Origin of the sequence: Streptomyces sp. HUAS CB01 (genome assembly GCF_030406905.1) — a bacterium.
Taxonomy (GTDB): Bacteria; Actinomycetota; Actinomycetes; order Streptomycetales; family Streptomycetaceae; genus Streptomyces; species Streptomyces chengbuensis.
In genome coordinates, this window is sequence record NZ_CP129137.1 from 2244187 (window position 1) to 2705559 (window position 461373).

The following is a 461373-nucleotide window of genomic DNA, read 5'->3' on the forward strand; positions in this document are numbered from 1 at the left end:
CTGGAGAGGTCCTTCGGCCTCCGCTCCACGACATCTGGTGCCGCCGCACGCCGAATGCGCCCTGGTCCGTGCAGCTCATGCTGGACGAGGCTGAGGGCACCCAGTGGGTCTCGCGGCGCACCCCGGAGATCCGGCTCCCGATCAACCGACTCGGGCGGACGAGTGAGACGGGCATCCCGTATCTCGCGCCGGAGGTGCAGCTCTTCTACAAGGCCAAGGCGACCCGGGACAAGGACGAGACCGACTTCGAAGCTGTGCTGCCGCTGCTCGACGCTCCGGCACGCGCTTGGCTGGCGAACGCGATCAACGTGATCGCGCCCAACCACCCCTGGCTTCGCCGGCTCCTTCCGGTCAGCCGAACGTGAGCAGCGGCACGTCGTAGAGGTCGGGGTTCCGAGGCCGGGTCATCGTGGGCGACGTGACCTCCACGATCAGCAGTTCGCTGAGGAACTGGACCTTGGCGCTGAGGAGGTGGCTCGTCCTGCCGTCGGCCGACTGGGCCTTCAGGCCGGCGGAGACGTGGATGTGCGGGAGTATCCCGCCGGTGGCCGGGTCGTGGGCGAGGGTGCCGGCGCCGAACGCCTCGACGTTGGTGACGTACGTCTTCGCCCAGACCGGTGCGTCCGGGTCGGCGAGCTTCTCGCAGGCACCCACGATCTCGGCCTCTGCGAAGGCGCCGATGAACGAGGGGATGTAGCCCTGCCGTACGCCGTTGTCCCGGCAGAAGCTGGACAGCGCCTCGAAGAAGTCCTCCCCGTGGTCGAAGGTGACGCCGAAGGTACGGCCGACGGTCAGCTCGTGAGCACGCATGCGCGGGTGTCTCCTGAAGAGGTGGGGTCAGCGGGTGGAGGCGGTGGTGAAGGTCTCTCGGACCGCGGCCCCGTCGGCGCCCTGGGCGAGCAGGGCCTGCAGCAGGAGCCGCGCCTGGTACGGGCCGAGGTCTCCGGCGCCGATGAGCCCTCGTCCGAGGAGGTCCCTCTCGGAGCCGGGGAAGCCGTACGTGTCCGAGAGGACGGGTCCGTTGCCGATGCGGGAGGCGAGGACCACGGGGATGCGGGACGCGAGCTTGGTGAGCCCTTCGACGAGGCGCTCCGGGACGTGGCCGACGCCGAAGGCCGCGACCACGAGTCCGTCGCAGTTGCCGTCCCACAGGTCGAGCAGGGTGCCGTCGTCGCCGAAGGTGACGGTGTAGAGCCCGACGCGCGCCTCACGGCCGGGGGCGCCCACCAGCGGTCCGCGGGACGGCAGGCCGCCCACCATCCGCACCCGGTTCTCCGCGATCCGCGCGATCGGGCCGCTTGCTGGTGAGGTGAAGGCGGCGGGGCTGGTGGTGTGGGACTTGCGGACGGTGCGTGCCGAGTGGACCTCGTCGCCGAGTACGACGAGGCAGCCGGCGCCGCTGAGTCCGGGAGCGGCGGCGGCCAGGACGGCGGCGTGGAGGTTGGCCGGACCGTCGGCACCAGGCAGGGTGGGGTTCCGCATCGCGCCGGTGACGACGACCGGCTGCTCGTGGCCGTGGTAGAGGTCGAGGAGGAAGGCGGTCTCCTCGATGGTGTCGGTGCCCTGGGTGATGACGACGCCGTCGACGTCTCCGGTCTCCAGCTCCGCCGTGATCGCGGCCGCCAGTGCGGTGAGGTCCTCGAAGGTCAGGGAGGCGCCGGGCAGACGTCGGAAGTCCCGCACCTTGAGGCCGATGCCGCTCGTGGCCAGGGCGGGTACCGCGGCAAGGAGTTCGTGGGCCGAGAGCGCGGGTACGACGCCTCCGGTGGTGGGATCCGTGGTCATGGCGATCGTGCCGCCGAGGGAGAAGACCGCCACGTTCCTGACCGACTCCGTCATATCCCCTGCTCCCCTGTCCGGACGCCGCCGAGCGCGGTCTCACGAGTGGTTCACGCAGGCTATCGGGTCGGCGCCGTCCGGGTACGCGGAATGATCACCAACTGCTCGGCCACGAACCGGCAGGCAGCTTCGAGCCCTTCGAGGCCGAGCAACCGGCTGCGCGGCCGGGCCAGCCGCTCCGTACCGGCCGCCGACAACTGTGCGCACCGTCGCCCGAGCCAGGAGGCGTCGAGGCCGAGGTACTCCGCGGTCGCCGCCAGGCGCTGTCCTGCCTGATCGGCCGCCGTGGCCGAGTGCTGGCTGACGTGGCTCGTCACATCGGCGAACGTCCGCAGGGCTCCCGGCCGCGCGATGACCGCGAGGTGGGACGCGCCCTCGGTCCGTACCCATGTGGCGATGACGGCCCGGCGCCCGTGGGAGAGCGCGAAGCCGTCGGTGTGGGCGAATCCTCCGTCGTCGGTCACCCAGGTGCGGATGCCGAAGGACTCCATGAGCGCGATGGCGAGGAAGAGCAGAACGCGCTCGTACGCGGGCGAGGAGGCGACCGCCGTCTCGGGGACGCAGAACCCCCGACCGCTGGTACCACCCGGACGCCTGGGCGCCATTCGTTCCAGGTACTGGTACTTGTGCCGGAAGAACAGCCAGGTAGCGGCCTCCTCACCGCGCTGTTCCCTGGTCCAGAAGACGGGCTCGTCGCCCAGGTGGTCACGGTGGCCCAGGATGTACCGGGCAGCGGTCTCCGAGCCGATCAGCATCCGAGAGACTTCGGTCAGGCCGAGGTCGGAGGCGAGCGGCGAGCCTGGGGAAGCGGTGAGCGAAGCCAGCGAGGTGTGCAGGGTCTGGTCGTCGCCGAGCAGTGCCGCCTCGAATCCCGACATGGCCCACAGGATGCCGTAGGTCAGGTCGTCCAGTTCGTACGCGGCGGGGATGTCGACCGGGTCCGAGGCGGTGCCGCGTACACCGCTCGGTCGGCCGTCGGTGACGAACTGCCGGACCGCCCCGTCCACCGTGCGGTTCGCGACGACGAGCGCGCGCATCGGCATGGTGCGCCAGGCGTCCAGCTCCGGGCGGGAGTCGAGTCGCAGGCTGTCCCCGAGGAAGGAGGCCGCGGGGAGGGTCAGCACGGGAATCGCCGTCGTCGAGACGGACCGGCCGGCGGGTAACAGAAGCTGGCCCGGACCTTCGGGCAACGCCGCGTACCCACGCGCTCCGGTGTCCGCCATCCCCGGTCGGCCCGTGGAGTCCGGGATGTGCGGATCGGCCGTGGGCAGGAGCCCGAGCAGCTCCTCCGGGACTCCCAGCGCATCGGTCCACTGGACGAACTGCCGTCGGTCCCGGATCTGTTTGAGCCCGCGCTCCAGTCTGCTGACCTCGGCCTGGTCGATGCTGACCATCCGCGCCACGCCCGCCTGGGAGAGGCCGGTGTGCTTCCTGAACAGCTTGACGACGGTGCCGAGTTCCCATGCGGCCACGGCTCGCCTGACCGTCGGATCACGCCAGAAGGCCGGGTCGGCCCGTCGGGCGGCCGGCCCGTCCTGGCACGAGGCGCATCGTGTACCGGCGTTGAAGCGACTGAGAAGGGCACCGCAGCGTGTGCACCGCCGCTGTCCGCTGTCGACCATGGTCGGCATTCTCCCTCGCTCTGCGACCGCCCGGACACGTTCCGCTGGTGGGGCTCATAAACACTCATAGGCGTGGGCCTTCGTGGCGGCCATCGTGGTGGAGCACCACCGACCGGAGCCGCGTGCCGCGACTCCCCGGACGTGAGGATCCGACCTGTGATCTCCTTGACCCTGCCGCCACGGCCCCCCGGTTCGCCGCCGCTGGCCCATGCCTGGCAGACGCTGGCGGACGGGCTGCTGACCCAGCGGCTCCATCTCCATCTCGACGAATGGCGGGCCTCCGTCACCGAGAGGAAGACGCTGCCGGACGTGCCGGGCGCCGATGTCTCCGTGCTGGCCCAGCGCCCGTCGCCGCTGCCGGCTGGCGACGAGTCCGCAATGACACTGCTGGAGGACGCCGAGCTCGGCTTCTGGTGGGAGCTGCCCCAGCGGCACGGAGCGGAGTCGCGGAACCGGCGCGGGGAGCTTCACCGCGCCGCCGACACCGCTGCCCAGAGCATCCTCGCGGAGCAGTCCGGGGCGGCATGGTCCGACGCCGTGACCGCCGTCAGCGCCGCCGCCGCGTGGTGGGTGGGCTTCTTCGCGGTGATCCGCCACCGCGGGGTGCACCACATCACGCTGGAGCCGCACCCGGGCTCGCTCCATGAGCAGGCCCTGGGCAACGCAGTGGGCGTCGTGGCCCACGGCATGGCCACGCGGGTGCTGGAGGCAGCGCTGCGTGACTCCGACGACGACCCGGCCCTCCGCGCCGCGTACTGCCGGGCCATCGAGGCCGGCATCTGCGTCGAGCCCGAGCTGCCCCGTCTCATCGACGAGTTGGCGGAGCTGCGGCTGGTGGACCTGGTGTCCACCACGGCCCGCTGGCGGGGCCGCTTCACCAAGTACGCCGGCGGCACGGGAGCGGGGCAGGTCGAATGAACCACCGCTATCCGTTCATCGTCATCGAGGGGCTCGACGGCACCGGCAAGACGACGCTGCGCAAGGGCCTGTTCCGGCTCTGGGAGGGGCTCTACAGCGTCCCCCCGCTGTGCATGCTCACGACCAACTTCCTCGCCGCCGACCAGGCCGCCGCCATCGTCACGGGCAAGTACCAGCCGAACGCCGGGAACCGTGACGCCTACCTGTCCGCGATCGCGACGGACAAGCGGGCCACGCTGGATCGTCTCGTGCTCCCCCAGCGGACGGCCCGGCCCGTGATCGCGGATCGCTGGCTCCTCAGCGAGCTGGCCTTCTTCGCCGTGAAGCACGATATGAGGGCGTCGGAGACGTACGAGACGCTGGCCGCGCAGCTCGCCGTGGCCCCCGATCTCACGCTCGTCCTGGACCTGGAGACCGACGCCTCGATGAGCCGGGCGCAGGCCCGCCAGGGTGACGCCGTCCGGGCCGACTGGGACGTGCACGACGTCCAGAGCCGGGTTCGCGAGACCTACGAGGCCGTGGTCACGAAGCCCGACGAGTTCCCGCTCCTCGGCGACGTGGTCCGCTTGGACGCCCGCCGGCCCCGGTCCGAGGTGCTGCTCACCGCCTGGGACGTACTGCGAGAACGGCAGCTGGTGCCGTCGCTCGCCGCCCCCACGGAAAGAGGAGAGACCCATGGCTGACGGCACGAAGGCGACGCGTCTGCGCGAGGCCCTCGGCGACAGCGAGCGGAAGCACCCGCTCCTGGCGATCGGTGCGGTGAACGCGCTCGCCGCGCACGTCGCGGCGGAAGCGGGCTTCGACGCCCTGTGGGTGAGCGGCCTGGAGGTTTCCGCGGCCTCCGGGCTGCCGGACGCCAACGTCCTGGGCCCCCGGGACCTGTCCGACGTGGTCGCCGCGCTCGGCCGTGTCACCGAACTGCCCGTCGTCGTGGACATCGACAACGCGGGCGGCTCGGGGCGCACAGCGGAGCGGTTCGCGTCCGACCTAATGCGTGCCGGAGCCGCGGCGGTGTGTGTCGAGGACAGCGCGTACCCGAAGTGCAACAGCTTCGCGGCCCACCGGGCTCAGAGTCTCGCCGACCGGGATCTGCTGTGCGAGCAGGTGGGGCGCATACGGAAGATCGCCGGTGACGGCCTCGTGGTCGTGGCCCGCACCGAGGCCCTGATCGCCGGTGAGGACATGGCCACGGCGATCGCCCGTGCCGAGGCGTACGCCGAGGCCGGAGCGGATGCGGTACTCATCCACTCCAAGGACGCGACCGGTGAGCAGGCGCGAGCCATCGGGCGAGCGTGGAATCACGGCGTGCCGCTGGTCAGCGTGCCCACGGCGTTCCCCGACCTGAGCGCCGCCGAACTCGGCGAGGCCGGCTTCCACCTCTGCATCTACGCGAACCAGCTCAGCCGTGCCGCCCTCGCGGGTATGCGCGCCGCCGCCCGTCAGTTCCGGCGCGGAGGGAGCTTCCGCTCCACCGTCGCGGGGTCTCTGGCGGAGGTCGGTGACCTGATGCGCGTCGGCGAGCCGGAGGCGCTGTCGTGCGTCTGACACCCGAGCTGCCTCGGATCAGTGTCTCCGTGAAGGCGGCGATCGTGCGCGACGGCGCCGTCCTGCTGCTGTCGTACGACGACGAGACTGGGTTCCACTACAACCTTCCCGGCGGCAAAGCCCAGGTCGGCGAGGATCTGCGCCAGGCCGTGAACCGCAAGGTCGCACAGGAGACCGGCCTCCAGGTCGTGGCCCGGCGTCTGCTGTGCGTCGTCGAGTACGTCCCCGAGTCGTGGCAGAGCGAGTTCGGGGACGTGCAGAAGGTTCAGTTCAACTTCCTCGCCGAGCAAGTGGACGACGCCGAGCCGTGCATGCCGGAACCGCCGGACCCCATCCAGGTGGGCTTCGAGTGGGTTCCGCTGGAACGTCTGGGCGACGTGTACCTGCTGCCCCGGATCAACAGCCCATTGTCGGCGGCGTTGAGCGGGGAGCTCGCCGACCCCTTCGTGGACAGGTGGTGACCTTCATGGATCCGATGCTGAAGGATCTGCGGGAGTGGCTGCTGCGGGAGCACGCTGGGACGGTCTGTGCCGACCGGCTCCGCGTGATCGCCGACGAGCTCGCCGACCTGACCGCCCGCGGTCTGCCCGGAGCCGTGGTGGAACTCGGCTGCTACAGGGGCGCGATGGCCATCTGGATCCGTAGCGTGCTCGACTCGCTGGGCGACCGCGACCGCGAGATCCATGTCTACGACTCCTTCCAGGGCATGCCCGCGCCCGGCTCCGAGGACTCGGACCATCTGGCGGCGGGCGAGCTCCGGTCGTCCCCGGACGACGTGCGCGCCACGCACGCGGCCTGGGGCAGGCCGGCGCCGGTCATCCATCCGGGATGGTTCGACGAGACCCTTCCCGAGGAGCTGCCCGGCGAGATCGCGTTCGCCTACCTGGACGGCGACTTCTACGACTCGACCCTCACGGGACTCACGCACTGCATCACCCGCCTGGTGCCGACGGGCGTGCTGCTCGTCGACGACTACGCGGACACGGCCGTCAATCCGCGGGCCTGGGACGGGCTCCCGGGGGTGAAGCGCGCCTGCGACGCGTACTTCGGCACGCCTTCGCCCGTGACCGTCGTCGTCGGCGAGGGCGATCTCGCCTTCGGCCGGTACGAGAAGCCGGAGTCCCTCGGATGAGCGCAGTCCTCGTGGTGCGCGGAGCGGCGGATGCGGGTGCGATCCGCCGCGCGCTGCCCGGCGTTCTTGTTCACGACTTACTGGACCTAAACTCGCCTCTGGCCTCCGACACGGCCGTGGTCGTCCTGCGTTCCGGCGTCCGACTCGGCGAGCGGGAGCTCGACGCGCTCCCCCGCCTACGGCACGTCGTACGGACCGGCTCCGGCATCGACCACATCGACGTGAACGCCCTCCGGCACCGTGGCATCACGCTGCACCGCAACGCCGAGGCCGGCGCGGACGCCGTGGGCGAGTGGGTCCTCGCCGCTGCCCTCGCCCTGGCCCGACGGATCCCCTTGGGGCAGCACGCGCTCCTGCTCGGCCGGCACGAGAAGCAGGCGTGCATGGGAGCGTCACTCGGCACCCTGGCCGCAGGTATCTGGGGCGCGGGCCCGGTGGGGCTGGCCGCCGACTGGGCCCTGGCCCCCTTCCTGGGTCGGACGGCCTTCGCCGCGTGGCCATCGAACCCTCCCGGTCTGCGGGAGCTGTCGCCGACAGCCCTCATGGAGCAGTCGCAGGTACACGTGATCGCTCTGCCGCTGCGTCCCACGACCGAACAGCTCATCGGCGAGGACTTCCTCGCACGCGTCGCTCCGCAGCGGCCTCTACTCATCTGCGCAGGGCGGCTGGAGACCCTCGACGTCGCCGCCTGCCTGCGGGCGCTGGCGGATGGGAGGCTCTCGGGCCTCGCCCTCGACCCAGTCGAGCGGGAGCACCTGCCGCTCCTCACTGACTCCACGACGCCGCTCAACCTCCTGGCCTCACCTCACATAGGTGCCCAGCGGTCCGACGTGCGCGGCGCGCTCGACATATGGGCCATAGATCTCCTCAGGGAGATCACCGCCGACGACAAAATCCTGATCGAAGGAGGCCCCCGGTGAACCCATCGGCACGACTGCGCCGGGAGATCGCCGACAGAGTCGCCCAGGCGCTGCTCGCGTCCGGCGAGGCTCGTGAGGTCTGGCTGGAGGGAGCCCTCGCCTGCGGATTCGCCCACGCGGCGAGCGATATCGATCTGCGTGGCATCGTGGACGGCGCCCTACCGGCATGGGAGTCACGCATCGTGGACGGCGTCCGTGTCGACCTCCAGGCGGAGGCGCCGCAGCGGGCGGAGGAACTCCGCCACCTGCTCCGCTCCTTCGACGTCCACCGCGACGACCTCGGATCGTTCCGCCGGGTACGCGCCTCGATGCGCGACCTCATGTGTCTGCGCACCGCTCTCTCGTACGACTCCGGACGCTGGGATCCGGTGCTCGATCCCGGGGAGCGCCACGGCTACCGACTCTGGGCGGTCGCCGACCAGGCCGAAGTCGCGGCGAGTCTCGCAGAGGACCTGACCGGCCTCGTCGAGGACGGCCTGGCCGAACCCGCCGGCGTCGTGTGCCGGAAGCTGGAGATCTGCCTCACCGCGCTCGAGTGCGCGGCGGCTGGTCATCCGGTCCTGGGCGACAAGTGGCTGCCGCTGCTTGCCGGCGCTCCGTTCCGTCCGTCGATCGACCCGGCCCGCGCGGAAACGTGGGAGTGGTTCCGTCCGGTTCAGCGACGCGTGACCAGAGCGCTCCTGGGCTGCTGGCCCGTCGACGACCCGCTGCAGAAGCCTCCCAACCTGGTTGCCCCTGATGCCGGCTGGCTGCCCCAGCGGTACGCCGACGGGTGGTTCCTTCGCCGCGGCGACGTCCACATCCCCATCACCGGCGGACAGCTTCTCGGGTGGCTGTCCACCGTCTCCACCGATGGCGCGTAGACCGCGCCTCTCCTCCTCGGGAGTCCTCTGATGTCCGTCACCCGCACCGCACCCACCGACCTGGAGAGTCTCTACGCCCCGCTGCTGAGCACCGGTCCGGACACCGCGGTCTCCGTCATCCTGAAGCTCCGGGGGGAGACCTGCGACATCGACTGCCTGTACTGCTTCGAGAAGCGCAAGGAGTCACCGGGCGGCACCCGGATCAGCGCGGCACAGGTCCACCGCCTCGGTTCGATCTTCTCCGGGCGTCCGCTCAGCGTCGAACTCCATGGCGGGGAGCCCCTGACCGCTGGCCGGGAACGGATCGCGGAGATCCTGGACGCGCTCTCCGCACAGCCGAACGTCATCCGCGTGAGCCTCCAGACCAACGGCCTTCAGCTCGACGACGCCTGGCTGGATCTCTTCGAGCGGCACTGCCCGGAGCTGGAGATCGGTGTCTCCCTCGACGGCGACGCGCTCGGGAACTCGTGGCGCGTCGGTTACGACGGCCGCCCCACGTATCCCCGAGTGGTCGAAGCCCTGGAACTCCTCGGCCGTCGCGAACGCGACGTCGGCATCATCTGCGCCGTCACCCCGTACGTCCTCGGCCGGGCCTCGGACGTCATGAAGCACCTCGCCTCCTTTCCCGCCGTGAAGACGGTCAGCCTGGTGCCGTGCTTCGACGCGGCGGTCACCCGGTCGACCACTGTGGCCGGAACCCGTGTGCCGACCAGCCGGGAACTCCAGCGAAGGGCCATCGGCCCCACCGGCCCGGCCTGGGCCGTCACGCCGCGTCAGTACGCCGACTTCGTGCTGGAGGCCGCCCACCACTGGGTCGCCGACGGCCTGTTCCGCCGCGTCAAGCTGGAGCCCGTCGTCTCAGTCATCCGCCGTCTGAAGGGTCTGCGGAGCCGCTCCTGTCACTTCTCCGACTTGAAGTGCGACCACGTCCTCACCCTCTATCCCGATGACCGCCTGGGAAGCTGTGACGAGTTGCCCTGGCCGCAGGCCGGCCTCGCCGCGCTCGGCGACGTACACGCCGAGGCGGACGTGGCCAGCGCCCAGGGCGGCTCTCCCTTGCTTCACCAGGCACGCTCCCTGGTCACGAAGTGCACGACCTGCGACTACCGCGACACCTGCGGCGCAGGCTGCCCGGCGGTCCGCCTCCGCTTCGCCGCCGCGGGCGACGAGGACGCGTACTGCGACCACCGCATACGCCTGATCGACGGCGTCGCCGCCCTCCTCGCCCAGCCAGACCTCCCGCCCGGTGCGTCATGTTCCCGGTTGCGCTGGCGTCCCGTCCGCCCCAACAACATGCACCACGTCTCCGCCTTCCTGGCCCGCTGGGACGACCCCACTGCTCCCCGCTCACCCGCGCGTCTGCAGGTCAGCGCCAACGGGAACATCAACACGGTCGGCCTCCCCGGCGTGCACGAGGCAGACGATCTCGACCCCCACCATCCTCAGTGGTACGAGGGCATCGAGCCCGGCATCCGCCCGATCGTCGACGCGCTCACCTCAGGCTGGAACACCGTCACCTATGACAGCTGCCAGGGCCACGCCTACGCCGACCTCCCCGGAGACGAGCCCCGGTTCCTCTCGGTCGGCATCCTGCCGCGCGACCGCGCCGAGTACGCGCGTACAGCGGTGCGCCTGTGCCGTGCCGCCAGCCGAGCCGAGTCCTCCCTGCCCGGGGCGTGTTCGCTGGTCCTCGGTCGCAGCGAACTCACGTGCCGCACCACCGGCCGGATCTATCCGACGCTCGACCTGCATCTCGTGCCCGCTGCCGGTACCACGTCGGCCGAGTACTTCGAGGACCTCGCCCAAGCGGTGCACGTACTCACGGTGGCCCTGGCCGAAGCCGCCTCTGCCCCGCCCTCCACCCCGTGCGCGTGCGGAGGCGAGCAGTGATCCACATCGCCGAGACTCTGTCCATCCGTACTGTGGAGGGCTTCCTCAAGCCGGACGAGATCGAGCGACTCAACCTCGTCATGGACGACACGCTCGGCTCCCTCGGGCGCGACCGGTACGGAACGGCCCGCCGCACCACCATCCACGAGATCCCTGGGCACTCCCCCGCCGAGGCGCAGGACGTCTACGAGCCGGCCGGCCGGATCGAGATGGCCGACATCCCGTACGAGGCCACCGACCTCCTCGACCAGGCCCTGAAGCTCCACATGGCCTCGATCACGCGCGCGCTGCCGTCGGTCACCGGCCACCGGCCGTGGATCTACCTCGAATACGGCGCCGACCAGTACATCACCGCACATGCCGACGGTATCGCCCCCGATCCCCTCACCCGTCCCCGCCAGATCGCCGCCGCGACGGTCACACTCACGGACGTCCACGACACGGGTGGCGCGTTCTACGTGGAGACCACGGGCAGCGACGCCGTCTGGACCGCCGACGAGGCGCCAATCGGATCGGGTTACGCCCCGGGAATGCGCTTCGCACACGAGGGGACGGACATGTCCTCCCCCTGGTTCCGCACAATGCCCCGCACCCGATGGAGCGTCGCACCCGCTCCCGGCACGCTCGTGGTCTTCGGCAGCCAGCTCGTCCACGGCACCGAACCTGTCCGCGCCGGCCGCGTTCGCAAGTTCCTCACGCTCTTCGTCTCCGAGTAGGAGGCTTCGCCACCATGACCGGCCCCCGCGGCCCGCCCCGCAACCATCCCTCCCCCAACCCACAGCCCCGACCAGAGGAGAGAGCAGTGGCAGAAGACAACACGTTCGACGAGTTCCTGGAGGCAGTCGCGTCCCTGCGCGACAGCGACCCCGTGCGCACCACCGCGCACACCTCCAACGCGGCCACCGAGACCTGGCTGGCCACCACGGTGCAGCACGACGCCGCTGAGCCCACCACCGAGTCCTGACCCGCCACGGGGCCGGGCCCGTCCCGGTCCGGCCCCGTCCACTCTCGGAGCCCCAGATGAGCGCTCTCTCCCCGGAAGCCCTGGTCGCCCTCGACGGTATCGCCGACCACCAGCGCCAACGGACCAACCGCATCGCCTCCGTGCTCGGCAACCGCCTCGGCTCGTCCGCTCTCGACTACTCCGTGACCCACCACCTACTCGAAGGCGCCGAACACGCGGCGCGCGCCCGGGACGCGGACCGCCTCGCCTGGTACCGCCGTACGACGGTGCGAGACCTGACCCACCTGTCGGCCGGCCCGCACATCGTGCTCACCCCGCGCCCCGCGGACCTGCTCCGCTCGGAGATCTCCGAAACCGCGTACTACCTCGTAGGCCCCGACACCAGCCCTGCCCCACCCGAGGCACTTGGCCTCGTTCGTGCCGCCCTCGCCGCCGCGACCGAGCACGGCTTCGGCTCCCTGCTCACCCAGCACGCCCCCGTCGTCTGCCTGCTCAACCGTCGCCGACTCGACGAGACGCTCCACAGCTGGGCCCTCACCCGCCTCCCCGGCACCGTCTTCACCGATTACACCGCCCACCCCGAGGTCCTGGCCCGCGACCTGATCCACGAGGCCGCCCACAACTGGCTCAACGACGCCTTGGCCGCGCACGACGTGAGCCTCCCCGCCGACGTCACCTTCTTCTCCCCCTGGCGGGAAACTCCTCGCCCCGTATACGGCTTCCTTCACGCCTGCTGGGCCTTCTCTCTCACCGTGCTGTACGCACGGCAGGCCCGCCGCAGCGCCACGGGCGCCGTGGTCTCCTTCCTTGAAGCCCACGTGCGCCAGCAGGAGAGCCAGTTCGCCTCCGCACTCGATTCGCTGGCCGAGGCACTCTCATACGTCTCCGCTGACGCACTCCGCGATCGCGTCAGCCGTGCCGTAGACAAGGCCGTCGGATCGGCGTAACCCCAGGGGTCATCCGAGCTCTCCCATCCCCGACGGCGCGCGCGATAACAAGGGTGCGAATCCATACCATCGGGCCAGTTGTCCGACGCAGGAGCGGATAGGCGCCATGAGCCGTTTGATCGAGGCGTACGCGCCTGCCCTGCTGCGTTGGTTCCGTCTCCTGTGGGCGGTTGAGCCCTGGAACCGGGCGACCAGTGGGGAGGCACGGGACTTCACGTTGTGGCTGCAGCAGAACAAGTTCCACCGTCGCAGACCTCGACCTGGCCGGGCGGGGACGGTGAACGCCCGGACCAGAAGGCGGTGCCCAGGAGTGGGCACCACACCGGCCACGATCAACCAGACGCTGTCGGTCGTAAGCGAGTTCTACCGGTCCACGGGATCGGCAGCAGCCATTCGACTCCGCACCACGCCCACGATGCTCGTCAGCCCAAGATGCGGATGCGGATGCGGACATGTTCATGAGAAGTTCCCCGCTGCCTGGCTATGCACATGTCCTCGGCGTGCGGCTCGGCCCAGACGGCTTGACGAGCAGAACATGCCTCCGCGGGCGATGCTGGAGGTACAGCTTGCGATGCACGACACGAAGGGCTACGGCCATGACCGTCGAGCTGTCCGAGTTCTATAGGCAAAGAAACCGCGAGGAATCCCCCGCTAAAGATCCCAGGGATCGGCGTGACGCCTTCGAGCGTGACCGCGATCGACTTCTCTACTCTTCGGCATTCCGACGGCTCGCAGGAGTGGCGCAAGTCGCGGCTGTTCGCGAGCAGCACCTGCTACACAATCGACTCACGCACAGTTTGAAAGTAGGCCAGATAGGTCGACGCCTGGCCCAGCGGCTACTCGATGAGAACGCCGAGTTTCACGGAGGGCTATCCCTGGATAGCAGACGATGCCTCCCCGACATCGTCGAGTCAGCAGGATTGGCTCACGACATCGGGCATCCTCCTTTCGGTCACGCCGTAGAAGAGGTGATGGAAAGGAGAATGTCTGCGTTTGGCGGATTCGAAGGAAACGCACAGTCGTTCCGCGTCGTCACTAAGCTCGCAGTCCGCGCCGAAGAATACGACGGACTCGATCTCACTCGGGCGACCCTTAACGCAATACTAAAGTATCCACGCTACGTGACCGCTGTCCACGAGGGGGATCCCCCGCAGTGGCATGATCGCACTCACGGAGAAAAGTGGGGAGTTTATCGCAGCGAGAAGTCTGATTTCGAATTCGCCCGGAGTCACCCAGAAGGCGGCGACGAGCCCCCGTGCGGCTGCGGCCAGGTACGGAGTGCCGCCGCTGTGCTCATGGACTGGGCGGACGACATCTCCTACGTCACCCACGATGTGTACGACTATTTCCGCGCCGGACTGATGCCGCTCGACGCCCTCAGCGATCGAGAGGAAAAGTTCTTCGAATACGCCGCATCGAACCTGAAATGGCCGGAAAGTCAGTGGCCAGACTTCCAGGCCGCATACGGCGCCATCAAGGATGACATGCCGAAAACGGCCTGGGGCGAGACAAGAGCGGATCGCGTCCAATTGTACAAAATACTGAACAAGCTGATCACGCGCTTCATGAACGCCGTCGAAGTCACCTCCCCCTCCACGGTAACCGTGGGGGATAAGGAGCAGCGTCAAGCAGAGGTCCTAAAGCAACTAACATTCTTTCATGTAATCGAAAGACCGAAGCTCGCCCTTGCCCAAGAAGGGCAGAAGAAGATCGTCGGGAAACTGTTTGACGGGCTGCTGAAGGTCTACGACCCAAAGGCTGGGCGCATGGGTTCAGGAAAGTGGCCAATATTGCTGCAGGAATTCCATGCGCGGCTGATGCGAGAGTGTGACTCAGGTGGATACCTGTGGGCCGACGAAGAAAGGGTCAGTCGTGCGGTGTGTGACTACATTTGCTTGCTAACCGAGGATCAGGCGGTGGACTTGTACTCCCGGATGACAGGACTGAGCGTCTCCCAGGGTTCCATTTTCGGTTCATGGTTCGACTGAACCCTACGCGCCGGGCGCTTCCGCACCCGACTCGCCGAGCCACGGGCTGTCCGTCGCCGAGTTCGTCTACTCCGTCGTCATGGCCTGGGGACTCGGTCGCCGCCGACGTCGAGCTCGGCGGCGTGGACCAGCTGCTGAACCTCCAGATGTGCCGCAAGGTCATGACGGTCTCGGAGCAGACCTCCGAGGTCGTCATCACCACCCCGATCGTCGAGGCCACCGCCGGCTCACGGGCACCAAGATGAGCAGGGGCAATTACGTGGACCTGACAGCCTCGCCGGGGCGAGGTCTACGGCTGGCTGATGTCCATCCCCGACCACCTGACCGAGCAGTACCTCAGCTGCTCACCGAGTTGACGGACGACGAGATCCGCGTGATCACAGTGTGGACGATCACGTAATTCCCGGGGGCTGGGATCACGGGGATCCCGAGCTCCCCGGGTGATGGTCCGCGTCAGAGGCGGGGTTCGAGTCGGACGAGCCGCACTGGCTCTGCGTCGAGCAGGGATTCGTCGATCACCTCAATGGCGACCTCGTCGTTCCCGCCCTTCGGCAGGTGAAGCGTGATCAGGTAGTCGCGGAGAGCCTCTCGGATCCGCTGCGGGAGCGTCGCGAAGTCAGGGATCTCCGCCGGGTCCGCCGACAGACGCAGGTGCGCCTCGCGGGGCGCATCGATGCCGGTGACCGACACGTCGACCACGCCGTGAAGACCGGCCTCCATGAGGGCCTTTCGGGCGGAGTCGCGCAGCGCGGTGGCGGCCAGGAACTGCAGGACCTGGTCGCGTCCGAAGGCGGGCGCGACGGCCCGGGCGATCTCCTTCGCGGAGACTCCCTTGCGGGACGCGCTCGTCATGGCGGCGACGAGGAGCCTGCGCTCGCCGAGGAAGTTGTCCCGGATAGCCGTCAGGTCGGTGATCGTGTCCTTGGTGTCCATGAACACCAGGATGTGGCCTGAATTCAGGACGGTCAAGTTCCAGGGCGTCCTGAATTCAGTCCATCGCTACTTTGCTGTGGGCTTCTTCTCGGGTCTGTCCGCTGGGGTGCGGGGCCGCTTGTTGGGCCGGTAGCTGGGCCCGTTCATGATGACTTGGTGGCTGGTGTTGATCAGCCGGTCCAGCAGAGACTCGGCGACGACCGGATTGGGGAACAGCGGATACCAGTCCGAGGGCGCTCGGTTGCTGGTGATGATCAGTGAGCGTCCCTGGCGTTCGGAGACGAGTTCGTAGAGGTCGTCCGCTTGCGGCGCGGTCATCTGCCTCATGGCGAAGTCGTCGAGGATGAGGACGTCGGGCCGGATCAGCTCGCGCAGGCGCTTCTCCCAGGTGCGGTCCGCGTGGCCGCCGGCGAGCTCAGCCAGGATCCGGCTGGTCTTGGCGAAGCGGACGTTGGCGCCCTGGCGGACCGCGAGGTGGCCGAGGGCCTGAGCGATATGCGTTTTTCCTACTCCGACCGGGCCAAACAAGATCACCGACTCGCCGGCATGGAGCCAGCGCAGGGCGGACAGGTCTCGGATCTGGGCCGCGGGCAGCTTGGAGGACGCCGAGAAGTCGAACTCCTCCAGCGTGACCTGCTGCTCGAACTTCGCGCGCTGGAGGCGCCGTTGGAAGGCGACGGTCTCGCGGCGGGTGATCTCGTCCTGACACAGCACCTGCAGGAAGTCCAGGTGGCCCAGTTCCCCGCCATGGGCCTGGGAGAGCCGGGCGTCCAGGGTCTCCAGCATCCCTGACAGCCGCAGGGCCTTCAGTGACTCGCGCAGAGCGTTGCTCGTGGGGTTCATCGGGCGTCCTCCCGCGCGTCGTGGACCTGGTCGTCGAGTTCGGCGTCGTTCGCGTCGGTCGTCGTGTCGGCGGCGAACAGCCGGGCCGGGCCGTGCAGGAAGGCGGCGGCACCCGCGTCGCCGGTCTCCGGCTCGGGATCGGTCTCAGTGCCGGCGACCAGGATGCCCTTGACCGTCCGATACGAAGGGTCGCCGACGGCGATCGCTTTCGCGCAGGCCGCCTCCAGTCTGTGGTCCCCGTACTTCTTCCGCAGGCCGAGGACCCCTTGGGCGGCCCGGAGCCGATAGAGCGCGTTGACCTCCAGGAGCCCGTCGATCAGCTCTCGGCAGGCGTCGCCGACCTCGGATGCCTGGGTGCGGCACCAGACCGGGGTCCGCATCTGGAACGCGATCTTCTCCGGCGGGTAGTCGTTCTTGTCGGTGCGTTTGCCCTGTTCGAGTGCGGCATGCGTCTTGACCAGTTCCCCGTCCAGGAACACCTGCACCATCGTCGCGGTCGAGCGGACGTCAACACGCCGGCCGATCAGCTTCCACGGCACCGAATACAAGGTGCGGCCGGCCTTGATGTGGATGTCGGGGCCGACCGTGGCGGTCGACCAGCGCGCGAGGGTGAACCGGGACTGCGGCAGCGGCAGCAGCATCTGGGCCTCGACCGCTTCGAACACCGAGACCGGCGAGGCACCGCCCAACGGCCGGCACTCGCGGCGGCCGGCCACGTTCCGGGCCCATTCCACAGCCTCGGCCTGCATGTGTTCGAGTGAGACGAACTCCCGCCCGGCCCACCAGGAGTCCCTGATGTAGGGCATCTGGCGCTCAACCCGCGGCTTGTCCTTCGGTTTGACAGCGCGAGCCGGGTCCACCAACGTCCCGTAGTGCGCGGCCAGTTCGGCGTAGGCACGATTGATCTTCGGGTCGTAGAGGTCGGGTTTGTCGACGCCGGTTTTCAAGTTGTCCGGCACCAGCCGCCGCGGGACACCGCCGAAGAAGTCGAACGCTGCGACGTGGGCCTCGGTCCAGGCGTGCTGGTCCATGCTCAGCACCGGGCGCACGAACATGTGCCGCGAGCAGGGCAGCACCATGACGAACGCCCAGACGCGGTGGCGTTTGCCCGTGCGGGGATTGATCCACTGCCCGAGGAACCCGTAGTCGATCTGGGCCTCGGAACCCGGCTCGACCTCCTCTCGCAGCACCGTGACGCGCGCCCGGTCGGCCTGTTCGGGCATCGTGGCCCGGACCCAGCGCCGGAAGGTGGCCACCGACACCGTCAGACCGCGCTCGTCGCGAAGCCGCTGGTGGATCGTGGACATGTTGACCGTGCCCAGCAGGTCCTTGACGAAGTCGCGGTGCGGATCGATCTCGCCCCAGGTGATCTGCCGCAGCCTGCGGTCGGTCATCTCCGGGAACCAGCCCTTGATGAGCTTGGACCAGTCCTCCTCGGCCATCGGCGGGCCGCCCGGCACGATTCCGGACCGCTCGGCCGGCCGCAGGTACTTCCTCACCGTCTTCGGGTCCACCCCCAGCGACGTCGCGACCTCGGTCTTGGACCGTCCCGCGTACCAGTGGACGAAGATCTCGGTGATGTCGACCACGACGAATGTCCTCCTTGCCATCCGGCTGCCCATCGGCCCGTCAGAAACCGCTGGAGGCGTCAGGGATGGTGATCGCCGTACTTCGCGACCCTGTCCCCGTTGACCCGAGGCCGTGCTACCCATCGGGATCAAGAACGTGCCGATGAAGACAAGAACCAGCCCCCAAACCACCCGCGAGAGCGCACTCAACCTCGGGAACCGGAGAACCCGTGTATGCCGCCCACTGCGGCGGGACGAACGACAAGGGGGTGGGGAATTATTTGATCGCGATCATGAAATCGGCGGGAAAAACTTGATCGCCGACACCAAGCGCATGGAGGAGGGAAACGCGCATCTGATGACGGTCGAGCGCATCCTGGCCGGCGAGTGCGCTCCACGGCGTGGACGCTGCTGCCGCCCGCGCGGAGTTCACGGCGCGCTTCTCAAGCGCTCCTTCGGGGACACTCAGAACCTCCGCGTCATCTTCCTGAAGGACCACGCCGAGGACACGCTCAGGGCGCTGGTCAGCCGCACGCTGGACTTCGCGCCAAGCATCTCCGCCGTGCGCCTCGTGGCTCAGCAGAACGGTCTCCGCCTCATCCGCGAATCAGACGGAGACCAGCAGACCACGCAGCTCTCAGAGCCTTCCGTTCAGCAGACGCTCGACGCGGTCGCGAGCGAGGTCGGGGTACTCGACGGCGCGGAGCTGTACCTCAAGGTCGGCCGCAAGGTCGCCCGCATCGACGTCTGAAACTGGGACCCGGTGCCTACCCACCTGTGTGGGGAGGCACCGTTCTGGTTGGGAGACCGAATCGCTGGGGGTCACGGCCATCACACCGGGGTTCCCATTACCCCCGCCCCCGTGGCGCCACACAGGTACGTTCGGTGAAGAACCAGACCCCTTTGGAGCAGGTGGCACCCAGAACCCGTCCCTTCTCCCGAAGCCAGGGATAGCGGCCTTGTAGCTCCGCGAAGTTGTCGTTCGTCACGATCGTCGCGCCGGATTCGTCCGCGATGACCGCCACAAGGGCATCGCCCTTGCCCTCGGTACCGGCTGGCGGCTGGATGATGTCCCCCTTGCTGAGGGCGGCCTCCACGGCCTCACGTTCTGCGTCCGCGACCTTGTGCCGAAAGCTGGCGTCGACCACGACATGAATGTCGGCCTCTGGGTACTTCTTGGCCAGCGCCACCCGCGCGACCTGAAGCTGAGAGAAACTCGGGTGATCGTCTTCTTCGTAGACCCCCGGGCGGACCGGTGAATGACCGATCCAGGCGAGATTGGAGCCGTCGACGACCAGAGTGTGCGGGCCGCCGTCGAGAGGCACCGGCCGCGCCTTCGGAGGCATGGGAACAGGGCGGGCGCCTGCCGCCGAGGCGGCCGTCCTGAGGGGGTCGGGATTCGAGTTGCCCTTCAGCAGGCGGTCCAGCTCTTCTCGGACCTCGGGCGTGGGGCCACCCGAACCGAAGCTCTCGACCTCTTGGTCAACCACGACCTCGCCTGTGTGCTCCAGGGTGGCCTTGACGTGGAGCAGGCCATTGGAGTCGTACGTGTACTCCAGGTCGAAGCGGGACTCGTCACGGACCCGCGGCGTGGGGTACGTGAGGGTGAGCTCCGTGAGCTGCACGTTGTCGCGGTGGGTGAGCTCCTTGTCCGGGTCGCCCTCCCAGATCTCAACGGACAGCTTCCGCGCGTGGTCCTTCTGCGGCGTGTAGCTCTTGCGTTCCTTCCAGGGCAACGGCGAGTTCCTGGGGATGATCTGGCTGAACCTCTTGCGTCCCGAGGAGTCCTTGACCATCGTGCCGAGCGCGTGGCTGGTGGCGACCTGGATGACTCCCTCGGTCTCACCGGCGAGCACCGCCGCCGCGATCGACGCGCCGCGCGCGACCGCTGTCATCGGGTCGCACAGTTCGGTGGGCACGGGCTCCATCTGGAGTGCTTCGGCTACCGCGGCCCGCACGCTGGGGATCTGGCTCGTACCGCCGATCATGAGGATGTCGTCCACGTCGAGCGGGGCCATGTGCAGATCCTTCAGGCACTGCTCCACAGGCCCCAGGGCGCGGTCGACGAGGTCGCCGATCGCCTCCTCCAGCTCACCCTGGTGGATCTCAACGCCGACGCCGTCGGGGGTGATCACCGTGACGGACGGCTGTGAGGAGAGCAGGATCTTGTTCCGCTCCACGTCCAGGCGGAACTGCCGCTCCTGCGCCGGAGTCCAGGCTCTGCGCGCGGGCGCTCGTTCGAGAACGAGTTCACGCAGCCGCCGGTCGATCTCCAGACCGCCAAGCTCCGTCACACCACGTGACGCGCGCTCCTCGAAGAACCCGTCCGAGTAGTCGAGCACGGTCACGTCGATGGTGCCGCCGCCCCAGTCGAAGACCAGGATCTGGGAGTCCTCGCGAAAGTCGTGGACGTACGAGATGGCGGCTGCTGTTGGTTCGTTCAGCAGGGCCTGGACCTCGATGCCAGCGAACCGCGCCGCTGCCCTGGTCCGGTACCGGGCGGCGCCCGTCGCGTTGGCGGGCACCGTGATGACGGCGCGATCGATGTCGGTGAGGTTGTGCTGGGCGCCGTCGCGCATGGCGGTGAAGACACCCGCCGCGACGGTGGTCGCCGCGAAACGCCTGCCCTGGATGGTCACGTACTCGTCGCTCTTGAGGAGCCTCTTGCAGGCTTCGGCCGCTTCCTCGGAGCGGAGCTTGGCCTCCCAGCCGAACAGAGGGCCGCGCCGAAGCGAGCTGACACCCACGACCGAGGGAAAAAGCTGCTCGAACCCTGGCCGCCGCCAGTCGGCGTCGATGTGGTGGGCATCGAGCGGCAACACCTCGGCATCGCTGCCCTGCCACTGGGCCACGACGGAGTTGGTCGTACCGAAGTCAATTCCCGTCGAGGTCACTTGGCATCGTCTCCCCGCACATCCACCGCACTGGCCCCGTCACGCCCCGGCAGGGTCCTCCGGGTTGGAATGCGGCGGAGCTGACCGGCCAGCAACAACTTGTCCGTCGCCTGGTCCACGTAGGCCGGCCGGACCAGCTCGAAGCCCTCGCCTTCGCCCTCGACGACGACGAAGAGCTCCTGCTCGTCGGCCTCCTCGACCACACGGACCCCCATGTCAATGAGGGAGGCGCGCACCGCCCGGCGGATGGCCTTCGCTCCCTGTTCGGGCGTGCTCGCGAGGACGTCGGTCTCGACCAGCCGCGCGATGTGCTCGTCCCGCGTCCGGAATGCCTCGAGCACGCCCTGACGCAGCGCCGCGTTGACAGTGGCAGGGGTGGGGCGGGCGTCCTGCGGAAGCTGCGCGATGAGCTCCGCAGCCCGTTCGGTGAAACGGGCGAGGAGCTGCGCCGGGTGGAGGAGTTCTTCCGGCCTGAGGGTGCGCAGCTTCATGTCCGCCGCGAACTCCCTTTTCTCCTTGCGTCGAATGTGCCCCGTGGGCTTCTTGGCCTGTCCGGCCGCGTTCGGGCTGCTGTTGCCGCGTGCGGACTTGCTGCTCATGAAGTCGTCCTGTGGTCGTGATCGGGGCGCCGGGGCGCGGTCAGCAGGGTGGGTAGAAGGTCGGCGATCGCGCGGTCGCGTACCGTCGCAAGGTCCGCGTCGGTCCGGTGCGTGGTCCGGCGTGGCATTGCGGCGGTCTGCGGCGTCAGGGACCTCGGTCTCACCGTAGGCAGTCGCAGGGACGCGGGATCCAGCGGCAGTACGAAGAAGTCCGACCAGTCCTCGGTCCGCTCGGCCTGCTCGATCCGGCGCATCGCCCAGTTGGCCTGTGCCGCCAGGTCGAGGTCATCCCGGTCGGCCTTTCTACGTTCGCGCCACTGGTGTTTCCAATGCTCACTCTTGTGCGGCAGTCCAAGCTCCAAATAGGGATTGGCGGGCTGATCCCGGTCGTTGCGCTTGGTCCCCCGCCGACGGTCCAGCAGAGCCAGGTTCTCCTCGACTCGCCGGTCGGTTCGGGCGACGCGCGCCAGCGAGACGTAGGCAAGGTCGAGATTGTCATCGAGCAGGGCGAGGTAGGCGAACATGTTCCACGCCTCGGCCGCGTGCTCGGCTGACGCGCCTTCATGATCGACGAGCTTGTCGACCTGCGCCTGAGCTTTCTTCCTCTCGCCCTGGCAGATGAGATCGTAGGCGTGCCGCAGCGCCACGAGGGCGTAGAAGGGCCCGCGCGCCGGATTCACCGCGGCCCTCGGCTCCCACAGTGCGCACATCAGCCGCCACAGCCCGCGGTCGGCGGGGATGTCCGGGTCCCAGGAGCCCGTCATAGCGCCATCCCGCACCTTGCGCAGGCGAAGTACCAGCTCGCGAGGCAGCAGCCCGTCGAGTTCCTTGAGGACGTCCGTCTCACCATCCGCGACACGCAGGAGCAGGTCGTAGAGGCTGCCCGGCGCCGGCTGGACCGGCTCGCCCGCCAGGAACGCCTCCCGCTCGCCGGGCTCGTCCCAGCCGAGCGAGCGGGCCAGGGCGGCATCCACCTTCTCTGGTGCGAGCCTGGCGAGCAGGTAGCTCTGTTCGGCGGAGTCCACCCGCAGGGTCCACGGCTTGTGACCGCGATCCAATACACCTGTCTCGATCAGGTCGTCGATGACGCCGAGGGGTGCCCAGGGGACGATTGCCCCCAAGTGGTGCGCGGTCAGCTCGCCAAGGCTCCTCCGGGCAAGGGCCTGCTGAAGCGCGAAGGCCCCAGAAGGGTCTTCCCCGGGGCGGGGAAGGTCGTCCGATCCTAGGTCGGCCGTCGGGACCGCTCCCATGATGACCGCTAGGCGGCGCTCACCGGCCAGGGAGAGCCAAGGCAGGCCTACTTCGTGGACGGCGGAGAGCACGGCTGCGGTCCGCGCGACGCCCCTGCCCGGATCGGTGACTTCGAGCAGGGCCTTGACCGCGGGTAGGAGTTGAGGCGTCGGCTGTCCGTCCAGACATGCACGAATGGTGTCGGCGCCCCACCGCAGGTTTTCGTCCTCGGCGTCCATGGACTCCAACAGCCCGCGCAACACATCCTCGACACGCGCCACCGCCTCCGCACCGAAGACCCCGGCCTTACGCCACTTGCGCAACGCGAATCCGTCGACCACGCCCCCGGGACCGGTGATCCCCGCGGAGCGGCGGGCAGACCGCCGCTCCCGCCACGCCTCGACCATCTCAGCCCGCGTCATCGATCCCGTGATCGGCGGTACCCCCGCTCCGAATCCGCCGCCGAGCCGATCGGCCGAAGCGTCCTCGTTCCCCATGCGCCCCGCTCGTCTCCCGCGTTCGAAACTTGCGTCGTATTTTGACAGGTCTGCTTGCGCTGGCGGCAGGGCCCTCGCTAGGACACGATGTGCCGCGCTCCCGGCCCCGCCCAGGTCCCGTCGGCGCGCCAGGCGAGGAGCACACTGAAAGCGCCATCGACCGCGTCGGCCACCCATGCCTCCGCCGGTTCGCCGCCCAACACGACGACGAGGAACTCCGCCTGACCCTCCGTACGCAGGTGGGACACCTCCATAAGGTGGAGCACTGACTCCCGTATGGACGGGTACGTACTGTCCTCACTGCCCAGCACGTCGAAGAGCACGGTGCCGTCAGCCCGCGTGCACCAGGCGTCCACAAGGGTGCTCTCCCCGACCTCCGACGCGCTGTCGTAGAGGTCGGCGAGCAGGCGGTGCCGGAGCGCTTCGTGAGATCGGTCAGACCGCGCCGCCAACGCACGGGCGGCCACCAGGCGTTCCAAGCCGCTGCCTGCCTCGGCTGGCTGCTCTTCCTCCGCCCGCTCCTCTTCGCCAAGTTGGGGTGTCGGGTCGGTTGTAGACATGGTCGCCCTTCGGGGCTCGGGAAGGGAGTTGGGGAAGGCCGGCAGTCCGCGGTAGTCCGTACCGGGTTCGCGCACGGTGAGCAGGGAGCGGCCATCGGGCGAGAGCCGCCACTGGAAGCGGCTGCCTCCGACGATGACACAGGTCTCGAACAGCTCGATATCCGCGGTCCGCAGATCATCGGCAAGCGCTCCACGCATCGCACGTACGAAGGCTTCATCGGCCATACCGCGAATCTGCCCCACCCGCTCGTATCCGGCGCAGGCCGAGGCGGTGGCGTGCAACGCTCCTGCGTCGAGCAGGCGGACCGGTTCCTCGGCACCGAGCGGTGGTCCGCTCTCCCGCACCGGCGCGGTCAGCGCCGATCTCCGCGCGGCCCGGGCGTCCTTGCCCGCCCGGGACGCGACGCCCACCTCGAACTGCGCGAAGCTCCGTTCCGCGTGCACCGCGTCGTAGCCCGTGATCGTGTCGGCCTCGGGACTGAGCACGATGCGGAATCCCGCGAGGTCTAGCACCCAGGTGCCGTCCGCGGCGCGCAGGTGCCGGGCCCGCTCGACGAACGAGGCCAGCATGGCGTGCAATTCCACCGCCGCTTCGCGTAGGCCGCCCCGGTGCCGTACGACAAAGGCCCCGCACGCCCCCGAGCTGACCCGCACGGCGGCACGCTGCCGCGCATCGAGGTTGAGACGGCCCTGGTCCTGCGCACCGACGATTGGAGCAAGCCGCCGGGGCTGGGCCACGACCACCGGTTCAGCCGTGCGGAAGCCTCCGCAGGGGGCCGTCCTGCACCACTTGTCTGGGTGGTGAGTGGAATGGGTGCACGGAGTCCCGTCAGCGAAGTACCGGCTGCACAGGCTCGCCGCAGGATCCGCGACCGAGCCCTCCGCGTCACGAGGGGACGGCGAAGGAACGGATGCGGCAGTGGGCGCGGGAAGGCGGTCCGGGCCTCCGATCTGCGGGGGCAGGGGCAGGGCGTGGACGACGGTCAGCGACTGGGTACACCGCGTCAGCGCGACATACAAATGCCTCAGGCCTACAGCCTCGTCTGTGACGATCCCGGCAGGCTCCACCACGACGACGTGGTCGAACTCGAGTCCCTTCGCCTCAGCCGGGGTGAGGACGGCAAGGTTCCCGAGACTCTCCGAACCGAGGGCGCGCGCGATGTCGCTGGCCCACTCACCGCCCGGCGGCACGATCACGCCGATCGAGCGTTCATCCGCTCCGGCAGGCGCGCTCGCCCGTAGCCGTGCCACGGCCTCGGCGGCCAGAGTGCCTACCTCCACCCCCTGGATCACGGCGACGTCCGTGCCCGTGTCGCGCACCGAGTCGGGCACTGTCACGCCGGGCGCGCAGTGCTCGCCCAGCTGGGCCACGAAGGCCATGACCTCTCCCGGTACGCGGAACCCCGTGAGCAGCTGGGTGACCCGCCATCCGCCCTGGCCCGCGAGCACCTTCCCGAGCCCGTCCCAGTCCTGGTGGAGGTAGGGCCCGGTCGACTGCGCGAGGTCGCCGAGCACCGTCATCGAACCGCTGGGGCAGCGCCGTGCCAGGGCCCTGGCCTCCATCCGCGTGACGTCCTGTGCTTCGTCGATGACCAGGTGCCCGTACACCTTCTGGGGGCGTCCACCCAGTACGTACTCCAGCTCATCAAGAAGGACCAGGTCTTCGCGGCTCAGTTCCGTCCGCGAGCGCGCCGTACGGCTCCTTGGCCCGGCTCCCGGGCGGGGTGCAGTGAGCAGATCCTGTTCGGCGGCCGACAGAATGCCCTCAGCGGCCCGGCTGAGGGTGGCCCCGCCGGAGAACAGGCCCCGCAGAATGTCCTGGGCCGCAAGGCTGGGGCAGATCCGCTTGAGGAGGCGTACGACGGGGCGGGCCCTGGCCGTCTCGGCCAGGTAGTCGATGTCGGCAGGGCCTGGCAGAAGCCCGACGTAGACATCGGTCAGGTGCTGCGTGATCCGCTGTGTGCAGCGCTCCCGGCGCACCTGGTACGGACTGTCGCCGGCCAGTGCCGCAGCAGCGATCTCCGCTATCTCCTCAACAGGGACAACGACTTCGCGGCGGTTCAGCTCGAAGGTGAAGACCGGTCCGCCCACGAGTGCGGTCAGCCGTTCCACCGAGCTCGTCGTCTCGCAGTCGACGGCCCTGCGCAGCACCGCAGCCATCCTCGGATCGGTCTTCACCACGGCGATCCGACGGGGATCTCGGGGCGACGCTGCCGCCGACCAGAGCGCGGGAAGTTCGAGCATCGACACGTCGTCGCTGCCGAGTTCGGACAGGGTGACGCCCACGTAGTCGAGGAATCCCCGATTGGGGCCGATGACGAGGATTTCCTTGGCGTTCCGGTGCTTGTTGTCCAGCAGCCAGGTCACGCGGTGCAGGCCGACCGCCGTCTTGCCCGTGCCCGGACCGCCCTGGATCACGAGCACGCCCGCAGGCTCCTCCGCCACGAGCCGGAGCTGTTCCCGCTGGATGGTCTCGACGATGTCGTGCATCGAGCCGTCGCGCGCACGGTCCATCTCGTCGAGGAGCGGATCACGCCACGCCGGTTCCTCGGTGGCTGTGGCCGGCACGTCGGTGGCAAGCGGTGCCGCCGGTATCTCTGGTACCGCCGGTGGTCCCGCTTCCGATCCATGGAGATCGAGATAGCGCTTGACCACCTGCTGATCACAGATGATCTGGCGCAACAGCCGCACCTGTCCCGGATCCCGTTCGCTGGTCAGCCGCCAGTTCACCGCGGCCTGCGAACTCCAGGAGACCACGACAGGATTCCGCTGCTCGTCGCGCACCACGCGCCGCCCAACGTAGAACGTCTCGCGGCCCTCACCCTCGTCGACATCGGCCCTCATGAAGACGAGGGACTTGCCTCCGATGTCGAGGGACGCCAGCTCCCGCTCCCAGGTCCGCCGGGCGTCGATGGAGTCCTTGCCGCTGGCCGCGACGTCGAGGCCGCTCAGCTCCGACGCTTCCTGCCGGGCCCGTTCCAGGCAGGAATACGCGTAGTCGACCGCACGCTGTTCAGCAGCAAGCACGGCTGCGCGTCGGGTGCGCTTCGACATCCTCGCTCTTCCCCCTCCTTCCGCATGCAACGCAACGGGCCAGCGAGCACGGCGGATGTTCCTACTGTAAGTGCGCGTTGATCGTTGCTCGGCGCTGCTGCAGGAGAATTAGCCCTCTGGGCGCATCTCCACGACAGCGGGCTCCCCCCGTACGGTGCGCAGCGGTCACCCTGCCGAGGAGCGTCAGAGGCTGGACGCTCTCCTCCTGAACGTCGAGGGTGAAGTCCCCGGCTCCGGTATCGAAGCGCATGAACGTTCACGACCGGGCCCCTTCCGGCCCCTTCCCTGTCCACCGCAGACCACGTTCCACCTCGCGGCAGTTTCAAAAGCCGCGGGGGTCGAGCAACAGCGTCACGCTCCATCGATCCGAACCAGCTCAGAGGCTTCGCCCGCGCCTCCGCGCCAGGGACTTTTCAGGGACTTTCAGTGCTGTCCGAGGGACTTCCGAGGGACTTTCCGCCGCCTAACGCGGCAAGCTCCTGAAAGATCGGAAAGGACCTCCGATGCAGGTCAGAGGCCCTTTCCGAGGCAAAGCCGCAGGTGGCGGCAGACGAGCCGGGCTGTACGCCGGGTTCTGTCGCCCGGTGACCTCGCGGTCGCCGGGGAGACGGCCATCCATCTAGGACCGGTGTTGCCACCGGCCTCCTGCGGTCTACCCGCGGACTCGGGCGGGCAGCCCTCGATCGTCCGCGCAGGGCCACCGTTCCTTTCGGGCGGCGGCCCCTCTTGACCTTGCTCCAGGTGGGGTTTACCGAGCCGCCTGAGTCACCTCAGGCGCTGGTGGTCTCTTACACCACCGTTTCACCCTTACCGGGGACCGAGGTCCCCGGCGGTCTGTTCTCTGTGGCACTGTCCCGCGGGTCACCCCGGGTGGGCGTTACCCACCACCTTGCCCTGTGGAGCCCGGACGTTCCTCGGGAGGCCCCCTGAGGGTCCTCACGCGGCCGTCCGCCCGGCTCGTCTGCCGTGACGACCATGCTACCCGGCGCGTCCGGGCCCCTGGGCCACCCGTCCCCGCCGCCGGCCGGGACAAGCCCCGGCTGGCACCGGCCGGCCCCGCTCGACGCCGGCCGGCCCCGCCCGACGCCACGGGTCCGACGCCTCGGGGCGGCCCCGAGAGCCCGGCGTCCGGTGTCCCGCGTCCGGCCTCCTGCATCCGCTTGACCTTGCCGCAGCGTCAGGGTTTCTACTGAAGCCATGCGGATCGGAGAGATCGCCGCACTCGTCGGGGTCACCCCGCGTGCCGTGCGGCACTACCACCATCAGGGCCTGCTGCCCGAGCCCACCCGGCGGGCCAACGGCTACCGGGACTACTCGGTGCGCGACGCCGTGCTGCTCGCGCGCATCCGGCGGCTGACCGAGCTCGGGCTCGGCCTCAACGAGGTCGGGGACGTGCTCGCCGACGACGCGGGCCGGGAGCTCGTGGAGGTCCTGGAGGAGCTGGACGACGATCTCGCCAGGCAGCAGGAGCTGCTCTCCGAGCGGCGCGAACGGCTCGGCGTCCTGCTGGAGCAGGCGCGCTCCGGGCGGCTGCCCGCCGAGGGTCCGGTGTCGCCCGAGCTGACGGCGCTGTTCGGCAGTCTCGCCGAGGAGACCGCGGGGCGCCCCGAGTCCGCGACCGCCGCGAAGGACCGCGAGGTGCTCGCCCTGCTGGACACCGTCGTCCCGGCCGGGGAGCGGGACCGCCTGCTCGGCGCGATGCGGAGGATGACCGAGGCTCCGGGCGCGGTGGAGCGCGCGTACGAGGTCTACGGGCTGCTCGACGCGCTCACGGACGCCGACGCCGGCGATCCTCGCGTCGAGGAGGCGGCCCGGGCGCTGGCCGACTGCATGCCCGACGAGGTCGTGGAAGGGCTCACGGAGGACGGCGCACCGGCTGGCGGGGGCGGGAGCACGTTCATGGACGCCTTCTTCGCCGAGTTCCCGCCGGCCCAGGCCGAGGCCGTACGCCGCGCGCTGCGCCTGGTCGCGGAGCGGGCCCGGTGACGCGGGTGAAGCGCCTCCTCAGAGGCGTCGCCTGGCTCGTCCTGCCCGCTGAACTGGCGCTCGTGGTCTGTCTGATGGCGGGGCTCCGGCCGCCCGCGCCGGTGATGGCCGCCGCCGAGGCGGCCGTCCTGCTCCTGCTGCTGGCCGAGGCCGCCGTGTTCCTCAGGCTGTGGCGCGGGGAGGGGCTGACACCGCGCGAGGCCGTCGGCGAACTGGTGCCGGAGCCGGTGCTCCGGCTGGCCGGGCACGAACTGCGGCTCATGTGGAGCCTGTTGCTCTGGGCGGCCCGGCGACGCGCCGGGGTCGGGCCGGGCGACCAGGTCTTCGGGCACGCCCGTGACCAGGCCGCGCTCCTCTTCGGCTTCGGCTTCGTCTGCGTCGTCGAGACCGTCGGGATGTCGTACCTGCTCGGTCCCTGGCCGGTGCTGCACGCCGTGGTGCTGGTCCTCGACGTCTACACCGTCCTGTTCGTCGTCGGTCTGCACGCGGCGTCGGTGACCCGGCCGCACACGCTGTCCGAGGACGCGCTGCGGCTGCGCCAGGCCGCCCACGTCGATCTGCGGATCCCCCTGGAGCGGATCGCGTCCGCCTCCTACGAGCTGATGTTCACGCACGACAAGAAGGAGGACGGCGTGCTCGACCTGCCCGTCGGTTCGCAGACGTCGCTCACCCTCACGCTGACGGAACCCGTCGTGTCGGTGGGACTGCTGGGCAGGACGCGCGAGGTGCACACGGTGCGCTGCCACGCCGACGACGCCCGTTCGATGCTGCGGGCGGTCACGCGGGCGCGAACCGCACTTTCGCCGCCCCCGGGTCGGCCAGCGTGAGCCGTACCCGCAGTGCCTCGCCGAGCGGGAGTTCCGACCCGTCGCCGTCGACCGGGGCGACGACCGCGGGCTCGTCCAACTGGACCGTGCCGACGTCCGGTTCGCGCTCCCGCACGTCGACCACGAACCCGTCGAAGACATCGCCGATCCGGCCCGTCAGCAGCGCCGCCTCGACGGTGTCGACGCTTTGGCGCTCGACGTTGTTCGCGCGACGCGTCCCCTCGGCCATCTCCTTCGGTACGACGTCCAGGGACTCCCGTACCCACTCCGGGGGCTCCCGGCCCTCCACGGCGGCCAGGCACAGCTCGCCCGTGTACCGGTCGACGAGCCTGCGCAGCGGTGCGGTGCAGTGCGTGTACACGTCGGCGACGGCGGCGTGCACGGACGGTTCGGGCAGCTGCCCGCCGCTGAACGCGCTGTAGCCCGCGCCGCGCAGCAGCGTCGTGCACTCCTGGAGGAACGCGGCGTGGCGGCGGTTCGACGGGTCGAGCGACCGGACGACCCGGGCGTAGGGGACATGGTGCGGCCAGGGGATGCGCAGGGCCCGGGCCGTCCTGCGCAGCCGGGCGACGGCTCCGCCCGGCGCGGTCGGCAGGGTCCGCAGGATGCCGGTCCCCGCGGTCACCATCAGCCCGGCCGCTGCCATGCCGGTGAGCAGGGAGATCTGGGCGTTCCAGCGCTCCACGGGGTACGGGGCGCGGAACTCCAGTGCGTACGAGTGGTCCTGGGCGACGATCTCCTGCTCGGGCAGGTTGAGCGAGATCCCGCCCCGCTCCACTTCCAGCTCCTCGCGCAGCAGCCCGATCTCCTTGAGCAGGGCCACCGGCTCCTCCGCCGCGCCCGAGTCGATCTGCCGCTGTACCCCTGCGTAGTCCAGCTTGGCGCGGCTGCGGACCAGGGCCCGCCGTACGCCGGTGGCGACGGTCCGGCCGTCCGCGTCCAGGTCGATGGTCCACAGCAGCGCGGGCGCGGTCTGCCCGGGCAGCAGACTCGCCGCACCCTCGGAGAGCACCAGCGGGTGCAGCGGCACCTTCTCGTCCGGGAAGTACAGCGTCTGCGTCCGCCGGTGCGCCTCGGCGTCGAGCGCGCCGCCCGGCGGTACGAACGCGGCCATGTCGGCGATGGCGTAGCGCACCCGGTAGCCGCCGCCCGGCCGCCGTTCGAGATGCATCGCCTGGTCCAGGTCGGCGGAGGCCGGCGGGTCGACGGTGAAGAACGGGACGCCGGTCTCGTCCCGTTCCGGAAGCCGCGGGTCGCGGGCCGTCCGCTCCGCCTCGACCAGCACCTTGACGGGGAACCTCACGGGTACGCCGAGCCGGAGGCGCAGCGCGCACAGGCAGGCCAGCAGCGGGTCGTCGGCCGCGCAGGTCACATGCATACGACGGCGTGGCATGTGCCGAGCGTATGGCGGCGGCGACGGGGGTGCGACCGGGGCGCGGAGCGCTGCCCGGTCCCGCCCGTGTCTGCCTGCCCGCCCGTCTCGCCCGTCCGCCTGCCCGCCCGTCTCGCCCGTCCGCCTGCCGCGGGCCCCGGGCGGTGGGGCGGGCCACGCCCGGGTGCCGCAGGATCGGCCCGGGCGGCGGGTCGTTGCGGCCGACTACGCTGGCGACGCGGGGCCGCACCCCCCATTTCCGTACGTACGCAGAGGAGAACGTCGTGCTCGTGCTGTTGCCGCCGTCCGAGGGCAAGGCCGCTTCGGGGCGCGGGGCGCCGCTCAAGCCGGAGACGCTGTCGCTGCCCGCCCTGGCCGCGGCGCGCACAGCGGTGCTCGACGAGCTCGTGGAACTGTGCCGGGGCGACGAGGAGAAGGCCCGCGACGTACTGGGGCTCAGCGAGGGCCTGCGCGACGAGGTCGCGAAGAACGCGGGGCTGCGCACGGCCGGGGCGCGTCCGGCGGGCGAGATCTACACCGGGGTGCTGTACGACGCGCTCGGGCTGGCCACCCTCGACGCCTCCGCGCGGCGGCGGGCGCGCAAGTCGTTGCTGGTGTTCTCCGGGCTCTGGGGTGCGGTCCGCGTCGACGACCGGATCCCCTCGTACCGCTGCTCGATGGGGGTGAAGCTCCCCGGGCTCGGGGCGCTGGGCGCGCACTGGCGGGCGCCGATGGCGTCCGCGCTGCCCGAGGCGGCGGGGGACGGGCTGGTCCTGGACCTGCGGTCGTCGGCCTACGCGGCGGCGTGGCGCCCCAAGGGCGAGGTCGCGGGCCGGACGGCGACCGTGCGGGTGCTGCATTCGCAGCTCGTCGACGGCGTCGAGAAGCGTTCCGTGGTCTCCCACTTCAACAAGGCGACCAAGGGCCGCATCGTACGCAGTCTGCTGGAGGCCGGTACCGCGCCGAAGGACCCGGGCGAGCTGGTGGAAGCGCTGCGAGACATCGGGTACACGGTCGAGGCGGAGGCTCCGGGCAGGCCGGGGAAGGCATGGGCGCTCGACGTGGTGGTGACCGAGATCCACTGACGAGTCGGGGCGCATTGCACTGAGTGCAACGCTCGTTGCACGGGGCGTTGGGCGCGGGCAGGATGACGGCATGACCTCCGTGCTCGACCTGGCCCCCGTCGTCCCCGTCGTCGTCCTGGACGACGCCGCCGACGCCGTACCGCTCGCCCGCGCGCTCGTGTCGGGCGGACTGCCCGCGATCGAGGTGACCCTGCGGACGCCGGCCGCGCTCGACGCGATCCGCGCGATCGCGGAGGAGGTGCCGGGGGCGGTCGTCGGCGCGGGCACGGTCATCACGCCGGGGGCCGTGGCCGACGCGGCCGCGGCCGGGGCGCGCTTCCTGGTCAGCCCCGGCTGGACGGACGCGCTGCTGGACGCGATGGTGTCGTCGGGCCTGCCGTACCTGCCGGGCGTCTCGACGGCGTCGGAGGTCGTGGGGCTGCTCGAGCGCGGCGTGCACGAGATGAAGTTCTTCCCCGCGGAGGCCTCCGGCGGCACGCCCTACCTCACGTCCCTCGCGGGCCCGCTCCCCCAGGCCCGCTTCTGCCCCACGGGCGGCATCACGCGCGCGTCCGCCGGCTCGTACCTGACGCTGCCCAACGTGGGCTGCGTCGGGGGAACGTGGATGCTGCCGCCGGACGCGGTCGCCACACGTGACTGGCACCGCGTCGAGACCCTGGCCCGCGAGGCGTCGGCGCTGCGCCCGCGGAAGGCGTGACCCCTTCCCGAGGCGCGGTACGCCGGCGGGCGCGGGCTGCGTGATCACCTCCGCCTTCCCGCCGCGCGGGCCTGCGTTCGCACCGCGCCTGCCGGCGCCGGGCCTGCGTTCGCACCGCCCGCGCGTTCGCCGTCGCGCGCGCCTTCCCGCCGCGCGGGCTGCGTGATCACCTCCGCCTTTTCCCGCCGCGCGGGCCTGAGTTCGCACCGCGCCGGCCGGCGCCGGGCCTACGTTCGCACCGCCCGCGCGTTCGCCGTCGCGCGCGCCTTCGCGCCGCGCGGGCGCTCCCGCCGCGCCTGCCGGTGTCGGGCCTGCGTTCGCACCGCGCTGGCCGCCGCCGGGCCTGTCCGCCAGGCCGGCCGGCGCCGGACTTGCCCGCGTTGCACGGACGGGCGCGTCTCGCGGGCGTGAGCGGGGCGCGTTCGGGCGCCGCGCATCTCGTGTGAGTGTCCCGGTCTCGCCCCGGTGAGTGCGCCGGCACCTCCCGCACCCCGCGGCACCAGGGGCGCCCGACGCCGAACCCCCGCAGGGTCAGCGCAGGTGGGCCGTGTCGTTCAGCAGGCGCAGTGACGCGTTGCCGTCCGCGTAGTACGCCACCGCCGACACCGACGCCGCCGAGAGCTCCATCCGGAACAGGGATTCCGGGGGCGCGCCGATGGCCAGCCGGACCAGGGTCTTGATCGGGGTGACGTGGGTGACGACGAGCACCGTGCGCCCCTGGTACTCCCGCACCAGCCGGTCCCGCGTCGCCGCGACCCGACGCGCCACCGTCGCGAAGCTCTCGCCGCCGCCCGTGGGCGCCGCCTTCGGGGAGGCGAGCCAGGCGTCGAGGTCGTCGCCGTACCGCTCCCGGACCTCGGCGAACGTCAGGCCCTCCCAGGCACCGAAGTCCGTCTCGCGCAGCCCCTCGTCGACGTGGACGTCGAGCCCGAGGCGGGCGGCGACCGCCTCCGCGGTCTGCCGGCAGCGCTTGAGCGGGGAGGAGACGATCGCCTGGATCGTGCCGCGGGCGGCCAGTGCCGCGGCCACGGCCTCGGCCTGGCGGCGGCCGACCTCGGACAGTTCGTGGTCGCCGCTGCCGGAGAACCGCTTCTCCGGGGTCAGCGCCGTCTCGCCGTGCCGCAGCAGGACGAACGTCGCGGGCGGCCCGAGGTCCGGGCCCCAGCCGGCGCCCTCCACCTCGGTGGTCTTGGGCAGCGTCGCCTGTGCGGCCGCCGCACCGTCCGACGCACGGGAACCGCCTGCCTCGGACAGGCCCGCGTTCCCTGCCCGTGAGGCCAGCGCCGCCCGTGCCTTCGCCGCGCCCGCCGCCGCGTCGCCGACGACCCGGGCGGCCCGGACGTCCTCGGCGGAGGACGCGAGCGCCGCCGAAGAGGCCGAGGGCTCCCACTGCGCGCCACGGCGTCCCGCGTCCATGGCCTCGTTGGCCAGCCGGTCCGCGTGCTTGTTGCGCTCGCGCGGGATCCACTCGTACGTGACCTGACCGGGCGGGAGGATCCGCGCGGCCTCCGCCGCCAGCGGCTTCATGTCCGGGTGCTTGATCTTCCAGCGGCCCGACATCTGCTCGACGACGAGCTTGGAGTCCATGCGGGCGCGGACCCGGGCCTCGGGGTCGAGTTCCCTCGCCGCCTTCAGACCGGCGATGAGCCCCCGGTACTCGGCGACGTTGTTCGTGGCGACGCCGATGTACTCGGCCCGTTCCACGAGCGGTTCCCCGCTCGCCGCGTCGCGGACGACCGCCCCGTACCCCGCCGGGCCCGGGTTGCCCCGGGAACCCCCGTCGGCCTCGACGACCAGCTCGCGCATCAGAGACCGGACTCCGAGGTGCGGACCAGGATGCGGCGGCAGTTCTCGCAGCGCACGACCGTGTCGGGGGCGGCGGCGCGGACCTCGTTCACCTCGGTGATGTTGAGCTCGATGTGGCAGCCCTCGCAGCGGCGCTGGTACAGCCGGGCCGCGCCGACGCCGCCCTGCTGCTCGCGGAGCTTCTCGTACAGCTTCATCAGGTCCGCGGGTACCGAGCCGGCGACGACCTCGCGCTCCTTGCCGACCGACGCGGACTCGCCGTCGAGCTGCTCGTACGCCGCGTCCCGGCGGGCCGTGGCGTCGTCGACCTTGGCCTGGACGGAGGAGACGCGCTCGGTGAGTTCGGCGACGCGTTCCTGCGCCGACTCGCGGCGCTCCATGACCTCGAGGACGACGTCCTCCAGGTCGCCCTGGCGCTTGGCGAGCGAGACGATCTCCTTCTGGAGGTTCTCGAGGTCCTTGGGCGAGGTGATGGCGCCGGAGTCGAGGCGCTGCTGGTCCCGCACGGAGCGCTGGCGGACCTGGTCGACGTCCTGCTCGGCCTTGGTCTGCTCGCGGGCGCAGTCGCTCTCCTCCGTCTGCGCGGCGACGAGCAGGTCGCGCAGCTGCGCGAGGTCCTTGTTGAGCGACTCCAGTTCGGCGTGCTCGGGCAGCGACTTGCGCTTGTGCGCGATCTGCGACAGACGGACGTCGAGTGCCTGGACGTCGAGGAGTCGGATCTGGTCGGCGGGCGCGGCGTTCAGTTGGGGGCTCCAGAGGTGTGGTGGGAGGACCAGGGGTCGGTGACCGTCTTCGAGACATGGACCCGCAGGTTCCAGCCGTGGCGGTCGGAGATCTCGTCGAGCTGGGCGGCGGCCTGTTCGCACCAGGGCCATTCGGTGGCCCAGTGGGCGGCGTCGACCAGACCGAGGGGTGCCTGCTGAACGGCCTCGGAGACGGGGTGGTGCCGCAGGTCGGCGGTGAGGAACGCGTCGACGCCGGCGGCCCGGGCGGCACCGAAGAGACTGTCTCCGGAGCCGCCGCTGACGGCGACGCGGCGGACGGTCGCCTCCGGGTCTCCCGCGACGCGGATGCCCTGGGCGGTGGCGGGCAGCCGCGCGGCTGCCCGGGCCGCGAACTCGCGCAGCGTCTCGGGGCGGTCGAGTTCGCAGATCCGGCCCAGGCCGTTCTCGGGCACGAGCGGACCGGTGACGCGGAGGTCGAGTGCGCCGGCGAGGGCGTCGGAGACGCCGGGGTCGGCGGTGTCGGCGTTGGTGTGCGCGACGTGCAGGGCGATGTCGTGCTTGATGAGGGTGTGGACGACCCGCCCCTTGAAGTGGGAGGCGGCGACGGTCGTGGTCCCCCGCAGATAGAGCGGGTGGTGGGTGACGATCAGGTCCGCGCCGAGTGCGACGGCCTCCTCGGCGATCTCCAGGACGGGATCGACGGCGAAGAGGACGCGGGTGATCCCGGCGTCGGGCTCACCGCAGACCGTGCCGACGGCGTCCCATTCCTCGGCCCGCTCGGGGGGCCAGAGGGCGTCGAGCTCGGCGATGACTTCAGACAGACGGGGCACGGAGGCAAGGCTACCTGCCCTCCGTGCCCCGCCGTCCGGCGCCGGGTGCCCCGGGGACCTACTTGACCAGGTAGCCCCTGAGGTCGGCGAGGACCTCCTCGGCGGCGGTGACGCCGAGCCCGAGGTACCAGGTCTCGTCCGGGACGTCCTGGGCCTGCCCGCCCTTGACCGCCTTCAGGTTCTTCCAGAGCGGGTTGGACCGGGCGGTCTCGCGCTTGGTCTTCGCCGGGTCGCCGTAGACGCCGGTGAAGATCCAGTCGGCGTCGGCCTCGTCGATCTTCTCCGGGCTGATCTCCGTGGCCAGATCGTCGATCTGCTGGTTCGCGGGCCGCGGCAGCCCGGCGTCCTCGAGGATGGTGCCGATGAAGGAGGCCTTGGCGTACAGACGGATCCGGTCCGGCATGTAGCGGACCATCGAGACGGTCGGCTTGTCCGCGCCGATGTCGGTGCCGAGCCGTGCGGCGTTCTTCTCGTACGCGCCGAGCTTGGCCTCGGCGACCGCCGTGCGGTCCAGGGCGGCGGCGTTGAGGCGGTAGTTCTCCTTCCAGGTGAAGCCCGGGCGGATGGAGAAGACGGTCGGAGCGATCTGCGAGAGCTCCTTGTACTTGTCGGCGGCGCGGAGCCGGCTGCCGAGGATCAGGTCGGGCTTGAGCTGCGCGATGGCCTCGAGGTTGAGGTTGTTGATGGTGCCGACGCTCGTGGGGCTGCCGGCGTCCTTCCTCAGGTACGAGGGGATGCCGTCGTCACCCTCGGCCGGGGCGTAGCCGACGGGCTCGACGCCGAGCGAAACAACGTTGTCAAGCTCACCGACGTCGAGGACGACGACGCGCTTGGGGGCGGCCTTCAGTTCGGTGGTGCCCATGGCGTGGGTGAGCGTGCGCGGGAACTCGCCGGCCTTGGCGTCCGTGCCCATCGCCGCGGTCTTCGCCGCCGCGTCGCCGAAGTCCTTGCCGCCCTGCGCGACGGACTTCTTGCCGCCGTCGTCGGCCTTGGTCCTGTCGGCGCCGTCGCCGCTGCCGTTTCCGCAGGCCGCGAGGGTGAGCGCGGCGACGAGGGAGACGGCGGCGACGGTGCCGCGGCGGCGTGGGGACATCGGTGCTCCTGCGGTGGCGAGTAGGCGCGAAAGGGGGACACAAGCGGACCGGGACGGTCCGACTTAGGCGGGCCTTACCTTAACCGCCGGCCTCGGCAGCACAACGGCCACCCCTCCCTCAGGCAAATCCGGATTCGGCCATCCATATGTGTGAAGTGAACCGGCTCGCGGGGTTCGGCTGGAAGTACGAAAACTAGCTTCGATGGCCGGAGGTGACCATCCGATGACAGCGTGTGCCATCGAGGAAGCCGCGGAGCACGAGGCCGTACGGCCCGCCCCGCGGGCGGCGCTCACGGTCGGCGCGGGCGGCAGCTACGCCGCGCGCCTCGCGGGGCGCGGAGACGCCCTGTTCGCCGAGCGGTGGACGCTCGACGGTCCGGAGCCGTACGCGGTGCCGCTGCCGCTCGGCCAGCCCGAGGAGCAGGACACGGAGGTGGCCCCGCTCGCCGACGGCCGGGTGCTGGTCCACCGGCGGGTGGCGGGGCTCCGCTCGTTCTCGCTGCTCTATCCCACGGGTCCGGGCACGGGCGAACTGCCGCTGGGTTCCGTGGAGTCGGCGGAGCTGCGACTGCTCCCGCCCGCGCCGGACGGCACCTGCGCCTTTGCGCTGGCGCCCGGCGAGAGTTCCACGGCCGTGTGGCTGGTGGCGGGCGGGGCGTTCGGGCCCGAGCGGGTGGCGGAGGTGCCCGGCCGCTGTTCGGGAGGGGTGTGGCTGGACCGCACGGGCCGGATGCTGGCACTGGACCGCGAGCAGGACGGAATCACCAAGGCCGTGGTGGTCGACCTGGAGCGGGGCGGCGAGGTGACGCCGCTGCTGCAGATCACGGAGGACAGCAACGACCGGCTCCTGCTCGCCGACGCGGAGAGCGGGCTGCTGATGATCCGCTCGGACGCGGCGGGCCACGACCGGCTGGGCTGGGGGGTGCTCGGGAGCCTGCGGCCGGTTCGGTTCCCGGAGTGCCTGCGGCTGCCCGACGCGGCGGTGACGCCGTTCGCGATCCAGCCGGGGCGCGTGCTGATACCGGAGAGCTGCGCGGTGGCGCTGCGGATCGACGCCGCGGCCGGCACCTGGGTGGGGATCTGGCGACCCGCCGGCCGACGGCTGCATCAACTCCGGGCTCCGGAGGGATGGTTGGCCGGTTCGGGACTGTGGACCCGGGAAGGGGTGCTGCAACTGCCGTGCACGACGAAGGCGGTGGCGTGCGCGGTGGCCCGGCTCGAGCCGCCCGAGGACCCGCTTCCACCACCGCCCACCACAGAACCGGCACAACCGGAACGCGCAGGTGGGGAACCGTACGGGGACGCGGGAAGTCCTGCCATGTGCAGACCCGTGCCCTTGCAGCAGGCGCCTCTCATGGGGCGTGCGGCACGTGGTTAGACTCTGCGGCCGGGGGCTACGCAGCCGCACCGTCCGGATGCCGACGGTGACGGCTCCCCCGGTGACACCACATCAGCGATGGAACAACGGGGTGACTTTCCCACATGTCTGAGGCCCGAACCGACACGACCCAGGCGCGTCCGCAGGGAGCGGCCGCGAACCAGGCCGAGCCCGTCGGCGCCGGCAAGCACCGGGGCGGCGCCGCTGCTGCGGAGGACACGACGTCTCCGGCGCACGGCCGCCACCGCCGCCCGTCGAAGGACGAGGCGGCATAGCAGGTGCCGCGAGGCGCATCGGGAGTGTGAGGGCCGCCACGGAAGCTCCGCGGCGGCCCTCACGCGCGTCCGCGTCTTCGGCCAGGGGGCGGCCGGTCGGGCCCGACGCGGCGGCCGTTCGAGCCATGCCGGCCGGGGCGGCCGCGCCTGCCGCGTCGGCGGCTCCAGCGGTTGCAGCGGTTGCAGCGGCTTCCAGCCGTTTCCGGCGGCGGCTTCGGCGGCGGCGGCTCCGACAGGTTGGGCGACCTCCGCGGCGGCTCCCACGAGATGGGCGACTTCCGCAGCGCCGGTGAACGGCGCCCGCGCGGGCCTACGCCCGCTTCAGCGACAGCACCTCCGTCGCCGCGAACGTCTCGTCCGGCGCCCGGTCCGCGTAGTACGGGCCGAGGACGCCGTCCAACTCCTCGTACGAGAAAGTCTCCTTGGCCGAGTCGAACTGCGCCGCGACCCTCGGGCGGTCGACCACCGCGACCATCCCGCCGTGGACGACGAGGAGCTGACCGGTGATGCGGGACGCGGCCGGTGAGGCGAGGTAGCCGACGAGCGGGGCGACGTGCTCCGGGGCGAGCGGGTCGAGTTCACCGGGCGTCGGTTCGCCGAACCCGGCGAAGACGTCCTCGGTCATGCGTGTACGGGCGCGGGGGCAGATCGCGTTCGCGGTGACCCCGTACTTCCGCATCGCCAGTGCCGTCGAGGTGGTCAGACCGACGATGCCGCCCTTGGCCGCGGCGTAGTTGGGCTGGCCCGCCGAGCCGGCGAGGAACGCCTCGGAGGAGGTGTTGACGATCCGGCCGTACACCGGTCCGCCCGACGCCTTGGAGCGTTCGCGCCAGTGCGCCGAGGCGAAGTGGGTGGTGTTGAAGTGGCCCTTGAGATGGACCCGGATCACCGAGTCCCACTCGGCCTCGCTCATGGAGAAGACCATCCGGTCCCGCAGGATGCCCGCGTTGTTCACCAGGATGTCGAGCGTGCCGTACGTGCCCGTGGCGAGCGCGACGAGGTCCCGGGCGGCCTCGAAGTCCGCGACGTCGCCCGTGTGGGCGACCGCCCGGCCGCCCGCCGCCCGGATCTCCTCCGCGACCTGCTCGGCGGGCGCGGCGGACGCCTCGCCCGAGCCGTCGCGGCCCGGCTGCCCGTAGTCGTTGACGACGACCGCCGCGCCGAGCCGGGCGAGTTCGAGCGCCTCGGCCCGGCCGAGGCCGCGGCCCGCCCCGGTGACGATCGCGGACAGGCCCTGGAGTGGGAGTGACATCAGATCCCCTCAGATCTCGATGCAGGTGCGCAGCGCCTCGCCCGTACGCATCTGGTCCAGGGCCTCGTTGATCTCCGCGAGCTGCACCCGGTGGGTGATGAGCGATTCCAGGTCGATCCGGCCGGCGCGCCAGAGCGCGATGGCCCGTTCGTAGGAGCGGAGCACGTCGCCGCCGCCGTACATCGACGGCAGGATGCGCTTCTCGTCGAAGAACAGCTCGAACATGTTGAGCTGGAGGAAGTCGTCCATCGCGCCGGCGCCGACGACGCACAGCGTCCCGCCGCGCCGGGTCGCCTCGTAGGCCGTCCTCGCGGTCGCCGACTTGCCGACGACCTCGAAGACGTAGTCGAAGCCCTCGCCGCCGGTGATCCGCTGCTTGGCGTCGCCGAGCGCGTCCGGCGCGACGGCCTCGGTGGCGCCGAAGGCCAGCGCCGCCTCGCGCCGTGAGGCCACCGGGTCGACGGCGACGATCTGCGCCGCGCCCTGCACCCGGGCGCCCTGGATCGTGGAGATGCCGACGCCGCCGCAGCCGATCACGGCGACCGACGAGCCGGCCTCCACCCGGGCGGTGTTGATGGCCGCGCCGAGGCCGGTGGTGACACCGCAGCCGATGAGCGCCGCGATCTCGTACGGGACGTCGTCGGGGATCGGCACGGCGCAGCCGGCGTCGACGACGACCTCCTCCACGAAGGTGCCGGTCCCGGCGAAGCCGAAGACGTCGCCGCCGGGGCGCCTGAAGTTGGGCGTGCCGGCGTTCATGAACCCGGCGAGGCAGAGCTGGGTCTGACCGCGCCGGCAGGCCGGGCAGCTCCCGCAGGCGGGCAGCCAGCACATCAGCACCCGGTCGCCCTGCTTGACGGCGGTCACGCCGTCGCCGGCGTCGAGCACCTCCCCCGCGCCCTCGTGGCCGGGGATGAACGGCGCCGGCTGCGGCAGCACGCCGCTCATCGCGGAGACGTCCGAGTGGCACAGGCCGGTCGCCCTGACCCGGATCCTCACCTTGCCGGGGCCGAAGCCCACCGCCTCGACGTCGTCGAGGACGTCGAGCTTGTCCTGGCCGATCTCGTGCAGTACGGCAGCGCGCATGGTGCGCCCCCTTCGGGAGTCGGGCTTCGGGTTCGGGCTTCGCTGTTCACGGGCTCGGGGTGCGCGGAGGGTCGGGCGTGGTCGACGGATCAGGAACGGCCGACCACGGTCAGGGGTGGTCGACGGGTCGAGACGGGCGCGACGGGTCGGGTGCGGTCGCCGGATCAGGTGTGGTCGACGACGGTGTCCGAGAGCACGGGTGCGTCGTCCCGCTCCACGGCCGTCACCGTTGCCCCGACGCGCCCCTCCCCGGCCCACATGCGGATGCGCAGGGTCTCCCCGGGGAACACCACCCCGGCGAAGCGCGTGCCGTACGAGCGGACCCGCGTGACGTCCCCGCCGAGAACCGTGTCGACGATCGCCTTGAGCGTCATGCCGTAGGTGCACAGGCCGTGCAGGATGGGCCGGTCGAAGCCGGCGAGCTTCGCGAACTCCGGGTCGGCGTGCAGCGGGTTCCAGTCGCCGGAGAGCCGGTAGAGCAGCGCCTGGTCCTCGCGTACGGGCCGTTCGACGGTCCGGTCCGGTCCGCGGTCCGGCTGCCCGCCGCCGGCGGAGGGGCCGCGCTCACCGCCGAAGCCGCCCTCTCCCCGGACGAAGATCTGCGCGTCGCTCGTCCACAGGGGCCCGTCCCCGTCGGCGGCTTCGGTGCGCAGGACGAGGACCGCGGCCTTGCCCTTGTCGTGGACGGCCGCGACGCGAGAGGTGCTGGTGGCCCGGCCCCGGACGGGAAGGGGGCGGTGGAGGGTGATCGACTGGCCGCCGTGCAGCACGGCGGCGAGGTCGACGTCGATGCCGGGGGCGGAGAGCCCGCCGACGACCCCCATGCCCGCTCCCGCGACGGTGGCGAAGCTGGGCAGCACGTGCAGGCGGGACTCGAGGGTGTAGCGCAGTTCGTCGGGATCGGTTGCGGGGACGCCGGCGCCGAGCCCGAGGTGGTAGAGCTGGATGTCCTTGTGGTCCCAGCTGATCTCGGTGCTGCGGGGCTCCGCGGCGATCGCCTTGGCGGCATCGATGGGCATGGGGATGCTGCTCCTTGGTTCCTTGGCTCCCGGGGGAGTGGAAGACCTCGGTGCGGCCGTCCGCACCGTCGGCCGCACCGAGGCCGTACGGGGCCGGCCGCTCCACGAGGCTGTTCTAGAACGCGTTCTAGGCCGGTTGGCCCCTATGTATAACGCACGCCCCATCACTTGTGAAGGCTACTGACGCAACGTCAGATAGGTGTGTCCGGCCGCTCGCAGGGGCCTGCGGGCCGCCGTCCGGGGACCTCGGGCGACCCCTTCGGCGTACCCGCGGAGCCCCTCCGGGCCCCGTCCGCGCGGAGCCCGCGCCGGATCGCCATCGGAACCCGAATGACCACGCCCGGCGCTCGGCGGGCACTTCGGCCATATCCTGATGCGATGGACGAAATGCCCCACGAACGACGGTCCGGCACATCCATGAGGGTTCTGCTCGCGGAGGACCAGGGAATGAGCGGCGGCCTCGCGCTGCTGCTCGGCATGGAAACGGACATCGAGGTCGTGGCGCAGGTGGCCGCGGGTGACGCGATCGTCGACTCGGCGCTCGTCACCCGGCCCGACGTGGCGCTGCTGGACATCGAACTGCCCGGCCTCAGCGGGCTGGACGCGGCGGCGCTCCTCCGGGACGAGGTGCCGGACTGCCGGGTGCTGATCCTGACGACGTTCGCGCGCCCCGGCGCGCTGCGGCGGGCGATGGAGGCCGGGGCGGCGGGATTCCTCGTCAAGGACGGCCCGGTGGAGGAACTGGCGGACGCGATCCGCCGGGTGCTGCGCGGGGAGACGGTCGTCGACCCGGCACTGGCGGCGGCCGAGGCGGGTGCGACGGGCAGGTCAGGCGCGCCCGGCGAAGCCGGCGCGTCGGGCGCCGAGCCGGGTCCGCCGGCCCCGCGGGAGCGGGGTGTGCGCGGCTGGCCCTGAGGGCCCGCGCCAAGCCTGAACCGTGCCGGGGCTGGTTCCGCAACGGGCCCGAACCGGCGAACGGCCCGTGCGGCGTGCGCCTCGCGCCCGCCGCGCGCCGCCCGTGTTCAGGCCCGGCGCACACGGTCCTTCGGCAGCCACAGCAGCATCATCAGCACACCGCCCAGCAGGATGCCCGTCCCGGTCCGGAAGGCCAGGGCGTACCCGGCCGTCAGCGCCTCGGGGGTCGTCGACCCGCCGGTACGTGCCGCCGCCACCGTGGCGAGCACGGAGAGACCGAGCGCCCCGCCCATCACCCGTGAGGTGTTGATCAGGCCGGAGACGAGGCCCGCGTCACCCGGCGCGGCGCCCGAGGTGGCCAGGGAGGCCAGCGGTGTGCCCGCCAGGCCCCCGCCCGCCATCATCACGATGCCCGGGAGCATGATCGCGGTCACGTACGAGCCGTGTGCGTCCATCGTGGACTGCCATCCGAACCCGGCCGCGGACACCAGCACCCCGAGCACGGCGACGTGGCGCGCACCCGCGACGCGCATCAGCCGCGGGGCGAGCTTGGAGCCGAGGACGACCGCGAGCGAGCTGGGCATGAGGGCGAGCCCGGCGGCCAGGGGGCTGTAGTGCAGCACGTTCTGGGCGTAGAGCGTCATGAAGTACCACATGCAGAACATCGCCGCGCCACAGCTGAACATCGCGGCGTTCGCCGCCGACACCGCCCGCATCCGGAACACCTTCAGGGGCATCAGGGGCGTCCTCGTCCGGGCCTCGACCGCGACGAACACACCGAGCAGCACCAGTCCGGCACTCAGCGGCAGCAGGGTCGCGGGAGCGGTCCAGCCGTCCTGCTCGGTCTGCACGATGCCGTACGCGAGCGTGGCGAGCCCCGCCGTGACGAGCACGGCGCCCGGCAGGTCCAGCCGGCGCCGCTCCCCCGCGCGGCTCTCGGTGAGCCACCACGCGCCGAGGGCGACGACGGCCGCCCCGATGGGCACGTTGATCAGCAGCGTCCAGCGCCACGACAGGGTCTCGGTGAGCACCCCGCCGACGAGCCCGCCCGCCGCCCCGCCGCCCGCGCCGACGGCGGTCCAGGTGGCGATGGCCCGGGCACGGGCGGGGCCCTCCGGGACGGCCGAGGTGAGCAGCGTCAGTGTCGAGGGGGCGAGGACGGCCGCGCCCAGGCCCTGGCCGGCGCGCGCGGCGAGCAGCTGCCAGCCCTCCTGCGCGAACCCGCCCGCCAGCGACGCGACGGTGAACACCCCGAGCCCCAGCAGGAACATCCGCTTGCGGCCGTAGAGATCCCCGGCACGTCCGCCGAGCAGCATGAAGCCGGCGAGGACGATCGAGTACGCGTTGACGACCCACTGCAGCCCGGCGCTGCTCAGTCCCAGATCGGCCCGCATCGACGGCAGCGCGGTGTTGACGACGGACACGTCCAGCACGACGAGGAACTGCCCTGCGCAGGCCGCCAGCACCACGGCCCACATGCGCTGCCCGGTACGGTCGGTGCGCCCCGCGGTCGCTATGGCGGGGTCGGAGGTGCCGGACGGAGCTCGGTGGGCGTGGGTCATGAGCGTCATGCTCCCAGGCACCTGTTCATCCGTACATCCTGATTTCGACGGACGAGACCAGGGACTCCGGTCCTAGGACGTGGTGAAGTCCCTTCCGCCCTGCGGGCGGACGGAGCTGCTTGCGCGACACACCCCGGGCCGTGGCTGCCCGAGGGCGCCATCGGGGGCGTACGACGAGGGCCGGGGTGCCGTCGCGGGAGCGCTCAGGCGAGCCGGGCCAGGTCGATGCTCGCGCCGGGCGCGGGAGCCTTCGCGGACACGGGCCGGTTCCAGTCGGTGAAGGTCGTCGTGACGGTGTTGCGGTCCGTGTTCCTCTGCACGAACCTGACCGGGCCGGACGTGCCCGGGCCGGACGTGCCCCCGCCGCCGGCCGTACTGATCACCACCGACCCGGCCCTGCCGCTGACCGTCTCGGCCCGCTCGCCTTCGAGAGTGACCGGCTCGGCCCAGACGAAGGGGCCCTTGCCCACTTCCTCCGCGAGCGCCCGGTGAATGCCGTCGAGGTCGCACAGGGCGGCCATGTCGCGCAGCTGCGCGTGCTCGGTGCCGCCGCGCAGATAGCGGTTCTCGAAGGCCGGGGGCAGCTCGGCACCGTCGCCGAGCTGCGTCCTCCAGAAGCGGTCGTCCGGCTTGAGCCAGAGGGTCTTCCCGATCTTGATGATGTCGGCGGTGCCGTCCACGGAGGTGATCCGGCCCGCGCACCGGCCACCGCGGTCCATGGTGAGGTCGATGTCCGTCGCCTCGGGGCCGGTCTGCTCCATCCGCACGCGTACGGACGACGCCTTCCGCACGCCGTCCACGGCTTCGGAGGAGATCTCGTCGGGACGCGTGTCCCGTTGCGGCTCACCGGCGCAGGCCGACGTGCCGAGGAGGAGCACCGCGAGGATCGCCGCGGCCGCGCCGCCGTACCTGAGTGGGTGCGTTCGTGACATGACCCCGAGCTTCGTCTCCCCGTTCATGTCCACCCATCCTGCTGGGACGTGCGGAGGAGCGGCAACAGGCGCCGGACGAATGACACGATGCTGCACCCCTGCTTCCGCTTGCGGACGTTGTCGCAGGCCGAGGGCGTTCTCCGTGGTGCCATCGATTCCGTACCAACACCCAGGAGCACGGGGGAGAGTGTGGCGAGCGACCCGGACGTGGTGATTGTCGGCACCGGGCCCAACGGTCTGGCGGCCGGGGTGACGATGGCCCGGGCGGGGCTGCGGGTCGATCTGTACGAGCAGGCGCGGAGCATCGGCGGCGGACTGCGCGGCGAAGCGCTGTTCGACTCGGACATCACCCACGACATCTGCGCGGCCGTGCATCCCATGGCCGTCGCCTCCCCCTTCCTGCGCGCCTTCGATCTGGCCGCGCGCGGCGTCGAGGCACTGGTGCCCGACGTCAGCTACGCCCATCCGCTGGACGGCGGAAGGGCCGCGCTGGCCCATCGCGGCCTGGAGGCGACGTGCGCCGGGCTCGGGCCCGACGGCCCGCGCTGGCGGCGGTTGATGGAGCCGCTGCTGGAGCACAGCGCCGGGGTGGTCGACATGGTCCTGTCGCCGCAACGGGCGGTGCCCGGTGACCTCGCGGCCGCTTCCGCCTTCGCGCGGCGCGCGCTCGTGCACGGAACCCGGCTGGCCGCGGCCGGCTTTCGCACCGAGGAGGCCCGCGCCCTGCTGACCGGGGTGGCGGCGCACGCGGTGGGGCCGCTGCCGAGCCTGGCGTCGGGCGCGGTGGCGCTGCTGCTCGGGCACCTGGCCCACAGTGGCGGGTGGCCCGTGCTCCGCGGCGGCAGTGCCCGCATGGCCGAGGCACTGGCCGATGACATCCGGGCGCACGGCGGGGTGTTCCACACCGGTCGGTGCATCACCGACCTGCGCGAACTCGGCAGCCCCAAGGCCGTGTTGCTGGACCTGGCGCCCAGGGGCCTCGCGCGTGTCGCACCGGGGCTGCCGGCCGGGTACCGGCGCCGCCTGGCCCGATTCCGGTACGGTCCCGGCGCCGCCAAGGCCGACTTCCTCGTCAGCGGCCCCGTCCCGTGGGCCGATCCCGCCGTCGGCAGGGCCGGTACCGTGCATCTGGGCGGCACCCAGGCGGAGATGTGGCGCCAGGAGACCCGTACCGCCCGGGGCACGGCCACGGACGAGCCGTTCGTGCTGGTCGTCGACCCGGCGGTCGCCGACCCCGGGCGGGCCGTACCGGGCAAGCGGCCGGTGTGGGCGTACGCCCACGTGCCGAACGGGGACCGCCGCGACGCCGTCGAGCTGGTCCGCGCGCGCATCGAGCGGTACGCGCCCGGCTTCTCCGACACCGTCCTCGCGCAGCGCGGTATCAGCGCTCACGAGTACGAGGACCACAACCCGAACTACGTGGGCGGCGACATCGGCGCCGGAGCGATGACGCTGGTCCAGAGCGTGCTGCGCCCCACCGCGCGCCTCGACCCTTACACCACCCCGCTGCGTGGCGTGTATCTGTGCTCGGCGTCCACTCCGCCCGGCCCCGGGGTGCACGGGATGTCCGGCTATCTGGCGGCCCGTTCGGCGCTGCGCCGGGAATTCGGCATCCGTAAGGCACCGCCACTGGGACCGGAATCGGCCCCGCCGGCGGCACCAAAAGGAAGGGCCGCCACCTGAGCGGCTGCCGCCTGACGAAAGGTGACATGAAGCTGCCAGTCACTTCCACTTGCTGAAGCGCTCGCACCTGGAACGAGGACCGCAGCGATGGAATGATTTCTCATGTCGGTGGTTCCCGGCCGGTTCCGGAGACACGAGTAATCGAGGATCCTGCGCCGGCGGGAATTCACCCGTTCCAAGAAAGTGAAACAGGGGAGAGAAATGAAGAAGGGCATCGCGGCGGCCGCGCTCGTACTGGGCGGGGCTGCCATGGTGGTGACCACCCAGGCCTCGGCCCAGGCCCAGCCGGCCGTGCCGTCCACCCCGGTGGTGCAGCAGGCCGCCGCCGTCAACGCCGAACCGGCCATGAAGCCGGCCGCCATCGGCGGTCTGGTGAAGGTGGCGGGCAAGGCCGTGGGCAAGGCCGCCACCAAGGCCGGCAAGGCCGCGAAGAGCGCTGCCGAGAAGGGCTACGTCCACGCCAAGGCCGCGGGCAGCACCAAGGCCATCCGCAACTCGGTCGGCAACATGGTCCGCATCGCCAGCCTCGGCGCGTCTCCGGCCAAGACCGGCGCCGCGCAGGTCGAGTCCGTCGAATCGATCTTCGACAAGTGACGGACCACTCTGTGGCCAGGAGGGCGGCGCTGCTGGTCGGCGCTGCCCTTCTGGGCGTGTACTTCGCACTGGCCGCCTTTTCCCAGGCACCGCTCAGCCCGGCCAAGATCCGATACGGTGACAAGGCCAACACCGTGCTCAGCCCCTATTTCACGCAGGACTGGTTGCTCTTCGCCCCCGAACCGCTGGCCGACGACCGCGGCATTCTCGCCCGGGCCTCCTGTCCCGACGGAACTCGAACTCCTTTCTACGACGTGACGAATCCCTATATCGAGCGCACACAGAAGGACAGGTTCTTTCCCTCGCGCATGTCCCGGCTGGTCTCCGGCGGAATGCAGTCCATGGAGAACACGGACCCGTTCCTGAACCGGGTGCGCCAGCAGGAGGCGGAGCGCGACAAGCCCGTCCTGCCTCCCCTCCCCTTCGAGGAGCGCAGCCGGGAGAGTGCCGTGCGGTTCCTGGCCCGCTACTCCCTCACGCAGATGCCGGGCGCGTGCGACGGCAAGCCCGAGAAGGTCCAGGTGCGGTTGTACGTGCACGAGTTCCGCCCGTGGTCCAAGCGCAACGACCCCGAGGCGAAGGAACCGGTCCACGCCGAGGACCTGAACTGGCTCAAGGTGGGTGACCTGCGATGAAGGGGACGAAGGACCGGCTCGCCGGCTTCACCGCGCGGCTGGACCGCCTGAGCGGCTCCCCCGCCGCCGTTGCGGGGGTGTCCGGGACACGGGCCCTGATCGGGTTCATCGGCTTCATGTTCTACGCCAGCAACTACGGCGAGCGCGACTACCTGTTCGGCCCGGACGGCGTGTACCTGTGGCAGGACTTCATCGACGGCGTGCAGGAGAACGGCACGTTCAGCCTGTATGCGCTCAGCACGTCGGGGGCGTGGTTCGAACTCGTCTTCCACCTGGGCATGATCGCCGCGCTGGCGGTCACCTTCGGGGTCGGCGGCCGACTGGTCCTCGCCGTGCACTGGGTGTTCCTGTGGTCGGTGTACCAGCGCATACCGCTGATCCTCGACGGGGGCGACAACCTCGCCTACATCGTGCTGCCCATGCTGCTGCTGACCAACTGCTACGACCGGTTCTCCTTCTCCACCGGTCTGGTGCGGCGCTGGGCCGGCCGCGTACCGGGCGTGGTGCGCGCGCTGTCGCCCGCGCTGCACAACCTGGGCGTCGCCGCCGTCGCCGGCCAGATCTGCCTGGTCTACGTCGTCAGCGGCCTCTACAAGGTCCAGGGCAGGATGTGGCAGGACGGCACGGCCCTCTTCTACGTGCTGCGCATCCCCGAGTTCGAGTGGCCGGGGGTCTCCCGGCTGCTCTACGAGAACGACATGCTGGTCATGGCGGGCACCTACGGTGCCACCCTCTTCATGGTCTACTTCCCGCTCGGCGTCCTGGTGCCCAGCCTGCGGCCCTGGGCCGCGCTGGGTTCCATCGGTCTGCACCTGTCCATCGCGCTCCTGATGGGGCTGACCAGTTTCGCGCTGACCATGGTGGCCTGCGACCTGATCTTCCTCAACAAGGGGGTCGAGGCAGGTCTGCGGCGCGCCCGGGCAACCGGCCGGCGGCTGGACCGCGTCCTACGGGACCGGAAGATGTGGCCGGAAAGGGACGCCCCACCCGTCGCGGCCGAACACACCGGCAACACTGGGGTCTTGACGCGTACCGCCGAGAAGATGGGTTCGATCAGTGGCAGCACAGAGCAGGCCGACCACAACGCCGCACGGACAGCCTGACGAGTCACCGGACGAGGGCAGGATGGTCGGGCTCTTCTGGATGGACCGGGACGGGTGCTGGCTCGGCGCCCCGGCCGGTGCGGAGGGAGCCGGCGTACGCCTGACCGACGAAGGGCTGACGCCCGTCGGCGCACCGGCGGCCGGCACGCTGGGCTGGGCCGGGATCGAGCGCGTCAGCGTGCCGGACGCCCCCGCCCGCTCGGGCCTCCGGCGGGGCCTGCGCACCGCGATCGACGTGGCGACGAGCATGGCGGGCTTCGGCGGCCCGGACAGCGGGCACCAGATGACGGTGTGCGTGACCCACGCCGACGGGCAGAGCGAGTTCGCCGTTCTCTCGGCCGCCGCACCGGCCTACACCGAGCGTGAGGTCGAGCTCTCCCACCGGGTTCTGGCCCGGTTCGTCGCCGGCGAGCTGCGCCCGTCGGTGCTCATGGACTGGTGGCGGTCCGCCGGTTCCCGCTCCGGCCCGAAGCCGCAGGAGCGGGAGGCCGTCCTGGAGCGGCTGCTGACCCCGGCGGGACCGTGAGTCCGCTGCTGCCCCGGCGCGCCGTACCGGAATGCGTGCTGCGCCCGGGACGTGAGCCCGTCACGTCGCACGGCCACGCCGCGGACGTGTTCGTCGAGATCGGCTCGCTCACGAAGGTGCTCACCGGAACGGCCCTGACGCGCATGGCCGCTGCCGGGCTCCTGGACGTGGACGACCCGGTGGAGCGGTGGCTGCCGGCAACGCCGGCGTCCGGCATCACCCTGCGGCACCTGATGGAACACACCTCCGGACTGCCCCGCACGCCCCCGGGGGTGAAGGGCCTCAGCCGCGACCCGTACGCCGCTTTCACCCCACAGGCGCTCGGCGAGACGCTCCCCCGGCTCGACCGCCTCGCGACGAGCCCCGCCGGCCGGCGGCAGGAGTACTCGAACTTCGGGTACGCCGTCCTGGGAGCGGCTCTCGCCGCCGCCGCGCAGCGGCCGTACCCGGAACTGCTGCGGCAGCACGTCCTGGAGCCGCTGGGCGTCGCCGACGAGGTGGCCGTCGCCCCGCCGGCCGACCGCGCCCTGCGGGCGAAGGGCCGCTTCGGCGGCCACCGGGCCGCCTGGACGATGAGCGGCGCCATCCTGCCGGCCGGTGGTCTGTGGGCCACCCCCCGCTCCCTGGGCGCAGTGGTGAGCGGTCTGCTGGTGGAGCAGAGGCTCGGCGGTCCCTCTCCCGCGTGGCAGACGGCGGGCCGACTGCTGTGGCACAACGGGGCCACGCGGGACGCTTCCGTCTTCGCCGGGGCGTTCCCCGACACCGGGGACTGGGTGCTCGTGCACCGCCTCGGCGGCTCACCGGACGAGACCGACCGGCTCGGCGTCGAACTCCTCGCCGAGGCGCGGCCGGAGGAGCCGGCGACGGAGCGGAGTACGCCCTGAAGCGTGTCGCGCAAGCCCCCTCCTGACCCGCCCCGCGGGCGGACGGAGCTACTTCCGCAACACGCTGTGGGCGGGCGGCCCCGGGGAGCCGGCCGGCCCCGGAGCGCACAGGTGCTCTCCGGGGCCGGTCCGCATCAGATCCAGCCGCGCTCGCGCGCGATCAGGGCCGCCTGTGCCCGGTTGCCCGCGTCGAGGACAGCCAGCAGATCGGCGATGCGCCGACGGTAGGTCCGCACCGAGACGCCCATGGCCCGTGCTCCGATCTCGTCCTTGCTGACCTGGCACATCAGCGTGAGGATCTGCCGCTCGCCGTCCGTGGGAGCCGAGGGCACGGCCGGGCGTTCGAGGTCGGCGGGCTTCCGGGCGCCGTCCCAGATCCGGTCGAACAGGGCGCAGACGCTCTTGACCACACCGCCTTCCTGGACCACCAGGACGTCGTGCGCGGCGTCCGCGGCGTCCTCGGGCACCACCGCGATCCGTCCGTCGTACACGAGCATGTGCTCGTCGAGCCGGTCCACCACCCCGACCACCGCCCCGTGCCGGGCGAGGCTCCTGATCCGGGACAACGCCGGTCCCTGGCGCAACGCCTCGCTCGCCACGACGGTGCGCACGCGCACCCCGCGCCGCAGGGCGCGCAGGAGCGCCGGATGCCCCTGGTCGGCGTACGGCTGGACGGACAGGATCTCCCTGCGGGCGAGCAGGGTCAGACGGTCGACCCGCTCGCGCACGGCCACGGTGTCCCGCAACCGCTCGATGCTCTGCGCCGGGAAGGCGCCCGGCTCCTGTGCGGCCCGCAGTTCCCCCACCAGCCGGCGGGACTGGGTGATGCCCCGCAGTTCCTGGTGCAGTTGCTGGAGACGCAGATCGGTCAGCCGGTCGATGGCGGCCTCCGGGGCGATCGCGAAGACCTCGTTCCCCTCGGTGACCTCCAGCAGGCCCAACTGGCACAGCCGCTCCACCGCGCCGTCCACCGCCGAGCGGGACATGCCCCCGATCTCCGCCTGGGCCACTGCCTCGCCGGGGTGATGCAGGAAGTACTGATAGAGGTCACCTTCTTGCGCCGAGAGCCCAAGAATTGACATATCGACTTTGTACAAGGATTCCCCCATGTTGAAAAACTTCAGTCGAGGAGCGCTCGCGCCCGACGCGCGGTGGTCAACCCGCGCAAGATGTGTCGGTGCCGCGCAGCGCCCACCGAAGAATCTACCGATGGTTCTGCTTCTGTCAGCACGCGGTGACGATGATCACTGGCCTCTTCGCCCATTGCACACCCCGGCGCCACGAACACCGTGCGATCTTTTCGGAAACCCCTCAACTGGCTTCGCCGGGCCATGACTTGGAAGAGGGCGAGGCAACGGGACGAAGATCGCGCTCGTGGGCGCCACCACGGGCCTCGCGCTCGCGCCGTGCCGGTGGGACCGGTCCCGGTCCGGCACGCCGGTGCCCCTCTCCTCAGCCCTTCCGCAGCACCGTCACCACCGCGGCCCCGCCCAGCCCGATGTTGTGCGCGAGCCCCGTGCGCGCGCCCTGGACCTGGCGCGGCCCCGCCTCGCCACGCAGCTGCCAGGTGAGTTCCGCGACCTGGGCGAGGCCCGTCGCGCCCAGGGGGTGGCCCTTGGAGATGAGGCCGCCCGAGGGGTTGACCACCCAGCGGCCCCCGTACGTCGTCGCCCCGGACTCGGCGAGCTTGCCCGCCTCGCCCTCGGGGCACATGCCCAGCGCCTCGTACGTCAGCAGCTCGTTGATCGAGAAGCAGTCGTGGAGCTCGATGACGTCGACGTCCTCGATCCCGAGGCCGGACGCCTGGAACGCCCCGTGCGCCGCGGCCCGGGACATGGGCGTGCCGACGACGTCGACGCAGGAACCCGAGGCGAAGGAGTCCGCGGTGTCGGTGGCCATCGCCTGCCCGGCGATCTCGACGGCCTTGTCGTGGAGGCCGTGTTCGACGAGGAACCGCTCGGAGACGACGACGGCCGCGGCGGCCCCGTCGGAGGTGGGCGAGCACTGGAGTCGGGTGAGCGGAGGATGGACCGGCTTGTCGGCGAGGATCTCGTCCACCTCGTACACCTCGCGGAACTGGGCGTACGGGTTGGCCGCCGAGTGCCGGTGGTTCTTGGCGGCGACCGCCGCGAGCTGCCGCTCGGTGGTGCCGTGGCGCTCCATGTGCTCGCGGGCCGCGTTGCCGAAGATCTGGGCGGTGGGCGGTGTCCGGTCGAAGCCGTGGGCGGCGGCCATGATCCCGTAGTGCCGGGCCACGGGTGAAGTGGCGAAGTCCCCGCCGTCCGCTCCCCCGCCGAGCGCTCCCTTCTTCATCTGCTCGAAGCCCAGCGCCAGTACGCAGTCGCTCAGCCCGCCCGAGACGAACTGCCGCGCCATCATCAGGGCGGTGGAGCCGGTGGCGCAGTTGTTGTTGACGTTGTAGACGGGGACGCCGGTGAGGCCGAGTTCGTACACCGCGCACTGCCCGGCCGTGGAGGGCTGGAAGCAGAACCCCACCGGGACCTGCTGGACGAGCTCGTACGGGATGCCGGCGTCGGCGAGGGCCGCGGTGGCGGCCTCCTTCGCCATGTCCGGGTACCGCCAGTCCTTCGACTCGGGCTTCTCGAACTTCGTCATGCCGACGCCGACGATGTAGCTCTTCACCGGGAGGACTCCTTCGGTCTCGGGGCGATCAGGGGCGGGGCGATCAAGGGCAGGACGACCACGGGCGGGGGGATCGAGGGGGCGGTCGGGGGCGGGGCGACAGTCCCCGGGCTGTCGGTCCCCCGCCTGTCGGTCCCCGGGCTGTCAGTCCCGGGCTGTCAGTCCCGGGGCAGTCCGAGCAGGCGCTCGGCGACGACGTTGAGCTGGACCTGGGTGGTGCCGCCCGCGATCGTCAGACAGCGGGACATCAGCACTTCGTGCACGGCCCGTTCGCCCGGCCCCTCGCGCACCGCGCCTTCCGGGCCCAGCAGTTCGAGAGCCAGTTCGGCGACCTTCTGCCGGTGCACGGTCTGGACGAGTTTGCGCACCGAAGCGCCCGGCCCCGGCTCCATGCCGTCGACCTGCAGGAGGGTGGTCCGCAGCCCGATGCAGCCGAGCGCCTGGGCCTCGGCGGCAAGGGCGCCGATCCGGACGCGGCAGGCGTCGTCGAGGCCGTCGCTCCGTGCGATGAGCTCCTCGAGCCCCGTGCCGAAGGTCAACTGGTCTGCCATGTGCACGCGTTCGTTGCCGAGGGTGTTGCGGGCGACGCGCCAGCCGTCGTTCACCTCGCCGACGACGGCGTCGGCGGGCAGCACAGCGCCGTCGAACCAGACCTCGTTGAACAGCGCCTCGCCGGTGATCTCCCGCAGCGGCCTGATGTCGATGCCGGCGGTGGCCTTCATGTCGACGAGGAAGTACGTGAGGCCCTTGTGCCTCGGCGCCTCGGGGTCGGTACGGGCGAGGAGGATGCCGTGGTCGGCGCTCTGCGCGGCGCTGGTCCACACCTTCTGGCCGGTGATCCGCCAGCGGCCGTCGGGCAGGCGCTCGGCGCGGGTGCGCAGGCTCGCCAGGTCGGAGCCGGCCGCGGGCTCGCTGAAGAGCTGGCACCAGCGGAGATCGCCGCGCAGGGTCGGCAGCACATAGCGGGCCCGCTGCTCGTCGGTGCCGTGGGCGATGAGGGACGGCACCACCCAGGTGGCGATGCCCAGGTCCCCGATGCCGACCCCGGCGGCCCGCAGCTCCTCCTGGACGGCGAGTTGCCGCAGCGGACCGGCGCCGAGGCCGTACGGGGGAGGGAGGTGCGGAGCGGCGTGGCCGGTGGGGGCGAGTACGCGGCGGGCGGCGGGCGGCTCCAGTCCTCGGGCGGGGGCGATGGCCTCCCGGGCCTGCGCCTTGAACGACGCCGCCTCCGGCGGGAGTTCGAGGCGCAGTTCGCGGCGTGCGCCGTCGGCGGCGAACCGTACCGCGCGCAGCCGGTGTGCGTCGCCCGGCCCGAGGAGCTGCCGGGCGACGAGGGCCCGGCGCAGATGGAGGTGGGCGTCGTGTTCCCAGGTGAACCCGATGCCGCCGAGGATCTGGATGCAGTCCTTGGCACAGCTGTACGCGGCGTCGAGGGCGGTCGCCGCGGCGAGCGCGGCGGCGAGGCCGGCTCCGGCGCTGGCGCTGGCGCCGGAGCCTCCGCGGGGGCTCACCTCGAGCCCTCCGCCGACGCCTCGCTCGGCGGCGCGGGCGGCGTCCCAGGTGAGGGCGCGGGCCTGCTCGACGCGGACGAGCATGTCCGCGCACAGGTGCTTGACGGCCTGGAAGCGCCCGATGGGCCGCCCGAACTGCTCGCGGACCTTCGCGTACTCGGTGGCGGTGTGCAGCGCCCACCCGGCCGTTCCGCAGGCCTCGGCGGCGAAGAGCACGGCCGCGAGGTCCGCCACGAGCCCGGGTGGGGCGTCGAGGACGCGGTCCGCGGGGACGGTGACCCCGTGCGCGGCGACCTCGGCGATGGGCCGGGTCGGGTCGGCGCTCTCCTGTACCCGTACGGCGAGGTCCCCGGCGTCCACGGCGAGCAGGACCGGGCCGGGGCTCGCGGCGAGGACGAGCAGATCCGCATCGGCACCGCCGAGCACCGGCGGCGCGGTGCCGTCGAGGAGGCGGTCTCCCCCGGCGGCGGCCGACACGGTGAGGCCACCGGCGCCGAGCGCCACGGCGCCGATGCGGCGGCCGTCGGCGAGCGCGGCGGCCAGGTCCGGACGCCCCGCGCGTTCCAGTACGGCGGAGGCGAGCACGTTCGGCAGGTACGGACCCGGCAGCGCGGCCCGGCCGGCCTCCTCCAGCACGACCGCGAGATCGAGCAGGGTGCCGCCCCCGCCGCCGCACTCCTCCGGCAGATGCACGCCGTGCAGGCCCTGTTGGGCGGCCCCGTCCCAGTAGCCGGGCCTGCCCCGGTCCGCGGACCCGGGCGCGTCGAGCAGCTTGCGCACGGCCTCGGGCGGTACGGCGCGCGCGAGCCAGCGGCGCACGGACTCCGCGAGGGCACGCTGTTCGTGAGTGATCGCGATGCTTCCGCTCCCCATGGAGCCGGAGAGTAGAACACGTTCCAATCTGACGGAAGGTCAGGTGCCGGACGGAATCGGCGCGCGGCCGGAGGACGTCACGCGGCGGCCGGTGCGGATTCCGCCGGACCGGGACGTGGTCGGCAGGGTTGAGCTGGGTCATCTGCCGGTCCGTGAGGCCCCGGTACCGCTCGCACAGCCGGCGTGACCGCTTCCCGGCCCTGTCACCGGAGTACTGCGGCGAGAGCCGCGGTCACGACGGCGATGAGCGTCAGGGAGGAGGCGAACGCGGTCGCAGCCCGCAGGATCGCGGCCGGATGCGCAGCCCCGTCCAGGCGGGCGAGCTTGCCCGCTCCGACGGCGACCAGAACGGCGAGGAGGAGGGCCACGGCGGCGGCGAGCAGGACGGTGGCGGGACCCGACACGACGGCTCCTGATGCGTTGGGGTTTCAGGCTGATGCGTCGAAGATCCCGGAAGCGGTGTTCAGCGGGGTTCGGGCGGTCGAAGAAGAACACCGGCGAACAGGCGCCAAAACCGACGGCGCCCAAGGAGCGGCAGGGGTCAGAGGTACGGCGGGAAGTGGTCGGACAGCCGGCTCTCGAACTCCGGGCCGCGTCGCGTCCAGCACGGCCGGTGCGTTGCCGCCCGGGCGGGCGAGGGCCCGGAGCCGGAGGAGCGGGTCCGCCGGCGCCCTCAGAGCATGCGCCAAGGAGACGAGCGTGGCTTCGCTCGGTACGGTCGCCCCGTTGAGTGCCTGGCTCGTCGTGGTGCGACCGAGCCGGGCGCGCCGGGCAAGTCCTCCTACGCTGAAGCCCCGTTCCACCCGCAGTCGCCGCAGCAGGCGCTTCAGGTCCTCCAGCTCCTCTCCGGAAGCCGGTTGCCGCCCTCCCCCCGTCGAAGGGGCCACACCGGCCGGTTCCGCGGTCCCGGCCTCGCCGGAGAGCACGGCCTGGTCCGTCTCCATGTCCGTCCGTCCGTCCACACCGACAGCCTGCACGACGGAGCCCGCCGCCGGGGGCCGATGCGCACGCCCGGCGGAGAATCGCGCGGAGCCGGACGCGGACCCGACAGCCCACCGGCCGGGCGGCAACGCGGTCGCGTTCCCGGTGGGCGGAGCAGCGCGGGCGGGCCCGGAGCCGTCCCGGCGGGGCCCACGGGCGCGCCGGTGCGAGCGGCGCCACCGGCACGGCGGCCCCACCGCTGCCGAGAGGGCCGGAGACGGCCGGAGAGGGCACGCGGGTTTCAGACGGGGAACGAGAACGCCCGGCCGCCACCCTCCTTGACCGCCTCCACCGCCGCCTGGTGCACGGCCCGGCCCGCGTCCTCGTCGTCGGCGGGTACGGGGCTGCCCTGCACCGCGTACCAGTCGGTCGCCCCGGTGTGCTGCACGGTCACCTGCGCCAGGCCGTCGATCCACGTGGTGTGCACGGTCACGTCTCCCGTGATCGGACCACCCTCCGTGGTCATGACCCCGCCGGTGCCGGCGATGATCCCCTGAGTGGTCCACGTCGCCCAGGTGTCCATGGCGCCTCCGCAGCAGTCGTCGTCCCGGGCGATCGCCGGGCAGCTCTCGTGCGTCTGTCCATCGTGTCCCCAATCCGGCCGGAGCACCCGTCGGCGCCCGGTCGCCGTCCGCGGGGCCCGTTCAGCCGGCCGGGGCGCCGCCCGTGGCGCGGAGCGGCGCGCGCCCTCCCGTACGCAGGAAGCGCGCCACGATCACGACCGGTCCGCCCACGAACTCGGCCGCGGTGAACTGCCGGCCCAGGAGCAGCGCCAGGATCACACCGAGCTCCACGACGAGATTGGTCGAGGCGATCTCGAAGGCCATGGCGGCGGTGAGGTTCGCGCCCTTGCGGAACAGCGACCGCGCCAGCGCGACGGCGGCGTACGAGCACGACGACGAGGCCGCGCCGAGTCCGGCCGCCACCGACAGGCTGCGGGGGCCGTCGTCGCCCGGCAGCGAGACCGCGGTGGCCCTCCGGACGACCGCCTGCACGACGGCGGACAGCGCGAAGCCCGGGATCACGGCCCACAGGATCTCCCAGGCCGTGGATCCGGCGAGGGACAGGGCGTGCAGTACGGCGTGGAGCACGGCATCCATGCCGGTCAGCCTGGCGGCACGGGCGGTCGGTGCGGCGCGCTGACCCGTCGGCGGGGCGCGCCCCGCCCGGACGGCGGCCCGCCCGGGCCCCCTACGATGTGACCGCCGAGTAGCCCCGTGCCGCCCGCGCCGCCCCGCCCGCCCCGCCCAGCCCCGCCGCCGGAGGAACCCATGGCCCCCGCCGCCCCCAAGCCGGAGATCCTCGCCGCGTTCGAGGCCGCCAAGGGCTTCATGCCCGCCGGGGAGGGCCTCGCCCTGTACGCGGCCGCCGTGGCGGCAGGGGAGCTCGGGCTGCCGCTGCTGGAGGTCGGGACGTACTGCGGGCGGTCGACGATCCTGCTCGCGGACGCCGCCCGCGAGGCGGGCACCGTCGCGGTCACCGTCGACCACCACCGGGGCAGCGAGGAGCAGCAGCCGGGCTGGGACTACCACGACCCGGAGCTGGTGGATCCCGAGGTGGGGCGGATGGACACCCTCCCCGCCTTCCGCCGCACCCTGCACGCGGCCGGACTGGAGGACCACGTGATCGCCGTCGTGGGGCGGTCGCCGCAGGTGGCCAAGGTGTGGGGCCGCGAGGTGGGTCTGGTCTTCATCGACGGCGGGCACACCGACGAGCACGCCACGAACGACTACGAGGGCTGGGCGCCGCACGTGGCCGAGGGCGGTCTGCTGGTCGTCCACGACGTGTTCCCGGACCCGGTGGACGAGTGGACGGGCCAGGCGCCCTACCGGATCTACCTCAGGGCGCTCGCCTCCGGCGCCTTCACCGAGGTGTCGGCGACCGGCTCGCTGCGGGTACTGCGGCGCACTGGCGACGGAATCTGAGGTACCGCACCCGTCATCCCCTAGCATCGCGACGTGCCGTACGACCTGAACCAGCCGCCATCCGGCCAGCACCGGCCCCGCCGTCTCCCGCCCCTGGCCCGGGGCGGGGCGTTCCTCACGATCGCCGCGCTGACGGCGGTGACGCTCTCCGGGTGCGGCGGTTCGAGCGGCCCCGGCGCCGCCCCCGTACCCGGCGGGCCGGAGGCGACGGGAGCCACGGCGTCCGCGGCTCCGTCCGCTTCCGCCCCCACGGCCGGCGGCCCCAGGACACCCGGGGAGTCGGGCACTCCGGGGACACCGTCGGACGCCAAGCCCTCCACTCCCGCCAGGGGCCCGCTCGCCGGGAAGGTCGTCGTGATCGACCCGGGGCACAACCCGGGGAACTTCCGCCACGCCCGCGAGATCAACCGGCTCGTGGACATCGGGACGAACCGTAAGGAGTGCGACACCACGGGCACGGCCACCAACGACGGTTACACCGAGGCCGCATTCACCCTCGATGTTTCACACCGTCTTCGCACCCTGCTGGAGAAGCAGGGCGCAACGGTGCGATTCACCCAGGACGACGACCGGCCGTTCGGTCCCTGCGTGGACGAGCGGGCCCGGATCGGCAACGAGGCCGCCGCCGACGCCGCGGTCTCGATCCACGCCGACGGCTCGGGCAGCGGCAACCGCGGCTTCCATGTGATCCACCCCGCCCTGGTCGAGCGCGGCGCCGCCGACACCAAGGCAATCGTCGGCCCGTCCCGGGAACTGGCCGAGCGCATCGCCGGGAAGTTCGTGCGGGCCACGGGCAGCGCACCCTCCAACTACGTGGGCGGCGGCACCGGGTTGGACGAGCGCGGGGACCTCGGGGGACTGAATCTGTCGACCGTTCCCAAGGTGTTCATCGAATGCGGGAACATGCGTGACGCGAAGGACGCGGCCCTGCTGACGAGTTCGCAGTGGCGTCAGAAGGCGGCGCAGGGGATCGCCGAAGGCATCGGCAGCTACCTGCTGGGGTAGACCGGGCATCGGACCTACCGGCCGGGGCGGACGGGACGGGCGATAGATTCGTCTCCGCCGGGGACGGGGGCCGCACACCGGCTTCCACCGGCACCCGTACGATGGGGCCACCCCCGAGCTTCCGCGCCGTGCACCGCCGACCGGCGGCACCGACGACCGCCACGACGAGACGCAACCGACTAAGGACTACACGTGAACATCCGCTCCCTCACTCGAGGCGATGGCGTGGTGATCGGAGCAGCGGTGGTGCTGTTCATCGCCTCGTTCCTCGACTTCGTCAGCGTCGACTGCCCGCGCGGCATCGACTGCTCCTCGGCGGACCTGCCGAACGCCTGGGACTCGCTGGGCACGGTGATGTCCATCTACCTCGCCGGGATCATCGCCGCGGGGCTGATCATCGTCGGCCGCGCCATGCCGGGGCGCAAGGTCCTCGGCCTGGACATCGCGCAGTTCGGCGTCGCCCTGAGCGTCTTCGCCCTCTGGACCATGTTCTGGACGATCATCGACATCACGGGCGACGCGGGCGCCGGCGCGATCCTCGGCCTGCTCGGCACCCTGCTGCTGGCCGCGGGCGCGATCGCCACTCCGCTCGTCCCCGCCCTCAAGGCCCCCCTGGTCGGCGCGCCCAAGCCGCAGACCCCGCAGCCCTACGGCGCCCAGCCGCAGGGCGGTTACGGCTACCCCGGCGCCCAGCAGCAGCCCTACGGCGGCCAGCCCGGGCAGCAGCAGCCGTACGGGGGCCAGCAGCCCGGCCCCGCGCAGGGGCAGCCGCAGGGCGGCCCGGCCCCGGAGTTCTCGCCGTTCTGGTTCGCGGTGCCGGTGGCCCGGCCGCTGTACGCGGAGGACGGCTCCCCGACGCCGATCGCCGAACTGGCGCCCGGCACCTGGTACCTCGCGGTCGACCAGCGCGGCCCCGCCCTGGTGGCGCAGACGCAGGACGGCCGGCGCGGCGTCCTGCAGGACACCACGGGCATCCAGCGCGGCTGACCCCGTCCCGCCCGGCGCACAGCGCGGCCCCTCGCCCTTCCGGGCGGGGGGCTGTTGCCGTACAGTCGCCCCTGCACAGCGAACTGACGGAGCGTCAGAACGCCGGAGAGGGGGCTGGGGTCATGCGGCTCGGACTCGCACTCGGCTACTGGGGGCGCGGTCCTGACCCCGCGCAGACCGAACTCGCCGTGGAGGCGGAGCGACTCGGCTACGACTCCGTGTGGACGGCGGAGGCATGGGGCTCGGACGCGTTCACGCCGCTCACCTGGATCGCCGCGCGCACGAAGCGGATCCGGCTCGGCACGGCGGTGGCGCAGATGGCGGCCCGTACGCCCACCGCCACCGCCATGCACGCGCTCACGCTCGACCATCTCTCGGGCGGGCGGATGCTCCTGGGCCTCGGCCTGTCGGGGCCGCAGGTCGTCGAGGGCTGGTACGGGCGCCCGTTCCCGAGGAGCCCGCTGACGGCGACGCGGGAGTACGTGGACGTCATCCGTCAGGTCCTGCGCCGCGAGGGGCCCGTGGAACTCGACGGCCGCTTCCATATGCTCCCGTACACCGGGGAGGACGGCACCGGCCTCGGCAAGGCGCTCAAGCCCATCACCCACCCTCTGCGCGCCGGACTGCCGGTGCTGCTGGGCGCCGAGGGGCCGAAGAACATCGCCCAGACGACCCGGATCGCGGACGGCTGGCTGCCGCTGTACTGGTCGCCGCTGCGGACGGACGTCCACGAGGCGTCGCTCACGGGCCTTCCGCCGGGATTCATGATCGCGCCGATGGCCCGCGCCCACGTCTGCGACGACGTCGCCGAGGGGCTGCTTCCGGTCAAGGCGATGCTGGGCTTCTACATCGGCGGCATGGGCCACGCCGCGCGCAACTTCCACGCCGATCTGATGGCGCGCATGGGCTACGAGCCGGAGGCCCGGCACATCCAGCGGCTGTTCGCCGAGGGCCGTCGCGAGGAGGCGGTGCTCGCCGTCCCCGACTCCTTCGCCGACGAGATCTCGCTCGTCGGGCCGCGGGAACGCATCGCCGAACGGCTGGAGTCATGGCGCAAGGGCCCGGTCACCGACCTGCTCGTGACCGCGCCGGACCCCCGCACCCTGAGGGTCCTGGCGGAGCTGAACGGCTAGCCGGGCCCTGTCCGCACGACGGCGCCGGCGGACCCCGACCGGGCCCTGACGGCCCCCTCGGGCAGCCGCATGGCCAGGCCGTGGCCGGAAGGGTCCACCGGCCCGGCACGGCACCTCGCCGCGTCGTCGCCACACCCGAGAAATCCGGTACGAGGGCGATCCTCCGCCGTGCGAGGCACCGCACCGGACGCCGGGAAGCTCCCGGCCGACCCTTCCGGCGACGGCACGTGGCCGTGTCTGACAAGTCGCGCCCGGCTCGCGACGCCTGGCACGCGCACTCGCTACGTCGTCGGAGTCGTCCGAGTACGCCCCGTACGAGGACGACCCTCCGCCTTGCGATTGCACGCACCAGACGCCGCGAGCCCCGCCCTGCGGGCTGGACCGGCGCTATGTGCCAGACACGGCCTAGAGGCGCCCACCGGTCATCCGGGTCACCGGGCCGTGGCCGCTGCGCTCGGAGCGCCGGCCCGCGAGGTAGGAGACCGCGCCCAGGGCCGTGGCGCCGGCCGTGGCGCCCGCCGCGATGAGCTTGCGGGCCTTCAGGACCGTCCACGCGGTCGTGGCCACGGACGCCACCTGCCCGGCGGCCGAACCGGCCCCCTTGAGGGCGGTGGTGGCCACGGAGCCCGCCGCGGTCGCGGCGCGTCCGACGCCGCTGCCCGCCGACTTGGCGGCGCGTGCCGCACCGCTCCCCGCGTCCTCGGCGGCACGGCCGGTGGCCCTGCCCGCCGATTCCGCCTTCGCCGCGGTGCTCTCCGCGGCCTTCGCCGAGGACTCCTTGGCCTTGGCGGCGGTCGCCTTGGTCGCCTTGGTGGCACGGGTCGTCGTGCCGCTTCCGTTGTTGTTCGCGCTTGAGTTGGTCATGGCGTTCGAATTGCCGCTTCTGCCGGACACAAACGGGCCGGTGTCCCGCGGCCCGTGAGCCGGGCCGTGTTCGGGCGCGGAGCGCGGCCGGCCCACGAACGGGCGCGGCCCGCGGAACCGTGCCGGTCAGCCGCCGCTCAGCTGGGTGGCCGACGGTACCTTCTCCTTCACCACCGCGCCGGCGCTCCGGCCCGCGTCCTTGACCTGGTTGATGACGTTCTCGAAGGCGCCGACGTCGGCGTCGCCCACCTGTCCCTTGCGGATCTTGGAGCCGAGGCCCTTCAGGGACTCGATGCCCGCCGTGACCGGCGCGATCGCCTTCGAGAGCAACGGGTCGCCCTTGGCGTTGTCCGCCGCCGCCTTGAGCCTGTTGTACGCGAACGCGCCCGCCAGGCCGGCCTTCACGAGCGTGACCTTCCGGCCCTCCGCACCGTTCTGGAACTTCCCGGCCCGGTACGGCTTGACGATCCACTGGTAGATCGCGCCCGCCGCGAGTCCGGCGTTCGCCACGAACCGGGTCTTGGCGAACTTCTGCGCCTCCACCGTGTCCGTCGGCGTGGCCGCCGCGTCCGCCTCGTCCTCCCCGCCGCACGCCGCGGTGGCGCCGAGCAGCGCGCAGCACAGCAGCAGGGCGACGGCCGCCCGGCGCAGCCGCCGGCCCGTCCTGGTGCGTGCCCGGCGGGCGGTCGTTGCCGGAGTCGGCATGGCAGTCCTCCTGGCCTCCCCGAGCTCCTGACCTCCCCGGGTCCGGCCTCCCGGGTCCGGGCCTCCCCGGACCGCCGCTCCCCGAGGCCTCTCGCGCCAGCGTCACCCAGCATCGGCCGTTGCGCCACTCGGGCGATTCCGTCCCGGGTTTGGTTCAACGAAGAACGGCAATCCGGTTGCCATGTCTCCCCGCAGAAGTGGTAGCAACCAGGCGGCGACGATCATCATGGTGGTCGCCGATGTGATGGCCGTCATCATCGGCCTGTGGATCCTGATGTACCTGCTGGACGCGAACCGCGCCAACGACCTGGTCATCCTGATCCGGGACGTGGCCGGCTGGCTCGCCGGCTGGTCGCACGATCTGTTCACGTTCGACGAGGCGTGGGCGCGGGTCGTGGCGGGCTACGGCCTCGCCGCGGTCGTGTACCTCTTCGTCGGACACGCCGTGGCGGGCCGGCTGCGCCGCCACAGCTGACCCCCTCCCCCGCGCGGTCGTCGCACCGACGCACCTGGGCCGGGTCCGACAGACAGCCACGCCCTCCGGGCGGACGGCGCCATCTGTCGGACACCGCCTACCGGCAGCACTCCGGTTCGAGGCCGCGCGGAAGCCGCTCCCCGCCGAACACCGCGGTGGTCGCCTCGTCGCCCCCCAGGGCGGCCACCGCGAGCAGCAGCGAACCCGCCGTCCAGGTGGTGAGTTCCTCCGGCCACACGGCGCGGTTGCCCTCGAAGACGTAACCCGTCCAGTACATGCCGCCGTCGGCGCGCAGGTGCTTGATGGACTGCAGGATCTCCAGCGCCCGGTCGGACTCCCCCACCGCCCAGAGCGCCAGGGCCAGTTCGCAGCTCTCGCCGCCCGTCACCCACGGGTTGGGCAGTACGCACCGCACCCCGAGCCCGGGGACCACGAACGCGTCCCAGCGCGCGTCGATCCTGGCCTTCGCCTCGTCGCCGGTGAGGGCGCCGCCGAGGACCGGGTAGTACCAGTCCATCGAGTACTGCGACTTGTCGAGGAAGCGGTCCTGGTGCCGGCGGATCGCGTGCCCGAGGGCTCCGGTCGCCAACTCCCAGTCCGGCTGCGGCTCCTCGCGCTCCTCGGCGATGGCGAGGGCGCAGCGCAGCGCGTGGAAGATCGACGAACTCCCGGTCAGCAGCGCGTCGTCGACCGCCGCGCCGCCGTCCTCGGGTGCCTCGCGCTTCCAGCCGATCTGGCCGCCGGGCTGCTGGAGCCGGAGCACGAACTCGATCGCCGCGTGGACGGACGGCCACATCCGGTCCAGGAACACGTCGTCCCCGGTCGCCAGGTAGTGGTGCCAGACGCCGACGGCCAGGTAGGCGCAGAAGTTGGTCTCGCGGCTCCGGTCGGTGGGCCGGTCGGCCTCGCCGTCGTGGTACGCGGCGTACCAGGAGCCGTCGTCGTTCTGATGGCGTGCCAGCCACTCGTAGGCGCGGGCCGCCGCGGTGTGCTCGCCCGCCGCGTCCAGGGCCATCGCGGCCTCGGTGTGGTCCCACGGGTCGAGGTGGTGTCCCCGGAACCAGGGGATCGCCCCGTCCTCGCGCTGGACGGCGAGGATGCCGGCGACGGTCTCGGCGGCCTGTTCGGCGGTGAGGACCCCGGGCAGGACGAGATGCTCGGTACGCCCTTGGCGGCGCCAGGGCACGGTCACGCGTCGGCCTTCGGGAGGTGCGGCTTGGTCGCGTACACCACGAAGCTCTTGCCGACGAGCGGGTTCAGCGCCTGCTCGGCGACCCTGGTGAGCAGGGGCTTCTTCATGATGTCCCAGACCAGGAGCTTGTGGTAGGCGCGCACCGGCAGCGCCTTGTCGTTGTCGACGCCGAACGCGCACTTCAGCCACCAGTACGGCGAGTGCAGGGCGTGCGCGTGGTGGGTGCCGTACGGCTTGAGGCCCGCCTCGCGGATCCTGCCGACGAGTTCGTCGGCCTTGTAGATGCGGATGTGGCCGCCCTCGACCTCGTGGTACTCGTCGGACAGCGCCCAGCAGATCTTCTCGGGACCGTAGCGGGGCACGGTGACGGTGATCCGGCCGCCGGGCCTGAGCACGCGGACCATCTCGGCGAGGACGCCCTTGTCGTCCGGGATGTGCTCCATCACCTCGGAGATGATGACGACGTCGAACGACTCGTCGGGGAAGGGCAGGTTGAGCGCGTCGCCCTCCATCGCGGTGGCGCTCGCGCCCTCGGGCGCCTCGCCGGCCTCCTTCATCGCCGCGAACCACTTGGCGACCTCGCGGATCTCCTCGCGGTTCCGGTCGAGGGCCACGACCCTGGCTCCGCGCCGGTAGCACTCGAACGCGTGCCGGCCGGCACCGCAGCCGAGGTCCAGCACGCGGTCGCCCGGGGCGAGCGGAAAGCGGGAGAAGTCGACGGTCAGCACGAGGTCTGCCCTTCCGGGTGGGTCACGGCGCCCTCGCTGGGGGCGCGCTTTGCAGATGGTGCGGGCCCGCCGTCCGCACCCGCGGAGCGGGTCCTCGCCCGCGGTGCGGAACGCCGGGTGTTCATCGGGCACCGGCCGGGGCCGGACGTGCCGCGATGGCCTCGCGGTAGAGCTGCGCCGTGCCCTGGGCCGCGCGGGCCCAGGTGAAGCGGGACAGGACGCGGGCCCGCCCGGCCGTGCCGATACGGCGGCGCAGGTCGGCGTCCCCGAGGAGCCGGCCGAGCGCGCCGGCGAGGGCGTGGGCGTCGCCGGGCGGCACGGCGAGGCAGGTCTCGCCGTCGGGACCGGTGACCTCCGGGATGGCGCCGCCGGTCGTGGCGACCAGCGGGGTGCCGGTGGCCATCGCCTCGGCGGCCGGCAGCGAGAAACCCTCGTACAGCGACGGCACACAGGCCACCTGGGCGCCGCGCACGAGGTCCACCAGCTCCTGGTCGGAGATGCCCTTCACGAACCGCACGGCGTCCCCGAGCCCGTACCGCTCGATCATCCGGGCCACGGGTCCGTCCTCGGCGCGCTTGCCGACGACGACGAGATGGGCGTCCGGCTGCTCGGTACGGAGCTTGGCGAGCGCCTCCACGAGGTACACCAGGCCCTTGAGGGGCACGTCGGCGCTCGACGTCGTCACGATCCGGCCGGGCACCTCGGCCACCGACGGGTCCGGCGAGAAGAGATCGGTGTCGGCGCCGATGTGCACGACCCGGACCCGCTCCGGGCGGACGCCGAGGTGCTCGACGATCTCCTGCTCGGAGGAGCCGGAGACGGTGAGGACGTTCGGCAGCCGGCGCGCGACCCTCTTCTGCATCCGGGTGAAGCCGTACCAGCGGCGCACCGACGCCCGGCGGCGCCAGTCCTGCGCGGCGTCGAGCTCCAACTGCCGGTCGACGGTGATGGGGTGGTGGATGGTGGTGACGAGCGGCGCGCCGAGGTCGCCGAGCAGCCCGTACCCGAGGGTCTGGTTGTCGTGGACGACGTCGAACTCGCCCCGGCGCGCCAGCAGATGGCGCCGTGCGCGCAGCGAGAACGTCAGCGGCTCCGGGAAGCCCCCGGTCCACATCGTGGCGACCTCGACCCCGTCGATCCAGTCGCGGTACTCGTCGCGCCCGGGCGTGCGGAAGGGGTCGGGCTGCCGGTACAGGTCGAGGCTGGGCAGCTCGGTGAGCGGCACGCCCTCGTCGAGGACGGGGAAGGGCTGGGCGCCGATCACCTCGACGCGGTGACCGAGGCGGGCGAGCTCCCGCGACAGATGGCGTACGTAGACGCCCTGGCCCCCGCAGAACGGGTTGCCCTTGTAGGTGAGGAGCGCGATGCGCAGTGGTCGGTCACCGGCACCGGACGCACCCCCACGGGGCCCGGCCGCTATGGCCTCAGCGGTCACCTACGGCCCCCTTCTCACTCCACTTTCGCCGGAGCGTAACCGCTCGCGCTAATCTAGAACAAGTTCCACACTTGATCGTTCTTGATCGCTCAAGGAGCATCGAATCTACCGGCAGGTAGCGCTGCTGTGAGGCCCGGAGCAGGTGATTCGCGCCACGGCGCGGAGCCCTGCCATGCTGGGCCCTCCGCGGCTCCCGAGGCGGGAATGCAGCACGGATCCGGACAGCGGGCCGGGAAGGGCCCCTGGAGCGGGGACGGGGACGGGGACGGAAGAGATGAGCGCGGAAGCCAGGCCGGCGGTTCCGGCGGCCCCACCCCTGACGGAGCGCCAGGAGGCCAGGCGCCGTCGCATCCTGCACGCCACCGCGCAGCTGGCGAGCCGCGGCGGTTTCGACGCCGTGCAGATGCGCGAGGTCGCCGAGGCCGCCGGGGTCGCGCTCGGCACGCTGTACCGCTACTTCCCCTCCAAGGTGCACCTGCTCGTGGCCACGATGCAGGACCAGCTCCAGCATCTGCACACCACCCTGCGCAAGCGCCCGCCGGTCGCGGACAGCGCGGCGCAGCGGGTGGCCGAGACCCTGATGCGGGCGTTCCGCGCACTGCAGCGCGAACCGCATCTGGCGGACGCGATGGTGCGGGCGCTGACGTTCGCCGACCGCAGCGTCAGCCCCGAGGTCGACACGGTCTCGCGCCAGACCACGGCGATCATCCTGGACGCGATGGGCCTGGAGAACCCGACACCCGAACAGCTCTCCGCCGTCCGGGTCATCGAGCACACCTGGCACTCGGCCCTGATCACCTGGCTGTCGGGCCGCGCCTCGATCGCCCAGGTGAAGATCGACATCGAGACGGTCTGCCGTCTGATCGACCTCACGGACCCGGAACGGCCGCCCGGCGGACGGACCGGCCGGAGCACGGACCCGCGGACCGGCCGGAGCGGGCGTCAGGAGACCGGCCGGAGCGGGCGTCAGGAGACCGGCTGAAGCGCGCTCCAGCCGCGCCCGCCGGCGACCTGCCCCGACCACACGTCGAGGATCCGTCCGGCCTCTTCCGGCGGCGCCGCGAGCGCGATCTCCTGCTCCCCCGCGTGGACGCTGTCTCCCCCGTACTCGACGGTCCCCTCGCTGCAGCATCTGCAGTGCAGGACGAAGCCCCTCTTGGGCTCGGCGCCGAAGCCCTCCTCCGCGAAAAGCCCCACCAGGGCGTGGACGTCCGCCGCCTCGGCCGCGTGCACGGTCACCACCAGGGTGGGCAGGGGTGAGGGCTCGAAGAGGACCAGTTCGTCGAAGACGGCGATCCGCTGCCCGTCGACCACCCGCTCCCCCTTCGGCTCCCCGTCGTGCACGACGACCTCGCCGAACCGCCGGCCGCCGGTGAAGGGCACGCTGACCACCTGCGCCCTGGTGGGGCAGAGCCGCCGCGCCCACACGACCTCCTGCCCGCCGTCCGTCTCCAGCCGCACACAGGCCATGCCGAAGGCGCCGTCGACGTCGATCGGTCCCTCCCCCTCCGGTACCGGGACGCCGAAACCCTCCCAGGCGTCGCGGGCCACCTCCCACTCGCGCAGGATCGTCGCCGCGATGCCGAGGTTCCAGAACGCCGGATCGCCCTCGCCCCGCGGGGCCCGGGCCGCCGCCTCGCGGCCGAGCGCGTAGGCCTTCGGCCAGTCCCGCAGGAACTTGTACGCGAGGGCCGCGTCGTACCACCACGCGCCGCCGGCCTTCTCGTCCGGGAAGTGGGCGAGCACCTGCTCGTACGTCTCCGCGCACCGCCGCCACTCCTCGGCCCCGAAGGCCTCCCTGGCGCGTTCGAGCAGCCGCCTGGCCTCTGCTTTCTCCATGTTCCCCACCCTGATCGCGGTACCGGACCGCTGGAGGCTACTCCTCGGGCGGGAACACCGCCTCACCACTCCCCGGCAGCCGGATCGAGATCGCCTCGACCGGGCAGCCCTCCGCCGCCGCGAGGATGTCCTCGTTCGCGTCGGTCTCCGGCTCGGTGGGGTGCGACTGGCGCGCCGCGTCCAGCTTGAAGCCGTCCGGCGCGCTGCTGACACACATCCCCGAACCGATGCACACACCCCGGTCGACCTCGACCTGCCAGCGGTCACCCATCAGCTCTCGCTCCCGTATCCGGACGGCAAATGCACCATTTTGTGCTCAAAGTACTCACCGTATCCCTCGGGACCGAACTCCCGCCCCAGCCCGGAGTTCTTGTATCCGCCGAACGGGCCAAGCATGTCGAGGCTGAACGTGTTGACGTTGTACGTGCCGGTCCTGACGCGTCCCGCGAAGTCGATGCCGTGTTCGACGTCGGCCGTCCAGACGCTGCCGCTGAGGCCGTACTCGGAGTCGTTCGCGATCGCGGCGGCCTCGTTCTCGTCGCCGTACGGCAGCAGGCAGACGACGGGGCCGAAGATCTCCTCGCGCGCGATCCGCATCGCGTTGTCGACGCCGCCGAAGAGCGTCGGCTCGACGTACCAGCCGCGGTCGAGGCCGGCCGGACGGCCGCCGCCGGCGAGGACCTTGGCACCTTCCTCCTGGCCGATCGCGATGTAGTCGAGCGACCTCTGCTGCTGGCGGCGGGCGACGAGCGGGCCCACCTGGGTCGCCGGGTCCAGCGGGTCGCCGGTCACCAGCGCCCCGGCCGCCGCGGCGAAGGCGTCGGCGTACTCGTCGTAGCGGGCGCGCGGGACGAGGATGCGGGTCTGGGCCACACAGGCCTGGCCGTTGTTCATCCAGGCCGCCGGGACGATGCCCTGGACGGCCGCGTCCGGGTCCGCGTCCGGCAGGATCACCGCGGCGGACTTGCCGCCGAGTTCCAGGGTGACGCGGGTGAGGTTGCGGGCGGCGACCTCCATCACCCGCCTGCCGGCCGCGACCGAACCGGTGAAGGAGACCTTGTCGACGCCGGGGTGCCCGACGAGGTACTCGCTGACCTCGCGGTCGGCGGGGAGGATCGACAGCACGCCCTCGGGCAGACCCGCCTCACGCACGATGTCGGCCAGGATGTAGGCGTCGAGCGGGGATTCGGGCGAGGGCTTCAGGACCACGGCGCAGCCGGCGAGCAGGGCGGGCGCGAGCTTGGCCGCGGCGACGAACTGCGGGACGTTCCACGGGGCGACGGCCGCGACCACGCCGACCGGTTCGCGCCGGACGAGGAGCGGGCCGAGGACCCCGCCGCGCCGCTCCTCGTAGGTGAAGTCGCGGGCGACGGTGATGGCCGCGTCCCAGACCATCATGGCGCCGAGCGCCTGGGCCAGGACGCTCCAGGAGTAGGGCGACCCGTTCTGCGAGCTGATCGAGCGGGCGATCTCCTCGTGCCGTACGGCGATCGCGTCCTTGATCCTGCCGACGACCTCGATGCGCTCCTCGAGCGGCGTCCTCGGCCAGGGACCGCGGTCGAAGGCGGCCCGTGCGGCTGCCACGGCACGGTCCACGTCGGCCTGCGAGGCGTGCGGGACGCGCCCGATGACCTGCTCGGTGTGCGGCGAGACGACCTCGATGGTGTCCGTGCCGAGGGGATCGACCAGCTCCCCGCCGATGAAGAGTTTTCCGTGCTCGACCAGTTCGGTCATGACGACTGCCTCCCGCGACCCCGGCTCTCCGAGCCCTCCAACTTTCCTGACGGTGTTTCAGAAATGCCAACCGAATGAACAGATACCAGTTCCCGCCGGAGGAGTCCACGGCCGGAACCCGCCCCCGGGAAGGAGGCGCGCGGACACGGATCCGATCCCGGAGGCGACCTCGGACGCGGACCGACACCACCGGCCGCGACCCCGCACACCGCCGAACCCTTTGCAATAAGGTCGACTTGGGCGACCATTGGAACGGGTTCTCGTTCCTGGGCCCGGCCGCGAGGATGGGGAGCCGATGACGCGGGTGACGGAGCACGGCGGCGGTGTGTGGTCCCTCAAGGTCCCCATCCCGGACAACCCCCTGGGCCACACCCTGGTCCACGTCCTCGACACCGGCCGCGGGCCCGTCCTCGTCGACACCGGATGGGACGACCCCGCGTCCTGGACGGAGCTCTCGGACGGCCTCGCCGAGCTCGGCCTCGCGCCGGCCGACGTCCACGGCGTACTCGTCACCCACCACCACCCCGACCACCACGGGCTGTCCGGCAGGGTCCGCGAGGCGTCCGGCGCGTGGATCGCGATGCACGCGGCGGACATCGCCGTCGTCCGCCGCACGCGGGAGGCCCGGCCCGGGGCCTGGCTCGACTACCTGGCCGGGAAGCTCGCCGCCGTCGGCGCACCGGAGGAGCACCTCGCCCCGCTGCTCGCGGCCCGCGAGAGCGGCCGGGCGCGGACCCTTCCCGGGCTGCGGGCGGCCCTCCCCGACCGCGAGATCGCACCCGGCGAGCTGCTGGACCTCGCCGGGCGGCGACTGCGGGCCGTCTGGACTCCCGGCCACACGCCCGGCCATGTGTGCCTGCACCTGGAGGAGGACCATCCGGCGAACCTCCCCGGCCGGGGCCGCCTGTTCTCCGGCGACCATCTGCTCCCCGGCATCAGCCCCCACATCGGCCTGTACGAGGATCCCGACGACTCCACGGTCACCGACCCCCTCGGCGACTACCTGGACTCCCTGGAACGCGTGGGCCGTCTCGGCGCCGCCGAGGTGCTCCCGGCGCACCAGCACCCCTTCACCGACGCCACGGCCCGGGTCCGGGAGCTCCTCGCCCACCACGAGGAGCGGCTGACCGGGCTGCTGTCCCTCCTCGCCGCACCGCTCACCCCCTGGCGGCTGGCCGAGCGCATGGAGTGGAACCGGCCGTGGGACGAGATCCCCTACGGCTCCCGCACCATCGCCGTCTCGGAGGCCGAGGCCCATCTGCGGCGCCTGGTGAAGCTGGGCCGCGTGGAGGCGGTGCCGGGCAGCGACCCGGTGGCGTACGTCGCGGTGGGCTGAGCCGGCGGGGTGCGGGCGACGGCGGGCCCGGACCGCACCGGGGCCCAGGTGAACCGGACTCTCACGCCGGGGATGACGGACCCGCCGGGATCCGCACGGACCGGACCCGTCGCGGAAGCCGCCGGGCTGAACCGAGCCACGCCCGAGCCGGAGCGCCACCCCGGTACCGCCGGGTCCCGCCAAGATCCACCGCGAGGCACGGTGGGCACGGCCGCCGGGGCTCATGCCGCACCCGGCCGCCCGTCCCGAGGGACGGGGATTACGGGCCGGTAGAGTGTGCGAGTCGTCATCACACCCGTACGGGGGGAAGCCGGTGCGAATCCGGCGCTGACCCGCAGCCGTGAGCCGCCGTCGCAGGCGGTGAGTCGGAATGCCCCGTACCGGCCGTGACCGGCTCGTGCCATCGGGACCGGCCCGCTGGCAGGCACCGTCGAGGAATACGGGGCCGGAGCCTGGTACCTCAGCGTGCCTGTGCCCGGCTCCCCGCAGGAGAGGCCCAGCCCGCCATGTCCGTTCGCCGCAGCGCAGCAGCGCTCGCCGCCGCTTCCGCCGTGCTCTGCGCGGCCGCTGCCCCCGCGGCGACGGCCGCCCCCACGCCCTCCCCCTCGGCCGCGCTCCCGGCCGGGCTGTACGGCACGAAGGACCCGACCTACGACGGTGTGTGGCGGCAGTCGCTGGCGCTGCTCGCCCAGGACGTCGTCAAGACCGTGCCCGCCGAGCAGGCCGTCGACTGGCTCACCGGGCAGCAGTGCGACAACGGCGGCTTCGCCTCCTACCGTGCCGACGCGTCCCGGCCGTGCGACGCGAAGACGATGCTGGACACCAACGCCACCGCCGCCGCGGTGCAGGCCCTGCGTGCCCTCGGCGGCCACGGGGACGCCGTGGACAAGGGCCTCGAGTGGCTGAAGTCGGTGCAGAACGAGGACGGCGGCTGGAGCTACAACCCCGGCATGCCCTCCGACGCGAACTCCACGTCCGTCGTGATCGGCGCCTTCGCCGCGGCGAAGGCGCGGCCCGGCGAGGTGAAGTCGAAGAGCGGCAGGAGCCCGTTCGACGCGCTGGTCACGTTCGCCGTGCCGTGCGCGGACAAGACCGGCGGCGGCGCGTTCGCCTACCAGCCCGACAAGACCGGCAAGCTGCTCGCCAACGGCGACGCCACCGCGGCCGCCGTGCTCGCCGGGCTGGGCCGCGGACTGGTCGTCTCCGGCCCGGAGCCGGACGGTTCCCCCGCCGCCTGCGACTCCCCGGCGAAGGCCACCCCCGAGCAGTCGGCCCGCAACGGCGCCGCGTACCTGGCCAGGACGCTGGCGAAGACCGGCCACCTGGACTCGCCGCCGATGCCCGGCGCCACCGACCCGGCGCCGCTGCCCGACTTCGGCAACACCGCGGACGCGGTCCTCGCGCTCTCCGCCGCCGGGCACGGCGACAAGGCGGACAAGTCGGTCCAGTGGCTGGAGAAGAACTCCGCCGCCTGGGCGAAGGACGGCGGCCCGGCCGCGTACGCGCAGCTGATCCTCGCCGCGCACGCCCACGGCGACGACCCGCGGGACTTCGGCGGCGCCGACCTCGTCCGGCAGCTGAACGCGACCGGTCCCGCGCCGGTCTCCACCACCGCGCCGCCCGCCCCGAGGGCGCAGGGCGAGGCCGGCGAGGAGCACAAGGGCGGCGACAGCGCCGGCATCTGGTGGATCGTCGGGGCCGGTCTCGCCGCCGGAGCCGGCATCGGCATCCTGATCAGCGGCCGCAGGAAGAACAAGCAGCAGTGATACGCAGGCGGCTGACCGCGCTCCTCCTCGTGCTCGGCGCCGTGCTGACGGTGCCGGGCACGGCGGGACAGGCCCACGCGGCCGGTTACCGGTACTGGTCGTTCTGGCAGTCCGGCGGCGCGGCCTGGGCCTACGCCACCCAGGGGCCGGCGACGGCGAGGCCCGCCGACGGCACGGTGGACGGATACCGCTTCTCCGTCAGTTCCGACTCGCAGGACTCGGCGAAGCCGCGTACCGCTCCCTCCTTCTCGGAGCTGTGCGCGGACACGCCCGCGAAGCCCGGCACCAAGCGGGTCGGCGTCGTGGTCGACTTCGGCACCGGGGCGGACGCCCCGTCCGGTGAACGGCCCCCGTCCACGCCGGCGTCCGGCTGTGCCGTGGTCCCCTCGGACGCGACCAGCGCGGAGGCCCTGGCGGCGGTGGCCAAGCCCCTCCGCTACAACGCGGACGCGCTGCTGTGCGCGATCTCCGGATATCCGAGGACGGGCTGCGGCGAGCAGGTCTCGGCCGGGGACCCGGCGCCCGACGAGCCCGGCGCGTCCTCGCCGTCGGCCGGGAAGACCGCCGGGACGGCCGGGCGGGCGGGCGACGAGGGCCCCTCTCTCGGGCTCTTCGCCGGTATCGCCGCCGTCCTCGCGCTGGGCGGGGCGGCTTTCCGGCAGTCGCGTCGCCGCGGATGACCGGTCCGCCTGTGCCCGCGCCGCCGGACGGTCCCGAGCAGCCGGCCGGACTCCGGCTGCTCGGCGGCGTCCCGCGCCCCCGGCCGGCCGGCCCGGAGCCGGGCACGCACCCGGGCCCCGGAAGCGGGCGGAGCGACGGGAGCGGTGCCGTGCGCGAACGCGGTGGGAACGGACGCGCGGAAGGCGAACGCGGTGCGCGCGAAATCGGTGCGGGCCGTCCCGGGGAGACCGAACGCGGTGCGGGCCGGCCCGGGGAGGGCCGGCTCGGTGAGAGCGGGCGCCGTGGGTTCGGCCGTGCCCCGCGGCAGCGCCGGCCGCTCGGCGGGGCCCTGCGCGCTCCGCGCGCCGCCCGGAGCAACGCGCTGCACGCCGGCGCCTGGTGGGTCTGGGCGCTCGGCCTCGCCACCGCCGCCTCACGGACGACCAACCCCCTCCTCCTCGGGATGCTGGTGGGCGTCGCCGGGTACGTCGTGGCGGCCCGGCGCACCGACGCGCCCTGGGCCCGTTCGTACGGCGCCTTCGTCAAGCTGGGCCTCGCCGTGATCGCCGTCCGGCTGGTGTTCTCCGTCGCCCTCGGTTCACCCGTCCCGGGCACCCACGTCCTGGTCACGCTGCCCGAGGTGCCCCTGCCGGACTGGGCGCAGGGCGTCAGGATCGGCGGCCGGGTGACGGCGGAGCAGGTGGTGTTCGCGCTGTACGACGGGGCGAAGCTGGCGACCCTGCTGATCTGCCTCGGCGCGGCGAACGCGCTCGCGAACCCGGCCCGGCTGCTGAAGTCGCTACCGGGTGCGCTGTACGAGGCGGGGGTCGCGGTCGTCGTCGCCATGACGTTCGCACCGAACATGGTCGCCGACGTGTTCCGGCTCCGTACCGCGCGGAGGCTGCGGGGGCGGCCGACCGGCGGGGTGAAGGCCGTCCTGCAGATCGGGTTGCCGGTCCTGGAGGGGGCGCTGGAGCGGTCGGTCGCGGTCGCCGCGTCCATGGACGCGCGCGGCTACGGCCGTACCGCGCGGGTGCCGCCCGCCGTGCGGCACACCACCACCGCGCTCACCCTCGGCGGGCTGCTCGGTGTGTGCGCCGGTTCGTACGGGCTGCTCGCCGCGGAGGGCGCGGGGTACGGACTCCCCGTGCTGCTGGGCGGGTTCACGGCGGCGCTCGGCGGGCTGTGGCTCGGTGGCCGGCGCCAGGTCCGCACCCGCTACCGCCCGGACCGGTGGGGTCCGCGGGCCTGGCTGGTGGCGGGTTCCGGCGTCGTCGTGGCGGCGCTGATGATCCGCGCGGGTGCGTACGAGCCCGCCGCGCTGCATCCCGGTGTCGTACCCCTGACCGCGCCGGCCCTGCCGCTGTGGCCCGCCGCGGCCGTCCTGGTGGGCCTGCTGCCCGCGTTCGTCGCCCCCGTGCCGCCGAAGGAGCCCTCGTCATGATCCGCTTCGAGAACGTCTCGGTGACGTACGGCGACGCCGGGGGGCCGCCGACGGTCTCCGGGGTGGACCTCACCGTCCCTGAGGGCGAGCTCGTCCTGCTGGTCGGGCCCTCGGGAGTCGGCAAGTCGACACTGCTGGGGGCGGTCTCCGGGCTGGTGCCGCACTTCACGGGCGGCACGCTGCGCGGCCGGGTGACGGTCGACGGGCGCGACACCCGCACCCACAGGCCGCGCGAACTCGCCGACGTCGTCGGCACGGTGGGTCAGGATCCGCTCGCGCACTTCGTCACCGACACCGTCGAGGACGAGCTGGCGTACGGCATGGAGTCGCTGGGGCTGGCGCCCGACGTGATGCGCCGCCGGGTCGAGGAGACGCTGGACCTGCTGGGGCTGGCGGAGCTGCGCGACCGTCCCCTCTCGACCCTCTCGGGCGGGCAGCGGCAGCGGGTCGCGATCGGGTCCGTGCTGACCCCGCACCCGAAGGTGCTGGTCCTCGACGAGCCGACGTCTGCGCTCGACCCGGCCGCGGCGGAGGAGGTGCTGGCGGTGCTGCAGCGGCTCGTCCACGACCTGGGGACGACGGTCCTGATGGCCGAGCACCGGCTGGAGCGGGTGGTGCAGTACGCGGACCGGGTCGTCCTGATGCCCGCGCCCGGCGAGCCCCCGGTGGCCGGCGCCCCGGCCGACGTCATGTCGTTCTCGCCCGTCCGCCCCCCGGTCGTCACCCTCGGCCGTCTCGCGGGCTGGTCCCCCCTCCCCCTCTCCGTCCGCGACGCCCGCCGCCGCGCGGGCGCACTGCGCGAACGACTGGCGGGCGCGAGCGCGCCCGGCTCGCGCCCGCCGGGCGGTTCGGCGGGCGGGCCCGGTCACCCGCCGACGACCCGGACGTCCGCGCCGGCCGGCGCGGACGCGGCCGGGGCCGCCCCCGAACCGAGCGGCACCTCGGCACCGCAGGCACCCCCAGCCGCGGGGCCGGGCACCACAGGAGCCCGCGCGGCCGCCGGGGGCCCCGCCGAGCGGGCTCCCGGCGCGGCGGAATCGGCGCGTGACGCTGCCGGCGCCGGTCGCGTTCGCCGGGCCGCCGGGGGACGCCGAGGGCTGGGCGCCCTCTTCCCGTGGGCCGGGCGACGGCGGTCGGCGCGGGGCGGGGAGCCCGCCGCGGAGGCCCATGACCCGGCCGTGCTCGCGGAGGTCACGCGCCTCGGGGTGCGGCGCGGACGGGTCGAGGCGCTGCGGCGGGTCGATCTGGTGGTCGCGCCCGGGGAGACCGTCGCGCTCATGGGCCGTAACGGCGCCGGGAAGTCGACGCTGCTGGGCAGCCTCGTCGGCATGGTCGAACCGGCGTCGGGGACGGTCCGGGTCGGTGGGCGCACGCCGCACCGCACCCCGCCGGCCCAGCTGGTACGACGGGTCGCGCTCGTCCCCCAGGAACCCCGGGACCTGCTGTACGCCGACACGGTCGGGGCCGAGTGCGCCGCCGCGGACGCGGACGCCGGGGCCGTGCCGGGAACCTGCCGGGACCTGGTCTCCACGCTGCTCCCGGGAGTGGCGGACGACACCCATCCGCGCGATCTGTCCGAAGGGCAGCGGCTGGCGCTCGCCCTCGCGATCGTGCTGGCCGCCCGCCCTCCGCTGCTCCTGCTCGACGAGCCGACCCGCGGTCTCGACTACGCGGCGAAGTCGCGGCTCGTCACCGTGCTGCGCGGTCTCACGGCCGAGGGCCACGGCATCGTGATGGCCACCCACGACGTGGAGCTCGCCGCCGAGATCGCGGACCGTGTGGTGATCCTCGCGGGCGGCGAGGTCGTGGCGGACGGCCCGACGGCCGACGTGGTCGTCTCGTCCCCCGCCTTCGCCCCCCAGGTCGCCAAGATCCTCGCCCCCCAGCCGTGGCTCACCGTCGCCCAGGTGGAGGCCGCCCTGTGAACACCGGCGACGCACCCGGCCGCCACGACCCGCGCGAACACCCCGGCCGAACCGACCACCACGACTCACACGCGCACCCCGGCCGGCTCACGATCGCGTCCCGGAGCGCCCGGCCCGTCCGCCTCGGCCCCCGCGCCGTCACCGCCCTCGCCCTCATCAGCGCGATCGGGGTCGTCGCCTTCGGCTGGCCGCTGCTCGCCGACGGGGACGCCGCCGTCGCCGGCCACGCCCAGGACGCTCCCTGGCTGTTCGCCGCCCTGCTCCCCCTCCTCGTCGGTGTGGTGGTCGCCACCATCGCCGACGGCGGCATGGACGCGAAGGCCGTCGCCATGCTCGGGGTGCTCGCCGCGGTCGGTGCGGCGCTGCGGCCGCTCGGCGCGGGCACGGCGGGGCTGGAGCCGATGTTCTTCCTGATGGTGCTGAGCGGCCGGGTCCTGGGGCCGGGCTTCGGCTTCGTCCTCGGCTCGGTGACGATGTTCGCGTCCGCGCTGCTCACGGGCGGGGTCGGCCCGTGGATGCCGTTCCAGATGCTCTCCATGGGCTGGTTCACGATGGGCGCGGGCCTGCTGCCGGGCGCGGACCGGCTCAGGGGCCGTGCGGAGCTGCTGATGCTCGCGGGGTACGGTTTCGCCGCGGCGTTCGCGTACGGCACGGTCATGAACCTCTACGGCTGGACGCTCGTGACGGGCCTCGCCTCCGGCATCTCGTTCCGGGAGGGTGCGCCGGTGGCCGAGAACCTGGTCCGCTTCGGCGCGTACGTCCTCGCCACCTCCCTCGGCTGGGACCTGGGCCGGGCGGTCCTCACCGTCGTCCTGACCCTCGCGGTGGGCCCGACGCTGCTGAAGGCGCTCCGCCGGGCGACCCGGCGGGCCGCGTTCGAGGCCCAGGTCACATTCGACCCGGCCAAAACCTCCCCGGAGGGGTGAGGCGGCCCACAGGACTTTGGTCCCGGAACTATCGGCCTTCGTAGCCGTCGTCCGAGGACGCGGGTTCCCGGCCCACCACTCCCCACCTGCCCATAAACCGCATATGTCCGGTTTGGGACCTTCGGCCCTCGATGCCCCCTCTACGTCGTAACTACGGCGTGAGCCCGGTCACGGCACGGGGTCCCCGGGGCTGGCTACAACTGTTCCCGTCGCAAGGTGCAGCAGGGCCTGGAAGCCCGGCACACGAGCCCCGCTCGGCCCGCCCCTCGCGACCCGGTGTCCCCGAACGTTAGGTAAGCCCTTGTCCCGCTCGCTGATCACCCGCATCTCCACCCGCAGCAAGTCCCTCGCCGCCGGTACCGCCGTGCTTCTGGGTGCGGCCGGCGCGGTCATGGGGACGACGTCGACGGCCTCGGCCGCGACGCCGCAGGAGATCGCGAAGCAGATGATGCCCGCCGCGCAGTTCCAGTGCTTCGACAAGATCGTCTCGCACGAGTCGAACTGGGACCACACGGCCACCAACGCCTCCTCCGGCGCCTACGGCCTGGTCCAGGCCCTGCCGGGCGGCAAGATGTCCTCCGCCGGCGCCGACTGGAAGACCAACCCGAAGACCCAGATCAAGTGGGGTCTGGACTACATGAACGAGCGCTACGGCAGCCCGTGCGGCGCCTGGAACTTCTGGCAGGCCAACCACTGGTACTGAGCCGACCGGACGGCGGACGACGGACTGCCGCGCACAGCGGACCCGGGCCCCGGGCCGACGCACCACGCGTCGGCCCGGGGTCTTCGCCGTCCCCGTGGGACCCGGCCGTCCCGCCGGCCCACGACGCCCGGAGCGCTCAGAGCCGCTGCAGGATCGTCCCCGTGGCCAGCGCCCCACCCGCGCACATCGTCACCAGCGCGAACTCCCTGTCCGTCCGCTCCAGTTCGTGCAGCGCGGTCGTGATCAGCCGCGCACCCGTCGCCCCCACGGGGTGTCCCAGCGCGATGGCCCCGCCGTTGACGTTGACCTTCTCCAGGTCCTGGTCGAAGACCTGCGCCCAGCTCAGCACCACCGAGGCGAACGCCTCGTTGATCTCCACGAGGTCGATGTCCCTGAGCGACATGCCCGCCTTCCCCAGCACCGCCCGTGTCGCGTCGACCGGCCCGTCGAGATGGAAGTGCGGGTCCGCCCCGACGAGGGCCTGTGCGACGATCCGGGCGCGTGGCTTCAGCTTCAGCGCCCGCGCCATGCGCTTGGACGCCCACATGATCGCGGCCGCGCCGTCGGAGATCTGCGAGGAGTTCCCGGCGGTGTGGACCGCCGTCGGCATCACGGGCTTCAGCCCGCCCAGCGCCTCCATCGAGGTGTCCCGCAGGCCCTCGTCCCGGTCGACGAGCCGCCACATGCCCTGTCCGGCGTGCTGCTCCTCCTCGGTCGTGGGCACCTGGACGGCGAACGTCTCGCGCTTGAAGCGCTCCTCGGCCCAGGCGACGGCCGCCCGCTCCTGGGAGATCAGACCGAGGGAGTCGACGTTCTCGCGGGTGAGGCCGCGGTGGCGCGCGATGCGCTCGGCGGCCTCGAACTGGTTGGGCAGGTCGACGTTCCACTCGTCCGGCCAGGGCTTGCCCGGGCCGTGCTTGGAGCCGCTGCCCAGCGGTACGCGCGACATGGCCTCGACGCCGCAGCTGATGCCGACGTCGATGACCCCGGCGGCGATCATGTTGGCGGTCATGTGGGCGGCCTGCTGCGAGGAGCCGCACTGGCAGTCGACCGTCGTCGCGGCGGTCTCGTAGGGCAGCCCCATGGCGAGCCAGGCGTTGCGCGCCGGGTTCATGGACTGCTCGCCGGCGTGCGTGACGGTGCCGCCGACGATCTGCTCGACGCAGTCGGCGTGGATGCCGGTGCGGCCGAGCAGTTCCCGGTAGGTCTCGCCCAGCAGATAGGCGGGATGCAGATTGGCGAGCGCGCCACCGCGCTTGCCTATGGGTGTGCGTACGGCTTCGACGATGACGGGTTCCGCGGCCATGAGCTCGTCCTCTCCTCAGCACCGGCGCGGGGTGTCCCGGTACCCCGCACGCAAGAACCGCAAGAAGAACTAGTACGCGTTCTAGTTCTCTAGCAGTCTTATGAGGGTTACCCCAGGTACGCAAGGCTCCTGCACGCAACAGTTCCCGCCACGAGTCTTGCCAGTTGTAGAACCCGTTACTACCTTGCGGGCAATTCTGATGGGTCGTCAGAACCTTGCAGCCGCCGCACAGCTGTCCAGCCGCGAGACCTGGAGTTGCCGATGCCGTGCCCCCATCTCCCCGAAGGGTTCGACGCCACCGACCCCGACCTGCTGCAGAGCCGTGTCCCCCTCCCCGAGTTCGCCCGGTTGCGGCAGACGGCTCCCGTCTGGTGGTGCCCGCAGCCACGCGGCGTCACCGGCTTCGACGACGAGGGCTACTGGGTGGTCACCCGGCACACGGACGTCAAGTACGTGTCCACCCGCCCCGAGTTGTACTCGTCCAGCGAGAACACCGCTGTCATCCGCTTCAACGAGCACATCAGCCGCGACCAGATCGAGGCGCAGCGGCTGATCATGCTCAACATGGACCCGCCCGAGCACACGCGGGTCCGGCAGATAGTCCAGCGCGGCTTCACCCCGCGCGCCGTACGCGGACTGGAGTCGGCGCTGCGGGACCGCGCCCGGCGGATCGTCGAGGAGGCGAGGGAGGCCGCCGGGGGCAGCGCGGACGGCAGCTTCGACTTCGTCACCCGGATCGCCGTCGAACTCCCGCTGCAGGCCATCGCCGAACTCATCGGCGTACCGCAGGAGGACCGGGCGCGGATCTTCGACTGGTCGAACAAGATGGTGGCGTACGACGACCCGGAGTACGCGATCACGGAGGAGATCGGCGCCGAGGCCGCCATGGAGCTGATCGGCTACTCCATGAACCTGGCGGCCGCGCGCAAGGAGTGCCCGGCGAAGGACATCGTCACCCAGCTCGTCGCCGCCGAGGGCGAAGGCAACCTCTCCTCCGACGAGTTCGGCTTCTTCGTGCTGCTGCTCGCGGTGGCGGGCAACGAGACGACCCGCAACGCGATCAGCCACGGCATGCACGCCTTCCTCACCCACCCCGGCCAGTGGGAGCTCTACAAGCGGGAGCGGCCGGCGACCGCGGCCGAGGAGATCGTCCGCTGGGCCACGCCCGTGGTCTCCTTCCAGCGGACGGCGACCCAGGACACCGAACTCGGCGGCCAGAAGATCAGGAAGGGCGACCGGGTGGGCCTCTTCTACTCCTCCGCGAACAACGACCCCGAGGTCTTCGAGAACCCGGGGACGTTCGACATCACCCGCGACCCCAACCCGCACCTCGGTTTCGGCGGCGGAGGCCCTCACTTCTGCCTCGGCAAGTCCCTGGCCATCCAGGAGATCGACCTCATCTTCAACGCCGTCGCCGACACCCTGCCGGACCTGCGCCTGGCCGGCGACCCGCGCAGGCTGCGCGCCGCGTGGCTGAACGGGATCAAGGAACTCCGGGTGGGCGTCGGCGGCTGACGCGCGAGGCCACCGGCCGGCGCAGGCGCGCGACGCACGCGGTGAGCCCCACAGCCGCGAGGCGCGCAGACCGGTCGTCCTCCAGCCGGGGACGCACGCAGCCGTGGGAGGCGGGGTCCATCCCCTGCGCCCGCCCCCGCCTCCCACCCGGACCGCACGCCGGACACGGCCGGCCCGGCCCGGCCGGGTCCGGCCGGGTCCGCCCGAGTCGCCCTCCGGTTGCGGCGATCTTATGATGGATGATCCCTGTATCAACCACTTCACCAAAGGGGCCGTTTCACCTCGTTCGCCGAGAAATCAGAGGTGGCTGCGGATGATCCGTCTCAGAGTCGTGTCGGCGATCCTCGCCGCCCTGCTGCTCGTCGCCACGGGCCTCTCCGGCGCACAGGCGCAGACCGTGCGCCCGGAATTCGATCCCGCCGTGACGGAGGCCCTCGACAAGGCCGTCACCGACACCATGGCGAGAGCCGGGATCCCGGGTGTGATCGTCGGCGTCCGGGTCCCCGGCCGCGGCACGTACGAGAAGTCGTTCGGCGTGGCCGACAAGTCCTCCGGCACACCGATGAAGACCGATCTGCACATGCGGATCGGCAGCGTCACCAAGACCTTCACGGTCACGGGCCTGCTGCAACTCGTCGACCAGGGCAGGGTCGGGCTGGACGATCCCGTCGGCAAGTACGTCGAGGGCGTCCCCGGCGGCAACCGGATCACCCTGCGCCAGCTCGCCGACATGCGCAGCGGCCTGTTCAACTACACCGAGGACGACAAGTGGGAGAAGACCCTCGAGGCCGACCCCCAGCAGACGTTCACACCTCGGCAGTTGCTCGCGTACGCGTTCGCGCACCCGCCGAACTTCCCGCCCGGCACCAAGTGGGAGTACAGCAACACGAACACGGTGCTGCTCGGGCTGGTGATCCAGGAGGTCACCGGACAGCAGCTGGAGGACTACCTCCGGCAGCGCGTCTTCGCGCCACTGCGGCTCGACCGGACCTCGTTCCCGACGGACGACGCGATGCCAGAGCCCTACGCCCACGGCTACACCGACTACACGAAGTCCGGCGCCACCACGGCCACTCCGTCCGGCGGCACGGTCGACGCCACCCACTGGAACCCGTCCTGGGCCTGGGCGGCCGGCGCCGTGATCTCCGACCTCGACGACCTGCACACCTGGTTGCCGGCCCTGGCCGACGGCCGGCTGCTCGACCCCGGCACGCAGAAGGAACGTCTGCGGTTCGGGCCGACGACGATCCCTCAAGTCCAGTACGGACTGGGCATCATGCGGGTGGGTGGCTGGATCGGTCACAACGGGGAGCTCCCCGGCTACGAGACGCTCGCCCTGCAACTGCCGTCCCAGCGGGCCACACTCGTGATCCTGGTCAACTCCGACACCGACCACCGCGGCCAGTCGCTGAGCACGATGCTCGGGCGCGCCGTCACCGAGGTGGTGACACCGCGCAACGTGTTCGACCTGCCGACCGCGCCCCAGTCCGAGAAGAGCAGCCCGCCCCCGTCACGGACACCGTCACCGACGTCCTAGCGTGCGCGCGCGTCGCGCACGCAGGGCGACGACCGTCCCGGCGGCACCGGCCAGCAGCAGCCCGCCGGCCACCAGCGGGGCCGCGGGCGGGCCGGACGCGGACGGCCGGGCGCTCGCGGACGGCCCGGCACTTGTGGCGGCGGCCCTGGAGGGTGCCGGGCTCGTGGCAGCCGTGGTGGGCTCGACGGCGCCGGGTGCGGCGGAGACGCCGGGCCCGGCGCCGGCCGGCGGGGTGGACGGCGACGCCGGGGTCCCCGGGGAGACGGTGACCTCCTCCTCGTCACGGCCGAGCCCGGGATGTCCGGCCTCCACGGTGATCCTCCAGCGGCCGGGCGGCAGTGCCTCGGCGGTGTTCCAGCCGGTCCTCGTGGCGGGGTCGCGGACCAGCCTCCAGGGGCCGGCGGTCCGCCCGTCGGCGGCGACCGCGTTCACGGTCGCGGCCACCCGACCGTCGACGGGGTCGTTGTCGTTCTCCCAGACGACGGTCGTCCGCACCCGGCCGAAGTCGTGTCCGGTGATCTCCACCTTCAGCGTGTCCCCATGGGCCCGGGCGTCGGTGGCGGCGGTCAGGGCGAAGGCGGGTCCGGCCAGGGCGGCGGCGATGACGGCACGAACGGTTCGGTGCATGGCGATGGGCTCCAGGGTGCGGGCGGCGGGGCGGGACGAGGGCGGCCGGCGGGCACACGTGCCCACCGGCCGCAACTCGGTCGTGCGGGACGGCCGGGAAGGCTCAGGACGCCTTCTGGACCGTCCACACCTGCGCCGGCGCACCGGTGGCGTGCTGGAGCTCGATCAGCCACGACCCGTAGTACGGGCGGTTGCTGACACCGAGGACGTAGCCGCTGTCGCCGGCGGAGACGGTCACCCCGCCGCCGCTGCCCGTGATCCGCCACCGCTGGGCCGCGATGTCCCGGCAGGGCTGCTGCGCGACCCACATCCCCGGGCCGGGAGTGCCGCCGGCCTGGAGGCACTTGCCCGAGACGGCGGACCGGATGCGGCTGTGGCCGGCGCCGGCGGTGTCGAAGTACCACTGCTGCTGGGCGTACCCGGTGCGCTGCGAACCGACGAGGACCGTGTTGTCCGCGCTGTGCCCGCCCCAGATCTCGGCGGCCGTTCCGGTGGCGCCGTTGGTGAGCAGCCGGCGCGTGCCGGGCGTCGGGGTCGTCCCCCCGCCACCGCCGCCGGTGGTGGTGCGGAACGCGGTCGCCCTGCCGCGCCCGCTGTCCCGGCCGGAGGCGTCCCGCACCGACACGGACACGGTGTAGTCGGTGCCGGGCCTCAGGTTGTAGAGCCGGGCGCTGGTCGTCTGCACCCAGCCGAGCGGCTGGTCGCCGAGGAAGATCTGGTACCAGGCCGCCCCGTTCACCGCCGGCCAGCTCGCGACGGCGGAGTCGGGCGCGATCTGTCCGACGGTGACGGCCGGTCCGGTGCCGGAGCCGTTCGTGGGAGCCGGGGTCGGTGTCGGCCGGGGCGTGGGGGTGGTCGGGCCCGGGTTCGGGGTGGTGCCGGTGGCGGCGCGCATCAGGAACTGGCTGTCCGCGATGTTCCAGTGCGTGGCCAGATAGCTGCCCGGCCGGGGGTTGGTGTGGAAGTAGTCGTCGTGGTTGCAGTCCAGCCGGTTCTCGTACTTCCCGTCCTGGCAGATGCTGCGCATCTTCGGGTAGTACGGGCTGTCCGAGTAGCACATGACGTCCCACTCGTCGGTGCAGTGCGCGCCGCGGGAGGTGTTGGGGGCGCTGTTGTTCACGGCGCCCAGGTTGTGGCCGAGTTCGTGCGCGGCCGTGTGGCCGCCCCAGCAGCCGGTGTCGGTACGGCCGTAGGAGGGGCCGAAGTTGCTGAGGTTGTTCTGGCCGGGACGCTCGTCCCCGGCGAAGGTGCCGATGCCGCAGTAGACCTGCGCGTCCGCGAAGATCATGTACTTGCGGTCACGGCGGTCGAGGCCCTTCGCGGCGAGCGCCCTGTTGGTGGCGCTGAACTCGGCGAGCGCGGAGGCCGGGAGCTCGATGTTGAGCACGGTCGGGGTGCAGTCGGCGGCCGTCACGTACCGGATGTGCCGGACGCCACCGGTGTCCTTGGCGCTCTCCGAGTAGATGAGGTCGGCGTCGGCGGCCCACTTGCGGAACGACGCGAAGTACTGCGCGTACCGGTCGTTCCCGGGGGCGTGGACGTACACGACCTGGACCCGGTTGCCGCTGCTGCCGTCACCCTCGCACTGCACGGCCTGCCCGGCGGGCCCGTTCGCCGCGCCGGCCGTGGTCCCGGAACCCCCGGCGGCGGGCGGGCCGCCGGCCTTGCGGGCGGACGCGTCCAGCGCGGGGGTGGAGGTACGCGGCAGCTCGCCGCCGGAGGGCCTGGCGCCGCCGGTCCGTGTCGGGTCCTGGGCGGGGGCGGCCGTCCTCACCGCGGGCGGGGTGTCCTTCTTGATGTCGACGCCCTTCGGAGGGGCGTCGGGGCCGTGGGTGCAGTGACCGCTCGTCGTGCGGTACACCCCCGCGCACGGATCCCCCTCGGGCGCGGGCTTCAGCCCTTCGTAGACCAGACCCCGCTCCGGGTCGCTCCGGGGAACGTCCTCGATGGGCTCGGGTTCCTTCTCCCGGGCCGGCTCCTTGGCCGGTTCCGTGGCCACGGCCGCGTCGGCGCCGTTCTCCCCCTGGGCGAGCGGAAGCGGTCGTTCCGCGTTCGCGCCCTGCAGCGACTCGTAGGCCACTCCCCCGATGACCGCCATCACGGCGACGGCGGCCGTGCCGAATATGAGCCGGCGGGATCTGTGGCGCTGGGGCTTCTCGAGTCTTCGACGTCCGGGCAATTCGTTCGCACCTCTTCCTTGGTCAGGGAACGGTGCGCGGATCTTGCCAGACGCAAAACGGGAACATTCATGGGCAAAGAGGGCCGGGAGTCCCGTCACTGGCCGTACGAAATTGATGAACCATCAAAAGACTTACGCTGTAAGTCAGTTACACGCGTCAACCGCATGTGGTCCAGTCCTGTTCAGGAATTTCGTGACCCAATCGAGATCCGCGTTGGGGTTTGCCTTGAGTGGGTTTCAATCCGCCGCTACACGAGGCGAGTTGGAGTGATCACGAACAGTGCGCCCCGGCCCCGGCGACGGGATGGGGATGCATCGGCGGACCGAGTGTCCGGTGGGCCGGCTCAAAGCCTCGTCAGGAACGCGGGTCGGTGCCCGACGGCAGGCGCCGCCGGGTCGTCATGGCTCAGACCGGAGCCCCGCGGACCGCCTTCCCCGGGGCGGGACGGACGGAAGCCCCCGAAGACCCTTGCCGGGTCTTCGGGGGCTTCCTCGTGTCGACTACACGCCGCAGGCGCCTACTTGGCCGCGTAGCCGAAGCGGCCGCCGGTCGGCGGGAGACCGCCCGCACCGGGCTTGTGGGTGGTCACGGCTGCCTTCGTGCCGCCGCTCACGTTCGGCCAGGGCAGGACGTGGACCGCGCCGAGGGCGGGGCCGTACGGCATGCCGACGTACAGGTTCGTGCCGGTGAAGGTGAGGCTCCTGCCGACGTGCTGGCCGGCGCCGGGGGTGCCGGGCAGGCCCGCGGGGTTGCCCGCCTCGATCCAGACGTCGGAGTCGCCCGCCGTGCCGAGGAGCGGGAACGTCTGGACCGCTCCCGCGCCCGCCGCCGTGCCGACGGTCTCGCCGGGGATGCCGACCGCGACCCGCAGCGTCGAGACGGTGCTCGTCGCCCGCGGTGCGGTGTTGACTGCGGTGACCTTCTCGCCGAAGCGGTCGCCGGTCTCGGCGGTGCCGGACAGGGTGTCGTCCGCGGTTCCCTGCCAGAGCGCGTCGACCTCGCTGAAGGCGCCCGCGGCGGTGATGCGGAAGGTGACGACGCGGCCCGCGTCGGTCTTCTCGGCGCCGTCCACGTCCAGGGCCTCACCGGGCGAGCCGACGGCGAGGAACGAGTCCGTGGCGGTCGCGGCGCCCGACGGACGGTACTCGACCAGGGACAGCGAGGCGCCGAACTCGTCGCCCGCCTCGGCGGCGCCGGAGACGGTGTCGAGGTCCTGGTCGAGACCGAACAGCGGGGTGGGAACGCCGTCCGCGCCACCGTGCTTGAAGACCGCCACGCCACCGGAGTCCGCCAGGGTGCCGATCGCCTCGTCGGGGTTGCCGATGGCGATGTGGTGGGCATTGCCCGCGACGCTGGTGCCGAAGCGGTCGTTCGCCTCCGCGTTGCCCGGGACATCCGGCTTGTCCTGGTGTACGGCGACGTTGGTGGCGCCGCGCACGTAGAACGCGCTGCCCGCCTTGGCGACGGACCCGAGGGTCTCGCCGGGAACGCCGATCACCAGGTACGGCTCGCCCGCGGCGGTCCGCCCGGCGGCGACGGCGTGGCCCATACGGTCGCCGTTCTCGCCGGCCGAGGCCGCCATGGCGCCCGTGCCGGTGCCCTGCTCGAAGTGGACGCCCTTCGTGGCACCCGTGCCGATGCCGCCGGCGGCGCCGTAGAAGACGTCGACCATGCCCGCGTCGGGCGCCGTGCCGAGGTCCTCGGAGGGGGTGCCGACGACCAGGTCGGTGTAGCCGTCCTCGTTGTGGTCGACGGTGGCGAGGGCCTCACCGAACCAGTCGCCCTCCTCGGCGCCGCCCGGCACCCAGTCGAGGTCCTGGTTGATCTCGGCGGTGCCCTTGCCGCCGCCGTACACGATCCGGACCACACCGGCCCCGTCGTCGGCGCCGACGACGGCCTTGGGATCGGAGATCGCGATGTCCTCGATGCCGTCACCGTTGAAGTCGGTGATGCGCGTGGCACCGGCCTTGGAGTTCACCCAGGAGGCCAGGTCGTCGACACGGGCGGCGACGCCGCCGGTACGGGTCTCGGTCGCCTCCGCACCGAAACAACCGCTCTGCCAGGACTGGCTGGTGAGGGCCGCCAGGGTGGCCGTACCGCCCGTCACGCGGACCACGGGACCGCCGGAGTCGCCGCTGCACGCGGCCGCGCCGTTCTTGCCGGTGACGCCGGCCGTGGTGGCGGCCGCAGAGTCCACCGTGTACGTGCCGGTGTGCAGCTTCAGCGGCGCCCACTCGTCCTTGGTTCGGCCGTAGCCCGCGAACGTCAGCTCCTCGCCCGCGGACGGAGCTGTGGTGGCCAGGGCGACGGGCGTGACGTTGGTGACCGGGCGGTTGAGGCGGGCCAGGACCACATCGCGGTCGGTGCGCGGGACCAGCTCCACGACGCGGCGCTCGGCACCCTGGGTGCCGGTCAGGTCGGTGCGGCCGATGACGGCGGTGGTCTTCTGCTTCGGGGCACCGGCGGACACGGCGAGGCCCGCGACCGGGTCGTCGGCGAAACAACTGGCCGCGGTGAGCAGCCACTCGGCGTCGACCAGCACGGCGGAGCAGCCCCGGGCCGTGTCGCCGATGTCGAGGCGCGCCGTGAAGGCGAAGGCACTGCCGGTGGGGACGGTGCCGCCGGTGACGGCGGAAGCGGGTACGGCGCTCAGAGCGAGGGGGACCGCGGTCAGAGCGGTGGCCAGCGCGGTGAAGCGCAGGGGTCTGGAGTACGGCATGTGTTCGTGTCCTGAGTTCGGGGTGTGACGTCCGGCAGCGGCCGGACGTCGGTTCGTTCGTGGAGATGTCGAGGAGGCCGGTGTCGCCGGCACGACCGGCGACAGGGCCGGCCGGCGGGGTCTCACATGTACTGGAAGTAGCGGTCGAACCAGACCGGGGGCAGGTCCTCGTCGTCGCCGTCGTCCCAGCCGTGTTCGGCCGCCAGGGCCTCCAGGAGCGGCTCGGCGGACATCTGCTCGAGGACGGAGCGGCCGTCGTACGGCTCCAGGAGGAGCTCGACGGGGACGAGGACGCAGCCCGACGCGGTGCAGACGCCGTCGAGCCAGGTCAGGAACTCCTCGGTGAGGCCCTGTTCGGATCCGGGCATGCCCGTCCCGCCCGTCCCGGCCGTGACGAAGCCGCCGAAGTTGCTCAGCAGGACCCACAGCGGCCGCTCGAGACCGGTCGCCTCCGCGGGAACCGTGATTCCGCCGTAGTGACTGGTGTCCTGGGTGAGGCCGCCGGAGCAGGCCGGCCCGAAGCGCTCCTCAAGGGCGCGCACGAGCCCGGCGAAACGGTTGCCCGCCGTGACCAGGTCGAAGTGGGGTGGGCGTTCCAGGTGGTCCGGATCGTCGTACTCCCTCAGGAGCGCCCGGATTTCGTCCGTGGCCGGCATGGTCGGATCCTTCGTGTGGTGCCCGCGTATGGATCGGGCGTCAGCCGGTGACGCGGAGTTCGACGAGGACGGACTGGGGTCCGCCGACGGTGCCTTCGCCGACGGATTCGAAGCCGTCTTCGGGGATGGTGACGGTGGTGGTCTGGCCGTTGGCGGTGAGGTCGGCTTTGACGGGGTGGTCGCCGGTGCCGATGGCGAAGACGCGGGGGAGTTCGAGGGTGAGGTAGCCGCTGGTGGAGTTGGCCTGGAAGCAGTACATCTCGTCGCGTCCGGCGGCGGGGTCCTTGACGGTCATGACCTGGATCTGGTTGGCGCTCTGGCCGCATTCGGCGAGGACGATGTGTCCGTCGCCCTTCTTCAGGAGGATGCCCTTGTCGGCGAGGATCTTCGCGGCGTTGGGGTAGGTGAAGTCCTCGACCGCGAAGGGCGGTGTGTCGCCGGCGGTGCCGGCGGTGGCCGGGGAGGCGGGGGTCGAGGCGAAGGCGAGGGTGGTCACCCCCGCGAGAGCGGTGAACGTGCCGATGAGGCCGGCGATCAGACGCCGGCGAACACGAGATATCACCCGGGAATTCCTTTCGGGACAGTGCGCGCGGCGACGCCAAAGCCCCGAAGTCCCAGTATCCCCCTGGACTTCGCTTCCCCCCGCACAGCTGACTGGTCATCAAACTGAGTGCCGACGAAGGATAACCCACCACCACACCAACCAAACTGTGGCGGGGGTCACAGGCAGGCCGTGCATGTCCGAGGATGAATCCGAAGTGCCGACCGGTGAGTTGATGCACGCTTCTTCATCGCGCGCAGGTGACGGTGAGGCACCGGCCGCGACGACGACAGGCAAAGCGGCCCCAGGCGGACAGACTTCGCCTGGGGCCGATTCACATCAGGGGGAGCGTGTCGGCCCTACTCTTCTCCGGAGTCACCGACTCCCGCATGGAGGGAGTGATACTGCGCATACATGCGCGCCAGCGCCGGCACGTCGTCCCGCACTGCCAGAAAATCGAGCAGCAGAGAGAGCAGGCGGTCTACCGCCTCACGCTCCTGTTCCGAGGTCGAACCATCGAGCTTGTTCCAGCCCCAGGAACCGATACCGGGCAGCGCTTCGTCGAGGACGAGCGCCTGCCACCCGAAGCCGGAGCATTCACCCCTGCGCACGACCAGCCACTCGGTGAATCCGCGCAGCAGCCCGCCCAAGCGGGCCTCATCGAATCCGATGAGGAACATCACCGCGCTCTTGTACGAGCCGTCGAGCCCGTAGAGCCCCGGCCGAGCGCCAACCCCTTCGAAGTACTTCCTGTCGTTGCCAGAGTTCCTCCTTTCCGACGACGCCCTTCCAGCTGGTGTGGCCACGCTCGGTCCGCGTTACCGTCCGATCTGCAGAGACTGGTACTTCGCGTACATGCGGGCCAGCGAATCACTGTCGTCGCGTACGTCCAGGAATTCCAGGACGAGCGAGAAGAGGTGATCCACAGCCCGCTGGTCCTGCTCCGGTTCCAGACGTCCCCAGTTCCGGAGACTGACACCGGGCAACGACTCCTGGAACACGAGCGCATACCACACGGCGCTGGAGGGTTCGCCCTTGCGCACGACCAGCCACTCCCTGAAACCCCGCAGCAGGCCACCGTCCCGAGCCAAGTCGAATCCGAGAAGGAGCATGGCGGTGGGGTGGTACGTACCGTTCAGACCGTAGATCCCCGGCCTGGCCCGGAGATGTTCGATGAGCTGCTTGTCAGCCACGCGGCTCCTGAATTCGAGGGTGTTGACGTCGAACCCGTCCCACTGGCCCTGCACTTGGCATCCTCATACTTCACATCTTCCACGCGGAGTTCCGCCCTGTGCGGGCTCGCTGGACCGGAGTCCGGCGAGCCCGCACTTTCCGGGTCGGTCCCTACACCGCCATGGAATGCGCCAGCAAGGCCTTCTCTTCGAGGAGGGTTGCCACGTGCGGAGGTGTCAGGGCGACGGTCCCGCCCGCGCGCTCCAGCAGGACGAGCGAGGTGGCCAGCAGACCGTGGGCCAGCCCGTGCAGCACCTCGTTCCGGGTCGAGGCGTACAGCTCGTGCAGGCCCTCGACGAAGACCCGGAACTGCTCCGGGTCCACGTCACATCCACCCTGATCGTTCGGGGTCAGTCCCGACGGCAACTCCAGGAACTCGGCCGCGCCATGGGCCAGGGAGGCGTAGAGCCGGCCACTGTGGTAGCCGGCGTCCCAGAGCGTCTCGCCGTCGAGTTCGAAGGGGTAACTCAATCTGCGATCTCCAGTCTTAGGTCCAGATCGGGGTGGTCCTGCCTGAGCTGCGCGAAGCGCTGCTCCAGCGCGGCCCGGAAGCGGCTGTCCATGCCGGACTTGGTGAACCTGAAGCCAATGGGAGCATTCTCATACCCAGGAAGAAGCTTCCGGCACTTGAGGTAGTTGGCGAGCTTCGTGTCCACGTGCTTCTTGAGCCAGTCGGACTCACCGTAGATCGCGGTCCTCAGCTCCCACATCACACCCTTTTCGAACAGATCGATGTCGGTGATGATATTCCCCGTGTCGGGGTCGTAGACCTTGTGGTCGGTCAGGCCTTCAAGGCACTCGTAGTCATCACTGCTCGACCGTGCGAACGAGAAGGACGATGTGAAACTCGACCTGCTGACGTTGCCGGCCCTGCTGGCCTTGCTGACCACCCTGCAGCCGCGCTTCAGCAGCTTGAGGCCGTCGTAGGCCTTCTCCAGTGCCTTCAGCTTGGCGCCAATGAGGACGTCCGCGGCGAGGCTTGAGCAGTGCTCGAAGTCCTTGTTGTCGAGGCAGGCTTCGAGTTCGGTGAGGCCGGTGAGTTCGGACGTGACTCCCCAGAGCTGTTCCATGGCGTCGCCGAATTCGTCGCCCATGGAGAGGATGTCGCAGCCGATTTCGTTGTGCTGGCACCAGCGGGCGAATTCCTGCGGATCACAGGGGACGATGGCCTGGCCGCAGCGGTACATCTTCCGGGCGCGGTAGCCGGGGTCGTTCATCGCCTTCTGCTTGGCGGCGATGGCCGCCTTACGGCGGGCTTCCTCCTCCTCGCGGTGCTTCTTGACGGCGATGGTGAACGCCTCGGTGGCCGCCTTGAGAGCGGCCTTGGCGTCCTCGCCCGCGGCGATCGAGGACTGGCGTGCCTGCTCGGCGGCGATCCAGGCGCTGGAGGCCGATGCCTGGGCCATCTCCGAGGAGAGCGTGGCGTCCGTGGCGGAACGGGCGGCGTCCTCGGCAGCGATGTTGGCCTGGTTGGCGGCGTTGCGGGCGGTGGTGGCGGAAGCGGCGGCGCTGGCCGCCGACGCCTCGGCGTCCTTGGCATGCTCCGCGGCCTCCTCCGCGTGGTCCTTGGCCTCGGCGGCCGAGGCGTCGGCCTTCTTCGCCCACTGGTTGGCCTCCGCGGACGCCTTGCGGGCGAGGGCGGCGACCTTCTGAGCGGTGGCGGCGTTCTGCTGCGCGGTGGCCGCGATCTTCGCCGCCTCCGCGATCAGCTTCTGGACCCCGGCCACATGCGTGGCGGACAGATGGTCCTTACGGGCCGCCTTGTACTGACCGGAGCCGATGAAGGCGTGCAGGGTCTGCGGGGAGCCCTCCAGAGCGATCCGGGCGGCGGACCTGACCTCCGGCCCGCCGGAAGCATTCAGCTGGGCCGCCTTGACCCGCTCGTCCTGGGTCCGCGCCGTGAACTGCGTCTTGATCAGGAACTCGCTGTACTTCTTCGGGTCCCCGCTGTTCAGCGCCGTACGGCCGGCGTCGGTGAGGACGGGGCCGGCACCGGAGATGGCCTGCGCGATCGCCACCCGCATGTTCTGGGCCGCGGCCTGGTACTGCCCACTGGTGGTGAACGCCGTGACCGCGGCGGCGTCGCCGTCGAGCGCGGTCTCGGCAGCCGCCCGCACCCCCGCGACCTCACTCTCCTCGGCCAGCCGCTCGACGTAGGAGCGCTCGTCCTGCTCCTTCGCCGTCGTCCAGCCGGTGCGCAGGTAGTCGATGACGACCTCGTCGGGGCCGGCCAGTGCGGCTTCGGCCGCGCCCCGTCCCCAGGCCGTGCCGTTCTTCATCGCCAGCACGGCGAGGGCGCGGCCCTGGTCCGCCACGGCCGCCGGATCGGCGCCGGGCTCGGCCGCCTCGGCGACCAGCCGGGCCCGCTCCGCGTCCCGGTCCTTGACCGCCTGCTCGAACGCCGCACGGGCCGCCGTCTTCGTGGCGTCCGCCGCCTTCTGGTCCCTGGCTCGCTCGATACCGGCGTTCGTACGGCCCAGCAGTTCCTCGGCCTCCACCTCTCGCGCGAGGGTGTAGACCTGCTGTGCCTTGACCACCGCGGCCGTCGCCGCGTTCGCCGCGTCGGTCGCCGCATTCGCGTGCGCCGTCGACTTCGCCGCCGCGGTGGCCGCGTCACCCGCGTGCTCGGCCGCGTCGTCGGCCGCCGCGGCCGCGTTGTTCGCGTGCTTGGCGGCCGACCGGGTCGCGTCACGTGCCTCACCGGCGGCCTTCGCCGCCTTGCGCGCCAGCGCCTCGGCGGCAGCAGCCGCGCGATTCGCCTCGGCGGCGTGCCGCTTGGTTGCCGCTGCCGCGGCCCGCGCCTGGGCAGCCGCCGCGCTGGACTCGCCGGCATAGTTGCTCGCCTCGACCGCCGCGTTGGCCGCGAGGTTCGCGTTGGCACCCGCACCCGCGGCGGACGCCGCCGCATCCCCGGCGGCGGTGGCCGCCTTCGACGCCTGGTCGGCCGCGTCAGCGGCGAGGTCGGCACCCTTGGCAGCGGTACGTGCGTTCTCGGCGGCCACCCGCGCCGCATCCGCGTTCCGCTCGTCCACCGCGGCATCCGCCGCCGCACCACGCGCGCGCGACGCGGCCTGCGAGGCACCCGCCGCCGCGGCGGCCGCCTGGGACGCCGCGTTCGCTGCGACCCGCGCCGAGTTGTTCGCCGCACGCGAGGCGTCGATCGCCTGCTGTGCGGACGCCGCCGCCTGCGAGGCCGCCTTCGCCGCACGACCGGCCGCGCGCGCCGCCTTCGCCGTGTCGTCCTTCGCGGCCTCGGCCTCGGCCGCGGCCTTCAGCGCGGCTTCCTTGGCGAGCTTCGCCGCCTCGATCGCCTTCGCCGACTCGGTCTTCGCCGAAGCGGTCTCCTTCGCGGCCTGCCGGCCGGCCTCCTTCGCCTGCTCGGCGAGCTGGGCGACGGTGGCGTGCTCCTGGTCCTTGTCACGCGCGACGAACTGGCCGACCTCCAGGAACTCCCGGATGTCCGCAGGGGTACCGGCCAGGGCGAGCTGCCCCGCCGCACGGACGTTGGTCCCGCCCACGCTGATGACCTGCACCAACTGCACCCGCTCGTCCTGCTCGCGCTGGGTGTACTGCCCTTCGCGCAGGAACGTGCGGACGTCGTCCGGCGAACCGTTCAGCGCGGCCCGCCCCGCGTCCGCGACGATCGGGCCACTGGTACTGATGATCCGTGCGACATGAACACGCTGGTCCTGCTCCCACGGGTCTTCCCAGCCGTCGTCCAGGAAGTCCTTCAACTCGTCGGGAGTGCCGGACAGCGCTGCTCGCGCGGCGGCCATCAGCTCCGTACCGCCGACGCTGGCAAGCTGCGCGGCGGACACCCGCTCGTCCTGGAGCGAGAGCCCGTCCGCGGCCGCCAGGAACGCCTGCACCTCGGCATCGCTGCCGGTCAAGGCCGCCTCAGCAGCCGCCTTGACCCCCGGCCCGCCCGCCTTCCAGTGGTCGACCACCAGACCACGGTCGGTCGGGGTCGCCTCCGCCAGAGCGGCGACCTGCCCGGGGCCCGCAGCCGGTGCCGCGACCGCGGCCGGTGCGGAACCGAGCAATCCGACTATGAGCGCCAGTGGGAGTAAACCGAGGGCGACGGCACGCATTCCGCGCAATGCCCCTCCCGTAACGCCCGCTACCGGTCCATGAAGTCTTCGTTTCAAGAATCGCTCGTCTCATACGGCCGGCAACTCTATTGAGGCTGCCGGACATTGATGAATCGAGATCATAAGCGGAGGGGGGACAGCCCACAGGAGAAGCACAGTCGAGGCAAAGCACCCGTCAACTCGACTATCCGCAGGGCGGTTTGGTTGTGGCCTTCGTAATCGCCATCCTTGTGATGCCTGCCACAGTTCGGTCGCTCTGGTGGTGGGTTATCCTTCGTCGGCACTCAGTTTGATGACCAGTCAGCTGTGCGGGGGGAAGCGAAGTCCAGGGGGATACTGGGACTTCGGGGCTTTGGCGTCGCCGCGCGCACTGTCCCGAAAGGAATTCCCGGGTGATATCTCGTGTTCGCCGGCGTCTGATCGCCGGCCTCATCGGCACGTTCACCGCTCTCGCGGGGGTGACCACCCTCGCCTTCGCCTCGACCCCCGCCTCCCCGGCCACCGCCGGCACCGCCGGCGACACACCGCCCTTCGCGGTCGAGGACTTCACCTACCCCAACGCCGCGAAGATCCTCGCCGACAAGGGCATCCTCCTGAAGAAGGGCGACGGACACATCGTCCTCGCCGAATGCGGCCAGAGCGCCAACCAGATCCAGGTCATGACCGTCAAGGACCCCGCCGCCGGACGCGACGAGATGTACTGCTTCCAGGCCAACTCCACCAGCGGCTACCTCACCCTCGAACTCCCCCGCGTCTTCGCCATCGGCACCGGCGACCACCCCGTCAAAGCCGACCTCACCGCCAACGGCCAGACCACCACCGTCACCATCCCCGAAGACGGCTTCGAATCCGTCGGCGAAGGCACCGTCGGCGGACCCCAGTCCGTCCTCGTCGAACTCCGCGTCACCGGCTGACCCCCGATCCACGTGCTGAAGGATTCCATCGTGTCTGCAAGACGCACCCGCGCCGCCGTCGTGGCGAGCGCCGTTACGGCCCTGGCAGTCGGCAGCGTCTTCACTGCCGCCCCCGTCCACGCCGTCACCGGCACCCCTGTCGCGGCCAACGCCCACGCGTTCACCGCGAAGATCGAGTTCGGCGACAGCGAGGACACCGAGCGTGCTTGCTCCGGTGTACTGGTGGACCCCCGCTGGGTCGTCACCGCCGCCTCCTGCTTCACCGGCGGCCTCACCCATCTCACCCCCGGCAAGCCCGCCGAGAAGACGACCGTCACCGTCGGCCGCACCGACCTGACCCAGACCACGGTCGGGGCCACCCGGAACGCGGTCGCACTCGTGCCGCACCCCGACCGGGACCTGGTCATGGTGAAGCTGGCCACCGGTGTCGCCGGCGTGAAGCCGGTCGCCCTGGCCGCCAAGCCGGTCACGGCCGGCGAAAGCGTCCAGGCGGCCGGGTTCGGCCGTACGAAGACGACCTGGGTCCCCGACAAGCTGCACACCGCGCCGTTCACCGCGGCGGGCGACAGCTCGGCGGACGTCGCCCTGACCGCCACGGGCGACGCCGCCATCTGCCAGGGAGACGCCGGCGGCCCCGTCCTGCGGCAAGCGGGCGCCACCCAGGAGCTGGTCGCCGTCACCAGCAGGTCGTGGCAGGGCGGCTGCCTCGGTACGCCGTCGACGGAGACCCGCACGGGAGCCGTCGCGACCCGTGTGGACGACGTGCGTCCGTGGATCACGAGCACGGCATTCGCCGCCCCGGGCGACATGAACGGCGACAACAAGCCCGACCTCGTGGCGGTCGACGACCTCGGCAAGCTGCGCCTCTACCCCGGGACGGGCACCGGCGCCCTCGGCTCGCCCACCTACATCGGTTCCGGTGGTTGGTCGGGGGCCGCTGTGACGCACCGCGGTGACTGGACCGGGGACGCCATGGAGGACATCGTCGCCATCGTCGGTGGCGAGCTGCGCGTCTACCCCAACCGCGGCGACGGCTCCCTCGCCGCTCCGATCAAGATCGGCAGCGGCCTGCCCGCCACCTCCAAGCTCGTCGGCGTCGGCGACGTCACCCGCGACGGGCAGCCCGACCTCGTCATCTCGTACAACGACAAGCTGTACCGGTACGACGGCGTCAGCGGCCCCACCCCGTCCGTCGCCGCACCCGTCCTCATCGGCAACAGCGGCTGGAACGTCATGACCCTGACGGCACCGGGCGACGCCGACAAGGACGGCCGGGTCGATCTGCTCGCCCGGGACACCCGTGACGGCGTCCTGTACCACTACCTCGGGCTGTCCAACGGAACGTTCGGCTCGCGGACCGAGTACGGGCGCGCGTACACCGTCACCAACCGGCCCCTGATCGCCGGCGCCTCCGACGCCAACCTCGACGGTGTCGCCGACATGTGGACCAGCGCGGGTGACGGCACCCTGTGGTTCTACAAGGGCGGTACCTCGATCCACGGCCCGGTCGACGGTCCGAGCACCAAGGTCGGCACCGGCGCGTGGGACACCATCCGCTCCATCAGCTGACCTGCCGCCTCTCTCTTGCGGCTCCAACCGGTCGCGACGGCCAGGAGCACGGCATCGGGCCCGGGGAACACCGGCCCCCGCCAATGGCTCCTGGCCGTTCGCCGACGTCCGGTCACAGGCCGACCAGCCGTAGCGACTTCCTGCATGAACACAATGAACGAGAAGAGACACGTGTCTGAGAGACCTCCGCACGCGACCGTGATGACGGGCCTCATGGCCGTCACCGTGGCCGCCGGTACGCTCGCCACCGCGATCGCACCCGCCCACGCCGTCACCGGCACCCCTGTCGCGGGCAGCGCCTACGCGTTCACCGCGAAGATCGAGATCGGTGACAGCGAGGACACCGAGCGCGCCTGCACGGGCGCCCTGGTCGACGCCCAGTGGGTACTGACCGCCGCCTCCTGCTTCACCGGCGGTCTCAGCGAACTCGCCCCCGGCAAGCCCGCCGAGAAGACCGTCGCCACCATCGGCCGCACCGACCTGGCCACCACCGGCGGCCACGTCGCCGAGATCATCGACCTCGTCCCGCGTGCGGGCCGCGACCTGGTCATGGCGCGGCTCGCCCAGCCCGCCACCGGCATCACCCCGGTCAGGATGTCGGCGACCCCGGCGGCACCTGGCGACACGCTCACGGTCGCCGGATACGGACGTACCAAGGCCGAGTGGGTGCCCAACAAGCTCCACACGGGCTCGTTCGCCGTCAACTCGGTCACCGACACGGACGTGAACGTCGCGGGCAAGACTGCGGGCGACGCCATCTGCAAGGGCGACACCGGAGCCCCGCTCCTGCGCGACAACAACGGCACACCCGAACTCGTCGCCGTCAGCAGCCGTTCCTGGCAAGGCGGATGCCTCGGCACCGACACCGCAGAAACCCGCACCGACGCCATCGCCTCCCGCGCCGACAACATCACCCTCGGCAACCGCCTCACGGCCGGTCAGCGGCTGCTCCCCGGCGACAGCCTCGCCTCGACCGGCGCCCGCCTGACCATGCAGACCGACGGCAACCTGGTCATCACCCACCTCGGCGGCAGGACCCTTTGGTCCACCGGCACCACGGGCAACCCCGGGGCGACCGCCCGTCTCGAAGCAGGAGGCAACCTCGTCGTACGCAACGCCGCCGACACCACGACCCTGTGGGAGTCCAGGACCACCGCCACAGGTGGGTACGTCCTGCTGCGCGAGGGCGGCGACCTCACCGTCTACTCCGCACAGAACCAGTCGCAGTGGTCGAGCAACAGTGCTCCGCGCCACGATTACAACAGCGACGGCCGCAGCGACATGGCCGCCTGGTACGACTTCGCGGGCGGCAACGACAACATCTACACCTTCCTCGCCGCTGCCGACGGCGCCGTCCCCGCTCCCAAGCGCGGCTACACGTCCCCCGTCGGCGCCTGGGAGGCGAAGAATCACAAGCTCGTCACCGGCGACTTCAACGGCGACGGCACCGGCGACATCGCCGCTCTCCTCGGCTACAGCGACACCAGCGTCAAGCTGTGGACCTTCCTCGGCAAGCCCGACGGCACCTTCGCCGACCCGGTCCAGGGGTGGAGCAGCCCGGCCGGCGGCCCCTTCCACAAGTCCTACATGACTCCGCAGTCCGGTGACTTCAACGGTGACGGCCGCGACGACGTCGCCGTCTGGTACGCCTACCCCGACGGCACCACCAAGATCTGGACGTACCTCTCCACCACGACCGGTACCTTCAGCGCCCCGACCAGCTCCTGGTCCGCCCCCACCGGCACCTGGGCACGCGCCCGCGCCAAGTTCGTCACCGGCGACTTCAACGGCGACGGCCGCGACGACCTCAGCGCCTTCTACGGCCAGGGCGACGACAGCATCAAGACGTACGTCTTCAATGCCCAGCCGGGCGGCGGCTTCGCAGCCCCCGTCGCGTGGTGGCAGACCACCGCTCTGGACTGGAGCCGCACCTACCCGCACTCCGGCGACTTCAACGGCGACGGCCGAGACGACGCCACCGTCTGGTACGACTACGCCGACGGCAGTGACAAGACCTCGACCGTCCTCTCGGAGAACGTCGCCGGCGCCGACCGTTTCGGCGCGGCCAAGGTCACCCTCAACAGCGCCGGCGGCCTGGACATCACCCGCTCACAGCTCGTCGTCGGGGACTACAACGGCGACGGCCGTGACGACCTGTCGATCATGCACAACCTGGCCGACAACAGCGTGAAGATGTGGACCTGGACCGCCCGTCCGGACACCCTCTTCAACGCCGGCCTGGCCGGCTACACCGTCCCGCTCAGCAGCTGGGACTACTCCCTCTCCCGCTTCACCAACACCTACAACCACTAGAAGCGGCTGACGATCGAGGACCCCGGCGGCGCCCCGGCCGCCGGTGTCCTGTCGTCTCAGGCGGAGCCGAGGAGGCCGTCGCTCGCGGCGGCCTTGACGAAGGCCGTGAAGGCGGCCGGGGTGAGGGTGAGACGGGGGCCGTCGGGGACCTTGGAGTCGCGGACGGCGACGAGGTGGGGGGCTTCGGCGATCTCGACGCAGTCGCCGCCCTGGTCGCCGCTGTAGCTGGACTTGCGCCAGGTGGCGCCGCCCAGGGGGGCGCACTCGACGCATTCGCCGCCCTGGTCGCTGCTGTAGCTGGACTTACGCCAACGAGCGCCCGTCAGACGAGAGTTGCGACTCTCCATAGTGCTCCTCCATCGTGCGCCGGATCAGCGCGGCCGAGTCCTTGATGGACAGGGCGGCGGCTTGGAGGTGATCGTAACGGAGCGAGCAGTCCTTGACCGTGTCCGGATTGGCTGTCGGATGCCCCGTACCATAGCCCTCGGTGTAGACGATGGCCGGATCGTCCGCGAAGCGGTAGAGGGTGAACGAGCCTGTGAGGCCTGCGTGGGCTCCTGCCGAGAACGGCAACACCTGAACGTTCACCAACGGGGCGTCCTCGAACGACAACAGCCGGGCCAGTTGCCCCCACATCGCCTCGGGGCCGCCGATCTCCTGGCGCAGCGCCGTCTCCCCGAGGATCACCCAGAGCACCGGCGGCTGCTCCTTCTCCAGGATGCGCTGCCGCGCGAGCCTGACCGTCGTGCGATCGTCGAGCTTGCGGCGGTCCATCGCCCCGAGCACGGCGCGTGCGTAGGCGTCGGTCTGCAACAGGCCGTGCACCATGTGCGTCTGGAAAGTGGCGATCTCGGTCGCGCGCGCCTCCAACTCCGCCACCTGTTGGAACCAAGCGGGCAGCTGGCTGCGCAGCACCAGCCCCACCAGCCTGGACAGCAGCCCACCCGTCCCCAGCGCCGCGTCCACCCGTTCGCTGAAGGCCTCCGTCGGCAGCTTCCGCGCCGTTTCGATCTGGCCGACGAGAGAGCCCGTGTAGTTGATGACGTCGCCCAGTTGCCTCTGCGTGAGTCCGGCCGCTTCGCGGTGGCGGCGCAGCTCGTAGCCGTAGTAGTCGAGCGGCGAGGCGCTCGGGTCGAGGATGCTGATGTGGGCCACGCCGTACCCCCTCGTGCGCGGACAACTCCGTCCACCACAGGACTGGTTGTATTCGGTCGCTAGCCGAGCGTAGCTGTCGGCCTCCACGCTCGTGGCGTGAACGAACACATCACCCCCACGTCCACCCCCACCCCCGCCTCCCAGTACGGCATGCGGTTCACCGTCGGAGCGCACTCCGCCCGCCATGTGCGCCGGATCCTCCGCAGCTACCTCGGCCTGTGGGGCATGCCGGGCCTCGCCGACGACGCCTCTCTCGCTCTCACCGAGCTGCTGGCCAACGTCGCACGCCATGTCCCCGACCGGCGCTGCGCGCTGCTGATCGAGCGCGGCCCGGAGGGCGTGCGCGTGGAGGTGCGCGACGAGTCCCCCGTACTCCCCCGGCTGCTGAGCGCGTCATCGGAGGACGAGTCCGGACGCGGGCTGGCGCTGCTGGACGCGGTGGTGCACACGTGGGGCGTCTCGCAGACGGGCGCGCCGGGGAAGACGGTCTGGTTCGAGTGCCGTCGTCACGTGCCGTGACGGTCCCGGTGGACGCACACGCCGGGCGTGCCGGTTCGGATGAGCGGCGATGAGTTCCGGTCGCGGCGGTAGTCCTACCTCCGAACACACTCTGCGGAAGGGGACCGATGAGCGGCCTGCGCGAGACCCTCATGAGACATGTCGGCGACGGATCGGTGCCGGGCGCCGTGGGGCTGGTGGCGCGCGGCGACCGGGTGGAGGTGGCTGCCGTCGGGAACGTCGATGTCGACGGCAGCGCCCCGATGGCCAGGGATTCGATCTTCCGGATCGCTTCGGTCACCAAGCCGGTCGTCGCCGCGGCGGTCATGCTGCTGGTCGACGAGGGCCGGCTCGCACTGGACGACGCGGTCGCTCCGTGGCTGCCGGAGCTTGCGTCGCCCGTGGTCGTCCGTACGCCGTCCGGTCCCGTCGACGACGTCGTCCCGGCGGCCAGGCTCATCACCGTGTTCGACCTGCTCAACTCCTGCGCCGGATACGGGTTCCCGTCCGACTTCTCGCTGCCGGCGCTCGCACCGCTGTTCAGCGAGCTGAAACAGGGACCGCCGCAGCCGCAGGGCGTTCCGGCGCCGGACGCCTGGATGGCGGCGCTGGCCCGGATCCCGCTGCTGCACCAGCCCGGCGAGACATGGCTGTACAACACCTGCTCCGACATCCAGGGCGTACTGGTCTCCCGGGTCACAGGGCGCCCGCTGCCCGAGTTCCTGGCCGAGCGGCTGTTCGAGCCGCTCGGAATGGCCGACACGGGATTCGCCGTACCGGCGGGCAAGCTGGACCGCTTCACCAGCCACTACCGGCCCGACGACCCCGGCGGGCTCGTACTCGTCGACGGAGCCGACGCGGACGGGCAGTGGAGCAGTTTGCCCGCGTTCCCGTCCGGCGCCGGCGGCCTGGTCTCGACGGTCGACGACTGGTGTGCCTTCGGCCGGATGCTGCTCGCCGAAGGCACCTTCGGAAGACGCCGGCTGCTGTCCCCCGAGTCCGTACGCCTGATGACCGGCGACCGGCTGACCAAGGCCCAGCGCGAGGGAAGCGATCTGTTCCTGGAGGGCCAGAGCTGGGGCTTCGGCGGGGCGGTCGACATCGAGACCACCCGGCCGTGGAACGTACCCGGCCGCTACGGCTGGGTCGGCGGCACCGGCACCACCGCGCACATCGTCCCGGCCACCGGGACCGTGAGCGTCATGTTCAGCCAGGTGGCGATGACCGGGCCGACGCCGCCCGTGCTGATGAGGGACTTCTGGCGGTACGCGGCCGCTTACTGAAGGTCACGGCCGAATGGCGCGCCGGCCTCGGTCGGGGGATGCTGGCTGAACGCGACGATCCACCCGGGGAGGCGCCGCATCGGCGTCTCCCCGGGCCCGAGCCGGGCGTGCGGCGCCGGGCAGGGGCCGTGCGCGCCGAGAAGCTCGCCGTGGGCGGTGGGAGCCGGCCCGGGATGCGTATCCCCGCCCGGGAGTTCGGACTTGGGATACGTTTCCCGTATGTCTGAACAGCAATGGAACGCCGTTGACGCCTACTTGACCGACCTGCTGGTTCCCGAGGACGACGCCCTGAGGTCCGCCGTGGCCGCGAGCGACGCGGCCGGTCTGCCGCAGATCGCCGTCGCGCCCAACCAGGGCAAGCTGCTGCACCTGCTGGCCCTCACCCAGGGCGCGACGAGGATCCTGGAGATCGGCACGCTCGGGGGCTACAGCACCATCTGGCTCGGCCGGGCACTGCCGGCCGACGGACAGCTCGTCTCGCTCGAGTACAGCGACGCGCACGCGGACGTGGCCCGCGCCAACCTCGCCCGCGCGGGGCTGGACAAGAACGTCGAGGTGCGGGTCGGTCCCGCGCTCGACAGCCTCGCCGCACTGGAGGCCGAGGGCACCGCCCCGTTCGACTTCTTCTTCATCGACGCCGACAAGGCCAACAACCCCCACTACGTGGAGGGGGCGCTGAAGCTGTCCCACCCGGGCAGCGTCATCGTCGTCGACAACGTCGTCCGCGACGGCTCGGTCCTCGACGCGGAGAGCGAGGACCCCGCGATCGTGGGGACCCGCCGGATGTTCGAGCTGGTCTCGGAGCACCCGCGGCTCACGGCTACCGCCGTCCAGACGGTGGGCGCGCGCGGGTACGACGGCCTCCTGCTGGCCCGCGTCACGGGCTGAGCCCGGGCGGGGCCCCGCCGGTCGGGGCGGCGGGCGCCGGGTGCGCCGTCCGCCGCCCCCGCCGGGTCGGGGCGCCGGGCGGCCCGCGCCCGCCCTATCCTGCACCTCATGAGCGTCGTGAAGATCAATGTGCTGACCGTCCCGGCCGACCAGCGTGAGGCCCTGGAGCAGCGGTTCGCCGCTCGTGCGGGGGCCGTGGAGTCCTCGGACGGCTTCGAGTGGTTCGAGCTTCTCCGCCCGCTGGAGGGCACCGACGACTACCTCGTCTACACCCGCTGGCGCAGCGAGGAGGACTTCCAGAACTGGATGTCCGGCCCGATGCAGGCCGCCCACCGCGGCGAGGGCGGCGGGGGCGAACGCCCGAAGCCGGCCGCGACGGGTTCGACCCTGTGGTCCTTCGAGGTGGTCCAGCAGGCGGCACCGAAGCAGGGCTGAACAGACACCGGCAGCCCGCCCGCCGAAACCCTCCAGGGCCGGCCCTCGCGCCGGCCCTGACGATGCGTCCGGCGGGTCCACCGGGCGTCGGGGCAGACGGTGCCCACGGCGACGCGTTCCGCCGGTCACATCCATGTCCGCACGTCGTGATCATGCAGTTAAGCTCCTCAAGCCGACAGTCGGCGCCCGGGAGTTGACCACTCCCGGTTCAGGGGGGGTGAGCTCTCTCTTGCAGCAACTCGGAATACGTTCCAGACGGGGGACACGGAGAGCTGGGCACGCGAGACGCGGGCTGCTCACAGGCCTGTTGTCGGTCGCGTGCCTCGTGGGACTCATCGGTCCGGCGCCCGTACGGGCCTCCGCCGCGGACACCGGTACGACCAGCGCCGTACAGGCCGTCACGACAGACCGGATGCGCGTACTGCGCTACTGGAAGATCGGCGGTCCGGGGGTCAAGGCCGCCGCTGAAGTGGCCTTGGCGGGCAGTGACCAGGACGTACAGCGGTTCCTGACGGAACTGAGCACCACCTCGCTCCAGGACGACCGCGTAGCGGCGGCCCAAGTGGCCAGTGTGGGCGGCGGGAACACGATCGAAGCCGCCCGGAAGGCGCTGAGCGGTTCCCCCGAGGCTCTTCGGAGCTTCCTCGACTTCGGCTGGCGGACGCCCCTGGAGCAGGACGAGCGCGTCCGCGTCGCCCAGATCATGGACAGCGGCGGCCCCGGCGTGGTCGAGGCCGGACGGGCGGCCCTCAACGGCACGCCCGAAGACGTCAGGAAGTTCCTGACCGAGGGGCAGTACGCGCAGCGCGAGCAGGACGAGCGGGTCCAGGTGGCCCAGATCCTCAGCACGGGAGGCTCCGCGGTCCGCGCGGCCGGTCAGCTCGCCCTGAAGGGGACGCCTGCCGACATCCGGGAGTTCCTGGATGTCGGCCAGCACGTGGCCCGGTCACGTGACCAGGAGTACCTGACGGTCACGCAGCTCGCGGCGCTGGCCAAGGAGGCCGGGCGCCAGGCGGCGGCCGAGACGGCTGCCGCCAAGGAGACCTCGAAGCGTGCCGTCGAGGCCTCGAAGCTCGCCAAGGAGGCCGCCCTGAGGGCCGCCGACGAGGCGGAGAAGACCAAGAACGACGCCAACAAGGCCGCCGGAGCGGCGGCCCGGGCGGCAACCGCCGCCGGGCAGGCCGCGGCTGCCGCGCAGAAGGCCATCGACTCCGCCCGCGCCGCCAACAACTCCGCACGTGTGGCCGCGAACGCCGCCGCCCAGGCAGCCGCTGCGGCGGCGGGTGCGGCTCGGGCAGCGTCCCGCGCCCGCGGCGCCGCAGCCGCGGCAGCCACCGACGCCGGAAACGCCGCCGCGGCGCGCAAGGCCGCCGACGAGGCCGACGCGGCCGCCAAGGGAGCCGAGGACGGCGCCGCCGCGGCCGCGCAGGCCGAGATCGCCGCGAACGCCGCCGGTGATGCCGCGCTCGCCGCCGCCGGAGCGGGTCTCAACTCCGCCGCCGCCGCCGACGCGGCCGTCCAGGCCAGCAGCTACGCGAACCAGAGCGACGCACGCGCCGCCCAGGCCCGTGCCGCGGCGGCGCAGGCGCGCCGTCACGCCAACGAGGCTTCCCGCGCCGCCAATGCCGCCGTGGCGCTGGCGCAGAAGGCGGCCAAGGCGGCGGGCGAGTCGAGGGCAGCCGCGACATCGGCTGCCAAGCACGCCCGGGAGGCAGCGAAGGCCGCTCGCGAGGCGGCCGTGAACGCCGGGCAGGCCGCCACCGCCGCGGCCAAGTCCACGGCCCATGCCAAGGCCGCCCAGCAGGCCGCCGACGAGGCCTCCGCGTACGTGGAGAAGGCCAGGGCCACCTTCGCGATCGCACGCGAGGTCGAGGCTGCGGAGATCCTCGCCCGTACCAACGCCGGGATCGAGCGGGCCCGCGACCTCAAGGAGCGCCGGCAGGCGAGCAAGGCCGAGCAGTCCGAGGTCGCGGAGAAGGCGCAGGAGCGCGCCGCCGAGGCGCAGCGACTCGCCGCGGAGGCGGGCGTGCCGGGCGCCGACACGCAGGCAGTGGTCGGCAAGGGCCGCAGGCTCGCCGTGCTCACCATGCAGGACGGCGGTCCGTGGAGCCGGGCCGCGGCACAGGCCGCGGTCGCCGGGGCCGACGAGCACGTTCTCGACTACGTCCGTACCCGATGGAAGGAGGCCGCGGAACAGGACGCCCGGGACCGGGTCGCCCTGCTCTCCACCGACAGTCCGCTGAAGGCGGTCCGCGACGCCGCGGACGAGGCCCTCAAGGGCGACGCGGCCACGGTGACCGCGTTCCTCGCTTCGGGTCAGTACGAGGCGGGACGCCAGGACTACCGCATTCGCACGGCACAGATCATCTCCGGCGGCGGTCCGGTCCTGCAGGAGGCCGGGCGGGCAGCTCTCGCCAAGAACACCCTGGAGGGGTTCCGCGAGTTCCTCGGTGAGGGCCAGTACACGGCCCGGAGCCAGGACGAGCGGGTACGCGCCGCACAGCTGATCTCCGTGGGAGGCGACGAGGTCAAGTCGGGGGCGCGGGTCGCCCTCGAGGGCCCGGCCGACCTGCTGCACGAGTTCATCCAGTCCGGGCAGTACACCGCCCAGCGCAAGGACATGCTGACGGCCACCCATGTCGCGCAGGTCCAGAAGCTGATCGCGGAGTCGGCCAGGACGGCGGCCCTCGCCCAGCAGGAGGCTGCCGAGGCCAACCGGGTCGCCGCAGTGGCCCGTAAGGCCGCGGACGATGCCAAGCGGTACGCCGATGCCGCGAAGGCCTCGGCGGAGTCGGCGAAGAACCACGCGGCGGACGCCGACAGGTCGGCCGACGCTGCGGAGGCGTCGGCCGCACAGGCCGCCGCGTCGGCGAAGACCGCGCGGGACGCCGCCGCCTCGGCACAGCGTTCGGCGACCGAGGCGGCCGCTTCGGCCGCTGACGCCACCCTCTCGTCGGAAATGGCGCACGCGTCCGCGGCCACCGCATGGGCCGAGGCTGACAAGGCCCGTGCCTCCGCCACCGCAGCGGGCAAGGACGCCAAGGCGGCCCTCGAAGCCAGCAAGAGCGCCTTCGCGACCGCTGCCGCCAAGCTGAAGGCCGAGGCGGAGCAGCAGCGCACCGAGCTCCGGCGACAGAACGAGACCGGGTTCCAGCGCATGCAGCGCTGCGGGCTGCTGGACTGCCCGCCGGAGAACGACCCGTTCCACTGCGACAAGAAGCCCCCGAGCGACCCCTTCTGTCTCTCGCTCGCCATGTCGAAGAAGGTGGCGCCTTACGCGGAGGCGATGTTCGAGCTGGGCAAGGCCATCATCGGCCTCGACCAGCTCGAGGAGTGCATGGACTACGACCTGTGGGCCTGCACGGAGTTGATGCGTGACGTCACCATCTCCAGCAAGCTGCGCCTGCTCAAGGGCGCGTACGAGACCCTGCGCGCGGTCGAGCGGATCATCGTCTGCGAGACCTGCTTCCTCGCCGGCACGAAGGTGCTCATGGCGGATGGCGGGAGGCGGAGCATCGAGCGGATCCGGCTCGGGGACAAGGTCCTCGCGAAGGACCCGGTCTCCGGGAAGTCGGGCCCTCGCAAGGTCACGCGGCTGATCGTCACCGAGCACGACAAGCACTTCAACACGCTGACGATCCGGACCCGGCAGGGGGCCGCGAAGCTCACCGCCACCTTCGAGCACCCGTTCTGGAGCCCGTCGAAGAAGCAGTGGGTCAGGGCTGTCGACCTGCGTCCAGGCATGACCCTGCTCAGCAGTGACGGCACCACCGTGGCCGTAACGGCGAACCGCGCCTACTCCCGAGAGGCCAGGACGTACAACCTCACGGTCGACGACCTGCACACGTACTACGTGCTGGCCGGCACCACGCCGGTGCTGGTGCACAACGCCGGATGCAAGCACGTCGCACTCGGCCGAACGGAGACCCCAGACAACCCGTTCTCCCTCGAGGAATTCGCGATGGAGCACGGTGCCGACATGTACAAGCACTGGCCCGACGGCAAGCAGTGGTACAACCACGTGAAGGACTTCCTGGCCAAGGACTCGACGGCCCGCATCTCCTTCAACCTGGACGGAATCGACGATCCGGTGGAAGCCGCGGCGCGGGGGAAGTCCGTCAATCCCGCCAACGACTTCGAAGGCCTCACGGACTGGGAGCTGCACGAGATCAGCCAGTCCCCCGACGCATGGGCCAGGATCACTTGGTACAAGGGAGGAAAGAAGGTTGACAACCCGTTCAAGAAGTGACGATGCCAGCTCCTCCGTACTGTTCAGCTCCGACCGCGTTTTCAGGGTCTGGCGTTACGGATCCGGACATTCGCAGCTGCTGCTCCGTGCGGCTCCGGACTCCGCGCACCCGATGCGTCTGGACCTCCTCTTCGAGGGTGTGGACGCCATGCAGCTGGTGACCCGCTACGAAGCCCTGGAACTCCATACGTTCGATGAGGAGGAGACCGGGCGCATCTTCGAGTTGTCCGGTGTGCCCGCCCGGTGGAGATCGGACCGGCTCGTCCTCGGTCTCCGGTCCAGGAGCGGTGCGGGCTATGTGCAGTGTCTGAAGGTGTCCGCTCTCCTCGGCGGCACGAACGTCCTCGGGCCCGACGATCCGTCCGAGTCGGTCGACGTCGTCTGGAGTCTGCGCGGCTGACACCACGTGAGCACAGACCGAGGGGCCCCGCCGGAACGTCGTTCCGGCGGGGCTCCGCGCTGTTCGGCGAGGGTGGAACGCGTCAGGACCCCGCGCCCGGGGCCACCGGCCGACGCGGTGCCGGTGGGAGCGGCGGTGGAGGCGGGAAGCCGCCCCGCGGGCCGCCGCCGGGTGCCGGGTCACCCGCTGGGGCGGTCGACTGCCAGGCGGCGAAGAGGGGAAGCCGGCCGGAGGCGTCGAGCACGACGATGCCGAACGGGCGGTCGTAGGCGAGCCGGAGGGTCCGAACGGGGCGGGGCGCGCCGCCCGCGCGGGCGAGGACCGCCGTCACGGCCGCCGCCTCCACGCCGAGTTCCGCAATCGTGAGGACGGCCTCCTGGACGACCGTCGAGATCGCGAGCGGCTCGGGCGACAGTCCGGAGAAGTCGGCGAGCGGTGTGGTCGCCTGCCGTACGCCCAGCGCCGGCAGTTGGGGTGTGACGTCCGTCGTCGTCCGCAGGGCGAGGCGGGGCACGGCGAGGCTGACGGCCTCCGCGTCGACGGGTGCGCACGCCTCGCGCGGGGCCCAGGCCGCGGGCAGTACCTCCGCCGGTCCGGCGCCCGGTGCGCCCAGGACGAGCCGGACGACCGCCCCCGCGGCACCCTCGCAGCGCAGTTGGGCGACCTGGGCCGGGCCCGTGGTCCACGCGTCGCCGGGGGCCAGCCGCCGGTGCATCGTCGGCACCTGGTGCGGGGTTCCCGTGGCGTCCGTGAAGGGGGCGGGCCTGGTCGCGTGGGCGGGAAAGGGCGTCTTCCAACGGGCCTTCAGCGCCAGGACGTTGACCAGCGCGAGCAGCGTCTCCGCGGGGATCGGGACGGGCAGCTTCTCGATCTGCCCGCCCGTCGTCTCCTTCACCCAGGCGTCGATCTCGTCCTGGCCGTCGCCGAGTCGGCCGAATCCGATGCCGGGCAGCGCCTCCCGGTAGGCCCGGTACAGGGGGATTCTGCTCCACACCCGGGTCGCGACGGCCAGCGCGTCCGTCCCGGCGAGCTCACCGGCCGCGCAGGTGACGGCCTCGGCCGCGTCGTGGCCGGCCACGCCGAGCAGCGCCCGCAGTTCCTCCGCGGTGCCGCCGCCCGCGCCCGCCGCCACCGCGCCGAGCGCGAGCCACAGCCCGGCGGGCGAGCAGACGAAGTCGCCCTGCCCGTCGAACTCCCGCAGCCAACGCTCCCCGACGGCCTGGACCGCCCTCGCGTTCCCGGGGCGGGTCGCGTTCCCCGGGTGGGTCGCCTTCCCGGGGTGGGTCGCCCTCCCGGGGTACGGGCCCGTCGGGACCGGCGGCCCGGGTGTCTCGTCCTGCCGTTCCGTTCCCGCCGCGTCGTCCACCGCAACCGCCCCCTGTCGCCCGCGTACTCCCGCTTCCGGGGTGCAGTGTGCCAGGGGGCGGCCGGGGCGTGGCGGATCAGGCCCGTGCGCGCACGGCGGCCGGGGTGCCTCAGATGAGGCCCTGGGCGAGCATCGCGTCCGCGACACGTTCGAAGCCGGCGATGTTCGCCCCCGTCACGTAGTCGCCGGGCCTGCCGTAGCGGGCCGCCGTCTCGTACGCCGTGTCGTGGATGCCTCGCATGACCTGGGCCAGTTCCTCCTCGACGCGGGGCGCGGACCAGGTGTCGCGGGCCGCGTTCTGGCGCATCTCGAGCGCGCTGGTCGCCACGCCGCCCGCGTTCGCGGCCTTCCCGGGGCCGAAGGCGACACCGGCCTCGCGGAGGAGGCGCACCGCCGCCGGGGTGGTGGGCATGTTCGCGCCCTCGGAGACGGCCTTGACGCCGTTGCGCACGAGGGCCGCCGCGTCGTCGGCCGTCAGCTCGTTCTGGGTCGCGGAGGGAAGAGCCACATCGGTGGGCACCTCCCAGACGTTTCCGCCGGGCACGTACCGCGCCGACGCGCCGCGGCGGCTCGCGTAGTCGCTCACCCGGCCGCGCTCGACCTCCTTGATCTGCTTGAGGAGGGGCAGGTCGATGCCCTTGTCGTCGACGACGTACCCGGCCGAGTCGGAGACGGTGCGCACATGCGCCCCCAGTTCCTGCGCCTTCTCGACCGTGTAGAGGGCCACGTTGCCGGAACCGGAGACGCTTACCTGCTGGCCGGCGAGCTGTTCCCCGCGGACCTTGAGCATCTCGGCGGTGAAGAGCACGTTGCCGTAACCGGTGGCCTCGGGGCGCACGTGGGAGCCGCCCCAGGCGGTGCCCTTGCCGGTCAGCACGCCCGCCTCCCAGCGGTTGGTGATGCGCCGGTACTGGCCGAAGAGGTAGCCGATCTCCCGGCCGCCGACGCCGATGTCACCGGCGGGAACGTCGGTGTGCTCGCCGAGGTGCCGATGCAGTTCGGTCATGAACGACTGGCAGAAGCGCATCACTTCGTCGTCGGAGCGGCCGCGCGGGTCGAAGTCGCTGCCGCCCTTGCCGGCGCCGATACCCAGGCCGGTCAGGGCGTTCTTGAAGATCTGCTCGAAGGCGAGGAACTTCACGATGCCCAGGTTGACGGACGGGTGGAAGCGCAGGCCGCCCTTGTAGGGGCCGAGGGCGCTGTTGGACTCCACCCGGAAGCCGCGGTTGACGTGGATCCTGCCGCGGTCGTCCTGCCAGGGCACCCGGAAGATGAGCTGCCGCTCCGGCTCCGTCATCCGCTCGATCATCCTGACCTCGCGGAGTTCGGGCCTTCTGTCGAGGACGGGGCCCAGTGTCTCCAGCACTTCGTGGACGGCCTGGTGGAACTCGGGTTCGCCGGGGTTGCGGCGCCGGATGTCCGCTTCGAGGTCGTCGAGGGAGGCGGTGGTGCTGGAGGAGATGGAGGGCATCGATCGGGTTCCTTCTCGTCGGCGGGACTGGTGCTGTGCGGTGCCGTGACGGTGTGCCGCGGGGCTCACGAGCGGGTCCTGTGCACCCCCGGGCCGTGCGGTGCAGACGGTCAACGGCGCGGAGGGGATCGGGGACACGTGCCGGGCGGTCCCGGGCGGGGACCGGGGACGCGCACGGGGCGGTCGCGGGCGAGGGCCGGGACCGGGGACGCGCACGGAACGGACCTGGGCGAGGGCCGGGACCGGGCGAGGGCCGGGACCGGGTGGGCCGGCGTCTTCTCCGCCGGTGGGTGGGCGTCTGTCGTGCACGGGACGGACCTGGGCGAGGGCCGGGACCGGGCGAGGGCCGGGACCGGGTGGGCCGGCGTCTTCTCCGCCGGTGGGTGGGCGTCTGTCGTGCACGGGTACTCATACGCACGCGGGGCCCCATATCGTCGATCATGGTGCCCCGCTGGTGTCCCGCCCTCCGCCGGGCCGCTTCGTCAGGCCGCGTCCCCGGAGCCTGCCGCACCCCTGGAGCCTGCCGCGCGGCGCCGGAGCCCGGGGTTCGCGAGCGCGGGCGGGGTCCAGACTCCGTCCGGCGGGTAGACGTCGGTCCCGGGAGGCACGATGTCGTCGATCCGGTCGAGGACGGCGTCGTCCAGCTCCACCGAGAGGCCCTGGAGCGTGCTCCTCAGCTGCTCCATCGTGCGCGGGCCGATGATCACCGAGGTGACGGCCGGGTGCGCGAGCGGGAAGGCGACGGCCAGCTGCGGCAGCGTGCATCCCACTTCCCCGGCCAGCGCCACGAGCCGTTCGACGGCGTCCAGCTTCGCGGCGGTCCGCGGCGCCGACGGGTCGAAGCGGTCCGGGTGCAGGGTCGGACGGCCGCTGCTCAGATCGAGGGCCCGGCCTTTCCGGTATCGGCCGGTCAGGAAGCCGGAGGCCAGCGGACTCCAGGTCAGCACCCCCATGCCCAGGCGCTGGGCCACCGGCAGCACATGCCTCTCGACGCCCCGGGCCAGCAGCGAGTAGGGCGGCTGCTCGGTGCGGAACCGCTGGAGCCCGCGCTCGCGCGCGACGTGGTGCGCCTCGACGATCTCGTCCGCGGGGAACGTGGAGCAGCCGAACGCCCTGACCTTGCCCTGGCGGACGAGATCGGTCAGCGCGGACAGCGTCTCCTCCACGTCGGTCGTGTGGTCGGGGCGGTGCACCTGGTAGAGGTCGATCCGGTCCGTGCCCAGCCGGCGCAGGCTGTCCTCCACCTCCCGCACGATCCAGCGCCGTGAGTTGCCGCCCCGGTTGGGGCCTTCGCCCATGGGGAAGTGGACCTTGGTCGCGAGCACGACGTCGTCGCGGCGGCCCCGCAGCGCCTTGCCGACGATGGTCTCCGACTCCCCTGCCGAGTACATGTCGGCCGTGTCGACGAAGTTGATCCCCTCGTCGAGCGCCGCGTGGATGATCCGGACGCACTCGTCGTGGTCCGCGTTGCCGACGGAGCCGAACATCATGGTGCCGAGGCAGTAGGGACTGACCTGGATGCCGGTTCCGCCCAGAATCCGGTGACGCATACAACGCTCCTTGCCGGTGGGCCTGTTGGGGACGGCGCGAACGCTATGCGTTGGAGCGCGCTCCAACGCAAGCGCTGCCGACGCCCGTCCCGCGCCCGCCGGCCCGTAAATGGTTCGCGGCGCGGCCGGACGATCGGGTACAGAGGTCGGCATGACGCGATGGACCGTGCTCCCCGAGCGCTTCGACACCCCCGACGCCACCGCCCTGCGGCGCGACTACTACGCCGATGTGGCGAGCAGCTACTGGGGACGGCCCGCCACGGAAGCGGAGGTCGACGAGGGTCTCGCGGACGACGGCGTGGCGCGGCTCGCCTCCCCCACCGGTGAGTTCGTCGTCGGACGCCATGACGGGGCGGCGGCGGGCTGCGGCGGGGTGCTGCTGCTGGACGCCGAACGGGCCGAGCTGACACGGGTGTTCGTCCGCCCTGCGTTCCGCGGGACGGGCGGCGGCGCGGCCCTGCTCACGGCCCTGGAGGACGCGGCCCGGCGGCTCGGGGCGCGGCGGATGGTGCTCAACACACGGCTGGACCTGCTCGGGGCCCGCGCCCTCTACGCACGGCAGGGCTACCGGGAGATCCCCGCGTACTGCGAGGGGCCGTACATGGACGTCTGGTACGGCAAGGAGCTGGTGGACCGGGACGGGGCCGCGGCCGAAGGGAACGCGGCCGCCTGAGCGGGCCGTCCCGGCGGGAACGGTGCGCGACCACCCGCACCGGGGCCGCCACCGGGGAAGGTGGTGCGCGACCACCCGCACCGGGGCCGCCACCGGGGAAGGTGGTGCGCGACCACCCGCACCGGGGCCGCCACCGGGGGAAGGTGGTACGCGGCCGCCCGCACCGGGGCCGCCACGGAGGAGGGCGAGGCGGCCGCCTGCCGATCTGGGCCGAGCCGCCGACCTGGGCCAGCCCCTTCCGGCGCCCCCTGCGGCCCGCTCAGTGCGTGGGGAAGTTCCAGGCCTGGTGGTCCCGGTGCGGTTCACTGCCGGAGGGGCGCTCACCGTCGGAGCCGCACAGCTCGGCCGTCAGTTCCTTCACCAGCTGCGCGAGGTCGGTGGGCCGGTCCGGTCCCCACCAGTCGCCCAGCAACTCCGCCATCGACTCCTCCCGCGCCGCCGACAGCTTCGCGGTCGCGTCCACACCCTTGTCTGTGAGCATCAGCGACAGGCCCTCCCGCCGGGCCAGCCCGCGCTCCTCCACCTCGCGTGACGCGTCGGTGACGGCCCTGATCGGTACGTCGGTGGCCTCGGCGAGCCGGGCCGGCTCCACCAGCCCGTGACGCTTGATGCGCAGCAGGAGCCAGCTCGCCGCCGGGCTGATGTCGAGCCCCGAGCCGGCGGTGATCTTGACGTAGACCGCCTTGCGGCCCTCGCGTGAACCGAGGAGGGACAGCGCGCGGGCGCACTCGTCGTACGACGACCGCTGGACGGGGTTCGGGGCGATGGTCTCGCTGACCTCGGGTGCGGTGACGGAGCCGCGCAGCTTGTCCTCGCGGAGGAAGAAGGCGAGGACGAAGCCGACGACGACGACCGGCGCCGCGTAGAGGAAGACGTCGGTGATGGAGGTCGAGAACGCCTGGATGACCGCCCGGCGCAGTCCGGGGGGCAGCAGGGTGATGGTGTGCGAGTCGGCGGCGAGCCGTTCGGGGCTGGCCCCGGGCGGCAGCGTGCGGCCGGCGAGCGCCTCGGCGAGGAGTTCGCGCAGCCGGCCGGTGAAGAGGGTGCCGAAGAGCGCGACGCCGAACGAGGCGCCGATGGAGCGGAAGAAGGTGGCGCCGGAGGTGGCGACCCCGAGGTCCTCGTACCCGACCGCGTTCTGCACCGCCAGCACCAGCACCTGCATGACCAGGCCGAGTCCGGAGCCGAAGACGAAGAAGTAGCCGCTCACCTCCCAGGTCGGGGTGTCCGGCTCCAGCTGGTGGAGCAGGAGGAGGCCGACGGCGGTCACGGCGGTGCCGGCGATCGGGAAGACCTTCCACCGGCCCGTCCGGCTGACGATCTGCCCGGACACGGTGGAGGTGATGAGCAGTCCGATCACCATCGGCAGCATGTGGACGCCGGACATGGTGGGGGTGATGCCCTGGACGATCTGCAGGAACGTGGGCAGGTACGTCAGCGCGCCGAACATCGCGAACCCGACGATGAAGCTGATGGCGGAGACGAGCGTGAACGTGCGGTTCCGGAACAGCTTCAGCGGCAGTACGGGCTCGGCGGCGCGGCGCTCGGTCCGGACGAAGGCGAGGAGGAACAGCACTCCGAGCGCGGCCAGGACGATGATCTGCGGCGAGTCCCAGGCCCAGGTGGTGCCGCCGAGCGAGGCGACCAGGACCAGGCAGGTCGCGACGGCCGCGATCAGGACCGTCCCCAGGTAGTCGATGGTGTGGTGGGTCCGGCGGACGGGGATGCGCAGGACGGCGGCGATGACGAAGAGTGCGACCACACCGATGGGCAGGTTGATGTAGAACACCCAGCGCCAGCTGAGGTGCTGGGTGAACAGGCCGCCGAGCAGCGGCCCGAGCACGCTGGTCGCCCCGAAGACGGCACCGAACAACCCCTGGTAGCGGCCGCGTTCGCGCGGGGAGACGATGTCGCCGACGATCGCCATCGACAGCACGATGAGACCGCCGCCGCCGAGGCCCTGGACAGCGCGGTAGGCGATGAGCTGCGGCATGTTCTGGGCGATGCCGCACAGCGCGGAGCCGATCAGGAAGATGACGATCGCCGTCTGGAAGAGCTTCTTGCGGCCGTACTGGTCACCGAGCTTGCCCCAGAGCGGGGTCGCGGCGGTGGAGGCGAGGATGTACGCGGTGACCACCCAGGACAGGTGCTCCAGGCCGCCGAGGTCGCTGACGATCGTCGGCAGCGCGGTGGCCACGATGGTCTGGTCGAGCGCGGCGAGCAGCAGACCCAGCAGCAGTGCGCCGATCGCCACGAGAACGGTCCGGCGGTTCGTACCCTCTCCGGGCGGGGGTGTCGGTCCGGGGCCGGCGGCCGGCGTGCTCACTTCCTGCGCCATGGAGTAGTCCTCCGGTCCGCAGTACGCTCGTCTGCTCCTCCCATCCTGGGCGTTTCGCCCACGTATGGCCTGCCGAGCGGAGGCTCCCCGTCCGGGCACTGGACAGGGGCTGCATAATCGCTGGCAGCGCAAGGGGAGGGAACCCACGATGACGGGACACGTCTGTCCTGAATGCGGCAGGCAGGACGACGCTGCCGCCAGACCCGGCGGGGTCCGGAGCTGCGGCTGCGGGCAGGGCGCGACGGCGGAGGGATTCGACCCGCTGCGGGTCCGGCCGTACGTGGCGTTCCCGGACCCGGCGGACGGGCGGGACGCGACCCCGGCCGGGCCGCCGCCCGAGCTGACGCAGGTACTCGCGCCCGGCGCGCACGGCGCCGGCCAGGTCGGCGCGCCGGAGGCGCCGCAGGGGGCGGCCGGCCACGGGGGCACGTACGACTACCGGTACGAGGACGGCCACGCGTACGACGTGACCGGGGCGGAACCGGACCCCGCGGCAGGAGGGCGACGGCGCGGCCGGGGCGGGCGGCGCGTGTTCGTGGCGGTCGCCGCCGTGGTGGCGGTGCTCGGGACCGCGGCCTACGCGAGCGGGCTGCTCACGAAGGACGCCGGCGGGGAGGACCGGGCACTGCCCGACAGCGAGACGACGGCGCCGTTCGTCTCGGCCGCGCCCGAGGCGCCCGAGGCGTCGGTGTCCGCCTCGTCGCCGGCGACGCGGAGCGCGTCGGCCTCCGCGTCGCCGGCGCCCTCGGAGACGGCCTCGGCCTCCCCGTCGGCCGACGGGGGCCCGTCGTCCCCGGCCCCGCTCGCCGCGGGCGCGACGTCCCCGTCCGCGACGGCGACCCCGACGGGCGGGACCTCGCCCCGCCCCTCCTCCCCCGCCCCCGGAGTCACCCTCCAGCGCGGCGACAGCGGAGAGGAGGTCGTCGAACTGCAGGAACGGCTGGAACAGGTCGGCGTCTACGGCGGCAGGTCCCACGGCCGCTACGACGGCCGCGTCGAGGACGCCGTGGCGGCGTACCAGTACTACCGCGGCATCGAGGAAGACCCGCAGGGGGTCTACGGCCCGGCGACCCGCCGCGCCCTGGAGGCCGAGACGCGCTACCCGTACGACGGCGGCAACGGCGGCTGGGACGGCGACGGCCGCGACTGAGCGCCTCGCGAGCGGTGGGCGGCGGGGCGGTGCGCCGGGGGACCCGGCGGGAGCGGTGAGCGTCCGACGCCACGCGAGCGGTGGGCGGTGCGGGCCCGACACCGCCGGAGACACCGCGCGAGCGGTGAGCGGTGCGCGCCCGGCACGCCCGAGACGCCGCGCGAGCGGTGAGCGGTACGCGCCCGGCACCGCCGGAGACACCGCGCGAGCGGTGAGCGGTACGCGCCCGGCACCGCCGGAGACACCGCGCGAGCGGTGAGCGGTACGCGCCCGGCACCGCCGGAGACACCGCGCGAGCGGTGAGCGGTACGCGCCCGGCACCGCCGGAGACACCGCGCGAGCGGTGAGCGGTACGCGCCCGGCACCGCCGGAGACACCGCGCGAGCGGTGAGCGGTACGCGCCCGGCACGCCCGAGACACCGCGCGAGCGGTGAGCGGTACGCGCCCGGCACCGCCGGAGACACCGCGCGAGCGGTGAGCGGTACGCGCCCGGCACCGCCGGAGACACCGCGCGAGCGGTGAGCGGTACGCGCCCGGCACCGCCGGAGACACCGCGCGAGCGGTGAGCGGTACGCGCCCGGCACGCCCGAGACGCCGCGCGAGCGGTGAGCGGTACGCGCCGGGGACCCGGCGTGCCCGGAACACCGCCGGAGCGGTGAGCGGCACGCGTGGGCAGTCGGGCACTGCACGCCCGAGACACCGCGCGAGCAGTCAGCGCCGCGCGCCCGGCACCGCCGGAGCGGTGAGCGTCCGAGACGCCGCGGGAGCGGTGAGCGTCCGAGACGCCGCGGGAGCGGGTGGGTGTCGGCGAAGACGCCGCAGGGCGGTGAGCGTCGCGGGAGCGGTGGGCGGTGAGCGTCCGAGAGGCCACGCAAGCAGTCGGCGTCGCGCGCGGAACACCGCCGGAGCGGCCAGCGGTACACGCCGGAGGACCCGGCCGGAGCGGCGAGCGGTACACGCCGGAGGACCCGGCCGGAGCGGCGAGCGTCCGAGACGCCGCGGGAGCGGTGGGCGGTGCGGGTATGCACGCCCGGGACGGCGCGCGAGCGGTCGGCGTCGCGTGCCCGGAATCTCCGGAGCGGAGCAATGGTGTTCGCGCCGAACGCACGACGCCCGGAAGCCCGCCGCCGATCAGGCCGAACGCACGGCGCCCGGCAGCCCGCCGCCGATCAGGCCAAACGCACGGGCGCGAACGTCAGCGCGCCCGAGGCGTCGGCCGTGACGTGGACGTCGGTGAGGTCGGGGGCGTGGGCGTCAGGGGCGAAGGCGGCCGCGCGCGGACCGATGCCGAGGACCCGCATGCCCGCTGCGCGCCCGGCCGCGATGCCGGCCTCGGAGTCCTCGAGGACCACGCAGTCCGCCGGTGCGAAGCCGAGCTCCGCCGCGCCCTTGAGGAAGCCCTCCGGGTCCGGCTTGCTGGCACCGACGCACTCCGCGGTGACCCGGGTCTCCGGCATGCGCAGCCCGGCGGCCTGCATCCGGGCGGTGGCGAGTGCCTCGTCCGCGGACGTGACCAGCGCGTGCGGCAGCGCGGCGATGGTGTCCATGAAGGCGGGCGCCCCGGCGATCGGCACGACGCCGTCCAGGTCCGCCGTCTCCTGTGCGAGCAGCTGCCGGTTCTCGGCGTGGTTCTCCGCCATGGGCCGGTCCGGGAGCAGCGCGGCCATCGTGGCGTACCCCTGGCGTCCGTGGACGACCTTGAGCGCCTCGTCCGGGTCCAGGCCGTGCCCGGTCGCCCAGGAGCGCCAGACGCGCTCCACGACGGCGTCCGAGTTGACGAGCGTGCCGTCCATGTCGAGCAGCAGCGCCCTGAAGGCGCCGATGGCCTCCGGGCGAGGGCCCGGGCCGGTGGTCTCTGCGGGCGTCTCTGAGCTGGACACGGGGCCGTCCTAGGAATCCGGTGCGGATTGCGGGAGGGGCTCCGACGACGGGAGGCCGCGGGGCCCGGGTGCAGAGCGGCCTCCACCCGCCGGTCAGGGAGTGCGGGCGGAGGCCACTTTGTTCCTCCACGATACAAACCAAAGCGCCTCAGCGCCACTCCGGGGCCCCGGACACCGCCCCGAGGGCCCGTCAGGGGGTGCGGGCGGGAGGCGAAACGGGCAGGTGGGAGGCCACGGGAAGGCGGCGGCAAGGCAGCGGCGGCCGCGACCGGGCGCCTGCCCGGCCGGCCGGGATCCCGACGGTCACCGACGGGCCCGGCGACCGCCCTGCGGCGCGTACACGGCGCGCACACGATGCCCCCGTCCGGCCCGACCCGGCTCAGCCCGCGATCGCCTCGTACAGGCTCAGCCCGGCCAGCACCAGCATCAGCCCCGCCGCGATCTTCGTGATCAGCTTCAGCGGCACGTACTTCAGCAGGGTCCGGCCGCCCAGGATGCCCAGAGCGGCCACCGCCCACAGCGCCAGCACCGCACCCAGGCCGACGGAGAGCGGGTCGTCGTAGCGGGCCGCGAGGTTCGCGGTCATGATCTGGGTCAGATCACCGAACTCCGCGACCAGGATCAGCATGAATCCGGCACCGGAGACCTTCCAGAAGGACTGGTCGGCCGGGGCCTTGACGCCCTCGTCGTCGTCATCGGACCTCTTCAGCAGCAGCATCGCCGCGCCCGCGAGGAAGAGCACGCCCACGACCGCCTGCACCAGCCGCTGCGGCAGCAGCGTCAGCACACTGCCCGCCGCGATCGCCAGCGCGACGTGCACAGCGAAGGCGGCGGCGACACCGGCGAAGACGTACGAGGCGCGGTAGCGGGTGCCGAGCATCAGTCCGGCCAGGGCCGTCTTGTCGGGGAGTTCGGCGAGGAAGACGACGCCGAAAGTGATCGCCAGGATCGTGAAACTGAGCACGGGAAGAGGTTCCTCAATCGGTCGGGCCCTGCCGCACCGAGAGACCTGAGCGAGAACGTTCCGGGGGTCGCTTCGGCGCGGCAGCGGCCATGAATGGTCATGGTCACTGCTGGCCGAAGGTCTCGCTGGCGGGCCGCTGGGCGGCCGCCTCCGGGCGCCGGCCGGGCGAGCCCGGCAGTATGTCGACGTTCCGGCGAAGAGCTACTCCCCTTCTGCTCCGTACAGAGTACGGGACGCCGGCGGGCGGCCGTCAGGGACCTTGGTCCCCGCCCCGCGCCGGCGCCACCGGGAGATCCCGGTGCAGCCGTCCCCGCGACACCAGCTCCAGCACCACGGCGACCGCGACGGCCTGCACCGCCATCAGCGCGACCAGGACGAACAGCTGGACCGCGCCGGCCTGGAACGGTGACGCCCCGCCCAGCAGCATCCCGACGAACGCGCCGGGGAGCGTGACCAGTCCCACCGTCCTGGTCTGGTCGAGGCCCGGCAGCAGCGCGTCGGCGGCCGCGTCCCGGGCCACCTCGAGCCGGGCGTCACGCTCGGGCAGCCCGATCGCCATCCCGGCCTCGACCTCACCGCGCCGGGTGGCGAGCTCGTCGAGCGCGCGCCGTCCGGCGAGGACCGTCGCGGTCAGCGCCCCGCCGATGAGGATGCCGGTCACCGGGACGAGCGCGACGCCCTTCACCGGGACGAGACCGGTCAGCAGCAGGGCGGCGACGACCGGCGCGACACCCGCGCCGATCGGCAGGGCCGTGAGCCACCAGGTGCCGTTCGGGGTGACGCGGCGGCCCGCGGTGCGCACGGCCACCGCGTACATCACCAGCAGGAAGGCGAGCAGCAGCGGGACGGAGCGGACCGCCCAGCCGATGACGAGCGAGACCGCGCCCAGCTGGACGGCCGCGCGCAGTCCCGCCACCGCCATCTCGCGGGCACGGCCGGGCCCGAGATGGGCGACTGCCGCGACACAGGCGGCGGCCGCCAGGAGCACGGCGAGGACGATCCCGAACGTCACGTTGACCGGCAGCAGCACGCGCCAACCCTAAGTCGCCCGAAGTGAATTGCCGGGGCGTCAAACCCCTTGAAGTGACGTGTGCATGTCGCCACCCTGTTACCCGGCGCCCATCCCCAGGAAATCCGGCGCCGCAACGATGGCGCGGGCCCTGCCGATCGGGGTCCGCTCCGGCCAACCCCCCCACTCCAAAGGGAGTTCGCATGTCAGGTGTCTACGCGCGTCGAGTGTCCCGCACCGCCGTGTTCGCCGCGTCCGTCGCCCTCGCGTCCGTCGCCCTCGCGTCCGCCACCGCGCTGCTCACCGCGCCCGCCGCCCAGGCCGCGCCGCCCACCCCGGTCAGCGCCTCCACGGCCCGTACGTACCTGGGCCAGCTCACGGTCAAGGCGGAAGGTTCCTCCACCGGATACAGCCGCGACAAGTTCCCCCACTGGATCACCCAGTCGGGCGCCTGCAACACGCGCGAGGTCGTCCTCAAGCGCGACGGTTCCGGCGTCGTCCAGGACTCCAGCTGCGCGGCGGTCAGCGGAAGCTGGTACTCCCCGTACGACGGCGCCACCTGGACCGCCGCCGCGGACGTCGACATCGACCACGTCGTGCCGCTCGCGGAGGCCTGGCGCTCCGGCGCCAGTTCGTGGTCCACCTCCTCGCGCCAGGCGTTCGCCAACGACCTGACCCGCCCGCAGCTGATAGCCGTCACCGACAACGTGAACCAGGCCAAGGGCGACCAGGACCCGGCCGAGTGGATGCCGCCGAGCAGCTCCTACCGCTGCATGTACGCCCGTATGTGGGTGCACACCAAGCACTACTGGAACATGTCCGTCGACTCCGCCGAGAAGTCCGCCCTGCAGTCCGTCCTGAACGGCTGCTGACCCACGTCCGGCCTGGCGGGTGACGCCCGCCGGCCGGGCACCGGGGCCGTCCGGCGAGGGCCTCGCGACCGCGCCGCCGGGGCACGGCACGGGCCCGCAGGCGGACACGGTCCGAACAGGGCCCGTCCGGGCCGGAACCGCGCTACCCTCCCCCGTCGTTCCGTACGGTACGGGGGCGACGGAGGAGGGCACATGGCAGCGGGGCTGCGCCTGGGACCGCTACTGCGGTACGTGGACTGGGAGACCGGTGAGCACGCGACCGTCTGGATCGAGGCCGACCGGCCGTGCACCGCCGAGGTGCGCTGCCTCGGCGCACCCCCCGGGGAGGGCGCCGTGCCCGGGGGAGGGGACACCGCCGCGAGCGGCGTCCCCGGCACCGAAGGCTCCCCGGACGGCTCCCGGGCGGGTTCGCCGAAGGGCGCGGGCGGCTCCTCCCGCACCTTCCAGATCGAGGGCCACCACTACGCGCTGATCCCGGTCTCGGGCCTCGCCCCCGCCTCGTCGACCGCGTACGAGGTGCTGCTCGACGGCCGCCGTGTCTGGCCGCCCGCCGAGTGGCCGTACCCGCCGAGCGTGATCCGCACGCCCGCCATCCCCGCTGAGGGGGTCCGGGTCTCCTTCGGCTCCTGCCGCTGGGCCTCGCCGCCGGCCCGCGAGCACGACCCCATCGGCCCGGACGCGCTGGACACCCTGGCCGCCCGGATGGCGGCCGAGCCGGAGGGAGAGCGCCCCGACGTACTCGTGCTGCTGGGCGACCAGGTGTACGCGGACGCCACCTCCCGCGAGACCCAGCAGTGGCTCGCGACCCGGCGCGATCTGAGCGAGCCGCCCGGCGCGGAGGTCGCGGACTACGAGGAGTACACCCGGCTGTACGAGGAGTCCTGGCTGGACCCCGTGGTCCGCTGGCTGCTCTCGACCGTCCCCAGCTGCATGATCTTCGACGACCACGACGTCATCGACGACTGGAACACCAGCGCCTCCTGGGTCGCCGAGATGCGGGCGACGCCGTGGTGGCGGGAGCGCATCCTCAGCGGTCTGATGTCGTACTGGGTCCACCAGCACCTCGGCAATCTCTCCCCGGCCGAACTGGCCGGCGACCCCGTCTACGCGGCCGTGCGGGCCACCCCGGACGGCACCGACGCCCTGAGGTCGTTCGCGGCCCGGGCCGACGCCGACCCCGCTTCCGTCCGCTGGAGCTACCGGCGCGACTTCGGCAGGACCCGGCTGCTGATGATCGACACCCGCGCCGCCCGCGTGCTCGACGAGCGGCACCGGGCGATGCTCGACGACGTGGAGATGCGCTGGCTCCGAGAGCAGGCACTGGAGGCTCCGGGCTCGTACGACCATCTGCTGCTGGGGACCTCGCTGCCCTGGCTGCTGCCCCCGGCCATCCACGACGTGGAGAGCTGGAACGCGGCGCTGTGCCGCGGGGAGCGGGGCGAGCGCTGGGCGCGCGTCGGGGAGGACCTGCGCCGACGCGCGGACCTGGAGCACTGGGCCGCGTTCCCGGCCTCCTTCGAGGAACTGGCCTCCCTGATCAGGGAGGTGGGCAGCGGGCCGCTGGCGCCCTCGACGGTCTGCGTGCTCTCCGGGGACGTGCACCACGCCTATGTCGCGGAGCCCCACTGGCCCGACCCGGAACCGTCCGCCCGGGTGCTCCAGCTCACCTGCTCCCCCGTGCACAACGCGATCCACGCCTCGATGCGGGTCGGCTTCCGCTTCGGATGGAGCCGCCTGGGGCGGCGGTTCGGACACGCCATGGCCCGGCACGGCCGGGCCGGGCGGCCGGTCATCCGCTGGGACAAGACGGGAGGACCCTGGTTCGGGAACCAGCTGATGACCCTGACTCTGAACGGGCGCTCGGCCGACCTCCGGCTGGACCAGGCCGTCACGGATCGTACGGGTACGCGGCTCCTGACCGTGGACGAGCGGAACCTGACGAACGGTCCGTGACACTTCACACGGCGGGGGACGATCCTCACCCCCGCCCCTCGGACTCCTCACACGACAACGGCATGATGAGGCGGACGATCCACTTCCGCGCCGCCCCACGCCCCCACATCGCCCCGGGAGTCAGTGTCTTGTCCGCGTTCCCCCCAGCTCCCCCCGCCATAGCCCTCGTGGGCGCAGGCCCCCGCGGCACCTCGGTCCTCGAAAGGCTCTGCGCCTCCGTCCCTGAGCTGGCCCCGGACATCCCCCTGATCGTGCATGTGATCGACCCCGCCCCGGCCGGCCCGGGACAGGTGTGGCGCACGGACCAGCCCGGCGAACTGCTGATGAACACGGTCGCCTCGCAGGTGACGCTGTTCACCGACGAGAGCGTCGCCTGCGAGGGGCCGATACGGCAGGGCCCCAGCCTGTACGCCTGGGCGGCGGCCGGCGGCGCCCCGGCGCTGGGCCCCGACGACTATCCGACCCGCGCCTGCTACGGACGCTATCTGGACTGGGCGTTCCGCACCGTCGTCGCGAACGCCCCGGCAACGGTGCGGGTGGAGACACACCGCGCGCGTGCGGTGCGCCTCGACGACGCCGAGGACGGCACGCAGCACCTCGTACTGGACGACGGTACTGCCCTGTCCGGACTGAGCGCGGTGGTCCTGGCGCAGGGCCATCTGCCGGTGGCGCCGGGTGCGGGGCCGACCCGGCTCGCCGCGTACGCGCAGCGGCACGGCCTGCGCCACTTCGCCCCCGCCAACCCGGCCGATCTGGACCTCTCCGGGATCGCACCCGGCGAAGCGGTGCTGCTGCGCGGCCTCGGCCTCAACTTCTTCGACCACATGGCGCTGCTGACGACGGGCCGCGGCGGCTCGTACGCACGGGAGCGGACGGCTGAGCACGGGGAGCGGCTGGCGTACCGGCCCTCGGGCCGCGAGCCGCGGCTCCACGCGGGCTCCCGGCGCGGCGTTCCCCACCAGGCGCGCGGGGACAACGCGAAGGGCGCCTCCGGCCGGCAGCACCCGCTGGTCCTCACCCCCGATGTGATCACGCTCTTCCGCAGGCGCGCGGACGCGGGCGATCCGCCGGACTTCCTGGGCGAGATATGGCCGAGGATCGCCAAGGAGGTGGAGACGGTCTACTACGAGACGCTGCTCGGACCGTCCGCCGCCCCGGACTCCGGCTTCCGGGCCGCCTTCCTCGCCACCGCGCACGGCAGCGCGGAGGAGGCGGCGGTCCTGGACGCGCACGGCTGCCCGGAGGCCGCGCGCTGGTCCTGGGAGCGGATCTCACGGCCCTACGCGGGGCGGACCTTCGACGGTCCGGACGCCTTCCGCGACTGGCTGCTCGGCCATCTGCGGCGGGACGCGGGACACGCCGCGCTCGGCAATGTGGACGGCCCGGTCAAGGCGGCCCTCGACGTTCTGCGGGACGTCCGCAACGAGGTGCGGCAGATCGTGGACCACCGCGGGCTCTCCGGCATGTCGCGGCGGGACCATCTGGACCGCTGGTACACGCCGTTGAACGCCTTCCTCTCCATCGGCCCGCCGCGCCGCCGGATCGAGGAGATGACGGCGCTGATCGAGGCCGGGGTGCTGCGGGTGGTCGGCCCGAGGACGACCGTGCGGGCGGAGGGCGGGGTCTTCGTGGCCGAGTCGCCCGATGTGCCGGGCTCCGCGGTGACGGCGACGACGCTGATCGAGGCCCGGCTGCCGGAGCCCGATCTGCGCCGCGGCCGGGACGAGTTGCTGTCACGGATGCTGCGGACCGGCCAGTGCCGGCCGCATACGATCGACGGTTACGAAACGGGCGGCCTCGACGTGTCCGGTCGCCCCTACCACCTGATCGACCGTCAGGGACGGGTGCACCCGGGAAGGTTCGCCGTCGGGGTCCCCACCGAGGGAGTGCACTGGGTGACGGCCGCGGGGGCGCGGCCGGGCGTGGACTCGGTGACGCTCTCCGACGCGGACGCGGTGGCCCGGGCCGCACTGCGCGTGAGCGCACGGCGTGAACTTCTCATGAAGGGCGGTCGCCGACCGAATATTGAACTTGCAAGTATTGATTAGGTCTGCCTTACTTACGTCTCATCGGTTTCACGTCCCCAGACCGAAGGAGACCCCCCACATGGCCACTCGTCAGCTGACCTCCCGACTGGATCAGGCCCGGCCGTACGCGCTCGGCGTGTTCCGCATCGTCGTCGGCCTGCTGTTCACCTGCCACGGGGCGCGCTCGCTCTTCGGCGTGCTGGGCGCGGAGAACGCGGGCGGCACGGTGGCGGCGGGCACCTGGCCGGGCTGGTACGCGGCCGTGATCGAACTCGTCGGCGGCGCACTGGTGCTGGTCGGCCTGGGCACCCGCGCCGCCGCGTTCATAGCGTCGGGAGCGATGGCGTACGCGTACTTCACGGTGCACCAGCCCGAGGGCCTGTTCCCGATCCAGAACAGCGGCGAGGGCGCCGCGCTCTACAGCTGGGCGTTCCTGCTCCTGGTCTTCACCGGTCCCGGGGCGCTCGCGCTGGACGGCCTGTTCGCGTCGCGGAGCGCGAACGAGGAGCCCGAGCACAAGGGTTCGGCGCCGGTCGCGGCCTGACGCTCACGACACCGGCACGTCACCGACGGGGAGTTCGACCCACCGGGGCACGCCTCCGGCCGAGGCGCACCGCCCACCGGAGCACGTCACCGACGGGGAGTTCGACCCACCGGGGCACGTTGCCGACCGAGGCGCTCCGCCCACCGGAGCACGTCACCGACGGGGAGTTCGACCCACCGGGGCACGCCTCCGGCCGAGGCGCACCGCCCACCGGAGCACGTCACCCGCCGCGTTCGCCGCGACTCCGCGGTGACCCCACGCGGTGCTGCTTGGTCCGCGCCGCTTCACCCGCGGCGTCCGCGGACGGGAGCCGGGTCCGGGGTTCCGGACCCGGCTCGTCGCTCAACGGGCCTCCCCGGACCCGCAGTCGGGGCTCACGGAGCGCCGTAACCGCCGAACGGGACCGTGAAGCAGGCCACTCGGGTGCCCGCGCCGCCCTGCTCGGCGTGCAGGACGACCGACTGCGCCCCACCGCGCCGAAGGCCCCAGTCGTGCCGCGTCTCGGCGTTGCCCTCCCCGGCGGCGTCGGTGGTGAAGTCCAGCCACAGTTCGTTCGCCGGCTCTGCGCCCGGCGCGGGCCGGTGCTGGTAGTGGGGCCCGGCCCCGGCGGGGTCCGCGTCACAAGGCGCGGTGTGCACATGGGCGCCGAAGGCGTGCCCCGCCTTCACCCCGCCCACGCGCGCCCGAACGACGGTCCCCGAGCGCTCGGTCGACTGCTCCACCACGATCCACGCACCCGCCGGCACGAGCGTCCGGTCGTACGTGAGCGCCGTCGACGGAACGAAAGAACCGGGCGGAGCGAACCGCCCGTACGCCCGCAGCGCCACCCCTTCGCCGTCGGCGGGCTCGCCGTCGGCGCCGGACGGGCGGGCCCCGTCGGACCGGTGCGTCAGTTCGGAGAGGAGGCCGCCGTCGCCTCGGGCCCCGGCGGGCAGGAGGACGCTGCCGGACAGGGCCCCCGCGGCGGCTCCTCCGGACCGGTCGCCGCCCCCGGGCCCGTCACCGGCTCCGTGGGCCGCGCCCACCGCCCCCACCGCCAGCGTCACCAGTGCCGCCGCCCCAGCCAGTGCGCCTGCCGCTGCCGCCATCTGCCACTCCTCGTGTCCGGGTGCTCGCCTTCCGCGTACACGCCCTGCGGGCGTACGCACCAGCCCTCGTACCGCGAACGATGCGGCCCGGTGCCGAGCCTCGCCCGGAGCGTGGCGAGGGCGCGGCGGACTGCACTCGTACGGCCGTGTCCGACTTCACCCCGACCCTGACGATCTCCCCGTTCTGCACAGGCGTACGCTCTGTGGCTGTCATGCCGCCCCTGCCGCTCCCCTGCGACGTCGCGGCGTTGTCACCCGTGGGGAGTCGTGGTGTTCGAGGCTGTGGGGCTGCTGACCGGCAGCCCGTGGATCTACGCGATCGTGGCGCTGTCCGTCCTCCTCGACGTGTTCCTGCCCGTACTGCCGAGCGGTGTGCTGGTGATCACCGCGGCGACCGCGGCGGCGGCCGGATCGACGGCCGCGACGGGACAGATCGCCGGGTCGACGACCGTCGCTTCGGCCGCCGGCCAGGTGTCCGGCGAGGTGCCCTCGCTGCCGGCGCTGCTGCTGTGCGCGGCGACCGCGTCCGTGCTCGGCGACCTGGCCGCCTACCGGCTGGCCCGGCGCGGCGGGGAGCGACTGGACCGGGCGATCGCCCGCTCCCGCAGGCTGGTCACGGCGCAGGAACGTCTCGGCACGGCACTGAGCCGTGGCGGCGGACTGCTCGTCGTCATCGCCCGGTTCGCACCCGCGGGACGCTCCGTCGTCTCCCTGGGCGCGGGCGCGGCGCACCGCAGGGTGCGGGAGTTCCTGCCCTGGTCGGCGCTGGCCGCCGTGGCCTGGGCGGGCTACAGCGTCGGCCTCGGCTGGTTCGGCGGGCAGTGGCTGGGCGCGACCTGGGTGGGCGTGGGGGTGTCCGTCGTCGCCCTCTTCGCCGCGGGTTCCGTCGCGGCCTATGTCATGCGGCGTCCGGCGCCGAAACCGGCGTAGCCCTGCTGCCCGCGCCTCCGCCGCCGCGCACCTCCAGCCCGTCGAGGAGCTTGCGCGTCGCCTCCGTCACCTCGTCCACGGCGCGGTCGAACACCTCCCGGTTGTGCGCGGCGGGCGCCCGGAAACCGGACACCTTCCGCACGAACTGCAGGGCGGCGGCCCTGATGTCCTCCTCGGTGGCTTCCTCGGGGAGGACCGGCGGTCGAAGGGTCTTGATGCTGCGGCACATGAGTCCAGTGTGGGACACGCCACCGACAAACGGGACTCTCCCCGGCAGCGGCCCGTCAGGCAGCGGTCCGCCGTGCGGTCCCGGCGGAGGACGACCTGCTGCGGCCCCCGGCGGCACGACCCGCGCCCTGGAGGCTCCCGCGTGTCCGGCAGTCGGGCCGCGGTCCGCTCGGAGTCACGGTCGTCCCGGGCCGGGAACGGCGTGCCCGGCTCCGCCGGCCGGTCCCGATCCGCCCTCGGCCGGAAGGGCTCAGGCGGCGCGGGTCAGCCGAAGAACCACACCCGCGTGCGGGTCCCGGGGAGCGGTCCCGACCGCGCCGGCCTCCTCGTCGCGCTCGGCTTCCCCGTCGCGCTCGGCTTCCCCGTCGCGCTCGGCGGCCACGGCCGCGGCCCACTCCACCAGCAGCTGCTGGTACTTCGCCTCGGCAGCGGCGGACAGCCGGCTCCCGGACTTCGCCCACAACGCACGAATCTCCGCATTCACCTCGGCAGCGGACCGCACGGAACCAAGCTCGCGAAGGGTTGGGGACATGGGCACAAGGTTACGCGGCGGGACTGACAACCGTGACCCGTCGAACCGCCGCGGTGACGCACGGCACGGGCGCGCTCACCGCTGTTGTGGCAGGTGGGGACGGACTGCACCCGAGTTCGACGTGTCCTCTCTCACACCTCCCAATGCCCCGTCAGGCGCCCGGAGTTTACGAAAACATTGATCCGGCGTCCACGAGGATCGATGGCCCGTTCCCGGGAGGGGCCTCCCCTGCCGGACCTGGGCCGCGTCGCCCGGTGGCACGGTGCGCGGCGGGGAACCGCGGCCCCGGCCCGACTCGTGTCCTGGTACGGGCGCAAGGGAACGGAAGGACAACCGGGCGAGGTTCACGGGGGTGGGGAGCCATGCAGATCGTCGAGGTGACCGGTTACGCCGTCAGATCCGCCGTGATCACCGTGCGGCGACGGGGGACGCCACTCGAATTCGTGATCTTCCCGATGCTGCACGTGGCCTCACCGGCGTTCTACTCCCAGGTCCGCCTCCGGCTCAGGGAGTGCGACCTCGTGGTGGTCGAGGGAATCCGGGGAAAGTCGGCGCGGGTGAGCGCCCTCACGCTCGCCTACCGGTTCGCCCCGCGCCGGCGGCGCAACGGGCTGCAGGAACAGCGCGAGGAACTGCTGCTTCCCGGCGACGCGACGGTGATCCGCCCGGACGTGACCGCGGCGGAGGCGATCGAGGACCTGCGGACACTGCCGCGCGCGACGTACCTGCTGCTCCTCGTCGCGGCTCCCGTGATGGGCCTGGTGTTCGCGCTGCGCGGGCCGCGCGCCTTCCTCGACGAGGACCTGGCGGTCGAGGACCTGCCGTCGACGCCGCGGGCGGAAATGCTGGCCGACGACCCCGTCGGGCGCGCGCTGACCGTCCGGCGCGACCGGCGTCTGCTCGACGCCCTCGGCGAGATCCACGCGGCACGCGGTGCCGAGCCGATCCGGGTGGCCGTCGTCTACGGAGCGGGCCACGTCCCGGCGATCGTGTCGGGGCTGTGGAACCGTCTCGGCTACCGGCCGTACGAGGCGGAATGGCTCACGGTCCTCGTGCCGGCGTAGACCACCGGGCGAAGCCCGTTCCGCGGGGGGCCGGCGGACGTCGGCGGCACAGCGAGGCGGGCCGGCTCCGGGACCACCGCCGGCGGCACCGGGCTCTCGTGGGAGCGGCCGGTGCTGTGGTCTGCTGGGCTCATGACCGAGCCCTGGCCCGCGACCGCACCCGGTGTCCTCCGTCTGCCCTCGGGGCGGCTCGTACGGGGGCGCGGTCTGCGGCATCCGCTGCCCGACGGCCCCGTACCCACGTACGCGGTGCATCTGCTGGGCAGGCGTCCCCCCGAGGTCCCGTGGGAGGCCGAGTGGCTGCGCTGGCCGGACTTCCGGCTGCCGAGCGACCGGGACCGCGCCCGCGCGGCGCTGAGCGGGGTCTGGGCGCGAGCCGCCACGGAGCGGGTCGAGGTCGCCTGCGGGGGCGGACGTGGCCGTACCGGCACGGCGCTGGCGTGCCTCGCCGTCCTCGACGGCGTACCGGCCGACGAGGCGGTGGCCTACGTACGACGGCACTACGACCGCCACGCCGTCGAAACCCCCTGGCAGCGCCGGTACGTTCGCCGTTTCCCGGCTTCCGTGAGCCCGCCGTACGGAGGATGATGCGGTAACAGCAGCACCCGCACCGGACTTTGGGGGGAGCATGCGCTTCCGGGCCGCCGCCGCCGCACTCGCCGTCGCCTCGTTGATCGCCCTCACCGCCGCCTGCGAGGACACCGCCGGGCCTTCCGGCAAGCCCGCGCCGTCCCCCGCGACCGACGAACCGGGCACCGCGACGTCCGGTGCCGGGGCCGCGCACCTCCCGGACCTGGTCGGCATGGGGCTCCAGTCCGCCCAGGACAGGGCGCAGTCGCTCGGCTTCCGCGCCCTCACCTCCCATGACGCCCTCGGCCGCGGACGCAACCAGGTCCTGGACCGGAACTGGAAGGTCTGCTCCCAGCAGCCCCGCCCCGGCGATCACCCCACCGGGACGAGGATCGACCTCGGCGCGGTGAAGCTCGAGGAGACCTGCCCCGCACGGGACGAGGGCGGCACGCCCACCACCGCCGGCGCCACCATGCCGGACTTCCGGGGGAAGTCCGTGAGGGTCGCGCGCCGCTCCCTCGACACCTCCACCGGTCTGAGGGCCGAGGACGCGTCACCGGAGGGCCGGGTCGTCCTCGTCGAGTCCAACTGGCGGGTCTGCACACAGGATCCGGCGCCGGGCGCGCCGCTGAACGGGCGGCCGGTCATGCTGACGGCGGTGAAGTTCGACGAGTCGTGCCCCTAGACCGGCACCGGGCCGTGCTCCGGCACCGGGCCGGTCGGCATGCGGGGCGGCACCGGGCCGTGGTCCGGCGCCGGGCCGGTCGTGCGGCATCCGGGGCGGCACCGCACCCGGCCATGAACCGGCCCCGTGCCCTGACGCCGTACGGCCCCGCGCCAGGTCGCGTTTCCGACGCCGACCGGCCCCGCGCCCTGCCCTGAATCGGTCCCGCACCCGGCCATGAACCGGCCCCGCGCCCTGCCCTGAACCGGTCCCACGCCCCCGACGCGGGTCGCACCCCCGGCGCGGGCCACCGCGCACCGGCCGGTCCCCCATCCGGGTGGCGGCATCCGGTCCGTCTCCCCGACGGGACGCCGAAGCACCACGCTGGACCGGACCTGAAGGAGAGTCCGTATGGTGCCGAAACCTCCGTCGTGCCCGCAGTGCCCCTCGCGCCCGCCGCTGTGGAAGGACACCACCCGCACCGCCCCCGGTTTCGAGGACCGGTGGCGCTGGTACTGCACGCACTGCACACGGCGCTGGGCACCCACGCCGGAGCACCGGCTCAGGTTCACGGTCTTCCCGCGCGTACCGCAACGCCCCCTGCGATGAACGCTCTCCGGCGGAGTCACGGGACCACCGGGGCGGTCGGGCCCGTGCCACCGGCGGCCGGGGCCGCCCTCGGAGTAGCGCCTGTCCTCGGAGCAGGTCCTCGATCGTGATCGGCAGCGTGCGCACCCTCCTGCCGACGGCGTGGTGAACGGCGTTGGCGATCGCGGCCGCCGCGCCGACCTGGCCGGTCCGGCTGTTCGCGGCGCGGGAGGACACGTTCGCTCCCGCGGGGAGAGCGAACGCACACCCGTGATCGGCCGGCGCCCCGGACGGCCCCGCGGGCCCCGTTCCCCGAAGGCGCGAGGAGCGGCGGCCGACGGGCCCGGCGACGCGATCGGGCGGGCTAGGCGGCCTCGTCCACCGGCGACAGGGTCACCTCGATCTCTCCGACCGACGCCGACCACCGCTCGCCGCGCTCCACCGCCGCGCGTCCGTCGTCGAGTATGAGGGATCGCATCAGGCGCGCCGATTCGCCCAGGTCCCGGCCCTCGGGACCGGTGAGGACCCGTTCCCGGATGCGCCGTACGGAACGGTCCAGTGCCGCCACGGCGCCCTCCACGTCGGGCACTTCCTCACCCGCCGACGCCACCGGTGACACTTGCCACGACATGCGCAGGGCCATGGGAGAAGTCTAGGTGGGGCGACCGTTCAGTGCTTCAGGATGACCTTGAACGCCACGATGAGCAGCCCGAGGACGAGGTTGACCGCCCCGGCCGCGAGCACGATGCGCCGCGACGCCCCCGCCCTGAGGGCCGCGACAGCTGCCCAGCCGACCTGACCCGCCACCGCGACGCCGAGTGCCAGCCACACCGTCCCCTCCGGACCGAGCCCCAGCAGAGGACTGACGGCGACCGCGACGGCCGGCGGGACGGCCGCCTCGAGGATCGGCCGCTCGGCGAGGCACACCCGCCGGATCTCGTGCCCGTTCGGTGACACATAGGCGATGCGCTCCCCGAAGAGCCGGGCGAAGACGTGCGCGGCCCAGAAGACGACGCCCGTGCAGAGCAGCAGCAGTACGAGTTCCAGCCGCGGGAACGAACCGAGCGAGCCGGCACCGACCACCACGGAAGCGGCGAGCAGCGAACCGTACACGGCACCGGTGTAGTCGCCCCGTCCGGCGGCCGCCGGTTCGGCCCCGGGGGACTCGGCAGGGGTCTGGCCTGTCATCCCTCCAGTCTCGCGGGGCACCCCGGACCCCGCGCGGCCACACGGGGCCGGGGCGGACGCCCCCTCCCGACCGGGACGCGTTCCCGCCCGCCCGACACCGCGTCGCCACGGCCGGGAAGCACCGGGTGAGCCGGCCGCCGGTGGCCGACCGGGCCCGGCGTGCGTCCGGGCGGGCCCGCACCGCGTCGGCGCATCCGCCCCGCCGCACCACCGCACCGCAGCACTCAGCCCGGCGTACCGCACCGGCACAACCGCCCCGCCGAACCACCGCACCGCCCGGCACAACCGCCCCGCCGAACCGCGGCGCTCAGGCCGACGTCAGGCCTCGTCCTCCGCAACCGCCCAACGCGGCCGGATCGTCGACGCAGCCGGTCGGCGACCACCCGTGCGTGTCATGCCTCCGGCCGTGCGGGGCGAACCGCCCGATCGGCTTTCGGCCGGACGCTGGTGCTCGTGCCCGTGCGGTTCCTGCCGGGTGTCACCCTCGCCGACCGCCCCGCCGAAGCCGCCGATGCCGACCCGGCCGCCACCGTCGAAACCGCCGCTGCCCAGTCCGACGCCTCCGCCACCGGCACTTCCGCCGATGCCTCCACCGCCGGTACCGCCCCCGTTGCCGAACCCCCGCGGCCCCGGCGCAGGCTGACCGTCGACGTGCCACGGCCGCGAGTCGGCGGAGCCGCGGGCCGGAGCCAGCCGGGCCACCGTCTGGTGGGACATCCCCAGCAGCCGGCACGCGTCGCCCTGGCTCATGCGCAGGTCCTCGACCAGGGTTCGTACGGCCTCGGACAGCGTCTGCCGCTCGGCCGAGTCGGCCGCCGCCCGCCGCCTCCGTGCCTCCGTCACGGTGTGCAGCAGGGGCGCGAACTCGGGAACGACCAGGTCGACGGCGACCGCGTCCGGAAACGTCCCGAGTGCCTCGGCGATGGCCTCGCGGGCCATGTCCTCGGCCTCGTCGAGGGTGCGGCACTGCGTGTGGATCGCGAGTTCCGGGATGTCGACGGCCCACCACCGGCCGATTCTGTGCAGTCGTGCCTGGTAGCCAGTGCTCATGGGGACTCGGCCTCCTTGCGGTCCTCGGCGGCGGGATCCGGTTGTTCCACGGCCTACGGGTGCGTGCCCACGGCCTACGGGTGCGTGCCCTGGTTCCGTCCGGCCCGGCCCGGGGCAGGCGGAGTCCGTCCGTGCTCTGACCGGGCCTGACGGGGTTGGGTCGCGGCGCCTCCACGCGTGACGCGAGCCGCGTACGGCGGTCGGGGCGCGGCGCTCGTGCGGCCGCGCAGGGGGAGGGATGGGCACGTACCGGCGCCGCCGAGATCAGCGCCGGCAGTCGCCCGCCCACGGGTACGACGCGCCGATCAGCCGATGCACAGCCCGACCAGGCAGACCTGGACCGGCGACCCGCCGGGCGTGGTCGGCAGCAGGCTCGCGGGCGGTGTGGCCGGACCGGGGGTCTCGGCGGCGGGGGGCGGCGCGGTGGTCCCGGGGGCCGGTGTCGCGGGGGCGTCGCCGCCGGGCGGCTGTTCGGGTGTCCGGGGCGCGGCGGGCGGGGCCGTGTGCCGGTCGACGGAGGACCGCTGCGCGGACGACTCGTCCGGGGCGGTTTCGGGCTGCCCGGCCGTCCTGGACCTCGTCGACCTCTCCGTGTCGGCGCGTGGCGTGGTGGCCTCGGCGCCGCCCTGGTGCCCGCTGGTCGCCGCGGGGCGGCCGGTGCCGGGCCGCTGCGCGGTCGCGGTGTCCGGCGCCTCGGCCGACGGGCCGTCCGGCGACACCGATCCGGACGGTGTGGCCCCGCTCGTCGGCTCCGGCGGCGCGGAGGCGTGTGCGTGACCGGTGGAAGGCTTGCCGGTGGGCAGGGCCGCGATCGTCAGGCCGCCGCCGACCAGGGCCACGGCCGTCGCCGCCGCGGCCCGGCGCCGGTGCTTCTTCCACCGTGCGAGCTGCCGCCGTCGCGCCGCACGGCCCTGACCGGTGGCAGAGCCGCCGGAGATGCCGGCGTCCGCGGCGGCCTCGCCCTCGGCCGTACCGGTGTGCCGGGACGGGATACCGCCGGACGAATCGGAGCCCGACGCTTCCGTCGTGGACGTGGTGACCGCGTCCGTCGCGTGGCCGGCAGGGCCGTCCACCGGCCGGGTGCCGTTCGCAGCCGCGTCGAAGTACGCGGCCGCTTCGGGGTAGGACCCCCGATCGCTGACGCCCTGCCCGCCCGTCGCCAGGCGCGCGGTCACGGTCGAGGCTCCGCCGCCGTGGTGGCGCTGTGAAGGCGGGGCGATGTCCGGAGCGTATGCACCACAACCCGGGCACACGAGTGCGCCGTTGAGGTCTCTGCGGCACGAGGAGCAGTAGTCCATCTGCGGTCTTTCTGTGCTGACTGCGCCGCCAGGGACGCCGGCGAACTGTTCACGCACGCGGGATCGAGCGGCCAGTAACGCTAACGGCCCGAGCCGGACGGAACGCGCAGCCCGTGTGATGCTGCTGCGAAGATTTACCGACGGCCGTCTCGGGTATTCCCGGCGCGGTCACCACGAACCGGACGACCCGGTCACCACAAATGGGCGCTCCGGGTCACCACGAATGGGTCGGCCGGTCCCCACGAATGGACGGTCCGACACCGCTTCGTGAGGTCCGCGACTTCCCACATGATTCCGTTCATGCCTCATGGATCGGGTCGCGGACCTCACCGTCATACGCGGCCCGGTCGACGGGGAACCCGTCAGAGCCGGCGTGCCCTCGCGGCGATTCCATGGCCGAGCAGCAGGTAGACCAGGGCCGGAAGACCGTAATTGAGGATGACTCGCAGACCTTCGCCGTCCATGGTGAAGATGTCCTGCGACCAGCCCGCCAGCCAGTCGGCCACATCGCGCACGAAGCCGACGAAGACGTTGCCCTGGTTGGCGCCGAGCAGATACAGCAGGATCCAGAGGATCAGAAATCCTGCGGCTATGTCCGCGATCGTGTGGATGACCAAGGCCGCCCGGTTTGCTCCGGCACCTTCCCGGTTGGGGCGATAAGCCTCCCGCTGGGGCGGATAGGGGTTGTAGGGATCATTTACCGGCATGGGTTCATGGGGGTTGCTCATGCCCTGCCTGCTTGCCTCACGCGAATACGCGAAACCCTTTTCAAACCTGCGATTGGATATCGATTCCACCGGTGGACGGAATGCACCTCGACACCGACGGAAAGTGCCGAGACGGCGGTGGAATGGGCTTGGGACGCCGACGGAATGGGCCGCAGCCGGAGGTGGCCGGGAGCCGGTGCACACCCGGCTCCCGGCCGCCGGGCTCCCGGGCCGGCGCCCCGGGCACTCAGCGCCGGAAGACGTCCGCATCGCCGGGCTCGCTCTCCAGCGCCTCGCGGTCGAGGACCCGCATGCCCAGGCACGCCAAGTCGCCTCCGGCACGCCTGCGGCAGGCCGCCCCGGCAGAGTGACCTGGTGGGCAGATGTGCGGCGTGGCGTCCGGCTCGTACCCCGGGCGCCCGCGCGTACCGTCGGCGGCGGAAGAGGCGGCGCCGGCTCCCGGCCGCCCGCCCGAGTGCCTGGCGACTGTGCGGTGGAAGGAAGCGAGAAGCCGTGGGTGCGAGCCGCCGCTGCGATGTGGTCCGCAGCACCTTCTCGACACCGGACGTGGAACGCGGCCTGGAATCCCTGGCCACCGCGTACGGGACACGGATCCGGATGACGCGGCCGGCGGTGGACGGCGCGCCCTGCAGATACGAACGGCGAGCGGTGGGCCCGCTCGCCCTGGACTCGATCGCGTTCCCCACGGACGTGTCCTACGACGTGGAACCGGTGGGCCCGCTCATGGTCCTGGAGGTCCTGTCGGGGGGTGTGACGGTGGACTGCGACAGCGTCAGCAGCGACTCGGCCGTCGGGGACGTGATGGCCCCCGCCCAGCCGGGCATCCCCTTCCACTCGCATCTGGACCACGCCCGCACCCGGGTGGCGGTCATCGAACCCGCCCTGCTCCGCGAGGTCGCGGGGCTGGGCCGGGAGGAGTCCCGTACCCCGCTGCGCCTGCTGCGGCTCCAGGCATCGGCCGAACCCGCGCACGCGGCCGTGTGGCGGTCGGCCACGCGCTACGTCTGGGACCTCTTCGGCGCGGAGGGCGTGGCGGGCACCCCGCTGGTCCTGGACGCGGCGGTCCGCATGCTGGCCGGGGCCGCGCTGGCCTTCTTCCCCAACACCTACACGGCGCAGGACCCGCTGCTGCGCGGCCCCGGCCACGTCGGCGAGGTCACCATGCGCCGGGCCGTCGCGTACATCGACGCCCACGCCGACGGCCCGCTCGCGCTGTCCGACATCGCCGCGGCGGCGGGCGTGTCCGCCAGGGCGCTCCAGTACGGATTCCGCCGCCACCACGGGATCTCCCCCATGGGCTATCTCCGCCGGGTGCGCCTCGAACGCGCCCATCTCGAACTCCAGGCGGCCGACCGGGCGGACGGCGAGACGGTCGCCCTGATCGCCGCGCGCTGGGGCTGGGGCAAGCCGGGGAACTTCTCGGTCGCCTACCGGCAGGCGTACGGGATCTCCCCCTCGACGACTCTGCGGAACGACGGCGGCCTGCCGACAGCCCGGTCATGACGGGCGCCGGCGGCATGGTGCGCACGCAACCGCGCACCCCGGTGCCCCCGACAACCGGCGGCGCGGTACACACGCTCGCCGGACCGTCCGCCACCACCGGAGCCGGCGGCGCGGTACACACGCAGCCGCGCACCCAGGCACCACCGACACCCGGCGGCGGCGTGGTGCGCACGGAGTTCCGCACCCGCAGCGCGGAGGAAGCCGGACGGTTCCTCGGCGACGCCTACGGACTGAGCCTGCGGCTGCGGGCCGCGGCGGACGGGCCCGAGTACAGCCTGCTCCGTACGGACGCGGGAGCCTTCGCCGGCGGCGCGGTCTCCCTGCCCGCCCGCATGGAGTTCACCACGCACGAGGTCACCGCCCTGACCGTCGTCACGATGTCCGCCGGGCTCTTCGAGCGCAGCGCGGCCGGAGTGGACGAGCGGTTCACGGCGGGCGACGTCCTCCTCGTACGCCCCGGCGGTCGGCCCTGCTTCGCCCGCCACACCGAGACCCGCTGCACGACGGTGAACCTGTCGGCCGCGCTGCTCACCGAGGCGGCCGCCACCGCCGACCCCCGGCATCCGGGACTCCCCCGCTTCCTCCGCTCGATCCCCTCGGACGCCCCGCTCGCCCGCCTGTGGACGCGCACCCAGGACTTCGTCGCGGAGACGCTCGCCTCCGGGCTCACCTCGAACCTGGTGCTCGGTCAGGCGGGCCGGCTGCTGGCCGCCACGGCTCTGACGGTCTTCCCCAACACCGCGACCGCCGGCGGTCCGTCGCCGGAGAACGGCACCCGGGACGCCTCACCCGGCACTTTGCGCCGGGCGATCGCCTTCATCGACGCCAACGCCCACACCGACATCTCCCTGGCCGACATCGCCGCCGCCGTGTACGTCACCCCCCGTGCCCTGCAGTACGCCTTCCGTGGCCACGCCGAGACCACTCCGCTGACCTATCTGCGGCGGGTCCGGCTGGCCCACGCACACGCCGACCTCAAGGCCGCCGATCCGGGGGCCGGTGCCACCGTCGCCGCCATCGCCACCCGGTGGGGCTTCGCGCACCAGGGCCGATTCGCCGCCGCCTACCGCCGGATGTACGGGAGGAGCCCCGGCGCCACCCTCCGCGGCTGACGGCGCAGCCCGCCCGCGGCCCGCCAGGTCGGTGTCGAGCGGGGCCGAAGAGGCCTCCGGCCGACGGGAGTTCATCCACTGGTCGTGGCGCAAAGACTGTGCAGGACGCGCGTCACACGGCACTCTGGACTCGCCCGTGGACAGGCCACGTGGCGCGCACCAACTCCCGTCCTTGGTACGGAGGTTCTGCATGCGTCGCCGTTCTGCCCTTCCGCTCGCCGCACTCGCCCTGGCGCTCCCCGCCGTTCTGATTCCGGCCGGGACCGCCTCAGCCGCCCCCGCAGACAAGCCCCAGGTGCTCAGCTCCTGGACCCAGACCAGCGCGTCCAGCTACAACGCCTGGGCGGCCGCCCGGGCCAATCAGGGCGCCTGGAGCGCCTACGGCTTCGACTGGACCACGGACTACTGCTCCTCCTCGCCCGACAATCCGTTCGGCTTCCCTTTTCGGATGTCATGTGCACGACATGACTTCGGATACCGGAACTACAAGGCCGCAGGAACGTTCAGCGCCCACAAGGCCCGACTCGACTCGGCCTTCTACGAGGACCTGAAGCGCGTGTGCGCCCGCTACTCGGGCGCCACCCGCACCTCGTGCAACGGCACGGCCTGGACCTACTACCAGGCCGTGTCGGTCTTCGGGTACAAGGCGCCGGAGAAGGCCCCGGCCGCGTAAGCCCCCCGCGAGACCGTGGGGCCCCTCACCTCGGCGAGGGGCCCCACGGAAATCCCCGCACGCCGCACCCCACGCCTACGGGATCTCGGCGGTCCTTCCCTTCCTGCGGGCGCCTCGGTGGAGCACCCAGAGGTTCACCAGAACCAGCAGTCCCCCGCCGGCCGGCCAGAGCACGGACCCGTTGTCCTGGTACTCCCCGATGCCGATCGCGAGGACGAGTCCGGCCGGGATCAGCCCGGCCCAGTCGAGAGCCCTGCTCAGTCGCTCGCCCGCCGAAGTCCGACTCACGCGCGTGATTCTGGCAGACGCCCCTTCCGTCCACCGGACAGGGGCCCCTCGCCACCTCGCCCCTTCCGCCCCGTCCGCCGCCCCGCACCGATCCGGAAGGCCCCGGAGCCTCGCTGCCGGCCCGGGAGTGCCCCGCCGCCCGTCAGGCGGCTCCAGGTACGCCGCGGGATAGTGGACGAGGGGGCCGCTGACCGTCCGCCGTGAGCCGTCACTCCAAGGAGCCGACCATGTCGTACCCCGAGTATCCGGAACCGCGGTACCTCGGGAAGGAAGGAGAGATCAACGCCGTCTTCAGACCGGCCGACACCCCTCCCGACATCTCCTCGGAATCGGGCAACCGGACGAGCTATCTCGCGACGCACGCCAAGACGGGCGGGGAGTACGGGCTGTACCGCGTCGACCTGGCTCCGCGTTCACCGGGGCCGAGCACCCACTTCCACCGGGCGATCTCGGAGTCGTTCTTCGTCCTGGACGGGGAGTTGAGCCTGTTCAACGGCGAGCGCTGGACGTCGGGTCACCCCGGCGACTTCCTCTACGTACCGGTCGGCGGGCTGCACGCGTTCCGGAACGACTCGGACGCGCCCGTGTCCATGCTGCTGTTGTTCGTGCCGGGTGCCCCACGCGAGGAGTACTTCGAGCGGGTCGGCGAGATGGCGCGCAAGGGCGGCAGGGAGTTCGCGGACTTCCTCGTGCGCCACGACTCGTTCTTCGTCGACACGGAGGACGGGCCGGGCAAGACCTGACACCGGCCCACCTGAATGCCCCACCGGACCATTCCCGGTGACAGGTTGACCGCGTCAGGCTTAGGGTGCCGCGATGATCAAAGAAGCAGGGACACGGCTGGGGTCGGATGCGGCGGACCGTCTGGCCCGAACGGGGCTCTACCGGTTCGAGCCAGGGCTGACGGATGCGGAGTTCGCTCACATCGAGGGCGAATACGGCTTCGAGTTCGCAGACGATCACCGAGCGTTCCTTGCGGCGGGCCTGCCGGTCAATACCCCACCTGAGGAGGGGCAGACGTGGGCCAGGCCGTGGCCTGAATGGCGCGGGGGCGACCCGGACAAGCTGCGCGCCCGGCTTCGCCGGCCGATCGAAGGCGTGCTCTTCGACGTCAAGAACGGCTTCTGGCACGAGGCATGGGGTGAGCGCCCGGCCGACGAGACGGCGGCGCTGGCAGAAGCACGGCTGCACCTGGCGGAGGCGCCGGTCATGGTGCCGGTGTACGGGCACCGATACCTTCCCGCCGGCCGAGGCGCCTTCGGACATCCGGTGCTCTCGATGTGGCAGACGGACATCATTTACTACGGAACCGACCTCGCGGATTACATCCATCAGGAGTTCGAGGAAGGACGTGGCCGGGTGAACGAGGAGTGGAGCCCGAAGGCAACGGCACCGTTCTGGCGCGATCTCGTCTCCTGACCTCCACAGTGGCGGTCGCACGGCACCGTGGGTTCGCATCCGCTGCCAGGAAATGACCCAACGCGGGGCGCAGTTCGCGAGCCGGTTCTCCGGCATCGCCCCCTCGGTCCCATGTCTCCCCGCACGCGACTCGTAGCGGCTTGACGTGCAAGCTTCAATGGTGACGCTGCTGGCTCTCAGCGCCGCCGACCGGTACGGCCACGAGGGAGCCACGGGCGGCGCACGGTCTGGTCCGAGGCACACAAAAGGCCCCGACCGGGCTCGGTCGGGGCCTCTTCGCTGGTGGGCGCGGACGGTTTCGAACCGCCGACATCTGCTTTGTAAGCCTGGCGCCGCGCGTGGATACGTCCTCGCTGTTTGTCGTGCGTGCCACGGTGCCGAGTCTGTCGACGGGCGTTCGCGCCGCTACGGGCTCCGAGTGTCCGTGATTGACCGCTCGATCTGGCACGGATCTGGCCGCGGGCCGTCGTCGGCACCTGCCTTCTAAGTTCGGGCGGACGGGCCGTCTTGAGCCCATGTCCGCTGTCGTTACTCGGTTCTGGCACAGATCTTGGGGAGCGGTCGCGGAGCGTTACCTGGATGTTCGATTGCGAGGAGTCTGGCTCGTGCGAGACGGCGTACGCCTTGGCGTCTGACAGCCGAAGGTGACGCTCCCTCAGGTAGAACCCGATCGCTGAGGTTGATCCCCGGGAGTGGACACCGAGTTTCATGCGACGAGTGACAGCGTACGTGACGTGATCAGTTGCTGTTCGAACTCGACCGGTGTGAGGTAGCCGAGGGCGGAATGCCGACGGCGCCGATTGTAGTACGACAGCCAGCGGAACAGCTCCAGCCGAGTCTGAGTCTTCGAAGTCCAGCGCCTGCCGTGGAGCAATTCGCGCTTGAGGCCCTGGAAGAACGACTCGGCGAGGGCATTGTCGTAGCTCGAGCCGACCCGGCCCATGCTGCGCCGGATGCCGTGGCGGCGGCATACCTCGGCGAAGGCGGCCGCGCTGTATTGGGCGCCCTTGTCGGTGTGGAAAACGACGCCGTGCACCCGACCTCCGCGGGCGGCCACAGCCATCTCGATCGCGTCGGTGACCAGCAAGGTGCGCATGTGGTCGGCGATTGACCAGCCCACCACCTTCCTCGAGCAGATGTCGATCACCGTAGCGAGATAAAGCCACGTCGCGCCGACGGCTATGTAAGTGATGTCGCCGCACCACCTGGTGTTCAGCGTGTCCGCGGTGAAGTCGCGCATCACCAGGTCAGGCGCGGGCGGCGCGGTCCTGTCCGCGATCGTCGTCCGCTTCTTCCTCCGCAGGTGACGGCCGACGATGTGGTTGATCCGCATCAGCCGGGTGACGCGCTTGCGGTTGATCCTGCGTCCCCTCGCACGCAGTTCAGCATGGACGCGCGGAGCCCCATACGCCCCTGGTGTTCGGCATGGATGGCGCGGATCTCGCTCACGGTCCGCTTCTCCTCGGCCCGGCGCTCGGCTCGGGCCTGCTCGGTGGCCAGGTGCCGGTAGTAGCCGGCGCGGGACACCCCGAGCACCCGGCAGATCCGCTTGACGCCGAAGTCGGCGCGGTTGTTGGAGATGAAGTCCCAGCGGCGGGGGCTCACTTCACCTCCCGAGCGAAATAGGCCGCTGCTCGGCGCAGGATCTCGCGCTCCAGCTGCCACTCCTGCTCGGCCTTGAGCAGCCGGGCGTTCTCGGCCCGTAGGCGGGCCAGCTCCTCCTCCGCGCTCACGCTGCCGTCACGGCCCACGGTTACGGCCTGGGCCTCGTCCTTGCGCACCCACGTCCGTAGCGACTCCGCGGTGATGCCGAGATCCGCCGCCACCGCCGCATACGTCCGCTTCCCGGCCGCGGCCCGGTAGAGCGCGACCGCGTCCTTCCTGAACTCCTCCGGATACGGAGACTTGCGTCCCACCTGAACATCCCTCCCTGGACCATCAAGATCCATTGTCAGGGTGTCCACTCCAAAGGATCATCCTCAAACCGGCGCCGACCCAGCAGGCTGGACCCCTACAAGCCCTACCTGGAACGGCGATTTGCTGAGGGATGCACCAGCGTCACCCGACTGCACGGCGAGCTGATCGCCGAGCACGCCCCGGTCACCTACGGCATGGTCCGGGCCCACATCGCCACCTTGCGCGAGGCCCCATCCGCAGCACCGCCGCGGCCGCCCACGGTACGGCAGGTGACCGGCTGGCTCACCCGGCACCCCACGGCTCTGGCCGAGGAGGAACGGGCCGGTCTGAAGGATGTCCTGGCCCGCTGCCCCGAACTGGACACGGCTGCCGGACATGTCCGCGACTTCGGCGAAGTACTCACCAACCGGCTAGGCTCCACACTCCCCACCTGGATCGACGCAGTCGACGCCAGCCAGCTGCCCGGGCTTACCGGCTTCGCACTCCACCTGCGCCGAGACCTCGACGCCGTGACCGCCGGCCTCACCCTGAACTGGAGCTCGGGCAGCATCGAAGGCGCTGTGAACCGCATCAAAAAGATCAAGAGACAGCTCTACGGCCGAGCCGGCTTCCACCTGCTCCGGAAGATGATCCTGCTGCAATAGCCCAGAGGCAGGCATCTTGCTGATGCGGGTTCGGCGAGCTAGAACTTCATGTGATCACTTTTGTGTGTGCCGCATGCGCCCGCCCTCTGACCAGGGCTGTGCGGCTGTCCGAGACCCTGGTCAGGCCAGATTTCGACGGGCGAATTGGACCTGACGGGTATCGCCGGGCCTCGGCCACGATGCATGCGGGGCGCTACGCCCTGGAGCCCGAGCCATGGGGAGCCCCGTTCCTGCCGACCGACGAACCCGTCGCAGTGTTTCCCGGCGGGCCTTGTGTCGGCGATCCGGACGGAGAGGGGTTCCTGACTTCCGCAGGCCCCCGAAACACGATCGTCCTCCATCCCGACGACGCACCCAACTTGCTGCCCGACCTTGAGGGAGACCACACAGGCTGCTGCGGCTGGCATGGGCAGAGCGGTCTGAACCGGCTGTGCCCATGTGGTGCTGCGGTAGGAACTGAGATCAGCGAGTGTTACACCGCGTACGAACTCCACCTCGACCCAGCACAGGTTCATGGGGTGGACGCCAGCATCGTCGGAGCACCGCCAAAGTTCGGTGGGGCAGAACAGTAGGCGTGGAGCTCAGGCTCAACCTCCCACATGGGACTGCTGCAAGGTTGGGTGACACCTGACCTGGCTTGCTGAGAGGCGGCCTGGAAGGATGTTGCAGTGCCCAAGCCGTATCCGAGGGAGTTCCGCGAGGACGTCGTGCGGGTCGCGCGCAACCGCGAGCCCGGCGTCACGCTGGAACAGATCGCCGCTGACTTCGGGGTCCACCCGATCACGTTGTCGAAGTGGCTGCGCCGTGCCGACGTCGACGAGGGCGCCGGGCCCGCGACGACGTCGGGTGAGTCCGCCGAGCTGCGCGAGGCCCGCAAGCGGATCCGGTTGCTGGAGCAGGAGAACGAAGTGCTCAGGAGGGCGGCGGCGTATCTGTCGCAGGCGAACCTGCCGGCAAAATGATGTACCCGCTCGTCCGCGAGCTGGCCGCCGCCGATGCCCGTGTGCGGGTGCCGGTGGCGGTGACGTGCCGGGTGCTCGGGCTGGCCCGCCAGCCCTACTACCGGTGGCTGGCCTGCCCGGTCTCCGACGCCGAGCTGACCGAGGCATACCGGGCCGACGCGCTGTTCGACGCGCACCGCGACGATCCCGAGTTCGGACACCGGTTCCTGGCCGACGAGGCCCGTGCCGCGGGTGAGGTGATGGCCGAGCGGACCGCCTGGCGGATCTGCCGGGACCACGGCTGGTGGAGCGCGTTCGGCAAGCGAAAGGGCCGCGGCAAGAACACCAAGGCCGGGCCACCGGTGCACGACGACAAGGTGCGGCGCAACTTCACCGCCGACGCCCCGAACCGGCTGTGGCTCACCGACATCACCGAGCACCACACCGGCGAGGGCAAGCTGTATCTGTGCGCCGTCAAGGACGTGTATTCCGGCCGCATCGTGGGCTATTCCATCGACGCCCGGATGAAGTCCCGCCTCGCGGTGGCCGCACTGGAGTCCGCCGTCGCCCGCCGCGGCCCGGCCGCCGGATGCGTGGTGCATTCGGATCGCGGATCGCAATTCCGGTCCCGGAAGGTCTCCGCCGTGCTCTCCCGGCACGACCTGGTCGGCTCGATGGGCCGGGTCGGGGCGGCCGGCGACAACGCCGCGATGGAGGGGCCTTGACCCCGGATGTTGAACACGTCTATGCGGCTCGGGTCAGGGTAGTTGATGTTGGGTGGAAGGCGTTCTCGTAGGCGATCGGGGATCGTTGTCCGAGGCGGGAGTGACGGCGTCGGGTGTTGTATCGGTGGAGCCATCGGAAGGCGTCGAGGCGGGCCTCGCGCTCGTCCGACCAGCTCTTTCGCCCCTTGAGCGTCTCTCTTTTGAAGGTCGTGTTGAACGACTCGGCGGCGGCGTTGTCCGCGCTGGACCCGACCGCGCTCATGCTCTGTCGGACCCCTGCTGACCTGCAGGCTTCGGCGAATGCCCGGCTCGCGTACTGGGCTCCGTGATCGGTGTGCATCACGGCTCCGGCGAGAGTGCCGCGGGTGCGGATCGCCGCAGCGAGGGCGTCGGTGACGAGATCGGTGCGCATGTGGTCGGCGATCGCCCACCCGGCCAGACGGCGTGAGCACAGATCGATGACGGTCGCGAGGTAGCAGAACTTCCCGGCGCCGATGGGCAGGTAAGTGATGTCGCCGACGTACTTCGTGTTCGGGACCACGGCGGTGAAGTCCCGGCCGATCAGGTCCGGTGCTTTCGCGGCGGCCGGGTCCGGGACGGTGGTGCGGTGCCGGCGCCGCAGGCGGACGCCTTCAAGGCCGATGGTCCGCATGATCCTCGCGACGCGCTTGTGGTTGACCACCAGGCCGTCCTCGTCGCGGAGCTCGGCGGTGATCCTCGGGGCGCCGTAGGTGCCGTCGGAGTCTTTGTGGACCTGGCGTATCCGGGCCGCGACTTTGGCCTCGGCGGCCTGGCGGGCCGCCCGGTCCGGGGCGGTGCGGCGCCAGTAGTAGAAGCTCGAGCGGGCGATCCCGAGGATGTCGCAGAGCCGCTTGACGCCGTATCGGCGCTGGTGGTCGTCAACGAACTGGCAGCGGTTCACCAGCGCGTCTCCCCGGCGAAATACCGGGCCGCCTTGCGGAGGATGTCTCGTTCTTCCTCCAGCTCGCGAATCCTCTTCCTTGCCGCGGCCAGCTCCGCCTGGACGGCGTTACCACCAGACTGCGCAGTGGCCGGCGGCGCGGAGTGGGCACCGGAGCGGCGGCCGTCGGCAGCCCGTATCCAGTTCCGCAGCGTCTCGGTGTTCACCCCGAGATCAGCGGCGACCGACTTGATCGTCGCTCCCGGACGTGATCGGTACAGCGCGACCGCGTCCGCCTTGAACTCGGCGGGGTAGTGCTTCATCCCCACGGGGACTCCGTTCTCCTGGACCATCAAGATCCAAGTCTCTCCGGTGTCCAAGATCCGGGGTCAAGGCCCGAGAGCTTCTTCGCGCTGCTGCAAAAGAACGTCCTCGACCGCCGTGTCTGGGCGACCCGGCAGGAGTTGCGGATCGCGATCGTGACCTGGATCGAACGCACCTACCACCGGCGCCGGCGCCAAAGACGCCTGGGCCGATTGACCCCCGTCGAGTACGAGACCATCATGGCCCCCGCAGCTCTGGCTGCATAAACCACGCTGTCACCCGATCATGCAGCAGTCCCCCCACGACCTCTTCGTCCCGAAGCAACTTGGGATGCCCCCTGTCCTTGAGCTGCTGTTCCTGTCACCTGCGTTGATGGTCCGCTGACGTCCACGGTTGTTCGCGGGCATCTGTCGCCGTTGTCACGCAGTTAGACACTCAGGGGCTTCTCCATGGCTAGCAAGGTTGTTGGGTTGATCCCTGGTCTCGGCCTCGTGCAGTGCGACGAGTTCTCCCAGGTCGTTACCCACCATTACGCGAGCGAGTCGTCCAGCGACGGCCACGACCTCGGGCCAAGAGGCTGCCTGGAGGTACTCCGCATCGGTGTCGTTGGGCGCCTCCTCTGCGGCCGCGTTGAGCGCTGCGCCAAGCTCCCGCATGAGGGCGACCTCCGCCTCTGTTCGCAGACTTGTGCCGAGGTAGCGCTCGGGCTCGTCGGCGTCGCAGAAGTCGTCGAAGAGCGTATGGAAGATATGGGTCACGTTCTCGAACGTCGACGGGTCGAGCCACACATCCTGCTGCCAGGGGGGATTGGCCAGAGCCAGGATCGCCGGCACCACGTGGACTCGGAAGTTCGCCAAGCGTTGCGGATCCTCGTTCATGGCACGAGCCTAGACAACCTGGTCATGGGGAGAGCACCGCTTTAGGAGCGAGGTGGGGCGATTTGTGGTCTGACCTGCGGCACGCCGACATCGATGGACATGGGCGCGGAGCACCGTTGGCGACCGCAGTTCCCCGTGGCTCCCCGCTCCATCTGGCGCGGTTGTGGCACGGGGAGCGTCTGATCCGTAGCTCTAGCCGGATCGGTCAGTAACGTCCGTACCGGCTGCTTCGCGTCTCCTTTGGGACACCTGCGGACATGATCGGTCGCTGTGGTTGCGGTACCTCCCTGCTGTACAGCACCGAGCTGCACGAGCAGCTGGAGTGCAGCCTGATGCGGATCGGTTCATAGGGCGGGGCAGTTCCTGGCGGACAACTCGCGATGCGGGTAGGACCCATCGGGCATGCTGCCGTGCAACCAGTCGGTCAGCCACCCGGCCAGTGACTGCCCCAGCGGGGCCAGAGCGTGCTCCTTGCAGCAGAGGTTGGGGTCCCAGTCCCACATCTGCCCGTCCGCCGTCTTGAAGTCGATGAGTGCCCACATGGCGCAGCCTCGGTCCATGAGCGGCACGATCCCTGGTGGGATCCCGCGCTCGGGATCGGCGAGCTCACGGTATGCCATCGCGATGTCCTCGCAGTCACTGAACCAGTCACCCGTGTCCGTGAGGGACACGACCTCTGCTGGTCCGAAGCCGCCATTGGAGACTTCGAGGTAGATCCTTCTCAGCAGTTGGGGCATCGGGTGCCCCACTATCCGTTCGAACGCGGTGACGTCCTCCGAAGAGGCTGGGCCAGGTAGTTCCTGGTCAGCCGCGTACGCGCGGACGGCCGCTACGAGATCGTCATCAGTCACATGCAGATACTCTGCGGCGCTACGTCATTTGTCGACGGCCCCGGAGTTTTGAGATCTGGCCTCATCCTTATCAGGTCGATCACCGAAACCCCGGGGCCACGCGTAACCCCTTCATGGCCCCTACCGACCAGCCGCTGAGGTTCAACGCTGTCCGGTGCCGTTCGCACTCGTTGGTGTCAGCTGGTGATGTCAGGAAGCGGGGTTCCCTTGACACTGCTCGCGCTGGCACTCGTCGTCTCGCAGGTGCAGCCGACGGAGGTCTTGCAGAGCGGCAACGGGGAAGGGGTGCTGCACCCACTTCTTTCGGTAGCCTTCCTCGCCATGAAGTCGTAGCACTGTCTGCGCGGCGTCCATGACCGCGTGGCCGAGGGTGCGGCGGGGTTGTGTGGAGCTCCAGGAGAGCGTGCCCTCCTCGTCAGGCGAGTCCCAGCTCGTGTGCATGTCCGGGAACCGGTAGATGGCGATGTCTACGTTCGCCCCTCGACCGCGGAGCACCCACCTCACTTCGGCGGGTTCGAGGTCGAAGGAGAGTCGCTGGACGGTCGAGGGGCCATAGAGACCCGCCACCCCATGCAACAGGTCGGCTAGTGCGTCTGTGCAGTAGCTGACGAATTCCTTCTGCTGCGAAGAGCTGTCAGCAATACGGCACGTGGCCCAGCCAGAGCCGCTGAGCTCCCAGCTGAACTGGAGATCACCCGTCATCCTGCCCCTCCCCCGTCATCCTCTGCGGAGACGGTACCCGGAGGTCGGTGGAGCGGCTTTGGGCGGGAGCTGCCATGGGGCGAGAGATCGGGGCCCGTACGCTGGTCAGCGAAATCGGGCAGTCTGTGGACCTGCCCGTTAAGGCCCGATGTGGGCCCCGATCTTCGAGGCTCGCCCCATGGTGGCTGCCTAAAGCCGTGGAGCCGACCGGGCCCAGCCACAGCGGGCTACCGCCCACTGCATCAGGTGTGCTCGCTCCAGCCGCGCGGCCGGCGGAGCCGGGGCCCGGAGCGGGGCGGAGACAGGAGCGTCGGGACCCGGCGCTGGAGCCGGGGCCGCGCGCGGCGAGCGGAGCGAGCCGCCTTGATGAAGTAGAGAAACTTCTACCGCACCGGCTCTGTGGCCTGTGGTTCGGCCTGTCGGGCTGTCCGTGAGCTGGGCTACCGTGCTGCTCATGCCTTCTGCGCTGGATACGCCCCAGGGAGCGGCCGAGCTGGCCGAGTCGTTGCTGCCACCGCTCGGGAACCGCTGGTTGCACACGCAGGCAGTTGCTGCACGGGCCGTCGAAGTGTCGAAGGCCGTGCCCGAAGACGAACGGGACCTCCTCGTTGCCGCGGCCTGGCTGCATGACATCGGATACGCACCCGAGCTGCGTGACACCGGGTTCCATCCGCTCGACGGTGCGCGGCATCTGGCAACCCTCGATGCGCCCGATCGCCTCGTCGCTCACCACTCCGGCGCCGTGTACGAGGCCGAGCAGCGTGGACTCTCGGCTGAACTCGCCGTGTACGAGCGCGAGGACTCGCCGGTCCTGGACGCTTTGATCTTTGCCGACATGACCACCGGCCCGGCCGGGCAACGCTTCGACTTCGATCAGCGTATGGGCGAGACCCTGGTTCGCTACGAGCCCGGCAGCGAGGTGCACACCGCGATTACTAAGGCCCGGCCGTACCTCGGAGCCGCTGTCGACCGGACGTCTGCCCGCCTCGCCGGACGTGTGGCTGGCTCGCGATGAGCAGAAGCCCCTACTGCCGAGTGGAGAGCGAGAACGGGGAGACGTACGAAGACGCCTCCGAGGACCTGCTCTACGAGCTCATGCGGGCCTTCGAGCTGCCGGACAACGGCCATCTGATCGTTGAGGGTGTCGGCGACTCCGACTGGTACATAGTTGCCGCGCTGCTCGAAGAAGGCGTCTACGAGATCGAGTTCCGCGATCCCGTACGAGGCGTGCACCGGATCGAGACCGGGTCACGACTGTCTGAGATCGCGAACGACATGATCGTCTGGGTGTCGGACACGGTGCGCTTTCACCAGGCACGAGCTGCTCATACTCAGCCGATGTAAGGCTCCGCCCGATCAGTCAAAGCGTGGTCGATCCGCATCCGCATCGACGGGTGAATGTTCAGCTCGTCCAGCTGGTCGCGGGAAACGAAGGCGACTTCCTTGCTCTCGCTGCTGGTGCGCAGCTCCCCTCCGATGATCTTCGCTATGAAGCAGATCGAGAACTGCTGCCGCACCTCCCCGTCGTCGTACGCCATGACGTGCGCTGGGTTGGTGTACAGGCCGACTAGTCCGGTGACCTCGATGTCGAACCCAGTCTCTTCCTTCGTCTCACGTACCGCGGCGTCTGCAACAGACTCACCGACGTCAACACCACCGCCTGGGAGAGCCCACAGATCGTTGTCGGTCTTGTGGATCAGCAACACTTCGCCCGCCTCGTTGCGTGCCACGGCGGTGACGGACGGGACAATGCTGTTCGCCTTGGGAGCGTTCGGGTCGTTGAAGTAGTCGATACGGGCCATGACTCCAGCCTCGCACGACGCTGCCCGATGCCGGTTACGACGAGGTGCCCTGTCCCCACGCAAAGTCGAAGCTCTTCATGTAGTGCCGGAACGTGCGGGCCCCGGGGATGTAGCGGAAGTGCAGGACCGGGTTCTGGCCGGCCGGAGCTCCGAGGACGTGCGGGTTCACCAAGACGTCGTCGTCGAACCGGTAGATCGAGTTGTACGGGATCGTGTCGTGGAGTCGAACCTCAACGCCTGGCGACTTGGTGGCTGGCTCGAGGTACCGGCGCGTGATCCGCGCCCGGGCCGCAAGGTCACTGCCGATGCCCTCCTCCTCGCCACGCTGGCGGACCATGTCGGAGTCGGGGTCACCGAGGAGTATCCGGACCTGTGCGCCGGCCTTCGCCTTGTCGGCAAGCTGGTCCGGCAGGTCGGGGTGGCTGTCGAACAGGAACAGGCCCGCGTAAACCAGGATCTCGATGTGACTGGTGGCCTGGTCGATCAATGACGACCAGAGTGCCGCCGGCACTGCCCCTCGGTGCGGGTAGTACGTGACCAGTTCCGAGGCACTCGCGGTTTCTGCCTGCTTGGAGACGGCCGGCCACAGATAGACCTCATCGATGCCCAGAAAGCTTGACGTCTTCCAGCGGTGCCCGCGGTGCGGGGTGCGGTCCGTAGTGATCCATCGCTCGACACTCTTCGGGTCCACTCCGACGTGTAGCGCGACCGACTGAATGGTCTCGCCCTTCGCCGAAATCGCCGCGCGCAGACGCTCGTTCGCCATCTCGTGCCGCCCTCCCCAAGGGACGCTAGGGACGTTTTGTCGATAGCTCAGACGTCCCCAAACGTCCATACGGGCCGTGACGCGTCCATCACCTCCTGCGGTCTCCTGGTCTCACCGCCCAAGCAGGCGGCCCGAACTCCCCTCGATCACAGGAGACAAGACGATGCGTCAGATCCCCGTCGACACCACCGGCGCTGTCCTGATGGTGGCCCAGCCCCCGCAGCCGAAGATTGCCAACCGTCAGACCGGTGAAGTCGCGACCGACCGGGACACCGGTGCACCGCTGATGACGATCGACGTCATGTTCGTCATGAACGGCAACGCCGAGATCCTGAGCCTGACCGTTCCCGAGACCGGGTTCACCGGTGACCTGGCCACCGGCACCCCGGTCGCGCTTACCGGCGTCGTGGCCCGGCCGTGGGAGAACGAGTTCGGCGGCCAGAAGCGCCACGGCATCAGCTTCCGCGCTGTGGCCGTCACCTCGCTGGCCGAGAACACGGCCAAGCCGAAGGCGGCCTGATCATGACCGGGACTGCGATCGGCCTGCTGGCCGTCGTCGGGCTGGCGCTGCTGCTCAAGTGGCGCCGTCCCGCCTGGTACTGGCTCGCCTTCGGCATCGGTCTCGCAGTGGTGCGGGTCCTGGTCCGGTACGCCTCGGTGATGGACGCCTGTGGACTCACGGTCCCGCCGTCCAGGCTCCGGCTGGCCTGGGCTCGTATCGCACACCGGCCCATCCCGGACCCTCGGCCGCCCCGCATCCTGACTCTTCGCCCGACCCGTACCGGCCTGGTGCTCCGGCTCAAGCTGCGGCCCGGTCAGGATGCCTTCGACTTCGCGGCCTCCACCGACCGACTTCGACACTCGTTCACCATGCAGGGCGTCACGTCTCGCGAGATCAAGTCCGGTGTGGTCGAACTCCGGATGACCGGTTACGACGTGCTGAAGCGGGTGCAGATGCCCGCAAAGATCGACCGCGAAGGCATGCGCATCCCCGTCGCCTTGCGCGAGGACGGAGAGGTCCACTACCGCGACTACCGACAGGTTCCTCACGCCCTCAACCTCGGCGCGACCGAGTCCGGCAAGTCCGTCTACCAGCGACAGCTGGTCAAGGAACTCGCCGCTCTCGACGTCGCCCTGGTCGGCATCGACTGCAAGGAAGGAGTGGAGCTCTACCCTCTCGCCCGTCGCTTCTCGGCGCTCGCAGACAACCCCGATGACGCCGCCGACCTGCTCGACGTCCTCGTAGACCGCATGGCCGCGACGTACCGGATCGTCCGGTGCGAACAACGGATCAGCTCGGACGTCCCGGATGCTGAGATCACCGCCGACATATGGGGACTGCCCAATCACCTGCGCCCGACCCCAATCGTGCTCCTGGTCGACGAGGTAGCCGAACTGTCGCTGTTCGCCAATGCGGCGGAGAAGAAGCGTCGCGAGCGGATCATCACCGCACTGGTCCGGCTCGTCCAGCTCGGCCGTGCCGCCGGCATCTACGTGGAGATCTGCGGTCAGCGCTTCGGCTCCGAACTCGGTGATGGGATCACCATGCTCCGCGCCCAGCTCACCGGCCGTACCTCGCACCGAGTGAATGACGAAGCCTCCGCCAAGATGGCGTTCGGCGACATCTCCCCGGACGCCGTGATCGCCGCCACGCAGATTCCTGCGAACCGCCCCGGCACCGCAATCGCCGGTGACTCGACCGGCGGTTGGGTCCGCATCCGCACCCCGTTCACCACGCTTCGCCGAGGCACACCCGGACCTGCCCGGCGCCTACATCACCGCCAGCGACATCACGCCCGCTGAAGCCCACGTCCTGCTCGACGGCCCGAGCGACCTCGAAGCCTGGCGCCACGCCCTCTACGCGGAACCCGCCGACGTGCAGATCACCGAACGCGCTGAGGGTACGAAACTGCTCTTCACGGCATCGCTCGGCCGCATCTCTCTGCGCGTCTACACGATCTTCGACCCCGTCACCGTGGCGGTGAGCGCGTGACCGACACCGCGACCATCGCGGGCCTGGACCCGGCCACCCTCGGCGACCTGCTGCGGGTGGCCGGGTCCCCCGGCTTCGACCGCTGGCGCGACCAGATCCGCCGCACCGGCGGCTGCGCCAACCCCATCCACCTGTCCGGCTGGACCCTCACCAAGGACAAGACCACCGGCGACACGCTGCACCGCTACTCCACCGACACCGAGCCCGACGGTCGGCTCCGCGTCGCCTGCGGCAACCGCCGTGCGTCCCGCTGCCCTGCCTGCGCCTGGATGTACGCCGCCGACACCTACCACCTGATCCGCGCCGGGCTCACGGGCGACCAGGACAAGGACGTCCCCGCGACCGTCCGCGACCACCCCCGGGTCTTCGCGACGCTCACCGCACCGTCGTTCGGCCGCGTTCACAACCGCCCCGACTCCGGCCGCTGCCGCTGCGGCCTCCAGCACCCGGCGGACGACGACGCACTCGGCACACCACTCGACCCGACCACCTACGACTACGCCGCGGCGGTCCTCTTCAACAGCCACGCCGGGGAGCTCTGGCAGCGCTTCACCAACCGGCTCCGCCGCGAGATCGCCGCCCGCGCCGGCATCACACAGCGCGAACTAAAGGAATGCGCCCGCCTCTCCTACGGCAAGGTCGCCGAGTTCCAGAAGCACGGCGCCATCCACTTCCACGCCGTCATACGCCTCGACGGACCGGACGGCCCCGAATCCCCGCCCCCGTCCTGGGCCACCGTGCAGCTGCTCACCGACGCCATCCACGCCGCCGCCGCGCACTCCTACACGACCATCACCGTCCCGGCCGCCGACGGCCACCCCGCCCGCACACTGCGCTGGGGCACCCAGCTCGACATCCGGCCCATCCGCGCCTTCGAGGCCGGCACCGCCATCACCGAACAGGCCGTCGCCTCCTACGTCGCCAAATACGCCACCAAGGCTGCCGAGACGACCGGCACCGTGGACCGCCGCATCGGCAACCGTGAGGTCCTGGTCCTCCTCGAGGTTCCCGACCACCCGCGCCGCCTCATCGAAGCGTGCTTCGAACTCGACGCCGCCTATCCCGAACGGCGGCTGAGGGCCTGGGCCCACATGCTCGGCTTCCGCGGCCACTTCTCCAGCAAGTCCCGCCGCTACTCGACCACCCTCGGCGCCCTCCGCCAGGTCCGCGCCGACTACCGCGCCGCCCAGCAACGCAACGAACTCGGCCTGCCAGACCCGGACCAGGACCCGACCGTCCTCGTCCTGGCCGACTGGCGATTCGCCGGACAGGGCCACAGCCCCGGCGAATCCGTACTCGCCGCATCCATCGCCAGAGACATCCAACTCAACCGCCAAACCGCCCGCGAAGCCCTGCAAGACCAACTCGCCCTGGAAGGAGCCGCAGCATGACCACCGCAACCGCCGAACTCCTGACCGTGCCCGAGGTCATGGCACGGCTCAAGCTCGGACGCTCCAAGGTCTACGACCTGATCCGCTCGCGCCGCCTGACCTCGATCAAGATCGACGGCTGCCGCCGCATCCCCGCTGATGCCGTGCGGGACTTCGTCCTCGTCCAGATCGAGGAGGCGGCCTGATGGCGACGCAGCGCAAGCGCAACCCCAACGGCGCCAGCACCATCACCAAGCGGAAGGACGGCCGCTATCAGGCAGCCGTCTACGTTCTCCAGCCGGATGGCACCCGTGCCCGCAAGTTCGCCTACGGCAAGACCTGGGCCGAGTGCGACGCCAAGCGCCGGGAGCTCCTCGACAAGGTGGACCAGGGCGTGCCCGTGCCCACCAAGTCGGCGAAGCTCTCGGAGTGGTTGCCGTACTGGCTGGAGAACATCATCAAGCCGCGCCGGAAGCGCACCACGTTCGCCAAGTACGAGGTGCATGTCCGTCTCTACCTCGTGCCAGTGCTCGGCTCCAAGCGGCTCGAATCTCTTAGCGTCGCCGACGTCCGGCGGTTGCTCGTCCAGCTGGAGAAGAAGACCACCGCCGCGACGGCCAAAGAAGCGCATCGGGTGCTACGCACCGCGCTGACCGCGGCCTGCCGTGAGGAGCTGGTCACGCGGAACGTGGCAACGCTCGTCGAGCCGCCCTCGGTCGACACCCGCGAAATGTCGCCGTGGTCTCTGGACGAGACGCTCGACTTCCTCGGCGCCGCTCGCAAGGACCCGCTCTATGCCGCCTTCGTCCTCGCCATCGCGCTCGGCTTCCGCCGTGGTGAGATCGTCGGTCTCCGCTGGGAGAACCTCGACCTCGACAAGCGGGAGATCCGGGTTCGCACTCAGCGTCAGCGCGTCCGCGGCGAGGCGTACGAGGACGACCCCAAGGGGCGCCGGCGGAAGCAGACCCTGCCGCTCCCCGCGATCTGCGTCGCGCCCCTGCGCTGGCAGCGCATGCGGCAGGCTGCTCAGCGTGATCGGGCCGGGGCCGACTGGAAGGAGACCGGCTACGTCTTCACCACACGCACCGGCCAACCGATCGAGCCGCGCAACCTGTACCGCTCGTTCACCCGGGTCGCCGACTCCGCCGGCCTCCGCGTCATCCGGCTGCACGACGCTCGGCACGGCTGCGCCACCCTGCTCACTGCGGCCGGGGTTGCTCCCCGCGTCGTCATGGAGATCCTCGGGCACAGCCAGATCGCCGTCACGATGAACGTCTACGCACACGTCGTCCAGGACACCCAGCGTGAGGCTGTCAGCCACATGGACCGGCTGCTCAAGCGGCGGCCCGGCCGTGAGTGAACGCCCGCGTTGATGTCAGAAGTAGATGTCAAAGGCCCCCAACCATGATCGGTTGGGGGCCTTCGTGCTGGTGGGCGCGGACGGTTTCGAACCGCCGACATCTGCTTTGTAAGAGCAGCGCTCTACCCCTGAGCTACGCACCCGAGAAGGAGGCAACAGCCTACATGGACCCGGGGTGGGTGCCGCAAACCAGATCACATGGGGATCCTCCGTGGTGAGCGGGGCCCCGAGGCCGGTCGGGCGGGAGCCGGCAGGTGAGCTCTGCCCCAAGCGAGCAGGGTCTTCTTCGATGGGGTGCGCCCCCATACCCATACCGGCCCGTTCCGAGGAACCTGGAGGCCGGTACCCCACCACACGGCTCCCCGACCGCCCCGCCCCGCGCCCCTCTCCGCAGGATCGTCACGCGAAGCGCGAACTGACAGCCCCGTGTGTTCGTCCTTACCCAGTGGGAGAATGAACCGGCAGGGCGGACACGGCACGGGAGAGGGATGTGACGGCGACACACGCACGGCCACGCGCAGGAGCGAAGGCGAGAGCGGGTGTCGTGCGGGACCTGGTCGCCCTGGTGCTGCTGCCGTTGCCGTTGGTGGTCGCGGCGTTGACGGCCGCGTTCGCCGGAGGCGGGACGCGGCGATGGTTCGGCGGCCGTGGCGAGAGCCAGCGGGCCGATGCCCAGGCCGCGAAGGACGCCGCCGCCGCCGCGTTCTACGAGCTGGACACCGCCCAGCGTGACCTGCGGATCTCCATCGAGACGATCACGGCCGTCGACAGCTCTCCCGGCGCCCGGCGCGCGGCGGAGGAGTTCGCCGCGCTCGGGCGGCGGATCGACGAGGTCAGCCACGCGTACATCACCGCCGTCGACGCGCACGACCTCGACCGGGACGGCCTGGACCCGTCGGTGGCGGTGCGCGCCCGTACGGAGCTGACCCGGGCGAAGGACGAGCTGGTCCGGGTCAAGGGGGAGCTGGACCGGTTCGGGCAGGGCCTCGGGCCGCTGCTGGACACGGCGGAGACCCAGCTGGCACGGCTCGCTCCCGCGGTGGAGCGGGCCCGCCAGGCGCTGCTCGCCGCCAGCAACGCCCTCGACTCGGTACGCGCCTCGGGTATGCGAGCGGACGACCTCGCCGCCCGGCTCGCCGCCCTCGCCCCCGAGCTGACCAGGCTCAACGAGGGCGCAGGCCGGCACGGCGTGCCCGAGACCCTGCAGCGTGCCGACCGGGTCGTACGGGAGGCCGAGGCGATACGGGCCGAGGCCGAGCGGCTCCCCGAGCGCGCCGCCGAGATCGACAGGCGCCTGGTGTCGCTGCGTACCCGCGCACAGGCCCTCACCACCCGCGCGGAGGGTGTCGAGCCGGTCCTCAGCGAGCTGCGCCGGCGCTTCACGGCCGCCTGCTGGCAGGATCTGCAGCCCGTTCCCGCGCAGGCAGGCGAGAACGTGCGCAGTGCCGAGGAGAAGCTCAAGGAAGCCGCCAAGGCGCGCGACGAACAGCGCTGGCCCGATGCCACGGCCCTCCTCGGCACGGTCCGGGCCCTGCTGAACAGCGCCGAAGAGGCCGTCTCGGCCGCGGGTGACCGACTGCGGCGTCTCGACGCGGTCGCCAAGGACCCGGAGCAGGAGATCCAGCGCACACGGTTCGCCATCCGCGACGCCCAGCGCCTGGCCATGGCGGGCCGCAACACGCCCGATCCGCGTCACGCCCGTCCGCTGGACGACTCCGTCGCCCGGCTCGACCGCGCGATCGCCGGTCTCGAGGGCCGCCACCCCGACTACTGGCACTTCCTGACCGAGCTGGAAGCGGTGCGGCAGAGCGTGGCCCGCGTCGTGGAGCAGATCCGCAGCGAGCGCGGCCCGGCGGCCTGACGGGCACGGCCCCGGCCACGCCTACAGCCCGTACGACCGCGTCGCCGCCGTGACCAGCCGGGCGCGGCCCAGCCGCCCGAGCAGCACCCCGCCGGACGGTCGCGGCACCGTGCGCCGGGCACGCGGTTCCGGCGCCCCGAGCGAGCCGGCGACCGCACCACCCCACCCACCCCGCGTCCCGTTTGTCCGTGTGCCGGAGCGGGCGGATCCTGTATGGAGGTACGCACGGCCAAAGGAGGCCGCAATGGCATCCATGCACACGCCGCAGGCCACGCAGCAGTCCAGCGGACTGCACGTCGCCCTGGACGAGCATCTGCCCGTGGACCACAAGCTCAGCCAGGTCTACCGCTACGGCGCCGGGCTCATGGGCCTGATCCTGCTGGCCTTCGGGATCCTCGGGCTGACGCACAACATCGGCTTCTTCGACACGGGGAACGAGACCGTGGGCGGTCTCAACGTGAACGGCGCGCTGAGCGTGCTGTCCATCTGCGTGGGGCTGCTGCTGTTCGTCGGCATGGTCATCGGCGGGAACTTCGCCTCCACGCTGAACATGGTGCTCGGCATCCTCTTCATCTTCAGCGGCTTCGTGAACCTCGGTCTGCTGGACTCCGGTGCGAACTTCCTCAACTTCCGCATCCAGAACGTCCTCTTCAGCTTCGTCGTGGGCGTCATGCTGATGTGGTTCGGGATGTACGGGCGGATCAGCAGCACGCTTCCCCACGACAACCCCTACTGGAAGGCCCGCCACCCCGACGAGGCGGCGAAGGAGGAGCAGGCGCGTGCGGAGCGGATGCGTTCGCGCGGGCTCCCGGAGGCCGGTCGTCAGGGCTGACGGCCGGGCTAGTCTGTCCCCATGCCCCGTTACGAGTACCGCTGCCGCACCTGCGACGACACCTTCGAGCTGAGCCGGCCCATGGCCGAGTCCTCCGCTCCCGCGTCCTGCCCCGCGGGGCACGACGACACCGTGAAGCTGCTGTCGGCGGTCGCCGTGGGCGGGACGAGCACGGGCCCGGCCCCCGCGCCCGCCGGCGGTGGCGGTGGCTGCTGCGGCGGCGGCTGCTGCGGCTGACGACCGGCCGCTCTGTGCCCCGGCGCCGTGGGGCGGCCCCCCGGCCGCCGGCGCGGGCCCTTTGCCGCACGCCTCAGGTGTCCAGGGAGCGCAGCGCGGCCCGCAGGCCCTCGTCGGTGTGGGTGGGCGGCATGCGGACGTCGGCGACGAGGACGTCCGGGCGCTCGGCGGCGACGGCCGCCAGAGTCCGTTCCGCGTCGGCGACCGCCGCGAGCACCTCGTGGCCCTCCTCGGCGAGCAGCCGCACGAGCCCTTCCCTGTGCAGGGTCGAGTCCTCGGCAGGGATCACGCGCACGGCAGCTCCGCGGTGACGAGGGTGGGTCCGCCGGGCGGGCTGTGCACCGCGAGCCGCCCGTCGAGGGTTCCTGCAGTTCGGTGGCGGCGGTGGCGGCATCGGCGCGAGTCCGGCCGCGTGCCCCGCACCGCGAGCCGCCCGTCGAGGGTTCCTGCAGTTCGGTGACGGCGGTGGCGGCACAGGGCGCGAGTCCGGGCGCGAGTACGGCCGCGTGCCCCGCCCCGCGTACGGCGATGTCCTTCGTCACCGCCCACCCGTGGTCATCCATGGCGACACGTCCCCCTCGTCCCCTGGGCCTCCCAGGCGACGCGTCGTTCCCTGGTCCTCCCAGGCCAGGCGTCGCGCCCCGCGGCCGACCCTGCGGCCGTCACGCTACGGGCCGTCACTCCCGCGCGCGCCGCGGAGACCCGCAGTTCTGCCCGCCGGTTCACCGCAGGCGGGTGTGCGGCCGTCTTCAGGGTCCCTTCAGCTCCGGTTCCCTAGCGTGGCGGCCATGGACCCGATGATCGTGCGCGCCGCCGCGGACCAGACGGCCGAGAGCGGCGCACCGGGCTGGATCAACAGCCTCATGGACAGCCTCGGCGCGCCCGGTGCGGGCATCGCCGTGGCCCTGGAGAACCTCTTTCCGCCGATACCCAGCGAGGTGATCCTGCCGTTGGCGGGCTTCGCCTCGGCGACCGGGCGGATGGACCTGTTCGCCGCGCTGCTGTGGACGACGCTCGGGTCCGTCGTGGGCGCGCTGGCGCTCTACGGTGTCGGGGCGCTCCTCGGCCGGGACCGTACGGTGGCGATCGCGGCACGGCTGCCCCTGGTGAAGGTGACGGACATCGAGCGCACCGAGGCGTGGTTCGCCCGCCACGGCACGAAGGCCGTGTTCTTCGGCCGGATGGTCCCGGTGTTCCGCAGTCTGGTCTCCGTGCCGGCGGGCATCGAACGCATGCCGCTGCCCGTGTTCCTCACGCTGACGACGCTGGGCAGCGCCCTGTGGAACACGGCGTTCGTCCTCGCGGGATACGCGCTGGGCGACAACTGGACCCAGGTGACCGGGTACGTCGACGCCTACTCGAAGGTGGTGCTGGTGGGCGCGCTGGGGGCGGTGGTGCTGTTCGTGACCGTACGGCTGCTGCGGCCTGGGAAGGGGACGCGCCGCGCCTGACCGTGGCCGGTTCCGGCACCGGCCGTGGCGCCGGAAGCCGCACCCGCCACCGCTCCCGAGGCCGCGCGCGGCGTCGCCACCCCCGCACGGCCTCCGTCCGCGACCGTCGCCGTGAACCGGCGGAGGATCTCCTCGCCCGCCTCGACCCCCCGCTCGGCGAGCGCTGTCACATGCCGCGGCGCCCAGTCGGTGTCGGCGAGTTCGCCGTGGCCCGGGCGCCAGGCGTGGTCCGCGGCCAGCAGGAGATCGGCGTCGAGGAGGGAGTCGCCCGCGGCGAGCACGCGCTCGGCCCCGGTGCGCCGCACCAGTTCCCGCACGGCCGCGCTCTTGGTGAGCGGCTTGGGCACCGCGTAGATCTTGCGGCCCTGCAGGGAGACCGTCCAGCCCTTCGTCTCCGCCCAGGCGGAGAGCTCCCGGGTCCAGCCGTCCGGGAGCAGCGAACGCTCCACGACGAGATAGGCGAAGAGGTCCTCGGCGACCCGTTCCTTCAGCAGCCACGCCGGGTCCGCGGCCGCGAGCAGATGGGCGCGGACCTCGGCGAGCGAGGCGCACTCGTCCGCGAGCCGGGCGGCGACCACGCGCTGCCAGTGGCGGTCGGACTCGCCGTCGACCAGCAGATGACCGCCGTTCGCACAGATCGCGTAGCGGGGGGCGGGGCCGGGGAGCCGGATCCTGCCGTACTGCTCGCGGGTGCGGGTCGTCGTCGGTACGAAGACGGCGTTGTCCGCGAGTTCGGTGAGCAGCGCGGCGGCGGCCTCCGTCATGTACGACAACGGCTTGCGCTGGTACACCTCGACGCACAGCAGCCGGGGCGCGAGGGCGTCGGGGACGGTCAGCTGCAGGGCGGCGGCCGAGTAGATGAGCGTCCGGTCGAGATCGCTGGTGATCAGGGAGGTCACTGCGCCGCCACCGCCTTGCCGTCGGCGCCGGTCGCCCCCCGGGTGAACCGGGGGTGGATCAGTCCGACGCAGCTGTAGGGCAGGTCGTCGATCTCCTCGACGGGGACGCCGCGCTGTTCGGCGAGCAGACGTACGTGGTCCAGGTCGGCGCCCGCGCCGCGGCCGGCGAGGATCTTCCACGGGACGCGGCGCAGCAGGACGCGGGTGGTCTCGCCGACCCCGGGCTTGACGAGGTTGACGTCGTGGATGCCGTACTCCTCGCTGATCCGCTCCACCGCCGCCCAGCCGGCCCACGTGGGCGCGCGGTCCGCGGAGAGCAGTTCCTTCACGTCGGCGTCGACGGCGTCGGCCACCTCGTCGAAGCGTGCCTCGACGGTGTCGAGGAAGTGCCCGGACACATCGGCGGCGGCCAGTTCGCGGTAGTACTTCGCGCCGTGGAAGTCGTGCGGTCCGACCAGGTCGGTGCGCAGGACGGTACGCGAGACCAGCCCGGACACCGTGGAGTTGAGGCAGGCGGAGGGGATGAGGAAGTCCTCGCGGGTGCCGTACGTGCGGACGCAGCCGCCGGGGTCGGCGAGCACCGCGATCTCCGGGACGAAGCCGTCGAACTCGCCGAGCGCGGCCGCCAGTTCGCGGGTGATGGCGCCCTTGCCGGTCCAGCCGTCGACGAACACCACGTCGGCCGGGTCGTGGTGGGCGGCGAGCCAGCGCAGCGCGTTGGCGTCGATGCCTCGGCCGCGGACGATGGAGACGGCGTAGTGGGGCAGGTCCAGGCCGTGGCGGTGCCGGGCCCAGCGGCGCATCAGCACCCCGACGGGTGTGCCGGCGCGGGCCAGCGAGACGAGGACGGGGCGCCGCTCGTGGGAGGGAGTGCCGGGGCGGTGGCGCTGCGGGTGCTCGGCGAGGACGGTGTCGGTGACGGCGCCGACGGCGCGGGCGATCCGGGCGGCGGAGGTCTCCAGGGCGGCGTGGAAGAGCGCCTGGTACGCGTCGCTGGGCTGGTACTCCACGGGCAGCGATTCGGCGTAGTGCGCGCCACCGCTCTGTATCGCCTCCTCGCGCTCCTCGGTGGGCGCCTCGAGTTCGACGTCCGAGAGGTCCTGGAGCAGCCAGCCGACCTCGTCGGGCGCGTAGGAGGAGAACTCGGGTCCGCGGAGCGGTTCGGGCAGCATGGGTTCCCTCTCGGGAGCGGGGACGTAACTGGGGACGACGGCGAGCACGACGTGCGGTATGTGCGCGGCGAGCTGCGCGAGCAGTCCGTCCGGGGCGTGGAGGGCGGCCGTGTCGGCGGCCGAGTCCACGACGGCGACGACCGCGTCGAAGCCTCCGCCGGCGACGTTGTAGGCGTACCGCTCGCCCGGGCCGTCGGCCGGTTCGTCGTGGGCGGGGAAGACCAGCCGGGTCCGTATCGCGTAGCCGGGGTCGTCGACGGCGAGGACGGGGGACCGGGTGGTCGTCGAGTAGCGCACCTCGCGCGCGGCGCCGGTCCGCTCCAGTTCGAGCGCGAGCCGCAGCGGCGCGTACATCAGCTCCTCGAAGCCGAGGACGAGGACCCGGGGGCCGTCCGCTTCCGGCGGCGCGGCGGTGCCGGCCGTCGGCGTCCTGCTCCCGGCGGGCGCCGGGAGGCCGCCTGGGCCCAGGGCCTCGGCGAGGCGGTGCGCCATGGCGGGAAGGGCCGCCTCCAGCCCGACGCGGTGCGCGGGCGTGAAACCGTGCCGGCCGCCGTCGGGGACGTCCGCCGGCCAGTCCAGGTCCACGCGTACGGCGTACGGGCTGTCCACCTCGTGCGGCGTGTGAGGGGCGTGCGGTGTGTGCGGCCTGTGAGGGGCGTGCGGCCCGCGCCCGGCGGAGCCGTGCGTACCGTGCGGACCCCGCGTGCCGCCCGTGACGTCAGCGCCGTCCGGGCGCTGCGAGCGGTCCGGGCACTGCGAGCCGTCCGGGCCACCGGTGCCGTGCGGATCCAGCCCGTCGTCCGTACCGTCCGGGCCCCGCCCCCGGTCCGTACCGTCGGCGCCGGGCTCACCGTCGGCGCCGTGCGGCGTGTGCCGCGTGCCGGAGGGGCGGTCCCCCACGGCGGAGGGTGCTCCGGAGGCCACGTCCGCCGTGGCGGACGGGCCGGCGGGTGCGGGGGCCGTGCTCCCGGTCTCGTGGGCCGCGACCAGGGCCTGGCCCTTCTCGAGGACGTCCTCCGGGAGGCGGACCGTGCCGCCGGCGTGCGCCACCAGGTCGATACGGGCGCCGATCTCCTCCGCGAAGGCGTCCAGCCGGCCCAGGTCGTCCGCCGAGCGCATGTCGACGAGGGCGACGATCACGTACCGGCCGCGAGGGTGGCGGGCGTGGAGGTCCCGGATGGTGTTCAGGACGGTGTTGCCGGTGGAGAACTCGTCGTCCACGAGGACCAGCGGCCCCTCGCCGGCGAGCAGCTTCGGGTCCTCCGGCAGCAGCAGGTGCGAGGTGGCGTGGGAGTGGGACTCCTCGAAGCCGCCGGCCCGGGCGACGCCGTCGACGGGACGGCGCGTGGAGTGGAGGTAGGGCGCGAGGGCCAGGCCGTCGGCCACCGAGTGGCCGAGGCCCGTCGCCGTCTCCGCGTAGCCGAGGACGACGGCCCGCGCGGCCTCCTCGCTCCCCAGCAGCTCACGGACGCGCAGGCCCAGCTCGTACCCGTGGCCGTACACGACGGACGGCCTCTGCGGCACGTGCTTGCCGAGCACGTGCGACACCAGGAGGTGCGCACGTTTCGGGTTGCGCCGCAGAGCCAGGCCGAGCAGCTCCTTCAGCCCGTCGTCGCCGACGAGCTCCACGCCCAGTCGCTGGGAGACCCAGCTGCCCGACCACTCCACTGATTCGTCTTCCTCCTTCATCAGCCTGCCAGACCCGCGGTCAGCAGCTCCACGAAGCCGACGTCCTCCCGGGCGACGCCGAAGGCCTCGGCACGCCGGAGGGTGCGCTCCGCCCAGGCGCGGTGCGGCTTCACCTCGTTCATTTTGTTCGTATAGGCCGAACGCATCACTCCGCCCCCTCCCCGCTCCGGGCGAAGGATGTCCTGCGCGTCGCTGAACTCCTCGTGACTGACGACCGACAGAGCGTGGACGGGCAGCACGTGGGAGGGGTGGATGCAGGTCTTGCCGAGGAGACCGTTGGCCCGGTCCAGCTCGATCTCGCGGAGCAGTCCGTCGAGGTCGTGCTCGATCAGCGCCGTGCGCAGCTTCTCGGCCCGCAGCTCCATGAAGGGGCTGTGGCGCAGCTGCGGCTTGAACATGCGCTCCTGGAGGCGGAAGTACTCCCAGACCGGGCCGGTGATGGTGAAACCGGTGCCGTCGGAGCGGCCCAGGACGTTGACGACGTCCGCGATGACGTTGGCGACGATCTGGACGTCGTACGCCGTCATGTCGGGCGGTCGGCGCAGTCCGTAGGCGGAGCAGAAGTCGGTGACACCGAGACGGAGGGCGAGGATCCGGTCCCGGTGGCGGCCGACGGATCGGGCGATGCCGGCCAGGGTCTCGTACCGGGTCTCGAGGTGGAGGAGCTCGGGCGATTCGAGCACCGGCATCACGTAGAGCATGCGGCCGATCACGGATTCGGCTGCGGCGACGGCCTCCAGGAAGGGCCCGCCGCGCTCCTCGGTGAACTTGGGAAGTACAAAACCGGACAGCAGTCGGCTCGACGCGCCGAGCCGCCGGACGAGGTCCTCGATCTGGCCGGGCTCGCGGACCCGGACGAACAGCAGCGGGGGCTCGGTCCCGCGCTCGTCGAGGTCGGCGAACTGGCGGACGAGGTTCTCCTCGGCGGTGGAGACGTCGGCGTCGTCGATGGAATCCTCCAGGCAGAGGACCATCGAGACCACTCCGCGGGCGGCCTGCTTGAGCACGTCGCCGGCGAGGCCCGGCCGGGTGGCGGGGCTGTAGAGCGTGGCTCCGAGAGCCACGGAGAGCATGGCCGCGGGAGAGCCGGCGTCGAATTCCGCCGGCTCCTGATGGAACAGTTCCTTCCGGGCAGTGGCCGGGATTTGCCCGAAATGACGCATCTGAATCCCCCGTACTGCCTGTGCGGCCCTGTGGTTTGGGTGGCCGGTAATAGTACGTAGGGACAGGTGTCGCGAGTTCCCCAGTCGGATGAAATCCAGGTAACTCGTGCACTTCGGTCCCCGACACAGACTGCCCCCCACCGGTGCGGGGCATGCCGGGCCGGACCCTCCGGGTCCGTACGGCTGTACGGGGCGCCCTGAGGCGGTCCCGGTACGGGCCGGCACCGGCCGCCCGACCGCGTACGGTGCCCGGCAGCGAACCCCGCGTTGTCCGCACGGGGCGCGGGAGGGCAGGATGACGGGCATGACGCACGCGATGCTGAAGGGTTCCAACGTTCCGCTCGGAGCGGCCTCGATCCGGGCAGTGCTGCGCTGGACCCCCGGCGCCGGAGTGCCGGACGTGGACGCCTCCGCCCTGCTGCTGGGCGCCGACGGCCGTGTGCGCGCCGACGAGGACTTCGTCTTCTACAACCAGCCCCGGCACCCCTCCGGGTTCGTACGGCTGCTGCCCAAGAAGCGCACCGCCGAGGGACTCACCGACACGGTCCAGGCGGACGTCGGCTCACTGGACGCCTCCGTGGACCAGGTGGTGCTCGCGGCGTCGTCCGACGGCGGCACGTTCAGCGGTGTCGCGGACCTGCGGATCATGCTGTACGACGCCGCGGTGCCGGACGGTGAGCCGCTGGCCGTCTTCGACGTCCGTGCGGAGACGGGCGAGGAGACCGCGGTCATCTGCGGCGAGCTGTACCGGCGCGGCGACGGCTGGAAGTTCCGCGCGGTGGGTCAGGGCTACCCGACCGGGCTGATCGGTCTGGCCACGGCGTTCGGCATCTCGGTGGACGACAGCGAGCCGTCCGCCGCGGCTTCCGCACCGGAGCACGAGACGCAGGCCCAGCCCCCGTCCCCGCCGGAGGCGCAGCCTCAGCCGCAGCCCGAACCGTCGTACGGGTACCCCCAGCCGGTGTCCCCGGCGACGCAGCCCGCGTACGGCTACCCCCAGCCCGCGTCCCCGGCGACGCAGCCCGCGTACGGCTACCCCCAGCCCGCGTCCCCGGCGACGCAGCCGGCCTACGGCTATCCGCAGCCCGCCGCCGCGGCCGGTCCCGCGCCCGATCCGGACTTCCGGCTGCCGCCGATGGGGCCGCAGTTCATCCGTCAGTAGCCCCGCGCCGGCGGAACCCACGGACGACCGGAAGGCTCCGCACGACCCCTTCCTCCGTGCCGGCGGCGTTCGCCCGGCGGCACCCGGCAGCCGCTGCGCCCCGCCGCGGGCGCCCAGACGGTACGGAGCCCCCGCCGTCGGGCGCCCAGCACGGTACGGAGCCCCCGCCGTCAGGGGCTCAGGCCTTGGTCTTGTAGCCGCGGCCCCACTGCAGACCCCAGCCGTAGAGCCGGTCCAGCTCGGCCTGGAAGCCGTACACGAACTTCACCTCGCGGCGCACGACCAGCTCGCCCTTGACGTTCTCGACCATGAACACGGCGCACGAGCGGGCCTGCGGGGCGCGCTCGTCCAGTTCGATCTCCACCCGCGGCCCGTTGCTGGGATAGAGCGTGACCTTCGCGTGCGTGCGGTCGAACGCGGGCGTCCGGTCGTAGATGTAGACGAAGAACAGCAGGCGCCGGATCGCGTCCCGGTGGTCCAGATTGACGAACAGCGTCTCCCCGGACGGAGCGCCGAAGCGGTCGTCGCCGCTGAGGCGGACGTACGGCGGCTCGTTCAGACTGCCGAAGAAGCTGCCGAGCGGCTGCACCACGCCCTTGCTGCCGTCCGTCATCTCGTACAGGCAGCCGAGGTCGAGGTCCACGTTGACGACGCCCTGCGTGTGGGCCTGGACCACCTCGGGCCGGAAGAGCTTCGACGGATTGCGCAGCAGCCGCCCGCTCTGCCGCGACCGGCCCTCGATGTCGGAGGTCCGCATCCGCCAGGAGAGGTTGACCCGCAGATTGCCCGTGGCGGCGCTCTGCTTGGAGAGCGAGACCTGAGGGCGCCGCCTGGTCAGCTGGATGGAGTTGGTCGAGGCACTGCCCGAGTCGAACTGCGCTGCCCTGCCACGCCACAAACCGTCCCAGAAGGCCATGTCCCACCCCTGACTGCGCCGGCCCCCTCCCGGAGCCGGTCCCGGTACACCGCGCGGCCCCGTGACCCGGGGGCCCGGCAGCCGCGCGGGGCGGCCCGGAGACCATGTGCCTCCCGGCCGCCCCGCTGAGAGCGTTCCTCGAACCCCGCGGTGTCACACTTCCTTTGCCGCGAGTGCCTCTTCCTTCTCCTCGTGCGCCCTCAGGCGCCGGTTGCGCCGCACGGAGGACCAGAAGGACCAGGCGATCAGGGCCACACCGATGAGGCCGGTGACGACCTCGGGGACCTCGTACTGGATGGTGATCAGCAGGATCACGGCCAGCGCGCCGATCGCGTAGTGGGCGCCGTGCTCCAGGTAGACGTAGTCGTCGAGGGTGCCCTGGCGGACCAGGTAGACCGTGAGGGACCGGACGTACATGGCGCCGATGCCGAGGCCGAGCGCGATGACGACCGGGTCGTTGCTGACCGCGAAGGCGCCGATGACGCCGTCGAACGAGAAGGACGCGTCCAGCACTTCGAGGTACATGAACATGAAGAAGGCTGCCTTGCCGACGAGCTTGGCGGCGGAGACCGGCTTCCCGGCCCGCTTGGCCTCCTCCTCTGCCTCGTGCTCGCGCTCCTCCTCCTCTTCGAGCTTTTCCTCGAAGAAGCCGGAGAGACCGCCGACGACCATGTACGTGACGAGGCCGGCGACACCGGCGAGCAGCACCGTCGACGACTTGTCGACGTGCACCCCGCCGTACTGGTGGGCGTGGACGGCGAAGGTGGTCGCGGTGATCAGCAGGATGATGAGCGCGACACAGGCCGCCAGCATGTCGATCTTGCCCAGCTTGGCCAGGGGCCGCTCCAGCCAGGCGAGCCACTTGATCTCCCGGTCCTCGAAGATGAAGTCGAGGAAGATCATGAGGAGGAACATGCCTCCGAACGCCGCGATGGCGGGGTGGGCGTCGGTGACCAGTTCCTCGTAGCGCTCGTGGTCGTTCAGGGCGAGGTCGACCGCCTCGATGGGACCGAGCTGCGCCGTGATCGAGACGATGACGACGGGGAACACCAGCCGCATGCCGAAGACGGCGATCAGGATGCCGATGGTGAGGAAGATCTTCTGCCAGAACTCGCTCATCTTCTTCAGCACGCCGGCGTTGACCACCGCGTTGTCGAAGGAGAGCGAGACCTCCAGGATGGACAGGATCGCGACGAGCCCGAAGGCCGTCCATCCCCCGTAGAACACCGCAGCGACCAGGCCGAGCGCAGTGACTGCGAACGACCAGCCGAAGGTTTTCAGTACCACTGGCTACCCAATCGTTGTGTACGGAGCTCCCCCGCCGAGAGCGGGATTCCCCCCGCGCCGCACGCGGCTTTGCGCTGCCTTGTCGCCGGGGCGGACCCCCGGACCCCGACAGGGGTCCAGGACCTCCGGTCCCCGTTTTTGACCAAGCCGGAGCAGTGCTTTAGGAAACGTTGACCCCGAAGTCTAGAGCGATGCCGCGGAGCCCCGACGCGTACCCCTGGCCCACCGCCCGGAACTTCCATTCGCCGCCGTACCGGTACAGCTCTCCGAAGATCATCGCCGTTTCGGTGGAGGCGTCCTCGCTCAGGTCGTACCGGGCGAGCTCCTGGCCGTCGGCCTGGTTCACCACCCGGATGAAGGCATTGCTGACCTGGCCGAACGTCTGGCCCCGATTGTCCGCCTCATGGATCGAGACGGGGAAGATGATCTTGTCGCAGTGCAGCGGCACCTTCGTGAGGTCCACGATCAGGGACTCGTCGTCCCCGTCGCCCTCGCCCGTGAGGTTGTCCCCGGTGTGCGTGACCGAACCCTCGGGGCTCGTCAGATTGTTGTAGAAGACGAAGAACTCGTCCCCCAGCACCCGGCCCGACTGGCAGAGCAGTGCGCTGGCGTCGAGGTCGAAGGGCGCTCCGGTGGTGGAGCGCGCGTCCCAGCCGAGCCCGACGAGGACCTGGGTGAGGTTCGGTGCGGCCTTGGAGAGGGAGACATTGCCTCCCTTGGCGAGCGTGACGCCCATGTCGGTGTCCTCCCCTGAACGTACGGAACTGCAGGCGCGTCCGGCGCCGCACGGATGTGTGCGGCGCCGGACACTTCAGGTGATGTCGGCTCAGACGTTGACGCCGAAGTCCTGCGCGATGCCGCGCAGGCCCGAGGCGTAGCCCTGGCCGATGGCACGGAACTTCCACTCCGCGCCGTTGCGGTACAGCTCACCGAAGACCATGGCGGTCTCGGTCGAGGCGTCCTCGCTCAGGTCGTACCGGGCGAGCTCCTCGCCGTTGGCCTGGTTCACCACGCGGATGAACGCGTTGCGGACCTGGCCGAAGGACTGCTGACGGGTCTCGGCGTCATAGATCGACACCGGGAAAACGATCTTCTGGACGTCGGCGGGGACCCCGGCCAGATTGACCTTGATCTGCTCGTCGTCGCCCTCGCCCTCACCGGTGAGGTTGTCACCGGTGTGCTCCACCGAGCCGTCGGCGCTCTTCAGGTTGTTGAAGAAGACGAAGTTGCCGTCGACCGCGACCTTGCCCTCGGCGTTCGTCAGCAGTGCGCTGGCGTCGAGGTCGAAGTCGGTGCCGGTGGTGGTGCGGACGTCCCAGCCCAGACCGACGGTGACCGCGGTCAGGTTGGGGGCGGCCTTGGTCAGCGAGACGTTGCCGCCCTTGCTGAGGCTGACTCCCACGAGTCCTCCCATGTGGTTTCAGGGGCAGCGCCCCCGTCGTGCGTTGGCATTCGGATCAACGACTGGATCCTAGTGACCGGTTCCCGGGCGAAACAGGTAGTTGGCCCGAAGGATCACAGGGTGTCGATCGCCGTCACAGGGTGTCCAGTGCCTTGACGTAGTCGTTCAGGTCGCGGGCGTCGGGCAGGCCGTTGACGACGGTCCAGCGCACCACGCCCTCCTTGTCGATGATGAAGGTGCCGCGCACGGCGCAGCCCTTGTCCTCGTCGAAGACGCCGTACGCGCGCGAGGTCTCGCCGTGCGGCCAGAAGTCCGACAGCAGCGGATACTCGAGGCCCTCCTGCTCGGCGAAGACGCGCAGGGTGTGGATGGAGTCGTTGGAGACGGCGAGCAGCTGGGTGTCGTCGTTGACGAACGTCGGCAGCTCGTCGCGGAGCGCGCAGAGCTCGCCCGTGCACACCCCGGTGAAGGCGAAGGGGTAGAAGAGCAGCACCACGTTCTTCTCACCGCGGAACTCGGCGAGGGTCACGGTCCGCCCGTGGTTGTCCTTGAGCTCGAAGTCCGGGGCCTTGGTGCCGACCTCGATCGCCATGACTGGTGCATCCCTTCGTTGGCCGCTCCGGCACCGGAGCGCCGCATCGGCCGTGGGCCGCCGCCGCGGCTCCGGGCCGCTGATGCGCCCAGCCTACGCACAGGGCCCCCGCCGGCGGTCCGCCGGCGGGGGCCCGGAGTCAGCTGTGGATCAGCGCTTGGCCTTGGGCGTGGCCAGCCTGCTGCCGGTCCAGTCCTTGCCCGCGTTGATGCTCTTGGTCTGCGAGAGGCCCGCCGTCTGCGAGGCCTCGTTGATGTCACTGGGCTCGACGTAGCCGTCACGGCCGGTCTTCGGCGTCATGAGCCAGACGAGTCCGCCCTCGTCGACGAGGCCGATGGCATCCACGAGCGCGTCCGTGAGGTCGCCGTCCTCGTCGCGGAACCACAGCAGGACGACGTCCGCGACGTCGTCGTACTCCTCGTCGACGATTTCCTGGCCGATGGCGGCTTCGATGCCCTCACGGAGCTCGTGCTCGACGTCGTCGTCGTAGCCGATCTCCTGGACCACCTGTCCGGGCTCGAACCCCAGCCTTGCGGCCGGGTTGGTCCGCTCCTCCGCGTGGTCCGCGGTCGCGCTCACGGCTTGCCTCCTGATCTTGTTTCGGAAAATGCTTCAGCCGCGCGCGTACGCGAGGCATTGGCCGTAGTCCACACGGGCGGGACGGATCGCGCAAGTACCCGGCCGCCGAGACCGCCGAAACGGTGACGTTTACGGCCGTGTCGCCCCAACTCAGGGACGGGCGTCCGTCCGCCCTGGTGAGTCGGACTCACCCCTTCGCACCCTTTGTACGCTTCCGTGCCCACGGTTCGCCAATCGGGGACGGTTGGTTACCGTTCGGTAGAGATGACGTTTTGCTCCCCGGGGGTACACGATGGGGAGCGCGTAACGACATACCAACCGACCAGCGAAGGAACAGCGTGGCTTCCGGATCAGATCGCAACCCGATCATCATTGGCGGCCTTCCGAGCCAGGTCCCGGACTTCGATCCGGAGGAGACCCAGGAGTGGCTCGACTCGCTCGACGCCGCCGTCGACGAGCGCGGCCGTGAACGGGCCCGCTACCTCATGCTGCGACTGATCGAGCGGGCCCGCGAGAAGCGCGTGGCCGTGCCCGAGATGCGCAGCACGGACTACGTGAACACCATCGCGACCAAGGACGAGCCGTTCTTCCCGGGCAACGAGGAGATCGAGCGGAAGATCCTCAACGCCACCCGCTGGAACGCCGCGGTGATGGTGTCCCGCGCCCAGCGCCCCGGGATCGGCGTCGGCGGACACATCGCCACCTTCGCCTCCTCCGCCTCCCTCTACGACGTGGGCTTCAACCACTTCTTCCGCGGCAAGGACGAGGGCGACGGCGGCGACCAGATCTTCTTCCAGGGCCACGCCTCGCCCGGCGTGTACGCCCGCGCGTTCCTGCTGGACCGGCTGAACGAGACCCAGCTCGACGCCTTCCGCCAGGAGAAGTCGAAGTTCCCGAACGGGCTGTCGTCGTACCCGCACCCGCGGCTGATGCCGGACTTCTGGGAGTTCCCGACCGTCTCGATGGGCCTCGGCCCGATCGGCGCGATCTACCAGGCGCGGATGAACCGCTACATGGAGGCGCGCGGCATCGCCGACACCTCGCGCTCGCACGTGTGGGCGTTCCTCGGCGACGGCGAGATGGACGAGCCGGAGTCGCTCGGCCAGCTGTCGATCGCCGCCCGCGAGGGCCTGGACAACCTGACGTTCGTGGTCAACTGCAATCTGCAGCGGCTCGACGGCCCGGTGCGCGGCAACGGCAAGATCATCCAGGAGCTGGAGTCGATCTTCCGCGGCGCCGGCTGGAACGTGATCAAGCTGATCTGGGACCGCACGTGGGACCCGCTGCTCGCCCGCGACCGCGACGGCATCCTCGTCAACCGGCTGAACACGACGCCGGACGGCCAGTTCCAGACGTACGCCACGGAGACGGGCGACTACATCCGCCGGCACTTCTTCGGCGACGACCAGCGGCTGCGCGCCATGGTCGAGAACATGACCGACGACCAGATCCTCCACCTGGGCCGCGGCGGCCACGACCACCGGAAGATCTTCGCGGCCTACTCCGCGGCCCGCGCCCACAAGGGCCAGCCGACGGTGATCCTGGCCCAGACGGTCAAGGGCTGGACGCTGGGCCCGAACTTCGAGGGCCGCAACGCGACCCACCAGATGAAGAAGCTGACGGTCGACGACCTCAAGGGCTTCCGCGACCGGCTGCACCTCCCGATCAGCGACGGCGAGCTGGAGTCCGGCCTGCCGCCGTACTACCACCCGGGCCGCGACTCGGAGGAGATCCAGTACATGCACGACCGCCGCAAGTCGCTGGGCGGGTACGTCCCGACCCGCGTCGTGCGGTCGCAGCCGCTGGCCCTGCCGGACGAGAAGACGTACGCGGCCGTGAAGAAGGGTTCCGGTCAGCAGTCGATCGCCACCACCATGGCGTTCGTCCGGCTGCTCAAGGACCTCATGCGGGACAAGGAGATCGGCAAGCGGTTCGTGCTGATCGCACCGGACGAGTACCGCACGTTCGGCATGGACTCGTTCTTCCCGAGCGCGAAGATCTACAACCCGCTCGGCCAGCAGTACGAGGCCGTGGACCGTGAGCTGCTCCTGGCGTACAAGGAGTCGCCGACCGGGCAGATGCTGCACGACGGCATCTCGGAGGCGGGCTGCACGGCCTCGCTGATCGCGGCCGGCTCGGCCTACGCCACCCACGGCGAGCCGCTGATCCCGGTCTACGTCTTCTACTCGATGTTCGGTTTCCAGCGGACGGGCGACCAGTTCTGGCAGATGGCCGACCAGCTCTCGCGCGGATTCGTCCTCGGTGCGACCGCCGGGCGCACGACGCTGACCGGTGAGGGTCTGCAGCACGCGGACGGCCACTCCCAGCTGCTGGCCTCCACGAACCCCGGCTGTGTCGCCTACGACCCGGCGTTCGGCTTCGAGATCGCGCACATCGTCGAGGACGGCCTGCGCCGGATGTACGGCGGCGACGCCGAGCACCCGCACGGCGAGGACGTCTTCTACTACCTGACCGTCTACAACGAGCCCATCCAGCACCCGGCCGAGCCCGAGAACGTCGACGTGGAGGGCATCCTCAAGGGCATCCACCGCTTCAGGGAGGGCGAGGCGGGCCAGATCCCGGCGCAGATCATGGCGTCCGGTGTGGCCGTCCCGTGGGCCCTGGAGGCGCAGCGGATCCTCGCCGAGGAGTGGAACGTCAGGGCCGGCGTCTGGTCGGCGACCTCCTGGAACGAGCTGCGGCGCGAGGCCGTGGCGACCGAGGAGTACAACCTGCTCCACCCCGAGGAGGAGCAGCGCGTGCCGTACGTGACGCAGAAGCTCACCGGCGCCGAGGGCCCGTTCGTGGCCGTGTCCGACTGGATGCGATCCGTTCCGGACCAGATCTCGCGCTGGGTGCCCGGCCGCTACACCTCGCTGGGTGCGGACGGCTTCGGCTTCGCCGACACCCGGGGCGCGGCCCGCCGGTACTTCCACATCGACGCGCAGTCGATCGTGCTGGCGGTCCTCACCGAGCTCGCCCGGGAGGGCAAGGTCGACCGCTCGGTGCTGAAGCAGGCCGTGGACCGCTACCAGCTGCTGGACGTGGCGGCGGCCGACCCGGGTCCCGCGGGCGGCGACGCGTAGGCGTGCCGGAACTGCGGTCGTAGGCGGGTGCGGAGGGAGGGCTCCTTCCGCACCCGCCTACGATCCCGGGCATGAAGGAACGTACGGCGCAGATGCGCTGGGAGGCCCGCACCCAGGGGCCGCTGCTGGTGCTCGCCGTGGTGTTCGGGCTCGCGTACGCGGTGCCGATCGTGCTGCCGGACGCATCCGCGGTGGTCCACCAGAGCTGTCTGTTCGTCGAATGGACGGTCTGGGGCGCCTTCGCGGTCGACTACCTGGTACGGCTGTGGCTGGCGCCGTACCGGTGGCTCTTCGTGCGGAAGCATCCGCTGGACCTGCTCGCGGTGCTCCTGCCGCTGGTGCAGCCGCTGCGGCTGCTGCGGGTGGTCTCCACCCTCCTCCTGGTCGGCCGGCGGGCCCGGATGGCCCCGCAGATCACGCTCACCACGTACGTGGCCGGCGCGGTCGTCGGGCTGATGATGTTCGGCTCGCTCGCGGTGCTGGCCGTCGAGCGGGACGCGCCCGAGGGGAACATCCGGACGCTGGGTGACGCCGTCTGGTGGTCGTTCACCACGATGACGACCGTCGGCTACGGCGACCACGCGCCGACGACCGGCCTGGGGCGGGTCCTCGCGGTCGGGCTCATGCTGTCCGGGATCGCGCTGCTCGGTGTCGTGACCGCCAACATCGCGGCCTGGTTCATCTCGCGCTTCGAGCGCGACGACGCCGAGGAGCGCCGCCAGACGGCGCTCCTGGAGGCCCTGACCCGGGAGGTCGGGGAACTGCGGGCGGAGGTGGCGCGGCTGTCGGCGGTGCCGGCGACCGCGCCCGACGAGCCCGCCGTACCGCGGCCTAGTTCTCCCACACCTTGAACGCCCGGACCCGGTACGGGGTCTGCGGCACCCATGTCCCGCCGCCCGGGTACGTCTCGAACTCACCGGTCTCCGCGCACTCCGCCGACTGGTAGGCGGTGACGGGGCGGCCGGTGCGGTTGGCGAGGGCCTGGGCGCCGGCGCCCGCCGGGAGCGGGACACAGGACTCGATGTCGATGCCGGACAGCTCGTGGACGTGGCGCGCCCCGGTGAAGCCCGGTTTCGCCCAGAGGCAGAGCTCGCCGGGGGCGCAGCTGCCGAGCCGCGGCTGCGGTGCGGCCCGGACGGCCTGCGCGGTCCGGGTCGCCGGGGCCGGGTCGGCGGGCGAGGCCGGTGAGGCCGGTGAGGCCGGTGAGGCCGGTGAGGCCGGTGAGGCCGGAGCGAGCAGGCACAGGGCGGCCAGGGCCGCGGTGGTGAGGACGGTCGTACGCATGAGGATCAACCCCCGTGTCGGTGTGTCGGCAGGTGCCCGTACCGGAATCCGGGACCGTCCGTGCGCGTCGCGCCGTCCGTCCGGACCTCCGTGGCGGATCACCTGTCCGCACCCTGACCGGTGGCGCGGGCGGCCCGGAAGACCTGCCGGACCGGTTCATCCTGATGGGCGACAGCCCCGCCGGGACCTCCCCCGGGGGCCTTCGCGGCACGGGAGGGGCCCCTCGGCGGGGCTGTCGTACGCGGGGAGTCGGCGCCGCGCGAGACGCGCGGGCCCGGGGTCAGATGTGGGCCGCGCCCGCACCCGCCTCGGCGTTCTCGCCGCGCTTGGTGAAGAGGGCCACCGCGGCCGCCACCACGGCGACGATGCCGGCGACGGTGAAGGCCATGCCCATGCCCGAGATGAAGGTGTCGTGGGTGACCTGGGTGATCTGCGCCGCGACCGGCTGCGGGGTGCCGGGCGCCAGCGGGGCCATCCCGACCTCGACGGCCTGCTCGGCCAGGCCGAGCTGCTCGGGGGGCAGCGGGGGCAGTTCGGCGTCCGCCCAGTTCTCCGCGAAGTCGGAGCTGACCTTGGCCGACATCACCGCGCCCAGCACGGCCGTGCCGAGGCTGCCGCCGACCTGCATGGCCGCCTGCTGGAGACCACCCGCGACACCGGAGAGCTCCAGCGGGGCGTTGCCGACGATGACCTCGGTGGCGCCGACCATGACCGGGGCCAGGCCGAGGCCGAGGAGCGCCAGCCACACGGACATGGGCAGGGTCCCGGTGTCCGCCGAAAGAGTGGTCATGCCGAACATCGCGACGGCGGTGCACACCATGCCGCCGACGAGCGGAACGCGCGGGCCGAACCTGGTGATGAGCGCACCGGCGAGCGGCGAGGAGACGATCATCATCGCGGTGAGCGGCAGCAGGTGGAGTCCGCTGTCCACCGCGCTCATCCCGTGCACGTTCGCCAGGTAGAAGGTGACGAAGAACAGGCCGCCCATGAAGGCGAAGGCCATGAGGACCATCAGCACCGTGCCCGCGGAGACCGGGACGGAGCGGAACAGCCGCAGCGGGATGAGGGGCTCCGCCACCCGGGTCTCCCAGACCGCGAACAGCACGAAGAGGACCAGGGCGCCGGCCAGCCAGCCCAGCGTGCTCGCCGAACCCCAGCCCCACTCACCGGCCTTGATCAGCGGCCAGATGAGGGCGAACATCGCGCCGGACAGCAGCACGATGCCGGGGATGTCGAAGGACCGCGGGGCGTTCTCGGCGCGGTGGTCCTTGAGGATGACCAGGCCGAGGGCGAGCGCGACGACGCCGACGGGCACGTTGATGAAGAAGACGGACTGCCAGCTGACGTGCTCCACGAGCACACCGCCGAGGATCGGACCGCCGGCGGTGGAGGCGCCGATGACCATGCCCCAGATACCGATGGCCATGTTGAGCTTCTCGGCGGGGAAGGTGGCCCGCAGCAGGCCGAGCGCCGCGGGCATCAGCAGCGCACCGAAGAGTCCCTGGAGCACGCGGAAACCGACGACGAGGGCGATGGAGTCGGAGAGCCCGATCGCGGCGGAGGCCGCGCCGAACCCCGCGACCCCGATCAGGAAGGTCTGGCGGTGGCCGAAGCGGTCACCGAGCTTGCCGGCGGTGATCAGCGCGACAGCGAGCGCCAGCAGATATCCGTTGGTGATCCACTGGACATCGGCGAGGGTCGCGCCCAGATCCCGCTGGATGGCCGGGTTGGCGATAGCGACGATCGTGCCGTCCAGGGCGACCATCATCACGCCGATGGCCACGGCGAAGAGCGTCAGCCAGGGGTGTCCGCGGAGCCCCTTGGCCGGTGCCGGCGCGGGACCGTGGTCCACGGGCACCTTGTCGACGGTGGTCTGACTAGTCATACCGGAGACATTATGTCAGTCACTGACAGTTGACAAAAGAATTCATCCGTCGGTAACTGTCACCTGGCTCACAAGTACGCTGAGCTGGGAAAAGCGACACATGGACGACGGAGAGCGGGCTCATAGGTGACGGGAACCGGACTGCGTGCGCTGAAGAAGCAACGCACCCGCGACGCCCTGCTGCGCGCGGCGCTGGAGCTCTTCACGACGCAGGGGTACGAGCACACGACGGTCGACGAGATCGCCGACGCCGTCGAGGTCTCCCAGCGCACCTTCTTCCGCTACTTCGCCAACAAGGAAGAGGTCGTCTTCGCCGTCCAGGACATGGTCGAGTCCCACTTCGTCGACGCGCTGCGCCGACGCCCGCCGGAGGAGGGGCCGTTCGAGGCGATGCGGCATGCGGTGCGGTCGGCGTGGGACACCATAGGAGAGGCCATCGGGGAGGTCGTCCCGGTCGAACTCCACATGCGGGCCTACCAGATGATCGAGTCGACCCCGTCCCTGCTCGCCGTCCATCTGCGCCGCTCCGCCGAACTGGACGAGCAGGTCGCCCGGCTGATCGCCGAGCGCGAGGGCCTCGACGTCGACACCGACCCCCGGCCGCGCGTGGCCGTCGCCGCCTTCGCCGCCGTGATGCGGGTCACCGGCCGGCTCTGGGGGCAGGGCGAGGATCCCAGCGTCGAGGCCATCCGGGAGCTGACCGAGGACTACCTCGACCATCTGGAACCCGCCCTCGCCACGGACTGGCGCGCACCCGCCGCGCGTCCCGCCCGCGGCCGGACGGACCGCACGCCGCCGGCGGCACCGGATCAGGCGGACCGCGGCTCCCGGACCTCCCCGGACCGGACGGAACCTGCGCCGCCGGCTGCCGCGGACGCACCGGAACGTGAGGCCGGCGCACACACGGAGTAGCCGCACGCCGGTCATGTGCCCCCAGACGCGTGATCTCCCTCACGGTCGCCGTGAGCGCCCCCGGGCTCCCCCTAGGCTGTTCCCCCAGTGACTGCTTTCGACTCCTCCCCCACACTGAACGTCTGGCGCGCCCTCCTTGCTCTCGCCGTGGTGTTCGTCCTGCTCGCGACCACCGGTTGGACCGCTGTACGGCACCAACGCGGCCCGGTCGACGCCCGGGCGGCCGCGACGACGGCGTGGGAGCAGGCCCGAATCGGGCACCGCGCGCTGCCGGACCTGGAGTCGTCCCCCGGCGTCCTGGCCGGTTTCTTCTCCTCCCTCGGCGGCAGGCAGGCGGCCTCGCTGGCGGAACGTCATCCGCTCGTCGTGGGCAATCTCAACGGCGCGCCGGTGACGCTGCGCTACCGCGCCAACCGCGTCGCGCTGGCCGAGGCACGCCGGGTCGAGCAACGGCGGATGCGCGACGGCAGACTCTCCGCCGAGGGGCGCCACGAGGCGAGCCGGCGCATGCACCGCTACGAGTCGCTGCTGCGCCCCGGCCGCCAGATCCTCGCCTTCGACCCGACCGGGAAGGGCCGGGTCGCCGAGGTGTTCGGCGACCTCGACCGGGCCCAGCGGGTCTCCGTGATCGTCCCGGGGGTCGACACCGACGTCCTGACCTTCGAGCGGAGCAAGCGCAGGTACTCGGCCCCTGTGGGCATGGCGCAGTCGCTCTACTCGGCGGAGCGCGCCGCCGCCCCCTCCGTGCGTACGGCCGTCATCGCCTGGGCCGACTACACCTCGCCGACGGGCGTCGGTCTGGACGCCTCCACCGGCCGCCTGGCCGCGAACGGCGCGAACCGACTGGTCGCCCTGACGGGGGCGCTGCCCGGCCGGGCCGAGGTGTCGCTGTTCTGCCACAGCTACGGTTCGGTGGTCTGCGGGGTCGCCGCGCGTGAACTGCCCGGGCGCGTACGCGACATGGCGGTCGCCGGCAGCCCCGGCATGCGCGCCGAGACCGCGGCCCAGCTGGGGACGGACGCCCGGGTGTGGGCGATGCGGGACAGCGACGACTGGATCGAGGACGTGCCGTACCTGGAGGTCGGCGGGCTCGGCCACGGTGCCGACCCGGTGACGCCGGACTTCGGGGCACGCGTGCTGTCGGCGGCGGGAGCGGTCGGCCACACCGGCTATTTCGAGCCGGGCACGGAGAGCCTCAGCAACTTCGCCGAGATAGGCGTCGGTTCGTACCGGACGGTCAGCTGTGAAGACGGCAACTCCGCGTGCCGCAGTGGAATTTACGGTGCGGAAGTGATCTGACGCGCGTAGAGCACGGTGGCGAGGGGCATATGACCGCCTTGTTCACGGGGGCGACGCGCGGGCGCCCGCCGCATACGATGAGGCGCATGGGTGATGTGCTGGCCGGAATTCATGCCACCTGGGAGTTCGAACCGGACTCCGTGCTCATCCGCTTCACTCGGGGGAACCGCGGCACGCCGAAGCTGTTCCAGGTGCTGGAAGAACGGCACGTCCCCCTCGAAGCGCTCGAGTCGGTGACCCTCTCCCCGGGCAAACGCGGCACCGTGGTGCTGCACGCGGTGCCGAGACCGGGCGCCGATCCGCTGATGGACGCGGCAGCGGGCCAGCTCAAGGAGGGCGCGGACCCGTACCGGCTGGTGCTGCCCGCGGAGCGCGAGACGCTGGCCGAGTACTACGCCGACGAACTCCGCGCCGTCCTGCCCGGCCCGGACACCGGCCCGGCCGCCCGGTACCTGGTCTCGTCCGTCGGAGCGCCGCTGCAGTTCAAGGCGTACGACGGCAAAGCCGTGTTCGACGGGGACAAGGTGTCCTTCCGCTGGTCGTGGACGGGGGCCTCGTCCGCGAAATGGAAGGCAGGCGACCAGAACTACGCCGTCTCCGAGCTGGCCGGGGTCGAGTGGCGCTCCCCCGAGGTCTTCGACGGCCATCTGCGGCTGCTGCTCCGCGGCGGCGTCCCGGGCGGTGCCGGGGACCGGCCGGCGCAGGCCGACCAGGACCCGGCCGCGGTGGTCTTCGGCCTCGGCTACGGACCGGTGCACGAGTCGCTGCCGTTCGCGGCGGCGGTCCTGGAGGCGGTCCGCGAGTGCGCGCCCGCGCCGCCGGCCGCGGCGGCGCCCCCGCGCGACCCGGCGGGCGTCGCGGAGCGGATACGGCACCTCGGCGAACTGCACAGCGCGGGGCTGGTCACGGACGAGGAGTTCCGCACCAAGAAGGCCGAACTGCTCGCCGAGTTGTAGGACCGGGTACCGGCGAACGCCCCGGACCGCGGCACCGTCGGCACCACCCGAGGTCGTACCAGGACCGCGGGTACCACGGCCCGGGACGTCATACCGGGGTATGGCATCCCGGCCGGCCCCGAGGTATGACGCGGTGGCCTCTCCGGGATGCCTACGCTGAGGCCACTATGACCACCACGCCCCCCTCCGCCGAGAACGACCACCCGGAGCCGGCGCCGGCACGGATCCCCCGGGTGCGGCACCGGCTGCGGGACGTCTCCCTCCCCGAAGCCGGTGCAGCAGGTCCGTTCCGCCGCGCGGGAGTCGCTGACGTCCCTCGGCACCGCGCTGACCTCGCCCGCCCCGTCGTCCGGCCCACCGCTGCCGATGACGTCCTCGCGCGTCCGCCAGTGGCTGCCGTACGTGCTCGCGCTGGCCGCCGTGAGTGCGCTGCTGCCCGTCACGATCAACGTCCTCACCCAGGACTACCGGCTCGGCGGCGCCCTCGCCGGAGCCCTGGCCACGGCACAGACCGCGCCGCTGCTGCCGGCCGTGACCCGTCCGCTGCAGGCCTGGTGGATCGTCTTCGCCGCCGATGTGCTCGGCGCGATGGCCCTGCTGGGCGCGGCGGGCACACAGGGCCGGAGCTGGCCCTGGACGCCGATGGCCGTCGTCGGCTACCTGCTGCTGATGCTCTGCCTGGGGCTGCGCGAACGGCGGCGCACCCTGGTGGCCGTCTGGCTGGTGACGGGCGCGGCCGGCTTCCTCTTCGATCGAGCTGGTCTCGCAGAACAGCAGCGACGGCATCCACGTGCTGCTGTTCGTGCTCAGCGGCATCGTCCTGCTGGTCGCCGACACCCTGCGCAGCCGCGGCGAGGTGCAGCGGCGGCTCGCCGAGCAGGAGACCATCAGCGAGCACAGGACGGTCCCGGCGCACCCTGCTGGAGGAGCGGGCCCGCATCGCCCGCGAGCTGCACGACGTGGTCGCCCACCACATGTCGGTGATCACCGTGCAGGCCGACTCGGCCCCGTACCGCGTCGACGGGCTTCCGGCGGCCGCCCGGGAGGAGTTCGCCACGATCGCGGCCGGCGCGCGCGAGTCCCTGACCGAGATGCGGCGGCTGCTCGCGGTGCTGCGCAGCGAGGGCTCGGAGGGCGAACGCGCCCCCCAGCCGGGACTCGACCGGCTGCAGCAGCTGGTGGAGGCGACGGTGCGGGCCGGGGTACCGGCCGAGTTGTCGCTCCCACCGCCGGCTCGTCCTCGCCCTCCGCCTCCGGGAGCGCGCCGACCGCGCCGAGGCCGGTCTGAGCGCTACTCACGGGAGTCCGACGTCGAGGACATGTCCGGGTACCGCTCCCCCACGACGCGCTCCGCGATCGGCTCCAGCAGCGCCAGTTCGTCCGGGGTGAGCGTGATCCGCGTCGCCGCGGCGTTCTCCTCCAGGCGCCCGCGCCTGCGGGTGCCCGGGATGGGGACGACCGGGAGGCCGTGGACGTCGGCCCGCTGCTGGACCCAGGCGAGGGCGATCTGCGCCGGTGTCGCCCCGTGCGCTGCGGCGATCGTGCGGACGGGCGCCAGCAGTGCCGCGTTCGCCGCGGCCGCGTCGCCGGTGAACCGCGGCTGCATGCGCCGGAAGTCGTCCTCGGAGAGCTCCGCCGCGTTCACGAACGATCCGGTGAGGAAGCCCCTGCCGAGGGGCGAGTACGGCACCAGCGCCACCCCGAGATCCGCGGCCGCGCCCACCGCGCTCCGCTCGACGGAGCGGCTGAAGAGGGACCACTCCGACTGCAGCGCGGCGATGGGGTGCACGGCGTGGGCCTCGCGCAGTTCCGCGCCGGTCACCTCGCTGAGGCCGAGATGGCGCACCTTGCCCGCCCGCACGAGTTCCGCCATCGCGCCGACGGATTCGGCGAGCGGCACGCCGGGGTCGCGGCGGTGCATGTAGTAGAGGTCGATCACGTCGACGCCGAGCCGGCGGAGGCTGGCCTCGACGGCCTCGCGGATGTACGCGGGCTCGTTGCTGATGCCCCGGAAGGTCGGGTCGTCGGCGCGGCGGACGATGGAGAACTTGGTGGCGAGGGTGATCTCGTCCCGGTGAGCCGTCACGAACGGCCTGAGGAACTCCTCGTTGGCGCCGCTCCCGTATATGTCCGCCGTGTCGAAGAGCGTGACGCCGGCCTCCAGCGCCGCGTCCAGGGTGTCGCGTGCCGCGGCCCCGTCGGTGTCGCCGTAGAACTCGCTCATGCCCATGCAGCCGAGCCCCTGCACCCCGACCTCGGGACCCGCCGTGCCGAGCCGTACCTTCTCGATCGTGCCGTCCGTCATGGGGCTCAGGCCCTCTCCGGCGCCCGCTGGGCGCCCGCATAGAAGTTGATCTTGTAGTCGAGCACGGCGAGGGTGTCCTGGAGCTCGGTGATCCGGGCGCGGACGTCGCGCCGCGTCGACTCCAGCAGCTCCTGGCGCTGCTCGTAGGTGTGGTCGCCCTCGCGCGCCAGTTCGGCGTAGCGGACCATGTCGGCCACCGGCATCCCGGTCCGCCGGAGCTTGCCGACGAAGGTCAGCCAGTCCAGGTCGCGGTTCCTGAAGCGCCGCTGTCCGGTGTGCGAGCGGTCGATGTGCGGCATCAGGCCGATCCGCTCGTACCAGCGCAGCGTGTGCGCGCTCAGGCCGGTCCAGTCGGCGACCTCGCTGATGGTGTAGTGGTCCTGCCCTTCGGGGCGGGGGTGGGCGGGTGGCGCCGATGCGCAGATGTCGGTCGTCGCGGATGTGGTCTCCAGCACCGTCATGACCTCCACGCTAGAAGGTTCGAGTGCACTCGAAGCAAGCGAAATCCTGTCGGTTCCGCGCCGGGGGCGGCCGCCGCAGCGGTAGCCTCCCCCTTCCGTGAGCCTCGCACGACCCGCACTCCCCGACGACGCCGAGGAGCTGGTCCGCCTCCGTGCCGTCATGCTCGCGTCGACGGCGCGGCACCCGGCGTCGGAGACGGGCTGGCAGGCCGCCGCCGTCGAGACCTTCCGCAGGCGTCTCGCCGATCCCGAGGGGGACATGGCCGCGTTCGTGGTGGCACGGCCCGGAGGGCTCGCCGCCAGCGCCGTCGGCACGATCGAGCACCGCGTCGGGGGCCCTGCCGATCCCAGCGGGCGGACCGGCTACGTCTTCAGCGTCGCCACCGACCCCGACCTGCGCCGCCGGGGCCACTCACGCGCGTGCGTGGAGGGGCTGCTCGGCTGGTTCCGGGCGCGCGGGGTCCGCAGGATCGACCTGCGGGCGAGCGCCGAGGCCGAGCCCCTGTACGCCTCCCTCGGCTTCGTACGGACCACCGATCCCGCGATGCGGCTGACCCTTTAGGCTCGTAGCCATGCAGAGCCTGGCGCTGATCGAGAACTGGCCCGTCCCCACCGCGGCCGCCGCCGTCGTGCGCGCGGACGGCACCGTCGCCGGTGCCCACGGCCCCACGGGACACCGCTTCCCGCTGGCCTCGGTCACCAAGCCGCTCGCGGCGTACGCCGCACTCGTCGCGTACGAGGAGGGCGCGGTGGAGCTGGACGAACCCGCCGGGCCCGACGGCTCCACCGTGCGGCACCTGCTGGCGCACACCAGCGGCCTCGCGTTCGACGAGCACCGGGTGACGGCCCCGCCCGGGAACCGCCGGCTGTACTCGAACGCCGGTTTCGAGGTGCTCGGCGACCACATCGCGAAGGCCACCGACATCCCGTTCGCCGAGTATCTGCGTCAGGCCGTGCTGGAGCCGCTGGGCATGACGTCGACGACGCTCGACGGCTCGCCCGCGAAGGACGGCGTCTCGACGGTCGACGACCTCGTGCGTTTCGCCGCCGAGGTGCAGGCCCCGCGGCTGCTCGACCCCAGGACGGTCCTGGAGGCGATGTCGGTGGTGCATCCTGGCCTGTCGGGCGTGCTGCCCGGCTACGGCCACCAGAAGCCGAACGACTGGGGACTCGGCTTCGAGATCCGCGACGGCAAGTCCCCGCACTGGACCGGCGCGGCGTCCTCGCCCCGCACCTTCGGCCACTTCGGCCAGTCCGGCACGTTCCTGTGGATCGACCCGGACGCCGGCGCCGCGTGCGTGGCGCTGACCGACCGCGCCTTCGGGCCCTGGGCGGTCGAGGCCTGGCCGCCGTTCACCGACGCGGTCCTCGCGGAACTGCGCGGCCGGGCGCACTGAGCACCAGGGCCGTTCACACGACCGGCCCGGGTGCGCCGGAGGTGTCCGGGTCCGCGCCGCACGGAGGACTCCGTCTCCCGTCGTCACACTCGTCCGGGCCGCCCGCAGTCCCCGTCGCAACCCCGCGCGCCGGTCGGGCGGCCTCCGACGGCCACGGCCTCCGCCCAGCCCAACCGGTCCTTTCCCAGGGCGTCCTGACGAGCCGCCGCACGTCCACGCCGAGCCCGCCGTTCGGACTCCGCGTCCGCGCGCGGGACCTGGCGGCTGCCGGAGCACGGGCGGGTCAGCTCCGGCGCCGCCGCGCCGGGCACCGGGCCCGGCCGGTCAGCCGGACAGCTCCCACATCAGCACCTCCGCGGGTGCGGCGGCGGTGAGTTCGAGCCCGCGGGCGTCCGTGATCCGGGCCGCGTCCCCGGGACCGAGGGCGTCGCCGTCGATCCTCACGACCCCACGCACGACGTGCACGTACACGAAGGGCGCATCCGGTACGGCGGTCCGCTCCTCGCCTCCGAGGCGCCGCACGTGCAGCATCGCCCCGGCCTGCGGGAGGGCGTACGGCGTCGAGTCGGCGATACCGCGGACGATCTCGTACGACGGCTCCCCGCCCGGGTCCCTCGGTGCGAGCCACATCTGCACGAACGTCAGCGGTACGCCGGCGTCGTTGCGCTCGACGTGCCGCACCCCTCCGGCCGAGCTGAGCCGCTGGACGTCTCCGGGCCGTACGACGGTGGCGTGGCCCGCGGAGTCCCGGTGGGTCAGCTCCCCGTCCACCACCCACGTCACGATCTCGGTGTGGCTGTGCGGGTGCTCGTCGAACCCGGCGCCGGGGGCGAGCCGCTCCTCGTTGCAGGCGAGGACCGCGCCGAAGCGGAGGTTGTCCGGGTCGTAGAAACGACCGAACGAGAAGGAGTGGAGGGACTCGATGCCGGCGGACGCGTCCCCACCGCGGTAGCGCTCACCGGCGCGCCGTATGGACATCACGCCTCCACCGTAGACGCCGGACCGGCGGGGCGGGGCCCTCGCGCCCGCACCCGCGCACCGGTCCCGCACGAGGACCGGCCGACCGCACCCTCGCGACCGCACCCGCGCACCGGCTCCGCACGAGGACCGGCCGGGCACCCACCGGACCGGGGCGCCGCGGCCGTCCCGCGCGGGTCCGGGAGCCTGTCCGGGACCCGCGTCACCGCCGCGGCGTCCGGATAAGGCACTCTTGTCCCCGTGCCCCATCCCGAACCGGCTCTGCCCCCGAACGCCGCCCATCCGCACACCGCGACCCTGAAGCGCCTGGAGCAGTCGTCCGGGCGCCTCGCCGCGAACGCGATCGCCCGCATGGACGAGACGCTGCCGTGGTACCGGGCGATGCCCCCGGAGAACCGGTCGTGGATCGGCCTGGTCGCCCAGGCCGGTATCGCCGCGTTCACGGAGTGGTTCCGGCACCCCGAGACCCCGCAGGCGATCTCCACGGACGTCTTCGGCACGGCCCCCCGCGAGCTGACCCGTGCCATCACCCTGCGCCAGACCGTGGAGATGGTGCGGACGACCATCGAGGTCATGGAGTCCGCGATCGAGGAGGTCGCCGCACCGGGCGACGAGTCCGTGCTGCGCGAGGCGCTGCTCGTCTATGCGCGGGAGATCGCCTTCGCCACCGCCCAGGTCTACGCGCAGGCCGCCGAGGCCCGCGGCGCCTGGGACGCCCGGCTGGAGTCGCTCGTCGTCAACGCCGTGCTGTCGGGCGAGGCCGACGAGGGCGCCGTCAGCCGCGCCGCGGCGCTCGGCTGGAACGCCCCGGAGCATGTGTGCGTCGTGCTCGGCACCGCGCCCGACGGGGACAGCGAACTGACGGTGGAGGCGATCCGGCGCGCCGCCCGGCACGCCAAACTCCAGGTGCTGACCGGTGTGCTCGGCGACCGGCTCGTCGTGATCGCGGGAGGCAGCGACAACCCGCTGCACGTCGCCAAGGCGCTGATCGGCCCGTACGCGGCCGGGCCGGTGGTGGCGGGCCCCGTCGTTCCGGATCTGCTCGCGGCGACCAGGTCGGCGCAGGCCGCGGCCGCCGGACTGAAGGCGTGCTCCGCGTGGCAGGACGCGCCGCGCCCGGTACTGGCGGATGATCTCCTTCCGGAGCGCGCGATCGCGGGAGATCCGTCCGCGCGCGAACAACTGGTGGAGGAGATCTACAGACCGCTCGAGGAGGCGGGCTCGGCCCTCCTGGAGACCCTGAGTGTGTATCTGGAGCAGGCAAGCAGTCTGGAGGGGGCGGCACGGATGCTGTTCGTGCACCCCAACACCGTCCGCTACCGGCTCCGACGTGTGACTGACGTCACCGGCTGGTCACCCTCCGATGTGCGTTCCGCGTTCACTCTGCGGATCGCGCTCATCCTCGGGCGTCTGGTAGACGGCGATCAGCAACTCTAGGATTTTGTCGGACACCAACAATTCCCCTGACGGTTCTTGGTCCCTGTCCCCACGGGCGGCCGGGACCATCCACAAGAGAGAGTGTGAGGGTGCTCGTACTCGTCGCTCCCGGCCAAGGCGCTCAGACGCCCGGCTTCCTGACCCCCTGGCTCGAACTCCCCGGCGCCTCCGACCGCATTGCGGCATGGTCCGACGCCATCGGGCTCGACCTCGCCCACTACGGCACGAAGGCCGACGCGGACGAGATCCGCGACACGGCCGTGGCGCAGCCGCTTCTCGTCGCGGCCGGACTGCTGTCGGCGTCCGCGCTCGGTGACGTCGCGCCGGGTGCCGTGGCCGGTCACAGCGTCGGCGAGATCACGGCCGCCGCGTTCGCGGGCGTGCTCGACGACATTGCGGCGCTGCGTCTCGTACGGACCCGCGGGCTGGCGATGGCCGAGGCCGCCGCCGTCACGGAGACCGGTATGTCGGCCCTGCTCGGGGGCGACCCCGAGGTGAGCGTCGCGCACCTGGAGAAGCTGGGTCTGACCGCCGCGAACGTCAACGGCGCCGGGCAGATCGTCGCCGCCGGCACCAAGGAGCAGCTCGCCGCGCTGGAGGCGGACAAGCCCGAGGGTGTGCGGAAGGTCGTCGCGCTCAAGGTCGCCGGGGCGTTCCACACCCACCACATGGCCCCCGCGGTCGCGAAGCTGGAGGAGGCCGCCAAGGCCCTCACCCCGGCCGACCCGAAGGTGCCGTACGTCTCCAACAAGGACGGGCGCACGGTGGCCGGCGGTGACGAGGTCGTGGCCCGGCTGGTCGGCCAGGTCGCCAACCCGGTCCGCTGGGACCTGTGCATGGAGACCTTCAAGGAACTCGGCGTGACCGCCCTCGTCGAGGTGTGCCCCGGCGGCACCCTCACCGGTCTCGCCAAGCGCGCGCTGCCGGGCGTCACGACGCTCGCGCTGAAGACCCCCGACGACCTCGACGCGGCCCGCACGCTGCTCGCCGAGACCGGTTCACCTGCCGCTGACGCGGCAGGCGCCTGACAAGGAGCCGAGACAGCATGTCGAAGATCAAGCCCAGCAAGGGCTCCCCGTACGCACGCATCATGGGTGTCGGCGGCTACCGCCCCACCCGGGTCGTGCCCAACGAGGTGATCCTCGAGACGATCGACTCCTCCGACGAGTGGATCCGCTCCCGCTCGGGCATCTCCACCCGTCACTGGGCGAACGACGAGGAGACCGTGACGGCGATGTCGGTCGAGGCGGCGGGCAAGGCCATCGCCGACGCCGGGCTCACCCCGGAGCAGATCGGCGGCGTGATCGTCTCGACCGTCTCCCACTTCAAGCAGACCCCGGCCGTCGCCACGGAGATCGCGGACAAGATCGGCGCGGTGAAGCCCGCCGCGTTCGACATCTCCGCCGGCTGCGCGGGCTTCGGCTACGGCCTGACCCTCGCCAAGGGCATGGTCGTCGAGGGCTCCGCGGAGTACGTGCTGGTCATCGGCGTGGAGCGGCTCAGCGATCTGACCGATCTGGAGGACCGCGCCACCGCGTTCCTCTTCGGTGACGGCGCGGGCGCCGTCGTCGTCGGTCCGGCGAAGGAGCCCCGGATCGGACCCACCGTGTGGGGTTCCGAGGGCGACAAGTCGGAGACCATCAAGCAGACCGTGCCGTGGACGGACTACCGCGACGGCGCCGTCGAGCGGTTCCCCGCCATCACCCAGGAAGGCCAGGCGGTGTTCCGCTGGGCCGTGTTCGAGATGGCGAAGGTCGCCCAGCAGGCGCTGGACGCGGCCGGGATCACCGCGGACGACCTGGACGTCTTCATCCCGCACCAGGCGAACATGCGGATCATCGACTCGATGGTGAAGACTCTGAAACTGCCGGAGCACGTCACGGTCGCCCGTGACGTGGAGACCACCGGCAACACCTCGGCCGCCTCGATTCCGCTCGCGATGGAGCGGCTTCTGGCGACCGGGCAGGCGAAGAGCGGCGACACCGCGCTCGTCATCGGCTTCGGGGCGGGTCTCGTCTACGCCGCGACGGTCGTTACCCTCCCCTAGGCAAGCATCCGGATCTTCCGGATATCCGGTCCTCCGGGCAAGCCCGTTCAACCCTCTGCTACACATCGAAGGAGCGCCACATGGCCGCCACTCAGGAAGAGATCGTCGAAGGTCTCGCCGAGATCGTCAACGAGATCGCCGGTATCCCGGCGGAGGACGTCCAGCTGGACAAGTCCTTCACCGACGACCTGGACGTCGACTCGCTGTCCATGGTCGAGGTCGTCGTCGCCGCCGAGGAGCGCTTCGACGTCAAGATCCCGGACGAGGACGTCAAGAACCTCAAGACCGTCGGCGACGCAGCCGAGTACATCCTGAAGCACCAGGCCTGATCCAGGCCGATCAGGTACGCCACCCAGCGGTGGCGCCGCTGATTCACGAACCCTCATAGACCGTGGAGAAAGAATTCCTGTGAACTCGACCAATCGCACTGTGGTCGTCACCGGTATCGGCGCAACCACACCGCTGGGTGGCGACTCCGCATCGACCTGGGAAGGTCTGATGGCGGGACGCTCCGGCGTCAAGCCCCTCGAAGGAGAGCGCTTCGAGGAACTGCCCGTCCGTATCGCCGCCCCTGCGGCGGTCGACCCGGGCGAGGTCCTGCCCCGGCCGCAGGCGCGCAAGCTGGACCGCTCGGCCCAGTTCGCGCTGATCGCCGCGCGTGAGGCGTGGGCCGACGCCGGGTTCACCGCCCCCGCCGGCGAGGACGAGACCATCCTTCCCGACCGCCTCGGCGCGGTCATCGCCTCCGGCATCGGCGGTGTCACCACCCTGCTCGACCAGTACGACGTGCTGAAGGAGAAGGGCGTACGCCGGGTCTCCCCGCACACCGTGCCGATGCTGATGCCCAACGGCCCCTCCGCCAACGTCGGTCTGGAGGTGAACGCCCAGGCGGGCGTGCACACTCCGGTCTCCGCCTGTGCGTCGGGCGCCGAGGCGATCGGCTACGCCATCGAGATGATCCGCAGCGGCCGCGCCGACGTCGTGGTCGCCGGCGGCACCGAGGCCGCGATCCACCCGCTGCCGATCGCCGCGTTCGCCAACATGATGGCGATGTCCAAGAACAACGACGAGCCCGAGCGGGCCTCGCGCCCGTACGACAAGGCCCGCGACGGCTTCGTGCTGGGCGAGGGCGCGGGTGTCGTCGTCCTGGAGTCCGCGGAGCACGCGGCCGCGCGCGGCGCCCGCGTCTACTGCGAGGCGCTGGGCCAGGGCCTGTCCGCGGACAGCCACCACATCGCGCAGCCCGAGCCGACCGGCCGCGGTGTCGCGGCGGCGGTGCAGAACCTGCTGGACAACACCGGTCTGAAGCCGTCCGAGGTGGTCCACCTCAACGCGCACGCCACATCCACGCCCCAGGGCGACATCGCCGAGATCAAGGCGCTGCGCAAGGTGCTGGGCGACGACCTCGACCATGTCGCGATCTCCGCGACGAAGTCGATGACGGGCCATCTGCTGGGCGGCGCCGGCGGTATCGAGACCGTCGCGACGGTCCTGGCGCTGCACCACCGGCAGGCCCCGCCGACCGTGAACGTCGACGACATGGACGACGAGATCGAGGCGGACATCGTCCGCGGTGAGCCGCGTGCGCTGCCCGAGGGCACGATCGCCGCGATCAACAACTCGTTCGGCTTCGGCGGCCACAACGTGGTGCTGGCCTTCCGTACCGTCTGACGCCCGTCCGACACACGACGACGCGCAGCGGGCCCCGTCTCCCCTCCCGGGAGGCGGGGCCCGCTTGTTCCCCGGTACGGACGCATCGGCGGGCCCAACTCCGGTACGGGATCGCGGCTCGGCCCGCTTCCGGTACGGGGGACCGACGGCCCCGGAACGGCCGGCCGGCGGTCGTCCGTCAGCGCAGGGCCCACGCCTCCGGGACACCGAGGTCCGCGCAGAGGCGGACCCGCTGTTCCGGTGCGAGCGTGCCGGAGAGGGCGTCGAGGCTGCGGCCCGCCTCGCTCCCGGGTACGGACTCGACGGTCGCACGGGCGACGGACGCGCGGACCGCGGGCGGCAGGGCCGGAAGCATCCGGTGCAGGTCGCTGAGCCCCTCCTGCGCGGTCCGCGAGGCGCGGAACGCCCCGAGGACGGCGGCGAGTTCGTCGTCGCCGCAGTGCCGCCACAGCGCGGGCATGGCGACGGTCTCCTCGGCGTGCAGATGTGCCAGGTAGGCGCTGATCAGCTCGTTCAGCGCCAGGTGGAGCGCGTGCTGCGCCTCGGGGCGGGCGTCGGGGGCGCTGCCGGGAACGCGCGTGCCCGGTCGTCGAGGGCCGCGATCGCCGCGCCGAGCCTGAGGTGCTCGGCGTCCAGCGCGTCGGCCGCCACCGGATCCCGCTCGCGCAGCAGCGGATGGATGAAGGTGTCCTCGTGCTCGGCGTGCTCCCGCAGCTCCCCGGTCATGGCCGGACAACGCTCGGCGGCCCGCTTCCCGGCCGCCGCGTCCGCGCTGTCCCCCGCGCCGACCTCGACGGCGAGCGCGAGGAGGCGCGCTCGCCGGCCCATGTGGACGTGGAGCAGGGGTTCGCCGCCCACGCCGACAACCCCGACCACCGGGGCTCCCCCGTCCTGACGCTCGCCGCCGGCGGCCGCGACGCACTGGGCAAGGTCACCGGGCGGGCGACGGAACGGCATCGCGAACTGTTCGCGGACGTGCCGGACGAGGAGGTCGCCGCGGCGCGGTCGCTGCTGCGCCGGCTGCTCACTGAGCCGGACCGGCAGGAACGGGCGACGGGGGAAGCGCTGAACCGGCCGGGGAACCCGGACGGCTCACGGGCGGCGGGACGGGCACGAGCGCCCGGGCGTGCGGGGCACAGTGGCCCGGGCAGAACACAGGACCGGGCGGCGCGACGGCCGCCCGGGATGGTGCCGGTGGGTCAGACCACCTGGTGGAGCCAGCGGACCGGGGCACCCTCGCCCGCGTACCGGAACGGTTCGAGCTCGTCGTCCCAGGGCTTGCCCAGCAGCTTGGAGATCTCCGCCTCGAGCTCGGTCTCACCCTGGGTCGAGCGCGCGAGGGCCGCGCGGAGGCGGTCCTCGGGGATGAGGATGTCGCCGTGGATGCCGGTGACGGCGTGGAAGATGCCGAGGTCGGGCGTGGCGCTGTAGCGCTCCCCCTCGGCGGTGGCGCAGGGCTCCGCGGTCACCTCGAAGCGGAGCAACTGCCAGCCGCGCAGTGCCGACGCCAGCTTGGAAGCCGTCCCGCTCTCGCCCTGCCAGGAGAACTCGGCTCTCCAGGTGCCGGGGGACGCGGGCTGGCGGATCCAGTCGAGCTGGACCCGTACGCCGAGCACGCCCGCGACCGCCCATTCGACGTGCGGGCACAGGGCGCGTGGTGCGGAGTGGACATAGAGAACGCCGCGTGTCGTCACCGGGACCTCCAGTGTGGGACGAGGATCACCTTCCCAGCGGCCTCAGTAAACAACATCAAGTACGAATCCCCGCAAACGGCAAAAAGCGGACAGCATATGACGTGATGTAATTTACTGGAGCCGGCGAGCCAAGTGCCTCTGGTTCGACGTGGGCAAAGCTACCGTGCGTCGGGGGCCCAGGTGTGTCGTACCGCCCCTCCCGGGCCCCGTACGCACCAAGCATTCACCCGCCAGGACGCCTTGGGGGAGGGCAGATGCGTGAAATCCGGCGTAGCCGGCGGCGCGCCGTCGCCGGTGCCGTCGCGGCGGCCCTGGCGATCACGGCCGGACCGGTCGGATGCGACGCGCCCCCCGGAGCCGACCGCGGGCCCGTGAAGCGCCCGCAGCCCTCCCCGACGCGCGTCTGGGACCGCGCCCCCGGCTCGCTGGCCGCCGTCGGCGACTCCATCACCCGCGGCTTCGACGCCTGCTCGCTGTTCGCGGACTGCCCCGAGGTGTCCTGGGCGACCGGTACCGACACCGCCGTGCGCAGTCTCGCCCTGCGGCTGCTGGGGACGGCGGCCGCCCCCCGGCGCGCCTGGAACCATGCGCGGTCCGGGGCGCGGATGGCCGATCTGCCCGCGCAGATGACGGCGGCGGCGGACCGCAGGCCCGAGTTGGTGACGGTGATGGTGGGGGCCAACGACGCCTGCCGGGACACACCCGCGCAGATGACACCGGTCGCGGAGTTCACCGAGTCGTTCACGGCCGCGATGCGCTCGCTGCGCAGCACGGCGCCCAGGGCGCACGTGTACGTGTCGAGCGTGCCCGACCTGAAGCGGCTGTGGTCGACCGGGCGCGGCAATCCGCTCGGCAAGCAGATCTGGAAGCTCGGCATCTGCGCCTCGATGCTGGGGGACGCGGACGACCTGGGGCCGGCGGCCCAGGAGCGCAGGGCGCTCGTGCACGACCGTGTCGTCGCCTACAACCGGGCGCTGCGGGACGTCTGTGCGAAGGATCTGCGCTGCCGGTACGACGGTGACGCCGTCTTCGACTACCGCTTCACCGGCGAGCAGCTGAGCCCCTGGGACTGGTTCCACCCGAGCAGGAACGGCCAGAGCCGGCTGGCGGAGATCGCCTACCGGAACATCACCGCGGCGCGGCCGCCGGAGTAGACCGCGACCCGGGGGCGGACCCCGGGGCGGCTGTCAGGGACCGCCCCGGGGGGACCGGGGCCCCGGAGGGTCACCGATCGCGGTGCGCGCACCCTTCGGGCGGCCGGCGCACCGGACCGCGTGGGCACCGGGGACGAACCTCCAGGATGCTGCTTCCCCGTCATGAGTCGCGCAGGCGCGCCGAACCGCCCCGGTCCACGTGACATGTGTCGCGGTCGGGCGGAGCCCCTGCGCGTGCGGCTCCCGCCCGTGGCCCGGCCCTCACCGGCTTCCCCTCTGGTCACGGCACCAACTCCTTTTCCATACTGGCCACTTCGGAAGAACGGTTTCGGCGGAGGGATGCGGTGTGCGGCGGACACTCGGGTTGCTGGTCGTGACGGCGGTGGTGGGCACGATGGCCGGTGGAGCCCCGGCGAACGCGGGCGAACCGGCGACGGGCGCGGCTCCCGCCGCGGCCGCGGCGACCGTGGAGGAGCAGCGGCTGGACCGGGCCGTACCGCAGGAGATCCTGCGGCGCAGTGGATTCGACTCCGTGGCGGGCGGTTTCGCCAGGGCGTTGCGGTCGGCGGACTCCCACGCCGAGGCCCGCCGGGTCGTGGACCGGCAGGGTTCGGCGCTGTGGCGGCGGGCCGTGGACCGGGCGCAGGGCCGGGGTCCCGTACGCGGGGACCTCAGCCGCGACGACGACCGCCCGCTGTACTGGGCGCGGCTCGCCATGACCCGGGAACTGCGCTCCTGGGAACCGGGGTTCGCCCTGGCCCCCGAGGCTCGGGAGCGGCTGCTCGCTGAGCTGGAGCGGACCTCCCGCGGCCAGGACACCATGGACTTCCCGGGAGGGGGGAGGACCGGCGGCAAGGGCTTCAAGCGGATCGTGCTGACCGGCTTCGACCCGTTCACCCTGGACCGCGACATCAGGATCAGCAACCCGAGCGGGGCGACGGCGCTCGCCCTCGACGGCACCTGGCTGCGGACCCCGGACGGCGGCCTGGCCCGGATCGAGACGGCGGTCTTCCCGGTGCGCTGGGCGGACTTCGCCGCCGGCACCGTCGAGGAGACCCTGCGCCGGCGGCTGCCCGAGGCGGACCTGTTCACGACCGTGAGCCAGGGCCGGGTCGGGCGCTTCGACATCGAACGCACCAACGGCGCCTGGCGCGGCGGCTTCCCGGACAACGAGAACGTCTCGCGCACGGAGACCGTGCCGGTGGCCGAGAGCTCCGCACAGCCGCAGTGGACGTCGACGACCCTGCCGTATGCGGCCGTCGTCTCCGCGGAGACCGGACGCTTCCCGGTGTACGACAACACGTCCGTCACCGAGATACCCGCGGGCGGTACCGACCAGGTGGTCCGCCCCGACGGCCCCACCCCCGGGTCCACGGCCCGCGCGGGAGGCGGCGGGAACTACCTGTCCAACGAGATCGCCTACCGGGCCACGCTGCTGCGCGACCGCCTCGGGCTGCGCGACACCCTGCCGGGCGGCCATGTGCACACCCCGGTGCTCGAGTTCGGGGCGGGCAACACGGATCCGGCGACGGGCAGCGTGACCGACCCCGGGTTCGTACGGAACCGGCTGGACATCATCGCCCAGGTACGGGCCATCGTGGCGGTGGCGGCGGCGGCCCGCCGCTGAGCCGCACCGGCGACGAAGGACGCCTGATCGTCTTCAGCGGCCCCGTTCGTCGCGGCACCGGGTGACGTCCCGGCCGAGTCCCTGCCATGCCCGGCTGGTCCACGGGGCTGCCTCGCGCGGGGCGCGGCCGACCGTCGCCGGAGGGCCGGCGGTCACCGGGTACGAACCGGGCTGCTCGCCGCCGGCCCCGGCTGTGGGACGCGCCGGGCGGCACGCGGCCGGCGCCGGGCCGGGACGCGTGCCGGGCAACCGGCACCGCCGCGGCAGTCAACCGCGCCGCGCTCGCGGCACCGGCGGCCTGCCGCCGCTTCGCCCGCTCGTCCGGACGGCCGCCTCGCCCGTGACGACCGTGAGGGGACGGGTGGGTGCCGTCTCGGGTGGCGGTGGGCCCGTGCAGGACACGCCTCGGCACCCGCGCTCCGGGGCTGGTCTTCGCGACTTCGGGGCAGCCGCGACGTCGGCCCCGAACCGGCGATCGCGCCCGCAACACGCCCTAGGAGCGGGCCTCGTCCTTGCCGAAGCCGTAGGGCGCCGAGGGCCGGCCCTGGTCGCGGCTCGCGTGCGGGTCCTGCCCCGGCTGCGGGTGGGCGTGCGGGTCCGGCGCGGCGTACGGGTGCCGGTCCGGGGTCCGGTCGCCGGACTCCTCCGCCTCCCCGTCCTCCGTCAGGTCGCGCACCAGCAGCGTGGCGCCCGCGACGGCGCCCGGCATCAGCAGCACCGCGACGAACGGGACGAGGAAGGCCAGCGCCAGCGGAACGCCGAAGCCGAGGGTCAGCATGCGGCGGCCGCGCAGCAGCGCGAGGCGCTCCCTGAACTCGACGCGCCGCCGCTGGAGGGCCACGGCGGTGAGCTCCTCGGCGAGGAAGAAGCCGGTGACGCAGAAGCCGAGCACGGGGACGACGGTCTGGCCGACGACGGGAACGAACCCGAGCGCGAAGAGCAGCACCCCGTAGAGCGCGACACGGATCACGATCCGCAGGCTGTCCCGTGCGGAGATCCACAGCTCGCGCCAGAGCGGCAGCCCGGACCGCGGGACCTCACCGCCCTCGGCGCGGTCGACGGCCTCGGAGAGCGACTCGTAGAACGGCTGCCCCACCAGCAGCGTCACGGCGGTGAACGTGATCACGGCGAGGAAGAGGCCGAAGACCCACACCAGCGCCGTGAGGAAGCCGCGGAACAGCCCCTGCCACGGCGACGACCAGTCCGACGCGAAGGGGGTGGCCCAGCCCACGAGGTCGTCGGCGCCGTAGGCGAGCCCGACGAGGGCTCCGGCGTACAGCACCAGGGTGATCAGCCCGGGCAGCAGCCCGAAGCCGAACCACCGGCCGTGGCGGCCGACCCACTGCTGCCCCTTCACCAAGTAGCCGAAGCCCGCACCCAGATCACGCATGCGCCACACCCTATACGGGGTGCGGAACCGCCGGTCACGGGCCTGTGGACGAAGGCCGGGACCCTGTGGACGGCAGTCCGCCGAGGCGGCGCCCGCCGCGGGCGCCGCCTCGGCAGGCGTCCACCGTCCGGCGGCGGGCATGCCCCGTCCGACGCGGCAGGCGTCCCCCGTTCGCCACTCAAGTCCCTCTTGTCCTTCCGGAGTTGAACAGGTAGACCCTGCGTACCGAACGCTTCCGACCCACCGGAGGTCCGTACGCATGGGCATGCCCAGATCCCTTCTGGCCGCCACCGCGGGAGCCGCCGCCGTCGCCGTGACGGGCGCGCTGCTCCTCGCCCCCGGCCCGGCGGCCGCCGCCCCGGGGCCCGACGGCCCGCACCATGTACGCGAAGGCGCGGGCCGGGACACCGGACGGGACGCCACCCCGGTCGGAACGGGTGCGCTGCGGGCCCTCGAGGTCGCGGAGCCGGGCCTGCGCAAGGACGGCGGCTATCCCCGGCGGACGGTGCTCGCTCCCCCGCCGGTGAACCCCGCGGACAAGTCGGTCAAGCTGGGGCTGGCCCCGTACCACGCGCTGGCGCCCCGGCTGAACGCCCTGCAGGGGCTGGGCGACCGGGTCAGCGTGGAGATCGCGGGGCGCTCGGCGGGCGGCCACGAGCTGTACCTGGTGACCGTCACCGCTCCGGAGACCGCCAAGCAGGCGCGTGACCAGGAGCGGATGCGCGAGCTCATCGAGAACCGGCCCGCCGTGGCCGCGCGGGACCGCCGCATCAGGACCGCGTACAAGACCCCGGTCTTCTTCAACAACAACATCCACGGCAACGAGTGGGAGGGCACCGACGCCGCGCTGGAGCTCGTCGAGGAACTGGCGCGGGCGAAGGACGCGCGGACCGCCTCCCTGCTCGCGAGGAACCGGATCCACATCAACGTCACCGCCAACCCGGACGGCCGGATCGCCGGCACGCGCGCCAACGGCAACGGCTTCGACCTCAACCGGGACTTCATCACCGCCTCCCAGCCGGAGACCCGCGCGATGCGCCGGATCGCCGTCGACAAGCAGCCCGCGGTGATGCTCGACCTCCACGGCTACGTCAACGGCACGCTGATCGAGCCGACGACCCCGCCGCACGGGGAGAACTACGAGTACGACCTGTTCCTGAAGAACGCCTACGCCAATGCGCTGGGCATGGAGAAGGCCGTCAACGGCCTCGGCCGCACCCCGGAGAAGGACGGTGTCGAACCGGCCGTCATCCCCTTCCGCGACCAGCAGGAGGGGTGGGACGACTGGCCGCCGATCTTCACCCCGCAGTACATGCCCTTCCACGGCGCCGTGGCCGCGCACACCATCGAGTTCCCGCTGGCGGTCAACAACCGGGCGTACGACACCCTGCCCGTCGCCGAGCTGCGCCGCCGGGCCGCGATCAACACGGACATCGCGGGTGCGGCGATGCGCGCCGCACTCGACTGGACGCACACCCACCGGGCGTCCGTGATCGCCGACCAGATCGAGACGTTCCGGCGCGGCGCGGCGGGTGAGGCGCAGCGGCCGGTGTCGGAGGCGACCGTGCCGGGCGTGCCGGGGATCGGCCCGGAGGACGTCTACACGACGACGTTCCCCCGGGCGTACGTCATTCCGGCGGGTGCCCGGCAGCGCAGCGCGACGGCGGCGGCGCGGCTCGTGGACCACCTGGTCGCCAACGACGTGCGGGTGGAGCGGGCGCGCTCGCCGTTCCGGGCGGCGGGCCGCACGTACCCGGCCGGTACGTACCTGGTCGACATGCACCAGCCCAAGCGGGGCCTCGCGAACGTGATCCTCGCCGACGGCCGGGACATCAGCGCCGACGTCTCCACGATGTACGACATCTCGGGCTGGAGTCTCGGGCTGCTGTGGGGCGCGAGCGTGGTCGAGGTGACCGGGGGCGCCCTCAGGGTGGACAGCCGGCCGGTGCGGGCCGCCGCGCCGACGGGTTCCGTGGCGCACCGCGGCGATCTGCGGCTGCGGCTCGACGACCCGAGGGAGCTGGCGGCGGTCAACTCCCTGCTGGCCCGGGGCGTCCCGGTACGCCGGGCGGCCGACGGTGCGGCGCTGGTGCCGGGCTCGGCCCGGACGGAGGCGAGGTCACTGGCGACGCGGTACGGGGTGGAGTTCCTGGCGACCGCCGAGCGGAGTTCCGTGCCGCTGAGGCGTACGAGGGTGGCCGCGGCGGTGAGCGCCGGGGAGCTGTTCGCACTGCGCGAGATGGGCTTCGACGTGGTGCCGGTGTCGAACGCGGTGCTCGACGCGGGCTTCGACTGGTCGTCGGCGGACGCGCTGTTCGTGTCCTCGGGCCTGGACCGCGCGAAGCTGACCCCGGCGGCGCGGGACGCCCTCGACGGCTTCCTCGCCCGGCGGGGTACGGCGGTGGTCGCGTCCGGCGCGGCGGGTGCCGCCTTCAACGCCTCCGCCGGTCTGCTGCCGGTCCGTGCGGTGGAGGGCAACGGGGACGCCAACGGTGTCGTACGGGTGGCCAACGCGGGCCGGATCACCGCGGGCACCCCGCGGCACACGTTCGTCTACTCGCCGCTGTGGTTCGCCGACCTCGGCCGGGGCGTGCGCGCCGAGCAGTTCTTCGCCTCCGGCGACCCGCTGGTGTCGGGCCACTGGCGGGCGGGGGCGGACGGTGGGGGCGGCCCGCGGGACGCGGCCGGCAGGGCGTCGGTCGTCAGCGGGGCGTCGGCGCACGGCGGTCCGGTGGTGCTGTTCGGCACCGAGCCGCTGTTCCGCGACCACCCGAAGGGCGTGTTCGCACAGGTCGGCCGGGCGCTGCTGCTGCGCTGAGCGGATCGGATCGGATCGGATCGCGTGCGGGCCGGTGGGGCGCCGGGTGCCGTCGGGGTCCGTGGCGGGCAGCGGAGACACGGCGGGGCGACGCCGGACCGGCGACGGGCGCCGGCGCGGCCCGCGCTCACGGCCCTGGAGTACCCGGCCGGGCGGCTCGGGGCGCGGCGGATCGCGCTCGACACACGGCCGGCCCCGGGCCGGCACGGGGGACGTGGGCGGGCGCCGCGGGCCCGTCACGGGCGGCGGGAGGCGCGGGCCGGTGACGCGGGCCGTGATGCGACGAGGGCCGCACCCCAGGGGTGCGGCCCTCGTCGCGTGCTCGGTCGCGCCACGGGCGGACCCGGCGCGGGTGGGTCAGACCGCGAGCTCGACCGTGATGTTGCCCCGGGTGGCCTTGGAGTACGGGCACACCTGGTGGGCCTTCTCGACCAGCTCGCGGGCGGTCGCGGCGTCCACGTTCGGGATGGCCGCGGAGATCTTCACGACGATGCCGAAGCCCTCGTCGTTCCTGCCGATGCCGACCTCGGCGGTGACCGTCGAGCCGGAGATGTCGGCGTTCCCCTGGCGGGCGACGACGCCGAGCGCGCCCTGGAAGCAGGCGCTGTAGCCGGCGGCGAAGAGCTGCTCCGGGTTCGTACCGGCGCCGGAACCGCCCATCTCCTTGGGCGGGTTGACGACGACGTCGAGGTTGCCGTCGTCGGTGGCGACACGGCCGTCACGGCCGTTCTCCGCCGTGGCGACGGCGGTGTACAGGACGTCGGACTGCTGGATCGACATGGGTCTGGTTCCTTCTGTCGTTCGCCGCGGCTCGCGCCCACGACCGCGACGGCTGGGCCGAGCCTAGCGGGTCAGCGAGACGATCATCTTGCCGGTGTTCTGGCCGCGCAGCAGGCCGAGGAACGCGTCGAAGCCGTTCTCGATGCCCTCGACGACCGTCTCGTCGTACTTCAGCTCGCCCGAGCCCAGCCAGCCGGCGACCTCCTGGACGAACTGGCCCTGGAGCCCGCGGTGGTCGTTGACGAGCATGCCCTGCAGGCGCAGGCGCTTGCCGATGACCAGGGCGAGGTTGCGCGGGCCGGGGGTGGGCTCGGTCGCGTTGTACTGGGCGATCATTCCGCAGATGGTGACGCGGCCGTGGACGTTGAGCGAGGAGATCGCGGCCTCCAGGTGCTCCCCGCCGACGTTGTCGAAGTAGACGTCGATGCCGTCGGGGGCCGCCTCCTTCAGCTGCTCGGCGACGGGGCCCTTCTTGTAGTTGAAGGCGGCGTCGAAGCCGTACTCCTCGACGAGGAGCTTGACCTTCTCGTCGGAACCGGCCGAGCCGATGACGCGCGACGCGCCCTTCAGCTTCGCCATCTGGCCCACCAGGCTGCCGACCGCACCGGCGGCACCCGAGACGAAGACCGCGTCGCCCTCCTTGAACGAGGCGACCTCGAACAGGCCGGCGTAGGCGGTGAGCCCCGGCATGCCGAGCACGCCGAGGTAGGCGGAGAGCGGGGCGACGGAGGCGTCGACCTTGACGGCGTGCCTGGCCTCCACGTCCGCGTACTCGCGCCAGCCGAGGCCGTGCAGGACGTGGTCACCGACCGCGAAGCCGTCCGCGTTCGACGCGACGACCTCGCCGACAGCGCCGCCCTCCATGGGCTGGTCGAGCTGGAACGGCGGTACGTACGACTTCACGTCGTTCATGCGGCCGCGCATGTACGGGTCGACGGAGAAGTGGAGGTTGCGGACGAGGATCCGCCCCTCGCCCGGTTCGGTCACCGGGGCCTCACGCAGGGCGACGTTCTCCGGCTCGGGCCAGCCGTGGGGGCGGGAGACGAGGTGCCATTCGCGGCTGGTCGCGGGAAGTGCGGGCATGGTGCGGGCCTCCTAGAAATGCTTCATGTTCTGAAACAACCATGCGACTGAATATTTCATGTTGTCAAGTATCTGGGTATGCTGACGGCATGGCCACCACGCGCACAGACCCGCTGACCCTCGAGGTCGTCGATCTCATCGGCACCGTCGTGGCGCGGTACCACGACGAGTACGAGGAGGTCGCGGCCCGCTACCACCTCACCGGCGCGCAGGCCAGGGTCCTCGGGCTGCTGTCCATGGAGCCCACCGCCATGCGCCGGATCGCCCGGAAGCTGAAGTGCGAGCCGTCGAACGTCACGGGGATCATCGACCGGCTGGAGGCGCGCGGCCTGGTGGAACGGCGGCCGGACCCGGCCGACCGCCGGGTGAAGATAGCCGCGGCCACGGAGGAGGGCCGCCGGACGGCCCGCGAACTCCGTGACGCCCTGCACTTCGCCCGTGAGCCGCTGGCGGAGTTGTCGGCGGAGGAGCGCGGAACGCTGCGGGATCTGCTGAAGCGGATGCTGGGCGACGGCGGCGCGGGCGCGTAGGCGCGCCCCTGAGCGGCGCGGTACCGGACGGACTCAGCGGGCTACGAGCACCAGAAGATGAGCCAGCAGGTCTCCGTCGGCGACGGAGAGGGCGTCGGCTCCGCGGGGGGCGGGGGCGGCGCCTGCGGGGGCGAGGACGACTGCGAGGGCTGCGTCGACGGGTCGCCGGTCGGGGACGGGGCGCCGTCGTCACGCGGATCGGACACGGCCGGATCCGACTCCGCCGGATCCTCCTGCGGCGCGGACGCCCCCACCGTCGGCCTGGGGCTCCCGCGCCCCACCGACCCGGTCGGCCTGGCCGTGGCGGACGACGTCGTGGGCGGCTCGCTCACCGCGCTCGGCCCCGGCGGCGGCTCCGCGCTGCCGGTCGGCTCGGGTATGTCGTCGACCTCCAGGGACTCCTGCTCACGCACCTCGACGGCCGTGTCGTCACCGCCGCGCGAGGACTCCCGGGCCAGTTCCGCCAGGCTCAGCGCGCCCGCGGCGAGTGCCAGCCCGAGCGCCCCTATGAGCACCTTCCGCCCGCGCTTGCGGCGCGCCCTGCGGGTGCCGGCGGCCTTGCGGGCGCGGCGGCCCTGACCACCGGAACGCCGACGGCCGGCGGTCGCCCGGTCCTCGCCACCGTGCGCGCCACCCAGTTCGACGACGACGTCGCTCTCCGTCGCGGCGGAGGCGGGTCGGAAGTGGCGCAGCTCCTCGGCGGGGGTACCGCATCCGGCGCACGCCAAGGCCCCGTTGAGGTGTCGGCGGCACTGGTGGCAGTAGTCCATGGCCCCCGGAGCGTATGCAGCGATGTGACGCCTGAGGTAGGCGTGACTGTGAGGATCCTGTGTGGAATCCGCAGTTCCTCGGTACGTCGGCTGGCCAGACCCCCTTCACGGACCGGTCCATACGGGCACGATGAGGGCATGAACACCTTCGGGCCCCGCGCGTTCCAGCTCGTCCTGCTCCGCCGGATGGCCGACCACCAGCCGGAGCTCGTCGAGGAGGCGCGCCGTGAGCTGGGCGCCTCGGCCGCCGAGATGCGGGAGGCGAACCGCCGCTGGCAGGCGATCGTCCGCTCCCCGCGCGCCCGCGGGGCTCTCTCCCGGTACCGTTCCGTGCTCGGTGAGCCCGAGGCGACGGCCCGCCGCAGGATGGGCGACCTGGAGTGCGACGCGCTGGCGTGGCGCGTGCCCCTGTGGCCGGACCTGCGGTTCGAGGTGCTGGCCGGGCCGGACGGGGCGGTCTGGAACGAATGGCTCGTACGGGCGCCGGGTGCCCCCGGGCCCGAGCTGCGCACGGCGGACGACCTGCGCCCGTGGAGCTGCACGGTCGACGAGGTCGCCGCGGCCTTCGCCCCGGTACGGCCGATGGAGGGCACGGCCCCCACCCGCTGGCGGCTCGCGTTCGGCGTGCCCGACGGGCGGTCGTGCGTGGCGGAATTCACCTGGGGCCTGCTGCAACGCGTCGCGTACGACTCCTGATGCGACGTCACGCCCCGGGCCCGTCCGGCCCCGGCGCCCTCCGCGGAGCGCACCCCCCGACCGGCTCAGCCCAGCGCGCGTCCCACGCCGGGCGATCGCAGGATGCGAGGAGGGAAACGTCTCGGGAGGACCTGCCATGACCGTCAGTCTTGAGCAGTTGCGCCGCTGCCATGTCGCCGTCGACCTGGGTGCCGCGCGGACCCGGGTCTATGTGAAGGGCGCCGGACTGGTCGTCGACCAGCCCAGCGTCGCCGCCGTCAACATCCGCAACGGCGCTCTCATCGCCGTCGGCGAGTTCGCCGAGCAGATGACCGGCCGCACCCCGGACTACATCCGGGTGATGCGTCCCGTCTCCGGCGGCACCGTCGTCGACATCGACATGGCCCAGCGCATGCTGCGCCATCTGCTCGGCGAGAAGCTGCGCAGGCAGCTGCGCCGCAAGCCGCGGCTGCGCGCCGCCGCCTGCACCCCGCACGAGGCCGATCCGCTCGCCCAGCGGGCCACCGTGGAGACGCTCGTCGGACTGGGTGCGCGGCGGGTCGAGCTGGTCGACACGCTGATCGCCGCGGCCGTCGGCTGCGGTCTCCCGGTGGAGCAGCCGACCGCCACGATGATCATGATGTGCGGCGCGGCCACCACCCAGGTCGCCGTCCTCTCCCTCGGTTCCATCGTCACCGCGGCCCGGATCCCGATCGGCGGCGAGGCCGTCGACCACGCCGTCATCCAGCACCTGCGCCACCAGCACGAACTGATGCTGCCCAGCCAGTCCGTACGTCCCCTCCAGATCGCCCTCAGCGAGAACGGCCTCACCCTCCAGGGCCCCTCCACCACCGAGATCCACGGGCGGGACGTGGCGACCGGGCTGGCGCGGTCCGTGCGGGTCGACACCGCCGCGGTGCGGGACGCGATCCACACCCCGTTGACCGCGGTGCTGGACGGCATCGGAAGGATCCTGCGCGACTGCCCGCCGGACCTCGTCGCCGATCTCGCCGACCGCGGGATCATGATGGTCGGCGGCAGCGCGCTGCTGCCCGGGTTCGACCAGATGCTGCGCGACGCGACCGGGATGCCGGTCCTCATCGCCGAACGGCCCGACGTGTGCGCGGTGCTGGGGCTCGGGGAGATGCTGGAGGGCAACATCACCTCGATGGTCCTCTCCCCGCTCACCGCCTGAACCGGGCCCGGGACCGCGGATGCCGCCTGCCGGTACGTCATCGGAGGGCCCCGCGCCGGACGACTCGGAACGGGACGGCCCCCCGTCGGACGGCCCCGTACCGGACGGCTCCGTACCGGACGGCTCCGGGTCGGACGGCCCCGTACCGGACGGCACCACGCCGGTCGGCCCCGGGGCCCCGGAGCCGCACGGCCCCGTGTCCGCGCGGCTGCCGGCGCTGCTGGAGGCGGTGCTCGGCGTCGGCACGGACCTCGATCTGCGGGCCACGCTCCAGCATCTCGTCGACTCCGCCGCGGAGTTGACCGGGGCCCGCTACGGGGCACTCGGCGTCGTGGACCCGGAACGCGACACGATCACCGAGCTGTACACCTCGGGGCTGGGCGATGCCGAACGGGAGCGGATCGGGCGCCTCCCCGGCGGCCACGCCGGTCTCGTCCGCGCCCTCCTCGAGAACCCCCGGCCCCTCCGCGTCGACGACGTCGGCGCCGACCCGCGCTCGACCGGGGTGCCGGAGGGACATCCGGCGACGGCGTCCTTCCTGGGCGTACCGATCCGCGTGCACACGGAGGTGTTCGGGAACCTCTATCTCGCGGAGAAGCACACGGGCGCCTTCACCGACGAGGACCTGGCGCTCCTGCGGGTCCTCGGCGCACAGGCCGGCATCGCCATCGGCAACGCCCGGCTGTACGAGACGGCCCGTCAGCGGGAGCGCTGGATCGAGGGGGCCGCGGCCGTGACCAACGCGCTGCTCACGGGCGAGGCCACGGCGGACGCGCTCATGACCGTCGCCGAGCGGGCCCGGGTGCTCGCGGACGCCGATGCCGGAGTCGTCCTCCAGCCCACCTCCGCGGGCGGCATGGAGATCGTCGCGGCCTCGACGCCCGACGACCCCGGCGACCTGATCGGCACCACCATCGAGCCCGGTTCGGAGGTGCTCGTCCAACTCCTCGGCGGGGAACCGGTCTTCATCGAGGACTCCGCCACGGACCCGCGCATGACGACGCCCGTACGGCACCGGTTCGGTCCGTCGATGATGCTGCCGCTGCAGAGCTGCGGCCGGCTGATCGGCACGCTCGCCCTGCCGCGGCGGCGCGGCGGGCGTCCGTACACGGCGGTCGACCGGCTGCTGGCCTCGCAGTTCGCCTCCCAGGCCGCGATGGCGCTGGTCCTCGCTGACACCCGGCACAACCGGGAGCAGCTGGCCGTGTACGAGGACCGCGACCGGATCGCCCGGGATCTGCACGACCTCGTCGTCCAGCGGCTGTTCGCCACCGAGATGATGCTGGAGTCCACGCGGCGGCGGGCGGCCGACCCGTCCTCGCCGGAGGGAGAGTTGCTCGGGCGGGCCATCGACGAACTGGACTCCACCATCCAGGAGGTCCGCACCGCGATCTTCGCCCTCCAGCAGCCCCCGGCCGACGCCTCGGCGTCCTTCCGGGGCCGGGTGCTGCGGGAGACGGACGGAGCGGCGGGCCCGCTCGGCTTCCGGCCCTCGGTGCACTTCGCCGGGCCGGTGGACGCGCTCGTGGACGAGGAGCGCGGTGACGCGCTCCTCACGGCGCTGCGCGCCGCGCTCGCCGCGGCGCGCCGGCGGCAGGGGCTCACGGCGGTGGACGTCGAGGTCGACGCCACGGCGACCCTCCCGGACGGCCGCCGCGCCCTGCGCCTCACGGTCACGGACGACGCGCTCCCCGACGCCACCGCCCCGGGCGACGCGGCCGCGAACGGCAGGGCTCCGGACGACTCGGCCGCCGACGCCACCGCCCCGGACGACTCGGCCCCGCGCGGTGCCGCCGGGGGCGAGGGTTCCGTCGCCGGGAGCGGTACGACGGTGGTGTGGGAGACGCCCCTCTGACCTGGCACCCGGGCGCGCCGCACCGCCGCCGGCCCGGGCGTTCGTACCGCACGAGTACGTCAGGGCGGGGAGAATGGTGGGGCCCGCGCACGCCCACGACGCGCCCCGTGCGGAAGCGACTTGAGGAGGACGACCCGTGAGTGCTCTCTTCCCGGCCCTGGCGGCCGCCGCGGACGGCACCTCCGCCGGCGTACGGCACCGGCCCGCGCTCCGCTTCGGCGACCGGGCACTGACGTACGGCGCGCTGGCCTCCGCCGCCGGGGCGGCCGCGGAGCGGATCGCGGGGGCGGGCCGGGTCGCCGTCTGGGCCACGCCCACGCCGGAGACGGCCGTCGGCGTGGTGGCCGCGCTGCTCGCCGGGGTGCCCGCCGTACCGCTCAACCCGCGTACGGGCGGGCGGGAGCTGGCCCATGTCGTCGGGGACAGCGCGCCGCGGCTCGTGCTGGCCGGCCCGGACGACGAACTGCCGCCCGTGCTGGCCGGTGTGGAGCGGATCGACGTCCCGGTGCCGGAGTCCGGGAGCGGGCCGGCGGCCGGCGTCCGCCCCCTGCCCCCCGAGCCGGACCGGGAGACACCGGCGCTGATCGTCTACACCTCGGGGACCACCGGCCCGCCGAAGGGCGCGGTGCTGCCCCGCCGGGCCATCGCGGCCACGCTGGACGCGCTGGCGGACGCATGGGCGTGGACCGGCGACGACGTCCTCGTCCACGCGCTGCCGCTGTTCCATGTGCACGGGCTGGTCCTGGGCGTCCTCGGTCCGCTGCGGCGGGGCGGCGCGATGCGGCACCTGGGGAGGTTCTCGGCCGAGGGCGTGCGTCGGGAGCTCGGCGCCGGAGGGACGATGCTGTTCGGGGTGCCGACGATGTACCACCGGCTGGCGGAGGCGGTGGGGGACGACCCGGAGCTGACGAAGTCCCTCGCGGGCGCGCGGCTGCTGGTGTCCGGCTCGGCGGCGCTGCCCGTCCACGACCACGAGCGGCTCTTCGCGGCGACGGGACGGCGGGTGGTCGAGCGCTACGGGATGACCGAGACGCTGATGAACACGAGCGTCCGCGCGGACGGCGAGCCGTGCCCCGGATCGGTGGGCCTTCCGCTGCCGGGCGTGGGGCTGCGTCTGGTGGAGGAGGACGGGACGGAGATCACCGACCCGGACGGTGAGACGGTCGGCGAGATCCAGGTCCGGGGCCCGAACCTGTTCACCGGCTATCTGAACCGGCCGGACGCGACCGCGGCCGCGTTCGACGGCGACTGGTTCCGCACGGGCGACATGGCGGTCCGGTCCCCGGACGGGCAGGTCCGGATCGTGGGCCGCAGGGCGACGGACCTGATCAAGAGCGGCGGGTACAAGATCGGCGCCGGCGAGATCGAGAACGCGCTGCTGGAGCACCCGCAGGTGCGGGAGGCCGCGGTGACCGGCGAACCGGACGACGACCTGGGCGAGCGGGTGGTGGCGTGGGTGGTGCCCGCCGATCCGGCCAGCCCGCCGTCCGGGGAGGAGCTGGCGGACCACGTCGCGTCCCAGCTCGCCCCGCACAAGCGCCCGCGCACGGTCCGTTTCCTCGACGTGCTCCCCCGCAACGACATGGGCAAGATCATGAAGCGGGCTCTCACCCGTGGCTGACCGTCTGACGGCGCGCGAGGCGGCGGCCCTGGTCACCGACGTCCTCGAGGTGCGGCCGCCGACGGCCACCGAGGACCCGTCCGGCGACGGGCCGCTCGGGTGGGCCGGCTACGCGGAGTCGCGGGCGCGGGCCGCGGCGCGGACCGGTGAGAGGGAGTCCGTGGTCTGGGGGACGGCGGACATCGGGGGCCGGCGCGCGGTACTCGTGTCGTTCGAGTTCCGGTTCCTCGGCGGATCGCTGGGCCGGCGGACCGGGGACCTGCTGGAGGAGGCGTACTCCCACGCCCGCGCCGAGCGACTGCCCCTGGTGTCGCTGATCGCGACGGGCGGCAGCAGGATGCAGGAGGGCATGATCGCCCTCACCCAGCTCCAGCGGGTGGCGCGGGCCTCGGCACTGACGCGCGCGGCCGGGCTGCCGCAGCTCGCGGTGGTGCGCGACCCCACCACCGGCGGCGGCTGGGCCACGCTCGGCGCGGGCGCGGACGTGGTCCTCGCGCTCCCGGGGGCGCAGGTCGGGTTCGCAGGGTCCAGGGTCAGGCCGCCGGACGCGGACCCCTCGGCCTACACCGCCGAGGGCCAGCTGGCCGCGGGGCAGATCGACGCGATCGTCCCCGCCGACCGGCTGCGTCCGGCACTGTCCCGGTGGCTGCGGCTGCTGACGGGCGGCACCGAGGATCCCGCACCGGGCGGCACCCCCGTCCCCCCGCCGCTGGCGCTGGACGGCGCGTACGGCACGGCGGCCACCGGCTGGGAGGCCGTACGGCGGGCACGGGCCCCGCACCGGCCCCGTGCGGGGGCGTACCTCGACGCCTGGTTCGACGAGCGGGCGGATCTCCACGGCGACCGGTGCGGCGGTACGGACCCCGGGATGATCTGCGGCTTCGGGCTGCGGGACGGAAGGGTCGTGGCCTATGCCGCCCAGGCCGGGACGGCGACCCGGCCCGCCGGGTACCGCACGGCGGCCCGGCTGATCCGGCTCGCCGACCGGCTGGGGATCCCGGTGCTCACGCTCGTGGACACGCCCGGTGCCGCGAACGACGCCGAGGCCGAGCGGACCGGTGCGGGAGCGGCCATCGCCGAGGTCTTCGCGGCGGTGGCGTCGGTGCGCGTCCCGGTGACGACGCTGGTGATCGGCGAGGGGGGTTCCGGCGGGGCGCTGGCGCTGGCCGCCCCGGGCAACACCTGGGTCACCCCCGACAGCTACTTCTCGGTGATCGCGCCCGAACTCGCGGCGGCGATCCTCAAGCGCGCCCCCTCCGAGACACCGGCGACGGCGGACCAGCTCAGGCTGCGGCCGCGGGACCTCGTGGAGCTCGGGCTGGTACGGGGGATCGTGGCCCGAGCCGAGTGACCGGGCGACGTCGTCACCACCTGCAACGCGTGCGGTGCACCGGGTGGGCGGGGCCCATGAGGTGCATCACAGCAACTTAGGCAAACCTTCCCTCGCACGCCGGCCCTCTGGTAGACGTGGCAGTCCGCCCGCACGGGCCACCGCACCGCAGCACCACCGGAAGTGTCGCTCATGGACCAGGACCGTTCGCCCGACCTCATACCGTTCGAGATCGACCTGACCTTCGAGGAGGCCCGCCGCCGGGCCGAGGTGGTGGCCGCGCTGGGGCCGGACTGGGACCCAGTGGCCGCCCTGGAGGGCGAGGAGGCGGCGTACGCGCTGCTCTACTCCGGTCTCGACGCGGAGCAGCAGCGGACGTACGACATGCTCGTCGCCGCCGGTGTCCTTCCGGAAGGGGGCCCGGGCCGTGCGCCTTCCCATTGATCCGCAGGCCGACATCGCGCGCCGGGCCTGGCTGCCCTGCCCCGCCTGCGACGACGCCCGGGACTGCGCCACCTGCGCCGACCGGCGCAACTGTGCGGACCACTGGCGCTATCTGATCTCCAACAAGGGCCCGGTGGTCCATCTGCAGTGCCCCGGCTGCACCCACATGTGGTCGGTCGACACCCGCCGCCGCGCGAGCCGCCCCGCGGGGGACCCGCCGCCCTGCTGAACCGCGGCCCCTCCCGGCCAGCCGCTCACAGCCCTCCCGGGCCGGACGCGGTCGGTCCCTGCCGCGGCGGGGACCCGGCGGCGCGGGGACGGCCCCGTAGCCCTCAGCGCCCACGCGAACCACGCGAACCACGCGAAAGGGCCCCCACGAAGGCGGCCCGACGGAGTGCCCCACGAGCGGCGCGCCCACCAGGACCGCCCACCGGGTTCGCCGCCCGCCGCCGGACCCGCGCCGGGTGCCGCACCGGTTCCGCGGGCAACGGGCCCCTCACGCACGTACGGCCCGGTACGGCGCCGCTTCGCCGTACCGGGCCTGCCTACCCGTGCCGTCGGCGCGTCATCCCACGCCGACCGCCCGGATGATCTCCTGTTCCACCGAGCCGCCCCGGTCGTCCGTCGCGGAGGCCCGCAGCGAGACGAACTCCGCGTCCCTCGGCACCGACAGCGCCCCCTCCCACGCGGCGGCGGCCCCGCGTTCACGGTCGAGCCGCACCGTGCGCCAGGTCGCGCCGTCGTCGTACGACACCTCCAGCGTCGCGCCGGTGATCCTGCCCGTGCCGACGGCGCCCTTGACGTACTCGGAGAAGATCCCGACGTCGAGCGTGCGCCCGGCCCTGACGTTGCCGGTCAGGTCGGTGTCCACGTCGAAGCCGAGGTTGAGCATCGGCAGGAAGGTCTCGCGGTCGGCCGGGGTCTCCTTCGAGCGGAAGGTCCACTCGGAGTGCCCGCGGGTCGACAGCCGCCACCGCTCCGGATCCAGCGTGGTGTCCGTGACGACCCGGAACTCCTGCTCGGTCGGCTTGACGTCCCAGGCGTACGCGCCCGAGCTCATCCGGCGGTCGACCCGCACCCCGTCCACGTACACCTCGGTGAACTGGGTCATCGAGTCGTCGCCCCAGACGTTGCCGAAGCCGGTGTGGTCGGGGCCCGAGTCGCCCCAGCCGGGCGTGTTGAACCTCAGGTCGTTGCCGGTGCGCTGCTGGCCCCAGCCGAGACCGGTGCCGAGCCACGGGTGCCACACCGGCCGGAACCAGTTCAGCGTCGTGCGCGTGCCGCCGCGGTGGGCGGGGGTGCCGCTGCGCTGCTCGATGGCGTCGGGGCCGTTGGTGACCGACTCGTGCCAGCGCTGGCCGGGGCCGGTGCTGACGTGGTCGGTGCGCTCGGCCGGGAAGGCGATCCGTTCCGGGAAGCCGAACCCGATCGGGAACGTGTCGGTGATCGAGTAGCGGAACTCCCCGCCGTCCGCCGGCCGGGTGCCGTGGAAGCGGCTGTCCAGGACGGCGAGATCGCGCTTGCCGGGCCGGAAGACGAGGTCCTCCGGGACGGCACCCGGGTGCCCCTCCGACAGGTCGTACACATACGGCGTGTACCGGGTGCCGGTGAGCTCCAGCCGCTGGTGGCGGGCGGCCGCCGTGCGCAGGCGCGCCCCGTCGGCGGAGCCCACGGTCGCCACGTGCAGCGGCCGGGTCCCGTAGTCGGCGGTGCCGAACCAGGCCATCAGCCGGCCGGGCGCGTCGTCGGAGACGAACAGAGCCCTGGCGCCGGCGTCCTGGGCGTTCTGGGCGAGCTCCACCGGCCCGACGGCTTCCGTGCGCCGTACGACGACGGCCTTTCCGCGCACGTCCTTGCCCCGGTAGGCGGCCGTGTCGCCGGTGCCCGCGTCCACGACCGGGACCTTGAGCCGGCCGTCGAGGACGGTGGTGCCGGACTGCACGGTCGCGTCCGCGAGCCGCGTCCCGCCGGCCTCGGCCTCCAGCAGCGGCTTGCCGAGCCGCCAGACTGTCCGGTACTCGAACGTGCCGGTGGCGGGCTTGCGGGTGGGCGCGGCGAAGACCGAGTCGTACGTCAGGGGCACCTGCACGGCCCCGCCGTACGACACCCCGTTCGCGTCGCGGTCGAACTCCATGAGGAGCTGGCGGGTCTCGGTGCGCCTGTCGACCTCGGCGCGGATCTCACGCAGCCGGCGGCCGTCGAGGGTGATCTCGCGGTCGCGGTCGAGGGTGATCTCGGGCTCGGTGAGGAAGCCGAGGCCGAGCGAGTCGGCGCCCTTGCTGCCGCGTACGTCGAGGAAGGTCGACACGGTGTACGTGCCGGGCTTCAGGCGCAGTTCGAGGGTGCCGGAGGCGCCGACGTCCGCGGGGAACGGGTCCTCGCCGGCGGCGAGCCGCTGCACGCCGAGACGGGTGGCGGCCGGGGTTCCGTCGCGGTCCTTGACCCGGACCGTGAGGGTGTACCGCTCCTCCTCCTTGACCAGGCCGAAGGCGGTACGGGCGACGACCGTGCCGTCGGCGGCGGTGGCCGTGATCCGGCCGCCGTTGGTGCCCACGGCGGCCTTGGTCCCGTCGCCGGTGACGGTGGTCCGCGCGGTCCCGTGCGCAGGAACGGTGAGGGTGGAGTCTGCGAGGGTGGCGACCCCGGCCGGAGCGCCCTCGACGGCCAGGTCCAGGGTGACGGGCGTGTCACCGGAGTTGGTGTAGGCGAGGGTCCTGGTGACCGGCTCGTTGCCGTCGTACGGCCAGCCGAAGAAGCCCAGGTCGGCCGAGCCGGTGGCGGTGATCCGGGCGCCTATCGCGGCCGGTACGTCCACCCGGCCGGCGCCGAGCGCGTACGGGGACGCGTCGAGCGGCTTCGAGGAGGACATCAGGGCGTCCTTGAGCTGCGCCCCCGTCCAGTCGGGGTGCCGCTCGGCGAGGAGCGCCGCCACGCCCGCGACGTGCGGGGTGGCCATGGACGTGCCGTCCATGGAGGTGTAGGGGCCGCTGCCGGGGGCCAGTTGGGAGCGGGCGGCGAGGATGCCGACGCCGGGCGCGGAGAGGTCGGGCTTGAGACCGTTGTCGCCGTGGCGCGGTCCCTGGCTGGTGAACCAGGCGGCCCGGTCCTCGGAGTCGACGGCGCCGACGGTCAGCGCGGAGTCCGCGGCGCCCGGCGAGCCGATGGTGCCCGGGGCACCGGAGTTGCCGGCCGCGATGACGAACAGGGCGCCGGTCTCGGCGGAGAGGGTGTCGACCGCCTCGGCCATCGGGTCGGTGCCGTCGCTCCCCTCCCGGGAACCGAGGCTCATCGACACGATCGCGGCGTCGATGTCCTTGGCGGCCCACTCCATGCCCGCGATGATCTGCGACTCGCTGCCGAAGCCCTCGTCGGAGAGGACCTTGCCGACGGCGAGGTCGGCGCCGGGCGCGACGCCCTTCTCACGGCCGTCGGACGCGGCACCGCTGCCGCCGACGGTGGAGGTGACGTGGGTCCCGTGGCCGTCCTTGTCGGCGACCTCCTGGCCCTCGATGAACGACCTGCTCGCCGAGATCCTGCCCTGGAGGTCGGGGTGTCCCGCGTCGACGCCCGTGTCCAGGACGGCGACCCTGACGCCCTTTCCGGTGAGCCCGGCCTGCCAGGCCTCGGGGGTGCCGATCTGGGCGTTGGACTCGGCCATGTCGGCGCGCACCCGGCCGTCCAGCCAGATCTTCTCGATGCCGCCGGAGAAGGCGCGCCGCGCCGCGGTGCCGGGGCCGGTCACGGCGCTCCAGAGGACGCCCGGTTCGGCGGTCATCGCGACACCGCCGACACTGGGCAGGGCCCGGGTGACGTCCCCGCCGCGCGGGGCGGCCGCGCGGGCACCCCCGGCGTAGGTGACGATCAGCGGGAGGTCGCCGTCGACGCCCTGCGCGACGAGACCGGTGACGTCGAAGAGCCGCTCGTCGAGGACGCCCGCGTCCAGGTAGGGGCGGGCCTCGTCGGGTACGACGGTGATCCGGCCGTCCACGATCTCGCTGCGCACGGCGCCGGTGGCGCCCTCCCGCCGCTCGACGGCGACGGCCTTGCGGCCGGCGCCGAGGTCGGTGACGGTGACCGTGTCCCCGGTGATCAGCGTGACGGTGTGCCGTGCGGTGGCCGGGGACGGGGTGTGCGTCCCGGTGCCGGGCTGCGGTGACTCGGCGGCGAGGGCCTGTCCCGCCGGGAGCAGGGCGAGGGAGAGGCCGGCGGCGATCAGCCGGGCTCTCCTCCTCGCGGGCGCTCTGGTCATGGATGTCTCTCCTCGTACGCCCGGTGACGGGGGGTTACGGGCGTTGGCGAAGAGTGTGGGGGCTGGGAAGTCGGTTGGGGCGGCGCAGGGTTGGCGGTTACCTGCCATGGCGGCTACTTGCCACGGCCGGGGCGGGGTCGGACGGCCACGCGGCGGACCCGGTCGGTCAGGCGGCCGGGGGACGGCGGGACGGCCCGCGGCAACGGCGGCCGCCCGGCGGGGCGCACGGCCCGAACACCCCAAGGCATATGACGCAGCTATATGGATGACGAGCACTCAGCAATCCGGTGACCCCCCGGATGTCGGACCGTCCCGCCACCCGTGAGCTGCTAGCTGTAAGCGCCAAACACATTGACGTTCCGGAAAGAGACCGACGAAAGCCGGTCCGCTTCCGTCGACTTCCTCAAGAAAGGTCTGGGATGCCCAAGATCTTCGGCGCTGCGCTGCTCGCCCTCGCACTCGCCGCCGCTCCCGCGGCCGCCGCGGTGACCGGCACGGCCGCCCAGCCCGGCCAGATCCCCGGTGAGACCACCGGCCGGTACATCGTGACGCTCCAGGACGCCCCCGAGGCCGGCAGCGCCGACGCGGCGGTGAACGCGGCCGTCGGGCGGGCCTCGTCCATGGGCGCCGTGGTGCTGCACGTCTACCGGCACGCCCTGCAGGGCTACGCGGCGTCGATGTCCGCTGCCACGGCGGCCGCGCTCGCCGACGAGCCGGGGGTCCGGTCCGTGGAACCCGACCGTCCGGTGCGGATCGCCGCCCAGTCGGTGCCGACCGGGGTGGACCGGGCGGAGGCCGACCTCAGCGCGACCGCCGCGATCGACGGCAAGGACACCAGGGTCAACGCCGACGTGGCGGTCATCGACACCGGTGTCGACGCGGACCACCCGGATCTCAACGTGTACGAGGCCGGGGGCAAGAACTGCTGGCTCCCGATGCTGCCGCCCATGGACATGCACGGGCACGGCACGCACGTGGCCGGCACGATCGGCGCCCTCGACAACAACACGGGCGTGGTCGGCGTGGCACCGGGCGCACGGATCTGGCCGGTGCAGGTGCTCAGCCCGTTCGGCTCCGGGAGCACCTCGAACGTCATCTGCGGCATCGACTACGTCACGGAGCACGCCGACGAGATCGAGGTCGCCAACATGAGCCTGGGCGGCTCGGGCAAGGACGACGGCAACTGCGGCAAGACCAACAACGACGCCATGCACCAGGCGATCTGCAACTCGGTGGCCAAGGGCGTCACCTACGCGGTCGCGGCCGGCAACGACCACACCGACGCGTCCGGCTTCGTCCCGGCCGCCTACGACGAGGTGATCACGGTCAGTGCCCTGGCCGACTTCGACGGCAAGTCGGGCGGCCTCGGCAGCGCCACGTGCCGCTCGGACCGGGACGACACCTTCGCGAACTTCTCCAACTACGGCCGCGACGTGGACCTGATCGCCCCCGGCGTGTGCATCCGCTCCACCTTCATGAACGGCGGTTACTCCACCCTGTCCGGCACCTCGATGGCCGCCCCGCACGTCGCGGGCGGCGCGGCCCTCTACCGGGCGACCCACGCCGGCGCCTCCCCCGCCGAGGTCAAGACGGCGCTGGTGAAGGCGGGCGGCACGGACTGGATCTGGCCGTCGGAGGACGGTGACGGCATCAAGGAGCCGCTGCTGAGGCTCCGTTCCTTCTGATCCCGCCGAGCGGGACCTTCCGAACCCGCGGGGCGGGGTCTCCCTCCGGTCCCGCGGGGCGGAACGCACCACCAGGTCCCGACTTCCGGGACTCCCGGGTCGGGACGGCACCGCGACGGAGCGGGGATCGGGACCCGTCCAGGGCCCGGCCAGGCTCCGGGGGCCGGTCCGGGGGCCGGTTTCGGAAACCCGTCCGGGGCCGGTCCGAGCGCCGTACGGTCCAGGGTCCGTGCCGGGGGCGACCCTCGGCACGGACCAACGGCCCCGCCGCGTCACGGCGTCACGGCGTCACGGCGTCACGGCGTCACGGCGTCACGGCGTCACGGCGTCACGGCATGACGGCATGACGGCATGACGGCATGACGCGTCGCGGCACCACGCAACCGCGCGTCGCGCGTCTCGACATCACAGCGTCTCGACATCACTGCGTCTCGACGTCACCACGACGTCACGCGTCACGGCGTCGGCCGGCGGGCGTCGTAGCGCAGGAAACCGCGGCCGCGCAGGGCGAGCAGGCAGACGGCGAGGACGCAGGCGAGTCCGCCGCCGGTGACGGCGACGGTGGGCGAGGTGAGGTCGGCGACCGAGCCGGCGAGGAAGTCGCCGAGGCGGGGGCCGCCCGCCACGACGACGATGAACACCCCCTGCAGGCGGCCGCGCATCTCGTCCGGCGCGGCCGCCTGCAGCATGGTGTTGCGGAAGACCATGGAGACCGTGTCGGCGCATCCCGCGAGAGCGAGGAAGAGCAGCCCGAGCCAGAGGTTCCTGGTCAGGCCGAACACGGCGATCGCGGTGCCCCACGCGGCCACGGCGAGCAGGATCGCCACCCCGTGCCGCCGGATGCGCCCCTGCCAGCCGGAGAACACCCCGCCGAGCAGTGCGCCCACGGCGGGCGCCGCGACGAGGAGACCTGTCGTACGGGCGTCACCGCCGTACCAGAGCCCGGCCACCGCCGGGAACAGCGCGCGCGGATGGGCGAGGATCATCGCGCAGAAGTCGGAGAAGAAGGTCATACGGATGTTCGGCCGGGTGGCGAGGAAGCGCAGCCCGTCGAGCACGGACGCGCGCCCGCCCTTCGTCCCGTCGCGGTCGGGCAGCATCGACGGCAGCCGCCACATCGCGTACAGCGCGGCCCCGAAGGCGACGAAGTCGATGGCGTACGCGGACTGGTAGCCGCCGTAGCCGACGATCAGTCCGCCCAGCATCGGGCCGAGGAGCATGCCGGACGTCATCGTCATGGAGGACAGGGCGTTGGCGGCCGGTAGCTGCTCGGGCGGCAGCAGCCTCGGGATCATGGCGCTGCGGGCGGGCGAGTTGAGCGCGGCGCACACGGCCTGGAGCGCGACGACGCCGTACAGGAACCAGACGCGGTGGAAGTCCGCGAAGGCGGCCGCGGCGAGCGCGGCGGACAGCCCGGCCAGACCGGCCGCGCTCCAGAGCCCGAGCGCGCGCCGGTCCACGGTGTCGGCGACGGCGCCGCCGTAGAGGCCGAAGACGACCAGCGGGACGAGGGTGAAGAGACCGACCAGCCCGACCGAGAACGTCGAGTGCGTGATGTCGTACACCTGGAGCGAGATGGCCAGGGTGGTCATGCCCTGGCCGATCCAGGAGACCGTGTTGCCGAACCAGAGCCGCCGGTAGTGGGCGGAGACGCGCAACGGGGTGAGGTCGGCGAGGATGCGGGGTTTGCGGGCGGGGGAGCCGGTGGCGGTCATGCGAGGAACGTCGTACGGCGGCGGGCGGCTATGAGCGGCATGGCGGAAGTATAAGGACGCACTTGAGCGAGCCCCTTACACCACCGGACCGGTCTCCCGGGCCCCTCCGAGGCCGTCAGCGCGGGGCGCGCGTGCTCCGGTGAGGTCGTCCGCCGACGGCCGTCACCGCGGCGAGGAGTTCAGCGGCCGCCGGAGACCCGCAGGACCGTGCCCGTCGTGAAGGAGGCGTCGTCCGAGAGCAGCCAGGAGACGGCACCGGCGATCTCGGCCGGTTCTCCCGGTCGGCCGAGCGGCGTCACGGCGGCCACCTTCGCGGGCCGGTGGGGATCGCCCATGGCGGCGTGCATGTCGGTGTTGACGGTGCCGGGGGCGACGGCGTTGACGCGGATGCCCTGCGGGCCGAGTTCCTTGGCCAGACCGACGGTCAGGGCGTCGGTCGCCGCCTTCGTCGCCGCGTAGTGGACGTACTCCCCGGGTGAGCCGAGCGTCGCGGCGGCCGAGGAGATGTTGACGATCGCGCCGGAACCGCGTGCGGCCATGTCGCGGGCCGCGCGCCGGCAGCACAGCAGATAGCCCAGCAGGTTCACGTCGATGACCCGGCGCAGGTCCTCGGTGCGGGCGTCGGCGAGCCGGCCGAGCGGGCCGGTGACGCCGGCGTTGTTCACCAGACCGGTCACGGGGCCGAGTTCCGCCGCCGCAGTGTCGAACAGGCGTTCCACGGCCGTCTCGTGGGAGGTGTCCCCCCGTACCGTGACACAGCGCGCGCCGGCGGCGCGCACGCTCCGGGCGACCTCCTCCGCGGCGGCCGCGTTGCTGACGTAACCGAGGACCAGGTCGTGGCCGTCGGCGGCCAGCCGGACGCAGGTCGCCGCGCCGATGCCACGGCTCCCGCCCGTGACGACGGTGACCGGACGTGCCATGGGGCGCCTCCCGAGCTCGCTCCTGCCCGCGCCGGGTGCCGTGCGGGCGTTCCGGGGCCCACTCCATCACAGCCGGGGGCGGGGCCGGTGGTGAGGGCGCACGGGCGTGAAGGTGTGCAGGTTGCGGGGCAACCCGGGTAGGCGCAGGGTGAACAGGCGCAGGGTTAACCGGTGCGTGGACGCACCACGGACCCGAGAGGACACCGATCCTGATGAGCAAGCACAACGCCAAGGCGCGGCAGATCAAGGGCAAGCTGAAGGAAACCCTCGGGAAGACCATGGGCGACAAGTCCATGCAGCGCGCCGGCCGGAGCGACATGCTGCGCGGCAAGGCGCAGGAGATGGCGGAGAAGGCGGCCGACCAGGTACGCAGGCACACCCGGCACCACTGAGGCGACCGGCCGGCCCCCGGACCCCGCGGTTCGGTCGTCCCGCAGGGCCGGGCGGTTCAGTGGATCCGCAGGGCCGGCAGGCACGCGTCGTCCTCCAGGCCGGCCACGGCATGGCGGAGACCAGGCGTCGATCGTCTCCTCCGGTGCCGGCGGCCCTTCGCGCGCGAGGCTGCGGACGAGGCCGTCGAGCGAGTCCTCGACGTCCTCGTCGCGCCGTTCGATCAGGCCGTCGGCGCAGAGGGGCAGCAGGCCGTCCGGCTCCGGCGGCACGGTCGACGTCTCGTACGCGTACCCGGGGACCAGCCCCGAGCAGGGGCCCGGCGTGGTCGCCCGGCAGGAGCGAGGCACCGCCGCCCCGGCGCAGCACGGGCGGCGGACGCCCAGCGCAGGACGTGGTGGTCGATGCACCCGACCACGCGGTCGCGGTGAGCGCGGTGGGATCGCCGCACATCAGCTGGTTCGGCCAGTGTCGCCATGGCGCCCGGAACCGCCCCGGTCCGGGCCCAGGCCGGCCGGCGCGTGGCGCTGCCGGGCCATGCGCGCCACGGCGTTGAGACCGTGACCGCCGGCGGTCCCGAGCTGGCGAGGAGTTCCCGGCCGGCCGGCAGCAACCGGCACGCGGCGCGGCGGCCGCGGTGTCCCTCGCCGGCACGGCGTCGGGGAACGGCCGGGCCGCCCGGGCCGGGGTGGAGCCACCCACGTCGGCGCGGAGGGCGTCGATCTCCTGCGCGATGGCGTGCCGGAGCGAGGCCACGTCATCGGGCGGGGCGGACGCGTGGTCCGCGGCTTACTCGGCACCGATCGGAGGTGCGTCGTCGGTGCGCGGCACGGGACCTTCCTGGATCCCACGATTCCAGGCGTATCAGCACGCACCCGAGCGTTCCTGCCCGTCTGCACCACCGGCCCGGACCGGATGTCCCGGAGGGCCTGGTCACACGGCCCGGCGCGACCGGGCCCGGGCGCGGTGTCAGCGCAGGGCCAGGACCTCCCGGGCGGCACGCTCACCGGAGCGCACCGCGCCCTCCATCAGCCCGTGCATCTGTGTCGCGGTCTCCGTACCGGCCCAGTGGATCCGGCCGACCGGCTCGCGCAGCGCACGGCCGTAGCTCGTGAGGGCGCCCGGCGGGAAGTGGCCGATCATCCCGCCCGCGGACCAGGCCTCGGCGGACCAGTCGGTCTCCAGGTATCCGAGGGGGTGCAGAGCCTCCGGCCCGAACCGCTCCGCCAGCGCGTGCAGCCACACGTCCCTGCGCTCCTTGGGGTCCAGCCGGCCGAGCCGTACGGCCCCGGGACCGAAGGCGTAGCTGCTCAGCACGCCGGGCCGGCCCCCGGGCGGGGTCTGGTCGATGGTGACGGGGACGGCCGACAGGGGGGCGAGCGTCTGCCCGGAGAGCCCCTGGCCGCGCCAGAACGGCTCGGGGTACGAGGCGTGGACCCGGATGATCGACCCGGGCGTCATCCGCTGCCGCAGATGGCCGGCGGCGGGCGGCAGCGCGGGTTCGAACAGGATGCGCCCGGTCAGGACCGGCGGAACGGCCACGATCACCCGGCGCGCCCGCACCGTCAGCGCGTCCGTGCTCACCTCGACGTCGTTCCCGTTCTGGACGATCCGCCGGACCGGACTGGCCAGGCGTACGGCGTCGCCCAGCCGCTCGGCCATCCGCCGGGCCAGCTCCGGGGTCCCGCCGTCGAGGAGATGGGTCTCTGTCCTGTCGCTGTCGGTGTAGTAGTCGAACCCTCCGCCGCCCCGGGCCAGGACGAGCGCGCCCAGGAGGGAGACCTCGGCGGGATCGGTGCAGAACAGCAGGCTCATCGTCGCCTTGAGGACGGTGTGCGCCGTCCCGGAGGGCACGTTGACCGGATCGGCGAGCCACTGGCCGAGGGTGCGGGCGTCGAGCGCCCGCGCGTTCCGGGCCAGCCAGGGGGCGTCGACGGGGAGCCGCCGCGCGATCGCGTTCAGCCGTGCGAGGGCCAGCCCCAGGGAGGCCAGCGTGCCGGGTCCGGCCTTGGGGATGCTCCCCCGGTAGCGGTGTTCGACGCCGTCGAGGCGCAGGACGTGGTCGCCGTCGTGGTACTGCGGATACGCGCGGAGCCCGTGCTCGCGGGCGAGCCGGAACATCCGCGCCTGGCCGTCACCGAGCCAGGTGCCGCCCGCCGAGACGACGGTGCCGTCGGGCAGCTCCCGGTTCCACACCCGCCCGCCCACGCGGTCGCGGGCCTCGAGCACGATCACCTCCCGGCCCGCGTGCGCCAGGTTCCGCGCGGCCGCCAGACCCGCGAATCCGGCACCCACCACGCACACGTCCACCGTCGCCTGCTCCATGACGCACCTCCACCGTGCAGCCTCGCCCGCCGGGGGCCTCGGCGCTCGGTGGGTGCACCGCCCGTGCTGCCGTTGGGGCCGTCCGGGCGACCGCGACACGCCGACGCCCGGCGCCCGGCGCCCCGGCTCAGGTGGCCCGCGCCCGTCCCCGCCGCCGCCTGCGCCTCCGTCCCCGCCTCCGGGTGCGCCCTCGGCCCTGTCTCCGACCTGACTCCGGGTGCGCTGCCGCTGCCGGACGCGAGGTGCGGGTGGGGCGCGCCGGGCCGGGAGCCGCGGCCGGGTCGTCAACGGCCCCTATCGGGCGGGAAGTTACCTGTGCCACGTTTCCGCCGCCGTTTGAACAGGCGCTCGCGGCCCCTCGTTGACCCCGGTAACCGGTGACCCACCCAGACCGGTGAGTGAGCGAGGTCCGCACATGCCCAGGTCCCTTCCGCACCGCACCCGGCTCCGCCCCGCGTCCGCGGTCCGCCGTCCGGCGTGCCCGGCGAGCCGCGGTGCCGGCCCGCGGCTCCCGTACTGAGCGGCCCGCCCATGGACTACTGCGCACCCTGCCACCGCACCCTCAACGGCGCCGTGACGTGCCCCGAATGCGGTGCCTACGACCCGGCGATGACACCCACGGGTGAGATCCCGGCGGTCACGACGGCGATGACGGAGACCGGCCCCGGCGGGGAATCGGCGCCCGACGGGCCGCCGGACGCCTTCCCCGCCACACCCCCGGCCCCGGCCCACACGGCCACGGCGCCCGCCCCTGCCCCTCCGGCCACGGACCTCCCGGCCCCGGCCCATACGGCCACGGATGATGTGGCAACAAGTCGTGTGGCAACAGGTCATGTGACGACGGGGCGTGTGGCCGCCGCACATGTGGCTTCCGACCACCGCCCCCGTCCACGGCGGTGGAAGAGGTACGGGGGCCGGACTCTCGCCGCTGCCGCCTTCGCGGTACTGGGCGGCCTGGGCACGTCCTCTCTGCTGGCGGACGGTTCCGCCGGCCTCCCGCAGGCCGCGCCGAGCCCGGATCTGGCGTCCTCCGACGAGCCGACGGAACGCGGCACGGCCCGGCCGGGCGCGTCGGCTCCTCCGGAACGTCCGGCGACGCACCCCGCCAGGGGAGGCTCCCGGGAACGCAAGGGCCGTGTGCCCGGGACACCCCGGGCCACGCCCACTCCCCCGGAGTCCCCTCCCGCCCGCACCCCGGATCCCGTCCCCGACTCGACTCCCCCGCCCGAGACCGCCGGCCCGAGCGCCCGCCCCTCCACCGGCCGCCCGGGCTCGTCGACCTCGCCGACGGCTCCCACTTCGCCGAGCCCCAGCGGCAGTACGGGCGCCGCCTCGCCCACGGGCAGCCCCACGCCCAGCACCACGGAGGTGCCGGTGACCGAGGCACTGAGGGAACGGGCGCCGCTCCCGGCGGGCGCGCGCCGGAGCATCGTCGGCGGTGCCGCGCTCACGGGGAGGTGACGGGCCCACGGAGCCGCCTGGTAGAGGAAGTCCGCCTGGTAGAGGAAGTCCGACGGAATCGGTGCCCTCGGCGCGCCTCGCCCACTCGGCGAGGCCCGGGGGGCACCCTTGTCTCGGCAGGTCGCATCGTTTCTGCTACCTGCGGCGCTCGGTGGGGCGGGTGGGACTCGAACCCACGGCCGACGGATTATGAGTCCGCTGCTCTAACCGGCTGAGCTACCGCCCCCAACGGCGCGTCGCGCACATTTGTGCGCGCCGTCTGCCGCAGCATAGCCGCTCATACGATCTCCTGCTTCGGATGGTCGGCAACGCCACGATCATGAGGACTGCCCTGCCGGCCGCCCGGTTCCCCACCGGCACGAGGACATGAAAAAGGACCCCGAAGGGTCCTCTTCCGCTTCTGCTCCCCCGGCTGGACTCGAACCAGCAACCCTCCGGTTAACAGCCGAATGCTCTGCCAATTGAGCTACAGGGGATCGCGCTCCCCCGACTGGACTCGAACCAGTAACCTGCCGGTTAACAGCCGGCTGCTCTGCCAATTGAGCTACAGGGGATTGTCGCGTGTGCACCGAACGTACCTACCCCGGGCGTTCCCGGGCGGCGCGCGCTCGCTGCGACACATACATTAGCGCAAGCAGGGGGGTGCTCCGCCAATCGGTTCCCCCCGGTGACCACGCGGTGAGCCCCGGGCAGGTGCGCGGGGGTGATCGCAGGGTGATCTCGGGGCCGTGCGGGTAGGCGAGCACCACAACCTCACGGTCCGTATCGAAACGGCGTCGGCGACGACGCCTGCGAAGGGTGGCAGCCATGCGCTACCGGCTCACATTCATGGCCGGACTCGGTGTGGGATACGTGCTCGGCGCCCGGGCCGGGCAGGAGCGGTACGAGCAGATGAAGAAGGCGGCACGGGAGTTCGCGCGGAACCCGGCCGTGCGGAACGCGGCGGAGTCCGCCGCGCAGACGAGCCGCGAGGTGGCGGGCAAGGCGCTGCACGTGGTGAGCGACAAGGTCGGGGACCGCATTCCCGACACGGTGGCCGAGCGGGTGCGGTCGCTCCGGGAACGGAGTCGGAGCGGCGAGGACGACTGGGGCACGAGCAACACGTAGCCACCGGGCGGTCCCGGCCCCCGGCCGCACACGAGCCCCGCGTCTTCCGGCGCGGGGCTCGTGCCGTCACCACGGGGCGGGCCTGTCCCGGTCCCCGCCCACCGGCGCACGGCACGCCCGGCGGTACCGAACCGGCCCGCCGGTGCGAGGGCCACCGGTCGGCACCCCCGGTCGCCGCGAGGGGCCACCCGGCGAGGCCCGCCCGCCGCATGAAAGGCGCCCGGCGGCACGAACGCCGCCCGGCGGAGCCCGCCGGCCGCCGCGAACCGCCCGGCCGAGCCCCCGGCGAACACGAAGGTCACCGGGTGGCGCTCCGCGCGGCCTCCCGGAGCCTCCCCGCCGACACGAGTCCCGCGCGCGTCCGGCCGGCGCGCGGGGCCCGGCACGCTCCGCCGTGCCCCGTTCGCCGGCCCTCGGCCGTGGGAGTGGCGCGAGTGCGGCAGAATCTGAGGGCATGGGGATAGTCGCCGGGCTGGACAGTTCGTCCGCGTTCACTCGCATCGTCGTCTGTGACGCGGACACGGGCGCCGTGCTGCGCCAGGGATACGCACCGCATCCCGTCGAGGCCAAGGCCACCGACGTCGATCCGCAGGCATGGCTGCTGTCGCTGGGGGAGGCCGCGGCCGGCGGGCTCCTCGAAGGCGTGCAGGCCATCGGCGTGTCCGCCCAGCAGCACGGGCTGATACCGCTGGACACGTCCGGCACTCCGGTGCGGCCCGCGATGGTCGGGAACGACAAGCGGGCCCAGGCGGCGGCGGCCGATCTGGTCGAGGGGTTCGGCGGGCGGCAGGCGTGGGCCGAGGCCGTGGGCTGCGTACCCCAGTCCGGGCTGCCCGTCTCGAAGCTGCGCTGGCTGGCGCGGACCGAACCGGAGGCGGCCCGGCGCACCGCACTGGTCCTCCAGCCGCACGACTGGCTGGTGTGGCAGCTGCTCGGCCGGCCGGCGCGGCGGACGACGGACCGCGGTGCGGCGTCCGCGACCGGCTACTGGTCCGCGGGCACCGGCTCGTACCGACCCGATCTCGTCGAGCTCGCGCTCGGCCACCAGGCGGCCCTGCCCGAGGTGCTGGGCCCGTCCGACGCCGCCGGGACGACCCCGGAGGGCCTGCTGATCTCGGCCGGCACCGGCGAGACCATGGCGGCCGCGTTCGGGCTGGGCCTCGGGACCGGCGACGCGGTCGTGTCCCTCGGAGCCACCGGTTCCGTGATGGCGATCCACCACGAGGCGCTCGCGGACCCGTCCGGGATGATCACGTCGTTCGCCGACGCGACCGGGATGCATCTGCCGGTGGTGCACACGCTCAATGCCGTGCGCGCACTGCGCGGCACCGCCGAGATGCTCGGGGTCGAGAACCTGTCCGAACTGTCCGCGCTGGCCGTGAAGTCCACCCCGGGCTCCTCCGGTCTGGTGCTGCTGCCCTATCTGGAGGGCGAGCGCACCCCGCACCTGCCGCACACCGCGGGCACCCTGACGGGACTGCGGCGCGAGTCGATGAAGCCCGAGCACCTGGCTCGTGCCGCGTTCGAGGGCATGCTGTGCTCGCTGGCCGACGCGCTGGACGTCCTGCGCGGGCGCGGCGTGGTGGTGCGCCGGGTGTTCCTGCTGGGGCAGGCCGCGGAACTGCCGGCGGTCCAGGCGGCCGCACCGGCGATCTTCGCCGCACAGGTCGTCGTACCGCAGCCCGCCGACTACGCGGCGCTGGGCGCGGCCCGGCAGGCGGCGTGGGCGCTCGGTGCGGCCCAGGGGACACTCGCCCCGCACGCCCCGCCGTCCTGGCAGGGCGCGGCCGCGCAGGTCTTCGAGGCGGGTGACGAACTCGCCGTCGGCCAGGCGGTGCGCCAGCAGTACGCGGCCACGCGCGAGCAGATCCACCCGGGTGCGTTCAACCCCTGATCGAGGGGCGACGCCTCGTCACGGGCCGGCCGGCGGGCCGTCCGGGAACGGGCCCCGGCCGGGCGGCGGTCCGCCCCGGAAGGTGCCCGGCCGGGCACCGGGGCCGTGCCGGCGGGACCGGGCCCGCGGGCGTCCCACCCGCCGTCCACGGGGGCGTTCTTGACCGGGCCTTGGCCAAAACCCTTGGGCGAGCGGTGGCCCGGTGGCGGAGTATGGGGGCGACCCCCCGAATGCCGCCGAACCGAGAGACAGCCGCGCGTGCTCATACGACTCCTCCGGACGTTCCTGCGTCCCCACCGGCAGGCGATCACCCTGCTGGTGACGCTGCAACTGCTCCAGACCAGCGCCACGCTCTATCTGCCCACACTGAACGCGGACATCATTGACAACGGTGTCGTCCAGGGTGACACGGGATACATCCTGACGTTCGGCGCGCTGATGATCGGCGTCAGCGTCGTCCAGGTCGTGTGCAACATCGGGGCCGTCTACTACGGCGCGCGGACCGCCGCCGCGCTCGGACGCGACGTGCGCGCCGCCGTGTTCGACCGCGTCCAGTCGTTCTCGGCGCGTGAGGTGGGGCACTTCGGCGCCCCGTCCCTCATCACCCGTACGACCAACGACGTCCAACAGGTCCAGATGCTGGTGCTGATGGCGTTCACGCTGATGGTGTCCGCGCCGATCATGTGCGTCGGCGGCATCGTGCTCGCCCTCTCCCTGGACGTCCCGCTGTCGGCGGTGCTGCTCGCGGTCGTACCGGTACTCGGCATCTCCGTGTCACTGATCGTCAAGCGGATGCGGCCGCTGTTCCGGACCATGCAGGAGCGGCTCGACACGGTCAACCGGGTCCTGCGGGAGCAGATCACCGGCAACCGCGTGATCAGGGCCTTCGTGAAGGACGACTACGAGGAGCAGCGCTTCCGCGGGTCGAACACCGAGTTGACGGACGTGTCGATGGCGACGGGCCGGCTGATGGCGCTGATGTTCCCCATCGTGATGACCGTCGTGAACGTGTCGAGCATCGCGGTCGTCTGGTTCGGCGCCCACCGCATCGACAGCGGCGGGATGCAGATCGGCGCGCTCACCGCGTTCCTCGCGTATCTGATGCAGATCGTCATGGCCGTGATGATGGCCACGTTCATGTTCATGATGGTGCCCCGCGCCGAGGTGTGCGCCGAGCGCATCGAGGAGGTCCTGGCCACCGAGTCCAGTGTCGTGCCCCCGGCCGCGCCGGTGCGGGAGACGGCGCGCCACGGCCATCTCGAGGTCCGCGGCGCCGACTTCCGCTACCCGGGCGCGGAGGAACCCGTGCTGCGCGGGGTGGACCTGGTGGCCCGGCCCGGTGAGACGACCGCGGTCATCGGCTCGACGGGCAGCGGCAAGTCGACGCTGCTGGGGCTGGTTCCGCGGCTGTTCGACGTCACGGGCGGCGAGGTCCTCGTCGACGGGGTGGACGTACGGGAACTGGACCCGGTGCTGATGGCGCGCACCGTCGGACTCGTGCCGCAGAAGCCGTACCTCTTCTCGGGAACGGTCGCGACGAACCTCCGCTACGGGAACCCCGACGCGACCGACGAGGAGCTGTGGCGGGCGCTGGAGGTCGCGCAGGCCGCCGACTTCGTGCGCGAACTCGACGGCGGGCTCGACGCGCCCGTCGCCCAGGGCGGTACCAACGTGTCGGGCGGCCAGCGGCAGCGGCTCGCGATCGCGCGCACGCTGGTGCAGCGGCCGGAGATCTATCTGTTCGACGACTCCTTCTCGGCGCTGGACTACGCGACCGACGCGGCGCTGCGCGGTGCGCTGGCGCTGGAGACGGCCGAGTCGACGGTGGTGATCGTCGCGCAGCGGGTGTCGACCATCCGCGACGCCGACCGGATCGTGGTCCTCGACGAGGGCCGGGTCGTCGGCACGGGCCGCCATCACGAACTGATGGCGGGGAACGACACGTACCGGGAGATCGTCCTCTCCCAGCTGACCGAGGCGGAGGCTGCCTGATGGCCGGTCCTGGCGGACGCATGATGATGGGCCAGTCCGGCGAGCGGTCCATGGACTTCAAGGGCTCGGGGCAGCGTCTGCTGCGGCAGCTGCTGCCGGAGCGGCGGGCCCTGTGGGTGATGGTCGCGTCCGGTGTGCTGAGCGTCGGGCTTTCGGTGGTCGGGCCGTGGATCCTCGGCAAGGCGACCGACCTCGTCTTCGCGGGTGTGGTGGGCCGGGAGATGCCGGCCGGGCCGTCCCGGGACCAGGCCGTCGAGGCGCTGCGCGAGCGCGGTGACGGCGGGCTCGCGGACATGCTGTCCGGGGTGGACTTCACGCCCGGCCGGGGCATCGACTTCACGGCCGTCGGCGAGGTGCTGCTCGTGGCCCTCGCCGTGTTCGCGGCCGCCGGTCTGCTGATGCTGGTGTCGACGCGGGCGTCGATCCTGGTGATCAACCGGACCGTGTACCGGATGCGCGAGGACGTGCAGGCGAAGCTGGCGCGGCTGCCGCTGTCGTACTTCGACAAGGCCAGGCGCGGTGAGGTGCTGAGCCGGGCGACGAACGACATCGACAACATCTCGCAGACCATGCAGCAGTCGATGGGCCAGCTCATCAACTCCCTGCTGACGATCGTCGGCGTGCTGGTGATGATGTTCTGGATCTCGCCGCTGCTGGCCCTGGTCGCGCTGGTGACGGTGCCGCTGTCGGTGGTGGTGGCCGCGAAGGTCGGCAAGCGGTCCCAGCCGCAGTTCGTCCGGCAGTGGCAGTCCACCGGCCGGCTCAACGCGCACATCGAGGAGATGTACACCGGCCACACGCTGGTGAAGGTCTTCGGGCGCCAGGGGGAGTCGGCGGAGGACTTCGCCGAACAGAACGAGGCGCTGTACGAGGCCGGGTTCCGGGCGCAGTTCAACAGCGGGGTCATGCAGCCGCTCATGTTCTTCGTCTCCAATCTCAACTACGTGCTGGTGGCGGTCGTCGGCGGGCTGCGGGTCGCCTCCGGCACGCTGTCGATCGGCGACGTCCAGGCGTTCATCCAGTACTCGCGCCAGTTCTCGATGCCGCTGACGCAGGTGGCGTCGATGGCGAACCTGGTGCAGTCCGGGGTGGCCTCGGCCGAGCGGATCTTCGAGCTGCTGGACGCCGAGGAGCAGGCTCCCGACCCGATCCGCGGGGCCCGTCCCGACGAACGGCGGGGCGCGGTCGAGCTGGAGAAGGTGTCCTTCCGCTACGACCCGCAGAAGCCGCTCATCGAGGATCTGTCACTGGCGGTCGAGCCCGGTCAGACGGTCGCGATCGTCGGCCCGACGGGGGCGGGCAAGACCACGCTCGTCAATCTGCTGATGCGCTTCTACGAGGTGACGGGCGGCCGGATCGCCCTGGACGGGATCGACGCGGCCACGATGTCCCGGGACGACCTGCGGGCCGGGATCGGGATGGTGCTGCAGGACACCTGGCTGTTCGGCGGCACGATCGCGGAGAACATCGCGTACGGCACCTCGCGCGAGGTCACCCGGGAGCAGATCGAGGAGGCGGCGCGGGCGGCGCACGCCGACCGGTTCATCCGGACCCTTCCGGACGGCTACGACACCGTCATCGACGACGAGGGGGCCGGCGTCAGCGCCGGCGAGAAGCAACTGATCACCATCGCGCGGGCGTTCCTGTCCGACCCGGTGATCCTGGTGCTGGACGAGGCCACGAGCTCGGTCGACACCCGCACCGAGGTGCTGATCCAGAAGGCGATGGCCCGGCTCGCCCACGGGCGTACGTCGTTCGTGATCGCGCACCGGCTCTCCACCATCAGGGACGCGGACGTGATCCTGGTGATGGAGAACGGCTCGATCGTCGAACAGGGCACGCACGACGAGCTGTTGTCGGCGGACGGCGCGTACGCGCGGCTGTACGCGGCGCAGTTCGCGCAGGCCGTCGCCGAGGTCGACTGAGCCGGAGCGGTGCCGGGCCCCGTCGGACCCTTCTCGCAGGGGGCTCGGCGGGGCTCAGTCCAGGTAGCCGCGCAGCTGGTCGGCGTAGGCGTGGTCACGCAGCCTGCCGAGCGTCTTGGACTCGATCTGGCGGATGCGTTCGCGGGTGACACCGAAGATCCGGCCGATCTCCTCCAGGGTGCGGGGCCGGCCGTCGGCCAGTCCGTAGCGCAGCTGGACGACCTTGCGCTCGCGCTCGCCGAGTGTGGAGAGGACGGCTTCGAGGTGTTCCCGGAGCAGCAGGAACGCGGCGGACTCCACCGGTGACGCGGCGTCGCCGTCCTCGATGAGGTCGCCGAGGGCGACGTCGTCCTCCTCGCCGACGGGCGCGTGGAGCGACACCGGTTCCTGGGCGAGCCGCAGGACCTCGCCGACGCGTTCGGGGGCGAGATCCAGCTGGGCGGCGACCTCTTCGGCGGTCGGCTCGTAGCCGCGCTCCTGGAGCATGCGGCGCTGGACCCGCACGACGCGGTTGATGAGTTCCACGACGTGGACGGGCACCCGGATGGTCCGGGCCTGGTCGGCGAGGGCCCGGGACATGGCCTGGCGGATCCACCAGGTCGCGTACGTCGAGAACTTGTAGCCGCGCGCGTAGTCGAACTTCTCCACCGCGCGGATCAGTCCGAGGTTTCCCTCCTGGACGAGGTCGAGCATGGTCAGTCCGCGGCCGACGTACCGCTTGGCGACGGACACGACGAGCCGCAGATTGGCCTCGATCAGCCGGCGCTTGGCCATCCGGCCCATGACGACGAGCTTGTCGAGGTCGAGGGCGAGCTGGGAGTCCAGGTCGGGGGTGCTGCCCAGCTTCTCCTCGGCGAAGAGGCCCGCCTCGACCCGGCGGGCGAGCTCCACCTCCTCGGCGGCGGTGAGCAGCGGGATGCGCCCGATCTCCCGCAGGTACTGCCGGAACAGGTCGGACGAGGGGCCGGTGCCGCCGGAGTCCGTGCGGGCGGGCGGCTCGGGGGGATCGGGCTGCTCGGACAGTTCCGCCGGCCCGGGGCCGTCCTCCGCCGCTGCCGTGCCGTCCGGCACCGGCGGCTGCTCGTTCTCGGGGTGGTGCGCTGCCCGGCTCTGCGGCGGGACCGCCGCGACCGGTTCGGCTTCGGTCAGGGTCCGGGTCTGCACGGGAGCGACCTCCAGGGTGGGGGCTGCCGGTCGGGGGGCAGGCGGCAGCGGGACGGGGACGGCGGCCGGGCCGCTGTCCGTCCCGTACACGATGAGCGGATCCGCGGGATTGGATGGCCCACCTGCCGTGGGCCGGCCGCGCTCCGGGGACTCAGGCACCGCACCCCAGTGTGGGGTACGACACATCACTGCCACGAGGGGCGTGCGGTGACTTTTTGCGTCCGGTCCGTGACCGCGCGGTTACCGGCGGGCGGTCGGGTACGGGGGCGGGGTGCGGGGGCGGTCCCGGCGGCGTACGTGCAGCGCGGGTCCGGGCCACGCGTCCGGGCGCCGCGCGTCCCGCCTGTGCGCGGCCGGCCTGCGGCGCGTGCGGACCACGGCACGTCCCGGCGCAAAGCGCGTCCGGGCACGGCGCGTCCCGCCTGTGCGCGACCGGGCTACAGCGCGTCCGCGCCGCGGTTGCGGAGCGACTGGGCGTACTGCTGGAGCACCCACAGCTCGTTCTGCACGGCGGCGATCTGTTCGGGGTCCGCGTGGGCGCCGAGGCGGGCGAGGGTGCCCTGGACGTCGCGGATGCGGCGGTCGACGGCGCGCAGCCGGACCTGGACGAGCTGGACGCCCGCGTAGCTCTCGTCGACGGTCCTGGAGTGGACGGCCTCCACGGCGAGTTCGGTGACCATCGCGCGGACGGAGTCGTCCGGCGCGGCCTCCCGGACGCGGGCCAGATAGCCGGGCGGATCGGGGACGCCGAACTCGGCGCCGCCCGCGTCGGCGATCGCCTGGCGCACCGCGGCGTACGGGGGCGCCGTGAACTCGTCCGCCCCGTAGGCGTCGAACGCCGGCGAGACCAGCTCCGGGTGCTGGAGCGCGAGCTTCAGCAGCTCGCGCTCGGTCCGGTGGGCGGGGCTGCGCAGATTGAGCGCCGGCCCGCCGGGCCGCGGCGAGGGGGGTGCCGCGTCGTACGTCCGGGTGTGGCGCGCGGGGGCCGGTCCCTGGCCGCCGCCGCTCCCCCGCTCCCGTGCCCACCGGGCGAGCTGGCCGACCCGGCGGACCACGAACTGGGTGTCGAGGATGCCGAGCAGACCGGCGAGCTGGACGGCCATCTCGTGCTGGGAGGCGCTGTTCTTGATCCGCGCGACGATGGGCGCCGCCTCGTCGAGGGCGGCGGCGCGGCCGACCGGGGTCTCCAGGTCGTACGTCTTGACGATCTGGCGGATCGCGAACTCGAACAGCTGGTTGCGCGGCTCGGCCAGCTCCCGCACGGCCTCGTCGCCCTTGGCGAGCCGCAGGTCGCACGGGTCCATGCCGTCCGGGGCGACGGCGATGAAGGTCTCCGCGGCGAACTTCTGGTCGTCCTCGAAGGCCCGGAGCGCGGCCTTCTGGCCGGCCGCGTCACCGTCGAAGGTGAAGATCACCTTGGCGCTGCCGTTGTCCATCAGCAGCCGGCGGAGGATCTTGATGTGGTCGCCGCCGAAGGCCGTGCCGCAGGTCGCGATCGCCGTGGTGACACCCGCGAGATGGCAGGCCATCACGTCCGTGTACCCCTCGACGACCACGGCGCGGCTGGACTTGGCGATCTCCTTCTTCGCCAGGTCGATGCCGTAGAGCACCTGGGACTTCCGGTAGAGCGCGGTCTCCGGGGTGTTCAGGTACTTCGGGCCGTTGTCGTCGTCGCGGAGTTTGCGCGCGCCGAATCCGACGACATCGCCGGAGATGTCCCGGATGGGCCACATCAGCCGGCCGCGGAAGCGGTCGATGGGACCGCGGCGGCCCTCCTGGGACAGTCCGGAGAGCAGCAGCTCCTTGTCGGAGAAGCCCTTGCCGCGCAGGAAGCGGGTGAGGTGGTCCCAGCCGGCCGGGCTGTAGCCCACGCCGAAGTGCTGCGCGGCCGCCTGGTCGAAGCCGCGCTCCGCGAGGAACTTCCGGCCGATCTCGGCCTCCGCGCCGTCGAGCTGCTCCTCGTAGTACCGGGCCGCGATCCGGTGGGCCTCGACCAGCCGGATGCGCTCGCCGCGCTGGTGGGCCGGGTTGTACCCGCCCTCCTCGTAGCGCAGGGTGATGCCGGCCTGGGCCGCGAGGCGCTCGACCGCCTCGGAGAAGGACAGGTGGTCGACCTTCATCACGAAGGTGATGGTGTCCCCGCCCTCCTGGCAGCCGAAGCAGTGGAAGAGGCCCTTGCTCGGACTGACCTGGAAGGAGGGGGACTTCTCGTCGTGGAAGGGGCACAGGCCCTTGAGGTTGCCGCCGCCCGCGTTGCGCAGCTGGAGGTACTCGGACACGACGGAGTCGATGGGGACCGCGTCCCGCACCGCCTTCACGTCGTCGTCATTGATCCTTCCCGCCACGCGTCAAGCTTAAGGGGCGGGTGGGACAGCTCCGAGCGGAGTGCCCGGGTCGGCGAGGGCGTCCGTGTCCACGGCGCTGCCGGAGCGGATCAGGTTCTGCATGTCCTCCGTGACGTCCCACACGTTCACGTTCATCCCGGCGAGGACCTTCCGGTCCTTCAGCCAGAAGGCGATGAACTCGCGCTTCCCCGCGTCGCCGCGCAGCACGACCTGGTCGTAGGTGCCGGGCGGGGCCCAGCCGGAGTACTCCATGCCGAGGTCGTACTGGTCGGAGAAGAAGTACGGGATCCGGTCGTAGGAGACCTCGCGGCCGAGCATGGCGCGGGCGGCGGCGGGGCCGCCGTTCAGCGCGTTGGCCCAGTGCTCCACCCGCAGCCGGACGCCGAGCAGCGGGTGGTGCACGGCCGCGATGTCGCCGGCGGCGTAGATGTCCGGGTCGGAGGTGCGCAGGGAGGCGTCCACGGCGACGCCGCCGCCGTGCGCCCGGTCGACGAGCGCCAGTCCGGCGGCCTCGGCGAGGCCGGTGCGCGGGGCGGCGCCGATCGCGGCGAGGACGCTGTGGGCGGGGTGCTCGTCGCCGTCCTCGGTACGGGCGGCCAGCACCATGCCGTCCTGCCCGACGATCTCGGTGAGCCGGCTGCCGAAGTGGAAGCGGACGCCGCGCTCCCGGTGCAGATCGGCGAAGAGCTGCCCCAGTTCGGGGCCGATGACCTGGTGCAGCGGGGTGGGCTCGGGCTCGACGACGGTGACCTCGGCACCGTAGCCGCGGGCGGCGGCCGCCGCCTCCAGGCCGATCCAGCCGGCCCCGGCGATCACCAGATGGCCGTTGTCACGGCCCAGAGTGGCCAGAACCTGACGCAGCCGGTCGGCGTGGGCGAGCCGGCGCAGATGGTGGACGCCGGCCAGATCCGTGCCCGGCACCTCGAGCCGGCGGGGCTCGGCGCCGGTGGCGAGCAGCAGTTTGTCGTAGTGGACGGTGGTGCCGTCGCCGAGCAGTACGGACCGGCCCTGCCGGTCGACGGCGGTGACGGACTGGCCGAGATGCAGCTCGACGTCGTGCCGGGCGTACCAGGCGGGCTCGTGGACGAAGACGACGTCGCGCTCCTCCTTGCCGGTCAGATATCCCTTGGAGAGAGGCGGCCGCTCGTACGGGTGGTCGCGTTCGTCACCGATGATGATCACCCGGCCGGTGAAACCCTCGGCACGGAGGGTCTCCGCGGCCTTGGCCCCGGCGAGTCCCCCGCCCACGATGACGAATGTCCGATGTGCGTCGACCACTTGTTGCCTCCCTGTTCACGGCCGGAGGTCCCGGAGGTGTCCTCCGGGATGACACAGCACGCTACGCCGCCTTTCTGCGAGCGTCCCGCACGGAGCGTGGTGGCGGAAGAGGGGGCGCCTCGGCGGGCGTAGCGGAACGGCTGGATCCGACCCCCGTGATCGCCGGGAGTACGCATGACCCGGCGCCGGTCCGCGGCGCTGCGGGGGGCGGGACACGGGCCGGACGGTCGGTGGGCCCGGGGCCGAACGCGGGTCCGGCGGGCAGGCCGGGGCGGCGGGGCCGGACCGGGCAGCGGGGCCGGGCCCGGGCCGCACCCGGCCCGGGCGGGCCGGGCGGGGACACGGGCGGTCGGCCGCCCCTCGGATCCCCGGGCCCGCGGTCGTGGCCGGGGCCTCCCCGCTCACCGCCCGTGCGGGCGCAGCCGGCTGTGCAGGGCCCGGGCGGAGGCGTCGGTGAGGGAGGCGATCTGGTCCACGATGACGCGCTTGCGGGCCCGGTCGTCGGGGGCGTCGTCGAACATCGCGCGGAACTGCGGGTCCAGGCCCTCCGGCGCCCGGGCGGCCAGGGCCTCGGCCAGCTCGGCGACGACGACGCGCTGGTCGGCGCGCAACGCCTCCTGCTCCGCGCGCTGCATCACATAGCGGTCGGCGATCGCCTTGAGGACCGCGCACTCCAGGCGGGCCTCCTCCGGGACGACCAGCTCGGCGGCGTACCGGGTGAGCCTGCCGGTGCCGTACGCCTGCCGGGTGGCGCCCTCGGCGGCCAGGCAGAACCGGCCGATGAGCTGGCTCGTGGCGTCCTTCAGCCGGGCCTGGGCGACGGCCGAACCGTCGTAGCCGTGCGGCCACCACTCCTGGTCGACGAGGCGGTCGAGGGCGGCCGCGAGGGCCTGCGGGTCGGTCTCCTTGGGGACGTAGCGGCCGACGGCGACCGCCCAGATCTCGCCGCGCTCGGTCTCGGACAGCAGCACGTTCGGGTCGATGTGGCCGGCGTGCAGACCGTCCTCGAAGTCGTGGACGGAGTACGCCACGTCGTCGGACCAGTCCATGACCTGGGCCTCGAAGCACTTGCGGTGTCCCGGGGCACCCTCCCGGACCCACGCGAAGACCGGCAGGTCGTCCTCGTACACGCCGAACTTCGGCGAGCCGGGTTCGGTGGGGTGGCCGCCGCGGGACCAGGGGTACTTGGTGGCCGCGTCGAGCGCCGCCCGGGTGAGGTTCAGCCCGACGCTGATCAGCTCGCCGCCCGCGCCGGGGGCGGCGGAGGTGACGGTGCCGGAGCGGACGAACCGTTTCGGCTCGATCCGGGTGAGCAGCCGCAGCGACTGGGCGTTGCCCTCGAAGCCGCCGCAGTCCTCCGCGACGTCGTTGAGTGCCTGCTCGCCGTTGTGCCCGAAGGGCGGATGCCCCAGGTCGTGGGCGAGGCAGGCGGCCTCCACCAGGTCCGGGTCGCAACCGAGGGCCGCGCCCAGCTCCCGGCCGACCTGGGCGCACTCCAGGGAGTGGGTCAGGCGGGTACGGGGGCTGGGGTCCCAGGCCGCGCTGCGCGAGCCGGGCGTGACCACCTGGGTCTTGCCCGCGAGCCGGCGCAGAGCCGCGGAGTGCAGCACCCGCGCGCGGTCGCGCTGGAAGGCCGTGCGGCCAGGGCGCTTGTCGGGCTCGGGGGCCCAGCGCGCGGTGGCCGCGTCGTCGTACTCGCAGGGGTCGCAGGGGTTCGCGCAGTGATCGGTGCCGGTGTCCGTGGTGCCTTCCATGCACCCGACGGTAACGGCAGTCGCCTGGAGCGTGACTCAGGCGGTGACCAGCCGGCGCGGGTCGGACGCCGCGTGCGGGGCGTTCCGGGCGTCGTCGTAGCGCTGCAGCACGAGCCGGGCGAGCGCGGGGTGGGCGCCGAGCGGCGCGGCCGCGATCCACGGCGCCGCGCTCCGGGCGGCCGTGGCGAACCGGCCGGGCGCGGTGAAGTACGAGGCGAGCGCAACCCGGTGCCGGCCGCGCGCGGCCAGGGCGCGCAGCGCCTCGGGAACGGTGGGCGAGACGGCGGAGGCGTAGGCGGGGAGGACGGGCACCCCGCCGAGGCGTTCGGTGAGCATCGCCGCGGTACGGCGGGCGTCGTCGGCCGACGCGGGGTCGCGCGACCCGGCGGCGGCGAGAACCACCCCGGCGCCGCGGCCGCCGACCTCCGTACCGCCCCAGCCGGCCTCGACGAGCCGGTCGTGGAGCGCCTCGACGAGCAGGGGGTGCGGGCCGAGCGGCGGGGCGAACCGGGCCCGCAGCCGGGGCGCGGCGGCGACGGCGGCGGGGATGTCGTGCCGCACGTGGTGACCCCGGCCGAGCAGCAGCGGTACGAGCACCGCCTCACGGTCACCCAGCGCGGCGAGGGTGTCCGGCAGCAGCGGTTCGTCGAGCTCGATGTGCCCGAGCCGCACGTCCGTACCGGGGCGCAGCTCCCGCACCCGGTCCAGCAGCCGGTTCACGGTCCGCAGGGCACGGGGGTCCCGGCTGCCGTGCGCGACGGCGACGAGCACGGGGGCGGAGGGGCTGCCGGTGTGCCCGGCGGCCACGGGGTCCGTGAACGGGTTGCCCGCGGCGGCGGACGTGAGGCGGGGAGAACTCATGGGCCTGCGCACTCCGTTGAGCTGGACGTGACTGAGCTGTGCCCCGAGCTGCGCGGTGATGCGGGTGAGCAGCTGCGCGGTGGTGTCGAGGGGCAGCGGGATCGGGGCCAGTGACTCACGAGGGTGTGCCGACTCCGTCATGGACCGATCCTGACGGGCGCAGGTTGCCGCGTCGTTGCGCCGGGATGACGGGTGTTTACCGCGGCCTCACGGGGGCGCGCGGAGCGATGTCAGGAGCGGGACGCGCCTCCGTCGCGTGCACACGGGCGGACGGGGGCGCGGGGAGGGGTACCGGGAGCAGGACACCCCCCGGCCGCGGTCACCACACCCACCAGCAACACGCACACCGGCGCCGGGAGCGGGACGTGCCCCGGCCGTGCGTCAGCTCGCCAGCCACACCCGCAGTTCGGGACCCGGCACACAGCCCTGCCTGGCCGCCGCCGCCAGGTCCTCGCCGTGTTCGTAGCCGACGACCGGCATGCCCGGCCAGAGGCGGGCGACGGCGGCGAGACAGCCGGACCAGGCGCGGTCGAGGTCGCCGTCCGCGGCGAAGACGTTCGAGAGCCCGACGACCGACTCGCTGCGGCTGACGACCGCTCCGGCGACCGTGCGGCTGCCTCCGTCGGCGGTGCCGGCGAGGACGGTGACGGTGCGGTCGGACAGGAGCCCCGGGCGGAAGAGTCCGGTCAGTTCCGCGTCGCCGCCTGACCAGGCGACCTCCCAGCGGTCGAGGCTCGCAGCGGTCCGTACGGGGCGCCAGACGACGTCGTGGGGCGCGACCGGTGCGGCGAGCACGGCGGGGCGGTGGATCCAGCGCGCCTGGAAGGCCACCTCGAATCCGTCGGCCGTGAGGTCCAGCCGTCCGAAGCTGTCCTTGACCGAACAGCCCGCCCCCGTACGGTCGATGGGCCCCAGCACCTCCCGCGCCGTGGCGTCCGGGGCGAGGGTGACGGCGTCCGGGTACAGCGGCGGGGTGCGCCGCTCGCTGGTCCAGGCGCGATCGCCGAACACCCCGGGGATCCCGTGTGCGCGGCACATCGCATGGCACCATTCGGCATTGTTCCGGGCGGAGACAGCGATCATGGCTCGATCATGCCGTACTCCCCGGCGAACCGGCACCGTCTCCCGGAGCGGGGCCGTTGTTCCGCTCCTGTTTACGGCGTATGCAGGCGGCGCCCCCACCCCGAAGTGGTGAGCCGGCGAGTTCCCCCGCTCACATCGACCGGACGCGGCGAACCTTTGTGCCCCGCCGAACGTCGGAGGAAGTGAGCCGACGAACCAGGGGGTCATCGATGCGGAAGCTCTCGTCACGGGGGTCACGGGGGTCACGGGGGTCACGGGCGCTCCGGGCGCTCCGGGCGCTCCGGCTGCGCGGACTTCCGCCGCGCGGGGCCGCTCGGCGTGGGCTCGTCCGGCGTGGACCTGTGCCGGGCGGGAGCGGGCGGGCGCGCGGGCTCCTGCCGCGCGCGAGGGTGCCGGGCCGGCTGGTACCGGGCCGGGTCGTACCCAGGACCCGGCGCGGCCGGCGGCGGACCGTACAGGCGCTGATGCTCGCCGCGGTGTTCGCGCTCGCCCCGGCGACCTGGATGCACGCCGTGGCCGACAGCCGCACCGGCACGGTCGCCGACGCCCCCGAGCGCGAGGTCGCGGTGGTGTTCGGCGCCGGGCTGTGGAAGGGCCGGCCGACCCCGTACCTGGCGCACCGGCTGGACACCGCCGCGGAGCTGTACCGCGCGGGCAAGGTCAAGGTCGTCCTCGTCACCGGCGACAACAGCCGGGCGGAGTACGACGAGCCGGACGCGATGCGGGCGTACCTCGTCCGGCAGGGTGTGCCGGACGGCCGGATCGTCAGCGACTACGCCGGCTTCGACACCTGGGACTCCTGTGTCCGCGCCAAGAAGATCTTCGGCGTGGACCGGGCCGTGCTCGTGACCCAGGGTTTCCACATCAAGCGCGCGATCGCGCTGTGCGACGCCGCCGGGATCGAGTCGTACGGCGTCGGAGTCGGCGAGCCCCACGACTCGGTCTGGTACTACGGCGGCGCGCGCGAGCTGTTCGCGGCCGGCAAGGCGGCGCTGGACGTCGCGCTCCGGCCGGACCCGCACTTCCTCGGGCCCGAGGAGACGGGCGTGACCGAGGCCCTGGCCTCGGCGGGCACCGTGCCCTGAGCCGCTCACCGCCGCGCACCCGGCCCGGGGAGGGCCGCGTACCGAGGCCGTAATGCGGCGGGCCCGCCGCCGTAACACGAACGACGCACGCTGGTCGCATGTCCCACGCACCGGCCCCGGCCCCCGCCCCCGCCCTCGTCCCCACCCACTGCCCCTACTGCTCCCTGCAGTGCGGGATGAACCTGCGCGGGTCCGGGGAGACGGTCGAGGTCGTGGAGCGGGACGACTTCCCGGTCAACCGGGGCGCCCTGTGCGGCAAGGGACGTACGGCACCCGCGGTGCTCTCCTCCCGGGTCAGGCTGACCGGGCCCCTGGTCCGACGCCCCGCCACAGGCAGGCTCGAGCCGGCCACCTGGGAGGAGGCCCTCCGCGTCACCGCCGACGGGCTGCGCCGCACCCGCGCACGGCACGGGGCGGACGCGGTCGGCGTGTTCGGCGGCGGGGGCCTGACCAACGAGAAGGCGTACGCGCTGGGCAAGTTCGCGCGGGTGGTGCTCGGCACCTCACAGATCGACTACAACGGCCGGTTCTGCATGTCCTCGGCGGCGGCCGCGCACAACAAGGCGTTCGGGCTGGACCGGGGACTGCCGTTCCCGCTGGAGGACATCCCGCGCACCGGCTGTGTCGTCCTCGTCGGCTCGAACCTCGCCGAGACCATGCCGCCCGCGCTGCGCTACCTCACGGAACTGAAGGACAACGGCGGTTCGCTGATCGTCATCGACCCGCGCCGTACGAAGACCGCCGAGCAGGCCGATCTGCATCTCGCACCGCGCCCCGGCACCGACCTCGCCCTGGCGCTCGGCCTGCTGCACCTGGTGGTGGCACAGGGCCGCACGGACGAGGAGTTCATCCGGGAGCGCACGACCGGGTGGGAGGACGCCAGGGCGGCCGCGATGGCGCACTGGCCCGAACTCGTCGAACGGATCACCGGCGTGGGCGTGCCCCAACTGCGGGCGGCGGTGGCGCTGTTCTGCGACGCTCCCAACGCGATGGTCCTCACCGCGCGCGGACCGGAACAGCAGTCGAAGGGCACGGACACGGTCGGCGCCTGGATCAACCTCGCCCTCGCCACCGGGAACGCGGGCCGGCCACTGGCCGGTTACGGCTGTCTCACGGGCCAGGGCAACGGCCAGGGCGGTCGTGAGCACGGCCAGAAGGCGGACCAGTTGCCCGGGTACCGCAGGCTCGACGACCCGGCGGCGCGGGCGCACGTGGCCGGGGTGTGGGGCGTCGACCCCGACTCGCTGCCCGGCCCCGGCCGAAGCGCGTACGAGCTTCTCGACGCCCTCGGCCGGGACGTTCGGGCGCTGCTGCTGATGGGGTCCAACCCGGTGGTGTCCGCGCCCCGGGCCGCGCACGTGGAGGAACGGATCCGCTCCCTGGACTTCCTCGCCGTCGCGGACGTGGTGCTGTCGGAGACGGCGGAACTGGCGGACGTGGTCCTGCCGGTGACGCAGTGGGCCGAGGAGACGGGGACGACGACGAACCTGGAGGGCAGGGTGCTGCTGCGCCGCCGGGCGCTGACACCGCCGCCGGGGGTGCGCAGCGACCTGGAGGTCATGCACGGGCTCGCCGGGCTGCTGGGGCACGAGAAGGGGTTCCCCACCGACCCGGAGGAGGTCTTCGGGGAGCTGCGACGCGCCTCCTCCGGGGGACCCGCCGACTACGCGGGCATCAGCTACCGGCGGCTGGAGGAGGAGCAGGGCGTCTTCTGGCCCTGCCCGGAGACGGGCGGAGCCGCGGTGACAGCAAAAGGGCCTGCCGAGGAGCCGGACGGGCCCGCCGCGGACCCGGACGGGCACACCCGGCGGGCCGGCCGGCCCGCCGGGGGCCCGCATCCGGGAACGCCCCGGCTGTTCCTCGAGCGGTTCGCGACGCCGGACGGGCGGGCGAGGTTCGTACCCGTGGTGCACCGGGAGGCCGCCGAGCCGACCGACGCCGAGTACCCCGTCGTGCTGACGACGGGGCGGGTCGTGGCCCAGTACCAGTCGGGGGCGCAGACCCGCAGGGTCGACGAGCTGAACGCGGCGGCCCCGGGACCGTTCGTCGAGCTGCATCCGCAGCTGGCGGCACGGGTGGGGGTCGCGGACGGCGAGCCCGTGGCGGTGGTCTCGCGCCGCGGCCGCGCGGTCGCTCCGGCGCGGGTGAGCGAGGCGATCCGCCCCGACACCGTCTTCATGCCCTTCCACTGGCCGGGCGCGGGCCGCGCCAACACGCTGACCAACCCGGCCCTCGACCCGACCTCCCGCATGCCGGAGTTCAAGGTCTGCGCGGTACGCCTGGAGCGGGTGACGGCGTGACGGCGTGACGGGCTGAGACGACGTGCCGGGGTCACGGGGCTGCCTGGGGGACGCGGGCGGGAGCCCCGTGACCCCGGCGCGGCCCACCGGCGCGGCGCGCCGCGCCGGCCGGGGCGTCAGCCCCGTGCGGACCAGTCGCCTCCGGGGATCGGGGTGCCCTGCGCGCGCAGTTCGCGCGCCACCGGGCCCGCCGCCACGTACACCCAGGCCGGTACGGTGCCCGACGCCGTGTGGACGCGGCGCTCGACCCGTACGTAGAGATTGCGCGGGTCGCCGGGGCCGAAGTACTCCTCCAGGTGGTCCAGCACGGCTATCAGCTCGCCGTACCGCTCGGGCGCCGCGGTGACGAGTTCGCCGGTGACGACGCCGTCGCCCTCGATCGCGTACGGATAGCCAGGCCCCTCGTACAGGAGCGCGCCGCGCAACCGGGCGGGTTCCTCGGCCGAGGTGCGCCCGCGCAGGAAGAGGTCGTGGTTGTGCTCGCCCGCGCGCAGGGTGCCGTAGACGAAGAACGGCAGGCGCGGCTCCCGGTACCGGCCCGTCACGCCTGCTCCGCGGTCTCCGCCGCGATCCACGCCAGGTACCCCGCGCTGCCCCGCACGACCGGGGTCGCGATGATCTCGGGGGTGTCGTAGTCGTGGTGGGCGAGCAGATGGGTCTCCAGCGCCTCGTAGCGGTCCTCGGTGGTCTTGAGCAGGACCTGCCACTCCTCGCTGGTCTCGATGGCGTTCCGCCAGTGGTACACGGAGGTGACGGGCGCCGAGATCTGCGCGCAGGCGGCCAGCCTCGCCTCCACCGCGCCGCGCGCCAGTTCCTCGGCCTTCGCGGCGCTGTCGGTGGTGGTCAGAACGGTCAGGGCCCGGATCACGAACACTCCTCCCACGGCACGGACGGGTGGGTCCGCGCGGCCTGCGCCCCGGCGGGGGCCGGGCTCACGGCGGTACGTCTACCACTGACCGCGTCCGGTGATCCAGTGCCGGCCCCGGCCGGTGGTCCCGTGCCGCTCCCGGCCCCGGCGCATCGTGCCCGGCCGGGCCCGGCCGGGCGGCTGGGTGGCGCGCGGCCGGACCGGCGGGGCGCACCCGGGTCGTCCTCAGCCGCCGTACGGCCGCAGCGCCTTGGCCTCGCGCAGCGCGGAGCCCCACCAGGCGAGCTGGTCGAGCATCGTCTTGACGGCGGCCTCGGGCGCGGCCGGATCCCGGTGCCGGCCCTCGGAGTCGAACTGCTCACCGGCGTTCCGGAAGGAGACGGTGTCCCGGACGGTGACGGCGTGCATCTCGGCGAAGACCTGACGCAGCTGTTCCACCGCGCGCAGCCCACCGGACACGCCGCCGTAGGAGAGGAACCCGACGGGCTTGGCCTGCCACTCGGTGTAGTGCCAGTCGATGAGGGCCTTCAGCGCGGCCGGGAACGAGTGGTTGTACTCGGGGGTGAGGACGACGAAGGCGTCGGCGGCGGCGAGCCGGGGCGAGACCTTGGCGAGTTCGGCGCGCACGGCGGGGCGGGGGCTGCCCGACAGCGCGGTGGGGAGATCCACCTCGGCGAGGTCGACGACGTCGACGGTGAAGTCCTCGCGGGCGCCTGCCCGGACGAGGAACCAGTCGGCGACGACCGGGGCGAAGCGGCCCTCGCGGTTGCTGCCCACGACCAGGGCGAGCCGCAGCGGGGCGGCGGGGCCGGAGGCGGGGGCGTGCGACTCGGCCGCGGCGGACGGCGGCGCGGCGAGGGATGACGGGGCGGCGAGGGATGACGGGGCGGCGAGGGACGCCTGCGGGGTGATGTCCATGCCGATCAGCGTGATACGTAAACCTTTGTTGAGGTCAAGCGCCGGCCCGGGCGCCATGTCGCATCTCGACTGGGACGCCAAGGAAGCCACGGTGAGCCGGCGGAGCGCAGCGGTGTCGCCCCCTCGGCACTGCGCCTCTCCGGGCGCGAGGGGCTCATCACCAGCCGCACCCCCGGGAATCAGCGGTGCCACACCGGGGACACGCTGCGCAGGGTCGCGTTCATCCGGACGTCGCAGCGGCTCGGCATCCCCTCGGCCACCATCCGCGAGGTGCTGGGGCTGCCGCCGGACGACCGCACGCCCACCCGGGAGGACTGGGCCCCGGATCTCCGGGTGCCGGCGCGAGGACCTGGACGTGCGGATCCGTACGCTCCAGCGGCTCCGGGACGACGTCACGGACTGCATCGGCTGCGGCTGTCTGTCGCTCGACCGGTGTGTGCTGCCCAACCCCGGTGACGAGCTGGGCGCGCACGGCCCCGGCCCCCGCCGTCTGCTCGAGGACCGCAGCGGGCCCGGGCCCGCAGCGGTCCCGGCGGACGGCGCCGTTCGTCGGACACGGCCTGTCAGAGACGGCCTAGGGTGGGACGGATGACGAACCCGCCGAACGTGCACATCGAGATCGACGGCCGGCCCGCGACCGGGCTGGACCCCGCCGTGATCCCGGTGCTCCAGGGCGCGTACGGCCACTTCACGGCGATGCAGGTGCGCGACGGCCGGGTCCGGGGCCTGGCGCTGCACCTGGAGCGGCTGGGGCACGGGACGCGCGAGCTGTTCGGCACGGACCTCGACGGGGACCGGGTGCGGACGCTGGTGCGCCGGGCCCTCGACGGATCCGGCCGGAGCGACGCGGGCGTGCGCGTGTACGTGTACGGGGCGGCGACCGGGGGCGGGGCGCCGACGGTGGTGGTGGCGGTGCGGGAGCCCCGGACCATGCCGGGCGCGCCCCGGAGCATGATGCCGGTGCCGTTCCTGCGGCCGGTCCCGCACATCAAGCACGCGGGCGGGGTGGGTCAGCCGTACTACGGGCGGGCCGCCGCCCTGGCGGGCTTCGACGACGCGCTGCTGACCGGCCCCGGCGGGGAGATCGCGGAGGGCCACGTCACCAACGTCGCGTTCTGGGACGGCACCTCGCTGGTGTGGCCGGACGCGCCGGCGCTGCGCGGGATCACGATGGCGCTGCTGGAGCGGCTGCTGCCGTCCGTGCGGCGCGAGGTGCGGCTCGCGGACCTCGGCGCGTACCCGGCGGTGGTCCAGATGAACTCGCAGGGCCTCGCGCCCGTCCACCGGATCGGCACGACGGAGTTCGCGGTGGACGGGGAGCTGGTGCGGCGGCTGGACGAGGCGTACGGGACGGTCCCGTGGGACGCGATCTGACGACGCCCGGCCGCCTTCGCGCGAGGGGCGTCACTCGTTCGGCGCGGCCGCTCGAACCGCCCGGCCAATGGCGCAATCGCACCCCTGTGACCTGCGACGACGCCGCCGGTCCAAGGGGACACGCCGTACGGTTCGAGCGAATCTGATCGCCCATCAGCAGGCGTGGGGGCGGACTCCGCCTTACCTCTTGAGGTGTAGGGAACGGCCGCCGGCACCACGGTCCGGCGGCACCGGCCATCGCCCCGGAGGACGTCATGCGCACCACCGCCCGCCTGCTGGTCGGCCCCGCGCTCGCGGCCGCCTGCATCGGTGCGACGGCCGTCCCCGCCGCGTCCGCGGCGGACCCCGGGACGCTGACGCTGTCCCCCTCGAGCACCACCGCCGGCGCTTCCGTGACGGTGAGCACCACCGCGTGCGGCGCGCGCGGTCACGGCACGGGTGACGCCGAGTCGCTCGGCGCGGACGGGTTCGACCTGGCACCCGGCGCCCGCAAGGGCGCCGCGGTCGGCAAGTTCACGGTGCCCGAGGACACCGAGCCGGGGACCTACACGGTCGCCGTGCTCTGTGACAACGGAAACAAGGCCTCCGGGGATCTCGTGGTGCGGGCCCACGGGCACGAACCGAGTGGCCATGTGAAGACGGGAGTCGGCGGCAGCGTCGGCCCCGACATCACCCAGATCACGGCGGGGGTGGCCGTCCTGGCCGCGGCCGCCGTCGGCGGGACCTGGCTCCTGCGCCGTCGGGCGAGCGGCGCGCAGGGCTGACGGAGAGCGTTCGCGCTCGGCCTCCACCGTCCCTCGTACCGCCGTCCCCGCCCCCGTCATGCTTCGTCCGGCTGACGGGGGCGGGGAGTTTTCCCCTCCCGGAGCGGGCGTCTCCCAGAGCGCGCCTCCCGGAGCGGGCGCCCGAGGAGTCCCCGGAGGAGTCCATGAAGTCGAAGGGCTTTCTGCTGGCCGTGGCCGTCTGCGCCGGGGTGTGGCTCGTGCAGAACGGCGCGCGGCCCGTCACCCCGCCCACCCCCTCCGCCGCCGAGGCCTTCGCCACCGGCCGGCACACGGACGCCGCCGCCCCTCCGCTGCCCCCGTCGCCGCCGGTCCGGCTGCGCATCCCGCGCATCGCCGTGGACGCCCCCGTGACCCGGCTCGGGCTGGCCCCCGACAACAGCCTGGAGGTGCCGCCCGCCGACCAGGGCGAGGTGGCCGGCTGGTACGCCGGCGGCACCGCCCCGGGCGCCCGGGGCACCGCGATCGTCGCCGGTCACGTCGACAACGCCGACGGGCCCGCCGTCTTCTACAAGCTGGGCACCCTGAAGAAGGGCAACCACGTGGAGGTCCTCCGCGAGGACGGCCGCACGGCGGTCTTCACGGTCGACGCGGTCGAGGTGTACGAGAACGACGCCTTCCCCGACCGGAAGGTGTACGGGGCCGCGCGCAGGGCCGAACTGCGGGTGATCACCTGCGGCGGCCCGTTCGACGAGCGGACCGGTTACCGGGGCAACGTGGTCGCCTTCGCGCACCTGGTCGGGGTGCGTGGGCCCGCGTCACGGGGCTGAGGCGCGCCGCCCGTCCGCCCGGCGCCGCCGCGCGCACCCCTCCCCCACCGATGCCCCTACCCCGACCACTGGTCGAACGCCAGCTTCGCCACCAGCGAGAACACGACCACGAGCAGCACCCCGCGCACGAACTCCGCGCCCTTGCGGAGCGCCATCCGCGCCCCGAACATGCCGCCCGCCAGGTTGAACACCGCCATCAGCGCGGCCAGCTGCCACAGCACCGTCCCCTGGTGGGCGAACATCGCGAGCGCGCCGGCGTTGGTGCACACGTTGACGATCTTGGCGGTGGCGGAGGCGGTGACCAGGTCGAGGTGGAGCACGGCGGTCAGGGCCAGCACCAGGAAGGTGCCGGTACCGGGCCCGAACAGGCCGTCGTAGAAGCCGATCCCGCCGCCGACGAGGACGATCGCGGTGGCGATGCGGGCGCGGGTGACCGGGCCCCGGTCCCCGTGGGTGCCGAAGGAGGGGCGCAGCATCACGAACGCCGCGACGGCCAGCAGCACCACCATGATCACGGGCCGGAGGACGTCGCTGCTGATGCCCGCGGCGAAGAACGCCCCGCCCATGGAGCCGGCGAGCGCGGCGAGCCCGATCCGCACCGCCGTCCCCACCTGCACCGGGGCCTTGCGGACGTAGGTGACCGCCGCTCCGGTGGTGCCGACGATCGCGACCGCCTTGTTGGTGCCGAGGATCTGCGCGGCGGGCACCTGCGGCATACCGAGCAGCAGCGCCGGCAGGAGCAGCAGCCCCCCGCCGCCGACCACCGCGTCGATCCAGCCGGCCGCCGCCGCGGCGGCACAGAGGAGGACGAGGGTGGTCAGCGATATGTCGGGCATGGCGCGACCCTACGAACAAGATGCATGTGCCGTCCATCGATCCCGTGAGTTCTGAGCTGCCTCTGAGGTTCGCGTCGCGGGCGGACCCAGGCCGGGGGCCCTGCCCTCACACGGCGGCGGGACGGACGCTGAGGGCAGTGTTCCGCACGGGAAACAACCGGGATGCGGACGGGTAACACCCGCATCGCACGCTGCGTACATGAATTCGAGGATCGTGGTGATCGGCGCCGGGATGGCGGGAACGCGGCTGGCGCGGCAGCTCGCCCCGGCGCACGACGTCACGCTGCTCGGCGAGGAGCCGCACGCCCCCTACAACCGGGTGCTGCTGGCCGACGTCCTGGCCGGCCGGTACGGGCCCGAGGTGATCGCGCTGCCCCCGGTCCCCCAGGGCGCCGCCGAGGTGCGGCGCGGGGTGCGGGCGGTACGCATCGACCGGGCCGCGCGGACCGTGCACTGCGCCGACGGCTCGACGGCGGAGTACGACCGGCTGGTGCTGGCGACCGGGTCGAACCCGGTGCTGCCGCCGCTGCGCGGACTCGACGGCGGGCTCCCGGACGGCGTCCACCCCTTCCGCACCCTCGACGACTGCCTGGCGCTCGCGGCCGTGGCCCGGCCCGGCAGCCGCGCGGTCGTCGTCGGCGGCGGACTGCTCGGCGTCTCCGCCGCCCGGGCGCTCGCCGAACGCGGAGCGGAGGTCGTCGTCGCCCACCAGGGCCCCACCCTGATGGACCGCCACCTCGACCCGGAGGCCGGCGGCCTGGTGCGCCGCCACCTCGAAGGACTCGGCGTGGAGGTCCACACCGAGTGCCACGCCCGTGGGCTGCGCCACCGCGAAGGGGCCGTCACCGGCGTCGAACTCGCCGACGGCTTCGTCCTGGACGCCGACCACGTCGTCCTCGCCTGCGGCGTCCGCCCCCGCACCGGCCTCGCCGCGGACGCGGGCCTCACGGTCCGCCAGGGCGTCGTCGTCGACGACACCCTCACCACCTCCGACCCCCACGTCCACGCCGTCGGCGACTGCGCCGAACACGGCGGCACCGTCTACGGACTGGCGACCCCCGCCCTGGAACAGGCCGACGTGCTGGCGGCGGTCCTGACGGCCGCGACCGTACCGGGCCGGGGGCCGGGCGCCCCCCGCTACACCGGCACCCGGTCCCTCACCCGGCTCACCCTCGGCTCCGCCGGCGCGTTCGACGTCGCCGCGTTCGGTGAGCCGTCGCCGCGGCCCGGGGACGACGTCGTGCGCCTCGCGGACGCCACCCGCGGCGCCTACCGCAAGGTCGTCGTCCGCGGCGACCGGCTCGTCGGCGGCGTACTCCTCGGGGACCTCGCCTCCGTCGGCGCGCTCGCCCGGGCCTGGGAGGGCGACGACCCTCTCCCCGACGCACCCCTGCTCCACCTGCTCACCACCGATGGAGGACTCTGAGATGACCACCCCCACGATCGTGCTCGTCGGCCACGGGATGGTCGGCCAGCACTTCCTGGAGGCCCTCGCGGAGCGCGGCGTCACCGGTCGCGCGCGGGTCGTCGTGCTGTGCGAGGAACCGCGCCCCGCCTACGACCGGGTCCAGCTCACCTCGTACTTCTCCGGCCGGACACCCGACGACCTCTCCCTCGTCGAGGACGGGTTCATGGCGCGGCACGGCATCGAACTCCACCTCGACGACCCGGCGGAGCACATCGACCGCGACGCCCGCACGGTCACCTCCCGCAGCGGGCGGACGTTCGCGTACGACACGCTCGTCCTGGCCACCGGCTCCTACCCGTTCGTACCGCCCGTACCCGGCCGCGACGCCGAGGGCTGCTTCGTCTACCGCACCATCGAGGACCTCCTCGCGATCGAGGAGTACGCCAAGACCTGCCGCACCGGCGTCGTCGTCGGCGGCGGGCTCCTCGGCCTGGAGGCGGCGGGCGCGCTCAAGGGCCTGGGCCTGGACACCCACGTCGTGGAGTTCGCGCCGCGGCTGATGCCGGTGCAGGTCGACGACGGCGGCGGCGCCGCGCTGCTGCGCACCATCGAGGGCATGGGCCTGAGCGTCCACACCGGGGTCGGCACCCAGGAGATCGTCGCCGACGGCTCCGTCGTCACCGGCATGAACCTCTCCGACGGCTCGTCTCTCGCCACCGACCTGGTGGTCTTCTCCGCGGGCGTGCGCCCCCGCGACCAGCTGGCCCGCGACACGGGCCTCGCGGTCGGCGACCGCGGAGGCATCGTCGTCGACGAGCGGTGCCGCACCTCCGACCCGGACGTGTACGCGATCGGCGAGTGCGCCCTCGCCTCGGACGGGCGGGTCTACGGGCTCGTCGCACCCGGCTACGACATGGCGAAGACCGTCGCGGACGTCCTCGCCGACCGCACCTCCGACAGCTCCTTCACCGGCGCCGACACCTCCACCAAGCTGAAGCTCCTCGGCGTGGACGTGGCCTCGTTCGGCGACGCGCACGGCACGGCCGAGGGCAGTCTGGACGTCGTCTACGCCGACTCCCGCTCCGGCGTCTACAAGAAGCTGGTCGTCGGCGCGGACGGCGCCCTGCTCGGCGGCGTCCTCGTCGGCGACGCCGACTCGTACGGCATGCTCCGCCCGCTCACCGGCACCGTGCCCCCCGTACCGGCCGAGCAGTTGGTGCTGCCCGCCGGCGCCGGGGCACCCGTCGCCCTCGGCCCGTCCGCGCTGCCCGACGAGGCCGTGATCTGCTCCTGCCACAACGTCACCAAGGGCGAGATCTGCGCCCACACCACCCTGCCCGAGGTGAAGAAGTGCACCAAGGCGGGCACGGGCTGCGGAAGCTGCGTCAAGATCATCGGCCGGTTGCTGCCACAGGCCGCCGACCAGGGCCTGTGCGCCTGCTTCTCCCACACCCGCAGCGAGCTGTACGAGATCGTCCGCACACTCGGCCTCACCTCGTACACCGAACTCCTCGACTCCCACGGGCGGGAGGAGGCCCGCGGCGGCGACGGATGCGAGATCTGCAAGCCCGCCGTCGGCTCGATCCTCGCCAGCCTCGGCAACGGCTACATCCTCGACGGCGAGCAGGGCGCGCTCCAGGACACCAACGACCACTTCCTCGCCAACCTGCAGCGCAACGGCTCGTACTCGATCGTGCCGCGCATCCCCGGCGGGGAGATCACCCCCGAGAAGCTCATCGTGATCGGCGAGGTCGCCCGGGACTTCGGCCTCTACACCAAGATCACCGGCGGCCAGCGGATCGACCTGTTCGGCGCCCGCGTGGACCAGCTGCCCTCCATCTGGACCCGCCTGGTGGACGCCGGCTTCGAATCGGGCCACGCCTACGGAAAGTCGCTGCGCACCGTCAAGTCCTGCGTGGGACAGACCTGGTGCCGCTACGGGGTCCAGGACAGCGTCCGCATGGCGATCGACCTCGAACTGCGCTACCGCGGTCTGCGCGCCCCCCACAAGCTGAAGTCGGCGGTCTCCGGCTGCGCCCGCGAGTGCGCCGAGGCGCAGTCGAAGGACTTCGGCGTCATCGCCACCGCCGGCGGCTGGAACCTGTACGTCGGCGGCAACGGCGGGGCCACCCCGCGCCACGCGGACCTGCTCGCCCAGGACCTCTCCGACGCCGAACTCGTCCGGCTCATCGACCGGTTCCTCATGTTCTACATCCGCACCGCGGACCGCCTGGAGCGCACGTCGGTGTGGCTGGAACGCCTGGAGGGCGGACTCGACCACCTGCGCGACGTCGTGGTCCACGACTCCCTCGGACTGTGCGACGAACTCGAGGCGATGATGGCCCGGCACGTGGCCGGCTACCGCGACGAGTGGGCCGAGACCCTCGACGACCCGGACCGGCTGCGCCGCTTCGTGTCGTTCGTGAACGCGCCGGACGCACCGGACCCGTCGGTGAAGTTCGTCCCCGAGCGCGACCAGATCAAGCCGGACCTCACCGTACTCACCCTGGAAGGGACGACCGCCCGATGACGATCCAGGACGCACCCGCGATCACGCTCCAGCTCGAACTGGGCGGCAGCTGGCTGCCCGTCTGCGAGATCACCCGGCTCACCCCGGGCCGGGGCATGGCAGCCCTGCTCCCCGACGGCCGGCAGGCCGCGGTCTTCCTGGACCGCTCCGGGACGCCGTACGCGATCGACAACCGCGACCCGTTCACCGGCGCCCAGGTCCTGTCCCGGGGCCTGCTGGGCTCCGCCGACGGGCGGGCCTTCGTCGCCTCCCCGCTGCTGAAGCAGCGCTTCGACCTGGCCACGGGCCGCTGCCTGGACGACGACGAGGTGTCGGTGCGGGCGTACGCCGTGCGCTGGACCTGACGGGACCCGGGCCGGCGGCGCGACGGGGGGCGCCGGCCCGGATCCCCGAGGGCGCCCGCCGGGAGAACCCGTCGCCGCCGGACGGGACCGCGCGCCGGGGGCAGGGCCGGCGTCGGGCGGGAGGGGCCCGCTCCTGCGGGGCGGGCACGCGCGAACCGGCGATCGCCGGGGGAGCCGGAGGAGCCGGAGGAGCCCTGGGGGCCGGAGGAGCCCGGGGGGGAACGCGCCCCCGGCGGACGGTAATCCGCGTGCGGCCCGGAGCGGGCCTCCACTACGGTCGGCGCCCATGACCCTTCCCCGCATACGTCCCCCCTTCGTGGCGGACGAACGGACCCAGCTCGTCGGCTGGCTCGACATGCAGCGCGCGATCGTCGCCTACAAGTGCGAAGGCCTCGCGGAAGCGGACGCCCACCGGCCGGTCCTGCCGACCTCGCCCCTGATGACCGTGGCGGGCATCGTCTCCCATCTCCGCTGGACCGAGAACGCCTGGTTCGAGGTCCTCTTCCTCGGCCGGCCCGCCGACGGCCCGCAGTTCGCCGAGTCGCCCGAGGACGCCGACATGCGGGTCGAGGGCGTCCCGCTGGCGCGCCTGCTGGAGGAGTACGAGCGGCAGTGCGCGATCTCCAACGAGATCGTCGCGGCCCACTCGCTCGACGAGACCGGCCGCCACCCCGACTACACGTCGTCCGCCGCGTCCCTGCGCTGGATGCTGATCCACATGGTGGAGGAGACCGCCCGGCACGCCGGTCACCTGGACACCGTCCGGGAACTGCTCGACGGGGAGAAGGGCTACTACTGACCGGGCACGCCGGGACGCACCCGCCGGCCGGCCCCGGCACACCCGCCTGACGGGCACTCGGACCTGCTCCTTACCCGCCCGCACGGCCGGCCCTACTCTGGCGGCACGGCTCGCCCCCACCGGCGCACCGGGCGCCCGCCGGCGCACCGGCCAGGCGCGCACCGCGCAGGCACGCGCGCCGGCGAGACCCGCCGAGTGACCGGAACCGGAGGAGCACCGCATGCCGTCGACGACCGGCTGGACGACGCACGACATCCCCGACCAGAGCGGCCGCACCGCCGTGGTCACCGGGGCCAACAGCGGCATCGGGCTCGTCACGGCCCGGGAACTGGCGAGGCGCGGGGCGCGGGTGCTGCTCGCCTGCCGCAGCGAGGAGCGCGGCAGGTACGCCGAGGAGCTCGTACGGCGCCAGGTGCCCGGCGCGGACGTGGAGTTCAGGCCGCTCGACCTCGCCGACCTGGCGTCCGTGAGGGCGTTCGCGGAGTCGTACACCCCCGGGACGCTGGACCTGCTCGTCAACAACGCCGGCGTCATGGCCCTGCCGTACGGCCGGACCGCCGATGGCTTCGAGGCCCAGTTCGGGATCAACCACCTGGGGCACTTCGCCCTGACCGGGCTGCTCGTCCGGAAGCTGCTGAACACCTCCGGCGCCCGGGTCGTGACCGTGTCCAGCGCGATGCACGCGGTGGCCGACATCGACATGGGCGACCTCAACAGCGAACGCCGATACCGCCGCTGGATCGCCTACGGCCGCTCCAAGACGGCCAATCTGCTGTTCACGCACGAGCTCGCGCGGCGGCTCCGGGCCGCCGGCTCGGACGTCGTCGCGGCGGCCGCGCACCCCGGCTACGCGGCGACCAACCTCCAGACGGCCGGGGCGAGGATGGAGGGCCGCCGGACCGCCGAACGGCTCGCGGAGCTCGGCAACCGGGTCTTCGCCCGGTCCGCGGAGGCGGGGGCGCTGCCCACGCTGTACGCGGCGACGGCTCCCGGCGTGCGCCCCGATTCGTTCACCGGACCGCCCCCGCTGGGCCGGCGGGGCGCGCCCACCGGGGCCCGGCGGGCCGGGTGGACGGTGGACGACGTCGCCGGCGAGCGGCTCTGGGTGGCCTCCGAGCAGCTCACCGGCGTGACGTACGACGATCTCGAGGGCTGACGCCCGGGCCGGGACTACCGGCCTTCGGCGGCCTTCTCGTCCATCCAGACGACCTCCCAGATGTGGTGGTCCGGGTCCTGGAACGAACGGCCGTACATGAAGCCGTGGTCCTGCGGCTCGTTCGCCGGCGAGCCGCCGGCCGCGAGGGCCGCGTCGGTCAGCTGGTCGACCTTCTCGCGGCTCTCGGCGCTCAGTGCGACGATCACCTCGGTGCTGGTGGCCGCGTCGGCGACGTCCTTCTTGGTGAAGTCCTTGAACCGGGCCTCGGTCAGGAGCATCGCGAAGATCGTGTCGCTGATGACCATGCAGGCGGCGGTCTCGTCGGTGAACTGGGGGTTGAAGGTGTAGCCGACCGCCTCCCAGAAGGCCTTCGACGCGTCGAGGTCCTTCACCGGCAGGTTCACGAAGATCATCTGGGACATGGCGGGTGCCTCTCTCGTGGTGTTCGCTCGTCGTCGCGCCCTCGGGCGTCGCTTGTCGTGGGGGTAGACCCGGGGCGTGTGCCGAACTCATCGCCCGCGGCGGGGACACTTTCCGGAGGATCCGCGTCCGCGGCCCGGGCGGACGCGGTCGCCCTCGCTCTCGCTCTCGCTCTCGCTCTCGCCCGTACGGTCATCCTTCCGGGCCGTCGGCCGCGAACACCGCTTCCACGCCGTTTCCCAGGCCGTCCCGCCCGACGCGATCGGCGAACGCGCGCGGGCCTCCGTGGCGCCCGCGGTGCGCGGGTGCGCGGTACCGTCGGCCCCATGAGCACCGCGGGCAGGAAGATCACCGAGAAGCTGTCGGGGCAGGCCCTGCGCGAGGCCACCGGCAAGGACTGGGACGGCTGGTTCGCCGTCCTCGACGCCTGGGGCGGCACCGGTCACGGCCACACCGCCATCGCCCGCCACCTCGTCGACACCCACGGGGTCCCCGGCTGGTACGCGCAGTCGATCACCGTGGGCTACGAGCAGGAGCGGGGCATGCGCGCCGTCGGGCAGGGTTCCGGCGGCGACTGGCAGGCCTCGAGCAGCAAGACGGTCGACGTGCCGGCACGCCTCGTCACCCCGTGGTTCGTCGACGACACCCTGCGCGCCCGCTGGCTCCCCGAGGGGGAGTTCACCCTGCGCACCCACCGGCCCGGGAAGTCCGTGACCGCGGACTGGGACGGCGGCACCAGCCGCGTCTCGGTCCATCTGACCGTGAAGGGCGAGGGAAAGACCCAGATCGGCCTCGGCCACACGAAGCTCCCGGACGCCGACGCGGTGGCGGCGTACAAGGCGTTCTGGAAGGAGCGCCTGGCGGACCTCAAGGAACAGCTGGAGAGCTGAGCCCCGTCCCGGCCGGTGGCACGGGGGCTCCCGGCGCGCGGTGGCACGCGGCACGACGCGGGGCCCGCCCGCCCAGCCCCGTGCGGTACGTCTCCACGTCACCCTTCGTTGACTCGGTGTCAATTCCGTACTCCTAGGGTCCGTTGGCGCGCGACCCTGTCCCGCCGTCCGGCGGGGCAGGGCGGTCACGACCCCCCTGGAGTGACAGTGGAACGACGCAGCTTCCTGCGCGGAGCGGTCATCGGCACGTCCGCGGCCGCCTTCGGAGGCACGCTGTGGCAGGGCGCCGCCTCCGCGGCCCCGGCGCAGCCCGGCCCCGGACCGTACGGGGCGCTCGGCGCGGCCGACGCCAACGGCATCCAGCTGCCGGCCGGATTCACCAGCAGAGTGATCGCCCGGTCCGGGCAGAAGGTCGCCTCCACCTCGTACACCTGGCACAGCGCGCCCGACGGCGGTGCCTGTTTCGCCGACGGCACCGGCTGGATCTACGTGTCCAACTCCGAGATCAACCCGTCCGGCGGGGCGGGCGCGGTCCGCTTCTCCTCGTCGGGCGCGATCACCGGGGCGTACCGGATCCTGTCGGGCACCCGCACCAACTGCGCGGGCGGGAAGACCCCGTGGAACACCTGGCTGTCGTGCGAGGAGGTCAGCCTCGGCTACGTCTACGAGACCGACCCGTGGGGCGTGAACGCAGCCGTCCGCCGGGACGCCATGGGGCGGTTCAAGCACGAGGCCGCGGCGGCCGACCCGGTCCGCAGGGTCGTGTACCTGACCGAGGACGAGAGCAACGGCTGCCTCTACCGCTTCATCCCCACGACCTGGGGCGACCTGTCCTCCGGCACCCTCCAGGTACTCGTCGCGGGGACGGCCTCCTCCGGCTCCTTCAGCTGGGCGAACGTGCCCGACCCGGACGGCTCCCCCACCGCCACCCGCAGCCAGGTGTCGGGCGCGAAGCGGTTCAACGGCGGCGAGGGCTGCCACTACGCCAACGACACCCTGTGGTTCACCACCAAGGGCGACAACCGTCTCTGGCAGCTCAACCTCACCAGCGGCACCTACGAACTCGCCTACGACGACTCGCTGGTGACGGGCGGCTCGGCTCCGCTCACCGGCGTGGACAACGTCACCGGCTCGTCCTCCGGCGATCTGTTCGTCGCGGAGGACGGCGGCAACATGGAGATCTGCGTCATCACCCCGGACGACGTCGTCGCGTCGTTCCTGCGGATCAACGGCCAGTCCGGCTCGGAGATCACCGGACCGGCCTTCTCCCCGGACGGGCGCCGGCTGTACTTCTCCAGCCAGCGCGGCACCAGCGGCAGCTCCTCCGGCGGCATCACCTACGAGGTGACGGGACCGTTCCGGGCGTAAGCACCCCCGGCGGCTCCGGCTCACGCTGGGCGCGGCCCCTCAGCAGGGCCGTGCCCAGCGGCGTCATCGTGTGCAGCACCGCGTTCCCGTTCCGCAGCGTGACCACGAGCCCGGCCTCCCGCAGCACGCAGGCGTGCTGGCTGGCGGACGCGAGCGACACCCCCGCCCTGCGGGCGAGTTCGCTCGTCGTGCAGCCGCTGCCGATGGACTGCAGCACCGCCGAGCGGGTGTGGCCGACCAGCCGGCCCAGCGACAGCCCGTCCCGCTCCCACGTCACCGGCGACCCGGTGTGGGTCACGGGATAGACCAGCACCGGCGGCAGCGCGGGGTCCCGGCGGACGACGGGCGTGCCGCGGCAGAAGTAGGACGGCTGCAGCAGCAGCCCGCGCCCCTCCAGCCGCAGCTCCCGGTCCACCGGGTAGTCCGCCTCCAGCACCGGCGCCCGCCAGCGCAGCATCGGCGGCAGCGAGGCCAGCAGTTCGTCCGCGCCCCCGTCGAGCAGCGCCCTGCCGCGCACGGCCCGGTCGGCCTCCACCGCCGCCTGGATGTGCTGCCAGTACGGCTCGATCGCCGACCGGTGGTAGCTGCGCAGCGCCCCGACGAGCCGGTCCATCGGCCCTTCCTCGCCCTCGGCGAGCCCGGCGAGCCGGCCCGTCAGCACGGAGTGCGGCCGCTCGGCGGCGAGCAGCGCGAGCTCGGTGCCGAGCCGGCGCACGGGGGTGGCGCGCAGCGCCTCCAGCCCCTCCTCCAGGCCCTCCAGCGCCTCGGGAGGCGTCAGGAAGTCCGGGAAATAGCCGCGCTGCGGGACGAGCGCCGCGAGGAGCCGTGTTTCACCGTTCAGCCGGGCGCGGGTTTCCGTCCGCCATTCCCCGAAGACGGTGGCGCCGCGCCGGTCCCGTAAACGGTGGAAACTCAGAATCACTTCCCACAAAACGTCCGGTCTGGCCGCCATCCGCACCCTGGCGAGGTCTTCACCGGTGAAGTGGATTCGCAGCACGGAACCCCCACTGTTGCATCCGCAATCGCCCCCGTCACTGAGTATGCATGCAATCACAGGACGTTACCACGGTGTTTCAGCCACAGTTGAAACGCATCGCGTAACAGGGCAGTGAACCGAAAAGCTGTACGACGTCGGACGCGAAACCTTCGAGTACCGAGGGGCGAGGCAAAGACCGTGGGGGGCTTTCCGCGCCTGGCGGCGGTCGGCGGAGGTTGCGGCTCCGTGTCCGACATCGGTAATGGGGCGCGGCCGGCGGGTGGGGATCCGTCGACCGCGCCCCGCCTGTTCTTTGCTCAACGAATGGCGAAAATCAAGCTTCCGTTAAAGCGCGCTACTGGTCCGTCATTCAACAGGACTCGTCGGCGGCACCCGCCACGACAGGACCCGCCGACAACAGGAATCGCCAAAAGGAAACGAGCGGGACAGACACCTCCGCACAAGGTGCCCGTCCCGCTCGTCCCTTGGTGCACCGGGGCCGCCGGCCGGTCGGTGAGGGTCGGGGACCACCGACGGCCCCGGGGTCGGGAGCCGGCCGCGAGCGCGGCCGGCGGCCGGATCAGCGGCTGTCGCTGCCGGAGGACTGCGCCGCGGCGCGGCCGGCCTCCAGCCGGGCCACGGGGATCCGGAACGGCGAGCAGGAGACGTAGTCCAGGCCCACCTCGTGGAAGAAGTGCACCGACTCCGGGTCACCGCCGTGCTCGCCGCAGACACCGAGCTTCAGGTCCGGCCGGGTCGCCCGACCGGCCGCCGCCGCGCTGCGCACCAGCGAGCCCACACCGTCCTTGTCGATCGTCTCGAACGGGCTGACGCCGAAGATGCCCTTCTCCAGGTACGCCGTGAAGAAGCTGGCCTCCACGTCGTCCCGGCTGAAGCCCCACACCGTCTGGGTCAGGTCGTTGGTGCCGAACGAGAAGAACTCGGCGGCCTCCGCGATCTGAGCGGCGGTCAGCGCGGCCCGCGGCAGCTCGATCATCGTGCCGAGCGCCAGCTTCAGCTCCACGCCCGTCCTCGCCTCGACCTCCGCGATGACCTCCTCGGCCTCCTCGCGGACGATCTCCAGCTCCTGGACGGTGCCGACCAGCGGGATCATGATCTCGGCACGCGGGTCGCCCTTGGCGTTCCTCCGCTCCGCCGCGGCCTCCGCGATGGCCCGCACCTGCATGGTGAACAGCCCCGGGATGACCAGACCGAGACGCACGCCGCGCAGGCCCAGCATCGGGTTCTGCTCGTGCAGACGGTGCACCGCCTGCAGCAGACGCAGATCGTTCTCGTTGGCGTCCTTGCGGGCCTCCGCCAGCGCCACCCGCACCGACAGCTCGGTGATGTCCGGCAGGAACTCGTGCAGCGGCGGGTCCAGCAGGCGCACCGTCACCGGCAGCCCGTCCATCGCCTCGAACAGCTCGACGAAGTCCTTCTTCTGCAGCGGCAGCAGCGCCTTCAGCGCGGCCTCGCGCTCGTCGTCGGTGTCCGCGAGGATCAGCTTCTCGACCATCTCGCGGCGCTCACCGAGGAACATGTGCTCGGTGCGGCACAGCCCGATGCCCTGGGCCCCGAAACGGCGCGCCCGCAGCGCGTCCTCGGCGTTGTCGGCGTTGGCGCGCACGCGCAGCCGCCGTACCCGGTCCGCGTAGGCCATGATCCGGTGCACGGCCTGGACCAGCTCGTCGGCGTCGTCGGCGCCCGCGTGCATCCGGCCCTCGAAGTACTCCACCACCGGCGAGGGCACGACCGGAACCTCACCGAGGTACACCTTGCCGGTGGAGCCGTCGATGGAGACGACGTCGCCCTCCTCCACGACGGTGCCGTTCACCGTCATCCGGCGGCGCTTGGTGTCGACCTCCAGCTCCTCCGCACCGCAGACACAGGTCTTGCCCATGCCGCGGGCGACGACGGCCGCGTGGGACGTCTTGCCGCCGCGGGAGGTCAGGATGCCCTCGGCCGCGATCATGCCGTCGAGGTCGTCCGGGTTGGTCTCCCGGCGGATCAGGATGACCTTCTCACCGGAACGGGACCACTTGACCGCCGTGTACGAGTCGAAGACCGCCTTGCCGACCGCCGCGCCCGGGGAGGCGGCGATGCCCCGGCCGAGCTTCTCCACCCGGGCGGCCTCGTCGAAGCGCGGGAACATCAGCTGCGCCAGCTGGGCGCCCGTGACGCGCTGGAGCGCCTCGGCCTCGTCGATGAGCCCCTGGTCCACGAGCTGGGTGGCGATCCGGAAGGCGGCACCCGCGGTGCGCTTGCCGACGCGCGTCTGCAGCATCCACAGCCGGCCGCGCTCGATGGTGAACTCGATGTCGCACAGGTCCTTGTAGTGCGTCTCGAGCGTCTCCATGATCTGCATCAGCTGGTCGTACGACTTCTTGTCGATCGACTCCAGATCCGCGAGCGGCACGGTGTTGCGGATACCCGCGACGACGTCCTCGCCCTGCGCGTTCTGCAGGTAGTCGCCGTACACGCCCTGGTGGCCGGAGGCGGGGTCGCGGGTGAAGGCGACACCGGTGCCGGAGTCCGGGCCGAGGTTGCCGAAGACCATGGAGCAGACGTTGACCGCGGTGCCGAGGTCGCCGGGGATGCGCTCCTGGCGGCGGTAGAGCTTCGCCCGGTCGCCGTTCCAGGAGTCGAAGACCGCCTTGATGGCCAGGTCCATCTGCTCGCGCGGGTCCTGCGGGAAGTCGCGCCCGGTCCCGGACTTGACGATCTTCTTGAACTGCTTGACCAGCTTCTTCAGGTCGGAGGCGTCGAGGTCGGTGTCCACCGTGACCTTCTTGGCCGCCTTGGCCTCGTCCAGGGCCTCCTCGAACAGCTCGCCGTCGACGCCGAGGACCGTCTTGCCGAACATCTGGATGAGGCGGCGGTACGAGTCCCACGCGAAGCGCTCGTCGCCGGCCTGCTTGGCCAGTCCCTCGACGGACTTGTCGGAGAGCCCGATGTTGAGGACGGTGTCCATCATGCCCGGCATCGAGAACTTGGCGCCGGAGCGTACGGAGACCAGCAGCGGGTCGTCGGTCTGGCCGAGCTTCTTGCCCATGCGCTGCTCCAGCGCGTCGAGGTGCGCACTCACCTCGTCACGCAGTGCCGCGGGCTCCTCGCCACTGTCGAGGTAGACCTTGCACGCCTCGGTGGTGATGGTGAAGCCCGGGGGGACGGGCAGACCGAGGTTGGTCATCTCGGCGAGGTTCGCGCCCTTGCCACCGAGGAGGTCCTTGAGGTCCTTGTTGCCCTCGGTGAAGTCGTAGACGAACTTCTGATCTTTGTTTTCCGACACGGGTCTCGACTCCTCGAGGACTCGGTGGCTGCCCTGACGGCGAGGAACATACCCAGATCGAAGGCGCCTGGGTACGTCCACTTGTCCGTCATTCGGCCGTAACCACCCGTCCGCCAGCAGATCGCAGGTTACCGATGCGTAAAGCCGAAGCCCCTCGCATCTTCATCCCTCGAAGAGCGCTTGACCGAAAGCGGGAAATTGCCGCTCACATGAGCGCCCTTCCAGGCATCTGAGTTCAATTATTGAACACAGAAAGGGTGGCACTGAGTGCCACCCTTTCTGAAGTCACAACCACCCCGAGAGTGCTCATCTGAGCGCAACCCTTATCAGGGGTGGCGAGAATCACGCCGCCGACGACGACCGGATCCCACCATCCGGACCCGGTCGCACCCGGATCCGGACCGGCCGCTTCCCCGCTCGCCGCCCGGTCAGCCCCCGGACGTGTCCAGCTCCGCATCCTCGCCCACACCTGCACAGTCGTACGGGTCCTTCAGCCAGCCGTCCGGCAGCACGACCCGGTTGTTCCCCGACGTACGCCCCCGGGGACCGTCCGCGCCCGACGGCCACGGCTGGTCCAGCTCCAGCATGCTCAGCTGAGCGCGCAACTCCTCCAGCGACGACGTCACCGCCAACCGCTTGCGCATCTCCGAACCGACCGCGAACCCCTTCAGGTACCACGCCACGTGCTTACGGAAGTCGATCACGCCACGGGACTCGTCCCCGATCCACTCCCCCAGCAGCCGCGCATGGCGCACCATCACGTCCGCCACCTCACGCAGCGACGGCCGCGCATACGCACCCGACCCCTCGAAGGCACGCACCAGGTCCCCGAACAGCCACGGCCGGCCCAGACAGCCGCGCCCCACGACCACACCGTCGCAGCCCGTCTCCCGCATCATCCGCAGCGCGTCGTCCGCCGACCAGATGTCACCGTTCCCGAGCACCGGGATCTCCGGCACATGCTCCTTCAGCCGCGCGATCGCGTCCCAGTCCGCCGTACCGCCGTAGTGCTGGGCCGCCGTACGCCCGTGCAGCGCGATAGCCGTCACACCCTCGTCGACCGCGATCCGCCCCGCGTCCAGATACGTGATGTGGTCGTCGTCGATGCCCTTGCGCATCTTCATCGTCACCGGCAGGGCACCGGCGTTGCCGACCGCCTCGGCCAGGATCGCCCGCAGCAGATTCCGCTTGTACGGCAGCGCCGAGCCACCCCCCTTGCGGGTCACCTTAGGCACCGGGCAGCCGAAGTTCAGATCGATGTGATCGGCCAGGTCCTCGTCCACGATCATGCGGACCGCCTTTCCGACCGTGACCGGATCCACCCCGTACAGCTGGATCGAGCGCGGCGTCTCCGACGCGTCGAAGTGGATGAGCTGCATCGTCTTCTCATTGCGCTCGACCAGCGCACGCGTCGTGATCATCTCGCTGACGAACAACCCCTTGCCCCCGCTGAACCCCCGACACAGGGTGCGGAACGGCGCGTTCGTGATGCCGGCCATGGGCGCGAGCACCACCGGGGGCTGCACGGCATGCGGGCCGATGGACAGCGTCGAGGGCTGGGCGAGCGTCGTCATTGCACCATTGTCGCGCACTCCCGGATTCATTAGTTAGACGTACTATGTACGCATGTCCGCGTCCGACACCGACGCACCTCCGACCCGGCCGAGCCAACGCCGACGGCTCCTCGTCCTGGCCATCTGCTGCATGAGCCTGCTGATCGTCAGCCTCGACACCACCGTCCTCAACGTGGCCCTCCCCTCCCTGCGCACGGAGTTCCACGCCGGCGTCGCCGGAATGCAGTGGACCATCGACGCCTACACCCTCGTCCTCGCCTCCCTGCTCATCCTCGCCGGATCCACCGCCGACCGGATCGGCCGCCGCAAGGTCTTCACGACCGGACTCGTCCTCTTCACCCTCGGCTCCGTCCTCTGCTCCCTCGCCCCCAACCTCGAATCGCTCGTCGCCTTCCGCATGATCCAGGCCGTCGGCGGCTCCATGCTCAACCCCGTCGCGATGTCGATCATCACCAACACCTTCACCGACCCCCGCGAACGCGCCCGCGCCATCGGCGCCTGGGGCGCCGTCGTCGGCATATCCATGGCCGCCGGACCCCTCGTCGGCGGACTCCTCGTCGAAACCGTCGGCTGGCGCTCCATCTTCTGGATCAACGTCCCCGTCGGCCTCACCGCCCTCCTCCTCACCCGGCGCTACGTCCCCGAGTCACGCGCCCCCAAGCCCCGACGCGCCGACCCCGTCGGCCAACTCCTCGTCATCACCCTCCTCGGCTCCCTCACCTACGCCATCATCGAAGCGCCCACCGAGGGCCCCGGCACCGTCCTGCCCTTCGCCGCCCTCGCCGCAGCCGCCCTCACCGCACTCATCGCCTACGAACCCCGCCGCCACGAACCCCTCATCGACCTGCGCTTCTTCCGCTCCGCCCCCTTCAGCGGCGCCACCGTCATCGCCATCAGCGCCTTCGCCGCACTCAGCGGCTTCCTCTTCCTCAACACCCTCTACCTGCAGGACGTCCGCGGCCTCACCGCCCTCCAGGCCGGCATCCACATGCTCCCCATGGCCGCCCTCACCTTCCTCTGCTCCCCGCTCTCCGGCCGCCTCGTCGCCGGGCGCGGACCACGGCTGCCCCTCGTCGTCGCCGGCACCTCCATGGCCACCTGCGGGCTCCTCTTCGCCGCCTTCGAAGCCGAGACGTCCACCCCCCTGCTCTTCACCGGATACGTCCTCTTCGGCCTCGGCTTCGGCTTCGTCAACGCACCCATCACCAACACCGCCGTCTCCGGCATGCCCCGCTCCCAGGCCGGTGTCGCCGCCGCCGTCGCCTCCACCAGCCGCCAGACCGGCGCCACCCTCGGTGTCGCCGTCATCGGCTCCGTGCTCGCGGCGGGCACCGGCGCCGCCGGGCACGTCACCGGCTTCGTCGAGGCCGGCCGCCCGGCCTGGTGGATCATCACGGGCTGCGGGCTGTCCGTCCTCGCCGTCGGCCTCACCACCAGCGGCCGCTGGGCCCGCGAAACCGCCCGCCGCACGGCGCAGCGCCTCGAATCGGCGAACGCCCGCCCCACCGCCGACAGCAGGACCTGAGCCACGGCCCCGCCCGCCGCCCCACGCGCCGATCCGCCCCCTCGGGGTTCGGCTGCGCGCTCGGCACCGCCACGTTCGAGGTACCCGCCGACGTCACGGACGGCTGACCTCAGGCGTCGTCACACGTACGGGCCCGCGCGCCCTCCCGGGTCCTCGACCTCGACGCGGCCCGCTGGGGATGGCGGCGGACGTACTCCGCCTCCAGGGCGGACATCCGGGAAGTGTGCGTCCGCAGAGCGTCGTCGGAGCCGTACAGCAGGGTCTCGTGGCGGGTGCGATGGATGGCCTCCAGCTCCTTGAGCAGCTGCATGTCCTCCAGACGCTCCGGCGGCACTCCGCGGTCCTGCTCGGCCATGACACACACCTCCGGTAGGTACACCCCTTCCCATCATGGCCCCGGATCGGACGACCGCATCCGAAGTCGAAGGGCCCGGATCACCAAGGGGTGATCCGGGCCCTTCGACGTGAGATGGCGTCAGCTCTGCGTACCGCTCGCATCCTGGGACGCCTCGCCGTGCGCTTCCTCGGCGCCCTGAGTGCGCTCACGCATCCTGCGCAGGAGCTCCTGCTTCTGGTCGGCGGCCGTTCGGCGGTCTGCCTGGCTCGCCGGACCGTTGCCCTGCTGGTCGGCGCGGGACAGCTTTCTGCGCTGCCCGCCCACGCCGAGGAGGTTGTTACGACCCTTGGCCACGGGGTTCTCCCATCGTGGTGAGAAGTGATCCGGATGTCAGCTGGTGGGGGCGGGACGTGGCCGCCGCACTCTCACTCGTAGATCTGGAAGAAGGAGGACATGCGGGCGACGGTACCGGTCGGGGGCTGGGCGGACACCCGATTTTCCGGCCCTGATCATGCGCGTCCTCATCTCGACCATCGATGACGACTGACAAATATTGAAATCTGTCAGTCGTCATGCCATAGTTGTCAGCGTCATTCCCCCTCCCCCTCTCGCCCGAGGAGCCTCGTTCATGACCTCCCCCAGCTCCCCCACCCCCGCATCCCGCCGCCCCCTCCCCACCCGCCCCCTCGGCGCCACCGGCCCCCGCGTCTCCGCGATCGGGCTGGGCGCCATGGGCATGTCGGCGCTCTACGGCGATGCCGACCGCCGGGAGTCGATCGCGACCATCCACGCGGCTCTCGACGCCGGCGTCACGCTGATCGACACCGGCGACTTCTACGGCATGGGCCACAACGAGATGCTGATCGGCGAGGCACTGCGTGCCGCGCCGACGGCGGACCGTGAGAAGGCGCTGATCAGCGTGAAGTTCGGGGCGCTGCGCGACCCGGACGGAGGGTGGTCCGGCTACGACGGCCGCCCGGCGGCGGTGAAGAACTTCGCGGCGTACTCGCTCCAGCGGCTGGGCACCGACCACATCGACGTCTACCGGATCGCCCGCGTCGACCCGGATGTGCCGGTGGAGGAGACGGTCGGCGCGATCGCGGAGCTCGTCGAGGCGGGCCATGTCCGGCACATCGGCCTGTCCGAGGTCGGTGCCGACACGCTGCGCCGCGCGGCTTCGGTCGCCCCGATCACCGATCTGCAGATCGAGTACTCGCTGATCTCCCGGGGGATCGAGGACGCGATCCTGCCCACGGCGCGGGAGCTGGGCATCGGCGTCACGGCCTACGGTGTGCTGTCCCGCGGGCTGATCTCCGGGCACTTCAGCGGTGACCGGAAGCTGGCGGCCAATGACTTCCGGGGCATGAGCCCGCGCTTCCAGGGCGACAACCTGCGGCACAACCTGGGCCTCGTCGAGCAGTTGCGCGAGATCGGTGAGCAGAAGGGCGTCTCGGTCGCCCAGCTGGCGATCGCCTGGGTGCTGTCGCGCGGCGAGGACGTCGTTCCGCTGGTGGGTGCCCGGCGCAGGGACCGGCTGGCCGAGGCGCTGGGGGCCCTGGACGTGACGTTCGACGGGGACGAGCTCGCGGCGATCGAGCGGGCCGTTCCGCGGGGCGCCGCGGCGGGTGAGCGTTACCCGGCGGCGCAGATGGCGCATCTCGACAGCGAGCACTGACGTGTCGCGGCGAGTGGCCGGAGCCGGGGGCGGCGGGGTGCGGCCGGCGGGGTTCCCGTCGGCCGCACCCGGCCGTCCTGGTCGTGTCGGTGGGGAAGGGTAACGTCGGTGCCATGTCCACCACGGAGACCCTGACCGCCGACCGCATCCTCGAGGCGACCGAGGAGGTGCTGCGGCGTTTCGGCCCGTCCAAGGCGACGGTCGTCGATGTGGCGCGCGCGCTCGGGGTGAGTCACGGCAGTGTGTACCGACATTTCCGTACGAAGGCGGCGCTGCGTGAGGCCGTGACGGCTCGCTGGCTGGGCCGTACCGAGGAGTTGCTGTCGGAGATCACGGAGGGGCCCGCGGGTTCGGCGGAGGAGAAGCTGCGGTCGTGGTTGTCGCGGCTGTTCGAGGCGAAGCGTCACAAGGCGGGTGACGATCCTGAGCTGTTCGCCACGTATGCGGTGCTGATCACGGAGGCCAGTGATGTGGTGGACGAGCATCTGGTGGTGCTGGTCAGTCAGGTGACGCGGATCGTCGAAGAGGGTGTGGGGGCCGGGGAGTTCGTGGCTGCGGACCCGGTGTCGGTGGCGCAGGCGGTGTTCGACGCGACGGCGCGTTTCCACGATCCGGTGTTTGCTCCGGAGTGGCGGAGGCCGTCGATCGACGACGAGTTCCGTGCGGTGTGCGAGTTGTTGCTGCGTGGTCTGCGGTCGTGATGGTTCCGTCCGGGCCGGGCTGAGGGGTGGCGTCCCGGGCGGGGTGTCAGTCGTTCCGGGTGCGGTTGCCGGGGTCGACGGTGGCCTGGTGGGCGTCGGTGAGGTGTTCCTCCGCCTTGAGCCAGGGCAGGAACTGGGCGGCTTTGCGCCAGCCGCAGGTATCGCAGGTGAGTGCCTTCTGCACGCCTGCTTTCCGTATGCGGACGGTGTGTTCGCGTCCGTGCTGGTCCCATCTGCTGACCTTGCTGCTGGTGATGGACGGCATGGTGTGCCTCCTCTGCCGGCGGTCGACGAGTGGGCCCAGTGTGCATGAAGGCCCCCGGTTCCGTACCCGGAACCGGGGGCCTTCATGGCGTCGTGCCGGTGAGCGTCAGCAGCCGAGGAGGCGGGTGGCGAGGTAGCCCTGGATCTGGTCCAGGGAGACGCGCTCCTGCTTCATGGTGTCGCGTTCGCGGACGGTGACCGCGTTGTCGTCGAGGGTGTCGAAGTCGACGGTGACGCAGTACGGGGTGCCGATCTCGTCCTGGCGGCGGTAGCGGCGGCCGATGGCGCCGGCGTCGTCGAACTCGATGTTCCAGTTCTGCCGGAGGTCGGCGGCGAGGCCCTTGGCCTTCGGGGAGAGCTGGGGGTTGCGGGACAGCGGCAGGACCGCGGCCTTCACCGGGGCGAGGCGGTGGTCGAGGCGCAGGACGGTGCGCTTCTCCATGACGCCCTTGGCGTTGGGGGCTTCGTCCTCGTTGTAGCCGTCGAGGAGGAAGGCGAGCATGGTGCGGCCGACGCCGGCGGCGGGTTCGATGACGTAGGGGGTCCAGCGCTCGCCGGCTTCCTGGTCGAAGTACGACAGGTCGGTGCCGGAGGCCTTGGAGTGGGCGCCGAGGTCGTAGTCGGTGCGGTTGGCGACGCCTTCGAGCTCGCCCCATTCGCTGCCGCCGAACTGGAAGCGGTACTCGATGTCGGCGGTGCGCTTGGAGTAGTGGGAGAGCTTCTCCTTGGGGTGCTCGTACCAGCGCATGTTCTCCTCACGGAGACCCAGGCCGGTGTACCAGTTCCAGCGCTGCTCCATCCAGTACTCGTGCCACTTCTCGTCCTCGCCGGGCTTGACGAAGAACTCCATCTCCATCTGCTCGAACTCGCGGGTGCGGAAGATGAAGTTGCCGGGGGTGATCTCGTTGCGGAAGGACTTGCCGACCTGGGCGATGCCGAAGGGCGGCTTCTTGCGCGAGGTCTGCTGGACCTGGGCGAAGTTGGTGAAGATGCCCTGGGCGGTCTCGGGGCGCAGGTAGGCGATGGAGCCGGAGTCCTGGGTGGGGCCGAGGTGGGTGGCGAGGAGGCCGGAGAACTGCTTGGGCTCGGTGAACTGGCCCTTGGTGCCGCAGTGGGGGCAGTTGATGTCGGCCAGGCCGTTGGCGGGGGCGTGGCCGTGCTTCTCCTCGTAGGCCTCTTCGAGGTGGTCGGCGCGGTAGCGCTTGTGGCAGGAGGTGCACTCGGTGAGCGGGTCGGTGAAGGTGGCGACGTGGCCGGAGGCCTCCCAGACCTCGGTCGCCAGGATCACCGACGAGTCGATTCCGACGACGTCCTCGCGCGAGGTGACCATGTAGCGCCACCACTGGCGCTTGATGTTCTCCTTGAGCTCGGTACCCAGCGGCCCGTAGTCCCAGGCGGCGCGCTGGCCACCGTAGATCTCGCTGCTGGGGTAGACGAACCCACGGCGCTTGCTCAGGTTGACGATCGTGTCGATCTTGTCGGCGGCCACGGTGCTCTCTTCATTACGACGACGAAGTGCGAATGCTTCAGATTACCGGCGCTCGTACCCCCTGTATCAAATCGGTTCGCCTCCTCGTTCGCGGAAGTGGAGGCGTGGGGGGACGTGCCATCGGATGCGGTCGTGGATGCCGTCGCCGGACCTGTACCAGTCCGGGTGATAGGTGATGCACGCTCCGTTCTCTCCGTAGAGGGTTGCTGTGCCTGTTTCGTCGGTGGAGAGGCCGGCGACGCCGTACCAGGGGATGGTGACGGCCCCGTCGGGCCACCACTGGGTGATGCCTTCGTCGCCGATGTAGAGGCGGGTGCGCCGCGACAGGGGGCTGCGGAGTCGGGGCCGGTATTCGTCGGCTGTGGTGAGGGTTCCGGCGGGGAGTGGGGGGAGGGGGGTGAGGGGGGTGTCGGGGGTGGGGGCGGTGTGGCGGGGCATGCCGAGCAGGGCGGTGCGGGGGTAGTCGGCGAGGGTGGCGCGGACGGTGTCGGGGGTGAGGGCGTGGAGGAATGCCCGCAGGGAGGGGAGGTCGAGGTGGTCGTGTCCGGCGGTGTGGTCGTCGGCGGTGAAGTCGACGAGGGCGCGGGTGCAGGCGGGGTTGTCGAGGTCTTCGAGGCCGGTGGTGCGGTAGGTGTCGATCTCCTGGGGGGTGGGGCCGTGCTGGGCGAGGGTGCGCAGGGTGGTGTCGAGGGTGGTGGCGGCTGCGGCGGCGCCGTGTTCGTCGGTGGTGGCGGTGATGAGGGCGAGGGTGCGGCCGTCTCCGGTGAGGTCGGCTCGGAGGTCGAGGTCGCCGAGGCTGCCGTCGCCGGTGTGTTGTTCGCGTGCGATGCGGTCGAGGGCGATGGTGAGGGCGGGGCGGTGGTGTGTGGTGGGCATGACGAAGGAGAGGGAGAGGGTGTGGCCGGCCTCGTGGCCGTGTTCGTACCAGTGGCCGCCGACGTGGGGGGTGGGCCGCTGGGGCGGGCGGGTGTGGCGCGGGCCGTCGGGGAGGGGGAGGTGGAGGCCGGGCGGTGGGGGGCCGGTGAGGGAGAGGGCGGCGTTGCCGCGGACGAAGTGGCGGGTGGCCCAGGTGCGGATGTCGTCGGGGGTGTGCTGGGCGAGGTGGGGTCGGTCGAAGGCTGTTCTGCCGTAGCCGCGGTAGCCGTGGCGGATGTGGTGGTGTTCGGCGGCGGGGTCGGGGGCGGCGCAGTCGAGGGTGGCTTGGAGGCGGCGGGTGACGCGGGGCAGGGCGTCGGCGGGCGGGGCGGCGAGGGTGCGGCACACGCGGGTGAGGAGTGCGGCGACGCGGTCGGGTTCGCCTTCGGCCCAGAAGGCGGTGTCGGTGAGTTCGACGGCGGAGCCCCAGTGGACGCGTGGTGCGGTGTCGGGCGAGGTGAGGGCGTCGGCGACGAGGCTGTGGACGAGTTCGGTGAGGCCGCGTTGCGGGAGGGTCTCGTCGGCGGTGCCGATGTGGAAGGTGATGCGGCCGGCGAAGGGTTTCGGTCCTTCGGCCCAGAAGGCGGCTATGCCGTCGATCTCGGTGCGCTGCATGGCGGCACTGTACGGGGGGTGATCGTGGGTCGCGGTGGGTCGCGGCGGTGGGGCGGGCGGGCATAAGCGGAGGGCCTGCGTTGTTGGTGGGCCGTCGGGTGATCGGAAGCGATGATTCAATTGACAATCGTTTCCATCTTTGTTGAAAATGAGTGTCATGAACGTACGACGCCTCATATCGACCACCGCTGTCGCGGGAGCGACCGCGCTGGGCCTTGTCAGCCTCTCGGCCTGCTCGGGCACGTCCGCGGCCGGCGGTGACAAGGGCGGCGGCAAGCTGGACGTGGTGGCGTCGTTCTACCCGATGCAGTATCTGGCCGAGCAGATCGGCGGTGACCGTGTCGAGGTCACGACGCTGACGAAGCCGGGCGTGGAGCCGCATGACCTGGAGCTGAAGCCCAGGCAGGCGTCCGAGCTCCGCGGGGCCGACTACATCCTGTACCTCAAGGGCGTCCAGCCCGCCGTGGACGAGGCGATCGCGCAGTCCGGTGTCGAGCACACCGTCGACGCCGGGACCCTCACCACGATGGAGAGCCACGGCACCGACGTCGGGCACGACCACGGCCACGAGGGTGAGGAGCACGAGGGCGGCCACGAGGGCGGGGAGCACGGCGCCGAGGGCGGTGCCGATCCGCACGTCTGGCTGGACCCGGTGAAGTACGCCGAGGTCGCGAAGGGTGTCGGGGACTCGCTGGCGAAGGCCGACCCGGCCCATGCCGCGGACTACCGGAAGAACACCGAGACGCTGGTCGGCAAGCTGAAGTCGCTGGACGCGCGGTTCGCCGCCGGGCTGAAGAACGGCACCACCAAGACCTTCATCACCACCCACTCCGCCTTCGGCTACCTCGCCGAGCGCTACGGCCTGGACCAGCACGGCATCGCGGGGATCGACCCGGAGTCGGAGCCGAGTCCGGCCCGGATCAAGGAGCTCCAGGCGGTGGCGAAGCAGGAGAAGGTGTCCACGGTCTTCTTCGAGACGCTGGCCAGTGACCGTACGGCGAGGACGCTCGCGAAGGACACGGGGCTGCGGACGGACGTGCTGGACCCGCTGGAGGGCATCACGGAGCGGTCCAGGGGTGACGACTACCTGTCGGTGATGGAGTCGAACCTCGCCGCGCTGCAGAAGGCGCTCGGCGCGAAGTGACAGACGTTTCAGCAGCCGTTTCGGCAGGAGCAGCATCGGAGGCGAACCTCATGGAGCCCGTCGCAGAGCCCGTCATATCCCTCCGCGGGGCCCGGGCCACGTTGGGCTCCCGGCCCGTGCTGCGTGGTGTCGACCTCACCGTGGGGCGCGGTGAGGTCGTCGCGCTGCTCGGGGCGAACGGCTCGGGGAAGTCGACGGCCGTGCGGTCGGTGATCGGCCAGGTGCCGCTCACGGGCGGTTCGGTGTCCTTGTTCGGTACGGAGCTGCGCCGTTTCCGTGCGTGGTCGCGGGTGGGTTATGTGCCGCAGCGCACGACCGCGACGAGCGGGGTGCCGGCGACGGTCCGCGAGGTGGTGGCGTCGGGGCGGCTGTCGCGTACGCGGCTGGGGTGGCCGTCGCGGGGCGACCGTGCGGCGGTGCGGCGGGCGATCGAGCTGGTCGGGCTCGCCGACCGGTCGAGGGATTCGGTGAGCGCGCTGTCGGGCGGGCAGCATCAGCGGGTGCTGATCGCCCGTGCGCTGGCGGCCGAGCCCGAACTGCTCATCATGGACGAGCCGATGGCGGGTGTGGACCTCGCCAGTCAGGAGATCCTCGCCGGGACGCTGCGGGAGCAGGTGGCGGCGGGGACGACGGTGCTGCTGGTGCTCCATGAGCTGGGCCCGCTGGAGCCGTTGATCGACCGCGCGGTGGTGCTGCGGGACGGCTGCGTCGTCCATGACGGGCCGCCTCCGCGTGCCGTGGGCCAGCATGCGCTGCCCGGCCATGACCATGTACATCCGCATGCGGCCGACGAGCCGCTCCGCACGGGACTGCTGAGCTGATCATGGAATTCCTCCAGGACCCCTTCATGCAGCGGGCGCTGCTGGCCGCCGTGCTGGTGGGCGTGACGGCACCTGCCGTGGGCATCCATCTGGTGCAGCGCCGGCAGGCGCTGATGGGCGACGGCATCGGCCATGTGGCGTTGACCGGTGTCGGTCTCGGCTTCCTGCTCTCCACGAATCCGGTGTGGATGGCGACGCTGGTCGCGGTGGTCGGGTCGGTGGCGATGGAGCTGATCCGGGCCTACGGGCGGACCCGTGGTGACATCGCGCTGGCGATGCTGTTCTACGGCGGTATGGCGGGCGGGGTGATGCTGATGAACCTCAGCGGCACCGGGTCGAACGCCAACCTCACGTCGTACCTGTTCGGTTCGCTGTCCACCGTGTCGGACGAGGACGTCGTCGCGATCTGTCTGCTGGCGGGCTTCGTGCTGCTGGTGACGGTGGGGCTGCGGCGTCAGCTGTTCGCGATCAGCCAGGACGAGGAGTTCGCCCGGGTCACGGGTCTGCCGGTGCGGGCCCTGAACCTGCTGGTGGCGGTGACGGCCGCGGTGACGGTGACGGTCGCGATGCGGGTCGTCGGGCTGCTGCTGGTGAGCGCGCTGATGGTGGTGCCGGTGGCGGCGGCGCAGCAGGTCACGCGCTCGTTCGCGGTGACGTTCGTGGTGGCGGTGGCGATCGGGGTGGCGGTGACGCTGGCCGGTACGGTCACCACGTACTACCAGGACGTGCCGCCGGGCGCGACGATCGTGCTGCTGGCGATCGCGGTGTTCGTGCTGTTCACAGCGCTGGCGACGCCGTTGGCGCGGCGGCGGTCGAGGGCGGTCGAGGCGGCGGCCGGGGCCGCGGGGACGGAGTGCGACGTGGACGTTCCGGCGACCCGCCGTCCGGCGGGTGACGCCGCGGTCTGACCGGCGCTCGTGGCGGGCCTGGCAGAATGGGCCGTCGAGGAGCGGCGGAACGTAAGGAGGCACCTGTGGCGACGGCTGGACCCCCCGTGCGCGGCCGGTCGACCCGTCAGCGGGCCGCGGTCGCGGCGGCGCTGGACGAGGTGGACGAGTTCCGCAGTGCGCAGGAGCTGCACGACATGCTCAAGCACCGCGGCGATTCGGTCGGCCTGACGACGGTCTACCGGACGCTGCAGTCGCTCGCCGATGCCGGCGAGGTCGATGTGCTGCGCACGAGTGACGGTGAGTCGGTGTACCGGCGTTGTGCGTCGGGTGAGCACCACCACCATCTGGTGTGCCGGGTGTGCGGCAAGGCGGTCGAGGTCGAGGGACCCGCGGTGGAGCAGTGGGCGGAGACGATCGCGGCGCAGCACGGCTATGTGAACGTGGCGCACACGGTGGAGATCTTCGGTACGTGCGCGGAGTGCGCGAAGAAGTGACCCCGTGACCCCGTGACCAAGGGGTTGTGTCGGGGTGTGAGGGGCCCGCACCGGTTGCTGCCGGTGCGGGCCCTTTCGTCGTGGGGTGCCGTCGGGTGCGGGCCCGGGCCGGCTACGCCTTGTCGAGTTCCTTCTCGATCCTGGCGAGTTCCTCGTTCGGGACGGCTCCGCCGAAGCGGCGGTCGCGCTGGGCGTACTCCAGGCAGGCGCGCCACAGGTCGCGGCGGTCGAAGTCGGGCCAGAGCACGTCCTGGAAGACCATTTCGGCGTAACTGCTCTGCCAGATGAGGTAGTTGGAGGTGCGCTGCTCGCCGCTGGGGCGGAGGAAGAGGTCGACGTCCGGCATGTCCGGGTAGTAGAGGTACTTCTGGAACGTCTTCTCGTTGACCTTGGAGGGGTCGAGCCGGCCGGCGGCGACGTCCTCGGCGATCTTCTTCGCGGCGTCGGCGATCTCGGCGCGCCCGCCGTAGTTGACGCAGAAGTACAGCGTCATGGCGTCGTTGGTCTTGGTCTGTTCCTGGGCGACCTGGAGTTCCTGGACGACGGACTTCCACATCTTGGGCATGCGGCCGACCCAGCGGATGCGGATGCCGAGTTCGTCCATCTCGTCGCGGCGGCGGCGGATCACGTCGCGGTTGAAGTTCATCAGGAAGCGCACCTCCTCCGGGGAGCGCTTCCAGTTCTCGGTGGAGAAGGCGTAGAGGGACAGGTTCTTGACGCCCATCTCCAGGCAGCCCTTGAGCACGTCGAGGACGACGCCCTCGCCGACCTTGTGGCCCTCGGTGCGCGGCAGTCCGCGTTCCTTGGCCCAGCGCCCGTTTCCGTCCATGACGACGGCGACGTGGTTCGGCACGAGTTCGCCGGGGATCCTCGGCGGTCGCGCTCCGGACGGGTGCGGCTCGGGGACCTTGTACTCGCGGCGGGAACGTCCCAGGATTCCGCGTCGTGCCATGGGGGTCACACTCACTTCTTCTCGACGTGCTTCTCTACGTACCGCAGCGAGCGCAGGCCTCGCTCCAGGTGCCAGTGCAGGTAGGCGGACACCAGTCCGCTGCCCTCCCTGACGTGGCGTTCCTCGCACGCCTCCGCCGTGTCCCAGTCTCCGGTCAGCAGCGCGCTGAGCAGGCCGATCGCCTCAGCAGAGGGTACGACGCTGCCGGGGACCCGGCAGTCGGCGCATATGATCCCGCCGGCGGCGGCGGAGAAGAACCGGTTGGGCCCTGGCATGCCGCATCTCGCGCAGTCGGAGAACGACGGTGCGTAGCCGTTGACGGCGAGGGAGCGGAGCAGGAACGCGTCGAGGACGAGGTGCGGGGGGTGCTCGCCGCGGGAGAGGGCGCGGAGCCCGCCGACCAGCAGCAGGTACTGCTGGACGGACGGCTCGCCCTCGTGGTCGGTGAACCGTTCCGCGGTCTCCAGCATGGCGGTGCCGGAGGTGTAGCGGGCGTAGTCGGTGACGATGCCGCTGCCGTACGGGGCGATCGTCTCGCTCTGGGTGAACAGCGGCAGGCCGCGGCCGACGAGGTCGCTGCCGCGGGCGAAGAACTGCACGTCGACGTGTGAGAAGGGTTCGAGGCGGGCGCCGAACTTCGATTTGGTGCGGCGCACTCCGCGGGCGACGGCCCGGACCCGTCCGTGGCCGCGGGTGAGGATCGTGATGATGCGGTCCGCTTCGCCCAGCTTCTGGGTGCGCAGCACGATGCCGTCGTCGCGGAACAGGGTCATGGGGTCATTCTCTCGCACCGGCTCCGGGGGCGGCCGGGTGGCACCGGGGCGGGTCGGGTGGGGTCCGTCTCACACGTCGGCCTGGCGGAGTTCCTCGAGGAGTTCGTTCTGTCCGACGAGGAGTTCGGTGAGGATGCGGCGGGCGGCGCGCAGCAGTTCCGCGACGTCGCCGCCGGCGAGGGCGTAGCTGACGGTGGAGCCGTCGCGTATCGAGACGACGATTCCGGACCGGCGCAGGACCGCCAGCTGCTGGGAGAGGTTGGAGGGTTCGATCTCGATCGCCGTGAGCAGGTCGCGCACCGGCACCGGACCGTTCTGCAGGAGCTCCAGCACCCGGATGCGGACGGGGTGCCCGAGCATGCGGAAGAACTCCGCCTTGGCCTGGTACAGCGGTACCTGCATGTGATCGCTCCCGGTGACTCGACGATTACGGATCGATCCTCCCGTCTCCGGGTGCCCCCCTCCCAGAGGGTTGATCCCATCGGGATCTGGCGAATTGAAGAAATTTTCAACTCGTGGGCAGCCGGAGACGAGGGACCGTCACGGCGCTACAGCTCGAGGTCCGCCTCGATGCGCTTCAGCTGGTGGCGGGCCATGGCCAGGTTGGCGTTGGCCTTGTCGAGGACGAGGTAGAGGAAGAGGCCGTTGCCACCGCGGCCCTTGAGGAGCCGGATGAGGTGGTACTGGGTGCCGAGGGTGATCAGGATGTCGTCGATGTCGTCGGTGAGTCCGAGGTGTTCCATCGTGCGGGTCTTGGCGCGGATCACGTCCGTGTTGCCGGCCGCCGCAACCGCCAGGTCGAGGTCCTTGCCGCCGCCCAGGGTGCCCAGAGCCATCCCGCTGGTGTAGTCCACGAGGGCCACCCCCAGCGCCCCCTCGATCGACGTCATGGACTCTTTCAGGGAGGTCTCCACATTGGCCATCGCTGCGCTCACTCCTCATCAGTGCGTGCTGTCGGATGCCGGGTCCGCGCGGACGGGGCCGCCGCGGCCGACATGTGACGAGGAGGCTACCCACGGTGAAGGTCTCGTGGAGGAGTAACGGCGGAATATGCCAACAGCAGTCCGGAAACGAACCGTTGCCCCTGGGATGCTCGCGCCGCCGGTGGGGGCTTTCCCGGGGCCCGCGAGGGCTACGGCACCTCGCCGCGGCTGCGGGCGTTCGCGTAGGCGGTCGCCGCGCTGAGGCGTTCCGCGGCGGTGGCGGGGCGCAGTTCCGCGACGCCGCAGTCCCATTCGCGTCCGCCGCCGACCGGCCCGAGGCGGACGCACGTCTCCGTGAGGGCGAGCACCCGTCCGACGCGGCCGGTGCCCGTGTCGACGACGTACGCCCCCAGGGGCGGCGGGGCCGTCACCGGCCCGTCCCCTCCGCCGGCAGGGCCGCGGTCATCCGTCGCACGGTCTCGACGCTGCAGCGGCCCAGTTCGACGAGGACCCCGTGCTCGTCCTCCGCGTACGACAGGGGGTCGATGCCCAGGGACGGCAGCGTCACTCCGGCGCGGGCGAGCGCGCCGCGCAGTTCCGCGATCGCCGCTTCGGCGTCGCCGAGACGGTCCATTTCTGTCACGGTTGTCCTCTCCTCGTGCATCCCGATGCCTTTCCTCTTTCCCCTCTCGAGTGTGAGGACACGGACGGGGAATCGGCAGACAAACGCGCGCCGCAACTGGGCGTAAGTACAGAGGAGTTAATTCATGGTCCATACAGGTACGGGGTGACGGGCCGGAGCGCGGCAGGACGTGGCGGTTCTCCGGTCCGGAATCGAGTGGAGAATCGCGGGGAGAGGACGCGTGGCGGGGCCGGGGCGTGGTGAAAGCGGGCGCCCGACATTCGCGGCGGGCGTCGGGCGCCGCGCCATTCGAACAGGCTATTCGGAAGCCCTCGGAGAATGTCGCGGGGCGGGTGCGGCGGTGCCTCATGAACGGCCGGTTCTCGGGGGCGGGTGCGGCGGGGCGGGGCCGATGCGCGGACCACCCTGGACGCCATGTCCACGGGACCTGCCCGACGCCGGGGTGCCCCGGGCGGTCGGGTCCGGGCCCGGCGGTCAGGTCTCGGGCCGGGCGGCCCGGGACCGTGCGTCCGGTGCGGTCAGGCCGCGAGGGTGCCCTTGCCGCTCGCGAGCGGCCATTCGCGGTGGAGGCTGCCCAGCGGGATCCGGTGCTGGAGGATCGGTGTACCGAAGATCGCCAGCTGGAGCTGGAGGTTCCCGCTGAGGTCGAAGCCGCCGTGGACGGCCCAGGTGCCGGTGACCGACGCGGTGCCGTCCGTGGCGGCGTCGGCGCGCGCCTGGGCCTCGGCGCGCAGGTAGGGGGCGAAGTCGGCGGTGAGGCCGACCATGCCGTACAGGCCGACGGAAGCCTCGGCGCCGAGGGTGGCCCTGGCCTGGCCCGCGGCGGTGACGGTGGTGCGGACCGGGGTGCTCTTGACGTCGGAGGTGCTCACCGGTGTCCAGCCGTCCCCGGGGGCGTAGGCGCCGCCGACGCGGAAGTCGCCGCGTACGTCCTGCTGGACGTCGAGGGTGATGCGGCCGTCGGCCTCGACCTGGAGGTAGCAGGTGAGGTCGAGGTTGACGACGACGGGGACGGGGCCGACCTGGATCACCGGGTCGGCGTGGAGCTTGGCGAACGGGATGCGCTGGGTGGCCTTCGCGGAGGCGCGGCCCTTGAGGGCCCACTGGGCGGTCCAGTCGCCGGTCATGCCGAGGAACGCGGAGCCGGGTGCGGGGCGGCCGGCCTGTCCGTTGGCGCTGCCGTCGTAGGAGAACTCGACCTGGGGGGCGAGCTGGACGAAGCCGGAGAGGGAGGCGGCGGCGGAGACGGGGGCGTCGTCCGCGGTGGCCACGGCGGCGCCGACGTCGAGGCGGAGGCTGCCGAGGGGCAGTTTGCTGCCGTTGGGGCCGAAGGTGGCGCCTCCGGTGCGGGCCCAGGAGACCTTGACGCCCTTGACGAGGGGCTCGACGTCGACGGTGGACGGGTCGACGGGGACCTGTCCGTCGGCCTTGTCGTCGGCGAGGAGGGTGCTGAGGGTGGTGGGTGCGGTGCGGACCTCGGTGCCCCGGCCGGTGGTGCCGAGCACCTCGGTGACCTCGGCGAGGAGGCCGTCGGGGGCGCCGGGGGCGGGGGCGCTGGCGATGACGTCGCCGGTCTTGACGGGGGCGGCCGCGGTCGGGGCCGAGGTGGGTCCGGCGGTCGGGCTGCCGGAGCCGGGCGGGTTCGGGTCGCGGGGCGGGGTGGCTATGACGGCGCGTCGGGTGCGCTTGTCGTAGGCGGCGACCTTGAGCGCGCTCTCGGCCGCGCGGGTGGTGCCCTCGGTGGTGCGGCGGGCGACGGCGGTCGGGGTGGCTTCGCCGCGGGGGGCGGCTTCGACGTCGAGCTGCTCGGTTCCGTCACCCGCCGCGGCGGTCGCGGCGGGGGTGGGCCCGGCCTGGGGCCGGTCGGAGCTGTCGGGGCCGGCCGAGCATCCGCTCGCGGCGAGCGCGAGGGCGGTCAGGGCGGGGACCAGGATTCTCCTGGTGGCATGGCGCACGGGGGTGTCCTCCGGCGGTGGAACGGTGAGGGGGGTGGGTGCCGCCACCCGCACTTACCGGCGAGTAACAGCGGGGGAATCATGGCATGCGCACCCCCCGCTCTCACAATCCCGATGCATCCAACACCCGTGCCCCGCAAGGTGGTTGAGCGTTCGACCAAAGCGGCGGTGTTTCCGCACGTCGCAACCGTCGTGCTCAGGTGCCGAGTTTGCGCCGGACCTCGGCCGCGCGGGCGTCGTCACCCAGCAGCCGGTGGGCGGCCGCGGCCCTGCGGTACTGCTCGTCGGCGCCCCACTGGTCGCCGTGCACGAGGAGGTTGTCGCCCACGGCCTCCGCGGCCGCCGCGATCCCCGCACCGAGACCCGCGCGTTCGAACGCCGCCAGCGCGGCCCGGTGCAGCTCCCCACCCGTGCCGTACGCACCGCGCAGCTCCTCCAGGCGCCCCAGCTCACGCAGGGTCCAGCCCTCCCCCACCGTGAGGCCTTCGCGGCGGTAGAGGGCGAGAGCGGAACGCAGATGGCGCTCGGCGGGCACCAACCCGCCGGCCTGGGCGTAGGCCGTGCCGAGATCCCGCCGGGCGTCTGCGAGTTGCGCCGTGTCGCCGATGTGCCGGGCGTCGGCGGGTCCGGCCCGGTCGCCGGTGTGCCGGGCGTCGGCGGGTCCGGCCCGGTCGCCGGTGTGCCGGGCGAGCACGGGGAGCGCCCGCTCGAGGCAGTCGATCGCCTCGTCGGGGCGGCGCCGGTCCAGGTGGAGGGCTCCGAGGCTGCGCAGGACCTCCGCCTCGCCCACGATGTCGTCCGCCTCCCGGCAGCCCTCCAGCGCGGTGCGCAGCTCCCGCAGCGCCTCCTCGTACCGGCCGGCGCCGCGCAGGACGTCGCCCAGCAGCCGGCGGGTGGCGGTCTGTTCGGGCCGGGCGGCGGCGTGCCGCTGGAGGGCGGCCGCCATGCCCAGATGGTCCACGGCCCGGTCGAGCAGCCCTTCGTGCGCGTACGCGGAACCGAGGCCGCGCATGGCGTGCGCCGTCCAGCCCTGTTCGCCGGAGCGGCGGGCCGCGTCGAGGACGGCCGCCCACATGGCGATCCGGGGGGACTGCCCGGGCCGGCCCTCCAGCCAGGGGTCGGCGGCGAGGGCGAGTTCGTGGGCGTGGCGGTGGAGTCCTTCGCGTACGGCGGCACGGACGAGGTGGGGGACGGCGTGCTGTTCGGCGACGTCCCAGTCCCGGCCGCCGTGGGCGGAGGCGTCCGCGGCACAGGCGGCCAGGACCCGTTCGAGGACCGCCCGGCGGTCGGCGGGCGCCGTCTCGTGGTCGAGGCGCTCGGCGGCGAGCAGCCGGACCAGGTCGTGCAGCAGGTACGTGTCGGGACCCGCGGGCCGGGCGAGCTGGGCGTCCGCGAGCCGGTCGAGGCCGCTTCGGGTGCGGGTCATGTCGAGCGCCGCCGCGGCGGCGGCGATCCGCACGGTGACCGGGGCCGCCGGGCAGGCGCCGAGACCGCGCAGCAGCGCCCGGTCGTCGGCGCCGAGCGCTGCGTAGGCGGCTTCGAACGCGGCGCGGACGGCGACGCCGTCCGTGCGCAGATGGTGGAGACGGTCGCGTTCGGCGGCGAGTCGGCCCGCGAGGACCGATATCTGCCCGGTGGGCCGGGAGCGCGACGCGCCGGCCGCGATACGGACGGCGAGCGGCAGCAGTCCGCAGGCGTGGACGGCGGCCCGCGCCTGGTCGGGCTCGGCGGTGACGCGGTCGGGCCCGGCGACGGCGGTGAGAAGGGCGAGCGCGTCGGGCTCGGTGAGCGGGGCGAGCGGAACGGCGGCTGCCTCGGGCAGGTCCCGCAGGGCGGCCCGGCTGGTGATCAGGGTCAGGCAGTGCTCGCCGGCCGGCAGCAGGGCACGCGCCTGGTCGGCGTCCGCGGCGTCGTCGAGGAGCAGCAGGATCCGCCGGCCGGCGGTGCGGCCGCGGAAACGGGCGGCCAAAGCGGCGGCCGTGCCCGACTGTTCCTCGGCGGGAGCGCCGAGGGCGGCGAGGAGTCCGGCCAGGACGGCCGCGGGGGACGACGGTTCGCCGCGTCCGCCGCCGAGGTCGGCGTAGAGCCGTCCTCCGGGGAAGAGGGGCCGCAGTTCATGGGCGAGACGGACGGCGAGCGCCGACTTGCCGGTGCCGGGGGCGCCGGTCACGGCGATGGCGCGATGGCCGATGCGGACCAGGCGCAGGACCGCGTCCGTCTCGATGACGCGGCCGCTGAAGTGGTCGACGGGGGCGGGGAGTCCGGTCGGGTCCGGCGGGGCCGGGGCGGGGGCCGCGGGCGGCGGTGCGGTGGGGCGCCGCCGGGTTCGCACGCGGCGGACGGCGGTGTACGCGGCGCCCGCCGCCACGGCGGCCACGAGCGGCCAGACGAAGGGGGCGAGCGGGGCGAGCGGGCCGAGGACCGGAGGGAGGGTGCCGCAGGCCGCCGTGTGCAGGGCCAGGGCGAGCGGCACCGCCAGCAGTGCCGATCCCGTGACCAGCACGGCAGTCGTCTGGGTACGCAGCACTGTCCCCCCGTCCCGGTCCCGGTTTCCCGTCCCGTCCTGCCCTGCCCGGCGCCCTGGTCCGTGCCCACGCCGTGCGCGTTCGTCACATTCTGGCCCCGTCCGCGTCCGATGCGCCTGATCGTGACGGGGTTTTCGGGGATCCGTGCGGCGGACGGGGCGTCAGCCGAGGACGTCCGCGAGCAGTTCGGCGGTCCGGGCGACGAGGGCGTTGTCACCGGCGGCTTCGGGGTGCTGCCTGGTCGTCAGGACCGCCAGGACGACGGGGGTGCCGTCGGGGGCCCAGGCGACGCCGACGTCGTTGTTGGTGCCGTACTCGCCGGCGCCGGTCTTGTCCGCGAGGGTCCAGTCGTCGGGGAGCCCGGCGCGAAAGCGCTCCGTGCTGGTGGTGTTGTTCAGCATCCAGCCGGTCAGCCGCTGCCGGTCGGGGCGGGAGAGCGCGTCGCCGAGGACGAGTCGGGTGTAGGTGTGTGCGATGTGGCGCGGGTCGGTGGTGTCCTCTGCGCGCCAGGGCTCTGCCGAGTTCAGCCGGGGTTCCCACCGGTCCAGCCGGGTGACGCCGTCGCCGACGGAGCGGCAGAAGCGGGTGACGGCGGTCGGGCCGCCGAGTTCGCGCAGGAGGAGGTTGGCCGCGGCGTTGTCGCTGTAGCGGATGGTGGCATCGCAGAGTTCGGCCACCGTCATACCGTTGGCGAGGTTCTCCTCGCGGCCGGTGATGACGGCGTATCCCGACTCCTCCGTGTCCTTCTCGGTGTAGTGGATCCGCTGGGCGAGGAACTCGCCCTTGCGGTCGAGGTCCCTGAGGACGGCCGCGACGGCGAGGGTCTTGAACACCGAGCACATGGGGAAGAGTTCGCCGGCACGGTGCGAAACGGTCCGGCCCGTCCTCATGTTGCGGGCGAACACGCCGAGTCGGGCGGAGTGCGTCCGCTCGAGCTCGCGCAGGCTGCGGGAGATGCCGTGCTCCGGACGGGTGGTGCCTCCGGGGCCGCCGTCGCCGTGCGCACCTGCGCCCGGTGCCCCGGCGGGTGGCCCGTCGCCGCGCCGCGCCGGGGTCGCCACCGCGCTCGACGACATGCCCGCGGCCAGCGCGGCCCCCGCTCCGGCGGCCAGCAGTGTGCGACGGGTCCGGTGTGCTCGTGACGATTCCAAGGCCGTGCTTCCCTTCGTCTGCGGCGCTCCGGCCCGCGTGCGGCCGAGGCGCCTCTCGCGGTGACGCGGAGTCCGCGGTGCCCCGCGCGGGCCGTGGCCGCTGTGCCGTCCGCGGTCCTTTGCGCGTTCGGTCCTTTGCGCGTTCGGTCCTGTGCGCCTGCGGTCCTGTGCGCCTGCCGGTGCGCGTGCTGTCTGTGCCGCGCTGTCTGTGTCTGCGTCTGCGCTGTCTGCGCCTGTCCGTGCCTGTCCGTGTCCGCGGAGTCCGTCTGCCGTACCCGGCGACCTCGCCTGTCCCTGCCGCGACTTCGCGTGGCCGTACCCGGCGACCTCGCCTGTCCCTGCCCGGGGGTCCCCGCCCGCCCTCGGCCGGGGTGCGGTGTCTCCCCTCCGCCGTCGCTCCTCTCCGCCTCTGCGATCACTGTTCAGGATGCCGCGGCGGCCCGATCGGTTCCGTGCGTGAGCCGCCGTGGCGGCCCATCCGTTCCCTGGGCCCACTGCCGCGGCGGGCCGATCGGTTCCCTGCAGCGGCGTTGCCCGCGGCGGTCAACCGCCCGGTACGACCAGGCCCGACTCGTAGGCCACGATGACGAGTTGGGCCCGGTCGCGGGCGCCCAGCTTCCCCATGATCCGGCTGACGTGGGTCTTCGCGGTGAGCGGGCTGAGGCCCAGGGTCTCGGCGATCCCGGCGTTGTTGAGACCGCGCGCGACGAGGGCGAGGACCTGGCGTTCACGCTCGGAGAGTCCGTCCGGGCCCGCCTCGGACAGGGGCGCGGGGGCGGCGGCCGGGGCGGCGAGGACCCGGGCGATGAGTCGGGCCGTGGGCCCGGGGGACAGCAGGGACTCACCCGCCGCGACGGTCCGGATCGCGGTGAGCAGATCGGCCGGCCTGATGTCCTTCACGAGGAAGCCGGACGCACCCGCGCGGAGGGCCTCCACGATGTGGTCGTCGGTGTCGTACGTGGTGAGGACGAGCACCCTGACCCCGGCGAGGTCGTCGTCGGCGGCGATGAGGCGGGTGGCCTCGATTCCGTCGAGGTCGGGCATGCGGATGTCCATCACGACGACGTCGGCCCGTGCCGCGCGGGCGAGTTCGACGGCCTCACGGCCCGTACCGGCCTGGCCGACGACCTCCATGCCCGGCGCCGAGTCGACGAGCATGGCGAAGGAGGCGCGGACGAGGGTCTGGTCGTCGGCGAGCAGGACGCGGATCGTCTCGGTCACGCCGGGGTCTCCTTCGCGGTGAGCGGCAGCACGGCCGCGACTTCGAACCCGCCTCCGTCACGCGGTCCGGCGGACAGTGTGCCGCCCGCGCTCCGGGCGCGCTCGCGCATACCGGAGAGGCCGTATCCCGAACCGGCCCTGCCGGCAGGCGCGTCGGCGCGGGGGCCGGCGGAGCCGCCCGCGCCGGTGCCGGACGGGCCGCCCGCGCTGCCCCGGGGACCGGGCGGGCGGCCGTCGTCGGTGACGCTGACGCGGAGCCGGTCGAGGGCGGTGTCGGCGACGACGGTGACCGTCACCTTCGCGTCGGGGCCGGCGTGGCGCACGGCGTTCGTCAGCGACTCCTGGACGATGCGGTAGACCGCGGCCCCGGTCGCCGGAGGGACGGTGGACTCGGGCCCCGGCATGTCGAGTCGCGCGCCCGCGGCCCGTACGAGCGCGGGGAGCGCGTCGAGTCCGGGCAGCGGGCCGTCGTGCCGGTCGCCGGCGCCCCGGAGCACCCGGAGCGTGGCGCGCAGTTCGCCGCGGGCGGTCCGGCAGGTGTCCGCGATCTCGTCCAGCGCGGCGGCGACGGCGCCGCGGTCGAGCCGCTCCGGGTCGACCGCGAGGACGTGCGCGGCGACGGACGTGCGCACACCGATGACGGTGATGCTGTGCGCGAGGAGGTCGTGCAGGTCGCGGGCGATACGGAGCCGTTCCTCGGCGACGCGCCTGGCTGCCTCCTCCTCGCGGGTGCGTTCGGCGCGCTCGACGACCGAGGCGATGTAGCGGCGGTAGATGCGGACGTCCACGCCGAGGAACAGGACCGCGACGATCCAGCCGGAGACGCGCAGGACCTCGACGGCCTCCTTGGGGGCGGCCGTCAGACTCACCGTCACCGACAGGCCGACCACCGCGGTGCCCACGAGAAGGGTGCGCAGCGCGGATCCGGTGGCGGCGACGGTGTAGAGCGCGACACAGGACGCCGGGACCGCCGCGACGTGCGGGTTGTCGAGGGCGTGGTACGGGACGGCGCAGACGGCCACGGCGACGAGCACGAACACGGGGCGGCGACGGCGCCACGCGAGGGGGACGTGGAGCGCGAGCAGCAGGGCCCACCCGAGCGCGTCGGGCCGGCGTCCCACCGGGACGAACAGCGCCGACGCGACGGCGGCGGCCGCCAGCACGCCCGCGAGCACGGCGTCGTTGCGCACGGCGTGCGGCACGTCGCGTGGGTCCCGGGCCAGGGCCTCCAGCGCGCGTTCGCCGAACTTCCCTTGCGGGGTGCGGGTACGGGTACGGGTGCGTTCCACGCGGCTCATCCTCCAGCAGTGCGAACTGTCACCGCCCGTCGCCCAGGGCGTCGAGGGCTGCGGACCCAGGCGCCGGCCGTTCCCCGGGCCGGGCGGGTGGGAAGGGGCGGCGAACGGGACGGCCGGGCGGGGCGGCGGCGGGCGGGAACCGGCGGCCGGATCGGGGCCCCGGGCGGCGGCCGGAGCAGGAAGCCGGGGCGGGAAGCCGGGGCGGGAGCCCGGCCCGCGCCCCGCACGGTGTCGGAGCCTGCCGGGTCGGAGCCCCGGCACGCGGTGGGGCGACGCCGGATCAGCGGTCGGGTCGGGGCGCGGCTCGGGTACCGGCTCGTGCCAGGCGACCCGGCCACCACACCGTCCTGCCCAGCAGCACGCTCGCGCTCGTCACCAGACAGGTTCGTACCAGGAAGGTGTCCAGGAGCACGCCGACGGCGACGACGAAGCCCATCTCGACCATGGTCACCAGGGGCAGGTTCATCAGTACCGCGAACGTGGCCGCGAGGACGACGCCCGCGGAGGCGATGACCCCTCCCGTGGTGCGCAGGGCGGTCAGGGCCGCGCCGGTGGGGTCGGCCCCGGCGAGGGACTCCTCGCGCATGCGGTGCATGAGGAATATGCCGTAGTCGACGCCGAGTGCGACGAGGAACACGAACGACAGCAGCGGCAGCCCGGGGTCGACGCCCGCGAAGCGGAACAGCGGGCCGAAGACCAGTCCGCCGAGACCGAGCGCCGCGCCCCATACGGCGACGACGGCGGCGACGAGGACCAGCGGGGCGACGATGCTCCGCAGCAGGACGACCAGGATCAGCAGCACGGCGGCGAGCACCAGCGGGACGACGATCACGCGGTCGCGCCTGTGGGTGTCCTCGAGGTCCAGTTGCCGGGCGCTGGACCCGCCGACGTACGCGTCCTCCAGTCCGGCCCGCAGGGCCTCGATGGTCGCGGTCTCGCCGGGCGTCTCCGGTGCGTCGTCGGCGAGGACGGTGATCTCCGTCCAGCCGTCGGCGCTGCGTCCGCGCTCCGCTGCGGCCACCCCGTCGGTCGCGCGGGCACGGGCCAGCGTCCGGTCGGCGCCCGCGGTGGGCGCGATGACGCTGATGGGCTGGCTGCCGCGGTCGGGGAACGCGTCGGCGAGGGCCCGCATCGCGGACACGGACTCGGGGCGCTCGGTGAAGCCGTCCTCGCTCTTGAGGGTGCCGGGCAGGGCGAACGCTCCGAGCGCCAGCGCACCGAGGAGGGCCGCTCCCGAGGCGAGGACGGCGACCGGACGGCGTCCGGCGGATCGGCCCACCGCCGCGAACAGGCCGCCCCGCCGCGCGGCCCCGCCCCCGCTGCCGCGGCGGGGGACCAGCGGCCAGAAGACGCCGCGGCCGAGGACGACGAGGACGGCGGGGAGCAGCGTCAGCATGGCCGCCAGTGCGCACGCCACGCCGACCGCGCCGACGGGCCCGAGACCGCGGGCGCTGTTGAGGTCCGCCGCGAGCAGGCACAGCAGGCCGGCGGCGACCGTTCCGGAGGAGGCGAGCACGGCCGGACCGCAGCCGCGCAGGGCCGCGGCCATCGCGTCGCGGGGATGGGGGACGCGCCGCAGTTCCTCGCGGTACCGGGCGACCAGCAGCAGCGCGTAGTCGGTGCCCGCGCCGAAGACGAGGACGGTCATGATGCCCGAGCTCTCGCTGGTGACGGTCAGACCGAAGCCCTGGACGAGGCCGTGGATCACCGCTCTGCTGGTGACGGCGGCCGCGCCGACGACGAGCAGCGGGACGAGCCACAGGAACGGGCTGCGGTAGGTGACGATCAGCAGGACCGCGACGACCACGACGGTCGCGATCATCAGGGTGGAGTCGATCGTCTCGAAGACGTCCTCCATGTCGGCCTGGAGGGCGCTGGGGCCGCCGACCTCGACGGTCAGCCCGTCGCCGCCGCTCACCCGGGCCCGTACGTCCTCGACGAGTGCGGTCCGGGCCTTCTCGTCGTTGCCGGGCTCCGTCGACGACACCGGGAACATGAGGGTGGTGCCGTCCGCTGCGGGTACTCCCGCGGGTTCGGCGGTGAGCCGGTGGGCCTCGGCGATCCGGGCGATCTGGCGCTGCGCCGTCGCCCGGTCGGCGGCGGTGAGCCCGTCGTCCCGCCGGTAGACGACGACGAGTTCGGCGGCCTCGCCGCCGGGCAGCTCCTGCTGGATGCGGGCGGCCTGCGTGGAGTCCGCGTCCGCCGGCAGATAGTCGACGATGTTGTCGCGCTGTACGTCGTCGAGCCTGCCCGCGAAGGGCGCGGCGACGGCGAGGACCGCGATCCACAGGGCGAGGACGGCCCAGGGCAGCAGGGCGCGCGCCCGGCGCCGCCGGCTGGGGCCCGGCGGCCGGGCCACGGCCGGGGCCGCGGGTTTCGTGGTGAACGGGGCCCCCATCTCGGGCCTCCCTCCGGCGAGGTGGTCTGGACGGATCCAGACTCCCGGCGGGAGGGGGGCGTTTCGTCGGGCTGAAGAGCGAGCCCGGCGTTACTGCCCGGGTGGGCCCGGGCGGGCCGCTACTCCCCGGGGAGTACGGCGGTGCCGCGTCCCTTCGGCGCTTGGGGCGGCGCCGTGGCCGCCCGTGCTCGGGGACGGACTGCGTCGTGGGGGCGCGGCGGGCTGCGGTGGGCGACGCGCATGCTTCAAGGCCGGGCCCGCGACGTGCGACGCGCACACCTCAAGGACGGGCCGCGACGCGTGAGACGCGCCGGGGAGCGAGTCGCGACGCGTACGACGGCACTCCTTGCTGCGCGTTGCGCCGCACCGCGTGACGCCTTGGTGCGCGTCGCACCGTGCCCGTGCGATGCGCGCGCCGCACAGCGCGGCGGGCCCGGCCCACCGGCGAGCGTGGCGCATGGCGTGCGCCGCCCAGCCCTGTTCGCCGGAGCGGCGGGCCCGGCCCACCGGCGCGCGCGGCGCCTGCCGCGGCAGACCGACACGGGAACGACGCGCGTGCCGCCTGCCGTGAACGGCCGCCTACGGGGACGGCGTGCGTGCCGCCGCGAGCAGACGGGCCGTGTCCTCGGCGCACAGTTGCAGCGCGTTCCCGACCGTGGTCAGCACGTCGCGTTCCGCGGGGGTGTAGGGCCCGTCGGCGAGGGCGATCCCGGCGCCCTCCAGCAGGATCGATTCGCGCCCGGCCGGGGCGAGATGGGGGGTGAGCGGTTCCAGCGCCTCGTGGAGCTCGATGGCGAGGGCGGCTCCGCAGGGTCCGGCGTCGGTGATGAAGCGGCCGGTGTCGGCGGCGAGCGCCTCCACCATGGCCGTCAGCTGGTCCTCGGTGCAGTCGCTGATCCCGGCGGCGCGGACCGTGGCGACCGCGGTCTGCCGGACCGTGCGGGAGGAGGTTCCGCCGGCGGCGAGGACGGCGAGCGCGACCGTGTGCACGGCGTCGCGGAGCATCGCGGAGAAGCGGCCGGTGGTGGGGTGGTCCAGGGCGTCGGTGCCGAAGTGGCCGTGGCAGGCGGCGCATTCGACGATCGGTCCGGCCTGGCCTCGCGGGAGGACGGGTACGCCGAGGACGGTGAGGCGGCGACGGCCGGTGCGGCGGCGGTAGTTGCGGTCGCCTCCGCATGCGGGGCAGAAGAACTCGCCGTCGCCGACGGTGCTCCACGACGTGCGCACTCCGAAGACACGAAGACCACGATGACCGTGGATGTGCGGTTTTCGGCCGCTCTGTCCGCGGGTTGGCAGCACGTCGCACCTCCGTGACCCTTCGGCAACATTGCCGCGTTGACGTGATGTTAGCCACATCGCGGAGGTGGCGTCAGTACCCGGGCGTCACATCGCCCGGACATGGCCGAACCCCGCCCCTGTGCCGGGGCGGGGTTCGCGGCCGCGGGTGGCGGCGGACGTCAGCGGGAGGCGCGGTTGACGGCCGAGACGACCGCCTTCAGTGACGCGCGGGTGGTGTTGGCGTCGATGCCGATGCCCCACAAGACCTTTCCGTCGATGGCGCATTCGATGTAGGACGCGGCCTGCGCGGAAGCGCCCTCGCTCATCGTGTGCTCCTGGTAGTCCAGGACGCGCGCGTCGACGCCGATCGCGTTCAGGGCGTCGACGAACGCGGAGATGGGGCCGTTGCCGCTGCCGGTCAGCACGGTGTCGGCGCCGTCCACGACCGCCTCGACGGTGAGGGTGTCGGTGCCGTCGGTGTCCGAGGTGGACTGGCCGGAACGCAGCTGGACGCGGCCCCACGGGTCGACGGGGTTGGGCAGGTACTCGTCCTGGAAGACGGACCAGATCTCCTTCGGTGTGATCTCGCCGCCCTCGGCATCGGTCTTGGCCTGAATGATGCGGGAGAACTCGATCTGCATCCGGCGCGGCAGGTCCAGTTTGTGGTCGTTCTTCAGGACGTAGGCGATACCGCCCTTGCCGGACTGCGAGTTGACGCGGATGACCGCCTCGTAGGAGCGGCCCACGTCCTTCGGGTCGATCGGCAGGTACGGGACGGCCCACTCGATGTCGTCGGTCGTCACACCGCGGGCGGCCGCGTCGGCCTCCATGGCGTCGAAGCCCTTCTTGATGGCGTCCTGGTGGGAGCCGGAGAAGGAGGTGTAGACGAGATCGCCCGCGTAGGGGTGGCGCGGGTGGATCTCCATCTGGTTGCAGTACTCGCTGGTGCGACGGATCTCGTCGATCTGCGAGAAGTCGATCTGGGGGTCGACGCCCTGGGAGAACAGGTTCATGCCCAGGGTGACCAGGTCGACGTTGCCGGTGCGCTCGCCCTGACCGAACAGGCAGCCCTCGATACGGTCCGCGCCGGCCATGATCGCCAGCTCGGCGGCGGCGACGGCCGTGCCGCGGTCGTTGTGCGGGTGCACGGACAGGCAGACGTACTCGCGTCGGGTCAGGTGGCGGGACATCCACTCGAAGCGGTCCGCGTGCGTGGAGGGCGTCGAACGCTCCACGGTGGCGGGCAGGTTCAGGATGATCTCGCGGCCGGGGCCGGGCTGCCAGACGTCGCAGACGGCCTCGCAGACCTCCAGGGCGAAGTCCAGCTCGGTGTCGGTGAAGATCTCCGGGCTGTACTGGTAGCCGAAGTCGGTCTCGTCGCCCAGCAGCTTCTCGGCGTACTCCATGACCAGCCGGGTGCCGTCGACGGCGATCTGCTTGATATCGTCCTTGGAGCCGCGGAAGACGACGCGGCGGAACGTCGGTGCCGTCGCGTTGTACAGGTGGACGGTGGCGCGCTTGGCGCCGACGAGCGACTCGACGGTGCGCTCGATCAGGTCCTCGCGGGCCTGGGTCAGGACGGAGATCGTCACGTCGTCCGGGATCGCGCCCTCTTCGATGATCGAGCGCACGAAGGCGAAGTCCGTCTCGCCGGAGGAGGGGAAGCCGACCTCGATCTCCTTGTAGCCGAGGCGGACCAGCAGGTCGAACATCTCGCGCTTGCGGGCCGGCGACATCGGGTCGATCAGGGCCTGGTTGCCGTCCCGCAGGTCGGTGGACAGCCAGCGCGGGGCCTTGGTGATCCGCTTCTCGGGCCAGGTGCGGTCCGGGATGTCCACGGCCTCGTACCGGCCGTACTTGTGGATCGGCATCCCGGAGGGCTTCTGGGTGTGCGTGGCGTTGGTGATCGGCGTGGGTCGGCCGTTCCACTGCGACTGTGACATTGCGTCGGGCTCCTCGGGGTCCTGCGGGCTGGGGTCCTCCCCCGCCCTCGGGCGGTGGGAGGGGCCGACTGTCAACGCAGCACCAGACTCCGCGGGGAGGGGGTCGGCCTACGACTACAGGCCCTCGCCGCGGCAGCTAAGAAGAAGCAGCCCGAAACGCATGATGCGGACGAGCCTAGCCGAGCTTCGGCGCGGGCGCCGGTCCCGTTTCAGTATGCGGGACGACCGATCAGTAACGGGCAAATGTGACAGATCACTCCATTTCACTAATCATCGTCGCATCCAGTGACAGTCGGGTGGCGCAGTGCCACATTGCCAGACATGGACTCCTTCACGCCTGTCTTCTGCGGCATCGTGCCGCCGCACCTCCTCGACAAGCTCGCGCGTGCCGGTGATCCGGCCGTGGCCGCCGCGGCCCGCCGCACCCTGGTGGCGGACGCCGCGCACCGCACGGGCCGTCGGCTGACCACCGTCACCGGCGCCCCGGCACCCTCCCAGGAGGTCGTCCCGGGCCCGCAGCGCACGCTGTACGACGCCGGGAACACGACCGCACTGCCCGGCACGAAGGTGCGCTCCGAGGGCGACGAGCCCGTCCAGGACGCCACCGTCAACCGCGCCTACGCCGGGCTGGGCGCGACGTTCGACCTGCTGATGACGGCGTACGGACACGACTCGATCGACGGCGCCGGCCTGCCCCTGGACGCGACCGTCCACTACGACGAGAAGTACGGGAACGCCTTCTGGAACGGCGAGCAGATGGTGTTCGGCGACGGTGACGGCGAGATCTTCCTCGACTTCACCGGCCCGGTCGACGTCATCGCCCACGAGCTGGCGCACGGCTTCACCCAGTACTCGGCCAACTTCACCTATTTCGGCCAGCCGGGCGCGCTGAACGAGTCGGTGTCGGACGTCTTCGGCTCGCTGGTGAAGCAGTACACGCTGGACCAGAGCGCGGACCGGGCCGACTGGCTCATCGGCGCGGGCCTGCTCGCGCCCGGGGTCAGCGGGGTGGCGCTGCGGTCGATGAAGGCGCCGGGCACGGCGTACGACGACGATGTGCTCGGCAAGGACCCGCAGCCGGCGACGATGGCCGACTACGTCCGCACGGGCCGGGACAACGGCGGCGTCCACATCAACTCGGGCATCCCCAACCACGCCTTCTACCTGCTCGCCACCCAGCTGGGCGGCAAGGCGTGGGAGCGGGCGGGACAGATCTGGTACGACACGATGACGTCGGGAAAGCTGCAGGTCGACGCGTCGTTCGCCGACTTCGCCCGGGAGACCGTCGAGGCGGCCACCGCGCGCTACGGGAGCGGCGAGGAGCGCGAGGCCGTGGTGAAGTCGTGGTCCCGGGTCGGTGTGCCTGCCAACTGAACGGGATCCGTACTAGACAGGAGCCATGCGCATCCACGTACGACGCACGGGCGGCTTCGCCGGCATCGAGCGGGTCTCCGAGGTCGACACCGCGGGGCGGCCCGACGCCCGGGAATGGCACGCCCTGGCCGAGGAGGCGGTGGGCGGGGGCCGGGACACTCCGCCGGTGGGGGTACCGGACGGCTTCCAGTACCAGCTCACGGTCGACGGAAGGACGGTGTACTGCGCCGACCCGCGGCTGACCGAGGCACAACGGAAGCTGATCACCCGGGTGCTGAAGGAAGGCTCCTGACGGGCGGAGCGGTACCCGCGGCCCCGGCCGTGCACGCGTGCCCACCGGGGGCCCGGCGCCGGAACCGGTCGGGTACCGGGCAGGGCGGGGCCGGGGCCTGGTGCCCCGAGGCACCGGGCACGGGCCTGCGGCGGGCCGGCCGGTGCTGTCGGCCCGCCACCGGTCGGCCGGCGGTCAGAAGCCGAGTTTGCGCAGCTGCTTCGGGTCCCGCTGCCAGTCCTTGGCGACCTTCACATGCAGATCGAGGAAGACGGGGGTGCCGAGCAACGCCTCGATTTGCTTGCGGGACTTGGTGCCGACCTCCTTGAGGCGGCTGCCCTTCGGGCCGATGATGATGCCCTTCTGGCTGGGGCGCTCGATGTAGACGTTGGCGTGGATGTCGAGGAGCGGTCTGTCCGCCGGCCGTCCCTCGCGCGGCAGCATCTCCTCGACCACGACGGCGATCGAGTGCGGCAGCTCGTCCCGCACGCCTTCCAGCGCCGCCTCGCGGATCAGCTCGGCGACCATGACCTGCTCCGGCTCGTCCGTGAGATCGCCCTCCGGGTAGAGCGGGGGGCTCTCCGGGAGCAGCGGGACGAGGAGGTCGCCGAGGAGGGTGACCTGCTTGCCGCCGACGGCCGACACCGGGACGATCTCCGCCCACTCGAGTCCGAGCTCGCTGCCGAGGCGGTCGACGGCGACGAGCTGCTCGGCCAGCGTCTTGGAGTCGACGAGGTCGGTCTTGGTCACGATGGCGACCTTGGGGGTCTTCTTGATCCCGGCGAGCTCCTTGGCGATGTAGCGGTCGCCGGGGCCGAGCTTCTGGTCGGCCGGCAGGCAGAAGCCGATCACGTCGACCTCGGCCCAGGTGGTGCGGACGACGTCGTTGAGCCGTTCGCCGAGCAGGGTCCGCGGCTTGTGCAGGCCGGGGGTGTCCACGAGCACGAGCTGGGCGTTCAGGTCGGGCCGGTGGACGATGCCGCGTACGGTGTGGCGGGTGGTCTGGGGCCGGTTGGAGGTGATGGCCACCTTCTGGCCCACCAGAGCGTTCGTGAGGGTGGACTTGCCCGCGTTGGGGCGGCCGACGAAGCAGGCGAAGCCGGCGCGGTGCGGCGCCTCGGAACGGGGGGTGTGAACGCTCATGCGGGCCATTCTCCCCGATTCGCGGGGCGGTCAGGTACCAGGTGCCCGGCCGGGCGCGCACGGGCGCCGACCGCGGGGGTGGCGTCCGGGCCCGGTGCGGCGGGCCGGACCGGATCCCGGGCCGGGTGCGACCCGCCAGACCGGGTCCGCGCCGCCGCCGGCGGACCGGTCGGGCCCCCTTCCGAGCGGGTGCGCGGCCCGGGCGCCGCTGCCGTGCGGTGGTCCCACCCGTGCCGCACCGCCGTGGCGGGACCGGCGAGCGCGGCCGACCGGCCGGCCGGCGCCTCAGCTTCCGCGCACCGTCCGGCGCCGGGCCCGCAGCCACACCGGCGTTCCGGCCCCGGCCACGGCCAGGACGGCCGCGACCAGCCAGGGCACGGCGTGCGCGGCCGAACAGCCGGCCGGGGCGCGTCAGCTTCCGCGCACCGTCCGGCGCCGGGCCCGCAGCCACACCGGCGTTCCGACCCCGGCCACGCCCAGGACGGCCGCGACCAGCCAGGGCACGGCGAGGAAGGACACCCCGCCGGAGCCGCGGGCGTCGTGGGCGCTCGCCGTGAGGGTCACCTCGCCCCAGTCGAGCTGCGGGGCTCCGGCCCAGTCCGCGGTGAGCCTGATCCTCTGCCGTGGCAGCAGCTCGCCCGGGACGCCGGTCAGGTCCCGGGCAAGCAGGGTGCGGCCGAAGAGGCCCTCGGCGCGGAGGGCGACCTTCGGGTTGAGGGTGACGTTGCCGCGGTTGTGGAGGGTGAACGAGACGCGGGCGCTGCTGTCGCCGGTGCCCGGCACGAGAGGCTTGTCCGGGGTGTAGCGGACGTCCTCGACGGAGAGCGCGGGCATCGCCGGGCCGTTCACGCGGAGGTACACACGGGCGCCGACCGCCCGCTGGATGCCGACGGCCACGGCTTCCCCTGCCCTGGCCGCGACCCGTTCGTCGAGGGCGACGAGCGCGCCGGGGTGGTCACCGGGCTCCGCGTCCTCGGGGACGGTCAGGGTGTACGGCACGGTGACGGCGGAACGGGCGGGCACGGTGACCCGGGCCAGGTCCGGCTTCGCCCAGGCGCCGACGCCGCGCTGCCTCTCCTCGCGGGTGCGGACGGCGAAGCCCCCGTCCCGTTCGGTGTTGTGGGCGTCCGCCGCGTACAGCAGGAACGTCAGCGGGGCGGCGGTCTTGTTGGTCACGGTGACGCTGTCGGTGAGCTTCGTGCCGGGGTCCGCGGAGAGGTAGAAGTACGGGCGGCGGCCCAGGCCGGAGGCGGTGGGTTCGACGGACCACTCGCCGTTGTCGGCGGCGTGCGCGGCGGGGACGGCGCACAGCAGCGCGGCCAGCGCGAGCAGGGGAACGAGAAGGGGCGTGAGCAGGGGAGCGAGGCGCCGCGCACGGGGTGCGGGCAGCGGTGTGAGGGGTGCGGGCAGTCTTCGCACGGTGCGGATCCCCGGGTCGGGGCGGGCCGACCGGGTGCGCGCCCGGCCCGCCGTGGGTGTCAGGTGAGGGTGAGGGTCAGCACGCCGGAGTAGGCGCCGGGAGCGGTGAACGCCGGCACGTCCAGCGACACCTTCGCGCCCGCGGTGAACTCGCCGCCGGTGACCGCCCCGTTGGGGGTGGAGGCCAGGGTGGCGCCGGCGGTGCCGACGGCGCCCGCGGAGCCCGCCGCGCAGGTGCTGGGGCTGCCGGCCTTGGTGGTGCAGGCCGGGGTCCAGCTCAGCCGGCCGGCGTCGATCTTCCCGCCGGGGCCGGTGAAGTCGGTGACCTTGCCGGTCAGGGACCAGCCCGCGGGGCCGCCGCGGAAGTCCTTGACGGTCACCGTGTGGAGGTCACCGGTGGCGGCGCCGCCCTTGCCGAAGTCGACGGACGTCAGCTGGACGGTGTCACCGGACTGGGTCATGGACAGGGTGCCGGCCGCCACGGCCGTGGTGAGCTTCTGGCTGTTCGCGGGCACGGGGGTGTCGTCGACGACGGTGTAGGCCGCCGGGCCCGCGCCCTTGTCGTCGCTCCAGGCGGGGCCCTCGTAGGCGACGACTCCGGTGGTGGCCTTGTCCGTGACCGTGAGCCGGGCGCTGATGGTGCCCGTCGCGCTCGCCTTCACGGTCGTCCTGTCCGCGGTCTCGGCCGCGCCGGCGCGGCCGGCGACGGTGACGTCCGCGAGGGGGGTGAACTTCGCGCCGGTGACGGTCACCTGGTCGCCCGGTCTGCCGGAGGCGGTGCCGAGCGTGACGGACCGTTCGTTGGCGCCGGGCTGGGCGGTGGCGACGATCGTCTCCGAGACGGGTGCGGGCGGGTTCGTCACCGTGCAGGGGGTGTCGAGCTCCATGATGTAGCTGGTGTGGATGTTGTAGTCGCCCGGGGAGAGGGTGATCGAGCCGGGCGCGGTGACCGTGAAGGTGCCGGTCATGGAGAACGCCGGGAAGGGTGCCTTGCCGGGGACGGGCGGGTTCTTCTTGGGCCCGGCGACGGTGACGCTGCCGGGCTGGGCGCCGCCGAGGGTCACCTTGCCGGTCGGGGTCATGATGTCGGCGGGCAGTGCCAGGTCGACGGGGTTGCCCGCGGCGGGCTTGGTCACCGTGTAGGTGACGGTGACCGTGTCGCCGACTCTGGGTGCGGCGTTGTCGACGGTGATCTCGGCGCTGGTCGTGCCGTCGATGGGCGGGATGCCGGAGATCGGCGGCGGTACGCAGCGCGTCGGGAAGTCGACCGCCTGGGCCGCCTTCACCTGGGCCGCGGCGGAGGGGGCGAGGAACCCGCCGCCGGTGGCCACGAGCGCGCTCACCCCCAGCAGCGCCGCCCAGCGGCGTCTTCGTGGTGTGGATGGCAGGGATGCCATGTGCTTCCCCCTTCACTCGGCCTTCACTCGGTGGCCGTCATTGACGGGGTGGGGGAAAGAGAAGTCAATGGAATCGAAATGCACCGACTGATGACCCATCAGATCGTGTCAAGGTCGAGGCCGCCGGGGGCTCAAGATCAGCGTTTGGGCAGGTCAGTCCCTCATGACGCCTGGGGATTCCCGATACGGCATCCGGCCCGGCGGACCAGGGCACGGCCGGATACGGTCGAACAGGTACGCCCCTGCGGTCGGGCCTTCGCGTACGGGGCCGGCCTCCGTGCGCGGCCGCTCCACGGCGGGCCGGACCCGTACGCAACCGCGCCGGACCCGTACGCAACCGTTCCAGGGCCGGCCCCGTACGCAACCGCCCGCACCGTCCTGCGCGGGGCGTCGCGGCGGGTCGCGGAAGGCCCCGTCGTCAGACCGGTGCCGAGCGGTTCGCTCGGCGGCGGGCGAGCAGGGCGGCCGTGCCGACGACGGCGTAGAGCGCGGTGAGGACACCGAGCGTCAGGTCCAGCCAGTCGACGGGCGCACCCGCGACCAGGTCGGCTGCCGCGGGGACACCGACGGCGAAGCCGACGGTCAGCAGGATGACGGCCGCGGCCGTGCGCAGGGCCCGGCGGCGCGGGCCCATGCTCAGCTCGGCGCCCGCCACCGCGGTGAGGAACAGCGGGAACGCGTCGGACCACGAGACGCTGCCGGAGACGGCCCAGTCGACACCGTTGATGACGACGCCGACGAGGCCGACCGCCAGGACGACCCGGCCCCAGGTGCGGGACACGTCAGCCCGCCGTCACGGTCGCCCGGAGCAGGCCGTCGGGGCCGGCGAGAAGCACCGGCGTGGCCGGGCCGCCGAGGTCCCGGACCGCTGCGCGGTCGGCGTCGGCGACCGCGTCGGTGTCGGCGACGACCGCCGCGGCCTCCAGGGACTTGGCGCCGCTGGCCACGGCCATGGCGACGGCGGTCTGCAGGGCGCTCAGCCGCAGCGATTCGAGCGCCACCGTGCCCGCGACGTACGTCCGTCCGGTCTCGTCCCGCACCGCCGCGCCCTCGGCCACGCCGTTGCGCGCGCGGGCACTGCGCGCCAGCGAGATGATCTTGCGGTCTTCGGGGTCGAGTCCGGTGCTCTCAGTCATGGGACGAGCATAGTTCGCGGCACGGACACGCCCGGCAGGCGGCGTCGACGGCCCGTATCGGCCGCCCGGGTGCCGGGCCCGCCGGCGGGTGGGTGGACCCGGCACCGAGGGCGCGGCCGATCGGAGCAGGCGCGATCGCGGCGCAGTCCGAACGGGCTCAGGGCGGGTCCACGCATGGTCCGACCGGGCTCAGCGCAGTCGCAGGCTTCACCGCCACCGACGCACGACCCCACCGAGCTCAGCGCCGGTCACCGCGCCGTCCCAGCAGGCTTCACCGCCACCGAGGCGCAGTCCGCGCTGGTCCAGCGCCGGTCAAGGCACAGCCCGAGTGGCTCAGCGCCGGTCCACGCGCCGTCCCAGCAGGCTTCACCGCCGCCGACGCACAACACCAGCCGACTTCGCCGCCGCCGACGCACAACACCAGCCGACTTCGCCGCCGGCGACGCACGACCCCACCGGGCCCAGCGCCGGTCACCGCGCAGTCCGAGCGATCTCAGGGCCGGTCAAGGCACGGCCCCGGCGGCCTCAGGGCCGGTCGAGGCGCAGTCGCTCCGCCTTCGGCAGGCCGGCGACCACGAGGTCGTAGGAGTCCTCGACGAGCTCCCGGACCATACGGGCCGGGAGCTCCCCCACCGTGACCGTGTTCCAGTGGCGCTTGTTCAGGTGGTAGCCGGGGACGATCGCCGGGTACGCGGCGCGCAGCCGGACCGCTTCGTCCGGGTCGCACTTCAGCGACACCGTCAGCGGGGTCGCGGCCAGGTCGGAGAGGGCGAACATCTTCCCGGCGACCTTGAAGACCGAGACCTCGGGACCGAAGGGGAAGTCCTCCACCGCGGCGTTCTGCTCCAGGCAGAGTTCCTTCAGCCGGCGCGACGTCAGCGATCCGCTCACGCCGGCTCCACGAGCACGGTGACGATCTTGTTCCGCCGACCGGCGGGGGATTCGGCGGTCAGCCGCAGCGCGCGGCCGTCCGGGAGTTCGACCTGGGCGCTGGCGCCGGCGATCGGGACCCGGCCGAGGGACTTGGCCAGCAGTCCGCCGACGGTCTCCACGTCCTCGTCGTCGTACGCGTCGAGGCCGAACAGCTCGCCGAGGTCGCCGATGTCGAGCCGGGCGGTGACCCGGTAGCGCGAGTCGCCGAGCTCCTGCACGGGCGGCAGCTCGCGGTCGTACTCGTCGGTGATCTCGCCGACGATCTCCTCCAGGATGTCCTCGATCGTGACGATCCCGGCGGTGCCGCCGTACTCGTCGATGACGACGGCGACGTGGTTGCGTTCCTGCTGCATCTCGCGCAGCAGGTCGCCCGCGTTCTTGGTGTCGGGCACGAAGGCCGCCGGGCGCATCGCCGTGGAGACCAGCTCGGCCTCCGCGTCCCGGTTGATGTGCGTCTTGCGGACCAGGTCCTTCAGATACACGATCCCGACGATGTCGTCCTCGTTCTCGCCGGTGACCGGGATACGGGAGAAGCCGGAGCGCAGGGCGAGGGTGAGGGCCTGGCGGATGGTCTTGTAGCGCTCGATGGCGACGAGGTCCGTGCGCGGGACCATCACCTCCCGGACCAGGGTGTCGCCGAGCTCGAAGACGGAGTGCACCATCTTGCGTTCCTCGGCTTCGATCAGCGACTCCTGCTCGGCCAGGTCGACCATCGCGCGCAGTTCGGCCTCGCTGGCGAACGGGCCCTTGCGGAAGCCCTTGCCCGGCGTCAGCGCGTTGCCGATGAGGATCAGCAGCTGCGGGATCGGGCCCATGATCCGGGCCAGCGGCAGCAGGACGTAGGCGGCGGCCGTCGCCGTGTTGAGCGGGTGCTGGCGGCCGATGGTGCGCGGGGAGACGCCGACGGCGACGTAGGAGACGAGGACCATCACACCGATGGCGACGGCCAGCGCCTGCCAGGTCTCCGCGAACTCCTGCAGACACGCGTAGGTGACGAGCGCCCCGGCCGCCATCTCGCAGGCGACCCGCACGAGCAGGGCGACGTTGAGGTAGCGCGTCGGGTCGGAGGCGACCTGGACCAGCCGGTCGGCGCCGCGCCGCCCGGAGCGCCGCGCCTCGGCGGCACGGAAGGCGGAGACGCGGGCGATGCCGGCCTCCGCGCAGGCCGCGAGCCAGGCCACGACGACCAGGGCGACGGCGCCGATGACGAGCTGGGCGCTCATGAGACGGTCGGCGCCGGGGACGGGCCGGTCAGGCCCTTCTCCGCCCTCCAGCCGTCGACGATCGCCGCCTGCAGGCCGAACATCTCGGCCCGCTCGTCGGCCTCCTCGTGGTCGTACCCGAGCAGGTGCAGCACCCCGTGGACGGTGAGCAGCTGGAGCTCCTCGTCCATGGAGTGCCGGGTCGGCGCGTCCTCGCCCTGCTTCTTCGCCACCTCGGGGCAGAGCACGATGTCGCCGAGGAGCCCCTGCGGGGGCTCCTCGTCGTCCTTGACGGGCGGACGCAGCTCGTCCATGGGAAAGGACATGACATCCGTGGGGCCGGGCAGGTCCATCCACTGCACGTGCAGCTGCTCCATGGCCTCGGCGTCCACGACGATCACCGAGAGCTCGGAGAGCGGGTGGATGCGCATCCGCGCGAGCGCGTAGCGGGCGATGTCGAGGATCGCCTGCTCGTCGACCTCGGTTCCGGACTCGTTGTTGACGTCGATCGACATGGTGCTGACCGGTTTCACTTCCCGTTGCTGCCGTTGCGGCTGTCGTACTGCTCGTAGGCGTCGACGATACGGCCCACGAGCTTGTGCCGGACGACATCCTGCGATGTCAGCATGGAGAAGTGCACGTCCGGGACGCCGTCCAGGATCTCCCGGACCTGACGCAGACCGCTCTTGGTCCCGCCGGGCAGGTCGACCTGGGTGACGTCACCGGTGATCACGATCTTCGACTCGAAGCCGAGACGCGTCAGGAACATCTTCATCTGCTCCGGATTCGTGTTCTGCGCCTCGTCGAGGATGATGAACGCGTCGTTGAGCGTACGGCCGCGCATGTACGCCAGCGGCGCCACCTCGATCGTGCCCGCGGCCATCAGGCGCGGGATCGAGTCCGGGTCGATCATGTCGTGCAGGGCGTCGTACAGCGGCCGCAGATACGGGTCGATCTTCTCGTAGAGCGTGCCGGGCAGGAAGCCCAGGCGCTCGCCCGCCTCGACCGCGGGCCGGGTGAGGATGATCCGGTTGACCTGCTTGGACTGCAGCGCCTGCACGGCCTTGGCCATGGCGAGGTACGTCTTGCCCGTACCGGCGGGGCCGATGCCGAAGACGACCGTGTGCTTGTCGATGGCGTCGACATAGCGCTTCTGGTTGAGCGTCTTGGGGCGGATGGTGCGGCCGCGGCTGGACAGGATGTTCTGGGTGAGGACCTCGGAAGGGGTCTCGGCCGCCGCTCCCCCGCCTTCCTCGCGAAGCATGGCGATCGAGCGTTCCACGGCGTCCTCCGTCATCGGCTGTCCGGTGCGGAGCACCAGCATCATCTCGTCGAAAAGGCGCTGGACCAGTGCGACTTGCCGCTCTTCGCCGACCGCACTGATCACATTGCCGCGGACATGGATGTCCACGGTCGGGAACGCCTGCTCGATCACGCGCAGCAGGGAATCACCAGAACCGAGCACGGTCACCATCGGGTGCTTCGCGGGGACGGTGAAAAGGGCTCGTGCCTGCCCCGGCGCGAGGGTCTGGTCTGTGGGTGTCTGAGTCATGGGCCGGCTCTCTGGCCTGCACATACCTCCTGTTGCAGGGTTCTCGCTGCTCGACAACCTCTGGGTTACCAGCGTACGACCCCGCGCGGACAGTCCCTAAGTGCTTTTCCGCACCGCCGCAGAACCCCCTCCCGTCCTGCCGCACGACCTCCGGGTACGGGGTGCCCGCCGGCACGGGGGGACGAGGTCCTGCCGAGGCCGGCGGCGGGGCCCGGCAGGCCGAGGGGAGGCATGAGCGGGGCGGGGCCGGCCGGGGACACCGCGGCGGCTCAGACCGGCCGCCGGAAGCCGATCGTCGGGACCGCCCGGCGCAGCGGCCAGGGGCGGTCGGGGGCGGGCAGGAGCCGGGCCAGGAAGGCGTAGCGGGCGAGCGCCTCGGGGTCCTGGTCCGCGCAGCCCCGGACGTACTGCCACCAGGCCGCCACCTCGGACCAGCCGGGCGCGGACAGCGAACCGCCGAACTCCTGGACGGACAGCGCCGCGGTCAGCCCGGCGAAGGCGAGACGGTCCGCGAGGGGCCAGCCGGCGAGGGTGCCCGTGACGAAGCCCGCCACGAAGACGTCACCGGCACCCGTGGGGTCCAGCGCCTCCACGGCGATCGCCGGCACCTCGGCCGTCTCGCCCGTGGCGCCGTCCACGGCGTACGCGCCGTCGGCGCCGAGCGTGACGACGGCGAGGGGCACCTTCTCGGCCAGCACCCGGGCGGCCGCGCGCGGGCAGTCGGTGCGGGTGTACCGCATCGCCTCGGCGGCGTTGGGCAGGAAGGCCTCGCACCGTTCGAGGTCGGGCAGGGCGCGGAGGTCCCAGCGGCCGGTCTCGTCCCAGCCCACGTCGGCGAAGATCCGGGCACCCTGGCCCGCCGCCTCCGCGATCCAGGGCTCCAGCCGGCCGGGCACGAGGGAGGCCACGGCGGCCCGGGCCCGGGGCACCGCCGCCGGGGCGGTCTCGGACAGCGGGGCCTCGTGGCCATGGGACACCATCGTGCGCTCGCCCTCGTACGCCATGGAGACCGTCACCGGGGAGTGCCAGCCGGGCACGGTCCGCGACAGGGACAGATCGATGCCCTCGCCCTGTTCCAGGGCGTCCCAGCAGTAGTCGCCGTAGAAGTCGTCGCCGAAGGCCGCGGCGAGGGAGGTGCGCAGCCCGAGCCGCGCGAGCGCGGTGGCCATGTTGGCGACGCCGCCCGGGCTCTGGCCCATGCCGCGCGCCCATGTCTCGGTGCCGCGCACCGGAGCGGTGTCCAGTCCGGTGAAGACGATGTCGAGGAAGACCGTGCCGGTGAGGAAGACGTCGCACGCCGGATCCCCTCCGGTGCGCAGGGCACCCAACGGGTCGACGTGCGCGGCGTGTTGCTGCTGCTCTCCGTCGGTCGTGATCACGGTGGCTCCCGGATTGCCGTGCGGTGCGGTGCACAGAGCGGTGTGAATCAAGCCAGTGTGCCTGATCCGGGTCCTCGCGTAAGGCGTCCGGAACCCGGGTCGGGACCGGCCCCGGACGGGCTCTGACCACGAAAAAGCGTCTCTGCTACCCGACTGATCACAGCACAAACCAGATGTGTCCCGCATCACAGCGTCTCCGCTTCTCCGCCGCCGGGAGCGCTTGATACAAATTGGCGCGCGTTCCCGTGCAGAAGACACCGGGCGCTCCTCCCTCCTCCTCGCCCAAGGGCGCGGTGGATCCCCCTGCCTTCAGCCCTTTGTTCCCGGGAACGCCCATGTCCTCGCGCCTGCGCGCCGCGTGGCCGCTCGTCGCCGTCTTCGCCGTCGGCTACCTCGCCTCCTACCTCCTCCCCACCGTCGTCGGCCGGCTCTCCGCCGGGCTCGGCCTCACGCCCGCCCAGGCCGGACTCGTCGGCTCCGTCCTGCTGTTGGCTTCCTCGGCCGCCGGCTTCACGCTCGCGTCACGGGTCGAGCGGTTCGGTCCGCGCCGGCTCGCCCGGACGGGACTGGTCCTCGCCTTCACGGGCTACGGCGCGGCCGCGCTGACGTCCGATGTCCCCGTGGTCGTCACCGGCGTCGCGCTGGGCGGCCTCGGCTCCGGCACGGCGACCGCGGTCGCCGCGGCGGGCATCGCCGCCCAGCGCGACCCGCACCGGGTGTCCGCGCTCGGTCTGCTCTCGGTGTCGGCGACCGCCGGCGCCCTGTATCTGACGATCCCGCGGCTCGGCGGCGGCCATGCGCTGCCGTTCGCGGCTCTCGCTGTGGCGGCACTCGCGGCATGGGCCGCGACGAGGCGGCTGGACTGCCCCGGGGCCCGGGTGAGCGTGCCGGGCGTCCGGGGAGTGCCGGACCCGCGTCCCTCCCGGCCCCCGCTCCCCCACCTCCGCTCCGGGGCGGTGCTCGCGGCCGCGATGCTCTGCTGGGCGATGGCGCAGAACGCACTGTGGGGCGTGAGCGGCCGGATAGGCACCACTCAGGCCGGACTGAGCGAGGTCACCGTCGGCGCGGTCTTCGCCGTGGCGCTCGGCGCCGGACTCATCGGTGTCGTCGTCGCCGGTGCCGTGGGCGCACGGTGCGGGCGGGCGGTGCCGATCGGCGTGGGCACGGCACTCATCGCCTGCTGCATCGTGGTCAGTTCGTCCGCGCGCGGCCTGGTCGCCTTCGCCGTGGGCGAGATCCTGTGGAACACCTTCTACCCGGTGGTGCTCTCGTACCTCATCGGCCTCGCCGCCTCGCTCGACACCCGCGGGCGCTGGGCCGTCCTCGTCGGCTCGGCGTCGTCGCTGGGGGTGGCGTGCGGCCCGATGGTGGGCAGCCTGCTGTCGGCGCACGCCGGTTACCCGGGCATGGGACTCGTGCTGTGCGCGGCCCTGCTGGTCGTGGCGGTGCCGATGACCGCGGTCGCCGTGCACGTCTCGGGCCGGCGCCTGGTGCCCGTGCCCCTGCCGGTGCCCGCCGCGATCCGGCGCCGCACCGCGGCGGCGCCGGCGGTGCTCGCGGAGATCACCGTCCCGGTCGCGGAGACCGCCCCGGCCGGCACGGCGAAGGTCCTGGCCTCCTGAGACGGGCGACGGCGCGTCCTCGGGGGTGCGCGCCGTCGCTCCGGTCCCGTGCCACCGGCCGGGTGGCACGGGAACCCCCCTCGCGGGACGCGCCGGGCGGCCCGGGCGCGGGCGGGCCGGACACCCACCACGGCCAGCCGGCTGCGGGCGTACGGTCCGCCGCCCGGGGCCGGTGCGCCGCACGTCCCGGCGCCGCCCGCCCGGGCGCCGGACCGGGCCGCGTACTCGACGCCCCGCGTCACTCCCGGTCGAAGTCGTAGCCGGCGACCTCCGCGAGACAGCGTTCGCGGCGCTCCTCGTCGTGGTCCAGGAAGGCGGCGCGGAAGGAGTTCCGGGCCAGTCCCCGCAGCTGCTCCTGGGTCAGCCCGAGCGCCTCGCGCACCGCGTGGAAGGTGTCGCCGACGTAGCCGCCGAAGTAGGCGGGGTCGTCGGAGTTCACGGTGACCAGCAGGCCGGCGTCCATCATGGCCCGCAGCGGGTGGTCCTCCAGGGTGTCGACGGCGCGCAGGCGGACGTTCGAGAGCGGGCAGAGCGTGAGCGGGACCTGCTCGCGGGCCAGCCGTTCGACCAGCTCGGGATCCTCCATCGACCGCAGTCCGTGGTCGATCCGTTCGACGCCGAGGACGTCCAGCGCCTCGCGCACGTACGCGGGCGGCCCCTCCTCCCCGGCGTGGGCGACCTTCCGCAGGCCGAGGGACTCGGCGGCCGCGTACACCTCGCGGAACTTCGACGGCGGGTGCCCCACTTCGGCCGAGTCGAGACCGACACCGGTGATGTGGTGCAGATAGGGCTTCGCGGCGTCGAGCGTCTCCATCGCGGACTCCGCCGACCGGTCGCGCAGGAAGCACATGATCAGCCGGGTGGAGACGCCGTGCCGCTCCTCGGCGCGGTCCAGCGCGTGCGCGAGGCCCTCGACGACCGTGCCGATCGGCACCCCGCGCTCCGTGTGGGCCTGCGGGTCGAAGAAGATCTCGGCGTGCCGCACCCCCTGGGCCGCGGCCCGCGCCAGATACGCGTCGGCGAGCTCCGTGAAGTCGTCCGCGGTGTGCAGGACGGCCATCAGCCCGTAGTACAGGTCCAGGAAGGACTGCAGGTCGCTGAAGAGGTAGGCCCTGCGCAGCGCGTCGGTGTCGGCGTACGGCAGGTCGACGCCGTTGCGTTCGGCCAGGGCGAAGGCGAGCCCGGGTTCGAGGGTGCCCTCGATGTGCAGGTGCAGTTCGGCCTTGGGGATCAGTGACATCGGGTGCTCGCTCGGACGTCGGCGGGTGGATCAGGCTTCGCGTTTGGGGACCGGGACCCGTACGAGGTCCTGGGCCACGGACAGCTCGCCCTCGAAGCCGGCGGCACGGGCCTGCCGCTCGAACTCGTCGGGTTCGCTGTAGCGCTGCGAGAAGTGTGTCAGCACCAGGTGCCGTACGCCCGCATCGCGCGCCACACGGGCCGCCTGTCCCGCCGTGAGGTGACCGTGGTCCGTGGCCAGCGCGACGTCCTCGTCGAGGAACGTCGACTCGATCACCAGCATGTCGCAGCCCTCGGCCAGCTCCTGTGCCCCGTCGCAGAGCCGGGTGTCCATGACGAACGCGAACCGCTGACCGCGCCGCACCTCGCTGACGTCCTCCAGCACGACACCGCCGAGGGCGCCCTCCCGCTGGATGCGGCCCACGTCGGGCCCCTTGATGCCGTGCGCGGCAAGGCGCTCGGGCAGCATGCGGCGCCCGTCGGGCTCCGTCAGCCGGTAGCCGAAGGACTCGACGGGATGGTCGAGACGGCGTGCCTCCAGCGTGTACGAGGGCGTCTCGGCCAGGATGCCGCCGGCGGTGACCGGCGCCTCCGCGAGCCGGACCGTCTCGCGGTAGGCCGTCGCGTACCGGAGCCGTTCGAAGAAGCGCTGCCCGCTCGCCGGGTAGTGGGCGGTGACCGGGTGCGGCACCTGGTCGAGGTTGATGCGCTGGATCACCCCGGCGAGGCCGAGTGAGTGGTCACCGTGGAAGTGGGTGACGCAGACCCGGTTGATGTCGTGCGCGGCGACCCCGGCCCTCAGCATCTGCCGCTGGGTACCCTCGCCCGGGTCGAACAGGATGCCCTCGCCGTCCCAGCGCAGCAGATAGCCGTTGTGGTTGCGGTGCCGCGTGGGAACCTGGCTGGCCGTGCCGAGCACGACCAGTTCGCGTACGGACAAGATGGGCTCCGTGCCTGTTCGGTGGCGCTCTACCCGGGCGGCCATTCCAGCCCGCGGCCGCCGAGGACGTGGGCGTGCGTGTGGAACACGGTCTGGCCGGCACCGGCGCCGGTGTTGAAGACGATACGGAAGCCGGAGCCGTCGACCTTGTCCGTCGCGGCGACCTCGGCGGCCTCGCGCAGTATGTCGGCGGCGATGCCCGGCTCGGCCGCGGCGAGGGTGGCGGCGTCCGGGTAGTGGACCTTGGGGATCACCAGCACGTGCGTCGGTGCCTGCGGGTTGATGTCCCGGAAGGCGACGGTCGTCTCCGTCTCGCGGACGACGGTGGCCGGCACCTCCCCCGCCACGATCTTGCAGAACAGGCAGTCGGCTTGCGGTTCTCCCGCCATGGTCCGGGCCCCTTCACGACTCCGACGATCAGTGGAACTGCATGGTATCGGTGCCGGGGTCCGCCGCCGGCGCGGCCGGGGGCGGACCGCGCCGGGCGGGGGCGCGGGACCTGTCCGGCTCGCCGGGCCGGGGATGCGTCGGCCGGCTCCCTCCTACCCGAGCGGGGTGCGGGTCTCCGTGACGGTGACGGTCACCGTGACCGTGGGGCGCGGCGCTCCTCCGTCCCCCGGCGCCGGCGGCGGGGGCGCCGGTGTCCTGCTGGGGGTGGGCACCGGGGCGTTGCAGTCGCCGAGGACGTAGGCGCGGAAGACCCGGCGGCCGTCGGACTTCGCCGTGAGGTCGCCGTGCACGCACCGGCCGCCGATCTCCTGGGTGACCGTGCCGCCGATGGTGATCTTCCCACCGTCGTCGGTCTCGCCCTCGCAGTCGACACCGGCCGCCGCACGGGCCGAGGGGGAAGCGCTCGCACCGCTGTCGAGCCGCGCGGCACAGCTGAGCCACCGGACGCGTACGCCCTCGTTCTGCAGGGCCCGCGTTCCCGCGATGTCGGTGGTGTACGACACCGCCATCGCGCTCAGGCCGCCGGACGTCCCGGGTTCACACGCCACGAGGCCGGACGCCGTCCCGGCCGCGCAGACGGCGGTGGCGAGAACGCGGAGCACGGGGAGCACGCTGCGGGGGACACGGAAAGGGGCCGTCATGGGCGGCAGCGTGCCAGGGGCGGACGGGGCGTGGTAGTCCGTTTGCGGCCAACGGCCCCGTACCGTGGGCCGTACGGGTGAGGCGCGCAGGGTCCGCAGGCTGGTCGTCGACGGCGCCGTCTGGTTCTGGTCGCTGCGGCATTCGCACCGGGACGGCACGTGCCGCGATGCGCTGTCCCTCACCCGCGAGGGCACCGGCAGCCGGCTGCGGATCGTCTTCCGGGCGGGCGACGGGCGGATCGTGTCCGGCGGCGCGTACTGGAGCGGCGGTTCGGTCGGCGCCGTGAGCGGAGGGGACACGAACCTCCACGAGCCTGGCGTCGTACGGAAGTTGCTCCGGGCTGCGCCGGCCGCCGGTGCCGAGCCTCCGGCCGAGATCGACGGCTGGCCGCTGTTCGACGCGGTCGTCGGGCAGGACGGCACGTAGGCCCCCGGGACGGGCGTTCGTACTCGGGAGCCGGGGAGTGCGAGCCGAGGGCGGCCGATCGACGGACCGGGGAGCGCTGCCGACGAGTTGAGGCGTGGTCCACGAACTCGTGAGCGGTGTGGACGAGTCGAGCAGCCCGGCCGACCGACGCGGAGCCGGGCGTACGAGTCGAGCAGCCCGGCCGACCGACGCGGGGCGGCCTGCCGGGCGTCACCCCTCGAGGCAGCGCGCCCTCCGGGCGTACCGGCTCAGGACCAGCGCCCGGTACGGCCCAGCAGCAGGGCGGACGCCGCCGTGCCCGCGGTGGAGGTCCGCAGGACGCTCCTGCCCAGGCGGCAGGGCCTGGCGCCCGCTTCGGCGAACGCGGCCAACTCCTCGGGGGAGACGCCCCCTTCGGGTCCCACGACGAGCACGATGTCCCCGGACGCCGGCAGCCGCGCTGTGGCGAGCGGTTCCGCGCCCTCCTCGTGCAGCACGACCGCGAGGTCCGCCTCGGCGAGCAGGCGTGCGACCTGCTTGGTCGTGGCGGCTTCGGCGACCTCGGGGAAACGGAGCCGGCGCGACTGCTTGCCCGCCTCACGGGCCGTGGAACGCCACTTGGCGAGCGACTTGGCGCCGCGGTCGCCCTTCCACTGCGTGATGCAGCGGGCGGCCCCCCACGGCACGATCACGTCCACACCGGTCTCGGTCATGGTCTCGACGGCGACCTCACCGCGGTCGCCCTTGGGCAGGGCCTGGACGACCGTGATCCGGGGCGTGGGCTCCGGCTCCTCGCGCAGCTCGGTGACGGTGACGTCGAGGCGGTCCTTGCCGTCGACGGCGGCGACGGTGCCGTAGCCGCCGGTGCCCCGGCCGTCGGTGAGGACGATCTCCTCGCCCACGCGCAGACGGCGTACGGAGACGGCGTGCCGGCCCTCGGGCCCGTCCAGGGTGACGGTGCCGGTGCGGACGCTCTCGACCAGGAAGACGGGGGCGGTCACGCGGGGTTCCGGAGTGCGAGGGCGGAGCCGGCCGCGGCCGTCTCGGCGGCGAGGACCTCGACGAGCCGGCCGGCGGGGAGGTCGCGGGCCAGGCGGTGGCCCTGGCCGGCCCAGAGGGCCATGGCCTGCGGATCGCCGGCCTTGGCGGCGGCCTTGCGCAGCCCGGAGGTGAGGTGGTGCACCTCGGGGTAGGCGGCGGGGGCGTACGGCCCGTGCTCGCTCATGAAGCGGTTGACGAGGCCGCGGGCGGGACGGCCCGAGAACGCCCGCGTCAGCTCGGTCCTGTTGAACAGCGGACTGGTCATGGCCTGCTTGTGCAGCACGTGCGCGCCGGACTCCGGGCAGACGAGGAAGGCGGTGCCGAGCTGGGCGGCGTCGGCCCCGGCGGCCAGGACGGCGGCGACCTGGCCGCCGCGCATGATGCCGCCGGCCGCGACCATCGGCAGGGGTACGGTCTCGCGGATCAGCGCGATCAGCGCGAGGAGGCCGGTGCCGCCGCCGTCGTGGGCGGGGTCGTCGCGGTGCGTGCCCTGGTGGCCGCCGGCCTCGACGCCCTGCACGCAGAGGGCGTCGGCGCCCGCGTTCTGGGCGGCCAGCGCCTCCTCGGGCGTGGTGACGGTGACGACCGTGAGCGTCCCGGCGCGCTTCAGCTGGGTGACGGCGGCGGGGGTGGGGCAGCCGAAGGTGAAGGACACCAGCGGGACGGGGTCGTCCCGGAGGATGGCCAGCTTGGCCTCGTATCCGTCGTCCCGGCCGGAGTCGGGGTCCCCGAGCGGCGTGTCGTACCAGTCGGCCTCGCCGGCGAGCTGGTGCCGGTAGACGTCGACCGCCGCGGCGTCGGCGTAGGCGGGCTGCGGCATGAAGAGGTTCACGCCGAAGGGGCGCCCGGTGAGACCGCGGAGCTGTTTGATCTCCTGGTACATCCCGTCCGCGGTCTTGTACCCGGCGGCGAGGAACCCGAGCCCGCCGGCCTCGGACACGGCCGCGGCGAGTTCCGGACAGGAAGCGCCACCCGCCATGGGGGCCTGCACGATCGGGTAACGGCAGAGATCGGTCAGCGCGGAGGACATGCCCGCATGGTGCCACGTCCGGCCCCCACGTCCGAATCCCGGCCTCCGGCCCTCCTCAGGTTCCCCCCGGCGCGCCCGCGGCAGGCCGTGAGGAGGCGCGAGCGGGGCCCGGCCCGTCGGGCCACGGCCCCGCCCCGGTCGGGGTCGGCCTCACACCACCCGGTTCCCCGGGCGGGACACTGCCGACCGGGGGACGGTGCGCCGTGCGCCCCGCTCACCTGCCGTTGAACGCGTCCTTGAGACGGGAGAACAGCCCCTGCTGCCCCGGCTGGAACTGGCCCGTCGGCCGCTCCTCGCCGCGCAGCTTCGCCAGCTCGCGCAGCAGGCGCTCCTGCTCCGGGTCGAGCTTCGAGGGGGTCTGCACCTCGACGTGGACGATCAGGTCGCCGCGTCCTCCGCCACGCAGGTGGGTGACACCGCGGCCGTGCAGCGGGATCGACTGGCCGGACTGGGTGCCCGGGCGGATGTCGACCTCCTCCATGCCGTCGAGCGTCTCCAGCGGCACCTTCGTGCCGAGCGCGCCCGCGGTCATGGGAATCGTCACCGTGCAGTGCAGATCGTCGCCGCGGCGTTGGAACACCGGGTGGGGCAGCTCGTGGATCTCGACGTACAGATCGCCGGCCGGGCCGCCGCCCGGGCCGACCTCGCCCTCGCCGGCGAGCTGGATGCGGGTGCCGTTGTCGACACCGGCGGGGATCTTCACGGTCAGGGTGCGGCGCGACCGGACCCGGCCGTCGCCCGCGCACTCCGGGCACGGGGTCGGGACGACGGTGCCGAAGCCCTGGCACTGGGGGCACGGCCGCGAGGTCATGACCTGACCCAGGAAGGACCGGGTGACCTGCGACACCTCACCGCGGCCGCGGCACATGTCGCACGTCTGCGCCGAGGTTCCGGGCGCGGCGCCCTCGCCCGAGCAGGTCGTGCACACGACGGCCGTGTCGACCTGGATGTCCTTCGTCGTGCCGAAGGCCGCCTCGTTGAGTTCGACCTCCAGCCTGATCATCGCGTCCTGGCCGCGACGCGTCCGCGACCGCGGCCCGCGCTGGGACGCGGTCCCGAAGAACGCGTCCATGATGTCGGAGAAGTTGCCGAAGCCACCGGCGCCGAAGCCGCCCGCGCCACCGCCGCCGGCGGCGGACAGCGGGTCCCCGCCGAGGTCGTAGACCTGCTTCTTCTGCGGGTCCGACAGCACCTCGTACGCGGCGTTGATCTCCTTGAAGCGCTCCTGCGTCTTCGGGTCCGGATTCACGTCCGGGTGGAGCTCCCGCGCGAGCCGCCGGAAGGCCTTCTTGATCTCGTCCTGCGATGCGTCGCGGCGTACGCCCAGTACGGCGTAGTAGTCCGTGGCCACTTACGACTCCGCCAGGATCTGTCCGACGTAACGTGCCACTGCGCGTACCGCTCCCATCGTTCCGGGGTAGTCCATGCGGGTCGGTCCGACCACGCCGAGTTTGGCGACTGCCTCGTCGCCCGAACCGTAGCCGACCGCGACGACGGATGTGGAAGTGAGTCCCTCATGGAGGTTCTCGTGCCCGATCCGTACGGTCATGCCCGAGTCCTTGGCCTCACCGAGCAGCTTCAGCAGCACGACCTGCTCCTCCAGCGCCTCCAGCACGGGCCGGATGGTGAGGGGGAAGTCGTGCGCGAAACGCGTCAGATTGGCGGTGCCGCCGATCATCAGCCGTTCCTCGGTGTCCTCGACCAGTGTCTCGAGGAGGGTCGAGAGCACCGTCGAGACCGTGGCGCGGTCCTCCAGGTCGAAGGACTCCGGGAGATCCTGCACCAGTTGCGGCACGTCCGTGAACCGCCGTCCGACGACACGGCTGTTGAGCCGGGCCCGCAGATCTGCGAGCGAGGTGTCGGAGAACGGCGCGGGGCAGTCGACGTGCCGCTGCTCGACCCGCCCCGTGTCCGTGATCAGCACCAGCATCAGCCGTGCCGGGGCGAGCGCCAGCAGCTCCACGTGCCGCACGGTGGAGCGGGTCAGCGACGGGTACTGCACGACGGCGACCTGCCGGGTCAGCTGCGCCAGCAGCCGCACCGTACGGGCGACGACGTCGTCGAGGTCGACGGCGCCCTCGAGGAAGTTCTGGATCGCCCGGCGCTCGGGCGACGACAGCGGCTTGACCCCCGCGAGCCTGTCCACGAACAGGCGGTAGCCCTTGTCCGTGGGGATGCGGCCGGCACTGGTGTGGGGCTGGGCGATGTAGCCCTCCTCCTCCAGCACGGCCATGTCGTTGCGCACCGTCGCCGGCGAGACACCGAGCCGGTGCCGCTCGGTGAGCGCCTTGGAACCCACGGGCTCCTCGGTGCCCACGTAGTCCTGGACGATGGCGCGCAGCACCTCGAGTCTGCGTTCGCTGAGCATGGCGCACACCTCCAGCTGTGGTTCTTCGGCGGTCCTTCGGCCCTGTCTGGCACTCGGCCTCGCTGAGTGCCAGTTTTCCCCGGCCCAGTGTACGGCCGGGAGGTACGTCCCTAGCAAGGGCGGCCGGACACCCTACCCCGTCGCGACGAGCCATGACGCCGCTGGTCGCTCCGGGATAGCGTCGCCGTATGGACGTCCGTTGGGAAGACTTCGGCTGGGAGCGGCTCGCCGGCGGCGTCGGGCGGCGCCGCCTGCCCGTCTGGGACGCCACGGTGGGCCTGGTGGCCGGTGGGAGCGCGGTGCTCCTGTACGACACGGGCTCGACGCTCCGCGAGGGGGAGGAGCTCAGGACCCAGGCCGAGTCCCTCCTCGGCGGTCGGCGTGTGACGCATATCGCGCTCAGCCATCCCCATTTCGACCATGTCCTGGGGACGGCGGCGTTCCCGGGGGCCGAGGTGTACGGGGCGGTGGGCGTCGACAGCCTCCTGCTGCGGGACCGGGCCGTGCTGCGCGACGACGCGATCCGCCACGGAGTGCCGCCGGAGGACGCGGCGCGGGCCGCCGACGCCCTGGTCGTCCCTCGGCACGTCGTCTCGGGCGAGTGGACGCTCGACCTCGGCGGCCGCCAGGTGATGCTGGCGAACGTCGGCCCGGGTCACAGCCGTCACGACCTGGTGCTGCTGGTTCCCGGTGACCGCGAGATCGTCTTCTGCGGCGACCTGGTGGAGGAGTCGGGCGACCCGCAGGCCGGTCCGGACGCCCTCCCGTCCCGCTGGCCGGCGGCGCTGGACCGGCTGCTCGCCCTGGGCGGGGAGGACGCGGTGTACGTACCGGGGCACGGGGCGGCGGTGGACGCCGCTTTCGTACGCGCCCAACGCGATGAACTGGCCCGGCGGTTCGGGGTGTCGTAGCGTCTGACGGATGCGCAGCTACAGCCCCGATCTGACGCCCCCGTGGAAGCGGTCCGCTCCCGTGCCGGAGGTTCCCGCCGAGCCCGACCTGGTGGTCGAGGAGGTCTCCACGGGCTTCTGCGGTGCGGTGATCCGGTGCGAGGCGGGGACGGTGACGCTGGAGGACCGCTTCGGCAAGCACCGGGTCTTCCCGCTGGAGCCGCGGGGCTTCCTGCTGGAGGGCAGGCCGGTGACGCTCGTCCGGCCGTCGTCCGGGGCGCCGGCGCGGCCCACCCGCACGGCCTCCGGGTCGGTCGCGGTGCCGGGCGCCCGCGCCCGGGTCGCCCGCGCGGGCCGCATCTATGTGGAGGGGCGGCACGACGCGGAACTGGTGGAGAAGGTCTGGGGCGACGACCTGCGCATCGAGGGCGTGGTCGTCGAGTACCTGGAGGGCGTCGACGACCTGCCCGCCGTCGTCGCCGAGTTCGCCCCGGCCGCCGATGCGCGGCTGGGCGTCCTCGTGGACCATCTGGTGCCGGGTTCCAAGGAGTCCCGCATCGCGGAGTCGGTGACGGACCCGCACGTCCTGGTGGTCGGTCACCCCTACATCGACGTGTGGGAGGCCGTGAAACCGTCCTCGCTGGGCATCCCCGCCTGGCCGTCGGTGCCGCGGGGGCAGGACTGGAAGACGGGCGTCTGCCGGGCGCTCGGCTGGCCGCCGAACACGGGGGCGGCCTGGCAGCACATCCTGTCCCGGGTGAACACCTACAAGGACCTGGAACCGGCGCTGCTGGGGCGGGTCGAGGAACTGATCGACTTCGTGACGGCCTGAGCCCGGCGCGGCCCGAACACCGCGGGGCAGCCGAGAGGCAGTGCACGCGCGGCGAGCACGGGCCGGACACGCGCGGCGCCGGCAGGTGCTGGACCTCGCGACGGTGCCCGCCCGCGTCCGGACCTCGCGGCATGCGCAGGGCCCGAGCATCGCGGCACAGGCCGCCCCAGGGCCCGCCCCAGGGCCAGGACCGGGGCCCGGACCGGGGCCCGCCCGCGCCCGAACCCGCAGCACGCCCAGGACCTCGCGGCGCGCAGGGCCTGACACTCGCCGCCCGCGCCCGAACCCGCAGCACGCCCAGGACCTCAAACGGCGCGCAGGGCCCGACACTCGCCGCCCGCGCCCGAACCCGCAGCACGCCCAGGACCTCAAACGGCGCGCAGGGCCCGACACTCGCCGCCCGCGCCCGAACCCGCAGCACGCCCAGGACCTCAAACGGCGCGCAGGGCCCGACACTCGCCGCCCGCGCCCGAACCCGCAGCACGCCCAGGACCTCAAACGGCGCGCAGGGCCCGAACCACGCAGCACGCACCGCCGGACCAGGGCCCGGACCGGGGTCCGCCCGCGCCTGAACCTCGCCGCATGCGCAGGGGAGGGCTCGGACCGGGGCCTGCCCGGGCCGGAGGCCTCGCGGCATCCGCACGGCCCGAACCACGCGGCACACGCCACCGGGCCAGGGCGCCGCCCCAGACCGGCCCGGGCCCGAACCACGCAGCACGCGCAGGACCTCGCGGCGCGCACGGCCTCACGGCGCGCAGGGCCTGACACTCGCCGCCCGCGCACGGCCGAACCACGCAGCACGCACCGCCGGGCCAAGGCCCGGACCGGGGTCCGCCCGCGCCTGAACCTCGCCGCACGCGCAGGGCCTCGGCTCGCGGCATGCGCCGGCCCGAGCCTGGCCGTGAGCCGCCCCTGAGGCGCCCGGACGGGCCCCTCGCCCCCTCCGCCGGGCAGGCAGGAGGCCGTGCCGGGCAAGTGGCCCCGTCAGTCCACCAGGTCCCGGACCACCGCGTCCGCCAGCAGCCGGCCCCGCAGCGTGAGCACCGCCCGGCCCGCCTCGTACGGCCCGGGCTCCAGCAGGCCGCTCTCCAGGGCCCGGCGGGACGCGGCGAGGCCCGCCGGCCGGAGCAGGTCCAGCGGGCAGCCCTCGCGCAGCCGCAGTTCCAGCAGCACCCGCTCCACCCGCCGGTCCTCGTCCGGCAGGACCTCGCGCCCGGCGCCCGGCGAACGGCCCTCCGCCAGCGCCGCCGCGTACGCGCCGGGGTGCTTCACGTTCCACCACCGCACCCCGCCGACGTGGCTGTGGGCGCCCGGCCCGGCGCCCCACCAGTCCGCGCCGCGCCAGTACAGCTCGTTGTGCAGGCAGCGCCCGGCCTCCGAACCTGCCCAGTTGGAGACCTCGTACCAGTCGAAGCCCGCCGCGGCCAGCACCTCGTCCGCGATCAGATACCGGTCCGCGTGCACGTCGTCGTCCGTCATCGGCACCTCGCCGCGCCGTATCCGGCGGGCCAGCTGCGTGCCCTCCTCCACGATCAGGGCGTACGCGCTCACATGGTCGGGGCCGGCGCCGATCGCCGCGTCGAGCGAGGCGCGCCAGTCGTCGTCGCTCTCCCCCGGGGTGCCGTAGATGAGGTCGAGGTTCACATGCTCGAAGCCCGCGGCCCGGGCCTCCGCGACACACGCCTCGGGCCGCCCCGGCGTGTGGGTGCGGTCGAGCACCTTCAGCACGTGCCGCCGGGCGCTCTGCATGCCGAAGGACACCCGGTTGAAGCCGCCGGCCCGCAGTTCCGACAGGTAGTCCGGGTCCACGGACTCCGGGTTCGCCTCCGTGGTGATCTCCGCGTCCTCGGCCAGGCCGAACTCCTCGCGTACGGCGCCCAGCATCCGGACGAGGTCGGCGGCGGGGAGCAGTGTGGGCGTGCCGCCACCCACGAAGACGGTCCTGACCGGCCTCGGGTCGTCGCCGAGGACCTTGCGGGCGAGGCGGATCTCCTCGACGAGCGTGTCCGCGTAGTTGTCGCGGGAGGCCAGCACGCCGCCGGTGCCGCGCAGCTCGCTCGCCGTGTACGTGTTGAAGTCGCAGTAGCCGCAGCGCGTGGCGCAGTACGGGACGTGCAGATAGAACCCGAGGGGCCGGTCGCCCGCGCCCGTGAGGGCGTGCGGGGGCAGCGCCCCGTCGACGGGCATGGGCTCACCATCAGGCAGTGCGGAAGGCATGCATCCCATTGTCCGGTACGCGCGGGGTGTCCCGGCCACGGCCGGGCACCCCGCGCGTACCGCCCCGCGCGACCGGCCCGTCGGGCCGGTCAGCGGGCCTGGAGCACGAGCAGGGCGAGGTCGTCGTCGGGCGGGGCCTCCGCGAACGTGTGCACCGCCTGGCGTATGCGGTTCGCCACACCCTCGGCGGTGAGGTCGGTACAGCCGGCGAGTGCCTGGGCGAGTCCGTCGGAGTCGTCGAACATCCGCTGCCCGGACCGTCGCTCCGTGACCCCGTCGGTGACGCACAGCAGGGTGTCGCCGGGGGTGAGCTCGAAGGTCTGGCTCTCGTACGCGACGTCCTCGACCACGCCGAGGAGCAGTTGGGAGGCGGCGGCGGGGCGGACGGTCCCGTCGGGGCGCAGGAGCAGGGGCAGCGGATGGCCGGCGCAGGCGAGGGTGCAGCGGACGCCGCCCTCCGGCAGCGGTGTCAGCTCGCCGTAGAGCAGGGAGAGGAACCGGGACTGAGGCCCCTCGTGGGCGGCGCCGGAGCCCGCGCCCGCGCTGCCGGCGACGGCGGGGCCGGCCGCCATCAGCGCCGCCGCCTCGGCCGCTTCCAGCGCGTCGTCGAGGAGCAGGCCGTTCAGCCGGTCGAGGACACCGGCGACCTGGTAGCCCTCGCGGGCGAGCAGCCGCAGCCAGGGCCGGGCGAGGCCGGTCACGACGGCGGCCTCGGGCCCGCTGCCCTGGACGTCGCCGAGCATGAAGCACCAGCGGCCGCCGCTGCCCGCCGGGAAGATGTCGTAGAAGTCGCCACCCGCGAGCCCCTCGTCGCTCGGCTCGTACACCAGGGAGCTGTCGACACCGGGGATGCGGGCGACCTGGGCGGGCAGGAGGCCGCGCTGCAGGACCCGGCTGATCGTGGCCTGCCGGGTGTACTGGCGGGCGGCGCCGATGGCGAGGCCGACGCGGCGGGCGAAGTCCTCGAGCAGGGCGATCGCCTCGTCGGGGACTCCGGGCGGCGCCTCCCGGCCGAGCAGCAGGGTGCCGAGCGGTCGTGCGCCGACGGTGAGCCGGAACGCGACCGCGCTGCCCGCGCCCGTGGGCGGCCAGGCGACCCGGACCGGCACGGCCGTGCCGCGCGGCTCGTCCGGTAACCGGGGCGGGTCCCCGGCCAGAGCCTCCCGCAGGCCCTCGATGGCGGACTCGTCCGCGTGCCAGACCCGGGCCGGCCGGGGCGCCGGGCCCGTCTCGCCGTCCAGCCAGACCGCGCACCAGTCGGCGAGCCTGGGCACCAGCAGCTGTCCGGCGAGGGCGGCGACCATGTCCTCGTCGAGCTGCCCGGCGAGCAGGTCGGACGCCTCGGCGAGGAAGGAGAGCGCGCCGCGGCCGACCCATGCGCGGTCGTCACGGACGCTCCTGCGCGGCGAGGGGGCCAGGATCTCCGCGGCCCGCACCCCACGCTGCCCGGCGGCCTCGCCGCCCCCGGCCGGGGCGCCTCCGGCCGGGGCGCCTCCGTCGAACCCGTCGAGCGGCAGGCGCGCCCAGACCGTCTTGAGACCCGGCCGGTAGGTGATCCCCCAGGACGCGGCGAGGGTGGCGACGAGATGGAGTCCGCGCCCGTACTCCGGTTCCCCCGGGGCCGTGCCGTCCGGCTCGGGGCCGTCGCTGCGCACCGCCCGCGACGGATGGTGGTCGGAGACCTCGATCACCAGGGAGGCGGGGTCGTCGCCGGTGGCCGGGTCGAGCCGGGCGAGGACCTCGACGCCGGTGCCCGCGTGGACGACGGCGTTGGTGACGAGTTCGCTGACGACCAGCACGGCGTCGTCGGCGAGCCGGTCCGTGCCCCGCGTGGTGACCGTCCCGAGCCGCGTCCAGTCGGCGAGTGCGGTCCGCGCGAAGCGGCGGGCGGCGGACGCGGCGAGCGGGTTCCCCGGGAGGCTGGTACGGGCGACCGAGCGTGCGTCGCCACGCTGAGAGAGCAGGTGCACCGAACGGTGAGTGGTCTCCTGCTGCATCGGAACGGACCCCACGCGGCGACTCCTGTCCGGTCTGTGTGGCTGCCGGGTCTGTGCGCTCTGTTTCCCTGCCGTATTGCCCACGGGGCAACGACGACACGGACAGAGTGACAGACCGAGCGCGTCCATAAGCACGGAGTCATCGAAGTGGGGCTGTTCGAGGGAGCCGGGCGCGGCCGGGGGTGCGGGCGGCGGCGGGCCGGTGGGGCCGGGAGAACGACTCGGCGGCGGGCCGGTGGGGCCGGGAGAACGGCTCGGCGGCCCGTCGCGGCACAGGGCCGGGCGACGGGCCGCCGAGCGGTGGTGTCACGCCTCGCGGGCGCCCTCGTACATGCCCTCGATGAGGTCCTTGTACTCGCGCTCGACGACCGGGCGCTTCAGCTTCAGGCTCGGCGTCAGTTCGCCGTGCTCGATGTCCAGGTCGCGCGGCAGCAGACGGAACTTCTTGATGGTCTGCCAGCGCTGGAGCGTCTCGTTGAGCCGCTGGACGTAGCCGTCGACGAGCCGCTCCGTCTGCGGGGCGGCGACGACCTCGGCGTACGACTTGCCCTCCAGGCCGTTCTCCTTGGCCCAGCCGAGGATGGCGGCCTCGTCGAGCGCGATGAGCGCGGTGCAGTAGTTGCGGTCGGCGCCGTGCACCAGGATGTTCGAAACGAACGGGCACACCGCCTTGAACTGGCCCTCGACCTCGGCCGGCGCGATGTACTTGCCGCCGGAGGTCTTGATCAGGTCCTTCTTGCGGTCCGTGATCTTGAGGTAGCCGTCGGGGGAGAGCTCGCCGATGTCGCCGGTGTGGAACCAGCCGTCGGACTCCAGGACCTCGGCCGTCTTCTCGGGCAGCCCGTGGTAGCCCTCCATGATGCCGGGGCCGCGCAGCAGGATCTCGCCGTCGTCCGCGATGCGCACCTCGCAGCCGGGCAGCGGCTTGCCGACGGTGCCGGTGCGGTACGCCTCGCCGGGGTTCACGAAGGAGGCGGCGCTGGACTCGGTGAGGCCGTAGCCCTCGAGGATGTGGATGCCGGCGCCGGCGAAGAAGAAGCCGATCTCGGGCGAGAGGGCGGCGGAGCCGGAGACGGCGGCACGCAGCCGGCCGCCGAAGGCCTCGCGGAGCTTGGAGTAGACGAGCGCGTCGGCGACCTTGTGCTTCGCGGTCAGACCGAAGGACACCGAGGCGTTGCCGGTGCGGCGGTAGTTGTCCTGGGACTCCTTGGCGTAGGCGCGCGCGACGCCGGCGGCCCACTGGAAGATCTTGTACTTGGCGCCGCCGCCGGCCCGCGCCTTGGCGGCCACACCGTTGTAGACCTTCTCGAAGATGCGGGGCACGGCCGCCATGTACGTCGGCTGGACCACCGGAAGGTTCTCGATGATCTTGTCGACCCTGCCGTCGACGGCCGTGACGTGCCCGACCTCGATCTGGCCGGAGGTCAGCACCTTGCCGAAGACGTGGGCGAGCGGCAGCCACAGGTACTGGACGTCGTCCTTGGTGACCAGGCCCGTCGAGGCGATCGCCTTGGCCATGTACGACCAGTTGTCGTGCGGCAGCCGGACGCCCTTGGGGCGGCCCGTGGTGCCCGAGGTGTAGATGAGGGTGGCGAGCTGGTCGGAGGTGATCGCCTCGACCCGCTCCTTGACGGCGGCCGGGTTCTTGGCGAGGTACTCGGCCCCGCGCGCCTCCAGGGCGGCGAGCGAGAGCACCCAGCCGTCGGGGTCGCCCTCGGCCGGCTGGGCGCCCGCCTCGTCGATCACGATCACGTGCTTCAGGTGCGGCAGCTCGGCGCGCCGCTCACGGGCCTTGGCCAGCTGGGCGGCGTCCTCGGCGATCAGCACCCGGCTCTCGGAGTCGGCGAGGATGTACGCGGACTCCTCGGCGTTCGTCTGCGGGTACACCGTCGTCGTGGCGGCGCCCGCGCAGAGGATGCCGAGGTCCGCGAGGATCCACTCGACCCGGGTGGCGGAGGCGAGGGCCACCCGCTCCTCGGCACGCACGCCCAGTTCGACCAGTCCGGCCGCGATGGCGTAGACCCGCTCGGCGGCCTCCTGCCAGCTCAGCGACTTCCAGTCGTCGGGCCCCTGCCCGGAGGAGGCGGGAACCGGGTAGCGATAGGCCTCCGCGTCGGGAGTCGCCGCCACGCGCTGGACGAAGAGCGTCGCCACGGAGGGCGGTCGGTTCTCGATCAGATTCTGTGTGTCGCTCACGACATCCTCCGGGCCTGCTGCGGCATTGCTGCATGACGGGCTGATTGCCCGACTGGTCACAGTTGTTTAACTCGCGAGTAACCATCGGGGCCTGATCAGGGTAGAGCGCCGCGCTGCGCCACGTAAGGGGCTGCGGGCTGCCGCTTGATAACGAACAGGCCCGTGCACCGGGGGTGCACGGGCCTGTGGGGCGCAGCGGACGGTCGGGGCCGACTGGTGCTTTCGCGTTACGCCACCACTCCGCCGACGGGTGCTCTCGCGTTACTCCCCCGCTACTTCTTCGCCTTGCCGCCGGCGGAGTCGTCACTGGACAGCACGGCGATGAACGCCTCCTGGGGCACCTCGACCGAGCCGACCATCTTCATCCGCTTCTTGCCTTCCTTCTGCTTCTCCAGCAGCTTCCGCTTACGGGAGATGTCACCGCCGTAGCACTTGGCCAGGACGTCCTTGCGGATGGCCCGGATCGTCTCGCGGGCGATGACCCGGGAGCCGATCGCCGCCTGGACCGGCACCTCGAAGGCCTGCCGCGGGATGAGCTCCTTGAGCTTGGCGACGAGCCGCACGCCGTAGGCGTAGGCCTGGTCCCGGTGGGTGATCGCGGAGAAGGCGTCGACCTTGTCGCCGTGCAGCAGGATGTCGACCTTCACCAGCTGGGCGCCCTGCTCGCCGGTGGGCTCGTAGTCCAGCGAGGCGTAGCCGCGGGTCTTGGACTTCAGCTGGTCGAAGAAGTCGAAGACGATCTCGGCGAGGGGCAGGGTGTAGCGGATCTCGACCCGGTCCTCGGAGAGGTAGTCCATGCCGAGCATCACGCCGCGCCGGTTCTGGCAGAGCTCCATGATCGAGCCGATGAACTCGCTCGGCGCCAGGATCGTCGCACGCACGACCGGCTCGTAGACCTCGGAGATCTTGCCCTCGGGGAACTCGCTCGGGTTGGTGACGGTGTGCTCGGTGCCGTCCTCCATGACCACCCGGTAGACCACGTTCGGCGCGGTCGCGATCAGGTCCAGACCGAACTCGCGCTCCAGGCGCTCGCGGATCACGTCGAGGTGGAGCAGCCCGAGGAAGCCGACGCGGAAGCCGAAGCCCAGGGCGGCGCTCGTCTCCGGCTCGTAGACCAGCGCCGCGTCGTTGAGCTGGAGCTTGTCGAGGGCGTCGCGCAGCTCGGGGTAGTCCGAGCCGTCGAGCGGGTACAGGCCCGAGAACACCATCGGCTTCGGGTCCTTGTAACCGCCGAGCGCCTCGGTGGCGCCCTTGTGCAGGGTCGTGATGGTGTCACCGACCTTGGACTGGCGGACGTCCTTCACACCCGTGATGAGATAGCCGACCTCGCCGACGCCGAGTCCGTCCGCCGGGAGCATCTCCGGGGAGTTGGTGCCGATCTCCAGCAGCTCGTGGGTGGCACCGGTGGACATCATCCGGATGCGCTCGCGCTTGTTGAGCTGGCCGTCGATGACTCGTACGTACGTGACGACGCCGCGGTAGGAGTCGTACACCGAGTCGAAGATCATCGCGCGGGCGGGGGCGTCCTTGACGCCGACCGGGGCCGGCACGTCCTGGACCACCCGGTCCAGCAGCGCCTCCACGCCCATGCCCGTCTTGGCCGAGACCTTGAGGACGTCCGAGGGGTCGCAGCCGATGAGGTTGGCGAGCTCCTCGGAGAACTTCTCGGGCTGCGCGGCCGGCAGGTCGATCTTGTTGAGCACCGGGACGATGGTGAGGTCGTTCTCCATCGCCAGGTAGAGGTTGGCGAGGGTCTGCGCCTCGATGCCCTGGGCCGCGTCCACCAGCAGGACCGTGCCCTCGCACGCGGCGAGCGAGCGGGACACCTCGTAGGTGAAGTCGACGTGGCCCGGGGTGTCGATCATGTTGAGGATGTGGGTCCGGCCCTGCCCCTCGCCCGTGGTGGGCGCCCAGGGCAGACGAACGGCCTGGGACTTGATCGTGATGCCGCGCTCACGCTCGATGTCCATGCGGTCGAGGTACTGGGCGCGCATCTGCCGCTGCTCGACCACGCCGGTCAGCTGGAGCATCCGGTCGGCAAGCGTGGACTTGCCGTGGTCGATGTGCGCGATGATGCAGAAGTTGCGGATCAGCGCCGGGTCGGTACGGCTCGGCTCGGGCACATTGGTAGGGGTCGCGGGCACGCAGGGTCCTGATTCTTGAGCGCCGAGCGCTCGTCTCGGGTCGATGTCGGATCGATACGCAGCCTCCATGGTCCCATGGCTGCGGGGCTGTGCTCGGTTTGGGCCGGTCGGAGAGGCGCTGGTAGTCTGGCCAGCTGTGTCTCGTGTGTCCTCTCCGGAGGCACCTCCCGTGCCCGGAAGGTCATGTGCCCGGAAGGTCATGCACTCGCAAGAGTCGTGTCCTCGGAAGGGCCGTCCCTGAAGGTCATGGGTGCGGGACACGCCTTCCAAGATCATCAATCCTGAAAAGGCTCTTTCGTGGCGAACATCAAGTCCCAGATCAAGCGGAACAAGACGAACGAGAAGGCGCGCCTGCGCAACAAGGCCGTCAAGTCCTCGCTCAAGACCGCGATCCGCAAGGCCCGCGAGGCTGTCGCCGCGGGTGACGTCGAGAAGGCCACCGTGGCCGCTCGCGAGGCGACCCGCAAGCTCGACAAGGCCGTCTCGAAGGGCGTCATCCACAAGAACGCCGCCGCCAACAAGAAGTCGGCGCTGGCGTCCAAGGTTGCCTCCCTCCAGGGCTGAGCTCCCGCCCCGGGGGTGACCCCGGGACCTCCGGCAGCGACCCCCTCGGGGTGACCCGCCGGACGACTTGATCGCCGGACCGGACCAGACGGGCCCTCTCTCATCCGTCCCCGGACCCCGGCACCCGGATTCGCACGCGGCCTGCGTTCGCCACGCGGGTGCGAGTCCACCGACTTCCCGGCCTCGGCCGGACCCGAAGACCCCGCCTCCCCGTTCTTCCCCGGTTCGGGAAGGCGGGGTTTTCGGGTTGTGCGGCGGCGGGCGGGGCTGTCGTCGGTCGATCCGCGGCGCTCAGAGGCCCCGGTCGGGATCGGGATCGCGCCGGGACGCCGTCGGTGAGGTGGATGCCGCGGGTGCTGTCGGCGTTGCCGTTGTTGCCGCCGACGCGGGCGTTGCCGCCGCCGGTGCTGCCGTTGCTGCAGACGTTGCCGCCGCTGCCGGATCCGTGCGGGCACTCAGGCCCGCCAGGTAGTCGTCCAGGAGCTCGACCTGCCGCTGCGGGGGGAACCCCGCCGGGTCGAACAGGGCCTGGACCACCAGTCCGAGAACGAAGGACTGGGCGCCGGCCGCGATGTGCGCGGGGCTGCCGGGTGACAGTTCCCCGAGCTCCTGAGCCGCAGCCACACGCTCGGTCAGTCTGTCGCGGCCCTGGGCGTACTTGCGGGCGTAGTCGGCGCTCAGCCCGGTGTCGGAGAGCGCGGCATCCCAGGAGCAGACCCAGATCCGGTTGCTGTCGACGGCCTCCGGGGTCAGCGGCAGGATGTCCAGCAACGCGTCCCTGAGGGCTGCCAGCCCCTCGCCCGAATGTCGGCGGGGGCGGGCGAGCGTGCGTTGTTCGAGCAGGTCCAGGGCGTACTCCACCAAGGCTTGCTTGGTGGGGAAGTAGTGCGTGAGCAGACCGGTCGTCGCGCCGAGTTCGGCGGCGACGGCGCGCAGGGTCAGACCGGCGAAGCCGCGCGAGGCCATGACCTGCCAGACCGCTGCGGAGACGTCGCGTCGGCGGCCCTCGTGATCTCCCTTGGTGCGTGGCATGCCGCCACGGTACATTCCCATAACGCTTGTTGTGTGAACAGGGAGGCCTCTGATGTTCTCAATGCCGCTGCGGGACGGTGTCCGCCTCGGTCCACTGGAGGTCTGGCATGCCGAGGAGTTCGCCGACCATCTGGACCGGGCTCGCGAACACATTCGTCCGTGGGTCGGGGCGTCCTTCGTCACGGACGACGTGGACGGGGCGCGGGCGACGCTCCAGCGGTACGCCGAACGCCAGGCGGACGACGGAGCCCGCCTGTACGGCATCCGGCGGGACGGGGTGCTGGTCGGCGGTGTGATGTTCACCGATTTCCATCCCGCTTCCGGCTCGTGCGAGATCGGTTGCTGGCTGGAGCCGTCCGCCGAGGGCCACGGCCTGGTCACTCGGGCGTGCGGCGCGTTGCTGGACTGGGCGTTCACGTCCCGGGGGCTGCACCGGGCCGAGTGGCACTGCCGGGCGGACAACGACCGCAGTTCAGCGGTGGCCGAGCGGCTCGGCATGACGCTGGAGGGTGTGCGCCGCGAGGCATGGCCGTACGAGGGCGTGCGCTACGACAAGCAACTCTGGGCCGTCCTTGCTTCCGAGTGGCGAGCCCGGGGGCACTGACCGGCGACTGCTCCCGCAGGGGGCAGATTTCCTGCCCCACCCCGCGCGTCGGATGTCTGCTTCGGCGCCCGCCTCGGGCGCGGCGCGTCCGTCCCCGCCCGCCATGTGTCGCTTGTCGCCCGACCGGCACACCGGCACATCCGGCCGTCGTCCTGCTGGTTCCGGAGCGGCTCGACCCAGGAGCGGGGTAAGCCGAGCCGAGGGGGCCGGGAGGCAAGGGAACGGGCCGCAGGGGCTGCGGCTCCGTCCGCGGCGCGGGGGCGGGGGCGAGCGAGAAGGCGAGGCTCTTGGCGCCGTCGTCGGCGGCGCAGACGGCGCAGACGGCGCAGACGGCTGCGTACGAGCACGGTACCGAGACGGCGGGCGCACGACCGCCTGCGGCGGGTCAGCGGCACAGGCGGCACAGACGGCTGCGTACGAGCACGGTACCGAGACGGCGGGCGCGCGACCGCCTGCGGCGGGTCAGCGGCGCAGCCGGGCCGCACGGGCGACCGTCACCACCGCCTTTTCCAGCGCGTACTCCGGGTCGTCGCCGCCTCCCTTCACCCCCGCATCCGCCTCGGCGACAGCGCGCAGGGCGAGCGCCACACCGTCCGGCGTCCAGCCGCGCATCTGCTGGCGGACGCGGTCGATCTTCCAGGGCGGCATGCCGAGCTCACGCGCGAGATCGGCGGGGCGGCCGCCGCGTGCCGACGAGAGCTTGCCGATCGCCCGGACACCCTGCGCCAGCGCGCTGGTGATCAGGACGGGGGCGACGCCGGTCGAGAGCGACCAGCGCAGCGCCTCCAGCGCCTCGGCCGCACGGCCTTCGACCGCGCGGTCGGCCACGGTGAAGCTGGATGCCTCCGCGCGCCCGGTGTAGTAGCGGCCGACGACCGCCTCGTCGATGGTGCCCTCGACATCCGCGACCAGCTGCGAGACCGCGCTCGCCAGCTCCCTGAGGTCGCTGCCGATGGCGTCGACGAGGGCCTGGCACGCCTCGGGGGTCGCCGAACGCCCGAGGGTGCGGAACTCGGAGCGCACGAACGTCAGTCGCTCCGCGGGCTTCGTCGTCCGGGGGCACGCCACCTCACGCGCGCCGACCTTGCGCGCCGCGTCGAGCAGACCCTTCCCCTTCGCGCCGCCCGCGTGCAGCAGGACGAGCGTGATCTCCTCGACCGGTGCGGCGAGATAGCCCTTGACGTCCTTGATCGTGTCGGCGGAGAGGTCCTGCGCGTTCCGCACGACGACGACCTTGCGCTCGGCGAACAGCGAAGGGCTCGTCAGCTCGGCGAGTGTGCCGGGCTGGAGCTGATCGGGGGTGAGATCGCGGACGTCCGTGTCGGCGTCGGCGGCTCGGGCGGCCGCAACCACCTGCTGCACGGCTCGGTCCAGCAGCAGATCCTCCTGGCCCACAGCGATCGTGACGGGGGCGAGGGGGTCGTCGTTCGTGTTCTTCCTGGTGACCATCGCGGTCCAGCATCCCACGGGCCACCGACACCACCGCCCGCCCCGCGCCCCGGCCCGCTCGACGGCGCCCCGGCCCGCTCGACGGCGCGGGAGCCTGAGCTCGGAGCCCGGGAGGGCGTTCGATGCTAGGGCTCCTCCCGCCAGCCGTCCCAGTCGGCCACGAACTCGTCAAGCTCGACGGCGCTCAGCCGGCCTTCCGGGTCCTCGATGACCACCAGCCACTGCGCGTCCTCGGCGTCGTCCTCCCCCGCCAGGGCGTCCCGCACCAACTGGGGCTCGTCGCCCGTGCCGAAGTGGTCCCCGATCGCCTCGATGACCTCTTCCGCCGCGTCGCGGTCGGGCAGGACGAGCACATGTCTCACATCACTCACCGCCATATTGTGCCGTGTCCCCCGCACGGCGCTCCCGGACCTCCGGCACCCGGTCCAGTTCCACCCCGAAGTGCTCCCGGTACGCGGCCAGGATCTCGGCGTCGTCGCCGAGTTCCCGCTCCGTGCGCTCGCCCTGCGCCGTGGTGACGAGCTTGCGTCCGGACAGGGTGATCCGGCCTTCGTCCGTGAGCCGGGAGCAGACGAGCTTCTGGGTGAAGTGGGAGGCGGGCGACGTGCGGTGGTACCAGGCACCGGCCTCGAAGTCCCCCAGAGCGCGCGGTCGCCGGTCGAGCCGGAGCTGCGGCTCGCCGTTTCGCAGCACGTCGACGTCGCCGTCCGGTGCGTCGGCGATGCGGAAGGTACCGGCCGGATCGCTCTGGTCGCCCCGCTCCTCCAGGAGGAGCGGGTAGTGGCAGTGATCACCGAATCCCACGTCGGCCAGCCACGGCCCGGTTCCGTCGGTGGTCTCCACCCGCAGGGCGAGGTGGTCGTACGGGATGCCGAGCTGCCCGTCCCCCTTGAAGACCCGGGCCTGGAACAGCGTGACTCCGAAGCCGAGACTGCGCAGCAACGCCGCGAAAGCGCCGTTGAGTTCGTAACAGAACCCGCCTCTGCGTGCCCCGACGACCTTGGCCACCAGCGGCTCGTCCTCCAGGACCACGTTCTCGCCCAGGTGGATCGCGAGGTTCTCGAAGGGCACGGACCGCAGATGCCGCTGCTGCAGCTCACGCAGGCTGTCCGAATCCGCCCGCTCGGGACGGTCGGCACCGATACGGCGGAGATAGGCGTCGACGGTCGCTGTCGGCAGGGTCTGCGATGCGGTGTCCATGAGTGCAGTCTGTGCCGAAGGCAGGCCGCCACGCCATGCGTCACGGGTCCTAGGCCGCCGGGCGGAGGCGCATCGGTCCACCGTCCGACGCGCCGTGGCCCGCCCGCTGCGTACCGTTCCACCCCCATGACGTACCCCACGCAGACCCGCGGCCGGGCGCGGTGCGCACGGACGCCCTGATCTGCCGGCCGGGGACCCGCGGGCTCGGGGTGGCCACCGCCTCGGCACCGGCATTCCCACGCTCGTGCCCCGGTTGGTTTCCTCGGGACGAGGTGCGCTGAGCGCATCCGGCGCACCACGGCGACCGCCCGCCCGACCCCGTGCGGTGAGGCCGTCGCCTCCGTCGGGCGGTGGCCAGACGCTCACGGCGCCCTCGGGGCCGCCTGGGCGCCTCGGGCCACGGCGCGCAGGTCCCCGCCGGAGCCCGTGACGGCGATCGCCCCGTCCGTGTCGGTGCGCATCACCAGCGCGCCCTGGGACCGCAGGGCCGCGACGGTCCGGGGCGACGGGTGCCCGTACGGGTTGCCCCTGCCGCAGGAGATCAGCGCCACCCTCGGCCGGGCGGCGGCGAGCAGGGCCGGGTGCTGGTACGCCGACCCGTGGTGCGCGACCTTGAGGACGTCGACGCGGGGAAGGACCGGGTGGGCCCGTATCAGCCCTTGTTGCGCGGGCGGTTCGAGATCCCCGAGGAGCAGCAGCGACACACCCGTGTCCGTACGCGCGAGGAGGGTGACGCTCGCGTCGTTCGGCTCGCCCGGCTTCGCACCGGGGCCCGGGACGGGGCCGGGTGCGGGCCACAGCACCTGCCAGGTGAGCCCTCCCGTACGCCGTCGCTCCCCTTGTCCCGGGCGGATGAGCGGTACTTTCGCGGCCAGGGCTGTCCGCCGCACGAACGCGGCCTGGTCGCGTGGTTCTTCGAGGGGCGTCGTCTGGATCGCGCCGACGGTTCTGCCCCGCAGGGCGCCGGGCAGCCCCGCCACATGGTCGGCGTGGAAATGGGTCAGCACGAGCAGCGGCACGCTCCTGACGCCCAGTTCGTGAAGGCACCGGTCGGTGAGCGACGGGTCCGGCCCGGCGTCCACGACCACGGCCGTCCCTTCGCCCGCGGCCAGCACGGTGGCGTCGCCCTGGCCGACATCGCACATGGCGAACGACCAGCCCGGCGGCGGCCAACCGGTGACGATCCTGGTCAGCGGGGGCGGCCGCAGCACGAGGAGAACGAGCAGCAGGGCGCATCCCACCGCCGGCCAGGGGCGCCGCACCAGCCTGCGCACCGTCAGCACCGTCGCGACGGTGACGGCGGCCAGCAGCAGGGCGCCCCGCCCACCGCCGGGCCACTCGACCTGCGCTCCGGGCAGGCCGGCCCCGGTGCGGGCGACCCCGGCGATCCACTCCGCCGGCCAGCCGGCGAGGCGCGCGAGCAGTTCGGCGGCCGGTGTCGAGACGGCCGCCGTGGCGAGCACCGCGAACCCCAGCACCGTGGCGGGCGCCACGGCCGGCTCGGCGAGGAGGTTGCAGGGAATCGCCACAAGGCTGATCCGCTCGGCGAACACGACCACGACAGGCGCGCACACCGCCTGCGCCGCAGCGGCCGCGGCGAGGGCTTCCGCGACACGCCCCGGCACGCCTCGCTGTCGCAGCGCCGCGCTCCAGCGCGGGGCGAGGGTGAGGAGCGAGCCGGTGGCCAGCACGGAGAGCAGGAAGCCGTAGGTACGGGCCGACCACGGGTCCCAGAGCACCAGCAGCAGCACGGCCCCCGCCAGCGCGGGAAGCAGCGATCTGCGCCGGCCGGTGCCGATGGCCAGCAGAGTGATCGCCCCGCAGGCCGCGGCGCGCAGCACGCTCGGCTCCGGCCGGCACACGACGACGAACGCCAGGGTGAGAGCGCCGCCGAGCAGCGCGGTCGCGCGGAGCGAGATGCCCAACCGGGGCGCCAGACCGCCTCGTTCCGCTCTGAGTGCGCTCCCCGGCGGGCCGACGAGCAGGAACAGGACGATGGCGAGGTTGCTCCCGGACACAGCGAGCAGGTGCGTCAGATCGGTCGCCTTGAACGCGTCGTGCAGTTCGGTCCCGACACGGGAGGTGTCGCCGACGACGAGCCCCGGAAGCAGCGCACGAGCGTCGGGCGGCAGTCCCTCGGTCGCCCGCCGCAGCCCCGCTCGCAGGTCCCCCGCCGTACGCTGCACCGCGGTCGGCGGCCCGGTGATCCGGGGCGGTCCCGTGCCCTGCGCCTTCAGCACGGCCGCGAACCGGCCTTCTCCCTCCGCCGGTGGCTCCGCCCGGGCGGTGAGGGTGAGCCGCGTCGACGGCAGCAGGGCCAGCCACGCTCCGGCTGCCGCCCCGGGCCGGACGATCACCAGGACCGGTGCCCTGGTGGCCACGGACTCCCCCTGCGGCGTGATGACCCGGCCGACCTGCGCCTCCAGCAGGACGGCGGTCTGTGCCGCCCGGCCGCCCCACACCCGCGGCCGTGTCGTGCGCGGATCGCCGGTGACGGTCAACTCGGCCCTGATCGGCCGGTACTGCCCTGCCGCCTCGGGCACCGGCCCCCTGTACAGATCCGCCCCGCGCAGCGCGCCGACGGCCGTACCGGCGGCGGTGCACAACAGCACGGCGGCCGCGGCGACCCTGTTGCCCGCGCCCCGCCGGGAACCCCGGCCGTGCGCCGCCCGGACGGCCGGGGACAGCAGGAGTACGCCCGCCACGGCGAGGCAGACCGGCACCGCCACGCCCGGCCAGGGCGGCCGTGCCGTCAGGCCGAGGGCCGCAGCGCCCCAGGCGGCCAGCGCGGGCATGACCAGACGCAGATCGGCCGCGCGCTCCTCGCGGGCTTCGGCCGGCTCCGGCGGGGTCCCGGGGAGATCCGCTGCCGTCCGGGTCATGGCCGCACCAGGGGCTGCAGATCGGCGAACCGGCGGTCGCCGATCCCCGTCACCTCGCGGAGTTCGTCGACCGAGCGGAAGCCGCCGTGCTCGGTGCGGTAGTCCACGATGTGCTGGGCGAGCACCGGGCCGACGCCCGGCAGTGTGTCGAGTTGTTCCACCGTGGCGGTGTTGAGGCTCAGTGGTCCTCCGCCGGGTGCACCGCCGCCCGTCAGCCCCTGAGGGCCCGGAGCGGGCCCACCGGGCGGCTGCGGGACGCCCACGACCACCTGCTCGCCGTCCATGAGCACCCGGGCCCGGTTGAGGCCGGTGAGGTCGGTGCCGGTCCTCACCCCGCCCGCCGCCCGCAGCGCGTCCGCGACTCGGGAGCCCGCCGGGAGACGCAGGACACCCGGGCGACGGACCTTGCCGCTCACATCGACCACGATGCGCCCGGCCGGCTCCTCGGCGGGCGGCGGGCCCGGCGAGGGGCCGGGCCGGGTCGCCTCGGGCGCAGGAGGGACGTCCCCGACCAGCTGGGGCGCGCGCACCGGCTCCGGCCGCCCGGCCCGGAAGTGCTGCGCGGCGAGGACCACGCCCAGGACCAGGACCACAGCGAGGGCGGCCAGCGTCTTCGGCTCCAGCCCGCAGCGCAGCCGCACCCACGACGGCATCCGCTCCCTCAGGACCAGCCGTGTCCGCTCACGCAGCGGCAGCCCGGCGCCGGCCGCCCGCCCCGATCGTGAGGGGTCACGCGGCTCGGACGGCAGACGCCCACGCCCGGGCGGGGTGTCTTCCCCCTCGCCGGGTCCTCCCGCCGCCGGGGCCCGCGGGGGTGTCCGCACCGCTGCCGGCTCCGGTGAGCGGCCGGGCGGGCCGGTCGCGGTCCGGGGTGCGTCCGATGTCCGGAAGAGGGCGTGGGCGCGTAACCGAGCGGTCGAGGGCGGCGCCGCGCCCGGGGGCGAGGAGGTGGTCGTGGCGGGCACCGGACGGCTCCCCGCCCCCAGCCGCTGCCGGCGGTGGCGTACACGGCCGTCCGAGGCAGGCGCACGGCCCGGGCCACTGGTCGCAGAGCGTGATCGGTGAGTCATGCCACCCGACGGTAGGCAGCTCGCCACGACCCTGCTGAGCAGGCTCAATTTCGGTGGACAACCCGGCCGTTGTGGAAAACCTCGTCACTCGCCGGAGTGACACGCCGCCGCGATCGGACCGGGATCCACCACGCGGCAGGACCCGACCGGGGCCATCGGAACGGCGGGGCTCGGCCCACACCGCCGCAGCGGTGGGAACCGGTCCTTCGGCGGGCGACAGCCCGCATCCACGCCCTCTCCCTGGCTCCGCGCGCCGTCGCGCGGACTCACCTCGGTGAGACCACGGCCCCCAGCAGCCCGGGCCCCGTGTGCGCGCCGATCACCGCGCCGACCTCGCTGACGTGCAGCTCCCCGAGGTTCGGCACCCGCTCCCGCAATCTCTCCGCCAGCGCCGACGCCCGCTCCGGCGCGGCGAGATGGTGCACGGCGATGTCCACCCGTCCCGCGCCGGCCCGCTCGGCGGCGAGCTCCTCCAGCCGGGCGATCGCCTTGGAGGCGGTGCGCACCTTCTCCTTGAGCTCGATCCGGCCGCCCTCGAGCTGCAGCAGCGGCTTCACCGCGAGCGCGGACCCGAACAGGGCCTGGGCGGCGCCGATACGGCCGCCCCGGCGCAGATACTCGAGGGTGTCGACGTAGAAGAACGCGGACGTCCCCGCGGCCCGTTTCTCGGCCGCCGCCACCGCCTCGTCGAGGGAGCCCCCGGCGTCCACCGCCTCGGCCGCGGCCAGGGCGCAGAACCCCAGCGCCATCGCCACCATGCCCGTGTCCACCACGCGCACCGGCACGGGCGCCTCCCGCGCCGCCAGCACCGCGGCGTCGTAGGTGCCGGAGAACTCCGAGGACAGATGGAGGGAGACGATGCCGGCCGCTCCGGCTTCCGCCGTCGCCCGGTAGGCGGCCGCGAAGGTCTCCGGACTCGGCCGGGACGTCGTCACGGAACGGCGCTTCTGCAGCGCCTGGGCGAGGGAGCGGGCGGAGATCTCGGTGCCCTCCTCGAGGGCCTGGTTCCCGAGCACCACGGTCAGTGGCACCGCTGTGATGCCATGCAACTCCATCGTCTGCGGCGGCAGGTAGGCCGTGGAATCGGTGACGATCGCGACATGGCGGGACATGAGCGGGAGGTTACCCGCAGGGGCCGCCGCACGGGAGCCCGACCCCGCCCGACCGCTCGCTTCCGTCCGTGGACAGCCTCCGTCCGGGGCAGGTCCGCTGTCCAGCGCGGAACGCCGCGCTCCCACCGTGCCGGGTGCGCAGGACGGGCCCGCCGGGCCCGAAGGACCGCGATGTCCCGTCCCGCCGGGTCATCGCAGAGAAACTGGCCCCGGCTGCCCGGTCAGCGCTCCGCACGCGCGACTATCCGGCAGCCTTTCCGTCACGGAACTAGTTGGTCGTCTCCGGCCGGGCGGACTTGTCCCACGAGTACCTCATCGTCAGCCGCGGGTCCCGTGGCGGGATCGCCCGGGGCTCCTGAGCGCCCGCTCCCTGCTCCGGTTCACCCGGCGCCTGCTCCGGGCCCCCCGCGGCGGCGGGCTCCTGCGGTGCGGGCGCCGACGACGTCTGCGGCCCCGGTCCCGAGGGCTCCGCGGCGGGGTCGGGCCACACCGGTTCGCTGCGTGACCAGTCGCGCAGCGCTCCCGCCTCCACGTCGATCTGGGTCGTCAGCGACTCCAGGTCGTCCTCGGCGAACGTCCGCGCCCGATCCCGGGCCGCCCAGCGCAGGGACTCCGCGGAGTGGGTGATCCGCTCGACGCGCTCGCGCAGCTGCGGCAGCCGCTCCGTGATCCTGCCGCGGTCCGGCTCGCGCTCCAGCCGCCGCAGCTCCTCGTCGAGCTCCCGCCCGTGCGCGCTGAGCCGCTCGAAGAGGCCGATGGACTCCCGCAGCGACGCGTCCTCGGCCACGCCCGCGTGCAGTGCGTCCTGTGTGGCCCTCATCGACGTGCGCAGATGGAGTCTCAGCTGGGCCAGCTCGCCGGCCACGCCGACCTGCCCGAAGCTCTTCGCGCGCAGCGTCGTGTCCTCGACGGTGCGCCGCGCCTGGGTGATCGTGCGGTCCACACCTCGCTTGGCCGCACCGATCGCCTTGACGCCGACGTACACCCCGAGCGCCACGAAGGCGACGAAGAGCAGCGCCAGGATCAGGATGACGGCTTCCATGGGCGCCCCTCCGAGTCGTGTGCGGTGTGTCCTCCCACGGTAAACGGAACGGGCAGGCCGAGGGTTCCAGCGGAACCCCCAACCTGCCCGTAGGGGAAAGATCAGGGCCGGGGCCGGACGGCTGCCGGGCCCCGGCCCGTGAACGGGTCCCCGTTACGCCGGGACGATGTTCACCAGCTTCGGCGCCCGCACGATCACCTTGCGGATGCCCGCGCCGCCCAGGGCCGCCACGACCGCCGGGTCGCCCACGGCCAGCGCCTCCAGTTCCGCGTCACCGATCGACGGGGAGACCTCCAGTCGGGCCTTGACCTTGCCCTTGATCTGCACGACGCAGGTCACGGTCTCGTCCACGACGTAGGCGGGGTCGGCCACCGGGAAGTCCTCGCGCACGACCGAGCCGGAGTGGCCCAGCCTGCGCCACAGCTCCTCGGCGATGTGCGGGGCCAGCGGGGCGATCAGCAGCACCAGGCGCTCGGCCACCGAGCGGGCGACCGGGCCGCCCGTCTTGGTCAGGTGGTTGTTCAGCTCGGTGATCTTGGCGATGGCGGTGTTGAAGCGCATCGCCTCCATGTCCTGGCCGACGCCTTCGATGGCCTTGTGCAGGGCGCGCAGGGTCGCCTCGTCCGGCTCCGCGTCCACGACGGTGACCTCGCCGGTCGTCTCGTCGACGACATTGCGCCACAGGCGCTGCAGCAGCCGGTACTGGCCGACGACGGCACGGGTGTCCCAGGGACGGGAGACGTCCAGGGGGCCCATCGCCATCTCGTACAGGCGCAGGGTGTCGGCACCGTACTCGGCGGCGATCTCGTCCGGGGTGACGGCGTTCTTCAGGGACTTGCCCATCTTGCCCAGCTCGCGCCGGACGGAATCCTCGCCGTGGACGAACCTGCCGTCGCGCTCCTCGACCTCGGTGGCCGGCACCGGGAAGCCGCGGGCGTCCCGGTACACGTAGGCCTGGATCATGCCCTGGTTGTACAGCTTGTGGAACGGCTCGGCGGACGAGACGTGCCCCAGGTCGTACAGCACCTTGGACCAGAAGCGCGCGTACAGCAGGTGCAGCACGGCGTGCTCGGCGCCGCCCACGTACAGGTCCACTCCGCCGTGCGGCTGTCCCTCGCGGGGGCCCATCCAGTACTGCTCGATCGCCGGGTCGACCAGCCTGTCGGCGTTGTGGGGGTCCAGGTAGCGCAGCTCGTACCAGCACGAACCGGCCCAGTTCGGCATGGTGTTGGTCTCACGGCGGTACCGCTTGACCCCGTCGCCCAGGTCCAGTTCGACGTCGACCCACTCCGCGTTGCGCGAGAGCGGGGTCTCGGGCTGGGTGTCGGCGTCGTCCGGGTCGAAGGTGCGCGGCGAGTAGTCGTCGACCTCCGGCAGCTCCAGCGGCAGCATCGACTCGGGCAGCGCGTGGGCCACGCCGTCCTCGTCGTAGACGATCGGGAACGGCTCGCCCCAGTAGCGCTGCCGGCTGAACAGCCAGTCGCGCAGCCGGAAGTTGATGGTCGCCTCGCCGATGCCCTTGGCCACCAGCCAGTCGGTGATCTTCGCCTTGGCCTCGGCCACTTCCAGGCCGTCCAGGGAGATCTCGTCGTTCGAGGAGTTGATCGCCGGGCCCTGGCCGGTGAACGCCTCGCCCTCCCAGCCCTCCGGGGGCCGAACGGTGCGGACGATGGGCAGGCCGAACGCCTCGGCGAACTCCCAGTCGCGCTCGTCCTGGCCGGGGACGGCCATGATGGCGCCGGTGCCGTAGCCCATCAGCACGTAGTCGGCCACGAAGACCGGGATGCGCGCCCCGGTGACCGGGTTCACGGCGTAGGCGCCGGTGAAGACACCGGTCTTGTCCTTGTGCTCGGTCTGGCGCTCGACGTCGCTCTTGGTCTGGGCCTGCTTGCGGTACTCGGCGACGGCCTCGGCGGGGGTGGCGGCGCCGCCGGTCCAGGCGTCCTTGCCCTGGGCCTCCTCGGGCCACTCGGCGGGCAGGACCGCGTCGATCAGGTCGTGCTCGGGCGCCAGCACCATGTAGGTGGCGCCGAACACGGTGTCGGGACGGGTGGTGAAGACCGTGACGCGGGCGTCGTCGTGGCCGTCGACGGTGAAGTCGATGCGCGCGCCCTCGCTGCGGCCGATCCAGTTGCGCTGCTGCAGCTTGATGGCCTCGGGCCAGTCCAGCGCGTCCAGGTCGTCCAGCAGCCGGTCCGCGTAGGCGGTGATGCGCATGTTCCACTGGCGCAGGTTGGCCTTGAAGACGGGGAAGTTGCCGCGCTCGGAACGGCCGTCGGCGGTGACCTCCTCGTTGGCCAGCACGGTGCCCAGGCCGGGGCACCAGTTGACGGGCGCGTCCGAGGCGTACGCCAGGCGGTAGCCGCCCAGGACGTCGGCACGCTCGACGGCGCTCAGTTCACTCCAGGGGCGCTCTCCGGGCGCGGCGCGCTCGCCGCTCTCGAACAGGGCGACCAGGTCGTCGATCGGCCGGGCCCTCCCGGCCTCCTCGTCGTACCAGGAGTTGAAGATCTGCAGGAAGATCCACTGGGTCCACTTGTAGTAGTCCGGGTCGATCGTCGCGAACGACCGGCGTTTGTCGTGGCCCAGGCCCAGCCGGCGCAGCTGGATCTTCATGTTCTCGATGTTGGCCTCGGTGGACACGCGCGGGTGGGTGCCCGTCTGCACGGCGTACTGCTCGGCGGGCAGGCCGAACGCGTCGAAGCCCAGGGTGTGCAGCACGTTGTGGCCGGTCATCCGCTGGTGCCGGGCGTAGACGTCGGTGGCGATGTAGCCCAGGGGGTGGCCGACGTGCAGGCCCGCACCCGAGGGGTACGGGAACATGTCCATGATGAACTTCTTGGGCCGTGCCACGACGTCGGCGTCCCCGGCCAGATCACCGCTCGGGTTGGGTGCCTCGTACGTGCCGTCGGCGTCCCAGAAGTCCTGCCAGCGTGCCTCGATGTCGGCGGCCATGGCCGCCGTGTAGCGGTGGGGTGCGGCCGCCTCGGCGGAGGGGGTCCCACCCGTGCCGGAGGCCACGGGGGAGGAATTCGTCTCGCTCATGATCCTTAAAGCTCCATCGATCGTCTCTGCCTGCGATTGCCTGAAACGAAAAATCCCCTCGCACAGGAGGGGACGCCGCGCCGATTCCGACCTTGTCATCAACGGTCGGGACTGATCAGCGCGGCTCGCTAAGCAGAAGGCGTACGGCACGCATGGCGTCAGGGTACAGCAGGCCACCTTCCCGCCGCACAGAGTGTCCGCCCCGCGGGAACGGGCGAGGACCTGGGAGTACCGGCGGAAACACCGTCCACGGCCGCGTCCGGAACCGGACCCGATGGCCCCGCTTGTGTGCTCTGCCAGGCGTCCGGCGGCTCCCGGAAAGCCTCCCGGAGGGCGACGGAGTCACGCCCGGTGAGTGGAGAGCATCGCCCGCATCGGTGAAGAACCGTTTCGGACGGCCCGAGTTACTCGGCGTATCACCCCTATCCGGGGCAACCTCAGAGTCAGTTGTCGGTCAGGCTGACCACTAAACCTCGAAAACTCGTACCCACTGGTATGACGCCACTTAGAGTGCGACGACGGGACCGCTTTCCCGCACCATTCGGAGCCCCCATGAACCCTCGTCGCAAGATCCGTTCGTCGCCCGGTGAACCGGGCATGAGCCGGCAGGCACAGGGCGGACTGATTGTCGCCGCTCTCGTGCTCATACCCCTGCTCGCCATCGGTGGAAGTGATTCCTTCCGCGCAGCGCTGGACTTCACCACCGGCGTACTGTCCCTGGTCTCCCTGACCGCATCGGTCGCCTGGGGCCTCATCGCCACCGACCGCGTGTTCCTCTCCACGCGCCACCGCCTGCTCGCCCAGGCCATCCACAGAAGCACCGCCGTCGCCTCGCTCGGCTTCCTGCTGCTGCACATCACGGTCAAGGTCTCCCTCGGCCACGTCGAACTCCTCGGCGCCCTCGTGCCGTTCGGCCTCGGCATCACCGGCACGTCGGGCCTCATCGGCTTCGGCTCGCTCGCCGGTCTGCTGATGGTGACCGCCGCCTCGACCGGCGCCGCGCGCAGCGCACTCGCCGGCAACGGCCGCTTCGCCGGCCGCTGGCGGGCGCTGCACATGCTGGCGTACCCCGCCTGGTGCTCCGCCCTCGTGCACGGCCTCTTCGCGGGCCGCCCCGCCGCCGGCTGGGTGATCGTCATGTACAGCCTGGCCCTGGCCGGAGTCGCCGCCGCCGTGTCGCTGCGGCTGCTGCCGCGCCCGGTGAAGCGGCAGCTCGTCGAGCGGGTCATGAGCCTGACCGGCGCGTCCGGCGATGTCCCCGGAGCCGCCGAGCAGAGCGCGCGGGACATGGCCTCGGCGCCCCTGCCGGGCACGTCCGGCATCCCCTCGCAGCCGCAGGCGCGCTTCGAGCGCGAGTTCCCGCGCGGCGCCGCCGACCGCGGCGACCCCCTGGGCAGGCCGCTGGGCGCGCCGCTCGGATCCCCGCTGGGGCAGCCGCTCGGCGCCCCGCGCGGCGAGACGCGCCGGCTCGCCGCCCCGTCCCCGCAGCTGTACGAGGCCACCCAGCAGCTCTACGACACGGCACCGGCCCCCTCGTCCGAGCCGGCCGCGGCCACGGGGTCGTTCCCCGGCGCCGGCCCGGCGACCGGCGGGCCGCTGTCCGGCGACGGCCCCGGAACGGGGATCTCCGCCGCCTACCGCGCCGTTTCCCGGGCGGGTGACGGCTCCCCGCGCACCGGTGGGCCCACGGCGCCGCAGGGCCGCTCCGCGGGCGACGTGCCGTTCGCCGAACGCATCCCCATGACGGAGGAGCTGCCGGTCGTCCCCGACGACCCCTCGCCCCGCGCCGCGAGCTGGCCGACGCCCTCCCCGCCGCCGCCGGCCCAGGCCTTCCCCCAGCCGCCCGTGTCGTCCCCGTACGACACCGGCACGACCTCCCCGTACGGCGAGCCGTACGCGGCACCTCCGGGTGCCGGGTACGACCCCGTCCCCCCGTACGGCACCGCCGGCACCCCCGGCGGCTACGACGGCACTCCGTCCGCGGAGCCCTTCCCGGGCCCGTTCGACGAGACCCAGCCGCCGCCCGGCCCGCTGTATCCGCCCACGGCCGGGGAACCTTGGAACGCACCTGCAGGAGAACGACCGTGAACGCCCCCCTCCCCGACGTCCCCGAGGTCCGCGTCGTCGGCCTGCCCCAGCTCACCCAGGGATTCGACCTGGTCGAGCGCCTCGACCTGTCCATGCACCTGAAGGTGCACGGCCCGCTCGAACCCATGAGCGGCGAGCGGCTGGCCCAGCTGGCCGAGAACATATCCCTGCGCGGCCGCGGCGGCGCGGGCTTCCCGTTCGCCCAGAAGCTGCGGGCCGTGGCCAAGGCCGCCATCCGACGGGGTGTGCGGCCCGTCGTGGTGATCAACGCCAGTGAGGACGAGCCGGCGTGCCGCAAGGACACGGTCATGGTCAACCGGGCGCCCCACCTCATCCTGGACGGGGCACTGCTCGCCGCCGAGGCACTGGGTGCGCGCACCCTGATCGTCGCGGTGACCCGCAACTCCACGGAGATCTCCATTCGGGCGGCGCTGGCCGAGCGCGGTCTGTCCGACCGGCGCGGGCAGCAACTGCGCGCGCGGGTGCAGCGCAACCCCGAGCGCATGGTCTCCGGCGAGGCCTCGGCGATCATCCGGGCGATCAACGGCGGCCCCGCGCTGCCCCCCGGCCGTCGTGAGCGCGCCGCCGAGTCCGGTGTGGCGGGGGCGCCGACGCTGCTGTCCAACGCCGAGACGTTCGCCCAGCTCGCCGTCGCCGCCCGGATCGGGGCCCGCCGCTACGGCCACACGGGCCTGGAGAACGAACCGGGCACGGTGATGCTGACGGTCTCCGGCGCGGTCGCGCGCCCCATGGTGATCGAGGTGCCGACGGGCGTGCCGATGCGGTACGTCCTGCAGCTCGCGGGCGCCCCGCCGGTCCCCCAGGGCGTGCTGACCGGTGGCTACCACGGCAACTGGATCGACGCCGCCGCGACCCACGAGGCCGTGATCTCACGGGAGTCGCTGGCCAATGTGGGCGGCGCGCTCGGCGCCGGCGCGATCCTCCCGATCGGCCAGGAGACCTGCCCGCTCGGTGAGGCGCAGCGCGTGGCCAACTGGCTCGCGGCCGAGACGGCGGGCCAGTGCGGCCCGTGCAAGCTGGGTCTGCCCGCGGCGGCGGGCGGCCTCTCGGACGTGATCAACGGCGGCGGACCGGCCGCCCTGGAGGCGCTGCGCGAGGTCACGCAGGCGGTCAAGGGCCGGGGGGCGTGCAAGCACCCCGACGGCTCCGCGCGGTTCTTCTCCTCGACCCTGTCGGCGTTCACGGACGACCTGGCCGCGCACGTCCTGCACGGCGGCTGCGGCCGGGAGACCGTCGGTGTGCTGCCGCTGCCCGGTCCCGGCGGCCAGGAGGCGCAGGAGTCCATCCCGAGCGGTGAGAAGCTCGCGGTGGACTGGACGCTGTGCCAGGGCCACGGCATCTGCGCGGAGATCGTGCCCGAGCTGATCCGTATGGGCGCCGACGGTTTCCCCTCCGTGGCGGAGGCTGCCGTTCCGATGCATCTGCGCGGTCGCGCGCAGCGTGCCGTCCGCCGCTGTCCCGCGCTGGCGCTGCGCATCGAGCAGGCGCCGGCCCCGCGGGGCAGCAAGCCGGCCCTGCCGCCGGGCGGCGACCGCAAGGCGCTTGGCAGCGGCCAGGGTTGACACACGGAAGAGGGCCATCCGATCGGATGGCCCTCTGGGTGTGCTCTGACGAGCTGCTGTGGAGCTAAGGAGAATTGAACTCCTGACCTCTTGCATGCCATGCAAGCGCTCTACCAACTGAGCTATAGCCCCTCGTTGTCAGCCGCTTCGTTTCCTCGGGTCTCCCCCGCGGCGACACAGAGAACATTACACGGTCCCCCCGGTGGTTCACCAAATCGTTTCCGTTCCGCACGGGGATGGTCGGAAACATCCGCTTTCGTGACCGCGATCGCGGCCCGGGCCCGGTCGCCGGCGTGCGGCGCCGGGCCGGCCCTCCGCCCGTACCCGCCGCGACAGGCGCCCAGACCCGGGCCGACCCCAACTCGCCCTGCACGCACGCGAGATGGCACTCCCGGACCGGTACGTCAGGCCGTCGCGAAGGAGTAGAAGCGCTTGAGCGTGCAGTGTTCGTCGAGCAGCCGCCCGTAGATCGGCTCCCCCTCGAGCTCACGGTACGTCTCGATGGGGTCGCCTTTTATGATCAGCGCCCGCGCGCACTCCTCGCACCAGTACTGGTACTCGGGGTTGACCGGGTCCATGTCCCGGACGATCGGCGTGCCGCTGCCGCACCAGTCGCACTTCCTCCGGTGTGCACCCATCATTCAGCTCCAGCTGTGGCCGCAGGCGGTGCACACGTACGAGATACCTCCGTTGTCGCCGAGAACTTGGGCAACGTGGGACGAACCACATGAGGGGCAGCTGAGGCGAGCACGGGCGTCCGCAGCGAGGAGCCGGTCGTCGTTCTCCTCGTTGCCGCCTCCGGGCATCGCCTCTCCCTCCCGTCCAGGCCTTCGTCCCCCTTCAGCCGTCCCGATTCTGCCATGGCGGGGCAAGGGGGTCACCGGCGTCGGGGAACCCGTGCGTCGCCGGTCGCAGGATCGCCGCTTTCGGCGGCACGAGGGCGGCCGGCGGGGCCCGGAAACACGAGATCCCGCCCCCTGTGGGGACGGGATCCGGATGAAGCTTGTGGAGCTAAGGAGAATTGAACTCCTGACCTCTTGCATGCCATGCAAGCGCTCTACCAACTGAGCTATAGCCCCTTGTGTTCTTCGCGCTCCGCGCTGCGAACAAGAAGAACCTTAGCCTGTGACCAGCCGGAAAGTGAAATCCGGCCGGTCCCGGGCCCTCCGCCCGCTCCCGGACGGGGTCCGGGAGGCCCGTGCGGCCGCTCCGGGACGGCCGTCCGGCACTGCCGGGCCACTCAGGGAGCGGGACGAGAGCGGCGGGGAGCGGACCCTGCGACCGGCCCGGAGCGCCCTCGGAAGCGCCGCAGAAGGGCTCCGGGGCTCCCGGGCAGCCCCACCGCGCCCCGGTTCGCCGGCGCGCGGTCTGCTCAGTCGTCGTCGCCGAGGACCGGCTCGGGCAGCGTGCCCGCGTTGTGCTCCAGCAGACGCCAGCCCCGGGCCCCCTCGCCGAGGACGGACCAGGAGCAGTTGGAGAGGCCGCCCAGGCCCTCCCAGTGGTGCGCCTCCAGGCCCAGCAGCCGGCCGATCGTCGTGCGGATCGTGCCGCCGTGGCTGACCACGACGAGCGTGCCGCCGTCGGGCAGCTTGTCGGCGTGGCGCAGCACGACGGGCGCGGCACGGTCGGCGACCTCGGTCTCCAGCTCGCCACCGCCGCGGCGCACGGGCTCGCCGCGCTTCCAGGCGGCGTACTCATCGCCGTGGCGCTCGACGATCTCCTCGTGGGTGAGGCCCTGCCAGACGCCCGCGTAGGTCTCGCGCAGTGCGGAGTCGTGGGTGATGTCGTGGCCGGTGATCGACGCGAGCTGGTGGGCCGTCGTCGCCGCCCGCTTGAGATCCGAACTGATGATCGCGTCCGGCTTCAGCGAGGCCAGGAGTCGCGCGGACCGGCGTGCCTGATGGACGCCGGTGTCGGTCAGCTCGATGTCCGTGGACCCCTGGAACCGGCGCTCGAGATTCCAGGCCGTCTGGCCGTGCCGCCACAGGACGATGCGGCGGCCACGGCCCTTGCCGGCGTCGCTGCGGCTCAGCTCAGCTCACCGTCCGATCCGCTGGCGTCGCCGGCGAGCCGGGCGTGCTCCTCGGCCTTGCCCCGGGTCTTCACGGCGTCCTCGGGCAGCGGAAGCTCCGGGCAGTCCTTCCAGAGCCGCTCCAGGGCGTAGAAGACCCGCTCCTCGCTGTGCTGGACGTGAACCACGATGTCGACGTAGTCGAGCAGGATCCAGCGCGCGTCACGGTCGCCCTCGCGGCGCACCGGCTTGGCGCCGAGCTCCTTGAGCAGCTTCTCCTCGATCTCGTCCACGATCGACTTGACCTGGCGGTCACTCGGGGCGGAGGCGAGGAGGAATGCGTCCGTGATCGACAGCACATCGCTGACGTCGTAGGCGATGATGTCGTGCGCGAGCTTGTCCGCGGCCGCCTGTGCGGCGACGTTGATGAGCTCGAGGGAACGGTCCGTAGCGGTCACAAGCAGGCTTTCGTCGGCGGTCGGGACCCAACCAGGATCTCACGGACCGCGGACAACCCTCGCGGCCATTACGGGCGGCGGCGCCCCCGCTCCCCGCCGGCGCGCGGTGGACGGGACGCGCGGGCCCGGATCACCCGGACCCGCGGCGCCCTCCGTCACACGGCTCCCCGACGCCGACGGCTCACCTGGGCTCGTAGTCCTGGCCGAGGACGACCAGCACGTCGGCGTTCGGTGCGGCCTTGCCCTTCTCGACCGCGCTCTCGTCGAGGCCCAGCGTCTTGGCGACCTCCACGGCGTTCTGCTTCTGCGCCGCGTCACCGTAGACCACCTGGGTCGAGGACTCCTGATCCGCCTTGCCGGCGTCCACGAACGCGTAGCCGCCGTTCACCAGGACGATCCTGGTGCTCTCTGTCGCGTCGCCGTCGCCGCTGGCGTTGCGGACGCCCACCCGGACCGCCGCACCCTGCTCCGGAGCGCTGACGCGGCCGCCGAGGATGTCCTTCACCACGCTGTCGCTCGCCTCCTGGCTGAGCCTGCCGTCGTCCTGGACGGGCAGCACCGCGGTCTTGTAGTCGCCGCCCTTGGCGTGCTCGGCGAGCTTCGCGAGGGAGGCCCCGAGGTCCTTCTCGGGAAGGGACGGGTCCAGGATCTGGGCCAGGGTCTCGATCGTCACCGTGGCGGACTTGGCGTCGCTCGGCATCTTCCGCAGCACGCCGTACATGACCTGGCCGAACCGCTGCAGTTGCTCGGCCTCGGCCTCTCCGGACCCGCGGTACGTGGCGTAGGCGACGGCCATGCGGCCGTTGAGCGTCTGGTTCTCGCCCTTCTTCACCAGGGGCGCCTCGCCCTTCTTCGCACCGGGCACGACGGTGTCGGTGGTGATGTCGATGCCGCCGACCAGTTCGACGAGGTTCTCCAGGAACGGGGTGTCGAGCCGCCAGGTGCCGCTGATGCGGGTGCCGAGGAGGGTGCCGATCGACTCGCGCGTGCCGGTGGTGCCGTCCTCGTCGACGGACTTGCCGAGGGTGGTGGCGACCCCCTCGTCGTCGGCGACGGAGAGCGAGTTCGGGAGCAGGACCGTGGTGCCCTGCCCGGTGGTGGCGTTGTCCACGAGAAGGGCGGTCGACGTGCCCTTCTTCTTGGTGTTGTGGAGGTGCAGGACGATCACGTCCCGCTTCTGCGGGCCGGTCGCGGTCGTCTGCGCGCCCCCCGCGTCGGAGGTGCCGGGCAGCTTGCCCGCGTACCAGAGGTACCCGACGCCGCCGGCGAGGACGAGGGCCAGGACGACGACGAGTGCCACGGTCCGGTTGCGGCCGCGTCGCTTCGCCTCCTCGCGGCGCTCGGAGCGGCTCTCGGTGAACTTGAGCCAGTCGATGACGTCCTCGGAGTCCTCGTCCGGATCCTCGACGAAGGAGAACTGCTCAGTGCGGTAGTCACCGTCGTCGCCGGCCGCGGGACGACGCTGCCCGGGCACCGCGGGGGCGCCCCGGTCCGCGTCGGGCGGGGCCGGGCGGCGCCGGGCGTCGGGCTCGGGCGGGACGGCGTGCTGCTGCTGCTGGGGCGGCACGCTCCACTGCTGCGTGGTGTCGACGGCGGGCTGCGGGCCCGTGTCGTACCCGTAGCCGTCGTAGCCGTAGCCGTCCTGCGGCTGCTGGGCCGGTGCGGGGGGCTGCGGCTGCTGCCGGCCGTAGGGGTCGTACGCCTGCGGCTGCTGGGGCCGGGCGTGCTGCTGGGGCTGCGCGTAGGGGTCGTAGCCGTACCCCTGGGACGTCTGCTGCTGGTGCTGCGGCCGGTGGCCGTCCTGGGGCTGCCGGCCGTACGCGTCGTAACCCTGGGACTGCGGGTCGTGCTGGGGCTGCTGGTAGACCGGCTGCCCGTACTCGTCGTAGCCGATGATCTGCGGCTGCTGCGGGTAGTACGGGTCGTACGGGTTCTGCTGGTCGTTCACCGGTGCCCCTCTCCGTGGCTCACTCGCCGCGGTACAACTGGCGCTTGTCGATGTAGCGCACCACACCGTCCGGCACCAGATACCAGACCGGGTCGCCCTGCGCGACCCTCGCCCGGCAGTCGGTGGACGAGATCGCCAGCGCGGGCACCTCCACGAGGGAGACACCGCCCTCGGGGAGCCCGTCGTCGGTCAGGTCGTGACCCGGCCGGGTGACGCCGATGAAGTGCGCGAGTGAGAACAGTTCCTCGGCGTCCCGCCAGGTGAGGATCTGGGAGAGCGCGTCGGCCCCGGTGATGAAGAAGAGGTCCGCGTCGGTGTTGAGCGCCCGCAGGTCCCGCAGGGTGTCGATCGTGTACGTCGGTCCGCCGCGGTCGATGTCGATGCGGCTGACGGAGAACTGCGGGTTGGAAGCCGTGGCGATGACCGTCATCAGATAGCGGTCCTCCGCCAGCGAGACCGCCTTGTGGCTCTTCTGCCACGGCTGTCCAGTCGGTACGAACACCACCTCGTCGAGGTGGAACAGGGCCGCCACCTCGCTGGCGGCCACCAGGTGTCCATGGTGGATCGGGTCGAACGTCCCGCCCATGACGCCGAGTCGGCGCTTGCCGCGGCCGGTCGTAGGCACTTCCTGCTGTCCCATGCGTGCAGAGCCTACTGGCACGGCCGTTCGGATCCGTCTCAGCGGTCGCGGTTGAAGCGGGTCGTGATCCACAGCAGCAGGAGCAGCGCGCCCAGCGCGCCGAAACCGGTGAGGTAGGGGCTGAGGCTTTGGTGGCTGCCACCGTGCTCGGTGCCCTCGGCGAGAGTGACCAGGGTGGCGGCGGTGCTGGCGAGACTCATCTTCTGCAGGCCCTATCGATCGGAGTCGGAGACGTCGGGCACATCGTATGCGTGCGCTCCGGGCACGCTCACGCCGACTCAGTCGTTGTCGGTTTCGTCGGCCCGGTCCACGGGCGCTCGCGGTACCCGCCGGGCGGGCGGGCGCCCTGTGGACACCGAGGACGGCCGAGTTGTCCACAGGCTCCGCTGCTCGGCAACCCCAGCGCCTAGTCTGGGGTCTGTCAGGGGGACGGGAGACGACTCGCAGCGGCACGGCAGGACGCGCGAAGAACGAGGGGGCACCCATGACCGACAGTAGTTCCGAGTACGTGCCGGGCAGGCACCGCTCACGCTTCCCGGGGATCTCCTCGCGGGCGTACGAGCACCCGGCGGACCGTTCGGCGCTGGTCGCCCTGCGCAAGCTGAGCGGGTTCGACACCGTGTTCAAGGCGCTGAGCGGGCTGCTGCCGGAGCGCAGTCTGCGGCTGCTCTTCCTCTCCGACTCGGTGCGGGTGAGCGATGCCCAGTTCGCGCACCTCCACACGATGCTGCGGGACGCCTGCTACATCCTGGACCTGGAGAAGGTCCCGCAGATGTACGTCACGCAGGACCCGAAGCCCAATGCCATGTGCATCGGTCTGGACGAGCCGATCATCATGGTCACCACCGGTCTGGTGGAGCTCCTCGACGAGGAGGAGATGCGGGCGGTCGTGGGCCACGAGGTGGGGCACGCCCTGTCCGGGCACTCCGTCTACCGCACGATCCTGCTGTTCCTCACCAATCTCGCGGTGAAGGTGGCCTGGATCCCGCTGGGCAACGTGGCGGTCATGGCGATCGTGACCGCGCTGCGGGAGTGGTTCCGCAAGTCGGAGTTGTCCGCGGACCGGGCCGGGCTGCTGGTGGGCCAGGATCTGCAAGCGTCGATGCGCGGGCTGATGAAGATCGCGGGCGGCAACCACCTCCACGAGATGAACGTGGACGCCTTCCTGGAGCAGGCCGAGGAGTACGAGGCGGGGGGCGATCTGCGGGACTCCGTGCTGAAGATCCTCAACATGCTCCCGAGGACGCATCCCTTCACCACCGTGCGCGCCGCCGAGCTGAAGAAGTGGGCGGAGAGCCGCGACTACCAGCGGATCATGGACGGCCACTACCCGCGGCGCACGGAGGACAAGGACACCTCCGTCACCGACTCGTTCCGCGAGTCCGCCTCGCACTACGCCGACTCGGTGCGCGGCAGCAAGGATCCGCTGATGAAGCTGGTCGGGGACATAGCCGGCGGTGCGGGCGACCTGGGCGGCCGGCTGCGCGACAAGTTCACGGGCACCGCGGCCGGGAGCCGCGGCGGCAGCAACGGGACGCCTCCGAAGGAGGACGGTCCGGGGACGTCGGGTCAGCGCGAGGGCTGAGGACCGGTGGCAAGGGTCCCGCAGACCGCCGCGGCGGCGCGGCCCGTCTCGTACGGGTCGGTGCCGGCCGGTCCCTCGCCGGTCGCCCGCCCGCCCGCCGGCAGGGGCTGCATCATGTCGGCAGCATCGGCCGAGCAGGACATGGGGCCCGCCTCCGCATAGCTGGTCAGCAGCTCGGCCCGGTGGGTGCGCAGGTCGTCGCGGTCGAAGCGGAACTGCAGCTGACGGCGCACGGTGAAGAGGGAGGCACGGTCATCGTCCCGCCCGTCCGTGCCGGCGGTCGTGCCCGCCCCGGTCCCGGCCTGGCGGACCGTGTAGGCGAAGGTGTGGTCGGAGGTCACCTCGAGGGCGTCGGGCCCGGCCTCGGCGAAGGCGAGCGTGCCCTGGACCCGTACCTCCGGTGCGGCCAGGGCGATCCGGCCCGGGTCGAAGCGGACGAGCCAGCCGGTGGCCGCGTGGCGTCCGTCGTTCTCGGGGGCGCTCATGGACCGGTCGAACTGGTTCAGCTGATCCGGGTCGAGGAGCACCCGCACCGGGCGGACGGCGCCCTCGGTGAGCACCGCGGGGTCGAGGGAGGACGCCACCAGATAGTCCTTGGCGATGGTCAGCGCGGTCATCACCTGGTCGTCCGAGAAATTCTTGGTGTGGCGTACGGCCGGAAGGGTGATGCCGGCGGCTCCGGCGCGGAAGCCGGCGGCGGGACTGCGGGCGTACAGGCCGGCCGGGTCGCCGCCGGGCACGGTCCCCTCGGGGGCGAGCGGGACGACGGTGCTGTGCAGCGCCTGGACGGGCTGCGCCTCGGGCGGCCGGTAGGGGTGGCGGACGCCCATGTAGAGGGCGGTCCCGAAGGCCATGGCGATCAGCAGCACCAGGACCAGGAACTGCCTGGGTCCGTTGCGCGGACCCCGGCCGGGGCGGCTGCGGACGGCCCTGGCGTGGTCGCCCATCCGCTCCTGTGCGGAGAACTCCTGGAGGCGGGCAGCACGGACGAACGATTCGTCGAAGACGACGGACCGGTACTCGTCGTCGTTTCCGCCGGGGAGCCCCTCGGGTGTCCCCTCAGGTGGGTCTCCACGCCCTGCCATACCTTCAGAGTAGGTCTGCGGAAGCCCACGTAAACGCGCCGCTGCGTGCCAGGTTGCGGTGGGGCGGGGGCCGGCGGGTCAGTGCGTACGGGGCACCGCGGAGACGGGCGGCGCCGAGTACTCGGCCGAGGCGGAGGGGCCTGTCACCCGGTCCGGCACGGCTCCCTTGGCGGGCGCGTCGACACCGGTGGTGGTGGGTGTGGGGACGCGGTCCTGGCGGTTGGCCGCAGCGCCGCGGTACACGGCCGTGAAGGCCAGGGCGACCATGCCGACGCCCATCACCACGGCGAGGACCCAGGCGACGGGCCGGTGCCAGCGGGCGGAGCCGCGGTAGGGCCGCAGCGCCCCGCCGTGCGGTCCGTAGGGGTCCGTACAGCGGTCGAGGCCGTCGGGGTCGGGATCGGCGTAGCCGCGGTCCCGGTAGTCGCCGGCGGGGCCGTAGCCGTCGTCGTAGAGCTCGTCGTCGGAGGAGCCGGCGCCGGACCGGGCACGGGCCGCCTCGGCCTCGGCACGGGCCTGTGCGGCGGCGAGCAGCCGCTCCACGGCGCTCGGTTCATGGATCTCCGCCGCCCGTACGAAGTCCTCGTCGAACACCACGGAGGCGAAGTCCTGGTCCGCGCCTCCGCGGTCGTCGTCGGGCTCCCCGCCGTCCGGGAACGGCCTGCCCCCCACGTCGTCCGGCACGCCTTCAGGGTAGACCTGGGCGGGGGTTCTCGGCAGGGAGTGCGGGCAACTGACCGCACGCCTTTGTCACCGGATGTGACCGTCGCCCGTCACGATGTACTTCGTCGAGGTCAGCTCGGGCAGGCCCATCGGGCCACGGGCGTGCAGCTTCTGGGTGGAGATCCCGATCTCGGCGCCGAAGCCGAATTGGCCGCCGTCGGTGAAACGGGTGGACGCGTTCACGGCCACGGTCGTCGAATCCACCAACTGGGTGAACCTGCGGGCCGCCGCCTGCGAGGTGGTGACGATGGCCTCGGTGTGCCCCGAGGACCACAGCCGGATGTGCTCGACGGCCTTGTCGAGGGAGTCCACCACGGCCGCGGCGATGTCGTACGACAGGTACTCGGTCTCCCAGTCCTCGGCCGTGGCGGGCACGACCGTGGCCTTGGAGCCCTCGGCGAGGGCGAGGGTGCGCTCGTCGGCGTGGACGGTGACGCCGGCCTCCGCGAGGGCCTCCAGGGCCCGGGGCAGGAAGGTCCCGGCGATGTCCCGGTGGACGAGGAGGGTCTCGGCGGCGTTGCAGACGCTGGGCCGCTGCGCCTTGGAGTTGATCAGGATCTCGACGGCCATGTCGAGGTCGGCCCGGGCGTCGACGTAGACGTGGCAGTTGCCGGTGCCGGTCTCGATGACCGGGACGGTGGACTCCTCGACCACGGTCCGGATCAGGGACGCCCCGCCGCGCGGGATGAGGACGTCGACGAGACCGCGGGCACGCATCAGTTCCCGCACGGAGTCGCGGCTCTCGCCCGGGACGAGCTGCACGGCGTCCGCGGGCAGCCCGGAGCCTCCGACGGCGTCCCGCAGCACCCTCACCAGGGCGGTGTTGGAGGAGTACGCGGAGGAGGAGCCGCGGAGCAGTACGGCGTTGCCGGACTTCAGGCAGAGCGCGGCGGCGTCGACCGTCACGTTCGGCCGGGCCTCGTAGATGATGCCGACGACACCGAGGGGGACACGGACCTGGCGCAGGTCGATCCCGTTGGGGAGGGTCGAGCCGCGGACGACCTCGCCGACCGGGTCGGGCAGCGCGACGACGTGCCGGACGTCGGCGGCGATGGCCCGGACCCGCTCCGGGGTGAGGGTGAGCCGGTCGATGATCGCCTCGCTCGTGCCGGCCTCCCGCGCGCGGGCGACGTCCTCGGCGTTGGCCTCGACGATCTCGCTCGTCCGGACCTCGAGGGCGTCGGCGATCGCCAGCAGGGCGTCGTCCTTGACCGCGCGCGGAAGTGGCGCGATGTCGGCGGCCGCGGCGCGGGCGCGGTAGGCGGCCCGGGTGACCGGGGTCAGGTTGTCGTACGGCGAGAGCGAGGTCATGCCCGCAGGGTAATGCGCACGCTGCGGGCATCCCTCACGTATCCCGCACTGCGAGACGTGACGGACCGGGCGCTGGTACCGGATGGGGCCTCCGCCGGCGGCGGAGCCGGCCGGTCACGCGTGCGGGCTCCGGCCCGCCGTCGTCAGAAAGGGTGAACGCCGACGGGTGTGGCCGGGGGCGGCCCGTACCCTTCGGCGATGCGCTGGTGGTAGGTCTCGCGGTCGATGACCTCCAGCCCGACGATCTCCCACGGCGGCAGCTGCGCACTGGAGCGGTGCTCGCCCCACAGACGCAGGGCGACGGCCGCGGCGTCGTGCAGGTCCCGGGCCTCCTCCCAGTAGCGGATCTCTGCGTGGTCGCCGGCGTACCGGCTGGTGAGCAGGAAGGGGTGGTCGTGGGCGAGTTGCTCCAGCCCGCGTCTGACCTCCTTCAGCGGCGCCTCCGCGCCCGACACGCAGAGGGTGATGTGCCACAGCCGGGAAACGGCCCGCTCGTCGCCGTGCGGCTCGGTGTCCCGGCCGGCCTCCTGCCCGCTGCTGGGGGTCTCGCCGGCCCGGTTGAGGTCGTCCCGGGCGCCGGGGTCCGCGGGCCGCTCGAAGTCGGCTCCCGCGTCCACACTGCTCAGAGCCCGCTGCTCCCCAACGGTCCTGCGGGCGTGGGTGGTTGCCCGTTGCCCACGGGGCGCCGCCCCTGGGCGCGCTCGTCTCACCGGCGGCCTCCTGTTGATGCGTCGTGGTGCCGAACCCCGCCTTTGCCCCCCTGACAAAGTTGACCAGTCCGGGGCCGGACGTGGGGCGGTTTTGATGAAGGTCCCTGTCGAAGGGCCGGACTTTCAGCCGTTTCAGGGGTGACGTCAGGGGTTCAGGACGACGAGGTCGTCCCTGTGTACGACCTCCCGCTCGTAGGTGGGGCCGAGTTCCCTGGCGAGGTCGCGGGTGGACCGGCCGAGGAGGAGCGGGAGTTCCTTGGAGTCGTAGTTCACGAGCCCCCTGGCGACGGCCCTGCCCCCGGCGTCGCGCAGCTCCACCGGGTCCCCGGCGGTGAACTCGCCGTCCACCGCCGCGATTCCGGCGGGCAGCAGTGACTTCCTGCCCTCGACGACGGCTCGTACGGCCCCGTCGTCGAGAGTGAGCGCGCCCTGCGGGGTGGAGGCGTGGGCGAGCCAGAGCAGCCGGTCGGCGGAACGCCGCCCGGTGCGGCGGAAGTAGGTGCCGGTGTCGCGTCCGGCGAGGGCGTCGGCGGCGCGGGAGGCGGAGGTGAGGACGGCCGGGACGCCGGCAGCGGCGGCGATCCGGGCCGCCTCGACCTTGGTGACCATGCCCCCGGTGCCGACGCCGGCCCTGCCCGCCGAGCCGATCTCCACGCCCTCCAGATCGGCGGGGCCGCGGACCTCCTCGATCCGGGACGTGCCGGGCTTGCTGGGGTCGCCGTCGTAGAGGCCGTCCACGTCGGACAGCAGGACCAGCAGGTCGGCTCGGACGAGGTGCGCGACGAGGGCCGCGAGCCGGTCGTTGTCGCCGAAGCGGATCTCGTCGGTGGCGACCGTGTCGTTCTCGTTGACGACCGGGACGGCCCCCATGGCGAGGAGCTGGTCGAGGGTGCGGTAGGCGTTGCGGTAGTGGGCGCGGCGGCTGGTGTCGTCGGTGGTGAGGAGCACTTGTCCGACGCGGACGCCGTAGCGGGCGAAGGATGCGGTGTAGCGGGCCACGAGCAGGCCCTGGCCGACGCTCGCGGCGGCCTGCTGCCGGGCCAGGTCCTTGGGCCGGCGGGCCAGCCCGAGCGGGGCGAGCCCGGCGGCGATGGCTCCGCTGGAGACGAGCACTATCTCCTTCTCGCCGCCGCTGCGGACCTTCGCCAGCACGTCCACGAGGGCGTCCACCCGGTCGGCGTCGAGTCCCCCGGAGGCCGTGGTGAGTGAGGACGAACCCACCTTGACGACGATCCTGCGTGCTTCCGTCACGTACTGCCTTGCCACTGTCACGTGGCGAATCTATGTCAGGCCCGGCCGCCGGCGCGCCTCCGTTTCGCCGGCTGGACAGGCGCCTGGACAGGGCGGGACCGTGTCCCGGCCCCGGTCGGGCACGGGCCGGGACGCGGACCGGCCCGTGAGTGGGCCCCTCCTTGGGGGCCGCTCACGGACCGGGACGCCGTGTCCTCCGCCGGGTCAGCGGGCGGCGGTGGCCGTCGCCTCCGCGCCGTCGGTCTCGCCGGCGCCGTTGCCCTCGGCCTCGGCGCCCTGCCCGCCGGCGTCCGACTCACGGTCGAGCTCGCCGATGGCCTGTTCGCCGATGCGCTGCTCCACCCCGGTGTTGCGGGCCTCGGCCTTGACCGCGAGGGCGCGCACCGCCGCGTCGAACTGCTCGATCGACGTGGGCTCGTCGGGACCGAGGAGGTACTTCTTCAGCTCGGCACGCGCGCCGGCCAGGCTGTCGGCCACCGGGTCGGCGACGGCCGCGAGCAGCTGGTCCAGTTCCTCGGCGCCGTTGGAGAGGATGACCGCCGCGCGGACGGCGGTGTTCTGGCGCTTGAACTCCTCGGCGCCGAGCTCCGCTGAGTCGGTCACCGCGTACGGCTTGCCGCTGGCGATGAAGTCGGAGACGACGCTGGAGATGTCGGAGACCATGGCGTCGGACTCGTTGAAGCAGTCGTACAGCGTGGGCTGGGAACCGGTGACGATGGTGTGCTCCCACCAGCCGACGGAGCGCCAGTAGGTGTCGTTCCACTCGGCCCGCAGGCTCTTGATCTCGGCGAGGCGCACGGGGTCGGAGAGGGAGACCCGCGACTCCTCGGCCTCGTCGCCGCCGGCGCGGCCGGGCTTGGTGAGCTCGGCGAGCCGGGCCTCGATCCGGGTCAGCCCGGCGCGCGCGGCCGCGCGCTCGGCCTGCCCGGCGGCGCTCTGCTCGGACCAGCGCGGGTCGGCGGCGCGCTCGGCGGCCGCCGTCCGCACCATCGCCGTGATCCGCTCGTGGACGGCGAGGGCCTTCTTGTTGCGGATGCCGGTGAAGGGGTGCGGCTTGTAGATGAGCCGCACGGGGCGCTCCGCCTCCAGGAGCCGCCGGACGATGTTCTCGCCGGCGAGCAGCAGGGAGGTGTTGCCGGGGTTGTTGTCCCAGCCCTCCCAGGTGGGGGCGTAGAGGACGGTGGGGATGGGGTTCTTCGGTGTGCCCGTCCAGGACTCGATGGGGGCCAGCTGCGGGCGGCCGACCTCGACGATGTCGTCGTCGCGGACACCGACGTCGGCGAGCGCGTACCGGTCGCGGCCCGCCCGGCCCGCGGTCCACACCTCGTCGTACACCTTGGAGAAGGGGTTGACGCTGGCGAGCTTGTCGCTGTCGCCGTGTCCGATGAAGACGTGCTTCATGGTCGGGACGCGCAGCATGTGGATGTTCTTGCCGACGTTGGCCGGGTAGAGCGTCACACGGACCGAGTCGAACTTCATCGCCATCAGGTGCTGGCCGCCCGGGATGCACAGCACGGGGACGGAGGTCTCGTTGAGCTTCGCGACGAGGCCCCGCTCACGCATGATGACGATCGGCCGGCCCTCGAGCTGCTCCATGGTCTCGAGCCACATGTTGACCTGGTACGCGGAGTCCTCCGAGCCGGAGAAGTACAGCGCGACGGTGGGCTGGTACTCGCCGAGCCACTTCTGGACGGCCTTGAGCACGGCGGGCCCGGAGGGCACCCGGCGCCTGCGGCGCAGATAGGGCACGAGGGCCACGGTGTAGAGGAGGCCGAGGGCGATGCTCACGGCGGTGCCGACGTAGCCGACGACGGCGTACCCGGTGGCGGCCGCGACGACGACGCCCGCCATCGCGGGGATGTCGAGGTGCAGCATCTTCTCGCCGGAGCGGCGCAGCAGGGCCCGCGGCGGGGCGTCGGGGATGCGCACGGTGTGGAGGTCGACGTTGCGGGTGACGACCGGCATGGTCCGGCGCAGCCGGATCAGGGTGGTGAGCGCGCCGTGGGGTGCCTGGAGGGCGTAGAAGAGCAGGAAGCAGGCGACCGCCGCGTAGAACAGCGGTTGCTCGGCGAGGCCCGCCCGGGCGAGCAGCAGGATCAGCAGCAGCTGGCGGAGCAGGAAACGGATCGGCAGACCGGCCCGGACCTTGTTGAGGCGGTTGACCAGGTAGCTGCCGCGCTGGTGCAAGTACCAGTCGGCGGCATAGGTCACGGCCGCGGCCGCCGCGAACATCCAGATGTTCGGGATCAGCGCGGCGATCATCACGCATGGATAGCCCAGGCCCATCAGGACCGCGGCGGCCAGCTCGGACCGGCTGCCCACACGTGCCAGGCGAATGGCGGTCGAAATCACGTAGAACCTGCTCCAAAGGTGCCGGTTGATTCACATTGGAGGAAATTGTGAAGGCGGGCCCTCACGAACTCGGGCCTCTGTATCGCGGAAGCGATCTCAGAGGCCCGAATAAGATCTTTGATGGAGAAGTATTACACATCCTCCTGGCGGTCCAGGACGGACGCCAGTGCCTGCTCGAAGCCGGAGGCCTCGCTGGCCTCGCGGGTCGGGTCCTGCTGCCGTACGTCGATGACATGGCCGGTCAGCTCGGAAAGCAGCACGTCCAGCGAGGTCCGGGCCACGGCCTCGGAGGACAGCAGCGAACCGGCCGGCTCCTGGCCGAACGCCTTGGTGCGCATCGGCGTGGCCGTCCGCTCGGGATTGACGCAATTCACCCGGATTCCGTCCGCCGCCCATTCGTCGGAGAGGGCCTGGGTGAGATTCACCATAGCCGCCTTGGTCGACGAGTAAAGGCTGTATTCGGCGCGGCCCCGGGTGTAACTGGAAGAGGTGTAGAGGAGCAGCTGCCCCTTGGTCTCCGCCAAATACTTGTACGACGCACGCGCAATCTGGACGGGTGCCAGGTAATTGACGTTCAACGCTTCCTGAATGGTCGCGTTGTCGGTCTCCGCGAGCTTGCCGATGCGCAGCACGCCCGCCGTGTTGATGACGTAGTCGACGCGCCCGGTCTCCGCGTACGCCTTGGAGAGCGCGTCGTCCACGTGCTCCGGGTTCTCCACGTGGGTGCCGGTGGTGGAGCGGCCCAGGGCGTAGACCTTCGCACCGTACTCCTCGGCGAGGGCGGCGATGTCCGCGCCGATGCCGTACGAGCCGCCGAAGACGACCAGCGTCTTGCCGGCCAGCAGCTCGCGGTACGCGGCCTCGTCGGCCTGGCGCGGCGCGGCGGTGGAGGCGAGCTGGAACAGCTTGTCGGCGATGAAGACGTCGACCGGCTGCGTCACCTTCATGTTGTACTCGTCACCCGCGACGACGTAGATCGGCACGTCGGGGAGGTACTTGAGCACGACGCTGCAGTCGTCGGTCGCCTGGAAGTTCGGGTCGCCCGCCGCGATCTCGTACGCGCGGCGGATCGTGGAGAGCTTGAACGCCTGCGGGGTCTGGCCGCGGCGCAGCCGCGAGCGGTCCGGGACGTCGGTGATGAACTCGCCGTCCTCGCCGTGGGTGCGGGTCACGATGATGGTGTCGGCCGAGGGGATGGCGACGTCCACGGCCTGGTAGCGGTCCAGGGCGCTCACACAGTCCGCGATCACTCGCTGTGACAGAAGCGGACGCACCGCGTCATGGAAGAGGACATTGGCGTCCTCGCCCTCGGCAAGGCCCTCGCTGAGGGCCTCGATCGCACGCTCGGTGGTCTCGTTCCGCGTCGCGCCGCCCTCGATGACGCGGCGGACCTTGGTCAGCCCGGCCTTGGCGATGATCTTCTCCACGTCGGGCACGAAACCCGGCGCCATCAGCACGATCACGTCATCGATCGCCTCGGCCTGCTCGAAGATCGTCAGCGTGTGCTCGATGACGGCCTTGCCGGCGATCTTCAGCAGCTGCTTGGGGATCGCGAGCCCCACGCGCTGGCCGGTACCACCGGCGAGCACGACTGCTGTGGTGCGGGGCTTGGCTTCCTGCGGCACGGACACAGACGAACCTCTACCTTGCGATGACTGGGGGACGGTGTGATGGTCGCACTCTGCGTGACCGTCCCGCAAGGCGGTCCTCAAGGAGTCCACACCGCCTTGAAACCCCCTGTTCACCCCGTGGCCAGGGGGGTTTGCGGGGGACGAACCGGCAGAAGAGGTGACTGATACCACAGGCCAACGCTGTGGCGCAGCGTTACTTCATCGTTTTGTCGATGACATTGAGCACGAGTTCGTTGCCCGCGCTGAAGAAGATCTTCACCGTGACCTGCGCCCGGGCCCGGGAAAGAAGCACGTCCACGACCGCACGGACCCGCGCGAGCGGGCGCTTCCGGAGCAGGTCGACCGAGGGGTAGGGGAACACGCTCCCCTTCTCCACCACGTCGTCGAGCACCCGGCCGATCCGCACCGGTGCGGCTCCGCGCGCGGGGCGCAGCCAGAGATCCCAGACGTCGTGGGCGGAGGCCTGGACAGCGACCGGCGCGGCGAGCGGGACCGTACAGCGGAACCCGTCGGCACCGACGCGTGCGCCGGGGAACTCCAGTTCGCCGGCGTCCGCTCCGCGGCGGCGCAGCAGGAGCACCGGGTCCTCCACCGGTCCGGCGTCCCCGAGCAGTCGCCCGGACACGGTGATCCGCCGGGAGCCGACGGTGATGTCACCGGACTCCACATGGGCGGGCCGTGCCCAGGAGCGCAGGGTGAGTCCGCCGTGCCGTACGTACGGGACGAGGGTGTGCACGGGCTCCCCGGGACGGACGCGTTCGGCGGCCCGCATCGCCCCGCGCTGGTCGACCGCCCTGGCGGCGAGACGGGCACGGGCGGGCGCGTCCGACGGCGCCGGCGGGGCGGCGCCGGCCGGCGGGGGGTCGATGTGACACGTCCAGACACCCTCGGCGAGTCCGGCGTCGGCGGGGATCACGGCACGGCCGGCCGGGTCGAAGGGAAAGACCCGGTCCGGGACGGAGGCGTCGGGATGGACACAGACGAGGGCCGGCCGGCCGGTGCGCTCGCCGAGCAGAGCCACCGTCACATCGCCGTTCTCCTCGGCGACACAGTCCACGCGCGGGGAGGCGGCCGTCCGGTCGTCCCCCGGTACGGAGGGTGCGGCCCTCTCGGTGCGCGCACGGGTTCCCGCACCGAGGTCCGCGAACAGTTCCTCGTACTGCTTCGCGACCGGGCCCGGATCGAAACGGCGGGCGTGGGAGCGGGCCGCGGCGCCCATGCGGCGGCGCAGCGGCTCGTCGTCGATGAGACGGAGAAGGGCCGCGGCGACGGCCTCGGAGTCGCTGACGGGGACCAGCAGACCGTCCACGCCGTCCGCGACGATCTCGCGCGGGCCGTAGTCGCAGTCGGTGCTGACGACGGGCAGTCCGCACCTCATCGCCTCGACGAGCGTCATGCCGAAGGACTCGTGACGCGACGTGGAGACGGCGATGGCGCCCTTCACCCACTCGGGCTCGATGGGCGAGCGAGGACCCATCAGATGGACGCTGTTGTAGAGGCCGAGCTCGTCGATACGCCTGCGGAGACGTTCCTTCTGTCTGCCCCAGCCGCAGATGCGCAGGGTCCACTCCGGCCGCACGGCCACGACCTCGGCGAAGGCCTCGATCAGGACGTCGTACTGCTTCTCCGCGGCGAGCCGGCCGGCCGCGACGACGGTCGTCCCGCCGAGGTCGGAGACGGGCACCATGGGCTCGGGGACGCTGTTCGGTATGGCCAGCACCCGGGTCTCCGGCAGCGGCATCCGCTCCCGCCACACGGCCGCGTCGCCCTCGGAGACGGTCACGAACGCGTCGAGCGCGGCCAGGTGCGGGCGCATCCCGGCCCGCAGCTCGGGCTTGTGGTGATGGTGCGTCATGTGCTCCTGCCCGATGCACACGGCGCCTTCGGGCGCGAACTGGGCGACGTACGCGACGAGTCCGGGGCGGGTGCCGATGACCACGTCCGCGTCGGAGACGGCGTAGTGGTCGCGCACGCGCTGGTCGGTGAGCCTGCTGTACTGCTTGAACCGCGCCTCGGCGGCGGGAATGTGCCGGGCGGGCTCCAGCGCGAGCGGGTGCTTGGTCTCGTTGCCCGGGGACGAGGGGCGGGTGTCGACCAGGGGGACGACGGTGATGCGCGGGTCGATCGCGAACAGCGGCTCGTCCCGGTGCCGGAAGACGGAGACGATCTCCACCTCGTGGCGTCCTGCGAGCTCCTCCGCGAGATTGAGCGTGGTGCGGATGGTGCCGCCGATGCCGTAGATGGTGTGGATGAGGAAGGAAACCTTCATCAACGCTCCGTTTCGACCGTGCTGGGGCACCTTGCTGCCCCACCCCCGCGAACAAGACGGTGATATCGGGGACGAGGTTGCGCCACCGCACGGATCTGAACGGAGGGGACATGTCCCCCGCGACAGGGCATGCGGGAAGGGCGCCACGGAACGGTGGAGCAGGGCCGCGCGGGCCGCAGGGGGTGCCCCGAGAGCGGGTCCACGGGGGCGCTGAGGTGGGCCGTCGGGCCGGCGCGCCGGGGCCACGGAGGGCGGGCCGCGAGACGCAGGGGTGTGCCGCCCGCTCGTACGCGCCGGGGCGGGAACGGCGGGCAGCGTCAGGGAGTGGACGCGGATCGCCGGGCGGGAGGCGGGGGCGTGCCGGCGGCCCGCGTCCGCCGGGTTCACGCAACGGCAAGCGGGCGTCGGCACCGGCTGCCGCGGGGGCAGGAACGCACCGGGACGCCCCCGTCAGGGTCGTGCGCCGCGCGGAAGAACAGACCGGGGCCGGGGGCTGCTGCCCCCGGCCCCGGTCGACGCCGCTCGCCGTCGGATCGGAACGGCTCGCGTCGGAACGATCAGAACGGTTCGAAGTCGTCGTACTCGCGCGTGGCCTCGTCGCGCTCCGCCTGGCGGTCCTTGCGGCGCTGCGCCGCCGGACGCGGCGCCTCGAAGCGGTGGTCCTCGCCCCGGCGGCCGAGCATCTCCGCGCCCGCCATCATCGTCGGCTCCCAGTCGAAGACGACGGCGTCGTCCTCGGGGCCGATCGCCACACCGTCACCGGCACGGGCGCCGGCCTTCATCAGACCTTCCTCGACGCCGAGGCGGCTCAGCCGGTCCGCGAGGTAGCCCACGGCCTCGTCGTTGTTGAAGTCGGTCTGGCGGACCCAGCGTTCGGGCTTGTCGCCGCGCACGCGGAAGAGGCCGTCCTCCTCCTGTGTGACGGTGAAGCCCGTGTCGTCGACCGCCTTCGGACGGATGACGACGCGGGTCGCCTCCTCCTTCGGCCTGGCCGCGCGCGCCTTCGCGACGATGTCGGCCAGGGCGAAGGACAGCTCCTTCAGCCCGGTGCGGGCGACCGCGGACACCTCGAGGACGCGGTAGCCACGCTCCTCGAGGTCGGGCCGGATCATGTCCGCCAGGTCCTTGCCGTCGGGGATGTCGACCTTGTTGAGGACGACGATCCGCGGACGGTCGTCGAGGCCGCCGTAGTGCCGCAGCTCCTCCTCGATGACGTCGAGGTCGGAGAGCGGGTCGCGATCGGACTCCAGCGTCGCCGTGTCCAGCACGTGCACCAGCACCGAGCAGCGCTCGACGTGGCGGAGGAACTCCAGACCCAGGCCGCGGCCCTGGCTGGCGCCGGGGATCAGGCCCGGCACGTCCGCGATGGTGTAGACGGTCGAGCCGGCGGTGACGACGCCGAGGTTCGGCACGAGCGTGGTGAACGGGTAGTCCGCGATCTTCGGCTTGGCGGCGGACAGCACCGAGATCAGCGAGGACTTGCCGGCGCTCGGGTAGCCGACCAGCGCCACGTCCGCGACGGTCTTCAGCTCCAGGACGATGTCACCGGACCGGCCCGGCTCGCCGAGCAGGGCGAAGCCGGGGGCCTTGCGGCGGGCCGAGGCCAGCGCCGCGTTGCCGAGGCCCCCGCGACCGCCCTCGGCGGCCACGTACGTCGTGCCGTGCCCGACCAGGTCGGCCAGCACATTGCCGCGCTTGTCGAGGACGACGGTGCCGTCCGGCACGGTCAGCACGAGGTCCTGGCCGTCCTTGCCGGAGCGGTTGCCGCCCTCGCCTGGCTTGCCGTTGGTCGCCTTGCGGTGCGGCGAGTGGTGGTACTCGAGCAGCGTCGTGACGGACTGGTCGACGGTGAGGACGACGTCACCGCCGCGCCCGCCGTTGCCGCCGTCCGGCCCGCCGAGGGGCTTGAACTTCTCACGGTGTACGGAGGCGCAGCCGTGGCCCCCGTTACCCGCGGCGATGTGCAGCTCGACGCGGTCCACGAAGGTGGTCATGGTCCTGTGCCTCCAGTACGAAAGTGGCGAAGTGCCGAGCACGGGGGTCCGTGCGGATATGTCTGTCTCTCAACAAGCGAAAGGCGGACCCGCTTCCCGCCCGGGGAAGTGGTCCGCCCTCGCAAGAACTCCGGTCAGGCGACCGGAACGATGTTCACGACCTTGCGGCCGCGGAAGGTGCCGAACTCCACGGCACCGGCCTGCAGCGCGAACAGCGTGTCGTCGCCGCCGCGGCCGACGCCCGCGCCCGGGTGGAAGTGCGTGCCACGCTGACGGACCAGGATCTCACCGGCGTTGACGACCTGACCGCCGAAGCGCTTCACGCCGAGCCGCTGGGCGTTGGAGTCGCGACCGTTCCGGGTGGACGATGCGCCCTTCTTGTGTGCCATCTCTTCTCAGTCCCTTACTTCGCAGCCGTGGGGATCGCCGTGACCTTGATCGCCGTGTACTGCTGGCGGTGGCCCTGACGACGGCGGTAGCCGGTCTTGTTCTTGTAGCGCAGGATGTCGATCTTGGCGCCCTTGTGGTGGTCCACGACCTCGGCCTGGACCTTGATCCCGGCCAGCACCCACGGGTCGCTGGTCACGGCGTCACCGTCGACAACGAGCAGGGTCGAGAGCTCGACCGTGTCGCCGACCTTGGCAGTGGAAATCTTGTCAACCTCAACGATGTCGCCGACAGCAACCTTGTGCTGGCGACCACCGCTGCGCACGATGGCGTACACGCGGATCTCTCTCTCGCTCGTAACGGGAACCCCTGATGCCAGCCGTCCGCACGGGCCGGAGCCCGGACTGTCCGTAAGGGATGGACGGCCTCTCCGGGTCACGGACCCGGAGGGAGGTGCTCAGAAGCTGGCGCATGGAAACACGCCGACGGTCAAGGTTACGGGCAGGGCCGCAGGGGGTCAAACCAGCTCCTGGGAGGCCCGAGGACCCCGCGGAACGGACCGCCCCGCCGTCATGGGCAGCGTCACACCGCATCACGGGCCTTCCCGCGGTGGCGTGCCGGGGATCGCCCCGGCGCTCCCTGACTCAGCCCCGGCGGCGCTCCCGGGCCGCGGCCACGAGCTGCGCCCCGAAGACGAGCGCCAGCAGGGAGAACAGGACGGAGCGCGTCGCCCCGACGCCGGGCGACCACCAGGCGTACGCCGCGGCCGGGCCGAAGAGGGCCAGGGCGAGCAGACGCACCACCCACCACCGCTTCGGGCGGCGCGACGGACCGGCGCCGGGGGACCGGACCAGCAGCCGCTCCGGGTCGTTCGCCAGGGTGTCGCGCATCCCGGAGAGCAAGCCGCGACGCTCCAGCAGCCGGGTCCCGGGCACACCCGCCAGCGGGTCGGCGTGACGGCCGAAGCCAGCGGGCAGCGGGGGCAGGCCGAGGGCGGTGACGAGGTCCGCCTGATGGCGCGCCGGGGCGGTCGAGGAGCGCAGCAGCCCGGTGAGCGGCCGGGGGTCGGACAGCCCGTACACGCGGGCGAGCGCATCGGCCGTGGCGGACGCGGACGCGTGGTCGGCGACCGGGGCGGACGGGTCCCAGGAGTGGGACGCGGCCTCCTTTCCCTTGTGGAGCAGCGTGAACCCGGCGAGGTCCCCGGTCCGCCGCAGCACCAGCGCCGGCCACTTCTCACCGGTGGTGAAGGTGTTCGCGGCGCCGGTCAGCCGGTCCTCGCCGCCGATCAGGGCCGCCCGCCGGCCGGACGGCTCGTCCGGGGCCGGGGCCACGTAGCTCGCCGAGCCGCCCGCCGGGGCGATCCGGAGCGGCACTCCGCACATCAGGGCGGCCGTCGCGACCCTCGCGGGCGGGGCGGAGGCTATCGCCACCAGATGGACGGCGGAGCCGCCGGCGGTCCGCTCCCGTCTCCCGGCCGCCGACTCCGGCGGCCGGGAGAAGAACGGTGTGGAGCCCGCGATCTGCATCCGCACCCCGGTGCGGAACTCCAGGAACTCCCGCCTCGGCTCCCCGAAGTACCTCCAGGGGTGCGAGCGGGCCTGCGTGCCGATCGCCCGGAACACGTCGAGGGCCTCGTCGAAGCGCTTGGCCAGGACGAGCACCAGCGCCAGCTCGTTGCGGAATCCGGCCGCCTCCGGGTCGCCGGGCTCGTAGAAGGTCGAGAGCCCGAGCGCGCGGTCCACGGCGGCGGTGATCCGGGAGCGGTCGACCTGTCCGGAGCCGCGGGCGTCGGCGGCGACGTCGTACTCGATCGCGGCGGCCAGCGGCAGCGCGTGGAGCTTCGAGCCCGGCAGGGCCCGGGCGGCGGCGTGCTCGGCGAAGTCGAACATCTCCTCGTGCGAGCCGTGCCATTTCGCGCACAGGTACTGCAGCGCGGCGGCATGGCAGCCGTAGTGGTGCGGGGCGCGCGCGGTGGCCTCCTCCCAGTAGGCGTCGAAGACCTCGCGCGGCGCCTGGATGCCCATGGCGTGGGTGAGGGCGATCCGCCACGGGACCGGGTCGTCGGGGTTGAGCTCTGCGGCCGCGCCGAGCACCGGTACCGCGTCCTCCAGCAGGGCGAAGAACGCCCGGAACCGGTCGGACGACACTTCCCGGGCCCGTGCTCCGGTCCGGACGGACCAGGCCCGGCGGATGCAGAGGTCGGCCCGGACCAGCGTCGCGTCCGGGTCCGCCGGCGCGTCCGCGAGCCAGGCGTCCAGCCAGCCGGAGCTGTGCACGGCGGCGTCGGCGAACTCGCCGACGTAGTGGCTGCGCCGTTCCCACTCGGCGCCGAGCCGCGTGGCCGCCAGCAGTTCGCGGGCCGGACCGTGGTTCCCCGCCGTCGCCGCGGACAGCGCGTGGCGCAGCGGCGCCGGCCGCTCGTCGAGGAGCACCGCCTCGTCGGGCGGGAGGTCGGCGCCGACGGCGGGGCCGTGCCGGAGCAGTCGGGGCATGGTGAGGAAGGAGCGCAGGAGCACGAGCGCACATTCAACAACCGGACCGGGGCCGGCAGCCAGGGCGGGGCCGGGACCGCCGCGGAGCGGGCGCGGGGCGGGCGCGGAGCGGGCGCGGGGCGGGCGCGGAGCGGGCGCGGGGCGGGCGCGGAGCGGGCGCGGGGCGGGCCGCGGTGATTCGACCGAGCGCAGCTGGCCTCGGGCGCACGCACGCCGCAGCGTCCACGTGCGGCTGCGGGCCTGCGTTCCCAGGGCCGGCCGGCGGTGTCCAGTATCCCGCCGCCGACGCGCGCGTGGATCGGACTCCTTCCGCCAACGCGCGCGTGGGCCGGACTCCTTCGTCCGGTTGCCGTGACGTCATCGAACTCACGGCAACGGCTGTGACGAGCCAACGCGTTTGCCGATCACGTTTCCATCACGGAATCGGAGCGGGTCCACCATCCCGCCGCTGCAGTTCCCCTATGAACCGATCCATCCTTCACACGGTCAGTCAGATCGTTTCGTATCGATTACGGAACTCCACACATTTCCCATACGATCCACGTCATCACTGATCAAGTCCCTTGGGGGGGTACTCAGTCATGGCTGGGAAGAGGCGTGTCGAGGTCGGGCGCAGACGGTTCATCCGGCTCGCGGGCGGCACCGCGGCAGGCGTGGCCGTAGCAGGGGGCGGCGCGGTCACGGCCATGGCCACCGGCGCCTTCGACGGAAAGCCCGACCCGTTCGCGAACATGCCGCGGTCGCTCGCGCTGAGCCTGCCGCAGACGCCGGGCGAGGGCTTCCCCGTGCCGCCGCTGCCGGACCCGAACGACGGGGGCACCGGCTCGGCGCCGGACCCGTCGACGCGTATTCCGCACGCGCGGAGCATGCCGGACGCGCGGGCCGTGGAGCAGGACGTCCCGACCGCGCTGCCGTTCGAGTTCAACCGGAACGGCTTCACGATGGTGCAGGACCTGCCGGAGGCACTGCGCCCGTGGCGGAACCGGCCGGTGAGCTGGGAGAACAGGACCCCCACCGGCCTGTACCGGCTGAACGCCCAGGGCGCGTACCTCTACCACCCCAACAACGGGAGCGTCGGCTACGACCACCCGGTGGGCCAGATCCAGTTCGGCCTCGGCTGCATCACGAGCTACCGCGTCGAGAAGGACCCGGCCCGCAAGGCGGTCTTCCTCCAGCGCGCCAAGGCCCAGGCCAACCGCCTGATCGAGAAGCGCGTCGAGGCCCGCGGCGCCTGGTACTTCCCGTACGGGTTCGATTTCAAGCACGAAGTGCACAGCGGAGTCGACTACAAGGCCCCCTGGTACTCGGGGATGGCGCAGGGCGAGGCGATCAGCCTCTTCGTGCAGCTCGCCCAGCTCGACGGAATCACCGAGTCCGAGCGCACCCTCTACATGGCCGCCGCCCACGGCGCCTTCTCCTCGCTGCTGCGGGGCGACAACGGCGTGCCCTGGTGCGTGAACAAGGACCGCGCGGGCTACCTGTGGATCCAGGAGTACCCCTTCAAGGCCGCCGGCACCGGTGACTACACCTACAACGGCATGGTCTTCGCCATGTTCGGCCTCTGGGACTACTACCAGGCGACCGGCAACGAGCTCGCCGCCCAGCTGTACGACGGCGCGTGCACCACCATGGCCCGGTACTTCCCGCAGCTGCGCAACGCCCGCGGCATCTCGTACTACTGCCAGGCCCACCGGATCACGACGGACTCGTACCACCCGCACCACATCGTCCTGTGGCGCCAGCTCCACTGGCAGACGAACAGTGTCGTCTTCGCCAACCAGATGGACCAGCTCATCGACGACTTCCCGCCGTACGTCCTGCCGGCCGGGGCGACGATCGCCATCGCCAAGGGCACGCACACGCTCTACAGGATCGCGACCAAGCCGGACGGCTCCTACGACAAGAACCTGGCCGCGCCGGACAAGATCCTGTCCACGAAGAAGGCCACGTTCTCCAGGGCCACCTCGGCCCCGGCGAGCATGCGTCGCCGGATCAAGGGTGCGGGCATCTGGTATCAGATCAGCGCCGGAGCGTACAAGGGTTACTGGATCGGCGAGGCGTTCCCGAACGCCTTCCTGCGCGGGGAGTACCTCGCAACCGACTACCGGGTGCAGCGCACGCTCACGTTCCGTACGAACACGGACATCGTGGCGTACAAGTTCGGCATCGACGGCACCGCGGGAACCACCCGGAACCTGAAGTACGCGACGGCCACGACGGCGGCCTTCGACCGCAGGTCGATCGTGAACGGCCGGGCGATGTGCCGCATCTCGGAGGGCGAGCTCGCCGGCTACTGGGTTCCCGCGAACCAGGTGATCGCCGACGGGGCCTGACCGCTCAGGCGAGGGCATCCCGGTCGTCGCGGGTCACGCGAGCGACCGCGACGGGCCGTCCTCCTCGGCCGCCCGGCCGAGGAGGACGGCCCGTATGCTCGGCCCGAAGCCAGACACCGGAAGGCAGAGAAGTGAACTACAGGGTCCAGCCCAGCGCCCAGGTCGACGAGACGGCCGAGATCGGCGCCGGCAGCAGTGTGTGGGATCTCGCGCAGATCCGCGAGGGCGCCCGCCTCGGCGAGGGCTGTGTGATCGGCCGGGGTGCGTACGTCGGCACGGGCGTGCACATGGGCGACAACTGCAAGCTGCAGAACTACGCGCTGGTGTACGAGCCGGCCGAGCTCGGTGACGGCGTCTTCATCGGCCCCGCCGTGGTGCTCACCAACGACCACAACCCGCGTTCCGTCGACCCCGACGGCAAGCAGAAGCGCGGCGGCGACTGGGAGGCCGTCGGCGTGAAGATCGCCGACGGGGCCTCGATCGGCGCGCGTTCGGTGTGTGTCGCCCCCGTCAGGATCGGCGCTTGGTCGATGGTGGCCGCGGGCGCCGTGGTGACGAAGGACGTGCCGGATTTCGCGCTGGTCGTCGGGGTGCCCGCGCGGCAGATCGGCTGGGTCGGCCGGGCCGGTGTGCGGCTGACCGAGCGCGAGGGCGAGCCGGGTGTGTGGGAGTGCCCGCAGAGCGGCGCCCTGTACGACGAGAAGGACGGCACGCTCACCGAGCGCTGACCGCCGTCCACCCGCGGGGACTCCCTCCCCGGCCCCTCACGCCCGCGGACGCCCTCCGCGGGCGGGGCAGCGCCGCGCGGCGCTCGTCAACCGCGTGACGGCCGGGAGGCCGCCTCGGCCATCCGATCGAGTCGCCCTCCCGGCTTTCGCGTGTCTGTGGCGGCTTCCGCCCGGAACGTCCCCATAGGATCCGCAGCCATCGCCGATCTTCCCCGGGAGCTTCAGGCATGGCCGAGAGCGGCAGCACCGCACGGGACCGTTCCGCACCGGAAGGTTCCACACTGGACCGCAGACGGTTCTTCCGCCTCGCGGGCGGCACCGCGCTCGGTACCGCGCTCACCGGCGCCGGCACGGGTGCCGCGCAGGCCGTCCCGGGCGCGCCGGCCACGACCCGGCCGCTCCCCCGGGCGTCGCTCCCGCCGCTCCCGCCCCTGCCCGACCAGCTCTCGGGAGGAAAGGTGACTCCCCCCGCGCCCTCCGTCCGTGTCCCCCGCGCCGACGGCCCGCCCGCCCCCGCGACCGTGCGCGCCGCACTCCCGGACGCGCTCCCGTTCACGTTCCACGGCAGGGGCTACACCGCGGTGGACCTGCCGGAGCGGCTGCGGCCCTGGCGCGACCGGCCGACGCCGTGGTCCGGCGTCACCCCGGACACCACGCACACCTATCTCGACCGCGACGGGGTCATCATGTACCGCCCCCGCCGGTCGGCCCCCGGGTACAACCAGCCCGTCACCCAGATCCAGTTCGGCCTCGGCTGTGCCGCCGCGTACCGCACCACCAAGGACCCGGCCCGCAGGGCGCTGTTCCTCAAGCGCGCGAAGGCACAGGCGAAGCGCCTGATCGACACACGGGTGGAGGCGCGCGGGGCGTGGTACTTCCCGTACCCCTTCGACTTCACGCACGGCAGCCACAGCGGCATCTCCTACCGGGCGCCCTGGTACTCGGGGATGGCGCAGGGCGAGGCGATCAGCCTCTTCGTGCAGCTCTCCCTGCTCGACGGCGTCACGCCGCAGGAGCGCACGCTGTACCGGACGGCCGCCGACGCGGCGTTCGCCTCCCTGCTGCGCGGGGACGACGGCGATCCGTGGGTGGTGAACCGGGACGGCGCCGGCTATCTGTGGATCCAGGAGTACCCGGTCGACGCACCGGGCACGTCGGACCGCACGTACAACGGAATGATCTTCGCCATGTTCGGGCTGTGGGACTACGCCCGGGCGACGGGGAACACGCTGGCGGCGCGGCTGTACGACGGGGCGTGCACCACGGTCGACCACTACTTCCCCACCCTGCGCAACCGGCGGTGGGCCTCGTACTACTGCCTGACCCACCGGATCCCGACGCCCTCGTACCACCAGCACCACATCAACCTGTACCGGCAGCTGCACTGGCAGACCGGCAGCCCGCGCTTCGCCCACATGAGCGATCTGCTCACGGACGACCATCCTTCGGGGTTCCTGCCGGAGGGCTCCCCCGTCGTCCTCGCGGCCGGGACGCACACGCTGTACCGCTACGACACCGACGCGGACGGTGACTTCGTCGCGGCGAAGCGTGACGCCGAGCTCGCCCGCAGGACCGTCAGCCTGCCCCGCACCACCCGGGCCACCGCGAACCGCCGCCGCCGGATCATGGGCCGCGGCGTGGCCTACCGGATCGACTCGGGCCCCTACGCGGGGTGGTGGGCCGGTGAGGCCCACCCCAGGTGCTATCTGCTCGGCGAGTACCTCCCCACCGACTACCGGCCCGGCCGGACGCTGTCCTTCCCTGCGGGCAGCAAGGTGACCTGCCACCGCTACGGGCGGGACCGCGGTGCCGCCGCCACCCGCACCGTGACGTTCGACAAACCGTCCGGTGCGCCCTTCGACCGGCGGTCGGTCGTCAACGGCCGGCCGATGTGCCGGATCTCCGCCGGCGCCCTCAAGGGTTACTGGGTGTTCGCCGGGGACGTCGTCACGGACGGCCGCTGACCGCAGTCCCACTCGTCACCCGGGACCGTCCGCCGGGCGGACGGTCCCGGGTGACCCGTTTTCGACCGAAGTACGCACACGGTTCACGAAATCGTTATGCGGTCCCTCGTAGATCGTCCGGGGCGTTCTGACCTTTGCATGCACACGGCCTCCACCCGGTGCGGCCCCACGGCCTGGACCTTGTCAGTGCGCGGATTGCCTACCATTGCGAGCAGTGTGAGACCGTGACACGCCTGCCCACGCCCTGACCAAGAAGAAGAGTGCTCAGTGAAAGTCATCAGCATCGTCGGAGCCCGTCCTCAATTGGTGAAGCTCGCCCCCATCGCGGCGGCGTTCGCGGAGACCGAGCACGAGCACTTCATCGTGCACACCGGGCAGCACTACGACGCCGACCTCTCCGACGTCTTCTTCGACGGCCTCGGCATCCCGGACCCGGACGTGCACCTCGGCGTGGGCTCCGGCAGCCACGGTGTGCAGACGGGCTCCGTGCTCTCCGCCCTGGACCCGGTCCTGGAGCGCGAGAAGCCGGACTGGGTCCTCGTGTACGGCGACACCAACAGCACGATCGCCGGCGCGCTGTCGGCCGTGAAGATGCACCTGCCGGTGGCGCACCTGGAGGCGGGCCTGCGCTCCTTCAACCGGCGGATGCCGGAGGAGCACAACCGCGTCCTCACCGACCACTGCGCCGACCTGCTGCTGGCACCTACCGAGGAGGCCATGCGCCACCTCGCGGGCGAGGGCCTCGCCGACCGGGCCCGGCTCGCCGGTGACGTCATGGTCGACATCTGCCTGAAGATCCGGGACGCCGTGCGGGCCGGGGAGCACCCCGCTCCGGCGCTGCCCGAGGGCATCGACCCGTCGCAGCCGTTCCTGCTGGCGACGCTGCACCGCCCGGACAACACGGACGACCCCGAGCGCCTCTCCGCGATCCTGGAGTCGCTGGCGAAGCTGCCGGTCCCGGTGGCGCTGCTGGCCCACCCCCGTCTGGTCGCACGGGCCGAGGCCCACGGCATCAACCTGGCCCAGGGCAGCGTGCACGTCGGCCGGCCGCTGCCGTACGCGGGTCTCGTCGCCGCCGTGCTGGCCTCCACCGGTGTGGTCACGGACTCCGGCGGTCTGCAGAAGGAGGCGTTCCTGCTGGAGCGCATCTGCACCACGGTCCGCCCCGAGACCGAGTGGGTGGAAACCGTCGAGACCGGTTGGAACGTCCTTGTACCCGACCCGCACACCCTCTCCCCCGAGGAGTGGGCCGCGACGGTGACCCGCGCCGTGCCGACCGCCGACCCCGGCACCCCGTACGGCGACGGCCGGGCCGCCAAGAACGTTGTCCGGATCATGGAAGAGTGGAAGGGGGGCAGCCGGCACGCGTGACGGAGAAGGGGCCTCCGCGCCGCGCGCCCGCGACGGGCGACGCGGCAACCAGGTGGCCCGAATCCGTACATGTCACCGTGCTAGCGTCACCGACTATGTCAGCGTCTCCCGGGTCCGGGCTGCCCGCCGAAGGCAAGCGGCCTCATGTGATCTACCTCGCCATCGGGTTCCCGCCGGCCGCCAAGAGCTCGGCCTACCGCATGCGCGAGACCGCGAACCAGTTCATCAACGTGGGCTGGGACGTGACCGTCGTCAACGTCGCCCAGGAGTCCTGGGAGCGGGACTCCGGCGTCGACCTCACCCTGCTGGACCAGGTCGACCCCAGGGTGAGGATCGTCGAGCTGCCCCTGGCGCGCGAGGATCTCGAGACGGACATCCGCCTCTACGACGAGGCCCGCGCGCTCAACCCCAACGGCTGGGTCGCCAAGCTCCGCCGCCGCCAGATGAAGCCGTTCCCCGAGCCCAACTTCGGCGAGTGGCGCACCGATCTGGAGCAGGCGGTGCTGCGCATCCACGAGGAGCACCCGGCCGACCTGCTGCTCGCCAGCTGTGTGCCGTACGTGAACCTCGCGGCGGCCTGGAAGCTGTGGGAGGAGAAGCGGGTCCCGTACGCCGTGGACTTCCGCGACGGCTGGTCCATCGACGTCATCGAGGGCGTCGAGGCCTTCGGGCCCGACTCCGAGGAGGGCCGCTGGGAGCGGAAGATCCTCGACGAGGCCCTCTCCCTGTGGGTCGTCAACGACCCCATCGCCGACCACTACCGCAGGCGCTACCCGGACTTCGCCGACCGCGTGCACGTCGTGCGCAACGGCTACGACGCCGACAGTTCCCCGGGCCGCGCCCACGCCCCGGACCTCGAGTCCGGCCTGGTCTTCGGCTACCTCGGCACGGTCAACTTCACCCCCCAGCACCTGGAGACGGTGCTCAACGCCTGGAAGGCGGCCCGGGAGAAGGAGCCGCTGCTGGCCAACGCGCGCTTCGAGGTGCGCGGTCACATCGGCAACGGCGCCGGCCGTGAGGCGAACCGGCACACGGAGATCCTCAAGCAGGCCGAGGCCGACGGCGTCCACTTCGGCGGCCCCGCCGCCAAGGCCGAGGTCGCGTCGATCTACGCCGGCTGGGACGCCATGGTGCTGATCCTGATCGGCGGCCGCTACGTCACCTCCGGCAAGGTGTACGAGTACATGGCCACCGGTCTGCCCATCGTGTCGGCGCACGTCGTCGAGCACGACGCGTCGAACGTGCTGAACGGGCACCCGCTGTGGACCGGCGCCGTCGGCATCGACGAGGAGGGCCTGACCGAGTCGTTCGTCCGGGCCGCCCACATGGCCGTGGAGACCAGCGACGAGGTGCACGCCGAGGCCATGGCCCACGCGGACCAGTTCACCCGCGAGGCGCTGATGACCGTGGCCGTGAAGAACCTCGTCGAGGAGTTCACGGCGAAGTACGCCGCTCAGGGCGCGCGCGAGACCGCGGCCGGCGGCACCCCGGCGGCCGCGGCGCCGGGCACCGGGGACGTGGCGCCCCTCGCCGAGAAGTCGATCGTCGCCGGAGGACCCACCCCGTGACCGAAGTCCTGTTCGTCGCCGCTGCCAAGCCGCAGTTCGGCGTGCTCGCCGACTCGGTGCGCAAGTTCAACGCCCTCGGCGCGCGGGTGCACCTCGCGGCCACGTTCCATCTGGAGTCCTCCGCCGAGGAGGTCGCCGCGCTGGAGCTGGCCGGGCTGCACCAGCTGCCGAGGAGCGTCGCGCACCGCAGCCAGGCACTGCGCCGCAAGGCGCGCACGTCCCCGCTCGGCATGCGGGTGTGGATGCAGTCCAAGAGCGACTCGTGGCTGCGCGACCGGGCCCGCAAGGCCGATGTCATGGTCGCCCTCGACCCGGGCGCCGTCTACACCGTGTGGCGGCTGGCCCAGTACAACCGCAGCGCCGCCGCCATGTTCGGCCTCGCGCCGGGCCTGAAGGCCGTCGAGGGCCTGACGTCCCAGGGCGGCAGCGTGCAGCGCCGCTCGGTCATCCCGCCGCTGGACGCCGTGGCCCGCGATGTCCGCCGCTCCGTGGACGGGCTCCCGGCCGCGGTGATGCGCACCGCGACCGCGCGTCCCGTGATGCGCTCCACCGTCGGTGCCCGGCTGTGGCGCACCGCCGTCACCGCGCCCGGTGTCCCGACCCGGGTGCGTGCGGCGACCTCCCGCTATGTCGCGGAGGGCATGCAGTGGGCGGGCCGTACGAGCGGCGCCGCCATAGCTCTCGCCGATGCCGCCTCGAAGATCCCGGACCTCGGGCTCAAGGCGCAGCTCCTCGACGAGGGCGTGATGAAGGAGATCACGAAGGGCCTCAGCCCGCGTCATCTCGACAAGGCGGTGGCGGCCCAGCTCGCCTTCGCGGACCGGGAGTTCGCCGCCGGCCGCACGGAGAAGGCGGCCACGGCGCTGGACCGTGCGCTGTTCCTGGACTTCCACCGGGTGCTGCACATCGACCAGCTCTCCTCGCCGCTGGCCAAGGACGCCGAGGGCTTCGTCGCCCCGCTGTACCGCTCCAAGGCGATGCAGGCGCTGAGCCGCCCGCAGGGCCGGAAGACGCCGTACAAGAAGGCGCCCACGGACCGGCCGCTGCGGCTGCTGGTCACCACCAGCGCCAACGACAACTTCCTGCACCACATCCTGGACCACTTCGGCGACCACCCCGGCGTGGAGCTGCGGTTCCTGGACCTGGCCGCGTCGAAGCACCTGAAGCGGATCGCCTGGGCGGGCCGGCGGATGCTGGAGGACCGGCTGTCCGGCGGCACCAGCGACTACCAGGAAGAGGTCGAGCGGTTGTTCCGCCCGTACCTCGACTGGGCCGACACGGTCTTCCTGGACTGGTCGGTGGGTCCCGCCGGGATGCTCACGACCATCGATCCCGGTGACACCAGGATCGTGGTCCGGCTGCACAGCTACGAGGCGTTCACGCGCTGGCCGCACATGACGGACTTCTCGCGGATCGACGACCTGGTCTTCGTGGCCCCGCACGTGAAGGACCTGGCCGTGTCGCTGGTCCCGCAGCTGCGCGGTGACCAGGCGCCTCGTTTCCACATCGTCGACAACGCGATGGATCTGTCCGGCTTCGCCCGGCCGAAGCCCGCCGAGGCCCGCTTCAACCTGGGCCTGATCGGGATAAGCCAGGTCGCCAAGGACCCGAAGTGGGCCGTGGACGTCCTGGAGCGGGTGCGCCGGCACGACGAGCGCTACCGGCTGATCCTGGTCGGTGGGGACATGGACCCGAAGACGAGCCGGGCGACGCGCGAGTACCGCCGCGAGTTCGAGAAGGAGCTCGCTCCGCTGGAGGAGTCGGGCGCCGTGGTCCGGCTGGGCCCGACGGACGACGTTCCGTCGAAGCTCCAGGAGATCGGCACCATCATCAGCTCCTCGGTCCGCGAGGGCTGCCACGTGGGTCTGATGGAGGGCGCGGCGAGCGCCGCCGTCCCGGTCGCCCGCGACTGGCCGTTCTACGCGGGCAAGCCGAACAGCGCCCGCACCCTCTACCCCGAGGGCTGGGTCGTCGGCTCCCCCGAGGAGGCGGCGAAGCGGATCCTGGAGACCACGGCCACCGAGGAGGCCTGGCGGGACGCGGGCAAGCTCGCGGCCGAGCACGCGCTGTCCGTGTGGGACTGGCCCGTGGTCCGGAAGCACTTCGAGAAGCTGTTCCTCGAGGACCGGTAGAGCGGCGCGAGGACGGACGAGGGTGAAGGGAAGGGCCCCGGGACATCGTCCCGGGGCCCTTCCCCTTGCCTCTGCCAGCCTCTCGCTCCCGCACCGGCCCCGTGCGCCGGTCCCGACCGCTCGCCGGACGCCGACCGACGGACGGCGACCGCGGGCGGTGGCCCGCGGGGCAGTGGCTACGGGTGGCGCAGCCGCCAGCCCGCCCATGCCGACTCGACCATCTCCCGCACCTCGTGGCGCGCGCTCCAGCCCAACTCCTCGCGGATGCGGTCGGCGGAGGCCACGACCCGCGCCGGGTCGCCCGGCCGGCGGTCCGTGACTTCGGGCTTGACGCCCTCGTGGCCCGTGACGTCCTGGATGATCCCGACCATGTCGGCGACCGAGACGCCCTCGCCGCGGCCGATGTTGAGGATCAGCCGGGCGTCCGGGTCGGCGGCGAGCCGGCGGGCCGCGGCGACGTGGGCCGAGGCGATGTCCTCGACGTGGATGTAGTCGCGGATGCAGGTGCCGTCCGGCGTCGGGTAGTCGTCGCCGAAGATCCGCGGCGCCTCGCCGGCGGTGAGCCGCTCGAACACCATCGGGACGAGGTTGAAGATCCCGTCGTCGCCGAGCTCGGGCGTCGCCGCGCCCGCGACGTTGAAGTAGCGCAGCGAGGCGGTGGCGACCGGGTGGACCTTGCCGACGGCCGTGACCAGCCACTCACCGGCGAGCTTGGTCTCGCCGTACGGGTTGATGGGCGCGCACGGCGTCTCCTCGGTGACGAGGTCGACATCGGGCATGCCGTACACGGCCGCGGAGGACGAGAACAGGAAGCGGCTCACCCCGGCGGCGACCGCGGCGTCGAGGAGGACACGCAGGCCCTCCACGTTCTCCCGGTAGTAGTAGAGCGGCTTCTCGACGGACTCGGCCACCTGCTTCTTGCCCGCGATGTGAACGATGCCGGTGACGGCGTGCTCGCGCAGGACGCGGTCCACGGTGTCGCGGTCGAGGACCGTGCCGGTCTCCAGCGGCACCCCGGCGGGCAGCCGCTCGGCGCGTCCCGTGCTCAGGTCGTCGAGGACGACGACGCGCTCGCCGCCCTCGGTCATCGCCTTCACCACGTGCGATCCGATGAAGCCGGCACCACCGGTGATCAACCAGGTCATGGGGAACCTTCCTTGCAAGCGGCCCTGCCCCGCGGATCCGCGGGGCAGGGCCAGGTGTCGTCGCGTACGGAGCGAGCCGTCCGTCAGCCGCCGATGACGACGCGGCGGACGCCCTCCCAGCGGGCCGGGTCGGTGGTGCGGCGGCCGTCGACCAGGACGGTGACGTCCGGCAGGTCGGAGGCGGCCAGCTCGCGGTACTCGGCGTGGTCGGCCTGGAGGACCGCGGCGGTGACCGTCTCGCCCTGGTGCGGGGTGAGGCCGTGCGCGGAGAGCTCCTCGGCGGTGTACATCGGGTCGGACACGAACGGCACCGCGCCGCGGGCCTTGAGGGCCTCGACGGTCCCGAAGACGCCGGAGAACGCGGTCTCCTTGACGCCACCGCGGTAGGCGGCGCCCAGCACGAGCACGTTGACGCCCTTCAGGTCGCCGTACGCGGCGGCCAGCAGGTCGACGGCGTACTCCGGCATGGCGGCGTTGGCCTCGCGGGCCGAGCGCACGACGGTCGCCTCCGGGTCGTTCCACAGGTACATCCGCGGGTAGATCGGGATGCAGTGGCCGCCGACGGCGATGCCGGGCTGGTGGATGTGGCTGTAGGGCTGCGAGTTGCAGGCCTCGATGACCTTCTTGACGTCGATGCCGTTCTTGTCGGCGAACCGGGCGAACTGGTTGGCCAGACCGATGTTGACGTCGCGGTAGGTGGTCTCGGCGAGCTTCGCGAGCTCGGAGGCCTCGGCGGTGCCAAGGTCCCACACGCCGTTCGGCTGCGGGAGGTCGTCGCGCTCGTCGAAGTCCAGGACCTGCTCGTAGAACTCCACGCCGCGCTCGGCGGAGGCCTCGTCGATACCGCCGACGAGCTTGGGGTAGCGGCGCAGGTCGGCGAAGACGCGGCCGGTGAGCACCCGCTCCGGGGAGAAGACCAGGTGGAAGTCCTGGCCCGCGGTCAGGCCGGAGCCCTGCTCCAGCATCGGCGCCCAGCGGGTGCGGGTGGTGCCGACCGGGAGGGTCGTCTCGTACGAGACGAGGGTGCCGGGCTTGAGGCCCTTGGCGATGGCCTGGGTGGCGGCGTCCATCCAGCCGAAGTCCGGAGTGCCCTCGGCGTCCACGAACAGCGGGACGACGACCACGACCGCCTCGGACTGCGCGACGGCGGCCGCGGTGTCGGTGGTGGCGGACAGCAGCCCGGCGTCGACGGCCTGCTTCAGCTTGACGTCCAGGTCGTGCTCGCCGGGGAAGGGCTCGGTGCCGGCGTTGACCAGCTCGACGACCTTCTCGTTGACGTCGGCGCCGATGACCTTGTGGCCCTTGGCGGCGAACTGCACGGCGAGCGGAAGCCCGATCTTGCCGAGCGCGACTACACAGATATTCATCGGGTCAGTTTCCTCTTCACACGGGACATCAGGTGACGCAGCCGGCCGGGCTCGCCGGACGACGAGGACTCCCAGAGCGGAGCAGTGGTGATGACGAGCCGTCCCTTGGCGTTCGCGTTGGCGGAGACACGGTAGGGGACCTTCTCGCGCCAGCGCCGCGCCAGGGGCAGCGGCCGGTCCAGGGTCTTCACCGGGACCTCGTACGTCGAGCCTGCCACGTCCAGATAGGCGCGGACGCCGAGCTTGGCCCTGACGGGCTTGACCGGGATACGGGCGGTGAGGACCGTCCCCGTGCCGTCGTCGGTGGTGGTGCGGCTCAGCTCCCCCGCCGGGGCGGGGAGTTCGGTGCCGACGGGCAGCCTGCGGGCGCCCGGCTTGTCGGCGCTCTTCGGCATGGCCTTGTTGGCGAGCCGGATGACGGCGTGGTCCGTCTCACCCGTGACGGGAACGCGGACCGAGAGGGCCACGGCCAGCTCCTGGCCCTGCTGCTCCCACCGCGCCGAGACCAGCCCGGTGCCGTCGGCGAGCTGCCTGGGCACGGACTCGCCGACGACCTCGTACAGCCGGTCGGGCAGCCCGAGTGCCGGGTCGCGGAACCCGGGGTAGCGCAGAAACGCCCGGCCGTCCTCCAGCAGCAGCGGCGGCGCTCCCTGGGCGGCCTCCTCCTCGATGGCGCGGATGAGCTCCGAGACGGCTCCGCGCTGGGCCAGCGCGATCCGCACCCGCCGCTTGACGTCCATCGAGTCGCGGAGCGGCTCGGTGAAGTAGTCGTCGGCGAGGGCGGCGATGCCGGCGCAGACCTGGATCTGCGTCTCCCGGTCGAGTGCGGGGAAGTCGTCCTGGACCAACTTGGCGAGTTCCCAGGTGAAGTGGCGCTTGAACACGGCGTCCCGGCGGGGGCCCGCCTCGATGAGCCCGGCCGTGAACTTCATGATCTCGGCGGTGCAGCGCAGCCTCGCCAGATGGTTGGCGCGGTACGTGATGTTGCTCGCGTCCCCGCGCTTGACCGCGTAGTAGTACGTGTAGTCCGCGAGGACGGAGATCTTCCGCGCCCGGACGCACGCCTCGATCGTGAACGGCTGGTCGCTGCCGACCGGCAGGTCCTCCGGGAAGCGCAGCTTGTGCCGCTCGACCAGCTCGCGCCGGAACAGCTTGGTGTTGGCCAGCGTGAACGGCAGCGCCGAGTCGTACAGGCTGACGTCCGGGTCGCTCTTCTTGTAGAGCGCCTGGTGGACGTAGCGGCCGTTGGTGCCGACCATCTTGCCCACGACGACGTCGGAGCCGTGCTCGTCGGCACAGGCCACCATGCGCTTCAGCGCGTCCTTGCCGAGGTAGTCGTCGGAGCCGATGAAGTACACGTAACGGCCGGTGGCCACCTCCAGGGCCCGGTTGCTGGGCGCAGCCGGGCCGCCGGAGTTGGCCTGGTGGATCACCTTCACGGTGCCGGGGTACCGCTCCGCGAAGCGGTCGAGCTCCCGGCCGCTGTCGTCCGTCGAGCCGTCGTCGACGGCCACGACCTCCAGCCGGTCCACTCCGATGCTCTGGTTCACCAGCGACTCGAGGCACTCGGTGAGGTAGGGCATCGTGTTGTAGACGGCCACGACGACGGTGACATCAGGGGTGGTCAACTGGCCACGCCCTCCGGGTCCAGCCGCACGGTGGCACCGCTCTTGGCGGAGTCGATGACGGCGGCGGCGACCTCGACGGTCCGCAGGCCCTGGCGCAGCGTGCAGATGTCCTGGGACTTGCCGAGCACCGCGTCCCGGAAGAGCTCGTGCTCGACGAGGAGCGGCTCGCGCTTCGGGATCGCGTAGCGGATCATGTCGCCCTCGGAGACACCGCGGAAGGCCTGCAGGGCCTCCCACTCGGTGGCCACGGCCGCGTTCGAGTAGAACGTCAGGTCGGCGGTGAGCGTGTCGGCGATGAAGCAGCCGCGCTCGCCGGTGACCGAGGTGAAGCGCTCCTTCAGGGGGCTCAGCCAGTTGACGAGGTGGCTGACCATCGTGCCGTCGGAGAGCTTGCCGACGGCCGAGACCATGTCCTCGTGCGGGCGGCCCGACTTGGAGACGGTGTGCGCCGCGATCGACGTGTACTGCTGGCCGGTGACCCAGGCCGTCAGGTCGATGTCGTGGGTGGCGAGGTCCTTGACCACGCCGACGTCGGCGATGCGGTGCGGGAAGGGGCCCTGGCGGCGCGTGACGACCTGGAAGACGTCACCGAGCTCGCCGGCCTCCAGCCGGGAGCGCAGACTGCGCAGCGCCGGGTTGCAGCGCTCGATGTGGCCCACGCCGGCGACCAGGCCGCGCGACTCGAAGGCCTCGACCAGCCGACGGGCACCCTCGACGGTGTCCGCGACCGGCTTCTCGATCAGCGCGCCGACACCGGCCTCGGCCAGCTTCAGGCCGACTTCCTCGTGCAGCGCCGTCGGGCAGGCCACGACGGCGTAGTCGATGCCGAGCGCGATCAGCTCGTCGACGGTGGACAGCACGGGGGCGCCCTGCGCCCAGCCGTTCTTGTCACCCATGGGGTCCACGACGGCGACCAGGTCGACGCCGTCGAGCCCGGCCAGTACACGGGCGTGGTGGCGTCCCATGGAGCCCAGGCCGATCAGGCCGGCCCGCAGTCCAGCGGCAGTCACAGGTTCTCTCCCAGCGCGTTCACGGCGGTGACGATGCGCTCCAGGTCGCCCTCGGTGAGCGACGGGTGGACGGGCAGCGAGACGACCTCGGCGGCCGCCCGCTCGGTCTCGGGCAGGTCCCAGTCGCGGCCGGCCTTCTGGTCCGGCTCCCAGTACGGCTTCAGCCGGTGGATGGGCGTCGGGTAGTAGACGGCGTTGCCGATGCCCGCCTCGGTGAGCTTCGCCATGGCGGCGTCGCGGTCACCGCGGACGCGGATCGTGTACTGGTGGTAGATGTGGCGCGCGCCCTCCGCGACGACCGGGGTCACCACGCCCGGGGCGGTGATGTGCTCGGAGAGGTACGCGGCGTTGGCGATGCGCTGCTCGGTCCAGCCGGGCAGCTTGGCGAGCTGGACGCGGCCGACGGCGGCGGAGACGTCCGTCATGCGCATGTTGGCGCCGACGATCTCGTTCGCGTAGCGCTGCTCCATGCCCTGGTTGCGCAGCAGGCGCAGGGTGCGGGCGACCTCGGCGTCGGCCGTGGAGATCATGCCGCCCTCGAGGCTGTGCATGTTCTTGGTCGGGTAGAAGCTGAACGTACCGCCGGAGCCGAAGGCGCCGACCGGGGTGCCGTTCAGCGCGGCCGCGTGCGCCTGGCAGGCGTCCTCGACGACGGCCAGCTTGTGCTTGTCCGCGATGGCCATGATCTGGTCCATCGCGGCCGGGTGGCCGTACAGGTGCACCGGCATGATCGCGGCGGTGCGCGGGGTGATGGCGGCCTCGACCGCCGCCGGGGCGAGGCAGTACGTCTCCGGGTCGATGTCGGCGAAGACGACGTCGGCGCCGACCAGGCGGACCGCGTTGGCCGAGGCGGCGAACGAGAACGAGGGGACGATCACCTCGTCACCCGGGCCGATGCCGAGAGCCATCAGAAGGAGGTGCAGCGCGGAGGTGCCGGAGTTGACGGCGACGCAGTGGCGGCCGTCCACGAGCTCCGAGAAGCCCTCCTCGAACGCGGCCACCTCGGGGCCCTGGACCACCCGGCCGCTGCGCAGTACGCGTACGGCGGCTTCGATCTCTTCTTCACCGATGACCGGGCGGGCAGCGGGGATGGGCTGCGCGTTGCTGCTCGGCATTGGACGTCCTCCTTGAACACCGCGAGAGCTCTTTGTGGCAGAGGTCCGGGGTCTGCGGGGCGTCTTCGGGCCGCGCGAACCCCTCCGGCGTGATGGCCGACGCCCTACCGAGGAATGCTGGGACCGGTCTGTCCCTTAACCGGGCCGGTCACCGACCGCAGTCTCCGGGTGGGCCCTCGGCACGGCAGCGACCGCCGTCACATTATCAGGGATTTCCCAAGCAATTTCTGGGCCGTTAACAGGCCCAGGCATCAATTGCGAAACAAATGGCGTGTCCCGCCCCTGACTCCGCAGGGGCGGGACACGAACGTTCAACCACCGGTCATGGATTGTTCAGCTCTCCGCCGACGCCGTCACGGTCGGCAGGCTCTGCTGCTCGGCCGCGGCGGTCTTCTTGGCGGCCGACTTGGTCGCCTTCTTGGCGGTCGTCTTCTTCGCCGCGGTGGTCTTCTTGGCCGCCGTCTTCTTGGTGGCGGCCTTCTTCGCCGTGGCCTTCTTGGCGGTCTTGCGGGCCGCCTTCTTGGCCGGGACCTCAGCGGACTCCTCCGCGGCTGCCGTGACGGCCGCCGCCTCGGGCTCCGGCGTCGCGGCGACCACGACGACCGCGGCATCGTCCGCGCCGGACGGCGATCCCGCCGGGGCGGTGACCTTGCGGGTCACCCGGCGACGGGCACGCGGCGGGGCGGCGACGGGCGCCTCCTCGGCCGGCGTCTCCGGAGCCTCGGCAGCGGGCGCCTCGGCCGGGGCCTCGGCGGCCTCGGTCACGATCTCGGCGACCTCGCTGCCCTTCGGGGAACCGGCCGGGGCCGACGCCTTACGGGTGGCCCGGCGGCGGGTACGGCCCGCGGGTGCGGGCTCCTCCACCGGGGCGGCCACGGGCTCGGCGACCGGTGCGGGGGCCGTCTCGGCGGGCTCCTCGGCCCGGACCGGCTCGGCCTGCTCGGCCTGCTCGGCCTGCTCGGCCTGCTTCGCCCCGGCCTCGGCGGACTCGGCCCGCTTCGGCGCGCCGGCCGGGGCGGTCGCCTTGCGGGACGCCCGGCGACGGCCACGACGGGACGCGGCGGCCTCGGCCTCTGCGGCGCTGCTGTACAGCTCCTCGTCGGGGGCGAAGGCCGGCTCCGGCAGGGCCGCCGGCTCCGCGAGCTCCGCCGCGACCTCGGCCTCGGTCTCCTCGCTCGGCGGGGCCTCCGCGCCCGCCGCCTCGACGACCACCTCGTGCTCGTGGACGTGCTCGGCACCACCGCGGCCGCGCTTCTTGCGCTTGCCTCCGCCACCGCCGCCCACGGCCGACGGCTGCTCCATGTGCACGATCACACCGCGGCCGTTGCAGTGGACACAGGTCTCGGAGAACGACTCCAGCAGTCCCTGGCCCACGCGCTTGCGGGTCATCTGCACCAGGCCCAGCGAGGTCACCTCGGCCACCTGGTGCTTCGTGCGGTCCCGGCCCAGGCACTCCAGCAGGCGCCGCAGCACCAGGTCGCGGTTGGACTCCAGCACCATGTCGATGAAGTCGATGACGACGATGCCGCCGAGGTCCCGCAGCCGCAGCTGGCGCACGATCTCCTCGGCCGCCTCCAGGTTGTTCCTGGTGACGGTCTCCTCGAGGTTGCCGCCCTGGCCGGTGAACTTGCCGGTGTTGACGTCGACCACGACCATCGCCTCGGTCTTGTCGATCACCAGCGAACCGCCGGAGGGCAGCCAGACCTTCCGGTCCAGCGCCTTCATCAGCTGCTCGTCGATCCGGTGCACCGCAAAGACGTCGGTCTCGCTGGTCCAGCGCTGCAGCCGGTCCGCCAGGTCGGGCGCCACGTGCGACACATAGCCGTGGATGGTCTCCCACGCCTCGTCGCCGCTCACGACGACCTTGGAGAAGTCCTCGTTGAAGATGTCGCGGACGACACGGACGGTCATGTCCGGCTCGCCGTAGAGAAGGGTCGGGGCGTTGCCGCTCTTCGCCTTCTTGCGGATCTCCTCCCACTGGGCCTGCAGCCGCTCGACGTCGCGGCGCAGCTCGTCCTCGCTGGCGCCCTCCGCGGCGGTGCGCACGATGACGCCCGCGTCCTCGGGGACGATCTTCTTGAGGATGGTCTTCAGCCGCGCCCGCTCGGTGTCGGGGAGCTTTCGGCTGATGCCCGTCATCGAGCCCTCGGGCACGTAGACCAGGTACCGGCCGGGGAGGGAGACCTGGCTGGTGAGCCGGGCGCCCTTGTGACCGATCGGGTCCTTGGTGACCTGTACGAGGACGGACTGGCCGGACTTCAGCGCGGACTCGATACGGCGCGGCCCGTTGGCGAGGCCGAGCGCCTCGAAGTTCACCTCACCCGCGTACAGGACCGCGTTGCGGCCCTTGCCGATGTCGACGAAGGCGGCCTCCATCGACGGCAGGACGTTCTGCACCTTGCCCAGGTAGACGTTGCCGACGTACGACGTCGACTGCTCCTTGTTGACGTAGTGCTCGACCAGCACGTTGTCCTCGAGGACGCCGATCTGGGTGCGGTCGCCGTGCTGCCGGACGACCATCACGCGCTCGACGGCCTCGCGGCGAGCCAGGAACTCCGCCTCGGTGATGATCGGCACCCGGCGGCGGCCCTGCTCGCGGCCCTCACGGCGGCGCTGCTTCTTCGCCTCCAGACGGGTGGAGCCCTTGATCGACTGCACCTCGTCCGACGGCTCAGCCTTGGGGCGCGGCTCGCGGATCTTCACGACCGTGCGCTCCGGCTCGTCGGTGCCGGGCTCGGCATCGCCGCCCTCACCGCTGCGACGGCGGCGGCGACGGCGGCGACGGCTGCTGCTGGTGCCCGCGGCGGACGGGGTACCGGCCTCCTGCTCGTCCTCGTCGCCCTCGGCCTCGGGCTCCTCGTCGGCGCCGGGCTCACCGGCCTCGGCCTCCGGCTCCTCGTCGGCGCCGGACTCCTCCGCCTCGGCGGACTCACCACGGCGACGGCGACGGCCACCGCGGCGGCGACGGCGGGAGGGACGGCCCTCGTAGTCGTCGGACTCCTCGTCGGCGCCGGGCTCACCGGCCTCGGCCTCCGGCTCCTCGGCCTCGACCTCGGCCTCGTCGGCGGGCTCGGTCTCGGTGGTCTCGACGGCGAGCGCGGACTCGCCGCGACGACGCCGGCGGCGGCGCGGGGTGGTCTCGGCGGCCGGGGCCTCCGCCGCCTCCTCCTCCTCGTCCTCGTCGGCGGCGGCCCGGGCGGCCGCCGCGGCCGCGGCGGTCTCCGGGGTCTGGAACACCGGCTCCGTGAAGACCGGGGCCTGGAAGACCGGCACGGCGGGCCTGGCGGACCGGCGCCCGCGGGCGGCCGGTTCGGCCTTCTCCTCGCGCTCGTCCTTCTGGGCCCCGTCCTGCGCGCGCTCTTCCTTCACGGGCTCGGCGGCGGACTGAGCGGCGCCGGCCCGGCGGCGGGTACGACCCCGCGAAGCGGCCTTGCCGGCGGCCTCGACCTCGGCCTCGTCGGCGGCGATGCGCGCGACGGTGTCGGCGGGCAGACTCTCGCCCGCCACGGTCTCGTCGTCCTCGGCGGCGGCATCCGGCGCGCCCGCCGGAGCGGCCGCCTTCCGGGTGGCGCGGCGGCGCGTACGGGCGCGGGGCGCCTCCTCCGCGGTCTCGTCGGCGGCCGGCGCCTCCTCGGCGGCGGCCTCGACCGGCTCCGGTGCCTCGGTGGCCTCGGCGACGGCCTCCGGAGCGGACGTCCTGCGGGTCGCGCGACGACGCGTACGAGCGCGGGGCGTCTCCTCCCCGGTCTCCTCGGCGGCGGCGTCCTGGGCGGTCTCCGTGGCCCCGGCGGCGGCCTCGGCCTGCTGCGGCGCACCCGCGGGGGCGGTGGCCCGGCGGCGGGTACGGCGCGCGGGCGCCTCGGCAGCGGCCTTGGTGGGCCCGGTCTCCGCGGCGGTCTCGCTCACGGCACCTTCCTCGATGTCTTCGTCGGCGGCGACGGCCTCGGCCGTACGCGCCGGAGCAGGCGAGGTCGCGGGCGCCTCGGCGGAGGCGGGCTCTGCGACGACCTCGGCGGGGGCCGAACCGGCGGGCGCGGTGACCTTGCGCGTGGCCCGGCGGCGAGTGCGCGGCGCGGGCGCCTCGGCAGCGGCTTCGGCGGCCGGAGCGGTAGCGGCGGACTCCTCGGCCGGGACGGCCGGCTCCGCGGCGGAAGCGGCGTCCCCGGTGGTCGCGGGTGCCGGCGAACCGGCGGCCGCGGTGGCCTTGCGCGTCGCCCGGCGGCGGGTACGCGGCGCGGGCGCCTCGGCGGCCCCGTCCTCCTCGGACGGTATGGCGGCCGAGAGCGACTCGGTCACATCGGTGACGGTCTCCACCTGCACGGAGCCCGCAGGCGGGCCCGCGGGCCGCGAGGCGGCACGGCGGCGGCGCGGGGGCAGCGTGTCGCTGGGGGTGGAGCTGTCGTTCTCTTCGGTGTCCCCGGTCGTACCGGGGTCCTTCGGTTCGAGCATGCGGGCGGTTCTCCCGTCACGCTCCCGGGCGCCGAGCCTCGATCCGGTCCGGTGGCGCGTCCCGCGTGATGAGTGCGGGGCCGCCGTCCGGGGCTCGGGCGCCGCACGGGAGCTGATGTCTGGCTCGCCGGTTCCGTACGCGATGTACGCACGGCCTGGCGAAAGTCTCCTGGTCATTGCGCTGCCCGACCCAGGTGGCTCCCGAGTACGAGGGCGGCGCTTCGACGACTGCCCCTACGCGGAACCGGTACCTGCGGGCACCGTCGCGGCGGCTCCGGCGACCCCTGAGCGATCGGCTGGGGCGGCCGTGACTGCCTCGCGGTCTGGCGCGAGCGGGTCGGTCACCGTGCCGGAATCCTCGTCGAAGAGCCCCTGCGCCAGCCTGGTCACCGCTGCGGGGACCGGCGGCGCCAGGTCGGCCACAGCTCGGAGACCGGACAGGACGTCGTCGGGTCGCACGGCAGGTGTCACGTGCCGAACAACCAGCCGCAGTATCGCACAGGGCCCCTCCGCGGGCCTATCAGGCTGTGGAGAACTCGCCTGCAGGTCGGCCACCGCACCGCGGGCGTCGAAGGTCCGCATCCCGTTCTTCGTCTTGCGCCGGACCTCGACGGCGTCCGCCGCGAGGAACGCGGCGACCGCCTTCTCGGCCTCCTCCACGGCGACACCGTCGAGCCGCAGCTCCCACACGGACGCCGTCAGCCGGTCGGCCAGCCCGGACGTACGGGCCTCGACGGCGTCGACGATGTCGAGCCCGGAGGGCAGCGACTCGTCGAGGAGCTCGCGCAGCATGACCGGGTCCCGATGATCGGTCAGCGCGATCTCGAGGTACTCGGCCTCGGATCCCGTACCCGTCGGGGCGGCGTTGGCGTACGACACCTTCGGGTGCGGGGTGAAGCCCGCCGAGTACGCCATCGGCACCTCGGCGCGGCGCAGCGCGCGCTCGAAAGCGCGCTGGAAGTCGCGGTGGCTGGTGAACCGGAGGCGGCCGCGCTTGGTGTAGCGCAGTCGGATGCGCTGCACCGCGGGTGCGGGCGGCGGGCCTTCGGGCTGTCGCTTGCCCAGTGGTTCTTCTCCTCGGTGCGGGGCGGACGCCTTCCTGCGCCGCCCGTTGTGGCTTCGGACCCCTGGAGGGCGGCCCGCCCGGCTCACCCCCGCTTGTGCAGGGAGATCTCGGGCCCGGGCGCCACGCCGGGGACAGTCGGTATGTGTTGCGTACCACCCAGGTTACGCGCCCGAACGGATGCGGGTCGCCCGGGCCGGGGCTCGCCGGGTCCGCCCACCAGTGCCCGCCAGGCGTCACGGCGTGCCCGGCGCACCGCGTCCCGGGCCGAGGCGAGCGCCCCGCGGGCGGCCCGTCCGGCCTCCACGGCGGCGCGCCGCGCCGGGGCCCACACCCGGTCGCGGGCGAAATGGCCGACCGGGGTGCAGACGTTCCGGTAGATCCAGGCCGCCGGCCGCCCGAGCAGGTTCCAGACCGCCCACCTCAGCGCGCGCCCCACCGCTCGCGACAGGCGGCCGGCGGCGCGCCACGCCATCCCGACGGCATCGGCGATCTCTCTGCCCACGACGGCGAGGAGCCGGCCCACTGGAGCGAGGATCCAGCGGTACAGGAAGACGACGGGCGCGACCAGGATCACCCGCGCGAGCCACACGACGGCCGTCCACACCCCACGCGCCGCCGGGGCGAGCGCGTTCGCGTACAGCCAGGCCAGACCGTGGCCCACCGGCGCGAGCACCCATCGGTACAGCGCGATCCACGGCCAGACGAGCACCGCCCGCAGGAGCAGCCCCACGCCGCGGCCCAGCGGGGTCAGCAGCCGGGCGTAGAGCCAGGCCAGACCGTGGCCCGCCGGCGTCAGGAGGGTCCGGTACAGCCAGACCAGCGGCACGGCCACGCCGTAGGTCGCGACCGGCACCACCACGTACCGCCCCAGCGCGAGCCAGGGCCAGTAGAGGAGGGCCTTGCACAGCCACCACGCACCGGTCGCGACCGCCCCGGCGAGCCAGGCGATCCCGCGGCCGACGGGCGCCAGCAGCGTCTCGTACACCCAGCCGAAGGCCCGGCCCAGCGGGAGGAGCACCACGCGGTCGAGGGCCCTGCCGCAGACGACGAGGACGTCCCACAGCATCCGTACCGGCACGACGAGGACCAGCACGGCGATCCGCACGGGGATCCTGATCGCCACCGCCGGACAGCCCTCCGGCTCGGCGGGCTGCTCGCGCTTCTCCGGCTCCATGGTCGAGGAGACGCCGCAGCCCGGCCGGAGGTTCTCGCCGGGCCGGTCCCGTTCCCCCGACGGGTGCCCGGGGAAAACGGGACCGGCCCCGCCGCGCGAGCGACGGAGCCGGTGAGCGAAGGGGCTCGGCTACTTGTTGACGACGGTCAGCGGCAGCAGCTTCTTGCCCGTCGGGCCGATCTGGATGTCGAGGTCGAGCTGAGGACAGACGCCGCAGTCGAAGCACGGCGTCCAGCGGCAGTCCTCGACCTCCGTCTCGTCCAGCGCGTCCTGCCAGTCCTCCCAGAGCCAGTCCTTGTCGAGACCGGAGTCCAGGTGGTCCCAGGGCAGGACCTCCTCGTAGGTGCGCTCGCGGGTCGTGTACCAGTCGACGTCCACGCCGAACTCGGGCAGCGTCTTCGCCGCGCACTCCATCCAGCGGTCGTAGGAGAAGTGCTCGCGCCAGCCGTCGAAGCGGCCGCCGTCCTCGTAGACGGCGCGGATGACGGCGGCGACGCGGCGGTCTCCGCGGGACAGCAGGCCCTCGACGATGCCGGGCTTGCCGTCGTGGTAGCGGAAGCCGATGGAGCGGCCGTACTTCTTGTCGCCGCGGATCTTGTCGCGGAGCTTCTCCAGCCGGGCGTCGGTCTCCTCGGCGGAGAGCTGCGGGGCCCACTGGAAGGGCGTGTGCGGCTTGGGCACGAAGCCGCCGATGGACACCGTGCACCGGATGTCGTTGGAGCCGGAGACCTCGCGGCCCTTGGCGATGACGTTGACCGCCATGTCGCCGATCTGCAGCACGTCCTCGTCGGTCTCGGTGGGCAGGCCGCACATGAAGTACAGCTTCACCTGGCGCCAGCCGTTGCCGTAGGCGGTGGCGACCGTGCGGATCAGGTCCTCCTCCGAGACCATCTTGTTGATGACCTTGCGCATGCGCTCGGAGCCGCCCTCGGGGGCGAAGGTGAGACCGGAGCGGCGGCCGTTGCGGGTCAGCTCGTTGGCCAGGTCGACGTTGAAGGCGTCGACACGGGTCGAGGGGAGGGACAGGCCGATCTTGTCCTCCTCGTACCGGTCCGCGAGGCCCTTGGCGATGTCACCGATCTCGCTGTGGTCGGCGGAGGACAGCGACAGCAGGCCGACCTCCTCGAAGCCGGTCGCCTTGAGGCCCTTGTCGACCATCTCGCCGATGCCGGTGATGCTCCGCTCCCGCACGGGGCGCGTGATCATGCCCGCCTGGCAGAAGCGGCAGCCGCGGGTGCAGCCGCGGAAGATCTCGACGGACATGCGCTCGTGGACGGTCTCGGCGAGCGGGACGAGGGGCTGCTTGGGGTAGGGCCACTCGTCCAGGTCCATGACGGTGTGCTTGGACACGCGCCACGGCACGCCGGACCTGTTGGGCACGACGCGGCCGATGCGGCCGTCGGGGAGGTACTCGACGTCGTAGAAGCCCGGGACGTAGACGCCGCCGGTCCTCGCGAGGCGGAACAGCAGTTCCTCGCGGCCGCCGGGGCGGCCCTCCGCCTTCCAGTCGCGGATGATGTCGGTGATCTGCAGGACGGCCTGCTCGCCGTCGCCGATGACCGCGCAGTCGATGAAGTCCGCGATCGGCTCGGGGTTGAAGGCCGCGTGCCCGCCGGCGAGGACGATCGGGTCGTCGATCGTGCGGTCCTTGGCCTCCAGCGGGATGCCGGAGAGGTCGAGGGCCGTGAGCATGTTGGTGTAGCCGAGCTCGGTGGAGAAGCTCAGGCCGAGGACGTCGAAGGCCTTCACCGGGCGGTGGCTGTCGACCGTGAACTGCGGGACGCCGTGCTCCCGCATCAGTTCCTCGAGGTCCGGCCAGACGCTGTAGGTGCGCTCGGCGAGGACGCCCTCGCGCTCGTTCAGTACCTCGTAGAGGATCATGACGCCCTGGTTGGGCAGTCCCACCTCGTAGGCGTCCGGGTACATCAGCGCCCAGCGCACGTCGCAGCTCTCCCACGGCTTGACCGTGGAGTTCAGCTCACCACCGACGTACTGGATGGGCTTCTGCACATGCGGGAGCAGAGCTTCGAGCTGTGGGAAGACCGACTCGGCAGACATCAGGAACCTTCGTGGACGGGCAGGGGCGACTCTCAAGCGTAACCCGATCGGAAGGGGGCCCCGGCCCGTCCGGGAGGCGGTCAGTCCTTGAGCGCCGAGCGGAGGCCGGGCCGACACGCCTCCCCCCAGACTTCCGGCAGTTCACGCTCACGGTCGGCTGCCGCGGCCTCCTCGCGTCCGAACAGCAGTCCCCAGGTGAAGGCGGACTCGCCGGCCGCGTGGGCCTGGACGGCGAGGTCCCGGAGTGTGTCGCGGGCGACGACGCTGTCCTGGTGGTCGCCGAGGACGGTCTGGACGGCCTTCATGCGCTTGGCGAACCTCTTGGCGGGTTTGCCGAGCGCGGGGGTGACGGCCTCGGCCGCGTACCGGGCGCGCTTGGCGGCCTTGCGGGCGTCGTGCATGGCGAGGTCTCGGTCGTGCCCGGCCGGGAGTCCGAGGGCGCGCTCGACGCGGGTGGCGAGCCGGTCGTAGTCCTTGAGCACGGCCTTGGGGAGGGCGACCGCGGGCTTGGAGGTGGCGGCGGGGAGCAGCGGCGGTGCGTCGAGGAGGGCGTCGAGGGTGTCGAGGAGGGCGAGGTAGCGGTCGGTGTCGAGCACGGCGACGGAGCGGCGGCGGGCGTCGGCGCGGTGGGCGGTGGCCCAGATGCGGAGCCTGCCGCGGACGGGGCCGAGGAGCAGTTGACGGGGCAGGGCGTCGATGCGGTCACGCAGCCGCTCGGCCATGACCTCCTGGTCGCGGGCGGCGCCCAGTTCGCCCGCCAGCCATTTCAGCTCTTCCCCGACCGGGTCGGTGGCGTTCCGGTCGATGATCTTCCGGAACGACTTGAAGGCGCTGCGCATACGGCGGGTGGCGACGCGCATCTGGTGCACGGCGTCGGGGAGGTCGCGGCGTACGGCGGGATCGAGGGCGACAAGGGCGTCGCGCTGTTCGCGCAGGTAGGCGAGGACGTGCTCGCCGGCGTGCGCGGGCTCGAGCCGTGCTCCGCGGTGGCGGACGCTCCTGGCGGCCTCGGGAGCCTTGGGGGCGCGTTCGCTGCCGGCGGGGGCGAACGCGTCGGCGTGCCGGGAGGACGCCTGTTCCCCGGCGTGAGCGGCGGCGGTGTCCTGGTGACCGGCCGTGGCGGTGGCGGCCTGCCGGGCGGCGGCCGACGCCGCTCCGGCGCCGGTGGCCGCGGCCGGGTCGGGCTCGGTCTCGGCGAGGGCCCTCGACAGCTTGGAGGGGGAGGCCGCGGGTGTGATGCCGGCCTTGCGGAGTCGCTTCTCGACGTGATCCAGGAGGGCGGGGTCGGCGTCGTCGGCGAGCTCGACCTCGATCTCGGTCCATTCCGCGGTGCCGTTGCCGGCCGTCAGCCGTTCCGCGTGCACGGTGTCGAGGGAGAGCTCGGCGAGGAGCCGGCCCTGTCCGTCGACGAGGTGGCGCACGTCGCGGGAGGAGCGCAGGCGGACGACGGCGACGAGGGGGGTGCCCCGGGTACGGGAGCGCACGAGTCCGGCGAGGGTGCGCGGGAGCGAGTCGCCGAGAGGGGCGTGGATCTCCTCGCGGATGCCGGTGGCGACGGGGAATTTCAGGTGCCAGCCCTGGTCGTCGCCGCCCGTGCGGTGGCGCAGCGTGATCTTGTCTGCGGCGAGGCGCAGGCCGGGGGTGTCGTAGTAGACGGCGTCGAGCTCCGTCACGCCCTTCTCGACGACGTCCGCGATCCCGGCTGCGCCGGTGAGGTCCGGGACCTCGGTGTCGGGTGTGGCTTCGTACTTCCGCTCGATCTCTCGCTTCGTCTCCGCCATGAAGTGAATCTATCCGCCCTGTGTTCGTCTAGTCGCCCGGGCGGCCGTGCGTCGTACGTACGGCCGCCCCGCCCGGACGCCACGGCGGAGGGAGGGAACGGGCGGATCGGATCAGGCGGACATCGGGCGCTGCATCTTGATGGACTGCAGGAGTCCGACGGCCACCCACACCGCGAACATGGACGAGCCGCCGTAGGAGACGAACGGCAGCGGCAGTCCGGCCACGGGCATGATGCCGAGGGTCATGCCGATGTTCTCGAAGGACTGGAACGCGAACCAGGCGATGATCCCGGCGGCGACGATCGTGCCGTACAGCTCGGTGGTGTCCCGGGCGATGCGGCAGGCGCGCCAGAGGACGACGCCGAGCAGGACGATGATGAGGCCCGCCCCGACGAAGCCGAGTTCCTCGCCCGCGACAGTGAAGACGAAGTCGGTCTGCTGTTCGGGCACGAACTGGCCGGTGGTCTGGGACCCCTTGAACAGGCCGGTGCCGATCAGCCCGCCGGAGCCGATGGCGATGCGCGCCTGGTTGGTGTTGTAGCCGACGCCCGCCGGGTCGAGTTCGGGGTTGGCGAAGGCCGCGAACCGGTTGATCTGGTACTCGTCGAGCAGGCCGAGCGCGGTGACGAGGACGGCGCCGCCGATGCCCGCGCCGATCAGCCCGAAGATCCAGCGGTTGGATGCGCCGGAGGCGAGGAGCACGCCCAGGACGATCACGACCATCACCATGACCGAGCCGAGGTCGGGCATCAGCATCACGATGATCATGGGGAGGACCGCGAGGCCCAGCGACTTCGCGACCGTGCGGTGGTCGGGATGGAGCTGGTCGCCGGCGTCGACCTGGGTCGCCAGCAGTATCGCCATCCCCAGGATGATCGTGATCTTCACGAACTCGGAGGGCTGGAGGGAGAATCCCCCGCCGAGCACGATCCAGGCGTGAGCGCCGTTGATGGTCGCGCCGAGCGGGGTGAGCACCAGCGCGACCAGCACCAGGGAGATGCCGTACAGCACGGGCACGGCACCGCGGAGGGTGCGGTGCCCGAGCCAGACGGTGCCGACCATCAGCGCGAGCCCGATGCCGGTGTTGAGCAGATGGCGCAGGAAGAAGTAGTACGGGTCGCCGTGGTTGAGCTCGGTGCGGTTGCGGGTCGCGGACCACACGAGCAGGGAGCCGAGCAGCGACAGGGCGAGCGCCGAGGCGAGCATCGGCCAGTCGAGCCGGCGGACGATCGAGTCGCGGGCGAGCAGCTTGGCGAGGCCGCCGCGCTCCGGTGCGTAGCGCGAGACCGAGAAGCCATGGGGTCCGGCCATGTCTCAGTCCCTCCGTCCGGTGGCCGCGGGCGGCCCGGCGAGGGCGGTGTCCTCTTCCGGTTCTGGCTTGACGGGCACGTACGGCGTGATCTTCGGGGCGTCGATGGAGCCGTCGGGCTGGATCTTCGGCAGCGCCTTCTGGGGCTGCGGCAGCAGGGCCTTCTTGAGGTCCTGGTTGCCCTCCATGTCCAGTCCGTAGAGCGCGTTGTAGATGTTGCGCACGGCGGGACCGGAGGCGCCGGAACCGGTTCCACCCTGGGAGATGGTCATGACGATCGAGTAGTCCTTGGTGTACGTGGCGAACCAGGACGTCGTCTGCTTGCCGTGGACCTCGGCCGTACCGGTCTTGGCGTGCATCGGGATCTTGTCCTGCGGCCAGCCGCCGAACCGCCAGGCGGCGGTGCCTCGGGTGGCGACTCCCGCCAGTGCCTCGTTCATCAGCTTGCGGGTCTTGGGGTCCATCGGCAGCTTGCCGTGGGACTTGGGCTTGATCTCGCGGACGCTCTTGCCGTCGGCGCTGACGACCGCCTTGCCGACGGTCGGGTTCCACATGGTGCCGCCGTTGGAGATCGCCGCGTAGATGGTCGCCATCTGGATCGGGGTGACGAGTGTGTCGCCCTGGCCGATGGAGTAGTTGACGGAGTCACCGGCCCGCATGAGGTTGCCTTCCAGGCAGTTCTCGTACGAGAGCTGCTGGATGTAGTCGCCGCCCTTCTTGCCGACCTTGCACCAGTAGTCCTTGTTGGCCTCCCAGAACTTCTGCTTCCAGCGGCGGTCGGGGACGCGGCCGGTGACCTCGTTGGGCAGGTCGATGCCGGTCTCGGCGCCGAGACCGAACTGGTGGGCGGTCTTGTAGAACCAGTCCGCCGGGGTCTTCTTCGGCTTGAGGCCGCCGTCCTTCTTCCACTGCTGGTGGGAGAGGGCGTAGTAGACGGTGTCGCAGGAGACCTCGAGGGCCTGGCCGAGGGTGATGCTGCCGTGGCCCTGGGACTCGAAGTTCTTGAAGACCTGGTTGCCGATGGAGTACGAGCTGGGGCAGGGGTAGCGGCCGTTGAAGTCGTAGCCGGCGTTGACCGCGGCGGTGGTCGGGATGACCTTGAAGATGGAGCCGGGGGCGGCCTGGCCCTGGATCGCCCGGTTCAGCAGGGGGAAGTTGGACTTCTTGCCGGTGAGCCGCGCGTAGTCCTTGGCGGAGATGCCACCGACCCAGGCGTTCGGGTCGTAGGTGGGGAGCGAGGCCATCGCGACGACGCGGCCGGTCTTGGCCTCCATGACGACGACGGCGCCCGAGTCGGCCTTGTAGTTGGTGCCGGTGTTGTCGTCGAAGACCTTGCGGGCTTCCTTCATGGCGTTGTTGAGCTCCCACTCGGCGACCGCCTGGACGCGGGCGTCGATGGAGGTGACCACGTTGGCGCCGGGCTCGGCCTTGTCGGCCTGGGCCAGGCCGATGACCCGGCCGAGGTTGTCCACCTCGTAGCGGGTGACGCCGGCCTTGCCGCGCAGGTCCTTGTCGTACGTGCGCTCGAGTCCGGAGCGGCCGACCTGGTCGGAACGCAGGAACGGCGAGTCGGTGTCCTTGGCCTTCTCGATCTCCTCGTCGGTGACGGGCGAGAGGTAGCCGAGGACCTGTGCGGTGTTGGCCTTGCCGGGCGCGACGTAGCGGCGTACGGCCATCGGCTCCGCGGTGATGCCGGGGAAGTCCTCGGCGCGTTCGCGGATCTGGAGGGCCTGCTGGGTGGTGGCCTCGTCGGTGACGGGGATGGGCTGGTACGGGGAGCCGTTCCAGCACGGCTGGGGGGTCTTGGCGTCACACAGCCGGACCTTGTCCATGACGTCCTTCGGCTTCATGCCGAGGACGCCCGCGAGCCGGGTGAGCACCCCCTTGCCGTCGTCCTTCATCTTCATCAGGTCGGTACGGGACGCGGAGACGACGAGCCGGGTCTCGTTGTCGGCCAGGGGCACGCCCCTGGCGTCGAGGATCGAGCCGCGGACGGCGGGCTGGACGACCTGCTGGACGTGGTTGCTCTTGGCCTCGTTCGTGTACTCGTCGCCGTTGCGGATCTGGAGGTACCAGAGACGCCCGCCGAGCGTGGCGAACAGCGAGAAGACGAGGACCTGGATGACGATGAGCCGGATCTGGACGCGGGGGGTCCGTCCGGTCTCGGGAATGTTGCTCACGCTGCCGATACCCCCTCGGTCACAGTCGCTTGACTCCCCGGATGCGGCCGGCGCGGGAGGCCCGCGTCCTGGCCGCCTTGATCCGCAGCCCGCCGCGCTGGCGGCCGATGCGCAGTCCCGTGCCGGAGGAGGCCCAGCCGCTGGAGACGTCACCGGCGCCGCCCTGGGACTCGGCGAGCGGGTCGTTCTCGGCGCGTCTGGCGAGAGCCATGATCAGCGGCACGGTGAAGGGTGCGAGGAGCAGGTCGTACAGGGCCGCAGTGAACAGCAGCGAGCCGAGGCCGACATGGCGTGCCGCGGTGTCGCCGACGAGCGCGCCGACGCCCGCGTACAGCAGGGTCGAGAGGACGGCCGCCGCCACGACCACGAGCATCGGGCCGGTGGCGGAGGTCAGCCGGCCGTTCTCGGGCCGGGCGAGTCCGACGAGGTAGCCGATGACGCACAGCACGAGTGCGTAGCGCCCGGCGGCGTGGTCGGCGGGCGGCGCGAGGTCGGCGAGGAGTCCCGCGCCGAAACCGATCAGTGCGCCGCTGGTGTGGCCGTAGACGAGGGCGAGGGCGACGACGGTGAGCAGGAGAAGGTCGGGTACGGCTCCGGGGAGCTGGAGCCGGGCGAGCACGGTGACCTGGACGACGAGCGCCACCACGACGAGCGTCGTGGAGAGGAGCGTCCGGTTGAAGCGCATGGGGTTCAGCTCCTCCTGCTACTCGTCGTTGCGGCCGGTGACGGCCTCGGTGCTGTCGGCCTGGGGGGTTTCCCCGCCCTGGTCCCGGTCCTCCGTGCCCTGGCCCCGCGCCTGGGTGTCGCCGTCCGCGGAGGGAGTGACCGTGACGGTCACCGTCGGCGTGGGCGTGGGCGTCGGCTTCGGCCTGGGCGGCAGGACCATGTCGCGCGGGTCGGTGCGGGGCGCCTGGACGACGACGCCGACGATGTCGAGCTTGGTGAAGGCGGCGTACGGCCGCACGAAGATGTTGCGGGTCAGGGCGCCGCCGGAGGGGTCGACGCGGACGACCTCGCCCACCGGCACACCGGGCACGAACGGCTTGTCGGCCTGCGAGCCGAAGGTGACCAGCCGGTCGCCCTTGCGCACCTTCGCCTTGCCGTTGAGGAGCTGCACGGACAGCGGACGGTCGCCCTGGCCGGTGGCGAAGCCCAGCTCGTCGGTCCGCTCCATGCGGGTGCCGACCGTGAAGTCGGGGTCGTTGGCGAGGAGCACGGTCGCGGTGTTCGGGCCGACGGTGGTCACTCGGCCGACGAGGCCGTCGCCGTTGAGGACGGTCATGTCGCGCTCGATGCCGTCGGCGGAGCCCGCGTCGATGGTGACCGTCCAGGAGAAGCCCTGGGCCGCTCCTATGGCGATGACCTCGGCGCCCTTGATGCCGTACTGCCCGTTGGCCGCCTTCTTGAGCATGCTGTCGAGCTGGCGGACCCGGCTGCGGTTGCGGTCGTCGCTGCCGAGTCTGGCCTTGAGGGCGGCGTTCTCGCGCTCGAGGACGGAGATGCGGTCGTGCCGCTCGCCCGAGTCGCGAACCGCCCCTATGGCGTTGCCGACGGGATCGACGGCGGAGGCCACGCCGTTCTCGACCGGTCCGAAGACGGCGGCGGCGGCCTGCCGGGCGCCGTCGACGGGTGACTCCTCGCCGCCGCGGATGTCCACCGTGATCAGTGCGAACGCGATGGCGATCAGCAGGACCAGGAGCAGCCGGCTCTCTTTCGTGTCCCTCACGTGCGGCGGCCGTGCCTTCCTCGTCGGAATGTGAATGCCGAGCTCTGTGCTGCGTGTTGTGTTCGTCGTGCCGTGTGTTGTTGTACGAACGACCGGCCGATCGGGACCAATGGACCCGAACGGCCGATCGTGACCCCCGCGCTAGCGGCGGGGCTGAGCGTCCAGCACCTGCTGGAGCGCCTCGAACTCCTCGACGCACTTGCCCGAGCCGAGCGCCACCGAGTCCAGCGGGTCCTCGGCGATGTGGATGGGCATGCCCGTCTCACTGCGCAGCCGCTCGTCGAGCCCGCGCAGAAGCGCGCCGCCGCCGGTGAGGACGATGCCGCGGTCCATGACGTCGCCGGACAGTTCCGGCGGGCACTTGTCGAGGGTGGTCTTCACCGCGTCGACGATCGCGTTGACCGGCTCCTCGATGGCCTTGCGGACCTCGGCGGCGGAGATGACGACGGTCTTGGGCAGACCGGAGACCAGGTCGCGCCCGCGGATCTCGGTGTGCTCGTCCTTGTCCAGGTCGAACGCCGAACCGATGGTGATCTTGATGCTCTCCGCAGTCCGCTCACCGAGGAGGAGGCTGTACTCCTTCTTGATGTGCTGGATGATCGCGTTGTCCAGCTCGTCCCCGGCCACCCGGATGGACTGTGCCGTGACGATTCCTCCGAGGGAGATCACGGCGACCTCGGTGGTGCCTCCGCCGATGTCCACCACCATGTTGCCGGTCGCCTCGTGGACCGGGAGGCCCGCTCCGATCGCGGCCGCCATCGGCTCCTCGATGATGTGCACCTGGCGGGCACCCGCCTGGGTGGATGCCTCGATGACCGCGCGGCGCTCGACACCGGTGATGCCGGAGGGCACGCACACCACGATGCGGGGCCGGGCCGCCCACCGGCGCTTGTGGATCTTGAGGATGAAGTAGCGGAGCATCCGCTCGGTGATCTCGAAGTCGGCGATCACGCCGTCCTTCAGCGGGCGGACCGCGACGATGTTGCCGGGCGTGCGCCCGATCATCTTCTTGGCCTCGGCCCCCACGGCGAGGATGCCGCCGGTGTTGGTGTTGATGGCGACCACGGACGGCTCGTTGAGGACGATCCCCCGACCCCTGACGTACACCAGCGTGTTGGCGGTCCCGAGGTCGACAGCCATGTCACGGCCGATGAACGACATAGAGTTCCCCTTGTGTCCCATGAGGATGCGTCGGGCCTTCCCAAATCGAGCTTTGATGGCTTTTTAGGTAGGCGAGGAGGGTGCTGCGCGGGTGCTGTGGCGTGAAGGCTTCCATCGTAGTGCCGCCTGCGCCGACTCCGCGCGCTGGGCCCCGCCTCAATAAGGGTGACGACGAGTCGGAGCGATGCGTTCCCTGTATCGCGCCACGTATGCCGAAGGGCGACCGAAATTCCTTCGGTCGCCCCAGGGTCCGGGCACTGTACGGCTGACTGCCGGTCAGGAACAACCGCCGGTGAACCATCCGGGGACGGAGGGCGTCAGCGCCCCGGGAAGAAGATCTTCAGCTCCCGGGCGGCGGACTCCTCGGAGTCCGAGGCGTGGATCAGGTTCTCCCGGACGATCGTGCCGTAGTCGCCGCGGATGGAACCGGGCGCGGCCGCGATCGGGTCGGTCGGACCGGCCAGGGCGCGCACGCCCTCGATGACCCGCTCGCCCTCGACGACCAGCGCGACGACGGGACCGGAGGACATGAAGGCGACCAGGGGCTCGTAGAACGGCTTGCCCTGGTGCTCGCCGTAGTGCTGCTCCAGGGTGTCCTGGTCCAGGTCGCGCAGCTCCAGCGCGGTGATCTGCCAGCCCGCCTTGCGCTCGATACGGCCGATGATCTCGCCGATCAGGCCGCGGCGTACGGCGTCGGGCTTGAGCAGAACGAGAGTGCGCTGGCTCACGTGGAGCTCCTTCGAGTGCGGGTCCCGGCATTTCCTGGATAAGGGGGTCCGGGGGATGAACGGTCTTGCTGGCCCTCAGAGGCTACAGGGCGCCCCAGGGCCTCCGTCACACAGCGTCAGGCTCTGCGGCACCCGCCCCGGCCTGCTGTTCCGCCCAGCGGGCCTTGGCCTCGTCGATCTTGCGGCCGTAGTGCACCGAGGCCCACCACAGGCCCGCGAAGACGGCGCCCAGGGCGAACATCATCGGGACCACGAAGCCGCTCGCGATCAGGGCGATCTGCAGCGCCCAGCCGAGCTGCACCCCGCCGGGGCGGGTGACCATCCCGCACAGCACCAGCGACAGCAGCATCGTGACACCGCTCACCGTCCAGACGGTGGCCATCGACAGATCCGGGTCCTTCATCGCCACCAGACCGGCGAAGCCGATCACGAAGAACTCACCGATCAGCGTGGACGCGCAGAGCGTACGCATGGACTCAGCCCCTTCCCAGCAGCAGCCGGGCCTCGCCGACCGTGATCACGGAGCCGGTCACCAGGACGCCCGCGCCCGAGTACTCCGCCTCCTCCTCGGCGAGCGTGATCGCCGCCTCCAGGGCGTCGTCGAGCCGCGGCTCCACGACCACCCGCTCGTCCCCGAACACCTCCACGGCGATCGCCGCCAGCTCGTCGGCGTCCATCGCCCGGTGGCTGGAGTTCTGCGTGACGACGATCTCGGTGAAGATCGGCTCGAACGCCTCCAGGACCGCCTTGACGTCCTTGTCGGCGCTCGCGCCGACCACGCCGACCAGCCGCGAGAAGCCGAACGACTCCGTGATGCCCTCGGCGGCCGCCCGGGCCCCCGCCGGGTTGTGCGCGGCGTCCAGGACGACGGTCGGGCTGCGGCGCACGACCTCCAGCCGGCCGGGCGACACCACGGAGGCGAAGGCGGAGCGGACGGTCTCCGCGTCCAGCGTCCGCGCGTGCTCCGCGCCGATACCGAAGAAGGCCTCGACCGCCGCCAGCGCCACCGCCGCGTTGTGCGCCTGGTGGGCGCCGTGCAGCGGCAGGAAGATCTCCTCGTACTCGCCGCCGAGGCCGCGCAGCGTCAGCAGCTGCCCGCCGACCGCGACCTCCCGCGAGGCGACGCCGAACTCCATGCCCTCACGGGCCACCGTCGCGTCCACCTCGACGGCCCGCTTCAGCATGACCTGCGCGGCGTCCACGGGCTGCTGCGCCAGGATCACCGTCGCGCCCTGCTTGATGATCCCGGCCTTCTCGCCGGCGATCTCGGCCGGCGTGCCGCCCAGCCGGTCGGTGTGGTCCAGGTCTATGGGGGTGACCACGGCGACCGAACCGTCGATGACGTTCGTCGCGTCCCAGCTGCCGCCCATGCCGACCTCGACGACCGCCACATCCACCGGCGCGTCGGCGAACGCCGCGTACGCCATGCCGGTGAGCACCTCGAAGAACGAGAGGCGGTACTCCTGGGAGGCGTCGACCATGTCCACGTACGGCTTGACGTCCCGGTACGTGGCGATGAAGCGCTCCGGGTCGACGGGGGCGCCGTCGAGGCTGATCCGCTCGGTGATCGACTGCACGTGCGGCGAGGTGTACCGCCCCGTGCGCAGCTCGAAGGCGCCGAGCAGCGCCTCGATCATGCGGGCCGTGGACGTCTTGCCGTTGGTGCCCGTGATGTGGATCGACGGGTAGGCGCGCTGGGGCTCGCCCAGCACGTCCATCAGGGCGCTGATCCGGCTGACCGACGGCTCCAGCTTCGTCTCGCCCCAGCGGCCGGCGAGCTCCTGCTCGACCTCGCGGAGCGCCTCGTCGACCTCCGGGTCGGCGGGCCGGCTCGGCGCCTGGTCGCCCTGCGGCGGCCCGGCCTGGGTGCGCAGCGTACGGCTCCCGGCCTCGATCACCGCCAGATCGGGGTCGCGGTCGGTCTCGGCGTCGACGATCGCGTCGAACTCGTCACCGGATTCGTCCAAGGGCTCTGGCTGCTGGTCGCTCACGCCTGACAGTCTACGGAGCGCCGCCGACAGCCGGACCGAGGCCCGGCCCGCGCGTGGGCCGTCCCCCGGAAGCCCGCCGGCCCGAGCCGACCGCCCCGCGCTACAGCCCCGCCGGCGGCAACGCCCGTACGCAGTACCCGCCGCGAACTGCACCGACGTCAGCTCGTGCACCCAGCCCAGGAACCCAGCGCCACGAGGTGCGGCACCCACGGCAGCCGGCGGCACAGCAGCAGGGTCGCGCCCCGGCCCCCAGCACCAGCACCAGCACCAGCACCAGCACCAGCACCAGCACCAGCACCAGCACCAGCACCAGCACCAGCACCAGCGTCGCGCTCACCCGGCCGAGCGAGTTGTCCGCCTCCGCGAGCCCGGGCACGTCGAGCAGCATCAGCCCGAAGCAGCTCAGCGCCGTGGGCGTCGACCGTGCGCGAGGACACCGGCCGGCGGTCCGCGTACCGCCGGCTCGCCGCTGCGGCGCGGCGCAGCGCGGGGACGGCGGGCGGATACGGCATGTCCACCGTCATCCGAGGTCCGCGGCGGTGCGCACGCCGACGCCGAGGCCCCCGGAGTCCAGGGATCCAGGGACTCCGGGGGCCTCGTGCGTGTCGGCCGGTGCCGCGGCTCAGCCCTGCGGCAGCTTGGCCAGCTGGGCGCCGATGCGCTCCATGTCCTCCTCGGCCTTGGCGAGCCGGCCGCGGATCTTGTCCACGACGTTGTCCGGCGCCTTGGCGAGGAATGCCTCGTTGCCGAGCTTCGCCGTGGCCTGGGCCTTCTCCTTCTCCGCGGCTGCCAGGTCCTTGGCGAGGCGCTTGCGCTCCGCGTCCACGTCGATCGCACCGGACAGGTCCAGCGCGACCTCGGCGCCCGCGACCGGGAGCGTGGCCGTGGCGTGGAAGGAGTCGCCCTCCGGCTGCAGCCGCAGCAGCTGCCGGATGGCGCCCTCGTGCGGGGCGAGGGCGGTGCCGTCGAGCGTCAGACGCGCCGGGACCTTCTGACCGGGCTGCAGACCCTGGTCGGAGCGGAACCGGCGCACCTCGGTGACGACCCGCTGGACGAGCTCGATCTCCCGCTCGGCGGCGGCGTCGCGGAACCCGCTGTCTCCGGGCCAGTCGGCGATGACGACCGACTCGCCGCCGGTGAGCGTGGTCCACAGCGTCTCGGTGACGAACGGGACCACCGGGTGCAGCAGCCGCAGCGTGACGTCGAGGACCTCGCCGAGAACGCGGGCGGAGACCTTCGCGGGCTCGCCGCCGCCCATGAACGTCGTCTTGGAGAGCTCGACGTACCAGTCGAAGACCTCGTCCCAGGCGAAGTGGAAGAGGGTGTCCGACAGCTTCGCGAACTGGTAGTCCTCGTAGTACGCGTCGACCTCGGCGACCACCGAGTTCAGCCGCGAGAGGATCCAGCGGTCCGTCGCCGACATCTGCTCGGGCGCCGGCATGGGGCCCTCGACCGTCGCGCCGTTCATCAGCGCGAAGCGGGTCGCGTTCCAGATCTTGTTGGCGAAGTTGCGGGAGCCCTGGACCCAGTCCTCGCCGATCGGGACGTCGACGCCGGGGTTGGCACCGCGCACGAGCGTGAAGCGCAACGCGTCGGAGCCGTACTTGTCCATCCAGTCCAGCGGGTTGACCGCGTTGCCGAAGGACTTCGACATCTTCTTGCCGAACTGGTCGCGGACCATGCCGTGCAGGGCGATGGTGTGGAACGGCGGGGTGCCGTCCATCGCGTACAGGCCGAACATCATCATCCGGGCGACCCAGAAGAAGAGGATGTCGTAGCCGGTGACCAGGACGGAGTTCGGGTAGAACTTCGCGAGGCTCTCGGTCTGCTCCGGCCAGCCCTGCGTGGAGAACGGCCACAGGCCGGAGGAGAACCAGGTGTCGAGGACGTCGGTGTCCTGGTGCCAGCCCTCGCCGGACGGCGGCTCCTCGTCGGGACCGACGCAGACGACCTCTCCGTCCGGGCCGTACCAGACCGGGATGCGGTGGCCCCACCACAGCTGGCGCGAGATGCACCAGTCGTGGAGGTTGTCGACCCAGTCGAAGTACCGCTTCTCCATCTCCTGCGGGTGGATCTTGACCTTGCCGTCGCGGACGGCGTCCCCGGCGGCCTTCGCCAGCGGGCCGACCTTGACCCACCACTGCATGGACAGCCGCGGCTCGATGGTGGTCTTGCAGCGCGAGCAGTGGCCCACGGAGTGGACGTACGGACGCTTCTCGGCGACGATCCGGCCCTCGGCGCGCAGTGCGGCGACGATGGCGGAGCGGGCCTCCAGGCGGTCCAGGCCCTGGAAGGGGCCGTGCGCGGTGATGACCGCGCGCTCGTCCATGACGGCGAGGTTCGGCAGGCCGTGGCGCCGGCCGATCTCGAAGTCGTTCGGGTCGTGTGCGGGCGTCACCTTGACGGCGCCGGTGCCGAACTCCGGGTCGACGTGCTCGTCCGCGACGACCGGGATGCGGCGGCCGGTGAGCGGCAGCTCGATCTCGCGGCCGACGAGGTGCCGGTAGCGCTCGTCGTCGGGGTGGACCGCGACGGCGGTGTCGCCGAGCATCGTCTCGGCGCGGGTGGTCGCGACGACGATCGCGTCGTCGCCCTCGCCGTACCGGATCGAGACGAGCTCGCCGTCGTCGTCCTGGTACTCGACCTCGATGTCGGAGATGGCCGTCAGACAGCGCGGGCACCAGTTGATGATGCGCTCGGCGCGGTAGATCAGCTCGTCCTCGTAGAGCCGCTTGAAGATGGTCTGGACGGCATGGGACAGGCCCTCGTCCATCGTGAAGCGCTCACGGGACCAGGCGACACCGTCTCCGAGGCGCCTCATCTGGCCGGAGATCTGCCCGCCGGACTCGCCCTTCCACTGCCAGACGCGCTCGACGAACGCCTCGCGGCCGAGGTCGTGGCGGGACTTGCCCTCCTTGGCGAGCTCGCGCTCGACGACGTTCTGCGTGGCGATGCCCGCGTGGTCCATGCCGGGCTGCCACAGCGTCTCGAAGCCCTGCATCCGCTTGCGGCGGGTGAGGGCGTCGATCAGCGTGTGCTCGAAGGCGTGGCCCAGGTGGAGGCTGCCCGTGACGTTCGGCGGCGGAATGACGATGGTGTACGGGGGCTTCTCGCTCTTCGCGTCCACCTCGAAGTAACCCCGCTCTACCCAGCGCTCGTACAGCTTCCCCTCTACGTCGGCCGGCGCGTACTGGGTCGGCAGTTCGGGGGTGCTGGCTGGCTGCTGCTGAGTGTTCTCGGTCACGGGCCACAGTTTAGAGGTGTCACGGTCCCGTTCTGAAACGGGAATGTTCCGTAACGGTGTGGACCCCGGAGCCACGGGCCCGACGGGTTTCCGCCAGGATGTTCGGAACGCATAAGCATCTGGAGGGGAACCCAGAAATGAGCTACAACCAGCCGGGCCCGTACGGCGGTCAGCCCCAGCAGCCCGGCCCGTACGGCCAGCCGGGCCCGTACGGGCAGCAGCCGCAGGCGCCCCAGCCCGGTTACGGCTACCCGCAGCAGCCTCCGCAGGGTGTCCCCCCGCAGCAGCCCGGTTACGGCCACCCCCAGGGCCAGCAGCCCGGCCCTTACGGCCAGCCGCCCGTGGGGGCACCTCCCGGGCCGCAGGGCCCAGGGGGACAGCCCCCGTACGGCGCGGGCCCCGGCGCCTACCCGCCCCCGCCGCCCTCCCAGCCGGGCGGCAAGAAGAACGGCCTGGTCATCGGCGGCGTGGTCGTCGCGCTCGCGGTGATCGCGGGCGGTGTGTGGTGGTTCACGTCGGGCGGGGGCGGTTCGGATGTCGCGGCCGACACGAAGGGCTACAAGCTGACGCCGGCTGCGTCGGTCGGTGAGTTCAAGAAGGAGAAGGACAGCCCGGAGAAGCTCTCCGCGAAGGAGAAGGCGGAGGCCGAGACGCTCCTCGGCATCAAGAACGCCCAGCAGGCGGGTGCCAGCTACAAGGCCGGTGACCCCAGCCAGCCGATGAAGGGCAAGGCGATGAGCCTGACCGGACTCTGGGGCGAGATCGACGACCCGGAGAAGGCGCTCGACGGCTGGTTCAAGAAGCTGGAGGAGGGTGACAAGGACGGATCCGACGACGTGAAGGTCGAATTCGTCGGCGAACCCTCCGACGTGGAACCGGCGGGGTTCGAAGGCGCCGTCATGAAGTGCCAGACCGCCAGGCTCACCCCCACCGGCGACACGTCGTCGGCGGGCGTCGGCGCCAAGACGTTCGAGGTGCCCATGTGCGCATGGGCGGACTTCAGCACGATCGCCGGCGTGAACGTCATCGACCTGTCGCAGATCCTCGGGGCAGGCGGCAAGGCCGTGCCGCAGAACGAGGTCGCCGACCTCACCGCGAAGCTGTACAACGGCTCCCGCAGCAAGGTCTGATCCCCGCCACGGGGCCCAACGCACAAGGGCGCCTGCCCGGTTCCTCCGAACCGGGCGGGCGCCCTTCGCGTGTGCGTGCCGTCTACGCCGACTTCTCGTGGCGGCCGTCGTTCTTCACGATCCGCGGCACCAGCGTCGGGTTGACGTTGTTGTGGACGACGTCCGCCGTGATGACGACGCGGGCGACGTCCTTGCGGGACGGCACCTCGTACATCACCGACATCAGGACCTCCTCCATGATGGCGCGCAGGCCGCGCGCGCCCGTGCCGCGGAGGATGGCCTGGTCGGCGATGGCCTCGAGGGCCGGGCGGTCGAAGTCCAGCTCCACGCCGTCGAGTTCGAAGAGGCGCTGGTACTGCTTCACCAGGGCGTTGCGCGGCTCCACCAGGATCTTCAGCAGGGCCTCGCGGTCCAGGTTGTGGACCGAGGTGATCACCGGGAGCCGGCCGATGAACTCGGGAATCATCCCGAACTTCACCAGGTCCTCCGGCATGACCTCCTGGAACTGGTCGCTGGCGTCGATCTCGCGCTTGGAGCGGATCGTGGCACCGAAACCGATGCCCTTCGCGCCGGCGCGGGACTCGATGATCTTCTCCAGGCCCGCGAACGCGCCTCCCACGATGAACAGCACGTTCGTCGTGTCGATCTGGATGAACTCCTGGTGCGGGTGCTTCCGTCCGCCCTGCGGCGGGACGGAGGCCGTCGTGCCCTCCAGGATCTTCAGCAGGGCCTGCTGGACGCCCTCGCCGGACACGTCCCGGGTGATCGACGGGTTTTCGCTCTTACGGGCGACCTTGTCGATCTCGTCGATGTAGATGATCCCGGTCTCGGCCTTCTTGACGTCGTAGTCGGCCGCCTGGATCAGCTTCAGCAGGATGTTCTCGACGTCCTCGCCCACGTACCCGGCCTCCGTCAGCGCGGTGGCGTCGGCGATGGCGAACGGGACGTTGAGCATCCGGGCCAGGGTCTGGGCGAGCAGTGTCTTGCCCGAGCCCGTGGGGCCCAGCAGCAGGATGTTGGACTTCGCGAGTTCGATCGCGTCGTCCCGGCCCTGGCCGTTCTCGCCGGCCTGGACGCGCTTGTAGTGGTTGTACACCGCGACCGAGAGGGCCTTCTTCGCGGGCTCCTGCCCGACGACGTACCCCTCGAGGAACTCGTAGATCTCGCGCGGCTTGGGGAGTTCCTCCCACCGCACCTCGGAGGTCTCGGCGAGCTCCTCCTCGATGATCTCGTTGCAGAGGTCGATGCACTCGTCGCAGATGTACACCCCGGGGCCTGCGATGAGCTTCTTCACCTGCTTCTGGCTCTTTCCGCAGAACGAGCACTTGAGCAGGTCGCCGCCATCACCGATGCGTGCCACGAGGTGCTTCCCCTTCGCCTGGGAGCGCTTGGTTCAGCGGCTCCTGGTGCCTCATATCCGACGGTACCTTGCCGGGCCCCTGGTTCGGGCCCCCCTTGGCGCGGTTCACATTGACGTGTACCGCGCCAAGGGCAGGTTCGGCGTCAGGCGGCCGCTGCGGCCGTGCTCTTCCGGGTCGACACGATCTGGTCGACCAGGCCGTACGCGAGCGCGTCCTCGGCGGTCAGGATCTTGTCGCGCTCGATGTCCTCGCGGACCTTCTCGATCGGCGTGGAGGAGTGCTTGGCCAGCATCTCCTCGAGCTGCTCCCGCATGCGCAGGATCTCGTTGGCCGCGATCTCCAGGTCCGACAGCTGCTCCCGGCCCGTCTGCGAGGACGGCTGGTGGATCAGCACACGGGCGTGCGGCAGGGCCATCCGCTTGCCGGGGGTGCCGGCGGCGAGCAGCACGGCCGCGGCGGACGCCGCCTGGCCCATGCAGACCGTCTGGATGTCCGGCTTCACGAACTGCATCGTGTCGTAGATCGCGGTCAGCGCGGTGAAGGAGCCACCGGGGCTGTTGATGTAGATGGAGATGTCGCGGTCCGGGTCCATCGACTCCAGGCACAGCAGCTGCGCCATGACGTCGTTGGCGGACGCGTCGTCGATCTGCACCCCGAGGAAGATCACGCGCTCCTCGAAGAGCTTCGCGTACGGGTCGTACTCGCGCACGCCCTGGGAGGTGCGCTCGACGAAGCGGGGGACGACGTAGCGGTTGTCCACCTGCGGGCCGGTGTAGAGGCCGCTCGCGGAGGCTGCGGGGAACTGGTTCATGGTCGTGTTCACCATCCTGGTGGCGTTCGGTGGGCTGGGGCTTCGGGGGCGGGCGGGGCGCCGGGCCGGTGCCGGGGGCGTCGGCCCCCGGCGGCCGGACTCAGGCGCCGGTGCCGCCGCCGCCCGGAACGCCCGAAGCGGCGGAGATGATCTCGTCGATGAGCCCGTAGTCCTTGGCCTCCTCGGCCGTGAACCAGCGGTCGCGGTCGCCGTCGCGGATGATCGTCTCGACGGTCTGGCCGGAGTGGCGGGCGGTGATCTCGGCCATGCGCTGCTTGGTGCGCAGCAGGTACTCGGCCTGGATCTTGATGTCCGAGGCCGTGCCGCCGATGCCGGCCGAGCCCTGGTGCATCAGGATGTCGGTGTGCGGCAGGGCGAAGCGCTTGCCGGTGGCACCGCCGGTGAGCAGGAACTGGCCCATGGAGGCCGCCATGCCCATGCCGATGGTGACGACGTCGTTCGGGATGTACTGCATGGTGTCGTAGATCGCCATGCCGGCCGTCACCGAGCCACCGGGGCTGTTGATGTAGAGGTAGATGTCCTTCTCGGGATCGGCGGCCAGGAGAAGGAGCTGGGCCGTGATCTTGTTGGCGATGTCGTCGTCCACCTGCTGGCCCAGGAAGATGATGCGCTCGCCGAGCAGCCGGCTGTAGACCTGGTCGCCGAGGCCTCCACCGATGGACGGCTCACCGGCGGCGTTAGGCATCAGAATCGTCACGTAATCCACCTGCTCGTCTCTGACGGCTGCGGCCGTCTCAGCGTCTTGGAACCTGGGGGCGGGGCGATCCCCGCGGGCGGGTAGTCCCCTGCCCTCGTATTCATGGACCCTAACGCGCTGGTGGGCGGGCGCCATCCCGGTTCCCGAACTGTTCGCTGGCAGCGCAAGCTAGGGGGCGCGCGCCGGTATGAATACGCCCCGTGGATGTGCGGCCGGCACGGGCGGCGTGGGCAGCCGGGGCTCTCGGGGGTCCCTGCGGCGCCGCGGGGGCCCTGCCGGGCCTCCGGGTACGGCGACGGGCCCGGACGCGCGTCGGCGCGGCTCCGGGCCCGTCGTAACGGATCGGTGCCGGGCGGGGCGGCGCCGGTTCAGCGCGCCCGCGCCGTGGCGGGAGTCCGGGCTCAGGCCTCGGACTTCTCCTCGTCACCGGTGGCCGCGGCGGCGACCTCGGTGGCCTCCTCGACCTCGTCCTCGTCGTCGCTCATGTCGACGACCTCACCGTTGGTGTCCTTGACCGTGGAGGCCTCGACGACCGTGGCGAGGGCCTTGCCGCGGGCGACCTCGCCCACGAGCATCGGCACCTGGCCGCCCTCGACGACCGCCTGGGCGAACTGGTCGGGGGACATGCCGGAGGAGGCGGCGCGGCGCATGAGGTGCTCGGTGAGCTCCTCCTGGCTGACGTTGAGCTTCTCCTTGGTGACCAGCTCGTCGAGCACGAACTGGGTCTTGATGCCCTTGACCGCCTGCTCCTTGGTCTCGGCGTCGAACTCCTCCTCGGTCTTGCCCTGGATCTCCAGGTACTTGGCGAGGTCGAGGCCCATCTGGCCGAGCTGGTGGTGCTCCAGGTTGTGCTTGCGGGTGCGGATCTCGTCCTCGAGGAGCTTCTCGGGGATCGGGACCTCGACCAGCTCGAGGAGCTTCTCGAGCACACGCTCCTGGGCCTGCGTGGCCTGGTCGTACTGCTTCATGTTCTCGAGGCGCTTGCGGCTGTCGGCCTTCAGCTCCTCGAGGGTGTCGAACTCGCTGGCCATCTGGGCGAACTCGTCGTCCAGCTCGGGCAGCTCGCGCGCGGCGACCTGGGTCACCTTGACGGTGATCTCGGCGTCCTTGCCCTCGGCCGAGCCGCCCTTGAGCTGGGACGTGAAGGTGGCCTCGCCGCCGGCCTCCAGGCCGGTCACGGCCTCGTCGATGCCGTCGAGGAGCTCTCCGGAACCGATCGTGTACTGCACGCCGTCGGCGACGCCGTCCGCGAGGATCTCGCCGTCGACCTTGGCCTCGAGGTCGATCGTCACGACGTCGCCCTCTGCGGCGGCGCGCTCGACCGGGGAGGTGGAGGCGAAGCGGGTGCGCAGCTGCTCGACGGACTTCTCGACGTCCTCGTCCGACACCTCGACGGCGTCGACCTCGATCTCGATGCCGGAGTAGTCCGGGATCTCGATGGCCGGGCGGACGTCGACCTCGGCGGTGAAGTTCAGCGTCTCGCCGTCCTTCAGCTCGGTGATGTCGACCTCGGGCTGGCCGAGCGGGTTGATCTCCGCCTCGTTGACCGCCTCGGTGTAGAACTTCGGGAGCGCGTCGTTGACAGCCTCCTCCAGCACCGCGCCGCGGCCGAACCGCTGGTCGATGACGCGCGCCGGGACCTTGCCCTTGCGGAAGCCCTTGACCGTGACCTGCTGGTTGATCTTCTTGTACGCCGCGTCGAGGCTGTCCTTGAGCTCCTCGAAGGGCACCTCGACAGTGAGCCGAACCCGGGTCGGGTTCAGGGTCTCCACGGCGCTCTTCACGGTTCGGTCTCCTTGGTGGCTGAATTCTGGGGTTCTGCTGGGTCCACCACGGAGTGTTGTCCGGCGGCGGCGCAGCGGATCGGGCCCGGCGCTTCGGACACTCGGTCAGACACACGGGCACACAGATTGCATAGTAACCGCAAGCGGGATCAGCCCCACAATGCGATCTTGGCCCAGGCGTGATCGCGATGTTGGTCGGGGTGGCGGGATTTGAACCCACGGCCTTCCGCTCCCAAAGCGGACGCGCTACCAAGCTGCGCCACACCCCGTCGGTGCGACACGTAGGGTACATGCCCCCAGGCTGTGGTCAGGCCCCTTTTCCCCGCGGTTCCCCGGTCCTAGAAGGCGCCCGGGGCGCGGCCGGGGCAATGGGTGTGCGACGGACGTCGGGGACCCGCTACGATGCTCTTCGTGCCGCGGCCACCACGACCTGCGGCGCGGTGCTTGCGGGCGTAGCTCAATGGTAGAGCCCTAGTCTTCCAAACTAGCTACGCGGGTTCGATTCCCGTCGCCCGCTCTCTACGGCTCAGGGCCAGGTCAGAGGTCTAATCCTCTGCCTGGCCCTGATGCGTTTCCCCGGTCCCCGTCCGGCTCCGCGCGCCCGTCGGGGGCACGGTCAGCCACGGATCCTGCACGCGAGCCCGGCGCCGTCCTCCCACGCGTCCCGCCCTGACCGGCCAGGGCCATGGTCAAGCCTGCCACCTGCGGATTCGCCTGGGCAGGGAGTGTGACCGCCGCTGATTCCGGACAGTTCGGCGCGTCGACCATGTCGATGTGCCAGTGCTGAGGTGGGGGCAGGACGGACAGGAGGCACAAGGTGGGGCCGGCCGCGGTCGCGGCGGTGCTCATGGTGGTGCCGGCCGGACTCGTGGTGAGGAAACGGCCGCGACCGCCGATCGTGAGGGGGAGGAGAGGTCTCTCGAGCAGGCGGCCGAGGAGGTCCTCCAGCGGGTCGCGGACGCACCCGGGGCGCAGTGGCGGACTTACGGCTCCGCCGGGAGGCGACCTCTGGAACCAGGCCGACGCCAAGGCCCTGGTGCGCCGGGTGGAGAAGAAGCGCGCCCGATTCATCGTCCACGGGATCACCGCGCCGTACACGTCGGACAGGCACGGACGCGATCTGCGGCCGACCGTCCCCTACGTGGGGCAGCACCGGTTCGTCCTCGAGCGCGACGGGAGTGGCTGGCGGCTCGTCAAGGACCTGACGGCACGGCGCCGAACGAGCGCACCGCCCGTCGGGCGCGGGCGGCCGAACGCGCGAGCCGCACCCGGCCGACGCGGTCAGGGCACTGGCTTCCGTCACCCGGTGCACACCGCTCGGGGCCGGACCGGAGGATGCCCCCTCCGGTCCGGCCCCCGATGCGTTCCCGGCGCTGTCGCGCTCCCCGGGTGCGCCTCCGGTCCGCGCGTCCCCGGCCGCCGTCCGGACCCGGGCGGGTGGCCAGGAGGATCGACGGAAGAAGACGAACGAAACGGTTCAGAATCTGATCGCGTTGATGGAATCCGCGAGCGAGTTCAGAAAGTTGTTGATCGACGGCGCCATACCGGTCGAGGCGAGGAAGAAGCCGAAGAGCGCCGCCACTATCGCGGGACCGGCCTTGATCGATCCGCCGCGGATCATCACCACGAGGATGATCGCCAACAGCAGCACCACAGACAGTGAAATGGCCACAACTGATCACACCCTCGGTCGGTCCGCCTAGCCCGCCGGGGGGCGTGCGGCCCGGCACACCCCCGTCCCCACCATCGTGCCACCAACAGCCTGGCGGCGGTGACCGCCTGACGAACCGTCGGTACATGGATCAGATCACATCACGATGCGCCGACGGGTGGGACGGCGGCGCATCACCGCTTACTGCTACCCGGCGGTGCGAAATACACACATGCGGGTCACAGGAAATTCAGAAAAGGCCGGTGAGGAAATTCACCGATGACTTGAGCTACGCCGTTTCGCCCCGTTTAAGCGGGATTAATTGGGGCATATCGGACGTTTGATGGTCGTGTCGGGGACGAATGCAGGAGTTCTTCCGGTGGGTTTTACGAATTCCATTGCATCCCGTTAGGGTGCCTCGAATGTTCCACGCTCCGAATGGATTGCAGAGGGACCGCGTCCCCGACGCCTCCCGTGAGCCGGAGCCCCTCCCAGGGAGGACAGCGACGGCCGAACCGACACCGCCCGCGCCACCGGCAGCGGTGTCGCAGGAGGCACAGGCGGCGCCGGTCAAGAGACGCGACGCCTACTTCGACAATGCCAAGTACCTCGCCATCGTGCTGGTGGCGGTGGCGCACGCGTGGGAGCCGGTGATGGACGGCAGCCGCGCCACCAGGGCGGCGTACATGTTCGTCTACACCTTCCACATGCCGGCGTTCATCATCATCTCCGGCTACTTCTCTCGGAGTTTCCAGGGCCGTCCCGACCAGCTGAAGCGGCTCGTCAGCGGTGTCGTGGTGCCGTTCTTCGTCTTCGAGATCGCGTACACGCTCTTCAAGCGGTGGGCCGACGACGACCCCGACTATCCCTTCAGCCTGACCGATCCGCTGTACCTCACCTGGTTCCTGATCGCCCTGTTCGTGTGGCGGCTGTCGACGCCCCTGTGGCGTTCGGTCAAGCATCCGCTGGCGGTGGCGCTGGTCATCGCGTCGCTCGGCTCGCTCACACCGGGCATCGGCCAGGACCTCGACCTCCAGCGCATCCTGCAGTTCCTGCCGTTCTTCGTGCTGGGCCTGTTGATGCGGCCGGAGCACTTCCAGATGCTGCGGCGCCGCGAGGTGCGGCTGCTGGCGCTGCCGGTGGTCGCGGGCGCCGCGCTGTTCACCTACTGGGTGGCGCCGGACGTGCGGATGGGCTGGTTCTACCGCTCCACCAGCGCCGAGGAGCTGGACGCGCCCTGGTGGGCGGGTCCGCTGATGACCTTCGGCCTGTTCGCCTGCGCGCTGCTGCTCACGGCCGCCTTCCTCGCCTGGGTCCCGCGCCGCAGGACGTGGTTCACCGTGCTGGGCGCGGGCACCATCTGCGGCTACCTGCTGCACGGCTTCCTGGTGAAATCCCTGGACTACCTGGGGCTGGTGGCGCAGCACCCGTGGCTGGCGGAGCCCGCCGGGGAGATCGCGGTCACGCTGGCCGCTGCCGCGGCCGTGACGCTGTTCTGCACCCCGCCGGTGCGGCGTGCACTGCGGTTCGCGACCGAGCCGGAGCTGTCGTGGGCGTTCCGCCGGGACGTCACCCGGCTGTCAGGCCGAGCAGGCGCCGCATCGTCGCGTACTTCGCGGTGAGACGGGACCGGGTCGGCTCCTCGAGCAGGGCGAGCCGGTCCGGATCGGCGTTGTGGGCGAGGTCGGCCTCCTTGACGAGGCGGGCGCCCGGGGTGGCGAGGATGCGCCGGGCGTACGACTCGGCGTCCTCCCCCGGGCGCTTGGTCATGGCGTCGACCAAGTCCTTGACCTGCCCGGGGAGTTCGGCGGCGGCCAGCCACTCACGCGAGAGCACGTCGTCCTCGATCGCGTCGTGCAGCCAGGCGGCGGCGATCTGTTCGTCGGTGCCGCCCCGCTCCCTCACGCCGTCGGCCACGGCCCGGAGGTGCTCGGCGTAGGGCCGTCCCGCCTTGTCCGTCTGCTGCGCGTGGGCTTCCCGGGCGATCGCCTCGACCTGGTCGAGTGTGAGGTTCGGCATGTCGACGACTCTAGGCCGTGTCCGGCACGGGGCGCCGTCAGCCCGGAGGGCGGGGGGAGTTGCCGGACCCAACCCGAGGGCGCCGGGCCGCCCGCGCCGGTGTCATGACTCCCTGCGGAGCAGCAGCAGGGCCCGGTCGTCGTTGACGTCCTTGGCCACGGCCTCGATCAGGTGCCAGGCGGCCCCCTCGAAGCCTGTCGCCACATAGCGGTCGGCCTCGCCGGTGAGGCGGTCCATGCCCTCGGCGATGTCCCGGTCGTTCGCCTCGACCAGGCCGTCGGTGAAGAGCATCAGCACGTCGCCGGGCCGCAGGGTGCCCTTGACCGGGTCGAACTGGGCGCCCTCGTACACCCCGAGCAGCGGGCCCTCCGCCGCCTTCTCCTCCCAGCGGCCGGTGCCCGCGTGGAGCTGGAGCGCCGGCAGATGGCCGGCGGAGAGGAGTTCGTAGTCGCCGGAGTCCAGATCGAGCACGAGGTGGACGGAGGTCGCGAAGCCCTCGTCCCAGTCCTGGCGCAGGAGATAGGCGTTGGCGGCGGGGAGGAAGCCGTGCGGCGGGAGGGACCCGAGCAGGCCGCCGAAGGCACCGGAGAGCAGCAGCGCGCGGGAGGCGGCGTCCATGCCCTTGCCGGAGACGTCGGTGAGGACGACCTCCAGGGTCCGGCCGCCGCTGGTGCGGGCGGCCACGACGAAGTCCCCGGAGAACGACTGGCCGCCGGCCGGGCGGAGGGCCATCTCGCGGTGCCAGCCCTGCGGCAGCCGCGGCAGGGCGCTCTGCACCCGGATCCGTTCGCGCAGGTCGAAGAGCATCGTGCCGCCGCGCCGCCAGGGCACTCCGACCCGGGCACGGAACTGGGCGATGAGGAGCCCGAAGAATCCGCAGGCCGCCACCACCAGCACGGTCCCCGGGGTGACGCGGGCCGGGCCCTCCGTGTAAGGGCCGAGCACCAGTGATTCGACGATCAGCGCCAGGGCCGCGGCCGCGTACAGGCTGAGCAGGCTCGCGGGCCGCAGCAGCAGTCCGCCTGCGACGATCGGCAGCACGAGGGCGGCCGGTGTGCACCACACCGGCATGAGGATCGTGCCCCAGGCGATCGCCGGGACGGTCAGCAGCAGCCCGGCCAGCGCGATCCAGTCGGAGCCGTCGCCGCGGAAGTAGTCGACCCCGGATCTGCGCAGCGTCGTGCGGGCCCGGTGCGTCGCTTTGCGCATCCGGGCCGCGTACGAGTCCGCTGCGCCACGTTCCATCGTCGGCGACCCTATCCACACCCTCGTCCGGCGTGGAGGGGGACCCCATGACATTGCGTTCGAAATCGGGTCGCGACGGGACGCGGTGCCCTGGTAGGCATGGCGCATGACGACTGAACTGCGGGTACTCCGTCGCGAGGAGTGGGACCAGTGGTACGGGAGGCTGGAGCTCGCCTTCGGCGGCGTCCCCGAGTCCCCCTCGGAGCGCGAGCTCTGGAACGAACTCACGGAGTGCGAGCGTTCGATCGGTGTGTGGGACGGCGACGACTGTGTCGGCACGGCCGGGGCGTTCTCGTTCCGGGTGTCGGTGCCGGGTGGGTCGTTCGTGCCCGCCGCAGGGGTCACGATGGTGAGCGTGGCCGCCACCCACCGGCGGCGCGGCGTGCTCACGTCGATGATGCGGCGCCAGCTGGACGACGTCCGTGAACTGGGTGAACCGCTCGCCCTGCTGACCGCGTCGGAGCCGGACATCTACGGCCGTTTCGGGTACGGCGTCGCCACGCACCAACTGAGCCTGGACATCGACACCGTCCGCGCGCGGATCACCGCGCCGCCCGGGACGGACGACGTGCGGCTGCGGTTCGCGCCGGTGGAGGAGTCGGCCGGGGCCTGTGAGGCGGTGTACCGGAGCACGAACGGCTCACGGCCCGGGATGCCGGCGCGGACACCGGGCTGGGAGCGGCTGCCGCTGCTGGATCCGCCGGCCGATCGCGAGGGCGCCTCGGCATTGCAGTGTGTACTCGCCGAGCGGGACGGCGACGTCGTGGGCTACGTCCGTTTCCACAACAAGCCGGATTGGGACGCCTCGGGGCCGAACGGCTCGATCCTGCTGCGGGACATCGACGCGCTGGACCCAGTCGCGTACGCGGCGTTGTGGCGCTTCCTCTTCGGCGTCGACCTGACGTCGCGGATCCGGGTCCGCAACCGGCCGGTGGACGACCCGCTGCTGCATCTCGTCACGGACGTCCGGCGCTGCGGTGTCCGGGTGCGGGACTCGCTGCACGCCCGGCTGGTCGACGTGGGCGCGGCACTGGCGGCGAGGACGTACCGGACGCCGGTGGACGTGGTGTTCGAGGTGGAGGACGCGTTCTGCCCCTGGAACGAGGGCCGTTGGCGGCTGTCGGGGGACGCGAAGGGAGGGGCCTGCGAGCGAACGGCCGGTCCTGCCGATCTGGCCCTGAACGTACGGGACCTGGGCGCCGCCTACCTGGGCGGGATGACGCTGTCGTCCCTGGCGGGGGCGGGGCGGGTGCGCGAGCTGCGCGGCGGCGCGCTGGCGGAGGCGTCGACGGCCTTCGGCTCGGACCAGGCGCCCTGGCTGCCGCACGGCTTCTAGGGCGGGTGGGGCCGGTCCGGTTCCGCGCGGACGAGAGCGGTCCGGTCCGGCCACGCGTCACGGCGGTCCCGTGACCGGGTGAGGCCGCTCCGGTCCCACGTCACGGGACTGCCCGGCCCTCCGCTTCACGGGGCCGCTCCGGGCCGCCCGCCCCGGGCGTGGGGCCGGCCGCCCGTAGCGGAGCTGCGCGGGGCAATACAGCTAGGACTGGCAGCCGGGGCACCAGAAGAGGTTGCGGGCGGCGAGACCGGCGGTGCGGATCTCGCCGCCACAGATGTGGCAGGGCAGTTGTGCCCGGCGGTAGACGTAGACCTCGCCGCCGTGGTCGTCGACGCGCGGCGGCCGGCCCATCGCCTCCGGCGTGTGTTCGGGCCGGACGGTGTCGATGCGGTTGTTCCGTACGCCTTCGCGCATGAGGGCGACCAGGTCCGCCCAGAGGGCCCGCCACTCCCGCTCGGTGAGATCCCTGCCCGCGCGGTACGGATCGATGCCGTGCCGGAAGAGGACTTCCGCGCGGTAGACGTTCCCCACGCCCGCGACGACCTTCTGGTCCATCAGCAGGGCGGCGATCGTCGTCCGGGAGCGGGAGATCCTGGCCCAGGCGCGGTCGGGGCCGTCGTCCGGCCGGAGCGGATCGGGGCCGAGCCGTGCGTGTATCGCGGCCTTCTCCCCGTCGGTGATCAGGGCGCAGGCCGTGGGGCCGCGCAGATCGACGTACGCGTCGGGGTTCGCGAGCCGCAGCCGCACGGTGTCGGTCGGCGGCGGCGCGGGCGTGCCACCGAAGTCCACCTTGCCGAACAGACCGAGGTGGATGTGGATCCACTCGCCGCCGTCGGAGCCGCCGAAGCCGAGGAAGAGGTGCTTGCCGTGGGCCTCGGTGCGCTCCAGGACCGTGCCGTCGAGCAGCGCGGCGGAGTCGGCGAACTTGCCCTGCGGGCTGGTGACCCGCACGGACCGGCCGCCGAACCGTTCCCGGTAGTCGGCGGCCAGTCGGTGGATGGTGTGCCCTTCGGGCATCAGGCGGTCGGCTCCTGCGGGTGGTGGGCCGGGATCGGGGGCAGCTCGCCGGTGGTCTCGTACCGCTCGAGCATCTCGATGCGGCGGGTGTGGCGCTCCTCGCCCGAGTACGGGGTCTTGAGGAAGACCTCGACGAAGGTGGTGGCCTCGTCGGTCGTGTGCATGCGGGCACCGACGGCGACGACGTTGGCGTTGTTGTGCTCCCGGCCGAGGGCGGCGGTCTGCACGCTCCAGGCCAGCGCGGCGCGGACGCCCTTGACCTTGTTGGCGGCGATCTGCTCGCCGTTGCCGGAGCCGCCGATCACGATGCCGAGGCTGTCGGGGTCCGCGGCCGCACGCTCGGCGGCGCGCAGGCAGAACGGCGGGTAGTCGTCCTGGGCGTCGTAGATGTGGGGGCCGCAGTCGACGGGCTCGTGGCCGTGGGCCGTGAGCCACTCGACGAGGTGGTTCTTGAGTTCGAAGCCGGCATGGTCGGAGCCGAGGTACACGCGCATGGTCCGAGTGTGGCACGCGCGAGGCGGGGCAGACGTCAGCGGGGTCCGGCGGCGGACCCTCTCGGATGACCGCGCGACCGCGGAGAGTGACCGGGCGACGTGCCCCTCATCACGATCCGGAGTCAGGTCTTCCTTACCGACGGGTCAACGGTTTGAATGCTCGGGCTCGTCACCCGAGCGAACCGCACATGTAAGGAATCGTCCATGAACCCCCAGCCGACCCTTACGAAGGCAGGCGCGAATGCCGGTGAACCCGGTATTTCCCAGCCCTCCGACGGTCTCAAGGCCGGACTGAAGAATCGCCATCTGTCCATGATCGCCATTGGTGGCGTGATCGGCGCGGGACTGTTCGTCGGGTCCTCCGGCGGCATCGCCGCCGCCGGCCCCGCGATCCTCGTGTCGTACCTGCTCGTGGGCATGCTGGTCGTGTTCGTGATGCGCATGCTCGGCGAGATGGCCGCCGCGAGCCCGAACTCGGGTTCCTTCTCGGCGTACGCCGACCGTGCGCTCGGCCGCTGGGCAGGCTTCTCCATCGGATGGCTCTACTGGTTCTTCTGGGTCGTCGTGCTCGCGGTCGAGGCCACCGCGGGTGCGGTGATCCTGGAGGGCTGGATACCGGCCGTCCCGCAGTGGGCCTGGGCCCTGATCGTGATGGTCGTGCTCACCGCCACCAACCTCGCCTCGGTCTCGTCGTACGGCGAGTTCGAGTTCTGGTTCGCCGGGATCAAGGTCGTCGCCATCGGCGCCTTCGTCGTCATCGGTCTGCTGGCCGTCTTCGGCGTGCTTCCGGGCTCGGACAACCCGGGCGCGGGCTTCGCGCACCTGACCGACGCCGGCGGCTTCCTGCCCAACGGCGCGGGCGCCATCCTCACCGGTGTGCTGATGGTCGTCTTCTCCTTCATGGGCAGCGAGATCGTCACGCTGGCCGCCGGCGAGTCCGAGGACCCGCGCCGGGCGGTCACCAAGGCCACCAACAGCGTGATCTGGCGGATCGCGGTCTTCTACCTGGGCTCGATCTTCGTCGTGCTGACGCTGCTGCCGTGGAACGACAAGTCGATCGTCGAGAAGGGGTCGTACGTCGCGGCCCTGGACTCCATCGGCATCCCGCACGCCGGCCAGATCATGAACGTGATCGTGCTGACGGCCGTGCTGTCCTGCCTCAACTCGGGTCTGTACACCGCCTCCCGCATGGCGTTCTCCCTCGGTGAGCGCGGCGACGCGCCGAAGTCCTTCGCCAAGGTCAACGGCAAGGGCGTGCCGACCACCGCCATCCTGGCCTCGGTCGTCTTCGGCTTCGGCGCCGTCTGGGCCAACTACGCCTACAAGGACACGGTCTTCCTGTTCCTGCTGAACTCCTCGGGTGCGGTCGCGCTCTTCGTCTGGCTCGTCATCTGCTTCACGCAGCTGCGCATGCGCGGGATCCTGATGCGTGAGGCCCCGGAGAAGGTCACGGTGAAGATGTGGCTCTTCCCGTACCTGACCTGGGCGACGGCCGCGATGATCGTCTTCGTCCTGGGCTACATGCTCTTCGACGACGCGAACCGCGAGGTCGTGCTGCTGTCCCTGCTGGTGGCGGCCGTCGTGGTGACCGTCGGTGTCGTGCTCCAGCGGGTGCGGCCGAAGCCGGCCGCGGACGCGATCCCGGCGCAGCGGACCGAGGCCGCCGTCCCGGCTTCCGAGGTGCCCGAGGACGCCAAGCGCTGACACCGTCCGCCGTCGGGCCCTTGGTGGCCCGACGGCGGGGAACGGCACCGAACGAGGGGCGCCCCGCACGGAAGTGCGGGGCGCCCCTCGTCGTGCGCCGTCGCCGTCCGCCTCGTGGGACGGCCCGTCGGCGTGCGCCGTCGTCGGCCTCCGTACGCGGTGATCCGTCGCCGTGCCCCTCGGCCGGGTACGGAGGGAGCCGCACGGGGGGCGAGCGTCGTGGGCGCCGGCGCCGGACGCTCCCCGCTCCGGGCCCCGGCGCCCCGCTTCGTACCGGTACGCAGCGGAAGAGGCCCGCCGGGTCGTGACGACCGGCGGGCCTCTTCGGGTACGGAACGGTTCCTGTGCTCAGCCGCGGCGGCCGAGGAGCTTCCAGGCGGCGGGCAGCGCGCCCATCGCGAGCGCGGCCTTGAGCGCGTCGCCGATCAGGAACGGGGTGAGGCCGGCGGCCACGGCCTGGGTGAGCGTCATGCCGGTGGCCAGAGCCAGGTACGGCACGCCGATCGCGTAGATGATCGCGGAGCCGAGGACCATCGCACCCGCGGTGCGCGGCACGGAGCGGTCCGCACCGCGCCGGGCGAGGGCGCCCACGACCGTCGCGGCGACCAGCATGCCGAGGATGTAGCCGAGGGACGGCATGGCCCAGCCGGAGGACGCCTCGGCGAACCACGGCACGCCCGCCATTCCGGCGAGGGCGTACAGCGCGAGGGAGAGGAAGCCGCGGCGGGCGCCGAGCGCGGTGCCGACGAGCAGGGCGGCGAAGGTCTGGCCCGTGACCGGCACCGGGGAGCCAGGCACGGTGACGGAGATCTGCGCGGCGACGCCGGTGAGCGCCGCACCGCCGAGGACCAGGGCCGCGTCGACCGCGGACTTGGCGCGCGAGGCGGGCAGCAGATCGGCGAGGACCAGCCCCTGGCGGGGGGCGGAAGCGGCAGCAGTGCTCATCGGGACTCCGGGTGCGAGGGCGTGATGACGATGTCGTTGTGGACATGGCGACGTTAACCCAGCGGTGAACGACCGATCACCGTCAGCCGATGACAAAGGCCCGCTCCGCCGCATGGTGGAGTTCGAACAAAGTGGCCGGAACAAGCGCCAGGCACGCGTGATGCTCGTCACTGCGGTGATGGACGAGAGGTGCCGTTTTGGAGAAGCGGGCGATGCTCGGGGAGACTGTAGGTTCCTGCCAAATCCCCGTACTGTCGAGAGTCACCAGCACATGCACGACGCACCGCCCAGCCCTCTGGCCGCCGAGGCCGAACCCCTCTCCCACGGGCTGAAGCAGCGCCATCTGACGATGCTCGGTCTGGGCGGGGTGATCGGGGCGGGGCTCTTCGTCGGTTCCGGTGCGGGCATCGCGCTCGCGGGTCCCGGCATCGTGGTCTCGTACCTCCTCGCGGGCGCGCTGGCGATGCTCGTCATGCGGATGCTCGGGGAGATGTCGGCGGCGATGCCCGCGTCGGGCGCGTTCTCCGTGCACGCCGAGCGGGCCCTCGGCCGCTGGGCCGGGTTCACCGTCGGCTGGCTCTACTGGTTCCTGCTCGTGGTCGTGCTCGCCGTGGAGGCGACCGGCGCGGCCACGATCGCCAACGGCTGGGTGCCGGGCGTACCCCAGTGGACCTGGGTGCTGATCTTCATGGCGGTCTTCACCGCCGCCAATCTGGCCGCCGTGCGGAACTTCGGCGAGTTCGAGTTCTGGTTCGCGGCGCTGAAGGTCGGCGCGATCGTGCTGTTCCTGGCCCTCGGCACGCTGGCGGTCCTCGGACTGCTGCCGGACACGGAACCGGTGGGCCTGGCCAATCTCACGGGACAGGGCGGCTTCCTGCCCAACGGGTGGGAGGGTGTCGTCGCCGGCGTCCTCGCCGTGGTCTTCGCGTTCGGCGGGCTGGAGGTCGTGACGATCGCGGCGGCCGAGTCGGACGATCCGGCCCACGCGGTCGGGCGCGCGGTGCGCAGCGCGGTGTGGCGCATCCTCCTCTTCTACGTCGGCTCGATGCTGGTGATCGTGACCGTGCTGCCGTGGACGGCGATGGAGCCGGGCCGCAGTCCGTACGTCGCGGTACTGGACGCGATCGGCGTGCCGGGGGCGGGGCAGATCATGAACATCGTGGTGTTCGTGGCGCTGCTCTCCGCCCTCAACGCCAATCTCTACGGCTCCTCGCGGATGGTGTTCTCGCTGGCCGAGCGCGGCGAGGCGCCCACGGGGCTGCTCAGGGTCTCCGGCGGCGGGGTGCCGCGCCGGGCCGTGTTCGCGTCCGTGGCGTTCGGGTTCGTGTCGGTCCTGCTCAATCTGAAGTGGCCGGACACCGTCTTCCTCTACATGCTCAACGCGGTCGGCGCGGTGCTGCTGTTCGTGTGGGGACTGATCGCCGTGTCGGAGCTGCGGCTGCGCCCCCGGATCGAACGCGAGGCGCCGGAGAGGCTGACGTTGAGGATGTGGGGCTTCCCGTGGCTGACCTGGGTGGCGCTCGCCGGGATCGTGGCCGTGCTGGTGCTGATGCTCGGTGACGAGGCCGCCCGGCCGCAGGTGTTGTGGTCGGGCGGGGCGACGGCGCTGGTGCTGCTGGTGGCGGGGCTCCGGGAGTTGCGCGACATGCGGGCGAGCCGTGCCTAGTTCTTCACATTGTGTGAGCATCTTGTCCGTATAGCGGTCATCGATGCTCAGTGAGCGGTACGCCCTCCAGACTGTGGGCCACTCCCTCATCCGCTCATGAACAGGCACTCCCATGTCTCGGACCTCGGCGCCCGCGCCCGTCGGCACCCAAGCCGACTCGCCGCTCGCCCATGGCCTCAAGCAGCGCCATCTGTCGATGATCGCCCTCGGCGGCGTGATCGGCGCCGGCCTCTTCGTCGGCTCCGGTGCCGGTATCGCCGCCGCCGGCCCGTCCATCGTCGTCGCCTACGCCGTGTCCGGCCTGCTCGTCATGCTCGTCATGCGCATGCTCGGCGAGATGTCCGCGGCGAACCCGGCGTCCGGCTCCTTCTCGGTGCACGCAGAGCGGGCGCTCGGTCCCTGGGCGGGCTTCACCGCCGGCTGGTCGTTCTGGGTGCTGCTGTCCGTCGCCGTCGGCCTCGAGGGCATCGGTGCCGCGAAGATCGTCAGCGGCTGGCTGCCCGGCACCCCGGAATGGGCCTGGGTCGCACTGTTCATGCTGGTGTTCTGCGGTACCAACCTGGCGGCGGTGCGCAACTTCGGCGAGTTCGAGTTCTGGTTCGCCGCGCTCAAGGTCGGTGCGATCACGCTGTTCCTGATCCTCGGCGGCCTGGCCATCCTCGGCGTGCTGCCGGGGACGGAGGCACCCGGCACGGCGAACCTCACCGGTGACGGAGGGTTCCTGCCGCACGGGACGGAGGGACTGGTCATCGGCTTGCTCGCGTCGGTCTTCGCGTACGGCGGCCTGGAGACCGTCACCATCGCGGCGGCCGAGTCCGAGCACCCGGTCCAGGGTGTCGCCAGGGCCGTGCGCACCGCGATGTGGCGTATCGCGCTCTTCTACATCGGCTCCATGGCGGTCATCGTCACGCTGGTGCCGTGGGACGACCCGGACGTCGCCGACCCCGACAAGGGCCCCTACGTCACCGCGCTGAACCACCTGGACATCCCGGGCGCCGGTCTCGTGATGCAGATCGTCGTGCTGGTGGCGCTGCTGTCGGCGATGAACGCCAACATCTACGGCGCCTCCCGCATGGCGTACTCCCTGGTCGCGCGCGGCCAGGGCCCGAAGGCGATCGGCAGGGTCTCCGGCGGGGTGCCGCGGATCGCCGTGCTGGTCTCCTCCGTCTTCGGCTTCCTGTGCGTGCTGCTCAGCTACTGGCGTCCGGACGACGTCTTCCCGTGGCTGCTGAACATGATCGGCGCGGTCATCCTGGTCGTCTGGCTCTTCATCGCCGTCTCCCAGCTGGTGCTGCGGCGCCGCACGGAGCGCGAGGCACCGGAGCGGCTCGTGGTGCGGATGTGGCTGTTCCCGGTGCTGACCTGGATCTCCATCGCGGGCATGCTCGCGATCTTCGTCCTGATGCTGCGCCAGCCCGACACCCGCGACCAGCTGATGGCCACCGGTCTGATGACGCTGGTGCTGGCCGCCTCGGGCGCCGTGCTGCAGCGCAGGCGCAAGGCCGGACTCGCGAACCGGGGAGCCGTCGGCACCGCGCAGGACCCGGTGCCGGAGACGGCCGCCGTCAAGGACTGAGCGGGCGCCGTCCGCGACACGAGGACCCCCGGGCCGTTTCGGCCCGGGGGTCCTCGTGCGTGCGGAGCCGAGCGCATCCGGAGCTGCCCGGCCGCGCCCCCCGTAGCCCGTCGAAGCCTTCCGCCACCGGCCGGTTCCCCGATGCCGGCTCTGTCCTCCCGGACCTCCCCGACCACCCGACCACCGCGACCATCCGCGACCATCCGCGACGCACGGTCCAGGACGAAGGGCTGATCAAGTCCGGAGCCCTCCTGCTGCTAGCCTGCAACTGCGAAGAGTTTGCAATAAGCAGTCGGAGGGCTCGGACATGGCCATTTACACGCTTCCTGAACTTCCGTACGACTACGCGGCGCTGGAGCCGGTGATCAACCCGGAGATCATCGAGCTGCACCACGACAAGCACCACGCCGCCTACGTCAAGGGCGCGAACGACACCCTCGAGCAGCTGGCCGAGGCGCGCGACACGGAAGCATGGGGCTCGATCAACGGCCTGGAGAAGAACCTCGCGTTCCATCTCTCCGGCCACATCCTGCACAGCATCTACTGGCACAACATGACCGCGCCCAAGGAGGGCGGCGGCGGTGAGCCGTTGGCCGCGGACGGGGTCGGCGAGCTGGCGGACGCGATCACCGAGTCCTTCGGCTCCTTCGCCAGGTTCAAGACGCAGCTGTCGAAGGCCGCCGCGACCACCCAGGGCTCGGGCTGGGGCGTGCTGGCCTACGAGCCGGTCAGCGGCCGGCTGATCGTCGAGCAGGTCTACGACCACCAGGGCAACGTCGGCCAGGGCTCGGTGCCGATCCTGGTCTTCGACGCCTGGGAGCACGCCTTCTACCTGCAGTACAAGAACCAGAAGGTGGACTTCATCGACGCCATGTGGGGCGTCGTCAACTGGCAGGACGTGGCGAAGCGCTACGCCGGGGCCAAGGACCGGACCCCGCTGATCACCCCGTGACACGGTCCCCGTCACGGGGCCGCAGGCCGTCCTGCTCGTGATCGTCTTCTCAACCTTCACCGGCAGGCGGAAAGAAGAAGGACCCCCTCGAGGACATGACTCGCGGGGGTCCTTCCGATTCCGGCCCGTCCCGGGCCGGCGGGCGCGTCAGGAGAAGTCGGGGCCCTTCGTCCGGGTGCGCTTGATCTCGTAGAAGCCCGGGATCGACGCCACCATCAGCGTGCCGTCCCAGAGCCTGGCCGCCTCCTCGCCCTTGGGCGCCGGGGTGACGACCGGGCCGAAGAAGGCGATCTGCTCGCCGTCCGCGCCGGGCACCGCGATGACGGGCGTGCCGACGTCCTGGCCGACCTTGCTGATGCCCTCCTCGTGGGAGGCACGCAGCTCGGCGTCGTAGGCGTCCGACTCGGCGTAGTCCGCGAGCCCGGCCGGCAGGCCCACCGCGTCCAGGGCCTCCAGGACCACCTCGGGCGTGATGCCGCGGCCCTCGTTGTGGATCCGGGTGCCGAGGGCGGTGTAGAGGGGGCCGACGACCTCGTCGCCGTACTTCTGCTGCGCGGCGATCACGACGCGTACGGGACCCCAGGCGTTCCTCATCGCCTCCCGGTACTCCTCGGGGAGTTCGTCCAGCCTGTTCTCGTTGAGCACCGCCAGGCTCATGACGTGCCAGCGCACCTCCACCGGCCGCACCTTCTCGACCTCGAGCATCCAGCGGGAGGTCATCCAGGCCCAGGGGCACAGCGGGTCGAACCAGAAGTCGGCGGGGGTCCTGCTGTCGGACATGTCACTCCTCGTGCTCGTGATGGGGGCGCGCTCAGGGAGGGCAACACCGGCGCTCGCCGACCGCATTCCCCCATGCCCCGGGTCACGAGCGCATGCGAGGATCGGTCCTGTCCGAACGAGACACGAAGGAGTGGACGTGCCCGGAGAGAATCTGTCCCGCGACGAGGCCCGCGTCCGGGCCGAGCTGCTGTCGGTCGACGGGTACGAGGTCTTCCTCGACCTGCGGTCCGCGACCGCGGAGGGCGAGGAGGCGCAGCCGCGGACGTTCCGTTCGGTCACCACGATCAGGTTCCGACGCACCGGCGAGGGCGACGGCACCTTCGCCGACCTCGTCGCCCCTTCGGTGAACGCGGTGACGCTCAACGGCCGCGAGCTCGACCCGGCCGAGGTCTTCGACGGCTCCCGGATCGCCCTGAGCGGCCTCCAGGACGAGAACGTCCTGGTGGTGGACGCGCAGTGCGCGTACAGCCGGACCGGTGAGGGCATGCACCGGTTCGTCGACCCGGAGGACGGCGAGGTCTATCTGTACACGCAGTACGAGCCCGCCGACGCCCGACGGGTCTTCGCCGATTTCGAGCAGCCGGACCTGAAGGCCCCCTTCCGTTTCGAGGTGGCCGCACCCGAGGGCTGGACGGTCTGGAGCAACGGCGCGGTGGAGTCGCGCGAGGGCGGGACCTGGCGGTTCGCGGAGACCAAGCCGATCTCCACGTACATCACGGCCGTCGTGGCCGGTCCCTACCACTACGAGACCGACCTCTACACCCGCACCTTCGACGACGGGCGGACGCTGGAGATCCCGCTCGGCGCCATGTGCCGCAAGGGGCTGGCCAGGCACTTCGACGCGGACGACATCTTCCTCGTCACCAAGCAGGGCCTGGACTTCTTCCACGACCACTTCGACTACCCGTACCCGTTCGGGAAGTACGACCAGGCGTTCGTGCCCGAGTACAACCTCGGCGCGATGGAGAACCCGGGCTGTGTGACCTTCCGCGAGGAGTTCGTCTTCCGGGGCAAGGTGACGCAGGCCTCGTTCGAGCGCCGGGCGAACGTCATCCTGCACGAGATGGCGCACATGTGGTTCGGCGACCTGGTCACCATGCAGTGGTGGGACGACCTGTGGCTGAAGGAGTCCTTCGCCGACTTCATGGGGGCGTTCTCGCTGGTCGAGGCGACCCGCTTCCGCAACGGCTGGGTGACGTTCGCCAACAACCGCAAGGCGTGGGCGTACCGGGCCGACCAGCTGCCGTCCACGCATCCCATCACGGCGGACATCCACGATCTCGAGGACGCCAAGCTCAACTTCGACGGGATCACCTACGCCAAGGGCGCGTCGGTCCTCAAGCAGCTCGTCGCGTACGTGGGCCCGGAGGCGTTCCTGGAGGGCGCGCGGCGCTACTTCAAGCGGCACGCCTACGGCAACACCCGTCTCGACGACCTGCTGTCGGTGCTGGAGGAGACCTCCGGACGGGACATGAAGGCCTGGTCGCGTTCGTGGCTGGAGACCTCCGGGGTCAACACGCTGACGCCGCAGCTCACCTGTGACGCGGGCGACCGGATCACCGAGCTGGCGGTCGTGCAGGACGGCGACGCCGGACCCGGTGCCGCGGGCTCGTCGCAGGCCCGGCCGCACCGGGTGGCCGTCGGCCTGTACCGGCACGAGGGCACCGAGCTGGTGCGCTACGCCCGGGCCGAGGTGGACGTCACCGGGGGGCGGACGGTCGTGGCGGAACTGGCCGGCCGGGAGCGCCCGGCGCTCGTGCTCGTCAACGACGACGACCTCACCTACTGCAAGGTCCGCTTCGACGAGGGCTCGCTGGAGACGCTGCGCGGGCACCTCGGCTCGGTCACGGACCCGCTGGCGCGGGCGGTGTGCTGGTCGGCGCTGTGGAACCTGACACGGGACGCCCTGATGCCGGCACGGGACTTCGTCGGGCTCGTCCTGGACTTCGCCGGCCGGGAGTCGGACATCGGCGTGCTGCAGATGGTGCACTCCTGGGCCCGCACCGCGCTCGTCCACTACGCGGCTCCCGAGTGGCGCGAGGAGGGCGGCCGGAGGCTGTCGGAGCGCGCGCTGCGGGAACTGCGGCTCGCCGAGCCGGGCAGCCAGCACCAGCTGACGTGGGCACGGTTCTTCGCGTCCGTGGCGGCCACGGACGCGGATCTCCAGCTGCTCCAGGGGCTGCTGGAGGACACCGCCAAGATCGACGGGCTGGACGTGGACCAGGAGCTGCGCTGGGCGTTCCTGGAGCCGCTGGCCTCGCACGGGGTGGCCGACGAGCAGGCGATCGGCGCGGAGCTGGCACGGGACGACACCGCGTCCGGCAAGCGCCACCAGGTGCGGTGCCTGGCCGCGCGGCCCTCCGCCGCGGTCAAGGCCCAGGCGTGGGCGCAGGTCGTGGAGTCCGAGGCGCTGTCCAACGCGCTGGTGGAGGCGACCATTTCGGGCTTCACCCAGGCGTCGCAGCGGGAGCTGCTCGCGCCGTACGCCGAGAAGTACTTCGCGGCGATCGAGCGGGTCTGGGCGGAACGGTCGATCCAGATCGGCATGGACGTGGTCCGCGGTCTCTTCCCCGCGCTCCAGGACGACGAGGCCACGCTGCGGGCGACGGACGGGTGGCTCGGCTCCCACGCCGACGCACCCCCGGCGCTGCGCCGGCTGGTGCTCGAGTCCCGGGACGACCTCGCCCGCGCCCTGCGGGCCCAGTCCTGCGACGCGGCGGCCTCCGGCAGCTGACGGCGCCGCTCTCCGTCGTCGATTCCCCCGCCGGGCCACGGGCCCGGCGGGGTCCGGGCGGGCAGAACTGATCGGCCATCGAACGCCCGTACTTTAGGACGGGGATGTCCAGAATTGTCGACGGCTGTGTAACAGGGGTTAGGAGCCCGCGACCGTGCGGGAATTGGCGGTGCATGAACCACAACACCCCTCTCTCCCCCCGCCCGTTGAGCGACCTCTCCGATGTCCGGCGACGCGTGCTGTCGGGTGCGCAGCTGCGCGCCCGGGGCGTGACCGCGGAGCGCGCCGCCGAGAGGTGCGGCCCCGGCGGTCCCTGGCAGCAGCTCCTGCCGGGGGTGTTCCTGCTGCACCCCGGGACGCCCACCAGCGAGGAGCGGCTGCACGCGGCGGTGACGTACGCCGGCCGCCCCGACGAGGGCGAGGTCATGGTGACGGGGCTGGCGGCGCTGGCGCTGCACCGGTTCGCCTCCGTACCGTCCCTGACGGGGCTGGAGCGGATCGACGTGCTCGTGCCGCGCACCCGGCGGCTGCGCTCGGCGGGCTGCGCCCGGCTGATCCGTACGCACGCGATGCCGAGGCCGGACGTGGTGACGGGGCTGCCCGTCGCCCCCGTGGCGCGTGCGCTGGCCGACGCCGTGGCACGGCTGACCGACCCGGGGGCGGTGCGCCGGCTGCTGACCGAGGCCGTGCGCGCCGGGCACTGCGAACCGGCCGCCGTGGTGGCCGAGTTGACCCGCGCCCGGCTGCTGTCCCGCCCCCACGTGGTGGACGCCGTCGACTCCCTGCTGGCCGAGGGCCGGGCGGTCGCCGAGGGGCGCCTCTACGACCTCGTACGGCTGTACGGGCTTCCCGAGCCGGTGTGGAACGTGGACCTGCGCCTGCCCGGCGGCCCGCAGCTGGGGAGTGTCGACGCCTACTGGCCCGAGGAGGCCGTCGCCGTCGGGCTCGACACCCGCGCGCCGCGCCCCGCGGCCGTCCACGACGGGCCGGACGCGGACCCGGAGTGGTCCGCGTCCAGCCGTCAGCGCGAGCATCTGGAGCGGCTCGGGATCACCGTGATCCAGATCTCGCCCAGGAAGCTGCGGGACGCCCCCGTGCAGCAGGCGATGGTGCTCCGTACGGCCCTGATGGCCTCCTCGGACCGGGAGCCGACGCCGTATGTCGTCGTGCTCCCCCGCTAGCCGCGTCCGTGCGGCGCTGCCCCGGGCTCTCGGCCCGGGCCGGGCCGGCGCGGTGCCGCCCGGTGGACGGCGGCGGCTCCGGCCGGACCCGGACCGGTGCGGTCGGGGCCGTCGGCCTACCGGCAGAACTCCGCCTCGACGACGGCAGCGCTGTCCCCCGCCCAGTCGCTGTTGAAGTTGAGCGCGAGGGCGCGGCGGCCGTCCCGGGTGCTGACGGCCTCCGAGCTGGAGCCGTGGATTCCGCCACCGTGGCCCCAGACCTCCTTGCCGCAGGACAGCTTCTGCGACATCAGCCCCAGTCCGTAGTGGTGGTTCGGCGCCTCCGCTCCGACGGGCACGGTCGTGGTCATCTTGGTCAGCTGGCCCTTCGGCAGCAGCCTGCCGCCCAGCAGCGCACGGTAGAAGCGGTTCAGATCCCCCGTCGTGGAGATCATCTCGCCGGCCGACCAGGCCGCCGACGGGTTGAGCTCCGTGACGTCGTGGATCGCGGTGCCGGGCCGGGGTCCCACGAGGACCGAGTACGCCCGCCCGCTGGGCCGCGGCATCGCCGCCCGAGTGCCGGGCACCGAGGTGGCGCGCAGACCCAGCGGACGCAGCACCCGGCGCTCGATCTCCCGGCCGTAAGGACGTCCGGTCACCTTCTCGACGACGAGCCCGGCGAGCACGTAGTTGGTGTTGGAGTAGTGCCAGCCGGCGCCTGGGGCGAAGTACGGCTCGTGCCGCAGGGCGATCCGGACGAGATCGCGCGGCGCCCAGGTGTCGTAGCGGTGCTCGAAGAAGCCCTCGCCGAAGACCTTGCCCAGGAACTCCCGGTCGTCGGTGTACTCGTGGATGCCGCTGGTGTGGTTGAGGAGCCGGCGCAAGGTGACGGTCCGCCCGTCGTGGCCGTTGCCCCGGACCAGCCCCGGCAGCCAGCGCTCGACCGTGTCGTCGAGGCTCAGTCTTCCCTCCGCCTCGAGCTGGAGGATCACCGTGGCGACGAAGGTCTTCGTGATGGAGCCGACGCGGAAGCCGTCCGCGGGCCCGCGCTCCCTGCCGGTGGTGCGGTCCGCCACGCCCGCCTCGCCGTTCCAGGTCGTGTGCCGGTCCGTGGCCTGCGCGAGCGCCCCGGGCGAGCCGGCCTCGACGGCCTGCTCGAGCGCCCGCTGGGTCGCCGCGTGCCGGTCCGGGGTGCGCTGCTCGGCCGCCGACGCCGTCGCCGGGGTCACCAGGGCGGTGGCGGTGAGGGCGGCCACCGTCGTCGCCGCGGCCAGGGCCGTGCGGATCCTCGGGGCAGGACGTGCCGTCATGCGAATCTCCTGTCTGCGTGCCGTCGTGAACGGGCTCGGCGGACAGGACTCGCGGCCGGCGGGCGGAGTTGAGCGGTGCGTGGGGGGTTGAGCGGATTTCAGCCTGTGCCGTGGACTGAGCCGTCCACCCGGCCGAGCGCGGGGCGCGTACGCCACAGCTCCAGGCCGATGTCGACCAGCGAGACGCGTTCGAGTGCCGGGACGGAGTCCAGGGGGTGCCAGGCGGCGAGGTCGGTGGAGCCGTCGGTTTCGGGGCGCGGCTCGCCGGCGGTGATCCTGGCCTCGTAGACGATGCGCAGACTCTGGAAGTCCTCGCCGGAACCGAACCTGCCGGGCCTGCGCGTGGTCATGGAGTCGACCCCGAGCAGCGCGGTCACCTCGGCCGTGCAGCCGGTCTCCTCCGCCACTTCGCGCACGACCGTACCGACCGGGTCCTCGCCGTGGTCCATCCCCCCGCCGGGCAGGGTCCAGCGCCTGGTCCCGTCACGTGCCACCCACCGGGCGAGGAGGATCCGCCCGTCCCGTACGCACACGGCGTACGCCGCGACCCTCAAGTGCTGCTTCATGCGCAGAGGTTAGGCGGTGCGGGGCGCGCCCGACCGGCGGTCGCGTCCACTCGCCCGCCCGGCTCCGCCGATTGGCCGGGAATGCGCGTCGCCGTCCGCCGCGGAGGCTCGTGGCGGAGGTCGACACGTCCAGTCTAACTCTTTTGATCGCATTAGACGGTTAGAGTTGCCCTGTCAACCGCTCACGTACCCTTGAGGGGTTAGCCGACCCGAGGGAGCGCCCGCCATGACCGCGTCCGACCCGCGCCCGCTCACCGGCGAGCCCCTGTCGCTGGACCTGCTGAACACCCGATGGACCCAGGACGGCGAGCAGCGGGACCTGCTCGACACCGCGGACGGGCTGCGCCTCTGGCTGGCGGTCCACGGCCTCGACACCCGCTTCACCGCCGACGAGGCCACCCTGGAGCGGACCCGCGCCGCCCGTGACGCGCTGGCCGCCGCCGTGGACCACCCCGGCGACCCCGTGGCGAGCGCCGCGGTGGACGCCGTCCTGGAGCACGGGCACATCCGGGCCGCGCTCACCGCCGCCGGGCCCGAGGAACGGTCCGAGTTCGCCGACCCGGCCTGGGGGCCCGGCTGGACGGCCGTGCGCGACTACCTGGACCTGCTGCGCGCCGCGCCCGGCCGGATCCGCGCCTGCGCCCACAGCGCCTGCGTACTGCACTTCTTCGACACGTCGCGGAACGGCACGCGGCGCTGGTGCTCCATGGCGACCTGCGGCAACCGCGCGAAGGCGTCCCGGCACTACGCGCGGACGCGTGAGGACTGATCGCAGCCGGCCGAGAACCCGGCCGCCGTCCCCCCTGCACTGCGCCCGGGGCCAAATGCGTCGACCCACGCCGAAAATCGTCCATTGTTGAACAGCCTGGCGGGGCGGATCGATGGGCTATCAACCCCTTTGCTCCCCCTGGCACATGTTCCGCCACTGGCGGATCTCCGCCATGACCGCATCCCGCCTCTGCCAACTCTCCACAAACCCCTGTCACTTGCGAAAGGCTGAGCGGTCATCCGGTACCGAATTCCGGACCCCTTCTTTCACAAAACAGGGATGCTGATGACAACCCTCGAGTCCCAGGGCTCCATACCCGGGCCAAGACGTGTGGCCCGGATCGCCGCCGCCGCAGGCCTCGTGGCCGCGCTGGTGGCCACCGGCGCCGCCCCCGCCTTCGCCGCCGCCTCGGTGGACGACCCGGCCGACGGCCCGGTCAAGACCGCCGAGACGCCCGCCGACAAGCTCGGCCAGGCGGACGCCCAACTCCTCGCCGAGGCCGAGGCGAAGGGCCAGAAGACCGTCACCGTGATGGTCGCCACGGTTCCCGGCCGGACCGAGCAGGTCGCCGGCCAGCTGGACGCCGTTCCCGGCGCCGTCGTCGGCCAGAAGGACGACAAGCTCGGCTACGTCCGGGCCACGCTCCCCACCGGCAGGGCGAAGAGCGCCCTCGGCAAGGCCGGTGAACTCGCCACGGTCCAGGGGATGGACCTGCAGCGCGAGATCAAGCTGGACGATCCGAGGCCGGACGCGGGCGCCAGGGGTACCGCTTCCACCGCCTCGAAGTCGGCCACCTACCCGGCGCCGGGCAGGAAGACCCCGGCGAAGAACCCGTACAACCCGTCCCACGAGACGGGTGCCGTGGAGTTCGTCGAGGACCACCCGCGGGCCGACGGCCGCGGCGTGACCATCGGCATCCTCGACTCCGGGATCGACCTGGGCCACCCGGCCCTGCAGAAGACCACCACCGGCGAACGCAAGATCGTCGACTGGGTGACCGCGACCGACCCGGCCAAGGACGGCGACGGCACCTGGCGGCGGATGGACACCGGGGTCACCGGCCCCGTGTTCACCGTGGGCGACCGCAGCTGGAAGGCACCGGCCGGCGAGCACCGGTTCAGCGTCTTCGAGGAGCGGGCCACCCTGGGCGGCGACATGGCCGGGGACCTGAACCGCGACGGCGACACCACCGACAAGTGGGGCGTGCTGTACGACGCCGCCGCAGGCACGGTCCGGGTCGACCTGGACGACGACGCCGACTTCACCGACGACGTCGTGATGAAGCCGTACAAGAGCGGCCACCAGGTCGGGTACTTCGGCACCGACAACCCCGCCACCGAGATCGCCGAGCGCATCCCGTTCGTGGTGGAGATCCGCAAGAACGTCGAGTTCGAGGCCGGGAAGTTCTCCGACTACGTCAACATCGGCGTCATCGAGGGCTCGCACGGCACCCACGTCGCCGGCATCACCGCCGCGAACGGCCTCTTCGGCGGCCGGATGAGCGGCGCGGCACCCGGTGCCAAGCTGGTCTCCTCGCGCGCCTGCACCTGGAGCGGCGGCTGCACCAACATCGCGCTGCTCGAGGGCATGCGGGACCTCGTCGTCAACCGCGGCGTGGACATCGTCAACATGTCCATCGGCGGTCTGCCCGCGCTGAACTACGACGACAGCGACCGCGGCGACGACGCCGACAACGCGCGCGCCCTGCTCTACAACCGCCTGATCGACACCTACGGCGTCCAGCTGGTCATCTCGGCCGGCAACGAGGGCCCCGGCGTGAACACGATCGGCGACCCGGGCCTGGCGAACAAGGTCCTCTCGGTCGGCGCGGCGATCTCCCGCAGCACCTGGGCCGCCAACTACGGCTCCCAGGTCGAGAAGCCGTACAACATGTTCAACTTCTCCTCCCGCGGCCCGACGGAGAACGGCGGCTTCACGCCGACGATCTCCGCGCCCGGCTCGGCGATCAACACGATCCCGACCTGGCAGGCGGGCGCCCCGGTGGCCGAGGCCGGCTACAGCCTGCCCGCGGGCTACGGCATGCTGAACGGCACCTCGATGTCCTCGCCGCAGGCCGCGGGCGCGAGCGCGCTGCTCATCTCCGCCGCCAAGCAGCGTCACCTCAAGCTCTCCCCGCTCACCCTCCGGACCGCGCTGACCAGCACCGCCCAGCGCATCCCCGGAGTGAAGGCGCACGAGCAGGGCGCGGGCCTGATCGACGTCAACGAGGCCTGGGAGTCCATCCGGGACGGTGCCACCGCCCACGCGTACTCGGTGAAGGCACCGGTCGACACCGCGCTCGACCACCTGCTGAAGCCGGAGGCGGGCTTCGGTGCCGGCATCTACGACCGCGAGGGCGGGCTGAAGCCCGGCCAGCGCAAGACGTACGACGTCACCATCACGCGCACGAGCGGCCCGAACCGGCCGGTCGAGCACGAGCTGGACTTCCGTAACAACGACGGCACGTTCCGTATCCTCGGCGACGACGAGGTGGACCTGCCGCTGAACAAGCCGGTCACCGTCAAGGTGCAGGCCAAGGCCGCCTCCACCGGCGTGCACAGCGCCATCCTGGAGGCGGACGACGAGCGCACCGAGGGCGTCGACAAGCAGATCCTCGCCACCGTGGTCGCCTCGAACGAGCTGGTGAAGCCCGGCTACACCTACTCCGCCAAGGGTTCGGTGCAGCGCAACAGCTTCAAGTCCTACTTCGTCACGGTGCCGCAGGGCGCCAGGACGCTGGAGGTCGCGCTCGGCGGACTCGCCGCGGGCAGCCAGACCCGGTTCATCTCGGTCCACCCGTACGGCGTGGCCTTCGAGGACACCGCGTCCACGGTCTGCTACCCGAACTACAACAACCCGGCCAACACCTGCCGCCCGGACGTGCGCTCCTACGCGAACCCGCAGCCGGGCGTCTGGGAGATCGAGGTCGAGTCGCGCCGTACGTCCCCCGTGCTGGACAACCCGTTCAAGCTGGACGTCACGCTGCTCGGTGCCTCCTTCGACCCGGCGGTGAAGACCCTCCCGGAGGCGAAGGTCGGCACGCCGGCGACGGTCGACTGGAAGGTCACCAACGACGCGGCCGCGCTGGAGGGCAAGCTGGAGGGCGGCTCGCTGGGCTCCGCGAAGACGGCGACGCCGACCATCGCGCAGGACGAGCGCCAGGTGTCCACGGTCACGATCGGCGCGGGCGTCGAGCGGCTGGACGTGGTCATCGGGAACACCTCCGACAAGGGCGCCGACCTGGACCTCGCGGTCCTCAAGGACGGCCGGCTGGTCGGCCAGTCCGCGGACGGCGACTCCGAGGAGTCGGTGTCCCTGACCAACCCGGCCGCCGGTACGTACACGATCCTCGTCGACGGCTACGCGGTGGCGCCCGGCGGCACCACGTACGACTACAAGGACGTGTACTTCTCCTCGGCGCTCGGCACCGTCAAGGTCGACGAGTCGAAGACCGTCTCGCTGGCCAACGGCGCGAGCGCGCAGGTCTCCGCCGAGGTGCTGGTGGGCGGCTCCGCTCCGGAGGGCCGCCGGTTCTTCGGCGAGGTCCGGCTGCTGAACGCGCGCGGCACCGCCGCGGGCACCGGCAGCGTGGTGATCGAGAAGGTCGTCCCGTAACGGTGTGACCTGGTCACGAGGGCGGGCGTCCGGCGGGACGCCCGCCCTCCGTGCGTACGGGCCTCCTCCGGATGTGAGGAAGGCCATGCGTCCCGCTCCTCGGACAATGGATTGGACAAAACGGCCGTGGACAGACGCATCATGGATGACACCCAGGCCATGCAGGCTGCACAAGCGTTGACGGAGGAGTCCCCGTGAAGGTCGGAATCGTCGGAGCCACCGGGCAGGTCGGCACGGTCATGCGCAAGATCCTCGCCGAGCGGAAGTTCCCGGCCGACGAGCTGCGGCTGTTCGCGTCCGCCAGGTCCGCCGGGTCCACGATCGAGTGGCAGGGCCGGGAGATCACCGTCGAGGACGCCGCCACCGCCGACTACTCCGGCCTGGACATCGTGCTCTTCTCGGCCGGCGGCGCGACCTCCCGGGCGCTCGCCGAGAAGGTCGCCTCCCAGGGTGCCGTCGTGATCGACAACTCCTCCGCCTGGCGCCGGGACCCCGAGGTACCGCTCGTCGTCTCCGAGGTGAACCCGCACGCGGTCAAGGACCGCCCGAAGGGCATCATCGCCAACCCGAACTGCACGACCATGGCCGCGATGCCCGTGCTGAAGCCGCTCCACCGCGAGGCCGGGCTCACCGCGCTCGTCGCCACCACCTACCAGGCGGTCTCCGGCTCGGGCCTGGCCGGTGTCGCCGAGCTCGACGGCCAGGTGAAGGCCGTCGCCGAGCGGGCCGCCGAGCTGACGCACGACGGCGAGGCCGTCGTGTACCCGGAGCCGGGTGTCTACCAGCGCCCCATCGCCTTCAACGTGCTCCCGCTGGCCGGTTCGATCGTCGAGGACGGCTCCCACGAGACCGACGAGGAGCAGAAGCTCCGCCACGAGTCCCGCAAGATCCTGGAGATCCCGGAGCTGAGGGTCTCCGGCACCTGCGTCCGCGTCCCCGTCTTCTCCGGGCACTCGCTGCAGGTCAACGCGCGCTTCGAGCGTCCGCTGGGCGTGGAGCGGGCCCGCGAGCTGCTGGCGGGCGCGGAGGGCGTGGAGCTCTCCGACATCCCGACCCCGCTGCAGGCCGCGGGCAAGGACGCCTCGTACGTCGGCCGCATCCGGGTCGACGAGACCGTCGAGAACGGTCTCGCCCTGTTCGTGTCGAACGACAACCTGCGGAAGGGCGCCGCGCTGAACGCGGTCCAGATCGCCGAGCTGGTGGCGGACGAGCTCAAGGGCTGATCGCCCACCGCACCGCGGGGCGGGGTCACGTGCCGGTCGCACGGGACCCCGCCCCGTCGTCGTGCACGGCCGCCCGTCGGCGTCCCGTGCGCCCTCCGCCCGTCGTGCGGGAGCACCGGGACGGGTCCCGTCTCCGAGTCCGACCGGGGGACGGGCGGGCCGTGGGGGGCCCGTGGAAGGATGGGCCGAAACGTCACATACCGAGGACGCAGAAGCGAGGAGATGACCGGGTGCCTGGCACAAACCTGACCCGCGAAGAGGCACAGGCGCGGGCGCGCCTGCTCACCGTTGACTCGTACGAGATCGACCTCGATCTCACCGGGGCGCAGGAGGGCGGCACCTACCGGTCCGTGACCACCGTGCGCTTCGACTCCGCGGAGCACGGCGCGGAGACCTTCATCGACCTGGTGGCGCCCGCGGTGCACGAGGTCGTGCTGAACGGCCGTCCGCAGGACGTGGCCGCGGTCTTCCGGGACTCGCGGATCGCCCTGCGTCATCTGCACGAGGGCCCGAACGAGCTGACGGTCGTCGCGGACTGCGCGTACACCAACACGGGCGAGGGTCTGCACCGGTTCGTCGACCCGGTGGACCAGCAGACCTACCTCTACACCCAGTTCGAGGTGCCGGACGCCCGCCGGGTGTTCGCGAACTTCGAGCAGCCCGACCTCAAGGCCACCTTCCGGTTCACCGTGAAGGCGCCCGAGGGCTGGACCGTGATCTCCAACTCGCCGACGCCGGAGCCCAAGGACAACGTCTGGCACTTCGAGCCCACCCCGCGGATCTCCAGCTACATCACCGCGCTGATCGTCGGTCCGTACCACTCCGTCCACAGCTCCTACGAGAAGGACGGGCAGAGCGTCCCGCTGGGCATCTACTGCCGTCCGTCGCTCGCCGAGTTCCTGGACGCGGACGCGATCTTCGAGGTCACCCGGCAGGGATTCGACTGGTTCCAGGAGAAGTTCGACTTCGCCTACCCGTTCGCGAAGTACGACCAGCTCTTCGTGCCGGAGTTCAACGCGGGCGCGATGGAGAACGCGGGCGCGGTGACGATCCGCGACCAGTACGTGTTCCGGTCGAAGGTCACGGACGCGGCGTACGAGACCCGCGCCGAGACCATCCTGCACGAGCTGGCGCACATGTGGTTCGGCGACCTGGTCACCATGGAGTGGTGGAACGACCTGTGGCTGAACGAGTCGTTCGCCACGTACACGTCGATCGCCTGCCAGGCGTACGCGCCCGGCTCGAAGTGGCCGCACGCGTGGACGACCTTCGCCAACTCGATGAAGACCTGGGCGTACCGGCAGGACCAGCTGCCGTCCACGCACCCGATCATGGCCGAGATCAACGACCTGGACGACGTGCTCGTCAACTTCGACGGCATCACGTACGCCAAGGGCGCCTCGGTGCTGAAGCAGCTCGTCGCCTACGTCGGCATGGACGAGTTCTTCCGCGGTGTGCAGGCGTACTTCAAGCGGCACGCCTTCGGGAACACGCGGCTGACGGATCTGCTGACCGCGCTGGAGGAGACGAGCGGCCGCGATCTGAAGACCTGGTCCAAGGCGTGGCTGGAGACCGCCGGCATCAACGTGCTGCGGCCGGTGATCGACACCGACGCAGCCGGGACGATCACGTCGTTCGCGGTCAAGCAGGAGGCGCCGGCACTGCCGCCGGGCGCGAAGGGCGAGCCGGTGCTGCGCCCGCACCGCATCGCGATCGGCTTCTACAGCCTGGACGAGGCCGGCAAGCTCGTGCGCACCGACCGCGTCGAGCTGGACGTCGACGGCGAGTTCACCGCGGTGCCGGAGCTCGTGGGCAAGCGCCGCCCCGCGGTCGTGCTGCTCAACGACGACGACCTGACGTACACCAAGGTCCGTCTGGACGAGGAGTCCCTGAGGACCGTCACCGAGCACCTGGGCGACTTCACCGACTCGCTGCCCCGGGCGTTGTGCTGGGCGTCCGCCTGGGACATGACCCGCGACGGCGAGCTGCCGACCCGCGACTACCTGTCGCTGGTGCTGTCGGGTGTCGGCAAGGAGTCGGACATCGGCGTGGTCCAGTCGCTCCACCGGCAGGTGAAGCTGGCCCTGGACCTGTACGCCGCGCCGGAGTGGCGCGAGACGGGGCTGACGCAGTGGACGGACGCGACGCTGGCGCACCTGCGCTCGGCGGAGCCGGGCAGCGACCACCAGCTGGCGTGGGCGCGGGCGTTCGCGGCGACCGCGCGCACCCCGCAGCAGCTGGACCTGCTGCAGGCCCTGCTGGAGGGCCGGGACTCGATCCAGGGCCTGGCCGTGGACACGGAGCTGCGCTGGGCGTTCCTGGAGCGGCTGGCGGCCACCGGGGTCTACGACGAGGAGGAGATCGCGGCCGAGCTGGAGCGGGACCGCACGGCCGCCGGTGAGCGGCACGCGGCGACGGCCCGGGCGGCACGTCCCACGCCGGAGGCCAAGGCCGAGGCCTGGGAGTCGGTCGTCGAGTCCGGCAAGCTGCCGAACGCGGTGCAGGAGGCCGTGATCGGCGGGTTCGTGCAGACCGACCAGCGCGAGCTGCTGGCTCCGTACACGGAGAAGTACTTCGCGGCGGTCAAGGGTGTGTGGGAGTCCCGCTCCCACGAGGTCGCCCAGCAGATCGCCGTGGGGCTCTACCCGACGCTCCAGGTGTCGGCGCAGACGCTCGACGCGACGGACGCATGGCTGGATTCAGCCGCTCCGAACGCGGCGCTGCGGCGGCTCGTCCTCGAGTCCCGCGCGGGTGTCGAGCGGGCCCTGAAGGCCCGCGCGGCGGACGCGGCAGCGTCCTGACCTGCGGGGCCGCGAGCCCCGTACGGCGCATGGGAGGGCGCCCCGGAACCTTCGGGTCCGGGGCGCCCTCGCACATGTCCGACTAGCCCCATCAAGGGTGTGTCCGAAGTGTGACCCGGCGTCAACAGCCGTGCTCTCAAACGACTATGCTCCCTCACCGTCGTCATATGATCGTTTCCGTTCAGATGATTTAAGGGTGCTGATGATCCGTGAGGAATCGTCGCCCGGAAGTGGAAGCCCGCGATCCGCGGCCGCTTTCGGGTGGCTGCTGCCCGCCGCTCTGACAGCCGTTGCCACCGTGATCACGGCGCTGCTGGTCCCCACTCCGGCCCGTGTCCCCGTCGCGGTCTTCGGTGCTGTCGCCGCGGTCGCGGTCGCGGCCATCGGCGCCGAGGCCGCACGCCGGGGCAGGGTGATCGACTCGCTGCGGCACGCCGTCGCCGAGCGCGACTCCGTACTGGCCCACCAGGCCTCCCAGACCGCGCACCTCGCCGGCACCCTGCTGCCGGACGTCGTGGAGCGGCTGCGCAAGGGCGAGTTCCCGGAGGACGTGCTCGCCTCGCTCAACGCTCCGGAGGCCCACCAGGCCGTCGTCCGGACCGTCCTCGAGGCCGTCGTGGCCGAGGAGGACCTGCGCGAGTCCGCCCAGCGCGCCTTCGTGAACATCGCCCGCCGGGTGCAGGCCATCGTCCACCAGCAGGCGCAGGAGCTGCGGGAGATGGAGGACCGGCACGGCAAGTCCCCGGACGTCTTCGGCGACCTGCTCCGCCTCGACCACGGCACCGCGCTGATCGGCCGTCTCGCCGACTCCATCGCCGTGCTCGGCGGTACCCGTCCCGGCCGCCAGTGGAGCAGGGCCGTGCCGCTGTACAGCGTGCTGCGCGGCGCCATGTCGCGGATCATCGACTACCAGCGCGTCGAACTGCACTCCGTCTCCGAGGTCGCCGTCACCGGCCCCGCCGTCGAGCCGCTCATCCACGCGCTGGCCGAGCTCCTCGACAACGCCACCCGCTACTCCCCGCCGCAGACCAAGGTCCATCTGACCGCCGTCGACGTCCAGTCGGGCATCGCCGTCGAGATCGAGGACGGCGGTGTCAGCATGAGCGAGGAGGCCCGCAAGCGGGCGGAGCGGATGCTGCGCCAGGCCCAGCAGGGCATCGACCTCAACGACCTCGGTGAGACGCCGCGCCTCGGCCTCGCCGTGGTCGGCCGGCTGGCCCAGGTGTACGGCTTCCAGGTCTCGCTGCGGCCGTCCGCGTACGGCGGTGTCCGCGCGGTGCTCGTCGTCCCGCAGGACCTGATCACCACGACCGCGACCGCGACCGGACTCGCCCACGGCATCGGGGCCGCGTCCGTGCCCCGGACCACCCTCCCACCCGAGGCGGTCCAGGCCGCGCCTGCGCCCCAGTCGGCCGTCCCCGCCCAGGTTCCCGCCCCGCGGCGCCCGGCCACCGGCCCGGTGGCCTCCGAACCGGACCCGGTGGTGGTCGAGCGGACCCCGAACGGCCTCCCCCAGCGGCGCCGCAAGGCACCCGCCGTCGCGCCCGCCGCACCCACCACGCCGGCGTCGTCCACGCCGAACGCGGCTCCGCAGCAGGAGCCCACTCCGCAAGTGCAGCCCGGAATGTGGCTGGCCGCCTTCCAGAGCGGCCTGTCCGGGGAGTCCACCGACGCTAGCCAAGGGAACACGCAGCCATGATTCAGCAGCAGGCCAATATGGACTGGATGCTCAAGGACCTCGCGGAAGGTGTGCCACAGACCAGGCATGTGGTCGTGCTCTCCGCCGACGGTCTGCGCATGGCCCAGTACGGCACGGACACCGACACCGCCGACCGGCTCGCCGCCGCGTGCGCCGGGCTCCAGTCCCTCGCCGCCGCGGTGGGCTCGGAACTCCCGCACAGCGACGGCCGGATGAGGCTCGTCGTGATCGAGATGGACGGCGGCTTCTTCTACCTCATGGCCGCCGGTGCGGGTGCCTTCCTCGCCGTGCTCGCCGACGAGGGCGTGGACGCCGGACTCATGGGCCAGCGGATGCGCGACCTGGTGCTGCGGATAGGTGACCACCTGAGCAGCCCGCCTCGCCAGGACGGTGTGGCCAGGTGAGCGACCCGGGCGGCGGGGACTGGGAGGAGGCCAGTCCCGAGCGGCTCTACGTCATCACGGGCGGCCGCAGCAGCACGACCGCCCCCGTCGAACTCGACCTGGTCACGCTGATCGTGGCCAGGTCCCGGCCCAAGCCCGGTATGCAGCCGGAGCACGCGACGATCATCGAGCTGTGCCAGTCGCCCCTCTCGCTCGCTGAGGTCTCCGCGTACACGGGGCTCCCGGTCAGTGTCGTCACCGTCCTGCTCGGCGATCTCCTCGCCGACAACCGGGTGGTCGCCCGCGCGCCGGTGCCACCCGCCAGACTCCCCGACCGCGCTTTGATTGAGGCAGTGATCGATGGACTTCAGAAGCTCTGAGCAGCCGGCGCGGACGACCGGGCCGCGGAGCGAGGACGCGCTGCCCGAGACGGCCGCGGCCGCCGTCAAGGTGGTGATCGTCGGCGGCTTCGGGGTGGGCAAGACGACGCTGGTCGGATCCGTCAGCGAGATCCGCCCGCTGACCACCGAGGAGACGATGACCCAGGCCGGTGTCGGTATCGACGACACCTCGGGCATCGGCGGCAAGACCTCGACGACCGTGGCGATGGACTTCGGCCGCATCAGCGTCAACGAGGAGCTGGTGCTGTACCTGTTCGGCACGCCGGGGCAGGAGCGCTTCTGGTTCCTGTGGCGCGGGCTGTTCGAGGGAGCGCTGGGCGCGGTGGTGCTGGTCGACACGCGGCGGCTGGAGGTCAGCTTCGACGTCATCGGCCGGCTGGAGGAGCGGGCCGTGCCGTTCGTCGTGGCCGTCAACTCCTTCCCGGACGCGCCGGAGTACCCGGTCGAGGAGCTGCGCGGGGCGCTCGACCTGCCGGATTCGGTGCCGATCGTGCTGTGCGACGCCCGGCAGCGCTCGTCGAGCCGGGACGTGCTGATGACGCTGATGCGGTACCTGCAGAGCCTGGCGATGGCGCAGGAGGCGTCCTGAGCGGCGGGCCTGCGGCACCCGGAGGAGCGGTGCGGCCCTGAGCGGACCGCCCGCGGGAGCGGTGTCCGGCGGTCCGGGCACCGCTCCCGTGCGCCTCGAGCACATGCGCCACCCCGGCCCCCTGCTCCGCTCCCCTGCGCACCGCGGACACGACGTGGCGGCGCGGCCGGTCCGCGCCGGACACGCGCATGACCACTCCGGCGAGGAGCTCCGCCGCCGCCGTCCGACGCACCAGCGCCACGCCCGTCCCCGCCTCCACCATGGCCAGGATCGCGGTCCACCCGGCCGCGGTGTGCGCCTGCTCCGGCACGAACCCGGCCGCCTCGCACGCGGCGAGCGCGATCTCCGACCGGGGCCGCTGCCACCGAAGATCCACGGCTCCCCCGAGAGATCGGCCGGACGCAGCCGCGGCTCGCCGGCCCGCGCGTGCCCGGCCGGCGGGGCCACGTCCAGCGGTTCGGCGAGCAGGGGCACGCGGGTGAACCGCGGGTCCCGCGCGGCCGGCGCGTGCGCGGGCCGGCGACAGGGCGAGGTCGACGTCCCGGGACGAGAGCAGGTCGTACGCCTCGGCCGCCTCGGCCTCGCGGACCCGTACCGCCAGGCCCGGATGCGTGCTCCGCAGCAGCTGCACCGCGGGCACGACGAGCGCCGGCGCGGCCTCGAGAACGCCCCGACCCGCACCCGGCCCACCTCGCCCCGCAGATATCCGGCCAGTTCCGCGTCGGCCCGCTCCGGTTCCGCGCAGACCGCCTCCGCGTGCCGCAGCACCAGCAGCGCGGCATCGGTGAGCCGCACCCGCCGGCCGTCCGCCTCCAGCTACCGCACCCCGAGCTGCCGGGCGAGGTTCGTCAGCTGCTGCGACACGGCCGACGGCGTCATCAGCAGCGCCTCCGCGGTCGCGGTCACCGTGCCGCGGTCCCGCAGCGTGCGCGGGATCCGCAGCTTCTTGACGTCCCACCTGTCCGACTCGGCCGTGGGCCGCAACCTACCGGTGCGCCCGGGGGCCGTCGGGGCCGCGGCGGGGCCCGGCCCGCTCGCGCCCCGGCGATGAGTTTCCCCGCCGGCGGGAGTCGTACCGACGTCACCGCGACCGCGGACGACGGCTTCAGGGAGGACGACCGGCGATGACCACCACCACCCACACACTCGACGTCCCGGGCGGGCGTCTGCACTACGAGATCCGCGGCACGGGGCCGCTCGTCATGGTCATGGGAGCGCCCATGGACGCCGGGGAGTTCGCGCCCCTCGCGGACGCCCTCGCGGGCGACCGCACCGTGGTCACCCACGACCCGCGCGGCATCTCGCGGAGTCGTCTCGACGACCCCGGTCAGGACTCGACCCCCGAGCTGCGGGCGGACGACGTCGTCGCGATCCTGGACGCGCTCGGCGCCGAGTCGGCGGACGTCTTCGGCAGCAGCGGTGGCGCGGTCACGGGGCTCGCGCTGGCCACCGGGTACCCGGACCGGGTGCGGACCCTCGTGGCGCACGAACCGCCCCTGCTGGAGCTCCTTCCCGACGCCGCCGAACAGCGCGCCGCGACCGACGACCTCATCGAGACCTTCCACCGGGACGGCGTGGGCGCGGCCTGGATGAAGTTCATGGCCAACGCGGGCTTCGACCTCGGCGGGGACGACGCCCCCGGCCCTCCGCAGGGCGAGCCCTCCGAGCGGGACCTGGCCAACAGCACCCGCTTCTTCGCCCACGAGCTGCGCCACACCGCCCTGTACCGGCCCGATCTCGACGCGCTGAAGTCCGGGCCCGTACGGGTCGTGGTGGGCATCGGCGCCGATTCGGGCGGCCTCGTCACGTACCGGACCTCCACGGCCCTGGCGGAGCGCCTCGGCACCGCACCGGTCGGGTTCCCGGGTGACCACGGCGGGTTCCTCGGGCGGCCGGCGGAGTTCGCGGACGTCCTGCGGAAGGTGCTCGCGGACCGATGAACGCGGGCGTCCCGGCCGTTCCGGGGGGGGGTGTCTCTATGTCCTTCGTCAAGGACGTGGCGTCGGGTTTGGTGTTGTTTGGGGTGGTCATGCGGCGAGGGTGATGTCGGGGGTTCTGGATTCGTAGAAGGTGCCGTCGCGGAGCATGGCGAACAGGACGCTGATGCGTTGGCGGGCAAGTCGGAGGAGGGCCTGGGTGTGGGTTTTGCCGCGTGCTCGTTGCCGGTCGTAGTAAGCGCGGGAGGCCGGGTCGGCGTTCATGCAGGCGAACGCGGAGAGGAACATGGCGCGTTTGAGCTGCCGGTTTCCGCCCCGTGGTGCGTGCTCACCATGAATCGAGGTCCCCGACGACTTGGTCGTGGGGGCGAGGCCGGCGTAGGAGGCGAGGTGGGCGGCGCTGGCAAAGCCGGTGCCGTCGCCGACGGTGACCAGCAGGACGGCGGCGGTCCTGACCCCGACTCCGGGCATCGAGGTCAGGACCTGGTGAAGAGGGTGGGCCTCCAGCAGGGTGTCGATCTGGGCTTCCAGGGCCCGGCGCTGGTCGTGGACCGCGGCGAGCGAGCGGGCCAGCGAGGGGATGACCACGTTGAGGGTGTCTGTGCCGGGGACCACGACGGTCTGCTCGTCGAGGGCGTCGAAGACGTCGTCGATCAGGCGGGCGGCCATGCGCGGGGCCTTGGGCCGGATCACCTCGACGAGTCTGCGGCGGCCGGCCTTCCGCAGTGCGGCCGGGGATCCGTAGCGCTCGAGGAGCCAGGTGATGGCGGGGTGGTCCAGCCGCGGGCCCAGGACCCGCTCGAGGCTGGGGTGGAACTGGGTGAGCAGGCCGCGTATCCGATTGGAGGTGCGGGTGGCTTCCGCGGCGAGGTCCTGGTCGAAGCCCGTCAGGACGGTCAGCTCGGCGGTGATCTCGTCGGTCAGCTCCAGCGACCGCAGAGTGTGAGGCATCGTCCGGGCCGCGTCCGCGATCACCGCCGCATCCTTCGCGTCGGTCTTCGCCTCTCCGGGATAGAGATCGGCGATCCGCCGCATCGCCAGTCCCGGCAGGTAGGCGACCTCGCAGCCCGCGTCTCGGGCGACGGTCAGGGGCAGAGCGCCGATCGACGCGGGCTGGTCCACGATCACCAGGACGGTGCCGAACTTGGCCTTGAGCTTGTCGAAGACGGCCCGCAGCTTCGGCTCGCTGTTGGGCATCGGCTTGTCGAAGACCTTCTTCCCGGCCGGCGTGAGCCCGTGACCGTGGTGGGCCGTCTTGCCGACGTCCAACCCGAGGAAGACGCCTATGCCTTCGGTGTCTAACATCGCACCCTTCCGCAGGTGTTGATCGTGCTGGCCTCGGCGGTGGCACCGTGCTCGCGCATCCACGTTATGCAGACCTGCCGCCCGCGAACTGCCCGGCATTGCACCAGGCCGGGCGGTGGCCGGGTCTCTCATCAGCGTCTCCGACGGCACCTCCCGGGCCCGGCGACACCACCCCCCAGGTCATGCCTTCGACAGAGGGGACACAGTCATACCGGGCCCGGAGGCCAGCAGCCCCATTGCAGGACCGCGAAAAACATAACGGGGGGGAACGGCCGGGACAGGGGCCGGCATCGCATCGGCCCCGCTGCTCCCCGAGCGGACCCGTCAGCGCTGCTTGACGAACGCCCGGCCCGCCTTCGTACCCGCCGAGCAGGACTTCTTCTCCGCCGCGGTCATCGCGCGGCTCTTGACGACCACCGCGTTGCTCTTGCCGTCCGTGCCGTTCGGGGCCGGGCCGGTGATGGTGTCGCCCCAGAACCAGTAGTAGTGGCCCCACTTGGGGTCGTCGTAGTGGGTCTGCCAGGTGCCTGAGACCTGCTGCATCACCTGGGCCCGGGAGATCCAGCCGACCTCTCCCGGCTGCACCGTCATGTTCAGCGAGCTGCTCTCCGTGTGGGTGCTGGTCCAGCTGTGGTCGTAGGTGGCCGTCACGCTGAGGTCCACTATGCCCGCGATGTTCCCGCCGGCCGTGACCGAGACGCCCACCGAGTCGGTGGAGCCCACCGAGTCGGTCCACGTCATCGACTGGGTGGCCGGGGACGTACTGCAGTTGTAGAGCGAGTCGGAGACCTGGCGGAAGTCTCCGAGGTACGCCTCGCCGAGCTTCGGGTCGTTGAAGCTGCACTTGCCGAGGCCCGACGCGCAGTCGGCCGTGAGGAGTTCGCGGGTGGGTCCGTCGTCCGCGGCCGCCGTGGAGGTGGCCGCCACGAGGATTCCGCTGGTTGCCGCCGCAACGGCGAGTGCCCGGACGCCCCGGCTCAGGGCGTGACTCATCGTCATGCTGGTGCCTTTCACACTGTGTGGGGAGTCGGTGAACTGCGCTGCCACGCCCGGGTTTCGGGCGTCCTGACCAAGCCGCAATCACCGCCTGTGAACGCGAGATTGTCCCAATAGCCACGCCAACCCCACCAAGAACAAGCAAAGTTGTAGTTGATTGCGAAACCGAACTTTCCGGTAACCGCACCAAAGGCCGACAACCGCGGACGGACCCCCGGGCCCCGAGCCGGCCCCGCGGCGACGTACGGCAGGAGCAACGGCGTCCCTCGGCCGGCAGCGGGCACCCGGCACGCACCGAGCGGACCGTCCGCGTGCCCCGCGCCTCACCCGCGCCCGTCGCCCCGCCGCCGCGGGGAGCCACCGCCCGCCTCCCGCGGTAGCCGCCGCCCCGGACGGGCCGTCACCCGCCCGGGCGCCCCGCCCCCGGGTGAGTGCAGCAGTCGGGGGAGATCGGGCCCCACGGCCGGGCGATCGGCTGACAAGGGCTCAAGCGGTCGCCCGGCCGGGTCGAAAAGACGGTGACATGATCATCGTCGATCGGATGGGAGTACCCATGCGACTGTTCGCGCGCCGCGCGGCCGCCGCTCTGCTGCTCGCCGTGTCCGCCGCCGCCCCGGGGGCGGCCGCGGAGGCCGATACGGGAGGGCCGACCCCCGCCCCGCTGTACCGGTCGGCCGAGCCCGTGAAGGGCAGCTACATCGTCTCTCTCCGCGAGGGCGCCGACCCGGCGGCGGTCGCCGGGGACGCGGGTGTGAAGCGCAGGTACACGTACAACCGGGCCATGCGCGGGTTCTCCGCGACGCTGAACGCGACCCAGCTGAAGGCCATGAGGCTCGCTCCCGGCGTCGCGGCCGTGGAGGAGGACGCGCGGGTGTCCGCGCACCGACTTTCCGAAGGGCCGGGCCTGCCGACCCCGCACCGGCTCCAGGACCCGGGCGGTGTCCCGGCCTTCGCCCGACAGGCCGCGAGCTGGGGGCTCGACCGCGCGGACCAGCGGGCCCTGCCGCTGGACGGGCTGTTCACGGCGGCCTCGACGGGCAAGGGCGTCACGGTCTACGTCGTCGACACCGGGATCGACTACGGCCACAGCGAGTTCGGCGGCCGCGCCGTGTTCGGGTTCGACGCCGTCGGGGACGGCCGTCGGGGCCAGGACTGCGAGGGTCACGGCACCCATGTCGCGGGAACGGCGGCGGGCGCGACCTACGGGGTGGCGCCCGAGGCCCGCCTGGTCAGCGTCCGGGTGCTCAACTGCGAGGGCGAGGGCGCCTGGTCCAGGATCATCGCGGGCCTCGACTGGGTGGCGAAGAACGCCCAGCAGCCGGCCGTGCTGAACGCCTCCCTCGGAGGCGCCACGTCCCCCTCCGCCAACGCCGCCGCCAAGGCCGTCTTCGACAGCGGTGTGCTGCCCGTCGTCGCGGCCGGCAACTCCGCGGAGGACGCGTGCGGCGTCTCACCCGCGAGCGCACCGAACGTCCTCACGATCGGCGCGACCGACACGGAGGACACGGAGACCGACTACAGCAACTACGGCAGGTGCCTCAGGCTCTACGCGCCGGGCAGCGACATCAGGTCCGCGCGGATGGGCGGGGGCACCACGACGATGAACGGCACGTCGATGGCCGCACCCCATGCGGCCGGCGTCGCCGCCCTCTACAAGGCGGCCCACCCCGCGGCCGGCCCGCAGGAGGTCGCCGACTGGGTCGTCGGCCAGTCCACGAAGAACGTCGTGAAGAGCATCACCCGGGGGTCGCCGAACCGGCTCCTGTTCACCGGCGGACTGTGACCCCGTCCGCACGGGCCACCGGCCTCGGGGCCGGCCGCCCCGGTGTCCTCGTCACGAGCGTCGTCGACACCGGCCGGGCTCGACCACGGCGAAGACCTCCGGTGCGGTGGAGCCGTCCGGGGCCGCACCGCACGGAGGTCCTCGTGTCCCACCGTGGCGCCCGGCCGACCGTCCTCGGGAGGCGACTGCTCGTCGAACGTGTCCCGGCCGGACCTGCCGTGGCCCATGGGGCGGCGGGGAGGGGGGCTCCCGCCCGACCGCGCACACGGGGGTCCGCCGGGGCGTGACCGGGCGCTCAGCCGGCGGCGGTGAGCTGCCGCGCGAAGCGGCGGACGGCGCCGCTGAAGGCCGCCGGGTCGTCGAAGTTCGCGAGGTGCCGGGCCCGCGGGATCAGTTCGACCCGCGCGTCCGGATGGGCGCGGGCGAAGTCCCGCTCGCCGGACCGGAAGACGGAGTCCTTCTCCCCGTTGAGGATCAGCACCGGGGCCGCCACATGACGCATCGCGCCCGCGTCGAAGCGGCCCAGGACCTCGCCCCAGGCGTCGGGCAGGGTGTGGAAGGCGTAACCGGAGCGGATGGTCGCCTCCACCACCGGGGGCGGATAGAGCCGCCGCAGCATCCGGTCGTTCCAGCGGGTGAGCCGGTCGGCCGGGATCCGCGGGACCAGCCGGGCGAGGAACCGGTACGGGGCCGCCCAGCCGCCGCGGGTCGAGGCGCTGGCGCCCGCGAGGACCAGTCCCCGCAGCAGCTCCGGACGGCGGCGCGCGAATTCCAGCGCGGCGTATCCGCCGAGCGAGTGCCCGACGACCACGGCCGGACCGCGGTCCAGCGAGTGCACCGCGGCGGCGATGACCTCCGTCGCGGCACTCAGGCTCCAGGGCTCGCCGCCGCGCGCCCCGTGGCCCGGCAGGTCCACGGCCGCGACCGGGAACTCCTCCCGGAGCTCGGCGAGCTGCGGGCTCCACTGCCCGGCACTGAAGCGTGTCCCGTGCACAAAGACGATGGACGGCGCGTCCTCTGTCGTCATCGGTCCCCCCGGATGGCGCAATCGACCGCCAGGCTCCCACACCGCAGGCGTCCCCGGCCACGACCCGCCGGTGAACGCACGAGGGCGCCGCACGGTGTGCTCACCGTGCGGCGCCCTCGGAGCGGTCCAGGGCGCCGCGAACGGTCCGCTGCGCCCGCGGGCCCGGTGTCCCGGGCCTCGCGTCAGGAGGGTCAGGCCTGCTTCTTCTTCGGCCTGTCGGACTTGTCGAGGACCATCACCAGGCCCGCGATCAGTACGAACAGCGCGATCGGCGCCACGACGAACAGGCCGAGCGTCTCGGCCACGCTCAGGCCGGTACCCGGGTCGTCGCCGTCGTCGCGCGTCAGCGCGAGCGCGGGGGACGACATGAGCAGCATCATCAGCGTCGTACCGGCCGCGACGGCACCGGCGCGCAGGGCGTTCTTCTTGTCCACGGTGCAAACGTAGCGAACGGCTAGGACGGCCGCGCGCCCGGGGTGCCCGTACGGGGCGCGGACACCGGCCGGAACACCTCCATGAGCGCGTGCAGCCTCGGCGAGGCGGCCAGCTCGTCCAGCGTCGTCGGGCGGCCGGAGGCGTCGGCGACGGGCAGCCGCCAGTTCGGGTACTGGTCCCAGGTGCCGGGCAGGTTCTGCGGCCTGCGGTCCCCCACGGCGTCCGGCAGCCACACGCCGACCATCCGTGCCGGGGTCCGCAGCAGGAACCGGTACACCGCGCGGATCTCCCCCTCCTCGTCGTGGCTGCCCTCGGGCAGCAGGCCGAGCCGGGTCAGACAGGCGCGCCATTCGGCCACCTCGGCGGAGTCCTCCGTGCGCTCCTGGTCCAGCGGCCGGGTGAGCAGACCCAGCCGGTGGCGCAGCGCGACGTGCTCGCCGGTGAGGCGGGCCGCGGTGGACGGCAGGTCGTGGGTGGTGGCCGTGGCCACACAGCCCTCGCGCCAGTCCTCCGGCGCCAGGGGCCTGCCGCTTCCGGCCCAGTCGCGTTCGAACCAGAGGACGGACGTGCCGAGCACGCCCCGGCGCGAGAGCGCCTCGCGCACCCCGGGCTCGACCGTGCCGAGGTCCTCCCCTATGACGACCGCCCCGGCCCGGTGGGCCTCCAGGACCAGCACGGCGAGCATCGCCTCGGCGTCGTAGCGGACGTACGTGCCCTCGGTGGGCTCGGCTCCGACGGGGACCCACCAGAGCCGGAACAGGCCCATGACGTGGTCGAGCCGCAGCGCGCCCGCGTGCCGGAGGAGTCCGCGCAGCAGGCCCCGGTAGGGGGCGTAGCCGGACGCCGCGAGGGCGTCGGGGCGCCACGGCGGCAGGCCCCAGTCCTGGCCGCGGGCGTTGAAGGCGTCGGGCGGGGCGCCCACCGACATGCCCGCGGCGAAGGTGTCCTGCTGGGCCCAGGCGTCCGCGCCGCCGGGGTGCACACCGACGGCGAGGTCGTGCACGATCCCGACGGCCATGCCGGCGTCCCGGGCGGCCGCGGCGGCCGCGGCCAGCTGCTCGTCGGTCAGCCAGGCGAGCCGGCAGTGGAAGTCGACGCGGTCCATGAGGTCCCCGCGGGCGCGGGCCGTCTCCGGGGAGCGCGGGTCGCGCAGGCCCGCGGGCCAGGCGTGCCAGTCGGAGCCGTGGACCTCGGCGAGGGCGCACCAGGTGGCGTGGTCGTCCAGCGCCCGGCCCCGCTCGGCGAGGAAGGCGCAGTACTCGGCCCGGCGGCCGGGGCCGAGGGGGACGCGGAGCACCAGCTCCAGGGCACGGAGTTTGAGCCGCCACACGGCGTCGCGGTCGATCAGCGCGCCCTTCTCCAGGACGGAGGCGCGCAGTTCGGCGGCCTTCTCGAGGAGCGCGTCCAGCCGGAACCGGTCCTGGCCGGTGACGTACGCGTACTCGGGGACGTCCTCGATCCTCAGGTGCACCGGGTCGGGGAACCGGCGGGACGAGGGGCGGTAGGGGGACGGGTCGGTCGGCGCACCGGGTACGGCCGCGTGCAGGGGGTTGACCTGCACGAACCCGGACCCGAGGGCTCGGCCCGCCCAGGACGCCAGCGCGGCGAGGTCCCCGAGGTCGCCCATGCCCCAGGAGCGGGCGGACAGCAGCGAGTAGAGCTGCACCAGAAAGCCGTGGACCCGCTCGGCGGGCTGGTCCACCGCCTCGGGGGCGACGACGAGCACGGCGCTGCCGGTGCGCCCGCCGGTCGTCCGCACCGTCAACCGGTGGACCCCGGTGGGCAGTTCCGGCCAGCCCGGGGCGCCGGAGGAGCCGCCGGCGGGCCGCTCCGCGGACGCCGCAGCTCCGGATTCCGGCGCGGCCGCGGGAGGGGCGTTTTCGCGCCATTCCAAGTGGCCGCCGTCCTCCAGGTCCACGCGGACACGGGCGCCGGGCGGGAGGGCGACGGGGGGCGGCCCGGTGACGGGGAGCCACGCCACCACGGTCGGCGGGAGCAGCCGCTCCTCGGCGGCGGACTCCGCTGCCGTGAGGGCGGCGCGGACCGCGTCCGGTGTGGCGGCGTCCACACCGAGGGCGGCGAGCACCGCGACGACCGTGGAGTCGGGGACGGGGACGGTGACGCCTGCCGAGGGCGAGTACGTGGTGGCGACACCGTGCAGCGCGGCGAGCCGGGCCAGGCCCATTCAGACTCCTGGGGACTCCGAGCCTCCGGCGTCGCCGGTGGCGGTGGGTTCGCTGGTGAGGGGGGCGGCGTCGACGAGGGGAGGCTCGCTGGTCAGCGGCGCGGCGGCGGCGAGCGGGGGCTCGCTGGTGAGCGGGCCGGCGTCGGCGAGCGGGGGCTCGCTGGTGAGGGGCGGTACGGAGGTCGACGGCGGCTCGCTGGTGAGCGGGCCGGGCACCTGTTTGGACAGGGCGGGGAGCAGAAGCTGTGCGGGTGCGGCCACGGGGGCCTCCTCGTGGTGGGGCAACAGGACATTCGCAGCCCTACCCAGTGGGCACGGCGGCAGACGTACACCTCTCGTCAACGTGTTCCGTGTCACATTCTGCTGCACACCCGGGAGTTGAACCGGACGGTCGTGACTCTCGCGCGTCGATGGGCAAATACGACACAACCGTCAGCCGCATTGACACCTTCGCCACACCGGTGGTGGGCTCGAACCGGTTTCGTGGGGCACGGGGAGTCGAGGGGAGACCGGGCGTGCGGTTCGGGCGCAGGAAGCAGACGGCGACCGCCGTCGCCGTCGCCGTGATCGGCGGACTGCTCGGCACGGCCCCCGGAGCCGCCGCGGCCCCGGACGTACCGGGCTCCACCAGCACGGCCGGCCCCGAACGGAAGGCGGCCGGGGCGCTGCCACCGGTCTGGCCCCGGCCCCAGACGCTCAAGGTCACCGGATCCGCCGTACCGCTGGGTGAGGACGTGACGCTCCTCGCGGCCCCGGACGCCGACCCGTACGCCGTGGAGACCGTGCGCGAGTCGCTGCGCGCCGCCGGGGTGCGGACCGTTCACACGGAGCTGCCCGGCCGTGGCACGGTGCTCCGTCTCGGCGGAACCGGAGCACTCGACGCGCTGCGCGCCCTGCGCATGCCGGAACGCGCCGATCTGCCCCGGGGCGGCTACCGGATCGGTACCGGCCGGGTCGGCGGACGCGACACCGTCGCCGTGGACGGAGTCGGGCCGGACGGGCTCTTCCACGGGGCCCAGACGCTGCGGCAGCTCGTCAGGGACCGCGCGGTGCCCGGTGTGGCGGTACGGGACTGGCCCGTCACGGCCGTACGCGGAGTGACCGAGGGCTTCTACGGCCGGCCGTGGAGTCATCAACAGCGGCTGGCGCAGCTCGACTTCATGGGCCGCACCAAACAGAACCGCTATCTCTACGCGCCGGGCGACGACCCGTTCCGGCAGACCCGCTGGCGCGATCCGTACCCCGCCGCCCAGCGCGCCGAGTTCCGCGAGCTGGCCGAGCGCGCCCGGCGCAACCATGTGACGCTCGCCTGGGCCGTCGCCCCCGCCCAGTCCATGTGCCTGGCCTCCGACGACGACGTGAAGGCGCTCAAGCGCAAGATCGACGCGATGTGGGCGCTGGGCGTACGCGCCTTCCAGCTGCAGTTCCAGGACGTCAGCTACAGCGAGTGGCACTGCGACCGGGACCCCGACACGTTCGGTTCCGGCCCGGAGGCCGCGGCCAGGGCCCACGCGCGGCTCGCCGGGGAGATCGCCCGGCACCTCGCCGACCGCCACCCCGGCGCGGAACCGCTGACGGTGATGCCGACGGAGTTCTACCAGGACGGCACGACCGAGTACCGCACGGCGCTCGCCGCTGAGCTGGACCCCGGCGTCCAGGTCGCCTGGACGGGGGTCGGGGTCGTCCCCCGCACCATCACCGGACGGGAACTGGCCGGGGCCCGCGAGGTGTTCGGGCGCCCGATGGTGACGATGGACAACTACCCCGTCAACGACTACGCGCAGGACCGCATCTTCCTCGGGCCCTACACCGGGCGGGAGCCGGCCGTCGCCTCCGGTTCGGCCGCGGTGCTCGCCAACGCCATGGAGCAGGCGGCCGCGTCCCGCATCCCGCTGTTCACGGCCGCCGACTACGCCTGGAACCCGAAGGGGTACCGGCCCCAGGAGTCCTGGCGCGCGGCGATGGACGACCTCGCCGGCGGCGACCCGCGGACCCGGGAGGCGCTCGGCGTGCTCGCGGGGAACCACTCCTCGTCCCTTCTCAACCCCACCGAGTCCGCATATCTCCGGCCTCTGATGGCCGAGTTCTGGCGCTCGCGCACCACGACCGACGTCAAGGCCAGGGACGAGGCGGCACGCCGGCTGCGGGCCGCCTTCACGGCGATGCGGGAGGCCCCGGAGCGGCTGGCCTCGCTCGACTCCGAGGTGGGGCCGTGGCTGGACCAGCTCGCGCGCTACGGCACCGCCGGGGAGCTCGCCGTCGACATGCTGCAGGCCCAGGCGCGCGGCGACGGCGAGACGGCCTGGCGGGCGTCGCTGGCGCTCGCCCCCGTGCGCACGGAGATCGGTGCGGGGAAGGCGACGGTCGGCAAGGGCGTGCTCGGCCCCTTCCTCACCCGGGTGGCGAAGGAGTCGGCGGTGTGGACGGGCGCCGACCGCCGGGTCGGCCCGGTGACCCGTACCGGCGGTGCGTACACGGTGCGGCTGGACCGGGCCCGGCCCGTGGAGGCCGTGACCGCGATGACCGAGCCCGGCGGGGACGGCGTCACGGGCACGCTGGAGGCGCACGTACCGGGCCAGGGCTGGCGGCCGCTCGGTGCACTCGCCCCGTCCGGCTGGACCCAGAACCGCCCCCAGGGGCTGCGCGCGGACGCCCTCCGGATCACCGGCGCCGCCGAGGCGCCCGCCGTGCACGCGCTCGTGCCGTGGTTCGCCGACGAGCCGCGGGCCCGGCTCGCGCTCGGCCGGGGCGAGCTGGACGCGCCGATCGGCGGCGGCCCGCAGCGCACCGAGGCGTTCGTCGCCGCCCGGCGGCCCGACGAGGTGCGCGGCGCCCTCACCGCCAGGGCGCCGAAGGGCATCACGGTGGCCGTGCCGAAGGAGGTGCGGGCACCCCGCGGCCGGCGGACGGCCGTGCCCGTCGAGGTGACGGTGCCGCCGGGGACCCCGGCGGGCGAGTACCAGGTGCCGTTCACCTTCGGCGGGGAGGAGAGCACGCTGACCGTGCGGGCCTACCCGGCGACCGGCGGCCCCGATCTGTTCCGTACGGCGGTGGCGTCGTCCTCGGGCGACGAGACCCCGGACTTCCCGGCCGCCGCTGCGGCGGACGGCGACCCCGGCACCCGCTGGTCCTCCCCCGCGGAGGACGGCGCCTGGTGGCAGGCGGAGCTGGCCCGGCCGGCCCGGCTGGGGCAGGTGGTGCTGCACTGGCAGGACGCGCACGCGGCGAGGTACCGCGTCCAGGTCTCGGCCGACGGTCGCACCTGGCGCACGGCCGCGACCGTCCGCGACGGGAGGGGCGGCCGCGAGTCGGTCCGCATGGACGCGCCGGGGACCCGTTTCGTCCGGGTGCAGGGTGACGCGCGGGCCACCCGCTTCGGTTACTCACTGTGGTCGGCGGAGGCGTACGCCGTGTCGGAGCAGGCCACCGGCACCCCCTGAGCGCACCCGCGGCGGCGCGCCGGGCGCGGACAAGCGCGCGCCCGGCGGTCCGGAGCGCGCGCACACGACAGTGGCCCGGATCCTCAGGCGGATATGCCGTCGATCCGGGCCATCGCGTCGTCCGCGCCGTACGGCTGCAGGTATGGCAGCCAGCGCGGGTCCCTATGCCCGGTGCCGATGATGCGCCAGGCCAGGCCGCTCGGCGGGGCGGGTTGGTGCCGCAGCCGCCAGCCCAGCTCGCGCAGGTGCCGGTCGGCCTTGACGTGGTTGCAGCGGCGGCACGCGGCCACGACGTTGTCCCAGACGTGCTGGCCGCCGCGACTGCGCGGGACGACGTGGTCGACGCTGGTTGCGACGCCACCGCAGTACATGCAGCGGCCCCCGTCGCGGGCGAACAGCGCGCGGCGGGTCAGAGGAACGGGCCCCCGGTAGGGGACCCGGACGAAACGCTTGAGCCGGACCACGCTGGGCGCGGGGATCACCCGGGTCGCGCTGTGCATCAAGGCGCCGGACTCCTCGAGGCAGATGGCCTTGTTCTCGAGGACGAGGACGAGCGCGCGGCGGAGCGGTACGACGCCGAGCGGCTCGTACGACGCGTTGAGGATCAGGACATGCGGCACGGATGGCCTCCTTGTACGCCGGCGGCGCGTGGCTCGCGCCGGGACGATCTGTACTCAGTCTCTCCTCATGCCTGGTCGAAGCGCCACTACGTACCCGTAACGGGCCGGAGGGATTCTGTGTGCGCTCGACCACACCGGAAGGATCCCCGGGTGAGGCTCGTCTCTCCCCTTTGGAGAACGCCGAAGCGATGGCGTATGCCCCGTTAGTGTGGATGGTCCGCCGACCGCACACACGGAGGTTCCGCAGTGTCCCTGGCCGCCGATCCGTCCGCGCCGCCCGTCAGTTTCGACGACGCCGCCGAGCGGGCCAACGAAGCCGCCGGATGGGTGGAGCAGAACTGGTCCACCTGGTTGAACGTGGGCCTGCGGATCCTGCTCATCCTGGTCATCGCGATCATGCTGCGCATCGCGGTCCGCCGGGCGCTGACCAAGCTCATCGAACGGATGAACCGCAGCGCCCAGGCCGTGGAGGGCACGGCCCTCGGCGGTCTGCTGGTCAACGCCGAGCGGCGCAGACAGCGCTCCGAGGCGATCGGTTCGGTACTGAGGTCGGTCGCGTCGTTCGTCATCCTGGGCACCGCGGGACTGATGGTCCTCGGCGCCCTCAACATCAATCTGGCCCCGCTGCTGGCCTCCGCCGGAGTCGCGGGCGTGGCCCTCGGCTTCGGCGCGCGGAACCTGGTCACCGACTTCCTCTCCGGCGTCTTCATGATCCTGGAGGACCAGTACGGCGTCGGCGACTCGATCGACGCGGGGGTCGCCTCCGGCGAGGTGATCGAGGTCGGCCTGCGCGTGACGAAGCTGCGTGGCGACAACGGCGAGATCTGGTACGTCCGCAACGGCGAGGTCAAGCGGATCGGCAACCTGAGCCAGGGCTGGTCGACCGCCTCCGTGGAGGTGAACGTGCGGCCGGCCGAGGACCTGGGCCACGTGCGCGAGCTCATCGAGGAGGCCGCGACGGCGATGTCCAAGGAAGAGCCGTGGAACGAGCGGCTGTGGGGTCCGGTCGAGGTCCTGGGCCTGAGCGAGGTCCTGCTCGACCGCATGACGGTCTCCGTCGCCGCGAAGACGATGCCGGGCAAGGCGCTGGGTGTCGAGCGAGAGCTGCGCTGGCGCATCAAGCGCACCTTCGACGAGGCGGGTGTCCGGATCGTCGGCGGGCTGCCGCAGCAGGCCGACGGGGAGGCCGGGAACGACCCGACCGCCGGCGTGGCGGCCCCGTCCGCGTACGCGTCCGCCACGTCGCCGCAGTCGGTGGCGGCGTCCCCGATCTCCCCGCCGGCGCCCCTGTCCAAGTAGCCACAGGGCGCCCCGGCCGGAGCGCACTCCGGCGCCACGAGGGCGTCCCCGCCAAGAGGCGGGGGCGCCCTTTCGCATGCCGCATCCCCCGGGTGGCCGCCGGGTATTGACGAGCCCATGACCGCGACCTAGGTTTCTGGCTAGATAGGAAACTTTCCTAACAGCGCGGTGCGTGAAGGGCGAGGTGCGTCGTCGTGGCCGGTACCACCCCCGGGACCCCCCGAGTCCTCCGAGCCATGAACGACCGTGCGGCGCTCGATCTGCTGCTGGAGCACGGGGCGCTCTCGCGCACCCGGATCGGCAAGCTCACCGGACTGTCCAAGCCCACCGCGTCCCAGCTGCTGGCACGGCTGGAGGCCGCGGGGCTGGTCGTCGCGACCGGCACCACCGAGGGCAGACCGGGGCCGAACGCCCAGCTGTACACGATCAACGCCCGTACCGCCTTCGCCGCCGGCCTCGACGTGACCCCCAAGCGCATCCGCGCGGCCGTCGCCGACGTCACCGGCGCGACGGTCGGCGAGCACGTCGTCGAGACCCGCGGGCGGCGGCCGGCGAGCGTCGTGCAGCAGGTCACCGGAGCACTGGACGGAGCGGTGAAGGCCGCCGGGATCACACGGGGCGACGTGCACCGCCTCGTCGTCGGCACCCCGGGCGCGTTCGACCCGTCCACGGGCAGGCTGCGGTACGCCTCCCACCTGCCCGGCTGGCACGCCCCCACGCTGCTCGACGAACTCGCGGCGGCGCTGCCCATGCCGGTCGAGTACGAGAACGACGTCAATCTGGTCGCCGTCGCCGAGCAGCGGCTGGGTGCCGCGCGGGGCAATGACGACTTCGTGCTGCTGTGGAACGAGGAGGGGCTCGGAGCCGCGCTCGTCATCGGCGGCCGGCTGCACCGCGGCTTCACCGGCGGCGCGGGCGAGATCGGCTTCCTTCCGGTGCCCGGCACCCCGCTCGTGCGGCAGGTCTCGAAGGCGGGCAGCGGCGGCTTCCAGGAGCTGGCCGGCGCCCAGGCGGTGCCCCGTCTGGCCCGCGAACTGGGCATCGCCGACGTCCCCCAGGGCCCCCACCACGAGGTGGCGGCCACCCTGCTGGCGCGGGCGGCGGAGGCGGAGGCGGGGCCGTACCGCGCGCTGCTCGACACCTTCGCGACCGCGCTGGCCACCGGCCTCGCCTCGATGACCGCCGTTCTCGACCCCGGACTCGTCGTCCTCTCCGGGCCGCTCATCGCGGCCGGCGGGGAACCCCTGCGCGCACGGGTCCAGTCGGAGCTGGCCGAGCTGGCCCCGTCCCGGCCGCGGCTCGTCATCGGGGACGTCCAGGAACACCCCGTGCTGCGCGGGGCGCTGGAGAGCGCCCTGGCGGCCACGCGCGACGAGGTGTTCGACACCTCCCGCTGAACCGCGATCCCCGATCCCCGATCCCCGATCCCCGATCCCCGTCCGCGGCCTCACCCCGGACCGCGACACCCGAAACCCGCACTCCGCGCATCCCCCGACCCGTCCGCCCCGCCCCCAGGGAGACACCGTCATGCCCGGAAGACGCCGCTCCACAGCCGTCGCGCTCGCCTCGACCGCCTCGATGGCCCTGCTCGCCACCGCCTGCACGGGTTCCCACGACACCGGCGCGACCGACGACCCGAAGGCGCGGACCACGCTCACCTTCTGGCACGGCTGGAGCTCACCCGGCGAGGTGGCGGCGATCGAGGACAACATCGCGGCCTTCGAGAAGAAGCACCCCAACATCACGGTCCGGGTGGTCAAGGGCATCACCGACGACAAGCTCAACCAGGCCCTGCGCGCGGGCGGTTCGAACGCCCCCGACGTCGTCTCCTCCTTCACCACCGACAACGTCGGCCGCTTCTGCTCCACCAACGCCCTCGCCGACCTCGGTCCGTTCCTCGACAAGGCGGGGATCGACCCGGCGAAGACCTTCCTCCCCCAGATGGCCAAGTACACCGAGCACGAAGGGAAGCGCTGCACCGTGCCACTGCTCGGTGACGCGTACGGCCTGTACTACAACAAGAAGGCGTTCGCCGAGGCCGGCATCACCGCCCCGCCGAAGACGCTGTCCGAGTTCGACGAGGTCGCGGCGAAGCTCACGAAGGTCAAGGGGGACTCCTACGAACAGCTCGGCTTCATGCCGAACTTCCAGGGCTACGAGACCACCTTCGAGCACTACGCCGCGCAGTTCGGCGTCCGGTACCTCGACGACCGGGGCAGGTCCGCCCTCGCCGCCGACCCCCAGGTCAAGGCCCTGCTCACCTGGCAGAAGGGACTGGTCGACAAGCTGGGCGGCCACCGGAAGCTGGAGAAGTTCCGCAGCGCGCTCGGCGACGAGTGGGGCCCCAAGCACCCGCTGCACACCGGCCAGGTCGCCATGCAGCTCGACGGCGAGTGGCGGGGCAGGATGGCGAAGGACGCGGGGCTGCCGTTCGAGATCGGCGCGGCGCCCTTCCCCGTCCCCGACGACCAGGCCGCCGACTACGGCAAGGGCTATCTGTCCGGGACGATCCTCGGCATCGCCGGCACCAGCGAGAGGAAGAACGCCGCCTGGGAGCTGGTGGAGTACCTGTCGACCGACACCGACGCCGTCGTCTCCTTCGCCAACGCCATCCACAACGTCCCCTCCACGCAGGCCGCGCTGAAGTCGCCGAAGCTCAGCGACGACCCCGTCTACCGCACGTTCGTCGGTATCGCCCAGCACCCGAAGAGCTCGCACGCGCCGTCCTCGGTGAACGGCGGCGCCTTCCTCCTCACCGCGCAGGACTTCGGCGTCCGGTACGAGGCCGGACGGGAGAAGGACCTCGACGCGGGGCTGCGGCGGACGGACGCGCAGGTCGACAAGGACAACGAGCAGGCGCGCTGATGACCGCGGCACACCCCGCCGCGGCGCGGCCGCGGACAGGGCGGGGGAATCCCGCCCTGCGGGCCAGGCGGGTCCGGCGGCGGCTGCGCACGGCCGCGTTCCTCTCGCCCTGGCTGATCGGGTTCGGCGTCTTCTTCGCCTACCCCCTGGTCTCCACCGTCTACTTCTCCTTCATGAGGTACGACGGGTTCACCGCGCCCACCTGGGTGGGACTGAGGAGCTGGACGTACGTCCTCGTCGACTACCCCTTCTTCTGGCCCGCCCTGGCCAACACGCTCTGGCTGATCGCGGTGATGGTGTCCCTGCGGGTCGTCTTCGGCCTCGGCATCGGGCTGCTGGTCACCCGGCTGAGGACGGGCGCGGGACTGTTCCGGACGCTCTTCTACCTGCCGTACCTGGCCCCGCCGGTCGCCGCGACCATGTCGTTCGTCTTCCTGCTCAACCCGGGCACGGGACCGGCGAACACGGTGCTCGCGGCGCTGGGCCTGCCGGAGCCGGGCTGGTTCAACGACGCGTCCTGGTCGAAGCCTTCGCTGACGATCCTCGCCCTGTGGTGCGTCGGCGACCTGATGGTGATCTTCATGGCGGCGCTGCTCGACGTTCCGAAGGAGCAGTACGAGGCCGCCGAGCTGGACGGGGCCGGACCCTGGCAGCGGTTCCGGTACGTCACGCTGCCCAACATCTCGCCCATCGTGCTGTTCGCCGTCGTCACCGGGGTTATCGCGACCATGCAGTACTACACGGAGCCGATCGTGGCGGCGAAGGTCGCCAGCGGGGTGATCGGCGGCTCCGGGCAGCAGTTCGAGCCCGGCTATCCGGACAGGTCCACGCTCACCGTCCCGCAGATCGTCTACAACCTCGGCTTCCAGCGTTTCGACACGGGTGCCGCGTGTGTCGTCGCGCTGGTGTTGTTCGCACTGGCCATGGTGTTCACAGCGTTCCTGATGAGGCGCCGCTCCGGCTTCCTCTCGGCGGAGGACTGATCGATGACCACGACCCTCGACCCCGCGCCGTCCGCCGTGCGCCCCGCCCGCGGAGGCGGTTCCGCCGCCCGGCGCGGCGCGCGGCGCAGGGCCACCCTGGAGTGGATCGCGGTCCACTCCCTGGCCCTCGCGGCCGCGCTGTTCTTCCTGCTGCCGTTCGTGTTCGTCTTCCTGACGGCGGTGATGAGCGACGATCAGGCGCTCACCCGCGAACTGTGGCCGCGCACCTGGGAGTGGGGCAACTTCGCCGCCGTGTGGAACACCCCGGGCTTCCTCACCTGGTGGCGCAACACGCTGCTGTACGCGGGCCTCGGCACCGTCCTCGCGGTCGCGTCGAGCATCCCGGTCGCCTACGCGCTGGCGAAGTTCCGCTTCCGCGGCCGAGGTCTGGCGATGATGCTGGTCATCGCCACGATGATGCTGCCGCCGCAGGTGGTCGTCGTCCCCATGTACCTGTTCTGGGCCAAGCAGATGGACCTCGCGGGCACGCTGTGGCCGCTGATCGTCCCGTTCGCCTTCGGCAACGCGTTCACGATCTTCCTGCTGCGGCAGTTCATGCTGACGATCCCCAGGGAGTACACGGAGGCCGCCAGGATCGACGGCTGCGGCGAGTTCCGCACGATGGTGCGGATCGTGCTGCCGATGGCGCGGCCGGCGATCGCCGCCGTGGCGCTGTTCCACTTCTTCTCCTGCTGGAACGACTACTTCGGCCCGCAGATCTACGCCTCGGAGAACCCCGCCGCCTGGACGCTCTCCTACGGCCTGGAGTCCTTCAAGGGCGCACACCAGACGGACTGGAACCTGACGATGGCCGCGACCGTGATGGTCATGGCCCCCGTGATCGTCGTGTTCTTCCTCGCACAGAAGGCCTTCGTCGAGGGCGTCACACTGACCGGAGTGAAGGGCTGAGAGACACATGCCGCACACCAGCGGGGG

General features: G+C 72.3%; 386 protein-coding genes, 8 tRNA genes, 1 other RNA gene, 10 pseudogenes and 1 riboswitch (2 of these 406 cut by a window edge). Of the genes and pseudogenes, 178 read left to right on the forward strand and 227 right to left on the reverse strand.

The features are described 5' to 3' along the window. Window positions 1-365, forward strand: the 3' portion of a protein-coding gene (locus QRN89_RS09965) for a nucleotidyltransferase domain-containing protein (protein ID WP_290348998.1). 259 nt of this gene lie to the left of the window's left edge; 365 of the gene's 624 nt are visible here — the last part of the coding sequence; the start codon falls outside the window, past its left edge; the stop codon is at window positions 363-365. On the opposite strand, the gene QRN89_RS09970 is transcribed toward QRN89_RS09965, so the two are convergent. From QRN89_RS09970 to QRN89_RS09980, 3 genes are read right to left on the reverse strand one after another with little or no spacing between them, the layout of a single operon-like run. Next, window positions 352-810: a PPC domain-containing DNA-binding protein gene (locus QRN89_RS09970; protein ID WP_290348999.1), complete on the reverse strand. Its 459-nt coding sequence runs from the start codon at window positions 808-810 to the stop codon at window positions 352-354. The genes QRN89_RS09965 and QRN89_RS09970 overlap by 14 nt on opposite strands. 27 nt (window positions 811-837) lie before the next feature. Continuing rightward, complete coding sequence (locus QRN89_RS09975; protein ID WP_290349000.1) at window positions 838-1839, reverse strand: asparaginase; 1002 nt, start codon at window positions 1837-1839, stop codon at window positions 838-840. A gap of 59 nt (window positions 1840-1898) precedes the next feature. After that, on the reverse strand, window positions 1899-3311 hold the full coding sequence (locus QRN89_RS09980) for a helix-turn-helix domain-containing protein (RefSeq protein ID WP_290349001.1): 1413 nt from the start codon (window positions 3309-3311) through the stop codon (window positions 1899-1901). 306 nt (window positions 3312-3617) lie between these two features. Here QRN89_RS09980 and QRN89_RS09985 point away from each other — a divergent pair, with 306 nt between their 5' ends. The 13 genes from QRN89_RS09985 to QRN89_RS10045 all read left to right on the forward strand — a co-directional run bounded on the left by QRN89_RS09985 (window position 3618) and on the right by QRN89_RS10045 (window position 14873). Further along, on the forward strand, window positions 3618-4379 hold the full coding sequence (locus tag QRN89_RS09985; protein WP_290349002.1) for a hypothetical protein: 762 nt from the start codon (window positions 3618-3620) through the stop codon (window positions 4377-4379). Beyond that, window positions 4376-5062, forward strand: coding sequence for a nucleoside/nucleotide kinase family protein (locus QRN89_RS09990; protein ID WP_290349003.1), 687 nt, complete (start codon window positions 4376-4378; stop codon window positions 5060-5062). The genes QRN89_RS09985 and QRN89_RS09990 overlap by 4 nt, the downstream gene beginning before the upstream one ends. Further along, window positions 5055-5924: an isocitrate lyase/phosphoenolpyruvate mutase family protein gene (locus tag QRN89_RS09995; protein ID WP_290349004.1), complete on the forward strand. Its 870-nt coding sequence runs from the start codon at window positions 5055-5057 to the stop codon at window positions 5922-5924. The genes QRN89_RS09990 and QRN89_RS09995 overlap by 8 nt, the downstream gene beginning before the upstream one ends. Beyond that, a complete protein-coding gene (locus tag QRN89_RS10000) occupies window positions 5915-6385 on the forward strand; it encodes an NUDIX domain-containing protein (protein WP_290349005.1) in 471 nt (156 codons plus the stop codon). The genes QRN89_RS09995 and QRN89_RS10000 overlap by 10 nt, the downstream gene beginning before the upstream one ends. A 5-nt stretch (window positions 6386-6390) precedes the next feature. Beyond that, complete coding sequence (locus QRN89_RS10005) at window positions 6391-7056, forward strand: TylF/MycF/NovP-related O-methyltransferase (protein ID WP_290349006.1); 666 nt, start codon at window positions 6391-6393, stop codon at window positions 7054-7056. Continuing rightward, window positions 7053-7976, forward strand: a complete 924-nt coding sequence (locus tag QRN89_RS10010; RefSeq protein ID WP_290349007.1) for an NAD(P)-dependent oxidoreductase — start codon at window positions 7053-7055, stop codon at window positions 7974-7976. Before QRN89_RS10005 ends, QRN89_RS10010 begins: the two co-directional genes overlap by 4 nt. Then, complete coding sequence (locus QRN89_RS10015) at window positions 7973-8839, forward strand: hypothetical protein (RefSeq protein ID WP_290349008.1); 867 nt, start codon at window positions 7973-7975, stop codon at window positions 8837-8839. The genes QRN89_RS10010 and QRN89_RS10015 overlap by 4 nt, the downstream gene beginning before the upstream one ends. Before the next feature lie 30 nt (window positions 8840-8869). After that, window positions 8870-10729 (forward strand): radical SAM protein, encoded by a 1860-nt coding sequence (locus QRN89_RS10020; RefSeq protein WP_290349009.1) that lies wholly within the window; start codon window positions 8870-8872, stop codon window positions 10727-10729. Beyond that, window positions 10726-11445: a 2OG-Fe(II) oxygenase gene (locus QRN89_RS10025; RefSeq protein ID WP_290349010.1), complete on the forward strand. Its 720-nt coding sequence runs from the start codon at window positions 10726-10728 to the stop codon at window positions 11443-11445. The genes QRN89_RS10020 and QRN89_RS10025 overlap by 4 nt, the downstream gene beginning before the upstream one ends. An 86-nt stretch (window positions 11446-11531) precedes the next feature. Next, window positions 11532-11693: a hypothetical protein gene (locus QRN89_RS10030; protein WP_290349011.1), complete on the forward strand. Its 162-nt coding sequence runs from the start codon at window positions 11532-11534 to the stop codon at window positions 11691-11693. A gap of 56 nt (window positions 11694-11749) precedes the next feature. Continuing rightward, entirely contained in the window at window positions 11750-12640 is an 891-nt protein-coding gene (locus tag QRN89_RS10035; protein WP_290349012.1) for an aKG-HExxH-type peptide beta-hydroxylase, read from the forward strand. A gap of 596 nt (window positions 12641-13236) precedes the next feature. Beyond that, the gene (locus QRN89_RS10040) at window positions 13237-14628 is read left to right on the forward strand and encodes a deoxyguanosinetriphosphate triphosphohydrolase family protein (RefSeq protein ID WP_290349013.1); all 1392 of its coding nucleotides are present in this window, start codon (window positions 13237-13239) and stop codon (window positions 14626-14628) included. Window positions 14629-14750: 122 nt separating this feature from the next. After that, entirely contained in the window at window positions 14751-14873 is a 123-nt protein-coding gene (locus QRN89_RS10045; protein WP_290349014.1) for a hypothetical protein, read from the forward strand. 208 nt (window positions 14874-15081) lie between these two features. Here QRN89_RS10045 and QRN89_RS10050 read toward each other — a convergent pair whose 3' ends face one another. From QRN89_RS10050 to istA, 3 genes are all read right to left on the reverse strand, one after another. Further along, entirely contained in the window at window positions 15082-15561 is a 480-nt protein-coding gene (locus QRN89_RS10050; RefSeq protein ID WP_290349015.1) for a hypothetical protein, read from the reverse strand. Between the two features lie 66 nt (window positions 15562-15627). Further along, a complete protein-coding gene (istB, locus tag QRN89_RS10055) occupies window positions 15628-16404 on the reverse strand; it encodes an IS21-like element helper ATPase IstB (RefSeq protein ID WP_290349016.1) in 777 nt (258 codons plus the stop codon). After that, entirely contained in the window at window positions 16401-17993 is a 1593-nt protein-coding gene (istA, locus tag QRN89_RS10060; protein WP_290349017.1) for an IS21 family transposase, read from the reverse strand. The genes istB and istA overlap by 4 nt, the downstream gene beginning before the upstream one ends. Before the next feature lie 292 nt (window positions 17994-18285). Between istA and QRN89_RS10065 the strand changes: the two genes are divergently transcribed. Further along, window positions 18286-18723, forward strand: a complete 438-nt coding sequence (locus QRN89_RS10065; protein WP_290349018.1) for a hypothetical protein — start codon at window positions 18286-18288, stop codon at window positions 18721-18723. Between the two features lie 97 nt (window positions 18724-18820). Here QRN89_RS10065 and QRN89_RS10070 read toward each other — a convergent pair whose 3' ends face one another. The 5 genes from QRN89_RS10070 to rnpB all read right to left on the reverse strand — a co-directional run bounded on the left by QRN89_RS10070 (window position 18821) and on the right by rnpB (window position 27766). Continuing rightward, window positions 18821-20866, reverse strand: a complete 2046-nt coding sequence (locus QRN89_RS10070; protein WP_290349019.1) for an Hsp70 family protein — start codon at window positions 20864-20866, stop codon at window positions 18821-18823. After that, window positions 20863-21465, reverse strand: coding sequence for a hypothetical protein (locus QRN89_RS10075; protein WP_290349020.1), 603 nt, complete (start codon window positions 21463-21465; stop codon window positions 20863-20865). Before QRN89_RS10075 ends, QRN89_RS10070 begins: the two co-directional genes overlap by 4 nt. Then, a complete protein-coding gene (locus QRN89_RS10080; protein WP_290349021.1) occupies window positions 21462-23192 on the reverse strand; it encodes a hypothetical protein in 1731 nt (576 codons plus the stop codon). The genes QRN89_RS10075 and QRN89_RS10080 overlap by 4 nt, the downstream gene beginning before the upstream one ends. A 77-nt stretch (window positions 23193-23269) precedes the next feature. Further along, window positions 23270-26806 carry a HelD family protein gene (locus tag QRN89_RS10085; RefSeq protein WP_290349022.1) on the reverse strand — a complete coding sequence of 1179 codons (3537 nt, stop codon included), beginning with the start codon at window positions 26804-26806 and terminating at the stop codon, window positions 23270-23272. A gap of 547 nt (window positions 26807-27353) precedes the next feature. Then, an RNA gene (gene rnpB / locus QRN89_RS10090) (RNase P RNA component class A) lies at window positions 27354-27766 on the reverse strand. 237 nt (window positions 27767-28003) lie between these two features. Here rnpB and QRN89_RS10095 point away from each other — a divergent pair. Together QRN89_RS10095 and QRN89_RS10100 are read left to right on the forward strand one after the other, a co-directional pair. Then, window positions 28004-28792, forward strand: a complete 789-nt coding sequence (locus QRN89_RS10095; RefSeq protein ID WP_290349023.1) for a MerR family transcriptional regulator — start codon at window positions 28004-28006, stop codon at window positions 28790-28792. After that, window positions 28789-29619 (forward strand): hypothetical protein, encoded by an 831-nt coding sequence (locus QRN89_RS10100; RefSeq protein WP_290349024.1) that lies wholly within the window; start codon window positions 28789-28791, stop codon window positions 29617-29619. Before QRN89_RS10095 ends, QRN89_RS10100 begins: the two co-directional genes overlap by 4 nt. On the opposite strand, the gene QRN89_RS10105 is transcribed toward QRN89_RS10100, so the two are convergent. Then, the gene (locus QRN89_RS10105; RefSeq protein ID WP_290349025.1) at window positions 29570-31012 is read right to left on the reverse strand and encodes an RNB domain-containing ribonuclease; all 1443 of its coding nucleotides are present in this window, start codon (window positions 31010-31012) and stop codon (window positions 29570-29572) included. The genes QRN89_RS10100 and QRN89_RS10105 overlap by 50 nt on opposite strands. A gap of 263 nt (window positions 31013-31275) precedes the next feature. On the opposite strand from QRN89_RS10105, the gene yaaA reads away from it, so the two are divergent. After that, complete coding sequence (yaaA, locus tag QRN89_RS10110; protein ID WP_290349026.1) at window positions 31276-32076, forward strand: peroxide stress protein YaaA; 801 nt, start codon at window positions 31276-31278, stop codon at window positions 32074-32076. A 70-nt stretch (window positions 32077-32146) separates the two neighbouring features. Further along, window positions 32147-32773: a bifunctional 4-hydroxy-2-oxoglutarate aldolase/2-dehydro-3-deoxy-phosphogluconate aldolase gene (gene eda, locus QRN89_RS10115; RefSeq protein WP_290349027.1), complete on the forward strand. Its 627-nt coding sequence runs from the start codon at window positions 32147-32149 to the stop codon at window positions 32771-32773. A gap of 531 nt (window positions 32774-33304) precedes the next feature. Here the strand turns inward: eda and QRN89_RS10120 are convergent. From QRN89_RS10120 to QRN89_RS10135, 4 genes are read right to left on the reverse strand one after another with little or no spacing between them, the layout of a single operon-like run. Continuing rightward, window positions 33305-34579: a bifunctional RNase H/acid phosphatase gene (locus QRN89_RS10120; protein ID WP_290349028.1), complete on the reverse strand. Its 1275-nt coding sequence runs from the start codon at window positions 34577-34579 to the stop codon at window positions 33305-33307. Next, a complete protein-coding gene (locus QRN89_RS10125) occupies window positions 34579-35322 on the reverse strand; it encodes a zinc ribbon domain-containing protein (RefSeq protein WP_290353645.1) in 744 nt (247 codons plus the stop codon). The genes QRN89_RS10120 and QRN89_RS10125 overlap by 1 nt, the downstream gene beginning before the upstream one ends. Next, entirely contained in the window at window positions 35319-36134 is an 816-nt protein-coding gene (locus QRN89_RS10130) for a Nif3-like dinuclear metal center hexameric protein (RefSeq protein WP_290349029.1), read from the reverse strand. Before QRN89_RS10130 ends, QRN89_RS10125 begins: the two co-directional genes overlap by 4 nt. A 58-nt stretch (window positions 36135-36192) precedes the next feature. Then, complete coding sequence (locus QRN89_RS10135) at window positions 36193-37227, reverse strand: ABC transporter substrate-binding protein (protein WP_290349030.1); 1035 nt, start codon at window positions 37225-37227, stop codon at window positions 36193-36195. Between the two features lie 223 nt (window positions 37228-37450). Here QRN89_RS10135 and QRN89_RS10140 point away from each other — a divergent pair, with 223 nt between their 5' ends. Together QRN89_RS10140 and QRN89_RS10145 are read left to right on the forward strand one after the other, a co-directional pair. After that, window positions 37451-38605 carry a hypothetical protein gene (locus tag QRN89_RS10140; protein WP_290349031.1) on the forward strand — a complete coding sequence of 385 codons (1155 nt, stop codon included), beginning with the start codon at window positions 37451-37453 and terminating at the stop codon, window positions 38603-38605. 104 nt (window positions 38606-38709) lie between these two features. After that, on the forward strand, window positions 38710-38880 hold the full coding sequence (locus tag QRN89_RS10145; RefSeq protein ID WP_290349032.1) for a hypothetical protein: 171 nt from the start codon (window positions 38710-38712) through the stop codon (window positions 38878-38880). 310 nt (window positions 38881-39190) lie between these two features. On the opposite strand, the gene QRN89_RS10150 is transcribed toward QRN89_RS10145, so the two are convergent. The 3 genes from QRN89_RS10150 to QRN89_RS10160 form a co-directional block, all read right to left on the reverse strand. Next, complete coding sequence (locus tag QRN89_RS10150) at window positions 39191-40132, reverse strand: 3-oxoacyl-ACP reductase (protein ID WP_290349033.1); 942 nt, start codon at window positions 40130-40132, stop codon at window positions 39191-39193. Between the two features lie 9 nt (window positions 40133-40141). After that, on the reverse strand, window positions 40142-41218 hold the full coding sequence (locus QRN89_RS10155; protein ID WP_290349034.1) for a Zn-dependent alcohol dehydrogenase: 1077 nt from the start codon (window positions 41216-41218) through the stop codon (window positions 40142-40144). Window positions 41219-41382: 164 nt separating this feature from the next. After that, entirely contained in the window at window positions 41383-42237 is an 855-nt protein-coding gene (locus QRN89_RS10160) for a MaoC/PaaZ C-terminal domain-containing protein (RefSeq protein WP_290349035.1), read from the reverse strand. A 378-nt stretch (window positions 42238-42615) separates the two neighbouring features. Here QRN89_RS10160 and QRN89_RS10165 point away from each other — a divergent pair. Continuing rightward, window positions 42616-43125, forward strand: a pseudogene (locus QRN89_RS10165) (response regulator); the annotation flags it as partial. 134 nt (window positions 43126-43259) lie between these two features. On the opposite strand, the gene QRN89_RS10170 reads toward QRN89_RS10165, so the two are convergent. After that, window positions 43260-44723 (reverse strand): MFS transporter, encoded by a 1464-nt coding sequence (locus tag QRN89_RS10170; protein ID WP_290349036.1) that lies wholly within the window; start codon window positions 44721-44723, stop codon window positions 43260-43262. Window positions 44724-44917: 194 nt separating this feature from the next. Next, window positions 44918-45646 (reverse strand): hypothetical protein, encoded by a 729-nt coding sequence (locus QRN89_RS10175; protein ID WP_290349037.1) that lies wholly within the window; start codon window positions 45644-45646, stop codon window positions 44918-44920. A gap of 189 nt (window positions 45647-45835) precedes the next feature. On the opposite strand from QRN89_RS10175, the gene QRN89_RS10180 reads away from it, so the two are divergent. From QRN89_RS10180 to QRN89_RS10205, 6 genes are all read left to right on the forward strand, one after another. Further along, entirely contained in the window at window positions 45836-47329 is a 1494-nt protein-coding gene (locus QRN89_RS10180) for a phytoene desaturase family protein (protein ID WP_290349038.1), read from the forward strand. A gap of 201 nt (window positions 47330-47530) precedes the next feature. Continuing rightward, window positions 47531-47923, forward strand: coding sequence for a hypothetical protein (locus QRN89_RS10185; RefSeq protein WP_093659417.1), 393 nt, complete (start codon window positions 47531-47533; stop codon window positions 47921-47923). Further along, window positions 47920-48558 carry a DUF5819 family protein gene (locus QRN89_RS10190; RefSeq protein ID WP_290349039.1) on the forward strand — a complete coding sequence of 213 codons (639 nt, stop codon included), beginning with the start codon at window positions 47920-47922 and terminating at the stop codon, window positions 48556-48558. Before QRN89_RS10185 ends, QRN89_RS10190 begins: the two co-directional genes overlap by 4 nt. After that, on the forward strand, window positions 48555-49661 hold the full coding sequence (locus QRN89_RS10195; protein WP_290349040.1) for an HTTM domain-containing protein: 1107 nt from the start codon (window positions 48555-48557) through the stop codon (window positions 49659-49661). The genes QRN89_RS10190 and QRN89_RS10195 overlap by 4 nt, the downstream gene beginning before the upstream one ends. Before the next feature lie 22 nt (window positions 49662-49683). Beyond that, entirely contained in the window at window positions 49684-50187 is a 504-nt protein-coding gene (locus QRN89_RS10200; RefSeq protein ID WP_290349041.1) for a hypothetical protein, read from the forward strand. After that, a complete protein-coding gene (locus QRN89_RS10205) occupies window positions 50184-51071 on the forward strand; it encodes a serine hydrolase domain-containing protein (protein WP_290349042.1) in 888 nt (295 codons plus the stop codon). Before QRN89_RS10200 ends, QRN89_RS10205 begins: the two co-directional genes overlap by 4 nt. 134 nt (window positions 51072-51205) lie before the next feature. Here the strand turns inward: QRN89_RS10205 and QRN89_RS10210 are convergent, their stop codons facing one another. From QRN89_RS10210 to QRN89_RS10240, 7 genes and pseudogenes are all read right to left on the reverse strand, one after another. Then, window positions 51206-52153 (reverse strand): helix-turn-helix transcriptional regulator, encoded by a 948-nt coding sequence (locus tag QRN89_RS10210; protein ID WP_290349043.1) that lies wholly within the window; start codon window positions 52151-52153, stop codon window positions 51206-51208. A 370-nt stretch (window positions 52154-52523) separates the two neighbouring features. Next, complete coding sequence (locus QRN89_RS10215) at window positions 52524-53714, reverse strand: thiolase C-terminal domain-containing protein (RefSeq protein WP_290349044.1); 1191 nt, start codon at window positions 53712-53714, stop codon at window positions 52524-52526. A 158-nt stretch (window positions 53715-53872) separates the two neighbouring features. Continuing rightward, the gene (locus tag QRN89_RS10220; protein ID WP_290349045.1) at window positions 53873-56098 is read right to left on the reverse strand and encodes an acyl-CoA dehydrogenase family protein; all 2226 of its coding nucleotides are present in this window, start codon (window positions 56096-56098) and stop codon (window positions 53873-53875) included. Window positions 56099-56301: 203 nt separating this feature from the next. Continuing rightward, window positions 56302-56502 carry a hypothetical protein gene (locus QRN89_RS10225; protein WP_290349046.1) on the reverse strand — a complete coding sequence of 67 codons (201 nt, stop codon included), beginning with the start codon at window positions 56500-56502 and terminating at the stop codon, window positions 56302-56304. Window positions 56503-56526: 24 nt separating this feature from the next. After that, window positions 56527-57042 carry a helix-turn-helix domain-containing protein gene (locus QRN89_RS10230; protein ID WP_290353646.1) on the reverse strand — a complete coding sequence of 172 codons (516 nt, stop codon included), beginning with the start codon at window positions 57040-57042 and terminating at the stop codon, window positions 56527-56529. A 278-nt stretch (window positions 57043-57320) separates the two neighbouring features. Next, a complete protein-coding gene (locus tag QRN89_RS10235; protein WP_093659431.1) occupies window positions 57321-57602 on the reverse strand; it encodes a hypothetical protein in 282 nt (93 codons plus the stop codon). Window positions 57603-57789: 187 nt separating this feature from the next. Then, window positions 57790-58179 (reverse strand): annotated as a pseudogene (locus tag QRN89_RS10240) (permease); the annotation flags it as partial. Between the two features lie 171 nt (window positions 58180-58350). Here QRN89_RS10240 and QRN89_RS10245 point away from each other — a divergent pair. From QRN89_RS10245 to QRN89_RS10260, 4 genes are all read left to right on the forward strand, one after another. Beyond that, entirely contained in the window at window positions 58351-59004 is a 654-nt protein-coding gene (locus QRN89_RS10245) for a class I SAM-dependent methyltransferase (protein WP_290349047.1), read from the forward strand. Between the two features lie 33 nt (window positions 59005-59037). Further along, window positions 59038-60009, forward strand: a complete 972-nt coding sequence (locus QRN89_RS10250) for an N-acetylmuramoyl-L-alanine amidase (RefSeq protein ID WP_290349048.1) — start codon at window positions 59038-59040, stop codon at window positions 60007-60009. Between the two features lie 225 nt (window positions 60010-60234). After that, window positions 60235-60996, forward strand: a complete 762-nt coding sequence (locus QRN89_RS10255) for a hypothetical protein (protein ID WP_390702427.1) — start codon at window positions 60235-60237, stop codon at window positions 60994-60996. 122 nt (window positions 60997-61118) lie between these two features. Further along, window positions 61119-62129 (forward strand): LLM class F420-dependent oxidoreductase, encoded by a 1011-nt coding sequence (locus QRN89_RS10260; protein WP_290349050.1) that lies wholly within the window; start codon window positions 61119-61121, stop codon window positions 62127-62129. A gap of 405 nt (window positions 62130-62534) precedes the next feature. On the opposite strand, the gene QRN89_RS10265 is transcribed toward QRN89_RS10260, so the two are convergent. Both QRN89_RS10265 and QRN89_RS10270 read right to left on the reverse strand, forming a co-directional pair. Then, window positions 62535-62993, reverse strand: a complete 459-nt coding sequence (locus QRN89_RS10265) for a hypothetical protein (RefSeq protein ID WP_290349051.1) — start codon at window positions 62991-62993, stop codon at window positions 62535-62537. A 126-nt stretch (window positions 62994-63119) separates the two neighbouring features. Continuing rightward, a complete protein-coding gene (locus QRN89_RS10270) occupies window positions 63120-63698 on the reverse strand; it encodes a hypothetical protein (RefSeq protein WP_290349052.1) in 579 nt (192 codons plus the stop codon). Between the two features lie 181 nt (window positions 63699-63879). Here QRN89_RS10270 and QRN89_RS10275 point away from each other — a divergent pair, with 181 nt between their 5' ends. Continuing rightward, the gene (locus QRN89_RS10275; protein WP_093659445.1) at window positions 63880-64173 is read left to right on the forward strand and encodes a hypothetical protein; all 294 of its coding nucleotides are present in this window, start codon (window positions 63880-63882) and stop codon (window positions 64171-64173) included. Window positions 64174-64270: 97 nt separating this feature from the next. On the opposite strand, the gene QRN89_RS10280 is transcribed toward QRN89_RS10275, so the two are convergent. The 3 genes from QRN89_RS10280 to QRN89_RS10290 form a co-directional block, all read right to left on the reverse strand. Beyond that, a complete protein-coding gene (locus tag QRN89_RS10280; RefSeq protein WP_290349053.1) occupies window positions 64271-65365 on the reverse strand; it encodes a prenyltransferase/squalene oxidase repeat-containing protein in 1095 nt (364 codons plus the stop codon). After that, a complete protein-coding gene (locus QRN89_RS10285; RefSeq protein ID WP_290349054.1) occupies window positions 65362-66093 on the reverse strand; it encodes a class I SAM-dependent methyltransferase in 732 nt (243 codons plus the stop codon). The genes QRN89_RS10280 and QRN89_RS10285 overlap by 4 nt, the downstream gene beginning before the upstream one ends. Before the next feature lie 121 nt (window positions 66094-66214). After that, window positions 66215-67528 carry a glycosyltransferase family 4 protein gene (locus tag QRN89_RS10290; protein WP_290349055.1) on the reverse strand — a complete coding sequence of 438 codons (1314 nt, stop codon included), beginning with the start codon at window positions 67526-67528 and terminating at the stop codon, window positions 66215-66217. 274 nt (window positions 67529-67802) lie between these two features. Here QRN89_RS10290 and QRN89_RS10295 point away from each other — a divergent pair, with 274 nt between their 5' ends. Next, a complete protein-coding gene (locus QRN89_RS10295) occupies window positions 67803-68510 on the forward strand; it encodes a TetR family transcriptional regulator (protein ID WP_290349056.1) in 708 nt (235 codons plus the stop codon). On the opposite strand, the gene QRN89_RS10300 is transcribed toward QRN89_RS10295, so the two are convergent. The 3 genes from QRN89_RS10300 to QRN89_RS10310 are packed head-to-tail and all read right to left on the reverse strand — an operon-like array spanning window position 68495 to window position 71101. Next, window positions 68495-69367, reverse strand: a complete 873-nt coding sequence (locus QRN89_RS10300; RefSeq protein WP_290349057.1) for a tetratricopeptide repeat protein — start codon at window positions 69365-69367, stop codon at window positions 68495-68497. The genes QRN89_RS10295 and QRN89_RS10300 overlap by 16 nt on opposite strands. A gap of 37 nt (window positions 69368-69404) precedes the next feature. Next, window positions 69405-69638, reverse strand: coding sequence for a ferredoxin (locus QRN89_RS10305; protein WP_290349058.1), 234 nt, complete (start codon window positions 69636-69638; stop codon window positions 69405-69407). Continuing rightward, entirely contained in the window at window positions 69638-71101 is a 1464-nt protein-coding gene (locus QRN89_RS10310) for an aldehyde dehydrogenase (protein WP_290349059.1), read from the reverse strand. The genes QRN89_RS10305 and QRN89_RS10310 overlap by 1 nt, the downstream gene beginning before the upstream one ends. A 295-nt stretch (window positions 71102-71396) precedes the next feature. On the opposite strand from QRN89_RS10310, the gene QRN89_RS10315 reads away from it, so the two are divergent. From QRN89_RS10315 to QRN89_RS10345, 7 genes are all read left to right on the forward strand, one after another. Then, window positions 71397-72437, forward strand: a complete 1041-nt coding sequence (locus tag QRN89_RS10315) for a Strvi_7410 family MBL fold metallo-hydrolase (protein ID WP_290349060.1) — start codon at window positions 71397-71399, stop codon at window positions 72435-72437. 256 nt (window positions 72438-72693) lie between these two features. Continuing rightward, a riboswitch (cobalamin riboswitch) is annotated at window positions 72694-72830 on the forward strand. Window positions 72831-72943: 113 nt separating this feature from the next. Beyond that, entirely contained in the window at window positions 72944-74203 is a 1260-nt protein-coding gene (locus tag QRN89_RS10320; RefSeq protein ID WP_290349061.1) for an SCO2321 family membrane protein, read from the forward strand. After that, on the forward strand, window positions 74200-74883 hold the full coding sequence (locus QRN89_RS10325) for an SCO2322 family protein (protein ID WP_290349062.1): 684 nt from the start codon (window positions 74200-74202) through the stop codon (window positions 74881-74883). Before QRN89_RS10320 ends, QRN89_RS10325 begins: the two co-directional genes overlap by 4 nt. 329 nt (window positions 74884-75212) lie before the next feature. Beyond that, window positions 75213-76307: an energy-coupling factor transporter transmembrane component T gene (locus tag QRN89_RS10330; RefSeq protein ID WP_290353647.1), complete on the forward strand. Its 1095-nt coding sequence runs from the start codon at window positions 75213-75215 to the stop codon at window positions 76305-76307. Beyond that, window positions 76304-78232 (forward strand): ABC transporter ATP-binding protein, encoded by a 1929-nt coding sequence (locus QRN89_RS10335; RefSeq protein ID WP_290349063.1) that lies wholly within the window; start codon window positions 76304-76306, stop codon window positions 78230-78232. Before QRN89_RS10330 ends, QRN89_RS10335 begins: the two co-directional genes overlap by 4 nt. Window positions 78233-78324: 92 nt before the next feature. Continuing rightward, window positions 78325-79158: an ECF transporter S component gene (locus QRN89_RS10340; RefSeq protein WP_290353648.1), complete on the forward strand. Its 834-nt coding sequence runs from the start codon at window positions 78325-78327 to the stop codon at window positions 79156-79158. A gap of 301 nt (window positions 79159-79459) precedes the next feature. Beyond that, the gene (locus QRN89_RS10345) at window positions 79460-79861 is read left to right on the forward strand and encodes an aggregation-promoting factor C-terminal-like domain-containing protein (protein ID WP_290349064.1); all 402 of its coding nucleotides are present in this window, start codon (window positions 79460-79462) and stop codon (window positions 79859-79861) included. A gap of 136 nt (window positions 79862-79997) precedes the next feature. On the opposite strand, the gene QRN89_RS10350 is transcribed toward QRN89_RS10345, so the two are convergent. Then, window positions 79998-81167 (reverse strand): steroid 3-ketoacyl-CoA thiolase, encoded by a 1170-nt coding sequence (locus QRN89_RS10350; RefSeq protein ID WP_290349065.1) that lies wholly within the window; start codon window positions 81165-81167, stop codon window positions 79998-80000. A 261-nt stretch (window positions 81168-81428) separates the two neighbouring features. Here QRN89_RS10350 and QRN89_RS10355 point away from each other — a divergent pair, with 261 nt between their 5' ends. Both QRN89_RS10355 and QRN89_RS10360 read left to right on the forward strand, forming a co-directional pair. Further along, on the forward strand, window positions 81429-82682 hold the full coding sequence (locus QRN89_RS10355; protein ID WP_290349066.1) for a cytochrome P450: 1254 nt from the start codon (window positions 81429-81431) through the stop codon (window positions 82680-82682). 313 nt (window positions 82683-82995) lie between these two features. After that, window positions 82996-84219: a serine hydrolase domain-containing protein gene (locus QRN89_RS10360; protein WP_290349067.1), complete on the forward strand. Its 1224-nt coding sequence runs from the start codon at window positions 82996-82998 to the stop codon at window positions 84217-84219. On the opposite strand, the gene QRN89_RS10365 is transcribed toward QRN89_RS10360, so the two are convergent. The 9 genes from QRN89_RS10365 to QRN89_RS10405 form a co-directional block, all read right to left on the reverse strand. Then, window positions 84205-84846, reverse strand: coding sequence for a hypothetical protein (locus tag QRN89_RS10365; RefSeq protein WP_290349068.1), 642 nt, complete (start codon window positions 84844-84846; stop codon window positions 84205-84207). The genes QRN89_RS10360 and QRN89_RS10365 overlap by 15 nt on opposite strands. Before the next feature lie 103 nt (window positions 84847-84949). After that, window positions 84950-87025, reverse strand: a complete 2076-nt coding sequence (locus QRN89_RS10370) for an RICIN domain-containing protein (protein WP_290349069.1) — start codon at window positions 87023-87025, stop codon at window positions 84950-84952. A gap of 518 nt (window positions 87026-87543) precedes the next feature. Continuing rightward, window positions 87544-89745, reverse strand: a complete 2202-nt coding sequence (locus QRN89_RS10375) for a trypsin-like serine protease (protein WP_290349070.1) — start codon at window positions 89743-89745, stop codon at window positions 87544-87546. Between the two features lie 122 nt (window positions 89746-89867). After that, window positions 89868-90401 carry a hypothetical protein gene (locus QRN89_RS10380; RefSeq protein ID WP_290349071.1) on the reverse strand — a complete coding sequence of 178 codons (534 nt, stop codon included), beginning with the start codon at window positions 90399-90401 and terminating at the stop codon, window positions 89868-89870. Window positions 90402-90441: 40 nt separating this feature from the next. Next, the gene (locus QRN89_RS10385) at window positions 90442-90963 is read right to left on the reverse strand and encodes a hypothetical protein (RefSeq protein WP_290349072.1); all 522 of its coding nucleotides are present in this window, start codon (window positions 90961-90963) and stop codon (window positions 90442-90444) included. Window positions 90964-91301: 338 nt separating this feature from the next. Then, window positions 91302-91748 (reverse strand): hypothetical protein, encoded by a 447-nt coding sequence (locus QRN89_RS10390; RefSeq protein WP_290349073.1) that lies wholly within the window; start codon window positions 91746-91748, stop codon window positions 91302-91304. Window positions 91749-91760: 12 nt separating this feature from the next. Beyond that, window positions 91761-92135 carry a hypothetical protein gene (locus QRN89_RS10395; RefSeq protein ID WP_290349074.1) on the reverse strand — a complete coding sequence of 125 codons (375 nt, stop codon included), beginning with the start codon at window positions 92133-92135 and terminating at the stop codon, window positions 91761-91763. Window positions 92136-92286: 151 nt separating this feature from the next. Beyond that, window positions 92287-92646, reverse strand: a complete 360-nt coding sequence (locus QRN89_RS10400; RefSeq protein ID WP_290349075.1) for a DUF6086 family protein — start codon at window positions 92644-92646, stop codon at window positions 92287-92289. Continuing rightward, window positions 92643-96218: an ALF repeat-containing protein gene (locus QRN89_RS10405; RefSeq protein WP_290349076.1), complete on the reverse strand. Its 3576-nt coding sequence runs from the start codon at window positions 96216-96218 to the stop codon at window positions 92643-92645. Before QRN89_RS10405 ends, QRN89_RS10400 begins: the two co-directional genes overlap by 4 nt. 440 nt (window positions 96219-96658) lie before the next feature. Here QRN89_RS10405 and QRN89_RS10410 point away from each other — a divergent pair, with 440 nt between their 5' ends. The 3 genes from QRN89_RS10410 (at window position 96659) to QRN89_RS10420 (ending at window position 101062) form a co-directional block, all read left to right on the forward strand. Continuing rightward, window positions 96659-97180 (forward strand): hypothetical protein, encoded by a 522-nt coding sequence (locus tag QRN89_RS10410; protein ID WP_290349072.1) that lies wholly within the window; start codon window positions 96659-96661, stop codon window positions 97178-97180. Window positions 97181-97210: 30 nt separating this feature from the next. Further along, a complete protein-coding gene (locus QRN89_RS10415; protein WP_290349077.1) occupies window positions 97211-98749 on the forward strand; it encodes a trypsin-like serine protease in 1539 nt (512 codons plus the stop codon). Window positions 98750-98920: 171 nt separating this feature from the next. After that, window positions 98921-101062, forward strand: a complete 2142-nt coding sequence (locus QRN89_RS10420) for an FG-GAP-like repeat-containing protein (protein ID WP_290349078.1) — start codon at window positions 98921-98923, stop codon at window positions 101060-101062. A 56-nt stretch (window positions 101063-101118) separates the two neighbouring features. Here QRN89_RS10420 and QRN89_RS10425 read toward each other — a convergent pair whose 3' ends face one another. Continuing rightward, entirely contained in the window at window positions 101119-101409 is a 291-nt protein-coding gene (locus QRN89_RS10425; protein ID WP_290349079.1) for a DUF397 domain-containing protein, read from the reverse strand. Then, window positions 101366-102217 carry a helix-turn-helix domain-containing protein gene (locus tag QRN89_RS10430; RefSeq protein ID WP_290349080.1) on the reverse strand — a complete coding sequence of 284 codons (852 nt, stop codon included), beginning with the start codon at window positions 102215-102217 and terminating at the stop codon, window positions 101366-101368. The genes QRN89_RS10425 and QRN89_RS10430 overlap by 44 nt, the downstream gene beginning before the upstream one ends. Window positions 102218-102367: 150 nt before the next feature. Between QRN89_RS10430 and QRN89_RS10435 the strand changes: the two genes are divergently transcribed. The 6 genes from QRN89_RS10435 (at window position 102368) to QRN89_RS10460 (ending at window position 109970) form a co-directional block, all read left to right on the forward strand. Continuing rightward, entirely contained in the window at window positions 102368-102736 is a 369-nt protein-coding gene (locus QRN89_RS10435; RefSeq protein WP_290353649.1) for an ATP-binding protein, read from the forward strand. 107 nt (window positions 102737-102843) lie between these two features. Next, the gene (locus tag QRN89_RS10440) at window positions 102844-103998 is read left to right on the forward strand and encodes a serine hydrolase domain-containing protein (protein WP_290349081.1); all 1155 of its coding nucleotides are present in this window, start codon (window positions 102844-102846) and stop codon (window positions 103996-103998) included. A gap of 219 nt (window positions 103999-104217) precedes the next feature. Then, window positions 104218-104886 (forward strand): O-methyltransferase, encoded by a 669-nt coding sequence (locus tag QRN89_RS10445; protein ID WP_290349082.1) that lies wholly within the window; start codon window positions 104218-104220, stop codon window positions 104884-104886. A gap of 108 nt (window positions 104887-104994) precedes the next feature. Continuing rightward, window positions 104995-105321 carry an antibiotic biosynthesis monooxygenase family protein gene (locus tag QRN89_RS10450; protein ID WP_290349083.1) on the forward strand — a complete coding sequence of 109 codons (327 nt, stop codon included), beginning with the start codon at window positions 104995-104997 and terminating at the stop codon, window positions 105319-105321. A gap of 325 nt (window positions 105322-105646) precedes the next feature. Continuing rightward, window positions 105647-109570, forward strand: coding sequence for a polymorphic toxin-type HINT domain-containing protein (locus tag QRN89_RS10455; RefSeq protein ID WP_290349084.1), 3924 nt, complete (start codon window positions 105647-105649; stop codon window positions 109568-109570). Window positions 109571-109682: 112 nt separating this feature from the next. Further along, on the forward strand, window positions 109683-109970 hold the full coding sequence (locus QRN89_RS10460) for a hypothetical protein (RefSeq protein WP_290349085.1): 288 nt from the start codon (window positions 109683-109685) through the stop codon (window positions 109968-109970). An 82-nt stretch (window positions 109971-110052) separates the two neighbouring features. Here the strand turns inward: QRN89_RS10460 and QRN89_RS10465 are convergent, their stop codons facing one another. The 3 genes from QRN89_RS10465 to QRN89_RS10475 form a co-directional block, all read right to left on the reverse strand. Further along, entirely contained in the window at window positions 110053-111336 is a 1284-nt protein-coding gene (locus tag QRN89_RS10465; protein ID WP_290349086.1) for a serpin family protein, read from the reverse strand. Window positions 111337-111445: 109 nt separating this feature from the next. Continuing rightward, window positions 111446-112807, reverse strand: coding sequence for an NADP-specific glutamate dehydrogenase (gene gdhA / locus QRN89_RS10470; RefSeq protein WP_290349087.1), 1362 nt, complete (start codon window positions 112805-112807; stop codon window positions 111446-111448). 482 nt (window positions 112808-113289) lie between these two features. Next, a complete protein-coding gene (locus QRN89_RS10475) occupies window positions 113290-114357 on the reverse strand; it encodes an aldo/keto reductase (RefSeq protein ID WP_290349088.1) in 1068 nt (355 codons plus the stop codon). Window positions 114358-114508: 151 nt separating this feature from the next. On the opposite strand from QRN89_RS10475, the gene QRN89_RS10480 reads away from it, so the two are divergent. Then, window positions 114509-115030, forward strand: a complete 522-nt coding sequence (locus QRN89_RS10480) for a GNAT family N-acetyltransferase (protein WP_290349089.1) — start codon at window positions 114509-114511, stop codon at window positions 115028-115030. A gap of 259 nt (window positions 115031-115289) precedes the next feature. On the opposite strand, the gene QRN89_RS10485 is transcribed toward QRN89_RS10480, so the two are convergent. Beyond that, window positions 115290-117368: an MDR family MFS transporter gene (locus QRN89_RS10485; protein ID WP_290349090.1), complete on the reverse strand. Its 2079-nt coding sequence runs from the start codon at window positions 117366-117368 to the stop codon at window positions 115290-115292. Window positions 117369-117516: 148 nt separating this feature from the next. Here QRN89_RS10485 and QRN89_RS10490 point away from each other — a divergent pair, with 148 nt between their 5' ends. Further along, entirely contained in the window at window positions 117517-118518 is a 1002-nt protein-coding gene (locus QRN89_RS10490; RefSeq protein WP_290349091.1) for a peptidoglycan-binding domain-containing protein, read from the forward strand. Window positions 118519-119687: 1169 nt separating this feature from the next. On the opposite strand, the gene QRN89_RS10495 is transcribed toward QRN89_RS10490, so the two are convergent. The 3 genes from QRN89_RS10495 to QRN89_RS10505 all read right to left on the reverse strand — a co-directional run bounded on the left by QRN89_RS10495 (window position 119688) and on the right by QRN89_RS10505 (window position 122392). Then, a complete protein-coding gene (locus QRN89_RS10495) occupies window positions 119688-120341 on the reverse strand; it encodes an HAD-IA family hydrolase (protein WP_290353650.1) in 654 nt (217 codons plus the stop codon). Window positions 120342-120777: 436 nt separating this feature from the next. Then, window positions 120778-121362 (reverse strand): TMEM165/GDT1 family protein, encoded by a 585-nt coding sequence (locus QRN89_RS10500; protein ID WP_290349092.1) that lies wholly within the window; start codon window positions 121360-121362, stop codon window positions 120778-120780. Between the two features lie 250 nt (window positions 121363-121612). Beyond that, complete coding sequence (locus QRN89_RS10505; RefSeq protein ID WP_290349093.1) at window positions 121613-122392, reverse strand: ABC transporter permease; 780 nt, start codon at window positions 122390-122392, stop codon at window positions 121613-121615. A gap of 182 nt (window positions 122393-122574) precedes the next feature. Between QRN89_RS10505 and QRN89_RS10510 the strand changes: the two genes are divergently transcribed. The 4 genes from QRN89_RS10510 to QRN89_RS10525 all read left to right on the forward strand — a co-directional run bounded on the left by QRN89_RS10510 (window position 122575) and on the right by QRN89_RS10525 (window position 127767). Continuing rightward, window positions 122575-123243 (forward strand): HNH endonuclease family protein, encoded by a 669-nt coding sequence (locus QRN89_RS10510; RefSeq protein ID WP_290349094.1) that lies wholly within the window; start codon window positions 122575-122577, stop codon window positions 123241-123243. A 192-nt stretch (window positions 123244-123435) separates the two neighbouring features. Beyond that, window positions 123436-125196, forward strand: a complete 1761-nt coding sequence (locus tag QRN89_RS10515; RefSeq protein WP_290349095.1) for an alkaline phosphatase D family protein — start codon at window positions 123436-123438, stop codon at window positions 125194-125196. 65 nt (window positions 125197-125261) lie between these two features. Beyond that, window positions 125262-127244 carry an FAD/NAD(P)-binding protein gene (locus QRN89_RS10520; protein WP_435833297.1) on the forward strand — a complete coding sequence of 661 codons (1983 nt, stop codon included), beginning with the start codon at window positions 125262-125264 and terminating at the stop codon, window positions 127242-127244. A 58-nt stretch (window positions 127245-127302) separates the two neighbouring features. Then, complete coding sequence (locus QRN89_RS10525; RefSeq protein ID WP_290349097.1) at window positions 127303-127767, forward strand: DoxX family protein; 465 nt, start codon at window positions 127303-127305, stop codon at window positions 127765-127767. A gap of 374 nt (window positions 127768-128141) precedes the next feature. On the opposite strand, the gene QRN89_RS10530 is transcribed toward QRN89_RS10525, so the two are convergent. Next, window positions 128142-128855 (reverse strand): superoxide dismutase family protein, encoded by a 714-nt coding sequence (locus QRN89_RS10530; protein ID WP_290349098.1) that lies wholly within the window; start codon window positions 128853-128855, stop codon window positions 128142-128144. Between the two features lie 270 nt (window positions 128856-129125). Between QRN89_RS10530 and QRN89_RS10535 the strand changes: the two genes are divergently transcribed. After that, a complete protein-coding gene (locus tag QRN89_RS10535) occupies window positions 129126-129785 on the forward strand; it encodes a DedA family protein (RefSeq protein ID WP_290349099.1) in 660 nt (219 codons plus the stop codon). On the opposite strand, the gene QRN89_RS10540 is transcribed toward QRN89_RS10535, so the two are convergent. Together QRN89_RS10540 and QRN89_RS10545 are read right to left on the reverse strand one after the other, a co-directional pair. Further along, window positions 129754-130014, reverse strand: a complete 261-nt coding sequence (locus QRN89_RS10540) for a DUF2277 domain-containing protein (RefSeq protein ID WP_290349100.1) — start codon at window positions 130012-130014, stop codon at window positions 129754-129756. The two genes, QRN89_RS10535 and QRN89_RS10540, sit on opposite strands and share 32 nt — an antisense overlap. Window positions 130015-130263: 249 nt before the next feature. Then, the gene (locus tag QRN89_RS10545) at window positions 130264-130545 is read right to left on the reverse strand and encodes a hypothetical protein (protein WP_290353980.1); all 282 of its coding nucleotides are present in this window, start codon (window positions 130543-130545) and stop codon (window positions 130264-130266) included. A 362-nt stretch (window positions 130546-130907) separates the two neighbouring features. Here QRN89_RS10545 and QRN89_RS10550 point away from each other — a divergent pair, with 362 nt between their 5' ends. The 4 genes from QRN89_RS10550 to QRN89_RS10565 all read left to right on the forward strand — a co-directional run bounded on the left by QRN89_RS10550 (window position 130908) and on the right by QRN89_RS10565 (window position 133452). After that, on the forward strand, window positions 130908-131609 hold the full coding sequence (locus QRN89_RS10550; protein WP_290349101.1) for a hypothetical protein: 702 nt from the start codon (window positions 130908-130910) through the stop codon (window positions 131607-131609). Window positions 131610-131741: 132 nt separating this feature from the next. Then, window positions 131742-132197 carry a protein-tyrosine phosphatase family protein gene (locus QRN89_RS10555; RefSeq protein WP_290349102.1) on the forward strand — a complete coding sequence of 152 codons (456 nt, stop codon included), beginning with the start codon at window positions 131742-131744 and terminating at the stop codon, window positions 132195-132197. A 40-nt stretch (window positions 132198-132237) separates the two neighbouring features. Continuing rightward, window positions 132238-132864, forward strand: a complete 627-nt coding sequence (locus QRN89_RS10560) for a PASTA domain-containing protein (RefSeq protein ID WP_290349103.1) — start codon at window positions 132238-132240, stop codon at window positions 132862-132864. A gap of 390 nt (window positions 132865-133254) precedes the next feature. Continuing rightward, window positions 133255-133452, forward strand: coding sequence for a hypothetical protein (locus tag QRN89_RS10565; protein ID WP_244529653.1), 198 nt, complete (start codon window positions 133255-133257; stop codon window positions 133450-133452). Between the two features lie 343 nt (window positions 133453-133795). Here the strand turns inward: QRN89_RS10565 and QRN89_RS10570 are convergent, their stop codons facing one another. The 5 genes from QRN89_RS10570 to QRN89_RS10590 all read right to left on the reverse strand — a co-directional run bounded on the left by QRN89_RS10570 (window position 133796) and on the right by QRN89_RS10590 (window position 137674). Further along, window positions 133796-134074, reverse strand: a complete 279-nt coding sequence (locus tag QRN89_RS10570; protein WP_290349104.1) for a hypothetical protein — start codon at window positions 134072-134074, stop codon at window positions 133796-133798. A gap of 26 nt (window positions 134075-134100) precedes the next feature. Continuing rightward, entirely contained in the window at window positions 134101-134619 is a 519-nt protein-coding gene (locus tag QRN89_RS10575) for a hypothetical protein (protein ID WP_290349105.1), read from the reverse strand. 318 nt (window positions 134620-134937) lie between these two features. Then, window positions 134938-135669 carry a type II toxin-antitoxin system HicB family antitoxin gene (locus QRN89_RS10580; RefSeq protein ID WP_290349106.1) on the reverse strand — a complete coding sequence of 244 codons (732 nt, stop codon included), beginning with the start codon at window positions 135667-135669 and terminating at the stop codon, window positions 134938-134940. Between the two features lie 305 nt (window positions 135670-135974). Beyond that, window positions 135975-136967, reverse strand: coding sequence for an SCO2400 family protein (locus QRN89_RS10585; protein ID WP_435833245.1), 993 nt, complete (start codon window positions 136965-136967; stop codon window positions 135975-135977). A gap of 362 nt (window positions 136968-137329) precedes the next feature. Next, a complete protein-coding gene (locus tag QRN89_RS10590; RefSeq protein WP_290353651.1) occupies window positions 137330-137674 on the reverse strand; it encodes a hypothetical protein in 345 nt (114 codons plus the stop codon). A 513-nt stretch (window positions 137675-138187) separates the two neighbouring features. Here QRN89_RS10590 and QRN89_RS10595 point away from each other — a divergent pair. The 3 genes from QRN89_RS10595 (at window position 138188) to QRN89_RS10605 (ending at window position 140983) form a co-directional block, all read left to right on the forward strand. Further along, entirely contained in the window at window positions 138188-139198 is a 1011-nt protein-coding gene (locus QRN89_RS10595; RefSeq protein WP_290349108.1) for an AraC family transcriptional regulator, read from the forward strand. Continuing rightward, window positions 139195-140310, forward strand: a complete 1116-nt coding sequence (locus QRN89_RS10600; protein ID WP_290349109.1) for a helix-turn-helix transcriptional regulator — start codon at window positions 139195-139197, stop codon at window positions 140308-140310. The genes QRN89_RS10595 and QRN89_RS10600 overlap by 4 nt, the downstream gene beginning before the upstream one ends. Before the next feature lie 190 nt (window positions 140311-140500). Next, window positions 140501-140983 carry a phospholipase gene (locus tag QRN89_RS10605; RefSeq protein ID WP_290349110.1) on the forward strand — a complete coding sequence of 161 codons (483 nt, stop codon included), beginning with the start codon at window positions 140501-140503 and terminating at the stop codon, window positions 140981-140983. A 75-nt stretch (window positions 140984-141058) separates the two neighbouring features. On the opposite strand, the gene QRN89_RS10610 is transcribed toward QRN89_RS10605, so the two are convergent. Beyond that, window positions 141059-141271, reverse strand: a complete 213-nt coding sequence (locus QRN89_RS10610) for a hypothetical protein (protein WP_290349111.1) — start codon at window positions 141269-141271, stop codon at window positions 141059-141061. Window positions 141272-141498: 227 nt separating this feature from the next. On the opposite strand from QRN89_RS10610, the gene QRN89_RS10615 reads away from it, so the two are divergent. Both QRN89_RS10615 and QRN89_RS10620 read left to right on the forward strand, forming a co-directional pair. Continuing rightward, window positions 141499-142014, forward strand: coding sequence for a cupin domain-containing protein (locus tag QRN89_RS10615; protein ID WP_290349112.1), 516 nt, complete (start codon window positions 141499-141501; stop codon window positions 142012-142014). 73 nt (window positions 142015-142087) lie between these two features. Continuing rightward, window positions 142088-142690 (forward strand): hypothetical protein, encoded by a 603-nt coding sequence (locus QRN89_RS10620; protein WP_290349113.1) that lies wholly within the window; start codon window positions 142088-142090, stop codon window positions 142688-142690. A gap of 706 nt (window positions 142691-143396) precedes the next feature. On the opposite strand, the pseudogene QRN89_RS10625 reads toward QRN89_RS10620, so the two are convergent. Then, window positions 143397-144606: pseudogene (locus QRN89_RS10625) on the reverse strand (IS3 family transposase). A 270-nt stretch (window positions 144607-144876) separates the two neighbouring features. Between QRN89_RS10625 and QRN89_RS10630 the strand changes: the two are divergent. Both QRN89_RS10630 and QRN89_RS10635 read left to right on the forward strand, forming a co-directional pair. Then, on the forward strand, window positions 144877-145251 hold the full coding sequence (locus tag QRN89_RS10630; protein ID WP_290349114.1) for a transposase: 375 nt from the start codon (window positions 144877-144879) through the stop codon (window positions 145249-145251). 668 nt (window positions 145252-145919) lie between these two features. Then, a pseudogene (locus QRN89_RS10635) lies at window positions 145920-146908 on the forward strand (IS3 family transposase); the annotation flags it as partial. A 28-nt stretch (window positions 146909-146936) separates the two neighbouring features. On the opposite strand, the gene QRN89_RS10640 reads toward QRN89_RS10635, so the two are convergent. Beyond that, a protein-coding gene (locus QRN89_RS10640) for an IS3 family transposase (protein WP_290349115.1) occupies window positions 146937-148147 on the reverse strand; the annotation gives its coding sequence in 2 pieces (ribosomal slippage) (window positions 146937-147850 and window positions 147850-148147; 1212 coding nt in all). A 69-nt stretch (window positions 148148-148216) separates the two neighbouring features. Here QRN89_RS10640 and QRN89_RS10645 point away from each other — a divergent pair. Further along, window positions 148217-148408 (forward strand): annotated as a pseudogene (locus QRN89_RS10645) (IS3 family transposase); the annotation flags it as partial. Window positions 148409-148561: 153 nt separating this feature from the next. Here the strand turns inward: QRN89_RS10645 and QRN89_RS10650 are convergent. From QRN89_RS10650 to QRN89_RS10660, 3 genes are all read right to left on the reverse strand, one after another. Beyond that, a complete protein-coding gene (locus tag QRN89_RS10650) occupies window positions 148562-149020 on the reverse strand; it encodes an SCO4402 family protein (RefSeq protein ID WP_290349116.1) in 459 nt (152 codons plus the stop codon). 344 nt (window positions 149021-149364) lie between these two features. Next, window positions 149365-149871, reverse strand: a complete 507-nt coding sequence (locus QRN89_RS10655) for an SMI1/KNR4 family protein (RefSeq protein WP_290349117.1) — start codon at window positions 149869-149871, stop codon at window positions 149365-149367. Between the two features lie 189 nt (window positions 149872-150060). Continuing rightward, window positions 150061-150573 (reverse strand): hypothetical protein, encoded by a 513-nt coding sequence (locus QRN89_RS10660; RefSeq protein WP_290349118.1) that lies wholly within the window; start codon window positions 150571-150573, stop codon window positions 150061-150063. A 454-nt stretch (window positions 150574-151027) separates the two neighbouring features. Between QRN89_RS10660 and QRN89_RS10665 the strand changes: the two genes are divergently transcribed. Both QRN89_RS10665 and QRN89_RS10670 read left to right on the forward strand, forming a co-directional pair. Further along, a complete protein-coding gene (locus tag QRN89_RS10665; RefSeq protein WP_290349119.1) occupies window positions 151028-151588 on the forward strand; it encodes an HD domain-containing protein in 561 nt (186 codons plus the stop codon). Continuing rightward, complete coding sequence (locus QRN89_RS10670; protein ID WP_290349120.1) at window positions 151585-151917, forward strand: hypothetical protein; 333 nt, start codon at window positions 151585-151587, stop codon at window positions 151915-151917. The genes QRN89_RS10665 and QRN89_RS10670 overlap by 4 nt, the downstream gene beginning before the upstream one ends. Here the strand turns inward: QRN89_RS10670 and QRN89_RS10675 are convergent. Beyond that, window positions 151905-152375: an NUDIX hydrolase gene (locus tag QRN89_RS10675; RefSeq protein ID WP_290349121.1), complete on the reverse strand. Its 471-nt coding sequence runs from the start codon at window positions 152373-152375 to the stop codon at window positions 151905-151907. The genes QRN89_RS10670 and QRN89_RS10675 overlap by 13 nt on opposite strands. Before the next feature lie 34 nt (window positions 152376-152409). Then, entirely contained in the window at window positions 152410-153141 is a 732-nt protein-coding gene (locus QRN89_RS10680) for an XRE family transcriptional regulator (RefSeq protein ID WP_290349122.1), read from the reverse strand. 163 nt (window positions 153142-153304) lie between these two features. Here QRN89_RS10680 and QRN89_RS10685 point away from each other — a divergent pair, with 163 nt between their 5' ends. The 5 genes from QRN89_RS10685 to QRN89_RS10705 all read left to right on the forward strand — a co-directional run bounded on the left by QRN89_RS10685 (window position 153305) and on the right by QRN89_RS10705 (window position 157864). Continuing rightward, window positions 153305-153661, forward strand: a complete 357-nt coding sequence (locus QRN89_RS10685) for an SCO3933 family regulatory protein (protein WP_290349123.1) — start codon at window positions 153305-153307, stop codon at window positions 153659-153661. 2 nt (window positions 153662-153663) lie between these two features. Further along, a complete protein-coding gene (locus tag QRN89_RS10690; RefSeq protein WP_290349124.1) occupies window positions 153664-154944 on the forward strand; it encodes an FtsK/SpoIIIE domain-containing protein in 1281 nt (426 codons plus the stop codon). A gap of 186 nt (window positions 154945-155130) precedes the next feature. Next, window positions 155131-156525 carry a replication initiator protein RepSA gene (repSA, locus tag QRN89_RS10695; RefSeq protein ID WP_290349125.1) on the forward strand — a complete coding sequence of 465 codons (1395 nt, stop codon included), beginning with the start codon at window positions 155131-155133 and terminating at the stop codon, window positions 156523-156525. Beyond that, window positions 156522-156710: a helix-turn-helix domain-containing protein gene (locus QRN89_RS10700; protein ID WP_290349126.1), complete on the forward strand. Its 189-nt coding sequence runs from the start codon at window positions 156522-156524 to the stop codon at window positions 156708-156710. Before repSA ends, QRN89_RS10700 begins: the two co-directional genes overlap by 4 nt. Further along, window positions 156710-157864 carry a tyrosine-type recombinase/integrase gene (locus QRN89_RS10705; protein WP_290349127.1) on the forward strand — a complete coding sequence of 385 codons (1155 nt, stop codon included), beginning with the start codon at window positions 156710-156712 and terminating at the stop codon, window positions 157862-157864. Before QRN89_RS10700 ends, QRN89_RS10705 begins: the two co-directional genes overlap by 1 nt. A gap of 68 nt (window positions 157865-157932) precedes the next feature. Here the strand turns inward: QRN89_RS10705 and QRN89_RS10710 are convergent. Continuing rightward, window positions 157933-158007 (reverse strand) — tRNA-Val (locus QRN89_RS10710). A gap of 347 nt (window positions 158008-158354) precedes the next feature. Here QRN89_RS10710 and QRN89_RS10715 point away from each other — a divergent pair. The 3 genes from QRN89_RS10715 (at window position 158355) to QRN89_RS10725 (ending at window position 160794) form a co-directional block, all read left to right on the forward strand. Next, a complete protein-coding gene (locus QRN89_RS10715) occupies window positions 158355-159725 on the forward strand; it encodes a hypothetical protein (protein ID WP_290349128.1) in 1371 nt (456 codons plus the stop codon). Window positions 159726-159969: 244 nt separating this feature from the next. Continuing rightward, entirely contained in the window at window positions 159970-160557 is a 588-nt protein-coding gene (locus QRN89_RS10720) for a DUF4383 domain-containing protein (protein WP_290349129.1), read from the forward strand. Between the two features lie 21 nt (window positions 160558-160578). Beyond that, entirely contained in the window at window positions 160579-160794 is a 216-nt protein-coding gene (locus QRN89_RS10725; RefSeq protein ID WP_283298077.1) for an FmdB family zinc ribbon protein, read from the forward strand. A gap of 91 nt (window positions 160795-160885) precedes the next feature. On the opposite strand, the pseudogene QRN89_RS10730 reads toward QRN89_RS10725, so the two are convergent. Next, a pseudogene (locus QRN89_RS10730) lies at window positions 160886-161089 on the reverse strand (response regulator); the annotation flags it as partial. 502 nt (window positions 161090-161591) lie between these two features. Here QRN89_RS10730 and QRN89_RS10740 point away from each other — a divergent pair. Beyond that, window positions 161592-162245 (forward strand): DedA family protein, encoded by a 654-nt coding sequence (locus QRN89_RS10740; protein WP_290353652.1) that lies wholly within the window; start codon window positions 161592-161594, stop codon window positions 162243-162245. Here the strand turns inward: QRN89_RS10740 and QRN89_RS10745 are convergent. Genes QRN89_RS10745 through QRN89_RS10755 form a run of 3 tightly spaced genes read right to left on the reverse strand, consistent with a single transcriptional unit; the run spans window position 162149 to window position 167168 of the window. Further along, on the reverse strand, window positions 162149-163144 hold the full coding sequence (locus QRN89_RS10745) for an HAD family hydrolase (RefSeq protein WP_290349130.1): 996 nt from the start codon (window positions 163142-163144) through the stop codon (window positions 162149-162151). The two genes, QRN89_RS10740 and QRN89_RS10745, sit on opposite strands and share 97 nt — an antisense overlap. Further along, the gene (locus QRN89_RS10750) at window positions 163141-166005 is read right to left on the reverse strand and encodes a phosphoribosyltransferase domain-containing protein (RefSeq protein ID WP_290349131.1); all 2865 of its coding nucleotides are present in this window, start codon (window positions 166003-166005) and stop codon (window positions 163141-163143) included. Before QRN89_RS10750 ends, QRN89_RS10745 begins: the two co-directional genes overlap by 4 nt. Then, complete coding sequence (locus QRN89_RS10755) at window positions 166005-167168, reverse strand: HpcH/HpaI aldolase/citrate lyase family protein (protein ID WP_290349132.1); 1164 nt, start codon at window positions 167166-167168, stop codon at window positions 166005-166007. Before QRN89_RS10755 ends, QRN89_RS10750 begins: the two co-directional genes overlap by 1 nt. Before the next feature lie 304 nt (window positions 167169-167472). On the opposite strand from QRN89_RS10755, the gene QRN89_RS10760 reads away from it, so the two are divergent. After that, window positions 167473-168330, forward strand: a complete 858-nt coding sequence (locus QRN89_RS10760; RefSeq protein ID WP_290349133.1) for a TerD family protein — start codon at window positions 167473-167475, stop codon at window positions 168328-168330. Between the two features lie 178 nt (window positions 168331-168508). Here QRN89_RS10760 and QRN89_RS10765 read toward each other — a convergent pair whose 3' ends face one another. The 6 genes from QRN89_RS10765 to QRN89_RS10790 all read right to left on the reverse strand — a co-directional run bounded on the left by QRN89_RS10765 (window position 168509) and on the right by QRN89_RS10790 (window position 173106). Then, on the reverse strand, window positions 168509-169246 hold the full coding sequence (locus tag QRN89_RS10765; RefSeq protein ID WP_290349134.1) for a TerD family protein: 738 nt from the start codon (window positions 169244-169246) through the stop codon (window positions 168509-168511). 153 nt (window positions 169247-169399) lie between these two features. Beyond that, the gene (locus QRN89_RS10770) at window positions 169400-170533 is read right to left on the reverse strand and encodes a DUF475 domain-containing protein (RefSeq protein ID WP_290349135.1); all 1134 of its coding nucleotides are present in this window, start codon (window positions 170531-170533) and stop codon (window positions 169400-169402) included. Between the two features lie 160 nt (window positions 170534-170693). Then, window positions 170694-171269: a TerD family protein gene (locus tag QRN89_RS10775; RefSeq protein WP_290349136.1), complete on the reverse strand. Its 576-nt coding sequence runs from the start codon at window positions 171267-171269 to the stop codon at window positions 170694-170696. Between the two features lie 90 nt (window positions 171270-171359). Next, window positions 171360-171935 carry a TerD family protein gene (locus QRN89_RS10780; protein WP_290349137.1) on the reverse strand — a complete coding sequence of 192 codons (576 nt, stop codon included), beginning with the start codon at window positions 171933-171935 and terminating at the stop codon, window positions 171360-171362. Window positions 171936-172068: 133 nt separating this feature from the next. Beyond that, window positions 172069-172527 carry a peroxiredoxin gene (locus QRN89_RS10785; protein WP_290349138.1) on the reverse strand — a complete coding sequence of 153 codons (459 nt, stop codon included), beginning with the start codon at window positions 172525-172527 and terminating at the stop codon, window positions 172069-172071. Window positions 172528-172677: 150 nt separating this feature from the next. Then, a complete protein-coding gene (locus tag QRN89_RS10790; protein WP_290349139.1) occupies window positions 172678-173106 on the reverse strand; it encodes a DUF3052 domain-containing protein in 429 nt (142 codons plus the stop codon). Between the two features lie 338 nt (window positions 173107-173444). Here QRN89_RS10790 and aceE point away from each other — a divergent pair, with 338 nt between their 5' ends. Both aceE and QRN89_RS10800 read left to right on the forward strand, forming a co-directional pair. Then, on the forward strand, window positions 173445-176192 hold the full coding sequence (gene aceE / locus QRN89_RS10795; protein ID WP_290349140.1) for a pyruvate dehydrogenase (acetyl-transferring), homodimeric type: 2748 nt from the start codon (window positions 173445-173447) through the stop codon (window positions 176190-176192). Window positions 176193-176263: 71 nt separating this feature from the next. Continuing rightward, complete coding sequence (locus QRN89_RS10800; protein ID WP_290349141.1) at window positions 176264-177043, forward strand: potassium channel family protein; 780 nt, start codon at window positions 176264-176266, stop codon at window positions 177041-177043. Here QRN89_RS10800 and QRN89_RS10805 read toward each other — a convergent pair. Together QRN89_RS10805 and QRN89_RS10810 are read right to left on the reverse strand one after the other, a co-directional pair. Continuing rightward, the gene (locus QRN89_RS10805) at window positions 177024-177476 is read right to left on the reverse strand and encodes a peptidase inhibitor family I36 protein (protein WP_290349142.1); all 453 of its coding nucleotides are present in this window, start codon (window positions 177474-177476) and stop codon (window positions 177024-177026) included. The genes QRN89_RS10800 and QRN89_RS10805 overlap by 20 nt on opposite strands. A gap of 280 nt (window positions 177477-177756) precedes the next feature. Beyond that, on the reverse strand, window positions 177757-179361 hold the full coding sequence (locus tag QRN89_RS10810; protein ID WP_290349143.1) for an MFS transporter: 1605 nt from the start codon (window positions 179359-179361) through the stop codon (window positions 177757-177759). A 126-nt stretch (window positions 179362-179487) separates the two neighbouring features. On the opposite strand from QRN89_RS10810, the gene QRN89_RS10815 reads away from it, so the two are divergent. The 4 genes and pseudogenes from QRN89_RS10815 to QRN89_RS10830 all read left to right on the forward strand — a co-directional run. After that, window positions 179488-180273: a TetR/AcrR family transcriptional regulator gene (locus QRN89_RS10815; protein ID WP_290349144.1), complete on the forward strand. Its 786-nt coding sequence runs from the start codon at window positions 179488-179490 to the stop codon at window positions 180271-180273. An 87-nt stretch (window positions 180274-180360) separates the two neighbouring features. After that, window positions 180361-181572 (forward strand): alpha/beta hydrolase, encoded by a 1212-nt coding sequence (locus QRN89_RS10820; RefSeq protein ID WP_290349145.1) that lies wholly within the window; start codon window positions 180361-180363, stop codon window positions 181570-181572. A gap of 86 nt (window positions 181573-181658) precedes the next feature. Continuing rightward, window positions 181659-182528: a DUF4429 domain-containing protein gene (locus tag QRN89_RS10825; protein WP_290349146.1), complete on the forward strand. Its 870-nt coding sequence runs from the start codon at window positions 181659-181661 to the stop codon at window positions 182526-182528. Window positions 182529-182695: 167 nt separating this feature from the next. Then, window positions 182696-183751, forward strand: a pseudogene (locus QRN89_RS10830) (sensor histidine kinase); the annotation flags it as partial. 68 nt (window positions 183752-183819) lie between these two features. Here QRN89_RS10830 and QRN89_RS10835 read toward each other — a convergent pair. Together QRN89_RS10835 and QRN89_RS10840 are read right to left on the reverse strand one after the other, a co-directional pair. Continuing rightward, window positions 183820-184833: an aldo/keto reductase gene (locus QRN89_RS10835; RefSeq protein ID WP_290349147.1), complete on the reverse strand. Its 1014-nt coding sequence runs from the start codon at window positions 184831-184833 to the stop codon at window positions 183820-183822. Window positions 184834-184838: 5 nt separating this feature from the next. Beyond that, a complete protein-coding gene (locus QRN89_RS10840) occupies window positions 184839-185294 on the reverse strand; it encodes a MerR family transcriptional regulator (protein ID WP_290349148.1) in 456 nt (151 codons plus the stop codon). 97 nt (window positions 185295-185391) lie between these two features. Between QRN89_RS10840 and QRN89_RS10845 the strand changes: the two genes are divergently transcribed. Beyond that, a complete protein-coding gene (locus QRN89_RS10845; protein ID WP_290349149.1) occupies window positions 185392-185856 on the forward strand; it encodes a GNAT family N-acetyltransferase in 465 nt (154 codons plus the stop codon). 10 nt (window positions 185857-185866) lie between these two features. Further along, the gene (locus QRN89_RS10850) at window positions 185867-186691 is read left to right on the forward strand and encodes a serine hydrolase domain-containing protein (protein WP_290349150.1); all 825 of its coding nucleotides are present in this window, start codon (window positions 185867-185869) and stop codon (window positions 186689-186691) included. 324 nt (window positions 186692-187015) lie between these two features. Here the strand turns inward: QRN89_RS10850 and QRN89_RS10855 are convergent, their stop codons facing one another. Beyond that, complete coding sequence (locus QRN89_RS10855) at window positions 187016-187669, reverse strand: pirin family protein (protein WP_290349151.1); 654 nt, start codon at window positions 187667-187669, stop codon at window positions 187016-187018. Between the two features lie 240 nt (window positions 187670-187909). On the opposite strand from QRN89_RS10855, the gene QRN89_RS10860 reads away from it, so the two are divergent. The 5 genes from QRN89_RS10860 to fabF all read left to right on the forward strand — a co-directional run bounded on the left by QRN89_RS10860 (window position 187910) and on the right by fabF (window position 192824). Next, on the forward strand, window positions 187910-189106 hold the full coding sequence (locus QRN89_RS10860; RefSeq protein ID WP_290349152.1) for a PucR family transcriptional regulator: 1197 nt from the start codon (window positions 187910-187912) through the stop codon (window positions 189104-189106). 89 nt (window positions 189107-189195) lie between these two features. Further along, the gene (locus QRN89_RS10865) at window positions 189196-190134 is read left to right on the forward strand and encodes an ACP S-malonyltransferase (protein ID WP_290349153.1); all 939 of its coding nucleotides are present in this window, start codon (window positions 189196-189198) and stop codon (window positions 190132-190134) included. Between the two features lie 17 nt (window positions 190135-190151). After that, on the forward strand, window positions 190152-191153 hold the full coding sequence (locus tag QRN89_RS10870) for a ketoacyl-ACP synthase III (protein ID WP_290349154.1): 1002 nt from the start codon (window positions 190152-190154) through the stop codon (window positions 191151-191153). Between the two features lie 80 nt (window positions 191154-191233). Then, window positions 191234-191482, forward strand: a complete 249-nt coding sequence (locus QRN89_RS10875) for an acyl carrier protein (RefSeq protein WP_017945077.1) — start codon at window positions 191234-191236, stop codon at window positions 191480-191482. A gap of 79 nt (window positions 191483-191561) precedes the next feature. After that, window positions 191562-192824, forward strand: coding sequence for a beta-ketoacyl-ACP synthase II (gene fabF, locus QRN89_RS10880; RefSeq protein ID WP_290349155.1), 1263 nt, complete (start codon window positions 191562-191564; stop codon window positions 192822-192824). A gap of 178 nt (window positions 192825-193002) precedes the next feature. Here fabF and QRN89_RS10885 read toward each other — a convergent pair whose 3' ends face one another. From QRN89_RS10885 to QRN89_RS10895, 3 genes are all read right to left on the reverse strand, one after another. Continuing rightward, entirely contained in the window at window positions 193003-193284 is a 282-nt protein-coding gene (locus tag QRN89_RS10885) for a hypothetical protein (RefSeq protein WP_290349156.1), read from the reverse strand. A 53-nt stretch (window positions 193285-193337) separates the two neighbouring features. Beyond that, the gene (locus QRN89_RS10890) at window positions 193338-193700 is read right to left on the reverse strand and encodes a hemerythrin domain-containing protein (protein ID WP_290349157.1); all 363 of its coding nucleotides are present in this window, start codon (window positions 193698-193700) and stop codon (window positions 193338-193340) included. Window positions 193701-194023: 323 nt separating this feature from the next. Next, window positions 194024-194518, reverse strand: coding sequence for a DUF3145 domain-containing protein (locus QRN89_RS10895; RefSeq protein ID WP_017945075.1), 495 nt, complete (start codon window positions 194516-194518; stop codon window positions 194024-194026). A gap of 254 nt (window positions 194519-194772) precedes the next feature. Between QRN89_RS10895 and QRN89_RS10900 the strand changes: the two genes are divergently transcribed. Further along, window positions 194773-195672: a GDSL-type esterase/lipase family protein gene (locus QRN89_RS10900; protein WP_290349158.1), complete on the forward strand. Its 900-nt coding sequence runs from the start codon at window positions 194773-194775 to the stop codon at window positions 195670-195672. A gap of 394 nt (window positions 195673-196066) precedes the next feature. After that, on the forward strand, window positions 196067-197299 hold the full coding sequence (locus tag QRN89_RS10905) for a pyroglutamyl-peptidase I (RefSeq protein WP_290353654.1): 1233 nt from the start codon (window positions 196067-196069) through the stop codon (window positions 197297-197299). A gap of 493 nt (window positions 197300-197792) precedes the next feature. Here the strand turns inward: QRN89_RS10905 and QRN89_RS10910 are convergent, their stop codons facing one another. Next, the gene (locus tag QRN89_RS10910) at window positions 197793-198689 is read right to left on the reverse strand and encodes an EI24 domain-containing protein (RefSeq protein WP_290349159.1); all 897 of its coding nucleotides are present in this window, start codon (window positions 198687-198689) and stop codon (window positions 197793-197795) included. A 265-nt stretch (window positions 198690-198954) separates the two neighbouring features. Between QRN89_RS10910 and QRN89_RS10915 the strand changes: the two genes are divergently transcribed. Continuing rightward, a complete protein-coding gene (locus QRN89_RS10915; protein ID WP_435833298.1) occupies window positions 198955-201507 on the forward strand; it encodes a M14 family zinc carboxypeptidase in 2553 nt (850 codons plus the stop codon). Between the two features lie 357 nt (window positions 201508-201864). Here QRN89_RS10915 and QRN89_RS10920 read toward each other — a convergent pair whose 3' ends face one another. Both QRN89_RS10920 and QRN89_RS10925 read right to left on the reverse strand, forming a co-directional pair. Beyond that, entirely contained in the window at window positions 201865-202287 is a 423-nt protein-coding gene (locus QRN89_RS10920; RefSeq protein ID WP_290349161.1) for an organic hydroperoxide resistance protein, read from the reverse strand. Window positions 202288-202350: 63 nt separating this feature from the next. Next, window positions 202351-203370: an NADP-dependent oxidoreductase gene (locus tag QRN89_RS10925; RefSeq protein WP_290349162.1), complete on the reverse strand. Its 1020-nt coding sequence runs from the start codon at window positions 203368-203370 to the stop codon at window positions 202351-202353. Window positions 203371-203459: 89 nt separating this feature from the next. On the opposite strand from QRN89_RS10925, the gene QRN89_RS10930 reads away from it, so the two are divergent. After that, entirely contained in the window at window positions 203460-203900 is a 441-nt protein-coding gene (locus tag QRN89_RS10930; protein ID WP_290349163.1) for a MarR family winged helix-turn-helix transcriptional regulator, read from the forward strand. A gap of 41 nt (window positions 203901-203941) precedes the next feature. Here the strand turns inward: QRN89_RS10930 and QRN89_RS10935 are convergent, their stop codons facing one another. Next, on the reverse strand, window positions 203942-204670 hold the full coding sequence (locus QRN89_RS10935; RefSeq protein WP_290349164.1) for an SCO2400 family protein: 729 nt from the start codon (window positions 204668-204670) through the stop codon (window positions 203942-203944). A 138-nt stretch (window positions 204671-204808) separates the two neighbouring features. Between QRN89_RS10935 and QRN89_RS10940 the strand changes: the two genes are divergently transcribed. The 7 genes from QRN89_RS10940 (at window position 204809) to QRN89_RS10970 (ending at window position 212019) form a co-directional block, all read left to right on the forward strand. Further along, window positions 204809-205366 carry a hypothetical protein gene (locus tag QRN89_RS10940; protein WP_290349165.1) on the forward strand — a complete coding sequence of 186 codons (558 nt, stop codon included), beginning with the start codon at window positions 204809-204811 and terminating at the stop codon, window positions 205364-205366. Between the two features lie 136 nt (window positions 205367-205502). Next, the gene (locus QRN89_RS10945; protein WP_290349166.1) at window positions 205503-206540 is read left to right on the forward strand and encodes a rod shape-determining protein; all 1038 of its coding nucleotides are present in this window, start codon (window positions 205503-205505) and stop codon (window positions 206538-206540) included. A gap of 19 nt (window positions 206541-206559) precedes the next feature. Continuing rightward, window positions 206560-208395, forward strand: coding sequence for a GAF domain-containing protein (locus QRN89_RS10950; protein ID WP_435833246.1), 1836 nt, complete (start codon window positions 206560-206562; stop codon window positions 208393-208395). A 136-nt stretch (window positions 208396-208531) separates the two neighbouring features. Further along, window positions 208532-210016, forward strand: a complete 1485-nt coding sequence (locus tag QRN89_RS10955; RefSeq protein ID WP_290349168.1) for an acyl-CoA synthetase — start codon at window positions 208532-208534, stop codon at window positions 210014-210016. Next, the gene (locus QRN89_RS10960; protein WP_290349169.1) at window positions 210009-211367 is read left to right on the forward strand and encodes a carboxyl transferase domain-containing protein; all 1359 of its coding nucleotides are present in this window, start codon (window positions 210009-210011) and stop codon (window positions 211365-211367) included. Before QRN89_RS10955 ends, QRN89_RS10960 begins: the two co-directional genes overlap by 8 nt. Before the next feature lie 171 nt (window positions 211368-211538). Next, entirely contained in the window at window positions 211539-211790 is a 252-nt protein-coding gene (locus QRN89_RS10965; protein WP_093656735.1) for a DUF6400 family protein, read from the forward strand. After that, complete coding sequence (locus QRN89_RS10970) at window positions 211774-212019, forward strand: hypothetical protein (RefSeq protein ID WP_290349170.1); 246 nt, start codon at window positions 211774-211776, stop codon at window positions 212017-212019. Before QRN89_RS10965 ends, QRN89_RS10970 begins: the two co-directional genes overlap by 17 nt. 336 nt (window positions 212020-212355) lie before the next feature. On the opposite strand, the gene QRN89_RS10975 is transcribed toward QRN89_RS10970, so the two are convergent. Beyond that, entirely contained in the window at window positions 212356-216039 is a 3684-nt protein-coding gene (locus QRN89_RS10975; RefSeq protein WP_290349171.1) for a S8 family serine peptidase, read from the reverse strand. A 419-nt stretch (window positions 216040-216458) separates the two neighbouring features. On the opposite strand from QRN89_RS10975, the gene QRN89_RS10980 reads away from it, so the two are divergent. Then, a complete protein-coding gene (locus QRN89_RS10980) occupies window positions 216459-217724 on the forward strand; it encodes a S8 family peptidase (protein ID WP_290349172.1) in 1266 nt (421 codons plus the stop codon). A gap of 455 nt (window positions 217725-218179) precedes the next feature. On the opposite strand, the gene QRN89_RS10985 is transcribed toward QRN89_RS10980, so the two are convergent. After that, window positions 218180-219439 (reverse strand): MFS transporter, encoded by a 1260-nt coding sequence (locus tag QRN89_RS10985; protein WP_290349173.1) that lies wholly within the window; start codon window positions 219437-219439, stop codon window positions 218180-218182. Window positions 219440-219618: 179 nt separating this feature from the next. Continuing rightward, window positions 219619-220359: an SDR family NAD(P)-dependent oxidoreductase gene (locus QRN89_RS10990; RefSeq protein WP_290349174.1), complete on the reverse strand. Its 741-nt coding sequence runs from the start codon at window positions 220357-220359 to the stop codon at window positions 219619-219621. 212 nt (window positions 220360-220571) lie between these two features. On the opposite strand from QRN89_RS10990, the gene QRN89_RS10995 reads away from it, so the two are divergent. Then, on the forward strand, window positions 220572-220751 hold the full coding sequence (locus tag QRN89_RS10995; RefSeq protein ID WP_290349175.1) for a CsbD family protein: 180 nt from the start codon (window positions 220572-220574) through the stop codon (window positions 220749-220751). Window positions 220752-221718: 967 nt separating this feature from the next. Here the strand turns inward: QRN89_RS10995 and QRN89_RS11005 are convergent. Further along, a complete protein-coding gene (locus tag QRN89_RS11005) occupies window positions 221719-223074 on the reverse strand; it encodes a flavin monoamine oxidase family protein (protein ID WP_290349176.1) in 1356 nt (451 codons plus the stop codon). Between the two features lie 531 nt (window positions 223075-223605). On the opposite strand from QRN89_RS11005, the gene QRN89_RS35810 reads away from it, so the two are divergent. Beyond that, window positions 223606-224535, forward strand: coding sequence for an SCO2400 family protein (locus QRN89_RS35810; protein WP_435833247.1), 930 nt, complete (start codon window positions 223606-223608; stop codon window positions 224533-224535). Between the two features lie 152 nt (window positions 224536-224687). Here the strand turns inward: QRN89_RS35810 and QRN89_RS11010 are convergent. The 3 genes from QRN89_RS11010 to QRN89_RS11020 all read right to left on the reverse strand — a co-directional run bounded on the left by QRN89_RS11010 (window position 224688) and on the right by QRN89_RS11020 (window position 225089). Continuing rightward, window positions 224688-224761, reverse strand: a tRNA-Ile gene (locus QRN89_RS11010). Window positions 224762-224938: 177 nt separating this feature from the next. Then, a tRNA-Asn gene (locus tag QRN89_RS11015) sits at window positions 224939-225011 on the reverse strand. A gap of 5 nt (window positions 225012-225016) precedes the next feature. Beyond that, window positions 225017-225089, reverse strand: a tRNA-Asn gene (locus QRN89_RS11020). Window positions 225090-225342: 253 nt separating this feature from the next. Between QRN89_RS11020 and QRN89_RS11025 the strand changes: the two genes are divergently transcribed. From QRN89_RS11025 to QRN89_RS11040, 4 genes are all read left to right on the forward strand, one after another. Beyond that, the gene (locus QRN89_RS11025; protein WP_290349177.1) at window positions 225343-225642 is read left to right on the forward strand and encodes a YtxH domain-containing protein; all 300 of its coding nucleotides are present in this window, start codon (window positions 225343-225345) and stop codon (window positions 225640-225642) included. 454 nt (window positions 225643-226096) lie between these two features. After that, window positions 226097-227536 (forward strand): FGGY family carbohydrate kinase, encoded by a 1440-nt coding sequence (locus QRN89_RS11030; protein WP_290349178.1) that lies wholly within the window; start codon window positions 226097-226099, stop codon window positions 227534-227536. A gap of 258 nt (window positions 227537-227794) precedes the next feature. Then, window positions 227795-229528, forward strand: coding sequence for an ABC transporter ATP-binding protein (locus tag QRN89_RS11035; protein ID WP_290349179.1), 1734 nt, complete (start codon window positions 227795-227797; stop codon window positions 229526-229528). Further along, window positions 229528-231453: an ABC transporter ATP-binding protein gene (locus tag QRN89_RS11040; protein WP_290349180.1), complete on the forward strand. Its 1926-nt coding sequence runs from the start codon at window positions 229528-229530 to the stop codon at window positions 231451-231453. Before QRN89_RS11035 ends, QRN89_RS11040 begins: the two co-directional genes overlap by 1 nt. A 54-nt stretch (window positions 231454-231507) precedes the next feature. Here QRN89_RS11040 and QRN89_RS11045 read toward each other — a convergent pair whose 3' ends face one another. The 6 genes from QRN89_RS11045 to QRN89_RS11070 all read right to left on the reverse strand — a co-directional run bounded on the left by QRN89_RS11045 (window position 231508) and on the right by QRN89_RS11070 (window position 239938). Beyond that, complete coding sequence (locus QRN89_RS11045; RefSeq protein WP_290349181.1) at window positions 231508-232776, reverse strand: RNA polymerase sigma factor; 1269 nt, start codon at window positions 232774-232776, stop codon at window positions 231508-231510. A 278-nt stretch (window positions 232777-233054) separates the two neighbouring features. Then, window positions 233055-234962, reverse strand: coding sequence for a DNA primase (gene dnaG, locus QRN89_RS11050; RefSeq protein ID WP_290349182.1), 1908 nt, complete (start codon window positions 234960-234962; stop codon window positions 233055-233057). Window positions 234963-234971: 9 nt separating this feature from the next. Continuing rightward, the gene (locus QRN89_RS11055) at window positions 234972-236240 is read right to left on the reverse strand and encodes an NAD(P)/FAD-dependent oxidoreductase (protein ID WP_290349183.1); all 1269 of its coding nucleotides are present in this window, start codon (window positions 236238-236240) and stop codon (window positions 234972-234974) included. A gap of 401 nt (window positions 236241-236641) precedes the next feature. Further along, a complete protein-coding gene (locus tag QRN89_RS11060) occupies window positions 236642-237994 on the reverse strand; it encodes a deoxyguanosinetriphosphate triphosphohydrolase (RefSeq protein ID WP_290349184.1) in 1353 nt (450 codons plus the stop codon). Window positions 237995-238030: 36 nt separating this feature from the next. Further along, window positions 238031-238996 (reverse strand): sirohydrochlorin chelatase, encoded by a 966-nt coding sequence (locus QRN89_RS11065; RefSeq protein WP_290349185.1) that lies wholly within the window; start codon window positions 238994-238996, stop codon window positions 238031-238033. A gap of 240 nt (window positions 238997-239236) precedes the next feature. Beyond that, a complete protein-coding gene (locus tag QRN89_RS11070; RefSeq protein ID WP_290349186.1) occupies window positions 239237-239938 on the reverse strand; it encodes a hypothetical protein in 702 nt (233 codons plus the stop codon). Between the two features lie 389 nt (window positions 239939-240327). Between QRN89_RS11070 and QRN89_RS11075 the strand changes: the two genes are divergently transcribed. Together QRN89_RS11075 and QRN89_RS11080 are read left to right on the forward strand one after the other, a co-directional pair. Next, on the forward strand, window positions 240328-241023 hold the full coding sequence (locus QRN89_RS11075; protein ID WP_290349187.1) for a SanA/YdcF family protein: 696 nt from the start codon (window positions 240328-240330) through the stop codon (window positions 241021-241023). Between the two features lie 98 nt (window positions 241024-241121). After that, window positions 241122-243323 carry a molybdopterin oxidoreductase family protein gene (locus tag QRN89_RS11080; RefSeq protein ID WP_290349188.1) on the forward strand — a complete coding sequence of 734 codons (2202 nt, stop codon included), beginning with the start codon at window positions 241122-241124 and terminating at the stop codon, window positions 243321-243323. Between the two features lie 116 nt (window positions 243324-243439). Here the strand turns inward: QRN89_RS11080 and QRN89_RS11085 are convergent, their stop codons facing one another. The 3 genes from QRN89_RS11085 to QRN89_RS11095 all read right to left on the reverse strand — a co-directional run bounded on the left by QRN89_RS11085 (window position 243440) and on the right by QRN89_RS11095 (window position 245109). Continuing rightward, window positions 243440-243868 carry a gamma-glutamylcyclotransferase family protein gene (locus QRN89_RS11085; RefSeq protein ID WP_290349189.1) on the reverse strand — a complete coding sequence of 143 codons (429 nt, stop codon included), beginning with the start codon at window positions 243866-243868 and terminating at the stop codon, window positions 243440-243442. After that, window positions 243865-244197, reverse strand: coding sequence for a divalent-cation tolerance protein CutA (gene cutA, locus QRN89_RS11090; RefSeq protein WP_290353656.1), 333 nt, complete (start codon window positions 244195-244197; stop codon window positions 243865-243867). The genes QRN89_RS11085 and cutA overlap by 4 nt, the downstream gene beginning before the upstream one ends. A gap of 219 nt (window positions 244198-244416) precedes the next feature. Next, window positions 244417-245109 carry an NADPH-dependent FMN reductase gene (locus QRN89_RS11095; RefSeq protein WP_290349190.1) on the reverse strand — a complete coding sequence of 231 codons (693 nt, stop codon included), beginning with the start codon at window positions 245107-245109 and terminating at the stop codon, window positions 244417-244419. A 69-nt stretch (window positions 245110-245178) separates the two neighbouring features. Between QRN89_RS11095 and soxR the strand changes: the two are divergent. From soxR to QRN89_RS11115, 4 genes and pseudogenes are all read left to right on the forward strand, one after another. Further along, a pseudogene (gene soxR / locus QRN89_RS11100) lies at window positions 245179-245701 on the forward strand (redox-sensitive transcriptional activator SoxR). Further along, entirely contained in the window at window positions 245698-246483 is a 786-nt protein-coding gene (locus QRN89_RS11105) for an aminotransferase class IV (protein ID WP_290349191.1), read from the forward strand. Before soxR ends, QRN89_RS11105 begins: the two are co-directional and overlap by 4 nt. A gap of 254 nt (window positions 246484-246737) precedes the next feature. Next, window positions 246738-247247 carry a GVDTG sorting domain-containing protein gene (locus QRN89_RS11110; protein WP_290349192.1) on the forward strand — a complete coding sequence of 170 codons (510 nt, stop codon included), beginning with the start codon at window positions 246738-246740 and terminating at the stop codon, window positions 247245-247247. Window positions 247248-247411: 164 nt separating this feature from the next. Next, window positions 247412-248035 (forward strand): class F sortase, encoded by a 624-nt coding sequence (locus QRN89_RS11115; protein WP_290349193.1) that lies wholly within the window; start codon window positions 247412-247414, stop codon window positions 248033-248035. A 56-nt stretch (window positions 248036-248091) separates the two neighbouring features. Here the strand turns inward: QRN89_RS11115 and QRN89_RS11120 are convergent, their stop codons facing one another. After that, window positions 248092-248871, reverse strand: coding sequence for a sulfite exporter TauE/SafE family protein (locus tag QRN89_RS11120; protein ID WP_290349194.1), 780 nt, complete (start codon window positions 248869-248871; stop codon window positions 248092-248094). Window positions 248872-249070: 199 nt separating this feature from the next. Here QRN89_RS11120 and QRN89_RS11125 point away from each other — a divergent pair, with 199 nt between their 5' ends. From QRN89_RS11125 to QRN89_RS11145, 5 genes are all read left to right on the forward strand, one after another. Continuing rightward, window positions 249071-250297 (forward strand): NAD(P)/FAD-dependent oxidoreductase, encoded by a 1227-nt coding sequence (locus QRN89_RS11125; protein WP_290349195.1) that lies wholly within the window; start codon window positions 249071-249073, stop codon window positions 250295-250297. 1 nt (window position 250298) lies between these two features. Further along, the gene (nirB, locus tag QRN89_RS11130; protein ID WP_290349196.1) at window positions 250299-252809 is read left to right on the forward strand and encodes a nitrite reductase large subunit NirB; all 2511 of its coding nucleotides are present in this window, start codon (window positions 250299-250301) and stop codon (window positions 252807-252809) included. Then, window positions 252806-253153, forward strand: coding sequence for a nitrite reductase small subunit NirD (nirD, locus tag QRN89_RS11135; protein ID WP_290349197.1), 348 nt, complete (start codon window positions 252806-252808; stop codon window positions 253151-253153). The genes nirB and nirD overlap by 4 nt, the downstream gene beginning before the upstream one ends. A gap of 286 nt (window positions 253154-253439) precedes the next feature. Next, window positions 253440-253952, forward strand: coding sequence for a DinB family protein (locus QRN89_RS11140; RefSeq protein WP_290349198.1), 513 nt, complete (start codon window positions 253440-253442; stop codon window positions 253950-253952). Window positions 253953-254172: 220 nt separating this feature from the next. After that, window positions 254173-255108 (forward strand): oxidoreductase, encoded by a 936-nt coding sequence (locus QRN89_RS11145; protein WP_290349199.1) that lies wholly within the window; start codon window positions 254173-254175, stop codon window positions 255106-255108. 14 nt (window positions 255109-255122) lie between these two features. On the opposite strand, the gene QRN89_RS11150 is transcribed toward QRN89_RS11145, so the two are convergent. Further along, window positions 255123-255530, reverse strand: a complete 408-nt coding sequence (locus tag QRN89_RS11150; RefSeq protein WP_290349200.1) for a VOC family protein — start codon at window positions 255528-255530, stop codon at window positions 255123-255125. Between the two features lie 324 nt (window positions 255531-255854). Between QRN89_RS11150 and QRN89_RS11155 the strand changes: the two genes are divergently transcribed. Both QRN89_RS11155 and QRN89_RS11160 read left to right on the forward strand, forming a co-directional pair. Then, a complete protein-coding gene (locus tag QRN89_RS11155) occupies window positions 255855-256418 on the forward strand; it encodes a hypothetical protein (RefSeq protein WP_290349201.1) in 564 nt (187 codons plus the stop codon). A gap of 207 nt (window positions 256419-256625) precedes the next feature. Then, window positions 256626-257786 (forward strand): PhoX family protein, encoded by a 1161-nt coding sequence (locus tag QRN89_RS11160; protein WP_290349202.1) that lies wholly within the window; start codon window positions 256626-256628, stop codon window positions 257784-257786. Here the strand turns inward: QRN89_RS11160 and QRN89_RS11165 are convergent. The 3 genes from QRN89_RS11165 to dusB form a co-directional block, all read right to left on the reverse strand. Further along, window positions 257752-258783, reverse strand: a complete 1032-nt coding sequence (locus QRN89_RS11165; protein WP_290349203.1) for an ArsR/SmtB family transcription factor — start codon at window positions 258781-258783, stop codon at window positions 257752-257754. The genes QRN89_RS11160 and QRN89_RS11165 overlap by 35 nt on opposite strands. Before the next feature lie 559 nt (window positions 258784-259342). Continuing rightward, window positions 259343-262051 carry a pyruvate, phosphate dikinase gene (gene ppdK / locus QRN89_RS11170; RefSeq protein WP_290349204.1) on the reverse strand — a complete coding sequence of 903 codons (2709 nt, stop codon included), beginning with the start codon at window positions 262049-262051 and terminating at the stop codon, window positions 259343-259345. Between the two features lie 428 nt (window positions 262052-262479). Then, window positions 262480-263625: a tRNA dihydrouridine synthase DusB gene (dusB, locus tag QRN89_RS11175; protein ID WP_290349205.1), complete on the reverse strand. Its 1146-nt coding sequence runs from the start codon at window positions 263623-263625 to the stop codon at window positions 262480-262482. Window positions 263626-263677: 52 nt separating this feature from the next. On the opposite strand from dusB, the gene QRN89_RS11180 reads away from it, so the two are divergent. Further along, window positions 263678-265150, forward strand: coding sequence for an MFS transporter (locus tag QRN89_RS11180; RefSeq protein ID WP_290349206.1), 1473 nt, complete (start codon window positions 263678-263680; stop codon window positions 265148-265150). Window positions 265151-265259: 109 nt separating this feature from the next. Here the strand turns inward: QRN89_RS11180 and QRN89_RS11185 are convergent, their stop codons facing one another. Together QRN89_RS11185 and QRN89_RS11190 are read right to left on the reverse strand one after the other, a co-directional pair. Beyond that, on the reverse strand, window positions 265260-265505 hold the full coding sequence (locus QRN89_RS11185; RefSeq protein ID WP_290349207.1) for a DUF6158 family protein: 246 nt from the start codon (window positions 265503-265505) through the stop codon (window positions 265260-265262). A 120-nt stretch (window positions 265506-265625) separates the two neighbouring features. Continuing rightward, window positions 265626-265841 (reverse strand): DUF6243 family protein, encoded by a 216-nt coding sequence (locus tag QRN89_RS11190; protein ID WP_290349208.1) that lies wholly within the window; start codon window positions 265839-265841, stop codon window positions 265626-265628. Between the two features lie 274 nt (window positions 265842-266115). Between QRN89_RS11190 and QRN89_RS11195 the strand changes: the two genes are divergently transcribed. Continuing rightward, window positions 266116-267162, forward strand: coding sequence for an aldo/keto reductase (locus QRN89_RS11195; protein WP_290349209.1), 1047 nt, complete (start codon window positions 266116-266118; stop codon window positions 267160-267162). Between the two features lie 113 nt (window positions 267163-267275). After that, window positions 267276-267863 carry a TetR/AcrR family transcriptional regulator gene (locus QRN89_RS11200; RefSeq protein WP_290349210.1) on the forward strand — a complete coding sequence of 196 codons (588 nt, stop codon included), beginning with the start codon at window positions 267276-267278 and terminating at the stop codon, window positions 267861-267863. A 46-nt stretch (window positions 267864-267909) separates the two neighbouring features. Here QRN89_RS11200 and QRN89_RS11205 read toward each other — a convergent pair whose 3' ends face one another. From QRN89_RS11205 to QRN89_RS11215, 3 genes are all read right to left on the reverse strand, one after another. Beyond that, complete coding sequence (locus tag QRN89_RS11205; RefSeq protein WP_290349211.1) at window positions 267910-268128, reverse strand: hypothetical protein; 219 nt, start codon at window positions 268126-268128, stop codon at window positions 267910-267912. A gap of 105 nt (window positions 268129-268233) precedes the next feature. Next, on the reverse strand, window positions 268234-269616 hold the full coding sequence (locus QRN89_RS11210; protein WP_290349212.1) for a glycine--tRNA ligase: 1383 nt from the start codon (window positions 269614-269616) through the stop codon (window positions 268234-268236). 66 nt (window positions 269617-269682) lie between these two features. Then, window positions 269683-271146, reverse strand: a complete 1464-nt coding sequence (locus QRN89_RS11215) for a hypothetical protein (RefSeq protein ID WP_290349213.1) — start codon at window positions 271144-271146, stop codon at window positions 269683-269685. Between the two features lie 157 nt (window positions 271147-271303). Between QRN89_RS11215 and QRN89_RS11220 the strand changes: the two genes are divergently transcribed. The 4 genes from QRN89_RS11220 to QRN89_RS11235 all read left to right on the forward strand — a co-directional run bounded on the left by QRN89_RS11220 (window position 271304) and on the right by QRN89_RS11235 (window position 274495). Next, the gene (locus tag QRN89_RS11220) at window positions 271304-272290 is read left to right on the forward strand and encodes a metal ABC transporter substrate-binding protein (RefSeq protein WP_290349214.1); all 987 of its coding nucleotides are present in this window, start codon (window positions 271304-271306) and stop codon (window positions 272288-272290) included. A gap of 50 nt (window positions 272291-272340) precedes the next feature. Then, the gene (locus QRN89_RS11225; protein ID WP_290349215.1) at window positions 272341-273111 is read left to right on the forward strand and encodes a metal ABC transporter ATP-binding protein; all 771 of its coding nucleotides are present in this window, start codon (window positions 272341-272343) and stop codon (window positions 273109-273111) included. Beyond that, entirely contained in the window at window positions 273108-274019 is a 912-nt protein-coding gene (locus tag QRN89_RS11230; RefSeq protein ID WP_208867994.1) for a metal ABC transporter permease, read from the forward strand. Before QRN89_RS11225 ends, QRN89_RS11230 begins: the two co-directional genes overlap by 4 nt. Window positions 274020-274084: 65 nt before the next feature. Continuing rightward, window positions 274085-274495 carry a Fur family transcriptional regulator gene (locus tag QRN89_RS11235; protein WP_093656853.1) on the forward strand — a complete coding sequence of 137 codons (411 nt, stop codon included), beginning with the start codon at window positions 274085-274087 and terminating at the stop codon, window positions 274493-274495. Between the two features lie 112 nt (window positions 274496-274607). Here the strand turns inward: QRN89_RS11235 and QRN89_RS11240 are convergent, their stop codons facing one another. The 14 genes from QRN89_RS11240 to leuA all read right to left on the reverse strand — a co-directional run bounded on the left by QRN89_RS11240 (window position 274608) and on the right by leuA (window position 291555). After that, window positions 274608-275447, reverse strand: coding sequence for an isoprenyl transferase (locus tag QRN89_RS11240; protein WP_093656855.1), 840 nt, complete (start codon window positions 275445-275447; stop codon window positions 274608-274610). Between the two features lie 11 nt (window positions 275448-275458). Then, window positions 275459-276220 carry a DNA repair protein RecO gene (gene recO, locus QRN89_RS11245; protein WP_290349216.1) on the reverse strand — a complete coding sequence of 254 codons (762 nt, stop codon included), beginning with the start codon at window positions 276218-276220 and terminating at the stop codon, window positions 275459-275461. A gap of 69 nt (window positions 276221-276289) precedes the next feature. After that, window positions 276290-276622 carry an ArsR/SmtB family transcription factor gene (locus tag QRN89_RS11250; RefSeq protein ID WP_093656858.1) on the reverse strand — a complete coding sequence of 111 codons (333 nt, stop codon included), beginning with the start codon at window positions 276620-276622 and terminating at the stop codon, window positions 276290-276292. Window positions 276623-276768: 146 nt separating this feature from the next. Next, entirely contained in the window at window positions 276769-277143 is a 375-nt protein-coding gene (locus QRN89_RS11255) for a hypothetical protein (RefSeq protein ID WP_290349217.1), read from the reverse strand. 209 nt (window positions 277144-277352) lie between these two features. Continuing rightward, a complete protein-coding gene (locus QRN89_RS11260; protein WP_290349218.1) occupies window positions 277353-277574 on the reverse strand; it encodes a hypothetical protein in 222 nt (73 codons plus the stop codon). Then, on the reverse strand, window positions 277571-277777 hold the full coding sequence (locus tag QRN89_RS11265) for a hypothetical protein (RefSeq protein ID WP_290353657.1): 207 nt from the start codon (window positions 277775-277777) through the stop codon (window positions 277571-277573). Before QRN89_RS11265 ends, QRN89_RS11260 begins: the two co-directional genes overlap by 4 nt. A 527-nt stretch (window positions 277778-278304) precedes the next feature. Continuing rightward, on the reverse strand, window positions 278305-279741 hold the full coding sequence (locus QRN89_RS11270) for a hypothetical protein (RefSeq protein ID WP_290349219.1): 1437 nt from the start codon (window positions 279739-279741) through the stop codon (window positions 278305-278307). A 196-nt stretch (window positions 279742-279937) separates the two neighbouring features. After that, the gene (locus QRN89_RS11275; RefSeq protein ID WP_290349220.1) at window positions 279938-282268 is read right to left on the reverse strand and encodes a tetratricopeptide repeat protein; all 2331 of its coding nucleotides are present in this window, start codon (window positions 282266-282268) and stop codon (window positions 279938-279940) included. A gap of 159 nt (window positions 282269-282427) precedes the next feature. After that, complete coding sequence (bla, locus tag QRN89_RS11280) at window positions 282428-283417, reverse strand: class A beta-lactamase (protein WP_399010554.1); 990 nt, start codon at window positions 283415-283417, stop codon at window positions 282428-282430. Window positions 283418-283960: 543 nt separating this feature from the next. Next, entirely contained in the window at window positions 283961-284638 is a 678-nt protein-coding gene (locus QRN89_RS11285; RefSeq protein WP_290349221.1) for a response regulator, read from the reverse strand. Beyond that, the gene (locus QRN89_RS11290) at window positions 284635-285936 is read right to left on the reverse strand and encodes a sensor histidine kinase (RefSeq protein ID WP_290349222.1); all 1302 of its coding nucleotides are present in this window, start codon (window positions 285934-285936) and stop codon (window positions 284635-284637) included. The genes QRN89_RS11285 and QRN89_RS11290 overlap by 4 nt, the downstream gene beginning before the upstream one ends. A gap of 280 nt (window positions 285937-286216) precedes the next feature. Further along, window positions 286217-288334 (reverse strand): MMPL family transporter, encoded by a 2118-nt coding sequence (locus QRN89_RS11295; protein WP_290349223.1) that lies wholly within the window; start codon window positions 288332-288334, stop codon window positions 286217-286219. 579 nt (window positions 288335-288913) lie between these two features. Then, window positions 288914-289633, reverse strand: coding sequence for a TerB family tellurite resistance protein (locus QRN89_RS11300; protein WP_290349224.1), 720 nt, complete (start codon window positions 289631-289633; stop codon window positions 288914-288916). 158 nt (window positions 289634-289791) lie between these two features. Beyond that, window positions 289792-291555: a 2-isopropylmalate synthase gene (leuA, locus tag QRN89_RS11305; protein ID WP_290349225.1), complete on the reverse strand. Its 1764-nt coding sequence runs from the start codon at window positions 291553-291555 to the stop codon at window positions 289792-289794. 321 nt (window positions 291556-291876) lie between these two features. Between leuA and QRN89_RS11310 the strand changes: the two genes are divergently transcribed. Next, complete coding sequence (locus QRN89_RS11310) at window positions 291877-292929, forward strand: M4 family metallopeptidase (protein ID WP_290349226.1); 1053 nt, start codon at window positions 291877-291879, stop codon at window positions 292927-292929. A gap of 25 nt (window positions 292930-292954) precedes the next feature. After that, complete coding sequence (locus QRN89_RS11315) at window positions 292955-293221, forward strand: protealysin inhibitor emfourin (protein ID WP_290349227.1); 267 nt, start codon at window positions 292955-292957, stop codon at window positions 293219-293221. A gap of 174 nt (window positions 293222-293395) precedes the next feature. Here the strand turns inward: QRN89_RS11315 and era are convergent, their stop codons facing one another. From era to QRN89_RS11365, 10 genes are all read right to left on the reverse strand, one after another. Further along, window positions 293396-294343 (reverse strand): GTPase Era, encoded by a 948-nt coding sequence (gene era / locus QRN89_RS11320; RefSeq protein ID WP_290349228.1) that lies wholly within the window; start codon window positions 294341-294343, stop codon window positions 293396-293398. Window positions 294344-294754: 411 nt separating this feature from the next. After that, window positions 294755-295762: a WxL protein peptidoglycan domain-containing protein gene (locus QRN89_RS11325; RefSeq protein ID WP_290349229.1), complete on the reverse strand. Its 1008-nt coding sequence runs from the start codon at window positions 295760-295762 to the stop codon at window positions 294755-294757. 59 nt (window positions 295763-295821) lie between these two features. Next, window positions 295822-297159: a WxL domain-containing protein gene (locus QRN89_RS11330; protein ID WP_290349230.1), complete on the reverse strand. Its 1338-nt coding sequence runs from the start codon at window positions 297157-297159 to the stop codon at window positions 295822-295824. A gap of 418 nt (window positions 297160-297577) precedes the next feature. Continuing rightward, window positions 297578-297940, reverse strand: coding sequence for a hypothetical protein (locus tag QRN89_RS11335; RefSeq protein WP_290349231.1), 363 nt, complete (start codon window positions 297938-297940; stop codon window positions 297578-297580). 1 nt (window position 297941) lies between these two features. Beyond that, window positions 297942-298295: a cytidine deaminase-like protein gene (locus tag QRN89_RS11340; RefSeq protein ID WP_290349232.1), complete on the reverse strand. Its 354-nt coding sequence runs from the start codon at window positions 298293-298295 to the stop codon at window positions 297942-297944. 525 nt (window positions 298296-298820) lie between these two features. Further along, complete coding sequence (locus QRN89_RS11345) at window positions 298821-299174, reverse strand: MmcQ/YjbR family DNA-binding protein (RefSeq protein ID WP_290353659.1); 354 nt, start codon at window positions 299172-299174, stop codon at window positions 298821-298823. An 8-nt stretch (window positions 299175-299182) separates the two neighbouring features. Beyond that, window positions 299183-300451 (reverse strand): hemolysin family protein, encoded by a 1269-nt coding sequence (locus QRN89_RS11350; protein WP_290349233.1) that lies wholly within the window; start codon window positions 300449-300451, stop codon window positions 299183-299185. After that, window positions 300448-300945, reverse strand: a complete 498-nt coding sequence (ybeY, locus tag QRN89_RS11355; protein WP_290349234.1) for an rRNA maturation RNase YbeY — start codon at window positions 300943-300945, stop codon at window positions 300448-300450. The genes QRN89_RS11350 and ybeY overlap by 4 nt, the downstream gene beginning before the upstream one ends. A gap of 14 nt (window positions 300946-300959) precedes the next feature. Next, the gene (locus QRN89_RS11360) at window positions 300960-301982 is read right to left on the reverse strand and encodes a PhoH family protein (protein ID WP_290349235.1); all 1023 of its coding nucleotides are present in this window, start codon (window positions 301980-301982) and stop codon (window positions 300960-300962) included. Between the two features lie 269 nt (window positions 301983-302251). Then, window positions 302252-303361 carry a carbohydrate kinase family protein gene (locus QRN89_RS11365; protein ID WP_290349236.1) on the reverse strand — a complete coding sequence of 370 codons (1110 nt, stop codon included), beginning with the start codon at window positions 303359-303361 and terminating at the stop codon, window positions 302252-302254. Window positions 303362-303696: 335 nt separating this feature from the next. On the opposite strand from QRN89_RS11365, the gene QRN89_RS11370 reads away from it, so the two are divergent. Continuing rightward, the gene (locus tag QRN89_RS11370; RefSeq protein ID WP_290349237.1) at window positions 303697-304983 is read left to right on the forward strand and encodes an MFS transporter; all 1287 of its coding nucleotides are present in this window, start codon (window positions 303697-303699) and stop codon (window positions 304981-304983) included. A 238-nt stretch (window positions 304984-305221) separates the two neighbouring features. Here the strand turns inward: QRN89_RS11370 and QRN89_RS11375 are convergent, their stop codons facing one another. From QRN89_RS11375 to QRN89_RS11390, 4 genes are all read right to left on the reverse strand, one after another. Continuing rightward, window positions 305222-306223: an adenosine deaminase gene (locus QRN89_RS11375; RefSeq protein WP_290349238.1), complete on the reverse strand. Its 1002-nt coding sequence runs from the start codon at window positions 306221-306223 to the stop codon at window positions 305222-305224. Window positions 306224-306253: 30 nt separating this feature from the next. Then, window positions 306254-307162 carry a ribonuclease Z gene (locus QRN89_RS11380; protein ID WP_290349239.1) on the reverse strand — a complete coding sequence of 303 codons (909 nt, stop codon included), beginning with the start codon at window positions 307160-307162 and terminating at the stop codon, window positions 306254-306256. Between the two features lie 29 nt (window positions 307163-307191). Then, complete coding sequence (locus QRN89_RS11385) at window positions 307192-307551, reverse strand: histidine triad nucleotide-binding protein (RefSeq protein ID WP_290349240.1); 360 nt, start codon at window positions 307549-307551, stop codon at window positions 307192-307194. A gap of 153 nt (window positions 307552-307704) precedes the next feature. Next, window positions 307705-308253: a hypothetical protein gene (locus tag QRN89_RS11390; RefSeq protein ID WP_290349241.1), complete on the reverse strand. Its 549-nt coding sequence runs from the start codon at window positions 308251-308253 to the stop codon at window positions 307705-307707. A gap of 64 nt (window positions 308254-308317) precedes the next feature. On the opposite strand from QRN89_RS11390, the gene QRN89_RS11395 reads away from it, so the two are divergent. Then, entirely contained in the window at window positions 308318-308680 is a 363-nt protein-coding gene (locus QRN89_RS11395; RefSeq protein ID WP_290349242.1) for a hypothetical protein, read from the forward strand. Window positions 308681-308928: 248 nt separating this feature from the next. Here the strand turns inward: QRN89_RS11395 and QRN89_RS11400 are convergent, their stop codons facing one another. The 4 genes from QRN89_RS11400 to hrcA form a co-directional block, all read right to left on the reverse strand. Continuing rightward, complete coding sequence (locus QRN89_RS11400; RefSeq protein ID WP_290349243.1) at window positions 308929-309660, reverse strand: 16S rRNA (uracil(1498)-N(3))-methyltransferase; 732 nt, start codon at window positions 309658-309660, stop codon at window positions 308929-308931. After that, a complete protein-coding gene (locus QRN89_RS11405) occupies window positions 309657-310730 on the reverse strand; it encodes a nitronate monooxygenase (protein WP_290349244.1) in 1074 nt (357 codons plus the stop codon). The genes QRN89_RS11400 and QRN89_RS11405 overlap by 4 nt, the downstream gene beginning before the upstream one ends. Window positions 310731-310944: 214 nt before the next feature. Beyond that, window positions 310945-312081: a molecular chaperone DnaJ gene (gene dnaJ / locus QRN89_RS11410; protein ID WP_093656903.1), complete on the reverse strand. Its 1137-nt coding sequence runs from the start codon at window positions 312079-312081 to the stop codon at window positions 310945-310947. Beyond that, window positions 312082-313098 carry a heat-inducible transcriptional repressor HrcA gene (gene hrcA, locus QRN89_RS11415; RefSeq protein WP_290349245.1) on the reverse strand — a complete coding sequence of 339 codons (1017 nt, stop codon included), beginning with the start codon at window positions 313096-313098 and terminating at the stop codon, window positions 312082-312084. It abuts the gene before it with no gap. A gap of 188 nt (window positions 313099-313286) precedes the next feature. Between hrcA and QRN89_RS11420 the strand changes: the two genes are divergently transcribed. Both QRN89_RS11420 and QRN89_RS11425 read left to right on the forward strand, forming a co-directional pair. Continuing rightward, entirely contained in the window at window positions 313287-314009 is a 723-nt protein-coding gene (locus QRN89_RS11420) for an MBL fold metallo-hydrolase (RefSeq protein ID WP_290349246.1), read from the forward strand. A 10-nt stretch (window positions 314010-314019) separates the two neighbouring features. Beyond that, complete coding sequence (locus QRN89_RS11425; protein ID WP_290349247.1) at window positions 314020-314820, forward strand: DUF3097 domain-containing protein; 801 nt, start codon at window positions 314020-314022, stop codon at window positions 314818-314820. Window positions 314821-315804: 984 nt separating this feature from the next. On the opposite strand, the gene hemW is transcribed toward QRN89_RS11425, so the two are convergent. The 4 genes from hemW to lepA form a co-directional block, all read right to left on the reverse strand. Then, entirely contained in the window at window positions 315805-317007 is a 1203-nt protein-coding gene (gene hemW, locus QRN89_RS11430; RefSeq protein ID WP_390701723.1) for a radical SAM family heme chaperone HemW, read from the reverse strand. A 119-nt stretch (window positions 317008-317126) separates the two neighbouring features. Further along, entirely contained in the window at window positions 317127-319034 is a 1908-nt protein-coding gene (locus QRN89_RS11435) for a SpoIIE family protein phosphatase (RefSeq protein ID WP_290353660.1), read from the reverse strand. Window positions 319035-319340: 306 nt separating this feature from the next. Then, a complete protein-coding gene (locus QRN89_RS11440) occupies window positions 319341-321230 on the reverse strand; it encodes an AMP-dependent synthetase/ligase (protein WP_290349249.1) in 1890 nt (629 codons plus the stop codon). A gap of 272 nt (window positions 321231-321502) precedes the next feature. Beyond that, complete coding sequence (lepA, locus tag QRN89_RS11445) at window positions 321503-323374, reverse strand: translation elongation factor 4 (protein WP_290349250.1); 1872 nt, start codon at window positions 323372-323374, stop codon at window positions 321503-321505. Window positions 323375-323671: 297 nt separating this feature from the next. Here lepA and rpsT point away from each other — a divergent pair, with 297 nt between their 5' ends. After that, window positions 323672-323938, forward strand: coding sequence for a 30S ribosomal protein S20 (gene rpsT / locus QRN89_RS11450; protein ID WP_093656919.1), 267 nt, complete (start codon window positions 323672-323674; stop codon window positions 323936-323938). Window positions 323939-324388: 450 nt separating this feature from the next. Here rpsT and QRN89_RS11455 read toward each other — a convergent pair. After that, a pseudogene (locus tag QRN89_RS11455) lies at window positions 324389-324991 on the reverse strand (TetR/AcrR family transcriptional regulator); the annotation flags it as partial. A 31-nt stretch (window positions 324992-325022) separates the two neighbouring features. On the opposite strand from QRN89_RS11455, the gene QRN89_RS11460 reads away from it, so the two are divergent. Continuing rightward, complete coding sequence (locus tag QRN89_RS11460) at window positions 325023-325574, forward strand: GNAT family N-acetyltransferase (protein WP_290349251.1); 552 nt, start codon at window positions 325023-325025, stop codon at window positions 325572-325574. A gap of 462 nt (window positions 325575-326036) precedes the next feature. Here the strand turns inward: QRN89_RS11460 and holA are convergent, their stop codons facing one another. From holA to leuS, 8 genes are all read right to left on the reverse strand, one after another. Continuing rightward, the gene (gene holA, locus QRN89_RS11465) at window positions 326037-327023 is read right to left on the reverse strand and encodes a DNA polymerase III subunit delta (RefSeq protein ID WP_290349252.1); all 987 of its coding nucleotides are present in this window, start codon (window positions 327021-327023) and stop codon (window positions 326037-326039) included. A 125-nt stretch (window positions 327024-327148) separates the two neighbouring features. Beyond that, window positions 327149-327394 carry a hypothetical protein gene (locus tag QRN89_RS11470; protein ID WP_290349253.1) on the reverse strand — a complete coding sequence of 82 codons (246 nt, stop codon included), beginning with the start codon at window positions 327392-327394 and terminating at the stop codon, window positions 327149-327151. Next, a complete protein-coding gene (locus QRN89_RS11475; protein WP_290349254.1) occupies window positions 327387-328223 on the reverse strand; it encodes an arylamine N-acetyltransferase family protein in 837 nt (278 codons plus the stop codon). Before QRN89_RS11475 ends, QRN89_RS11470 begins: the two co-directional genes overlap by 8 nt. Window positions 328224-328585: 362 nt before the next feature. Next, window positions 328586-331105: a ComEC/Rec2 family competence protein gene (locus tag QRN89_RS11480; protein ID WP_290349255.1), complete on the reverse strand. Its 2520-nt coding sequence runs from the start codon at window positions 331103-331105 to the stop codon at window positions 328586-328588. Continuing rightward, window positions 331102-331758 carry a ComEA family DNA-binding protein gene (locus tag QRN89_RS35565; protein WP_356948619.1) on the reverse strand — a complete coding sequence of 219 codons (657 nt, stop codon included), beginning with the start codon at window positions 331756-331758 and terminating at the stop codon, window positions 331102-331104. The genes QRN89_RS11480 and QRN89_RS35565 overlap by 4 nt, the downstream gene beginning before the upstream one ends. Before the next feature lie 683 nt (window positions 331759-332441). Next, the gene (locus QRN89_RS11490) at window positions 332442-333287 is read right to left on the reverse strand and encodes a DegV family protein (protein WP_290349257.1); all 846 of its coding nucleotides are present in this window, start codon (window positions 333285-333287) and stop codon (window positions 332442-332444) included. Window positions 333288-333555: 268 nt separating this feature from the next. Beyond that, the gene (locus tag QRN89_RS11495) at window positions 333556-334329 is read right to left on the reverse strand and encodes a hypothetical protein (RefSeq protein WP_290349258.1); all 774 of its coding nucleotides are present in this window, start codon (window positions 334327-334329) and stop codon (window positions 333556-333558) included. Window positions 334330-334482: 153 nt separating this feature from the next. Continuing rightward, window positions 334483-337374, reverse strand: a complete 2892-nt coding sequence (gene leuS / locus QRN89_RS11500) for a leucine--tRNA ligase (RefSeq protein ID WP_290349259.1) — start codon at window positions 337372-337374, stop codon at window positions 334483-334485. Between the two features lie 597 nt (window positions 337375-337971). On the opposite strand from leuS, the gene QRN89_RS11505 reads away from it, so the two are divergent. Continuing rightward, on the forward strand, window positions 337972-339462 hold the full coding sequence (locus QRN89_RS11505; RefSeq protein WP_290353661.1) for a ferric reductase-like transmembrane domain-containing protein: 1491 nt from the start codon (window positions 337972-337974) through the stop codon (window positions 339460-339462). Further along, window positions 339459-341045, forward strand: coding sequence for an NADH-quinone oxidoreductase subunit NuoF family protein (locus tag QRN89_RS11510; protein ID WP_290349260.1), 1587 nt, complete (start codon window positions 339459-339461; stop codon window positions 341043-341045). The genes QRN89_RS11505 and QRN89_RS11510 overlap by 4 nt, the downstream gene beginning before the upstream one ends. Before the next feature lie 59 nt (window positions 341046-341104). Here the strand turns inward: QRN89_RS11510 and QRN89_RS11515 are convergent. From QRN89_RS11515 to QRN89_RS11550, 8 genes are all read right to left on the reverse strand, one after another. After that, window positions 341105-341177 (reverse strand) — tRNA-Ala (locus QRN89_RS11515). A 272-nt stretch (window positions 341178-341449) separates the two neighbouring features. Next, window positions 341450-341683, reverse strand: coding sequence for a hypothetical protein (locus QRN89_RS11520; protein ID WP_026277450.1), 234 nt, complete (start codon window positions 341681-341683; stop codon window positions 341450-341452). Window positions 341684-342051: 368 nt separating this feature from the next. Next, window positions 342052-342124: transfer RNA gene (locus QRN89_RS11525), tRNA-Ala, on the reverse strand. A gap of 293 nt (window positions 342125-342417) precedes the next feature. Beyond that, a complete protein-coding gene (locus QRN89_RS11530; protein ID WP_290353663.1) occupies window positions 342418-343077 on the reverse strand; it encodes a histidine phosphatase family protein in 660 nt (219 codons plus the stop codon). After that, window positions 343074-343514, reverse strand: a complete 441-nt coding sequence (rsfS, locus tag QRN89_RS11535) for a ribosome silencing factor (RefSeq protein WP_290349261.1) — start codon at window positions 343512-343514, stop codon at window positions 343074-343076. Before rsfS ends, QRN89_RS11530 begins: the two co-directional genes overlap by 4 nt. A 181-nt stretch (window positions 343515-343695) precedes the next feature. Then, window positions 343696-345462: an LCP family protein gene (locus QRN89_RS11540; protein WP_290349262.1), complete on the reverse strand. Its 1767-nt coding sequence runs from the start codon at window positions 345460-345462 to the stop codon at window positions 343696-343698. Between the two features lie 19 nt (window positions 345463-345481). Then, a complete protein-coding gene (gene nadD, locus QRN89_RS11545) occupies window positions 345482-346102 on the reverse strand; it encodes a nicotinate-nucleotide adenylyltransferase (protein ID WP_290349263.1) in 621 nt (206 codons plus the stop codon). 38 nt (window positions 346103-346140) lie between these two features. Then, a complete protein-coding gene (locus QRN89_RS11550; RefSeq protein ID WP_290349264.1) occupies window positions 346141-346302 on the reverse strand; it encodes a hypothetical protein in 162 nt (53 codons plus the stop codon). A 284-nt stretch (window positions 346303-346586) separates the two neighbouring features. Between QRN89_RS11550 and QRN89_RS11555 the strand changes: the two genes are divergently transcribed. Next, window positions 346587-347687, forward strand: coding sequence for a M48 family metallopeptidase (locus QRN89_RS11555; protein ID WP_290349265.1), 1101 nt, complete (start codon window positions 346587-346589; stop codon window positions 347685-347687). On the opposite strand, the gene QRN89_RS11560 is transcribed toward QRN89_RS11555, so the two are convergent. The 12 genes from QRN89_RS11560 to QRN89_RS11615 all read right to left on the reverse strand — a co-directional run bounded on the left by QRN89_RS11560 (window position 347672) and on the right by QRN89_RS11615 (window position 363919). Continuing rightward, on the reverse strand, window positions 347672-348772 hold the full coding sequence (locus tag QRN89_RS11560) for an SCO2583 family membrane protein (protein WP_290349266.1): 1101 nt from the start codon (window positions 348770-348772) through the stop codon (window positions 347672-347674). The genes QRN89_RS11555 and QRN89_RS11560 overlap by 16 nt on opposite strands. Window positions 348773-348850: 78 nt before the next feature. Then, window positions 348851-349456 carry an SCO2584 family spore wall biosynthesis protein gene (locus QRN89_RS11565; RefSeq protein WP_290349267.1) on the reverse strand — a complete coding sequence of 202 codons (606 nt, stop codon included), beginning with the start codon at window positions 349454-349456 and terminating at the stop codon, window positions 348851-348853. A gap of 66 nt (window positions 349457-349522) precedes the next feature. After that, window positions 349523-350806, reverse strand: a complete 1284-nt coding sequence (locus QRN89_RS11570) for a glutamate-5-semialdehyde dehydrogenase (RefSeq protein ID WP_290349268.1) — start codon at window positions 350804-350806, stop codon at window positions 349523-349525. A gap of 143 nt (window positions 350807-350949) precedes the next feature. Next, window positions 350950-351516: a DUF8830 family protein gene (locus QRN89_RS11575; protein WP_390701639.1), complete on the reverse strand. Its 567-nt coding sequence runs from the start codon at window positions 351514-351516 to the stop codon at window positions 350950-350952. Between the two features lie 144 nt (window positions 351517-351660). Then, entirely contained in the window at window positions 351661-352767 is a 1107-nt protein-coding gene (gene proB / locus QRN89_RS11580; RefSeq protein ID WP_290353664.1) for a glutamate 5-kinase, read from the reverse strand. 204 nt (window positions 352768-352971) lie between these two features. After that, window positions 352972-355119 (reverse strand): hypothetical protein, encoded by a 2148-nt coding sequence (locus QRN89_RS11585; protein WP_290349270.1) that lies wholly within the window; start codon window positions 355117-355119, stop codon window positions 352972-352974. Window positions 355120-355250: 131 nt separating this feature from the next. Then, window positions 355251-356750, reverse strand: coding sequence for a bifunctional cytidylyltransferase/SDR family oxidoreductase (locus tag QRN89_RS11590; protein ID WP_290349271.1), 1500 nt, complete (start codon window positions 356748-356750; stop codon window positions 355251-355253). Between the two features lie 193 nt (window positions 356751-356943). Continuing rightward, complete coding sequence (locus QRN89_RS11595) at window positions 356944-359019, reverse strand: glycosyltransferase family 4 protein (RefSeq protein ID WP_290349272.1); 2076 nt, start codon at window positions 359017-359019, stop codon at window positions 356944-356946. A gap of 557 nt (window positions 359020-359576) precedes the next feature. Further along, on the reverse strand, window positions 359577-361013 hold the full coding sequence (gene obgE, locus QRN89_RS11600; RefSeq protein WP_290349273.1) for a GTPase ObgE: 1437 nt from the start codon (window positions 361011-361013) through the stop codon (window positions 359577-359579). Window positions 361014-361147: 134 nt separating this feature from the next. After that, window positions 361148-361402 carry a 50S ribosomal protein L27 gene (gene rpmA / locus QRN89_RS11605; protein ID WP_109293632.1) on the reverse strand — a complete coding sequence of 85 codons (255 nt, stop codon included), beginning with the start codon at window positions 361400-361402 and terminating at the stop codon, window positions 361148-361150. Between the two features lie 14 nt (window positions 361403-361416). Then, a complete protein-coding gene (rplU, locus tag QRN89_RS11610) occupies window positions 361417-361737 on the reverse strand; it encodes a 50S ribosomal protein L21 (protein ID WP_017944922.1) in 321 nt (106 codons plus the stop codon). Window positions 361738-362044: 307 nt separating this feature from the next. Further along, window positions 362045-363919: a hypothetical protein gene (locus tag QRN89_RS11615; RefSeq protein WP_290349274.1), complete on the reverse strand. Its 1875-nt coding sequence runs from the start codon at window positions 363917-363919 to the stop codon at window positions 362045-362047. Window positions 363920-364476: 557 nt separating this feature from the next. Between QRN89_RS11615 and QRN89_RS11620 the strand changes: the two genes are divergently transcribed. The 6 genes from QRN89_RS11620 to QRN89_RS11645 all read left to right on the forward strand — a co-directional run bounded on the left by QRN89_RS11620 (window position 364477) and on the right by QRN89_RS11645 (window position 373991). Further along, window positions 364477-366228: a D-glucuronyl C5-epimerase family protein gene (locus QRN89_RS11620; protein WP_290349275.1), complete on the forward strand. Its 1752-nt coding sequence runs from the start codon at window positions 364477-364479 to the stop codon at window positions 366226-366228. Window positions 366229-366359: 131 nt separating this feature from the next. After that, the gene (locus QRN89_RS11625) at window positions 366360-366956 is read left to right on the forward strand and encodes an acyltransferase (protein ID WP_290349276.1); all 597 of its coding nucleotides are present in this window, start codon (window positions 366360-366362) and stop codon (window positions 366954-366956) included. Between the two features lie 227 nt (window positions 366957-367183). Next, window positions 367184-368920, forward strand: coding sequence for a D-glucuronyl C5-epimerase family protein (locus tag QRN89_RS11630; protein WP_290349277.1), 1737 nt, complete (start codon window positions 367184-367186; stop codon window positions 368918-368920). 267 nt (window positions 368921-369187) lie between these two features. Next, window positions 369188-370291 (forward strand): non-hydrolyzing UDP-N-acetylglucosamine 2-epimerase, encoded by a 1104-nt coding sequence (gene wecB / locus QRN89_RS11635; RefSeq protein WP_290349278.1) that lies wholly within the window; start codon window positions 369188-369190, stop codon window positions 370289-370291. Window positions 370292-370437: 146 nt separating this feature from the next. Continuing rightward, complete coding sequence (locus QRN89_RS11640; RefSeq protein WP_290353665.1) at window positions 370438-371859, forward strand: glycosyltransferase; 1422 nt, start codon at window positions 370438-370440, stop codon at window positions 371857-371859. Then, a complete protein-coding gene (locus tag QRN89_RS11645; protein ID WP_290349279.1) occupies window positions 371856-373991 on the forward strand; it encodes a glycosyltransferase family protein in 2136 nt (711 codons plus the stop codon). Before QRN89_RS11640 ends, QRN89_RS11645 begins: the two co-directional genes overlap by 4 nt. A 176-nt stretch (window positions 373992-374167) precedes the next feature. Here the strand turns inward: QRN89_RS11645 and galE are convergent, their stop codons facing one another. The 20 genes from galE to QRN89_RS11745 all read right to left on the reverse strand — a co-directional run bounded on the left by galE (window position 374168) and on the right by QRN89_RS11745 (window position 403123). Beyond that, on the reverse strand, window positions 374168-375136 hold the full coding sequence (gene galE / locus QRN89_RS11650; RefSeq protein WP_290349280.1) for a UDP-glucose 4-epimerase GalE: 969 nt from the start codon (window positions 375134-375136) through the stop codon (window positions 374168-374170). Window positions 375137-375219: 83 nt separating this feature from the next. Further along, on the reverse strand, window positions 375220-376503 hold the full coding sequence (locus QRN89_RS11655; protein WP_290349281.1) for a nucleotide sugar dehydrogenase: 1284 nt from the start codon (window positions 376501-376503) through the stop codon (window positions 375220-375222). After that, the gene (locus tag QRN89_RS11660) at window positions 376500-378131 is read right to left on the reverse strand and encodes a glycosyltransferase family 2 protein (protein ID WP_290349282.1); all 1632 of its coding nucleotides are present in this window, start codon (window positions 378129-378131) and stop codon (window positions 376500-376502) included. Before QRN89_RS11660 ends, QRN89_RS11655 begins: the two co-directional genes overlap by 4 nt. Then, window positions 378128-379141, reverse strand: coding sequence for a Gfo/Idh/MocA family protein (locus QRN89_RS11665; RefSeq protein WP_290349283.1), 1014 nt, complete (start codon window positions 379139-379141; stop codon window positions 378128-378130). The genes QRN89_RS11660 and QRN89_RS11665 overlap by 4 nt, the downstream gene beginning before the upstream one ends. Further along, window positions 379138-380256, reverse strand: coding sequence for a DegT/DnrJ/EryC1/StrS family aminotransferase (locus QRN89_RS11670; RefSeq protein WP_290349284.1), 1119 nt, complete (start codon window positions 380254-380256; stop codon window positions 379138-379140). Before QRN89_RS11670 ends, QRN89_RS11665 begins: the two co-directional genes overlap by 4 nt. A 333-nt stretch (window positions 380257-380589) precedes the next feature. Beyond that, window positions 380590-384705 carry an Rne/Rng family ribonuclease gene (locus QRN89_RS11675; protein ID WP_290349285.1) on the reverse strand — a complete coding sequence of 1372 codons (4116 nt, stop codon included), beginning with the start codon at window positions 384703-384705 and terminating at the stop codon, window positions 380590-380592. 234 nt (window positions 384706-384939) lie between these two features. Continuing rightward, entirely contained in the window at window positions 384940-385728 is a 789-nt protein-coding gene (locus tag QRN89_RS11680) for a TIGR03936 family radical SAM-associated protein (RefSeq protein ID WP_290349286.1), read from the reverse strand. Between the two features lie 125 nt (window positions 385729-385853). Further along, on the reverse strand, window positions 385854-386945 hold the full coding sequence (locus QRN89_RS11685) for a hypothetical protein (protein ID WP_290349287.1): 1092 nt from the start codon (window positions 386943-386945) through the stop codon (window positions 385854-385856). Between the two features lie 129 nt (window positions 386946-387074). After that, entirely contained in the window at window positions 387075-389003 is a 1929-nt protein-coding gene (locus QRN89_RS11690; protein WP_290349288.1) for a TIGR03960 family B12-binding radical SAM protein, read from the reverse strand. An 80-nt stretch (window positions 389004-389083) separates the two neighbouring features. Continuing rightward, on the reverse strand, window positions 389084-390784 hold the full coding sequence (locus tag QRN89_RS11695) for a CYTH and CHAD domain-containing protein (protein WP_290349289.1): 1701 nt from the start codon (window positions 390782-390784) through the stop codon (window positions 389084-389086). A 111-nt stretch (window positions 390785-390895) separates the two neighbouring features. Next, window positions 390896-392095 (reverse strand): rod shape-determining protein RodA, encoded by a 1200-nt coding sequence (rodA, locus tag QRN89_RS11700; protein WP_290349290.1) that lies wholly within the window; start codon window positions 392093-392095, stop codon window positions 390896-390898. Between the two features lie 3 nt (window positions 392096-392098). Continuing rightward, the gene (mrdA, locus tag QRN89_RS11705) at window positions 392099-394273 is read right to left on the reverse strand and encodes a penicillin-binding protein 2 (protein ID WP_290349291.1); all 2175 of its coding nucleotides are present in this window, start codon (window positions 394271-394273) and stop codon (window positions 392099-392101) included. A 19-nt stretch (window positions 394274-394292) separates the two neighbouring features. Beyond that, the gene (mreD, locus tag QRN89_RS11710; protein ID WP_290349292.1) at window positions 394293-394958 is read right to left on the reverse strand and encodes a rod shape-determining protein MreD; all 666 of its coding nucleotides are present in this window, start codon (window positions 394956-394958) and stop codon (window positions 394293-394295) included. Between the two features lie 18 nt (window positions 394959-394976). Further along, a complete protein-coding gene (mreC, locus tag QRN89_RS11715) occupies window positions 394977-395999 on the reverse strand; it encodes a rod shape-determining protein MreC (protein ID WP_290349293.1) in 1023 nt (340 codons plus the stop codon). Between the two features lie 141 nt (window positions 396000-396140). After that, complete coding sequence (locus QRN89_RS11720) at window positions 396141-397160, reverse strand: rod shape-determining protein (protein ID WP_290349294.1); 1020 nt, start codon at window positions 397158-397160, stop codon at window positions 396141-396143. 317 nt (window positions 397161-397477) lie between these two features. Continuing rightward, window positions 397478-397888 carry a nucleoside-diphosphate kinase gene (gene ndk / locus QRN89_RS11725; RefSeq protein ID WP_290349295.1) on the reverse strand — a complete coding sequence of 137 codons (411 nt, stop codon included), beginning with the start codon at window positions 397886-397888 and terminating at the stop codon, window positions 397478-397480. 106 nt (window positions 397889-397994) lie between these two features. After that, on the reverse strand, window positions 397995-398360 hold the full coding sequence (locus tag QRN89_RS11730) for a DUF4233 domain-containing protein (protein WP_290349296.1): 366 nt from the start codon (window positions 398358-398360) through the stop codon (window positions 397995-397997). A gap of 4 nt (window positions 398361-398364) precedes the next feature. Beyond that, the gene (gene folC, locus QRN89_RS11735; protein ID WP_290353668.1) at window positions 398365-399879 is read right to left on the reverse strand and encodes a bifunctional tetrahydrofolate synthase/dihydrofolate synthase; all 1515 of its coding nucleotides are present in this window, start codon (window positions 399877-399879) and stop codon (window positions 398365-398367) included. Window positions 399880-399979: 100 nt separating this feature from the next. Then, a complete protein-coding gene (locus QRN89_RS35570; protein WP_356948620.1) occupies window positions 399980-400255 on the reverse strand; it encodes a hypothetical protein in 276 nt (91 codons plus the stop codon). 246 nt (window positions 400256-400501) lie between these two features. Next, on the reverse strand, window positions 400502-403123 hold the full coding sequence (locus QRN89_RS11745) for a valine--tRNA ligase (RefSeq protein WP_290349297.1): 2622 nt from the start codon (window positions 403121-403123) through the stop codon (window positions 400502-400504). A gap of 137 nt (window positions 403124-403260) precedes the next feature. Between QRN89_RS11745 and QRN89_RS11750 the strand changes: the two genes are divergently transcribed. Further along, window positions 403261-404253 carry a flagellar basal body-associated FliL family protein gene (locus tag QRN89_RS11750; protein ID WP_290349298.1) on the forward strand — a complete coding sequence of 331 codons (993 nt, stop codon included), beginning with the start codon at window positions 403261-403263 and terminating at the stop codon, window positions 404251-404253. An 82-nt stretch (window positions 404254-404335) separates the two neighbouring features. Here QRN89_RS11750 and clpX read toward each other — a convergent pair whose 3' ends face one another. From clpX to QRN89_RS11775, 5 genes are all read right to left on the reverse strand, one after another. Further along, entirely contained in the window at window positions 404336-405613 is a 1278-nt protein-coding gene (clpX, locus tag QRN89_RS11755; protein WP_017944896.1) for an ATP-dependent Clp protease ATP-binding subunit ClpX, read from the reverse strand. A gap of 143 nt (window positions 405614-405756) precedes the next feature. Next, window positions 405757-406440, reverse strand: coding sequence for an ATP-dependent Clp protease proteolytic subunit (locus QRN89_RS11760; protein WP_093653988.1), 684 nt, complete (start codon window positions 406438-406440; stop codon window positions 405757-405759). Between the two features lie 85 nt (window positions 406441-406525). Beyond that, complete coding sequence (locus QRN89_RS11765) at window positions 406526-407131, reverse strand: ATP-dependent Clp protease proteolytic subunit (protein ID WP_093654246.1); 606 nt, start codon at window positions 407129-407131, stop codon at window positions 406526-406528. Between the two features lie 413 nt (window positions 407132-407544). After that, window positions 407545-408927, reverse strand: a complete 1383-nt coding sequence (tig, locus tag QRN89_RS11770; RefSeq protein ID WP_290349299.1) for a trigger factor — start codon at window positions 408925-408927, stop codon at window positions 407545-407547. Between the two features lie 192 nt (window positions 408928-409119). Then, window positions 409120-409196 (reverse strand) — tRNA-Pro (locus QRN89_RS11775). A 177-nt stretch (window positions 409197-409373) separates the two neighbouring features. On the opposite strand from QRN89_RS11775, the gene QRN89_RS11780 reads away from it, so the two are divergent. Further along, window positions 409374-409444: transfer RNA gene (locus QRN89_RS11780), tRNA-Gly, on the forward strand. 960 nt (window positions 409445-410404) lie between these two features. Here QRN89_RS11780 and QRN89_RS11785 read toward each other — a convergent pair. Then, window positions 410405-410599, reverse strand: coding sequence for a hypothetical protein (locus QRN89_RS11785; RefSeq protein WP_290349300.1), 195 nt, complete (start codon window positions 410597-410599; stop codon window positions 410405-410407). A gap of 401 nt (window positions 410600-411000) precedes the next feature. On the opposite strand from QRN89_RS11785, the gene QRN89_RS11790 reads away from it, so the two are divergent. Beyond that, entirely contained in the window at window positions 411001-412200 is a 1200-nt protein-coding gene (locus QRN89_RS11790; RefSeq protein WP_290349301.1) for an acyltransferase family protein, read from the forward strand. On the opposite strand, the gene QRN89_RS11795 is transcribed toward QRN89_RS11790, so the two are convergent. Beyond that, window positions 412148-412597, reverse strand: coding sequence for an HD domain-containing protein (locus tag QRN89_RS11795; protein ID WP_290349302.1), 450 nt, complete (start codon window positions 412595-412597; stop codon window positions 412148-412150). The genes QRN89_RS11790 and QRN89_RS11795 overlap by 53 nt on opposite strands. Window positions 412598-412699: 102 nt before the next feature. Next, window positions 412700-413842 carry a PP2C family protein-serine/threonine phosphatase gene (locus QRN89_RS11800; protein WP_290349303.1) on the reverse strand — a complete coding sequence of 381 codons (1143 nt, stop codon included), beginning with the start codon at window positions 413840-413842 and terminating at the stop codon, window positions 412700-412702. Between the two features lie 106 nt (window positions 413843-413948). Here QRN89_RS11800 and QRN89_RS11805 point away from each other — a divergent pair, with 106 nt between their 5' ends. Next, window positions 413949-415178, forward strand: a complete 1230-nt coding sequence (locus QRN89_RS11805; RefSeq protein ID WP_290349304.1) for a GNAT family N-acetyltransferase — start codon at window positions 413949-413951, stop codon at window positions 415176-415178. A gap of 201 nt (window positions 415179-415379) precedes the next feature. Here the strand turns inward: QRN89_RS11805 and QRN89_RS11810 are convergent, their stop codons facing one another. Together QRN89_RS11810 and QRN89_RS11815 are read right to left on the reverse strand one after the other, a co-directional pair. Then, complete coding sequence (locus tag QRN89_RS11810; protein ID WP_290349305.1) at window positions 415380-416195, reverse strand: Fpg/Nei family DNA glycosylase; 816 nt, start codon at window positions 416193-416195, stop codon at window positions 415380-415382. Continuing rightward, window positions 416195-416689, reverse strand: coding sequence for a ribose-5-phosphate isomerase (locus QRN89_RS11815; RefSeq protein ID WP_290349306.1), 495 nt, complete (start codon window positions 416687-416689; stop codon window positions 416195-416197). The genes QRN89_RS11810 and QRN89_RS11815 overlap by 1 nt, the downstream gene beginning before the upstream one ends. A gap of 204 nt (window positions 416690-416893) precedes the next feature. Here QRN89_RS11815 and QRN89_RS11820 point away from each other — a divergent pair, with 204 nt between their 5' ends. Next, window positions 416894-418393, forward strand: a complete 1500-nt coding sequence (locus QRN89_RS11820) for an amino acid permease (protein WP_290349307.1) — start codon at window positions 416894-416896, stop codon at window positions 418391-418393. 348 nt (window positions 418394-418741) lie between these two features. Here QRN89_RS11820 and QRN89_RS11825 read toward each other — a convergent pair whose 3' ends face one another. Further along, the gene (locus QRN89_RS11825; RefSeq protein ID WP_290349308.1) at window positions 418742-419338 is read right to left on the reverse strand and encodes a biotin transporter BioY; all 597 of its coding nucleotides are present in this window, start codon (window positions 419336-419338) and stop codon (window positions 418742-418744) included. A gap of 271 nt (window positions 419339-419609) precedes the next feature. On the opposite strand from QRN89_RS11825, the gene QRN89_RS11830 reads away from it, so the two are divergent. The 3 genes from QRN89_RS11830 to QRN89_RS11840 all read left to right on the forward strand — a co-directional run bounded on the left by QRN89_RS11830 (window position 419610) and on the right by QRN89_RS11840 (window position 423532). Continuing rightward, window positions 419610-421004 (forward strand): amino acid permease, encoded by a 1395-nt coding sequence (locus QRN89_RS11830; RefSeq protein ID WP_290349309.1) that lies wholly within the window; start codon window positions 419610-419612, stop codon window positions 421002-421004. Between the two features lie 112 nt (window positions 421005-421116). Further along, entirely contained in the window at window positions 421117-422580 is a 1464-nt protein-coding gene (locus QRN89_RS11835) for an amino acid permease (protein ID WP_290349310.1), read from the forward strand. 307 nt (window positions 422581-422887) lie between these two features. Beyond that, window positions 422888-423532: a superoxide dismutase gene (locus QRN89_RS11840; protein ID WP_290349311.1), complete on the forward strand. Its 645-nt coding sequence runs from the start codon at window positions 422888-422890 to the stop codon at window positions 423530-423532. Window positions 423533-423679: 147 nt separating this feature from the next. Here QRN89_RS11840 and QRN89_RS11845 read toward each other — a convergent pair whose 3' ends face one another. Further along, on the reverse strand, window positions 423680-424312 hold the full coding sequence (locus tag QRN89_RS11845; protein ID WP_290349312.1) for a mycothiol-dependent nitroreductase Rv2466c family protein: 633 nt from the start codon (window positions 424310-424312) through the stop codon (window positions 423680-423682). Window positions 424313-424448: 136 nt separating this feature from the next. On the opposite strand from QRN89_RS11845, the gene pepN (QRN89_RS11850) reads away from it, so the two are divergent. Continuing rightward, the gene (pepN, locus tag QRN89_RS11850; protein WP_290349313.1) at window positions 424449-427046 is read left to right on the forward strand and encodes an aminopeptidase N; all 2598 of its coding nucleotides are present in this window, start codon (window positions 424449-424451) and stop codon (window positions 427044-427046) included. A gap of 173 nt (window positions 427047-427219) precedes the next feature. Beyond that, window positions 427220-428227: a hypothetical protein gene (locus tag QRN89_RS11855; protein WP_290349314.1), complete on the forward strand. Its 1008-nt coding sequence runs from the start codon at window positions 427220-427222 to the stop codon at window positions 428225-428227. A gap of 116 nt (window positions 428228-428343) precedes the next feature. Here QRN89_RS11855 and QRN89_RS11860 read toward each other — a convergent pair whose 3' ends face one another. Further along, window positions 428344-429516 carry a serine hydrolase domain-containing protein gene (locus tag QRN89_RS11860; RefSeq protein WP_290349315.1) on the reverse strand — a complete coding sequence of 391 codons (1173 nt, stop codon included), beginning with the start codon at window positions 429514-429516 and terminating at the stop codon, window positions 428344-428346. A 98-nt stretch (window positions 429517-429614) separates the two neighbouring features. Next, a complete protein-coding gene (locus QRN89_RS11865; protein ID WP_290349316.1) occupies window positions 429615-430082 on the reverse strand; it encodes an NUDIX hydrolase in 468 nt (155 codons plus the stop codon). 226 nt (window positions 430083-430308) lie between these two features. On the opposite strand from QRN89_RS11865, the gene QRN89_RS11870 reads away from it, so the two are divergent. The 8 genes from QRN89_RS11870 (at window position 430309) to QRN89_RS11905 (ending at window position 441562) form a co-directional block, all read left to right on the forward strand. Further along, window positions 430309-430851 carry a CGNR zinc finger domain-containing protein gene (locus tag QRN89_RS11870; protein ID WP_290349317.1) on the forward strand — a complete coding sequence of 181 codons (543 nt, stop codon included), beginning with the start codon at window positions 430309-430311 and terminating at the stop codon, window positions 430849-430851. 285 nt (window positions 430852-431136) lie between these two features. After that, on the forward strand, window positions 431137-434466 hold the full coding sequence (locus QRN89_RS11875; RefSeq protein WP_290353669.1) for a S8 family serine peptidase: 3330 nt from the start codon (window positions 431137-431139) through the stop codon (window positions 434464-434466). 194 nt (window positions 434467-434660) lie between these two features. Continuing rightward, complete coding sequence (locus QRN89_RS11880; RefSeq protein ID WP_290349318.1) at window positions 434661-435689, forward strand: aspartate-semialdehyde dehydrogenase; 1029 nt, start codon at window positions 434661-434663, stop codon at window positions 435687-435689. Between the two features lie 230 nt (window positions 435690-435919). Further along, window positions 435920-438490, forward strand: coding sequence for an aminopeptidase N (pepN, locus tag QRN89_RS11885; RefSeq protein WP_290349319.1), 2571 nt, complete (start codon window positions 435920-435922; stop codon window positions 438488-438490). A gap of 202 nt (window positions 438491-438692) precedes the next feature. After that, the gene (locus tag QRN89_RS11890; protein WP_290353670.1) at window positions 438693-440189 is read left to right on the forward strand and encodes a sensor histidine kinase; all 1497 of its coding nucleotides are present in this window, start codon (window positions 438693-438695) and stop codon (window positions 440187-440189) included. Continuing rightward, entirely contained in the window at window positions 440186-440593 is a 408-nt protein-coding gene (locus QRN89_RS11895) for a roadblock/LC7 domain-containing protein (protein ID WP_093654012.1), read from the forward strand. Before QRN89_RS11890 ends, QRN89_RS11895 begins: the two co-directional genes overlap by 4 nt. Then, a complete protein-coding gene (locus tag QRN89_RS11900; RefSeq protein WP_290349320.1) occupies window positions 440590-440952 on the forward strand; it encodes a DUF742 domain-containing protein in 363 nt (120 codons plus the stop codon). Before QRN89_RS11895 ends, QRN89_RS11900 begins: the two co-directional genes overlap by 4 nt. Continuing rightward, on the forward strand, window positions 440933-441562 hold the full coding sequence (locus QRN89_RS11905; RefSeq protein ID WP_290349321.1) for a GTP-binding protein: 630 nt from the start codon (window positions 440933-440935) through the stop codon (window positions 441560-441562). The genes QRN89_RS11900 and QRN89_RS11905 overlap by 20 nt, the downstream gene beginning before the upstream one ends. A 91-nt stretch (window positions 441563-441653) precedes the next feature. Here the strand turns inward: QRN89_RS11905 and QRN89_RS11910 are convergent. After that, window positions 441654-442546: pseudogene (locus QRN89_RS11910) on the reverse strand (LysR substrate-binding domain-containing protein); the annotation flags it as partial. Between the two features lie 140 nt (window positions 442547-442686). Here QRN89_RS11910 and QRN89_RS11915 point away from each other — a divergent pair. Then, window positions 442687-443502 carry an alpha/beta fold hydrolase gene (locus QRN89_RS11915; protein WP_290349322.1) on the forward strand — a complete coding sequence of 272 codons (816 nt, stop codon included), beginning with the start codon at window positions 442687-442689 and terminating at the stop codon, window positions 443500-443502. An 87-nt stretch (window positions 443503-443589) separates the two neighbouring features. Here QRN89_RS11915 and QRN89_RS11920 read toward each other — a convergent pair whose 3' ends face one another. Then, window positions 443590-444804 (reverse strand): IS110 family RNA-guided transposase, encoded by a 1215-nt coding sequence (locus QRN89_RS11920; protein ID WP_290347483.1) that lies wholly within the window; start codon window positions 444802-444804, stop codon window positions 443590-443592. Window positions 444805-445128: 324 nt separating this feature from the next. Further along, window positions 445129-445803 (reverse strand): hypothetical protein, encoded by a 675-nt coding sequence (locus tag QRN89_RS11925; protein WP_290349323.1) that lies wholly within the window; start codon window positions 445801-445803, stop codon window positions 445129-445131. A 550-nt stretch (window positions 445804-446353) separates the two neighbouring features. Here QRN89_RS11925 and QRN89_RS11930 point away from each other — a divergent pair. Then, a complete protein-coding gene (locus QRN89_RS11930; protein ID WP_290349324.1) occupies window positions 446354-447583 on the forward strand; it encodes a S8 family peptidase in 1230 nt (409 codons plus the stop codon). A gap of 295 nt (window positions 447584-447878) precedes the next feature. Here the strand turns inward: QRN89_RS11930 and QRN89_RS11940 are convergent, their stop codons facing one another. From QRN89_RS11940 to QRN89_RS11955, 4 genes are all read right to left on the reverse strand, one after another. Continuing rightward, window positions 447879-448610 (reverse strand): alpha/beta fold hydrolase, encoded by a 732-nt coding sequence (locus tag QRN89_RS11940; protein WP_290349325.1) that lies wholly within the window; start codon window positions 448608-448610, stop codon window positions 447879-447881. Between the two features lie 191 nt (window positions 448611-448801). Next, window positions 448802-449044, reverse strand: a complete 243-nt coding sequence (locus QRN89_RS11945) for a hypothetical protein (protein ID WP_290349326.1) — start codon at window positions 449042-449044, stop codon at window positions 448802-448804. 20 nt (window positions 449045-449064) lie between these two features. Next, complete coding sequence (malQ, locus tag QRN89_RS11950) at window positions 449065-451230, reverse strand: 4-alpha-glucanotransferase (protein WP_290349327.1); 2166 nt, start codon at window positions 451228-451230, stop codon at window positions 449065-449067. Continuing rightward, window positions 451231-451491, reverse strand: a complete 261-nt coding sequence (locus QRN89_RS11955; protein ID WP_290349328.1) for a hypothetical protein — start codon at window positions 451489-451491, stop codon at window positions 451231-451233. 254 nt (window positions 451492-451745) lie between these two features. Between QRN89_RS11955 and QRN89_RS11960 the strand changes: the two genes are divergently transcribed. After that, window positions 451746-454670, forward strand: a complete 2925-nt coding sequence (locus QRN89_RS11960) for a glycoside hydrolase family 84 protein (RefSeq protein WP_290349329.1) — start codon at window positions 451746-451748, stop codon at window positions 454668-454670. An 83-nt stretch (window positions 454671-454753) separates the two neighbouring features. Here the strand turns inward: QRN89_RS11960 and QRN89_RS11965 are convergent, their stop codons facing one another. Beyond that, window positions 454754-455290: an HNH endonuclease gene (locus QRN89_RS11965; protein ID WP_290349330.1), complete on the reverse strand. Its 537-nt coding sequence runs from the start codon at window positions 455288-455290 to the stop codon at window positions 454754-454756. 246 nt (window positions 455291-455536) lie between these two features. On the opposite strand from QRN89_RS11965, the gene QRN89_RS11970 reads away from it, so the two are divergent. The 6 genes from QRN89_RS11970 to QRN89_RS11995 all read left to right on the forward strand — a co-directional run. After that, a complete protein-coding gene (locus QRN89_RS11970) occupies window positions 455537-456589 on the forward strand; it encodes a mechanosensitive ion channel family protein (RefSeq protein ID WP_290349331.1) in 1053 nt (350 codons plus the stop codon). Between the two features lie 194 nt (window positions 456590-456783). Continuing rightward, the gene (locus QRN89_RS11975) at window positions 456784-457986 is read left to right on the forward strand and encodes an ROK family transcriptional regulator (protein WP_290349332.1); all 1203 of its coding nucleotides are present in this window, start codon (window positions 456784-456786) and stop codon (window positions 457984-457986) included. Between the two features lie 130 nt (window positions 457987-458116). Further along, complete coding sequence (locus QRN89_RS11980) at window positions 458117-459454, forward strand: ABC transporter substrate-binding protein (RefSeq protein ID WP_290349333.1); 1338 nt, start codon at window positions 458117-458119, stop codon at window positions 459452-459454. Beyond that, entirely contained in the window at window positions 459454-460437 is a 984-nt protein-coding gene (locus QRN89_RS11985; protein ID WP_290349334.1) for a carbohydrate ABC transporter permease, read from the forward strand. Before QRN89_RS11980 ends, QRN89_RS11985 begins: the two co-directional genes overlap by 1 nt. Window positions 460438-460440: 3 nt before the next feature. Continuing rightward, window positions 460441-461346: a carbohydrate ABC transporter permease gene (locus QRN89_RS11990; protein WP_290349335.1), complete on the forward strand. Its 906-nt coding sequence runs from the start codon at window positions 460441-460443 to the stop codon at window positions 461344-461346. 7 nt (window positions 461347-461353) lie between these two features. After that, a protein-coding gene (locus tag QRN89_RS11995; RefSeq protein WP_290349336.1) for a 6-phospho-beta-glucosidase crosses the window boundary here: on the forward strand, window positions 461354-461373 show its start. Its footprint extends 1288 nt past the window's final position; the window shows 20 of its 1308 coding nt (coding positions 1-20); its start codon is at window positions 461354-461356; its stop codon lies beyond the right edge, outside the window.

What these genes read in the sequence shown, in the direction of transcription:
- QRN89_RS09970 (WP_290348999.1), bottom strand. Translation starts at nt 810, where the DNA reads ATGCGTGCTCACGAGCTGACCGTCGGCCGTACCTTCGGCGTCACCTTC.
- QRN89_RS09975 (WP_290349000.1), bottom strand. Translation starts at nt 1,839, where the DNA reads ATGACGGAGTCGGTCAGGAACGTGGCGGTCTTCTCCCTCGGCGGCACG.
- QRN89_RS09990 (WP_290349003.1), top strand. Translation starts at nt 4,376, where the DNA reads ATGAACCACCGCTATCCGTTCATCGTCATCGAGGGGCTCGACGGCACC.
- QRN89_RS09995 (WP_290349004.1), top strand. Translation starts at nt 5,055, where the DNA reads ATGGCTGACGGCACGAAGGCGACGCGTCTGCGCGAGGCCCTCGGCGAC.
- QRN89_RS10005 (WP_290349006.1), top strand. Translation starts at nt 6,391, where the DNA reads ATGGATCCGATGCTGAAGGATCTGCGGGAGTGGCTGCTGCGGGAGCAC.
- QRN89_RS10010 (WP_290349007.1), top strand. Translation starts at nt 7,053, where the DNA reads ATGAGCGCAGTCCTCGTGGTGCGCGGAGCGGCGGATGCGGGTGCGATC.
- QRN89_RS10020 (WP_290349009.1), top strand. Translation starts at nt 8,870, where the DNA reads ATGTCCGTCACCCGCACCGCACCCACCGACCTGGAGAGTCTCTACGCC.
- QRN89_RS10035 (WP_290349012.1), top strand. Translation starts at nt 11,750, where the DNA reads ATGAGCGCTCTCTCCCCGGAAGCCCTGGTCGCCCTCGACGGTATCGCC.
- QRN89_RS10040 (WP_290349013.1), top strand. Translation starts at nt 13,237, where the DNA reads ATGACCGTCGAGCTGTCCGAGTTCTATAGGCAAAGAAACCGCGAGGAA.
- QRN89_RS10050 (WP_290349015.1), bottom strand. Translation starts at nt 15,561, where the DNA reads ATGGACACCAAGGACACGATCACCGACCTGACGGCTATCCGGGACAAC.
- istB (WP_290349016.1), bottom strand. Translation starts at nt 16,404, where the DNA reads ATGAACCCCACGAGCAACGCTCTGCGCGAGTCACTGAAGGCCCTGCGG.
- QRN89_RS10075 (WP_290349020.1), bottom strand. Translation starts at nt 21,465, where the DNA reads ATGAGCAGCAAGTCCGCACGCGGCAACAGCAGCCCGAACGCGGCCGGA.
- QRN89_RS10080 (WP_290349021.1), bottom strand. Translation starts at nt 23,192, where the DNA reads ATGGGGAACGAGGACGCTTCGGCCGATCGGCTCGGCGGCGGATTCGGA.
- QRN89_RS10085 (WP_290349022.1), bottom strand. Translation starts at nt 26,806, where the DNA reads ATGTCGAAGCGCACCCGACGCGCAGCCGTGCTTGCTGCTGAACAGCGT.
- QRN89_RS10095 (WP_290349023.1), top strand. Translation starts at nt 28,004, where the DNA reads ATGCGGATCGGAGAGATCGCCGCACTCGTCGGGGTCACCCCGCGTGCC.
- QRN89_RS10105 (WP_290349025.1), bottom strand. Translation starts at nt 31,012, where the DNA reads ATGCCACGCCGTCGTATGCATGTGACCTGCGCGGCCGACGACCCGCTG.
- eda (WP_290349027.1), top strand. Translation starts at nt 32,147, where the DNA reads ATGACCTCCGTGCTCGACCTGGCCCCCGTCGTCCCCGTCGTCGTCCTG.
- QRN89_RS10120 (WP_290349028.1), bottom strand. Translation starts at nt 34,579, where the DNA reads ATGCGCGAGCTGGTCGTCGAGGCCGACGGGGGTTCCCGGGGCAACCCG.
- QRN89_RS10135 (WP_290349030.1), bottom strand. Translation starts at nt 37,227, where the DNA reads ATGTCCCCACGCCGCCGCGGCACCGTCGCCGCCGTCTCCCTCGTCGCC.
- QRN89_RS10140 (WP_290349031.1), top strand. Translation starts at nt 37,451, where the DNA reads ATGACAGCGTGTGCCATCGAGGAAGCCGCGGAGCACGAGGCCGTACGG.
- QRN89_RS10145 (WP_290349032.1), top strand. Translation starts at nt 38,710, where the DNA reads ATGTCTGAGGCCCGAACCGACACGACCCAGGCGCGTCCGCAGGGAGCG.
- QRN89_RS10150 (WP_290349033.1), bottom strand. Translation starts at nt 40,132, where the DNA reads ATGTCACTCCCACTCCAGGGCCTGTCCGCGATCGTCACCGGGGCGGGC.
- QRN89_RS10155 (WP_290349034.1), bottom strand. Translation starts at nt 41,218, where the DNA reads ATGCGCGCTGCCGTACTGCACGAGATCGGCCAGGACAAGCTCGACGTC.
- QRN89_RS10160 (WP_290349035.1), bottom strand. Translation starts at nt 42,237, where the DNA reads ATGCCCATCGATGCCGCCAAGGCGATCGCCGCGGAGCCCCGCAGCACC.
- QRN89_RS10170 (WP_290349036.1), bottom strand. Translation starts at nt 44,723, where the DNA reads ATGACGCTCATGACCCACGCCCACCGAGCTCCGTCCGGCACCTCCGAC.
- QRN89_RS10175 (WP_290349037.1), bottom strand. Translation starts at nt 45,646, where the DNA reads ATGTCACGAACGCACCCACTCAGGTACGGCGGCGCGGCCGCGGCGATC.
- QRN89_RS10185 (WP_093659417.1), top strand. Translation starts at nt 47,531, where the DNA reads ATGAAGAAGGGCATCGCGGCGGCCGCGCTCGTACTGGGCGGGGCTGCC.
- QRN89_RS10195 (WP_290349040.1), top strand. Translation starts at nt 48,555, where the DNA reads ATGAAGGGGACGAAGGACCGGCTCGCCGGCTTCACCGCGCGGCTGGAC.
- QRN89_RS10200 (WP_290349041.1), top strand. Translation starts at nt 49,684, where the DNA reads ATGGTCGGGCTCTTCTGGATGGACCGGGACGGGTGCTGGCTCGGCGCC.
- QRN89_RS10210 (WP_290349043.1), bottom strand. Translation starts at nt 52,153, where the DNA reads ATGTCAATTCTTGGGCTCTCGGCGCAAGAAGGTGACCTCTATCAGTAC.
- QRN89_RS10220 (WP_290349045.1), bottom strand. Translation starts at nt 56,098, where the DNA reads ATGGGGAGCGGAAGCATCGCGATCACTCACGAACAGCGTGCCCTCGCG.
- QRN89_RS10230 (WP_290353646.1), bottom strand. Translation starts at nt 57,042, where the DNA reads ATGGAGACGGACCAGGCCGTGCTCTCCGGCGAGGCCGGGACCGCGGAA.
- QRN89_RS10235 (WP_093659431.1), bottom strand. Translation starts at nt 57,602, where the DNA reads ATGGACACCTGGGCGACGTGGACCACTCAGGGGATCATCGCCGGCACC.
- QRN89_RS10245 (WP_290349047.1), top strand. Translation starts at nt 58,351, where the DNA reads ATGGCCCCCGCCGCCCCCAAGCCGGAGATCCTCGCCGCGTTCGAGGCC.
- QRN89_RS10260 (WP_290349050.1), top strand. Translation starts at nt 61,119, where the DNA reads ATGCGGCTCGGACTCGCACTCGGCTACTGGGGGCGCGGTCCTGACCCC.
- QRN89_RS10265 (WP_290349051.1), bottom strand. Translation starts at nt 62,993, where the DNA reads ATGACCAACTCAAGCGCGAACAACAACGGAAGCGGCACGACGACCCGT.
- QRN89_RS10270 (WP_290349052.1), bottom strand. Translation starts at nt 63,698, where the DNA reads ATGCCGACTCCGGCAACGACCGCCCGCCGGGCACGCACCAGGACGGGC.
- QRN89_RS10275 (WP_093659445.1), top strand. Translation starts at nt 63,880, where the DNA reads ATGTCTCCCCGCAGAAGTGGTAGCAACCAGGCGGCGACGATCATCATG.
- QRN89_RS10295 (WP_290349056.1), top strand. Translation starts at nt 67,803, where the DNA reads ATGAGCGCGGAAGCCAGGCCGGCGGTTCCGGCGGCCCCACCCCTGACG.
- QRN89_RS10300 (WP_290349057.1), bottom strand. Translation starts at nt 69,367, where the DNA reads ATGGAGAAAGCAGAGGCCAGGCGGCTGCTCGAACGCGCCAGGGAGGCC.
- QRN89_RS10305 (WP_290349058.1), bottom strand. Translation starts at nt 69,638, where the DNA reads ATGGGTGACCGCTGGCAGGTCGAGGTCGACCGGGGTGTGTGCATCGGT.
- QRN89_RS10310 (WP_290349059.1), bottom strand. Translation starts at nt 71,101, where the DNA reads ATGACCGAACTGGTCGAGCACGGAAAACTCTTCATCGGCGGGGAGCTG.
- QRN89_RS10315 (WP_290349060.1), top strand. Translation starts at nt 71,397, where the DNA reads ATGACGCGGGTGACGGAGCACGGCGGCGGTGTGTGGTCCCTCAAGGTC.
- QRN89_RS10320 (WP_290349061.1), top strand. Translation starts at nt 72,944, where the DNA reads ATGTCCGTTCGCCGCAGCGCAGCAGCGCTCGCCGCCGCTTCCGCCGTG.
- QRN89_RS10335 (WP_290349063.1), top strand. Translation starts at nt 76,304, where the DNA reads ATGATCCGCTTCGAGAACGTCTCGGTGACGTACGGCGACGCCGGGGGG.
- QRN89_RS10350 (WP_290349065.1), bottom strand. Translation starts at nt 81,167, where the DNA reads ATGGCCGCGGAACCCGTCATCGTCGAAGCCGTACGCACACCCATAGGC.
- QRN89_RS10355 (WP_290349066.1), top strand. Translation starts at nt 81,429, where the DNA reads ATGCCGTGCCCCCATCTCCCCGAAGGGTTCGACGCCACCGACCCCGAC.
- QRN89_RS10360 (WP_290349067.1), top strand. Translation starts at nt 82,996, where the DNA reads ATGATCCGTCTCAGAGTCGTGTCGGCGATCCTCGCCGCCCTGCTGCTC.
- QRN89_RS10365 (WP_290349068.1), bottom strand. Translation starts at nt 84,846, where the DNA reads ATGCACCGAACCGTTCGTGCCGTCATCGCCGCCGCCCTGGCCGGACCC.
- QRN89_RS10375 (WP_290349070.1), bottom strand. Translation starts at nt 89,745, where the DNA reads ATGCCGTACTCCAGACCCCTGCGCTTCACCGCGCTGGCCACCGCTCTG.
- QRN89_RS10380 (WP_290349071.1), bottom strand. Translation starts at nt 90,401, where the DNA reads ATGCCGGCCACGGACGAAATCCGGGCGCTCCTGAGGGAGTACGACGAT.
- QRN89_RS10425 (WP_290349079.1), bottom strand. Translation starts at nt 101,409, where the DNA reads ATGGAGAGTCGCAACTCTCGTCTGACGGGCGCTCGTTGGCGTAAGTCC.
- QRN89_RS10435 (WP_290353649.1), top strand. Translation starts at nt 102,368, where the DNA reads ATGCGGTTCACCGTCGGAGCGCACTCCGCCCGCCATGTGCGCCGGATC.
- QRN89_RS10440 (WP_290349081.1), top strand. Translation starts at nt 102,844, where the DNA reads ATGAGCGGCCTGCGCGAGACCCTCATGAGACATGTCGGCGACGGATCG.
- QRN89_RS10445 (WP_290349082.1), top strand. Translation starts at nt 104,218, where the DNA reads ATGTCTGAACAGCAATGGAACGCCGTTGACGCCTACTTGACCGACCTG.
- QRN89_RS10450 (WP_290349083.1), top strand. Translation starts at nt 104,995, where the DNA reads ATGAGCGTCGTGAAGATCAATGTGCTGACCGTCCCGGCCGACCAGCGT.
- QRN89_RS10460 (WP_290349085.1), top strand. Translation starts at nt 109,683, where the DNA reads ATGCGTCTGGACCTCCTCTTCGAGGGTGTGGACGCCATGCAGCTGGTG.
- gdhA (WP_290349087.1), bottom strand. Translation starts at nt 112,807, where the DNA reads ATGCCCTCCATCTCCTCCAGCACCACCGCCTCCCTCGACGACCTCGAA.
- QRN89_RS10475 (WP_290349088.1), bottom strand. Translation starts at nt 114,357, where the DNA reads ATGCGTCACCGGATTCTGGGCGGAACCGGCATCCAGGTCAGTCCCTAC.
- QRN89_RS10480 (WP_290349089.1), top strand. Translation starts at nt 114,509, where the DNA reads ATGACGCGATGGACCGTGCTCCCCGAGCGCTTCGACACCCCCGACGCC.
- QRN89_RS10485 (WP_290349090.1), bottom strand. Translation starts at nt 117,368, where the DNA reads ATGGCGCAGGAAGTGAGCACGCCGGCCGCCGGCCCCGGACCGACACCC.
- QRN89_RS10490 (WP_290349091.1), top strand. Translation starts at nt 117,517, where the DNA reads ATGACGGGACACGTCTGTCCTGAATGCGGCAGGCAGGACGACGCTGCC.
- QRN89_RS10510 (WP_290349094.1), top strand. Translation starts at nt 122,575, where the DNA reads ATGTCAGGTGTCTACGCGCGTCGAGTGTCCCGCACCGCCGTGTTCGCC.
- QRN89_RS10515 (WP_290349095.1), top strand. Translation starts at nt 123,436, where the DNA reads ATGGCAGCGGGGCTGCGCCTGGGACCGCTACTGCGGTACGTGGACTGG.
- QRN89_RS10520 (WP_435833297.1), top strand. Translation starts at nt 125,262, where the DNA reads ATGAGGCGGACGATCCACTTCCGCGCCGCCCCACGCCCCCACATCGCC.
- QRN89_RS10525 (WP_290349097.1), top strand. Translation starts at nt 127,303, where the DNA reads ATGGCCACTCGTCAGCTGACCTCCCGACTGGATCAGGCCCGGCCGTAC.
- QRN89_RS10530 (WP_290349098.1), bottom strand. Translation starts at nt 128,855, where the DNA reads ATGGCGGCAGCGGCAGGCGCACTGGCTGGGGCGGCGGCACTGGTGACG.
- QRN89_RS10540 (WP_290349100.1), bottom strand. Translation starts at nt 130,014, where the DNA reads ATGTGCCGCAGCATCAAGACCCTTCGACCGCCGGTCCTCCCCGAGGAA.
- QRN89_RS10545 (WP_290353980.1), bottom strand. Translation starts at nt 130,545, where the DNA reads ATGTCCCCAACCCTTCGCGAGCTTGGTTCCGTGCGGTCCGCTGCCGAG.
- QRN89_RS10550 (WP_290349101.1), top strand. Translation starts at nt 130,908, where the DNA reads ATGCAGATCGTCGAGGTGACCGGTTACGCCGTCAGATCCGCCGTGATC.
- QRN89_RS10555 (WP_290349102.1), top strand. Translation starts at nt 131,742, where the DNA reads ATGACCGAGCCCTGGCCCGCGACCGCACCCGGTGTCCTCCGTCTGCCC.
- QRN89_RS10560 (WP_290349103.1), top strand. Translation starts at nt 132,238, where the DNA reads ATGCGCTTCCGGGCCGCCGCCGCCGCACTCGCCGTCGCCTCGTTGATC.
- QRN89_RS10565 (WP_244529653.1), top strand. Translation starts at nt 133,255, where the DNA reads ATGGTGCCGAAACCTCCGTCGTGCCCGCAGTGCCCCTCGCGCCCGCCG.
- QRN89_RS10570 (WP_290349104.1), bottom strand. Translation starts at nt 134,074, where the DNA reads ATGGCCCTGCGCATGTCGTGGCAAGTGTCACCGGTGGCGTCGGCGGGT.
- QRN89_RS10575 (WP_290349105.1), bottom strand. Translation starts at nt 134,619, where the DNA reads ATGACAGGCCAGACCCCTGCCGAGTCCCCCGGGGCCGAACCGGCGGCC.
- QRN89_RS10580 (WP_290349106.1), bottom strand. Translation starts at nt 135,669, where the DNA reads ATGAGCACTGGCTACCAGGCACGACTGCACAGAATCGGCCGGTGGTGG.
- QRN89_RS10585 (WP_435833245.1), bottom strand. Translation starts at nt 136,967, where the DNA reads ATGGACTACTGCTCCTCGTGCCGCAGAGACCTCAACGGCGCACTCGTG.
- QRN89_RS10590 (WP_290353651.1), bottom strand. Translation starts at nt 137,674, where the DNA reads ATGCCGGTAAATGATCCCTACAACCCCTATCCGCCCCAGCGGGAGGCT.
- QRN89_RS10600 (WP_290349109.1), top strand. Translation starts at nt 139,195, where the DNA reads ATGACGGGCGCCGGCGGCATGGTGCGCACGCAACCGCGCACCCCGGTG.
- QRN89_RS10605 (WP_290349110.1), top strand. Translation starts at nt 140,501, where the DNA reads ATGCGTCGCCGTTCTGCCCTTCCGCTCGCCGCACTCGCCCTGGCGCTC.
- QRN89_RS10615 (WP_290349112.1), top strand. Translation starts at nt 141,499, where the DNA reads ATGTCGTACCCCGAGTATCCGGAACCGCGGTACCTCGGGAAGGAAGGA.
- QRN89_RS10620 (WP_290349113.1), top strand. Translation starts at nt 142,088, where the DNA reads ATGATCAAAGAAGCAGGGACACGGCTGGGGTCGGATGCGGCGGACCGT.
- QRN89_RS10650 (WP_290349116.1), bottom strand. Translation starts at nt 149,020, where the DNA reads ATGAACGAGGATCCGCAACGCTTGGCGAACTTCCGAGTCCACGTGGTG.
- QRN89_RS10660 (WP_290349118.1), bottom strand. Translation starts at nt 150,573, where the DNA reads ATGACGGGTGATCTCCAGTTCAGCTGGGAGCTCAGCGGCTCTGGCTGG.
- QRN89_RS10665 (WP_290349119.1), top strand. Translation starts at nt 151,028, where the DNA reads ATGCCTTCTGCGCTGGATACGCCCCAGGGAGCGGCCGAGCTGGCCGAG.
- QRN89_RS10670 (WP_290349120.1), top strand. Translation starts at nt 151,585, where the DNA reads ATGAGCAGAAGCCCCTACTGCCGAGTGGAGAGCGAGAACGGGGAGACG.
- QRN89_RS10675 (WP_290349121.1), bottom strand. Translation starts at nt 152,375, where the DNA reads ATGGCCCGTATCGACTACTTCAACGACCCGAACGCTCCCAAGGCGAAC.
- QRN89_RS10680 (WP_290349122.1), bottom strand. Translation starts at nt 153,141, where the DNA reads ATGGCGAACGAGCGTCTGCGCGCGGCGATTTCGGCGAAGGGCGAGACC.
- QRN89_RS10685 (WP_290349123.1), top strand. Translation starts at nt 153,305, where the DNA reads ATGCGTCAGATCCCCGTCGACACCACCGGCGCTGTCCTGATGGTGGCC.
- QRN89_RS10690 (WP_290349124.1), top strand. Translation starts at nt 153,664, where the DNA reads ATGACCGGGACTGCGATCGGCCTGCTGGCCGTCGTCGGGCTGGCGCTG.
- QRN89_RS10700 (WP_290349126.1), top strand. Translation starts at nt 156,522, where the DNA reads ATGACCACCGCAACCGCCGAACTCCTGACCGTGCCCGAGGTCATGGCA.
- QRN89_RS10705 (WP_290349127.1), top strand. Translation starts at nt 156,710, where the DNA reads ATGGCGACGCAGCGCAAGCGCAACCCCAACGGCGCCAGCACCATCACC.
- QRN89_RS10720 (WP_290349129.1), top strand. Translation starts at nt 159,970, where the DNA reads ATGGCATCCATGCACACGCCGCAGGCCACGCAGCAGTCCAGCGGACTG.
- QRN89_RS10725 (WP_283298077.1), top strand. Translation starts at nt 160,579, where the DNA reads ATGCCCCGTTACGAGTACCGCTGCCGCACCTGCGACGACACCTTCGAG.
- QRN89_RS10740 (WP_290353652.1), top strand. Translation starts at nt 161,592, where the DNA reads ATGATCGTGCGCGCCGCCGCGGACCAGACGGCCGAGAGCGGCGCACCG.
- QRN89_RS10750 (WP_290349131.1), bottom strand. Translation starts at nt 166,005, where the DNA reads ATGAAGGAGGAAGACGAATCAGTGGAGTGGTCGGGCAGCTGGGTCTCC.
- QRN89_RS10755 (WP_290349132.1), bottom strand. Translation starts at nt 167,168, where the DNA reads ATGCGTCATTTCGGGCAAATCCCGGCCACTGCCCGGAAGGAACTGTTC.
- QRN89_RS10760 (WP_290349133.1), top strand. Translation starts at nt 167,473, where the DNA reads ATGACGCACGCGATGCTGAAGGGTTCCAACGTTCCGCTCGGAGCGGCC.
- QRN89_RS10765 (WP_290349134.1), bottom strand. Translation starts at nt 169,246, where the DNA reads ATGGCCTTCTGGGACGGTTTGTGGCGTGGCAGGGCAGCGCAGTTCGAC.
- QRN89_RS10775 (WP_290349136.1), bottom strand. Translation starts at nt 171,269, where the DNA reads ATGGGCGTCACGCTCGCCAAGGGAGGCAATGTCTCCCTCTCCAAGGCC.
- QRN89_RS10785 (WP_290349138.1), bottom strand. Translation starts at nt 172,527, where the DNA reads ATGGCGATCGAGGTCGGCACCAAGGCCCCGGACTTCGAGCTCAAGGAC.
- QRN89_RS10800 (WP_290349141.1), top strand. Translation starts at nt 176,264, where the DNA reads ATGAAGGAACGTACGGCGCAGATGCGCTGGGAGGCCCGCACCCAGGGG.
- QRN89_RS10805 (WP_290349142.1), bottom strand. Translation starts at nt 177,476, where the DNA reads ATGCGTACGACCGTCCTCACCACCGCGGCCCTGGCCGCCCTGTGCCTG.
- QRN89_RS10810 (WP_290349143.1), bottom strand. Translation starts at nt 179,361, where the DNA reads ATGACTAGTCAGACCACCGTCGACAAGGTGCCCGTGGACCACGGTCCC.
- QRN89_RS10825 (WP_290349146.1), top strand. Translation starts at nt 181,659, where the DNA reads ATGGGTGATGTGCTGGCCGGAATTCATGCCACCTGGGAGTTCGAACCG.
- QRN89_RS10835 (WP_290349147.1), bottom strand. Translation starts at nt 184,833, where the DNA reads ATGACGGACGGCACGATCGAGAAGGTACGGCTCGGCACGGCGGGTCCC.
- QRN89_RS10840 (WP_290349148.1), bottom strand. Translation starts at nt 185,294, where the DNA reads ATGACGGTGCTGGAGACCACATCCGCGACGACCGACATCTGCGCATCG.
- QRN89_RS10850 (WP_290349150.1), top strand. Translation starts at nt 185,867, where the DNA reads ATGCAGAGCCTGGCGCTGATCGAGAACTGGCCCGTCCCCACCGCGGCC.
- QRN89_RS10855 (WP_290349151.1), bottom strand. Translation starts at nt 187,669, where the DNA reads ATGTCCATACGGCGCGCCGGTGAGCGCTACCGCGGTGGGGACGCGTCC.
- QRN89_RS10870 (WP_290349154.1), top strand. Translation starts at nt 190,152, where the DNA reads ATGTCGAAGATCAAGCCCAGCAAGGGCTCCCCGTACGCACGCATCATG.
- QRN89_RS10875 (WP_017945077.1), top strand. Translation starts at nt 191,234, where the DNA reads ATGGCCGCCACTCAGGAAGAGATCGTCGAAGGTCTCGCCGAGATCGTC.
- QRN89_RS10885 (WP_290349156.1), bottom strand. Translation starts at nt 193,284, where the DNA reads ATGCCCGCGCTGTGGCGGCACTGCGGCGACGACGAACTCGCCGCCGTC.
- QRN89_RS10900 (WP_290349158.1), top strand. Translation starts at nt 194,773, where the DNA reads ATGCGTGAAATCCGGCGTAGCCGGCGGCGCGCCGTCGCCGGTGCCGTC.
- QRN89_RS10905 (WP_290353654.1), top strand. Translation starts at nt 196,067, where the DNA reads ATGGCCGGTGGAGCCCCGGCGAACGCGGGCGAACCGGCGACGGGCGCG.
- QRN89_RS10910 (WP_290349159.1), bottom strand. Translation starts at nt 198,689, where the DNA reads ATGCGTGATCTGGGTGCGGGCTTCGGCTACTTGGTGAAGGGGCAGCAG.
- QRN89_RS10915 (WP_435833298.1), top strand. Translation starts at nt 198,955, where the DNA reads ATGCCCAGATCCCTTCTGGCCGCCACCGCGGGAGCCGCCGCCGTCGCC.
- QRN89_RS10920 (WP_290349161.1), bottom strand. Translation starts at nt 202,287, where the DNA reads ATGTCGATCCAGCAGTCCGACGTCCTGTACACCGCCGTCGCCACGGCG.
- QRN89_RS10925 (WP_290349162.1), bottom strand. Translation starts at nt 203,370, where the DNA reads ATGCCCGCACTTCCCGCGACCAGCCGCGAATGGCACCTCGTCTCCCGC.
- QRN89_RS10930 (WP_290349163.1), top strand. Translation starts at nt 203,460, where the DNA reads ATGGCCACCACGCGCACAGACCCGCTGACCCTCGAGGTCGTCGATCTC.
- QRN89_RS10935 (WP_290349164.1), bottom strand. Translation starts at nt 204,670, where the DNA reads ATGGACTACTGCCACCAGTGCCGCCGACACCTCAACGGGGCCTTGGCG.
- QRN89_RS10940 (WP_290349165.1), top strand. Translation starts at nt 204,809, where the DNA reads ATGAACACCTTCGGGCCCCGCGCGTTCCAGCTCGTCCTGCTCCGCCGG.
- QRN89_RS10945 (WP_290349166.1), top strand. Translation starts at nt 205,503, where the DNA reads ATGACCGTCAGTCTTGAGCAGTTGCGCCGCTGCCATGTCGCCGTCGAC.
- QRN89_RS10950 (WP_435833246.1), top strand. Translation starts at nt 206,560, where the DNA reads ATGCCGCCTGCCGGTACGTCATCGGAGGGCCCCGCGCCGGACGACTCG.
- QRN89_RS10965 (WP_093656735.1), top strand. Translation starts at nt 211,539, where the DNA reads ATGGACCAGGACCGTTCGCCCGACCTCATACCGTTCGAGATCGACCTG.
- QRN89_RS10975 (WP_290349171.1), bottom strand. Translation starts at nt 216,039, where the DNA reads ATGACCAGAGCGCCCGCGAGGAGGAGAGCCCGGCTGATCGCCGCCGGC.
- QRN89_RS10980 (WP_290349172.1), top strand. Translation starts at nt 216,459, where the DNA reads ATGCCCAAGATCTTCGGCGCTGCGCTGCTCGCCCTCGCACTCGCCGCC.
- QRN89_RS10985 (WP_290349173.1), bottom strand. Translation starts at nt 219,439, where the DNA reads ATGACCGCCACCGGCTCCCCCGCCCGCAAACCCCGCATCCTCGCCGAC.
- QRN89_RS10990 (WP_290349174.1), bottom strand. Translation starts at nt 220,359, where the DNA reads ATGGCACGTCCGGTCACCGTCGTCACGGGCGGGAGCCGTGGCATCGGC.
- QRN89_RS10995 (WP_290349175.1), top strand. Translation starts at nt 220,572, where the DNA reads ATGAGCAAGCACAACGCCAAGGCGCGGCAGATCAAGGGCAAGCTGAAG.
- QRN89_RS11005 (WP_290349176.1), bottom strand. Translation starts at nt 223,074, where the DNA reads ATGGAGCAGGCGACGGTGGACGTGTGCGTGGTGGGTGCCGGATTCGCG.
- QRN89_RS35810 (WP_435833247.1), top strand. Translation starts at nt 223,606, where the DNA reads ATGGACTACTGCGCACCCTGCCACCGCACCCTCAACGGCGCCGTGACG.
- QRN89_RS11025 (WP_290349177.1), top strand. Translation starts at nt 225,343, where the DNA reads ATGCGCTACCGGCTCACATTCATGGCCGGACTCGGTGTGGGATACGTG.
- QRN89_RS11030 (WP_290349178.1), top strand. Translation starts at nt 226,097, where the DNA reads ATGGGGATAGTCGCCGGGCTGGACAGTTCGTCCGCGTTCACTCGCATC.
- QRN89_RS11040 (WP_290349180.1), top strand. Translation starts at nt 229,528, where the DNA reads ATGGCCGGTCCTGGCGGACGCATGATGATGGGCCAGTCCGGCGAGCGG.
- QRN89_RS11060 (WP_290349184.1), bottom strand. Translation starts at nt 237,994, where the DNA reads ATGGAAGGCACCACGGACACCGGCACCGATCACTGCGCGAACCCCTGC.
- QRN89_RS11065 (WP_290349185.1), bottom strand. Translation starts at nt 238,996, where the DNA reads ATGACGGAGTCGGCACACCCTCGTGAGTCACTGGCCCCGATCCCGCTG.
- QRN89_RS11070 (WP_290349186.1), bottom strand. Translation starts at nt 239,938, where the DNA reads ATGATCGCTGTCTCCGCCCGGAACAATGCCGAATGGTGCCATGCGATG.
- QRN89_RS11080 (WP_290349188.1), top strand. Translation starts at nt 241,122, where the DNA reads ATGTCCCACGCACCGGCCCCGGCCCCCGCCCCCGCCCTCGTCCCCACC.
- QRN89_RS11095 (WP_290349190.1), bottom strand. Translation starts at nt 245,109, where the DNA reads ATGGACATCACCCCGCAGGCGTCCCTCGCCGCCCCGTCATCCCTCGCC.
- QRN89_RS11105 (WP_290349191.1), top strand. Translation starts at nt 245,698, where the DNA reads ATGACGAACCCGCCGAACGTGCACATCGAGATCGACGGCCGGCCCGCG.
- QRN89_RS11110 (WP_290349192.1), top strand. Translation starts at nt 246,738, where the DNA reads ATGCGCACCACCGCCCGCCTGCTGGTCGGCCCCGCGCTCGCGGCCGCC.
- QRN89_RS11115 (WP_290349193.1), top strand. Translation starts at nt 247,412, where the DNA reads ATGAAGTCGAAGGGCTTTCTGCTGGCCGTGGCCGTCTGCGCCGGGGTG.
- QRN89_RS11120 (WP_290349194.1), bottom strand. Translation starts at nt 248,871, where the DNA reads ATGCCCGACATATCGCTGACCACCCTCGTCCTCCTCTGTGCCGCCGCG.
- QRN89_RS11125 (WP_290349195.1), top strand. Translation starts at nt 249,071, where the DNA reads ATGAATTCGAGGATCGTGGTGATCGGCGCCGGGATGGCGGGAACGCGG.
- nirB (WP_290349196.1), top strand. Translation starts at nt 250,299, where the DNA reads ATGACCACCCCCACGATCGTGCTCGTCGGCCACGGGATGGTCGGCCAG.
- nirD (WP_290349197.1), top strand. Translation starts at nt 252,806, where the DNA reads ATGACGATCCAGGACGCACCCGCGATCACGCTCCAGCTCGAACTGGGC.
- QRN89_RS11140 (WP_290349198.1), top strand. Translation starts at nt 253,440, where the DNA reads ATGACCCTTCCCCGCATACGTCCCCCCTTCGTGGCGGACGAACGGACC.
- QRN89_RS11145 (WP_290349199.1), top strand. Translation starts at nt 254,173, where the DNA reads ATGCCGTCGACGACCGGCTGGACGACGCACGACATCCCCGACCAGAGC.
- QRN89_RS11150 (WP_290349200.1), bottom strand. Translation starts at nt 255,530, where the DNA reads ATGTCCCAGATGATCTTCGTGAACCTGCCGGTGAAGGACCTCGACGCG.
- QRN89_RS11155 (WP_290349201.1), top strand. Translation starts at nt 255,855, where the DNA reads ATGAGCACCGCGGGCAGGAAGATCACCGAGAAGCTGTCGGGGCAGGCC.
- dusB (WP_290349205.1), bottom strand. Translation starts at nt 263,625, where the DNA reads ATGACGACGCTCGCCCAGCCCTCGACGCTGTCCATCGGCCCGCATGCC.
- QRN89_RS11180 (WP_290349206.1), top strand. Translation starts at nt 263,678, where the DNA reads ATGTCCGCGTCCGACACCGACGCACCTCCGACCCGGCCGAGCCAACGC.
- QRN89_RS11185 (WP_290349207.1), bottom strand. Translation starts at nt 265,505, where the DNA reads ATGGCCGAGCAGGACCGCGGAGTGCCGCCGGAGCGTCTGGAGGACATG.
- QRN89_RS11195 (WP_290349209.1), top strand. Translation starts at nt 266,116, where the DNA reads ATGACCTCCCCCAGCTCCCCCACCCCCGCATCCCGCCGCCCCCTCCCC.
- QRN89_RS11200 (WP_290349210.1), top strand. Translation starts at nt 267,276, where the DNA reads ATGTCCACCACGGAGACCCTGACCGCCGACCGCATCCTCGAGGCGACC.
- QRN89_RS11205 (WP_290349211.1), bottom strand. Translation starts at nt 268,128, where the DNA reads ATGCCGTCCATCACCAGCAGCAAGGTCAGCAGATGGGACCAGCACGGA.
- QRN89_RS11215 (WP_290349213.1), bottom strand. Translation starts at nt 271,146, where the DNA reads ATGCAGCGCACCGAGATCGACGGCATAGCCGCCTTCTGGGCCGAAGGA.
- QRN89_RS11220 (WP_290349214.1), top strand. Translation starts at nt 271,304, where the DNA reads ATGAACGTACGACGCCTCATATCGACCACCGCTGTCGCGGGAGCGACC.
- QRN89_RS11225 (WP_290349215.1), top strand. Translation starts at nt 272,341, where the DNA reads ATGGAGCCCGTCGCAGAGCCCGTCATATCCCTCCGCGGGGCCCGGGCC.
- QRN89_RS11240 (WP_093656855.1), bottom strand. Translation starts at nt 275,447, where the DNA reads ATGGCACGACGCGGAATCCTGGGACGTTCCCGCCGCGAGTACAAGGTC.
- recO (WP_290349216.1), bottom strand. Translation starts at nt 276,220, where the DNA reads ATGACCCTGTTCCGCGACGACGGCATCGTGCTGCGCACCCAGAAGCTG.
- QRN89_RS11250 (WP_093656858.1), bottom strand. Translation starts at nt 276,622, where the DNA reads ATGCAGGTACCGCTGTACCAGGCCAAGGCGGAGTTCTTCCGCATGCTC.
- QRN89_RS11255 (WP_290349217.1), bottom strand. Translation starts at nt 277,143, where the DNA reads ATGGCCAATGTGGAGACCTCCCTGAAAGAGTCCATGACGTCGATCGAG.
- QRN89_RS11265 (WP_290353657.1), bottom strand. Translation starts at nt 277,777, where the DNA reads ATGGACCGTCTCGGCGACGCCGAAGCGGCGATCGCGGAACTGCGCGGC.
- QRN89_RS11290 (WP_290349222.1), bottom strand. Translation starts at nt 285,936, where the DNA reads ATGAGCCGCGTGGAACGCACCCGTACCCGTACCCGCACCCCGCAAGGG.
- QRN89_RS11295 (WP_290349223.1), bottom strand. Translation starts at nt 288,334, where the DNA reads ATGGGGGCCCCGTTCACCACGAAACCCGCGGCCCCGGCCGTGGCCCGG.
- leuA (WP_290349225.1), bottom strand. Translation starts at nt 291,555, where the DNA reads ATGTCACAGTCGCAGTGGAACGGCCGACCCACGCCGATCACCAACGCC.
- QRN89_RS11310 (WP_290349226.1), top strand. Translation starts at nt 291,877, where the DNA reads ATGGACTCCTTCACGCCTGTCTTCTGCGGCATCGTGCCGCCGCACCTC.
- QRN89_RS11315 (WP_290349227.1), top strand. Translation starts at nt 292,955, where the DNA reads ATGCGCATCCACGTACGACGCACGGGCGGCTTCGCCGGCATCGAGCGG.
- era (WP_290349228.1), bottom strand. Translation starts at nt 294,343, where the DNA reads ATGAGCGTTCACACCCCCCGTTCCGAGGCGCCGCACCGCGCCGGCTTC.
- QRN89_RS11330 (WP_290349230.1), bottom strand. Translation starts at nt 297,159, where the DNA reads ATGGCATCCCTGCCATCCACACCACGAAGACGCCGCTGGGCGGCGCTG.
- QRN89_RS11340 (WP_290349232.1), bottom strand. Translation starts at nt 298,295, where the DNA reads ATGACTGAGAGCACCGGACTCGACCCCGAAGACCGCAAGATCATCTCG.
- QRN89_RS11350 (WP_290349233.1), bottom strand. Translation starts at nt 300,451, where the DNA reads ATGAGCGCCCAGCTCGTCATCGGCGCCGTCGCCCTGGTCGTCGTGGCC.
- ybeY (WP_290349234.1), bottom strand. Translation starts at nt 300,945, where the DNA reads ATGTCGATCGACGTCAACAACGAGTCCGGAACCGAGGTCGACGAGCAG.
- QRN89_RS11360 (WP_290349235.1), bottom strand. Translation starts at nt 301,982, where the DNA reads ATGACTCAGACACCCACAGACCAGACCCTCGCGCCGGGGCAGGCACGA.
- QRN89_RS11370 (WP_290349237.1), top strand. Translation starts at nt 303,697, where the DNA reads ATGTCCTCGCGCCTGCGCGCCGCGTGGCCGCTCGTCGCCGTCTTCGCC.
- QRN89_RS11375 (WP_290349238.1), bottom strand. Translation starts at nt 306,223, where the DNA reads ATGTCACTGATCCCCAAGGCCGAACTGCACCTGCACATCGAGGGCACC.
- QRN89_RS11385 (WP_290349240.1), bottom strand. Translation starts at nt 307,551, where the DNA reads ATGGCGGGAGAACCGCAAGCCGACTGCCTGTTCTGCAAGATCGTGGCG.
- QRN89_RS11390 (WP_290349241.1), bottom strand. Translation starts at nt 308,253, where the DNA reads ATGACGGCCCCTTTCCGTGTCCCCCGCAGCGTGCTCCCCGTGCTCCGC.
- QRN89_RS11405 (WP_290349244.1), bottom strand. Translation starts at nt 310,730, where the DNA reads ATGTCCTCCGCGCTGACCGATCTCTGCCGTTACCCGATCGTGCAGGCC.
- hrcA (WP_290349245.1), bottom strand. Translation starts at nt 313,098, where the DNA reads ATGCTCAGCGAACGCAGACTCGAGGTGCTGCGCGCCATCGTCCAGGAC.
- QRN89_RS11420 (WP_290349246.1), top strand. Translation starts at nt 313,287, where the DNA reads ATGGACGTCCGTTGGGAAGACTTCGGCTGGGAGCGGCTCGCCGGCGGC.
- QRN89_RS11425 (WP_290349247.1), top strand. Translation starts at nt 314,020, where the DNA reads ATGCGCAGCTACAGCCCCGATCTGACGCCCCCGTGGAAGCGGTCCGCT.
- hemW (WP_390701723.1), bottom strand. Translation starts at nt 317,007, where the DNA reads ATGCCCGTCGACGGGGCGCTGCCCCCGCACGCCCTCACGGGCGCGGGC.
- QRN89_RS11435 (WP_290353660.1), bottom strand. Translation starts at nt 319,034, where the DNA reads ATGCAGCAGGAGACCACTCACCGTTCGGTGCACCTGCTCTCTCAGCGT.
- QRN89_RS11460 (WP_290349251.1), top strand. Translation starts at nt 325,023, where the DNA reads ATGTTCTCAATGCCGCTGCGGGACGGTGTCCGCCTCGGTCCACTGGAG.
- holA (WP_290349252.1), bottom strand. Translation starts at nt 327,023, where the DNA reads ATGGTCACCAGGAAGAACACGAACGACGACCCCCTCGCCCCCGTCACG.
- QRN89_RS11475 (WP_290349254.1), bottom strand. Translation starts at nt 328,223, where the DNA reads ATGGACACCGCATCGCAGACCCTGCCGACAGCGACCGTCGACGCCTAT.
- QRN89_RS11480 (WP_290349255.1), bottom strand. Translation starts at nt 331,105, where the DNA reads ATGACCCGGACGGCAGCGGATCTCCCCGGGACCCCGCCGGAGCCGGCC.
- QRN89_RS35565 (WP_356948619.1), bottom strand. Translation starts at nt 331,758, where the DNA reads ATGCCGTCGTGGGTGCGGCTGCGCTGCGGGCTGGAGCCGAAGACGCTG.
- QRN89_RS11490 (WP_290349257.1), bottom strand. Translation starts at nt 333,287, where the DNA reads ATGTCCCGCCATGTCGCGATCGTCACCGATTCCACGGCCTACCTGCCG.
- QRN89_RS11495 (WP_290349258.1), bottom strand. Translation starts at nt 334,329, where the DNA reads ATGGAAGCCGTCATCCTGATCCTGGCGCTGCTCTTCGTCGCCTTCGTG.
- leuS (WP_290349259.1), bottom strand. Translation starts at nt 337,374, where the DNA reads ATGAGCGAGACGAATTCCTCCCCCGTGGCCTCCGGCACGGGTGGGACC.
- QRN89_RS11505 (WP_290353661.1), top strand. Translation starts at nt 337,972, where the DNA reads ATGAGCCGGCAGGCACAGGGCGGACTGATTGTCGCCGCTCTCGTGCTC.
- QRN89_RS11520 (WP_026277450.1), bottom strand. Translation starts at nt 341,683, where the DNA reads ATGGGTGCACACCGGAGGAAGTGCGACTGGTGCGGCAGCGGCACGCCG.
- nadD (WP_290349263.1), bottom strand. Translation starts at nt 346,102, where the DNA reads ATGGGACAGCAGGAAGTGCCTACGACCGGCCGCGGCAAGCGCCGACTC.
- QRN89_RS11550 (WP_290349264.1), bottom strand. Translation starts at nt 346,302, where the DNA reads ATGAGTCTCGCCAGCACCGCCGCCACCCTGGTCACTCTCGCCGAGGGC.
- QRN89_RS11555 (WP_290349265.1), top strand. Translation starts at nt 346,587, where the DNA reads ATGACCGACAGTAGTTCCGAGTACGTGCCGGGCAGGCACCGCTCACGC.
- QRN89_RS11560 (WP_290349266.1), bottom strand. Translation starts at nt 348,772, where the DNA reads ATGGCAGGGCGTGGAGACCCACCTGAGGGGACACCCGAGGGGCTCCCC.
- QRN89_RS11570 (WP_290349268.1), bottom strand. Translation starts at nt 350,806, where the DNA reads ATGACCTCGCTCTCGCCGTACGACAACCTGACCCCGGTCACCCGGGCC.
- QRN89_RS11595 (WP_290349272.1), bottom strand. Translation starts at nt 359,019, where the DNA reads ATGAAGGTTTCCTTCCTCATCCACACCATCTACGGCATCGGCGGCACC.
- obgE (WP_290349273.1), bottom strand. Translation starts at nt 361,013, where the DNA reads ATGACCACCTTCGTGGACCGCGTCGAGCTGCACATCGCCGCGGGTAAC.
- rpmA (WP_109293632.1), bottom strand. Translation starts at nt 361,402, where the DNA reads ATGGCACACAAGAAGGGCGCATCGTCCACCCGGAACGGTCGCGACTCC.
- QRN89_RS11620 (WP_290349275.1), top strand. Translation starts at nt 364,477, where the DNA reads ATGGCTGGGAAGAGGCGTGTCGAGGTCGGGCGCAGACGGTTCATCCGG.
- QRN89_RS11630 (WP_290349277.1), top strand. Translation starts at nt 367,184, where the DNA reads ATGGCCGAGAGCGGCAGCACCGCACGGGACCGTTCCGCACCGGAAGGT.
- galE (WP_290349280.1), bottom strand. Translation starts at nt 375,136, where the DNA reads ATGACCTGGTTGATCACCGGTGGTGCCGGCTTCATCGGATCGCACGTG.
- QRN89_RS11655 (WP_290349281.1), bottom strand. Translation starts at nt 376,503, where the DNA reads ATGAATATCTGTGTAGTCGCGCTCGGCAAGATCGGGCTTCCGCTCGCC.
- QRN89_RS11670 (WP_290349284.1), bottom strand. Translation starts at nt 380,256, where the DNA reads ATGCCGAGCAGCAACGCGCAGCCCATCCCCGCTGCCCGCCCGGTCATC.
- QRN89_RS11675 (WP_290349285.1), bottom strand. Translation starts at nt 384,705, where the DNA reads ATGCTCGAACCGAAGGACCCCGGTACGACCGGGGACACCGAAGAGAAC.
- QRN89_RS11685 (WP_290349287.1), bottom strand. Translation starts at nt 386,945, where the DNA reads ATGGAGCCGGAGAAGCGCGAGCAGCCCGCCGAGCCGGAGGGCTGTCCG.
- QRN89_RS11690 (WP_290349288.1), bottom strand. Translation starts at nt 389,003, where the DNA reads ATGTCTGCCGAGTCGGTCTTCCCACAGCTCGAAGCTCTGCTCCCGCAT.
- QRN89_RS11695 (WP_290349289.1), bottom strand. Translation starts at nt 390,784, where the DNA reads ATGGCGGAGACGAAGCGAGAGATCGAGCGGAAGTACGAAGCCACACCC.
- rodA (WP_290349290.1), bottom strand. Translation starts at nt 392,095, where the DNA reads ATGGCCGGACCCCATGGCTTCTCGGTCTCGCGCTACGCACCGGAGCGC.
- mreD (WP_290349292.1), bottom strand. Translation starts at nt 394,958, where the DNA reads ATGCGCTTCAACCGGACGCTCCTCTCCACGACGCTCGTCGTGGTGGCG.
- QRN89_RS11720 (WP_290349294.1), bottom strand. Translation starts at nt 397,160, where the DNA reads ATGTCGTTCATCGGCCGTGACATGGCTGTCGACCTCGGGACCGCCAAC.
- QRN89_RS11730 (WP_290349296.1), bottom strand. Translation starts at nt 398,360, where the DNA reads ATGCGTACGCTCTGCGCGTCCACGCTGATCGGTGAGTTCTTCGTGATC.
- QRN89_RS11750 (WP_290349298.1), top strand. Translation starts at nt 403,261, where the DNA reads ATGAGCTACAACCAGCCGGGCCCGTACGGCGGTCAGCCCCAGCAGCCC.
- QRN89_RS11760 (WP_093653988.1), bottom strand. Translation starts at nt 406,440, where the DNA reads ATGGTGAACACGACCATGAACCAGTTCCCCGCAGCCTCCGCGAGCGGC.
- QRN89_RS11765 (WP_093654246.1), bottom strand. Translation starts at nt 407,131, where the DNA reads ATGCCTAACGCCGCCGGTGAGCCGTCCATCGGTGGAGGCCTCGGCGAC.
- QRN89_RS11790 (WP_290349301.1), top strand. Translation starts at nt 411,001, where the DNA reads ATGTTCCACGCTCCGAATGGATTGCAGAGGGACCGCGTCCCCGACGCC.
- QRN89_RS11795 (WP_290349302.1), bottom strand. Translation starts at nt 412,597, where the DNA reads ATGCCGAACCTCACACTCGACCAGGTCGAGGCGATCGCCCGGGAAGCC.
- QRN89_RS11800 (WP_290349303.1), bottom strand. Translation starts at nt 413,842, where the DNA reads ATGGAACGTGGCGCAGCGGACTCGTACGCGGCCCGGATGCGCAAAGCG.
- QRN89_RS11805 (WP_290349304.1), top strand. Translation starts at nt 413,949, where the DNA reads ATGACGACTGAACTGCGGGTACTCCGTCGCGAGGAGTGGGACCAGTGG.
- QRN89_RS11810 (WP_290349305.1), bottom strand. Translation starts at nt 416,195, where the DNA reads ATGCCCGAAGGGCACACCATCCACCGACTGGCCGCCGACTACCGGGAA.
- QRN89_RS11815 (WP_290349306.1), bottom strand. Translation starts at nt 416,689, where the DNA reads ATGCGCGTGTACCTCGGCTCCGACCATGCCGGCTTCGAACTCAAGAAC.
- QRN89_RS11820 (WP_290349307.1), top strand. Translation starts at nt 416,894, where the DNA reads ATGAACCCCCAGCCGACCCTTACGAAGGCAGGCGCGAATGCCGGTGAA.
- QRN89_RS11825 (WP_290349308.1), bottom strand. Translation starts at nt 419,338, where the DNA reads ATGAGCACTGCTGCCGCTTCCGCCCCCCGCCAGGGGCTGGTCCTCGCC.
- QRN89_RS11830 (WP_290349309.1), top strand. Translation starts at nt 419,610, where the DNA reads ATGCACGACGCACCGCCCAGCCCTCTGGCCGCCGAGGCCGAACCCCTC.
- QRN89_RS11835 (WP_290349310.1), top strand. Translation starts at nt 421,117, where the DNA reads ATGTCTCGGACCTCGGCGCCCGCGCCCGTCGGCACCCAAGCCGACTCG.
- QRN89_RS11840 (WP_290349311.1), top strand. Translation starts at nt 422,888, where the DNA reads ATGGCCATTTACACGCTTCCTGAACTTCCGTACGACTACGCGGCGCTG.
- QRN89_RS11845 (WP_290349312.1), bottom strand. Translation starts at nt 424,312, where the DNA reads ATGTCCGACAGCAGGACCCCCGCCGACTTCTGGTTCGACCCGCTGTGC.
- QRN89_RS11855 (WP_290349314.1), top strand. Translation starts at nt 427,220, where the DNA reads ATGAACCACAACACCCCTCTCTCCCCCCGCCCGTTGAGCGACCTCTCC.
- QRN89_RS11860 (WP_290349315.1), bottom strand. Translation starts at nt 429,516, where the DNA reads ATGACGGCACGTCCTGCCCCGAGGATCCGCACGGCCCTGGCCGCGGCG.
- QRN89_RS11865 (WP_290349316.1), bottom strand. Translation starts at nt 430,082, where the DNA reads ATGAAGCAGCACTTGAGGGTCGCGGCGTACGCCGTGTGCGTACGGGAC.
- QRN89_RS11870 (WP_290349317.1), top strand. Translation starts at nt 430,309, where the DNA reads ATGACCGCGTCCGACCCGCGCCCGCTCACCGGCGAGCCCCTGTCGCTG.
- QRN89_RS11875 (WP_290353669.1), top strand. Translation starts at nt 431,137, where the DNA reads ATGACAACCCTCGAGTCCCAGGGCTCCATACCCGGGCCAAGACGTGTG.
- QRN89_RS11890 (WP_290353670.1), top strand. Translation starts at nt 438,693, where the DNA reads ATGATCCGTGAGGAATCGTCGCCCGGAAGTGGAAGCCCGCGATCCGCG.
- QRN89_RS11895 (WP_093654012.1), top strand. Translation starts at nt 440,186, where the DNA reads ATGATTCAGCAGCAGGCCAATATGGACTGGATGCTCAAGGACCTCGCG.
- QRN89_RS11905 (WP_290349321.1), top strand. Translation starts at nt 440,933, where the DNA reads ATGGACTTCAGAAGCTCTGAGCAGCCGGCGCGGACGACCGGGCCGCGG.
- QRN89_RS11915 (WP_290349322.1), top strand. Translation starts at nt 442,687, where the DNA reads ATGACCACCACCACCCACACACTCGACGTCCCGGGCGGGCGTCTGCAC.
- QRN89_RS11920 (WP_290347483.1), bottom strand. Translation starts at nt 444,804, where the DNA reads ATGTTAGACACCGAAGGCATAGGCGTCTTCCTCGGGTTGGACGTCGGC.
- QRN89_RS11925 (WP_290349323.1), bottom strand. Translation starts at nt 445,803, where the DNA reads ATGACGATGAGTCACGCCCTGAGCCGGGGCGTCCGGGCACTCGCCGTT.
- QRN89_RS11930 (WP_290349324.1), top strand. Translation starts at nt 446,354, where the DNA reads ATGCGACTGTTCGCGCGCCGCGCGGCCGCCGCTCTGCTGCTCGCCGTG.
- QRN89_RS11940 (WP_290349325.1), bottom strand. Translation starts at nt 448,610, where the DNA reads ATGACGACAGAGGACGCGCCGTCCATCGTCTTTGTGCACGGGACACGC.
- malQ (WP_290349327.1), bottom strand. Translation starts at nt 451,230, where the DNA reads ATGGGCCTGGCCCGGCTCGCCGCGCTGCACGGTGTCGCCACCACGTAC.
- QRN89_RS11980 (WP_290349333.1), top strand. Translation starts at nt 458,117, where the DNA reads ATGCCCGGAAGACGCCGCTCCACAGCCGTCGCGCTCGCCTCGACCGCC.
- QRN89_RS11985 (WP_290349334.1), top strand. Translation starts at nt 459,454, where the DNA reads ATGACCGCGGCACACCCCGCCGCGGCGCGGCCGCGGACAGGGCGGGGG.
- QRN89_RS11990 (WP_290349335.1), top strand. Translation starts at nt 460,441, where the DNA reads ATGACCACGACCCTCGACCCCGCGCCGTCCGCCGTGCGCCCCGCCCGC.